433 protein-coding genes, 3 tRNA genes and 1 riboswitch (2 of these 437 cut by a window edge) are annotated in these 447,390 nt (G+C 62.9%); of the genes, 188 read left to right on the forward strand and 248 right to left on the reverse strand.

The window, feature by feature from the left end:
• On the reverse strand, positions 1 to 352 hold the 5' portion of the coding sequence (locus LJD17_RS05400) for an ABCB family ABC transporter ATP-binding protein/permease (protein ID WP_406600773.1). The gene continues 1,505 nt to the left of window position 1, outside the view; the window shows 352 of its 1,857 coding nt (coding positions 1-352); its start codon is at positions 350 to 352; the stop codon falls past the left edge of the window.
• A gap of 150 nt (positions 353 to 502) precedes the next feature.
• Positions 503 to 1,900 carry a LysM peptidoglycan-binding domain-containing protein gene (locus LJD17_RS05405; protein WP_227383130.1) on the reverse strand — a complete coding sequence of 466 codons (1,398 nt, stop codon included), beginning with the start codon at positions 1,898 to 1,900 and terminating at the stop codon, positions 503 to 505.
• Between the two features lie 129 nt (positions 1,901 to 2,029).
• Here LJD17_RS05405 and LJD17_RS05410 point away from each other — a divergent pair, with 129 nt between their 5' ends.
• Complete coding sequence (locus LJD17_RS05410; protein ID WP_227383131.1) at positions 2,030 to 2,629, forward strand: LOG family protein; 600 nt, start codon at positions 2,030 to 2,032, stop codon at positions 2,627 to 2,629.
• Positions 2,630 to 2,689: 60 nt separating this feature from the next.
• On the opposite strand, the gene LJD17_RS05415 is transcribed toward LJD17_RS05410, so the two are convergent.
• Entirely contained in the window at positions 2,690 to 3,814 is a 1,125-nt protein-coding gene (locus LJD17_RS05415; RefSeq protein WP_227383132.1) for a DUF2865 domain-containing protein, read from the reverse strand.
• A 172-nt stretch (positions 3,815 to 3,986) separates the two neighbouring features.
• Between LJD17_RS05415 and LJD17_RS05420 the strand changes: the two genes are divergently transcribed.
• Positions 3,987 to 4,367 (forward strand): VOC family protein, encoded by a 381-nt coding sequence (locus LJD17_RS05420; protein ID WP_227383133.1) that lies wholly within the window; start codon positions 3,987 to 3,989, stop codon positions 4,365 to 4,367.
• 75 nt (positions 4,368 to 4,442) lie between these two features.
• Positions 4,443 to 4,949 carry a CreA family protein gene (locus tag LJD17_RS05425; RefSeq protein ID WP_227383134.1) on the forward strand — a complete coding sequence of 169 codons (507 nt, stop codon included), beginning with the start codon at positions 4,443 to 4,445 and terminating at the stop codon, positions 4,947 to 4,949.
• A gap of 78 nt (positions 4,950 to 5,027) precedes the next feature.
• Here the strand turns inward: LJD17_RS05425 and LJD17_RS05430 are convergent, their stop codons facing one another.
• On the reverse strand, positions 5,028 to 5,357 hold the full coding sequence (locus LJD17_RS05430) for a hypothetical protein (protein ID WP_227383135.1): 330 nt from the start codon (positions 5,355 to 5,357) through the stop codon (positions 5,028 to 5,030).
• Positions 5,358 to 5,647: 290 nt separating this feature from the next.
• Here LJD17_RS05430 and cysS point away from each other — a divergent pair, with 290 nt between their 5' ends.
• The 3 genes from cysS to cimA are packed head-to-tail and all read left to right on the forward strand — an operon-like array spanning position 5,648 to position 9,215.
• On the forward strand, positions 5,648 to 7,114 hold the full coding sequence (gene cysS / locus LJD17_RS05435; RefSeq protein ID WP_227383136.1) for a cysteine--tRNA ligase: 1,467 nt from the start codon (positions 5,648 to 5,650) through the stop codon (positions 7,112 to 7,114).
• Complete coding sequence (locus LJD17_RS05440) at positions 7,114 to 7,623, forward strand: GNAT family N-acetyltransferase (RefSeq protein WP_227383137.1); 510 nt, start codon at positions 7,114 to 7,116, stop codon at positions 7,621 to 7,623. Before cysS ends, LJD17_RS05440 begins: the two co-directional genes overlap by 1 nt.
• Positions 7,620 to 9,215, forward strand: a complete 1,596-nt coding sequence (gene cimA / locus LJD17_RS05445) for a citramalate synthase (protein ID WP_227383138.1) — start codon at positions 7,620 to 7,622, stop codon at positions 9,213 to 9,215. The genes LJD17_RS05440 and cimA overlap by 4 nt, the downstream gene beginning before the upstream one ends.
• 201 nt (positions 9,216 to 9,416) lie before the next feature.
• On the opposite strand, the gene gltX is transcribed toward cimA, so the two are convergent.
• The 3 genes from gltX to LJD17_RS05460 all read right to left on the reverse strand — a co-directional run bounded on the left by gltX (position 9,417) and on the right by LJD17_RS05460 (position 14,355).
• The gene (gene gltX, locus LJD17_RS05450) at positions 9,417 to 10,757 is read right to left on the reverse strand and encodes a glutamate--tRNA ligase (protein WP_227383139.1); all 1,341 of its coding nucleotides are present in this window, start codon (positions 10,755 to 10,757) and stop codon (positions 9,417 to 9,419) included.
• A 134-nt stretch (positions 10,758 to 10,891) separates the two neighbouring features.
• Entirely contained in the window at positions 10,892 to 12,625 is a 1,734-nt protein-coding gene (locus LJD17_RS05455; protein WP_227383140.1) for an NAD+ synthase, read from the reverse strand.
• A 344-nt stretch (positions 12,626 to 12,969) separates the two neighbouring features.
• Positions 12,970 to 14,355 (reverse strand): class II 3-deoxy-7-phosphoheptulonate synthase, encoded by a 1,386-nt coding sequence (locus LJD17_RS05460; protein ID WP_227383141.1) that lies wholly within the window; start codon positions 14,353 to 14,355, stop codon positions 12,970 to 12,972.
• Positions 14,356 to 14,551: 196 nt separating this feature from the next.
• Here LJD17_RS05460 and LJD17_RS05465 point away from each other — a divergent pair, with 196 nt between their 5' ends.
• A complete protein-coding gene (locus LJD17_RS05465) occupies positions 14,552 to 15,088 on the forward strand; it encodes an RDD family protein (RefSeq protein ID WP_227383142.1) in 537 nt (178 codons plus the stop codon).
• A gap of 8 nt (positions 15,089 to 15,096) precedes the next feature.
• Here the strand turns inward: LJD17_RS05465 and gor are convergent, their stop codons facing one another.
• Entirely contained in the window at positions 15,097 to 16,482 is a 1,386-nt protein-coding gene (gene gor / locus LJD17_RS05470) for a glutathione-disulfide reductase (protein ID WP_227383143.1), read from the reverse strand.
• Positions 16,479 to 17,738: an O-antigen ligase family protein gene (locus LJD17_RS05475; protein WP_227383144.1), complete on the reverse strand. Its 1,260-nt coding sequence runs from the start codon at positions 17,736 to 17,738 to the stop codon at positions 16,479 to 16,481. The genes gor and LJD17_RS05475 overlap by 4 nt, the downstream gene beginning before the upstream one ends.
• A 185-nt stretch (positions 17,739 to 17,923) precedes the next feature.
• Here LJD17_RS05475 and LJD17_RS05480 point away from each other — a divergent pair, with 185 nt between their 5' ends.
• From LJD17_RS05480 to LJD17_RS05495, 4 genes are all read left to right on the forward strand, one after another.
• On the forward strand, positions 17,924 to 18,865 hold the full coding sequence (locus LJD17_RS05480) for a Bug family tripartite tricarboxylate transporter substrate binding protein (protein ID WP_227383656.1): 942 nt from the start codon (positions 17,924 to 17,926) through the stop codon (positions 18,863 to 18,865).
• A 67-nt stretch (positions 18,866 to 18,932) separates the two neighbouring features.
• Positions 18,933 to 19,412, forward strand: a complete 480-nt coding sequence (locus LJD17_RS05485; RefSeq protein WP_227383145.1) for a tripartite tricarboxylate transporter TctB family protein — start codon at positions 18,933 to 18,935, stop codon at positions 19,410 to 19,412.
• Between the two features lie 4 nt (positions 19,413 to 19,416).
• Positions 19,417 to 20,916 (forward strand): tripartite tricarboxylate transporter permease, encoded by a 1,500-nt coding sequence (locus tag LJD17_RS05490; RefSeq protein WP_227383146.1) that lies wholly within the window; start codon positions 19,417 to 19,419, stop codon positions 20,914 to 20,916.
• Positions 20,917 to 20,982: 66 nt separating this feature from the next.
• The gene (locus tag LJD17_RS05495) at positions 20,983 to 21,444 is read left to right on the forward strand and encodes a GFA family protein (protein ID WP_227383147.1); all 462 of its coding nucleotides are present in this window, start codon (positions 20,983 to 20,985) and stop codon (positions 21,442 to 21,444) included.
• A 55-nt stretch (positions 21,445 to 21,499) separates the two neighbouring features.
• Here the strand turns inward: LJD17_RS05495 and LJD17_RS05500 are convergent, their stop codons facing one another.
• From LJD17_RS05500 to LJD17_RS05510, 3 genes are all read right to left on the reverse strand, one after another.
• On the reverse strand, positions 21,500 to 22,003 hold the full coding sequence (locus tag LJD17_RS05500) for a DUF2059 domain-containing protein (protein WP_227383148.1): 504 nt from the start codon (positions 22,001 to 22,003) through the stop codon (positions 21,500 to 21,502).
• Between the two features lie 33 nt (positions 22,004 to 22,036).
• Positions 22,037 to 22,732: a ribose-5-phosphate isomerase RpiA gene (gene rpiA, locus LJD17_RS05505; RefSeq protein ID WP_227383149.1), complete on the reverse strand. Its 696-nt coding sequence runs from the start codon at positions 22,730 to 22,732 to the stop codon at positions 22,037 to 22,039.
• Between the two features lie 128 nt (positions 22,733 to 22,860).
• The gene (locus tag LJD17_RS05510) at positions 22,861 to 23,316 is read right to left on the reverse strand and encodes a hypothetical protein (RefSeq protein WP_227383150.1); all 456 of its coding nucleotides are present in this window, start codon (positions 23,314 to 23,316) and stop codon (positions 22,861 to 22,863) included.
• A 101-nt stretch (positions 23,317 to 23,417) separates the two neighbouring features.
• Here LJD17_RS05510 and LJD17_RS05515 point away from each other — a divergent pair, with 101 nt between their 5' ends.
• Positions 23,418 to 24,131: an HAD family hydrolase gene (locus LJD17_RS05515; RefSeq protein WP_227383151.1), complete on the forward strand. Its 714-nt coding sequence runs from the start codon at positions 23,418 to 23,420 to the stop codon at positions 24,129 to 24,131.
• 57 nt (positions 24,132 to 24,188) lie between these two features.
• Here the strand turns inward: LJD17_RS05515 and LJD17_RS05520 are convergent.
• A tRNA-Val gene (locus tag LJD17_RS05520) sits at positions 24,189 to 24,263 on the reverse strand.
• Positions 24,264 to 24,507: 244 nt separating this feature from the next.
• Here LJD17_RS05520 and LJD17_RS05525 point away from each other — a divergent pair.
• Positions 24,508 to 25,092, forward strand: coding sequence for a L,D-transpeptidase (locus tag LJD17_RS05525; RefSeq protein WP_227383152.1), 585 nt, complete (start codon positions 24,508 to 24,510; stop codon positions 25,090 to 25,092).
• Positions 25,093 to 25,454: 362 nt separating this feature from the next.
• Here LJD17_RS05525 and LJD17_RS05530 read toward each other — a convergent pair whose 3' ends face one another.
• Positions 25,455 to 25,817: a gamma-butyrobetaine hydroxylase-like domain-containing protein gene (locus tag LJD17_RS05530; RefSeq protein WP_227383153.1), complete on the reverse strand. Its 363-nt coding sequence runs from the start codon at positions 25,815 to 25,817 to the stop codon at positions 25,455 to 25,457.
• 110 nt (positions 25,818 to 25,927) lie between these two features.
• Between LJD17_RS05530 and moaA the strand changes: the two genes are divergently transcribed.
• The 4 genes from moaA to LJD17_RS05550 all read left to right on the forward strand — a co-directional run bounded on the left by moaA (position 25,928) and on the right by LJD17_RS05550 (position 29,436).
• Positions 25,928 to 26,962: a GTP 3',8-cyclase MoaA gene (moaA, locus tag LJD17_RS05535; RefSeq protein ID WP_227383154.1), complete on the forward strand. Its 1,035-nt coding sequence runs from the start codon at positions 25,928 to 25,930 to the stop codon at positions 26,960 to 26,962.
• A 100-nt stretch (positions 26,963 to 27,062) separates the two neighbouring features.
• A complete protein-coding gene (locus LJD17_RS05540) occupies positions 27,063 to 27,848 on the forward strand; it encodes a transporter substrate-binding domain-containing protein (RefSeq protein ID WP_227383155.1) in 786 nt (261 codons plus the stop codon).
• Positions 27,849 to 27,910: 62 nt separating this feature from the next.
• Entirely contained in the window at positions 27,911 to 28,777 is an 867-nt protein-coding gene (locus tag LJD17_RS05545) for an NAD(P)-dependent oxidoreductase (protein WP_227383156.1), read from the forward strand.
• A gap of 92 nt (positions 28,778 to 28,869) precedes the next feature.
• Positions 28,870 to 29,436 carry an AAA family ATPase gene (locus LJD17_RS05550; protein ID WP_227383157.1) on the forward strand — a complete coding sequence of 189 codons (567 nt, stop codon included), beginning with the start codon at positions 28,870 to 28,872 and terminating at the stop codon, positions 29,434 to 29,436.
• A 272-nt stretch (positions 29,437 to 29,708) separates the two neighbouring features.
• Here the strand turns inward: LJD17_RS05550 and LJD17_RS05555 are convergent, their stop codons facing one another.
• The 6 genes from LJD17_RS05555 to cobT form a co-directional block, all read right to left on the reverse strand.
• The gene (locus LJD17_RS05555; protein ID WP_227383158.1) at positions 29,709 to 31,436 is read right to left on the reverse strand and encodes a calcium-binding protein; all 1,728 of its coding nucleotides are present in this window, start codon (positions 31,434 to 31,436) and stop codon (positions 29,709 to 29,711) included.
• Positions 31,437 to 31,609: 173 nt separating this feature from the next.
• Entirely contained in the window at positions 31,610 to 31,816 is a 207-nt protein-coding gene (locus LJD17_RS05560) for a hypothetical protein (RefSeq protein ID WP_227383159.1), read from the reverse strand.
• An 11-nt stretch (positions 31,817 to 31,827) separates the two neighbouring features.
• A complete protein-coding gene (locus LJD17_RS05565; RefSeq protein ID WP_227383160.1) occupies positions 31,828 to 32,619 on the reverse strand; it encodes an enoyl-CoA hydratase-related protein in 792 nt (263 codons plus the stop codon).
• On the reverse strand, positions 32,616 to 33,266 hold the full coding sequence (locus tag LJD17_RS05570; RefSeq protein ID WP_227383161.1) for a uracil-DNA glycosylase family protein: 651 nt from the start codon (positions 33,264 to 33,266) through the stop codon (positions 32,616 to 32,618). Before LJD17_RS05570 ends, LJD17_RS05565 begins: the two co-directional genes overlap by 4 nt.
• Positions 33,267 to 33,337: 71 nt before the next feature.
• The gene (locus tag LJD17_RS05575) at positions 33,338 to 33,862 is read right to left on the reverse strand and encodes a thermonuclease family protein (RefSeq protein WP_227383162.1); all 525 of its coding nucleotides are present in this window, start codon (positions 33,860 to 33,862) and stop codon (positions 33,338 to 33,340) included.
• Complete coding sequence (gene cobT, locus LJD17_RS05580) at positions 33,863 to 34,888, reverse strand: nicotinate-nucleotide--dimethylbenzimidazole phosphoribosyltransferase (protein ID WP_227383163.1); 1,026 nt, start codon at positions 34,886 to 34,888, stop codon at positions 33,863 to 33,865.
• A gap of 78 nt (positions 34,889 to 34,966) precedes the next feature.
• On the opposite strand from cobT, the gene cobS reads away from it, so the two are divergent.
• The 3 genes from cobS to LJD17_RS05595 are packed head-to-tail and all read left to right on the forward strand — an operon-like array spanning position 34,967 to position 36,744.
• Positions 34,967 to 35,803 carry an adenosylcobinamide-GDP ribazoletransferase gene (gene cobS / locus LJD17_RS05585; RefSeq protein ID WP_227383164.1) on the forward strand — a complete coding sequence of 279 codons (837 nt, stop codon included), beginning with the start codon at positions 34,967 to 34,969 and terminating at the stop codon, positions 35,801 to 35,803.
• Between the two features lie 18 nt (positions 35,804 to 35,821).
• Complete coding sequence (locus LJD17_RS05590) at positions 35,822 to 36,031, forward strand: DUF1289 domain-containing protein (RefSeq protein ID WP_227383165.1); 210 nt, start codon at positions 35,822 to 35,824, stop codon at positions 36,029 to 36,031.
• Positions 36,028 to 36,744 carry a retropepsin-like aspartic protease family protein gene (locus LJD17_RS05595; protein ID WP_227383166.1) on the forward strand — a complete coding sequence of 239 codons (717 nt, stop codon included), beginning with the start codon at positions 36,028 to 36,030 and terminating at the stop codon, positions 36,742 to 36,744. Before LJD17_RS05590 ends, LJD17_RS05595 begins: the two co-directional genes overlap by 4 nt.
• Here the strand turns inward: LJD17_RS05595 and LJD17_RS05600 are convergent.
• From LJD17_RS05600 to dusA, 6 genes are all read right to left on the reverse strand, one after another.
• Positions 36,728 to 37,579: a sulfite exporter TauE/SafE family protein gene (locus LJD17_RS05600; RefSeq protein ID WP_227383657.1), complete on the reverse strand. Its 852-nt coding sequence runs from the start codon at positions 37,577 to 37,579 to the stop codon at positions 36,728 to 36,730. The genes LJD17_RS05595 and LJD17_RS05600 overlap by 17 nt on opposite strands.
• 116 nt (positions 37,580 to 37,695) lie before the next feature.
• Positions 37,696 to 38,472: an ADYC domain-containing protein gene (locus tag LJD17_RS05605; RefSeq protein WP_227383167.1), complete on the reverse strand. Its 777-nt coding sequence runs from the start codon at positions 38,470 to 38,472 to the stop codon at positions 37,696 to 37,698.
• 67 nt (positions 38,473 to 38,539) lie between these two features.
• Positions 38,540 to 38,833, reverse strand: coding sequence for a hypothetical protein (locus LJD17_RS05610; protein ID WP_227383168.1), 294 nt, complete (start codon positions 38,831 to 38,833; stop codon positions 38,540 to 38,542).
• A gap of 332 nt (positions 38,834 to 39,165) precedes the next feature.
• Positions 39,166 to 39,531 (reverse strand): hypothetical protein, encoded by a 366-nt coding sequence (locus tag LJD17_RS05615; protein ID WP_227383169.1) that lies wholly within the window; start codon positions 39,529 to 39,531, stop codon positions 39,166 to 39,168.
• A 130-nt stretch (positions 39,532 to 39,661) separates the two neighbouring features.
• Complete coding sequence (locus tag LJD17_RS05620) at positions 39,662 to 39,907, reverse strand: hypothetical protein (protein WP_227383170.1); 246 nt, start codon at positions 39,905 to 39,907, stop codon at positions 39,662 to 39,664.
• A gap of 207 nt (positions 39,908 to 40,114) precedes the next feature.
• Positions 40,115 to 41,119, reverse strand: a complete 1,005-nt coding sequence (gene dusA, locus LJD17_RS05625; protein WP_227383171.1) for a tRNA dihydrouridine(20/20a) synthase DusA — start codon at positions 41,117 to 41,119, stop codon at positions 40,115 to 40,117.
• A 212-nt stretch (positions 41,120 to 41,331) separates the two neighbouring features.
• On the opposite strand from dusA, the gene LJD17_RS05630 reads away from it, so the two are divergent.
• The gene (locus LJD17_RS05630; protein WP_227383172.1) at positions 41,332 to 41,634 is read left to right on the forward strand and encodes a hypothetical protein; all 303 of its coding nucleotides are present in this window, start codon (positions 41,332 to 41,334) and stop codon (positions 41,632 to 41,634) included.
• A 73-nt stretch (positions 41,635 to 41,707) separates the two neighbouring features.
• Here the strand turns inward: LJD17_RS05630 and ybaK are convergent, their stop codons facing one another.
• The 3 genes from ybaK to LJD17_RS05645 are packed head-to-tail and all read right to left on the reverse strand — an operon-like array spanning position 41,708 to position 43,375.
• Positions 41,708 to 42,178, reverse strand: coding sequence for a Cys-tRNA(Pro) deacylase (gene ybaK, locus LJD17_RS05635; protein WP_227383173.1), 471 nt, complete (start codon positions 42,176 to 42,178; stop codon positions 41,708 to 41,710).
• A 33-nt stretch (positions 42,179 to 42,211) separates the two neighbouring features.
• On the reverse strand, positions 42,212 to 42,832 hold the full coding sequence (locus LJD17_RS05640) for an urease accessory protein UreE (RefSeq protein WP_227383174.1): 621 nt from the start codon (positions 42,830 to 42,832) through the stop codon (positions 42,212 to 42,214).
• Positions 42,833 to 42,889: 57 nt separating this feature from the next.
• The gene (locus LJD17_RS05645; RefSeq protein WP_227383175.1) at positions 42,890 to 43,375 is read right to left on the reverse strand and encodes a nucleoside deaminase; all 486 of its coding nucleotides are present in this window, start codon (positions 43,373 to 43,375) and stop codon (positions 42,890 to 42,892) included.
• A gap of 345 nt (positions 43,376 to 43,720) precedes the next feature.
• On the opposite strand from LJD17_RS05645, the gene LJD17_RS05650 reads away from it, so the two are divergent.
• Positions 43,721 to 44,029 (forward strand): hypothetical protein, encoded by a 309-nt coding sequence (locus LJD17_RS05650; protein ID WP_227383176.1) that lies wholly within the window; start codon positions 43,721 to 43,723, stop codon positions 44,027 to 44,029.
• A gap of 6 nt (positions 44,030 to 44,035) precedes the next feature.
• Here the strand turns inward: LJD17_RS05650 and xdhC are convergent, their stop codons facing one another.
• The 4 genes from xdhC to LJD17_RS05670 form a co-directional block, all read right to left on the reverse strand.
• On the reverse strand, positions 44,036 to 44,968 hold the full coding sequence (xdhC, locus tag LJD17_RS05655) for a xanthine dehydrogenase accessory protein XdhC (protein ID WP_227383177.1): 933 nt from the start codon (positions 44,966 to 44,968) through the stop codon (positions 44,036 to 44,038).
• The gene (xdhB, locus tag LJD17_RS05660) at positions 44,965 to 47,343 is read right to left on the reverse strand and encodes a xanthine dehydrogenase molybdopterin binding subunit (protein WP_227383178.1); all 2,379 of its coding nucleotides are present in this window, start codon (positions 47,341 to 47,343) and stop codon (positions 44,965 to 44,967) included. The genes xdhC and xdhB overlap by 4 nt, the downstream gene beginning before the upstream one ends.
• Before the next feature lie 3 nt (positions 47,344 to 47,346).
• The gene (gene xdhA / locus LJD17_RS05665; RefSeq protein WP_227383179.1) at positions 47,347 to 48,828 is read right to left on the reverse strand and encodes a xanthine dehydrogenase small subunit; all 1,482 of its coding nucleotides are present in this window, start codon (positions 48,826 to 48,828) and stop codon (positions 47,347 to 47,349) included.
• A 131-nt stretch (positions 48,829 to 48,959) separates the two neighbouring features.
• The gene (locus tag LJD17_RS05670; protein WP_227383658.1) at positions 48,960 to 49,400 is read right to left on the reverse strand and encodes a VOC family protein; all 441 of its coding nucleotides are present in this window, start codon (positions 49,398 to 49,400) and stop codon (positions 48,960 to 48,962) included.
• Positions 49,401 to 49,671: 271 nt separating this feature from the next.
• Here LJD17_RS05670 and LJD17_RS05675 point away from each other — a divergent pair, with 271 nt between their 5' ends.
• The gene (locus LJD17_RS05675; RefSeq protein WP_227383180.1) at positions 49,672 to 51,069 is read left to right on the forward strand and encodes a calcium-binding protein; all 1,398 of its coding nucleotides are present in this window, start codon (positions 49,672 to 49,674) and stop codon (positions 51,067 to 51,069) included.
• 490 nt (positions 51,070 to 51,559) lie between these two features.
• The gene (locus LJD17_RS05680; protein WP_227383181.1) at positions 51,560 to 52,984 is read left to right on the forward strand and encodes a calcium-binding protein; all 1,425 of its coding nucleotides are present in this window, start codon (positions 51,560 to 51,562) and stop codon (positions 52,982 to 52,984) included.
• A 159-nt stretch (positions 52,985 to 53,143) separates the two neighbouring features.
• Here the strand turns inward: LJD17_RS05680 and LJD17_RS05685 are convergent, their stop codons facing one another.
• The 22 genes from LJD17_RS05685 to LJD17_RS05790 form a co-directional block, all read right to left on the reverse strand.
• Entirely contained in the window at positions 53,144 to 55,471 is a 2,328-nt protein-coding gene (locus LJD17_RS05685; RefSeq protein ID WP_227383182.1) for a sensor histidine kinase, read from the reverse strand.
• A 193-nt stretch (positions 55,472 to 55,664) separates the two neighbouring features.
• A complete protein-coding gene (gene pepN, locus LJD17_RS05690) occupies positions 55,665 to 58,316 on the reverse strand; it encodes an aminopeptidase N (protein WP_227383183.1) in 2,652 nt (883 codons plus the stop codon).
• Positions 58,317 to 58,730: 414 nt separating this feature from the next.
• Positions 58,731 to 60,386, reverse strand: a complete 1,656-nt coding sequence (locus tag LJD17_RS05695; protein WP_227383184.1) for a calcium-binding protein — start codon at positions 60,384 to 60,386, stop codon at positions 58,731 to 58,733.
• Between the two features lie 366 nt (positions 60,387 to 60,752).
• On the reverse strand, positions 60,753 to 63,740 hold the full coding sequence (locus LJD17_RS05700; RefSeq protein WP_227383185.1) for a bifunctional [glutamine synthetase] adenylyltransferase/[glutamine synthetase]-adenylyl-L-tyrosine phosphorylase: 2,988 nt from the start codon (positions 63,738 to 63,740) through the stop codon (positions 60,753 to 60,755).
• A gap of 87 nt (positions 63,741 to 63,827) precedes the next feature.
• Entirely contained in the window at positions 63,828 to 65,273 is a 1,446-nt protein-coding gene (locus LJD17_RS05705; RefSeq protein ID WP_227383186.1) for a HAMP domain-containing sensor histidine kinase, read from the reverse strand.
• Positions 65,270 to 65,968 (reverse strand): winged helix-turn-helix domain-containing protein, encoded by a 699-nt coding sequence (locus LJD17_RS05710; protein ID WP_227383187.1) that lies wholly within the window; start codon positions 65,966 to 65,968, stop codon positions 65,270 to 65,272. Before LJD17_RS05710 ends, LJD17_RS05705 begins: the two co-directional genes overlap by 4 nt.
• Before the next feature lie 163 nt (positions 65,969 to 66,131).
• Positions 66,132 to 67,343 (reverse strand): S1C family serine protease, encoded by a 1,212-nt coding sequence (locus tag LJD17_RS05715; protein WP_227383188.1) that lies wholly within the window; start codon positions 67,341 to 67,343, stop codon positions 66,132 to 66,134.
• Positions 67,344 to 67,457: 114 nt separating this feature from the next.
• Positions 67,458 to 67,907 carry a cytochrome c-type biogenesis protein gene (locus LJD17_RS05720; RefSeq protein ID WP_227383189.1) on the reverse strand — a complete coding sequence of 150 codons (450 nt, stop codon included), beginning with the start codon at positions 67,905 to 67,907 and terminating at the stop codon, positions 67,458 to 67,460.
• A gap of 5 nt (positions 67,908 to 67,912) precedes the next feature.
• Positions 67,913 to 69,898 (reverse strand): heme lyase CcmF/NrfE family subunit, encoded by a 1,986-nt coding sequence (locus LJD17_RS05725; RefSeq protein WP_227383190.1) that lies wholly within the window; start codon positions 69,896 to 69,898, stop codon positions 67,913 to 67,915.
• Positions 69,899 to 69,910: 12 nt separating this feature from the next.
• Positions 69,911 to 70,384, reverse strand: coding sequence for a cytochrome c maturation protein CcmE (gene ccmE, locus LJD17_RS05730; protein ID WP_227383191.1), 474 nt, complete (start codon positions 70,382 to 70,384; stop codon positions 69,911 to 69,913).
• Entirely contained in the window at positions 70,381 to 71,481 is a 1,101-nt protein-coding gene (gene ccmI / locus LJD17_RS05735) for a c-type cytochrome biogenesis protein CcmI (RefSeq protein WP_227383192.1), read from the reverse strand. The genes ccmE and ccmI overlap by 4 nt, the downstream gene beginning before the upstream one ends.
• A gap of 72 nt (positions 71,482 to 71,553) precedes the next feature.
• Positions 71,554 to 72,888: a sensor histidine kinase gene (locus LJD17_RS05740; protein WP_264478302.1), complete on the reverse strand. Its 1,335-nt coding sequence runs from the start codon at positions 72,886 to 72,888 to the stop codon at positions 71,554 to 71,556.
• Positions 72,889 to 72,947: 59 nt separating this feature from the next.
• A complete protein-coding gene (locus LJD17_RS05745) occupies positions 72,948 to 73,619 on the reverse strand; it encodes a response regulator transcription factor (RefSeq protein WP_224312746.1) in 672 nt (223 codons plus the stop codon).
• A 14-nt stretch (positions 73,620 to 73,633) separates the two neighbouring features.
• Positions 73,634 to 73,948 carry a PepSY domain-containing protein gene (locus LJD17_RS05750; RefSeq protein ID WP_227383194.1) on the reverse strand — a complete coding sequence of 105 codons (315 nt, stop codon included), beginning with the start codon at positions 73,946 to 73,948 and terminating at the stop codon, positions 73,634 to 73,636.
• Between the two features lie 140 nt (positions 73,949 to 74,088).
• On the reverse strand, positions 74,089 to 74,298 hold the full coding sequence (locus LJD17_RS05755; RefSeq protein ID WP_227383195.1) for a hypothetical protein: 210 nt from the start codon (positions 74,296 to 74,298) through the stop codon (positions 74,089 to 74,091).
• Positions 74,299 to 74,303: 5 nt separating this feature from the next.
• Positions 74,304 to 74,888, reverse strand: coding sequence for a glycoside hydrolase family 108 protein (locus LJD17_RS05760; RefSeq protein WP_227383196.1), 585 nt, complete (start codon positions 74,886 to 74,888; stop codon positions 74,304 to 74,306).
• Position 74,889: 1 nt separating this feature from the next.
• Positions 74,890 to 76,425: a DUF2793 domain-containing protein gene (locus LJD17_RS05765; protein ID WP_227383197.1), complete on the reverse strand. Its 1,536-nt coding sequence runs from the start codon at positions 76,423 to 76,425 to the stop codon at positions 74,890 to 74,892.
• A gap of 172 nt (positions 76,426 to 76,597) precedes the next feature.
• Positions 76,598 to 77,734, reverse strand: a complete 1,137-nt coding sequence (locus tag LJD17_RS05770; RefSeq protein WP_227383198.1) for a GGDEF domain-containing protein — start codon at positions 77,732 to 77,734, stop codon at positions 76,598 to 76,600.
• A 203-nt stretch (positions 77,735 to 77,937) separates the two neighbouring features.
• Positions 77,938 to 81,810 carry a baseplate multidomain protein megatron gene (locus tag LJD17_RS05775; RefSeq protein ID WP_227383199.1) on the reverse strand — a complete coding sequence of 1,291 codons (3,873 nt, stop codon included), beginning with the start codon at positions 81,808 to 81,810 and terminating at the stop codon, positions 77,938 to 77,940.
• A gap of 19 nt (positions 81,811 to 81,829) precedes the next feature.
• The gene (locus LJD17_RS05780) at positions 81,830 to 82,252 is read right to left on the reverse strand and encodes an NlpC/P60 family protein (RefSeq protein WP_227383200.1); all 423 of its coding nucleotides are present in this window, start codon (positions 82,250 to 82,252) and stop codon (positions 81,830 to 81,832) included.
• 3 nt (positions 82,253 to 82,255) lie between these two features.
• Positions 82,256 to 83,146 (reverse strand): DUF2163 domain-containing protein, encoded by an 891-nt coding sequence (locus LJD17_RS05785; RefSeq protein WP_227383201.1) that lies wholly within the window; start codon positions 83,144 to 83,146, stop codon positions 82,256 to 82,258.
• A 28-nt stretch (positions 83,147 to 83,174) separates the two neighbouring features.
• On the reverse strand, positions 83,175 to 83,813 hold the full coding sequence (locus LJD17_RS05790; RefSeq protein ID WP_227383202.1) for a DUF2460 domain-containing protein: 639 nt from the start codon (positions 83,811 to 83,813) through the stop codon (positions 83,175 to 83,177).
• A gap of 83 nt (positions 83,814 to 83,896) precedes the next feature.
• Here LJD17_RS05790 and LJD17_RS05795 point away from each other — a divergent pair, with 83 nt between their 5' ends.
• On the forward strand, positions 83,897 to 84,139 hold the full coding sequence (locus tag LJD17_RS05795) for a YdcH family protein (RefSeq protein ID WP_227383203.1): 243 nt from the start codon (positions 83,897 to 83,899) through the stop codon (positions 84,137 to 84,139).
• 9 nt (positions 84,140 to 84,148) lie between these two features.
• Here the strand turns inward: LJD17_RS05795 and LJD17_RS05800 are convergent, their stop codons facing one another.
• Positions 84,149 to 84,814 (reverse strand): phage tail tape measure protein, encoded by a 666-nt coding sequence (locus tag LJD17_RS05800; protein ID WP_227383204.1) that lies wholly within the window; start codon positions 84,812 to 84,814, stop codon positions 84,149 to 84,151.
• Positions 84,815 to 84,869: 55 nt separating this feature from the next.
• On the opposite strand from LJD17_RS05800, the gene LJD17_RS05805 reads away from it, so the two are divergent.
• Positions 84,870 to 85,091, forward strand: coding sequence for a hypothetical protein (locus LJD17_RS05805; RefSeq protein WP_227383205.1), 222 nt, complete (start codon positions 84,870 to 84,872; stop codon positions 85,089 to 85,091).
• A gap of 37 nt (positions 85,092 to 85,128) precedes the next feature.
• On the opposite strand, the gene LJD17_RS05810 is transcribed toward LJD17_RS05805, so the two are convergent.
• From LJD17_RS05810 to LJD17_RS05835, 6 genes are read right to left on the reverse strand one after another with little or no spacing between them, the layout of a single operon-like run.
• Positions 85,129 to 85,326, reverse strand: a complete 198-nt coding sequence (locus tag LJD17_RS05810; protein WP_227383206.1) for a phage tail assembly chaperone — start codon at positions 85,324 to 85,326, stop codon at positions 85,129 to 85,131.
• Positions 85,323 to 85,667: a gene transfer agent family protein gene (locus tag LJD17_RS05815; protein ID WP_227383207.1), complete on the reverse strand. Its 345-nt coding sequence runs from the start codon at positions 85,665 to 85,667 to the stop codon at positions 85,323 to 85,325. The genes LJD17_RS05810 and LJD17_RS05815 overlap by 4 nt, the downstream gene beginning before the upstream one ends.
• A 14-nt stretch (positions 85,668 to 85,681) precedes the next feature.
• Entirely contained in the window at positions 85,682 to 86,092 is a 411-nt protein-coding gene (locus LJD17_RS05820; protein ID WP_227383208.1) for a phage major tail protein, TP901-1 family, read from the reverse strand.
• Positions 86,093 to 86,138: 46 nt separating this feature from the next.
• Positions 86,139 to 86,549, reverse strand: a complete 411-nt coding sequence (locus LJD17_RS05825) for a DUF3168 domain-containing protein (protein WP_227383209.1) — start codon at positions 86,547 to 86,549, stop codon at positions 86,139 to 86,141.
• Complete coding sequence (locus LJD17_RS05830) at positions 86,546 to 86,884, reverse strand: phage head closure protein (protein WP_227383210.1); 339 nt, start codon at positions 86,882 to 86,884, stop codon at positions 86,546 to 86,548. Before LJD17_RS05830 ends, LJD17_RS05825 begins: the two co-directional genes overlap by 4 nt.
• 56 nt (positions 86,885 to 86,940) lie before the next feature.
• On the reverse strand, positions 86,941 to 87,531 hold the full coding sequence (locus LJD17_RS05835; RefSeq protein ID WP_227383211.1) for a head-tail connector protein: 591 nt from the start codon (positions 87,529 to 87,531) through the stop codon (positions 86,941 to 86,943).
• Here LJD17_RS05835 and LJD17_RS05840 point away from each other — a divergent pair.
• Both LJD17_RS05840 and LJD17_RS05845 read left to right on the forward strand, forming a co-directional pair.
• Positions 87,523 to 88,260, forward strand: coding sequence for a S1 family peptidase (locus LJD17_RS05840; protein ID WP_227383212.1), 738 nt, complete (start codon positions 87,523 to 87,525; stop codon positions 88,258 to 88,260). The two genes, LJD17_RS05835 and LJD17_RS05840, sit on opposite strands and share 9 nt — an antisense overlap.
• A gap of 87 nt (positions 88,261 to 88,347) precedes the next feature.
• Entirely contained in the window at positions 88,348 to 89,148 is an 801-nt protein-coding gene (locus tag LJD17_RS05845; protein WP_227383213.1) for a S1 family peptidase, read from the forward strand.
• Positions 89,149 to 89,161: 13 nt separating this feature from the next.
• Here LJD17_RS05845 and LJD17_RS05850 read toward each other — a convergent pair whose 3' ends face one another.
• The 8 genes from LJD17_RS05850 to LJD17_RS05885 form a co-directional block, all read right to left on the reverse strand.
• Complete coding sequence (locus LJD17_RS05850; protein WP_406600774.1) at positions 89,162 to 90,397, reverse strand: phage major capsid protein; 1,236 nt, start codon at positions 90,395 to 90,397, stop codon at positions 89,162 to 89,164.
• 82 nt (positions 90,398 to 90,479) lie between these two features.
• Complete coding sequence (locus tag LJD17_RS05855; RefSeq protein ID WP_227383215.1) at positions 90,480 to 90,677, reverse strand: hypothetical protein; 198 nt, start codon at positions 90,675 to 90,677, stop codon at positions 90,480 to 90,482.
• Between the two features lie 105 nt (positions 90,678 to 90,782).
• On the reverse strand, positions 90,783 to 91,289 hold the full coding sequence (locus LJD17_RS05860) for an HK97 family phage prohead protease (RefSeq protein WP_227383659.1): 507 nt from the start codon (positions 91,287 to 91,289) through the stop codon (positions 90,783 to 90,785).
• A 29-nt stretch (positions 91,290 to 91,318) separates the two neighbouring features.
• A complete protein-coding gene (locus tag LJD17_RS05865) occupies positions 91,319 to 91,483 on the reverse strand; it encodes a hypothetical protein (protein WP_227383216.1) in 165 nt (54 codons plus the stop codon).
• Positions 91,480 to 91,680 carry a hypothetical protein gene (locus tag LJD17_RS05870; RefSeq protein ID WP_227383217.1) on the reverse strand — a complete coding sequence of 67 codons (201 nt, stop codon included), beginning with the start codon at positions 91,678 to 91,680 and terminating at the stop codon, positions 91,480 to 91,482. The genes LJD17_RS05865 and LJD17_RS05870 overlap by 4 nt, the downstream gene beginning before the upstream one ends.
• A gap of 246 nt (positions 91,681 to 91,926) precedes the next feature.
• Positions 91,927 to 92,445, reverse strand: coding sequence for a DUF1697 domain-containing protein (locus tag LJD17_RS05875; RefSeq protein ID WP_227383218.1), 519 nt, complete (start codon positions 92,443 to 92,445; stop codon positions 91,927 to 91,929).
• Between the two features lie 160 nt (positions 92,446 to 92,605).
• Complete coding sequence (locus LJD17_RS05880) at positions 92,606 to 93,130, reverse strand: hypothetical protein (protein ID WP_227383219.1); 525 nt, start codon at positions 93,128 to 93,130, stop codon at positions 92,606 to 92,608.
• A 112-nt stretch (positions 93,131 to 93,242) separates the two neighbouring features.
• A complete protein-coding gene (locus LJD17_RS05885; RefSeq protein ID WP_227383220.1) occupies positions 93,243 to 94,391 on the reverse strand; it encodes a phage portal protein in 1,149 nt (382 codons plus the stop codon).
• Between the two features lie 144 nt (positions 94,392 to 94,535).
• On the opposite strand from LJD17_RS05885, the gene LJD17_RS05890 reads away from it, so the two are divergent.
• On the forward strand, positions 94,536 to 94,925 hold the full coding sequence (locus tag LJD17_RS05890) for a DoxX family protein (RefSeq protein WP_227383221.1): 390 nt from the start codon (positions 94,536 to 94,538) through the stop codon (positions 94,923 to 94,925).
• A 17-nt stretch (positions 94,926 to 94,942) separates the two neighbouring features.
• Here LJD17_RS05890 and LJD17_RS05895 read toward each other — a convergent pair whose 3' ends face one another.
• The 3 genes from LJD17_RS05895 to LJD17_RS05905 form a co-directional block, all read right to left on the reverse strand.
• Positions 94,943 to 96,259: a DNA-packaging protein gene (locus LJD17_RS05895; RefSeq protein ID WP_227383222.1), complete on the reverse strand. Its 1,317-nt coding sequence runs from the start codon at positions 96,257 to 96,259 to the stop codon at positions 94,943 to 94,945.
• Positions 96,204 to 96,749 (reverse strand): hypothetical protein, encoded by a 546-nt coding sequence (locus LJD17_RS05900; RefSeq protein WP_227383223.1) that lies wholly within the window; start codon positions 96,747 to 96,749, stop codon positions 96,204 to 96,206. The genes LJD17_RS05895 and LJD17_RS05900 overlap by 56 nt, the downstream gene beginning before the upstream one ends.
• A 577-nt stretch (positions 96,750 to 97,326) precedes the next feature.
• Complete coding sequence (locus LJD17_RS05905; RefSeq protein WP_227383224.1) at positions 97,327 to 98,355, reverse strand: endonuclease/exonuclease/phosphatase family protein; 1,029 nt, start codon at positions 98,353 to 98,355, stop codon at positions 97,327 to 97,329.
• A 158-nt stretch (positions 98,356 to 98,513) separates the two neighbouring features.
• On the opposite strand from LJD17_RS05905, the gene LJD17_RS05910 reads away from it, so the two are divergent.
• The 5 genes from LJD17_RS05910 (at position 98,514) to LJD17_RS05930 (ending at position 103,785) form a co-directional block, all read left to right on the forward strand.
• Positions 98,514 to 98,663: a hypothetical protein gene (locus LJD17_RS05910; protein ID WP_227383225.1), complete on the forward strand. Its 150-nt coding sequence runs from the start codon at positions 98,514 to 98,516 to the stop codon at positions 98,661 to 98,663.
• A 111-nt stretch (positions 98,664 to 98,774) separates the two neighbouring features.
• Entirely contained in the window at positions 98,775 to 100,244 is a 1,470-nt protein-coding gene (locus LJD17_RS05915; protein WP_227383226.1) for a sensor histidine kinase, read from the forward strand.
• A 169-nt stretch (positions 100,245 to 100,413) separates the two neighbouring features.
• The gene (locus tag LJD17_RS05920; protein ID WP_227383227.1) at positions 100,414 to 101,502 is read left to right on the forward strand and encodes a TRAP transporter substrate-binding protein; all 1,089 of its coding nucleotides are present in this window, start codon (positions 100,414 to 100,416) and stop codon (positions 101,500 to 101,502) included.
• Positions 101,503 to 101,656: 154 nt separating this feature from the next.
• Positions 101,657 to 102,259, forward strand: coding sequence for a DUF2939 domain-containing protein (locus LJD17_RS05925; protein ID WP_227383228.1), 603 nt, complete (start codon positions 101,657 to 101,659; stop codon positions 102,257 to 102,259).
• 431 nt (positions 102,260 to 102,690) lie between these two features.
• On the forward strand, positions 102,691 to 103,785 hold the full coding sequence (locus LJD17_RS05930; protein WP_227383229.1) for an AI-2E family transporter: 1,095 nt from the start codon (positions 102,691 to 102,693) through the stop codon (positions 103,783 to 103,785).
• Between the two features lie 380 nt (positions 103,786 to 104,165).
• Here LJD17_RS05930 and LJD17_RS05935 read toward each other — a convergent pair whose 3' ends face one another.
• Positions 104,166 to 104,675 carry a YcgN family cysteine cluster protein gene (locus LJD17_RS05935; RefSeq protein WP_227383230.1) on the reverse strand — a complete coding sequence of 170 codons (510 nt, stop codon included), beginning with the start codon at positions 104,673 to 104,675 and terminating at the stop codon, positions 104,166 to 104,168.
• 215 nt (positions 104,676 to 104,890) lie between these two features.
• Between LJD17_RS05935 and LJD17_RS05940 the strand changes: the two genes are divergently transcribed.
• The 4 genes from LJD17_RS05940 (at position 104,891) to LJD17_RS05955 (ending at position 108,959) form a co-directional block, all read left to right on the forward strand.
• On the forward strand, positions 104,891 to 107,110 hold the full coding sequence (locus tag LJD17_RS05940; protein WP_406600765.1) for a transglycosylase domain-containing protein: 2,220 nt from the start codon (positions 104,891 to 104,893) through the stop codon (positions 107,108 to 107,110).
• A gap of 168 nt (positions 107,111 to 107,278) precedes the next feature.
• The gene (locus tag LJD17_RS05945) at positions 107,279 to 107,872 is read left to right on the forward strand and encodes a DUF1214 domain-containing protein (protein ID WP_227383232.1); all 594 of its coding nucleotides are present in this window, start codon (positions 107,279 to 107,281) and stop codon (positions 107,870 to 107,872) included.
• Entirely contained in the window at positions 107,869 to 108,444 is a 576-nt protein-coding gene (locus LJD17_RS05950) for a DUF1254 domain-containing protein (protein WP_227383233.1), read from the forward strand. Before LJD17_RS05945 ends, LJD17_RS05950 begins: the two co-directional genes overlap by 4 nt.
• A complete protein-coding gene (locus tag LJD17_RS05955) occupies positions 108,444 to 108,959 on the forward strand; it encodes a GNAT family N-acetyltransferase (protein ID WP_227383234.1) in 516 nt (171 codons plus the stop codon). The genes LJD17_RS05950 and LJD17_RS05955 overlap by 1 nt, the downstream gene beginning before the upstream one ends.
• 41 nt (positions 108,960 to 109,000) lie before the next feature.
• Here the strand turns inward: LJD17_RS05955 and LJD17_RS05960 are convergent, their stop codons facing one another.
• Positions 109,001 to 109,201 (reverse strand): hypothetical protein, encoded by a 201-nt coding sequence (locus LJD17_RS05960; protein ID WP_227383235.1) that lies wholly within the window; start codon positions 109,199 to 109,201, stop codon positions 109,001 to 109,003.
• Positions 109,202 to 109,454: 253 nt separating this feature from the next.
• Here LJD17_RS05960 and LJD17_RS05965 point away from each other — a divergent pair, with 253 nt between their 5' ends.
• Positions 109,455 to 110,477 (forward strand): DUF2336 domain-containing protein, encoded by a 1,023-nt coding sequence (locus LJD17_RS05965; protein WP_227383236.1) that lies wholly within the window; start codon positions 109,455 to 109,457, stop codon positions 110,475 to 110,477.
• A gap of 186 nt (positions 110,478 to 110,663) precedes the next feature.
• Here the strand turns inward: LJD17_RS05965 and LJD17_RS05970 are convergent, their stop codons facing one another.
• The 3 genes from LJD17_RS05970 to LJD17_RS05980 all read right to left on the reverse strand — a co-directional run bounded on the left by LJD17_RS05970 (position 110,664) and on the right by LJD17_RS05980 (position 112,548).
• Positions 110,664 to 111,239 (reverse strand): YdeI/OmpD-associated family protein, encoded by a 576-nt coding sequence (locus LJD17_RS05970; RefSeq protein ID WP_227383237.1) that lies wholly within the window; start codon positions 111,237 to 111,239, stop codon positions 110,664 to 110,666.
• A gap of 78 nt (positions 111,240 to 111,317) precedes the next feature.
• Complete coding sequence (locus tag LJD17_RS05975) at positions 111,318 to 111,659, reverse strand: DUF1491 family protein (protein WP_227383238.1); 342 nt, start codon at positions 111,657 to 111,659, stop codon at positions 111,318 to 111,320.
• A 49-nt stretch (positions 111,660 to 111,708) separates the two neighbouring features.
• Positions 111,709 to 112,548: a peptidoglycan-binding domain-containing protein gene (locus LJD17_RS05980; protein ID WP_227383239.1), complete on the reverse strand. Its 840-nt coding sequence runs from the start codon at positions 112,546 to 112,548 to the stop codon at positions 111,709 to 111,711.
• Between the two features lie 346 nt (positions 112,549 to 112,894).
• Between LJD17_RS05980 and LJD17_RS05985 the strand changes: the two genes are divergently transcribed.
• Positions 112,895 to 113,245, forward strand: a complete 351-nt coding sequence (locus tag LJD17_RS05985; protein ID WP_227383240.1) for a hypothetical protein — start codon at positions 112,895 to 112,897, stop codon at positions 113,243 to 113,245.
• A 54-nt stretch (positions 113,246 to 113,299) separates the two neighbouring features.
• Entirely contained in the window at positions 113,300 to 113,743 is a 444-nt protein-coding gene (locus LJD17_RS05990; protein WP_227383241.1) for a SufE family protein, read from the forward strand.
• 52 nt (positions 113,744 to 113,795) lie between these two features.
• Here LJD17_RS05990 and LJD17_RS05995 read toward each other — a convergent pair whose 3' ends face one another.
• The 4 genes from LJD17_RS05995 to LJD17_RS06010 form a co-directional block, all read right to left on the reverse strand.
• Positions 113,796 to 114,755 (reverse strand): DUF6456 domain-containing protein, encoded by a 960-nt coding sequence (locus LJD17_RS05995; protein WP_227383242.1) that lies wholly within the window; start codon positions 114,753 to 114,755, stop codon positions 113,796 to 113,798.
• 233 nt (positions 114,756 to 114,988) lie between these two features.
• Entirely contained in the window at positions 114,989 to 115,165 is a 177-nt protein-coding gene (locus tag LJD17_RS06000) for a hypothetical protein (protein WP_227383243.1), read from the reverse strand.
• 140 nt (positions 115,166 to 115,305) lie between these two features.
• Positions 115,306 to 115,530 carry a hypothetical protein gene (locus LJD17_RS06005; protein WP_227383244.1) on the reverse strand — a complete coding sequence of 75 codons (225 nt, stop codon included), beginning with the start codon at positions 115,528 to 115,530 and terminating at the stop codon, positions 115,306 to 115,308.
• A gap of 348 nt (positions 115,531 to 115,878) precedes the next feature.
• Entirely contained in the window at positions 115,879 to 116,307 is a 429-nt protein-coding gene (locus LJD17_RS06010) for a MucR family transcriptional regulator (protein WP_227383245.1), read from the reverse strand.
• Between the two features lie 431 nt (positions 116,308 to 116,738).
• Here LJD17_RS06010 and LJD17_RS06015 point away from each other — a divergent pair, with 431 nt between their 5' ends.
• From LJD17_RS06015 to LJD17_RS06025, 3 genes are all read left to right on the forward strand, one after another.
• Positions 116,739 to 118,850 carry a S9 family peptidase gene (locus tag LJD17_RS06015; protein WP_227383246.1) on the forward strand — a complete coding sequence of 704 codons (2,112 nt, stop codon included), beginning with the start codon at positions 116,739 to 116,741 and terminating at the stop codon, positions 118,848 to 118,850.
• A 97-nt stretch (positions 118,851 to 118,947) separates the two neighbouring features.
• Positions 118,948 to 121,338, forward strand: a complete 2,391-nt coding sequence (locus tag LJD17_RS06020) for a PAS domain-containing protein (RefSeq protein WP_227383247.1) — start codon at positions 118,948 to 118,950, stop codon at positions 121,336 to 121,338.
• Positions 121,339 to 121,343: 5 nt separating this feature from the next.
• Positions 121,344 to 121,898: an isochorismatase family protein gene (locus LJD17_RS06025; protein WP_227383248.1), complete on the forward strand. Its 555-nt coding sequence runs from the start codon at positions 121,344 to 121,346 to the stop codon at positions 121,896 to 121,898.
• Here the strand turns inward: LJD17_RS06025 and LJD17_RS06030 are convergent.
• The gene (locus LJD17_RS06030; RefSeq protein ID WP_227383249.1) at positions 121,891 to 122,919 is read right to left on the reverse strand and encodes a hypothetical protein; all 1,029 of its coding nucleotides are present in this window, start codon (positions 122,917 to 122,919) and stop codon (positions 121,891 to 121,893) included. The genes LJD17_RS06025 and LJD17_RS06030 overlap by 8 nt on opposite strands.
• A 174-nt stretch (positions 122,920 to 123,093) precedes the next feature.
• Between LJD17_RS06030 and LJD17_RS06035 the strand changes: the two genes are divergently transcribed.
• Positions 123,094 to 123,693: a superoxide dismutase gene (locus LJD17_RS06035; RefSeq protein ID WP_227383250.1), complete on the forward strand. Its 600-nt coding sequence runs from the start codon at positions 123,094 to 123,096 to the stop codon at positions 123,691 to 123,693.
• Between the two features lie 41 nt (positions 123,694 to 123,734).
• Here the strand turns inward: LJD17_RS06035 and LJD17_RS06040 are convergent, their stop codons facing one another.
• Positions 123,735 to 124,352: a 3'-5' exonuclease gene (locus tag LJD17_RS06040; RefSeq protein ID WP_227383251.1), complete on the reverse strand. Its 618-nt coding sequence runs from the start codon at positions 124,350 to 124,352 to the stop codon at positions 123,735 to 123,737.
• 86 nt (positions 124,353 to 124,438) lie between these two features.
• Entirely contained in the window at positions 124,439 to 125,314 is an 876-nt protein-coding gene (locus tag LJD17_RS06045) for a ChbG/HpnK family deacetylase (protein ID WP_227383252.1), read from the reverse strand.
• A 66-nt stretch (positions 125,315 to 125,380) separates the two neighbouring features.
• On the opposite strand from LJD17_RS06045, the gene LJD17_RS06050 reads away from it, so the two are divergent.
• On the forward strand, positions 125,381 to 126,412 hold the full coding sequence (locus LJD17_RS06050) for a glycosyltransferase family 2 protein (RefSeq protein ID WP_406600766.1): 1,032 nt from the start codon (positions 125,381 to 125,383) through the stop codon (positions 126,410 to 126,412).
• A 3-nt stretch (positions 126,413 to 126,415) separates the two neighbouring features.
• Positions 126,416 to 127,942 (forward strand): murein biosynthesis integral membrane protein MurJ, encoded by a 1,527-nt coding sequence (gene murJ, locus LJD17_RS06055; RefSeq protein WP_227383254.1) that lies wholly within the window; start codon positions 126,416 to 126,418, stop codon positions 127,940 to 127,942.
• Between the two features lie 3 nt (positions 127,943 to 127,945).
• On the opposite strand, the gene LJD17_RS06060 is transcribed toward murJ, so the two are convergent.
• The 3 genes from LJD17_RS06060 to LJD17_RS06070 form a co-directional block, all read right to left on the reverse strand.
• Positions 127,946 to 128,662 carry a DUF1194 domain-containing protein gene (locus LJD17_RS06060; protein ID WP_227383255.1) on the reverse strand — a complete coding sequence of 239 codons (717 nt, stop codon included), beginning with the start codon at positions 128,660 to 128,662 and terminating at the stop codon, positions 127,946 to 127,948.
• Between the two features lie 325 nt (positions 128,663 to 128,987).
• The gene (locus tag LJD17_RS06065) at positions 128,988 to 130,334 is read right to left on the reverse strand and encodes an esterase-like activity of phytase family protein (RefSeq protein ID WP_227383256.1); all 1,347 of its coding nucleotides are present in this window, start codon (positions 130,332 to 130,334) and stop codon (positions 128,988 to 128,990) included.
• A gap of 107 nt (positions 130,335 to 130,441) precedes the next feature.
• On the reverse strand, positions 130,442 to 131,317 hold the full coding sequence (locus LJD17_RS06070) for a branched-chain amino acid aminotransferase (RefSeq protein WP_227383257.1): 876 nt from the start codon (positions 131,315 to 131,317) through the stop codon (positions 130,442 to 130,444).
• Positions 131,318 to 131,482: 165 nt separating this feature from the next.
• On the opposite strand from LJD17_RS06070, the gene LJD17_RS06075 reads away from it, so the two are divergent.
• Entirely contained in the window at positions 131,483 to 132,166 is a 684-nt protein-coding gene (locus LJD17_RS06075) for a haloacid dehalogenase type II (protein WP_227383258.1), read from the forward strand.
• On the opposite strand, the gene LJD17_RS06080 is transcribed toward LJD17_RS06075, so the two are convergent.
• The 3 genes from LJD17_RS06080 to LJD17_RS06090 form a co-directional block, all read right to left on the reverse strand.
• On the reverse strand, positions 132,163 to 132,858 hold the full coding sequence (locus LJD17_RS06080) for a glutathione S-transferase family protein (protein ID WP_227383259.1): 696 nt from the start codon (positions 132,856 to 132,858) through the stop codon (positions 132,163 to 132,165). The two genes, LJD17_RS06075 and LJD17_RS06080, sit on opposite strands and share 4 nt — an antisense overlap.
• 5 nt (positions 132,859 to 132,863) lie before the next feature.
• Positions 132,864 to 134,249, reverse strand: coding sequence for a M20/M25/M40 family metallo-hydrolase (locus tag LJD17_RS06085; protein ID WP_227383660.1), 1,386 nt, complete (start codon positions 134,247 to 134,249; stop codon positions 132,864 to 132,866).
• A 272-nt stretch (positions 134,250 to 134,521) separates the two neighbouring features.
• Positions 134,522 to 136,063, reverse strand: coding sequence for a helicase HerA-like domain-containing protein (locus LJD17_RS06090; RefSeq protein WP_227383260.1), 1,542 nt, complete (start codon positions 136,061 to 136,063; stop codon positions 134,522 to 134,524).
• 121 nt (positions 136,064 to 136,184) lie between these two features.
• On the opposite strand from LJD17_RS06090, the gene LJD17_RS06095 reads away from it, so the two are divergent.
• The gene (locus LJD17_RS06095) at positions 136,185 to 136,565 is read left to right on the forward strand and encodes a DUF2267 domain-containing protein (protein WP_227383261.1); all 381 of its coding nucleotides are present in this window, start codon (positions 136,185 to 136,187) and stop codon (positions 136,563 to 136,565) included.
• 44 nt (positions 136,566 to 136,609) lie between these two features.
• Here the strand turns inward: LJD17_RS06095 and LJD17_RS06100 are convergent, their stop codons facing one another.
• Both LJD17_RS06100 and gstA read right to left on the reverse strand, forming a co-directional pair.
• Complete coding sequence (locus LJD17_RS06100; RefSeq protein ID WP_227383262.1) at positions 136,610 to 137,269, reverse strand: glutathione S-transferase family protein; 660 nt, start codon at positions 137,267 to 137,269, stop codon at positions 136,610 to 136,612.
• A gap of 65 nt (positions 137,270 to 137,334) precedes the next feature.
• Positions 137,335 to 137,952 (reverse strand): glutathione transferase GstA, encoded by a 618-nt coding sequence (gene gstA, locus LJD17_RS06105; protein ID WP_227383263.1) that lies wholly within the window; start codon positions 137,950 to 137,952, stop codon positions 137,335 to 137,337.
• A 131-nt stretch (positions 137,953 to 138,083) separates the two neighbouring features.
• On the opposite strand from gstA, the gene LJD17_RS06110 reads away from it, so the two are divergent.
• The 4 genes from LJD17_RS06110 (at position 138,084) to LJD17_RS06125 (ending at position 141,905) form a co-directional block, all read left to right on the forward strand.
• Entirely contained in the window at positions 138,084 to 138,995 is a 912-nt protein-coding gene (locus LJD17_RS06110) for a LysR family transcriptional regulator (RefSeq protein WP_227383264.1), read from the forward strand.
• A gap of 83 nt (positions 138,996 to 139,078) precedes the next feature.
• Complete coding sequence (locus tag LJD17_RS06115) at positions 139,079 to 140,968, forward strand: methylmalonyl-CoA mutase family protein (RefSeq protein ID WP_227383265.1); 1,890 nt, start codon at positions 139,079 to 139,081, stop codon at positions 140,966 to 140,968.
• 42 nt (positions 140,969 to 141,010) lie between these two features.
• Positions 141,011 to 141,406, forward strand: coding sequence for a hypothetical protein (locus LJD17_RS06120; protein WP_227383266.1), 396 nt, complete (start codon positions 141,011 to 141,013; stop codon positions 141,404 to 141,406).
• A gap of 133 nt (positions 141,407 to 141,539) precedes the next feature.
• Positions 141,540 to 141,905: a hypothetical protein gene (locus tag LJD17_RS06125; protein WP_227383267.1), complete on the forward strand. Its 366-nt coding sequence runs from the start codon at positions 141,540 to 141,542 to the stop codon at positions 141,903 to 141,905.
• A 39-nt stretch (positions 141,906 to 141,944) separates the two neighbouring features.
• Here LJD17_RS06125 and ampC read toward each other — a convergent pair whose 3' ends face one another.
• Together ampC and LJD17_RS06135 are read right to left on the reverse strand one after the other, a co-directional pair.
• Complete coding sequence (ampC, locus tag LJD17_RS06130; RefSeq protein ID WP_264478304.1) at positions 141,945 to 143,123, reverse strand: class C beta-lactamase; 1,179 nt, start codon at positions 143,121 to 143,123, stop codon at positions 141,945 to 141,947.
• Between the two features lie 103 nt (positions 143,124 to 143,226).
• Positions 143,227 to 143,568: a hypothetical protein gene (locus LJD17_RS06135; protein WP_227383683.1), complete on the reverse strand. Its 342-nt coding sequence runs from the start codon at positions 143,566 to 143,568 to the stop codon at positions 143,227 to 143,229.
• Between LJD17_RS06135 and scpA the strand changes: the two genes are divergently transcribed.
• The gene (gene scpA / locus LJD17_RS06140; protein WP_227383269.1) at positions 143,477 to 145,645 is read left to right on the forward strand and encodes a methylmalonyl-CoA mutase; all 2,169 of its coding nucleotides are present in this window, start codon (positions 143,477 to 143,479) and stop codon (positions 145,643 to 145,645) included. The two genes, LJD17_RS06135 and scpA, sit on opposite strands and share 92 nt — an antisense overlap.
• A 21-nt stretch (positions 145,646 to 145,666) precedes the next feature.
• On the opposite strand, the gene LJD17_RS06145 is transcribed toward scpA, so the two are convergent.
• Together LJD17_RS06145 and LJD17_RS06150 are read right to left on the reverse strand one after the other, a co-directional pair.
• Positions 145,667 to 146,653, reverse strand: coding sequence for a Bug family tripartite tricarboxylate transporter substrate binding protein (locus tag LJD17_RS06145; protein ID WP_227383270.1), 987 nt, complete (start codon positions 146,651 to 146,653; stop codon positions 145,667 to 145,669).
• A gap of 127 nt (positions 146,654 to 146,780) precedes the next feature.
• A complete protein-coding gene (locus tag LJD17_RS06150; RefSeq protein WP_227383271.1) occupies positions 146,781 to 147,251 on the reverse strand; it encodes a VOC family protein in 471 nt (156 codons plus the stop codon).
• A gap of 68 nt (positions 147,252 to 147,319) precedes the next feature.
• Here LJD17_RS06150 and LJD17_RS06155 point away from each other — a divergent pair, with 68 nt between their 5' ends.
• Entirely contained in the window at positions 147,320 to 148,177 is an 858-nt protein-coding gene (locus tag LJD17_RS06155; protein WP_227383272.1) for a helix-turn-helix transcriptional regulator, read from the forward strand.
• Between the two features lie 31 nt (positions 148,178 to 148,208).
• On the opposite strand, the gene LJD17_RS06160 is transcribed toward LJD17_RS06155, so the two are convergent.
• Together LJD17_RS06160 and LJD17_RS06165 are read right to left on the reverse strand one after the other, a co-directional pair.
• The gene (locus LJD17_RS06160; protein WP_227383273.1) at positions 148,209 to 148,835 is read right to left on the reverse strand and encodes a LysE family translocator; all 627 of its coding nucleotides are present in this window, start codon (positions 148,833 to 148,835) and stop codon (positions 148,209 to 148,211) included.
• A 100-nt stretch (positions 148,836 to 148,935) separates the two neighbouring features.
• Positions 148,936 to 149,916 carry an alpha/beta hydrolase gene (locus LJD17_RS06165; RefSeq protein ID WP_227383274.1) on the reverse strand — a complete coding sequence of 327 codons (981 nt, stop codon included), beginning with the start codon at positions 149,914 to 149,916 and terminating at the stop codon, positions 148,936 to 148,938.
• A gap of 139 nt (positions 149,917 to 150,055) precedes the next feature.
• Between LJD17_RS06165 and LJD17_RS06170 the strand changes: the two genes are divergently transcribed.
• Positions 150,056 to 150,841 carry a DUF3750 domain-containing protein gene (locus LJD17_RS06170; protein ID WP_227383275.1) on the forward strand — a complete coding sequence of 262 codons (786 nt, stop codon included), beginning with the start codon at positions 150,056 to 150,058 and terminating at the stop codon, positions 150,839 to 150,841.
• A gap of 70 nt (positions 150,842 to 150,911) precedes the next feature.
• On the forward strand, positions 150,912 to 151,898 hold the full coding sequence (meaB, locus tag LJD17_RS06175) for a methylmalonyl Co-A mutase-associated GTPase MeaB (RefSeq protein ID WP_227383276.1): 987 nt from the start codon (positions 150,912 to 150,914) through the stop codon (positions 151,896 to 151,898).
• Between the two features lie 6 nt (positions 151,899 to 151,904).
• Here meaB and LJD17_RS06180 read toward each other — a convergent pair whose 3' ends face one another.
• Positions 151,905 to 152,912, reverse strand: a complete 1,008-nt coding sequence (locus LJD17_RS06180) for an asparaginase (RefSeq protein ID WP_227383277.1) — start codon at positions 152,910 to 152,912, stop codon at positions 151,905 to 151,907.
• Between the two features lie 173 nt (positions 152,913 to 153,085).
• Between LJD17_RS06180 and LJD17_RS06185 the strand changes: the two genes are divergently transcribed.
• Together LJD17_RS06185 and LJD17_RS06190 are read left to right on the forward strand one after the other, a co-directional pair.
• On the forward strand, positions 153,086 to 154,393 hold the full coding sequence (locus tag LJD17_RS06185) for a UDP-glucose dehydrogenase family protein (protein ID WP_227383278.1): 1,308 nt from the start codon (positions 153,086 to 153,088) through the stop codon (positions 154,391 to 154,393).
• 92 nt (positions 154,394 to 154,485) lie between these two features.
• Complete coding sequence (locus tag LJD17_RS06190; protein WP_227383279.1) at positions 154,486 to 154,722, forward strand: Lrp/AsnC ligand binding domain-containing protein; 237 nt, start codon at positions 154,486 to 154,488, stop codon at positions 154,720 to 154,722.
• Here the strand turns inward: LJD17_RS06190 and LJD17_RS06195 are convergent.
• Positions 154,709 to 155,950, reverse strand: a complete 1,242-nt coding sequence (locus LJD17_RS06195) for an MFS transporter (RefSeq protein ID WP_227383280.1) — start codon at positions 155,948 to 155,950, stop codon at positions 154,709 to 154,711. The genes LJD17_RS06190 and LJD17_RS06195 overlap by 14 nt on opposite strands.
• 69 nt (positions 155,951 to 156,019) lie before the next feature.
• Between LJD17_RS06195 and LJD17_RS06200 the strand changes: the two genes are divergently transcribed.
• The gene (locus LJD17_RS06200; protein ID WP_227383281.1) at positions 156,020 to 156,589 is read left to right on the forward strand and encodes an Lrp/AsnC family transcriptional regulator; all 570 of its coding nucleotides are present in this window, start codon (positions 156,020 to 156,022) and stop codon (positions 156,587 to 156,589) included.
• On the opposite strand, the gene LJD17_RS06205 is transcribed toward LJD17_RS06200, so the two are convergent.
• The 3 genes from LJD17_RS06205 to LJD17_RS06215 all read right to left on the reverse strand — a co-directional run bounded on the left by LJD17_RS06205 (position 156,579) and on the right by LJD17_RS06215 (position 161,014).
• Positions 156,579 to 157,655 carry a transglycosylase SLT domain-containing protein gene (locus LJD17_RS06205; RefSeq protein ID WP_227383282.1) on the reverse strand — a complete coding sequence of 359 codons (1,077 nt, stop codon included), beginning with the start codon at positions 157,653 to 157,655 and terminating at the stop codon, positions 156,579 to 156,581. The two genes, LJD17_RS06200 and LJD17_RS06205, sit on opposite strands and share 11 nt — an antisense overlap.
• A 156-nt stretch (positions 157,656 to 157,811) precedes the next feature.
• A complete protein-coding gene (locus tag LJD17_RS06210) occupies positions 157,812 to 158,258 on the reverse strand; it encodes a Crp/Fnr family transcriptional regulator (protein ID WP_227383283.1) in 447 nt (148 codons plus the stop codon).
• On the reverse strand, positions 158,255 to 161,014 hold the full coding sequence (locus LJD17_RS06215; protein ID WP_227383284.1) for an ABC transporter transmembrane domain-containing protein: 2,760 nt from the start codon (positions 161,012 to 161,014) through the stop codon (positions 158,255 to 158,257). The genes LJD17_RS06210 and LJD17_RS06215 overlap by 4 nt, the downstream gene beginning before the upstream one ends.
• A 137-nt stretch (positions 161,015 to 161,151) precedes the next feature.
• Between LJD17_RS06215 and LJD17_RS06220 the strand changes: the two genes are divergently transcribed.
• From LJD17_RS06220 to LJD17_RS06260, 9 genes are all read left to right on the forward strand, one after another.
• The gene (locus tag LJD17_RS06220) at positions 161,152 to 162,393 is read left to right on the forward strand and encodes a glycosyltransferase family protein (protein ID WP_227383285.1); all 1,242 of its coding nucleotides are present in this window, start codon (positions 161,152 to 161,154) and stop codon (positions 162,391 to 162,393) included.
• Positions 162,394 to 162,523: 130 nt separating this feature from the next.
• Complete coding sequence (locus LJD17_RS06225; protein WP_227383286.1) at positions 162,524 to 163,801, forward strand: glycosyltransferase family 4 protein; 1,278 nt, start codon at positions 162,524 to 162,526, stop codon at positions 163,799 to 163,801.
• Positions 163,798 to 164,928: a glycosyltransferase family 4 protein gene (locus LJD17_RS06230; protein ID WP_227383287.1), complete on the forward strand. Its 1,131-nt coding sequence runs from the start codon at positions 163,798 to 163,800 to the stop codon at positions 164,926 to 164,928. The genes LJD17_RS06225 and LJD17_RS06230 overlap by 4 nt, the downstream gene beginning before the upstream one ends.
• Positions 164,925 to 166,856: a glycosyltransferase gene (locus LJD17_RS06235; RefSeq protein ID WP_227383288.1), complete on the forward strand. Its 1,932-nt coding sequence runs from the start codon at positions 164,925 to 164,927 to the stop codon at positions 166,854 to 166,856. The genes LJD17_RS06230 and LJD17_RS06235 overlap by 4 nt, the downstream gene beginning before the upstream one ends.
• Positions 166,857 to 166,897: 41 nt before the next feature.
• Positions 166,898 to 168,763 (forward strand): ABC transporter ATP-binding protein, encoded by a 1,866-nt coding sequence (locus LJD17_RS06240; RefSeq protein ID WP_227383289.1) that lies wholly within the window; start codon positions 166,898 to 166,900, stop codon positions 168,761 to 168,763.
• Complete coding sequence (locus tag LJD17_RS06245) at positions 168,763 to 170,679, forward strand: ABC transporter substrate-binding protein (protein WP_227383661.1); 1,917 nt, start codon at positions 168,763 to 168,765, stop codon at positions 170,677 to 170,679. The genes LJD17_RS06240 and LJD17_RS06245 overlap by 1 nt, the downstream gene beginning before the upstream one ends.
• Positions 170,676 to 171,695 carry an ABC transporter permease gene (locus LJD17_RS06250; RefSeq protein WP_227383290.1) on the forward strand — a complete coding sequence of 340 codons (1,020 nt, stop codon included), beginning with the start codon at positions 170,676 to 170,678 and terminating at the stop codon, positions 171,693 to 171,695. The genes LJD17_RS06245 and LJD17_RS06250 overlap by 4 nt, the downstream gene beginning before the upstream one ends.
• Positions 171,692 to 172,855, forward strand: a complete 1,164-nt coding sequence (locus tag LJD17_RS06255) for an ABC transporter permease (protein WP_227383291.1) — start codon at positions 171,692 to 171,694, stop codon at positions 172,853 to 172,855. The genes LJD17_RS06250 and LJD17_RS06255 overlap by 4 nt, the downstream gene beginning before the upstream one ends.
• A gap of 553 nt (positions 172,856 to 173,408) precedes the next feature.
• Complete coding sequence (locus tag LJD17_RS06260; protein WP_227383292.1) at positions 173,409 to 174,020, forward strand: hypothetical protein; 612 nt, start codon at positions 173,409 to 173,411, stop codon at positions 174,018 to 174,020.
• Positions 174,021 to 174,080: 60 nt separating this feature from the next.
• Here the strand turns inward: LJD17_RS06260 and LJD17_RS06265 are convergent, their stop codons facing one another.
• The gene (locus tag LJD17_RS06265) at positions 174,081 to 174,431 is read right to left on the reverse strand and encodes an ArsR/SmtB family transcription factor (RefSeq protein ID WP_227383293.1); all 351 of its coding nucleotides are present in this window, start codon (positions 174,429 to 174,431) and stop codon (positions 174,081 to 174,083) included.
• A 121-nt stretch (positions 174,432 to 174,552) separates the two neighbouring features.
• Between LJD17_RS06265 and LJD17_RS06270 the strand changes: the two genes are divergently transcribed.
• Positions 174,553 to 175,767: an MFS transporter gene (locus LJD17_RS06270; protein WP_227383294.1), complete on the forward strand. Its 1,215-nt coding sequence runs from the start codon at positions 174,553 to 174,555 to the stop codon at positions 175,765 to 175,767.
• Positions 175,768 to 175,855: 88 nt separating this feature from the next.
• Entirely contained in the window at positions 175,856 to 176,215 is a 360-nt protein-coding gene (locus tag LJD17_RS06275) for a putative quinol monooxygenase (RefSeq protein ID WP_227383295.1), read from the forward strand.
• Between the two features lie 66 nt (positions 176,216 to 176,281).
• On the opposite strand, the gene LJD17_RS06280 is transcribed toward LJD17_RS06275, so the two are convergent.
• Positions 176,282 to 177,739 (reverse strand): DEAD/DEAH box helicase, encoded by a 1,458-nt coding sequence (locus tag LJD17_RS06280; RefSeq protein ID WP_227383296.1) that lies wholly within the window; start codon positions 177,737 to 177,739, stop codon positions 176,282 to 176,284.
• Positions 177,740 to 178,049: 310 nt separating this feature from the next.
• Between LJD17_RS06280 and LJD17_RS06285 the strand changes: the two genes are divergently transcribed.
• The 4 genes from LJD17_RS06285 (at position 178,050) to wecB (ending at position 183,490) form a co-directional block, all read left to right on the forward strand.
• Entirely contained in the window at positions 178,050 to 179,282 is a 1,233-nt protein-coding gene (locus LJD17_RS06285) for an MFS transporter (protein ID WP_227383297.1), read from the forward strand.
• Between the two features lie 77 nt (positions 179,283 to 179,359).
• Positions 179,360 to 180,880, forward strand: coding sequence for a glycerol-3-phosphate dehydrogenase (locus tag LJD17_RS06290; RefSeq protein ID WP_227383298.1), 1,521 nt, complete (start codon positions 179,360 to 179,362; stop codon positions 180,878 to 180,880).
• Positions 180,881 to 180,912: 32 nt separating this feature from the next.
• A complete protein-coding gene (gene glpK / locus LJD17_RS06295; protein ID WP_227383299.1) occupies positions 180,913 to 182,397 on the forward strand; it encodes a glycerol kinase GlpK in 1,485 nt (494 codons plus the stop codon).
• Positions 182,398 to 182,452: 55 nt separating this feature from the next.
• A complete protein-coding gene (wecB, locus tag LJD17_RS06300) occupies positions 182,453 to 183,490 on the forward strand; it encodes a non-hydrolyzing UDP-N-acetylglucosamine 2-epimerase (protein WP_227383300.1) in 1,038 nt (345 codons plus the stop codon).
• On the opposite strand, the gene LJD17_RS06305 is transcribed toward wecB, so the two are convergent.
• Positions 183,487 to 183,918, reverse strand: a complete 432-nt coding sequence (locus LJD17_RS06305; protein ID WP_227383301.1) for an HIT family protein — start codon at positions 183,916 to 183,918, stop codon at positions 183,487 to 183,489. The genes wecB and LJD17_RS06305 overlap by 4 nt on opposite strands.
• A 165-nt stretch (positions 183,919 to 184,083) precedes the next feature.
• On the opposite strand from LJD17_RS06305, the gene LJD17_RS06310 reads away from it, so the two are divergent.
• On the forward strand, positions 184,084 to 186,861 hold the full coding sequence (locus tag LJD17_RS06310; protein WP_227383302.1) for an FG-GAP repeat domain-containing protein: 2,778 nt from the start codon (positions 184,084 to 184,086) through the stop codon (positions 186,859 to 186,861).
• A 137-nt stretch (positions 186,862 to 186,998) separates the two neighbouring features.
• Here LJD17_RS06310 and asnB (LJD17_RS06315) read toward each other — a convergent pair whose 3' ends face one another.
• The 14 genes from asnB (LJD17_RS06315) to LJD17_RS06380 form a co-directional block, all read right to left on the reverse strand.
• Positions 186,999 to 188,894, reverse strand: coding sequence for an asparagine synthase (glutamine-hydrolyzing) (gene asnB / locus LJD17_RS06315; RefSeq protein WP_227383303.1), 1,896 nt, complete (start codon positions 188,892 to 188,894; stop codon positions 186,999 to 187,001).
• 5 nt (positions 188,895 to 188,899) lie between these two features.
• A complete protein-coding gene (locus LJD17_RS06320; protein ID WP_227383304.1) occupies positions 188,900 to 190,456 on the reverse strand; it encodes a glycosyltransferase in 1,557 nt (518 codons plus the stop codon).
• A gap of 52 nt (positions 190,457 to 190,508) precedes the next feature.
• Positions 190,509 to 191,951 (reverse strand): polysaccharide deacetylase family protein, encoded by a 1,443-nt coding sequence (locus LJD17_RS06325; RefSeq protein ID WP_227383305.1) that lies wholly within the window; start codon positions 191,949 to 191,951, stop codon positions 190,509 to 190,511.
• The gene (locus tag LJD17_RS06330) at positions 191,846 to 192,700 is read right to left on the reverse strand and encodes an AAC(3) family N-acetyltransferase (RefSeq protein WP_227383306.1); all 855 of its coding nucleotides are present in this window, start codon (positions 192,698 to 192,700) and stop codon (positions 191,846 to 191,848) included. The genes LJD17_RS06325 and LJD17_RS06330 overlap by 106 nt, the downstream gene beginning before the upstream one ends.
• Positions 192,701 to 192,779: 79 nt before the next feature.
• Positions 192,780 to 194,312 (reverse strand): hypothetical protein, encoded by a 1,533-nt coding sequence (locus LJD17_RS06335; protein WP_227383307.1) that lies wholly within the window; start codon positions 194,310 to 194,312, stop codon positions 192,780 to 192,782.
• A 229-nt stretch (positions 194,313 to 194,541) separates the two neighbouring features.
• Positions 194,542 to 196,083, reverse strand: a complete 1,542-nt coding sequence (locus LJD17_RS06340) for a GAS domain-containing protein (protein WP_227383308.1) — start codon at positions 196,081 to 196,083, stop codon at positions 194,542 to 194,544.
• A gap of 69 nt (positions 196,084 to 196,152) precedes the next feature.
• Positions 196,153 to 197,691: an ABC transporter ATP-binding protein gene (locus LJD17_RS06345; protein ID WP_227383309.1), complete on the reverse strand. Its 1,539-nt coding sequence runs from the start codon at positions 197,689 to 197,691 to the stop codon at positions 196,153 to 196,155.
• Positions 197,692 to 197,702: 11 nt separating this feature from the next.
• Positions 197,703 to 198,515, reverse strand: a complete 813-nt coding sequence (locus LJD17_RS06350; RefSeq protein WP_227383310.1) for an ABC transporter permease — start codon at positions 198,513 to 198,515, stop codon at positions 197,703 to 197,705.
• 22 nt (positions 198,516 to 198,537) lie between these two features.
• Entirely contained in the window at positions 198,538 to 199,611 is a 1,074-nt protein-coding gene (locus LJD17_RS06355; protein ID WP_227383311.1) for an NAD-dependent epimerase/dehydratase family protein, read from the reverse strand.
• 18 nt (positions 199,612 to 199,629) lie between these two features.
• On the reverse strand, positions 199,630 to 200,586 hold the full coding sequence (locus LJD17_RS06360) for an NAD-dependent epimerase/dehydratase family protein (RefSeq protein ID WP_227383312.1): 957 nt from the start codon (positions 200,584 to 200,586) through the stop codon (positions 199,630 to 199,632).
• A complete protein-coding gene (locus tag LJD17_RS06365; protein ID WP_227383313.1) occupies positions 200,583 to 201,530 on the reverse strand; it encodes an NAD-dependent epimerase/dehydratase family protein in 948 nt (315 codons plus the stop codon). Before LJD17_RS06365 ends, LJD17_RS06360 begins: the two co-directional genes overlap by 4 nt.
• Positions 201,531 to 201,545: 15 nt before the next feature.
• The gene (asnB, locus tag LJD17_RS06370; protein WP_227383314.1) at positions 201,546 to 203,483 is read right to left on the reverse strand and encodes an asparagine synthase (glutamine-hydrolyzing); all 1,938 of its coding nucleotides are present in this window, start codon (positions 203,481 to 203,483) and stop codon (positions 201,546 to 201,548) included.
• 99 nt (positions 203,484 to 203,582) lie between these two features.
• On the reverse strand, positions 203,583 to 205,484 hold the full coding sequence (asnB, locus tag LJD17_RS06375) for an asparagine synthase (glutamine-hydrolyzing) (RefSeq protein WP_227383315.1): 1,902 nt from the start codon (positions 205,482 to 205,484) through the stop codon (positions 203,583 to 203,585).
• Between the two features lie 3 nt (positions 205,485 to 205,487).
• Positions 205,488 to 206,798, reverse strand: a complete 1,311-nt coding sequence (locus LJD17_RS06380) for a glycosyltransferase (RefSeq protein ID WP_227383316.1) — start codon at positions 206,796 to 206,798, stop codon at positions 205,488 to 205,490.
• Positions 206,799 to 207,133: 335 nt separating this feature from the next.
• Between LJD17_RS06380 and LJD17_RS06385 the strand changes: the two genes are divergently transcribed.
• Complete coding sequence (locus LJD17_RS06385) at positions 207,134 to 207,328, forward strand: con-10 family general stress protein (RefSeq protein ID WP_227383317.1); 195 nt, start codon at positions 207,134 to 207,136, stop codon at positions 207,326 to 207,328.
• Positions 207,329 to 207,411: 83 nt separating this feature from the next.
• On the opposite strand, the gene LJD17_RS06390 is transcribed toward LJD17_RS06385, so the two are convergent.
• The 6 genes from LJD17_RS06390 to LJD17_RS06415 all read right to left on the reverse strand — a co-directional run bounded on the left by LJD17_RS06390 (position 207,412) and on the right by LJD17_RS06415 (position 212,937).
• Positions 207,412 to 207,957, reverse strand: a complete 546-nt coding sequence (locus LJD17_RS06390; RefSeq protein ID WP_227383318.1) for a hypothetical protein — start codon at positions 207,955 to 207,957, stop codon at positions 207,412 to 207,414.
• A 31-nt stretch (positions 207,958 to 207,988) separates the two neighbouring features.
• Positions 207,989 to 208,225: a hypothetical protein gene (locus tag LJD17_RS06395; RefSeq protein WP_227383319.1), complete on the reverse strand. Its 237-nt coding sequence runs from the start codon at positions 208,223 to 208,225 to the stop codon at positions 207,989 to 207,991.
• 270 nt (positions 208,226 to 208,495) lie between these two features.
• The gene (locus LJD17_RS06400; RefSeq protein WP_227383320.1) at positions 208,496 to 209,242 is read right to left on the reverse strand and encodes a PRC-barrel domain-containing protein; all 747 of its coding nucleotides are present in this window, start codon (positions 209,240 to 209,242) and stop codon (positions 208,496 to 208,498) included.
• 297 nt (positions 209,243 to 209,539) lie between these two features.
• Entirely contained in the window at positions 209,540 to 211,366 is a 1,827-nt protein-coding gene (locus LJD17_RS06405) for an ABC transporter ATP-binding protein/permease (protein ID WP_227383321.1), read from the reverse strand.
• A 37-nt stretch (positions 211,367 to 211,403) separates the two neighbouring features.
• Positions 211,404 to 211,841: a hypothetical protein gene (locus LJD17_RS06410; protein ID WP_227383322.1), complete on the reverse strand. Its 438-nt coding sequence runs from the start codon at positions 211,839 to 211,841 to the stop codon at positions 211,404 to 211,406.
• A gap of 292 nt (positions 211,842 to 212,133) precedes the next feature.
• On the reverse strand, positions 212,134 to 212,937 hold the full coding sequence (locus tag LJD17_RS06415) for a response regulator (protein WP_227383323.1): 804 nt from the start codon (positions 212,935 to 212,937) through the stop codon (positions 212,134 to 212,136).
• A 185-nt stretch (positions 212,938 to 213,122) separates the two neighbouring features.
• Here LJD17_RS06415 and LJD17_RS06420 point away from each other — a divergent pair, with 185 nt between their 5' ends.
• Both LJD17_RS06420 and LJD17_RS06425 read left to right on the forward strand, forming a co-directional pair.
• A complete protein-coding gene (locus LJD17_RS06420) occupies positions 213,123 to 213,341 on the forward strand; it encodes a NepR family anti-sigma factor (protein WP_227383324.1) in 219 nt (72 codons plus the stop codon).
• Positions 213,338 to 213,883 (forward strand): sigma-70 family RNA polymerase sigma factor, encoded by a 546-nt coding sequence (locus LJD17_RS06425; protein ID WP_227383325.1) that lies wholly within the window; start codon positions 213,338 to 213,340, stop codon positions 213,881 to 213,883. The genes LJD17_RS06420 and LJD17_RS06425 overlap by 4 nt, the downstream gene beginning before the upstream one ends.
• Before the next feature lie 74 nt (positions 213,884 to 213,957).
• Here the strand turns inward: LJD17_RS06425 and LJD17_RS06430 are convergent, their stop codons facing one another.
• Positions 213,958 to 214,131 carry a DUF1328 domain-containing protein gene (locus LJD17_RS06430; RefSeq protein ID WP_109596226.1) on the reverse strand — a complete coding sequence of 58 codons (174 nt, stop codon included), beginning with the start codon at positions 214,129 to 214,131 and terminating at the stop codon, positions 213,958 to 213,960.
• Between the two features lie 196 nt (positions 214,132 to 214,327).
• Between LJD17_RS06430 and LJD17_RS06435 the strand changes: the two genes are divergently transcribed.
• Positions 214,328 to 214,537 carry a hypothetical protein gene (locus tag LJD17_RS06435; protein WP_227383326.1) on the forward strand — a complete coding sequence of 70 codons (210 nt, stop codon included), beginning with the start codon at positions 214,328 to 214,330 and terminating at the stop codon, positions 214,535 to 214,537.
• 67 nt (positions 214,538 to 214,604) lie between these two features.
• Here the strand turns inward: LJD17_RS06435 and LJD17_RS06440 are convergent, their stop codons facing one another.
• Both LJD17_RS06440 and LJD17_RS06445 read right to left on the reverse strand, forming a co-directional pair.
• A complete protein-coding gene (locus LJD17_RS06440; RefSeq protein ID WP_264478277.1) occupies positions 214,605 to 215,552 on the reverse strand; it encodes an SDR family oxidoreductase in 948 nt (315 codons plus the stop codon).
• 33 nt (positions 215,553 to 215,585) lie between these two features.
• On the reverse strand, positions 215,586 to 216,920 hold the full coding sequence (locus LJD17_RS06445) for a solute carrier family 23 protein (protein WP_227383328.1): 1,335 nt from the start codon (positions 216,918 to 216,920) through the stop codon (positions 215,586 to 215,588).
• Between the two features lie 164 nt (positions 216,921 to 217,084).
• Here LJD17_RS06445 and LJD17_RS06450 point away from each other — a divergent pair, with 164 nt between their 5' ends.
• On the forward strand, positions 217,085 to 218,104 hold the full coding sequence (locus tag LJD17_RS06450) for an alpha/beta hydrolase (protein WP_227383329.1): 1,020 nt from the start codon (positions 217,085 to 217,087) through the stop codon (positions 218,102 to 218,104).
• 8 nt (positions 218,105 to 218,112) lie between these two features.
• Here the strand turns inward: LJD17_RS06450 and LJD17_RS06455 are convergent, their stop codons facing one another.
• The 12 genes from LJD17_RS06455 to LJD17_RS06510 all read right to left on the reverse strand — a co-directional run bounded on the left by LJD17_RS06455 (position 218,113) and on the right by LJD17_RS06510 (position 231,342).
• The gene (locus LJD17_RS06455) at positions 218,113 to 219,057 is read right to left on the reverse strand and encodes an NAD(P)/FAD-dependent oxidoreductase (protein WP_319799680.1); all 945 of its coding nucleotides are present in this window, start codon (positions 219,055 to 219,057) and stop codon (positions 218,113 to 218,115) included.
• A gap of 93 nt (positions 219,058 to 219,150) precedes the next feature.
• The gene (locus LJD17_RS06460) at positions 219,151 to 219,810 is read right to left on the reverse strand and encodes a LysE family translocator (RefSeq protein WP_227383331.1); all 660 of its coding nucleotides are present in this window, start codon (positions 219,808 to 219,810) and stop codon (positions 219,151 to 219,153) included.
• A gap of 29 nt (positions 219,811 to 219,839) precedes the next feature.
• Positions 219,840 to 221,030 carry a fumarylacetoacetate hydrolase family protein gene (locus LJD17_RS06465; RefSeq protein ID WP_227383332.1) on the reverse strand — a complete coding sequence of 397 codons (1,191 nt, stop codon included), beginning with the start codon at positions 221,028 to 221,030 and terminating at the stop codon, positions 219,840 to 219,842.
• A 116-nt stretch (positions 221,031 to 221,146) separates the two neighbouring features.
• Complete coding sequence (locus LJD17_RS06470) at positions 221,147 to 221,707, reverse strand: methylated-DNA--[protein]-cysteine S-methyltransferase (protein WP_227383333.1); 561 nt, start codon at positions 221,705 to 221,707, stop codon at positions 221,147 to 221,149.
• A 104-nt stretch (positions 221,708 to 221,811) separates the two neighbouring features.
• Positions 221,812 to 223,095 carry an MGH1-like glycoside hydrolase domain-containing protein gene (locus LJD17_RS06475; RefSeq protein ID WP_227383334.1) on the reverse strand — a complete coding sequence of 428 codons (1,284 nt, stop codon included), beginning with the start codon at positions 223,093 to 223,095 and terminating at the stop codon, positions 221,812 to 221,814.
• Positions 223,096 to 223,106: 11 nt separating this feature from the next.
• Positions 223,107 to 224,156: an ABC transporter ATP-binding protein gene (locus LJD17_RS06480; RefSeq protein ID WP_227383335.1), complete on the reverse strand. Its 1,050-nt coding sequence runs from the start codon at positions 224,154 to 224,156 to the stop codon at positions 223,107 to 223,109.
• Between the two features lie 11 nt (positions 224,157 to 224,167).
• The gene (locus LJD17_RS06485; RefSeq protein WP_227383336.1) at positions 224,168 to 225,028 is read right to left on the reverse strand and encodes a carbohydrate ABC transporter permease; all 861 of its coding nucleotides are present in this window, start codon (positions 225,026 to 225,028) and stop codon (positions 224,168 to 224,170) included.
• Positions 225,025 to 225,876: a carbohydrate ABC transporter permease gene (locus tag LJD17_RS06490; RefSeq protein WP_227383337.1), complete on the reverse strand. Its 852-nt coding sequence runs from the start codon at positions 225,874 to 225,876 to the stop codon at positions 225,025 to 225,027. Before LJD17_RS06490 ends, LJD17_RS06485 begins: the two co-directional genes overlap by 4 nt.
• Before the next feature lie 57 nt (positions 225,877 to 225,933).
• Positions 225,934 to 227,220, reverse strand: coding sequence for an ABC transporter substrate-binding protein (locus LJD17_RS06495; protein ID WP_406600767.1), 1,287 nt, complete (start codon positions 227,218 to 227,220; stop codon positions 225,934 to 225,936).
• 64 nt (positions 227,221 to 227,284) lie between these two features.
• A complete protein-coding gene (locus LJD17_RS06500; RefSeq protein WP_227383338.1) occupies positions 227,285 to 228,301 on the reverse strand; it encodes a substrate-binding domain-containing protein in 1,017 nt (338 codons plus the stop codon).
• Between the two features lie 195 nt (positions 228,302 to 228,496).
• Positions 228,497 to 230,377 carry an asparagine synthase (glutamine-hydrolyzing) gene (gene asnB, locus LJD17_RS06505; protein WP_227383339.1) on the reverse strand — a complete coding sequence of 627 codons (1,881 nt, stop codon included), beginning with the start codon at positions 230,375 to 230,377 and terminating at the stop codon, positions 228,497 to 228,499.
• Positions 230,378 to 230,379: 2 nt separating this feature from the next.
• Entirely contained in the window at positions 230,380 to 231,342 is a 963-nt protein-coding gene (locus LJD17_RS06510) for a glycosyltransferase family 2 protein (RefSeq protein WP_227383340.1), read from the reverse strand.
• A 579-nt stretch (positions 231,343 to 231,921) separates the two neighbouring features.
• Here LJD17_RS06510 and LJD17_RS06515 point away from each other — a divergent pair.
• Complete coding sequence (locus LJD17_RS06515) at positions 231,922 to 232,530, forward strand: acyltransferase (protein ID WP_227383341.1); 609 nt, start codon at positions 231,922 to 231,924, stop codon at positions 232,528 to 232,530.
• A 40-nt stretch (positions 232,531 to 232,570) separates the two neighbouring features.
• On the opposite strand, the gene LJD17_RS06520 is transcribed toward LJD17_RS06515, so the two are convergent.
• The 8 genes from LJD17_RS06520 to LJD17_RS06555 all read right to left on the reverse strand — a co-directional run bounded on the left by LJD17_RS06520 (position 232,571) and on the right by LJD17_RS06555 (position 243,114).
• Entirely contained in the window at positions 232,571 to 233,512 is a 942-nt protein-coding gene (locus LJD17_RS06520) for a lysylphosphatidylglycerol synthase transmembrane domain-containing protein (protein ID WP_227383342.1), read from the reverse strand.
• Positions 233,513 to 233,529: 17 nt separating this feature from the next.
• A complete protein-coding gene (asnB, locus tag LJD17_RS06525) occupies positions 233,530 to 235,413 on the reverse strand; it encodes an asparagine synthase (glutamine-hydrolyzing) (RefSeq protein WP_227383343.1) in 1,884 nt (627 codons plus the stop codon).
• A gap of 121 nt (positions 235,414 to 235,534) precedes the next feature.
• Positions 235,535 to 236,470, reverse strand: a complete 936-nt coding sequence (locus LJD17_RS06530) for a class I SAM-dependent methyltransferase (RefSeq protein WP_227383344.1) — start codon at positions 236,468 to 236,470, stop codon at positions 235,535 to 235,537.
• Positions 236,463 to 237,230, reverse strand: a complete 768-nt coding sequence (locus LJD17_RS06535; protein WP_227383345.1) for a class I SAM-dependent methyltransferase — start codon at positions 237,228 to 237,230, stop codon at positions 236,463 to 236,465. Before LJD17_RS06535 ends, LJD17_RS06530 begins: the two co-directional genes overlap by 8 nt.
• A 207-nt stretch (positions 237,231 to 237,437) precedes the next feature.
• Positions 237,438 to 239,426, reverse strand: coding sequence for a hypothetical protein (locus tag LJD17_RS06540; protein ID WP_227383346.1), 1,989 nt, complete (start codon positions 239,424 to 239,426; stop codon positions 237,438 to 237,440).
• 247 nt (positions 239,427 to 239,673) lie between these two features.
• Positions 239,674 to 240,495 (reverse strand): class I SAM-dependent methyltransferase, encoded by an 822-nt coding sequence (locus LJD17_RS06545; RefSeq protein ID WP_227383347.1) that lies wholly within the window; start codon positions 240,493 to 240,495, stop codon positions 239,674 to 239,676.
• A complete protein-coding gene (locus tag LJD17_RS06550; protein ID WP_227383348.1) occupies positions 240,485 to 241,660 on the reverse strand; it encodes a glycosyltransferase family 4 protein in 1,176 nt (391 codons plus the stop codon). The genes LJD17_RS06545 and LJD17_RS06550 overlap by 11 nt, the downstream gene beginning before the upstream one ends.
• Before the next feature lie 11 nt (positions 241,661 to 241,671).
• Complete coding sequence (locus tag LJD17_RS06555) at positions 241,672 to 243,114, reverse strand: hypothetical protein (RefSeq protein ID WP_227383349.1); 1,443 nt, start codon at positions 243,112 to 243,114, stop codon at positions 241,672 to 241,674.
• Positions 243,115 to 243,559: 445 nt separating this feature from the next.
• On the opposite strand from LJD17_RS06555, the gene LJD17_RS06560 reads away from it, so the two are divergent.
• The 4 genes from LJD17_RS06560 (at position 243,560) to LJD17_RS06575 (ending at position 247,843) form a co-directional block, all read left to right on the forward strand.
• On the forward strand, positions 243,560 to 243,742 hold the full coding sequence (locus tag LJD17_RS06560) for a DUF6538 domain-containing protein (RefSeq protein ID WP_227383350.1): 183 nt from the start codon (positions 243,560 to 243,562) through the stop codon (positions 243,740 to 243,742).
• A 163-nt stretch (positions 243,743 to 243,905) separates the two neighbouring features.
• On the forward strand, positions 243,906 to 244,922 hold the full coding sequence (locus tag LJD17_RS06565) for a tyrosine-type recombinase/integrase (RefSeq protein WP_227383351.1): 1,017 nt from the start codon (positions 243,906 to 243,908) through the stop codon (positions 244,920 to 244,922).
• A gap of 678 nt (positions 244,923 to 245,600) precedes the next feature.
• A complete protein-coding gene (locus tag LJD17_RS06570) occupies positions 245,601 to 246,794 on the forward strand; it encodes a DUF1254 domain-containing protein (protein WP_227383352.1) in 1,194 nt (397 codons plus the stop codon).
• 23 nt (positions 246,795 to 246,817) lie between these two features.
• Positions 246,818 to 247,843: a DUF1254 domain-containing protein gene (locus tag LJD17_RS06575; protein ID WP_406600775.1), complete on the forward strand. Its 1,026-nt coding sequence runs from the start codon at positions 246,818 to 246,820 to the stop codon at positions 247,841 to 247,843.
• 480 nt (positions 247,844 to 248,323) lie between these two features.
• Here LJD17_RS06575 and LJD17_RS06580 read toward each other — a convergent pair.
• A tRNA-Gln gene (locus tag LJD17_RS06580) sits at positions 248,324 to 248,398 on the reverse strand.
• Between the two features lie 153 nt (positions 248,399 to 248,551).
• On the opposite strand from LJD17_RS06580, the gene LJD17_RS06585 reads away from it, so the two are divergent.
• Positions 248,552 to 248,628, forward strand: a tRNA-Pro gene (locus LJD17_RS06585).
• Positions 248,629 to 249,000: 372 nt separating this feature from the next.
• On the opposite strand, the gene LJD17_RS06590 is transcribed toward LJD17_RS06585, so the two are convergent.
• The 3 genes from LJD17_RS06590 to LJD17_RS06600 form a co-directional block, all read right to left on the reverse strand.
• On the reverse strand, positions 249,001 to 249,420 hold the full coding sequence (locus tag LJD17_RS06590) for a carboxymuconolactone decarboxylase family protein (protein WP_227383353.1): 420 nt from the start codon (positions 249,418 to 249,420) through the stop codon (positions 249,001 to 249,003).
• A complete protein-coding gene (locus LJD17_RS06595) occupies positions 249,356 to 249,784 on the reverse strand; it encodes a MerR family transcriptional regulator (RefSeq protein ID WP_227383354.1) in 429 nt (142 codons plus the stop codon). The genes LJD17_RS06590 and LJD17_RS06595 overlap by 65 nt, the downstream gene beginning before the upstream one ends.
• Before the next feature lie 248 nt (positions 249,785 to 250,032).
• Positions 250,033 to 250,830: an AraC family transcriptional regulator gene (locus tag LJD17_RS06600; RefSeq protein ID WP_227383355.1), complete on the reverse strand. Its 798-nt coding sequence runs from the start codon at positions 250,828 to 250,830 to the stop codon at positions 250,033 to 250,035.
• 130 nt (positions 250,831 to 250,960) lie between these two features.
• Here LJD17_RS06600 and LJD17_RS06605 point away from each other — a divergent pair, with 130 nt between their 5' ends.
• Positions 250,961 to 252,280, forward strand: a complete 1,320-nt coding sequence (locus LJD17_RS06605; RefSeq protein WP_227383356.1) for a tetratricopeptide repeat protein — start codon at positions 250,961 to 250,963, stop codon at positions 252,278 to 252,280.
• An 8-nt stretch (positions 252,281 to 252,288) separates the two neighbouring features.
• Positions 252,289 to 253,518: an MFS transporter gene (locus LJD17_RS06610; protein WP_227383357.1), complete on the forward strand. Its 1,230-nt coding sequence runs from the start codon at positions 252,289 to 252,291 to the stop codon at positions 253,516 to 253,518.
• A 114-nt stretch (positions 253,519 to 253,632) separates the two neighbouring features.
• On the opposite strand, the gene LJD17_RS06615 is transcribed toward LJD17_RS06610, so the two are convergent.
• Positions 253,633 to 254,082 carry a helix-turn-helix domain-containing protein gene (locus tag LJD17_RS06615; protein WP_227383358.1) on the reverse strand — a complete coding sequence of 150 codons (450 nt, stop codon included), beginning with the start codon at positions 254,080 to 254,082 and terminating at the stop codon, positions 253,633 to 253,635.
• A gap of 67 nt (positions 254,083 to 254,149) precedes the next feature.
• On the opposite strand from LJD17_RS06615, the gene LJD17_RS06620 reads away from it, so the two are divergent.
• Positions 254,150 to 255,373 (forward strand): MFS transporter, encoded by a 1,224-nt coding sequence (locus LJD17_RS06620; RefSeq protein ID WP_227383359.1) that lies wholly within the window; start codon positions 254,150 to 254,152, stop codon positions 255,371 to 255,373.
• Between the two features lie 206 nt (positions 255,374 to 255,579).
• On the opposite strand, the gene hutG is transcribed toward LJD17_RS06620, so the two are convergent.
• Genes hutG through LJD17_RS06645 form a run of 5 tightly spaced genes read right to left on the reverse strand, consistent with a single transcriptional unit; the run spans position 255,580 to position 259,514 of the window.
• Entirely contained in the window at positions 255,580 to 256,548 is a 969-nt protein-coding gene (gene hutG, locus LJD17_RS06625; protein WP_227383360.1) for a formimidoylglutamase, read from the reverse strand.
• Positions 256,549 to 256,554: 6 nt separating this feature from the next.
• Positions 256,555 to 257,322 carry an amino acid ABC transporter ATP-binding protein gene (locus LJD17_RS06630; protein ID WP_227383361.1) on the reverse strand — a complete coding sequence of 256 codons (768 nt, stop codon included), beginning with the start codon at positions 257,320 to 257,322 and terminating at the stop codon, positions 256,555 to 256,557.
• On the reverse strand, positions 257,319 to 257,987 hold the full coding sequence (locus LJD17_RS06635) for an amino acid ABC transporter permease (RefSeq protein ID WP_227383362.1): 669 nt from the start codon (positions 257,985 to 257,987) through the stop codon (positions 257,319 to 257,321). Before LJD17_RS06635 ends, LJD17_RS06630 begins: the two co-directional genes overlap by 4 nt.
• Positions 257,988 to 258,017: 30 nt before the next feature.
• Positions 258,018 to 258,761 carry a glutamine ABC transporter substrate-binding protein gene (locus LJD17_RS06640; RefSeq protein ID WP_227383363.1) on the reverse strand — a complete coding sequence of 248 codons (744 nt, stop codon included), beginning with the start codon at positions 258,759 to 258,761 and terminating at the stop codon, positions 258,018 to 258,020.
• Between the two features lie 24 nt (positions 258,762 to 258,785).
• Complete coding sequence (locus LJD17_RS06645) at positions 258,786 to 259,514, reverse strand: IclR family transcriptional regulator (protein WP_227383364.1); 729 nt, start codon at positions 259,512 to 259,514, stop codon at positions 258,786 to 258,788.
• A 223-nt stretch (positions 259,515 to 259,737) separates the two neighbouring features.
• On the opposite strand from LJD17_RS06645, the gene LJD17_RS06650 reads away from it, so the two are divergent.
• The gene (locus LJD17_RS06650) at positions 259,738 to 260,613 is read left to right on the forward strand and encodes an NmrA family NAD(P)-binding protein (protein WP_227383365.1); all 876 of its coding nucleotides are present in this window, start codon (positions 259,738 to 259,740) and stop codon (positions 260,611 to 260,613) included.
• Positions 260,614 to 260,817: 204 nt separating this feature from the next.
• On the opposite strand, the gene LJD17_RS06655 is transcribed toward LJD17_RS06650, so the two are convergent.
• Positions 260,818 to 261,561, reverse strand: coding sequence for a hypothetical protein (locus LJD17_RS06655; protein WP_227383366.1), 744 nt, complete (start codon positions 261,559 to 261,561; stop codon positions 260,818 to 260,820).
• A 74-nt stretch (positions 261,562 to 261,635) separates the two neighbouring features.
• Here LJD17_RS06655 and LJD17_RS06660 point away from each other — a divergent pair, with 74 nt between their 5' ends.
• On the forward strand, positions 261,636 to 261,839 hold the full coding sequence (locus LJD17_RS06660) for a hypothetical protein (protein ID WP_227383367.1): 204 nt from the start codon (positions 261,636 to 261,638) through the stop codon (positions 261,837 to 261,839).
• A gap of 823 nt (positions 261,840 to 262,662) precedes the next feature.
• On the opposite strand, the gene LJD17_RS06665 is transcribed toward LJD17_RS06660, so the two are convergent.
• Together LJD17_RS06665 and LJD17_RS06670 are read right to left on the reverse strand one after the other, a co-directional pair.
• Positions 262,663 to 263,031, reverse strand: coding sequence for a response regulator (locus LJD17_RS06665; protein ID WP_227383368.1), 369 nt, complete (start codon positions 263,029 to 263,031; stop codon positions 262,663 to 262,665).
• Positions 263,032 to 263,307: 276 nt separating this feature from the next.
• Positions 263,308 to 263,718 (reverse strand): PRC-barrel domain-containing protein, encoded by a 411-nt coding sequence (locus LJD17_RS06670; protein WP_227383369.1) that lies wholly within the window; start codon positions 263,716 to 263,718, stop codon positions 263,308 to 263,310.
• A gap of 224 nt (positions 263,719 to 263,942) precedes the next feature.
• On the opposite strand from LJD17_RS06670, the gene LJD17_RS06675 reads away from it, so the two are divergent.
• Together LJD17_RS06675 and LJD17_RS06680 are read left to right on the forward strand one after the other, a co-directional pair.
• Positions 263,943 to 264,494: a sigma-70 family RNA polymerase sigma factor gene (locus tag LJD17_RS06675; RefSeq protein ID WP_227383370.1), complete on the forward strand. Its 552-nt coding sequence runs from the start codon at positions 263,943 to 263,945 to the stop codon at positions 264,492 to 264,494.
• A 101-nt stretch (positions 264,495 to 264,595) separates the two neighbouring features.
• Positions 264,596 to 265,387, forward strand: coding sequence for an SDR family NAD(P)-dependent oxidoreductase (locus tag LJD17_RS06680; protein WP_227383371.1), 792 nt, complete (start codon positions 264,596 to 264,598; stop codon positions 265,385 to 265,387).
• A gap of 7 nt (positions 265,388 to 265,394) precedes the next feature.
• On the opposite strand, the gene LJD17_RS06685 is transcribed toward LJD17_RS06680, so the two are convergent.
• Entirely contained in the window at positions 265,395 to 266,135 is a 741-nt protein-coding gene (locus tag LJD17_RS06685) for a Crp/Fnr family transcriptional regulator (RefSeq protein ID WP_227383372.1), read from the reverse strand.
• Positions 266,136 to 266,663: 528 nt separating this feature from the next.
• On the opposite strand from LJD17_RS06685, the gene LJD17_RS06690 reads away from it, so the two are divergent.
• Complete coding sequence (locus LJD17_RS06690) at positions 266,664 to 267,068, forward strand: DoxX family protein (RefSeq protein WP_227383373.1); 405 nt, start codon at positions 266,664 to 266,666, stop codon at positions 267,066 to 267,068.
• A gap of 49 nt (positions 267,069 to 267,117) precedes the next feature.
• Here LJD17_RS06690 and LJD17_RS06695 read toward each other — a convergent pair whose 3' ends face one another.
• Both LJD17_RS06695 and LJD17_RS06700 read right to left on the reverse strand, forming a co-directional pair.
• Positions 267,118 to 267,819 carry a hypothetical protein gene (locus LJD17_RS06695; RefSeq protein WP_227383374.1) on the reverse strand — a complete coding sequence of 234 codons (702 nt, stop codon included), beginning with the start codon at positions 267,817 to 267,819 and terminating at the stop codon, positions 267,118 to 267,120.
• Positions 267,820 to 267,878: 59 nt separating this feature from the next.
• Complete coding sequence (locus LJD17_RS06700) at positions 267,879 to 268,202, reverse strand: PepSY domain-containing protein (protein ID WP_227383375.1); 324 nt, start codon at positions 268,200 to 268,202, stop codon at positions 267,879 to 267,881.
• Positions 268,203 to 268,411: 209 nt separating this feature from the next.
• On the opposite strand from LJD17_RS06700, the gene LJD17_RS06705 reads away from it, so the two are divergent.
• The gene (locus LJD17_RS06705; protein ID WP_227383376.1) at positions 268,412 to 268,696 is read left to right on the forward strand and encodes a hypothetical protein; all 285 of its coding nucleotides are present in this window, start codon (positions 268,412 to 268,414) and stop codon (positions 268,694 to 268,696) included.
• Between the two features lie 68 nt (positions 268,697 to 268,764).
• On the opposite strand, the gene LJD17_RS06710 is transcribed toward LJD17_RS06705, so the two are convergent.
• The gene (locus tag LJD17_RS06710) at positions 268,765 to 269,373 is read right to left on the reverse strand and encodes a biotin transporter BioY (RefSeq protein ID WP_227383377.1); all 609 of its coding nucleotides are present in this window, start codon (positions 269,371 to 269,373) and stop codon (positions 268,765 to 268,767) included.
• Positions 269,374 to 269,501: 128 nt separating this feature from the next.
• On the opposite strand from LJD17_RS06710, the gene LJD17_RS06715 reads away from it, so the two are divergent.
• Positions 269,502 to 270,422 (forward strand): MBL fold metallo-hydrolase, encoded by a 921-nt coding sequence (locus LJD17_RS06715; RefSeq protein ID WP_227383378.1) that lies wholly within the window; start codon positions 269,502 to 269,504, stop codon positions 270,420 to 270,422.
• Here LJD17_RS06715 and LJD17_RS06720 read toward each other — a convergent pair.
• The 3 genes from LJD17_RS06720 to LJD17_RS06730 form a co-directional block, all read right to left on the reverse strand.
• Positions 270,419 to 271,198 (reverse strand): DUF1499 domain-containing protein, encoded by a 780-nt coding sequence (locus tag LJD17_RS06720; RefSeq protein ID WP_227383379.1) that lies wholly within the window; start codon positions 271,196 to 271,198, stop codon positions 270,419 to 270,421. The two genes, LJD17_RS06715 and LJD17_RS06720, sit on opposite strands and share 4 nt — an antisense overlap.
• Positions 271,198 to 272,262, reverse strand: a complete 1,065-nt coding sequence (locus tag LJD17_RS06725) for a M48 family metallopeptidase (RefSeq protein ID WP_227383380.1) — start codon at positions 272,260 to 272,262, stop codon at positions 271,198 to 271,200. Before LJD17_RS06725 ends, LJD17_RS06720 begins: the two co-directional genes overlap by 1 nt.
• A gap of 136 nt (positions 272,263 to 272,398) precedes the next feature.
• On the reverse strand, positions 272,399 to 273,655 hold the full coding sequence (locus LJD17_RS06730) for a DUF898 domain-containing protein (RefSeq protein ID WP_227383381.1): 1,257 nt from the start codon (positions 273,653 to 273,655) through the stop codon (positions 272,399 to 272,401).
• A gap of 173 nt (positions 273,656 to 273,828) precedes the next feature.
• Here LJD17_RS06730 and LJD17_RS06735 point away from each other — a divergent pair, with 173 nt between their 5' ends.
• Complete coding sequence (locus LJD17_RS06735) at positions 273,829 to 274,320, forward strand: MarR family winged helix-turn-helix transcriptional regulator (protein WP_227383382.1); 492 nt, start codon at positions 273,829 to 273,831, stop codon at positions 274,318 to 274,320.
• Positions 274,321 to 274,492: 172 nt separating this feature from the next.
• The gene (locus LJD17_RS06740) at positions 274,493 to 274,690 is read left to right on the forward strand and encodes a hypothetical protein (RefSeq protein WP_227383383.1); all 198 of its coding nucleotides are present in this window, start codon (positions 274,493 to 274,495) and stop codon (positions 274,688 to 274,690) included.
• 44 nt (positions 274,691 to 274,734) lie between these two features.
• Here the strand turns inward: LJD17_RS06740 and LJD17_RS06745 are convergent, their stop codons facing one another.
• Positions 274,735 to 275,322 (reverse strand): L,D-transpeptidase, encoded by a 588-nt coding sequence (locus LJD17_RS06745; RefSeq protein ID WP_227383384.1) that lies wholly within the window; start codon positions 275,320 to 275,322, stop codon positions 274,735 to 274,737.
• Positions 275,323 to 275,531: 209 nt separating this feature from the next.
• Between LJD17_RS06745 and LJD17_RS06750 the strand changes: the two genes are divergently transcribed.
• On the forward strand, positions 275,532 to 276,473 hold the full coding sequence (locus tag LJD17_RS06750) for a histone deacetylase family protein (protein WP_227383385.1): 942 nt from the start codon (positions 275,532 to 275,534) through the stop codon (positions 276,471 to 276,473).
• Here LJD17_RS06750 and LJD17_RS06755 read toward each other — a convergent pair.
• From LJD17_RS06755 to LJD17_RS06790, 8 genes are all read right to left on the reverse strand, one after another.
• A complete protein-coding gene (locus tag LJD17_RS06755) occupies positions 276,470 to 277,777 on the reverse strand; it encodes an oligosaccharide flippase family protein (RefSeq protein ID WP_227383386.1) in 1,308 nt (435 codons plus the stop codon). The genes LJD17_RS06750 and LJD17_RS06755 overlap by 4 nt on opposite strands.
• Positions 277,778 to 277,887: 110 nt before the next feature.
• Complete coding sequence (gene ribB, locus LJD17_RS06760) at positions 277,888 to 278,973, reverse strand: 3,4-dihydroxy-2-butanone-4-phosphate synthase (RefSeq protein ID WP_227383387.1); 1,086 nt, start codon at positions 278,971 to 278,973, stop codon at positions 277,888 to 277,890.
• A 50-nt stretch (positions 278,974 to 279,023) separates the two neighbouring features.
• Positions 279,024 to 280,136 carry a chorismate synthase gene (aroC, locus tag LJD17_RS06765; RefSeq protein ID WP_227383388.1) on the reverse strand — a complete coding sequence of 371 codons (1,113 nt, stop codon included), beginning with the start codon at positions 280,134 to 280,136 and terminating at the stop codon, positions 279,024 to 279,026.
• Between the two features lie 154 nt (positions 280,137 to 280,290).
• Positions 280,291 to 280,680, reverse strand: coding sequence for a hypothetical protein (locus LJD17_RS06770; protein WP_227383389.1), 390 nt, complete (start codon positions 280,678 to 280,680; stop codon positions 280,291 to 280,293).
• Between the two features lie 72 nt (positions 280,681 to 280,752).
• Positions 280,753 to 281,346 carry a histidine phosphatase family protein gene (locus LJD17_RS06775; protein ID WP_227383664.1) on the reverse strand — a complete coding sequence of 198 codons (594 nt, stop codon included), beginning with the start codon at positions 281,344 to 281,346 and terminating at the stop codon, positions 280,753 to 280,755.
• Positions 281,343 to 282,167 carry an enoyl-ACP reductase FabI gene (gene fabI / locus LJD17_RS06780; protein WP_227383390.1) on the reverse strand — a complete coding sequence of 275 codons (825 nt, stop codon included), beginning with the start codon at positions 282,165 to 282,167 and terminating at the stop codon, positions 281,343 to 281,345. The genes LJD17_RS06775 and fabI overlap by 4 nt, the downstream gene beginning before the upstream one ends.
• Positions 282,168 to 282,347: 180 nt before the next feature.
• Positions 282,348 to 283,295: a DnaJ C-terminal domain-containing protein gene (locus LJD17_RS06785; protein WP_227383391.1), complete on the reverse strand. Its 948-nt coding sequence runs from the start codon at positions 283,293 to 283,295 to the stop codon at positions 282,348 to 282,350.
• Between the two features lie 129 nt (positions 283,296 to 283,424).
• Positions 283,425 to 283,901 (reverse strand): RT0821/Lpp0805 family surface protein, encoded by a 477-nt coding sequence (locus tag LJD17_RS06790; RefSeq protein ID WP_227383392.1) that lies wholly within the window; start codon positions 283,899 to 283,901, stop codon positions 283,425 to 283,427.
• Positions 283,902 to 283,949: 48 nt separating this feature from the next.
• Here LJD17_RS06790 and pdxH point away from each other — a divergent pair, with 48 nt between their 5' ends.
• From pdxH to LJD17_RS06805, 3 genes are all read left to right on the forward strand, one after another.
• Positions 283,950 to 284,558 carry a pyridoxamine 5'-phosphate oxidase gene (pdxH, locus tag LJD17_RS06795; protein ID WP_227383393.1) on the forward strand — a complete coding sequence of 203 codons (609 nt, stop codon included), beginning with the start codon at positions 283,950 to 283,952 and terminating at the stop codon, positions 284,556 to 284,558.
• A gap of 79 nt (positions 284,559 to 284,637) precedes the next feature.
• A complete protein-coding gene (locus LJD17_RS06800) occupies positions 284,638 to 285,102 on the forward strand; it encodes a pyridoxamine 5'-phosphate oxidase family protein (RefSeq protein WP_227383394.1) in 465 nt (154 codons plus the stop codon).
• A gap of 146 nt (positions 285,103 to 285,248) precedes the next feature.
• A complete protein-coding gene (locus LJD17_RS06805; protein WP_406600776.1) occupies positions 285,249 to 285,971 on the forward strand; it encodes an SDR family NAD(P)-dependent oxidoreductase in 723 nt (240 codons plus the stop codon).
• Positions 285,972 to 286,010: 39 nt separating this feature from the next.
• On the opposite strand, the gene LJD17_RS06810 is transcribed toward LJD17_RS06805, so the two are convergent.
• Positions 286,011 to 287,078, reverse strand: coding sequence for a citrate synthase/methylcitrate synthase (locus tag LJD17_RS06810; protein WP_227383396.1), 1,068 nt, complete (start codon positions 287,076 to 287,078; stop codon positions 286,011 to 286,013).
• Positions 287,079 to 287,153: 75 nt separating this feature from the next.
• On the opposite strand from LJD17_RS06810, the gene LJD17_RS06815 reads away from it, so the two are divergent.
• The 6 genes from LJD17_RS06815 to LJD17_RS06840 all read left to right on the forward strand — a co-directional run bounded on the left by LJD17_RS06815 (position 287,154) and on the right by LJD17_RS06840 (position 291,508).
• Positions 287,154 to 288,272, forward strand: coding sequence for a citrate synthase family protein (locus LJD17_RS06815; protein WP_227383397.1), 1,119 nt, complete (start codon positions 287,154 to 287,156; stop codon positions 288,270 to 288,272).
• 11 nt (positions 288,273 to 288,283) lie between these two features.
• Positions 288,284 to 288,748 (forward strand): NUDIX hydrolase, encoded by a 465-nt coding sequence (locus LJD17_RS06820; RefSeq protein WP_227383398.1) that lies wholly within the window; start codon positions 288,284 to 288,286, stop codon positions 288,746 to 288,748.
• On the forward strand, positions 288,745 to 289,296 hold the full coding sequence (locus tag LJD17_RS06825) for a TIGR02301 family protein (protein WP_227383399.1): 552 nt from the start codon (positions 288,745 to 288,747) through the stop codon (positions 289,294 to 289,296). The genes LJD17_RS06820 and LJD17_RS06825 overlap by 4 nt, the downstream gene beginning before the upstream one ends.
• 131 nt (positions 289,297 to 289,427) lie before the next feature.
• Entirely contained in the window at positions 289,428 to 289,685 is a 258-nt protein-coding gene (locus LJD17_RS06830) for a hypothetical protein (protein WP_227383400.1), read from the forward strand.
• A 76-nt stretch (positions 289,686 to 289,761) separates the two neighbouring features.
• Positions 289,762 to 290,475, forward strand: a complete 714-nt coding sequence (locus LJD17_RS06835; protein ID WP_227383401.1) for a class I SAM-dependent methyltransferase — start codon at positions 289,762 to 289,764, stop codon at positions 290,473 to 290,475.
• 217 nt (positions 290,476 to 290,692) lie between these two features.
• Positions 290,693 to 291,508: a prephenate dehydrogenase/arogenate dehydrogenase family protein gene (locus tag LJD17_RS06840; protein WP_227383402.1), complete on the forward strand. Its 816-nt coding sequence runs from the start codon at positions 290,693 to 290,695 to the stop codon at positions 291,506 to 291,508.
• A 16-nt stretch (positions 291,509 to 291,524) separates the two neighbouring features.
• On the opposite strand, the gene LJD17_RS06845 is transcribed toward LJD17_RS06840, so the two are convergent.
• Both LJD17_RS06845 and LJD17_RS06850 read right to left on the reverse strand, forming a co-directional pair.
• On the reverse strand, positions 291,525 to 292,382 hold the full coding sequence (locus tag LJD17_RS06845) for a protein-L-isoaspartate O-methyltransferase family protein (RefSeq protein WP_227383665.1): 858 nt from the start codon (positions 292,380 to 292,382) through the stop codon (positions 291,525 to 291,527).
• A gap of 134 nt (positions 292,383 to 292,516) precedes the next feature.
• On the reverse strand, positions 292,517 to 293,851 hold the full coding sequence (locus LJD17_RS06850; RefSeq protein WP_227383403.1) for a dihydroorotase: 1,335 nt from the start codon (positions 293,849 to 293,851) through the stop codon (positions 292,517 to 292,519).
• Between the two features lie 87 nt (positions 293,852 to 293,938).
• Between LJD17_RS06850 and ygfZ the strand changes: the two genes are divergently transcribed.
• From ygfZ to dxs, 9 genes are all read left to right on the forward strand, one after another.
• Entirely contained in the window at positions 293,939 to 294,826 is an 888-nt protein-coding gene (gene ygfZ, locus LJD17_RS06855) for a CAF17-like 4Fe-4S cluster assembly/insertion protein YgfZ (RefSeq protein ID WP_227383404.1), read from the forward strand.
• A 105-nt stretch (positions 294,827 to 294,931) separates the two neighbouring features.
• The gene (locus LJD17_RS06860; protein WP_227383405.1) at positions 294,932 to 296,878 is read left to right on the forward strand and encodes a hybrid sensor histidine kinase/response regulator; all 1,947 of its coding nucleotides are present in this window, start codon (positions 294,932 to 294,934) and stop codon (positions 296,876 to 296,878) included.
• 110 nt (positions 296,879 to 296,988) lie between these two features.
• Complete coding sequence (locus tag LJD17_RS06865) at positions 296,989 to 297,630, forward strand: FMN-binding negative transcriptional regulator (protein WP_227383406.1); 642 nt, start codon at positions 296,989 to 296,991, stop codon at positions 297,628 to 297,630.
• 77 nt (positions 297,631 to 297,707) lie between these two features.
• Positions 297,708 to 298,316, forward strand: a complete 609-nt coding sequence (locus LJD17_RS06870; protein WP_227383407.1) for a DNA-3-methyladenine glycosylase I — start codon at positions 297,708 to 297,710, stop codon at positions 298,314 to 298,316.
• Complete coding sequence (locus LJD17_RS06875) at positions 298,316 to 298,915, forward strand: HD family hydrolase (RefSeq protein ID WP_227383408.1); 600 nt, start codon at positions 298,316 to 298,318, stop codon at positions 298,913 to 298,915. Before LJD17_RS06870 ends, LJD17_RS06875 begins: the two co-directional genes overlap by 1 nt.
• A gap of 54 nt (positions 298,916 to 298,969) precedes the next feature.
• Positions 298,970 to 299,488: a tyrosine phosphatase family protein gene (locus LJD17_RS06880; protein ID WP_227383409.1), complete on the forward strand. Its 519-nt coding sequence runs from the start codon at positions 298,970 to 298,972 to the stop codon at positions 299,486 to 299,488.
• A 55-nt stretch (positions 299,489 to 299,543) separates the two neighbouring features.
• Positions 299,544 to 302,228, forward strand: coding sequence for a DUF2339 domain-containing protein (locus LJD17_RS06885; protein WP_227383410.1), 2,685 nt, complete (start codon positions 299,544 to 299,546; stop codon positions 302,226 to 302,228).
• 36 nt (positions 302,229 to 302,264) lie between these two features.
• On the forward strand, positions 302,265 to 302,513 hold the full coding sequence (locus LJD17_RS06890; RefSeq protein ID WP_227383411.1) for an exodeoxyribonuclease VII small subunit: 249 nt from the start codon (positions 302,265 to 302,267) through the stop codon (positions 302,511 to 302,513).
• A 107-nt stretch (positions 302,514 to 302,620) separates the two neighbouring features.
• Entirely contained in the window at positions 302,621 to 304,528 is a 1,908-nt protein-coding gene (dxs, locus tag LJD17_RS06895) for a 1-deoxy-D-xylulose-5-phosphate synthase (protein WP_227383412.1), read from the forward strand.
• 10 nt (positions 304,529 to 304,538) lie between these two features.
• Here the strand turns inward: dxs and LJD17_RS06900 are convergent, their stop codons facing one another.
• On the reverse strand, positions 304,539 to 305,255 hold the full coding sequence (locus tag LJD17_RS06900; RefSeq protein ID WP_227383413.1) for a superoxide dismutase: 717 nt from the start codon (positions 305,253 to 305,255) through the stop codon (positions 304,539 to 304,541).
• A gap of 108 nt (positions 305,256 to 305,363) precedes the next feature.
• On the opposite strand from LJD17_RS06900, the gene LJD17_RS06905 reads away from it, so the two are divergent.
• On the forward strand, positions 305,364 to 306,092 hold the full coding sequence (locus tag LJD17_RS06905) for a TlyA family RNA methyltransferase (RefSeq protein WP_227383414.1): 729 nt from the start codon (positions 305,364 to 305,366) through the stop codon (positions 306,090 to 306,092).
• Positions 306,085 to 307,344, forward strand: coding sequence for a class I SAM-dependent RNA methyltransferase (locus LJD17_RS06910; protein WP_227383415.1), 1,260 nt, complete (start codon positions 306,085 to 306,087; stop codon positions 307,342 to 307,344). Before LJD17_RS06905 ends, LJD17_RS06910 begins: the two co-directional genes overlap by 8 nt.
• 33 nt (positions 307,345 to 307,377) lie before the next feature.
• Here LJD17_RS06910 and LJD17_RS06915 read toward each other — a convergent pair whose 3' ends face one another.
• The 5 genes from LJD17_RS06915 to LJD17_RS06935 form a co-directional block, all read right to left on the reverse strand.
• Entirely contained in the window at positions 307,378 to 309,330 is a 1,953-nt protein-coding gene (locus LJD17_RS06915) for a hypothetical protein (protein ID WP_227383416.1), read from the reverse strand.
• 279 nt (positions 309,331 to 309,609) lie between these two features.
• Positions 309,610 to 310,125 carry a hypothetical protein gene (locus LJD17_RS06920; protein WP_227383417.1) on the reverse strand — a complete coding sequence of 172 codons (516 nt, stop codon included), beginning with the start codon at positions 310,123 to 310,125 and terminating at the stop codon, positions 309,610 to 309,612.
• A gap of 82 nt (positions 310,126 to 310,207) precedes the next feature.
• Complete coding sequence (locus tag LJD17_RS06925) at positions 310,208 to 310,927, reverse strand: hypothetical protein (RefSeq protein ID WP_227383418.1); 720 nt, start codon at positions 310,925 to 310,927, stop codon at positions 310,208 to 310,210.
• A 92-nt stretch (positions 310,928 to 311,019) separates the two neighbouring features.
• On the reverse strand, positions 311,020 to 312,447 hold the full coding sequence (locus tag LJD17_RS06930) for a pyridoxal phosphate-dependent decarboxylase family protein (protein ID WP_227383419.1): 1,428 nt from the start codon (positions 312,445 to 312,447) through the stop codon (positions 311,020 to 311,022).
• A 76-nt stretch (positions 312,448 to 312,523) separates the two neighbouring features.
• On the reverse strand, positions 312,524 to 312,814 hold the full coding sequence (locus LJD17_RS06935; protein WP_227383420.1) for a hypothetical protein: 291 nt from the start codon (positions 312,812 to 312,814) through the stop codon (positions 312,524 to 312,526).
• Positions 312,815 to 313,116: 302 nt separating this feature from the next.
• Between LJD17_RS06935 and LJD17_RS06940 the strand changes: the two genes are divergently transcribed.
• Positions 313,117 to 313,749, forward strand: a complete 633-nt coding sequence (locus LJD17_RS06940) for an SGNH/GDSL hydrolase family protein (protein ID WP_227383421.1) — start codon at positions 313,117 to 313,119, stop codon at positions 313,747 to 313,749.
• A gap of 81 nt (positions 313,750 to 313,830) precedes the next feature.
• Here the strand turns inward: LJD17_RS06940 and LJD17_RS06945 are convergent, their stop codons facing one another.
• The 4 genes from LJD17_RS06945 to LJD17_RS06960 all read right to left on the reverse strand — a co-directional run bounded on the left by LJD17_RS06945 (position 313,831) and on the right by LJD17_RS06960 (position 318,277).
• Entirely contained in the window at positions 313,831 to 314,580 is a 750-nt protein-coding gene (locus LJD17_RS06945; RefSeq protein WP_227383422.1) for an SOS response-associated peptidase, read from the reverse strand.
• Positions 314,581 to 314,589: 9 nt separating this feature from the next.
• Entirely contained in the window at positions 314,590 to 315,579 is a 990-nt protein-coding gene (locus tag LJD17_RS06950) for a magnesium transporter CorA family protein (RefSeq protein ID WP_227383423.1), read from the reverse strand.
• An 82-nt stretch (positions 315,580 to 315,661) separates the two neighbouring features.
• Positions 315,662 to 316,492: an SDR family oxidoreductase gene (locus tag LJD17_RS06955; RefSeq protein WP_227383424.1), complete on the reverse strand. Its 831-nt coding sequence runs from the start codon at positions 316,490 to 316,492 to the stop codon at positions 315,662 to 315,664.
• A 3-nt stretch (positions 316,493 to 316,495) separates the two neighbouring features.
• Entirely contained in the window at positions 316,496 to 318,277 is a 1,782-nt protein-coding gene (locus LJD17_RS06960) for an acyl-CoA dehydrogenase (protein ID WP_227383666.1), read from the reverse strand.
• 133 nt (positions 318,278 to 318,410) lie between these two features.
• Here LJD17_RS06960 and LJD17_RS06965 point away from each other — a divergent pair, with 133 nt between their 5' ends.
• Positions 318,411 to 319,379 carry an L-threonylcarbamoyladenylate synthase gene (locus LJD17_RS06965; protein WP_227383425.1) on the forward strand — a complete coding sequence of 323 codons (969 nt, stop codon included), beginning with the start codon at positions 318,411 to 318,413 and terminating at the stop codon, positions 319,377 to 319,379.
• A 22-nt stretch (positions 319,380 to 319,401) separates the two neighbouring features.
• Here the strand turns inward: LJD17_RS06965 and wrbA are convergent, their stop codons facing one another.
• The gene (wrbA, locus tag LJD17_RS06970; protein ID WP_227383426.1) at positions 319,402 to 320,001 is read right to left on the reverse strand and encodes an NAD(P)H:quinone oxidoreductase type IV; all 600 of its coding nucleotides are present in this window, start codon (positions 319,999 to 320,001) and stop codon (positions 319,402 to 319,404) included.
• A gap of 168 nt (positions 320,002 to 320,169) precedes the next feature.
• On the opposite strand from wrbA, the gene LJD17_RS06975 reads away from it, so the two are divergent.
• A complete protein-coding gene (locus tag LJD17_RS06975; RefSeq protein ID WP_227383427.1) occupies positions 320,170 to 321,090 on the forward strand; it encodes a LysR family transcriptional regulator in 921 nt (306 codons plus the stop codon).
• A 10-nt stretch (positions 321,091 to 321,100) separates the two neighbouring features.
• On the opposite strand, the gene acuI is transcribed toward LJD17_RS06975, so the two are convergent.
• From acuI to LJD17_RS07000, 5 genes are all read right to left on the reverse strand, one after another.
• Positions 321,101 to 322,087, reverse strand: coding sequence for an acrylyl-CoA reductase (NADPH) (gene acuI, locus LJD17_RS06980; protein ID WP_227383428.1), 987 nt, complete (start codon positions 322,085 to 322,087; stop codon positions 321,101 to 321,103).
• A gap of 85 nt (positions 322,088 to 322,172) precedes the next feature.
• Positions 322,173 to 323,414, reverse strand: a complete 1,242-nt coding sequence (locus LJD17_RS06985) for an MFS transporter (protein WP_227383429.1) — start codon at positions 323,412 to 323,414, stop codon at positions 322,173 to 322,175.
• Positions 323,415 to 323,554: 140 nt separating this feature from the next.
• Positions 323,555 to 324,955, reverse strand: coding sequence for a M10 family metallopeptidase (locus tag LJD17_RS06990; protein WP_227383430.1), 1,401 nt, complete (start codon positions 324,953 to 324,955; stop codon positions 323,555 to 323,557).
• Between the two features lie 85 nt (positions 324,956 to 325,040).
• Entirely contained in the window at positions 325,041 to 326,255 is a 1,215-nt protein-coding gene (locus tag LJD17_RS06995; protein WP_227383431.1) for a cell wall hydrolase, read from the reverse strand.
• Positions 326,256 to 326,346: 91 nt separating this feature from the next.
• Positions 326,347 to 327,165, reverse strand: a complete 819-nt coding sequence (locus tag LJD17_RS07000) for a helix-turn-helix domain-containing protein (protein WP_227383432.1) — start codon at positions 327,163 to 327,165, stop codon at positions 326,347 to 326,349.
• 159 nt (positions 327,166 to 327,324) lie between these two features.
• Between LJD17_RS07000 and LJD17_RS07005 the strand changes: the two genes are divergently transcribed.
• Positions 327,325 to 327,729 (forward strand): hypothetical protein, encoded by a 405-nt coding sequence (locus tag LJD17_RS07005; RefSeq protein WP_227383433.1) that lies wholly within the window; start codon positions 327,325 to 327,327, stop codon positions 327,727 to 327,729.
• A gap of 159 nt (positions 327,730 to 327,888) precedes the next feature.
• Here LJD17_RS07005 and LJD17_RS07010 read toward each other — a convergent pair whose 3' ends face one another.
• The 4 genes from LJD17_RS07010 to ppdK all read right to left on the reverse strand — a co-directional run bounded on the left by LJD17_RS07010 (position 327,889) and on the right by ppdK (position 334,432).
• Positions 327,889 to 328,278: a cupin domain-containing protein gene (locus tag LJD17_RS07010; RefSeq protein WP_227383434.1), complete on the reverse strand. Its 390-nt coding sequence runs from the start codon at positions 328,276 to 328,278 to the stop codon at positions 327,889 to 327,891.
• Positions 328,279 to 328,453: 175 nt separating this feature from the next.
• Complete coding sequence (locus LJD17_RS07015; RefSeq protein ID WP_227383435.1) at positions 328,454 to 331,216, reverse strand: hybrid sensor histidine kinase/response regulator; 2,763 nt, start codon at positions 331,214 to 331,216, stop codon at positions 328,454 to 328,456.
• 166 nt (positions 331,217 to 331,382) lie between these two features.
• Positions 331,383 to 331,730, reverse strand: a complete 348-nt coding sequence (locus LJD17_RS07020; protein ID WP_227383436.1) for a GFA family protein — start codon at positions 331,728 to 331,730, stop codon at positions 331,383 to 331,385.
• 23 nt (positions 331,731 to 331,753) lie between these two features.
• Positions 331,754 to 334,432 carry a pyruvate, phosphate dikinase gene (ppdK, locus tag LJD17_RS07025; protein WP_227383667.1) on the reverse strand — a complete coding sequence of 893 codons (2,679 nt, stop codon included), beginning with the start codon at positions 334,430 to 334,432 and terminating at the stop codon, positions 331,754 to 331,756.
• Between the two features lie 192 nt (positions 334,433 to 334,624).
• On the opposite strand from ppdK, the gene LJD17_RS07030 reads away from it, so the two are divergent.
• A complete protein-coding gene (locus LJD17_RS07030) occupies positions 334,625 to 336,622 on the forward strand; it encodes a calcium-binding protein (protein ID WP_227383437.1) in 1,998 nt (665 codons plus the stop codon).
• 91 nt (positions 336,623 to 336,713) lie between these two features.
• On the opposite strand, the gene LJD17_RS07035 is transcribed toward LJD17_RS07030, so the two are convergent.
• The 4 genes from LJD17_RS07035 to LJD17_RS07050 all read right to left on the reverse strand — a co-directional run bounded on the left by LJD17_RS07035 (position 336,714) and on the right by LJD17_RS07050 (position 341,675).
• A complete protein-coding gene (locus LJD17_RS07035) occupies positions 336,714 to 337,364 on the reverse strand; it encodes a L,D-transpeptidase family protein (RefSeq protein WP_227383438.1) in 651 nt (216 codons plus the stop codon).
• A 103-nt stretch (positions 337,365 to 337,467) separates the two neighbouring features.
• The gene (glyS, locus tag LJD17_RS07040; RefSeq protein ID WP_227383439.1) at positions 337,468 to 339,678 is read right to left on the reverse strand and encodes a glycine--tRNA ligase subunit beta; all 2,211 of its coding nucleotides are present in this window, start codon (positions 339,676 to 339,678) and stop codon (positions 337,468 to 337,470) included.
• A gap of 14 nt (positions 339,679 to 339,692) precedes the next feature.
• On the reverse strand, positions 339,693 to 340,664 hold the full coding sequence (locus LJD17_RS07045; protein WP_227383440.1) for a glycine--tRNA ligase subunit alpha: 972 nt from the start codon (positions 340,662 to 340,664) through the stop codon (positions 339,693 to 339,695).
• Positions 340,665 to 340,793: 129 nt separating this feature from the next.
• Positions 340,794 to 341,675 (reverse strand): S49 family peptidase, encoded by an 882-nt coding sequence (locus tag LJD17_RS07050; protein ID WP_227383668.1) that lies wholly within the window; start codon positions 341,673 to 341,675, stop codon positions 340,794 to 340,796.
• 192 nt (positions 341,676 to 341,867) lie between these two features.
• Here LJD17_RS07050 and LJD17_RS07055 point away from each other — a divergent pair, with 192 nt between their 5' ends.
• Positions 341,868 to 342,173 carry a hypothetical protein gene (locus tag LJD17_RS07055; protein ID WP_227383441.1) on the forward strand — a complete coding sequence of 102 codons (306 nt, stop codon included), beginning with the start codon at positions 341,868 to 341,870 and terminating at the stop codon, positions 342,171 to 342,173.
• A 49-nt stretch (positions 342,174 to 342,222) separates the two neighbouring features.
• On the opposite strand, the gene LJD17_RS07060 is transcribed toward LJD17_RS07055, so the two are convergent.
• Positions 342,223 to 342,963, reverse strand: a complete 741-nt coding sequence (locus LJD17_RS07060) for a tRNA1(Val) (adenine(37)-N6)-methyltransferase (protein WP_227383442.1) — start codon at positions 342,961 to 342,963, stop codon at positions 342,223 to 342,225.
• A complete protein-coding gene (locus LJD17_RS07065; RefSeq protein ID WP_227383443.1) occupies positions 342,956 to 343,180 on the reverse strand; it encodes a putative signal transducing protein in 225 nt (74 codons plus the stop codon). The genes LJD17_RS07060 and LJD17_RS07065 overlap by 8 nt, the downstream gene beginning before the upstream one ends.
• Before the next feature lie 111 nt (positions 343,181 to 343,291).
• Between LJD17_RS07065 and LJD17_RS07070 the strand changes: the two genes are divergently transcribed.
• Together LJD17_RS07070 and LJD17_RS07075 are read left to right on the forward strand one after the other, a co-directional pair.
• Positions 343,292 to 344,311 carry a polyprenyl synthetase family protein gene (locus LJD17_RS07070; protein WP_227383444.1) on the forward strand — a complete coding sequence of 340 codons (1,020 nt, stop codon included), beginning with the start codon at positions 343,292 to 343,294 and terminating at the stop codon, positions 344,309 to 344,311.
• Positions 344,312 to 344,837: 526 nt separating this feature from the next.
• Positions 344,838 to 345,647: a MetQ/NlpA family ABC transporter substrate-binding protein gene (locus tag LJD17_RS07075; RefSeq protein ID WP_227383445.1), complete on the forward strand. Its 810-nt coding sequence runs from the start codon at positions 344,838 to 344,840 to the stop codon at positions 345,645 to 345,647.
• A 55-nt stretch (positions 345,648 to 345,702) separates the two neighbouring features.
• Here LJD17_RS07075 and LJD17_RS07080 read toward each other — a convergent pair whose 3' ends face one another.
• From LJD17_RS07080 to LJD17_RS07090, 3 genes are all read right to left on the reverse strand, one after another.
• A complete protein-coding gene (locus tag LJD17_RS07080; protein ID WP_227383446.1) occupies positions 345,703 to 346,575 on the reverse strand; it encodes a 4-(cytidine 5'-diphospho)-2-C-methyl-D-erythritol kinase in 873 nt (290 codons plus the stop codon).
• 127 nt (positions 346,576 to 346,702) lie between these two features.
• Positions 346,703 to 348,508 (reverse strand): tetratricopeptide repeat protein, encoded by a 1,806-nt coding sequence (locus LJD17_RS07085; RefSeq protein ID WP_406600768.1) that lies wholly within the window; start codon positions 348,506 to 348,508, stop codon positions 346,703 to 346,705.
• Positions 348,509 to 348,740: 232 nt separating this feature from the next.
• A complete protein-coding gene (locus tag LJD17_RS07090; protein WP_227383447.1) occupies positions 348,741 to 350,405 on the reverse strand; it encodes an electron transfer flavoprotein-ubiquinone oxidoreductase in 1,665 nt (554 codons plus the stop codon).
• A 194-nt stretch (positions 350,406 to 350,599) separates the two neighbouring features.
• Between LJD17_RS07090 and LJD17_RS07095 the strand changes: the two genes are divergently transcribed.
• From LJD17_RS07095 to moaB, 6 genes are all read left to right on the forward strand, one after another.
• Complete coding sequence (locus LJD17_RS07095) at positions 350,600 to 350,938, forward strand: hypothetical protein (RefSeq protein WP_227383448.1); 339 nt, start codon at positions 350,600 to 350,602, stop codon at positions 350,936 to 350,938.
• Complete coding sequence (locus LJD17_RS07100; protein WP_227383449.1) at positions 350,880 to 352,013, forward strand: transglycosylase domain-containing protein; 1,134 nt, start codon at positions 350,880 to 350,882, stop codon at positions 352,011 to 352,013. Before LJD17_RS07095 ends, LJD17_RS07100 begins: the two co-directional genes overlap by 59 nt.
• An 87-nt stretch (positions 352,014 to 352,100) precedes the next feature.
• A complete protein-coding gene (locus LJD17_RS07105) occupies positions 352,101 to 352,649 on the forward strand; it encodes a methylated-DNA--[protein]-cysteine S-methyltransferase (RefSeq protein ID WP_227383450.1) in 549 nt (182 codons plus the stop codon).
• 49 nt (positions 352,650 to 352,698) lie between these two features.
• The gene (locus LJD17_RS07110) at positions 352,699 to 353,541 is read left to right on the forward strand and encodes a uracil-DNA glycosylase (RefSeq protein ID WP_227383451.1); all 843 of its coding nucleotides are present in this window, start codon (positions 352,699 to 352,701) and stop codon (positions 353,539 to 353,541) included.
• Positions 353,542 to 353,630: 89 nt separating this feature from the next.
• Positions 353,631 to 354,491 (forward strand): KPN_02809 family neutral zinc metallopeptidase, encoded by an 861-nt coding sequence (gene ypfJ / locus LJD17_RS07115; protein WP_227383452.1) that lies wholly within the window; start codon positions 353,631 to 353,633, stop codon positions 354,489 to 354,491.
• 101 nt (positions 354,492 to 354,592) lie between these two features.
• Positions 354,593 to 355,147: a molybdenum cofactor biosynthesis protein B gene (gene moaB / locus LJD17_RS07120; protein ID WP_227383453.1), complete on the forward strand. Its 555-nt coding sequence runs from the start codon at positions 354,593 to 354,595 to the stop codon at positions 355,145 to 355,147.
• 6 nt (positions 355,148 to 355,153) lie between these two features.
• Here the strand turns inward: moaB and LJD17_RS07125 are convergent, their stop codons facing one another.
• Positions 355,154 to 355,648: a glycosyltransferase family 2 protein gene (locus tag LJD17_RS07125; protein WP_227383454.1), complete on the reverse strand. Its 495-nt coding sequence runs from the start codon at positions 355,646 to 355,648 to the stop codon at positions 355,154 to 355,156.
• Positions 355,649 to 355,774: 126 nt separating this feature from the next.
• On the opposite strand from LJD17_RS07125, the gene LJD17_RS07130 reads away from it, so the two are divergent.
• From LJD17_RS07130 to LJD17_RS07150, 5 genes are all read left to right on the forward strand, one after another.
• A complete protein-coding gene (locus LJD17_RS07130; protein ID WP_406600777.1) occupies positions 355,775 to 356,956 on the forward strand; it encodes a PA0069 family radical SAM protein in 1,182 nt (393 codons plus the stop codon).
• Between the two features lie 100 nt (positions 356,957 to 357,056).
• Positions 357,057 to 357,698, forward strand: a complete 642-nt coding sequence (locus tag LJD17_RS07135) for a ribonuclease HII (protein ID WP_227383455.1) — start codon at positions 357,057 to 357,059, stop codon at positions 357,696 to 357,698.
• A 158-nt stretch (positions 357,699 to 357,856) separates the two neighbouring features.
• A complete protein-coding gene (locus LJD17_RS07140) occupies positions 357,857 to 359,050 on the forward strand; it encodes a site-specific DNA-methyltransferase (RefSeq protein ID WP_319799682.1) in 1,194 nt (397 codons plus the stop codon).
• Between the two features lie 72 nt (positions 359,051 to 359,122).
• A complete protein-coding gene (locus LJD17_RS07145) occupies positions 359,123 to 359,872 on the forward strand; it encodes a metallophosphoesterase family protein (RefSeq protein WP_227383456.1) in 750 nt (249 codons plus the stop codon).
• Between the two features lie 166 nt (positions 359,873 to 360,038).
• Positions 360,039 to 360,944, forward strand: coding sequence for a LysR family transcriptional regulator (locus LJD17_RS07150; RefSeq protein ID WP_227383457.1), 906 nt, complete (start codon positions 360,039 to 360,041; stop codon positions 360,942 to 360,944).
• Positions 360,945 to 361,016: 72 nt separating this feature from the next.
• Here the strand turns inward: LJD17_RS07150 and LJD17_RS07155 are convergent, their stop codons facing one another.
• Both LJD17_RS07155 and mutY read right to left on the reverse strand, forming a co-directional pair.
• The gene (locus LJD17_RS07155) at positions 361,017 to 361,625 is read right to left on the reverse strand and encodes a short chain dehydrogenase (protein ID WP_227383458.1); all 609 of its coding nucleotides are present in this window, start codon (positions 361,623 to 361,625) and stop codon (positions 361,017 to 361,019) included.
• A gap of 94 nt (positions 361,626 to 361,719) precedes the next feature.
• Entirely contained in the window at positions 361,720 to 362,856 is a 1,137-nt protein-coding gene (gene mutY, locus LJD17_RS07160; RefSeq protein WP_227383459.1) for an A/G-specific adenine glycosylase, read from the reverse strand.
• A 60-nt stretch (positions 362,857 to 362,916) separates the two neighbouring features.
• On the opposite strand from mutY, the gene LJD17_RS07165 reads away from it, so the two are divergent.
• From LJD17_RS07165 to LJD17_RS07205, 9 genes are all read left to right on the forward strand, one after another.
• Positions 362,917 to 363,432: a DUF721 domain-containing protein gene (locus tag LJD17_RS07165; protein ID WP_227383460.1), complete on the forward strand. Its 516-nt coding sequence runs from the start codon at positions 362,917 to 362,919 to the stop codon at positions 363,430 to 363,432.
• Positions 363,433 to 363,504: 72 nt separating this feature from the next.
• Positions 363,505 to 364,143 (forward strand): DsbA family protein, encoded by a 639-nt coding sequence (locus LJD17_RS07170; RefSeq protein ID WP_227383461.1) that lies wholly within the window; start codon positions 363,505 to 363,507, stop codon positions 364,141 to 364,143.
• A 45-nt stretch (positions 364,144 to 364,188) separates the two neighbouring features.
• Entirely contained in the window at positions 364,189 to 367,647 is a 3,459-nt protein-coding gene (gene smc, locus LJD17_RS07175) for a chromosome segregation protein SMC (protein ID WP_227383462.1), read from the forward strand.
• 209 nt (positions 367,648 to 367,856) lie between these two features.
• Complete coding sequence (locus LJD17_RS07180; protein WP_227383463.1) at positions 367,857 to 368,231, forward strand: AtpZ/AtpI family protein; 375 nt, start codon at positions 367,857 to 367,859, stop codon at positions 368,229 to 368,231.
• Between the two features lie 57 nt (positions 368,232 to 368,288).
• Positions 368,289 to 369,017 (forward strand): F0F1 ATP synthase subunit A, encoded by a 729-nt coding sequence (locus LJD17_RS07185; protein WP_227383464.1) that lies wholly within the window; start codon positions 368,289 to 368,291, stop codon positions 369,015 to 369,017.
• A 58-nt stretch (positions 369,018 to 369,075) separates the two neighbouring features.
• Positions 369,076 to 369,300 carry a F0F1 ATP synthase subunit C gene (locus LJD17_RS07190; RefSeq protein ID WP_009764739.1) on the forward strand — a complete coding sequence of 75 codons (225 nt, stop codon included), beginning with the start codon at positions 369,076 to 369,078 and terminating at the stop codon, positions 369,298 to 369,300.
• 121 nt (positions 369,301 to 369,421) lie between these two features.
• Positions 369,422 to 369,970, forward strand: coding sequence for a F0F1 ATP synthase subunit B family protein (locus LJD17_RS07195; protein ID WP_227383465.1), 549 nt, complete (start codon positions 369,422 to 369,424; stop codon positions 369,968 to 369,970).
• Positions 369,971 to 369,984: 14 nt separating this feature from the next.
• A complete protein-coding gene (locus LJD17_RS07200; protein ID WP_227383466.1) occupies positions 369,985 to 370,470 on the forward strand; it encodes a F0F1 ATP synthase subunit B family protein in 486 nt (161 codons plus the stop codon).
• Positions 370,471 to 370,536: 66 nt separating this feature from the next.
• Positions 370,537 to 371,190 (forward strand): HAD family hydrolase, encoded by a 654-nt coding sequence (locus tag LJD17_RS07205; RefSeq protein WP_227383467.1) that lies wholly within the window; start codon positions 370,537 to 370,539, stop codon positions 371,188 to 371,190.
• A 438-nt stretch (positions 371,191 to 371,628) separates the two neighbouring features.
• On the opposite strand, the gene gcvPB is transcribed toward LJD17_RS07205, so the two are convergent.
• From gcvPB to gcvT, 5 genes are read right to left on the reverse strand one after another with little or no spacing between them, the layout of a single operon-like run.
• A complete protein-coding gene (gene gcvPB, locus LJD17_RS07210) occupies positions 371,629 to 373,275 on the reverse strand; it encodes an aminomethyl-transferring glycine dehydrogenase subunit GcvPB (RefSeq protein ID WP_227383468.1) in 1,647 nt (548 codons plus the stop codon).
• Positions 373,275 to 374,615: an aminomethyl-transferring glycine dehydrogenase subunit GcvPA gene (gcvPA, locus tag LJD17_RS07215; protein WP_227383469.1), complete on the reverse strand. Its 1,341-nt coding sequence runs from the start codon at positions 374,613 to 374,615 to the stop codon at positions 373,275 to 373,277. Before gcvPA ends, gcvPB begins: the two co-directional genes overlap by 1 nt.
• A gap of 17 nt (positions 374,616 to 374,632) precedes the next feature.
• Positions 374,633 to 375,109: an OsmC family protein gene (locus LJD17_RS07220; protein WP_227383470.1), complete on the reverse strand. Its 477-nt coding sequence runs from the start codon at positions 375,107 to 375,109 to the stop codon at positions 374,633 to 374,635.
• 13 nt (positions 375,110 to 375,122) lie between these two features.
• Complete coding sequence (gcvH, locus tag LJD17_RS07225) at positions 375,123 to 375,497, reverse strand: glycine cleavage system protein GcvH (protein WP_227383471.1); 375 nt, start codon at positions 375,495 to 375,497, stop codon at positions 375,123 to 375,125.
• Positions 375,498 to 375,516: 19 nt separating this feature from the next.
• Positions 375,517 to 376,665, reverse strand: coding sequence for a glycine cleavage system aminomethyltransferase GcvT (gcvT, locus tag LJD17_RS07230; protein WP_227383472.1), 1,149 nt, complete (start codon positions 376,663 to 376,665; stop codon positions 375,517 to 375,519).
• Between the two features lie 157 nt (positions 376,666 to 376,822).
• Positions 376,823 to 376,913, reverse strand: a riboswitch (glycine riboswitch).
• Between the two features lie 169 nt (positions 376,914 to 377,082).
• Between gcvT and LJD17_RS07235 the strand changes: the two genes are divergently transcribed.
• The 3 genes from LJD17_RS07235 (at position 377,083) to LJD17_RS07245 (ending at position 379,628) form a co-directional block, all read left to right on the forward strand.
• Entirely contained in the window at positions 377,083 to 378,390 is a 1,308-nt protein-coding gene (locus LJD17_RS07235; protein ID WP_227383473.1) for a hemolysin family protein, read from the forward strand.
• A gap of 191 nt (positions 378,391 to 378,581) precedes the next feature.
• The gene (locus tag LJD17_RS07240; RefSeq protein ID WP_227383474.1) at positions 378,582 to 379,121 is read left to right on the forward strand and encodes a glyoxalase superfamily protein; all 540 of its coding nucleotides are present in this window, start codon (positions 378,582 to 378,584) and stop codon (positions 379,119 to 379,121) included.
• A gap of 102 nt (positions 379,122 to 379,223) precedes the next feature.
• The gene (locus LJD17_RS07245) at positions 379,224 to 379,628 is read left to right on the forward strand and encodes a VOC family protein (RefSeq protein WP_227383475.1); all 405 of its coding nucleotides are present in this window, start codon (positions 379,224 to 379,226) and stop codon (positions 379,626 to 379,628) included.
• Between the two features lie 136 nt (positions 379,629 to 379,764).
• Here LJD17_RS07245 and LJD17_RS07250 read toward each other — a convergent pair whose 3' ends face one another.
• On the reverse strand, positions 379,765 to 380,355 hold the full coding sequence (locus tag LJD17_RS07250; RefSeq protein WP_227383476.1) for a type 2 periplasmic-binding domain-containing protein: 591 nt from the start codon (positions 380,353 to 380,355) through the stop codon (positions 379,765 to 379,767).
• A gap of 35 nt (positions 380,356 to 380,390) precedes the next feature.
• A complete protein-coding gene (locus tag LJD17_RS07255) occupies positions 380,391 to 380,927 on the reverse strand; it encodes an invasion associated locus B family protein (RefSeq protein ID WP_406600769.1) in 537 nt (178 codons plus the stop codon).
• Between the two features lie 300 nt (positions 380,928 to 381,227).
• Here LJD17_RS07255 and coxB point away from each other — a divergent pair, with 300 nt between their 5' ends.
• From coxB to LJD17_RS07315, 12 genes are all read left to right on the forward strand, one after another.
• Positions 381,228 to 382,085: a cytochrome c oxidase subunit II gene (coxB, locus tag LJD17_RS07260; protein ID WP_227383477.1), complete on the forward strand. Its 858-nt coding sequence runs from the start codon at positions 381,228 to 381,230 to the stop codon at positions 382,083 to 382,085.
• Between the two features lie 32 nt (positions 382,086 to 382,117).
• Entirely contained in the window at positions 382,118 to 383,737 is a 1,620-nt protein-coding gene (gene ctaD, locus LJD17_RS07265; protein ID WP_227383478.1) for a cytochrome c oxidase subunit I, read from the forward strand.
• A gap of 125 nt (positions 383,738 to 383,862) precedes the next feature.
• On the forward strand, positions 383,863 to 384,819 hold the full coding sequence (locus LJD17_RS07270; RefSeq protein WP_227383479.1) for a heme o synthase: 957 nt from the start codon (positions 383,863 to 383,865) through the stop codon (positions 384,817 to 384,819).
• Positions 384,820 to 384,823: 4 nt separating this feature from the next.
• Positions 384,824 to 384,979 carry a hypothetical protein gene (locus tag LJD17_RS07275; RefSeq protein ID WP_227383480.1) on the forward strand — a complete coding sequence of 52 codons (156 nt, stop codon included), beginning with the start codon at positions 384,824 to 384,826 and terminating at the stop codon, positions 384,977 to 384,979.
• A 14-nt stretch (positions 384,980 to 384,993) separates the two neighbouring features.
• A complete protein-coding gene (locus LJD17_RS07280; RefSeq protein ID WP_227383481.1) occupies positions 384,994 to 385,587 on the forward strand; it encodes a cytochrome c oxidase assembly protein in 594 nt (197 codons plus the stop codon).
• Positions 385,588 to 385,653: 66 nt separating this feature from the next.
• A complete protein-coding gene (locus LJD17_RS07285; protein WP_227383482.1) occupies positions 385,654 to 386,514 on the forward strand; it encodes a cytochrome c oxidase subunit 3 in 861 nt (286 codons plus the stop codon).
• Positions 386,515 to 386,634: 120 nt separating this feature from the next.
• Positions 386,635 to 387,006, forward strand: a complete 372-nt coding sequence (locus tag LJD17_RS07290) for a DUF983 domain-containing protein (RefSeq protein WP_227383483.1) — start codon at positions 386,635 to 386,637, stop codon at positions 387,004 to 387,006.
• Complete coding sequence (locus tag LJD17_RS07295) at positions 387,003 to 387,782, forward strand: SURF1 family protein (RefSeq protein WP_227383484.1); 780 nt, start codon at positions 387,003 to 387,005, stop codon at positions 387,780 to 387,782. Before LJD17_RS07290 ends, LJD17_RS07295 begins: the two co-directional genes overlap by 4 nt.
• Positions 387,783 to 387,980: 198 nt before the next feature.
• Positions 387,981 to 388,514 (forward strand): GNAT family N-acetyltransferase, encoded by a 534-nt coding sequence (locus LJD17_RS07300; RefSeq protein WP_227383485.1) that lies wholly within the window; start codon positions 387,981 to 387,983, stop codon positions 388,512 to 388,514.
• Positions 388,515 to 388,590: 76 nt separating this feature from the next.
• Complete coding sequence (thrC, locus tag LJD17_RS07305; protein ID WP_227383486.1) at positions 388,591 to 390,006, forward strand: threonine synthase; 1,416 nt, start codon at positions 388,591 to 388,593, stop codon at positions 390,004 to 390,006.
• Positions 390,003 to 391,286 carry a M16 family metallopeptidase gene (locus LJD17_RS07310; protein WP_227383487.1) on the forward strand — a complete coding sequence of 428 codons (1,284 nt, stop codon included), beginning with the start codon at positions 390,003 to 390,005 and terminating at the stop codon, positions 391,284 to 391,286. Before thrC ends, LJD17_RS07310 begins: the two co-directional genes overlap by 4 nt.
• Before the next feature lie 325 nt (positions 391,287 to 391,611).
• Positions 391,612 to 394,362 carry an EAL domain-containing protein gene (locus tag LJD17_RS07315; RefSeq protein WP_227383673.1) on the forward strand — a complete coding sequence of 917 codons (2,751 nt, stop codon included), beginning with the start codon at positions 391,612 to 391,614 and terminating at the stop codon, positions 394,360 to 394,362.
• 4 nt (positions 394,363 to 394,366) lie between these two features.
• Here the strand turns inward: LJD17_RS07315 and LJD17_RS07320 are convergent, their stop codons facing one another.
• Positions 394,367 to 394,978, reverse strand: a complete 612-nt coding sequence (locus LJD17_RS07320) for a YqgE/AlgH family protein (protein ID WP_227383488.1) — start codon at positions 394,976 to 394,978, stop codon at positions 394,367 to 394,369.
• Between the two features lie 98 nt (positions 394,979 to 395,076).
• Here LJD17_RS07320 and LJD17_RS07325 point away from each other — a divergent pair, with 98 nt between their 5' ends.
• On the forward strand, positions 395,077 to 395,907 hold the full coding sequence (locus tag LJD17_RS07325; RefSeq protein ID WP_227383489.1) for a protein-disulfide reductase DsbD domain-containing protein: 831 nt from the start codon (positions 395,077 to 395,079) through the stop codon (positions 395,905 to 395,907).
• 41 nt (positions 395,908 to 395,948) lie between these two features.
• Positions 395,949 to 396,431 (forward strand): peroxiredoxin, encoded by a 483-nt coding sequence (locus LJD17_RS07330; RefSeq protein WP_227383490.1) that lies wholly within the window; start codon positions 395,949 to 395,951, stop codon positions 396,429 to 396,431.
• 23 nt (positions 396,432 to 396,454) lie between these two features.
• Here the strand turns inward: LJD17_RS07330 and rnhA are convergent, their stop codons facing one another.
• From rnhA to ispH, 3 genes are read right to left on the reverse strand one after another with little or no spacing between them, the layout of a single operon-like run.
• Positions 396,455 to 396,934 carry a ribonuclease HI gene (rnhA, locus tag LJD17_RS07335; protein ID WP_227383491.1) on the reverse strand — a complete coding sequence of 160 codons (480 nt, stop codon included), beginning with the start codon at positions 396,932 to 396,934 and terminating at the stop codon, positions 396,455 to 396,457.
• Entirely contained in the window at positions 396,931 to 397,896 is a 966-nt protein-coding gene (locus LJD17_RS07340; protein ID WP_227383492.1) for a homoserine kinase, read from the reverse strand. The genes rnhA and LJD17_RS07340 overlap by 4 nt, the downstream gene beginning before the upstream one ends.
• A gap of 1 nt (position 397,897) precedes the next feature.
• On the reverse strand, positions 397,898 to 398,857 hold the full coding sequence (gene ispH / locus LJD17_RS07345; protein WP_227383493.1) for a 4-hydroxy-3-methylbut-2-enyl diphosphate reductase: 960 nt from the start codon (positions 398,855 to 398,857) through the stop codon (positions 397,898 to 397,900).
• A gap of 146 nt (positions 398,858 to 399,003) precedes the next feature.
• Here ispH and LJD17_RS07350 point away from each other — a divergent pair, with 146 nt between their 5' ends.
• The 3 genes from LJD17_RS07350 to LJD17_RS07360 are packed head-to-tail and all read left to right on the forward strand — an operon-like array spanning position 399,004 to position 402,971.
• Entirely contained in the window at positions 399,004 to 400,857 is a 1,854-nt protein-coding gene (locus LJD17_RS07350; protein WP_227383494.1) for a monovalent cation:proton antiporter-2 (CPA2) family protein, read from the forward strand.
• Positions 400,857 to 402,236 (forward strand): MATE family efflux transporter, encoded by a 1,380-nt coding sequence (locus LJD17_RS07355; protein WP_227383495.1) that lies wholly within the window; start codon positions 400,857 to 400,859, stop codon positions 402,234 to 402,236. Before LJD17_RS07350 ends, LJD17_RS07355 begins: the two co-directional genes overlap by 1 nt.
• A gap of 36 nt (positions 402,237 to 402,272) precedes the next feature.
• The gene (locus tag LJD17_RS07360; protein ID WP_227383496.1) at positions 402,273 to 402,971 is read left to right on the forward strand and encodes a DUF937 domain-containing protein; all 699 of its coding nucleotides are present in this window, start codon (positions 402,273 to 402,275) and stop codon (positions 402,969 to 402,971) included.
• A gap of 2 nt (positions 402,972 to 402,973) precedes the next feature.
• Here LJD17_RS07360 and LJD17_RS07365 read toward each other — a convergent pair whose 3' ends face one another.
• On the reverse strand, positions 402,974 to 403,300 hold the full coding sequence (locus LJD17_RS07365) for a DUF1127 domain-containing protein (protein WP_227383497.1): 327 nt from the start codon (positions 403,298 to 403,300) through the stop codon (positions 402,974 to 402,976).
• 242 nt (positions 403,301 to 403,542) lie between these two features.
• On the opposite strand from LJD17_RS07365, the gene LJD17_RS07370 reads away from it, so the two are divergent.
• Positions 403,543 to 404,433: a LysR substrate-binding domain-containing protein gene (locus tag LJD17_RS07370; RefSeq protein WP_227383498.1), complete on the forward strand. Its 891-nt coding sequence runs from the start codon at positions 403,543 to 403,545 to the stop codon at positions 404,431 to 404,433.
• Positions 404,434 to 404,450: 17 nt separating this feature from the next.
• On the opposite strand, the gene LJD17_RS07375 is transcribed toward LJD17_RS07370, so the two are convergent.
• On the reverse strand, positions 404,451 to 405,395 hold the full coding sequence (locus LJD17_RS07375) for a DMT family transporter (protein WP_227383499.1): 945 nt from the start codon (positions 405,393 to 405,395) through the stop codon (positions 404,451 to 404,453).
• Between the two features lie 244 nt (positions 405,396 to 405,639).
• Between LJD17_RS07375 and LJD17_RS07380 the strand changes: the two genes are divergently transcribed.
• The gene (locus LJD17_RS07380; protein ID WP_455030151.1) at positions 405,640 to 406,416 is read left to right on the forward strand and encodes a YoaK family protein; all 777 of its coding nucleotides are present in this window, start codon (positions 405,640 to 405,642) and stop codon (positions 406,414 to 406,416) included.
• 148 nt (positions 406,417 to 406,564) lie between these two features.
• Entirely contained in the window at positions 406,565 to 407,095 is a 531-nt protein-coding gene (locus tag LJD17_RS07385) for a hypothetical protein (RefSeq protein WP_227383500.1), read from the forward strand.
• 89 nt (positions 407,096 to 407,184) lie between these two features.
• Here LJD17_RS07385 and LJD17_RS07390 read toward each other — a convergent pair whose 3' ends face one another.
• Both LJD17_RS07390 and LJD17_RS07395 read right to left on the reverse strand, forming a co-directional pair.
• Entirely contained in the window at positions 407,185 to 408,900 is a 1,716-nt protein-coding gene (locus tag LJD17_RS07390) for an ABC transporter permease (RefSeq protein WP_227383501.1), read from the reverse strand.
• Positions 408,897 to 409,877, reverse strand: coding sequence for an ABC transporter substrate-binding protein (locus tag LJD17_RS07395; RefSeq protein ID WP_227383502.1), 981 nt, complete (start codon positions 409,875 to 409,877; stop codon positions 408,897 to 408,899). The genes LJD17_RS07390 and LJD17_RS07395 overlap by 4 nt, the downstream gene beginning before the upstream one ends.
• A gap of 148 nt (positions 409,878 to 410,025) precedes the next feature.
• Between LJD17_RS07395 and LJD17_RS07400 the strand changes: the two genes are divergently transcribed.
• Positions 410,026 to 410,229 carry a hypothetical protein gene (locus tag LJD17_RS07400; RefSeq protein WP_227383503.1) on the forward strand — a complete coding sequence of 68 codons (204 nt, stop codon included), beginning with the start codon at positions 410,026 to 410,028 and terminating at the stop codon, positions 410,227 to 410,229.
• A gap of 81 nt (positions 410,230 to 410,310) precedes the next feature.
• On the forward strand, positions 410,311 to 411,237 hold the full coding sequence (locus LJD17_RS07405; protein ID WP_227383504.1) for a carbon-nitrogen hydrolase family protein: 927 nt from the start codon (positions 410,311 to 410,313) through the stop codon (positions 411,235 to 411,237).
• A 53-nt stretch (positions 411,238 to 411,290) separates the two neighbouring features.
• On the opposite strand, the gene LJD17_RS07410 is transcribed toward LJD17_RS07405, so the two are convergent.
• The 3 genes from LJD17_RS07410 to LJD17_RS07420 all read right to left on the reverse strand — a co-directional run bounded on the left by LJD17_RS07410 (position 411,291) and on the right by LJD17_RS07420 (position 414,910).
• A complete protein-coding gene (locus tag LJD17_RS07410) occupies positions 411,291 to 412,976 on the reverse strand; it encodes a sensor histidine kinase (protein ID WP_227383505.1) in 1,686 nt (561 codons plus the stop codon).
• Positions 412,977 to 413,161: 185 nt separating this feature from the next.
• Positions 413,162 to 414,277, reverse strand: a complete 1,116-nt coding sequence (locus LJD17_RS07415; RefSeq protein WP_227383506.1) for a succinylglutamate desuccinylase/aspartoacylase family protein — start codon at positions 414,275 to 414,277, stop codon at positions 413,162 to 413,164.
• 195 nt (positions 414,278 to 414,472) lie between these two features.
• A complete protein-coding gene (locus LJD17_RS07420) occupies positions 414,473 to 414,910 on the reverse strand; it encodes an Lrp/AsnC family transcriptional regulator (protein ID WP_227383507.1) in 438 nt (145 codons plus the stop codon).
• Positions 414,911 to 415,032: 122 nt separating this feature from the next.
• Between LJD17_RS07420 and rocF the strand changes: the two genes are divergently transcribed.
• A complete protein-coding gene (rocF, locus tag LJD17_RS07425) occupies positions 415,033 to 415,962 on the forward strand; it encodes an arginase (RefSeq protein WP_227383508.1) in 930 nt (309 codons plus the stop codon).
• Between the two features lie 3 nt (positions 415,963 to 415,965).
• The gene (locus LJD17_RS07430; RefSeq protein WP_227383509.1) at positions 415,966 to 417,024 is read left to right on the forward strand and encodes an ornithine cyclodeaminase; all 1,059 of its coding nucleotides are present in this window, start codon (positions 415,966 to 415,968) and stop codon (positions 417,022 to 417,024) included.
• An 85-nt stretch (positions 417,025 to 417,109) separates the two neighbouring features.
• On the opposite strand, the gene LJD17_RS07435 is transcribed toward LJD17_RS07430, so the two are convergent.
• Positions 417,110 to 418,519 (reverse strand): M10 family metallopeptidase, encoded by a 1,410-nt coding sequence (locus LJD17_RS07435; protein ID WP_227383510.1) that lies wholly within the window; start codon positions 418,517 to 418,519, stop codon positions 417,110 to 417,112.
• A gap of 288 nt (positions 418,520 to 418,807) precedes the next feature.
• Between LJD17_RS07435 and LJD17_RS07440 the strand changes: the two genes are divergently transcribed.
• The 3 genes from LJD17_RS07440 to LJD17_RS07450 all read left to right on the forward strand — a co-directional run bounded on the left by LJD17_RS07440 (position 418,808) and on the right by LJD17_RS07450 (position 421,683).
• Entirely contained in the window at positions 418,808 to 420,295 is a 1,488-nt protein-coding gene (locus tag LJD17_RS07440) for a DNA-3-methyladenine glycosylase 2 family protein (protein ID WP_227383511.1), read from the forward strand.
• A 97-nt stretch (positions 420,296 to 420,392) separates the two neighbouring features.
• A complete protein-coding gene (locus tag LJD17_RS07445) occupies positions 420,393 to 421,208 on the forward strand; it encodes an isocitrate lyase/PEP mutase family protein (RefSeq protein ID WP_227383512.1) in 816 nt (271 codons plus the stop codon).
• 163 nt (positions 421,209 to 421,371) lie between these two features.
• On the forward strand, positions 421,372 to 421,683 hold the full coding sequence (locus LJD17_RS07450) for a hypothetical protein (protein WP_227383513.1): 312 nt from the start codon (positions 421,372 to 421,374) through the stop codon (positions 421,681 to 421,683).
• 12 nt (positions 421,684 to 421,695) lie between these two features.
• On the opposite strand, the gene LJD17_RS07455 is transcribed toward LJD17_RS07450, so the two are convergent.
• From LJD17_RS07455 to LJD17_RS07465, 3 genes are all read right to left on the reverse strand, one after another.
• Positions 421,696 to 422,193: a peptide deformylase gene (locus LJD17_RS07455; protein ID WP_227383514.1), complete on the reverse strand. Its 498-nt coding sequence runs from the start codon at positions 422,191 to 422,193 to the stop codon at positions 421,696 to 421,698.
• Positions 422,194 to 422,292: 99 nt separating this feature from the next.
• A complete protein-coding gene (locus LJD17_RS07460) occupies positions 422,293 to 423,594 on the reverse strand; it encodes a flavin monoamine oxidase family protein (RefSeq protein WP_227383515.1) in 1,302 nt (433 codons plus the stop codon).
• An 87-nt stretch (positions 423,595 to 423,681) separates the two neighbouring features.
• Complete coding sequence (locus LJD17_RS07465) at positions 423,682 to 423,921, reverse strand: DUF3297 family protein (RefSeq protein WP_227383516.1); 240 nt, start codon at positions 423,919 to 423,921, stop codon at positions 423,682 to 423,684.
• Positions 423,922 to 424,093: 172 nt separating this feature from the next.
• Between LJD17_RS07465 and LJD17_RS07470 the strand changes: the two genes are divergently transcribed.
• From LJD17_RS07470 to LJD17_RS07480, 3 genes are all read left to right on the forward strand, one after another.
• The gene (locus tag LJD17_RS07470; RefSeq protein ID WP_227383517.1) at positions 424,094 to 424,537 is read left to right on the forward strand and encodes a MarR family winged helix-turn-helix transcriptional regulator; all 444 of its coding nucleotides are present in this window, start codon (positions 424,094 to 424,096) and stop codon (positions 424,535 to 424,537) included.
• Positions 424,538 to 424,698: 161 nt separating this feature from the next.
• Positions 424,699 to 426,258 carry an MFS transporter gene (locus LJD17_RS07475; RefSeq protein WP_227383674.1) on the forward strand — a complete coding sequence of 520 codons (1,560 nt, stop codon included), beginning with the start codon at positions 424,699 to 424,701 and terminating at the stop codon, positions 426,256 to 426,258.
• A complete protein-coding gene (locus tag LJD17_RS07480; protein WP_227383518.1) occupies positions 426,255 to 427,319 on the forward strand; it encodes an HlyD family secretion protein in 1,065 nt (354 codons plus the stop codon). Before LJD17_RS07475 ends, LJD17_RS07480 begins: the two co-directional genes overlap by 4 nt.
• Before the next feature lie 11 nt (positions 427,320 to 427,330).
• Here LJD17_RS07480 and LJD17_RS07485 read toward each other — a convergent pair whose 3' ends face one another.
• A complete protein-coding gene (locus tag LJD17_RS07485; RefSeq protein WP_227383519.1) occupies positions 427,331 to 427,744 on the reverse strand; it encodes a VOC family protein in 414 nt (137 codons plus the stop codon).
• A gap of 129 nt (positions 427,745 to 427,873) precedes the next feature.
• Here LJD17_RS07485 and LJD17_RS07490 point away from each other — a divergent pair, with 129 nt between their 5' ends.
• Positions 427,874 to 428,581, forward strand: a complete 708-nt coding sequence (locus tag LJD17_RS07490; RefSeq protein ID WP_227383520.1) for an HAD family hydrolase — start codon at positions 427,874 to 427,876, stop codon at positions 428,579 to 428,581.
• Here LJD17_RS07490 and LJD17_RS07495 read toward each other — a convergent pair whose 3' ends face one another.
• Together LJD17_RS07495 and LJD17_RS07500 are read right to left on the reverse strand one after the other, a co-directional pair.
• Positions 428,582 to 429,322: a pseudouridine synthase gene (locus LJD17_RS07495; protein WP_227383521.1), complete on the reverse strand. Its 741-nt coding sequence runs from the start codon at positions 429,320 to 429,322 to the stop codon at positions 428,582 to 428,584.
• The gene (locus tag LJD17_RS07500; protein WP_227383522.1) at positions 429,319 to 430,236 is read right to left on the reverse strand and encodes a class I SAM-dependent methyltransferase; all 918 of its coding nucleotides are present in this window, start codon (positions 430,234 to 430,236) and stop codon (positions 429,319 to 429,321) included. Before LJD17_RS07500 ends, LJD17_RS07495 begins: the two co-directional genes overlap by 4 nt.
• Positions 430,237 to 430,625: 389 nt before the next feature.
• Here LJD17_RS07500 and LJD17_RS07505 point away from each other — a divergent pair, with 389 nt between their 5' ends.
• A complete protein-coding gene (locus LJD17_RS07505; protein ID WP_227383523.1) occupies positions 430,626 to 431,450 on the forward strand; it encodes an alpha/beta fold hydrolase in 825 nt (274 codons plus the stop codon).
• A gap of 198 nt (positions 431,451 to 431,648) precedes the next feature.
• Positions 431,649 to 431,981: a hypothetical protein gene (locus LJD17_RS07510; protein WP_227383524.1), complete on the forward strand. Its 333-nt coding sequence runs from the start codon at positions 431,649 to 431,651 to the stop codon at positions 431,979 to 431,981.
• Positions 431,982 to 432,129: 148 nt separating this feature from the next.
• Here LJD17_RS07510 and LJD17_RS07515 read toward each other — a convergent pair whose 3' ends face one another.
• The 6 genes from LJD17_RS07515 to LJD17_RS07540 all read right to left on the reverse strand — a co-directional run bounded on the left by LJD17_RS07515 (position 432,130) and on the right by LJD17_RS07540 (position 439,580).
• Positions 432,130 to 433,308, reverse strand: coding sequence for a BaiN/RdsA family NAD(P)/FAD-dependent oxidoreductase (locus LJD17_RS07515; protein ID WP_227383525.1), 1,179 nt, complete (start codon positions 433,306 to 433,308; stop codon positions 432,130 to 432,132).
• A gap of 100 nt (positions 433,309 to 433,408) precedes the next feature.
• A complete protein-coding gene (locus LJD17_RS07520; RefSeq protein WP_227383526.1) occupies positions 433,409 to 435,805 on the reverse strand; it encodes a glucose/quinate/shikimate family membrane-bound PQQ-dependent dehydrogenase in 2,397 nt (798 codons plus the stop codon).
• A 95-nt stretch (positions 435,806 to 435,900) separates the two neighbouring features.
• A complete protein-coding gene (locus LJD17_RS07525) occupies positions 435,901 to 436,851 on the reverse strand; it encodes an alpha/beta fold hydrolase (RefSeq protein WP_227383527.1) in 951 nt (316 codons plus the stop codon).
• 220 nt (positions 436,852 to 437,071) lie between these two features.
• Entirely contained in the window at positions 437,072 to 437,317 is a 246-nt protein-coding gene (locus tag LJD17_RS07530) for a hypothetical protein (protein ID WP_227383528.1), read from the reverse strand.
• Positions 437,318 to 437,382: 65 nt separating this feature from the next.
• Complete coding sequence (locus LJD17_RS07535; protein WP_227383529.1) at positions 437,383 to 439,188, reverse strand: DEAD/DEAH box helicase; 1,806 nt, start codon at positions 439,186 to 439,188, stop codon at positions 437,383 to 437,385.
• 65 nt (positions 439,189 to 439,253) lie between these two features.
• Complete coding sequence (locus LJD17_RS07540; protein WP_227383530.1) at positions 439,254 to 439,580, reverse strand: hypothetical protein; 327 nt, start codon at positions 439,578 to 439,580, stop codon at positions 439,254 to 439,256.
• A gap of 220 nt (positions 439,581 to 439,800) precedes the next feature.
• On the opposite strand from LJD17_RS07540, the gene LJD17_RS07545 reads away from it, so the two are divergent.
• The 4 genes from LJD17_RS07545 (at position 439,801) to LJD17_RS07560 (ending at position 443,967) form a co-directional block, all read left to right on the forward strand.
• Positions 439,801 to 441,714 (forward strand): glycoside hydrolase family 113, encoded by a 1,914-nt coding sequence (locus tag LJD17_RS07545; RefSeq protein WP_227383531.1) that lies wholly within the window; start codon positions 439,801 to 439,803, stop codon positions 441,712 to 441,714.
• Positions 441,715 to 441,944: 230 nt separating this feature from the next.
• On the forward strand, positions 441,945 to 442,259 hold the full coding sequence (locus LJD17_RS07550) for a hypothetical protein (RefSeq protein WP_227383532.1): 315 nt from the start codon (positions 441,945 to 441,947) through the stop codon (positions 442,257 to 442,259).
• 116 nt (positions 442,260 to 442,375) lie between these two features.
• Complete coding sequence (gene sugE, locus LJD17_RS07555; protein ID WP_227383533.1) at positions 442,376 to 442,690, forward strand: quaternary ammonium compound efflux SMR transporter SugE; 315 nt, start codon at positions 442,376 to 442,378, stop codon at positions 442,688 to 442,690.
• Positions 442,691 to 442,791: 101 nt separating this feature from the next.
• On the forward strand, positions 442,792 to 443,967 hold the full coding sequence (locus LJD17_RS07560) for a YihY/virulence factor BrkB family protein (protein WP_227383534.1): 1,176 nt from the start codon (positions 442,792 to 442,794) through the stop codon (positions 443,965 to 443,967).
• A gap of 41 nt (positions 443,968 to 444,008) precedes the next feature.
• Here the strand turns inward: LJD17_RS07560 and LJD17_RS07565 are convergent, their stop codons facing one another.
• From LJD17_RS07565 to LJD17_RS07575, 3 genes are all read right to left on the reverse strand, one after another.
• Positions 444,009 to 445,379, reverse strand: a complete 1,371-nt coding sequence (locus LJD17_RS07565; protein WP_227383535.1) for a glutamate--cysteine ligase — start codon at positions 445,377 to 445,379, stop codon at positions 444,009 to 444,011.
• Between the two features lie 197 nt (positions 445,380 to 445,576).
• Complete coding sequence (locus tag LJD17_RS07570; RefSeq protein ID WP_227383536.1) at positions 445,577 to 446,716, reverse strand: carboxylate-amine ligase; 1,140 nt, start codon at positions 446,714 to 446,716, stop codon at positions 445,577 to 445,579.
• Between the two features lie 170 nt (positions 446,717 to 446,886).
• Positions 446,887 to 447,390 carry the 3' portion of a 16S rRNA (uracil(1498)-N(3))-methyltransferase gene (locus LJD17_RS07575; protein WP_227383537.1) on the reverse strand. 255 nt of this gene lie beyond the right edge of the window, so the window shows 504 of its 759 coding nt (coding positions 256-759); its start codon lies off the right edge, out of view; its stop codon occupies positions 446,887 to 446,889.

The following is a 447,390-nucleotide window of genomic DNA, read 5'->3' on the forward strand; positions in this document are numbered from 1 at the left end:
AGGTCTGCATCGCGAGCTTGCGGACCGCATGCATGGCGACCTTCGCGAAAAGGCCGTCGCGCACCTGCGTGAGCACCGCCATGAGGATGCGGGTGAGGCCATAGATCACGGTGAGCAGAATGGGCGCGCGCCAGAGCCACGATCCGGCGGTGGCCGCGGCCTCGGCGGTCTGCTGGCCGTTGGACGACGTGACGGCCACGAGGGCATCGGTCGCCCATTTGAACGCGAAGGGCGTGACCATCGTGGCGCCCTTGGCGACCAGGAGGAGGCCGAACGCCAGGAACACGCGCATCTGGAGGTCGCGCCGGCCATGGGGCCAAAGGTAAGGCCAGAGCCGGTTGACCGTGACCATGAAGCCGGGCGTTGTTTTCGCGGCCTCGCTTGGGGAGGACGCTGTCGGGGAAGACATTTTTATGAGAATCCGCTGAAACCGTCGGCCCTGCATATAAGCCATCGGCGGAGTGAATTCACCCCGCCGGGCATCACCGTGAATTAAAAGCCGTCAGTTCGTGCCTTTGGCCTGGTCGGAGGGCAGGACAAAGAGCTGGCCGGGATAGATCAGGTCGGGGTCGCGGATCTGCTTCTGGTTGGCGCCGTAAATCACGGTGTAGCGCATGCCCCGCCCGTAGATCCGCTGGCTGATCCGCCACAGGCTGTCGCCGCGGGAAACGATGGCCGTATTGATGTTGGGCACCACGACCGTGTTGGCGGGAAACTGGCTGTCCGGAAGGGCGGAGGCCAATCGGTTGCCCATCCCGGGCTGCGGGACCACCACCGGGGCCGCGCCGGAATCGGAGACAGCCGGGGCACCGGACGAGGTCGCGGGTCCGGGCTTGGCGGCCAGCGGCACGGCGGGAGCCGCCGGGACGGCCTGCCCCTGAGCGATCTGCGGCGCCGCCTCGGGCGGAACGTTGAACCCGACCTCCGCCCGGGACTTCACCTGCCCGGAGACCGGATCGACATCGTCGAGGCGGACCCGGTAGTCGCCGGATCTTACGCCGCTGGCGATGGCAAAGGAGAGCTTGCCGTCCGCCCCCGCTCCTCCCGGCGCCACGAAGGTCTCGTTGAGGTAAAGGCGCACGGTGGCGCCCGGCGCGGCTTGTCCGGAAACGTAGAGCCGGCCGGGTTCCGTCTCGACGCTCATGATCTTGATGTCCGCGCGGGGCGCCGGCTGGGCCGGGGGTGCGGCGGGAGCGGCGGTTTCAGGTGTATTCGAGGCCGTGGCCGCCTGTTTCGCGGGCTCCTGTGCCGGGGCAGCCGGTGGCGTCTCCACGGGCTTGGGTGTGGGAGGTTCCGGATTGGACAGGAGAACGGTCGGCTTGTCGGGCGCCGCCAGGGCCACGAGCGGACGGGAATTTCCGTTGATCGCCACGGTCACGCTTTCGCGCGAGCGCTGGCGGGTGCCGTCGGGGGCGATGGATTGCAGGATGATCAGGTGGGAGCCGGGCGGCAGCGGCGGAGGGGTGATCGCGAACAGCCCGGACGCGTCCGCCACGCCCCGGGCATGGACCTGATCGTCGCTCAGGAGCTCGATCGTGGCGCCCGGCGCGGCGCGGCCCGCGATGACGCTGTCTCCGGTCGGCTCGACGCGGACGATATCGAAGGACGGCGCGATCGGTGCCGCCGCGCCCTTTGTCTCAGGGGCGGGCTTGGCCGGCTGTGCAGGGGTCGAGGCCGGCCGGGCCGGCTCGGACGACGGGGGTTGCGACGACGCTGCCGGCGCGGCAGCGGCCTGCTTCTGAGGCTCGACCGGCGGCTGCACGGCGGATGCCGCGGGAGACGTCTCGGCTTTTTGCGGCCCGGCACTCCAATACAACACTCCGAGGAGCGCCAGGACCACAGCAACGGCCGTTGCGCCGAGGATGGCAATCGTCCCCTTACCTTGCTTCTCGTCCGCCATGACGCCTTTTCTCGTTTCGGCACTTTCCTGCATTAAAGCTGTTTATCTTTCAAAAGGCTACGGCCATAAGGAATATCCATCGTGCCATACGACTCACCGGGGGCTAGCCCCCTTTTTCCTGACATTCCAATGCCTGTGATCAAATCCATTTGCGTGTATTGCGGCTCCGGTTTCGGAGATGACCCTGTTTTCGCTCAAAATGCGGCGGCTTTGGGCCGCGCAATGGCCGAGCGCGGCATCAACCTGGTTTATGGCGGCGGCAATGTGGGCCTCATGGGAACCGTTGCCCAATCGGTGCTCGATCACGGGGGCTATGTCACCGGCATCATCCCGGACTTTCTGAAAGCCCGCGAAAAGCTCCTCGAGGATGTCCAGGAAACGATCACCGTTCCGGACATGCACACCCGCAAGCAGCTGATGTTCGAAAAGGCCGATGCGTTCGTTGCCCTTCCGGGCGGGATCGGCACGCTCGAGGAGCTTGTGGAGCAGATGACCTGGGCCCAGCTCGGCCGTCACACCAAGCCGATCCTGATGCTCAACATCAAGGGCTTCTGGAAACCGCTTCTCAGCCTTCTGGCCCACATGCGCAACGAAGGCTTCATCCGCCCGGGCCTGGAGCTCAGCTATCTTGTCGCCGAGCAGGTCGGGGACGTGATTCCTATGCTCGAAGCCTCCGCCCGCCGGGTGGGGCTCAGGGCCGACGAGGGCATGATCGAGCAGCAGTTCTGACCTCTCGGCGGCCTTCGTCCGAAAGGCCGCCGGCTCGATCGGGCTTCTGAGGCAAAAACCTCAGTTCGCGTTCGGAACGGGGATGAGCTCGGGAGCGATCACGCGGACCGACTGCTTCTTGCCGTCGACGAGAACCGCGTCACGCTTCGCACCTTCAGCCTGGCCGATCACGCGACTGGTCTCGATCGCCTTCGGACCGATGCCGGACGATTCCTTGCTCGCCGTCGGGGCGGCCGCAGCGGTTTCGGCGGCGGCCTTGGCCTCTTCGTCGGTCTTCTTCTCAACCGCCTTGCGTGCCTGAACCACCTTCGGCCGTGACATCTCCTCGGCCTTCTCGGCCGTCACGATGATGTCGCCCTTGCGTTGCTCCAGCATGCCCTCGGCCCGCCGCAGGACCACCGCCCAGCGCTCGTCGTCCCGCTTGCAGGCCACGGCCGGATCGAACGCCTTGCGGAATTTGAAGGCATTCGGGAGCGAGGCATAGGGCCGGCTGCCCGATACCGAGACGGCATGATTCAGGCCGTCGTCGCCCCCCGGATAGGCGAAAGCGAGGGTTTCCGTCTCAGGACAGAGGGCTTGGCACATCTCGTTGGCCCCTTCCCGCCCGCCCGGCGAAACGCTCAAGGGGAAGAAGGAACCGTCGCCGGTCCGGACGCAGATGAGCTTGCGTCCGCCATAGGCCTGCTGCTCCTCCGTGATGATCGGCTGCCCTTGCGGCATGATCTCGGACGGCTGCGGCTGCTGGCCGCGGGGCGGACCGAACAGGGTCTCGAAGAAGCCACGCGGCTGGTCCACGGCGCAGCTCTGCTGAACGGCGGCCATGAGCTGGCGGCGGCGGAACTCGAAATCCCCCGAATCGTAGCCCTGCGCGGACAGCCGGGCGAAGTTCGCCTCCATCTGACGGATACGCTGGGCAATGGCGCCGCACTCCGCGGGCGGCGGACCCGCCAGGAAGCCGAGCGGCCCGCGATCGCAGCCGATGGACCGGTAATATCCGGTGAGCCGCCCGATCTCGACGCGCATATTCTCCGCCTCGCCCGAGGCAGCCCGCCCGCCGGTCCGTTCCAGCGCCGCCAATTGCGCCCGGAAGCGCTGGCACTCGGCCGATTGTGCCAATGCGGTGCCGCCGATGGCCAAAAAGGCCGCAACGGCGACGAAGGATCGAAGAAAAGATGTCTTTGCCATTATGAGCGTCGCGAAACCGAATGCGTTCAAGCCGTCCCCTGCCCTCGATTGCGGGTCAAATGACGTCGCGAAAGGGGCCTCAATGTGATCGGCGTCTTGCCAGCCGTGGGGAAAAGGACTTCATTCCCTCGAGGTCGGCAGAATCCTCTCACATCAAGATCTGGGCAACAGCATGTACTCTCATACGACGGTCGGGGCAAATGACCTTGCTCGGGCGAAGGACTTCTACGATGCGGTCCTGGCTCCCTTGAGCCTTACGGTGCGCTTTTCCGATGCCGACATGGTAGGTTATGGAACGGGCGGCCACCCGCTCTTCCTGATCGTCCGGCCCTTCGACGGCGGAACCCCGTCTCCCGGCAACGGCACCATGATCGCTTTCGCGGCCTCCAGACGTTCGCAGGTCGATTCCTGCCATGCCGCGGCCCTCGCGAACGGCGGGACGGACGAAGGAGCGCCCGGTCTGCGCCCGCACTACCACCAGCACTATTACGGCGCCTATTTCCGCGATCTGGACGGCAACAAGATCTGCGTTTGCAGCCATGACCCGGAATGAACCCTCGCGAAAAGCCCCGAGGCTTCCCACATAAAAGCTTGACCTTGTCGGATCGTCCTTGAGGAGAGAACCGTAATGCTCGCCCGCCTTGTCCTGGCCGCCGCCCTCGCCCTGGGAGCCGTTTCCGGCGCCGCCGCGCAGGATCCCGATGTGATCTTCAAGAAGTCGACGGTCTGGAGAGCGCTGACGCCCAACGACAAGCTCGCGGTCTACGGCCTCGACGATCCGGATATCGAGGGCATCGCCTGCCACTATACGACCCCCGAGAGAGGCGGCATCTCCGGCACCTTCGGGGTCGCGGAGGAGGTTTCGGACATTTCCCTGTCCTGCCGCCAGGTCGGCCCCGTGAAGTTCAAGAAGAAATTTTCGCAGGGCGACGTGGTATTCAGCGAGCGCCGTTCGCTGATCTTCAAGCGCATGCACATCGTCAGAGGCTGCGACGCCAAGCGCAACACCCTCGTCTACATGGTGTATTCCGACCGTCCGATCGAAGGCTCACCCAAGAACTCGACGTCGAGCGTCCCTCTCATGCCTTGGGGCACCGAAATGCCGCCGCGATGCGGCGAGTGGCTGAACGGCTGAGGAAAGCCCTTCCCGGTCGATCCGTCCCGAGCGGGGCTTCTGCGACCCTTCGGGAGCCAGAACCCTAGGCCGAACGGCTCAGTTCGCGCAGGTGATGGCGACGGGCAGCAGTTCCTTCGACTCCACCGCGACCTTCTGGATGGCCCCGGTCACTTCCTCGGGGCTGGTCTGGTGAAACGAGATGGCGCGAGCGTAGCCTTGGGCTTCGCACCAGGTGTTGGCGACCGCCTGGCCGCAGGTATGGCCCGAAACGAGACACTCGGCGACCCCGTAGCCGTCGGCGGCGGGGACGATGAAGGTCGCTTCGGTGGATGAGGCCTGGGTGTTGTTGGGGAGCAGCGTCAGCGACGTCGTCGCCGCCACGAACATAACAGTACCCAACCCGAGCATGGCATATGCACGGCGCATGTAGACCTCACTACTTGAAACTCGTGATCGATTGTCACGAAGGGACATGAATAATCCGCTAACGCGGCCCTCTCATGCGGGTTTCTTGCGGGATTGCAAATAATTTCTGCTTATCGACACGGAACCTTGACGAGATCGGGCGAAAAAGGCATTGGTTGTGACATGAAAACGGCAGCGATCCTCATTTCCGGGATTATTTGCAGCTAGCGCACTCGCTGGCTGGAGCCGTCTCGTTCTCATTCCAAGATCGAAACCATTCTCCGGCCCGCGGCCTGAAGGGGTATGGTTTCATGGCGTCGAAGGTTCGGCTCTACAACACGTTGACCCGGTCGAAGGACGAGTTCGTCCCGATCGACGAGAGGAACGTGCGCCTCTACGTCTGCGGACCGACCGTTTACGACTATGCCCATATCGGCAACGCGCGCCCGATCATCGTTTTCGATCTCCTCTTCCGTTTGCTGAGACATGTGTACGGCACGGGCGCGGTCACGTACGTGCGCAATATCACCGATGTGGACGACAAGATTAATGCGCGCGCGGTCCGCGATTACCCGGACCTGCCCCATAACGAGGCGATCCGGGTCGTCACGCGCAAGACCGAGGAACAATTCCATGCGGACATCCGTGCGCTCGGCGTTCTGATGCCCGATCAGGTGAACGAGCCCGGCCAGCCGCCGCGCTTCGTCGAACCGCGCGCGACCGAGCATATCGACGAAATGCGGATGATCATCGAGCGCCTCATCGCGCGCGGGGCCGCCTATGTGGCGGAGGAGCATGTGCTCTTCAGCGTCGCAGGCATGCAGAAGCTTCCGAACGTTCCGCAATACGGCGCCTTTTCCAAGCGCTCCCTCGACGAGCTCCTGTCCGGGGCCCGGGTCGACGTGGCGCCCTACAAGCGCGATCCCATGGACTTCGTCCTGTGGAAGCCCTCGGGGCCGGAGGATCCGGCCTGGCCCTCCCCCGCGGGCATCGCGACGCCGGGGCGCCCCGGCTGGCATATCGAGTGCTCCGCCATGGCCTGGCGTCACCTGGTCAAGGCGTTCGAGACCCGGCTGACCTGCGCCGATCCTGCGGAGCGGGAAACCTTCGACATTCATGGCGGCGGCATCGATCTCGTGTTTCCGCATCATGAGAACGAGATCGCGCAGAGTTGCTGCGCCTTCGATATGCCGCGCATGGCGAATGTGTGGATGCACAACGGCTTCCTGCAGGTGGAAAGCGAGAAGATGTCCAAGTCGCTGGGCAACTTCTTCACCATCGAGGAACTGCTCCGCGATTGGCCCGGCGAAGTGCTGCGTTTCAATATGCTGCGCACCCATTACCGCCAGCCGATCGATTGGACGGTGCGGGGACTGGAAGAAAGCGAAAGGACGCTCGACCGATGGTATGGCTTGGCGGCGGGCGCCGATGCGGCCTTCTCCGAAGCCGTTCTCGATGCGCTGACCGACGACCTCAATTCGCCCCGGATGATCGCGGAGCTCCATGCCCTCGACGGCCGAGGCGCTCACGAGGAGCTCTCGGCCAACCTTCGGGCCCTGGGCTTTCTGTCGGACAGCGTTGAAACGTGGAAAGCGCGCCGGCAGGCCTCGCTCTCTGTCGATCCTGCCGCCGTCGAAGCGCTCATCGCCGCCCGCAAGGAAGCCCGGGCTGCGAAGAACTGGCCCGAGTCCGACCGCATCCGCGACGAGCTTGCCGCCCTGAACGTGGTGGTGAAGGACAACAAGGACGGCACGACCACCTGGGAGGTTGCACGCTGATGGGACAATCCATGCCAAAACCCGGTCTGCGGCCCTTCCTGCCGTCCGACGTATCGACGCTCGCCGAAATTCTTCAGGCGAGCGTCGAAGAACTGACGGGCGAGGATTACAGCGAAAGCCAGCAGGAGGCGTGGGCCGCCGTGGCGGAGGAGGAGGAATTCGCCGAGCTCCTCGCCAAGAGCCTCACCCTCGTGGCCCTCGTGGAAGGTTCGCCCGTCGGCTTCATCACCCTCGAGAACAATGAGCAGATCGCCCTGTTCTATGTTCATCCGGCCGTTGCCGGACAGGGTGTCGGCACGATGCTCTACGGTGCGGTGGAAAAGCTCGCAGCGGCGCGCGGCGCCACGCGTCTCGTGGCGGATGCGAGCGACAATGCACGACCCTTCTTCGAGAAGCACGGTTTCCAGGCACAGCGCCGCAACACGGTGACCCTCGGGGACGAGTGGCTCGGCAACACCACCATGGAAAAACGCCTTACGCCACCCGAGGACAGGACTTTCGCATCATGAGCCGGGAACGCGTTTATCTCTACGACACCACCCTTCGCGACGGCGCGCAGACGACGGGGGTCGATTTCTCGCTGGAGGACAAGCGCGCGGTCGCAGGTCTCCTCGACCGGATCGGCGTCGATTACGTGGAAGGCGGCTATCCGGGAGCGAACCCCCTCGATACCGAGTTCTTCGCCGAGAAGCGCACGGCGAACGCGAAGTTCGCGGCGTTCGGCATGACGAAACGGCCGGGCCGTTCGGTTTCCAACGATCCCGGCGTCGCGGCGCTTCTCGAGGCGAAAGCCGATGTGATCTGCTTCGTCACCAAGTCCTGGGATTATCATGTCCACGTGGCGCTCGAGACATCCCTCGAGGAAAACCTTGCCGGTATCCGCGACAGCGTCGCGGCCGCCTGCGAGAACGGCCGCGAAGTGATCGTCGATTGCGAGCACTTCTTCGACGGCTACAAGGCCAATCCGGATTATGCCCTCGCCTGCGCGAGAACCGCCTATGAGTCCGGCGCCCGCTGGGTGGTGCTCTGCGACACCAACGGCGGCACGCTTCCCCACGAAGTGACCGCCATCGTCTCGGAGGTGGTGAAGACCGTGCCCGGCGCCCATCTCGGCATTCATGCGCATGACGATTGCGGCTGCGCGGTGGCGAACTCCCTTGCGGCGGTCGAGGCTGGCGCGCGCCATGTGCAGGGCACGCTCAACGGTCTCGGTGAACGCTGCGGCAACGCCAATCTCGTCACATTGATCGGGGCGCTGAAACTGAAGGACGGCTATGCCTCGCGGTTCGATCTCGGCATCTCCGGCGAGGCCCTCGGACAGCTGACGCATCTCTCCCGTCAGGTGGATGAAATCCTCAACCGGCAGCCCAACAGGCATGCGCCCTTCGTCGGCGCCAGCGCCTTTGCCACGAAGGCGGGGATCCACGCGTCCGCGGTGCTCAAGGACCCCCGCACCTACGAGCATGTGGAGCCGGAGAGCGTCGGCAATGCGCGCAGGGTGCTGGTATCCGACCAGGGCGGCCAGTCCAACATCCTGGCCGAACTGAAACGGCTCGGCTTCACGTTCGAAAAGGGCGATCCGCGGGTGTCGCGCATCCTCGACGAGGTGAAGCGCAAGGAGGCGGAGGGGTTCGCGTTCGAAGGCGCGGACGCATCCTTCTATGTGCTGGTCAAGCGAATGCTCGGGGAAGTCCCGGCGTTCTTCCAGGTTGAGCGCTTTTCCGTCAACGTGGAGCGGCGCTTCAACGCCGTCGGCGAAATGGTCACCGCCTCGGAGGCCATCGTGAAAGTGCGCGTCGGCGACGACGTCCTGATCTCGGCGGCGGAAGGCAACGGCCCCGTCAACGCCCTCGACGTGGCGTTGCGCAAGGACCTCGGCAAATATCAGGACCTGATTCAGGACCTGGAGCTCATCGACTACAAGGTGCGCATCTACCAGGGCGGGTCGGACGCGGTGACCCGCGTGCTGATCGAGTTCTCCGACGCCGAAGGCGACAGCTGGACCACCATCGGGGTCTCGCCCAACATCATCGACGCCTCGTTCCAGGCTCTCACCGATTCGATGGTCTACAAGCTCCTGAAGAGCGGCGCAGGCCTGTGATTTCTTAGGGTTCGGTGCTCCTGTCATTCCGGGGCGAGCGCGAGCGAGAGCCCGGAACCCATATCCGCTAACGGTCCCGGATACGGAGCCGCGGCATCCGTTGCGTTCTCTTCTGGCACCCTCAGCGATTATGGGTTCCGGGCTCCGCTGCGCGGCCCCGGAATGACGGCGGTGGGGTTCCAAAATGACGGAGCTGTCGCCTTAAGCAGCGTCGCCCGAAAGCCTCGCGCGGGCACGCTCCGGCCCGATCAACGGCAGCAGCGCGCCGAGTTCGGGTCCGTGATCGAGGCCGGTCAGGGCCATGCGCAGCGGCATGAACAGCGCCTTGCCCTTCACGCCGGTGGCCGTCTTCACGGCCTCGGTCCAGGTCTTCCAGGTGGTCGTGTCCCACGGGGCCGGCGGCAGCAGGTTGCGGGCATCCTCGATAAATGCGCGATCGCTGATGACCGGCACAATGGGGCCACGCACCACCGTCCACCATTCCGCCGCTTCCGCCACCTTCGTCAGGTTCCCCCGGACCGCGTTCCAGAACGCCTCGCCGCCATCCGCATCGAGGGCCGCGAGCCGCTCGCGCACCGCCGCATAAGGCATGTCGTGAATCAGGCGGGCATTGAGCTGTTCCAGCTCGTGCTCGTCGAATTTCGCCGGAGCGCGGGAGATGTGGGAAAAGTCGATGAGCCGCGCCAACTCGTCGAGGTCGGCGATCGGGCGCACGGCTTCGGCGGAGCCCACCAGTACGGCGAGCGACGCGACGGCCTGCGGCTCGAGGCCCGCTTCGCGCAGGCCTTTGATCGACAGGTGCCCGAGGCGCTTCGACAATCCCTCTCCGCTCGCCGTGATCAGGAGGCTGTGGTGGGCGAAGGTCGGCACCTTCGCGCCGAGCGCTTCGAAGATCTGGATCTGCACGGCCGTGTTGGTGACGTGATCCTCACCGCGGATGATGTGCGTCATCGTCATGGCGATATCGTCGACCACGGAGGGGAGCGTGTAGAGGTAGGTGCCGTCCTCGCGCACCAGGACCGGATCCGAAAGCGAGCCGCAATCGACGTGGCAGGCCCCGCGGACGAGGTCGTCCCAGGCAATCGTTTCATGGTCGAGGCGGAAGCGCCAATGGGGGCGGCGTCCTTCGGCTTCGAGCTGGGCCCGGTCCTCGTCCGTCAGCTTCAGGGCGGCGCGGTCATAGATCGGCGGAAGGCCGCGGGCGAGCTGCCGCTTGCGGCGGAACTCCAGCTCCTCCGGCGTCTCGTAGCATGCATAAAGACGGCCGACGGCCTTCAGGCGCTCGGCCGCGTCGTCGTACAGGTCGAACCGCTCCGACTGCCGGACCACGATGTCGGGCGGAATGCCCAGCCACGCGAGATCGGTCTCGATGGAGTCGGCATATTCCTTTTTCGACCGCGCCAGATCGGTATCGTCGAAGCGCAGGACGAAGGTGCCCCCTTCCCGCCGCGCGAAGAGCGCGTTCAGAAAGGCGACGCGGGTGTTGCCGATATGGATGTGCCCGGTCGGGGACGGGGCGAAGCGGACGATGGGCTTTGACATGGGACGAACCCTATGACGAAGGGTGGGTGGTAGCGCAAGAGGAGAGCGGCCCTCGCGCTCCGATTGCGGCTCTCATCCGCGAGGCGCGCCAGATCCCCTCCCAGATCCCCTCGCCGCGCCGGCCGTGGCGGCCGCTACATATCGACCGACGCTTGGCGCGGCTTTCCGATGGCGCGCTCCAGGGCCTCGTCGGGCTGGTGGGCAACCAGCCCCTGGTCGCGGAAGCGGTTCACGATGGGATAGCGGCGATCCCGCCCGAAGTTCTTGCGCGTGACCTTCACGCCCGGCGCCGATTGGCGGCGCTTGTATTCGGCGATGTAGAGCAGGCGCTCGACCTTCTTGACGGTCTCCAGATCGTGCCCTTTCGCGACGATCTCGGACACCCGCAGTTCGTCCTCCACGAGGCCGCGCAGGATATCGTCGAGAACATCGTAGGGCGGGAGCGAATCCTGGTCCTTCTGATTGTCCCGCAGCTCGGCGCTGGGAGCCTTGGACAGGATGTTTTCCGGGATCACGACACCGTCAGGCCCCAAGGACCCCTTCGGCTTCCAGCGGTTGCGCAGGGCCGAGAGACGATAGACCTCCATCTTGTAGAGGTCCTTGATGGGATTGAAGCCGCCGTTCATATCGCCGTAAAGGGTGGCATAGCCCACGGACATCTCCGACTTGTTGCCGGTGGTGACCACCATCGGCCCGAACTTGTTGGAGATGGACATGAGAATCGTCCCGCGGGCGCGGCTCTGGAGGTTCTCCTCCGTGATGTCGCGCTGCGTTCCGGCAAAGAGCGGCTGCAGCAGAGCCTCGAACCCCTCCACGGCCGGCGCGATCGGAACCGTGTCGTAGCGAACGCCGAGGGCCTTGGCGCAGGCCTCCGCGTCCTGGAAGGATTCGCTCGATGTATAGCGATAGGGCAGCATGATGCAGTGAACCCGCTCCGGCCCGAGGGCGTCCACCGCCATGGCGGCGCAGAGCGCCGAGTCGATGCCGCCGGACAGGCCGAGCACCACGCCCGGAAAGCGGTTCTTGTCCACATAGTCGCGAAGGCCGAGCACGCAGGCGGCGTAATCCGCCTCGTCGCCCTCCTCCACGGTCACGATGGGGGCCTGACGACAGGCCCATCCGTCCGCTCCCTTTTCCCAAACCGTGAGGGCAATCGTCTCCTCGTTGGCGGGAAGCTGGCCGACAAGCGAGCAATCCGCATTGAGAATGAAGGATGCGCCGTCGAAGACGAGCTCGTCCTGGCCGCCAATTTCGTTCAGGTAGACCATCGGTAGGCCGCTTTCGGTGACCCGGGAGGCGGCGATGTTGAAGCGCTCCTCCGTCTTGCCGCGCCAATAGGGCGAGCCGTTGGGAACCAGGAGCATCTCGGCGCCGGTCTCGGCCAGGCACTCGACCACATCGCCGGACCAGATGTCCTCGCAGATGGGCAATCCTAAGCGGATCCCTCGGAAATTGACGGGGCCGGGCAAGGGGCCCGGCTCGAAAATGCGCTTCTCGTCGAAGACGCCGTAATTGGGCAGGTCGACCTTGAAGCGCACCGTGATGCCGCCCTGGTCGAGAAGCGCATAGGCGTTGTGCAGCGCCTCTCCTTCCCGCCACGGGAGCCCGATCAGCATGGCGGGCCCGCCGTCGGCCGTCTCGCGGGCGAGACGTTCCAGCGCGGCCCGGCAGACATCCTGAAAGGCAGGCTTGAGCACCAGATCCTCGGCCGGGTAGCCGGCGAGAAAAAGTTCGGTGAACATGACGATATCCGCGCCGAGCCGGGCGGCTTCCGCGCGGGCGACGCGGGCTTTCTCCTCATTGCCGGCCACATCGCCGACGATGGGGTTGAGCTGCGCGAGAGCGATCTTGAGGGTGTTCTGAGCCATGACATGCGCATGTAGCGCGCCGGCCCTGCCGCAGCAATCCGCCTCGGCGAGGATCGTCCGGCAACAGACGCATGGCGGCGCACGGGAATCCATCGCTTCGTATCGAACCGTTCAGCCCTTGCGGAACCGCAAACAGCCTAGTTCGTTGTCTTCGCAGGAAAACGATGGAGACAGCGATGTTAAAAGGTGGCCTTCTCTGGCTTATCGGCATTCCGTTGCCGATCATTCTTATTCTCTTCTTCCTCGGTTACTTGCACTGAGAAAGAGTTTCGACCTCTAGAGACCCGAACGCAAACTAAAGGGGCGCTTTCGCGCCCCTCTTTTTCTTGTGAAAAACTTCTCGGTTACTCTGCCGCAACGGCATCCGGCCGCTCACGACCCTGGCGCTCGTGCTTGACCAGCTCCGAGGTCAGGAACGCGATCTCCAGCGCCTGTTCGGCATTGAGGCGCGGATCGCAGTAGGTGTGATAGCGATCCCGCAGGTCGGCGTCCGTCAGCGCGCGGGCGCCGCCCGTGCATTCCGTCACGTTCTTGCCCGTCATCTCCAGATGGATGCCGCCCGCATAAGTGCCTTCCGCCTGGTGGACGGCGAAGAAGTCCCGCACCTCGCCCATGATCCGCTCGAACGGCCGCGTCTTGTAGCCGGAGGCGGCCTTAATGGTGTTGCCGTGCATGGGGTCGCACGACCACACGACGGTGCGGCCTTCCTGCTTGACCGCCCGCACGAGGGCCGGGAGGTGGTCGAACACCTTGTCGGCGCCGAAACGGCAGATCAGCGTCAGACGGCCCGGCTCGTCCTCGGGATTGAGCTTCTCGATCAGCCGGAGCAGCCCGTCCGGCGTGAGCGAGGGCCCGCACTTCAGGCCGATCGGGTTCTTGATGCCGCGCATGTATTCCACGTGCGCGTGATCGATCTGGCGGGTGCGGTCGCCGATCCAGAGCATGTGACCCGAAGTGGCGTACCAGTCGCCGGTGGTCGAATCCACGCGGGTCAGGGACTGCTCGTAACCCAGGAGCAGGGCTTCGTGGCTGGTGTAGAAGTCCGTCGAGCGCATTTCCGGATGGGTTTCCGGATCGACGCCGATGGCGCGCATGAAGTCGATGCTCTCGGTGATGCGTTCGGCCAGCTCGCGATAGCGGGAGGATTGCGGCGAATCCTTCACGAATCCGAGCATCCAGCGATGGGCGTTCTCGAGATTGGCATAGCCGCCCGTCGCGAAGGCGCGGATCAGGTTGAGGGTCGCGGCGGACTGGCGATACGCCTCCACCTGCCGGCGCGGATCGGGAATCCGCGATTCGGGCGTGAATTCGATATCGTTGATGATGTCGCCGCGGTAGCTCGGCAGCTCGACGCCGCCGACGCTCTCCGTATCGGAAGAGCGCGGCTTGGCGAACTGGCCGGCCGACCTGCCGACCTTCACCACCGGCGAACTGCCGGCGAAGGTCAGCACCACCGCCATCTGGAGGAAAAGGCGGAAGAAATCGCGGATGTTGTCGGCGCTGTGCTCGGCGAAGCTCTCGGCGCAGTCGCCGCCCTGAAGAAGAAAGGCCTCGCCCTTGGCGACCTTACCCAAGGCGCGCTTCAGCTTGCGGGCCTCACCTGCAAAAACCAGCGGCGGAAACCCGGCGAGCTGCTGCTCGACGTTTCCAAGCGCCTCAAGGTCCGGATAGGCCGGGACCTGCTGGATTGGCTTGTTTCTCCAGCTATCGGGCGTCCACCGCTCGTTCATGACACACTCCCCGTGTCGTTCGATTATCCCCATCGTTCACCGCAATAAGCGGCACGAAAGGGCACCTATACACGACACAAATAAAAAGGCGAGTGCGGCACTCGCGGACCTGCGATGCGTCTCTCCAAGAAAAACCCGGGCAGGCCTTGTCAAAGAGCAATAATATGTAACAAAATTGGCACAAGAGGGGGCTCTCGTGTCAGATACGGATCTACAGGCAAGCTCTGCCACATATATTTATGCAGGCTTCTGGAGGCGCGTTCCGGCGTTTGCCCTGGATCTGTTCCTCATCACCATCGCCATGATGGCCTTGGACTACATCTATATCTTAACGGTGGGTTTGCCGTTGAATGTTGCCTTTACCTCGCAAGCCGCTGGCAGCACGGTCTCGGCCCATTACAAGCCAACCGGTTTCGGCATCGCTATCGGGATCATCATTGGAATCCTGTACTTCTCGGCCTTCGAAAGCTCGGAGCGAAAGGCTACGCTCGGCAAACGGGCAATGGGGCTGGTTGTCATTGACGAGCAGGGCAGCCGCATTTCGTTCATGCACGCGATCGGGCGCTCTTGCTGCAAGGTCATCTCTTGGGGGCTTTTTGGTCTCGGCTTTTTCATGGCTGGATGGACCAATCGCAAGCAGGCCCTCCATGACCTGCTGACCCACTGTCTGGTGATGAAGCGTCTGGAAACGCCAATTCGTCCGGATATGACCTTGGCTACTCAAGATCGGTAGGGCTGGCCCTACCCCACGGCCACCGGCGTCTTCACCACGAAGGGCGTGCGCATGGTCACGAGTTCTTCGGCGGCTGTCGGGTGAACTGCGACGGTGCGGTCGAAATCGGCCTTGGTGGCCCCCATGGTGACGGCGACGCCGGCGAGCTGGATCATCTCGCCCGCGTCATGGGCCATGACATGGACGCCGACGACCTTATCGGTCGCCTTTTCCACCACGAGCTTCATCAGGACACGCTCGGCACTGCCGGAAACGGTCGCTTTCATGGGACGGAACGAGGTCTTGTAGATGTCGACCTCGCCGTAGCGGTCCCTTGCGACCGCCTCGCTGCAGCCGATGACGCCGATCTCCGGGGTCGAGAACACCGCCGTGGCGATCAGCTCATGGTCCACCATGGTCGGCCTGTCGCCGAAAACCGTGTCGGCGAAGGCGTGGCCCTCGCGGATGGCGATCGGCGTGAGGTTGGCCCGGTTGGTGACGTCGCCGACCGCGTAGATCGAGGGAACGACGGATTGCGAGTAACCGTCGACGATGATCGCTCCCACCTCGTCGACGCTCACGCCAACCTGTTCGAGGCCGAGATTGGACGTGTTCGGACGCCGCCCGGTGGCGACGAGCACCTGATCGGCCACCAGAACCGTGCCGTCGCTCAAGGTGGCGGCAATGCCGTCGGGACGGCGGTCCATCCGCTCGATCGTCCGCTCCAGAACCACGTTGATCCCGCGCCGCGAATAGGCTTCGCCGAGCGCGTCGCGCACGTCTTCATCGAAGCCGCGCAGAAGCTTGTTGCCCCGGTGCAGCAGCGTCACCTCGCTGCCGAGGCCGGCGAACACTCCGGCAAACTCCACCGCGATATAGCCGCCTCCGACCACGATGATGCGCTTCGGCAATTCCTCGAGATGGAACACGTCGTTGGACGTGATCCCGAGCTCGCCTCCGGGAATGCTCGGCCCCATGACCGGATGAGCTCCCACGGCCACGAGAATATAGCGGGCGCGAATCTGTTCTCCGGTCTTGAGGAGGCGCACCGTATGCGGATCGACGATCACCGCGCGGCTGTCGACGATCGTCACGCCCGCCTTTTCCAGATTGGTCCGGTAGATCCCCTCAAGGCGGCCGACCTCCTTATGGAGGTTGCGCATCAGCGTCGTCCACTCGAAGCGGGCCTCCGGCACGGACCAGCCGAAGCCCTCGGCCTCCTCGAACTCTTCGGCGAAACGGCTGGCATAGACCATGAGCTTCTTGGGCACGCAGCCGCGAATGACGCAGGTGCCGCCGACGCGGTATTCTTCCGCCACCATGACCTTGGCGCCGTAGCCGGCCGCAATCCGCGCCGCCCGCACGCCGCCGGACCCGGCCCCGATGACGAAAAGGTCAACGTCGAAATCGCTCATGGTTTTGTCTCCAGATTTTCGCGGCGCGCGGCCAGCATCCATACGATTGCGGCTCCCAAGGAGGCCGCCCACCATCCCTGCCAGGCGCCGTGGCCCACCATGGCCACCGCGGTAGCCGCGGCCAGAAGGGCCAGCGATGCCGCCGCGACGAGGCGTGTCTGCCCGTCAATCGCCCGTAAAAGCAAAAGGATGACCGCAAGCGCCAGAAGGGCGCCGATTCCGCCGAGCTCGACCCATATCTGCATCATGCCGTTGTGCGGATGGCCGACGCCCAGGAGGGTCTCGTCCTCGCTCGGAATCCGGTCCGCCACCGCCGCGTCGCGCATTTTGGGGCTGACCCCGAATCCCGCTCCGAGGACGGGCTGTTGCCGGATCACCTCTCCGAAGCTGAGCCAGATATCTACCCTGTCGCGGGAGTGGTCATTCGCGAGCTCCTGATGGACGCTCGGAGGAATCACCCGGTCCGCGATCTGCCCCAGAAAGGGAGCGGCGACCGCCAGAACAATGAACGCCACGCCGGCGAGGCGTATGCCGAGCCGTGGCGCCGCAAGGGCAAACAGAAAGGCCGCAAGGCCGGCGCCGAAACCCAGGATCGAAGCCCCGCTTTCGGAATGGGCCATGGCAATGAATACCGCTGCCGCAAATCCGAGAGCGATGACCCAGCCGAAGCGGACACGGCTCATCAGCCATGCAACGACGGCAGGAGTCAGACACAGGAGGGTCAGCACCGGCCGATTGAAGATGAAGCTGTTCCAGCGCATCCCGAGCGCTCTGCGCAGGGCAAGCCCGGTCTTAAGCTCCACGATCATCATGACACAGGAGATAATCACTGCTCCCAGGAGAAGCCAGAAGGCCCCTCGCGTCATCCGGCCGGGAAGCGTCAGCCCGAGGACGAACGCCGCAAGGAGCGAGAGGCCGAACTCCGCGAAGGCTCCGAGGGACAGCCCCTTGAACGGGCTCCAGGCCATGGACAACAGGCACCAGGCGAGAAAGGCCAGGACGGCGAGCCCCAAGGGGGTGGATAGCGCCGCCCGCGCCCTGACCACGACCGCGCCGATATTTCCCTCGGCGAGGGCTGCCGCCAGGGCGAGAATCGCCGATAGGCCGACGAAGGCCGGGCTCGACCGGTGGGCGATCGCCATTCCGACCGGCAAAACCGCCAAGACCGCGATGGCCGCGCGCCAGAGCGCCTGTGCCAGGAGAGACGATGTCCTGGCCGGATTCCGAACGGTGGATGCCGAAGCGAGAGCTTTCATGGCCAGGCTCTTACGCCAAGGTTCAACGGCAATAAAGCAGCAAGCGCTTGCAGGGGGCACTTTCGGGCTTTACGGTTTGTCGCAGCGCGCAGGCTCCCGTGGGGACAGTCATGCGACATGCGCACAATCTCTCGAGTATCGGAGGAAACAGTATGAGCCAGTATCGCAAGGGCCTCTGGCGGGGCATGCTCGCCGCAGCGGCCGTGGCGGGCTTCGTCACGTCGGCTTCGGCCCAGATGGCTGAACTCAAGATCATGGCCCCGGCGGCGCCGGGCGGCGGTTGGGATCAGACCGCCCGCTCCATGCAGCAGGCCCTGACCCAGTCGGGCCTTGCTAAGAACGTGCAGGTCACCAACGTTCCGGGCGCCGGCGGCTCCATCGGTATCGCCCAGTTCGTGAACGGCGCCAAGGGCGACGGCAGCCAGCTCATGGTCATGGGCTACGTCATGGTGGGCGCGCTCCTCACCAACAAGTCTCCCGTCACGCTCGACCAGACGACGCCCATCGCCCGCCTGACCGGCGAGTACGAAGCCATCGTCGTCCCGGCCAATTCCCCGATCAAGGACGCGAAGGATCTGGCGGCAGCCGTGAAGGCCGACCCCGCGAAGGTCACGTGGGCCGGCGGCTCGGCCGGCGGCGTCGACCATATCGCCGTTGCTCTCTTCGCCAAGGCGGTCGGCGCCGATCCGACGAAGATCAACTACATCCCGTTCTCCGGCGGCGGCGAGTCCCTGGCGGCGATCCTCGGCGGCAAGGTTACGGCCGGCATTTCCGGCTACGGCGAGTTCGAAAGCCAGATCAAGGCGGGCAAGCTGCGCCTCATCGGCCTGACCACCCCGGCCGGCAAGGGCACGGCCGAAATGCCGTCCCTGAAGGATCAGGGCGTCGATCTCGAGATCGCCAACTGGCGCGCCGTCGTGGCGCCTCCCGGCATTACGGCCGAGCAGAAGAAGGTCCTGACCGAGACCATGGACAAGATGGCCAAGTCGAAGGAATGGACCGAAATCCTGAAGCAGAAGGGCTGGGACGACGCCTATCAGTCGGGCGACGCTTTCGCCAAGTTCCTGACGGAAGACCAGACTCGTACGAAAGAGGTCTTGACCTCGGTTGGGCTCGTGAAGTCATAAAAAGACAGTCCGGAACGACGTAATGGAAGCGCCGCCCCGTGCGGCGCTTCTTTTTAGGAAAACAACAATGACAACACGCACCCCGCGACGCATCGACAAGGCGGGCCTCCTCATCGCCCTGGTGCTTCTCGCCCTCGCAGGCCTGATCTGGCAGGACATGAGCAGTCTCCAGCTTTCCTCCGTTTACGGCCTGGGTCCGAAGGCGATGCCCATGGTCGTGTCCGTCGGCCTCGCGATCCTCGGCGTCGGAAATGCGATTTCGGCCCTGCAGGGCGGCCTTCCCGAGCGCGAAAGCCTCGATTGGAAGCCGATCGTGCTGATCATCGGCGGCCTCGCCATCCTGATCGCGTGCGTCAAGTTCAATGTCGGTTTCATTCCGGCCACCGCCGTCCTCTTCGCCTGCACGGCGGCCGCCTTCGGCCGGCGCGCCTTTATCACCGATCTGGTGATCGGATTCGCGGCAGGCCTCATCATCTACCTGCTGTTCGCCAAGCTTCTGACCCTGAGTCTCCCGATGGGCCCCCTCGAGCGTCTGATCGGAGCATAAGATCATGGATTCCCTCTTCGCCCTCGCCCACGGCCTCACGGTCGCCGTCCAGCCGATGAACCTGCTTTTCGCGCTCATCGGCGTGCTGCTCGGAACCGCCGTCGGCGTGCTGCCGGGGATCGGTCCGGCCCTGACGGTCGCGCTACTTTTGCCGATCACGTTCAAGCTCGATCCGGGCGGCTCGATCATCATGTTCGCCGGCATCTATTACGGTGGCATGTATGGCGGCTCGACCACCGCCATTCTCATCAACACTCCCGGCGAAAGCGCCTCCATGGCGACGGCCCTGGAGGGCAACAAGATGGCCAAGGCGGGACGGGGCGGTCCGGCCCTCGCCACCGCCGCCATCGGCTCCTTCGTGGCCGGCACCATCGCGACCCTCGGCCTGGCGTTTCTCGCGCCGACCCTGGTGGAACTCGCCGTGCAGTTCGGGCCCGAGGATTACTTCGCGCTCATGTGCGTGGCCTTCGTGACGGTTTCGGCGACGTTCGGCGACTCGCCCGTCCGCGGTCTGACGAGCCTGTTCATCGGTCTGGCGCTCGGGCTCGTCGGCATCGACAAGCTCACCGGTCAGGCGCGCCTGACCTTCGGGGTTCCCGAGCTTCTCGACGGCGTCGAAGTCACGACCCTCGCGGTCGGCCTCTTCGCGGTGGGCGAGGCCCTCTACGTCGCCTCGCGGCGCCACATCCAGGAGGAAGTGGTCGAGCCGGTGCGCGGATCGCTGTGGATGACCAAGGAGGACTGGAAGCGCTCCTGGTGGCCGTGGATTCGCGGCACGCTCTTCGGCTTCCCCATCGGCGCCCTTCCGGCGGGCGGCGCGGAGATCCCGACCTTCCTGTCCTATTCCACGGAGAAGCGTCTCACGAAGTATCCGGAGGAGTTCGGCAAGGGCGCCATCGAGGGTGTCGCCGGTCCGGAAGCGGCCAACAACGCCTCCGCCGCCGGAACCCTGGTGCCGCTTCTGGCGCTCGGCCTGCCCACATCGGCAACCGCCGCCATGATGCTCGCAGGCTTCCAGCAATACGGCCTCAATCCCGGCCCGCTGCTCTTTGCGGAGCGCCCGGAGCTGGTCTGGGGTTTGATCGCAAGCCTGTTCATCGCCAACGCGATGCTGCTCATCTTGAACCTGCCCCTCGTCGGCCTGTGGGTGAAGCTCCTGGCGATCCCGCAGCCCTGGCTCTATGCGGGCATCCTGGTGTTCGCGACCATGGGGACGATCGCCGCGAAGCCCTCCGTCGTGGAGCTGACGATGCTCGGCGCCTTCGGCCTTCTCGGCTTCCTCATGCGGCGGTTCGATTATCCCATCGCCCCCGTCGTGGTGGGTCTGATCCTCGGGCCGATCGCGGAAGCCCAGCTCCGCCGCGCGCTGTCCATCAGCCTCGGCGACCCGATGGTGCTGCTGCAGAGCCCGATCTCCGCCACGCTTCTCGGGATCGCGGTGATCGCCCTGGTCCTGCCCTTCGTGCTCAAGGGGCTCAACCGCTTCAAGATGCAGGAAGACTGACGTCCCTGCGACGGGGGCAGGCTTGCCCGCCCTCCCCGCCCATGATTGAAACGATCGGAGACGCCCATGGCTGAGGAGATGCCGGTCCAGGAAGGCGGATGCCGATGCGGCCGCTTGCGGTTTCGCGTCACGGCGGAGCCGCTCGTCACCATGGCGTGCCACTGTACCGGCTGCCAACGGATGACCGGGAGCGCGTTCTCCTTGAGCGCGCTATATCCGAGCGCGGCGTTCGAGATCGTCGAGGGCGATCCCGTGATCGGCGGCCTTCATGGCGCCGCACGGCATTTCTTCTGCTCCCACTGCTTGAGCTGGGTGTTCACCCGCCCGGAAGGCACGGAGGATTTCGTCAACGTGCGCGGGACGATGCTCGACGATGCGCGGAATTTCGTGCCGTTCATCGAAACCTACACGAGCGAAAGGCTCCCATGGGCAAGGACCCCGGCCGCCTTCAGCTTCGAGACGTTTCCACCAATGGACAAATATCCCGAGCTGCTCGCGGCCTTCGCGCAGCGGGCAGCGTCCGCATAGCCAATAAAAAAAGGCCCGGGAAACCGGGCCTTTTTTGATCCTGCCGCCGCTCCCGTTACTGGAGCTGGTGACCGCGCTTGCCCATTTCGGCACGGGCGCGGATCATGATGTACTCGGAGACGTTCTGGGTCCACGACGCCAGATCCTTGACGATATCGTCGAGGAGGCCCGGCTGAACCTCCACGTACTTCTTGCCCGCCGGGGTCCGGTAGAATTCGGCGATCTCCTTGAGCTCCGCTTCCGACAGGCGCGAGGCGAAAGCGCGGGCCGCGCTGTCGACCATCTTCTGCTTCTGCTGCTCGACTTCCGGGCGCAGCATGGCGACCACGTCGTCGAGGTCCTTTTTGACCTCAGGGCGCGTGACGTTCATCTGCTGAAGCTGAACGAAGAACGGCTCGGTCATGGCGTCGAAGGAACGGGTCATGCCGGAATTGATGGCAACCTCGCGGGCCAGCGCCAGCTGGCTGGGAGTCGGCTGCGGCGTCTGGGCGAAGGCGGGCCCTGCAAGCATCAGAACCGCGACGGTTGTCGCAGCGAGGCGGGAGACGGAACGGATCATGGGGTTTTGGCTCCAGTCATGACATGGTGGGGGTCAAATCTGACCGAGTTCGACGAGGCCCTGCCCGGTAGCGAGGATCGCTCCCGTCGCGAGACCGATGAAAAGACCATGCTCCACGACCCCAGGAAGATTGTTGAGTGTCGAGGCAAGGACGTTCGGCTTGTCGATGCGCTTGAGATGCGCATCGAAGATGAAATGCCCGCCATCCGTGATGTAGGGCGTACCGTCGGCGGTCCTTCGAAGATGCAGCTCGCCGCTCATCTCCAAGGTTTCGAGGAGCTTTTCAATGGCGACCTGGGTCGCGCGCAGGCCAAAGGGCACGACTTCGATCGGCAACGGAAAGCGCCCGAGCCGGCCGACGCGCTTCGACCCGTCGGCAATGACGATCATGCGCCGACTGGCGGAAGCGACGATCTTTTCCCGCAGGAGCGCACCGCCGCCGCCCTTGATCAACCGAAGATCGTCATCGATTTCGTCGGCGCCATCGACCGTCAGGTCGAGCTCCGGCGTCTCGTCGAGGGTGGTCAGCGGAATTCCCTCCCGCCTGGCCTGATCGAGAGTGGCCTCCGATGTGGGAATGCCGACAACCGAAAGTCCGGCGCGCACACGAGCCCCGAGAGCCGCCACGAAAAAGGCGGCCGTGGACCCGGTGCCGAGTCCGAGCCTCATCCCGTCGGTGACGAGAGCCGCAGCCTTCTCCGCCGCATCGCGCTTCAGATTGTCGCTCACTGATAATTCCTAACGATGATCGCCTTCGTCCCGAAGCCGGTCAGGCCCGCGTCTAGCACGGCAAGGCTCCGGGAAGAAAGATTGTTTCAGATGTCTTTTCAACGGGCAAATGTGGGACCGCGGCCGGATCAGGGCCGCTGCGGCGATGCGCCCGTGCCCGGGCGAACGCTCGGGGTTGCGGCCGGCGCTCCCTGCAACGCCCCTTGCGCCGACGGGTTCGTCTGCGGCGTGCACACCACCTTCTCGTCGAAGACATAGCAGATGCTCATGTCGCCGGTGCGGTAATTGACACGGAAAACACCGCCCTCGCGCTCGTGCCGGGAAGCCACAAGCCCATATTCGCCGGGACTTTGAGGCCCAGCGCCCTCGCCGGCGCCGAAGCAGAGGGTCACGCCGATGGTTCCCTCTTGGAGCCCGTACTGGCAGGAGCTGACCTCGCCGGTGATCCGGTCGATCCGGTAGATCCGGTTCAAATCGGTCTGAGGCGCCGGGACGAAATCATAGGGAGCGGCGAAAGCGGGGACGGCAAGGCTTCCCAGCACGAAAACCGAGGATAGATATGCCAAGGAACCAGCAAGCCGCATTCAATACTCCTTCTTTGTGAGCCGGTAAGAACGAATCAACCAGAAGACCATATCATTCCCTCCCGCTTGATTCCCTCGTCCTGTGCAGGTAGCCGACCTTCATGGCCATTCATAGCCCGCTCCTCGCGCCTCGCGCCGCCCCGCCCATCGTCGTGTTCGACCTCGACGGCACCCTGGCCGATACCGCGGGCGATCTCGTCGGAACCCTGAACGTCATCCTCGAAGGCGAAGGATTGCCGCCCCTGCCCGTCCGCAAGGCCCGGGATCTGGTGGGCGCCGGGGCCCGCGCCCTTCTCCAACGGGGATTCGAGGCTGGCCGGAAGGAGCTGACGCCGGCGCACCTGGACCATCTCTTCGGGCAGTTCATGGTCCATTACCGGGACAACATCTGCGTCAAAACGCAGCTCTATCCCGGCGTCGAGGCGGCGCTCGAGCGTCTGCAGCGGGCAGGCTTCGTCCTCGCCGTCTGCACCAACAAGTACGAGGACCACTCGGTCCGCCTTCTCGAGGCGCTGGGCATCGCCCATCGTTTCGCGGCCAATTGCGGACGCGACACCTTCCCGGTGTTCAAGCCGGATCCCCGTCATCTCATGCTGACGATCGAAAAGGCCGGAGGAAATCCGCATCGCGCCGTTATGATCGGCGATTCGCGGACCGACATCGTGACCGCCCAGGCGGCGGGCGTGCCGTCCATCGCCGTCCCGTTCGGCTATACGGATGTGCCGGTCAAGCGGCTCAACCCCGACCTGATCATCGGGCATTTCGACGAGCTGTTCGACGCGGTGGCCTCACTGGTGCGCCTCGCGGCGGCGTGAGAACCGGCCTCGGAACGAGCCGTCACATCATTGTGAAGATAGTCCATCAGGAAGGAATGGTGGGCGCGACAGGGATTGAACCTGTGACCCTTCGCGTGTGAAGCGAATGCTCTCCCGCTGAGCTACGCGCCCTGACCAGGGCCTTCTAAAGTCCTTGATCCCCTGGCGTCAAGCGCTTCCGACCATCAGCCGTCGACATTTCTCGAACGGGGATTGTGGCAGCCGGGCTTTAACGTCCCGGTTACGATGCGGCGAAAATAAGGCAGCCTGCTCTGGTGATTTGATAACGAACCTTTGTTATTCAACGGATCCGAAACGCGGCCATTGCGTTGAGCAATCACCAACCCGCATCAAACATGTTGAATTCGAGGCAAATATGGGACGCACCCGCGCTGCCCTGCTTGGGCTTGCCTGTGCCTTCGCCGCTCTTGCGACGCCGGCTGCGGCTTTCACAGCAATCGATCCGCTGACTCGTCAGCCCCTCTACACTCCTGAGGCATCGCTGAACGCACAGGCGTCCCCGGTCCCCCGCGAGGTGGTCACCTTCGACGGCCGCTATGCGCCCGGGACGATCATCGTATCCACCACGGAGCGGCGTCTCTACTTCGTGCTCGGCGACGGCAAGGCCCTGCGGTACGGCGTCGGCGTCGGCCGTCCCGGCTTCACCTGGGCCGGCAGCCATTCGGTGACCATGAAGCGCGAGTGGCCGGATTGGCGCCCGCCGCAGGAAATGCTGAAGCGCCGCCCGGACCTGCCGCGCCACATGGCGGGTGGTCCCGACAATCCGCTGGGCGCCCGCGCGCTCTATATCGGCAGCACCATCTACCGGATTCACGGCTCGAACGAACCCGAAACCATCGGCGAAGCCGTCTCATCGGGCTGCATCCGCATGACCAACGATGACGTGATCGACCTTTACAGCCGCGCGAAGGTCGGTGCGCGGGTCATCGTGCAGCGGTAAGACCGCCGCCCGGGAACAACGAAGCGCCACCCGTCATTCCGGGACGGCCCTGCGGGCCGGGCCCGGAACCCAGAACCGCTGAGGTTTGTGGAGGGAGTGCGCGGGTGCCGTAGCGTCCTTTCAGGCACTGCTAGCGTGTATGGGTTCCGGGCTCCGCTGCGCGGCCCCGGAATGACAGGAGCGCCACCCCGTCATTCCGGATTGCCGTCAGGCAAGTCCGGAACCCAGAACCGCTGACGATCCAGGACAAATCGCGCCGGCAACCGCAGCTCTTTATCCTGAACTGCTAGCGTTTATGGGTTCCGAGCTCTCGCGATGCTCGCCCCGGAATGACAGGGCGGCGCTCCCCGGGATTGCCGACGCTATCGATCCCGCGAAAGCCCCTTGGCGGAGAGTTCCGCCAGATAGGCGGCAAAGCGCTCCTCCTGCTCGGCTCCGAGGCGGTAGAGATAATCCCAACCGTAGATGCCGGTGTCGTGCATGTCGTCGAACACGAGCCTGACCGCATAATTGCCCACCGGTTCGATGCGGAGGATCTCGACGTTGCGCTTGCCCGGCACGGTCTTGCGTTCGGCCGGACTGTGGCCCTGGACCTCGGCCGACGGGCTCGCGATCCTGAGATACTCCGCCGGAAGGTCGAACACCACGCCGTCGTCATAGACGATCCGCAGGCTGCGTTTCGTCGGCGCCAGTCGCAATTCGGAGGGCCAACGTTCCGATGCCATGTTCCGCCTCATTTGCCTGCTTTGTGAGTTGACGCTAGCTGCGCGATAACTACCGTGAACGCAAGACCCATTCCGTAGAGGCACGAGAACCATGAAGGAACGGCACTGAAATGCCGGGAGACCTGTCGCCGTCCCTCCCGTCCACGCCCGCCCCCCTGGTCGACCCCTTCGGCCGGGGCATCACCTACCTGCGGGTCTCGGTGACCGACCGGTGCGACTTCCGCTGCGTTTACTGCATGTCGGAGGATATGGCGTTCCTGCCGAAACGGGACCTTCTGACCCTGGAGGAGCTGGACCGGATCTGTTCCGTCTTCGTCTCCCAGGGCGTGCGCAAACTCCGCATCACCGGCGGAGAGCCCCTGGTGCGCCGGGACATCATGGGTCTCTTCCGTTCCCTGTCTCGGCACCTGGACGCGGGCACCCTGGACGAGCTGACGCTCACCACCAACGGTTCCCAGCTCTCCCGGTACGCGACGGAGCTCGCCTCCTGCGGCGTGAAGCGGGTGAACGTCTCAATCGATACCCTCGACCCGGACAAGTTCCACCGGATCACCCGCTGGGGCGACCTTGCCAAGTTGATGGCCGGCCTCGACGCCGCGCAACGGGCCGGACTGAAGGTCAAGCTCAACGCGGTGGCGCTGAAGGGGGTGAACGAGGACGAGATCGAGACCCTTCTCACCTGGGCCCATGGCCGCGGCATGGATCTCACCCTGATCGAGGTCATGCCGCTCGGTGAAATCGACGGGCAGCGGATCGATCAGTTCCTGCCCCTGTCCCTGGTTCGGGCGCGGCTTTCCCAGCGTTTCACCCTCACCGAGATCGACGAGCGCACCGGCGGCCCCGCCCGCTATGTTCGGGTCGCGGAGACCGGCGGCACGCTCGGCTTCATCACACCGATGACCCATAATTTCTGTGAGAGCTGCAACCGGGTGCGTCTGACCTGCACCGGCCAGCTGTTCATGTGCCTTGGCCAGGAGGATGCGGCAGATCTGCGGGCGCCCGTGCGGGCTTCCGCGAGCGACGCCCTCTTGCGAAGCGCCATCGAGGAGGCGATCGGCCGCAAGCCCAAAGGGCACGACTTCGTGATCGACCGCCGCCATGCGCGCCCGGCCCTTGCCCGCCATATGAGCCTGACCGGCGGCTAACACTTAAGAATACTGTCCCGCGACAGTATTGGCCTGTATCGATTCTTGACTATTCAACCGGTTCCGGGAATATCGCGAAGACATTCAAGGCTGCAAAATTGTGAACGTGTTGAGTTTCGGGCGACGACTGGCGATGGGGGTCGGCCTCTGCTTCTGGCTCGGCTCGGGTCTGACGGCAGCCGCACAGGAAAAACCTCCGGTCCGCATCGCGATCGAGGGCGCCTACCCTCCTTTCAACTACATGGAAAACAACGAGTTGCAGGGGTTCGAAGTCGACCTCAGCAAAGCCCTCTGCGGCGTCATGAAAGCGGAATGCGTGCTGGTCCAGCATGAATGGGACGGCATCATGCGCGGCCTCGTCAGCCGCGACTACGATGCGATCATGTCGTCCCTGGAGATCACGGAGAGGCGGCAAAAGCGGATCGCGTTTTCCAAACCCTATTACCATATTCCGGCGATCTTCATCGCCCCGAAGGACAGCGCCCTCGAAGGCGTGACGCCCGAAGCGCTGGCGGGAAAGAAGATCGGTGCGGCCGATCGAAGCGATCACGCCGAATACCTCAAGAAGTTCTACAAGAATTCGGAAGTCATTCCCTACAGTTCGCCGGTTGAAGCCAATCTCGACCTGCTGGTCGGGCGCATCGATGCGGTTTTCGGCGGACAACGGTCCTTGTCGGAATTCCTGGCCAGCCGAGAGGGGGAATGCTGCCGCATCCTCGGACGGGCGCCAGGCAATCCTGCCTATAAGCACCAGTTCTACGGCGTCGGCCTTCGTAAGGAGGATACGGCGCTCAAGGCGGAATTCGACAAGGCCATCGATCAGGTGATCGCCGACGGCACCTATGACCGGATCCGCCTCAAGTATTTTCCGTTCGATATCAAATAGTGCCGTTTGACGCTTCTGCGCTCTCTCCATAGAACCGGAATCCGTCGTTCAGGGAGCAAGAGATGGCGAAGGTCAGTTTCATCGGTCTGGGCGTCATGGGTTATCCCATGGCAAGGCACCTGAAGGCCAAAGGCCACGAGGTCACGGTCTACAACCGGACCGGCGCGAAAGCCGAAAAGTGGGTTTCCGAAAACGGCGGCCGCGCCGCCGCGACACCGCGCGAGGCCGCCGAGGGCCAGGACATCGTCTTCGCCTGCGTCGGCAATGACGACGATCTGCGCCAGGTCACGCTCGGCCCCGACGGCGCCTTCTCGGCCCTTCAGGCCGGAGCGATCTTCGTCGATCATACGACGGCCTCCGCCGAAGTGGCGCGGGAGCTCCATGGCGCGGCGAAAGACCGGAATGCGGCGTTCATCGATGCGCCCGTCTCGGGCGGCCAGGCGGGAGCCGAGAACGGCGTGCTCACCGTCATGTGCGGCGGTGATGCGGGGGCTTACGCAAAGGTGGAGCCCGTGATCATGAGCTTCGCGCGCGGCTGCCGCCTGATGGGGCCCGCGGGAGCCGGACAGCTGACGAAGATGATCAACCAGATCTGCATCGCCGGTCTGGTCCAGGCGCTCTCCGAGGGCATTCATTTCGGCAAGCGGGCCGGTCTCGATATCGAGGCGGTGCTCGACGTGATCTCCAAGGGTGCGGCGGGATCCTGGCAGATGGAGAACCGCGGCAAGACCATGAATCAGAACAAGTTCGATTTCGGATTCGCGGTGGATTGGATGCGCAAGGATCTCTCCATCGTTCTCACGGAGGCCCGCAAGAACGGCGCAAGCCTGCCCGTGACGGCGCTGGTCGACCAGTTTTATGCCGAGGTGCAGGCCAAGGGCGGCAATCGCTGGGATACGTCCAGCCTGATCTCACGGCTCGAACGGTAAGCGCCCACCGCCCTTCCGGCTGCCCCTTGGAAACCGCGGGCCCGCGCACCCGGCGTGGGCTCCCGTTTCCCCTCACCATGAAAGGAGCAGCCATGGCTGAACACAGCCATCGTTTCATCGTCCTGACAGGCGGCCCAGGGTCCGGCAAGACGACACTCGTGGCGGCTCTGCGCATGGCCGGCTTCGGGCAATCGGCGGAAGCCGGCCGAAGCATCATTCAAGATCAGGTCCTGATCGGCGGCGCGGCCCTTCCGTGGAAGGATCCATGCGCCTATGCGGAACTGATGCTGTCCTGGGAGATGCGATCCTATCGTGAGGCGCAGGCCCTTCCGGGCCTCGTGTTCTTCGACCGCGGCATCCCCGACATCATCGGATACCTTCGGCTGATCGGACGTTCCGTGCCGGAGCACCTGTCCCGCGCGGCCGCGATCTTTCGCTACAACAGGCGCGTTTTCATTGCCCCGCCCTGGCCGGAGATCTTCAGCCAGGATGAGGAACGCAAGCAGTCCCTGGTTGAAGCCGAGGAGACCTACCGGTCGATGATCACGACCTATGCGGCATGCGGCTACGAGCTGGTCGAGATCCCGCGCCTGCCGGTCGAGGAGCGCGTGAGCTTCGTGGTCGAAAAGGTTGCTTCGCTGAGCCCAAGCGGCCCGTAACGCCATTCCTGTTCATGCTTGCTCAGCCATGCCAGATCCTGGATGCCGGAAGCACAGGCGATGTCGTTCATCGCGCTCCCACAGAGTGGCTGACACAGGATCGGTCTTCGTCTCATCTCGTCACCGGGAGATAGGGCCGACGAAATCCTCCGGAATTTGCGCGGGACGGTACGGGATTGGTCGCAGCTTCCAGTCAACGGTGAAGGGCTGTCGCAGTGGCACAGCCCTTCCCGATAGATTCTAACCTCCGGCGCTCCCGGATCGGCTCCGCATCACAAAACGTAGAAGTCTTTTTCGGTGATTTTGAGGTTTTTGGCGACGGTGGCGAACTGGATCGCCTCCTTGGCGCCATTGCCGTCGGCATCATACAACAGCGCCCCGGTGTTCTTGTTGTGGATCACTCGGTCATCCGCGTCATGCGCCTTGGTGCCGGTGAAAAAGGCGCCCTTGGCCAAAAAGCCCTTCTTGGCGATCTTGGAGAACACGCCCTTGGCCAGATGGATCGTGTCGTCCTTGACCGAGAAGTCGGTGATCTTGTCCAGGTTGACCTTTTTGTTGGCGGCATTCGTGCGGCCGAGCTTGGTGTCGAACACGAAGATGTCCTGGTTGGCGCCGCCGGTGAGCAGATCGTTGCCCAGGCCGCCATAGATCTTGTCGTTGCCGGCCTCGCCCTTCAGCGTATCAATCCCAGCCAGGCCCTTGATGATGTCGTTGCCGGCCTCGCCCATCAGGGCGTCCACGACCGCGGTACCGATAAGAGTGAGCGGGTTAGCCTCCACCATGTTGGCCACCGAAACGGTGAAGTTCTGCGTGGTGGTTGCGCCAAAGGCATCCTTGGCCGTAACGGCGAAGCTGAACTGACGCGCCCCGGCTTCGTAGTCGACCGCGCGGGCCAGGATCAGGGACGAGCCTTCCACCCGAAATGTCCCGGTCGGATCGGAAAGGGTGTAGGTGATCGCATCGCCTTCAGCATCATGGGCCGAGAAGGTGGCGACGGCGGTGTTGGTCAGGGCCGTTTCCGCCACGGTTCCGGTGGAGAGCGCCACGCTGTCGGGCTTGGTGTTGTAAAGAGTGATCGTGGTGTTGTCGCCGAGAAACTTGGCGAAGCGCACCTTCGTCAGCGTGTCGGTGCCTTCATCGCCGTCGGCGGCCTTCGTATCCACGATCGTCTGAACGCCGTTGGCGCTGCTGATGGTGTAGTCGGCGCTCGAGCCTGCATACAGAGCGATGTCGTTGCCGCCGCCGCCGTCGATCACGTCATCGCCAAGGCCCGCCTTGAAGGTCTCGAATCCGCTGCCTCCAAAGGCGCGGTCGTTGCCGTCCATCAGGGCGATGACGCCGCTCGCGGTTCCACCCCGGCCATCGTAGAAATCGAAGCCGCCGCTGAAAGTAATGTTGCCCGCGATCTCGCCGCTGTTGGCAAATCGCACGGCGACCGACCCGTCGGCGACCTGGAGCGCCCCTTGGGTTCCGCCCTGGATGTTGCCGTCGTTCATGATAGTCACGAAACCGGTCGTGGCACTGACGAACAGGCCAGCGTCGTGCCCTTGGATAAGGCCCTTGTTGCTCAGGATGACACCGCTGCCGTCGATCAGCACGCCGTGGTGGTCGAGGCCGGTCAGGGTGCCTTCGTTGAAGATGTGCGACGAGCCGTTCGCGCGGACGGCGCTTTCTCCGGTCACCGAACCGAAATTCTGAAGCGTACCGCCGTTTCCGGAAAAGAGAATGCCGTAGCGGTTCGCAATCACGGAGCTGGCTGCGGTCAGGGTGATGTCGCCGGCACCGTCGAATGAAATGCCATCGGAAAGGCCGCTGACCACGGAGGCACCGGCTCTCAGAAGCACATGCCCGGCACCGGCCCCATGCATGCCGGCGGCGCCGTTGCCTCCGGCGGAAACCGTCACGCCTGCCGCCACCGTCACCGGATCGAGGGGGGTGATATCGAAGCCGTTCTCGAAATCTGCTGTGGTGGACCGGTCCGCGGCAATCAGAGTCATCATAAACCTGCTACATGTAATGTTATCTCGTATTATAACGCATCAACATCTCATGCAACATCGTATTCGCCGGGCCGGAAGCCCTCTCGACAGAAAATGTGCGGGCGTCTCCGCGGCTTCGCCATGCCGCCCTCCCGTCGGAGGCGCGACGGACGCCGTTCCTGCCCCGCGTTTCCCTAGCGTCGCGTCATGGTGAGGTAGACGATGAAGCCGCCAAGACCGATCGCAAGGGCAGCGATGACGATCTCCCGGGTTGCGCCCGTGAAGGCGGCGTCCCGGTACATCTGGGAGAGAGCGGCGGACTTTTCCGGATCCTGGGAGATCAGCATGCTCAGGACGGCGCTGAACACCAGAAGGGCAAGAATGATATAGGTCACGCGCATGGCCGCCTCCCTCAACGTCCTTCGAATTTCGGCGCCCGCTTCTCCCGGAAGGCCATGATGCCTTCCATGAAGTCATGGCTGAAGCCGGCCTTGCGCTGCAACTCGGCCTCGAGAGCCAATTGCGCCTCGAGATCGTTCGACAGGCTCCGGGCCACCGCCTCTTTGGTCAGCCGATAAGCAAGGGCAGGTCCCTGGGCGAGCGCAGCCGCGAAGGCCGCCACATCCTGCCGGAACGTTGCGTCCTCGAAGACCTTGAAGACGAGGCCCATGGCCTGCGCCTCTTCGGCCGGGATCGGCTCGGCCGACAGCATCAGGGCCAGCGCCCGCTTGGGTCCGACGAGACGGGGCAGGATCCAGGTGCCGCCCGCATCGGGAACGAGCGCGATCTTGGCGAACGCTTCCTGCAGATAGGCGGAGCGCGCGGCCACAACCACATCGCAGGCGAGCGCAATGTTCATGGATGCACCCACGGCGGCTCCATTGAGGGCCGCGACGGTCGGCTTGGGGTAGTTCGCCAGGGTCAGGACCAGCGGGTTGTAGTCGCGCGCCAGAGGGGGCCCCAGATCGATGCGGCCCTGCTCGTCACGCGGCAGATCCTCCGTCAGGTCCTGCCCGGACGAGAACGCCCTTCCCTCGCCTGTCAGCACCACGACCTTGACAGAATCATCGTTCGCGAACCGATCCAGAACTTCACGCAACTCCGCATGCTTGGTGGCATTGAGGGCGTTCAGCTTGTCCGGGCGGGCCAGCGTGATGGTGCCGACGGGACCTTCCGTCGCCACCCGCAGGGTCGTGAGGCTCATGCGGCGTGCTCCTTGTCGTCGCGCGCGAGCATAGTGCGGACTTGCGCGCGAAGCACGGGCAAAAGCTCCGCTTCGAACCAGGGATTTTTGCGCAGCCACCCGTTGTTGCGCCAGGATGGATGCGGCAGAGGCAGGATGCGGGGATGCTGCGGGGCCGCGAGAATGTCGCGCCAGCGGGCGACCGTGGATGTGAGGCCGTCGCGAAAATCGTCTCCTAAATGCCAGGCCTGGGCATATTGGCCGATCAGGAGGATCAGTTCGAGCTGCGGAAGAGCCGCAAGGAGAGGCTGCCGCCAGGCCTGGGCGCATTCGCGCCGCGGCGGCAGGTCGCCGCCTTTGGAATCCTGCCCCGGGAAGCACGATCCCATGGGCACGATGGCAACGCGGGCCGGGTCGTAGAATGCCGCCTCGTCGAGATCGAGCCAGTCCCGCAATCGGCTACCCGACCGATCGGAGAACGGGACCCCGCTGGCATGGGCCCGCGTTCCCGGTGCCTGGCTTGCGATGCAAAGCCTCGCGGTGCGGCTGCCCTGAACGATGGGGCGCGGCTCGTGAGGAAGCGGGCCTCCGAAACGCGGCTCGTCCCGACAGATGCGGCACGACCGGAGACGCTGCGCCAGGACCTGAAAATCATCCGATGAACTCATGTCATCAAGATGGGAATCGAAGCCTCGAACGGCGAGGGCCCACGGCGGGACAGGAGGTCACAGTTCTCCGGTCAAAAGAGATTGTTGCGCCGCCATTCCTGCGGCCGCTGGAAATCCGTTCCCCAAACCCCGCGCGATTGCAGGCGGGCCTTCGCCTCCAGGAGCCGGTAATCGCCATAGGCGATCGCACAGCCCTCCTCCACCATGCGCGCGCCGATATCCTCGCCGTTCACGTAGCAACGGGCGAGCTGCCGCTGGTACCGGTCGCGGCCGGCCACGCGGCATTCCACATTCTGGTTGAGGATCATCCCGAGAAGCGTGTCCCGCGCCTTCTCACCGCACAGAACCGGGCGACCGTCCCTGATGCAGGACTGGTTCAGCTCCGGCGCATCGATGCCCTTCAGGCGGATCTTGTGGCTGCCGATGCGAATCGTATCGCCGTCGACCGCGAAAGCGCGCCCCGCGACGACCCGGTCGCTTTTTTCGAAGAACTGATGCGCGACCGCCGCCAACACCAGGGCAAGGCCGAGGGACGCCAAGCCGAACCAGGGAGACTTCGCTCCGAAGCGGGCTTGGCGAAAGGATCTTGATATCATTCAGGGCAACCGCTCCGACACACCGGCTTGGCTAAAAGTCGCCATGTCACGATGTACCGTAGCGGCAGTTTTGACAATCCCCATCGCAACGGCAGCCCCACTTCCCTCGCCAAGGCGCATGCCGAGAGCCAGAAGCGGGATTTTTCCGAGCCGCTCGAGGACAGCCTGATGCGCCCCTTCGGCGGAAAGATGCCCGGCGATGCAATGATCGATGGTGGCGGGATGGATCGCATGCAGGATCGCCGCGGCGGACGTCGCCACATAGCCGTCCAGAATCACCGGGATCCGCTGGAGGCGCGCGGCGAGAATAGCGCCCGCCATGGCGGCGATTTCGCGCCCGCCGAGGCGACGGAGAATTTCGAGAGGATCCTGCAAATGCCCGCGATGATGGGCCAGCGCCCCTTCCACCGCCGCGATCTTGCGGGCCAGCCCCTCTTCGTCGACGCCGCTGCCGCGGCCGACCCATTGAGCCGGCTCCCCACCGTAAAGGGCCGCATAGATGGCCGCCGCGACCGTCGTGTTGCCGATGCCGAGTTCGCCGATCGCCAGAAGGTCGGCGCCCCCGGCGATGGCCTCCATCCCGAATGCCATGGTGGCCACGCAGGCTTTCTCGTCCATGGCGGGCTCCACGACGATATCGCCCGTGGGCATGTCGATGGCGAGGTCGAAGACCTTGAAGCCGAGGCCGAGGCTCGCGCAGATCTGGTTGATCGCGGCGCCGCCCGCGGAGAAGTTCTCCAGCATCTGCCGGTTCACGCTGGACGGGAAGGCGGAGACCCCCCTTTCCGTCACGCCATGGCTCCCGGCGAAAACGCAAACCAGCGGCCGGTCGGCCGTCGGGGTGGCCTTGCCCTGCCAGGCGGCGAGCCATTCGACGATCCATTCGAGACGGCCGAGGCTTCCGGCAGGCTTGGTCAGCTGGCCGTCACGCTGGCGCACCGCCGCAATCGCCGCCTCGTCCGGCCCCGGCATCGTCGTAACCAGGCGACGAATATCATCGAAGGGCGAGGTTGCAGGTTCGGTCATGGAGAACTCCGGCCCTAACGGGCATTGCGCGACAGGAAGAGGCGTGACCTATAACGGTCCCTGCATTTGGGGTGAAGCATGTCCGATCAATTGAAACGAGCAGGCAGGTTTTCGCTGCCTGCATGGCAGGCGGTCATCATCGACGTGGCGCAGGCTCTGCGGTTCTATTCCCGCCTGCCGGTTCCTGTCCTGCCATGGGAAGGAGATCCTCACGGGCTTCCGGACTTCAGCCGAATCGTGCGTGTGCTTCCGCTCGCCGGCCTCGTGCTCGGGCTCTTTCCCGCATTGGTGCTCGTTGCGGCCCTGAGTCTCGGCCTGGGTCCGTGGCTCGCAGCGATTCTGTCGGTCGCCACCGCGACGATCACCACCGGTGCATTTCATGAGGATGGGCTCGCGGACACCGCCGATAGCTTCGGCGCCGCCACCCGGGAGCGGCGTCTCGCGATCATGAAGGACAGCCTGATCGGCTCGTTCGGCGCATCGGCCCTGATCCTCGGGTTCGCGCTGCGGATCACGGCCCTCGCCACGGTTCTGGACCGGATCGAGCTCGCCGCCGCCGTCTCGGCGGTCCTGATCACCGCCGCCTTGTCCCGCGTTGCCGGCCTCGTGCCGCTGATGTTCCTGCCGCCCGCGCGCACCGACGGCGCGGCTCAGGCGGTCGGACGCCCCGCGCGGGAGAGTTTCTGGTTCGCGGCGGCTCTGATGGGCAGCCTCGCCCTCGTCCTTGGCCTCGGCGCGGGGCTGCCGCCATCCGGTCTTGCATGGATGATGGTCCTCGCAGCCCTCTCGGGGATCGGCCTCATGCGCCTCGCGCAGCGCCATATTCAGGGCCAGACGGGCGACATCGCGGGCGCGGCGCAGCAGGTCGCCGAGATCGCTGCGCTGATCGGCCTCTTGATCGCGCTTCAGCCGTAACGACATGATGGAGAGATCATGAACCGCGCATCCAGTCCCTGCATCCGCGTCTGCACGCTCGATCCCGCGACGGGTCTCTGCGAGGGCTGCGGACGCACGCGCGAGGAAATTGCCCAGTGGTTTCGCCTAACCGAGGAGGAGCGTCTGCGCATCATGGCGGGGCTGCCCGAGCGGATGCACCGGGCCTTCGTGCTCGGCGAAAGCGAGCCCGCGAAGGGGCCGCAATGACCATGCCCGGCATCCGGCCCCTCGGCGGCGCTCTCCTGGCGGCAGCCCTCCTGGTCGCCACCATGGGCGAAACCGCGGTGGCAGGCCTCCAGCCGACGCAGGTCGCGCTGCTGCTCGCGTTTTTCGGCTGCAGCCTCTACATGGCGGCCGGCATTGTCGACGGCTTCGCGCAACATTGGACGCATGGGGTCCAGGCGACGGCGGTGAGCGGCGGCCTCCTTGTCGCCGCGCTGGTGGTCTATGCCGCCCGCGACGATCTGCAGATGGTCCTGGATCGCGCCATCGGCGACATCGCCGACGGGCGAGCGGTGGTGACGGACAAGGGGGAAATCGTCGCCGCCAAACGCAGCGACGGGAGCTTCCCGCTGAATGGTCGCGTCAACGGCCGCGAGGCACGCTTCGTTTTCGACACGGGTGCCAGCACGGTTGTCCTGCGCGCGGAACATGCGGCGGATTTCGGCTTCAGGGAAGAGGATCTGAACTTCTCGATCCCCGTCGCGACGGCCAACGGCGTCGCTCTCGCGGCACCTGTCACGATCGGGGCGCTGAGCATCGGATCGATTACCGAACGCAATGTCCCGGCCCTCGTGACACGCTCCGGCGCCCTCCACACGAATCTACTCGGCATGAGCTTTCTGGAGCGGCTTGCCTCCTATGAGGTACGTGGCAACCGGCTGATCCTGCGCCCAAAGGAGCCTAGCCCAGCAGGCTGACGAAGAAGCGGGCGCAGACCGTCAGCAGAAAGATCCCGAAGGCGATTTCCAGCTTGCGCTTCGACAGGCGATGCGCAAGCCGCGCCCCGATGGGCGCCATCCATGCGCTGGTCGGAATGAACAGCAGAAAACCCACCAGGGAGATATATCCGAGGGCGAACGGCGGTTGCAGGGCGATCACGTTCGGATAATCCGCCATGCGCGGCCAGCCCGCGTAGATATAGCCCAGCGCACCCGGGATCGAGATCAGGATCCCTAAGCCCGACGAGGTTGCCACCGCTTGATGGATCGGCCGGTTGTAGAACGTCATGAACAGGTTCGAAAGCTGCCCGCCGCCGATGCCCATGAGGGCGGACAGCACGCCGATGATCCAGCCGTAGACGATCATCACGGGCCGTCCGGGCATGTCGGTGCCGAACCGCCAGCTGTCCTTTCCGAAGAGCAGACGGATGGCGGACACGCCGGCGACGACGACGAACACGGTCTTGAACAGATCGGCCGGCGCATAACGGGCGATGACGCTGCCCATGATCACGCCGAGAACGACGGGCACCGCCCAGACGCGCAGGATCGACATGTCCACCGCGCCCTTCGCCTGATGGGCGCGGAAGGACCGGATGGAGGTCGGAATGATGATCGCGAGCGAGGTGCCGACGCAAAGGGGCATCCGCACCTCCTCCGGCACGCCGACGAAGCGGAACAGCTCGTAGAGGATCGGCACGGCGACCGCTCCGCCGCCCACGCCGAAAACGCCGGCGAGCAGGCCCGTGATCGCTCCGGCGCCAAGGAGGGCGACCACAAGCCAGGAGAGATCGAAGACGGAAATGCCGAACATGATGGGAAGATCTTTCAACCAGGACCGCCGATTTGTGGCGGAGATCCCCAGCCGGGGCAAGGGAGGCGAAAGTCGCAAGGCCGCAACACGTGGGCGCCCGCGTCACGCCGCGGCTTTCAGGGTGCGCCTGCCGAACGGTTGAACAGCAGCGCCCGCGCTTCATGCCGCATCGCGTCTTCCGTGCAGGCGTCAGGGCCGAGCCGTCCCCGCAGGCGAGGATAACGCTCGGCCAGAGTCGACAGCGTCATGTTTTCGGGAATGCGCGGATGCGCCACGCACAACGCACCGTCCGGACCCCAGGCGGCCTCGAACGTCAGCCGGTCATTGTGCGCGGATGTTTGAATGCCGAACCGGTCGAAGATGTCCACGAGCGTCCCGTCCCGGGTCGTCGGATGATCGTCGCCCCCGTAATCGGCGCGCAGCATGTGCGTGCAGGCGCGATGAAGATCGCGCATCGGAACGCCTTCCCGGTCGTCCCATGGCCGGTAGCCCATGAGGATGCACTTGCCCTCCGCGCCGCTGGTGCAGGTGAAGGCGAAACCGCCATGGCCATTCGCCATCGCCAACGCAAGCCTTCGGCCTTTCGGATCCGGCAGGCAGACATCCTGAGGCGGCTTATCCCCTTGATGAAGGGACAGGCCGAAAAGCGGGACCCGGCCGCCCACCGCGGTTTCGTCCATCACGACGCTGTCGATACGAGCCTCGGCCACACCCGCCGGTCCCGGCAGCTTCAGCCTGATCCCGATCAGATCCTCACGCTTGAGAACACGACCGTCATCGAGACTCAGCACGAGGTCTGCTCCTTCCATGTGCAAGCGCCCGTCGAGCGCAAGACCAGGATCCGGAATGCCGGATGCGGCGAGGAACAGGAGCATGAGAGCAAGTTTTCGCATCGGCGACCAACAAGGAAGAACGGAGCCTCCCGCCACCGGGAGGCTCCGACACACCGAACAGGAGATGTTACCGGAGACGAACCGGCGATCCGTCCGGCAGCGTCGCCGTCAAGGAATCGAGAGTTTGCGCTTCAATCGGGAGAGCGGCCTCGCCGCCCAGGGCCCGGCCGTTGACGCTCAAGCCGTTCACACTGAGCCCGTTGACGCTGAGCCCATTCACGCTGAGGCCGTTCACGCTCAGTCCATTGACGCTGAGACCGTTGACGCTCAAGCCATTGGTTGTCTCGCCGGCCGTTGCGCCGGAGGCTGCCGAGAAAGCGATTGCAATTGCAAGCATCGGGAAATGAAGACGGGCGAACATGAACTTCTCCAGGAATGGGATGTAGCGGCGCTGCTCGGACAACGGCAGAACTCACGCAGAGAAATGTTCATGAAATAACGTTTCTATCAAGTTATAACGTTAGAATGACTTAATGATCTATTTAAATATGCCCAAAATACACTCTTAGATTACATATCAATATAAATTATCAATTTTAGGTAGTTGAATTGGCCCTTCGACAGAACTCTTTAATCACTCGTTAACTCTACGGCCGCTCTGCGGTTAAAGCCCGGACAAGGCTTCGGAGTGCCGTGGAGACTAATGCTCTGAAAGTGAGGAAGGCGGTGTTGGGGCAGCCGGAGACCTCGACACTACACGCCAAGGTCATAGACGAAGAACAGCCCGAACCCGACGACGATCAACCCTGCACTCAGGACCTTTGCCACCCGCAACGGCAACGCGGCGCTTTCGATTTCGGCGTGCCTTGCGGCTCTTTCGGCCGGGGACATGCGCTCCACGGCGGCCATGTGCTGGGCGTAAAGGCCCGATGCCTGACTGTGGCCGACAGGGCCGCCCCGCTCCATTTCGACGGTCAGGGCGATCAGCCCGATGATGAGCCCGAGGACACCGACTCCCAGGAAACCGACGATCCGGTAAGCGACGGAGGACGCGCCTCCCAGAGCCAGCACCAGCAGGGAGAGGTTGATCAAATCGGATGCCGTGGCACGCAGGCGCATGCTGCCTCCAGGGACGGAGTGTAACCTGAAACCGGTATTTCAACCACTTTGCGCGCAGCGGCATGGTCGCCAACAAAAAACCCTCCCGCCGAAGCGGGAGGGTCGATGCGTCTTCGGATCGCGCCGCGTCCTACTTCAAGGAAACGGAAGTCCCGTCCTGAAGAACCGCCGAAGCAAGCCGGATCGTGCCCGACACGGTCCCATTGGTTGCCAGCCCGTTTTCGGAAGAGCCGTTCATGGTCAATCCGTTCATGGTCAGGCCATTCATGGTCAATCCATTCATGGTCAGGCCATTGGTGAGCGTGGCTGCCGCCGCCTGCGTGGCGGCCATGCCGAGGGCAATGGCCGCGATAACGCCATAGGTCTTCATTCGCATGTTCATACTCCATCATGCAGTCGGAGGGTTTTGAATTCCCTCCTGACGGGATGAGTCATATAGCGAACATTGTTACATTAAAGCTCTTTTGCCTCTTTCCATGCGTTTCAGAGCTTCGTCCTGTGCAAAAGCACACCCTCACTTGATCTCAAGTTGCAATAAACAACTCAAGGCCGCAGAGCTGGCGAGCACCCTGGCAGCTTTCCGTTAGGGAGAGGCTTCCTCAAGAACAGCATGCCGCGCCATCGCCCGCGATACCTGGGCGACGGCCTCGCGCAGGGTTTCGAGACCAGCGCCGGGCTTGACGGCTTCCGTGGCAAGATGGCGGCGGTAGGCGCGTGCGCCGGGGCGTCCGGTGAAGAGCCCGAGCATGTGGCGGGTAATGGAATGGAGACGCTCGCCCTCGGCGAGGCGTGCTGCCACGTACGGCTCATAGGCCGCGATGGCCTCGAACCCGTCCGCGACGGGCGCGGCTTCGCCGTAAAGCTCCGGATCGACCTGGAGCAGGATCTCGGGCTCCTGATAGGCGACGCGGCCCAGCATGACCCCATCCACGTGCCGAAGATGCTCGTGCACCTCGGCCATGGTCTTGATGCCGCCGTTGATGGCGACGGGCAGATCGGGCCTCGCCTGCTTCAGGCGGTAGACGCGAGGATAATCGAGGGGTGGAATGTCCCGGTTTTCCTTAGGCGACAGCCCCTGAAGCCAGGCCTTGCGCGCATGGACCGTCAGCTCGTCGCAACCCGCCGCGACGACCGCCTCGGTCAAGCGGTCCAGCGCCACCTCCGTGTCCTGATCGTCGACGCCGATCCGGCACTTGACCGTCACGGGCAAAGCGACGGCGGCTTTGAGGGCCGCGACGCAATCGCCGACGAGGCCGGGCTCCTGCATCAGGCAGGCGCCGAACCGGCCGTTCTGCACCCGATCGGACGGGCAGCCCACGTTGAGGTTGATCTCGTCATACCCGAAATCGGCGCAGATCCGGGCCGCCTTGGCGAGCTCCTGCGGATCGGATCCGCCAAGCTGCACCGCCACCGGATGCTCGGACGGATCGAAGCCGAGCAGGCGCTCCCGCGGCCCGAAGATCACCGCCCCGGTGGTCACCATCTCCGTATAAAGCCGCGCCCGGCGCGACAGGACGCGGTGGAACGCCCGGCAATGCCGGTCGGTCCAGTCCATCATGGGCGCAACGGTGAAGAACTTCTCTGTCATTCTCAACAAACGGTTGGCGGACGAAAGCGGGCCTTTTCCACCATGTGGGTCGGGACCTCAAGAAAAATGAGCCGGACAAGGCCTCACAAGATCAAGAGGATAATAAGCTACGGGGACTGGAAGAATAAATCATTCTACGGCAACGCTTGGAACGTGCTTGAAGAGAATTCGTTTCCCCTGTCCAATACCACAACATTGGAAGGAGCGTAAGCGTGAAGAACAAGCTGATTATTTCCTGCGCCACGGCACTGCTTCTTACACTGCCAGCCGCAAGCTATGCTCAAAGCTCAGGCAGCAATACGAACACGAACTCAAACAGCGCCTCTCAGTACGCTCCCGGACAACAGAACCGGAGCGGCATGACCGGACCGGGTGCTTCCGGCGCGGCTCCGGGTCAGCAGATGAAGTCCGATACCACCGGGTCGGTCACCAGCCCTGGAGCCTCTGAATACGCACCCGGCCAGCAGAAGAAACTTCCCACGGATACGTCCGGATCCTCGACCACGCGGAAGTGACAGCGAATTCTTCGATGAAAGGCCGGAGGGCGCATTTTCCGCCCCTCCGGCTTTACGCTGCCCGTCGAACGCCTCACAGCACCGCCGCGACCTTGGCCTCGAGGATCTTCGCGGCCTCGGCGGGCGCAAGCCTCACCTGCAAGCCCCTCTGTCCGCCGTTGACGAAGACGCTGTCGTGGCGAAAAGCGGTTTCCTCGATCACCGTCGGCACGCGCTTCTTCTGCCCGAACGGGCTGATGCCGCCCACATGATACCCGGTCAGCCGCTCCGCATCGGCGGGCTTCATCATCTGGGCCGATTTCCCGCCGAGTGCCGCCGCCAGCTTCTTGAGGTTCACCTCCTTGTCGGAGGGAACGACCACGCAGGCAGGCTTTCCGTCGGTCGTCACCATCAGAGTCTTGAGGACGCTGCCCGGATCGACTCCGAGCGCTTCCGCCGCCTGCAGGCCGATGCGCTCGGCGCCGGGATCGTAGTCGTAGGTGTGAACCGTAAATGAAATTCCCGCCTGCTGAAGCGCAAGCGTGGCGCGGGTCGTTTTTGACATGGCCGTCTCGGATCGGAAACGCCGGGCCTTCGATCAGTGATCGTGCTTGTGCCCGTCATGGTGGTGATGGCCGCAGCCGCATTCGTGACCATGCCCGTGATGGTGATCATGGTCATGGTCATGATCGTGCTTGTGCTCATGATGGACATGGTCGTGGTGGCCATGGTCATGATGGCCGTGATCGTGGCCGTGGTGGTGATGTCCGTGGCCATGATCGTGGTCGCAATGATGCGCGCTCTGCTCCGGCCGGAAGGCGCGCTTCACCGCCGTTGCGACGCAGCCCTGCCCGCGGGCGAGTTCCGCCAGGGCGGGCGTGTTCTCGATATAGAGAGCATCGCCGGTGGCCTCCACGAGCCCATGCTGGCTCCCAAGATGCCAGGCGAGGCGCATCAGACGCAGGGGATTTTCGGCCCGCACTTCCAGCAGGTCTTCGAGCGCGGCCTTCACCAGCACGAGGCGCCCGTCTTCGAGGCGCAGCGCATCGCCGTCGTTGATCGTGGTTTCCATGTCGAGGTCGAGATGGATCTCGGTGCCGCCCTCGGCGGTGAGATGCGCATGGCGGCGGCTGCGGCCTTCGTGATCGAGGGTGATCGTATCCACGACCCGGTCAGGCTTCACGGCAGGCTTGCGGACAATGGTGGCGACGCGGGGCATGGGATCTCTCAATCATCTCTGGTCGGAACGGGTACATAGGAGCGCCCGGAGCGCTTGCTAATAGGCGGTCTTGTTCGGATTTTCGACCCAGGCGTCGAAAACCGCCCTCGCCTCCAGGCTGGGGACGTGATCCATCGGAATGATGCGCTCCGAAACGGGCTTCGGAATTTCGTCGTAGATCAGGCTGTCGTCGAATCCGATCTCGGCGGCATCCTCCCGGGTATTGGCATAGACGATCCGGGAAATCCGCGCCCAATAGGCCGAGGCCAAACACATGGGGCACGGCTCGCAGCTCGTATAAAGGGTCGCGCCCTGGAGGGCGAAATCGCCCACGGCCTCGCAGGCCCGGCGGATCGCCACCACTTCGGCATGAGCCGTCGGATCGTTGGCCGAGGTCACCTGGTTCCAGCCTTCGCCGAGAACCTGACCGTCGCGCACGATCACGGCCCCGAACGGGCCGCCCGCCCCCTCGTTCATGTGATCGCGGGACAGGGCAACGGCGCGGGAGAGATAAAGCTGATCGTCGGATGTGATATCGGTCATGGGAAGGGTTTTAGCGGCTGAGAATGACGGAAGCGAGAGCTTTTGAATAATCCCCGGACCGGAGCGCGCACGTCCCGTAGCGTCTGCGGTCGAGCGCCATTGACCCCCGGTCGCCTTTCCGTGTTATCTCGTCACCGAAATCGGGCGCACCCGGTTTCGGGGCTTAAGAACCCCTTCCCAGAGCGGTCGGCATCGACCGCAACGATGCCTCCTTGCTCTATGGCCGGGAGGTGTTGGCGCATGTCCAAGGCGCAAGCCTAAAGGCCAGTGCGGCCGTCTCTGGGCGGTTTCTTAACTCCCGGCCACCAGCACCGCTGGTGGCCATGTCGTCAGGGGAGTTGAAGGATGGACCAGCCCTACAGCATCGTGGCCGACCTGTTGTCCAAGTTCCAGTCCGCGTCGGAGCCCATTCAGGCCTTGTGGCTCCTCGTCATGCCGCCGACGCTGCTGGGCATGACCTGGCTGGTGATGCGCGGGCTTCGCGACATTGTCCTGACGTTGCGTCATACAGAGCAACCGGCCCCTGGCGCCGTCATGGACGCGATGACGCGTGAGAGGCACCGCGCCGCCCTGCCGGCTCCCTCCCCCTTGAGCCTTCCCCGGGGACCCGCCCCTGCACAGGAAAGGCAGGAACCGGCACAGGGCCGGGCGTGACAAGCCCTACGATTGCGAGGCGGGAAATGTCTCGCGCCGCTGCAGCAGTTGCGCGACCACGGAAGCGGCGATCACCGCCGGCTCCTTCCCGGAAATGCCCGGCAGGCCGATGGGGCAGGCAAGCCCGCGCAGCCGCTCCTCCGCCAGTCCCAGCTCCCGGAAGCGCTTTTCGAAGCGGGCCCGTTTCGTGGCGCTGCCGATGAGGCCGACATAGGGAAAGCCGCGTTTCAGCGCAGCCGCCGTGATCGCCATGTCGAGGGGATGGTCGTGGGTCATGACGAGAATGAAGGCGTCGGGAGGAGCCTGCGCGATCTCCGCTTCCGGCTCCGTCATCTGGACGGGCTTCGTGTTGGATGGGATGTGCGGAGGAAAAACATCTGACCGCGTGTCGAGCCAGCGGACCTGGAACGGGAGCGGCGCAAGGGCGAGGACGAGGGCGCGGCCCACATGCCCGGCGCCGAAGAGGAGCACGGGATGGCGCGCCTCGCCATGAACCTCACGCCAACCCGTCCATGAATCGTCACCGACCGCGGAGGCGATCTCCCGCCGGACGAAGCCATCCTCGAAGCGGCATTCGACCGTGAACGGTCCTTGCTCCTCCGCCGAGACGAGGGGCAGCACGTCCGGAAGGTCGCGCCTGTCGAAGGTTTCGATCAGAATTCCGACACGGCCGCCGCAGCATTGGCCGAGATCGGGTCCGAGCGCCTGATCCACCATGCGCGCGCGCTGGCGCCCCTCGCGGAGCATGGTCTGCGCCAGATCGAGCATCTTCATCTCGAGCCGGCCGCCGCCGATCGTGCCATAAAACCCGCCGTCGGCGCGCACCACCATGCGCGCATCCGTGTCGCGCGGCGCGGAGCCCTTCACCTGATGAACGCTGACGAGAGCCGCCGCCCCGTAGGCATCGAGAAGATCGGCGAGGTGGCGCCAGGTCTTCACCCCATCTGCCTCCCGCGCAAGGCCTCGCAGGCGCGCAGGACAGCCTCCGGCGTCGCCGGCGCATCGAGCGGCACGGGCTGCGACGGATCGACGGAATGGACCGCATCGGCGAGCGCGGAGAATACGCTGTTCGCGAGCATGATCGGCGGCTCACCGACCGCCTTCGACCGGTAGATGGTCTCCTCCCGGTTGCTGTTGGGATAGAGCGCCACCCGGAAATCCGCCGGCACGTCGGATGCCACGGGGATCTTGTACGTGGACGGCGCATGCGTCAGCAGGCGGCCCTCGCTGTTGAACACCAGTTCCTCGGTGGTGAGCCATCCCATGCCCTGCACGAAACCGCCCTCGATCTGACCGATGTCGATGGCCGGATTCAACGAGCGTCCCACATCGTGCAGAATATCGGCGCGCACCAGCCGGTATTCACCCGTGAGCGTGTCGACGATCACCTCGGAACAGGCTGCCCCATAGGCGAAGTAGAAGAACGGACGGCCTGTCGCCGTCGCCCTGTCCCATGTGATCTTCGGGGTCTTGTAATGTCCCGCCTCCGAGAGCGACACGCGGGCCATCACGCATTTTTTCGCAAGTTCGGTGAAGGTCAGGCTTTCGTTGCCGACGAACACGCGGTCGTCCCGGAATTCGACATCGTCTTCCGACGCATCGTAGAGCGAGGCCGCAAGGGCCTGCATCCGGCGCTTGATGGCGCCGGCCGCGATGCGCGCCGCCATTCCGTTGAGATCGGATCCGGACGACGCGGCCGTCGGCGAGGTGTTCGGCACCTTGGCGGTGGACGTGGCGGTGATGCGCACCCGCTCGAGCGAAATGCCGAATTCCTCGGCCACCACCTGCGCGACCTTGATGTAGAGCCCCTGCCCCATTTCGGTCCCGCCATGATTCAGGTGGACCGAACCATCCTGGTAGACATGAACCAGCGCTCCCGCCTGATTGAGCTGCGTGAGCGTGAAGCTGATGCCGAATTTCACAGGCGTCAGCGCAAGTCCCCGTTTCATGATGGGCGAGCATGCGTTGAACGCCGCGATGTCCGCGCGCCGTGCGCGATAGGCGGATGTTTCCTCCAGGCGGCGCACGAGACCCACAAGGGTGTCGGTCTCCTCCACTTCCATTCCGTAAGGAGTCAGATTGCGGCCGGGCGCATAGAAGTTGGCATACCGGACATCGAGCGGATCCCGTCCGGTCGCCCAGGCGATCCGGTCCATCACATGCTCGATGGCCAGCATGCCCTGCGGCCCGCCAAATCCGCGAAACGCCGTGTTGGACACGGTATTGGTCTTGAGCCGCTTCGACGCGACGTGAACGTCCGGCATCCAATAGGCGTTGTCCGCATGGAACATCGCCCGGTCGACCACGCCGCCCGACAGGTCCGCCGAATAACCGCAGCGGGCCAGAAGATCGACCGCGTATCCGGCGATCCGGCCCTCATAGTCAAAACCCACCTGCCAATCGCAGCGGAAATCATGGCGCTTGCCCGTGAGAACGAAATCGTCGTCCCGGTCGAGCCGCAGCTTGCAGGCGCGGCCCGTGATCCTCGCCGCCAGCGCCGCCGTCACGGCCCATTGCGTCGCCTGGCTCTCCTTGCCGCCGAAACCGCCGCCCATGCGCCGCGTCTCGCACACCACGTAGGCATCCGGCACATCGAGCACCCGCGCCACCACATGCTGCACCTCGGTCGGATGCTGCGTCGAGGAATAGACATGAATGTCCCCGTCCTCCCCCGGAACCGCGAGCGCCACCTGCCCTTCGAGATAGAAATGCTCCTGACCGCCGATGCGGAACCGTCCTTCGAGGCGGCGCCGCGCCGCGGCGATGGCGGCGACAGGGTCGCCACGGCCGAACGCATAATCCGGCATCACCGTTTCGCCGCGCTCCAGCGCATCCTCGACGGTGATGCTCGGCACTTCCGGAGCGATCTCGACAACCGCATGACGCACCGCGCGCCGCGCCTCGTCCCGGGTCGTCGCCACGACGGCGAAAAGAGCCTGTCCCAGAAAGCTCACCTCGGTTTCCGCAAAGAGCGGATCGTCGCCGAAGGCCGGGGAGACATCGTTCTTGCCCGGGACATCCTTGGCGGTCAGCACGGTCACGACACCGGGCTGTCTCAGAACAGCGGCGAGATCCAGCGAAACGAGGCGTCCGCGTGCCTTGGGCGACTGCCCGATCGCGAGATGCAAGGTTCCCTCCGGCTCCCGGATATCGTCGATATACTGCGCGACGCCCTGAACGTGCTTGAGCCCTGAATCGTGCGGCACGGGTCGATGCACATGGCGGAGGATATCGGCCTCACCGGGCGCGTTGGTCGCGTCCGCTGCCGTTCCCTGCGCGATGTCGGCTCCGTCCGCCTTGAAAGCCTCGTTCATGGCCTACTCCGCCGCCTCGAGCGCTTCACGGTGACCGACGATCCGCGTCGCGCGGGTGTCGCCGGACGCGACCTCGCTCAGGGCCTTGAAGAGAAGATTGCGCGCCACGGTGACGCGATAGGCCGCGGAGGCGCGATGATCGTCGAGGGGCTGGAAATCCTGCGCGATCGCGGCCATCGCCGTCCCCCAACCCGCGGGATCGTCGAGCGACAAGCCCGTCACCGCGCGCTCCGTCTCGAGCGCGCGCTTGGGAATGCCCGCCATTCCGCCGAATGCGATGCGCGTTGCAGCAACCTGTCGGCCTTCGAGGGTGAACCGGAACGCCCCCATGACGGCGGAGATATCCTCGTCGAACCGTTTCGAGACCTTGAAGGCGCGGAAGGCTTGGTTCGGCTTGAGTTTCGGCACTGCGACACGGCGCACATACTCGCCGGGTGCCCGGTCCTGCTGGCGATAGGCGATGAAGAACCGCTCGAGCGGGACCGACCGGCTCGCCTCTTCCCGCCGCAGCTCGAGGGTGGCATCGAGGGCGATCAATGCCGGGGCAAGGTCTCCGATCGGGGAGCCGTTGGCGATGTTGCCGCCGACGGTTCCCGAGGCGCGGATCTGAACGGAGCCGAAGCGCCGCATCAACTCGCCGAGATCGGGATCGACCCTGGACAAGGGCGCATGCGCGGCCACATGCGTGGTCGTTGCGCCGATCGTCAGCGTCTCGTCGTTCTCCTCGATGGTGTCGAGACCTTCCACGCGTCCGAGCCAGATGATCTTGTCGAGCCTCGTCATCGCCTTGGTGATCCAGAGCCCGACATCGGTATTGCCCGCAACGAGGATCGCATCGGGATGCGCTGCGTAAAGAGCCGCGAGTGCGTCCTCGCTGGCAGGCGCCGCGAAGAAGCGGGATGCGTCTCCCATGAAGACATCGCGGCCGTCGTCGAGTCTGGTGATTTCCTCGGCCGTTTGCGCCGCGCGGGCGCTGAAGACGTCTTCCGCCGCACCGCCACACGCTTTCAGGGCCGCATCGACGATGGGGCGGTAACCGGTGCACCGGCACAGGTTTCCGGCCAGGGCATCATTGACGTTCTGGCGGCTCACCGGCCGCTCACCCTGATGATAGAGGGCAAAGAGGCTCATGACGATTCCGGGCGTGCAGAAGCCGCATTGCGAGCCGTGGCTCTCGGCCATGGCCGCCTGCACGGGATGCAGGTGACCGCCGGCAACCAGATCCTCGACCGTCACGAGTTCCGCGCCGTCCACCTGACCGAGCAGGAGGATACAGGCATTGACCGGCTCATAGTGCATCCGCCCTTCGCGGACCCGGCCCAGCGCGACCGTACAGGCGCCGCAATCGCCTTCGGCGCAGCCTTCCTTGGTTCCGTAATCGCGCTGCTGCAGTCTCAAGTAGTCCAGAAGCGTGGTTTGGGGATCAAAATCGGCAATCTCGACCGGCCGTCCATGCCGCCAAAAGCGGATCGCTTCTCGTCTCACATCCATCCTCCGCCGGAGAAACCCGGCTCCCCATCGTGGGCCGGGTCTTGAGGCGGAGCAAGTCCCTTTCGGGAAATATGTCGCCGCAGGGACGGCCCCTGGAAAGCTTCCCCTGCGGCGGATCTCGGCCCCTACCAGGTTCCGGTGTTCGGCATGGACGCCCAGGGCTCCTGAGGCGGCTTGGGCTCGCCGCGCTGGAGCAGCTCGATGGAAATGTTGTCCGGCGTCTTGATGAAGGCCATGTTTCCGTCGCGGGGGGGCCGATTGATGGTGACGCCCGCATCCATCAGCTTCCGGCAGGTCTCGTAGATATCGTCGACCCGGTAGGCCAGATGGCCGAAATTGCGCCCGCCCGAATATTCGTGCTCATCCCAGTTGTAGGTGAGCTCCAAAAGCGGCGCGCGCGACGTCTTCGACTTCTCCACATCGTCCGGAGCCGCAAGAAACACGAGCGTATAACGCCCCTTCTCGTTCTCCATCCGCCTCACCTCGACAAGGCCGAACTTGTTGCAGAAGAAGTCGAGGGATTGGTCGAGGTTCGAGACCCGAACCATCGTATGCAGATACTCCATCATCGTCTCCCTTTTGATCGGTGCAGTGATGACGCATCGTCAGCATAGGTCAAGGGGTGGGGAGCTGTCGGAATAGATGAAGAGCCTCCTTCTCTCCACAGCCCTGTACTAAAAACAAGTGGTCTCATTTAGGCAATTTTTCACAGCCCCTTCAAACAAATAGTTGTTATTGTTATATTGTTATTTAACAAAGATTTGGGGGCGCTGAGGATCTTCGGATCTAGTAGAAGAGGCGATCTCCATTGCATTAGCAGCATTAGGAGAATTCAAAGTGGCAACAAATCTTGCAATAGAAATGGAATGGCTTGAGCGGGTGGTCCTTGCCGGAACACCTCTGGCTCCTGCAACAACGGGAAGTGGCAATTCTCCAGGAGAGGTTAATCTATCGACGTACAACTCGATCACCCGAACCTTTGCTGAAAATTCCACCTCTTCAGAGCTGACCCGCGTTTATGTCGGGACCGATGGATATGTCGAAACGATTACGCCAGAAAACGGCGTGATCTTTTACATCGAGAGCGACGGTCAAATTTTCTACTACGACTCGCAGGGGGTCTATAGCCCAGCTACCGATGACATGATCAGCAACCCCAACTTCAGCGTTGACGAAGTAGACCCTAATTCGGATGAGATGCCGGACGGCGGCGACTCAGGCTCGCAGAAGGTTCACGAAGGAGTCGCCTATATCGACCTCGGCAACCAGCAGGGCCTGATCATCAAAACCACAGTCGGCACTTCCGGCGGCGATACGATTTCCGGCAAGTCATGGGTCTATGCCGAAGCCGGCAATGACGCAGTCACCGGAACCTCTGATGGCGACATGCTGGACGGCGGCATCGGCAACGACACGTTGCGGGGCAATGGCGGCAGCGACAAGCTGCAGGGCAATGCCGGCCAGGACTGGATCGCCGGCGAGAGCGGCGACGATCTGGTCGACGGCGGCGACGGCAACGACATCCTCGGCGGCCAGGACGGCTTCGACACCGTGTCGGGCGGGGCCGGTGACGATCAGGTCTGGGGCGGCGCGGGCTGGGATAAGCTCAGCGGCGATGCCGGCAACGACTGGCTCGCCGGCGAGGCGGGCAACGACACGGTCGAGGGCGGCGCGGGCGACGATGTGGTCGGCGGCCAGGACGGCTTTGACCGGATCAGCGGCGGGGCCGGCGACGACCAGGTCTGGGGCGGGGCCGACGACGACTGGCTGTGGGGCGATGCCGGCAACGACTGGATCGCCGGCGAGAGCGGCAACGATTATGTGTCGGGCAACGAGGGCGACGACGTGGTCGGCGGTCAGGACGGCAGCGACACGATCATCGGCGGGGCCGGCAACGACGAGCTGTGGGGTGGATCGGGCAACGACAAGTTCATCTTCGCCACGGCCCTGAACGGCAGCAGCAACGTGGATACGCTCAAAGACTTCTCGGCGGCGGAGGCCGACCGGATCTATCTCGAGCATGACATCTTCGCGGCGCTGCCGATGGGGTTTATCTCGAGCTACCTGTTCACGACGGGGGCGGCGGCGGCCACGGCGGACCAGCACCTGATTTATCATCAGAGCACCGGCGAGGTGTTCTACGATGCGGACGGCTCGGGATCGCAGGCGATGGTCAAGTTTGCGCAGGTTGCGGCGGGCACGTATCTGACGGCGTATCACTTCACCACCGTCTGAACCCAGACCGGTCGCTGACCGGCAGCCATTCGACATACGAAAAGCGCGGCTCACAAGGCCGCGCTTTTTTCGTTAAATCATTTTGGATTAATCTTGATCTAAAGCGACAGCGCGCATTCCAGACTAAACTTCTATTTTTAAGCTCATCCCTTTAACTGCCTGTGGCAGATAGACGATTGATTTAAGTTTCGGAGCTGGTGCCTCTTAGCTTCTCTCATCCCCTAAGTCTCATAAAGAGATAGCATTATCCACTATCCCCTCGCATATAGATTAAGAGCGTCCCCTAGAATGCTCCATGTTTGCATAGCTTCGAGGTGTGTCGCTCCACACTCCTCTCTTATGCGCAATCGCTACATTGTTTCATACTGATCATGAGATCAGGAAAGGGCAGTCCTTTACTGGAGAAAGGTAAGTGGGGCGCTAGAGGCTTCCTGTTCACGGAAGCCGAGGGGGCGATCCTTACTACCTGTGCAAAATTAGGAGAAGAACCATGACATTTACTCTCGCACAGGAAATGGAATGGCTTGAACGAACTGTTCTAGCCGGCACACCTTTGGCTAACACGACCAATACCAATACAAGCGACATAGGCAGTCGCAACTCTGGCGATACCGGCAACCGAGGCCAAGGTTATGATTGGGGGCACTTCTTCTATTACTCGACCACGCGGACCTATGACGAAAATGGAAACGTCATCAAGGAAACGACTATTCATGAGTCCTCGACCAATGATGGCACGGTTGAAACGATTACACCTGAGAACGGCGTAACCTTCTACGTCGAGAACGACGGCCAAATTTACTATTACGACTCGCAAGGTGTTTACAGTCCTGCGCGCGACGACATGATCTCGAATCCCTACTTCAGTGTCGACACTCCTAAGACTGGGGGGACATCGGGATCCGACAAGATCCATGAAGGTGCAGTCTTCATTAATCTTGGCAACCATCAGGGATTGATCATCAAAACCACGGTCGGCAGCTCCGGCGGCGACGCTATTTCCGGCAAGTCATGGGTCTATGCCGAAGGGGGCGATGATGCCGTCACCGGAACCACGAGCGCCGACTTTCTCGACGGCGGCATCGGTAACGACACGTTGCGGGGCAATGGCGGCAGCGACAAGCTGCAGGGCAATGCCGGCCAGGATTGGATCGCCGGCGAGAGCGGCGACGATCTGGTCGACGGCGGCGACGGCAACGACATCGTCGGCGGCCAGGACGGCCAGGACATGGTTTCGGGCGGGGCCGGCGACGATCAGGTCTGGGGCGGCGCGGGCTATGACGTGCTGACCGGCGATGCCGGCAACGACTGGATCGCCGGCGAGGCGGGCTACGACACGATTGATGGCGGCGCGGGCAACGACGTGGTCGGCGGCCAGGACGGCGCCGACCGGGTCAGCGGCGGGGCCGGCCAGGACCAGGTCTGGGGCGGGGCCGACGACGACTGGCTGTGGGGCGATGCCGGCAACGACTGGATCGCCGGCGAGAGCGGCAACGATTATGTGTCGGGCGATGCCGGCGACGACGTGGTCGGCGGCCAGGACGGCGCCGACACGATCGTCGGCGGGACCGGCAATGACGAGCTGTGGGGTGGGACGGGCGCTGACAAGTTCCTGTTCACTACGGCGTTGAACGGCAGCAGCAACGTGGACACGCTCAAGGACTTCTCGGCGGCGGAGGCCGATCGGATTTATCTCGAGCACGACATCTTCGCGGCGCTGCCGCTGGGGTTCCTCTCGAGCTACCTGTTCACGACGGGGGCGGCGGCGAGCACGGCGGACCAGCACCTGATTTATCATCAGAACACCGGGGAGGTGTTTTACGATGCGGACGGATCGGGCGCGCAGGCGATGGTCAAGTTTGCGCAGGTTGCGGCGGGCACGTATCTGACGGCGTATCACTTCACCACCGTCTGAACCCAGACCGGTCGCTGACCGGCCGCCACACCCCACAAGAAGCGTGGCTCACAAAGCCGCGCTTCTTCCGTTAGACAAAGTTCGTTTTCGCGCAGTGGCAAATAGTCAGAACTTGGCCTGCTCTGATCTCTAGCGTTCGGACCAACGGCTCACGTCGTCTCACGCGGCCGCATCGGCAAGGGCGATTTCCGCGCTTGTGCTCTCGGCGATGGGAAGGTGGACCAGGATGATGGTGCCGATGCCTTCCTGGCTGCGAATGCGCAAGGTTCCGCCGTGCAGCTCGGTCAAGGAACGAGCGATGGCGAGGCCCAGCCCGGAACCCTTGTAGCTCTTGGAGAATTCCGTTTCCACCTGCTCGAAGGGCTGCCCCAGCTTATGCAGTGCATGGGCCGGAATGCCGATGCCGTTATCCTCGACATAGATGTTGATGGCGTCGCCCGCTTGGCGCGTCCGGACGGTGATGCAACCGCCGTCGCTGGTGAACTTGGTCGCGTTCTGCAGCAGGTTCACGAGGATCTGGTGAAGCGCCCGCTCGTCCGCCTGAACGACGATATCTTCCGGATTGACGTCCACGGTGATCGACAGGTTCTTGGCCTTGATCTGCTCGTTGACGAGGCGAAGCGCGCGTTGGATCGAGGCATTGACCTCGATGGATTGCTTGGTGAGGCTCGTGCGGCCTGCCTCGATCCGGGACATGTCGAGAATGTCGTTGATCACCGACAGGAGATATTCGCCGCTCGAACGGATGTCGGTGCAGTACTCCTCGTACTTGTCGGATCCGAGCGAACCGAAGATGCCGCTCTGCATCACTTCCGCAAAGCCGATGATGGCGTTGAGCGGCGTGCGCAGTTCGTGGCTCATGTTGGCGAGAAATTCGGACTTGGCCCGGTTGGCGCTCTCGGCCTGCGCCTTCTGATCGAGATAGCGTTCGGCGAGGTCCGCAAGCTGTTGCGTCTGCGCCTGGAGCTTCTGGCGGGATTGCTTCAGGTCGAGAACCGTCGCGATCAGCTCCTTCTCGGATTCGACGAGGCGCTGCTCATGCCGCTTCAGGGCCGTAATGTCCGTGCCGACCGAAACGTAACCGCCATCCTTGGTGCGCCGCTCGTTGATCTGGAGCCAGCGTCCGTCCTGCAGGCGAGCCTCGTAACTGCGTGCGCCCACATCCTGCTTCTGGGCCCGCATGAACTGATGCTGGATTTCCGGCGGCCGTCCCTGCGCCATCACCTCTCCATAGGACTTGCCCTGGATTTCGGCATCTGGAGAAAGCTCATGCAGCTTGAGGAACTTCGAATTGCAGAGCACGAGGCGGTTGTTCGCATCCCAAAGAACGAAGGCCTCGGAGATCGCCTCGATGGCGTCATGCAGGCGCGCATCGGCCTTGGCGGTCTTTTCCTCCAATCCACGCTGCTCCGTGACGTCCACCGCGATGCCCACGAGGTGGCTCGCCGCATCATCCGGATCGCTCATGAGCTCCGCCCGCGCGCGGAGCCAGACCCATTCGCCGCCAGCGCTGCGAATGCGGAATTCGTAATCGACGAGGGAAGTCTTGGCGGAGGCGAGCTGCTCGGCGAGCGTATAAAGATCCTGATCCTCGGGATGGATCATGGCGTTGACTTCGCCGAACGACAGAAACTCATCCTGCCGTTCATAGCCCAGCAGCTCATACATGGAGTCCGACCAGTAGAGCCGGCCACGGCCGATATCCCAGTCCCAAAGGCCGCAGCGCCCGCGATTGAGAGCGGAATCGATCCGGTCCCGCACCTTTTCGCAGACCTCGTCGGCGGCCCGGGCGCGATTGGCCTGCATGACATAGGCGATCCCGATCCCGAGAAGAACCACGATGGTTGCGCCAAGGAGCGAGACGTGCCCGATCGTGCGTGTCCACCAGCCCGACAAGACATGCGGCAGCGGCTGGACGACGGCGATCTGACCATTCGAGCCGGAGAGCGAGCGTACTGTGGCAATGCCTTGGTCACCTGAAGCCAGACGGATCGTCATGACTCCGGCGCGATCGGCAAAGGTGGTCAGCGGCTGGGCGTCGCCCAGGATGTCGTTGAGAGTCCTGGGGGCGCCCTTTGTCGCCGGATGCACGGCGATCACGACGCCGGATGCATCGGCGAGGAGCAGCATGCGGCTGCGCGAGAGCACGCTCGCCGGCATGCCCTTGATGAGGTTCTGAAGCTGGTTCGCGGCTTCGCCCGCATTCGCCGGCGCTTTGTGCGAGCCGAGTTTTGCAGCGGAGAGCGAGGCGATCACGTCGATATCGCCGATGGCGTCGAGCACCGTTTCTTCGCGGCCGTTGCGCACCTGGATCCAGGCGCTCGCTGCAAGCGTGACAAGAAACAGCACGAGCAGGGCGGGAACTGCCAAGCGCAGGAGCGGCTCGTATTGCTCGAGCCGACGATACGTTGGGTGCGCGTCCGTACGCGTCACCCCAAGAATTGTACCCGCGCGTGCGGGTACGCATGCGGTCGCCGCCCCCGCCATGCGATTTCCCTCCGGAATCCTTCATTGTCCCTGTTCGGAAGGACGTGCCGCATCTTCCCGAATCACCAACAATAGAATCATCGCCGCGTGATTTGTCTAGCTAGCTAGAGGGTGTGTAGCGCAAAATTTTTAATGTTTCGTTAGGGAACAGGACTCCCCGCCCTGTTTCCGAAAGTTAAAATTTATCAAAGTCTTATCGAGATACCGGTTCTTCGAGAGAACGTTGCACGATGTCGGCTACGTCACGGGAAAGACTCGCATTTTCGGCAATCCGAAGAAGTGCGCCTTTCGCCCGTTCCCGGCGTTCTTTTTCCATGATCCGCCAGGACCCGAAAGCGGTCAGGAGGCGCGCGGCGAGCTGTGGATTCAGTGGATCGGCACGCAGCACCATGTCGGCCAGGAACTCATAACCCTGTCCGTCCCGCCTGTTGAACTGAGTCGGATTGAGCATCGCAAAGCTTCCGATCAGGGATCGAACACGGTTAGGGTTGCTGATCGAGAAGGCCGGATGGTCCAAGAGACGGCGGACACGCGCCAGCGTCTCCTCTTCCTGGATTGTGGCCTGAAGGGTGAACCATTTGTCGAGAACGAGCGGCTCGTCCGCATAGCGGCTCTCGAAAGCCGCAATCGCCGCTTCCCGCGCATACCCCGGCAATGTCATCAGAACGCCCAGGGCGGCGAGGCGATCGGTCATGTTGCCGGCGGTCTTGAACTGCGTGTCGGCCAACTGCTCACCGGTCTGCGCGTCGGCCGCAGCCAACAGGTCGAGGCAGACGTTACGCAGGGCTCTGCGTCCCGCGCTGGCGGCATCGGGGCTGTAGGGGCCCTCGTCCGCCAAAGACCCGTAGAGCTCTCGTAGGTGGCGGCTACAGGCCGCGCCGATGACATGGCGCAACTGCTGACGTGCTCCATGGATGGCGTCGGGATCGACTTCCGTTCCCATTTCCTGCGCGGCATCCGCCTCTCCCGGCAGGGTCAGCACCAGCGCCGCGAAGGCCGGATCCCTTTGGGCCTCGCGCTCCAGGAAGGCACACAAGGCGGCAGTCAGACCTTCGAATGCCCCGTTGGGAACTGGCATGCCTTTGGCGAGGCTTATCAGCAGGCGCATTGCCACGGTCTGAGCGGCCTGCCAGCGGTTGAAGGCGTCCGTATCGTGGCGGAGCAGAACGAGCAGATCTTCGTTCGAGAGATCGAGCGAGGTCTTCACCGGCGCCGAGAAATCACGAAAGACGGACGGAACCGGATGAGAGGTCACGTCGGAGAAGGTCAGGCTGTCCTCCGCTTTGTCGAGCAGAAACACACCCCGTGAGCTCGTGCGGTCACTTCTCGGCGTGAGGGTGCTTCCGTCCCGGGCGACGAGACCGATGGCAACCGGGATCGCCATGGGCTCCTTGGTCGCCTGCCCCGGAGTCGGCGCGGTAGCTTGCGTGAAATCAAGCCGGTATGTTTGAGCATGCGGGTCGTAGCTGCCGCGCACGGCCACGCGCGGCGTGCCGGCTTGCGCATACCAGCGTGCGAAATGGCCGAGGTCCCGTCCGGTCACGGTCGCGAACGCATCGAGAAAGTCCTCGACGGTGGCGGCGGTGCCGTCGCACCGTTCGAAATAGAGATCCATGCCGCGCCGGAAGGCCTCTTCTCCGATCACTGTCTTGAGCATGCGGACGATTTCGGCGCCCTTCTCGTAAACCGTCGCGGTGTAGAAATTATTGATCTCCCGGTACTGCTGTGGGCGAACCGGATGGGCAAGCGGGCTTGCATCCTCCGCGAACTGGCGGGCGCGCAGGGTCTTGACCTCGGCGATGCGATGGACAGGACGGGAGCGCTCATCCGATGAGAATTCCTGATCGCGGAAAACGGTCAGGCCTTCCTTAAGACAGAGCTGAAACCAGTCCCGGCATGTGACGCGGTTGCCGGTCCAGTTGTGGAAGTACTCGTGTGCGATGATCGCCTCGATATTGGCATAATCCGCATCCGTCGCGGTCTCGGGGCTTGCGAGCACGTACTTGTCGTTGAAGATGTTGAGACCCTTGTTCTCCATCGCGCCCATGTTGAAATCGGATACGGCCACGATGTTGAACACATCGAGATCGTATTCCCGGCCGAAGACGCGCTCGTCCCACCGCATGGAGCGTTCGAGCGCATCGAGGGCATAACTTGCGCGGTCCTCCTTACCGGGCTCCACATACACCTTGAGAGCGACATTGCGGCCACCCATGGTGGTGAACGATTGTCCAACGTGGCCGAGCCTGCCGCCGACAAGGGCGAACAGATAGGAGGGCTTTGGATGGGGATCATGCCACACCGCGAAGTGGCGGTTCGTCCCTTCCACGGCTCCGCTCTCGAGCGGATTGCCGTTGCCCAACAGAACCGGCGCCTCATCCCGGTCGGCCTCGATCCGGGTTGTATAAACCGAGAGCACGTCCGGACGATCGAGGAAGTAGGTAATCCGCCGAAAGCCATCCGCCTCGCACTGGGTGCAGTAGTTTCCGCCTGAGCGGTAAAGACCCATGAGTTTGGTGTTGGCGGTCGGGTCGAGCTCCGTCTCGATCACCAGGGTAAAGGGCTGACGCGGAGGCTGGCTGATGCTGAGGAGCTGAGGGCCGGCCGCATACTCGCTGCTGTCCAGAGCGCGTCCATCGAGACTGACGGCCCTCAGATTCAAATCGTCACCGTCCAGCACCAGCGGTGCGTCGCTGCGCCCCTCCGGATTAGGCCGGATGGTCAGTCTGGATGTGACGCGCGTCGCCCGTGGATCGAGCCGCACATCCAGCTCGACCCGGTCGATCAGAAAGTCGCTGGGCCGGTAGTCCTTCAGCTGGATGATATGGGCTTCGTCGGGGCGCATGCGGGCTCACCTTGTTGGAATGATGTTGCAGATGAGATGTCCTGCCGGAATCTGCAAGGCCGCCACAGAGGAAGGCAGGGGGAGATGGACGATGTTTGAAGAGATAGCCCCTCATCGCATTCACAGAAAGAGCCCAAAGTGATCAGAAGCTTTTTTCTCGCCTGCGACTGCGAATAGCCTCCAAAGCTGCGGCCGAGCATGGCGCGATAACGTTTGAACCTGAGGGACTTCAAGGCAGCCAGACAAGACGGCAACCGTATTTAATGAGCCGTCGAGATCGCGAAGAGCGCAAGAAGGAAGAGAAGAAAGGAAGCTGTTTTCTGATCCCCCGTGTCTAACGCAGGAAGCGCGGCCTTGTGAGCCGCGCTTCTTGTGGGGTGTGGCGGCAGGCGAGGCCTGCCGCCGGGTCGGCCATCAGACGGTGGTAAAATGATACGCCGTCAGATACGTCCCCGCCGCAACCTGCGCAAACTTGACCATCGCCTGCGATCCCGATCCGTCCGCATCATAAAACACCTCGCCGGTGCTCTGATGATAAATCAGGTGCTGGTCCGCCGTGCTCGCCGCCGCCCCCGTCGTGAACAGGTAGCTCGAGAGGAACCCCAGCGGCAGCGCCGCGAAGATGTCGTGCTCGAGATAAATCCGATCGGCCTCCGCCGCCGAGAAGTCCTTGAGCGTGTCCACGTTGCTGCTGCCGTTCAACGCCGTGGTGAACAGGAACTTGTCAGCGCCCGTCCCACCCCACAGCTCGTCATTGCCGGTCCCGCCGACGATCGTGTCGGCGCCGTCCTGGCCGCCGACCACGTCGTCGCCAGCATCGCCCGACACATAGTCGTTGCCGCTCTCGCCGGCGATCCAGTCGTTGCCGGCATCGCCCCACAGCCAGTCGTCGTCGGCCCCGCCCCAGACCTGATCCTGGCCGGCTCCGCCGCTGACCCGGTCGGCGCCGTCCTGGCCGCCGACCACGTCGTTGCCGTCGCCGCCCTCGACCGTGTCGTAGCCCGCCTCGCCGGCGATCCAGTCGTTGCCGGCATCGCCGGTCAGCACGTCATAGCCCGCGCCGCCCCAGACCTGATCGTCGCCGGCCCCGCCCGAAACCATGTCCTGGCCGTCCTGGCCGCCGACGATGTCGTTGCCGTCGCCGCCATCCACCAGATCGTCGCCGCTCTCGCCGGCGATCCAATCCTGGCCGGCTTGGCCTTGCAGCTTGTCGCTGCCGCCGTTCCCCCGCAACGTGTCGTCGCCGGCATCACCTGTAAGAAGATCGCTGCCAAGTCCGCCGTCGAGCCAATCGTTGCCGAGACCTCCGACGAGCAGGTCAGCCCCAGCGCCGCCCTTCAGCACATCCAGACCATCGCCGCCCCAGAGCTGGTCACTCCCATCACTGCCCGACACGGTATCGTTGCCGTCGGCGCCCATCAGCATGCCGGATCCCTGGATCAGATCATCCCCGGCACTTCCCATGGTCGCCTCGACCACGGTGTAGGTGGCATCTCCAGCCTTCAGGATGGCGTAGGTATGGTGGATCGTATTGCTTGATGTCCCGCCATCGGTTGAGCCTCCTGCTCCGCCGTCGGTCGGGCCATTCACTCCACCGTCGGCACCGCCGCCTGACGCGCCGCCATCATATGATCCACCGGACGCGCCTCCGCCATCATACGTGCCGCCATCTGGAATATCGCTTTCAGGCAGCGTGTAGCGGCTCCAGAAGTAGGAGGTCATCGGCTCGACGCTATGGCTCCCGTCGGCATCGATATGAAGCTCCCAAACCGTCTTGTGCTTGGGGTCAATCTGATTGATCAGGAAGATGCGGCCTTCGACGGGGATCACATCATGTTTGACGCCTGCGACATCCATCGTGGTCGGCAGGTCGGGTGGAGTACCGCCATCGGCTCCGGCGCCACCATCCGTTGTGCCCTCCCCCGCGCTCCCGCCATCGGTGCCGCCGTCACTGCCTCCGCCGCCCCCGCCGCCGTCGTCCTGCCCCTCGCCTTCTCCATAGCCGATGAGCTGCTGCCCGTACGTGTAGGCATACCGGAGATATTCCCACTCAAGTTGGGTCATAGCCATATTGTGTCCCCTCTCTCACTTACGATGACGACTTCCTGGGTTTCACGGAAACTCAGGAAATGAAATCCAACGTTATAATATCCATAAATCAACTGCTGACTGTACATCCGCTGTGGATAGCCGGAAGTTGCAGCGCATCCTTGCTCGAGAGAGTACCGCTTGAGGATTCAAGGTGAACCTGAGAAGATGGCCTATGGCTCAAAAGGCGCGGTCCCTTATAGGACCAAGCCCCGTCACTGATGTATCGTGGATCCGGAGGCCATTGCAGGCTCCGTCCAGCCTAAACCACGAGTTTAACGGATATCCCAGTAGACAAGCTTCCTGATGCCCCGCCTGAGGAGCGTCTTTGCGGCAGCGACAACAGACCTATGGACGAGGACCCGTGGATTTGCGCCCTGTGCGTGCACCCAGAACCTCTCCGTAGACCCGCTTGACCTGCTGCTGCGTCTCCACGAGGTGATGCTGGAGCACGTTGGGATTGGGGACGCCCGCAACGGTCGCGAGGCGCTTGAGGATTGCAGGCGAGACGGCGGCCGGATCGAAGCGTCCTTCGATGGTGAGGCGTTGCCACTGGAAGAGGGTGTGAAACAGGCGATGAGCCTCCACGAGCGTCTGCTCGGCGTCAGATGAGAGCAGACCTGCGAGGCGTGCCCTCGCAAAGGTTTCCTCCGCCGCCTGGCCGATCAGCGACGGGTGATCGGCCCCATGAGCCAGCACGAGGGCCTGGGCGATGAAATCGAGATCCGTCAAGCCGCCGCGAACCAGTTTGAGATCCCAAGGGTCGTCGTCACCCTTTTCCTGCGCGATGAGCTCACGCATGGACCGCACGTCGGCGAACACTTTGGCGACGTCCCGTGGCGCACCGACAATGTCCTGAACGGCCCGTTGCACTGTGCCTTCAAAGCCCTCGTCTCCGGCCAGCACGCGGGCGCGGGTCAGAGCCATGTGCTCCCAGAGATCGGCCTCCGTCTTCTGGTATGACAGGAAACCTCTGAACTGCGACGCAACAGGTCCCTTGCCGCCCTGCGGCCGCAGCCGCAGATCGACCTCGTAGAGCAGGCCGCGCCGCGTCGGAACGGTCAGTGCCGCGACGAGGCGCTGAGTGAGGCGCGTGTAGTAGACCACCGCATCCAAAGGGCGCGCGCCATCGCTCTCGCGATGCTCTTCGTCGAAATCGTAGACGACGACGAGATCGAGATCGGATCCCGCCGTGAGCTCACGCGAGCCGAGACGTCCAAGACCGAGGATTGCGACCTGGCCGCCCGGCACCGTTCCATGGTCAGCCTCGAAGAGCTGGCGAACCTGCTCGAAGGAAATGCGCAGAACGGCGCGGGCGATTGCGGAATAGGCCTCTCCGGCCTTCTGGGGAGACAGGATGTCGGACAGGAGCCGCGCACCGGTAACGAACCGCATCTGCCGCGCCGCATCGCGAGCGCGATCGAGGAAATCCTCGTAATCGCTTGGCTGTCCGATCATCTGCCGGACTTGGGTTTCGATGGCGTCGTCGTCGCTCAGCGCGACCACGAAAGCTGGATCGATGAGAGCATCGAGCACATGGGGAGACTGCGCCACCGTATCGGCAAGGCGCGGAGCGGTGCCGAGGAGATCCGCGAACAGCAGACGCAGCCGATCATGAGACTGGAGAATGGTCAGGAGTTCGACGGCGGCCGGCATGCGCCCGAAAGCGCGATCGAGTGCCGCGAGTGCACCGTCCGGATCGGCCGTTCCTCCAAGGGCGGAAAGCAGGGCCGGAACCAGTTCCGTCAGAACTTCACGGGCGCGCTGGCTCGTGATCGCCGAACGGCGTCCGAAGTGCCATCCGCGGATTGTTTCGGCGACCCGTGCGGGATCATGAAAGCCCAGCCGCTCGAGCGTCGCAAGCGTTTCCGGATCGTCGGACGTGCCGGTAAAGACGAGATTGCCGACATCGGATGCGAGTTCCGGTCCCTCCTCGAAGAGAAGCGCGTAATGGCCCTGCACGATGCGCGCCTGCTGCGTCAGCGCCTTCGCAAAGGCCTTGAGACCGGGATACCCGCAAAACCTCGCGAACCGGGTCAGCTCTTCTTCGTCGGAAGGAAGACGTTGGGTCTGCTCGTCGGCCACCATCTGGAGACGATGCTCGATGCCGCGCAGAAAGCGATACGCATGGGAAAGCTCGTCCCGTGCCTTATCGGTGATCCACCCTTCGTCGTGCAGCGTGCGAAGCATGTCGAGGGTGCGCCGTCCTCTGAGAGCCGGGCGGCGCCCACCGAAGACGAGCTGCTGGGTCTGCACGAAAAACTCGATTTCCCGAATGCCCCCGCGCCCGAGCTTGATGTCGTGTCCGGCAACGGCAATCTCGTCATGGCCTCGGACCGCATGGATCTGCCGCTTCATGGCATGAACGTCGGCGATGGACGCGAAGTCGAAGTACTTGCGCCAGATGAAAGGCCGAAGATCTTCGAGAAAGCGCTCTCCGAGGGCCAGATCGCCTGCGACGGGCCGAGCCTTGATGAGTGCCGCCCGCTCCCAATTCTGGCCGACCGTTTCGTAATAGGTATAGGCGGAGGCCAACGAGACCGCCGTGGGCGTGGAGCCCGGATCGGGGCGCAGGCGATAATCGACCCGGTGCACGTATCCGTCGGGCGTGCGTTCCTGGAGAAGACGGGCCAATTGCTGCGCGGCGCGCGTGTAAAAGGTGGCAGCCTCGCCGTTGTCGGGCAGCGCCTTCGTGTCCGGGTCGAAGAAGACCACGAGATCGATGTCGCTGGAATAATTGAGTTCCCCTGCCCCATGCTTGCCGAGCGCCAGCACCGTGAAGCCGGATCCCTCGCCCGGCGAGTTCGCATCAACCAGGGTGATGCGATTGAGACCCGCCATTTCCGTCAGCACGAGGTTGACGCCGCCCCTCACGGAAGCATCCGCGAATTCCGACAGAGCGCCGGTGACCTCCTCCACATTCCAGACGCCGCCGATATCCGCGAGCGCCACGAGAAGCGCGTGGGTGTTGCGGTTGCGACGGAACAGGCTCACCACGTCATCCCGTGCCAGCTCGTCGTTCTTGAAACGGCGGAAGAGATTGGCCTGATCGTCGACGATGGCCCGATGGGTCTCCTCCGGCGCCTGCCCTACCAAGGCCACCAGACGGACCGGATCATTGCGGACGAGCTGCCAGAGGAAAGGGGAATGATCCGACAGCGATAGCAGGAGATCGCGCAGGAGGCCTTCATTCAAGTGAGCCGTAAGGCTCGCGGCCTCAGGTTCGTCGGCAACGCGCGCGCTGAAATCCGCAAGTTGCGCCTTCGCCTTCCGGCGGTCGGAGACCGAAGGAGCGAACGTCAAACGATTGAGCAAAGAAAGTGTGGGGTCCGACACGGCCGCTCCGGGATATCCTCGATATCGGCCAGTCTCCACGCTCCGGGAAGCGTGGCAACAGAAATATGCGCCCCGAGCCGTTCCGAACTAGGCGGATACGGCCGAAGAGAGCTGGGCGGAGGTCGATTGCCGTAGAGGAAGAACCAGCACGGCCCGGAGACCGGGCCCGTTGTCTTCAAGGCGCAGGGAGCCCCCGTGGAGACGGGCCACGGCCGTCGCCAGACTGAGACCGAGCCCGAAACCGGGCCGTGTGCGCGCCGTTTCAAGACGCACGAACCGCTCCAGCACGTGACCCCGCTCAGCTTCGGGAATTCCCGGCCCCCGGTCCGCTACGACGATTTCGGCGTCAGGGCCGACCCGGCGTGCCCCGATAGAAATCGGCCGAGCCACGTCGTCGCCTGCGGGAGCGCCATATTTCAAGGCATTGTCGAGGAGATTGGCGACCGCCTGCCCCAGCAGTTCGCGGCTGCCGTGAATCGGGAGGTCGTCCTCCACCTGCACTTCGAGAGGCACGCCGGCCTCTTCCGCCAGCGCCTCGTAAAGCTCCGCCACGTCGCGAACGGCCTCCGCACCATCGAAATCCGACAATCCCTCACGGGCGTTGCCGGCTTCGAGCCGGGCGATCATCAGGAGTGCATTGAAGATGCGGATGAGATTGTCGCTCTCCTCGATGTTGGCTTCCAAGGCGGCCTTCAGTTCATCGGGAGTCTTGGCGAGCCGCATCGCTTCGTCCGCCTTGTTACGCATGCGTGTCAGCGGCGTCTTCAGGTCATGGGCGATATTGTCCGACACTTCGCGCATGCCTCGCATCAGCTCGTCGATCCGCTCGAGCATGTCGTTCAGGTTGTTGGCCAGCCGGTCGAGTTCGTCGCCGGTGCCCGCCACCTTCACGCGTCCGCTCAAGTCGCCCGCCATGATGATGCGGGTCGTTTCCGTCATGTCGTCGATGCGCTTCAGGACACGGCGCGTGATGAACCACGCACCCCCGCAGCCGAGAACCCCGATGAACAGGAGCGAATAACCAAAGGCGCGGCGGATCACGTCGCGCAGACGGGCGCTCTCCTCCATGTCGCGACCGACCAGCAGGCGGAAGCCTCCGGGAAGCAGATAAACGCGCACGAGGGCATGGCTCGGCGGCGCATCCGCATCTTCCGTGCGCGCATAGTCGGTTTCGAATTGCCCTGGATTGTTGATGATGCCGGGCGGGAGCGCCCCGACGTTGCCGGCGATCCTCTCGCCGGCGCTGGTGGTCACGAGATAAAGGGATGCACCGGGCGCGCGGGACCGCCGCTCCACGATGTTGACGAGACGACGCAGGCCGCCGAGGCGGTACTGCTCGGAAAGGCCGTTGATTTCGGCATCGATGGTCGAGGTGAACTGGTCGGAGAGAAGCCGCTGCGCGTTCCAGGCGACATAGCCGAGGGCCGCGAATGCGAACAGCGCGAAGACCAGGAGATAGGCGAAGGACAGCTTGAAGGCGGTCGTGCGGATCAGCGCGCCGAGAGCCGACATCGGCGATGCGGCCCTGGTCATTCCTCCCCCTCGGCCGCACCGACCCGCACCGTGTAACCGGCGCCCCGGATGGTGTGAATGAGCGGCTTGTCGAAGCCCTTGTCGATCTTCGCCCGCAGCCGCGACACGTGCACGTCGATGACGTTCGTCTGCGGATCGAAATGGTAATCCCACACATGCTCCAGAAGCATCGTGCGGGTCACCACCTGATTGGCGTTCTTCATAAGGTATTCGAGCAGTCGAAACTCACGGGGCTGCAGAACGATCTCCTGGCCCGACCGGGTCACCCGGTGAGACAGCCTGTCGAGTTCGAGATCCGCGATGCGGTAAACCGTCGCCTCCGCGTTCGGAGCGGTCGCGCGGCGGCGGGAGAGAACCTCGACGCGAGCCAGAAGCTCGGAGAAGGCGTAAGGTTTCGGCAGATAATCGTCTCCGCCGGCCCGCAGGCCCTTCACCCGGTCATCGACCTGCCCGAGGGCCGAAAGGATGAGAACCGGGGTCTCGACCTTCTGCTCCCTCAAGGAGCGAATGAGCGAAAGGCCATCGAGCTTGGGCAGCATGCGATCGACCACGAGCACATCGTAGTCGCCGGACTCGGCCATGGCGTAGCCGTCCAGCCCATCGGCCGCATGATCCGCGACGTGGCCCGCTTCCCGAAATGCCTTGACGAGGTAGGAGGCCGCCTCACGGTCGTCCTCGATAATGAGAATCCGCATGGCTCTGCTTATAGCAAAAGATGCCTGAGGCAAAAAATTGAGCCCGACGGCAGACCGGCCCTGGAGGGAAGACCGATCTGCCGCGGGCGAAGACGCCAGGCTCGACGCGAGGGACAAGCGACAGGGGGAAAGCCCGGCATCCATTGGTTGGCCACAAGGGCGATCAGGCGCCCTTCGGCTGGTTCGCGACCTCGACCGTGACCGTGCGCTCCTTGCCGTCGCGGTAGAGGGTGAGGCTGAGGCTCTTGCCCGGGGCGACCTGGGCCACCTTGCGGGACAGATCCTTCGCCTCCTTGATGGTTTCCCCATCGACGGCGACGATCGTATCGCCGGTCTTCACGCCAGCCTTCTCGGCGGGGCTGCCCTTCACCGTGTCGGCGACCAGCGCGCCCTTCGGCTCCTTCAGGCCGATGGCCTCGGCGATTTCCTTGGTCACCGGCTGCATCTGCACGCCGATGAAGCCGCGGGTCACCGTGCCCTTGTCCTTGAGGGAAGCGACAACCTGCTCGACCGTGCTCGCAGGGATCGCGAACGCGATGCCGACGCTGCCGCCGGACGGCGAGTAGATCGCCGTGTTCACGCCCACCACCTCACCGGCAAGGTTGAAGGTCGGTCCACCCGAGTTCCCCTTGTTCACCGGGGCGTCGATCTGGATGAAGTCGTCATAGGGGCCTGCGCCGATGTCGCGGTGCTGGGCCGAGACGATACCGGCCGTCACCGTGCCGCCGAGGCCGAACGGATTGCCGACCGCGAGCACCCAGTCACCGATCCGCGCCTTCTGCGGAGCGAGGCGAACGAACGGGAAGTCGCTGCCGCCATCGACCTTGATCAGGGCGAGGTCGGTCTTGGGATCGGTGCCGATCACCTTCGCGCTCAGCTCCTTGCCGTCATCCATGGTGACGGTGACAGAGGAGGCATTCTCGACGACGTGGTTGTTGGTCACGGCGTAGCCGTCGGCGGAGATGAAGAAGCCGGAGCCGAGAGCCTGGCCGAACTGGCGCGGCTGCTGACGCTGACCGCGCTGGCCGCGCTGATCGGGCATCTGGTCGCGGAACTGACGGAAGAACTTCTCGATGCCGGGAGGCAGGTCCTGCATTCCGCCGAACTGGTCTTCGTCGTCGCCCTGATCGCGGCTCGCCACGTTCTGCACCTTGACCTTGACGGAGATCACGGCAGGCTTGACGCGGTCGATGACGTCGGCGAAGGACGGCATGCCCTGGACCGGCTGCGACATGGAGCGCAGTTCGGCATGGGCGGGGTTGGGAGCCACGAGACCGCTTTCGACGGCACCGCCCGCGATGAGGGCGGCAACCGCAGCGGCGCCGAGCCATTTGGTCATGCGCTTATGGGCGGGTGTGGAAGCTTTTTCCGACATGGTCTGTCTCTCCTCGAAGAACCCCTTGGGTTCGTGATGAGAGCAAACATGGGCCTTCCCCCCTTACGGTTCACTCACCTGAGCATGAAATGTTCGTAAGGTTCGTGGGACCGTTCAGTCCTGCTTCAGCAAGGCTTCCAGCCTTTGCCGTTCGTCCTCGTCGAGGGCCGTCCTGGCCGCCGGGCGACGCTTCAGCGCGACCACGGCGCCGATTCCTCCCAAAACCAGCACCAGCAAGGGCGCCAGCCACAGCAGGAGCGTGTGGGCCCGGAAAGTCGGCTTGAGCAGAACGAACTCGCCGTAACGCTGGACGAGGAAATCCCGCACCTGCTGGTCCGAGTCTCCGGCGGCCAGGCGCTCCCGCACGAGGAGGCGCAGATCGCGGGCGAGCTGTGCATCGGAGTCGTCGATGGACTGGTTCTGGCAAACCATGCATCGCAAGCCAGCCGAGATGCCGCGGGCACGCTGCTCCAGGACGGGATCCTTCATGACCTCATTGGGCTGAACCGCGTAGACGGGGCCGCCGAAAGCCAGCATGGCCAGAACCGCAAGAAGAAGCCGCATCGCCTCTACTCCGCCGGAACGGAAGCGACGGGCGGCGAAGCCTTTGCGCGTGAGGGTGCCGCGATCCGCAGGCGGCGGTCCGTCAGAGACAGGGCGCCGCCAAGGGCCATCACGACCGCGCCGATCCAGATCAGCAGAACAAGCGGCTTATAATAGAGCCGAACGCCCATCGCCCCGTCCGGCTGCACCTCGCCGAGACTGACGTAAATCTGGGTCAATCCGGATGTGAGGATTCCGGCCTCTGTCGTCGGCATGCCGCGCGTGACGTAGAGGCGCTTCATGCTCTCGACGGTTCCGAGCTCCTGGCCGTTGCGGAACACTCTGAAGAGGGCCGCATCCTCCCGATAATTCGCTTCCTGCCGGGGGACGATGCGCTCGAGACGCAGCTCGTACGGCCCGGCGCCGATGCGCTCGCCGGGCTTGAGGGTCCCAAGGCTCTCCACGTCCCAGGCCGTGGCCGAAATGCCGAGCACCACGAGGCCGACGCCTGCATGGGCGATCACCGTGCCCCAGGTCGAACGCGGCAGGCCCGTGGCCTTGGCCCAGGCGACACTCAGCGGCTTCCCGCGGCTCCAGGAGCGTGTGACGATTTCGTTGAGCGATCCGAGAACCAGATAAACGCCGAGCCCGATGCCGAACGGCGCGAGCACGGGGCCGCCACGGGTCAAGGCCAGCGTGATCAGGACCGCGAGTATGGCCAGCCCGAAGATCGTATAGAGCCGCTGCGCGGTGCCGAGAAAATTCCCGCGTTTCCAGGCGAGCGTTTGGCCGAACGGCAGAAGCAGCAGAAGTGGCAAAACGAGCGGCAGGAAGGTCGCGTTGAAGAACGGCGCGCCAACGGAAATCTTTTCGCCCGTCAGCACTTCGAGCGCGAGCGGATAAAGCGTGCCGATGAAAACCGTCGCGCAGGCGCTTGCGAGGAAGAGGTTGTTGACCACCAATGCTCCCTCGCGGGAGATGGGTGCGAACAGTCCCCCCTGCTGAAGCAGCGGAGCCCGCCAGGCGAACAGCGCCAGCGATCCTCCGATGAAGATCATCAGGATCCCGAGGATGAAGGTGCCGCGCGCCGGATCCACGGCGAAGGAATGAACCGAGGTCAGGACGCCGGAGCGAACCAGGAATGTTCCGAGCAGAGACAGGGAGAAGGTCAGGATGGCGAGCAGGATGGTCCAGACCTTCAGGGCGTCGCGCTTCTCCATCACGACGGTGGAATGCAGCAGCGCGGTTCCGGCGAGCCACGGCATCAGCGAAGCGTTCTCGACCGGATCCCAGAACCACCAGCCGCCCCATCCGAGCTCGTAATAGGCCCAGTAGGAGCCCATGGCGATGCCAAGGGTCAGGAAGCACCATGCCGCCAGGGTCCAGGGGCGGACGATGCGGGCCCATACGGCATCGATACGCCCGTCGATCAGCGCCGCGCAGGCGAACGCGAAGGAAATCGAGAAGCCCACATAGCCGATGTAAAGAAGCGGCGGGTGGATCGCCAGGCCGGGATCCTGCAGGAGCGGATTGAGATCCTGCCCTTCGGCCGCCGCCGGGATCAGACGCCGGAAGGGATTCGACGTCATCAGGATGAACAGGAGAAACGCGACGGTGACGGCCGCCTGAACCGCCAGGGTATTGGCCTGCAGGCGCATGGGAATGCTGTTGCGCGCGAGTGCGACCACGGCGCCGAACAGGCACAGGATTAGAACCCAGAGCAGCATCGAGCCCTCATGGTTCCCCCACACGCCCGAGATCTTGTAGATGAGCGGCTTAGTCGAGTGGGAGTTCTCGACCACGTTCAGCACGGAGAAGTCGGAGGTCAGGTAGGCGAAGGTCAAAGCCAGAAACGCGAAGCCGACGCAACCCAGAACCGCGAGGGCGGAGGACGGGGCGACCGACATGAGCACCGGATCATTGGCCCGTGCCCCCCAGAGCGGCACCACGAACTGGATCAGGGACAAGCCCAGTGCCAGCGCAAGCGCGAAATGTCCGGCTTCAACCAACACGAAGACAACTCCCTAGTTCTGCTGTGCCTGCTGAGACGCTTTCGCCTCGCCCTGCCAGTGGCCCTGACGCTTGAGCGTATCCGCCACTTCCCGGGGCATGTAGTTCTCGTCATGCTTGGCGAGAACCGTATCGGCCCTGAACACGCCGGATGGCTCCAACCGCCCTTCGGCGACGATCCCCTGCCCTTCCCGGAACAAATCCGGCAGAAGGCCTTGATACTGCACGCGGATCGAGCTCTGCGCATCCATCACGTCGAACTCGATCTGCTGCTTGTCGCCGCGCTGGACGGAGCCTTCCTTGACCAGACCGCCGAGGCGGAAGCGGGTGCCGGGAGCAACGTTCTTCGCCTGCACGTCCGCGGGCGAATTGAAGAACACGATGGTGTCGTTCATGGCGTAGAGCACAAGGCCCAGCGCGATGGCGAGCACGCAGCCGGCGGCGGCGATCAAAGTCAGGCGACGGGTTTTGCGGGTCCTGCGGGTCATGGGCCAGTATCGGTCAGTTTCAATTCTTGTGCCATCGCGTCGATGGTCCGCAATCCGGCCGCGTCCTGCGCCAGCGCCTCACGGGCACGCTTTGTCGCGGCCACGGCCTTGTCGCGCTGTCCGAGAACCACGTAGGAGCGCATGAGACGGGCCCATTCCTCCGGGCTGCCGCCTTGCGCTTCCAGCCGGCTGGCCAGCCCCTGGACCATGCCGACAATGGCCTCGGCATTGGGCTGCTCTCGCATGGCGGGCGCCGACCCGCCTTGATTCCCGTCAATCCGGGCAATCTGGTCCTGAACGAAGCCGCGCCATGGTGCCTCGGGCGGTGCGGATGCGAGGATCGTCTGGTATTCGCTCTTCGCCTTTTCGACCTGCCCGTCCTGCTCGGCGGCGCGGGCCAGATAAAGCCTGGCCTTGACCGACGAGGCGTCCAGAGACAAGGCCTCCTGGAACACGGCCTGAGCATCGGCCGTCACGATGCCGTCGTGGACGATCACCAGGGCCTCGCCGTAACTGGCGAGCCGCCCCGCGTCGCGTCCAAGATAGCGCAGGGCCGATTCGTAAGCCTTGACGGCCTCCTCGATACGTCCCAGCCGCAGGTAAACGGGGGCCAGCACGTCCCAGCCGCGCCCGTCCTGCGGTTCTTTCGCAAGGTGGGCTTCGATCTGGACCACTGCGGTATCGAGGTCGAGCTTGCCGGCATCCTGACGAAGCTGAGCCCCGGGGGGTTCGCTCAAGAGATGGGGAGATCCATAGGCGCCGTAAACGGCCAGGGCGACGATGGGCAGAACCGACAGGGCCAGGGTCGAAACGGCACGGCGACGGCGGAGAGCCGGCTCCCCGACCGCAAGAGCCTCGTGATCCCGAAGGCCGCTGGCGCGCAGCAAGCGCCGCCCCGCCTCCGCTTTGGCGGCCTCCGCCTCTTCCGGCAGCATGGCACCACGGTCCCGATCCCGCTCGATCTCGGCAATCTGGTCCCGGTAGAACTGCGTGTTGGGATCCACCTGACGCGCAACGGCGGCCGAACGCGACAGCGGCCACAGGACCGCCATCACGGCTGCCGCCGTCATCACCATGAGAATGACCCAGATCATCATGAGAGCCTACTTAACGCGGGCTTTGCTCAAGCACGACGGTGGCACGGTGTCACGCGCAAATCCTGTCCACCGTCAATTTCTATCCCCAGGCAGCTCCAAAACCGCCCGTAATCCTCCCAGAGGCGAGGCATCGAGGCGGAGCGCACCCCTATAGAGAACCGCAAGATCGCTGACGATGGACAAGCCGAGCCCGGAACCCGGCTTCGTTTCGTCGAGGCGCCGGCCGCGCTTGAGCATCTCGGTCCGCGCCGCCTCCGGCAGGCCGGGACCGTCGTCGTCGATCAGCAGCCGAAAGCGCGACCGCTCCTCTCCTTCCGGAAGGATCTCGACGGAAACGGCGATTCGCGCCGACGCCCATTTCGCCGCATTGTCGATAAGGTTGCCGGCCATCTCCTCGAGATCCTGCCGCTCGCCTCGAAAGCGCAGCCCCGCGGGAATCGCGACGTCGATGTCGAGATCCTTGTCCCGGTAGATCTTCGTGAAGGTCCGGGTGAGCCCGTCGATCACGGGTTCCACATCGGTCATTGTGCCGAGCGTACCGGCAAGGGCGGCGGCCCTTGCCCGGTCAAGATAATAGTTGACCTGATCACGCATCACGGCGGCCTGCTCGCGAATCCTCGCCGCCACGTCGCCGGGTGCGCTTTCGGCCTCGTTGACGACGATGCTGAGGGGTGTCTTCAGGGCGTGGGCGAGATTGCCGACCTGGGTGCGGGCCCGTTCCAAGATTTCCCTGTTGGTGTCGAGGAGAAGGTTGAGATCGTTCGCCAAGGGCGCGATGTCCCTCGGATATTCGCCCATCACCCGCTCGGCATCGCCCCGGCGGATGGCGCCGAGGGCATTGCGCAGGTTCGCGAGAGGCCGGAGCCCGAAGCGGATCTGGAGAAGCGTGGTGAAACCGAGGGCAAGACCCAGCATCGTGAAGGTCACGGTCAAGGCGATGAGAAAGCGGCGGACGTCGTTGACGATTTCATCCGCCGGTCCGGCCACACGGATGATGAAGCGTCCATCCTCGCCGAGATCGATATCGCGCTCGATGATGCGCAGCTCCCGCTCGTCGGGAGCTTGCCCATATCCGCGCCGGATCTGTCCGAACGCCTCTTCGCCCGGCGGGGCGAGTGCCGGCAGCTGCCCGCCGAACAGGGATTTCGACGATCGGACTTCACGAGGCGGCGCATCGGGACGACCGACCTGCCAGTACCAGCCGGACAAGGGCAGCTCGAAGCGTGGATCGCCCACGGGGCCGAGGTCCCTGTCCGGATCGCCCGGCGCCACGAGATTGGACGCAAGCGTGTTGGCATAGACGAGCAGACGCTGATCGAACGCCCGCTCCGTGTTGTCGCGATAAAGCGTCGACAGAATGAGGCCGGAGATCAGAAGGATCGCAAAGCTCCAGAACACCGCCGACATCGCGAGGCGGACGGCGATGGAGCGGCTCGCCAGCCGCCCGAGGAGCGACGGCTGTTGGGTCACGTCTTGGTCTGGCCGGTATCGAGAAGATAGCCGAGGCCGCGCACCGTCTGGATGATATCGACGCCGAGCTTCTTGCGGAGGCGGCCGATGAACACTTCGATCGTGTTGGAATCGCGATCGAAGTCCTGATCGTAAAGGTGCTCCGTGAGTTCCCCGCGGGACACGATCCGGCCCGTATGATGCATGAGATAGGACAGAAGACGATATTCGTGCGACGTGAGCCGGATCGGATTGCCGTCCACGGCCACCCGGCCAGAGCGCGTATCGAGCTTCACCGGACCGCAGGTGATCTCGCTCGTGGCATGGCCGGTGGCCCGCCGCAGAAGCGCGCGGACCCGCGCCAGGAGTTCCTCGATATGGAACGGCTTGGTGACGTAATCGTCGGCGCCCGCATCGAAACCCTGAACCTTGTCGCTCCAGCGGTCCCGCGCCGTGAGGATGATCACCGGCATCTTACGGCCCTCGCGTCTCCAGGCGTTCAGGACCGAGACCCCGTCGACCTTCGGAAGGCCCAGATCGAGGATCGCGGCATCGTAGGGCTCCGTTTCCCCGAGGAACTGCCCTTCTTCTCCGTCATAGGCGGAATCGACCGCATAGCCGGCATGTTCCAGAGCCGTCACGATCTGCTGGTGGAGGGTCTGGTCGTCCTCGACAACGAGAAGGCGCACGCTTCAAACTTTCTCTAGTGAACCGATTTGACCCGGCCCGAGGGCCCGTCGATCGTCACTTGCACGATCCGGCCGTTCTTTTGCAAGGCCATGATGACGTAAACAAGATCGTCGTTGCTGCGGCAAAGGCTGGCGCGCAGCACGTCCGCGTTCGGCACCTGGCGCCTGGCGGTGATCACGGCGGAAGCGGGAGCCACGACGCCTTTCGACGCCACGGCTTCCTGCATTTCCCGGGGGAGAAGACAATTCTCGAGGGCGGCCGTCGCGCTTTGCGCGTGCGACACCCCCATCAATCCCCACAGAGCCATGATCGATAAAATCAAACGCATGCAAGGAACCCTGCCCCAGCCGCACTGAACGGAGCCTGAATGTAATAGTAAAGCGGGCCGTTCGCACCAGGCGAGCGGTCCGCCTCCGCGTCGTCGGGACGGCGCCTTCGACGAAGAACGCCACAAACCCGGGACGTCCATCAATTCAGGATCTGCTTCGTTGCCAGGATACGAAAGATCGTCGAGGCGATAAAGCTCCAGGCGGCGATCAGCTGCGTCACGGCTTCGAGGAACGGTTCCGCATCGAGGCTGGAGGAATCGAAGCCGAGGATGCTGAGCAAGAGGGCCGCGAGCCCGATCCCGTTGGACCAGATCGTGCGGCTGGCGAAAATCCCTTTGGTATCGATCATAATATTCATCCGTTGGACAATGAGCGTGATGGTGAGGAGGCAAGCCGAAGAGCGTCCTGCTCGACGGCGAGAACCCGCCGGCGCCAGCCACGCCCGAAGACGGGCCACGTGGCGAGGCCGGACAGGAATGCGAGACGCTTCCGGGTCAGGCCTCGGATGAGGTCCGATGGGCTTGCGTCCCGGGCGGCCTCGAGAGTTCGCGGACCGATGATGCCGTCGGGCACGACGCCGACGACCTCCTGAAGCATGAGGGCGGCACGGCCCGGACCGGAATTGACGGCCAGGTCGAAGACGGCGAGATCCAGCCCCGGCGAAAGGTCGTCGCCCCTCACCTTGTCCCAGTAGAACCGCCGGTAGATGGCGGCGGCCTCGTCCCGCGTGAGACGGCGGACATCGTCGATGGAAGCGGGCCGCCCTCGCGCCTGGGACAACGTCTGTCGCGTAATCCCGTAATGGGTAGCTCCGCCCGGATCGACGGGATGGAGAACGAAGCCTCCTTCATGCGCCAACACCTGAACAAGAGCCTGTTTGAACGAGTCCGGGGGATTGATGCCGTTCCCCCCGTTGGAGCTTTCCATGTCGGATCCCATGTCAGATCTCCGCTTGCAGGCCGATGGAAGCGGACGTGCCGAGGTACAGAGTGCCGAGATTTCCGGCAGTCCCGCTGAAAGCCGTTCCGGCCTGAAGCCGGAGAATGGCGGCCGATGGGTTGGGCGCTGCCGCCATCGCGGCCGTCACGCCGCCCGTCTGGCTGACCCACGCGCCGGAGGCCCCATCCTGAAAAGCGATCTGGTTGTTGACCGGCGACGTATTGGTCCAGGTAAAGCCGCTTATCGCCAGGGTTGGGGCGGCCCGCATCGGCACCGGCAGCGAAACCGGAATGTCGATGATGTTCGCCGTCCGGCGCTGTCCGGGAAACGGCAGGATGCCCGGCGCTCCGCCGACGGGCGACAGCCTCTGATAATAGCGGCGGCATCGCAGTTCCTCGGTCTCCGCAGGCTCCCGTCGCCAGGGCGTGGCATGCGTCCCGACTTCCAGCTTGAGGCGCTTGAACGTGACGCCGCCTGTGCCGGCGAGAGAGAACCGGACGTGTCCTGTCTCCGATGCGTTGAGCGTCACCGTCGCGGCCGAACGGCCGGTTCCCGCGGGAAGGATCGCCTCCTGTGTTCCGATGGCGACCGTGAGAGGCTGCGAGACATCCTCCGCCGACACAGTGAGCGTGCGGGCGCCGAAATGCGGCACCCCCAACACCGACTCCGCCAGTGCCACATCGACGGTCTGCTCGATGACGCCCGTCAGGGAAACCGTGCCGTCTGACGCCCGGGTCACGGTGGCGCCGCCGGTCCCGCCGCGCCATCGGTCGTAACCGTAGCTTCCGGCGCCGAGGGTCCCTCCCGCGAAGCCGCGCTGGTTGACCAGGAAATCGGCATTCATCAGGAGATTCACGCCGGCCGAAGCGATTCCGGACGGGAAGGAGACGATCCCGGTGCGATTATCCACCACCAATGCGTCCCGCCAGGATTGTCCGTCCTGGGACACCCGCAGGCTGAAATTGTCGCTGCCGACGAGCCCGGCCTCGGCCCGTCCGCCGTAACCGGTCTGATAAAGAAGCGACAGGATATTCTGGGGATGCGTCTTGTTCAGGATCAGCCGCAGATCCCCCGTCCCGTCCCGGTCTGTCGCCAGGGCGTCGAACAGAACGGCATTGAGCTTCGCGGCGAAGCGGTTGAGGGCGTCGGGCGTCGTGCCGATGCCGAGCCGGTCGAGGGTGCCGAGCGTGCGGACATAATGGCCGATCCCGTTCCAGGCCGCGCCGTCGAAGATCAGGAAGGCTTCCTCCGCCTCCACATAGACGCACCAGCCGGCCCGCGGGGTGAAGAAGCGCCACGCGCCGAGATCGAACAGCGCGATCTCGCCCGCATGATCGGCGAAAGCCCCATTGGCGCCCTGACCGACGAGATACCGCTCTCCCTCCTCGGGAGCGGCGGGAGGGCTCGTTCGATCCCGCTGCTTGACCGCAAGATGCACGAGCGCGTCGAGGGCCGCGATGGCTTCGTTATGGATCACATGCTTCTGGGCCTGCGCTGCAGCAAGCAGCGGCAGCGCCAGATGGGGCGTTGTCGACATGAAGGAGCCTGTCATTGAGTTGGATGAGAACGGGCGCGGCCCGTCACGGACTCGCGGGCCGAGGCCGCGAGAACGGCGCACGGCTGCAAGCGACCGACCGGCGCTTCAGCACGTGCCGAGCCGGGAAGTCACACAGCCGAAAATACAGGAAAAGCGGTGGATCGGCCGAGCGTCAGCTCTCGGCGCCGCTGAAGGTCGCAACGAGGTTCCGGCCGCCCGCCTTGGCCCGGTAAAGGGCGGCATCCGCCTGACGCAGCAGGTGCTGCACAGACGATTGCGTAGCCGTCACGCAGCCGACGCTCACCGTCACCTCGACCCGTTGCCCGAGGACGATCTTGCCGACGGAGGAAAAGGAATGCCGGATCGTTTCGGCAAGATCCTGCGCTTCCGCGGCCCCCAAGGGAACCATCGCGGCAAACTCTTCGCCGCCCAGCCGGCCGAAGATGCCGCGCGGAAGATGATCCGCCAGAACGCGGCCGAAGATGACGAGGACATGGTCGCCGACCTCATGGCCGAAGCGGTCGTTGACCCCCTTGAAGTTGTCGAGATCGAACAGCAGGCAGCTCACGGGGCCGGCGCGCTTCGCCAACAGGGCGTTGGAGGCCTCGAAGAAGGCGCGCCGGTTGGCGATTCCGGTGAGCGCGTCGATCAAGGCCGCATGCTTGTGGTCGTATTCGATCTGCTCCTTCGCCATCGACAGGAAGACGAACGCCAGGGTGGGCATGAACGTTGCAAGGAGCATGGCCATCTGGGCCGACCCTCGCTGCGTGTAGCCTTCGACCCAGAATGCATGGGCGAGGGAGAAGCCGGAAACCCCGCGGAAGATGTTGAAGACCACCAAACCTGTCAGAAGGAAGATCGCGATCAGCTGCGAAGCGAGCCGTTGGCGCGCGTGCCGCCACAGCTCCCAGGCCGACAGACCCGCGTAAACGGCCCCGATCCCGGACATGATGGCGAGGCGGGCCGCCGTATCGTTCAGGATCATCAGGAACGCCACGCACCACAACCCGACGCCCGCCATGATGGAAAGCCATGTGGGTTGGCGTCCGTTGAATACCCGGCAGCCCGTGTAAAGAACCCCGTAGGCCAGGGCCAAGGAACTGTTCGCGACCAACAGGATGAACGTCGTCGGCTTGCCCTCCTGGAAGACCACGAGGCCTATGGCCGTCAGAATCAGCAGAAAGGCGCTTCCCCACCAGGCGAGGGCCTGAACCTTACGGTTAAGGGTCCAGGAGAACAGGAGCAGCAGTCCGAGCACTGCCGTAATCTGCACAAAGACCGCACTAAGGGTAGGAAGATCGAGCTTCATGGATCGGCGATGCAATCCTGTTACAGGTTTATATCAACGCGCACGGCAGATTATTAAGTCTTCGACGCCCTCCAATCAGCAGACTTCAGATGAAGTTTGAGATCTGCTGCCTCCTCAAGATTAAACCTCATCCTAAACAGCTCTTAAAGCAAGCCAATAGTATAGCCGCCAAACGATAACTTTCGCTGACTCTGAGGGAACAATCAGGATATCTCGATAATTTCCTCGTGCGGGAATCCGCGCCCCACGACCGCGCTCACCTGCACGACGCGGAGCGCCAGCCGCGTTTGAGGAACGCTGAAATCCTCGATCTCCTGCGCCGTCGGATAGAATAACTTCGGCGCGGTGCAGAAAAAGGTCCGTACGACGGCGCTTCCCGAAAGCAGCTCGACCTCGTAGCGCTCGCTGTCCTCCCTGAGCGGAACCTCCGCCGGTTCCCACGCATCGCCGTCGCGGCGGGTGCGGCGGATCCACGACAGGGAGATCCCTTCGTCCTCGCGACGCGCCCTGACGTGCACGGGCGCGAGAGGCTTCAGCGCGTCGGGCCCGGGAGTCGATCTCAGCTCCATCACGGACGGATCCGCATGGTCCCGCCCCGCCGGACCGATGCGATAGACCGGGGTCTGCCCAAGATCGCCGAGATCGCTGGCGAGCGGAACCACCGCCTCGTCCAGCCGAACGACGACGGCGCCGGGAGGAATGAGACGGCGGGCCTCGTCTTCGCTGCCCGCAAGGCCGCGGAGCAGGCGCGACAGGCGGAAGCGGCGCTCCCCCGTCATCTCGGCCCGGGCCGCGGAAAAGATCTCCCACCGCCCGTTGGGTCCCTTGACGGCGAAGAGGTTGCCGCCCGCAAGCGCCTCCTCGTCCGTCACCGCGCTCACGCTGCCGACGGAAATTTCGATCTCCACCGACGAGCCGGGATCCCAGCGCCACAGGGGTCCGGGACCAAGCGCGGACAGGGTCGTGCCGACCATCGCCGGGAGATCCACGTATCGGGACGGCGTAAAGCTCGCGCCATTCGCGGAGCGCCAGATCGTCATGGCGCCCGGCCACGGCGACGCGGCAATGGCGACATACTGCAAGGGCGTGGGATCGGCCGTGCTCACCGGCAGATCGAGGACGACCACATAGGGCTTTCCGGGAACGGGCGGAGGACGGCGGGGCGGCTTCGGAAGAGAGGCTCCGGGCGTTTCGAAAACGGCAGGCTCCACGGCCCGGGTGGTGACCCGGCGCGTGGGCCCGTCGGCGATCCGCACGATGCGGTGGAGCTTCGCGCCGGATTCCGTGGGGAGCGACACGATATCTCCCGGCTCCCAATCCACGCGGCGCGGCGACACTTCGAATTCCGCGCTCTCGCGACCGGCCCAGAGATCCTGCAGCCAGGCATCGGCAAGGCGCTGCGCTTCGGCCCTTCGGGTCACGACCGCGCTGTCGGCCCGGGCTTCCCGTCGGCTGGCGCCCGACAGACGGCGCGATGCCACCGCGGCGCGGCGGTAATCGCCCTCCCCGTCCGTGTAGCCGACCTCCACCTGCTGCGGCAGATCCGTCTCCTGGGCGCGGGAGAGTTTCAGAGAGGGCTCCTTGCCGTCGAGCACCATGTCTCCCGCATCGAGCGTCACGATCCGCCGCCCCCCGCGACCATGCCAGGAGATGGCGCCGCCGCTGGCCACCGCGTCGACCCCGAAGAGCCGCATCAGCGGCTCCACCGCCCCACGGACGGACATCGGCCGGTCGATCACGTAACCGTCCACGAACCCGTCGACCGGGAGGGATTTGGGGCCGGCGATCCCGAAATCCTTGAGGATGGCGGGGATCAGCCGGTCGAGAGGCGCGCCCTCGATGCGTCCCGTGATCCAGTGCCCGGTCTCCCAGTTTCCGCCATCCGCCCAGACGGAGGTGAAATCGGGAAAGGCCGGGAAGGGCCGCGCATCCCAGGCCCACACGAACATATGAGCCGGCTCCACCATGCGTCCGCCATAGACGGGCGAGACCGGATTGAACGCGGGCGAGAAGCCGTCGAGAGCAGGATCGAAGCGCGAGAGGATCGCCTCCAGTCCTCGCGCCTGCGCAAGATCGTCCCGGGTGCCGCGCGAAAAGGGCGGGTAGGCGGATTCCGAGGATTTCGGATCGGGAAAGACGTTGGGGCCATTCGGGCCCTTGTCGACGGCGGGAATGCCGATTTCCGTGAGCCAGACCGGTTTCGATTTCGGCTGCCACGCGGTGGTGCGGATCTCGATTCCGTTGCGACGCTCCACATGCGGATTGGACCACCACGAGACGATGTCCTTCGCCCGATAGATCCAGGGCTTGTCGTAAGCTCCATCGGTGATCGGCGTGCGCTTCTGCCCGTCGCGGTCAGCGGTGCTGCGGTAATACCAGTCGAACGCCTCGCCCGCTCCCAGCCGTTGACGGAGATAGGTCACGTCGTAGACGCTGCGGGCGACGGAAAGGTCCGCATGATCGGGGCCGTCGCGCCAATCGGAGATGGGCGGATAATAATCGATGCCGACGGCGTCGACGGCATCGTCGGCGAACAGCGGATCGAGAGGAAAGCGCACCTCGTCGCCCCCGTCGAGAACATGCGCTCCGTATTCCGTCCAGTCCGCCGCATAGACGATCTTGGTCGAGGCGCGCAGGACCGATCTCACGTCGCCTGCGAGTTCCTTCAGCGCGTCCACGGCGGGATAGATCCCGGAAGCGGAGCGCACGCGGGTGAGCCCGACGAGCTCGCTGCCGATAATGAAGCCCTCGACGCCGCCCGCCTCTTCGGCAAGGTTGGCATAATGCAGGACGAGACGGCGCAAGCCCCAGGTGCGACCGAACCACTGCGCGACCTGGCCGGCCGCGGCGGCGGTCCCGTCCGGCGAGCCCGGTCGGCCGGGCGCCGGATGGCAGGTGATGCGCCCGCGCCAGGGATAAGGCGCCTGGCCGGTCCCGCCATAGGGATCCGGCAGGGCGTTGCCGATGGGCACGTCCATCATCATGAACGGATAGAGCACGACCTGAAGGTCCCGCTCCTTCAATTCCTCGATCAGCCTCACCACCGTCTCGTCGGACGGCGTGCCGCCGTAGGCAGGCGCGCCGTTCACCTGTGACACCGGCTTCGCCTCGTCGCGGGAAAGGCCCGCGACCGACCAGGTCGCTCCGTCGGTCTGCTTGCTGACCACGTCCACACGCGGCTCGATGCTGCAGGAACCGGCGCGCAGGTCGTTGCCGAACCAGCTGACCACGAGCGAGACCCGTTCGAGGTTGGGACAAAGGGATTGCAGGGCGTCGAGGGAAGCCCGGATATCGGTCCCGCGCTGGAGCTGGTGGCGGTTCTCCGGCTGTGTCGAACCCAGGTCGAGAACCCGCATCACCAGCCTGTCGTCGTAGCCGAACTCGGTCGCGCCGGGAATGAGGCAGACCGCGCGCACCATGCGGCTCAATCCCTCGACGGGCCGCACCACCTCGAAGGAGAATTGCGGCACGCGGTTGCCGAAATCGGCAAGCGGAAGCCGCTCGAACACCACATAGGCGAGACCGCGATAGGCGGGCGCGTTCGCAGCGCCCTCCTTCGCGACGATCAGCGGATCCGCCGCTTGCGTCTCCTGTCCCTTGTGCACGCGCATGACGATGGCGTTGAGATCGATCTCGCGGCCATCCGCCCAGACGCGGCGAATGAAGGCGATCGGCCCTTCGCAAAGCCCCACCGCGAGATTGGCGAAATACGAATAGGTCGTGGTTTTGGTCGACGCGCCCTTCCCGCCCAGGCTTTTGCCGCCCTGACTGCCGGAACGCTCGGATTTCGTGTTCGCCACCTCCTCGAGCCGGGTTGCCCAGATGAGCTGGCCGCCGATGCGGGCGCGTCCGTAGACACGCGGGATCGGCGCGCCTTCCGTCGAGGTGAGCCCATCGATCTCCTTCAGGCGCGGCCCTTCGACGACCTTGCCGCTGTCGGACGAACCGCCGAGAAGCGCATTGTCGATGACGGCGCCCGCGAGCCCGCCGAGCGCCCGCCCGGCGAGCGCGCCCAGCGGTCCGGCGACCATGCCGCCGACAACGGATCCGACGGTTTGAAGAACGAGCGTGGCCATGGCGACCTTTCAGATTCAATCACACGGGAAAGCGGAACACATACGCGAGATGCCGCCGCCACCAGGGGCGGAACGCGACCTCGGTGACGCAGGCTCCGTCATGGGCATGCACCATCGTGTCGGCGGCGGTGGCGATGGCGCAGTGTTTGGCGGGCAGGCCCTCGCGCCAGCGGAACAGGAGCACGTCTCCCGCCTCGACGATGGGTGAGTTCTTTTCGACAAGATGGCGCCGGGCCGCGGCGAGCAGCCTCTCGCCTCCGGCCTCGGCCCAATCGGACGCGTAGGGCGGCGGCAATTCGGGTTCGCCGCCCACCACGTCGCGCCACACGCCGCGCAGCAGGCCGAGGCAATCGCAGCCGACGCCCTTCAGCGATGCCTGATGCCGATAGGGCGTGCCGATCCAGGCACGCGCCGCGGCGACGATGAGATCGGGTGCGGACATGATTCAGCGAAAGAAGCTGCCGCCGTCCATGCCGGGTTCGCCCTGGCGCGGGACGCGAATGATGAAGTCGTTGCCGGGCATGTGCGGGAAGCCCCGGAAATTGAGGACGTTCTTGAACTTGTCGCGGCACGCCGCATGGGTCTTGTCGCAGCCTGCGGTAACGCGAAACGTATCGCCGGCCGCGATCCTCTGCGGCGCGCGCTGCCACAGGTCGAACTCGTCCGTTCCCGCGATGGCGCGATGCACCTTCACCTCGACGGAGATGCCCGCGTTGAGGCCGGTGAGCCATGTGAGACGCCCGCCCGTGCACCAGCCATCCGCGAACCCGATGCCAGAAGCCGCGATCGCGAGGGCGCCGTCCGTCCGGCTGACGGTACCGGTATCGGCATAAGCGGAGGACGACAGGTTCACGCCGCATTTCGCATCGCCGAGATCCGCCGCGCATGTGGCGCGGAACAAACGTCCCCGTTCCTCGTCGAGGCGGTGCATCAGCCCCCTGACCTCCGCCACGAAGGCCCCGTCCATGCGCCGGATCTCACCGATGGAGCCCACATCGAGCAGGATCCTCTCCTCGACGTTGCTCCAGTTGACGAGCCAGGTCTCGACACCGGCATCGTCATAAAAGCCCGAAGAGACATCGTCTTCCGTAATGCCGGCGGAAACCAGCGCGCCGGACACCTCGCCACCGCCGACCGCGAAGCCGAGTTCGGATGTGACCTCGGCGGCCTCGAGGCCGGATCGCGCCGCAAACACGGTGCCGCCGAAGGACAGATCATTGTCGTGATCGGTGAAGCCGAAATTTCGGCCGTCGCGACGGATCAGCTTCCAGCAATGGCACAGGGTCGTCGCTCCCTCGGCCAGATGAGCGCTCAGGCCTGGCGGAATGGTTCGCATCGTGAATGTCCTCGTAGATATCGCGCCCTTAAGGGACGATCTCGACCAAAGGGATCTGCGGAATGGCTCCGGCCTCGAAGGCCGACAGGTCAATGTCGAGTTCGTCGGTGTCGAAGCGGACCGGAACGTCGAACGCAAAGCCCGCGGTGATCGCCGCCCCGCTCGCGGGCGGATTGGTGAAGGTGACGAGGCCGGTTGTCGGATCGCAGGAGAAATGCGGCCCGGCCGCCTGCTCCACTCCGTTCACGGCCACACGAACCGTGGCTCCGTCGGGCTTCGCGATGGTGCGCCGGTACGGCGCGTGGGCGGAGCCGTAGGTCTTGGCGAGCTGGAATTGCCGCGTCGCGCCGTCGCCGGTGCCGATCGGCTGATCGAGAGGCGTCGGCGCCCGGGCGGGCGGTCCGGAGCGCCAATCCGTCCGGTCGCGAAAGCGAAAGCCGATCAGTCGCCCGCGACGCTCCTCGAAGAAGGCGATCACCGCGTGCAGGGCATCGATGCCGCGCACCCCCAGGCCCGCATCGTAGCGGCGACGGGAATGGGCCCAGCGGCTGTTGCGATGCTCCCGGCCCGAGGCGAGCGTGACGATGTCCGTGCGCCGCACCGGGCCGCCCCCGCTGCCGAGGCTGACATCGAGGGGAAAACGCACCTCATGAAAATCGGTCGCCATGGGCGATCCCTCCACAATGAAACGGAACACGAGAGGTGGCGTTGTCGTCAGGAAAGCTTCACCGGCCAGGGAGACCAAGCCCGATGACGAATACCCCCAACCTCGCCGAAGACTTCCCAGGCAAGGCCGACCGGATCCACCAGTTGAAGACGGGCAACAATCATTTTGCCCGGCTCTATGACGAGTATGAGGAGCTGAACCGCACCATCCAGCGCATCGAGACCCGCGTGGAGCCCACCACCGAGGACGTGGAAGAGGACCTGAAGCGCCGTCGCGTCCGCTTGAAGGACGAGATCGCCGCCATGCTGGACGATGCGAACGCCTGACAACGGGCCTTACATGCCGCGCTGGCCCCGCGCCACGGCGCGGGCCAGGGCCGCGGACACCTGGGCCTCGGAGCGGCGGAAACTCTCCGCATCCGGGGTCGAGACATTCACCGTCACTGTCATCGGCCGCCCGCCGCCCCCGGATCTCACCCCGAGACGACCGTCGGGCCCGCGCGCCAGGGGCATGACGGCTTCCGCGCCCTTCTCCCCCATGACGCCGAGGCCGCGTCCCAACGGGAAGTAGGACGGCGCGCCGACCACGCCTCCTTGTGCGAAGGGCAGGACCATGCCGCGCGAGAACACGCCGCCCTTCGCGAAGGCCGAGGGCGCACCGGACCCGAACAGGGAACCGATCCCCTTGAAGAGGCCGCCGAGGATGCCGTCGGAATCCCCTGACGATGCGCCGCCCATGAGGCCCGACGCCAGGGATTTGACGGTCTGGCTCAAGGCCGATTGCAGGGGCGCGAGCGCCAGACGTAACCCTGTTTCCACAAGAGACTGACGCATCCCCTTGAGGACGTCGTCGAATTTCTTGCCTTCTGCAACATTCTTCGCAAAGGCCTTGGACAGGGATTCACCGAACTTGTCGGAGAGGCCAATGAGCGTCTGGAGCTGGCGATCCTTGTCGCCGAGGAGTTCTTTCTGGGCACTGATCGAGTCGATGGGATCAGCCATCTCATGCACCTCTCTGGCGTGTGCGATAGGGTTGTTGCTGGCGATGACGGCCTGCGTGCAGCGTGAACCGCCGTCTCTCGTTTTCGAGACGAGCCGGTTGTCTCAAACGGAATGGCTCCGGATGCAGCACGAATGCGATTACGAGGCCGAGAAGGCGACCGCCTCCGCGCCGTCCGCCCTGAAATTTATTCGCTGGCAGCGTCTCTACATCAGCTGCATCGAGCTGCGGGGTGTCCCGTATCTCGGCACCACGGACGAGCTTCCCCAACGCAAGTGACGTGGGTGAGACCGGATGCGCCCAATCCCTTTTGCATTCAATCGGGAAAGCGATCCATCAGCCGGGCAAGGTCCGTCCCGAGCGCGGGCGCCGCGCCGCGCCCGCCCGTGAATGCCTCGAAAGCAGCGGCGACCTCGCGCGGCGTCGAGCGCCAGAATTCAGCCGGGCTCCACCGCAGGATGCCGAGGCAGAACCGCATCACCTCATCCCATGGGAAGGCGGGCGGCGCGCTCATGGCCCCTGCGGCCCGGGAGGGTTTGGCGAAGCATCGCCTCCGAACGTGCCGACAAGAAGCTCGGCGATGGCGGCGGCCACCGGCGCGATGCCGTCATGGAGCGGCAGGTCGGCGACGTCCCGGTCGCCGATCTCATGCCCGCCGCCGCGAAGCGACACGGCGAGGATCGTGAGCAGATCGCGGCTCGACAGGCGTCCGCTGCCGAAGCGCTCCATGAGCGCCCCGAGATCCTGGACGCCGAATGCATCCTCCAGTTCGGCAAGAGCTCCGAGCGTGAGGCAGAGGGTGTAACGGCGGTCGCCGATCGTCAGCACCGCCTCACCCCGTCGTTTGTTGGCCATCGCGTGTCCTTTCGCTACAGCGCCACGAAGGTCAGCGCGCCGGCTGACTCGAACGCCATTTCAAACGTGACCTCCCCCGCGTGATCGCCACGGTATTCGAGGCTCGTGATCTGGAACGGACCTTCGACCCTGCCGAAATCCGGAATGACGATCTGGTAGGTGAGGATGTCGCCGTCGAAGAAGGCCTGGCGCATGCGCGCATCCGAGGCCTCGTCCTTGAAGACGCCGGCGCCCGTGATTCCGGCACGGCGCACTCCGACGCCCGCCAGAAGTTCGCGCCAGCGCCCGGCGGATTCCGCATGGGTGACGTCGACCGTTTCAGCATTGAAGGCGATCTGCCGCGTGCGCAGACCGGCCACCGTGACGAAGCCCGTGGCGCCATCGCTGATCTTGACGAGCAGGTCCTTGCCCTTCTGAGCAGGCATGATGAAATTCCTTTATTGAAAAATTCGGTCGGACGGCGGATGCGCCTCATGCGACCTCGGTAACGGCGCGCAGGTGCAGCGTGACGCGCGCCTGCTGCGTGTGCTTGTCCCGGACGGCCGAGATCTCCGTCACGCGCAGGTTGACGAGCCGATGTCCCGCAAGGCTCAAGGCCGCGCCATCCAGAATGGCGACGAAGCGCTCGGCGGCGGTCAGGGCGGAACGGGCGCTGCCCGGCTCCGCCCAGACGACGAGACCGGCCGCCTGCTCGTGACCCTTGTCGGAATCCGTCGACCAATCCTTCGCCACGACATCCGCAAACAGCGCGTAGACAGGAGTGGCCGCACGGGGAGGCTCGTCATAAAGGCGCAGCGCCCCGCCCATCGACGCGACGAGTTCGGCATCCGCCGCAGCCGCTTCGAGGATGGCATGGCGCAGGGCCAGGATGGGACTCGTCATGCCTTCAACTCTTCGACGAGGCAGACGAGGTCGCGACGCGACCCGTCGGGATCGGCCGCGGCCCGAATGGCGAAGCGGCGCAACCCAGCGGTCAGCCGCATCGCTCCGGTGACGCCGTCGCGGTAACGGAGGGTGATGCGATGGGTGAGCGCTTGTTCGGGTCTGTCGGCGCGGACGCGATCGGTGCCGGACAGCATCTCGATGGCACCCCACATCTGTGGGCCCGGCGCGTAGGAACGAATGACGCCCCCGAAGCCGTCCGGCCGCTCCAAGGGCATTTCGAGAACGAACCGGCGCGAGCGCGCGCCGATGGGAACTGATGATTTGGTTTTCATGACAACGGCAGACGAGGTGCGTGATTTTGGGCGTGATTGTCGGACAGCCGCCATGGCTAGAGCCGTGCGCGCTGAAAGGGTGCGACAAGGGCGAGCGCCTCCGGCGGCAATTCCTGCGGGCCCGCCACGTCGCCGCGGTGCTCGTACCAACGGGCCACGAGGATCTTGACGGCGAGGCGCAAGGTGGCGGGCACCGCATCCGGCGCGGCGCCGAAGCCGACCAGAAGGTCGATGGCGATGCCGTTATGGGCTTTGCCCGGCGGCGGCATCCGGTCAAAGACGATGCGCGGCGGATCGCTGACCGCATCGGCCTCGTAGGAATCCGGCGGCAGCTCCACCGGATCGCCGGACGGGTCGTAGACTTGAACCTTCTCGACGCCCAAAAGGGGCGCGAGCGGAAGGAGCACGGTTCCGTCGCGAGGCCAGCGGTGGAGCATCAACTTCCAGCGCTGCGACACGAGGATGCGCCGCGCCGCGGCCTCCACCATCAGACGGGCGGCCTTGATCAAGCCGCCGATGAGGTCGTCCTGCGCATCGTCGTCGACGCGCAGGTACTCCTTCATCTCCGGCAGAAGGACCGGCTCGACGGCGGGGCCTTCGACGAGTATCGGAAACATCGGATAGGATACTTTCTTCTCATGAAACATGTCATCGGATCACTTCTCGTCCTGGCCCTGCCGGCCACGTCCGCACAGGCCATCGTGGGCGGCAGCGAGGACCAGGGCCCTCTCTCCCGCTCCAGCGTGATGGTGCTGAGCTCCAACGGCGGCGTTTGCAGCGCCGTCGTCGTGGCGCCGGATGTGGTGCTGACGGCCGCCCACTGCGTCACGGGAGCCGCGGAACACCGGGTCCATTTTCGCGACGAGACCGGGGAGCCCGTGCTGATCGTGCCTTCGGCGAAGGCCGTGAACCCGGGCTACGACGCCAAGGCCATCGAGACGCGGCGGCGCTCGATCGATCTCGCCCTCGTCCGGGTGCGGGACAAGCTCCCCGGCCGGTTCGAGACCGCCCCCCTCGGGGTCGGCCAGCCCCGCGCCGGCAGGGACGTCGTCGTCGGCGGCTACGGGCTTGCCCGCATCGACGAGCCGAAAACCACGGGCACGTTCCGCACCGCCGATCTCAAGGTCGTGGAGCCTTATGGGCCGAGCAGCATTCTCCTCTGGTCGCGGGGCACGGGCGCCATGGGCGCCTGCCAGGGCGACTCGGGCGGCCCCATGGCGGCGGACGGGACGGTCGTCGCCATCACGAGCTGGTCGTCGGCCGCGAAGGGCAAAGGCTGCGGCGACATCACCCAGGGCATCCTGCTCGGCCCTCAACGGCGCTGGATCGATCAGGTTCTGGCGGGCTGGAATCGCACGGCCCGATGGAACGATTAGGCGTTCACCGGGTCATCCTCTCAGGCTTGCGAACCCTTTCGTAACCGCCGTTGCGTAAACTCCCGCCAGATCCTCCAAAGCAACACCATGCGTCTTCAGCACATCATTGGCACGCTTGCCGCTTTCTTCTCCCTCGCCCTTCCCGCCCAGGCGGTCGTGCAGGGAACCCCGTTACGGGATCCCAACGGGCTGCGCCGTTCCGTCGTGGCGGTCGAGAGCAGCGGCGGGGAACTGTGCTCGGGCGCGCTCGTCGCGTCGGATCTCGTTCTGACCGCCGCCCATTGCCTGAGCGACGAGGCGGCCTACCGGATCGTCGCCGTCGGCCGGAACTTCCGGATGCAGAGCGTGAACGTGGTGGCCGTGGCGGTGCATCCCACCTTCGTGGCGGGCACCACGCCCCGGACGCAGCCGGGCGTCGACCTTGCGATGCTCAAACTCGAGCGCCCGCTCGGGCCGGACTTCGCCGCCTTCGACCTGCGCCAGACGGAAACGATCGGCGAAGGCGAAGCCATCGTCATCGCCGGGTTCGGCGTGCTCTCGGAGCGGGCCAACAACTCAGCCCGGACCTTGCGCCAGACGCAGCTGCTCGCCGTGGGCAGCGTGCAGGTGGCCAACCGCGTCATCATCGCCACCGACCGCACCCGTCTCGCCGAAACCGCCGGGGCCGGCGCATGCCGGGGCGATTCCGGCGGACCGGTTCTGACGGAGGCGCGGGGATCCTTTCACCTCTCCGGCATCATCAGCTGGTCGAGCGGAGCCCTGCGGACCAACGGCCCCAGCGCCTGCGGCGGACTGACGGCCGTCACATCCCTTTCCGATCACCTGACCTGGGTCCGGCAGGCGATGGGAAGCCTCAACGCCGTGCAGGGCACCTGGACACGGCGCTAACGGCCCGCAGGCCTCAGGCCGCGAATTTCAGGAGCTTGATCGCGGCGTAATCCTGCACGCCGCCGCCCACCCGCTTCGTGGTGTAGAACAGCACGTAGGGCTTGGCCGAATAGGGATCGCGCAGAACGCGGACGCCCGCCCGGTCGACCACGAGATACCCGCGCTTGAAGTCGCCGAACGCCACCGCGCAGGCGTTCGCGGCGATATCCGGCATGTCCTCCGCCTCGACCACCGGGAAGCCCATCAGGGTCGCGGCCTGTCCAAGGCTCGCGGGCGGGGCCCAGAGATACTGGCCGTTGTCGTCCTTGAAGCGGCGGATCGCGCTTTGCGTCTTCCGGTTCATGACGAAGGACGCATTCTGGCGGTAGCCGGCCTTCAGGGCGTAGATCAGATTCACCAGAACATCGGACGGGTTCGCGGCGGGAAAATCGGGCCCGCCGGTGTGAACGGTGCCGAGGCGGCCCCATTCCCAGATCTCGTCCTCGACGGTCTCCGACGCGAGGAAGCCCTTCGGCTTGTTCACGCCGTCACCATGGACGAAGGCCGCGCCTTCCTGCTCGGCGAAGGCGGCCTCGACCTCCTCGGCGATCCAGCTGTCGATATCGACGACCGCGTCGTCGAGGAGCGTCTGCGTCGCCGCCGGCATGGCGTAAAGCTCCATGGCCGGAAAGCTCATCTCGGAGAGGGTCGGCGCGGCGGTCTGCGGCCTGGGGGCGGTTTCGCCGACCCAGCCGGATGCCGGACCCGTCGCCGAAAAGGCGCGCTTGTACTGCCCGCCCGAAATCACCTTGACGGACGAGATCGCCCGGATCGGCGACACGCTCGCCAGGCGGCGCAGGACCTCGCGCTCGACCGTATCGGGCACGAGATAGCCGCCATCGGGGCCGCTGCTGACCGACAGGGCCTTCTCCTCCAGCCGCTTGAGACCCGAGGCCTCGCCGGTGCGCATGTAGGAGTGGAACGCCTGCTTATGCTCCGACAGAACCGGGTCCGGCCGATGGTCCGCATGGCCGCCGAGCGGCGCGCGGGCACGGTCGAGGGAGAGCCGGTCGATCCGCCGTTTCGTGTCGTCGAGGGCTTGGTCGATGCGCAGGAGCTTCTCGTCGGTGACCACGTCGCTCGTCAGCCGCGTCTCGATCTGGCCGAGGCGGGTGTCGTTCGTTTCCTTGAAGGCCTCGAAAGCCCGGGCGAAATCCTCGAAAGCGGAGGACACGTCATCGGACATGGATTTGGTTTGGGTCAACGTCATCATCAAAAAAATCACTGAAATGAAGGACAAAGAAAAAGCCCGCCTCGAGGGGCGGGCTTGATGGAAAGCGAGGGCCGTCGACTCAACGGGTCGCGCGGCGGACCTGCCGGGTTACCGTCGGAGCCGTGGCGGCGCCGACCGCCCCGCCCGCGACCGCCCCCACAGGACCGGCGACAGCCCCGACACCGGCGCCGACCGCCGCGCCGCCGACCCGTTGTTCCGTGGTATTGCAACCGGCGACCGCGAGAGCGACAAAGGCCGCAAAAGCAAGCATCTTCATGACAAACCTCCCGATGGAGCGGATGCAGGACCTTCCCGGTGAAGGGCGACCCGCAGCCTCCGCTCTTCCGCGGGCTCATGTGTAACGCCGTGCTCCGGTTGCGGTTCAGGAAAATAATCGAGATGCGGTGCTGCGGATGCGGTCCGCGAGATCCTCCCTTGCTTGCTTGACCCGATCCACCCGCGCTCCCGGCAGCATCGGGAAGGTGACGACCGAGATCTCCCACAGATCCAGCTTCTCCAGGCGGCGAAGGCCGGTCGGCCGTTCGGCGCGGGCGCGCTCGACGCGAAAGCCGATGGACAGACCGTCCACGGCCCCTTCGCTGAGCAGGGCATGAATTTCCCTCGCCCGCTCGACCGCGAGATTGAGCTTGCCGCACACCTTGAGACCGCGCCGATCCTCGGCGATGGACAGCCAGCGCCCGATCGGCTCGGATGGATCGTGCTGCCAGAGCAGGCGGATGTCGTTCACGCCGCGCTTCTTGAGGCTGTCGGCGAAAGCGCCCGGCATGACCACGTCCTTGCCGAGATCCGCGATGCCGAAGAGGCTGGCGTATCCCTCGAAGACACCTTCCCGATCAATGCTGTGCAGAGGCTCGGACAACAGTTTCATTTCCTGTGTGATGGGCATGCCGCAGCGCATCAGCGCGCTCCCTGGCGGAGAGACTTGGGCGCGAGCTTCAAAGACTTGGCATCGAGCCGTTCGAGCTGACGCACGAAATCGCGGAACACGAGCGCCGCGGCGCGCCCTTGGGGCTGGCGCGCAACCTTCTTCTGGTGCGCGGAACGCGCGGTGGAGCGGATCATGAAAGATCTCCCGAGTGACGGCGGTTGAAGAGGGACAGCTCGCGCACGAACTCGTCGAACCGTCGGTTGGCCGCGAACAGATCGCGGAGAGTCATGGCAAGCAGGGTGGAGGCCCCGCTCGCCCAGACGAACAGGGCGAGATGGGCGAGGTCGCCGCGGCCGATGATCGCCTCGGTGACCTTGTCGATTGTGTTCATGTTTTGTTCCTGACACAAAAATGGCCGCGGTCAGAAACGGGCTTTTGTGCGCAATGTGAAGCACGATCCTCCGCAGGCCCGGAGACACGAGGGCCATGCGCAAGGATGATCTCGGGCCGAAGCAACGGGCGGCCGTAAAGGGCGAACGCTCCCTTCATGCTCGCGCAGGAAGGTGGTTGTCTGCCTGTTCGCGGCCGCGCGTCATCGGTGCCGCGCAGCGCGTGGACGATGTTCGAACAGCCGCCGTCAGGGTTCAAGCGCGCTCGCCAGTTCGCTCAGCTCGCCGATCGTGCTCATGTTGCGTGCCGTTACCTCCCGGGCGGCCGGAATCTTCAAGGTGGATTTCGCCATTCCGTCTCCGTAATGGACATAGATCTCGCGCTCTCCAAGACGGGCATCCTCGCCGTTCCATCCGGTCATTTCCTCGATCGCCGATGAGGTTGGCGGGTCGTTCAGGAAGATTGCCACCGTCCGGTTGGGCGCGGCATCCGGGAACGGATTGCCAGCGAGTACGGCGCGCATTCCGGCGGCCGTGCGCACCGCCACGCCGATCCGCTTTCCCCCATAGGCTTCCAAAGCGCTTTCGAGGATCGACCGAACCTGCGCTTCCGTCTGATTGCTCGTAAACACCACATTGCCGCTAGCGATATAGGTCCGCACGCTCGCGAAACCGGCCGTCTCGCACATGGTTTTGAGGTCGCTCATGGGCAGCTTTCCGGTCCCGCCCACATTGACCGCGCGCAGGAGAGCGACAAAAGCGGGCATGTGATTTCCTCTCGATGTTAGCGCACGATCCCGGGAGCCATTCCCGGGATCGCCAGTCAAGACCCGTCGCCGGATACCATATGGCACCCGGCATTCCTGATCATATCTTCATCGCAACGATGCTATCGTTGTTGAAGGCGCTCGACGATGCACTGCCGCCTCAGTTCGGAAAGCGCATGGCTTGGAGCGACGTCTGCTGCGGAACGATCCAAAGATATTCGTTCTTCGCCACGGAATCCCCGGTGGCGTTTGCGGACGATGCCCAGACGACGAAGTTCAGGTACCAATCACCCTGCTGCGTGCTGGTGAATTCATGCATCGCCGTCTGATCGTGGTTGAGATACGGGTCCATTACGCCATAGTTCGTCTGCGAGCCGTCATGCAGATCCCAGCCGCTTTGAGGGCTGATCGGCACGGAATTGGCCCAGTCGAACCAATGCCCTTGGGGGGTGCGGGTCAGGAGCAACTGCGACGCTGAGAAGCTGTTGAAGTGAAAGCCGTAATACGGGACCGAAGAATTCGCCAGGCAGCTGACGGTCGTCGCGCCATTGACGATGATCTTTTCGCCTGCCGTCACGCCTGACAGCTGAATGCTGGAGACGGTCGTGGCTCCAAGGGTGCCGTCGGGCTTGTTGAAGTAAATGCCGCCTGCACCGGTCCCGTCGACTTTGTAGAGGGTGGTCATGATCGTCCTTTCTGGGGAAGTCGCATCGTGCAAGGGCGCACCTTGCAAAGGCGATGCGGATTGAAAGACAGATGAATCGACCGACGCGGCTGATGAGCACCGCGTCGGTCGATCAACGGCTGCGCCCATACCCCACCGCCTCCCGCTTCTCGTCCTCGCGCAGGAAGTCGGCCGCGGAGATGCGGCGCCAGAGGCTTTCGCGCTCACTGGCCAGGGCTTCGATGGCGTCGAGATCGGGTTCGAGATGGAGCGTTTCGCCGAAAGCCGGCGCAAGCCATTGGGCGATGGCCTGCGCGGTGCGTTTCGCCAGCGGGATCACCGTCTGGCGATAGAAGGCGCGGTTGGCTTCCGCGTAATTGGCGTGCGTGTTGTCGCCCGGCAGGCCGAGCAGCAGGGGCGGCACGCCGAAAGCGAGCGCGATCTCGCGCGCCGCCGCGGCCTTCGCTTCGACGAAATCCATATCCTTCGGCGACAACGACAGGGGCTTCCAGTCGAGGCCGCCTTCCAGCAGCAGGGGACGGCCCGCATTGCCCGCCCCCTGGTAGTTCGCTTCCAGCTCCTCCTTGAGGCGGCCGAACTGCGCGTCGTTCAGCATCGCATTGCCGACGACGAGCGCGCCGGAGGGCCGCGCGGCGTTGTCGAGGAGCGCCTTGTTCCAGGCTCCCGCCGCATTGTGTATGTCGAGCGCCGTGGCGGCGGCCTCCATCGGCGACAGGCCATAATGATCGTCGGCCGGGTGGAACAGGGTGAGGTGAAGAACCGGCGACACCGGATCCGAGCCCTGCGCGAAGCGGATCGTGCGCGCGCCCACCGCGTAATCGTAGGCGACCGGCCATCCGTCGGCGCCGGCAACCACGCGCATGCGGTCCGGCCGGAGGGCGTAAAGCTCCTGCGGCGCGGCATCGCCCACGGCCTCCACATAGGCGTTTCCCGAAACGAGAAGATGACCAAACACACCCTCGAGAAAGCGCTGCCCCCCTTCGCGCCCGTTGGGGCGGGCGAGCAGCGTGAGCAGAGGATGGTCCGTCACCTCCCTCCCCTCGGCCTTCAGAACGAGCGGCAGGGAGGCGGCCGCCTCGGACACCAGCCGGACCGAGCGGTGGACGATGGCGTTCTTCTGAAATCCCTCGCGGGCCAGGGCGGCGTAGTCCCGCGGGGTCCACAGCGCCTGTCCGGACACATAAAACGCCATCGAGGACGGGGCGCGCGAGGCTTTGGCATCGGGCGGGCCCCGAAACCAGCGGGTCAACATCGTCAACATGAAAAGCTCCGGCCCGTTTGCAATCGGGCAAAGAATAATTTGCTAAGCGTCGATTGACGCTGCACATTCAAAGAGTCACCTGGGCATCAGGCCCGGATCGGGCCGTCGAAGTCGTCAAGAAGTTTCAGAGAAAGTCCAAGTGTCATGCGCGATATGCTTCTGTTGATCGGCCGCATTCTTCTTGCGGCGATATTCGTGATTTCAGGCATCACCAAGTTCTATGCGCTGGGTGCCACGGCCGGATACATTGCGTCGAAGGGCTTGCCGGCGGCATGGCTCCTGGCGCCGGTGGCGGCGGTGGTCGAAGTCGCGCTCGGCCTTGCGGTCGTCGTCGGCTTCAAGACCCGCTGGGCCGCACTGGCCCTGGCGCTCTTCGCGCTCGTGACGATCCCGTTCTTCCACGATTTCTGGAACATGGCGGACGAGGCACGGGCGAACAACCAGATCCAGGCCATGAAGAACATCGCCCTGGCGGGCGCTTTTCTCATCCTCGTGGCTTCCGGCGCGGGACGCCTGTCGGCGGACCGGGTGTAGCGCTTGAAACGACGCCGCTAGAGAACGCGAATGCGCGGCTGCGCGGCCTCGCGCAGCATCAGCTCCGTCAGCGCCCATACGAGCGCGTCCATGCGGTCCGGGGAACGGCCTGAGCCGAGGCCGCCCGGACCGAAATCGCACAGCTCGTCCTCGAGATCGGGAAAAGCGCCCGCGTGGCGCACCCGGTCCTGCGCATAAAGCACCGACACGGGCTCCGCCCGCAGGTATTTCCCGCGTGTGGCGCGCACGCTTTTCACCGGCACGCCAGCGTCGATCTCGCGGATGACCTGCAAGGCCATCTCGCCGCCCTGATTGGTTTCGACGACCAGCGCGTCCGCCTGCAGGCGGCGATAAAGAGCGACGGCCCGCGCGCCCCATTGGGGCGGCGTCAGGCCGGATGCGCTGTCATCCGCCAGCACATAGGCCACGCCGCTCTCCGCGACGCCCGCCGCAACGATGCCGCACGCATCGGCGCGCCGGGACGACGATGCGGGCGGATCCACCGCCACCACGATCCGCGCCAGCGGCGGCGCATGCGCCACGCGGCACATCTCGAGGGTGTCCCGGTTCCAAAGAGCATCGGGCCTGTCCTCGATGATCTCGCCGTCGAGTTCCTGACGCCCGAGCCGCGTGCCCGCATAACGCCCGACCACCTGGTCGAGGAAAACGGGCGCCAGATGGGCCGCGTTGTCGACCGTCCGCGCCCGGGACACCGCCACGAGCGGATCCGCCAGGAGGCGCTTGAGCAACGGGATCGGCCGTGGCGTCGTGGTCACCACCTGACGGGGCCGCGCGCCCAGCCGCAACCCGAATTGCAGCATGTCCCACGTATCGTCCGCGTGGCGCCACTTCGCCAGCTCGTCGGCCCATGCGGCCTCGAATTGCGGACCGCGCAGCGAATCCGGATCCTCGGCCGAGAATACCTGCGCGACCGCGCCGTTGGGCCATTCGAGACGGCGCAGCGAGGGTGACCAGGCCGGGCGCTCGGAGCGCGCATGAACGGCCAGAATCCCCGCCGGTCCCTCGACCATCACGTTGCGCGCGTCCGCGAATGTTTCGCCGATCAGGGCGATGCGTCCGAGGGGCGCCGCCGAAAAATCCGGCTCGCCCAGCGCAATCCCCCGGATCCACTCGGCGCCGGTGCGGGTCTTTCCCGCGCCGCGCCCGCCGAGCATCAGCCAGGTCGTCCATGGATCGCGGGTGCGGCACACATCCGGCGGCCGCTGCGTCTCGTGACATCGGAGAGGCCAATGGCGAAGGGCGCGGGCAAAGTCGCCCTCAGACCAGGAGTCCGTCGCTTCCGCGAGCCTCCTCCTCCGCCACAATGCGCTCAAGGTGGCCAGCAAGCTCGTCTCGCAGTTCCTCGATGGTGCGGCTCGGGGCCGTTTCTGAATGTCCGGTGTCATCGCGCGTGTTGCTTTCCTGTTCCAGAAGCGCCTGCGCGGTCGTCAGCGTCCTGGCATAGGCGGCCAGCGTTCGGGCCGCCTTGTCGTGATCGAGCGGTTTCTTCGAACGCTGCTCCACAACCAGCGCATCGATGCGGGACCGCGTGACGCTCATGAGCGCCAAGGCCGCGTCCTTCAAGGTCCCTTGCACTTCTTCCCCGGCCGATGAGGCAGGCGATTCTGCTGGCTCCTCCTGCGCGGCCAACGCCAGCGCCTCCGCGCGTGGCGGCCACGACCACTCCGTCCGCAAGCGGCGGAAGGTCGGTGGGCTGATGTTCAGAAAAGCCGCAATGGATGCGACCGTCATCTTCTGGTGACGGCAATAAAAATCATAAGCCCGCTGCCGCATGGCGGCGGAAATCTCAACTCTGGCAGACATGAATGAACCAATAAAAAAACCGCTCAGGCACGAGGCCGGAGCGGTGATGAACCGACGTGAGCGACGGGGGGCTTCAAGTCACTCACACTTTGTCAGTGTTCTTGTTTTGTACTCTAAGAGCGGTTCGCTGTCAAGCCTGATTCAGGAGGATACCCCCTTCTTTGCCGGCGGCGCTGCCTTCCTCGGGCGCAAAACGCTTGCTTTCCCGGCCGTTCGGGACCTGCCCCTTCCCGGTCTCGCGCATCCGGTTCGCATGACTTCCATGCAGATCCACGAAATCGCATCGAAGCGAGCGACTCGCCCCTTGAGGATTCGCAACCAAACAGCGTTTCGTCCATGAAGAACCAAAGCCTGGCGGAGAAAGCGTTCGCCGTTTGTGCCGTTATCGGATTATGGCTCGGATAAAATTTCGTGATGTTTCGATCAAAGCGAGAACACAACGCAAATAAAAGATGAACGATTATTTGATCATGACCACAATTGTCGACGATACATCCTTATATAGCCTGTTGAATACAATAAGTCAAACAAAATTACATACCAGTTGCTTCGGGACGACAGAATGGTGCTCCCGCGCTCAGGGAAAGGAGAAATCAGCCGCGACCAGTTCATGGTCGGAGATCGGGCGCTCGTCCCGGTCGAGGGCCGGCAGAACCGCGGGGTTCGATGCCCGCAGCCCACGGAAGGCAAGCCAGTCGAGCTTCCTGAACGGCGGCTGCGGCTTGTTCTGTGGCCCGGTGCGCTGGGTCGGTTCCGCGAGGTTGGCACCCGCCCAGGTAAAGCCCGCTTCCTTCAGGCTCCCGAACAGGGGCTCGTGGCGCTCCGGCGAAGCGAGCAGTCCCTCGCGCTCCCCTTTGCCGTCGGGCATGGTCTTCGTGTTGAGATCGCCGCCGATCACCCAGGCATCATCGGGGCCGAGGCGCTCGATGGCCTGAAGCAGCCTGCGGATCTGCCTGTGCCGATCGTCCGCATCGCTCTTGCTTTCGAGATGGACTGCGGCGACCCAGAGGGGATGGGGAGCATCCGCGATGCGCGCCGCGACGGCGATCCGCCCGCCGACGCGGCGCTCCGTGCCCTCATGGCCGGAGAACCAGAAGCCGCCATCATCGAGCGGGATCACATGCGCAGCCTCGAGCGCGAGCTTGCTGACGATCGCATTGCCATGGAACCCGCGTGCATTGCGCGCGCCCGCATGCTCCTGCATTTCGTGAGCGTTGCCGAGGTCGAGTTCGACGAATTCGACACCATAGACATAGCCGTCGCCGGCGGCTCCGATCATCTCGCGCAAAGGCCGACCGTTGCCTGACCGCGCCATGCCGTCGTCAACCTCGCTGAGGAGAGCCACATGAGCACCCGAGGCGTCGAGCAAGGCACGCGCGGCATCGGGATGGGCAAGGCGCTCGGTATTGAACGCCGCAACGCGCAAATGTCCGGGCCACGGGAGCGCGGTCTCGGTCGGTCGTTGTTCCACCCGATGCAAGGCCTCGATCTGGCGCATGAACTCGTCATGCCGCTCCGGGAAAGCGGTTTCCCGGCGCGCCCGCGCCAGAAGATCGGGCTCCGGCACCGGCAGGTCGCTCACGATGGCATCGATCGGCTCGCGCATGGTTTGACATTCTCCGTGGTGCGATCACTTCGCCCAGATAGGGCACGCGCTGTCCACAGGGGCGTTAAGCACGACAAGAAAGTTTTTCGACGTTAGGAACTTCTTTTGGTATGTGGGGTTTATAGGCGGGACCAATAGGATTGTCGGGGAGAAAGCCCATGCTTACTTGGGCTGGCTTTGTTGCGCTTGTGCTCAGCGCAATCACATATCTGTCGGGCGATATTGGCGTCATCCTTCGCGGTGCTGCGGAACTCGCGGCTGTGGTCGCCCTTTTTGCCGTGGTCTGCGCCTTCGAGGCCTTCAACTAGTTCTAAAAAATTCGATGACGGGGCACGGGCGAAGAATCCGCCAGCTCCCCCTAGCCAATTTCCAAAACCGTCTTAATTGCCAAGTTAATGCAATGTTATAAAATGCAAAACATGAGCGCAGATCCCTCTCGCCTTGTCTCCCCCGCTGAGCCGTTCACGTTGCTCGGTTCGATTCCGGACGTGGTGAACTGCCTGGGAGTGCCGGGCTCTCTCCATCCGCAGGTCGCTGACCAGGAGCGCGCGAGGGAGTTCGCCGTGCTCGACGAAATCGGCAGCCCGTTCTGCGCCCTGGACCGTCACGGGCGCTTCACCTTCATGAACCGCGCCGCGGAGACCTATTACGGACTCCCGCGCGACATCCTGCTCGGACGGGTCGTCTGGGATCTGTTTCCGGGCTCAATGAAATCGCTGCGCCCCGCTTGCGACGACGTCCTTGCGACGCGGCGGCCGGCCGTCGTCGAGGCCGATCCCTCGCGTGGATCGGCGCCCATCACCCTCAGGATCTTTCCGTACCAGGACGGCGTCGGGGTGAGCTTCGGCGAATGGAACGCTCAGCGCCGCGCCGAAGAAGTCCTGCAGGAAAGCCAGGCGCAGCTGACGGCCCTTGCCGACAATCTTCCGCTCGGCATGGTTTATCAAATGAACGACGGCGTCGGTTTCGAGGACCGGCGCTTCCTCTATGTCTCGGCGAGCTGCGAGCGGCTCAACGGCATTCCGGCGAAGCAGGTCATCGCAAATCCGCGTTTCCTGTTCGATCTCATCCTGCCGGAACACCGGGAGCATGTGGCGATGACGCTGTTCGAAGCCCATCGCGACCGCACGTCCTTCGATGCCGAGTTCGAAATCCGCCACGCGAAAACCGGCGAAATCCGCTGGCAACGGATCGTGGATGCCCCCCGCCAACTCCCCGACGGCGCCTATGTGTGGGACGGCATCCAGATCGACATCACCGACCACAAGAAGGCCGAGGAGCACCTCCGGCTGCTCGTCAACGAGCTCAATCACCGGGTCAAGAACACGCTGGCGACCGTCCAGTCGTTGGCGGTGCAGAGCTTCGCCCGATTCAGCTCCCATTCCGACGACGCGTTCTCCCGCGCCCGCCATGCCTTCGAGGCCCGGCTCTTCGCCCTGGCGCGGGGGCACGACGTTCTCACCCGGGAGAATTGGGAGGGAGCGCGCCTCTCGGATATCGTGCGCCAGTCCTTTGCGCCCTACCAGAACCGGTCCGGCGGATCGGACGCCATCACGACCACGGGCCCCGACCTTCGCGTGTCGCCCGCCATCGCCCTCAGCCTCTCCATGGCCCTGCACGAATTGTGCACCAATGCCCTGAAGTACGGGGCCCTCAAAGCACCGGAGGGCCATGTGAGCATCGCCTGGTCGGTCAGCGGAGACGAGAACGTGCCGCGCCTTCGCATGCGCTGGGAAGAACGGGGCGGACCCGCTGTTGCGCGGCCGTCCCAGAAAGGTTTCGGCTCCCGGCTAATCGAGGACGGGCTTTCGCGGGAGCTGAACGGCAGCGTCCATCTCGCCTTCGAACCCACCGGCGTCGTCTGCGCCATCGACGTCCCGCTTTCCTGAGGACTTCTTGCCTGAGGTAGCGGAAATGTGCCGGCTCAGGGGCCTGCCGGCCGGGCGGGCATCTCAACCATTCGTCGATAGGCGCTGGAATCGGCTTGCAGGCGGATCCACTTTTGTTGTCAATACCAGCCCAAGTGACACAGTCACGATTCCAGGGAGAAACGAACCCATGAAACGTCGCCAGTTCTTGCAGGCCGCAACGATCGGTGCCGCATCGACGGCTGTCGCCGCACCGGCGATCGCCCAGTCGATGCCCGAAATCAAGTGGCGCCTGCAATCCGGATTTCCGAAGTCCCTCGACACGATCTACGGCGCGGCCGAGGTGATCGCCAAATTCGTCTCGGAAGCATCCGACGGCAAATTCCAGATTCAGCCCTTCGCCGCCGGTGAAATCGTCGGCACGCCGCAGGTGGCGGACGCGGTGGGCAACGGCACCATCGAGATGGGCCACACCTGCTCCTACTACTACTTCGGCAAGGACCCGACCTTCGCCCTCGGCACCGCCGCGCCGTTCGGCCTGAACGCCCGCCAGATGAACGCCTGGCTTTATCACGGCACCGGCAACGACCTGCTGAACGAGTTCTACGCCAAGCACAATCTGTATGGCATGCCGGCCGGCAACACCGGCGTGCAGATGGGTGGCTGGTTCCGCAAGGAAATCAAGACACCGCAGGATCTGCAGGGCCTGAAGATGCGCATCGCCGGCATCGCCGGCATGATGCTGGCAAAGCTCGGCGTCGTGCCGCAGCAGATCCCCGGCGGCGACATCTATCCGGCCCTCGAGCGCGGCACCATCGACGCGGCCGAGTGGGTCGGGCCCTACGACGACGAGAAGCTCGGCTTCTCGAAGGTCGCGCCCTACTACTATTACCCGGGCTTCTGGGAAGGCGGACCGGCGATCCACCTGTTCATCAACCAGGGCAAGTGGAAGGAACTGCCGAAGGCCTATCAGACGATGCTGACGGCCGCCGCCGGCTACGCCAACAACGACATGCTGGCCAAGTACGACGCCCGCAACCCGGCGGCCCTGCGCCGCCTGCTAGGCGCCGGAACGCAGCTGCGTCCGTTCTCGCAGGAGATTCTCGAAGCCGCCTACAAGGCCGCCAACGAAGTCTATGACGAAGTCTCGGCGAAGAACCCGGACTTCAAGAAAGTCTACGAGAGCATTCGCAGCTTCCGGAACGAAGAATACCTCTGGTTCCAAGTGGCCGAGTACTCCTACGACACGTTCATGATCCGGGCTCGCGCCCGCGGTTAACGCACATCACACTTTCGTGAACTTCAGGGCGGTCATTTGGCCGCCCTTTTTTCATGCCCTGTCCTGTTTATCTCTCGGGACCAGTTTGTCCTGTGAGACATGACGGCAAACCGTCACTCCCGACGGAATGCGAGAAGGAAGAGGTCATCGGCCCATGGTATGGACGTTTCGCGTCACCTTCCTGCTCTTCCTGGCGTGGCTGATCTTCCTCGTCTCGCCCTTTGTCGCCCTCTACGATCTGGCAAAGGCCGTGCAGGCCCGGGACAGCGCGCGCATCGAGGAGAGGATCAACATCCATGCCCTGCGGGTCTCATTCTCCCGCCAGCTTCTCGGGGAATATCTGAAGACTTCGGACGGACAGGAGATCGCGGGCATCGACAAGAACGCCGCCGCCAATGCGGGCGCAGCCGTGTTCGATCCCTTTATCGAGAAGCTCGTGACTCCCCAGGCCATCATGGAGCTTCTCGAGAAGGGCACCACGACCCAGGGAACCGGCACAACTTCGCCCAACCTTCAGGCGTTCGATCTCGCGAATGTGAATGGCACGACCCTTCGCCGGGCCTGGGATCTCTTCATCGCATCGGAATCCCAAGGCTTCCGCAGCATCGTCATGCCTGTCCCGACGGACAAGCCCAAGGATGAGCAATTCCGCCTCACATGGCGCATCAGCGGAACCACGTGGCGTCTGACGGGCATCGATTTGCCGAAAGCCCTTCGCGAGGAATTGATCAGGCGGATGCCGCCGCCATCGGGCTAAGGAACGTTTTCGACCCAGGCGTTTTTCAACCAGAGAGGTTTCCAGGGAGGGTCCGAGGATCGGACCTTCAGCCCTGTCCTGTCGGTCGATCAATAAACAGCATCGGCAAAGCCGACACAGACCATGGCACTCAAAGTGTTCGAGCAAGCATCTTCAGCTCTGCAGAAGCAGCCATCCCACAGTCGCAAGTGGAAATACGGTACCCAACAAGAAACAGATGACACCGGACGACATTTGCAGTCCCTCCTATACTTGGAGAAACTCATTCGTTAACTTTCCGTTCCTGTTGCGTGCCATCGGTCGCAGCTGAATGGCCGCCGCCCCCGGATCTTCCGGCGCGATCCGAACGGTCAAGATCGACGTTCAGAGGAACCGACCATCCCGCATCTGATTGTCTGAGCAGGGTGGACTTGGCGCGAGGGACAAGCACGATGGATGATCGGAATCTCCCGGTGCGGGAGCGGATGAGCGATGTGGAGTTCGTCCGGAAAACCCTGATTCTGATCGGGATCGTCATCGTCGTCCTGATCCTGTGGGTCCTGTCGGATGTCCTGCTTCTGGCCTTCGGGGCCATCCTCGTGGCGATCATCCTCCATACGGTGGCCGACGTGCTGGCCCGGTACCTGCGCGTGCCGACGCGGTGGAGCCTTGCACTTGCGGCCCTTGTGATCTTCGCGTTCTTCGTCGGCCTCGCCTTCCTGTTCGGCTCCAACATCCGCAACCAGTTCAGCGCCGTCGCGGAGCAGTTGCCGCTCGCCCTCGATGCGTTCGGACAAAAGCTCGGCATCGGGCAGATCTCGGACAACCTGTCGGACCTGATCAGCCAGATCCCGAGCAGCGGCTTCGCGCAACGCATCGCCGGCATCGGCGGCATCGTGCTCGGCGGATTGACGGATTTCGTGCTGGTGGTGATCTCGGGCCTTTATATCGCCGCCTCGCCGCGGCTGTACTACAAGGGCTTCGTCAAGCTGTTTCCGGTCGGCCAGCATGAGCGGATCGAAGACGCCCTGGTCGCCTGCGGCCAGGCCCTGAAGCTCTGGCTGCTGGGCCAGTTCATCGCCATGATCGGCGTCGGGATCCTGTCGACGCTGGCTTTCTGGATCATCGGCCTTCCATCGCCCTATGCCCTCGGGCTGATCGCGGGCGTTTTGGATTTCATCCCCTTCCTGGGGCCGATTCTCGGCGCTCTCCCGGCGGTCCTGATCTCCTTCACCCTGGGCAGCGAGGCGGTGGTCTGGACCGTGATCGCCATGCTGGTAATTCAGCAGATCGAGGGCAACCTCATCCAGCCGATCGCGCAGCGGAAGATGGTGGACATCCCCCCGGCTCTCGCCCTGTTCGGCATCGTGATCGGCGGTGTCGTCTTCGGCACGGTCGGGCTGATGCTGGGCTTCCCGCTGGTGGTCGTCATCTACGTGCTGGTCAAGAAACTCTATGTCCGCGAAGTTCTCGGAGAGGCAACGCCCGTTCCCGGCGAAACAAAGAGCAAAGAGAAAACCCCCGCGCCCGCCGCAGAAAGCCTCTGATCGAGCCCTGCAGGAACCTGGCCTCGAACAAAAGGAGCCGCCTCCGTGCGGGAGAGCGGCTCCTTGGGTGGCGACATGGCCATGCGCCAAGATGATTCCGGAAAGTATCCGGCAGTAGAACATAAGTTGTCAGGCTGTATCGGATCATCGTGCGGCGGGCATCAGGCCGCATCGCGCACGGATTATCCGTGAGAATTCTGCTTCGGCGGAGTCATTGTCATAGCCTCCCATCAGGCGAAGTCTTTATAAGGTCTGCCCTGATCTCGTGGAAGTCAATCCCGGAAATCATCGACTTGAAAGTTCCCGGGCCTCGACTTGCCTCACGGGCATGGGAAGCTTGGCAAGACTTTGCCGCATGAGTGGATTCAGGCCGGAACCGATCAGGGAAACGGCCTGTCCCCGTCCGTATCATCCCCGACGGGCCAGTCCACGAGGCGCTCCAGAAGCTCCCGCACCGTGAAGTCCTCCTCGGGGCCCGCCACCCGGTCGCGCACCGACATGCCGGCGGCATGGACGGTTTCCCGGTCGCCGGAAACAAGGTGGTGCCACCAATAGAGATCATGCCCTTCCGCCAGCAGCCTGTAGGCGCAGGTGGTCGGCAGCCAGGCGAGCTCCCGAACGGCTTCGGGAGTCAGGCGGACGCAATCGGGCACCTTGGCCTGCCGGTTGGGGTAATCCCGGCAACGGCAGGTCTGGTCGTTCAGGAGAGTGCAGCCCACATCGGTGTAGAGAACCTCGCCCGTATCCTCGTCCTCCAGCTTGACGAGGCAGCAGCGTCCGCAGCCGTCGCACAGGCTTTCCCATTCCTCGGACGTCATGGCGTCCAGGGGCTTTGCCTTCCAGAACGGAATATCTTCAGGCTTTAAGGTTGCGGGGGCTGTGATATCCATAAGGAAGGTCTCAATCCTTTCTTTACGGCACTTTAAAGGAGATGGGGATCTGCGGGTTTTGGGCCTTCCCTCGTGAAGCGACAGAACCATATGAACCGTCAAGCCTTTTCGCGAGTTGTTAATAAAAGCACCGGCGGTCTCCCCGCCGTCCGGAGCCTTGAGGACTTACCCGAACCCATTTCCCTCGACCACCCCGCCCCTTAAGGACTTCCCCCGTGCGCCCGCAGCCCCGTACGCCCTTCAGAACAAGGATCAAGCGTGCAGCCTTGGCATTCGATGCCTGGCTGAACTCGTCGCTGTTCCAGGGAGGCCGAAAGTTCGCCAATGGCTGGGAAACCTATTCCGATTGGGCGAAGTGCCTGCGGTTTCGTGGCGCACCCCGGGCGATCCTCGATCTGACGAGCGAGGCCGTCACCCTCAGCGTGGTCGGTGGCATCGTGATGCTGGCCCTGGCCTTGCCGGCGTTCCGGGAGACCGAGGAGGACTGGCTCAAGACCCAGGATCTCGCGGTGACCTTCCTCGATCGCTATGGCCAGGAAGTCGGGCGGCGCGGCATCCGGCTCGACGATTCCTACAAGCTTGAGGATTTCCCCGATTACCTCGTGAAGGCGGCGCTCGCCACGGAAGACCGCCGCTTCTACGAGCATTGGGGCATCGACCCCATCGGCACCTTCCGGGCCCTCGTGGTGAACGCGCAGGGCGGCGGCGTCGTGCAGGGCGGCTCCTCGATCACCCAGCAGCTCGCCAAGAACCTCTTCCTCACCAACGAACGGTCGCTCGAGCGCAAGATCAAGGAAGCCTTCCTGGCCATCTGGCTCGAATTCCACCTGACCAAGGACCAGATCCTCAAGCTCTATCTCGACCGCGCCTACATGGGTGGCGGCGCCCACGGCGTCGTGGCCGCGACCGACTATTATTTCGGCAAGTCGGCCAAGGATGTGACCCTGGCGGAAGCCGCCATGCTCGCGGGCCTGTTCAAGGCGCCGACGAAATACGCGCCGCACATCAACCTGCCGGCGGCCCGCTCCCGCGCCAATGACGTGCTGCACAACATGGTCGAGGCGGGCTTCCTTACGGAAGGCCAGATCCAGACCGCGCTCCGCAATCCCGCGACCCCGGTCAACCGCAGCCGCGAGACGACGCCCGACTTCTATCTCGACTGGGCGTTCGAGCAGGTGAAGCAGCTGGCCGCGGAGAAGAAGTTCGGCAGCGACCGCGTCCTGACGATCAAGACGCCCCTCGACACCGCCCTGCAGGCCCATGCCGAGGAAACGCTGGAGAACGCCCTGCGCCAGCATGGGCGCGAATACCATGCCGGTCAGGGCGCCATCGTCATCATGGACGTGGACGGAGCCGTGCGCGCCATGGTCGGCGGGCGGGATTACGGCCAGAGCCAGTTCAACCGGGCGACCGACGCCCTGCGCCAGCCCGGCTCGTCGTTCAAGCCCTTCGTCTACGCGACCGCCCTCATGGCGGACCCCAAGCTCACCCCGTCCTCGACGGTCGTGGACAAGCCGATCTGTCTCGGCAACTGGTGCCCGCAGAATTACGGACGCTCCTTCTCCGGCAGCATGCCCCTGGTCTCGGCCCTCGCCCGTTCGATCAACTCCATCCCCGTCTGGATGTCCCTGCAGATCGGCAAGGGCAACGCGAAGGCGGGCCGCGCCAAGATCATCGAGACCGCCACCAAGATGGGCCTGACCCATCCGCTGACGGATTCGAGCTCCCTGCCCATCGGCGCCGCCGAGGTGACGGTGATCGACATGGCGTCCTCCTATGCGGTTTTCGCCAATGGCGGGCGCAAGGCTCCCCCTTACGCGGCCTGGGAGGTGCGCAACTCGCAGGGCGACATCATCTATCGCCGCTCCGTCGACGCGCCGCAGCCGCAGGTTCTGGAACCGCGGGTCGTGAACGCCATGAACTTCATGATGAACAAGGTCGTGGAGGAAGGCACCGGCAAGCGCGCGATCCTCGAGGGCATCCGGGCCGCCGGCAAGACCGGCACGACGAACGCCTATCGCGATGCCTGGTTCGTGGGCTTCACCGGAAATCTGGTCGGGAGCGTCTGGTTCGGCAATGACGACCACAGCACCATGAACAACATGACGGGCGGCACCCTGCCCGCCTCCACGTGGCAGCAGGTCATGAGCTTCGCGCACCAGAACCTGGAGATCCGGCCGATCCCGGGCCTCGAGGGCGAGAGCAACGCCAAGGTCGCGGCGGCGAACCGCAATGCGAGCGACGAGGCGTCGGCGATGCAGCAGGCTTATCTCGCCGGAACCTTGTCCAGGAAATCCTATGAGGTGATCGGCCAGATCGGGCATCTCTTCCAATCCGCCGCCCGGCCCGCAGCGGCCGCGGCTCCGGATCCGTCCCGAACCTCGGATAGCGGCGAGAAGCCCACGGCGAACGCGCGGCGTTTCGCCATGCCGTAAAGCCGCGAGTTCCCCTACGATACGCTGGCGTCCGGTGCGGACCGGATCTATGGGAATGGGCAGCGGCCCGCAAAAATCGACTCCCCTTCCGGAAGCGCCGCTCTAGATCGAGGATGTGTTCTTCATCATGCATGCTCCGATGTTCCCTTCCTCCTCATACGGCCGCCCGTGACAGCCAGACCCGTTTCGCCCGCACTCCTCATCGTCTACGCCCTGCTTCTCGCCCTGGGCCTCGGCATCGGCTCGGCCTACGCGGTGCTCAAGGGCAATCCGCCCTTCGGCAGCCGCCATCTGGGCCCCTGGCAGACCTGGCCGAAGCTCGGATCGGCGGACGCGGACCCCTATATGCGCGCCATCGTCGCCCGGCGGGGCGACATCCCGCTGGCGACGGGCGAAGGCCTCGCCCTCACGGCGCTTGAGGACAAGGATGGCCGCAAACTCGATTCCGCCTGCACCTACCGGATCGGCCCGTCGACTCCGGCAGCGCGTTGGTGGACCCTGACCGTCTACGACGAGGCAGGCCAGCTTACGCCCTCCGAGCTGGGCCGCAGCGGCTTCACGTCCTCGGAGATCGTGCGCCGGGGCGACAGCACCTTCGCGGTCGTCCTGTCGCGGACCCTGAGCCCGGGCAATTGGCTTCCGCTGCCCGCCTCGGGACCGTTCACGGTGATCCTGCGCCTCTACGATATTCCGGGCGCGGCGGGCCTCAACCTGAACGCGGAGGATCTGCCGACGATCGAGCGCGTGGAGTGCGGCGCATGAGCAATCTGAACCGCTTCCTGCTCGCCACCGGATGCGGCCTGGTTCTGGCCGCTGGGGTTCATATCGCGGTTGTCCTGGCAGCGCCCTATTTTGCCCAGAACGACGCCTTCGGCCGTCTCCAGGAAACGCTGACGGAAGATCAGGCCCAAGTGATCAGCGCGCCCGGCGCCAGCAAGACATGGGTTCCGCTCGCCGACCCGGCGACGGCGGTTGCGGCCTGCGCGTTCGACCTGTCGGATGGTCCGGTCCGGGTGACCGCGAAGACCGCCCAGGATTTCCTCTCCTTCTCGTTTCACACCAAGACCCGCGGCGTCTTCTTCGCCGTCACGGACCGGGCGGCGGTCCGCGGCGAGCTCGAGCTCGTGGTCATGACCCCGCGCCAGCTGGACGAAGCCCGCGCGGCTGAAGACGAGAACGATCCCTCGCGGGACGTCCGCATCGTCGCGCCGCAGGAACAGGGATATATCGTCGTTCGCGTCGCCGCTCCGCATGCGAGCCAGCGAGGCCGGGCGGAGGAGACCGCCAAAGCCGTCACCTGCACGGTCGACGAAGACGAGGACGAAGCGAGCTGATGGCGCGGCCTGCCGACTGGCGTGCGATGGCGACGGAAGACCTTCCGGCCGTCAAAACCCTCGCCGATCACATTCACGTCGATCATCCGGAAGACATGGCGGTGTTCGAGGAGCGCCTTGCGCTCTATCCGGACGGATGCCGTGTGCTGGAAGAGCACGGCCGGCTGATCGGCTATGCGCTGACGCATCCCTGGCGTTTCGGCGCCCCGCCGGCGCTGAATTCACGGCTGCAGACGATCCCTGTGGACGCGACGACCTATTACCTGCACGATGTGGCGCTGCTGCCGGACGCACGGGGCAAGGGACACGCGGCAGGGATCGTGAACCAGATAGCGGAGCATGCGCGAACCAGCGGCTTCGACAATCTGTCGCTCGTTGCCGTCAACGGTTCTCGGGTGTTCTGGGAAAGGCTCGGATTTCGGGAGGCGATGACGCAGGCCTTGCGTCGGAAACTTTCATCGTACGGCAGCGACTCTCTTCTGATGCGCCGGGAGCTTTCCCCCTCAGGCACATGAGGCGTCACGCAGGCCGATGCCTGACGCGTCTCGATCGCAGGTCAGGAGCGGCGGCGGGTGCTGTCGGATGCGAAGGGACGGGAAGGACCCGGGGTTGGCGAGGGCCGTTCGTAGCGCACACCCGTGAAGAGCAGGATCTCTCCCCGCGGCTCGGTGGCCGACAAACTCGGACGTGGTGGACGGGACGAGGGATTGGGAAAACTAACGACCGTCCCCGGCGATCTGCTCCAGATATCACTCATGTGGAATCCTCCATTTCGCTCCGCTGCCTGCTTTGTCTGCTCCCCCCACAAAATAACTCTATGGTTAACAGACCGTTTCCGGCGAGCAAACTTTACGCGAAAGCTTTACCTGACGCTGAATCAACATGTGGCGCGGCGCATCGGTTCCTTACGAAAAAGAGACATGACCTCCCGTTGCGACCGACATTTTACAATGCGCTAACGGCCCGTCCGTAAGGATACTCCTTGTTGGTGTTTCAGAAGAGTTGCGTTCATGACTGCCCTTCCACAGGAGCCTTGGCCCGGACTGTCGGGTCTCGGATTGGCGGATGTCGGAGCGACGGATTCGCGCGCGGCTCTTCTCGTTCTGAATGCGGAACTCTTCGCCGCCGCGCCGACGCGCGATCGCGAAATTGTCGAGACATTCGAGTCTCTTGCGCTCGGATTCATCCCGCGCATGGATCATGCGACTCTCGTCAGACTCGCGCGGATTCTTGCCCCTTGCGAAGACACGCCGCCCGCCGTTCTGGAACGCCTTCTGCGGCATTCCTCCGAGACGCGGAGCATCGTGCTCGACCACATGGTGGAATTCTCGCCCGCTCTCGTGAAGCGGCTTCTCGGAACCGCCGACGGGCGTCTGCGCCTTGCATCCCATCCGGCCCTGAACGCGACGACCGTCGATCACCTTCTTGTGATGCACGAACATGCGGTTGAGGATGCACTCGCGGCAAACCGTTGTATTCTGCCGACAGGTCCCGCGATGCGCGAACTGATCCGACGGGCGCGCCATCGGCCGTCCCTTGCGGCTGTTCTTCTTGCACGCGTCGCATTGTGTCCCGGTGACGAGGCGGCGCTCTATCTCGCGGCGGATCCGGAGCGGCGAAAGGCCATCCGCGAGCGCCTCGCCACAGATGAGCCGATCCTCCCGCCGATGCTCGAACTGACGGACTATGAAACAGCGGCCCTGATGGCCGCGGCGCGCGCCGGCGACATTCCTCATTTCGAGACCCTGCTGCGTTACGCGTTCCGGCTGGCGCCGGAGACCGAGTGGCGGTTTCTCGCAGCCGGCCGGTACGATCTTCTCGCTCTTGCCCTTAAAGGGATCGGCTTGCCGGAGCGGGATGCGATCGCGATCCTCTTCCATCTCCACCCTGCCCTGTCGGCGTCCCTCGCAACGATCAAGAGTCTCGTGCGGACGATGCGGAGCGTGCCGCGCGCCGTCGCCATCGAACTGGTAAGGACGATTCTCGGCGCACCGGACCGTTCGCGAACACCATCGCGTCCACTCCCTGTCTGAACACACTCCGTCCCGACGGATGAGACCGGCGCAGTCCGAACGATCTCGAGTGTGGGGAGGAGCCCGTATTCTGCGGACCTTGCGTGCCAGGGTCCCAATCCAGTCAGCGTCTTGAGATCGCTATTGTGGCTGTCGGACGCGGCGCTGGCCGCTGTCGTGGCGTTCTGGCTTGAGCTATCGCACTGGTCAGTAAAACCGCTCGCCGCGCTCCAGCTGGGCCAGCATCATTGCCATCCGCTTGGCCCGTGTCTCGGGCTTCTTCGCCGTGTGAAGGCGATAATAGATCGGATAGAGGTTCTTGCGATCGAGGGTCAGGAAGAACGCTTTCGCCTCCGGCCTTGTTTCGAGGGCGTCGAGGAAGTCCTGCGGGATCGTCATCGTCGCCGAACCGGCATAGGCCTTGTCCCACCGACCGTCGGCCTTCGCGGCCTCCACCTGCGCCAATCCGGCCGGAGCCATCCGACCTTCCGCGATCAGCGTCGTCGCATGAGCGCAGTTCTTGGCGGACCAGTTGGACTTCGGCTTCCTGGGCGTCAGGCGCTGTAGGAACGACTCCGCATCGAGCGGCTGTTTCTGCCCGTCGATCCACCCGAAGCGGATCGCCTCGATCACGCAATCGGTCCAGGTCACAGAGGGCCTGCCCGCGCTCGACTTGAAGATCCTGACCCAGAGTTCCGTTGCAGACTGATGATGGGTCGCAAGCCAGTCGCCGAGCTCCGCCGCCTTCTGAAACGCCAGGGGTGTATGCCGTGTGCCAACCATTCCAAACGCTAGGCTGCCGCCAAACATGTTGCAAGGCTTACGCGACGCCGGTTCCATCCGCATGAGTGAGTCCGGATCCTAGTCCTCGGTCGCGAGATCGAGGAAGTGCCGACCTGCGCGGTCATCGACCTCCACCAGCCAGAGGTCCGGGTCGAAACGGATCTCCCGCGCCATCCGCTCCTCGATATCGAGCGGCATCACGTCCTGCAGGACCGGCGAGAACCGGCGCTCGCCGCTTTCATCGAGAAACATCTGCGGCGCGGGACCATAGAGGCTCGCGGTGCCGTCGAGGCGGTCCACCTTCACGAACACGGCTCCCGCCTCCGCCGCTCCGCGCTTGCGCAGGGCAGCCTCCACACCTTCGACGCCACAGCGGCGAAGATAGGCGGAGACCCAGAAATCCGAGCGCAGGCGATTCATGCCGCGCCCCCCTGCCTTGGCGTCGGGATCGCCGCCGGGCCCGGCCCGCTCACGGAATCGGCAGTCCGGACAGGGATGCGAGCTCCCGCAAGGTCCGCGCGCCGAACTCCCCCGTCACGGGAAGGTGCCGGTCGCGTTCGAAGCGCTCGATGGCCTGGCGTGTCCCGGACCCCATGATGCCGTCCGGCTTGACCCCATAACCGAGCTTCGCGAGGGCCCGCTGCCCGAGCAGAACCGGATCGGCGTCCGAACGGCCGACGCTGGCCGGAGGCACCGGCACGGGCCCGCCCATGCGGATCATTTCGGCAATGGTGTCCTGCGCCTGCTGCTGTTGCTGCGCCCGGGGAGCCGGAGCCGTCTGAGGAGGCGGCGCGGCGACGACGCGCTGCGGCTGGGTCACCTCTCCCTTGTTGATGAGATCGGCAATCGCGCTGCGCGGCGGTGGCCGGACCGGCGCGGGGGGCGCCGCGGTCGCCGGGTGGCTCGTCGCCGGCGGCTCGGCGGCCGGTGTTTCGAGGAGCGCCGTGGGAGCCGGCGTGGATGCGGGTGCGGGGCGCGACGGCGGCAATATCGCGGGTGGAACGCTCTCCGGCGGCTGGGCGCCGGAATGGCTGAAAAGCGGCGCCGGATGGCGGACGGTCTGCAAGGCCAACGCGTTCCAAGCGATGGCGGCGGCGCAGCCGCTCAGGAGCACGGCGGTCAGCGCCTCGCGCGGGCGCTGGAGCACGAAGAGCAGCGCCTTCGCCCCGAAGCCCGGCTCGCGCTTCGCCTTCGCCGGAGGCGCCCGGCGGGCCGACGCGGGACGGCGCGCCGGCGCAGGTCGTCGCGCCGGAGGAGCGGACGTTACGAAATCATCGTCGTCGTGGCGAGCGGCTAGGGCTTCACGCAAGTTCGATCTTCCCGTCTTGAGAATGACGGCGGCCGATTCCGGTCGCGCATCATCGTGGACAGCACCCTGCCAGAGGGCGCTTAAGCGAACCTAAAGGGACCGGGGGAAACTGCCGCGCTCGGCGCGCGGCACCATCTCCGGTCGCCTGCCCGGTTCCCTCCCCGTGGATGCAAAGCCCGGGCTTTTCCTTATTTTCTCCGGAAAATCCGGGAATTCCAAGACGGGCGCCAGCTATCAACCTTTTGTTTATCCTGATTCAAGGTTGCGCCATCCCGGCCTACGGCTCGGCCCACACACCGGCTATGATGAAGCATCGTCACATCAACCCGGCAGCGAGGAGCGGGTCATGTTTTCTCTTCTGCGCGCCGTTCTGATCATCGGAGCGATCTTCTACTATTCGCCGGTCCGCCAGGGCGATGACGGCTCCTCGGCGCTGGACGGCCTCCTGGCGTGGGGCCAACAGAAGCCTGAGACGATCGCGGCCCAGCCCGGCCCCGGTTCCGCCGAGGCCCCCGCACGCCTCGAAACCATGTGGCACGCCCTGCCCGAAGGCGCCAAGCAGGCGGTGATCGATAAGATTCTGGAAACCTCCGGCCTCGGCGCACCGGCGCAGCCGGCCGCTCCCGCCGGCGATACGCTCAAAGCCAGCGACCGGCAGGCTCCCTGGCGGGGAGACGCGAAGAAATCGAGTTCGTGACGCCGCGCATCGTCGCCAAACCGGATCCGAGCCCTTATATGACCGGCACAGACCATGAGCCGGAACACCATGCTGCCGCGGATTGACGAGATCGTTTCCAACTTCGAACTCCTGGACGACTGGGACGAGCGCTATCGCTATCTCATCGAACTGGGACGGATGATGGAGCCCCTTCCCGAGGAGGCCCATGTGGAGGCCAACAAGGTCCGGGGCTGTGCCAGCCAGGTGTGGCTCGTGATGAACCGGGACGCGTCGCGGGACGAGCCGAGGCTCCATCTCGTCGGCGACAGCGACGCCCATATCGTGCGCGGCCTCGTCGCCCTGCTGATCGCCCTCTACAACGGAAAGACCGCCTCGGAGGCCCTGGAGACAGACGCCCTCGGCCTGTTCAAGGAGCTCGGCCTCGCGGAACACCTGACGCCGCAGCGCTCCAACGGCGTCAGGTCCATGGTCGAGCGCATCCGTCACGATGCCCGGGAGGCCCTCGCGGCCTCCTGATCGGCTGTCCCGTCAGCGGGAGAGCACCGTTTCAGCTCTCGCGCCCGATGCTCTAGGGGCGTCCTCCGTCGATCACCACGGCCTTCCAGGTGCGGATGCCCCGCGATGCGGCGGGCCCCTGCGCGGTAGCCTCGATGCCGTAATGCTCCGCCAGGCGGGCGAGCGCCATTCTCACGACGATCTTGGCGGAACGCGGAGGCCATTGCCGCTCCCGTTCGATCAGCTCCAGGCCCTTGAGAAAGCCGCACAGATCCATCAGCAGGTCGCTGAAATCGCCTCCGACCGCATCGAAAGCATGGCGAAGCCGTTGCCGGGCGGCCACCATGCGATCCGTCGCATCCGTGGGTCCGCTCGTTCCGGCCTGACTCGGCATTCCGTCCCAGCGTGCCGTAACGCCCGGCAGAAAGCCCGCCAGCATGATGTCGGCGCGCAGCCGCTCCCCGGCCTGGTAACAGGCATCGTCGATCAATGGCTGCCCGTCCCGGCCCTTGCGCCGCCGCAGCCAGTCCAGCGGGCTCTCTTCCGTGTCGACGCGGACGCGGCGGCGTCCGTCCTTTTCCGGGATGACGGCCTCTTCGATATGCCGGTGCTGATGGAAGAAACGGACCTCCGGCTCCGGAGCGCCGACGCGCCGCAAATGGGCGCGGCCCGCCTCGGTCAGCGAAAGGCTGTCGGACCCCGTTGAGCCGGCCTCCCAGCGGGCGAGATCCTGGCGCGCGAGAGTGTCCGCAGCCGCCTTCGAAAACCGCCCCGCCCCCACCGTGACCGCAGCCCGACGCTTGCGGAGAATCACCTCGGCCGCATCGGTCGGATCGACGAAGGCCTGCGCTTCGGGCAGCCCGAGCGCCTCAAGCAGACGCTTCGCCTCCCGGCTCAAGGCCGGGCGCGGCAGCGCCAGATTGCTTTCCGGCTTTCCGGACTTCGCCTTCGCGGCTTTGGCGTGGCCATGCCCGATTGATTTGGCGTGCTCGGGTCTTTGCTTTCCAATACCTTCAATATCCTTTTTGTTCATGTTTTGTTCCTTGCAATAAATTAAGAAGGGACGAGTCCCTTCGTGATGAATAGTGAGCGCATATTCCTACCTGTCAAGTTGCCGCAGGACTGTGGATAATTCTGGGGATGACAGGGGTTTATCCACACGGCTCCGTTTCGGCGCATTTTGGTGCAGAGAGATGGGCGTCGGACGAATTGCATACGCATCGCATCACCATCGGCGCACGACATTATGCGAATACGGTGAGGGCGCTATTCAGTCTTTTGCTGCGGAACGAGTTCCAGGTCGTCCACGGCGAAGGATGCCTCCTGTGAACTGCCGCCTTCGAACCAACGGCACAGCACCCAATCGTCATGAACGGACACGATGGTGAACTGACGTTCCGGGTAGCATTTGGGCCGAACGATTTGCCCAATCTGAAACGGCATGAGCGCAAACCTCTCAAGAGGCGAGATCAAGAGTGACGACGGTGCGTGTCTTTTCGAAGGCGCGGAGACGATGGGGAGGCTTTCTGACGATCCGTCATCGCGGACAGCACATGCGCGAAACGCCAAGCCGCACAAACCGTCTAGATGATAGCGGAGCCGTCGGAACTCATGCGGATGTCGCCGATGCGACGGGCGAGTTTATCCGCATCGTGTCCGTTGACGCGGATCTGCACCACCGTCCATTCGCTTTCGGATTTCCAGAGACGGAAGGAGAGAATGATGCCGTCGCCATCCCTGCGCGCATTCGCATGGGTCGCGTTCGGCAGATCGTATGGTCCACGGCCGTTGAACGTAAGATTGCCCACTCGTCCCTCCGTTTGAGAACTGGCTTTCGCCCTGATCGGAGGCCAGACGGTTCCAAACGTTGGCCGAGGTGCCGGCGCGTCATGCGAAGCACTCATGTCATGTTCAATAACAGGAAAGCTGCGGCGGCGTTATGAAAACTTTTCTGGAATCCCGCCCTGGCAGCACCTTGAAGATCGTCGGATCCGCATCGAGGATCTGTTTTTCGCTCATCGCAAACCACCGCAACACCAAGAGCCCGCCATTTTATCTGGAGGCGCCAGCGCGGCGGTGAGGACGCCAGCTGAACCGCAGCCAAAGAAAAAGGCCGCCCGTTCAGGCGGCCTTTTCGCATTGTTGAGTGAAGCGTCTCAGCCGCGCGCCGACCGACGCTTACGCCGCTGCTGGCCAAGACCCATTTCTTTTGCAAGTTCGGAACGGGCCCGTGCGTAGTTCGGCGCAACCATCGGATAATCCACAGGCAATGCCCACTTCTCGCGGTACTGCTCGGGAGTCATGTTGTATTGCGTGCGCAGATGGCGCTTCAATGACTTGAACTTCTTACCGTCTTCCAGGCACACGATGTAATCCGGCGTCACCGACTTCTTCAGCGGAACAGCAGGCTTCGGCGCCTCGGTTGGAGCCTCGGCGATTCCGCCGCCGACCCGGATGAGAGCGGTATGGATCTCGTTGATCAGCGCAGGAAGCTCACCCGACGGAACGGAGTTGTTGCTCACGTAAGCCGACACGATATCCGCTGCCAACTCAATGTAGTTTGATGCAGCGCTAGTTTCACTCATTGTACTTTTCTTCCTTTCCGATCCCGGCTCCCACTCGAACTTAGCACAAATTTGGTTTCGAATAGTTTCACAGGAGACGTTGCTTGCTTCGCCTCTGAACCGCATCGTAATCGCACAGAAATCGAGCTTTCTCGACCACCTATGCCAGTTTTTAGGCGATTACAAGATCTTCGCCGGGAAAACTTCCAAAAAACTTTGTATCATCTTACTAAGCGCAATAAAACCGCGCGGTTAAAAGTCTTAACCATCACCATAGGTAAGCAGGATGAGAAAATTCGCAGGTTCTCGACCGTAAGAAGTAGCTAGAAATCGTTTGTTGGAAATGCTTGGCTTTTGCCTGACTCTGCCTGGCGGACCTGGAATGGCAAATCTGAGTTATATGTGGGATGTCTTTGCCGTTCCGGCACAACTTCTAATTCGGGTATCTGTTAATGAAACGTGAAAGTCTCTCGCTGTCTCCGCTGCCGCCCGCGCCTTCGATTCCGGCGAAAGACTATTATTACAATATACATAATACTCGTATTCGCGACGACTATGCTTGGTTGAAGGCCGAAAACTGGAAAGAGGTTCTCAAAGACCCTGCCGCACTCTCCCGTGAGATTCGCCAATGCTTGGAACGGGAGAACGCTTACGCGGCGGAGGTATTTCGCGGAACGGAGACGTTGCAGGACAAACTCGTCGCTGAGATGCGTGGGCGCATCAAGGAGGATGATTCCTCCGTTCCGGCCCCTGACGGCCCTTATTCCTATTTCACCCGCTACCGCGAAGGCGGCCAGCATCCTCTGATCGGCCGGATGCGGCGCGACGGCAGCGCCGAGACGATCATGCTCGACGGCGACAAGGAGGCCGAAGGCCATGCGTTCTTCGATCTCGGCGGCGCGGACCACTCGCCCGACCATCGCCTCATGGCCTGGTCCGCCGATATCAAAGGGTCCGAATACTTCACGATCCGCGTGAGAGACCTCGACAGCGGGAAAGACCTCGACGACGTGGTCACCCGTACGTCCGGAGATGTGGTCTGGCTCGGCGACTCCTCCGGGTTCTATTACGTGGAACTCGACGACAATCATCGCCCCGTCCGCGTCAGGCGGCACAGGCTCGGCGGGAGGCCGGAAGAGGACGCCGTGGTCTATGAGGAGAAGGACCCCGGTTTCTTCGTGAAGGTCGGGGCGACCCAGTCGAACGCCTTCGTGCTTATCGAGGCCAGCGACCACGAAACCTCGGAGGTATGGCTCCTCGACCGCGCCGACCCTTCCGCCGCCCCGCGCCTGGTGGAAGCGCGAACCCCCCGGCTTCAATATGATGTGGAGCACCACGGGAACGACCTGATCATCCTCACCAACGCCGACGGGGCGGAAGACTTCAAGATCGTCACGGCTCCCGTCGCCGCGCCCCAGCGGGCCCACTGGCGCGATCTGGTTCCCTACCGGCCCGGCACCATGGTTCTCTTCGTCATGGCCCTCTCGCGCCATCTCGTGCGCCTGGAGCGGGAAGACGCCAAGCCGCGCATCGTGCTGCGGGAGATGGCGAGCGGCCGGGAGGAAACCATCGCGTTTCCGGAGGAAACCTACTCCCTCGGCGTCGACCCCGGATACGAGTTCGACACGGACGTGATCCGTTTCCGCTATTCCTCGCTCAGGACGCCGAACGAGGTGATCGATTACGACCTCCGCACCGGAAGCCGGACCCTGCGCAAGCGGCAGGAAGTTCCGAGCGGCCACAATCCCGACGATTATGTCACCCGCCGCCTTTTCGCGACCGCTCCCGACGGTGAGAAGGTCCCGGTGTCCATCGTGCATCGGCGCGAGGTGGCTCTCGACGGCTCCGCTCCCCTCCTGCTCTACGGATACGGCTCCTACGGCTTGTCCATGTCCGCGAGCTTCCGGACGAACATCCTGTCCCTCGTCGACCGGGGCTTCGTCTATGCCATCGCCCATATTCGCGGCGGCACGGAAAAGGGATGGCACTGGTATCTCGACGGCAAGCGCGAACGGAAGACCAACACCTTCACCGATTTCATCGCCGCTGGCGAAGCGCTGGTGTCGGCCGGATACACATCCAGGGGACGGATCGTCGCCCATGGCGGAAGCGCGGGCGGGATGCTCATGGGGGCGGTCGCCAACATGGCGCCGGATCTCTTTGCGGGCATCATCGCCGAGGTTCCGTTCGTCGATGTCCTCAACACGATGCTCGATGCGGAGCTGCCCCTGACGCCGCCGGAATGGCCGGAATGGGGAAACCCGGGAGCCGATGAGGCGGCGTTCAGGACCATCCTGTCCTATTCGCCCTACGATAACGTGAAACCTCAGGCCTACCCGGCGATCCTGGCCCTTGCCGGGCTGACGGACCCGCGGGTCACCTATTGGGAACCGGCGAAATGGGTGGCCCGCCTGCGCGCCACCATGACCGGCGGGGGGCCGGTCGTCCTCAAGCTCAACATGGATGCCGGTCACGGAGGCGCCGCCGGGCGCTTCGACAGGCTGGAAGAAGTCGCCCTCGCCTATATCTTCGCTCTCATGTGCGTCGAGGGGTTTCCATCATAAATGGAACTGTCTTACATTTTCAGTGGTATAATGTGGGCGGACAGGGACCCAATGGACCCTTGGCGAATTCATGGAAGGTAATCGGAAGTAGATGTCCATGACGGGGCACGGCAATCAATCAACCCTTCAGGGCGGAGTCGCTCTCGAGGAGGATGATGAAAGGCGCATTGCGGAACTGGAACGACGCCTGCGGGAGGCCGAGAGCAATCTCCGCCGCAGCAACGGCAAGCTGCGCCTCGCCCTCGACATGGGTCGATTCGGCTCGTGGGAAAGGGATCTCGCGTCCGACGAGATCGTCGCCAATGCGGTCTGCAAGGAGCATCTCGGGCTCGGACCGGACGAGGGCCTGACGTTCGAGCGGCTCCGCCGGCTCCAGCACCCGGCCGACGTGGACAGGATCGAGAAGGCGATCGCCTATGCGCTGGCCACCCGGACCGATTATCACGTGGAACACCGCGTCCTCAGGCCCGACGGCCGCATCGGTCGGATCCTCGTCAAGGGAAGGGCCTTCTATGAAGGGGACAAGCCCGTCCGCATGGTCGGCATCACGCAGGATCTCTCCGAGCGCGAGCGGATCCGGGAAGAAGCCCAGCAGGCTCAGCGACGGCAGGAATTCCTCCTGAAGCTCAACGACCAGCTCAGGAGTTTCCAGGACCCCTCCGACATCATGGAAGCGACGGCCCAGAATCTCGGGCGGCTGCTGAAGGTCGACAGCGTCGGCTACGGCGAATACGACAAGACCCGCGACTTGGTCATGGTCGAGCGTGAATGGTCGCGCGGCATGATCAGCAATGAAGGCCGCAGCCACCGGTTCCACGACCTCCCGTCCTGGGTGGTCGACGATCTGGAGCGCGGCCGCACGCTCGTGATCGCCGACGTCAAGGGCGATCCGCGCCTGAGCGATCCGCCGATCCAGGCTTTCTATGCCACCATGAACGTCCGGACGATGGTCACCGTCCCACTCCTGAACCAGGGCCAGCTGAAGGCGCTGCTCTACATCAGCTCGTCGACGCCTTACGGGTGGTCGGACGAGGATGTCGCGCTCATCGAGGACGTGGCCAAGCGCACCTGGATCGCCATCGAAAAAGCGAGGGCCGAAATCGGCCTGCGCGAAACCCAGGCCCGCTTCGAGATCATCGCCGAGTCCCTCCCGGCTCTCGTGTGGATCCTGCGGTCGGATCTCAACCTGACCTATACCAATCAGCGCTGGGTCGCCTATTCGGGCCTTCCGGCGGAACAGGCATTGGGTCACAGCTGGATGAATGCCATCCACCCCGACGATCTCGCGAAGATCCTGGAGGACGTCAAAGGGCTCATCCGGACGCATTCCACCTACGAGACCGAGGCACGATACAAATCGACGGACGGGATTTACCGCTGGCACCTGATCCGCGCCGCGCCGCTCCATAACGCCAAGGGAGACTTCACGGGCTGGGTCGGCACGAGCATCGACATCCACGACATCAAGGAAACCGAGAAGGCGCTTCGCATCAGCGAGGAGCGCTTGTCCCTCGCGCAGCGCGCCGCGGGCATCGGGGTCTTCGATTGGGATGTGCCGTCCGGCAAGGTCACATGGACACGGGAACAGGAGCGGCTGTTCGGCGTCGAGGAGGGCAGCTTCAAGGGCGACTTCGCCGCCTGGGAGGAGAAGGTCGTCCCGGAAGATCTCGGCCTCACCAACAAGCTCATCCAGGAAGCGCTCGGGCGCCGCGATCCCGAGGTCAACCTCATCTACCGCATGCGCCGCCCCGACGGGACCATCCGCACCATCGATACGATCGCGCTGTTCTTCTATGATCCTGACGGGAAACCCCTGCGCATGGTCGGCGTGAACATCGACGTCACCCGCTATAAACAGGCCGAGCAGCGCCAGCACCTTCTGATCCGCGAGCTTCATCACCGGGTGAAGAACACCCTTGCGACCGTCCAGGCGATCGTCGGATCCACCGCGCGAACCGCCTCGAACATCGAGGAGTTCTATCAGGGCTTCGTCGGGCGCATCGTGTCGCTGGCACGCACGCACAACATCCTGACCGAGGATTACTGGCAGAAGGCTCCCCTCGAGGAGCTGATCCAGACGGAGCTCGGCCCCTACGACGACGAGACCCGCAAGCGCATCACGATCCAAGGCCCTTCGGTCGAGCTTCCCTCGGAGGCGGCCGTTCCGATCGGCATGGCGGTTCACGAACTGACCACCAATGCCGCCAAGCATGGCGCCCTTTCGACCTTCGGCGGCAAGGTGGAGGTGACCTGGAGCGTCGAGGAAAAGGAGAAGGGCAAGCGTGTCCTCCTGTTCAACTGGGTGGAACAGGGCGGTCCACGCGTCACCGAGCCGACGCGCCAAGGCTTCGGGACACGGCTGCTGCAACGGGTCCTGACGACCCAGCTCAACGCCGACGTAAACATGGACTACAGCGAAAGCGGGCTGCGGTTTCACATGGTCATGCCCATTCCCGAACAGACGGCCCTCTTCAATCCGGCCGGGTGACGCGAATGCTTCTGAACGCCGCCCGTTCGCACCTGATCGTCATCGACATGCAGCAGCGCCTGCTGCCTGCCATCGAGGGCGGGGACGCGGTCGCGTCACGGGTGAGCGTGTTGCTGAAGGGGGCCGAACGGCTCGGGGTGCCGATCACCGTCACGGAGCAATATCCGAAGGGGCTCGGCCCCACCGTCCAGCCGCTTCTCGATTCCATTCCGGCCGGAACCGCCGTGATGCCGAAGGTCAGTTTCTCGGCCGCCGGAGACGCAGCGATCGCGGAACACGTCATGTCCCTACGCGCCCAGGGGCGGGACCAGCTCGTTCTCTGCGGAGTGGAGGCTCATGTCTGCGTGCTGCAGACGGCGCTCGGCTTTCGTGCGACGGGCCTGGAGGTCGCTGTTGTCGCGGACGCCGTATCGAGCCGCGCGCCGGCGAGCGTCGCGGCCGCTTGCGCCCGTCTTCTTCACGCGGGCTGCCACTGGGTCACGACGGAAATGGTAATCTTCGAATGGCTGGAACAAGCGGGCACGGACGATTTCCGCGCCCTCTCCGCTCTCATCAAGTGATCCGGACGCCGCCCTGGCCCGTGGAGATGAATTCCTTCAGCTCGTCCAGAGACATGAAACGGAACATGCCCTGGGGCGTCTCGGCCTCGATGGAGCCGTCGGAATACATCACGTAGCGATTGTCGCCGGACGTGTAAGAGCCGATCACGGTCTTGGAACCCGCCGGTTGCTCGGGAGCGGCCCTGTCGACGGGTGCTTCGGCAGGTGCTTCGGCAGGTGCCTCGGCCTCCTCCGATACCTCCTGGGGCGCCTCCGGCTCGAAGATGTCGTCCTCTTTCCTCGCCTCGCCCGCAGGTGCTGTTTCGGGCTCGGGCTCGCGAACCTCCGGCTCGCGCACCGGGAAGGCAAATCCGTGATCGGGCTCGGGCTGCACCTCCGTGCGGCGCGTCTCGCGGAAGCGGTCGGCGATCAGAAAATCCGGAATGCGCACTTCCGGATCGGCCGGGGCATCCTCCCGCGAACCGGGCGCCGGCTCCGAAACCTGCTGGGACGGCACCGTGATTTCCGGCTCCCGGTAGGGTTGAGGCTCGAAGGAAGACGGCCTGCCGAAATCCTCGCGGGGCGGGATGACGGGCTCCGGAGCCGGCGTTTCGGGCTCTCCGGGGGAGGATGCTTCCTCCGCCGGTTGCGGGGCCTCGGGAAAGAGCGGCAAGGTCGGCTGCTCGTCGCTCACCGGCTCGGCGGACGCCGCCTTGTCCCCACGTCCGAACATGCCGCCGGCCAGAGCCGCGACGGACATTCCCGCCGCAGCGCCGGCAGCGGCGGAAGGGGCGGCGTGATGATGGTGATCCTCGTCCTCGACGAGGTTGGCCTGGAGGCGCATCAGCTCGTTCTGGATCCGGGAAAGGCGCGCCACGATGGCGGCTACGCCCACGAGAAGCGCACCGCTGGCGGCGCTGATGCTGCCCGCGATGACCATGGTCCAGCCACGCTCGACGAGAACGATGTCCCAGCCCAAAATCGCGGCGAACAAGCCGCCGACAATCATCGCAAAAGCCAGGGCGAAAAGAGCGATGACCATCCTGTCTCCGTTACGCAAACCACATACTCTCAAAAGGCAAAGCTGGGTTTTTATAGGGCAACGGGCATGTCAAGGAAAGCTTGGGCGGAAAAAAGTCGGAAGCTTGGCCGTTGCCCTTGAGGCCCTGCCGCTTTAACTAACGGGCAGGTTGCTCATACCTCGAAGGAGACGCTCATGTCGTTCACCCTGCCCGAACTGCCTTACGCCTACGACGCCCTGCAGCCTTACATGTCGCGGGAGACGCTCGAATACCATCACGACAAGCACCATGCGGCTTACGTGAACACCGGCAACAATCTTCTGAAAGGGACGGAGTTCGAAGGCAAGAGCGTCGAGGAGGTCGTGACGGGTTCCTACGGCAAGAACCAGGCCCTCTTCAACAATGCCGGACAACATTACAACCACATCCACTTCTGGCGCTGGATGAAGCCGAACGGCGGCGGCGCCCTCCCCGGCAAGCTGGAGAAGAAGATCGTCGAGGATCTCGGCTCGGTCGACAAGATGAAGGAAGACTTCATCCAGGCCGGCGTCGGCCAGTTCGGCTCCGGTTGGGCCTGGCTCGCCGTCAAGGACGGCAAGATCCAGATCATGAAGACCCCGAACGGCGAGAACCCCCTCGTCCACGGCGCCCAGCCGATCCTGGGCTGCGACGTGTGGGAACACTCCTACTACATCGATTACCGCAACCGCCGTCCCGACTATCTCAAGGCCTTCCTGGAAAACCTCGTGAACTGGGAGCATGTGGAAGAGATGTTCGAGACCGCGACGCGGTAAGCGGACGCCATGCAAGGTTTCAAAGGGGCCCTCGGGCCCCTTTACTTTTGGCCCTCAAGGATATCCGGCTGGAGCTTGCCCGCCCTCAGCAGATGTTGCAGCGCGTATGTCACCGAAAGGGCGTCGTCGAGCGCGTCGTGCCCCTGCAGCGGCGGGTGCTCGACGCCATAATAATCCGCCAGATTGTTGCTGGGCGTCTTCGCGATATCCTCGACCGGCATCCCGGCCGCGATCACGAGTTTGACCGCGTTGTCGAACCGACAGGCGGGAATGGAGGGCTGAATGCCCGCCACGTAGCAGCTGATGGCGACCATGTTCAGCTCGTCCTTGCCCCACGACCAGAACAGCGCCCCGTCCGAGAAGCGATCAACGCCCGCAAGGGCCTCCTGCAACGGGATCCCCTTGGTCTGAATGTCGTTTTCGGTGATGCCGGTCAGCTTGGTGAAGAACGGGTCGATCGCATACCGGTCGCCGAAGCGGTCCACCGGCCGGACATAGGCCTTGTGCGTCTCAAGGAGCGGGAAATCACCCTCCAGCCCGAGCTTCACGGCCCCGATCTGCGCGATCACCGGATCGGGATCGTGAGCGGCGCACCAGAACCGGCTCTGCGATCCCTGAACGCACAGAAACTCGCAGTCGAATATGACGGCCGTCCTCATGGCTCCCCCTCTCGGCGCTTCATCCACACGCGCGGCCTCGGTAAAAGGCCGTGATCGTCTTCGTCCTTTCCGATGGCTAAACCGCCTCATCCGGCCGAATGGCCCGAACTTTCCCGGAACGCGGGCGAGAGAGCAAGAGCAATGCCTCGCTCCTCCAACAGCTCCGCGAAGGCGTCCGACTGGAGATAAGCGAGCTCCTCGGGTCGGCTCTCGACAGCCGGGTCCAGGCTGCGCAATTCATCGTCCACATGGCCGGGATGGCACATGACGACCGGCCGTGGCCCGAGATTCGTCAGGCACGTGCTGAAAACGCGCCGGGCCGGAACGGTTTGATCGAGGGGCGCGAAGCCCGAGAACCCCTCGTTGGTGTCGAAGCCCGCCGCCCGGGCCTGGCTCCTGAAGCCCCGGGCGAGCGCCTTGACGATCAAGGCCTTGCCGCGGCTGATCGGCCGGCGCAGGATCGCCGTCATCCCGTCGGAGGGGTCCCGGATCCAGATCCGCCCGGCATAGCCCTTTTCCTTCAGGACCGCGAACAGAGCCTGGCGGATCACTGGCAGAACGTGAACATGCTGATGCCCGTCCACGAAGTCGGGCGGGGCCTCGTGCACGGCCTCGAAGGCCACCACCTGCCGCCGGATCTCGTCCGCGACCTCCTCTTCCGAAAGACGACCGCGCAAGGCGTCGGACAGAATCGCTCCGAGAGCCGGAAACGTGCCGCCCGGCGCGAGATGCGGCATCGATTGGATCGGCGTCCCCGTGGTGAGATTGAGGTGGAGCCCGATCCCGAGGCGGCCCGCGTAAGGCTTGAGGTCCGGAGCCGCGCGGCGCCAGCCCGGCATGTTCGTCATGGCGCTGGTGGCCGAAAGCCGACCCTGCTCCGCAAGATCGAGGATCCCGCGGCTGACGCCGTCGGTCAGGCCGAAATCGTCGGCGCAAAGCACCACTTGGCGCTGCAGACTCATTATCACCTCAAAATCGGCTATGCCGCACCCTATCCCTCTTGAGCAAAAGAGGAAACTCAGGTCTCAATGCGGACCCTGGTCGAACAAACACCCTGGTCGAAGGAAAGTTTTGTGGCGTCGCCGAAACTCAGCGTGATCATCCCGGTCCATAACGAGAGCGCCAACATCGCGCCCCTTTGCGCGCGCCTCGTGCCCGTGCTGAACCGCATCACCTCGCTCTGGGAAGTGATCTTCGTCGATGACGGAAGTCGCGATGACACGCTCGACCGGATCAAGGCCGCCAGCCACGACGAGCCCCGGATCGGGGCGGTTTCGTTCAGCCGCAACTTCGGCAAGGAAATCGCCATCGCGGCGGGGGTCGACCACGCCAGGGGCGACGCGGTCGTCATCATGGACGCGGACCTTCAGCATCCGCCGGAGATGATCGAGACTTTCGTGGAGCGCTGGCGGGAAGGCAACGTGATGGTCTATGGCCAGCGCACCGACCGGTCGGACGAAACCCGGGTCAAGCGCGGCTTCGCCCATCTGTTCTACCACCTCTTCGCCCGCTTCGGCGAAATTCCGCTCCCCGAAGGCGCCGGCGATTTCCGCCTCATCGACCGCAAGGGTGTGGAGGTTCTGAGAAGCCTCGGGGAAAAGGCCCGTTTCTCCAAGGGCCTTTATGCCTGGATCGGCTTCAAGAGCACCGGAGTGCCATTCGTCGTGGAAGAGCGCCTGCACGGAAGCACAAAGTGGAGCTTCCGCAAGCTCTTCCGCTTCGCCTTCGACGGGATTGCGGCGTTTTCCACCGTGCCCCTGCGGATCTGGACCTATCTCGGGTTCCTGATCTCGTTCATGTCGATTGCGACGGCGATCTACTTCCTGATCCGCACGCTGCTGTTCGGCACCGACCTGCCGGGCTTCCCGAGCCTGATCGTGTCGGTCATGTTCTTCTCGGGCATTCAGCTCATGTCCCTCGGTATCGTCGGCGAATATGTCGGGCGGATCTTCGCGGAGGTGAAGCGGCGCCCGCTCTATGTGGTGCAGGAGCGGATCGGCGGCGCGGCCGAGGTCAGCTCGAGCCTTGTCCAGGACGATCCGCGGTTGCGCCGGACCTGATCGATGTTCAAGAAAATTCTTTCCGTCGGAGGCTGGACCCTCGTCTCCCGTCTCACAGGCTTCATCCGTGACGTGGTCATCGCCGCCGTGATGGGCGCCGGGCCGATCGCGGACGCCTTCGTGGTCGCCTTCAAGATCCCGAACAATTTCCGCCAGATCTTCAGCGAAGGCGCGTTCAACAACGCCTTTCTTCCGACCTATGCCCAGGTGCTCGAAAAGGAGGGCGAGGACAAGGCGCGCTCCTTTGCCAGCCGCATGACCACCCTGATGCTCATCGTCCAGATCGCCCTGCTCGGTCTCGCGTTCCTGGCGATGCCGACGGTGGTCAGCCTGCTGGCTCCCGGCTTCTCGGACGAGCCCGAAAAATTCAGCCTCGCGGTGACCCTGACGCGGATCACGTTCCCGTATCTCCTGTTCATCACCCTCGTGACGATCCTGTCGGCGATCCTCAACGCCCATGACCGCTTCGCGGCGGCCGCGGGAGCGCCGGTGCTTCTCAATGTCTCCCTGATCGCGGCGCTGGCGCTCGCGTTCCTGTTCCCGAACGCGGGCCATGCGGCGGCCTGGGGCGTGACGGTTTCAGGGATTCTGCAGCTTGCCCTCGTCTGGTGGGACGCGCAGCGCAAGCGGATCGCCCCACGCCTCGAAGCGCCGCGCTCCGATCCGGCCATGCGCAGGTTCTTCAAGACCCTGGGTCCCGCCGTGATCGGATCCGCCGGGGTGCAGATCGCCATCTTCGCCGACACGATCATCGCCTCCTTCCTGCCCACGGGCGCGGTCTCGTCCCTGTATTACGCGGACCGGCTCTATCAGCTGCCGCTCGGGGTGATCGGCATCGCGGCCGGCACCGTCCTCTTGCCCGAAATGAGCCGCCGGATCGCCGGGGGCGACGTGGCGGGCGCCCATGCGGCGCAGAACCGGGCCATCGGCCTGACCCTCGCGCTCGCGGCGCCCTTCCTGGTCGCCTTCGTGGCCATGCCGGACCTGATCATGCGGGCGCTTTTCCAGCACGGCGTGTTCGACGCCAGCGCGACGGCCCGTGCGGGCGCGGCGCTCGCGGCGTACTCCATCGGTCTTCCGGCCGCGGTCCTGATCCGCTCGGCCCTGGCGAGCTTCTATGCTCGCTCAGATACGGTGACGCCCCTCTACGCCTCGCTGACGGCGGTCGCCGCCAACGTGCTTCTGAAGATCGTCCTGATGGGACCTTTCGGGGTTGTCGGGCTGGCGCTCGGCACGGCGCTCGGCGTGTGGATCAACCTGATCCTTCTGTTCATTCTCGCCTATCGGCGCGGCTGGAACGCCCCGAGCAAAGGCTTGATGCGCACCAGCCTGGCGGTTCTGATCGCGAGCCTCGTGCTTGCGGCCTTCGCGTGGCTCGCGCCCGAGCCGCTCTCGCGGTGGACGTCGAGCCTTCCCGCGTGGCAGAGCGAAACGCAACTGGCCGTTCTGGGCGCATGCGGAGCCGTGATCTACGGGGTGGTGCTGCTCGGCGGGATGCGGATCCTGGGTGTGCGATTGGCCCGGCGCTGATCGTCAGCGCTCCGCGAGGCGTGCGCGCGGCTCCCGGCCTGCAACCTCCGTCAGGAGTTTGCGCCGGGCCGCCACCGCGAAGGGACGTGTCGCGTCGGCGATCTCCACGAACGATCCCGGACCGCCGATCACGTGCTGCGCATAGTAATCCTCCAGCGCCATGCCGCCCGGGCCACCCGGTCGGCCTCCGGCGCGGCGGATCGACAAAGCGTTGATGGTAAAACCCTTCCCTAGGGCTTCCGCCCGTGCGGCATCGAGGGGCCTGCCGTTCATGTTGGGGCCGTCGCCGGACACGTCGATGACCTTGCGCGTCCCCTCGTGGGCATTCGTTTCGACCAGACGGACCGAGAAGTCGATAGCGTTGGAAATCGAGTTGTAGCCGGTGGCTCCGCGCGGCGCTGCGACGAGCTTGTCGGCAAAGATCTTGGCGCTCGCCGCATCGCGGATCACATGCCAATCGACGATCAGGACCTGCGAACTCGGCCCGCCCCATTCCATGAAGGCCACCGCGATGGCTCCGATGGGGCCGTCCTTGATGCCGTCGAGGACATCCTTGCTCGTCAGCGCGTCGGCCCAGCCCTGGCGCTGAAGCCGCAATTCATCGCTGTCGATGGAGCCCGATCCGTCCGCCGCGAAGACCAGTTCGAGATCGACAGGCTCGGCGTAGGCCGGCGCCGTCAGGAGAGCAAAAGCGAAAAGGCCGTTCAGGATGAGGCGCATCGATGGCTCCAGCACTGGTCGCAATGCTGGAGCCATTTAGGGCGCGCCGTTGGAGAAGCGGCCCTCCCGGGTGATCACAAGTTTGTTGAGCGGCCCAGCCCCGTCAGTCCGGGGCGAGCGCAAGCGAGAGCCCGGAACCCATAGCCGCTCACGCTTCGAGATAGGGCACTACGGCAGCCGTCGCGTCTTTTCCGGGATCCTCAGCGGCTCTGGGTTACGGGCTCGCCTGCGGCGCCCCGGAATGACGGGCGGTGCTTTGGCATTCCGGGCCCGGCGCAATAGCGCAGGCCCGAAATGACGAGGGCGGGTTCGCCTCGCTCCGGGCTTACCGCGCCTTCAGGAAATCCGCGACGTCGAGGAGGATGAACTCGTTGTCGTCCTGCTTGTTGGCGATGCGGCTCGACGAGAAAGGCAGGTTGTTGTCGTTCCCGACGATGATGTGACGCTCGTCCACCACGTCCACGTTCTCGATGGTGAAGAACGGGAAGGTCAGGACATTGTCGTTGAGGGGCTTTCTGGCCTTCTTGTTCGGGTCGGCGATCTGCATCAGATCCACATAACCGATCTTGCGGACCGGCTGGCCCACATTGGCGTCCGACAGTTCGATCTTGACGATCCGCTTGAACTTCGCCGGATCCTGGAAACAGTCAGGGCGCTTCTCGCCCTGCGGACAGGCCTTGTCGGCGGTGCCTTCGCCGTTGTCGCGCTCGATGATGAGGCCGGTCGTGGCATCGATCATGTTGAAATCGCCGATGGCGAGGCCGTTCTGGTCGAGAACGTATTTCCAGTGGCGGCCGGTCCATTTCTCCTGCGCCACATCGAATTCGACGATGCGCAGGTACTCGCGCCCGTCCAGGCTCTCCCACTGCTTCTTCTCGGCATCCCACACCGCGCCTTCGAGGAGGGCGTACAGGAACTTGCCGTCCTTCGACGCCGCCATTCCCTCGAAACCCTTGGAGCGGCGGATGTTGAATGCGACGGGACCGTTCGGAGCGGCGGGCGTCGTCACCCCGTAATGATCCGGCGAGCGGGCGACCTTGCCGTCGACGAGTGTCTCGAAGACGGCCTCGACCTTGCCGGTCAGATCGGCCCTGATCAGGTAGGGGCCGAACTCGTCGCCGATCCAGATCTTGCCACCGATGAGCTGGAAGCTCTCCGTGTCGAAGTCGGAACCGGTGAGATAGCGCTTATCGGTCGCCTCGTTGGCGATGCGGAACGGCACTTTCTTGTCGGGATCATGCAGGAAGACGGTTTCAGCGCGCTCGACCGTCCCCTTGGTCCAATCGATACGGTAGCGATTGAGATAGAGCATCGAATCCGGAGACGTGGCCTTGGAGCCGAACCCGTTGTCGGTGAGCACCCAGAAAGTGCCGTCTCCCATGGACTTGATGCCGGAATGCCCCTGGAGCGGCTGTCCCCGGAAGGGCAGCTTCACGCCGGTCGGCCGATCGCCCGAGGTCCCCTCGACGGTGCCGACGGCCTCGATGCGCTTGCCTGTCGTGAACTTGCCCGACACCTTGAGGTCCGCGGGCGCGTCGGCGGGCGCCTCGACGAAGCTCTCCGCCGGAAGAACCGCGTGGCCGTCGAGGACGGCGGGAAAGGGCTGCTGTGCGAAAGCACCGGCCGAGAGCAGGATGGTGAACGGCAGAGCCGTGAGAAGACGGACAGACATCGATGAACCTCATGTGCTTTTTCAAGCGAGGCTGATGTCTTGGAGAAGCTCGATGTCTGTCCGTTAACAGATTGGCGACAGTTGCATAACGCCCGAGGCGGACATTCTCACGCCGCCTTGCTGACGCCCTTGTCGTGGGCGAACGCCCAGTAGAGTTCGCGGGCCTTGCGGAAGAAGGTGCCCGGCTGGAGATCCCGGCTGTCGATGCGCAGGACGGGCATCACCTTGGAGTAATTGCCCGAGATGAAGATCTCGTCCGCATTGGCGAAATCCTCGTACCGCAGGGTGCTTTCCACCACGCTCACGCCGTCGTCGCGCAGGAGCTTGATCACCCGCTGGCGGGTGATGCCGTTCAGGAATGTGCCGTTCGGCGCCGGGGTATAGACCACACCGTCCTTGGCCATGAACACGTTCGACGTACCCGTTTCCGCGATGTTGCCGAGGGCATCGCACACGAGCGCGTTGTCGAAGCCCTTTTCCTTGGCCTCGCGGATCACGCGGGCATTGTTGGGATAAAGGCATCCGGCCTTGGAATCCGTCGGCATGGACTCGAGGGTCGGCCGGCGGAAGCTCGACTTCATGACCGAGAGCCCGCCCGGCACCGGCATGGGGGCCTCGAACAGCGAGAGGCAGAACTGGGTCGATTCCGGATCCGGCGCGATGGTGGCCATCCCTTCCGCCTCACCCCAGTACATGGGCTTCACGTAAAGCGCCGTGCCGGGAGCGAACTTCTTCACGCCCTCGGCCACCAGCTCCTGAATCACCTTCGGGTCCATGGTGGGCTTGAGGCCGATGGTCAGGGCCGAGCGGTTCACGCGCTCGCAATGCCGGTCGAGATCGGGGGCGACGCCCTCGAACACCCGCGCGCCGTCGAACACCGAGGAACCGAGCCAGGAAACATGGGACCGGGGTCCGATCAGGGGCGGGTTGCCCTCATGCCATGCGCCGTTGAACCAGTTCCATGTCTGCGAATACCAAGCCACCGTGATGATCCTTCAGGTCAATGCTGCTGCCGTATCGAATCCCCTCCCCGCCCGAGCGTCAATCGCCGGAGAGCCTTTCGGACCATAAAGACTTGTGATGGATGCCATGAGCAGACCTGATCCATCCCCTGTTGTCAGAGATCGTGTGCGGTGCGAAGCTTCGCCATGGCCCCTGCTCCAACCGTGCTCGCAACCGCCAAGGCTGTCGTCTTCGATGCCTACGGCACCCTGTTCGACGTCCATTCGGTCGTAGCGCGGCACGCCGCGGCCATCGGGACCTCGGCCCAACCCTTCTCCGATCTGTGGCGCCAGAAGCAGCTCGAATATTCCTGGGTGCTGTCGCTCGCCGGCCGTTACGAGCCTTTCTGGATCCTGACGGAGCGGGCGCTGGACTACGCCTTCACCCGCTTCCCGGAGGTGGATCGCGGTCTGAGACCGGCCCTCCTCCAGGCCTATCGCAAACTCGATGCGTACGGCGACGCGTCCTCCACGCTCGGGGCGCTGCGCCGCGGCGGTTTGCGGACCGGCATCCTGTCCAACGGCGATCCCGGGATGCTCGACGCCGCCGTCACGTCGGCAGACCTCGGCAAGGATCTCGACGCCGTGCTTTCCGTCGATGCGGCAGCGGTGTTCAAGACCCATCCGCGCGCTTACGAGCTTGCGCTGTCGGCCTTCTCTGCCGGGACCGACGACATCGTCTTCGTCTCGTCCAACCGCTGGGACATCGCGGGTGCGACGGCGTTCGGGTTCCGCACGGTCTGGATCAATCGCGCGGGCTTGCCGGAAGAATACGCGGAGCTTGCGCCCCGCGCGGTCGTTTCATCGCTTCGGGAACTGCTGGCGGATTAAGCGGCGGCCGGCTTGGCCCGGAGATCCTGGAGCCATGTCCCGGCAGCGCCTGCTTCTTCCTCATGCCCCGGCTCCCGCCAGGTTTCCGCAAGTCCCGCCTCGTACCAGTCGCGCATGGACGGAAGGGCGAGCAGACGCGCCACATAGGCCATCGACGCGTCGTCGAGCTTCAGGTCATAGGTCTGGATACGGAAGGCTACGGGTGCGAAGAACGCATCCACGGCCGTGAACCTGCCGCCCGCGAGGAACGGCCCGCCGAACCGCGTCAGTCCTTCGTTCCACAACTCGCCGAGACGGGCGATATCGGCCTTCAGGGCGTCGGACATGCCGTTGAGCCGAATCCTGAGACCGCAGCTCATGGGACAGGCATTGCGCAGGGTCGAGAAGCCCGAATGCATCTCGGCCGTCGCGCAGCGGGCCCAGGCTCGCGCCGTCGCGTCCGCGGGCCACACGCCCTCATGGCGCTCCGCCAGATACTCGGTGATCCCGAGCGAATCCCACACCACGGTCTCGCCGTCCTTCAGGCAAGGGACGCGCCCGGTGGGCGAGAAGCGCCGGAATGTCTCGTAGCTCGGTCCGTCGGGAAACGGCATGATCCGCTCCTCGAAGGGGATGCCGCGCTCGCGCATCAGCACCCAGGGACGCAGCGACCAGGACGAGTAGTTCTTGTTCGCGATGAAAAGTTCGTACATCGATCTCACTTCTGCGCGAGAGCAGCCAGGATCCGCGCCCAGGAACGGGTGCCTTTGTGGAAGCTCTTCAGGTCGTATTTCTCGTTTGGCGAATGGATGCGGTCGTCATCCAGTCCGAACCCGACGAAGAGCGTGTCGAGACCGAGCGTGCGCTTGAAATCGCCGCCGACGGGAATCGACCCACCCATGCCGATGATGATCGGATCGGCCTGCCATTCGTCGTGCAGAGCGCCCTTCGCGGCCGTCAGGGCAGGAAAATCGTGAGGCAGCGCCAGGGCGCGGGAGCCCTTGTGATGGATGAACTCAACGGAGCAATCGGCGGGAATGCGCTCACGCACGAAGGCTTCGAAACTGGCGGAGATCTTCGCCGGATCCTGATCGCCCACGAGGCGGAAGGAGATCTTGCAGCGGGCCTCCGCGGCGATGACCGTCTTGGTGCCCTCGCCCGTGTAGCCGCCGATGATGCCGTTCACGTCGCAGGTCGGGCGCGACTGGATCTGCTCGATGAGCATGCGGCCCTTCTCGCCCGCGGAATGCTTGAGGCCGACCTGCCCGAGAAATTCCTCTTCCGTCAGGTTGAGCTTCTTCCATTGCTCCAGCACCTGCGTGGGCGTCTCGGGCACGCCGTCGTAGAAATCCTTGAGGGTGATGCGGCCATTGTCGTCATGGATCGCCGCGATGATCTTGGACAACACATGGATCGGGTTGCGCGCGGCGCCGCCGAACGAACCGGAATGCAGATCGCGATCGGCGCAGCGCACGATCACTTCCTCATACACCATGCCGCGCAGGGAGGACGTCACCGCGGGCGTGTTCTGGTCCCACATGCCGGTGTCGCAGACGAGGGCGACGTCCGCCTTGAGCTCGTCCTTGTTGGCTTCGATGAATTCCGGAAGGAACTTGGACCCGTCCTCCTCCGCGCCCTCGACCAGGAAGGTGATGTCGATGGGCAGGGAACCGGTCACCGCCTTCCAGGCGCGGCAAGCCTCGACGAAGGTCAGAACCTGGCCCTTGTCGTCGGAGGAGCCGCGGGCGCTGATGGCCTTGCGGCCGTCGGGCAGCGTGACGATGCGCGGCTCGAAGGGCGGCCCGTCCCACAGATCGAGCGGATCGACGGGCTGGACGTCGTAATGGCCGTAGAACAGCACGTGCGGCTTCGCCCCGCCCTTGGCATGGCCGACGACGGCCGGATGCCCACCCGTTTCGCGCAAGGACGCTTCGACGCCCATCCCTTTCAGCTCGTCGACAAGCCATTGTCCGGCGGTGCGGCAATGATCCTTGTAGGCCGGGTCGGTGGAAATGGAGGGAATCTTGAGCCACTGGAACAGGCGCTCCAGGGACGTATCGAGGTCGGTGTCGATCTTGGCGAGAACTTGGTCGAGCTGAGACATGGTTTTCCGCTGCATGGTCGAATCGGGCGCGCCACGGTGCGCCTATCGGCGTGACGCGGCAAGGGGGAATGGCAAGAGGGAATGGTCGGAGCGTCCGCGCCGCCACTGTCATTCCGGGGCGCCGCCACCGTCATTCCGGGACGGCCCTGCGGGCCGGGCCCGGAACCCATAAACACGACGCGTTACGAAGTGAGTGCGCGGCGGCCGTCGCGTCTTTTCCGGGAGCGTAAGCGGATATCGGTTCCGGGCTCTCGCCCCGGAGTGACGGGGTTTTACCGTCGCAGCAGCCCGCCCAGCGCTCCGCGCACGATGGCGCGTCCGATGGAGCTGCCCTGGCGGCCGCCGAGGGACTTGCCGATCTCCGACGCGATGGTGCCGACCGTCTGATTGACGACGGTGCGGGTCACCTCGCGGGTGACGCGCTGTCCGACCGTCAGCGATCCCTTGCGCTGCGGTCCGCCGGCGCCGAAGAGACCGCCGAGCATATCGAGGAGCCCGCCTCCGCCTTGAGCAGCCTGAGCTTCAGTTGCTGCCTTTTCGGCACGCTGTGCCAGCAACTCGTAGGCCGATTCGGAATCGATCGACTGCTCGTACTTGCCGCGCAGCACGCTTGCGGTGACGATCTGCTGGCGCTGCGTCACGTCGATGGGGCCGACCTGCGCCATGGGCGGCGCCATCAGGGTCCGCTCCACCATCGACGGTGCGCCCTTTCCTTCAAGGGTCGAGACGAGCGCCTCGCCGACGCCGAGTTCGGTGATGGCCTTCTCCGTGTCGAAGGCCGGGTTCTGCCTGAATGTCTGAGCCGCGACCCGTACGGCCTTCTGCTCGCGGGGCGTATAGGCCCGCAGCGCGTGCTGGACCCGGTTGCCCAGCTGCGCCAGGACCGTCTCCGGAACGTCCGCCGGATTCTGGGTCACGAAATAAACCCCGACTCCCTTGGAGCGAATGAGCCGGACCACCCGCTCCACGGTCTCGATCAGGGGCTTCGGCGCATCGCTGAACAGGAGGTGGGCCTCGTCGAAGAAGAACACGAGCTTCGGCTGATCGAGATCGCCCACCTCGGGCAGTTCCTCGAAAAGCTCGGACATCAGCCACAGGAGGAAGGTGGCGTAGAGGCGCGGATTGGCCATGAGCTTGTCCGCCGCCAGAATGTTGACGATGCCGCGCCCATCCCGATCCGTGCGCATCAGGTCCTTGATGTCGAGGGCCGGCTCGCCGAGGAACTCGTCGCCCTGCTGATTCTCCAGCACGAGAAGCTGGCGCTGGATGGTGCCGACGGTCGCTTTCGAGACGTTGCCGTAGGTGGTCGTCAGTTCCTGCGCCTTATCGGCGATGAGCTGAAGCAACGCCCGCAGATCCTTCAGGTCGAGAAGCAGCAGGCCCTGCTCGTCGGCGATCCTGAACGCGATGTTGAGGACGCCTTCCTGCGTATCGTTGAGGTCGAGCAGGCGCGACAGGAGCAGCGGCCCCATCTCCGAGACGGTCGCGCGGACCCGGTGCCCCTGCTCGCCGAAGAGATCCCAGAAGACCACAGGAAAACGGTCGGCCTTGTAGTCGATTCCGATCTCCGTCGCGCGCTTGACGAAGGCCTCCTTGGCGTTGCCCTGCGCGGCGATGCCCGAAAGGTCGCCCTTGATGTCGGACGCGAAAACCGGAACGCCGGCTTGCGAGAAGCCTTCCGCCAGAACCTGCAACGACACGGTCTTTCCGGTGCCCGTCGCCCCGGTGATCAAACCGTGGCGGTTGGCGAGCGCCAGATCCATGTATTCCGGCTTGGTGCTCTTGCCGATGAAGATCTTGCCGTCCTGAAGCATTGCGGTCCTCCCAATGGCGCTAGTCTAGGGAATCCGTCCTCCGGTTTCCACTGCCGCACGCCTTGATTTCGGAACCGTCCAGCGCGAATTATCCGCACCAACATTCCCCAAGGAGAATCTCATGGAAGAGCTCATCGCCCGCATCACCCAGAAAACGGGCCTCGAAGCCTCCGTCGCCAAGAAGGCCATCGGGCTGATCCTGGCCTATCTTCAGAAGGAGGGGCCGGCGAACGAGGTCAACCAGCTTCTTGCCGCCCTTCCGGGCGCCGAAGAGGCCATTGCCCAGGCGGGCAGCGGTGGCGGCGGTGGGATCATGGGCATGATGGGCTCCCTCGGCGGCGGCGTCATGGCCCTCGGCACCCAGCTCATGGGCGCCGGCGTTTCCATGGGCCAGATGCAGCCCCTCGGCCGCGAACTCTTCGCCTATGGCCGCGAGAAAGCCGGCGAGGACGTGATGGGTCCCATCGTCGGCGCGATCCCCGGATTGTCGCAGTTCGTCTGATGGTCCGTGCCTTCGGGGCCTGCCCACGGCAGGCCCCGAAGGCCTCAGGCGGCAAGCGTCGCCATGTACGAATGCCGGGTTTTGAGGAAAGCCCGAAGGCGCTCCGGATAATCCGCGCCGACCGCGAGCCGGACGCTTTCCCGGTCCCGCAGGGTCTGTCGCCAGGCGCTCACTTTCGGCAGCCCCTTAAAGACGTCAAGCGCCACGAAGCTTTCGAACACATCGAAGTAGCGGAAGACCGGCGCGAAGGCGGCATCGACGATGCTGAACGCAGCTCCGTTGAACAGCGGACCATCGCCGATCGCCTGCTCCAGCCGCGCGAACTTTTGCGCAATGTCGTTTTCCTTGGCGGCGAATGCCGCCGCATTCGGGGCGCTGTAGAGACCGCCGATCTCGTTCAGAACCGCCGACGCGAATTCGACCCATGCCCGGTGCTTCGCCCGTTGCAGCGGATCCTCCGGATGCAGGCGTGGCCCGATGGTTTCGTCGAGATAGTCGCAGATCACGGCGGACTCGAAGAGAATCTCGCCTTCGGTCTTCAACAGCGGCACCTTGCCGAGAGGCGACAAGGCTTTGAACCAATCCGGCCTGTTGCCGAGATCGACATCGGTGCGCAGGAAGGGTGCGCCCTTCTCGCGCAGCACGATGGCGGCGCGCTGGACGTAGGGGCAAAGGGGATGGCTGACGAGTTCGAGGGACGTCATCGGAAACACCTTGGCTATCGGGAGTCAGGCCCGGACTGCCCAAAGGGCCGTCCAGGCCTTTCGCCTCAGGCGGCCTGCTTCAGGAGGCCTTCGGCGGTGAGCGCCGCGCGAACCGCGGGACGGGCGGCGACGCGGTTGAGATAATCCGACAGGTGCGGGAACGGCTTGAGATCCACCTGGAGGAAATTCGCCCAGTTCACGATGGTGAACGCATAAGCATCCGCCACGGTGAAGTGATCGCCCGCGAGGTACGGGCTGCGGCCCAGACGCTCGTCCAATTGGGCAAAGCGTGCGGCCAGCTTCCCGCGCACCGTCTTCCTGGTGCCTTCCTCGGTCTCGGGATGCCAGAGCCAGCTGAAGGTCTTGTGAAGTTCGGTCGCGATGAAGTTCAGCCATTCCTGCACGCGGAACCGCTCCATGGTGCCGGCCGCCGGCAACAACGCGGTGTTTCCCGCCTGCTCCGCGACCCACTGGACGAGAACCGAAGCCTCGGTCAACACATCGCCGGTATCGAGTTCAACGGCAGGAACGTAGTTCTTCGGATTGACGGCGGCGAAATCCGCGCCCGTTTCGAGCTTGTGCTTGGGAAGATCGACCTTCACGAGGTCGATGGGCGTGCCGGCTTCGCGGGCGACGATATGGACGGCGAGCGAGCAGGCTCCGGGGGAATAGTAGAGTTTCATCGAGTCATTCCTTTTAGATCAGGCCGTCGAGGCGGCGCTGAGACAGATCTATCTCTTGCTTCAGCGCACATCCATCAGCTTCTTTGGCAACGCTACTTGCAGGACTGCAAGCGCCGGATTAGGATGAGGCGATGGACGATTGGAATGACCTGCGCCTCGTATTGGCGATTGCCCGCAACGAAAGCCTGACCGGCGCCGCCAGGGATCTGGGGGTCAATCATTCGACCGCCTTCAGGCGCCTCGGGGTGCTGGAGGAAGCGATCGGCGTGCGGTTGTTCGAGCGGCTGCCGGGGGGTGTCTATACGCCGACCCAGGCGGGCGAGCGCATGGCCGCGACGGCGGAGCGCATCGAAACCGAAACCGTTGCTCTCGACCGGGAGATCGTCGGACGCGACCGGAGCCTGACGGGCCGCCTGCGCGTGACCTCCTCGGAAACCCTGGCCTTTCGCATCCTCACGAAACAGATCGCCCGCTTCAGGAGAATCCATCCAGGAATCGTGGTCGAGCTCGTGATCGACAGCCGTCTTCTCAGCCTCTCCCGCCGGGAGGCCGACGTCGCGCTCCGGGTCGCCCGCCCCCGCGAAGGAGACCTGCACGGCCGCAAGCTTTCGGACATTGCCTGGACCCTCTACGGGTCGCGGGACCTTGTCGGGAACGCCGAGCCGGCCGCGGATCTCTCCCGCCTGACCCAATATCCGGTGATCGGTTGGGAAGAGAGCATGACCGGCATCAGCGCCGCCGACTGGATGGCCGAACACGTTCCCTCGCAGGCCTTCGTCTACCGCACCAACAGCATCGTCAACCAGCTCGTCGCCGCGAAGACCGGAATGGGCATCGCGGCCCTGCCCTGTTATCTCGGCGATCCCGAACCCGACCTGATCCGGCTCATCGGCGAGCCCATTCCCGAGCTGACCCGGGAATTGTGGATCGTCACCCATGCGGATCTGCGGCGAACGGCCCGGGTCCGCGCCTTTTTCGAGGTGGTCGGGGAAGGCTTGGCGGCTGAACGCTCGCTCCTCACCGGGCTCTCGCCATCGGCCTGACGAAATGCTCACATGCCCGGATCTTTGGTTCGCGCCGCGAACCCGCTAAAAGGCCCGAACACCTTACTGACGGATGCCATGCCATGGACGATCTCACCCTCGCCGCGGAATTTCCGACCCCCTCCCGGGAACAGTGGCTCCGACTGGTCGAGGGGGTGCTGAAAGGCGCCGACTTCGACAAGAAGCTCGTGTCGCGGACCTATGAAGGGCTCACGATCCAGCCGCTCTATCCCAAGGCGGACGGGGCAGTCCCCATCGTCCGGGCGGAGACGGCCCCGTGGCGCATCTCGCAGAGGGTCGAGCACCCGAATCCCGACGACGCCAACGCACTCGCCCTCGCGGATCTCGAAGGCGGGGCGGATTCGCTGACCCTCGTCACAGCCAAAGCGCCGTCGGCGCGGGGTTTCGGCCTCCGGTCCGGATCCGTCGAGGAGCTCGACCGGGTGCTGACCGGCGTGATGCTCGACCTCATTCATGTCCGCCTCGATGCGGGCGGGCACGGACGGATCGTGGCGAGCCATTTCACGACCTTGGCGGAGCGGCGCGGCCACGCCCTGTCGGAAATCTCAGCCGATCTCGGCCTCGATCCCATCGGCGCCATGGCGGCCTCGGGAATCCTGTCAGCTCCCTGGCCGGTCGTTGCGGGACGGCTCGGGGAAACCCTCGCCGACCTGACCGAGCGTGGCTTCTCGGGGCGAACGGCCCTCGCCGACGGACGCCCGTACCACGAAGCGGGCGCCGGGGAGGCACAGGAACTGGCGGCGGTCCTTGCGACCGGAGTGGCGTATCTGCGCGCGCTGGAAACCTATGGCCATTCCCTCGAAGCGGCCCGCAACGCCCTGTCGTTTCTCCTGGTGGCGGACGCGGATGAATTTTTGACGATCGCCAAGTTCCGGGCGCTCCGCCGCCTGTGGGCGCGCGTCGAGCAGGCCTCGGACCTGACGCCCAAGCCGATCCGGATTCACGCGGAAACCGCATGGCGGATGACCACGCGGCGCGACCCTTGGGTGAACATGCTGCGGGGAACGATCGCGGCCTTTTCGGCGGGCGTCGGCGGCGCGGATTCGATCACCGTCCTGCCGTTTACGGCGGCGCTCGGCCTGCCGGACGCCTTCGCCCGGCGTGTGGCCCGCAACACGCAGCTGATCCTGCTTCATGAATCCAATCTCTGGCGCGTGGCCGATCCGGCTGCGGGCGCGGGCGGATTCGAGGCCCTCACCGATGCCCTGTGCGAGAAGGCATGGGCCGAGTTCCAGGACATCGAGCGGGACGGCGGCATCGTCGAGAGCCTGATGCGCGGCACCGTTCAAGGACGGATCGCCGACACCCAGTCCAAGCGGCAGAAGGCCGTGGCAACTCGCCGGGAGCCGATCACCGGAACGAGCGAATTCCCGAACATGAGCGAAGCGGATGTCACCGTCCTGCTGCCGTTTCCCGAGACGGATGCGGCGGGTGCGCAACCCAACGGCAACCATACTCCGGCCTCGGCGCACGAACCTGTGCGCATCGCGCCGCTCCCATCGATCCGCGCGGCGGAGGCCTTCGAGCGTCTGCGGGACAGATCAGATGCGCTGCTCGCACGCTCGGGAGCGCGCCCCGAGGTGTTCCTCGCCAATTTAGGCCCGCTCGCCGCTTTTACGGCCCGCGCGACCTTTGCGAAGAATTTCTTCGAGGCCGGCGGGATCAAATCCATTTCAACCGATGGATACTCAAGCTTAGATGAATTGAAACGAGCTGCACTGGAAAGCAAAGCAAAGCTTATATGCATCTGTTCATCGGATGAAATCTATAAAGAACATGCAATTGATGCCGCAAGAACCTTGCAAGAGGCAACATCCGGACCCATCTTTCTGGCTGGCCGCCCATCAGAGCTGGAACAGGGCCTGAGAGACGCGGGCGTTATCGATTTCATTTTTGTAGGATGCGATGTCCTCAGGCTTCTCGACAAAGCCCTGGAGCGTGCGGGAGCGTAACGGTCCGGCGGCATCGCACTCATGACCCCGGAGGGATTGTGCATGATTGCCGCCAGACACATGATCGTCGCACTCGGGCTCACAGCCCTGCCGGCCGGGGCCGTCATGGCCGCTTCCGGTTCCACTGCCCATAACGGCACCTGGAGCGTGCAGATGGTCACCGATTCCGGCCTCTGCGAGCACAGCTACAATTACTTGATCGCCATCGAGGACGGGAATGTCCGCTACCTGCTGGCGCCCGGCGACTCGCCGACGACCGTCAAGGGACAGGTGCAACAGAACGGCTCCGTCGATCTCGACATCTATCGCAGCATCGCCAAGGTGGATGCGAACGGTCAGCTCCGGGGCGCGAGCGGGTCGGGCACGTGGAAGCTGAACATGCTCGGCTGCACCGGCCGCTGGACGGCGCAGAAGCGCTCGAATGTCGTCCAGGGCTGACGCAAAGAAACGACCTGGACAAAGCCGCCCTTCGAGGCGGCTTTTTTCTTGCCTTGCTGTCGGATCCACCTTCGGAACCAGCCGCCCGGCGTCCCGTTGTCATCCCTCTTTTTGGTTGGCTCGGGAGTGTCTCATGCACAATGCCCTCGTGCTTGGAGCCGTCGTGGCAGGGCTGGCTTTGCCTGTCGCGGCACAGGCCCAAACGCGCAACTTCGATGGCGCGTGGAGCGTCGAGGTCGTGACGGAGCAAGGCTCCTGCGACCGCGCTTACCGCTACAACATCGTGGTGGAGAACGGCCGCGCCCGCTACGGCGGCCAGGAGAACTTCACCGTCAACGGACAGGTTCGCAGCAACGGGCAGGTCTCCGCCAACATCACGCGGGGTCAGGATCGCGCGGATGTGAGGGGGCGACTCAGCGGCTCGCGGGGCACCGGCACCTGGACCACCGCGGGCGGGCGCACCTGTTCGGGAACCTGGAACGCGGAGAAGCGCGGCTAGGCCGCGCTCGCCCCGTCGTCTCACGATCGCCGGGACCGGCTATTCCATGAGCCGTGAGAGCACCTGGTAAGCCGCGCGCACCCGGGCCTCGTTGGGGTAATATTTGTTGGCGAGCATCACGATGCCGACCTTCCTCTCGGGAACGAAGGCCACATAGGCCCCGAAGCCGCCGGTCGATCCGGTCTTGTTCAGGATCGCATCCGCGCGCGGCGCCATGGGGGGATCGATGGCCGTCGCCGGGTTCGCACTCTGCGACATCTTGGCTGAATTGCCCTGGATCATCTTCTCCAGCTTCGCCGGATAAGGGTATTGCTCCCAGACCAGATCCTGAATCACCTCGCCGGAACGGAAGTATCCGGTGTGCGTCGCCTCCACGGCGCGCGCGATCTTCGGCGGCACCGAGCCGATGCCCATGTTCACCTCGAGGAAGCGGATCATGTCCACGGCGTTCGATTTGACGCCGTAGGCTTCCGTCGCGAGGGGAGCCGGCGTCACACGCACCGGATTGTTCTTGGGGCTGTATCCCCAGGCGTATGATTTCATCTCCTCTGCGGGCACATTGATATAGGTCCGCTTCAGTCCGAGATCGGAGAACAGGCGTCCGGCGAGTGTCGTGAAATCTGCATTCATGGCCTTCGCGGTGGCCATCCCGAGAAGGCCGATGCTTGGATTGGCATAGCTGCGATAAGTACCCGGAACGAATTGCGGATTCCAGGCCCGGTAATAGGCGATGAGCTGCTTGTCGTCCTGAACGTTGTTAGGCAGCTGGAGCGGGAATCCGCCGGCCGTATGCGTCCCCAGATGCAGCAGACGCACGTCGTCGAGGGCGGTGCCCTTCAGTTCGGGCATGTGCTTGCTGACCGTGTCGTTCAGCGACAGCTTCCCTTCGACCTCGGCATAGGTCGCCAGGGTCGCGGTGAACGCCTTGCTGATGGATCCCAGCTCGAAAAGGGTGTCGGATGTGACGGCCGCCTGAGGATCCTTCGAGGCCAAGCCGTATTCGACGAAATAACGCTTGCCGTCGATCGTCACGGCGACGGCCATTCCAGGAATGCCGTAGCGCTCGACGACCGGCTTGATCGCGTCGTCGACGAGCTTGCGTATCTTGGCGTCCTGATCGGCTCCGGCGCCGAACGCGCCGGAGAGGCCACCGAGAGTCGAGGCGAAAAGAGCGGCTGCCAGTTTGGGAGCAAGTTTGGGGGAAAGTCGCGGGGGCAAAGGCACGTCCTCTTCGTTCGGAATATTCGCCGTTTAGGCTTCCCGCGCTCCGCCGACAAGCGACGTTAAATCGGACGAGCCATAAGATAAATTTGGGTATCGCTCAGAAGCCGACGCAGATCGGACAACCGATCCCGTACTCGGGCCGACGCGAAGGCACGGCAGTTTCACGATACAAAATTTCATCAAAGAGGGAGATTTCAACCCGGAGGGCAAAGAAGCGTTCATTTGCGGCGCCCAAGCCGGACGCCTTGAGGGAGGTGATCCATTTTAAGGGGTGGCCCGACATGGACCGCGGTACTAAAATCAAATCCTGTTCTTTGCCCTGGGACCCTTCACCGTTGCACGAGATCATGACCCGCATTCCGGACTTTTCGAGCGTCTCCTGGGCATCCGCGCCCCTGCCGTCATCGCTGAGGCCGAGATCGGAGGAGCCCTGGCTCACTCCCGAGGGGATTTCGGTGAAGGGCGTCTACGGGCAGGCCGATCGGGCCGGAATCGACTTTCTCGATACCTATCCGGGCATCGCGCCTTACCTGCGGGGCCCCTACCCGACCATGTACGTGAACCAGCCCTGGACCGTGCGCCAATATGCGGGCTTCTCGACGGCCGAGGATTCCAACGCCTTCTACCGGCGCAATCTCGCGGCGGGCCAGAAGGGGCTGTCCGTCGCCTTCGATCTTGCCACCCATCGCGGCTATGACTCGGACCATCCGCGCGTCGCCGGAGACGTGGGGATGGCGGGCGTCGCCATCGACTCGATCTACGACATGCGGACCCTGTTCGCCGGCATCCCGCTCGACCAGATGAGCGTGTCGATGACGATGAACGGCGCCGTTCTCCCCGTTCTGGCGCTCTACATCGTCGCGGCGGAGGAACAGGGAGTGCCCGCGTCAAAGCTGTCGGGCACGATCCAGAACGATATCCTGAAGGAATTCATGGTGCGCAACACCTACATCTACCCGCCCAAGGGGTCGATGCGCATCATCTCGGACATCTTCGCCTACACGTCGGCGAACATGCCGAAATTCAACTCCATCTCCATCTCCGGCTACCACATGCAGGAAGCCGGAGCGACGCAGGATCTGGAACTCGCCTATACCCTGGCGGACGGCGTCGAGTACATTCGCGCGGGCCTGGCCGCGGGCCTGACCATCGACCAGTTCGCGCCGCGCCTCTCGTTCTTCTGGGCCGTGGGCATGAACTTCTTCATGGAAGTCGCCAAGATGCGCGCCGGGCGCCTGCTTTGGGCAAAGCTCGTGAAGCAGTTCAATCCGCAGAATGAAAAATCCCTCCCCTTGCGCACCCACTCGCAGACCTCCGGCTGGTCGTTGACCGCGCAGGACGTGTTCAACAACGTGGCGCGCACCTGCATCGAGGCGATGGCAGCAACGCAGGGACACACCCAGTCGCTGCACACCAACGCCCTAGACGAGGCGCTGGCCCTGCCCACCGACTTCTCCGCGCGCATCGCCCGCAACACCCAGCTGTTCCTGCAGCAGGAAAGCGGGACGACCCGGATCATCGATCCCTGGGGCGGCTCCTTCTATGTGGAACGCCTGACGAAGGAGCTGGCGGAAAAGGCCTGGGGGCACATTCAGGAGGTGGAAAGCCTCGGCGGAATGGCGAAGGCCATCGAAGCCGGCATTCCGAAGCTCAAGATCGAGGAAGCCGCCGCCCGGACCCAGGCCCGGATCGATTCCGGCCACCAGGTGATCGTCGGCGTCAACGCGGTCCGCCCGACGGACGAAGCTGTCATCGAGATTCTCAAGGTCGACAACGCCGCCGTGCGGGCCCGCCAGATCGAAAAACTTCGGCGCCTGAAGGCGGAGCGCAGCGCGGCCGATGTGGAAGCCGCGCTCTCGGCCCTGTCGAAAGGCGCCGCATCGGGCGAAGGCAACCTGCTCGATCTCGCCGTGAAGGCGGCGCGGGCCAAGGCGACCGTCGGCGAGATTTCCGACGCGTTGGAAAAGGTCTGGGGTCGTCACCGGGCCGAGATCAAGGCGATCTCCGGCGTCTACAAGCGGGAGGTCGGAATGGAATCGCCGGTGCTGGAAAAGGTGCGCCAGCTCGTGGAGGACTTCGAGGACAACGACGGACGGCGTCCCCGCATCCTCGTCGCGAAAATGGGTCAGGACGGGCACGACCGCGGCCAGAAGGTGATCGCCTCCGCGTTCGCGGATCTCGGTTTCGACGTCGACATCGGGCCGCTCTTCGCCACGCCGTCCGAGGCGGCGCGTCAGGCCGTGGAGAACGACGTCCATATCATCGGTGTCTCGTCCCTCGCGGCCGGGCACCTGACCCTTGTGCCGGAATTGAAAGCCGAACTCGCGAAATACGGCCGCGACGACATCATGATCGTTGTCGGCGGCGTGATCCCGCCCCAAGACTTCGATGCGCTCCACGCGGCCGGCGCCTCCGCGATCTTCCCGCCCGGAACGGTGATCGCCGATGCCGCCGTGAACCTCATCGGCGAACTGAACCGCCGCCTCGGCTATGGGCCGAAGCAGGCGGCGGAGTAGGCCAACAATCCACGGATCTTCCTATTCGAGCTTGATTCCGGCGGTCTTGATGACCTTCTCCCACTTCGCGCCCTCGCTTTGCATGTAAGCGGCCATTTCGGCGGGGGTGCTCTGGAGAACGTCGATGCCGGCGGCCACGAGCTTGTCGCGGATCGCCGCCTGCCCCACGGCCCGACGATACGTTTCGTTGAGCTTGTCGATGATGTCGGCCGGTGTCTTGGCGGGGGCCACGATCCCCTGCCAGGCCCAGGCTTCGAAGCCCGGAAAATCGGCCGCAACGGGAGGCACGCCCGGAAGCCCGGGGAACGGGCCGGGTGATGCAACGGCAATCGCCTTGATCGGCCCGGAGAGCTGCGAGCGCGCGGTCGCGTAGTCGATGAACATCATGCTGATGTTGCCGGCGACGAGGTCCTGAACGGCGGGAGCCGCGCCCCGGTAGGGAACGTGGGTCAGCTTGATGCCCGCTCCTTGCGCAAGCAGCTCGGTTGCCAGATGGAAGGGACTTCCGAGCCCCGGGGTGCCGTAGTTGATCGCGCCCGGAGTTTGCTTCGCGGCGGCAATGAGCTCCTGAACGGAATTCACCTTCAATTTGTCGGTGTTCACCAAGAGCACGAGGGCAAAGCGCCCGCTGAGGGAAATCGGACTGAAGTCCTTGTAGGGATCGAAGGACAGCTTGCTGTAGAGGGACCGATTGGTGGCGAAGGTGGCGGAATCGCCAAGAAGCAGGGTGTAGCCGTCAGGCTCCGCGTGGGCGACGGCGTCCGCTCCCAGATTGGTGCCCGCACCGGCCTTGTTCTCGATGACGAATTGCTGCCCCAGCTGCTTGCCGATCTCCGCGAAGACGAGACGCGCGAAGAAATCCGTTCCGCCACCCGCCGCGTAGGGAACGACCACGCGGACCGGCCGGGTGGGATAGGCCGTCTGCGCCCGTGCGGCCCACGGCGTGAGGGACGAGGCGGCGCAGACCGCCGTCAGGCCGGCCAGGATGTCGCGGCGGGTTCTTCTCATGGTTTCCTCCAAATTCTCTCTTGTTGGAGAGGAACCTAGTCTCGAACCCCTTCGCGGCAAGCGTCCCGGCCGGACCGGCCAGCGGAGAGCACCGTCCCGTCACGTCCGTGACGAGGCCCCGGCGATCTCAGATCTGAGCGAAGATCTCCAGCAGATTCCCGTCGGGATCGCGGAAGAAGAGCGTGCGATGGCCCCAGGGCTGATCCGTCGGCGGAGACACCGGCGTGACGCCCGCGCCGCGCAATGCATCCGCGCAGGCGTCCACGTTCCGCCGTTCGACCTCGAAGGCCAGCTGCAGCGCCGCCGCTCCGCGCGGAACGGCGGGATCGGCTTTGGTGACGTGAGGATGCGCAAGGGCCAGCACGGTCCCGCCGATCCGGTATTCGATCCAGTCGGCCGACAGTTCCCGCGAGACCTTGAAGCGCATCACGTTCTGATAAAAGTCGCGCATGGCTTTCATGTCGCGCGCATAAATGACCGTGTAGTCGATCTGCCGGATCGCGCTGAGCGGATGGTTGTCTGCCGCCGACGGCACATTGCTTCCCGCAAGGGTCGCGGCGGCAGTAGCGCTTGCCAGAAGATCACGTCTCGACATCATGGTTGTCTCCGGTTCAAGAAAGAACCCAGATGTGCCGCATGGACCATGGGCGGAACAGGAGCCTTGTCATGCTAGTATCGGCAGTACCAGTTTCCGCGACCGAGGCCGATCAATCCTATGATCGCCGCCGCGAGCTGGCGGCGTTTCTCAAGCGCAAGCGAGCGCTGCTGTCGCCGGAGGATATGGGCTTTCCTCGCTCGCCCCGCCGGCGGGTCAAGGGACTGCTTCGGGAGGAAGTCGCCCAGCGGGCCGGCGTCAGCCTCACCTGGTACACGTGGCTCGAGCAGGCACGGGAGATCCAGGCCTCCGTGGACCTTGTGGAACGCCTTGCGAAAGCGCTGCTTCTGAATGATGCCGAGCGTCGGCACCTGCGCCTCCTCAGCGATCCCCAGTGGCGCGAGATGGCCGTGACGGAAAGCGCGCCCGCCTCCCTCGCAACTTGGATCCGCGGCCTCGATCCGCAGCCCGCCTACGCGCTCAACGGCCTGTGGAACATCATCGCCTGGAACGAGGCGGCCTGCGCGCTGCTGGGAGACTTCTCCGCCGTGCCCGCGGAGGAAAGAAACCTGATGCGCCTCCTGTTCCTCGATGCGGGATGGCGAAGCCTGTTCGTCGACTGGGATGACATTGCCGCCGCGTCCGTGGCCCAATTCCGGATCGCGGCCGCGCAGGCTCCCCGCCGAGCCGTCCAGCAACTGATCGACACCCTCAGCAGCAATTCCTCGACCTTCGCCCGCCTGTGGGCGGAAGGCGCCGTTGGCGGGCCGGAGATCCGTGTGAAACGGCTCCGGCATCCGCGCCATGGGGCGATCGCGCTGGGCTTTGCCTCGGTGCGCCCGGAGGGATCGGGAGAGGATATCAGCGTCACGATTTACGCGCAGCCGGTTGCGGGTGATGCCACCGAAACCGGCGTGAACCGATCCTAGATGCGCGCTCCCCTTCCTGGGATCAGCGTCCTCAGGATTGCGCGGCGCGAAGGGTCACGGTTGCAATTCCCGCGCCGATCAACAGGCCTCCGCCGATCTTGTTGACGATGCCCATGGCGCGTGGATTGCGCACGGCCTTTCGCGCCCGCGATGCAATCAGCGCGTAGGTGAAGGCATTGGCGAAGGCCAGCACCAAGAACGTCGAGGCGAAGATACCGATCTGCGGGAACAGCGCCGTCCTCGGGTCGATGAACTGCGGCAGGAACGCGACGAAGAACGTGATGCCTTTGGGGTTGAGCGCGGTGACGAGCCAGGCATGGCTCAGCATTTTCATGGACGAGGCCGCATCCGTCCGGGGCTTCGCGTCGAGCGCTCCGCCCGCGCGCCAGAGCTTGACGCCGAGCCAGACGAGATAGGCGGCCCCGGCCCATTTAAGCGCGGTGAACACGGTCGCCGAGGCGGCAAGAAGGGCTCCCAGCCCGAGGAGAGAAACGGTCATCGCCGTAAAGTCTCCCAGCGCCACGCCGACCGCCATGGGCAGCGCCGTACGCCAGCCCTGACCCAGCGCATAGGAGACGACGAGCAGGATCGTCGGTCCTGGAATCACCAGGAGGATGGCAGATGCAGCCGCAAAGGCGAGCCAGTTTTCGAGATTCATAGCGGGATCCCACGACAGGAGAGCAGCAAGCCACAGCTCGGGCGACCTGTCGAGGGGGATATCGCTCGCTTACCGGCGGCCCCGAGAGGCAGCGCTCCGGCTACATCCTTTGGCGCTCGATGGCGCGCTTGATCACCTGCTCCACTTCCTTGTTCGAGAGGAACAGGTCGTGGTTGATGATCCCGCTGCCGAATTCCGAGGCGTCGGCGACGCGCACGCCGAGCGCCTCCAGCCGTTCGCGGTCGGCCGCGCCGGCACGGACGATGCCGCCCGCCAGGCGTCCGGACACGGCGAGAGCCCGGTCGTTGGTGGAGCTGATGACCGTGATCTTCTTCGCATCGGGACCCAGGCGTTCGAGGCCGCGGGCGAAGAGGTCGATGTCGATGTCGGGGGCCGCCATGACGATTGCCCCGATGCGCTCCATGGCGCTGGCGCCGCCGTCGGTGCGCAGCATGCGCAGCGCCTCCAGGGTCAGCAATGTCCCCATGCTGTGGGCCACGATATGGATGCGCCCGCCGCTCGGCGTCTTGGCGATCGCCGCCAGCAGATCTTCCAGGGAATCGCGTGACCACATGGCGGCCTCGCGGTCGGCCACGTAGCTGAAGGTCGATCCCGCGGACGGCCAGGTGAAGAGGCCCGTCACGCCCGAAAACCGGATTCCCTCGGAGAGCTGAATCGTGGATGTGGCGGCCGTATCGAAGCTTTCGCGATAACCATGGATGTAGAGGAGAAGATCGCGTCCGAGGGCCGCCTGGGCAAAGGCGTCCGCCGCGTTGTTGCGCGTCACGTTGTCGACGGATGCGATGCTCCATCCGCCCCGGCCGATCAGCGAGCGGCTCGGGGGCGTCAACCGCGCCTCCGCGAAGATGAGGTCCGGGGAGCGTTCGCTGCTGAACCACGGCTTCTGGATCGGATCGCCCACCGGAAGCCGTGTGGTCGCGACGAGCAGGCGCGGATCCGCCGCGAGTCCAGGGCGCGGCGCGGTTGGCGCGCCTGTCACGACCGTTTCGCCGCCGAGGCAGCCCGAAAGGATCAACGCGACGAAGCCGAGAGCGGATAAGCGGGCGATTCGTGGGAACATGAAACCGTAGCGAACAAGGAATCCGGGCCGCTGTTTTGCCGCGGATGATGGCGAGGGCAAGGCAGCCGCCGGGCCTGCCCCCGAAACTTCGCCGCCATGGTAAACCATTGGTGAACGTCCGGCCTTCGAGAACGCCTTGATGGCACCGGGCCCGGCGCTTATCTTCGCAACAATGATACTGCTCGCCCGCGTCCTCCTTCTCATCCTCGGCCTGTTCTTCTTTCCCCTCGGCGCCCATGCCCTGTGGTGGGTGATGCGCGACGACGTGGCGCCGACCTGGCGCGACGCCGATTGGTCGAGCGCGAAGCTGCTGCCCCAGCCCGCCGCGGCGCCTCAGGCCATCGTGGCGATCTATGCGGCCCGCGTCGGACGCTGGCGCGGAATTTTTGCGCACCACAGCTGGGTCGTCGTGAAGGAGGAAGGGGCCTCCCGCTATACCCGCTTCGACAAGGTCGGATGGGGCAGCCCCGTGCGCACCAACGGCTGGGTCGCCGATGGACGCTGGTTCGGCAATCCGCCGCAGCCGATCGTTTATCTCGAGGGCGAGGCGGCCGCTCGGCTGATCCCGCAGATCCGGCAGGCGGTCGCCAGCTATCCCTATAGCCGCGCGGGCGACTACAACGCCTGGCCGGGGCCGAACTCCAACACCTTCGTGGCCCATGTGATGCGCTCGGTTCCCGAATTGAGCGCCGCGATGCCTCCGACGGCCCTCGGCAAGGATTGGCAGCCGTTCCGCGACATTGTCGGGCTCACGCCGAGCCGCACGGGCTTCCAGATTTCCCTCGGCGGATATGCGGGGCTCTCGGTGGGCTGGGTCGAGGGAATCGAGGTGGACCTGCTCGGCCTCGTCGCCGGGCTCGACCTGCGGCGTCCGGCCATCAAGCTCCCCGGTTGGGGGCGGATCGGCATGGATCCGATCGTCTAGCGCATCGCGGTCCACAACGCGCCGGCAAATCCCTGTCCCCCTTTTCCCGAAAATGCTCTAAGCCTCTCCCATGACCGGGGGCACACCACGCAAGAGCCATGTCACCGCCGAGGCCGTCGCGCGCGGCGATCGCGCCGCGCTCGCGCGCGCCATTACGCTGATGGAATCGCGCCGCGCCGATCACCGGGCCGCGGCGCGGGACCTGCTGCAGGCCCTGATGCCGCGCACCGGCGGCGCCGTCCGGGTCGGCATTACGGGCGTCCCGGGCGTCGGCAAATCCACCACCATCGACACCCTCGGCCATCGCCTCACGGAACAGGGCCACAAGGTGGCGGTGCTGGCGGTCGATCCGAGTTCCACCCGCACGGGCGGCGCCATCCTGGGGGACAAGACGCGCATGGCGCGGCTCGCGGCGGATCCGAATGCCTTCATCCGGCCCTCCCCTTCCTCCGGCACCCTCGGAGGCGTCGCGGCCAAGACGCGCGAGACGATGCTGCTGTGCGAGGCGGCGGGCTTCGACGTGATCCTCGTGGAGACCGTGGGCGTCGGCCAATCGGAGACGGCGGTGGCGGACCTGACCGATTTCTTCCTCGTGCTCATGCTGCCCGGCGCCGGCGACGAACTGCAGGGGATCAAGAAGGGCATTCTCGAACTCGCCGACATGATCGCGGTCAACAAGGCCGATGACGCGGATGCCCGGGCCAAGGCGGCGGCCGCCGAGTATCGCGCGGCGCTTCACATCCTCACCCCGGCCTCCGCAGCATGGACCCCGCCGGTCCTGACGGTGTCCGGCCTCACCGGACAGGGCCTCGACGACCTGTGGACAAAGGTGATCGAGCACCGCAAGCGCCTGGAAGCAACCGGCGAACTGTCCGCCAAGCGCCGGGCTCAGGACGCGAAATGGATGTGGGCCCTCGTCCACGAGCGCCTTTACGACCGCCTGCATCATGACCCGGCCCTGAGGCGCCGGGTGCCGGAAATCGAGAAGCACATCGCCTCGGGCCAGCTTTCGCCGACGGCCGGAGCCGACGAGATCGTCGGGTTGCTGGGCCTGTGACGGTTCTCAGGCCGCGAGATCCCGCGTGACGCGGATGCGGCCGACCTCGAGCCCGTTCCAGTTCTTCAGAACCGGCTGAGCCAGATCCTCGACGACGCCGCGCTCGTTGTCGTCGAGCTTCAGGAACCGCAGAACGAGGGCTGCCATCATGGCCTCGGCGGCACGCGCGCCGCCATCGTCCGCCTTCAGGGCGATGCCGTAGCCGAGTTCGGGAAAGGCCGCGCAGTAAACGCCTTCCGCACCGGCCTTCACAAAGGCCCGTTCTCCCAGGGCCTCCATCAGCTTCGTGTCGAAGCGGCCCGTTCCCGCGACCATGAAAGGATGGCGAGCCACGGCCTTGCGGATCCGGTCCGAGGCCGACTTGCAGCCGGGGGAGATGCCCACGCCGGCACCGAATTTGGCAAACCCGAAGGCGAGCGCCGGCAGCGGAATCGCATAGGTCGGGATGGAGCAGCCGTCGATGCCGCTCACATCCTCCGTATGGGATGCTCCCGTAAGGTCCTCAAGGGCGCTGCGCACGGTCTGCTGGACGTGATGCTGCGCCTTGACATAGCCCTTCGGGTCGTCGCCGAGGCCGCAGGCCAGGCAGATGAACCCGGCATGCTTGCCTGAACAATTGTTATGGAGCTGGGTCGGCTGTTCCCCCGACGCGGCGAGAGCCCGCGCGGCCTCGTCCCGCATGGGCCAATGGACGCCACATTCCAGGCATGTCTCGTTCTGCCCGGCCTTGGCGAGCATGGAGGCGGCAACCCGCGCATGGTCGGGCTCCCCGGAATGGGATGCGCAGGCGAGCGCGATCTCCTCGTCCGTCAGCCCGTACTTGTCCGCGATACCGCTTTCCACGAGGGGAAGGGCCTGGAGAGCCTTGACGGCGGAACGCGGAAACACGCGCCGCTCCACGTCGCCCAGGGTCAGGACGGTCCCGCCCTCCGCGTCGACGACCGCCACGCTGCCCCTGTGTCGCGATTCGACAATATGACCGCGTGAAACCTCGACGAGAAAAGGATTGTCCATGAATGGCCCCGTTTTGAACGGCGGTGTTTTGTCCGTGAGCGGCGCGGATGTCAAAGGAATCCTTGTTTCGAAACACTTTTGCGCACCGCTCAACGCGCTTGCAGCCAAGCCCCTCGACCCGTACAAGCCTCTCGCCCCTTGAACGAGGCGGCGGACATGGATGGGACATCCTTATGCACGTAGCGATGATAGGCTCTGGGTATGTTGGGCTTGTGTCAGGGGCCTGCTTCGCCGATTTCGGGCATGCGGTCTGCTGTGTCGACAAGGATCCGGCCAAGATCGACGCCCTCAATCGCGGCGAAATCCCCATCTTCGAGCCGGGCCTCGCCGAACTCGTCGCCAAGAACGTCCGCGAAGGCCGCCTGACCTTCACCACCGCCCTGCCCGAGGCCGTCGCCCGGGCCGAGGCTGTCTTCATCGCCGTCGGCACGCCTTCCCGCCGCGGCGACGGTCATGCGGACCTGTCCTATGTCCATCAGGCCGCCCGCGAGATCGCCATGGCGATTTCCGGCTATACCGTGGTGGTGACGAAATCCACCGTTCCCGTCGGGACCGGCGACGAGGTCGAGCGCATCATCCGCGAAACCCGGCCCGAGGCTGCCTTCGCGGTGGTGTCCAACCCGGAATTCCTGCGTGAAGGCGCCGCCATCGCCGACTTCAAGCGCCCCGACCGGATCGTGATCGGCACCGAGGACGAGCAGGCCGTCAAGGTGATGACCGAGCTTTATCGCCCGCTCTATCTCAACCAGGCGCCGCTGATCGTCACCTCCCGGCGCACCGCCGAGTTGACCAAATATGCGGCCAACGCGTTCCTGGCCACCAAGATCACCTTCATCAACGAGATTGCCAACCTGTGCGAACAGGTCGGCGCCAACGTGCAGGACGTGGCGCGGGGGATCGGGCTGGACAACCGCATCGGCGCCAAGTTCCTGCATGCGGGACCGGGCTATGGCGGCTCGTGCTTCCCGAAGGACACGCTGGCTCTGATCAAGACGGCGCAGGATTACGAGGCCCCCGTGCGGATCGTGGAAACGGTGGCGGCGGTCAACGACCAGCGCAAGCGGGCGATGGGCCGCAAGGTGATCGCCGCCTGCGGCGGGAGTGTGCGGGGAGAGACCGTGGCGGTGCTGGGACTGACGTTCAAGCCCAATACCGACGACATGCGCGAAGCGCCCTCGATCGACGTGATCCGGACCCTGCAGGATGCCGGGGCACGGGTGCGCGCCTACGATCCGGAGGGGATGGCGGCGGCCCGGGCGGTTCTGGGGGACGTGCATTATGCGCACGACCCTTACGACTGCGCGGCGGGAGCCTCTGCGCTGGTGATCGTGACGGAGTGGGACATGTTCCGGGCGCTGGACCTCGGACGGCTGAAGCAGGTGATGAAGAGCCCGGTGGTGGTGGACCTGCGCAACATCTACCGTCCCGACGACATGACCCAGAACGGCTTCACCTACTCGTCCATCGGGCGGCCGTCCTAGGATCGAGCGCTGTTCGAGGTTCACGCGGGCGCCGTCCCGTGCCATATGACGAAAACGGCGCAAACCTTTCTCATTCCCCTTCGGAGCACCCGATGCAAACCTTCTTCGTCGAGATCAAATGCAAACTCGGGAAGACCTACGAGGTGGCGAGCCAGCTCGCCGACCGGGAAATCGCATCGGAGATTTATTCGACGGCCGGAAACTACGACATCCTGGCCAAATTCCACGTGGACGACGATGTGGACATCGGACACTTCATCGCCAAGAACGTCCAATCCATTTCCGACATTGCCGATACGCACACGATCATCACGTTCAAGGCGTTCTAAGAGACCGTTCTGCCGGTGAGCAGGTGTCTTTTCCGCCTGCACCCTTCAGTTCTGTCCCTGCCGCTACGCTGATCCGACCCATTGCACCTGAGCGCAGGGCATGCATGAGAGCAATCAGGGCGGCCGCTCCGGAACATAGGGCTGCCGCGCCGGTCACCATCGAAAATCCATAACGATCGTAGAACAGGCCGAAGAGTGCGGCACCCACCAATGCGCCGGCATAGGAAATCGCACTGTTGAGCGCCAGAACGGCTACGCGGGCATCCGGCGCGCTGCGGGATAGTTGCAGCACCAGGATGTTGAGGCCGAAATGGTTCGCAAATCCCCACAGAGCCGCAAGAACCATGACGCTGCGAAAATCCGCAACACCCGGAATGAGGGCCACATAAGTCGCAGCGACGATCGTCAGGACCAATGGAAAAAGACGAGCCGCTCCGAACCGGTCGACGAAGCGATCTCCAAACGTGGCAAAGCCGAAGCCCGCTCCGTACGCCAAGACGATGAAGCCTGCTTCCGTAGCGGAGAGGCCGAGAAGTCTGCGCGCATGGTCGCCGATATAGGCATACACCCCATAGAAGGCCGTCATGAAAAGAAGACAGACGGCAAGGAGTGGGACGACGCCGGGGCGGCGTAGCGCATCGCTCAGAGACCCGGTGGAAGCATCGCTTTTCCGGCCTGACGCAATCCGGGCCAACGGAATGGCCGCCAGGACCAGCAATACGGCCAGAACCAAATAGCTGGCGCGCCATGAAAGCGCACTGGCGATCGCAGCCGAGAGTGGCACACCCGCGACCAGGGACAAGGACCAGCCGGTCAGAACCCGTCCCAAGGTTTCGGCACCGCGCCCTGGGGGCGCAATGGCGGTGGCAAGAGCATACGACGCCGGCAGAACGATTCCGCCGGCGGCTCCGGCCAACCCCTGGCTCAGCGCGAGCCAGATCCAGTGAGTTGCGGCCGCACTGCCCACCATGGCCGCGGCCAGAACCAGAAGTCCGAGCGCCAAGGCCCGCTCGGCCCCGATCCTGTCGACATAGCGTCCGAGCGCAAGGGCCGAAACAGCCGTGGCTCCGCCATAGGCCGCATTCGCCCGCGCGACGGCAACAGGCGTCGCTTGAAGGTCATTCGCAACATCGCCGAGGATCGGGCTCAAGGCTAGGGAATTGGAGCCGACAACGGCAACGCCGAGCATGAGGAACCAAGCCAAGGCGGGGGTTGGAGATGAGCGCATCACTTTATCCAATTAGACTAAATCTCACTTTTCCCTAATATGCTTCGGCACGAAAGCGAGTTTTGTGGCATGGATCGAAATACGAATGGCATTCGCCGCCGTAGCACGGCATCGGTTGGAGTCGACGCCGTTGACCGAAAGCTGTTAGGTTTCCTGGCAGAGGACGCGACTCTGTCCTATGCGGAGCTCGGCCGGCGCATGAACCTGTCCCCGCCCGCAGTCCATGAACGGGTGAAGCGTCTGAAGGAAACCGGCGTGATCCGTCGCACCGTTGCGGTGCTCGACCCCGACCTCGTCGGCAAGCCTCTTTTGGCCATCGTGCACGTCGATACGCAAGGGTGGGGCAAAACGCCGGCCATGATGCGCCTCGCGGAGCTGCCGGAGGTTGAGGAAATCCATGCGGTGACGGGGGATACCTGCTTGATCCTGAAGGTCCGCACGGCCGGTCCGGCTGCGCTGGAGGATCTTCTCGCCCATATCTATGCGGTGCCGGGTGTTCGAGGGACGCGCAGCTATATCGCCCTGCGAACCCACCTTGAGCGCGGCACGGCCGCCGCTATCGGTCTCGATGGCCGCGATCCCGTAACCGTGCCGATGCCGGCTCAGGAGAGCGCCGCCTCCGCTGGTCTCACTGAGTGAGCGCGTTGGCCTCGAAGGTCCGCTCGACCGTCCGCTGCTGCTGCGGAGGAGAGATTTCGGCGAGAAGCGGGCCGATATCCTCATAGCGGTCCATGCGCCGAACGATCTTGGAATCGATGCGGTTGTAGAGTTCCGCAACGCTGACGGCGCGGCGCTTGCGCCCTCGCCCATCCATGAACAATCCCGCATTCGCCTTCGCGGCGGCGGGGAAGAGCTTGGCGGCCTTCGTGTTGGGATCCTTGTCGAGGGTCTCGAGGAAGCGGACGGCGCTGCTCGCACCGAGGAAATGCGCGAGATAGAGCTCGGCCTCCGCTAGCTCACGCTCTCCCTGCGCCTGGAGCGCCTGCTCCACATCCTTGATCAGTTCCCCGGCCATGAGGCCCGAGAAATAAGGATCGCAGCGTAGGCTGAGGATCCACCCCTTGTCCTTCTCGTCGACGACCGGCTCGCCGTCGACGATGCGGATGGCCTTCGCGGCGGCGGCGAAGCCGTAATCGGCCGCATGGGCGTAGACCGTCTCGAGCCAGGTGCGGTCGATGAACTGGAACAGGCCCTCGGCCGAGGAGGTCGGAGCCTTGGCTTCGGGAGAAAGGCTCGATTCCACGTCGGCCAGCGTCATCATGTAGACCGGGTCGACCCCGGTGACCCGTGCGGCCTTGAGGATCGAATGCACGAGCCAGCGCGGCGCGCTCCGGCCGCTGAACGGGATCATCTCGTCCGGATTGCCGCGCTCGACGGCGGCTTCGGCCTCGCTCGGCGCCGATCGCATGCTCGGAAACGCTTCTTCGAGAATCGAGCGGAACAGGCCTGGAACCGTGCCCAATTGCGGCGAGAAAGCGGCGGCCTGGACCAGGGGCGATTCCATGGAGGGGAACGGCCTCGCCATGACAGCGCTCGGCAGCGTCGCAACGGCCGCAGGACCCGCGGAGAGGATCTGAATCCCGGCGAACAGACCGGCGGCCAGGAGGGCATGGAACGAGCGACGGCCCTGTCGCTTATATGCTTGAGACGCATTCCGGACGGAATGCGGAGCAGCGCCTTGCGGCGTTCTCACATCGGTCGGCATATTTTTTTCCCGCACGGCCCTACCGGACGGTAGGACCTTCCCTTGTGTCATTCTGGGACAAGGGTTGGCCGGGAGATGTGTCGATAATCGGTCAGCTTAGCCGTAAGAGTGTGAATTTCCTGGGATTTATTTGTTAACGAAGGGTTTTAACCCCCCTCAGGACGTGGATTGCGCCACAAGCTGCGCGTTCGTCTGCTCAAGCCGCTTCGCCAGTTCCCGCATCACCGCCAGGGCCATTTGGGGGAACTGCGCCAGGAGCTCGAGGAAAACCCGTTTGTCGATCCGCAGGGCAGTGGTTGGAACGGCCGCCATGATCGTGGCGGAGCGCGGGGTATCGGACAGGATCCCCATTTCACCCACCAGGGCGTTCTCGCCCATTTCCGCCACCCGGATTTCACCGTGGGGCGTATCGAGAAGAACCTGGGCTCGTCCGTCAAGGATCACGTAGGCGGCGTCGGCCGCATCGCCTTGGGAAAAGAACCGTTGCCCACCAGCGAATTGAACGCGCTCGCTGGTAAAGGCGAGAAGCTTCAATCGGGCTGGGTCGATGTCCCGGAACATCGGCACCTGGCGCAGTGATTGAACCTCGGCCTCAAGGGTCATGCAACCTCTCCTGCTATGGGTTGGGCGGTGTCGGGAACCGGTTTTTCGGCATCCCGCGCCGAACCGCTCCGTTCTTCCGTTAAGATCTGGGCATTCTTGAAACGCATCAGAACATCGAAGGGCCCGGCCTGTCGATCATTGGGGAGCACCATGAACAGCGATCGCCCTTCGGACAGTTCAAACAGCACCTCGGTCATCTTCTGAGCCCGGATCTCGTCGAACGGCGAAAGTGCGCCGTCGAGGATGAGAATGTCCGGGCTTTTGACGAGGCAGCGGGCGAGATTGACGCAAGCACGCTCCTGCGGCGTGAGAAGCCTGCCCGCGGTGCCGACCTGGTGATCGAGGCCGATCCGCTCGATATCCTCCAACAGGCCCATGTCGCGCACGACGGCCGACACGGCCTCGGCGACCCGCGCCTGTGCGTTGGCGACCCGGTAGCTGATGCGCCCGAACAGCAGGTTGTCCCGCAGCGGCGCAGCGGCGCAAATTCTCTCCGGATCGTAGAATTCGACCGCGTCCGCATCCGCGCTCTGAAGCATCTCGCGAACGAGGCGCCGCGCGTGAACGAGAAGCAGCTTCAGGGAATTGTCGAGGAGGCCAAGACGGTGACGCGGCTCGATATAGGCCAGCGGCAAGGACAGGAGCTTCGCCCGCTCCTCCTTCGAAAGTGAGGTGTCGGAACGGGCGTGCTTGCGAAGGATCGCCTCGAAGTCGGTCAGCTCCTCGGCACCGATGAACGAGAACTGCTCGAAAAGCGAGTGCCCCGGCGGAAGGCCTTCGAAGATCTCGGTCATCGTCTCGGCGATCTGGAGGCCCATATGGACCAGATCGTCGCTCAGCCCGGCCCGCTCGATCGCATCCCGGAAATCCGGGTTGTAGGCTAGGTTCCGTCCTTTGAACTCGTCGGATTTCGGCACGCCGAAGAGCAGGTTCTCGGCGACCGTGGTCTGCTCGTTGTAGCCCTCCGGGTCGAACGGGTCGACGAGGCCGGCCATTCCCTCGGCCTGAAACGTCTCGCGCAGCCGGTGGCGCGCCTCGACGATGCGCTCGGCCAGTTCGGGCTCCTCGTCCGGATCGAGCCATCCGGCGAGACCGAAGAGATAGATCTCCCCGCCCATGCCGAGCTTGTTGAGGAGATTTACCAGGATCCGGTCGAGATCGTCCGCGTCACGGGCCCCGATCCGTCCGTAGTCGATCCACTGATCCGCGATGTTCTCGACGGGGTTCCCGGTCCTTTTCGCCTCGGTGATGCGGCGCATCTCCTCCCGGGAATCGGCGGGCGCAACGCCATCGGACGGCTTGCGGCGCAGCCCGTAGATGAGATTGTCGCGGATCGTGCCCGGAAAGAGGATCGGGTCGATTCCCGCGTAAGCCAGCCGCTGTCCGATCACGGCGGGCGGAATCTGCTGGAGGTCGCGCTCGCCGATCCGGATCTGTCCGCTGTATCCGTGCATCCGCCTCGCCAGGATGCGCGCCATGATGCTGGCTGCGGCGCCCCCGCTGGAGATGACGGCGACCTTCGCCGGAAGTGTGATGGCGAAGGAGGCATTGTCGAGGATCATGCCCCCATGGGCGTCGCTGACCCGCAATTCCTCCGCATGCAGCGGACCGATCAGGGGCTCGTCCTGAACCCTCTCCTCGCGGGCCGACACGAAGGGCAGCAAACGCTCTTCCGCGAAGTGCTCGGTCACCTGATCGTATTTGACCTGCACGTCGAGGCGCTGCTGATCCCAGTCGATCAGCTCCTTCAAGGGCGGCGGCAATTCCCGATAGGCCCCGATCACCGCAACGAGCTGGCCGATGTCCAGCGTCCCGCGGATCGCGAAATAGCCGCCGACCGCATAGAAGAAGAACGGGGTCAGCTGCGAGAGAAAGTTGTTGAGAAATTTGACGATGAATTTCCGATTGTAGATTTTGACCCGCAGGTCGAAGAGCCGGAACAGGCGATGGCCGATCTCCGCCTTCTCCCAGCCATAGGCGTTGTGGACGTGGACCGCCTCGATCCCGTCGAGAACCTCGCCGATGCGCCCGGCGAGTTCGCGGGATGCGAGCTGGCGCTGCTTGCCCAGCCGCAGCAATTCCCGGCGCAGGTAGGGAATGATCGTGAACTGGACCCCCACCACCGCGATGGCCATCAGACCGAGCCAGAGATTCTGGACGATGATGAAGAACAGCGCCGTCAGCGCCTGGGTGCCGAGGAAGATCGGCGTGATGAAGGCATCCCCGATGAAGCCGCCGACAGGCTCCACCTCATCCTTGATGATCGTCGCGGTCTCCGACGACTTGACCGTCCGTAAGGCCTCCGGCGTGAACCGGAGCACCATGGAGAATAGATCGAAGCGCATGCGCCGCAGCATCCGTTCGCCGAGGATGCCCTTCGCGACATTGATCCAGTACTTGAACGCGCCGTTGATGATGACGAAGAACAGAAACAGGCACGACAACCCGAGCAGAAGGCCGATCCGGCCCAGTTCGAAGCCATCAAAGATGTGGAAAGATTGGCCACCCAGCCAGTTCGGCAGGTGAAGATCGAGCTTGAGGAAGGGGGCCGTGGCCTGCCCTTCCCGGAAGGCCTCGCCCTGAATGGCCTGGTTGACGATCTGGCGGGGCAGGTCGAGAGAGGCGAAATAAAACGGCTGGGAAGCGAGCACGACGGCGCACACGATCAGCTGATCGCGTTTCGAATGTGTCCAGATATATCGGAACAGGCTCTTTTCCATCGCGCCGACGATACCATCTCCGGTCCGGCAGACCATCCCTCTTTCCCTTTGCGAGGGGCTGCCTTAGCTTGTTATCCAGGGGCTCTTGCAACGCAAGAGGGCGGTGTCTTAACGTTCGCCGGGCAATCACCGGGTTGAGTGCCCAAACAGCAACCCTTCTGACGGACTTGAAGATGGACCACCCATTGCAGCCTCCATCGGGGCGCCCCAGCGGCACCCGGGTCCTGATCTATAGTCACGACACGTTCGGGCTGGGCCATCTCCGCCGATCTCGGGCCATTGCCAACGCCATCGCCCAGGAACGGGCCGATTGCTCCATCGTGATCATCTCCGGCTCGCCGGTGATCGGCAATTTCGAGTTCGGAAGCGGCGTCGACTACATCCGCATTCCCGGCGTCACCAAGCTTCCCGACGGCGACTACCGCAGCCTCAACCTCAACGTGGACCTGGATGAGGCCGTCGGCCTGCGCCAGGATCTGATCCTGCAGGCCGCCCGGTCCTTCCGGCCCGACGTTTTCATCGTGGACAAGGAGCCCGCCGGCTTCCGCGGCGAAGTGGTCCCGGCGCTCGAATATCTCGGAAACCAGGGCTGCCGCCGCGTCCTCGGCATCCGCGACGTCATGGACGAGCCGGCCCTCCTGGTGCCCGAATGGGAGCGCAAGGGCGCGAAGGACGTCCTGTCCCGCTCCTATGACGAGATTTGGGTCTATGGCCTGGAAGACGTTTATCGCCCCCTGGCGGCTCTCGGCCTGCCCCCCTCGGTGGAGCGGCGGATCACCTATACGGGATATCTGCGCCGGGAAGTGCCGCCGACCCCGTCCCTGACCCGCTATCCCAAGATCACCAAGCAGCCGTTCATCCTCGTCACCACGGGCGGTGGCGGCGACGGTGACGACCTGATCGACTGGGTCATTTCGGCCTATGAGCAGGACGAGACGATCGACATGCCGTCCCTGATCGTGTTCGGCCCGTTCGTGAACCGGGACATGCGCCGCTCCTTCATGGAGCGTATCGCCCGCCATCCCAAGCTCGATGCGATCTCGTTCGACACCAAGATCGAGCACCTGATGCAGAAGGCCGCCGCCATCGTGGCCATGGGCGGGTACAACACGTTCTGCGAGATCCTGTCCTTCGACAAGCGCGCCCTGATCGTTCCCCGGACCCGGCCGCGCCTGGAGCAGCACATCCGGGCGGTCGCGGCGGAACGGCTCGGCCTCGTGAGCATGCTGAGCGATTATGGAGCGCCGCGCACCCCCGCCCGCATGGCGAGGGCCCTCAAGGGCCTTGCGGGCCAGCCGCGTCCGTCCGAGGTCGTCATTCCGGGACTTCTCGATGGGCTGGACCGGGTTCAGGAGCGGTTGAAAGCCCTGATCGCCTCGCAGGAGCCCCCGGCGACCCGGCAAGCGGCCGAGTAATCCCCCGCGCGTTCACCGCGAGCCGATCTGCCTCGGCCATCCTGCCTGTTTCTTGAGGACTTGACCGTCTGCTGCGGGGCCTTAAGGCTCCGGCGGGCTTTTCCTCAGCCGCCATCGAGTTATTGTTCGCATGCCGCTTTCCGCGCCCCAACAACGCCTGGCCGTGACCGTGAAGGGCTATCCGCGCCTGTCCGAAACCTTCATCGCGCAGGAGATCCTGGCGCTGGAGCAGCGCGGGCTGTCCCTCGAGATCTGGTCGCTCCGTCATCCGACGGAAAAGGCCGTGCACCCCATGAACCGCGCCATCAAAGCTCCCGTCCGGTACCTGCCGGAATATCTCTACGAGGAGCCTTTGAGAGTGCTCAAGGGTCTCTTCTGGGGTCTGAGGCAGCCGGGTTTTCGGGCCCTCATGCGGGCATTCCGGGCCGATCTGAAGCGCGACCTCACGGCCAACCGGGTGCGGCGTCTCGGACAGGCCCTCGTCATGGGACGCGAGCTGCCCCCCGGCATTCGCCATCTTCATGTTCATTATCTCCATACCCCGGCTTCCGTCGTGCGCTATGCGGCGCTCCTGACCGGACGCACCTGGACGTTCTCGGCCCATGCCAAGGACATCTGGACGACACCGGATTGGGAAAAGCGCGAGAAGCTCGCCGAGGCCTTGTGGGGCGTGACCTGCACCGCCGAAGGGGGCCGCCACCTTCAGGCGCTGGCGCCTCGTCCCGACCATGTGTCCCTGGTCTATCACGGGCTGGACCTCGCCCGCTTTCCCGCGCCTCCCGACAGCCATTCGTCCCGGGATGGATCCGACCCGGCCGATCCCGTGCGGATCGTGTCCGTCGGGCGGGCCGTCGCCAAGAAGGGCTTCGGCGATCTCCTCAAGGCCCTGGCGGCCCTGCCGCCCGACCTGCACTGGCGCTTCGTCCATGTGGGCGGGGGCGAACTGCTCGATACCCTCAAGGCTCAGGCGAAGAACGACGGCATCGCCGACAAGGTCGCGTTCTTGGGCCCCAAGGCGCAGCCCGACATCATCGCCCTGCTCCGCGAGGCGGATATCTTCGTTCTTCCGTCCAAGAAAGCGCGCTCGGGCGATCAGGACGGACTGCCCAACGTGCTGATGGAAGCGGCGAGCCAGAAGCTCGCCGTCATCGCCACGGATTTCGCCGGCATTCCCGAGTTCATCCGCAACGACCGGGAGGGTCAGCTCGTCCCTTCGGGAGACTGGGAGGCTCTTTCCAACGCCCTCAATCTCCTGGCTCGCGAGCCGGAACGCCGCGCATCCTATGGAGCGGCGTCCTTTGAGCGCCTGCGGCGCGATTTCTCCATGGATGGGGGCATCGAGATCCTGGAGGAGCGTTTTCGCGCCGTCCTCGGCGACCAACCTGCAACGGGTCCGGTGACGGTGTGAGCCCTCCCCGCGCCATCGCGTTCTACGCACCCCTGAAAAGCCCGAACCACCCTTCGCCGTCGGGCGACAGGACGATGGCCCGCCTGCTCATGCGGGCACTTGAGACCGCTGGGTTTTCCGTGTCCCTGGCCAGCGAGTTGCGGACGCTCGACAAAACGGGCGACCCGACATGCCAGGAACAGCTGCGCATGGCGTCCGCCGTGACCGCGGAGGATCTCGTGCACCGCTACCGTGCCGAGCCTCGCGAGCAGCGCCCGGCGCTCTGGTTCACCTACCACGTCTACTACAAGGCACCGGACTGGATCGGCCCTCGGGTGGCGGATGCTCTGGCTATTCCTTACGTGATCGCGGAAGGGTCCCGGGCCGCAAAGCGCGCCGACGGCCCCTGGGCCCTTGGGCATGCGGGTGCCGAGGCCGCGCTCGACAGGGCGAACGCGGTCATCGCCATGACGGACCGGGACAGGATCGCCCTGGCCGCCGCGAAGCCTGACGGACAGCGGCTGATCGACCTTGCACCCTTCATCGATGCGGGGGAATGGGATCACCCTCGCCTCTCGCCCCGCGAAAACGGCGCGCCCCGCCTCCTGACCGTCGCGATGATGCGCCCGGGAGACAAGCTTGCGTCCTATCGCATTCTGGCCGCCTCGCTCGGCGAGATCCGGCATCATCCCTGGACCCTGGATATCGTCGGCGACGGAGACGCGCGACGGGACGTGGAAGAGCTGTTCTGCGCCTTCACGGGGCGTGTTCGCTTTCATGGGCACATGACCATGCACGAAGGTTTGGGCGACCTTTATCGGCACGCCGATCTCTTCGTCTGGCCTGCCGTGAACGAAGCCTACGGAATGGTTTTGCTGGAAGCGCAACTCTTCGGCTGTCCGGTTGTCGCCGGTGCTCATGGGGGCGTGGCCAATGTGGTGCGGCACATGGAGACCGGCATTCTCACGCCGCCCGATGACGTAAGAGCCTTTGCGGAAGCCGTCGGCTCCCTCCTTCAGGCGCCCGAGCAACGGCGGCGTCTCGGAGCGGCGGCGTACCGGTTCGTTCAGGACGAGAGAAGTTTTCCGCAGGCGTCTGCAATTCTGCGCGAGACCTTGAACGACCTGATCGAAAGATCACGGCCATGAGTTCCCGGGTCCTGATCGTCGTCACGCATCTGCTGGGGTCGGGACATCTGACCCGGGCCGCGTCCCTCGCGCGCGCCTTTGCATCGGCCGGCCATCCGACGACCCTCGTTTCCGGCGGAAGTCCGGTGCCGCTGCCGTTCTGTCCGGGCGTGCAGCTCGTGCAGTTGCCGCCTGTCCGAACGATCGGCACGGACTTCAAAACACTGCTGGATGCCGACGGGCGGCCGATCACCGACAAGGACAGGCAAGAGCGCCGCAGGCTCCTTCTCGAAACCTTGGATGCCGTGCAGCCGCAGGTGCTGATCACGGAGCTTTTTCCCTTCGGGCGGCGCGTGCTCGCGGAGGAATTCGAAGCTCTTCTGGCGGCCGCCACCGCCTTGCCGCATCGACCGCTGATCGTCTCGTCGATCCGCGATGTTCTGGTCGCGCCCGCGCGGCCGGAACGGATCGCCGAGGCCCATCGGCGGATCGCACGCTTCTACGATGCCGTGCTGGTTCACGGAGACCCGAGCATCGTGCCCCTCGATGCGTCCTGGCCCGTCGACGGGATGCTGCGCCCGATGCTGCACGACACGGGCTATGTGGACGAGGGTTCCGATGTATCCGCCGCGGCCGCGCGAAACGGCATCGTGGTATCCGGCGGATCGAGCGCATCGAGTCTTCCGGTGTATCGCGCCGCTCTCGATGCCGCCCGCCGGGTCCCCGACCGGCCGTGGCACATTCTGGTCGGGCGCGGAATCACGCAGCCGGATTTCGAGGCGCTCTGCCGGGACGCGCCGGCCCATGTGACCGTTGAACGGGCGCGGCCCGATTTCAGGGCCTTGCTCGCGCGGTCGGAACTGTCGGTCAGTCAGGCCGGATACAACACCTGCGTCGATCTGCTTCGCGCAGGCGTCCGATCGATCCTTATCCCCTTCGAGGCCGGCCACGAGACCGAACAGCGCTTGCGCGCCGACCGTTTCGCGGCCTTGGGGCTGGCAAGCGTGATCGGTGAGGACCGGTTATCCGGCGAGGCACTGGCGGCCGCGGTGGAAACGCAACTCCGAGCCGGCCTTCCTTTGCCGCCGCCTATTTCGCTCGATGGCGCAAGACACAGCGTCGCGATCATCGAGGCTCTCACGGTCGCGGTGCCGCCGGTTCACGAAAGCATCGATTGGGCGCCTCTCGGCGAGGCGCTCCGGCGCGCTAGGGATCGTGGCCGCGCCGTTCGCTTCTGGTGGCGGGACGACGATGCCGTTGCGGCAACGCCCCAGCTCGAGCGGCTCCTGTCCCTGTCGGATCGCTTCCAGGCCGGCCTTGCGCTGGCCTGCGTGCCAATGGGCTTGGAACCATCGCTCGCGCAGCGGCTTTCCGCCTCGGAACGGGCCGCCGCCCTGGTTCATGGCCTCGGCCACGTCAACCACGCTCCCGGGGGCGAGAAAAAGGCCGAATTCGGGCCCCATCGTCCGCTGGAGACGCTGGTCAGGGAAGCGGGGGATGCGCTGGTGCGGTCGAGAGCGGTGCTGGGCGACCGGCTCCTGCCCGTTTTCGTGCCGCCCTGGAACAGGATCGCGCCCGCATTGATCGATCGTCTGCCGCAGGCCGGATACAGCGCCCTGTCCACCTTCAGGGACCGGGACAGCGCCCGTCCGGTGAAAGGCCTGACCGTTATCAACACGCATGTCGATCCCATCGATTGGCACGGCACGCGCAGCCTCATCGATCCATCCACAATCATCCGCAACCTCGCGGATGCGGTGGAACGGCGCGTTTCCGGCCATGCGGATGTAGAAGAACCCGTCGGGCTTCTGACTCACCATCTCGTCCACGACGAGAGGGTCTGGACATTTTGCGAGAACCTGTTGGTCTATCTGTCACGAAATAATGAGAGTTTCGTTGCGATTAATGAGCTATTCTGTAACAAAAACAGGATCGTCGCTGGCCCATAATGCGTTATCGTGGCGTGACGGGTAGCCACCCGGAGGAGTTCATGGAAAAGCCACTCCTGTCGATCCGCGATCTGGCGGTCGATTTCGAGACAGAGACCGGGCGCTTCAGGGCCGTCGATGGCCTGTCCTTCGACATTCCCAAGGGCAAGACCGTCGCCCTCGTCGGCGAGTCCGGATCGGGCAAGTCGGTCACGGCCCAGGCGATCCTCCAGATTCTTTCGAAGAAGGCCCATATCGCGGCCGGAACCATCACGTTCAACGATCCCGAGCGGGCGGATTCCATCGAGATCGCAGCCCTGACCCCGGACAGCACCGACATGCGCGCGCTCCGGGGCGGCCGGATTTCGATGATCTTTCAGGAGCCGATGACGTCCCTGTCGCCGCTCCACACCATCGGCGACCAGATTTCCGAAGCCCTGGTGATCCACCAGCAGGTTTCGCAGGAAGAAGCCCTCGAGCGGACGAAGGAGGTGCTGGCCCGGGTCGGATTCCCAGATCCGCGCCGCGCTTTGAGAACCTATCCGTTCGAATTGTCGGGCGGCCTGAGGCAGCGGGCCATGATCGCCATGGCGCTGATCACCCGTCCGGCTCTTCTGATCGCCGACGAGCCGACCACGGCCCTCGACGTGACCACGCAGGCCCAGATCCTCGACCTGATCAAGGAGCTTCAGGCCGAAACCGGCATGTCGGTCCTGCTCATCACCCATGATCTCGGAGTCGTCGCCAACGTCGCCGACGAAGTCGTGGTGATGTATCGCGGCCGCGTGATGGAGTCAGGCCCGCGCGAAGTGATCTTCCGCCACGCGCAGCATCCTTATCTGCAGGCGCTCATGCGCGCGGTTCCGCGCTTCGCCATGGCGGAAAACGAGCGGCTGACGCCGATCCGCGAGGTGAAGAGCGCCACCCTCGAAACGGCCCATAAACCGGAACGTACCGAGCCGAAGGGCCCGATCCTCAAGGCCGAGAACCTGACCAAGTGCTTCACGCTCCGCTCCGGCTGGTTCTCGGGACGGATCCGCAAGATTCACGCGGTCAACGGCGTGTCCCTGGCCCTGCCCGTCGGCAAGACGCTCGGACTCGTCGGGGAATCCGGCTGCGGCAAGACCACGGTCTCCAAAATGATCATGCGCGCCATGGAGCCGGATACGGGACAGGTGCTCTTCGACGACGGCACCGGCCCGCGGAACGTGCACGAGCTCGAAGGCGACGCCCTGAAGGATTATCGCCGCAGCGTGCAGTTCATCTTTCAGGATCCGTTCTCGTCCCTCAATCCGCGGATGACCGTGTACGAGATCCTCACCGAACCGCTGATCATTCACGGCATCGGCGACAGCGACATGCGCTATCACCGCGCCAAGGAGCTTCTCGACATGGTCGGCCTCGACCGCCGGGCCCTGCGCCGCTACCCTCATTCCTTCTCGGGCGGACAACGGCAACGGCTCGGCATCGCGCGGGCACTGGCGCTGGAACCGCGTGTGCTGATCTGCGACGAGCCCGTATCGGCCCTCGACGTCTCGGTTCAGGCTCAAGTGCTGAACCTGCTCAAGGATCTCCAGGCGGCGCTGGATCTGTCCTATCTGTTCGTGTCGCACAACCTTGCGGTCGTCGATTACATCGCGGACACCATCGCGGTGATGTGCCGTGGCTATATCGTCGAACAGGCGCCTAAGACGTCCCTGTTCAGGAATCCGGTCCATCCGTATACGCAGGCGCTGCTGGCGGCGGTTCCCGACCCCGACATCGATCGTCCCCTTGACTTCGCCAAGCTGCGCGCGGACCGCTTCTCCCATCCGGATCAGTGGCCCGAGCCCTTCCGGCTCCAGGAAGGAGAAGCGGGGGTCATGAAGGAAATCGAGCCGGGGCATCAGATCCGCCTCGGACAGCTTTCGGTCAAGGAGGCTGCATGATGACGATGAAAGCCCGCCTGAGAACCGGTCTCCTAGCGCTGCTCCTCGCCGTTCCGGCCCTGCCGGCCCTGGCCACGGACTTCGTGGAACAGCCCTTCTTCAAGGACAAGATCGCCAACAAGGAATTGCCGCCCGTCGGTGACCGCGTGCCGAAAGCGCCATTGGTGTCCGCGGAGGCCAACGGCGAATACGGCGGGGACGTGGTCACCCTCGTGGCGCGGGCCCGCGACATCCGCTACATCAGCACCTTCGGCTACACGCGCCTCGTCGGTTACGACCGCAATCTCGACCTCCAGCCCGATCTTCTCGAGAAGGCCGACAGCGAGGACGACCGCATCTTCACCTTCACGATCCGGGAGGGGCATCGCTGGTCGGACGGGCATCCCTTCACGGCGGAGGACTTCCGGTATTTCTGGGAAGACGTCGCCCAGAACAAGGACCTGTCGCCCGCCGGGGTGCCGGAATTCATGATGGTGGATGGCAAGCCCGCGACGTTCGAAGTGATCAACGAGCGAACCGTACGCTACACCTTCGACAAGCCGAACCCACGCTTCCTGCCTTATCTCGCGGGTCCGGTCGATCCGGGCATCTATCGCCCCGCCCATTATCTCAGGCAGTTTCACGCGAAATATGCCGACAAGGCGAAGCTCGACGAAGCCGCGAAGGCGCAAAAGCTGAAATCCTGGGCGGCCCTTCACAATCGTCTCGACGACATGAAGGAGCACACGAACCCGGACGAACCGGTGCTCCAGGCCTGGCGCGTCACCAACAGGGCGCCGGCGAACCGCTTCGTGTTCGAACGCAATCCCTACTATCACCGCGTCGACACCCACGGTCACCAATTGCCGTATCTCGACCGGATCATCATGGACGTCTCCTCCGGGGGGCTGTTCGCCGCGAAAGCGAATGCGGGCGAGGTGGATCTCCTGTTCCGCGGCATTTCCATGAGCGACATCCCGATCCTGAAGCAGGGCGAAAAGGCTCACGACTACACCACCTTGCTGTGGCCCTATGCGCGCGGTTCCGAGCTTGCGCTCTATCCGAATCTCAACGCGAAGGATCCGGTGTGGCGCGCGCTCAACCGGGATCCGCGCTACCGGCGTGCCCTGTCCCACGCCATCGATCGCAAGACCCTGAACAACGTGTTCCTGTTCGGTCTCGGAATCGAAGGCAACAACACGGTCATGGAGCAGAGCCCCTTGTCGTTCCCTTCGCTGCGGACCCTCAACGCCACCTATGACCCGGCCGAGGCTTCGCGTCTGCTCGACGAGATCGGCCTGAAGAAGCGCAATTCCGCCGGTATCCGTCTGCTGCCCGACGGGCGCGAGATGGAAATCATCGTCGAAACGGACGGGGAAGCCAGTCATATCGTCGACGCCCTGACGCTGATCGGAGAATTCTGGCGCGAAGTCGGCGTCAGGCTCTTCGTGAAGCCGCAGGACCGGACCGTGCTGCGCAACCGCGCCTATGCGGGCCTGACCAACGTGGTCGCCGGCCAGGGCTTCGACAACGCCGTCCCTACGGCGATCATGCCGCCAAGCGAGTACGCCCCGATGCGCCAGGACAACTATTCCTGGCCACAATGGGGGCAGCACGTGGAAACCAAGGGCAAGAACGGAGAGGCGGTGGACATCCCGGAAGCGCGACGGCTGCTCGATCTTTATTCGATCTGGATGAACACGGCGAACCGCGGCGTCCAGCGCGATGTGTGGACCGAAATGCTGCGCAACCATTCCGAGAACCAATGGTCCATCGGAACGGTTGCGGGCGCCCTGCAGCCGATCGTCGTGCGCAACGGCCTGAAAGGGCTGCCTCAGAAGGCCCTTTACAGCTGGGAGCCGACGGCTTTGATCGGCATCTACCGGGTGGATGAGATGTATTGGAACAAGGCCGCGCTGAAAGAGGCCCGCAGATGATCCGTTTTCTGTTGCGTCGCTTCGTCACGATGCTTGTGACGCTCCTGATCATCTCGGCTCTCGTGTTCCTGATCATCAAGCTGCCGCCGGGCGATTTCCTGTCCAACCAGATCGCCGAGCTCAGGGCCCAGGGTGAGGCGGACGCGGTCGCGAAGGCCGAGTTCCTGATCAAGCAATATGGCCTCGATAAGCCTGCCTGGGAGCAATACCTGGTTTGGCTGGGCGTGATGCCGGGGCAGAACGGCTTTTCCGGCCTGCTTCAGGGGGATTGGGGCTGGTCCTTCGAATATGATCGCCCGGTCTTCGAGGTCGTGGGCGACGCCCTGTGGCTGACGCTTCTGGTCAACATCGCGGTCGTCATCTTCATCCATCTGGTGTCCATCCCGATCGCGATCTACTCGGCGACCCGCCAGTACTCGGTCGGCGATTACATCGCGACCTTCATCGGCTATCTCGGTCTCGCGACACCCAGCTTCCTGCTGGCCCTCATCCTGCTCTACTATTCGAACCGTTGGTTCGGCATCTCGATCGGCGGCCTGTTCGACGCCCGCTTCGCGGGACAGCCGTGGAGCTGGGCCAAGTTCCAGTCGCTCCTCGCGCACCTGATCGTGCCGACCCTGGTGATCGGCCTGGCGGGCACGGCCGCCATGATCCGGCGCATGCGGGCCAATCTCCTGGATGAACTTGGAAAGCAGTATTACGTGACCGCGAAAGCCAAGGGCCTCCCGCCCGGAAGGGCTCTTCTCAAGTATCCGTTCCGCATGTCTCTGAATCCCTTCATCGCCGATATCGGCAACCTTCTGCCGCATCTGGTTTCGGGGTCGGTGCTGGTCTCCCTCGTCCTCAGCCTTCCGACCGTCGGGCCCATCCTGCTCAGCGCCCTCAAGAGCCAGGATCAGTTCCTGGCCGGGTTCATCCTGATGTTCGTCGCGATTCTGACGGTCTTCGGCATGCTGGTTTCGGACCTGCTGCTCGCCTGGCTCGATCCCCGCATTCGGATGGGAGGCGGCCGATGAACGAGGCGCTTCCCTTCAAGCGGCATTACGTCAACAAGGAGCCGTTCGACCCCGGCGCCACCGAGCCCGCAGGGCTTGAGAGCGAGGATTTCTATCGCGCATCGTCGTGGCGGCTCATGTGGTGGAAGTTCCGCCGCCACAAGGTCGCCGTCGCGGCGGCCTTCATCCTCCTGGCGTTCTATCTCCTCATCCCCTTCGTGGAAGTGATCGCTCCCTATAATCAAACGAAGCGGAACGGCGATTTCATTTACGCGCCGCCTCAGCCCGTGCACCTGATGCACGAAGGCCGCTTCGTCGGCCCCTTCGTTTATCCCTACAAATTCACCTTCGACCTGGAGAGCTTCCGCCGCGTCTACACCGTGGACACGTCCAGGCCGGAGCCGATCCGCTTCCTGTGCCGGGGAGATTATTACGAGTTCTGGGGCCTCGTGAGTTCGAACGTCCATCTGTTCTGCCCGCCTGAAAACGGCACGCTCTTCCTGCTCGGGACGGACCGGCTCGGCCGGGATGTCTTCTCCCGCATCATCTACGGCGCCAGGATTTCGCTCACCATCGGCATCGTCGGCATCGCGGTTTCCTTTACCCTCGGCCTCCTGTTCGGCGGCCTTGCGGGCTATCTCGGCGGATGGGTCGATCATGTGATCCAGCGGCTGATCGAAATCCTGCGCTCGCTTCCGGAGCTGCCCCTGTGGCTTGCCCTGTCGGCGGCCCTTCCGGCCAACTGGAGCCCGATCCTGGTGTTTTTCGGCATCACGATCATCCTCGGGCTGCTGGATTGGCCGGGCCTCGCTCGGGCGGTGCGATCGAAACTGCTTTCGCTGCGCGAGGAAGATTTCGTCAAAGCCGCGGAACTGATGGGCGCCTCGAAGCAGCGCATCATCGCACGTCACCTCATCCCGAACTTCATGAGTCACCTGATCGCTTCGGCGACTCTGGCGATCCCATCGATGATTCTGGGTGAAACCGCCCTCTCCTTCCTCGGCCTGGGCTTGCGGCCTCCGGTGACGAGCTGGGGCGTGCTCCTCAACGAAGCGCAGAACCTTGCAGCCGTGCAGCTCCATCCCTGGCTTCTGTTCCCCATCCTTCCTGTAGTGATCGTCGTCCTTGCGTTCAACTTCATGGGCGATGGATTGCGCGACGCGGCAGATCCCTACCATTGATGCAGGCGGCCTGTTGAACGGGCATGCCTGATCCAAGGATGGCTTTTAGCCCTTCCGGGCCCTTTCGGGGGCTTCCACGTCCTGTTCTGGCGGCTGTTCGGCTGGCCTGAAGATCTCGAGGGTTCGGGCCGGATCAATGCCGCCATCACGCAGACCCTCAACGGCGTGCTCATTGATATGTTCTTCGCTTATGGGCGCTCTTGTCCGGCTTGCCGCATTCGCACCACGCCCCCCTGCTTCTCCTGCGAGGCGGATTCCGGGTTCTGGGGGCAGTTCTTCAGCCCCTGCTCTTTCCCATAAGGAATTGGCCTTCTTGGGCGCCTTTTCTGGTTTTCATGATAACCGCGGCCACGCACCTACTTGCCGGTTACATGACCTATGATCGCAGTATCGCACAGCGCTGCTTATCCGTTGCTGCAAAAGCCTATGAATTCGGAGAAGCAATCGAGCATTCGGCAAGGTGATTATTTTCCAGAACGCCGTTTTGTTGACGGTTTATTAAGCCTAACGCGCCAAAACTCCGGCAACATAAAATTCGGGGGAATTGCGGCTCATGCGTGTCCTGTTCGAGAAGGTGCTCTGGCAAGTGGCACAGGCCAACCGTCAAGAAAAGAAGGGCGGTCGTCGAAACAACAAGCGCATGGAGGACATCCTGCGCAAGCGCGACGCAATGGCCGGACGCGTCGCCTTGGGCTTGGTGGGCGTCATCGCTCTATCGTCGATGTCGTTTGCGGGCTATGCGATCCAGGTCGGCGTCAGCCGTTCGGATTTCCCCATGGCCGTTCCGTCCCTCGGCGCCGCATCCAATGGGGACGGCCGCATCGCCTTCCGATCGAAGGATCAGGATCCGACAGTGACCGGGTCGATCCCCAATGGCGCCGTGAGTGACAAATTCCGCCAGGATTCCGCAGCGGTCGATCTGACCGACAGAAATTCCGGCCGCGGTTATGTCGTGAAGAAGATCTTGCGGCGCAGCGCGTTGGTGGAAGGTCCCAACGGCACCCAGGAAGTGACGCCGGGCAGCTTCCTGCCGGGAGCCGGGCGGGTGGTATCCATCTTCAGGTCCGAGAACGGCTGGGTCGTCGTGACCTCCGAGACTATCATCCGCGAAGGCGCGGTGCTGGGCCTGGGGACGGCATCGAACGCCGAACGCGGCTCGAGCTGAGACGCTTTTTTCCTCGCCACGGTCCGTCAGTCCGCGCCGCCCCGATTTCGGGCGGCGTTTTCATGTCCCCGTCGCGTGTGCCGCCACGCCGGCCTTCGTGACGGTTGAACGGGCGGATGCGATCAGCTGGTCGAGTAATCCCGGATAAAGGCGCTCGATATCGGCCCGGCGCAGGGACATGTAACGGGACGTGCCTTCGCTGCGGACGGTGACGAGCCCGGCTTCCCGCATTTTGGCGAAGTGATAGCTCAGGTTGGACTTCGCCCCCATGTCGCCGAAGCTGCCGCACCGGATTTCCTCCGGGGTGTCGGCCAACCGGACGAGAATGGCCAAGCGCGTCGGGTCGCTCAAGGCCGACAGGATCGCAGACAGCTCAATTGCTTCCGCAGGGGGGTGAAAAGGGTCGCGCATGGCCTTTTATGTAGCCAGACATTCGCCCATGCGCAATGTTCAACAAACGTTGAAATAGCCTCTTGCCAGTTTCACCGAACAGGTTCATTTGTTCAATGACTTTTGAACAAAAGGAACAGGCATGTTCTCTCAATTGATCTGGCTGGCGCTTGGCGCCTTCACTGTCGGTACGGAAGGGTTCGTCATCGCAGGCCTTCTCCCGGATATTTCCGCCGAAGCCGGCATCACCATCGCCCAAGCGGGGACCCTTGTGACGGCCTTTTCCCTGGCCTATGCGGTTGGCACGCCGGTCCTGGCGACCCTGCTCGGGAGCGTCGACCGTCGGTATGTTCTTGCGGGAACGATGGGGCTTTTTGCTGCCGCCAACGCTGGCGCCGCCCTCACCTCCTCGTTCTCGGCGCTGCTGATCGCCCGGGTGGCGATGGCCGTCGCTGCGGGACTTTATGCGGCGACCGCGCAGGCGACTGCGATCGCCCTGTCGTCTCCTGACCACCGGGCTCGCGCGATCTCCGTTGTCGTCGGCGGCACAACGGTTGCCGTTGCCCTTGGGGCGCCGATCGGCGCCCTCCTGGCGACCGTGACCGGCTGGCGCGGCACCTTTGCGGCCATAGCGCTTCTCAGCGCCTGCACGGCCCTTGCGATTCTGGTCAAGCTTCCCGGCAACCTGCGTGGCTCGCGAATTCCCCTCCGCCAGCGCGCCGCCGTCGCCGTGCGTCCCGGCATGCTGCCCCTTCTGGCGACGACCTTCCTGTGCCTGACGGGAGGCTTCACGGTCTTTACCTATATCGCTCCGCTTGCGGTCGATGGAGCCGGGCTGCCCGGCACGCTGATCCCCGGATTGCTGCTGGCATTCGGCGTTGGCTCGGCCCTCGGAAACATCGCGGGCGGTCAAGCATCCGACCGCTTCGGCCCTCGCCCGACCCTTATCTTCTCGACCCTGGCCGTCAGCCTCATTCTCGTTGCCATGTCAGTCGTGGTGAAGACCGTATCCGCGCCTCTCGCCGGCCCGATCCTGGTGGGGCTCACGATCCCGTGGGGAATCTTCGCCTGGATGGTGCCGCCGACACAGGCGAGCCGCATCGTCGCCCTCGATCCGGAAAGCGCACCGGTTTCCCTCTCGCTCAACGCATCCATCCTCTATCTCGGGATCGCGTTCGGGTCCTTCGTGGGCGGTGAGGTCATGGACCTCGGCCGGATGAACGACCTCGGCTTCGTGGCCGCCGTATTTCCGCTTCTGGCTCTCGCGATCGTGCTGACGACGCGAGAGCGCACCCGGCAACGGAGCTCGCCCGTTCCGGCAAAAACCTGCGAGCCACTGCAGGCCGCGACCCATTAAAAGCCACGCACTTTACCTGCGAGGTTATGTCCTTTGCGTCGATCCGGCCCCATCCTCGGGTCATGAATCGACGCAAAGGATAACGCCTGTGAAGCATGATCGTCATCGACCCCGCACCGCAACGGCCGGGCCACGCACCTTCGTGATCAGTTTTCATATCAGGGATGGTTTCCAGGAAGAATTCCTCGCCCTGCTGACACCTGTGCTCGATGCCATGAGGCATGAGGCGACCTTCATCAATGCGATGCTTCACCAAGATCCGGACAATCCCGCCAGATTCATGCTCTATGAAACCTGGGCCGATCTGGACGAGGTGATGAACGTGCAGATCGGGCGGGATTATCGGAAAGCCTTCTGGGACCGTCTTCCAGAACTCCTGAGCGAGCCGCGTCACATACAAACCTGGCAGCCGATCCGCTCGGATTTTACGTTCTTCGCGGCTTGGTAGCTCAACGCGCGGCCAACAAAAAGGCGCCCTGGGGCGCCTTTTCTTCGAATATTCCAGCATCGCCGCTCAGCGACGGGGGCCTTTCTCAAGCCACGCCACCTGTGCGCCGTCGCGACGGCGATCGTTCCGGGACTGGTCCGGACGTGCTTGCTGCGGCTGCCTCTGGCTTTGAGCCTGTGCACCCTGCGCCGGGCGCTGATTGCCCCCTGCCGGGCCAGCTCCCGCGGGCTTCTGTCCGCCCCGCCGACGGCGCTTGGGTCCGCGCTCGGCATTGGGAGCAACGTCACGCGATTGGCCATGCCCCTGATGCCCACGGGCATGAGGCGCCGGACGGGAACGCTGCTGCGGCTTGCGGACTTCCCCTTGCGGCTCGCCGCCGATGGGTCCCGCCGAGAAGCCCTCGGGAAGTTTCTCGACCGGAACCTGCATCCGGGTCAGCTTCTCGATATCCTTCAGGTACGCGCGCTCCTCGTCGTTGCAGAACGAGATCGCAAGACCGTCGGCCCCTGCTCGCGCCGTCCGGCCGATGCGATGCACATAGGATTCCGGCACGTTCGGCAGGTCGTAGTTGATCACGTGGCTGACGCCCTCGACGTCGATGCCGCGCGCCGCGATGTCGGTCGCCACCAGAACGCGGCAAGTTCCGTTACGGAACGCCGCGAGGGCACGCTCGCGCTGCGGCTGGGACTTGTTGCCGTGAATGGCCGCGGACGCGATGCCGGCCTTTTCAAGCGAGCGCACGACCTTGTCCGCACCATGCTTGGTCCGGGTGAAGACCAGGACGCGGTCGATGGCCTTGTCCTGCAGGACGATTTCGAGCAGCGCCTGTTTGCGGCCGGTCGCCACGAACATGACCTTCTGCTCCACGCGCTCCGCCGTGGTGGCCACGGGCGTCACGGCAACCTTCGCCGGATCGCGCAGGAACGCATCCGCGAGGGTCGAAATGGTCTTCGGCATGGTTGCCGAGAAGAACAGGCTCTGCCGGTTCTTCGGCAAGAGGGTGACGATACGCTTCAGGGCATGGATGAAGCCGAGATCGAGCATCTGATCGGCCTCGTCCAGAACGAGGATCTCCACATCCCGCAGGCTCACGGCCTTGCGGTCCACGAGATCGAGCAGACGACCGGGCGTGGCCACGAGGATGTCGACGCCCGGCGCAAGCTCACGCTCCTGCTTGCCGATCGTGACGCCGCCGAACACCACCGACGTCGTGAGCTTGAGATGGCGCCCATAGGTCCGGAAGCTGTCGGCGATCTGGCCGGCGAGCTCGCGGGTGGGGCTGAGCACCAGGACCCGGCAGCTCTTGCGAATGCGGGCGCGGGGCTCGCCATCCAGGCGATGGAGGATCGGCAGGGCGAAGGCGGCCGTCTTGCCGGTTCCCGTCTGGGCGATGCCGCAGACGTCGCGGCCTTCGAGGGCATAGGGAATGGTCTGCGCCTGGATCGGGGTCGGCTTCTCATAGCCTTCAGCCGTCAGCGCCTTCAGGATCGGCTGAGCCAATCCAAAATCAGAAAAAAGGGTCAAGGGTTTCGATCTTTCGAACAGTTGCGGGGAGCCGCAAGGCAAGACCGGCCATTGGAAAGGCGCTTTGCTTGGGCTCGGGGCGACAACCCGCGTGATGGGGCTATCGTACGGTCAAGCGATTGAAGAAGGGGGCCGGGGTCTCCACAAAGGTGGATATCCGTCACGCAGCCCCACTCAAGCGGCTCCGGGAGGAGCGCTGACGCCGTCCCTGTGCATATGAGGGTTCGGGGCCTGTTCGTCAACCGCAATGGCTGACATAAAGCCTTAGCCGTCTCACGAACGGCAGTCCCGAAGGTAGGATCGGTCTGGGATGGCCGGTCCCTCATCCATGTCCTCGCCCGATCGCATGCCCTGGGGCTTCGTCTCCGCCCTGTCTCTGACCCAGCTCGTTTCCTACGGGACGATCTTTTATGCGTTTGCGCTCTTCATCGAGCCCATGGGACAGGAGCTCGGCTGGTCCAAATCCGCGCTGACGGCGGCCTATTCCCTGGCCTTGGGATCCTCCGCCCTGTTTGCCGTCCCGGTCGGCCGCCTGATCGATCGCGGATACGGCCGGGTGGTGATGACCGGCGGCTCCGTTCTGGCCGCGGCCCTCTTCCTGGTGTGGTCGTGGGTCGAGAGCTATCCGGCGTTCGTCCTGATCTGGCTGGGACTCGGCGCCGCCATGAGCGCCGTGCTCTACGAGCCGGGCTTTGCCATTCTGGCCCGCCGTCTCGGGCTGCTCGCCCGGCGCGGCATCACGGCCATGACGCTGGTCGGCGGCTTTGCCAGCACGGTCTTCATCCCTCTGACTCATCTGCTGATCGACGCCTTCGGCTGGCGGAACGCCCTTCTCGTGCTGGCGGGCTTCAATCTCCTCATCTGCGCAGGATTCCACGCCCTTGTGATTCCGCCATCGGAAGGCCGCGCAAAGCTTCCTCGATCTCGGCCGGATCCCGGCGAGGCGACGGGCAATCCCCGGCACCTTCTTCGCAGAGCCTCTTTCTGGTGCTTCGTGGCGACCTCGGTGGCCCAGGGTATGATCTCCACGGGAGTGCCTCTGCATCTGCTCCCGCTGCTCATCGAGAGAGGATTCACCCTCGATTCGGCGGTGGCCGCTTTCTCGGTCATCGGCCCGGCGCAGGTCGCGGCCCGGCTTTGCACGGCGTTCGGAGAGCGGGCCGTCAGCGTCCGCGCCCTCGGGGTGATCACGATGGTGCTGAACGTCCTCGCCTTCGTCCTTCTGCCCTTCATCCCTGCCGGTTCCTGGCTGATCGCGGTCTTTGCCGGGCTCTACGGCGCCTCGAACGGAATGATGACGATCGTCCGCGCCCTCCTGCCTCCTGAGCTGTTCGGCCGCGAGAATTACGGGGCCATCCAGGGTATGATCGCCACCCCGGTCAGGATCGCCATGGCGGCGGCTCCCTTCGCCTTCGGCGCCCTGTGGGCCTGGTGGGGCAGTTACGGGGCCGTGCTCGCCGCCTGCCTCATCATGGCCTTCTGCGCCCTCGGCACTTTTGTGCTAAACCTCGCCCTGGCCCCAAGAGCCGCAGACGAATTTTAGATTTTTCTTGCCTTGCCCGGCTAAAGGAAACATTTGCAGGAAGCCGGACGATCCGGCTTGAAGGAAAGACGCGTTTCGTGACGACAGTGACAGATCTTCTGATTGTAGGCGGCGGCATCAACGGCGCGGGCATTGCCCGCGACGCGCGGGGCCGCGGCCTCTCCGTAGTTCTTTGTGAGCAAGGCGACCTCGCCGGCTACACCTCGTCCGCCAGCACCAAGCTGATCCATGGCGGCCTGCGTTACCTGGAATACTATGAATTTCGTCTCGTGCGGGAAGCTCTTTTCGAGCGGGAGCGCCTTCTGGAGGCCGCCCCTCACATCATCTGGCCGCTCCGCTTCATCCTGCCTCATGAGAAAGGCATCCGGCCGGCCTGGTTCGTCCGCCTGGGCCTCTTCCTTTACGACCATCTCGCGCCCCGCAAGCGCCTGCCCGGAACGGAGACCATCCACCTGACCCGGCATCCGGCGGGCAAGGCCCTCAAGCCCGGCTTCGATACGGCCTTCGTTTATTCCGATTGCTGGGTCGAGGACAGCCGCATGGTGGCCCTGAACGCCCTCGATGCGGCGGAACGTGGCGCCGATATCCGGGTTCGGACCAAGCTCGTATCCGCGCGCCGCGACGGGGGCAGCTGGGTCGCGACCTTGCAGAACGTGGAAACGGGCGAGACAACGGAGATCCAGGCCAAGGTCATCGTCAATGCGGGCGGTCCGTTCGTCGCGGACGTGCTCAACGCGAAGCTCGGCCTCAATACGCAAAAGAGCGTACGCCTCGTGAAGGGCAGCCACATTGTGGTTCCGAAGTTGTTCGAGACGGAACAGGCCTTCATTCTGCAGAACACCGATAAGCGGATCGTGTTCGCCATCCCCTATCAGGGCAAGTTTACCCTCGTGGGCACCACGGACATTCCGGTCGAAGCCGTACCGGACAAGAAGGTCACGATCAGCGACGACGAGATCCAGTATCTCTGCAACGTCGTCAATCATCACTTCCAGCGCGCCGTTACACCGGCCGACGTGGTGTGGACCTATTCGGGGGTCCGCCCCCTGTTCGATGACGGCTCGATCAACGCATCCGCCGTGACCCGCGATTATGTGTTCGATCTCGACCGTCCTGATGGACAAGCGCCGGTCCTGTCGATCTTCGGAGGCAAGATCACGACGTTCCGCAAGCTGGCCGAGCACGCGCTCGACGAGTTGAAGCCGTTCTTCCCGGCCATGAAGCCGGCTTGGACGGAAACGGCGAAGCTGCCCGGCGGCGACATGCCGGACGCGGATTTCGATCGCTTCCTCGCCGGCGTCAAGGCGCGCTGGCCGTTCCTGCCCGATCCCCTCGCTCACCGGCTGTCCCGCGCCTACGGAACCCGTGTGGAAGAACTGCTCGGAGCGGCAAAGTCCATGGCCGACCTGGGAGAAGATTTCGGCGCGGGCCTGACGGCGGCGGAAGTGGATTATCTGGTTCGCCGCGAATGGGCCCGCACGGCCGAGGATATTCTCTGGCGGCGCTCCAAGCTCGGTCTTCACGTGCCGGCGGGCGCGCCGGCGAGGATCGACGCGTATCTCGATCAACGCAAGGCGACCACCGTCGCCGCCCAGTAAGATCCAACGGCATCAGTTTCGGGGGAAGCATCATGGCTCACTACGTGGGTGCCATCGACCAGGGCACGACCAGCACGCGCTTTATCGTGTTCGACCGCGGCGGCAGCATCGTCTCGGTCGCACAGAAGGAGCACGCTCAGATTTATCCCGAGCCGGGCCATGTGGAGCATGACCCGCTCGAGATCTGGGGCAACACGCTGGCGGTGATCGAGGAGGCCCTGGCGAAGAAGGGTCTCAAGCCGACGGATCTTGCGGCCATCGGCATCACCAACCAGCGCGAGACGACGCTGATCTGGGACAAGGCCACCGGCAAGCCGTTGTACAATGCGCTCGTCTGGCAGGACACCCGTGTCGATCCCCTGGTGGCGGAATTCGCCAAGGAGGGCGGCCCGGACCGTTTGCGCGACAAGACAGGCCTTCCGCTCACCAGCTACTTCTCCGGCCTGAAGCTGCGCTGGCTGCTCGACAATGTTCCGGGCGCCCGGCAGAAGGCGGAAGCGGGCGAAGTCCTGTTCGGCACCATCGACACATGGCTGGTCTGGAACCTGACCGGCGGACGCTGCCACATCACGGACGTCACCAATGCCAGCCGCACCCAGCTCATGGATCTGCGCAAGCTCGCCTGGGACGACGAGATCCTGAACCTCTTCACGATCCCCGCCGCCTGCCTTCCCACCATCGTCTCGTCGAGCGAAATCTACGGCGAGGCGATCGGATTGCTGAAAGGCGTACCGATTGCCGGAATTCTCGGCGACCAGCAGGCTGCGCTCGTGGGGCAGGCCTGCTTCCAGCCGGGCGAGGCGAAGAATACCTACGGAACCGGATGCTTCATGCTGATGAACACCGGCGAGACTCCCTACCCTTCCACCTGCGGCCTGCTGACGACCGTCGCCTATCGTTTCGGACAGAAGAAGACGGTCTACGCGCTCGAGGGCTCGATCGCCATCGCCGGTGCTCTGGTGCAATGGCTGCGCGACAATCTCGGTCTCATCGCCGCCAGCACGGATATCGAACCGCTGGCCCGCAGTGTCGAGAACAATGGCGGCGTCACGATCATCCCGGCCTTCTCCGGCCTTTATGCGCCGCACTGGAATGCCGGCGCGCGGGGCCTGATCGGCGGGCTTACGCGCTTTGCCAACAAGGGCCATATCGCACGCGCCGCGCTGGAAGCCACCGCGTTCCAGACCCGCGAGGTGCTGGACGCGATGACCAAGGATACAGGCATCGGCGTCAAGGAGCTGCGCACGGACGGCGGCATGGTGGTCAACGAGCTGCTGATGCAGTTCCAGGCCGATATTCTCGACGTGCCGGTGGTGCGCCCGAAGGTCATCGAAACGACGGCGCTGGGCTCGGCCTACGCCGCCGGACTGGCCACGGGGTTCTGGGCTGGAACGGACGAACTCGTCAGCAACTGGGCCGTAGACAAGCGTTGGAAACCAAGCTTCGACACCGCGACGCGTGAACGTCTCTACGCCCATTGGTGCAAAGTCGTCGAGCGCTCGCTCGACTGGAATTAGCGATCCCTGCAGGGATTGAATCTGAGCTGCATCGACCCAAAGGAAGGCGAGCTTGATGTCACGAACTGTCTTGACGGTTGTCGGAGCGCGGCCTCAGTTCATCAAGGCCTCTCCCGTCAGCCATGCGCTCCTCGCGCACGGCGGCTTTCGGGAAATCCTGGTTCACACGGGGCAGCACTTCGATGCGGCCATGTCCGATATTTTCTTTGAGGAATTGGACATTCCGCCGCCGAAGCACAATCTGGAGGTCAACAGCCTCGGACACGGCGCGATGACCGGCCGAATGCTGGAAAAGCTCGAAGAGGTGATGATCGCGGAAAAGCCCGACTGGGTGCTGATCTACGGCGACACGAACTCGACCGTGGCGGGCGCTCTTGCGGCGGCAAAGCTCCACATTCCCGTTGCGCACGTGGAAGCAGGCCTCCGCTCCTTCAACCGGCGCATGCCCGAAGAGATCAACCGTGTCGTGGCGGACCACCTGAGTACGCTCCTGTTCTGCCCGACGCAGACCGCCGTGGATAACCTCAAGGACGAGGGTATCACCAAGGGTGTGCACCATGTGGGCGACGTCATGTACGACGTGACGCTCGCGGCGGTCGAGCGCGCGAAAGGACGTTCGCGTATCCTTGAGAACCACGATTTGAGTCCGAAGACCTACGCGGTCGCCACCATCCATCGGGCTGAGAACACGGACGATCCCGCACGCTTCGCGAAGGTGATGCAGTGGCTATCCGATCGCGCGAAGGAAATGCCGATCGTCATGCCGGTCCATCCGCGGACCCGCAAGCTGATGGAGAAGAGCGGGCTGACCCCGAAAGGTGTTCGCCTCATCGACCCGCTCGGCTATCTCGACATGGCATGGCTGACGCACAATTCCGCCGGCGTCTTCACCGATTCCGGCGGATTGCAGAAGGAGGCCTACTTTCACCGCGTTCCTTGCGTGACACTGCGCGACGAGACGGAGTGGGTGGAGACGATCGAGGCCGGCTGGAATAGGCTTTGGCGAAAGGATGCCTACGCCCCGCGCCGTGACATATTAGAATACGGGAACGGTAAGAGCAGCGGACGAATTGCTGAGTTACTAGCGGCCTAGACGGGCAGTGCTGATCGAATTCTTTCCGCGTATTCGGCCAAAACGTGCGGCTTTTCCATTTCGCCAGTGTGGGGCTTCAATGGAATGCCCTCGAAGCGCGGAATCACATGGAAGTGAAGGTGGAACACCACTTGCCCACCCGCGCCTTCATTGAACTGCTGCACCGTCACTCCGTCGGCATTAAGCGCAGTCTTAGCAGCTCTCGCAACTACCTGAACGACCTTGATAAGTTCTGCAAGATCCGCGGCCTCAGCGTCCAAAAGATTGCGCGCTTTGGTTTTGGGAATGACCAAAACATGCCCGTTTCCTCGCGGCATGATATCCATGAAGGCTAGTGCTTGGTCTGTCTCAAGGACCTTATGACAAGGAAGTGAGCCACTTAATATCTTCGCGAAGATGTTTCCTTCGTCATACTCTGCCATTGCCATCCCCCGGGCTTGTCCCGTGAACCAACCCGAACCTTCTTAGTCGAGAACGTCCCTGGTCGCCAATAGCCGACCAGTGCCTCCAGAATCATCACTTCGAATTATATAATGGTATTGCATTTCACTTGTCCGGGCCTTATTACGTAACGATATTCCGTTATGTAACTCATGGTTCTGAAAATGGCTTTTTTCTCAACATCAGTAATTCAAAGCATTAAATCCAATCCAGAACGCTTCCACAGCCTTTATGAAGCAACAAGAAATTCATTTAAAGCGTATCTAGGAAGTAAATTCGGCGCTCTCCCGGAAGATTATATAAAGCTTATATTTAGCGCTCAGTTCGCTTATGAAAGCGCGCCCTATGGACCATCATCTTCGCGGACACTTGAGGGCCTTCTGCAGGAAAAGGAACTAATGTGTTCCAACTACTGCGACCTCTCATGGCTTTTATATGAGGAGCTTTCACCGTCGTCAGCGTCGAGCGTTGTCCATTTAGGGTGGAATTCGAGCCCTGTAGGCGGTCATGCAGAACTGCTGATCTCTAAACCCGGCTCTCAAACGCTTATGGTCGATCCGACCGTCATGGGGTTGGTTCTCAACAACGGAATCAACCATCTAACGAGCGGCATAGGCATCTCGAAGGAAGACCAGCTCTTTTTGGGTTGGCGAACCAACGCTTTGACTCCGAGCGGATCAGAGGTCGAAGAATTCGCAAGTAGCGTTCAGGATGCTTATACACATGGCAACTTTCGCGCAGGCCATCTCTTCTACTGGTATGAGTACTCAGATCGCGATCAGATATATGGCGGGACCAGCGCCCGGCTTCCAACTCCTCAGGCGGAAGTTGCGACGTATGGTGTGACGAACAACAAGTCTCTCATTCCGTTTCATGACACTTTCAAATTTCATGCTGGGGGCTACAGCGATGCGTTTACCGGCTCTGCTTCAAGCGATCAGATCATTGGATCAAGTGGCGATGATATCATTTTCGGTGGCACGTCTCGCGCTGAGGAAACGCTTATTCCTGGCTTAATCGAGAGGGCGCGGAGCGGTGCATTCGTTTCCGTTGATGACCTCGCCGCCGCTAAAGCTGATCCCAATGTAATTTTATCAGTCTATGTCAAATACAAGACCCAATTCAAAGCGTTCCTCGGGAGCGCATTCAGCCAACTTCCGGAGTCTTATATTCGGCTCGCCTTTGCCTCTACCCTCGTTCACGATATGAAGAGGTCCGGCACGACCAAGGCCTATACATTCGGTGAAGCCCTAGCATCAGATGACCTTGATGCACCAAGCATGACTGGGCTCGCCTGGAATTTCTTTAAACTCATGATTCCAGGTCAGAATTATGCCGTCGGCTACAAGGGTCCCGACGTTTCAATGGTGGGATGGTATGGGGAAGCAACCGGTCTCGACGTTCAGCTGATGATCAGCGATGTCGGCAAAAAATCCCTGATCGTTGACCCGACCCTGGGTCACGTTGCGATCATCAGTGATTTCAACACATTCGCTGCAGGAGAATCTGTCGCCGGATCATCACTGAAGTCGACCTATTGGCGGGGCGACTTGGACACAGAGCGCTCTAAAGTGCTCTCTGCCCTTGCTGAGGGAAATTTCCGTACCGGGAATATGCTTTTTTGGTTCGAGACGCCTGACGATATCAAGAAATACGTTCAAGGAGTTCATCACTGGGCGACACCGCAAGGAGAAGCATATCTCTTCGGGAAACAGCCTTCTTCCGCTATCGGTAAAGTTCAAGCTGTCGATAAGATCTACGGCGGCGCAGGAGCTGACCTGTTGGCCGGCGACGGCTTCACGAACAAACCCATCAACTGGAGCACGCCAAAGGGGGGAGCTTGGTCCCTCAAAGCAGGTGACTTCGATGGCGACGGCCGCGAAGACCTAATCCGCACACAAACCGGCAGTCCCGCCGAGGTCTTCCATTCCACGGGTTCAAAATTTGTCGGCCAGGGAAACTGGACATTGAGTGGACCCAGGGACACGGCCTGGTACGTCGGTGACTTCAATGGCGACGGAAAGGACGACGTGTTGCGCTATCTGCCCTCTAGAGGGGGCCACTACGGCGCGGAGGTCGCGCTCTCCGACGGCACAAAATTTGGAGCGCCAACAATGTGGAGCGCCGACGGGCTCGCCCACCACAATCAATGGTACGTGGGCGACTTCAACGGCGACGGAAAGGACGATCTCCTCCGAGGCAATCGGGACAGCGGTCCCGAGGTCCTGCTGTCTAACGGCAGCGGCTTCGGGACTCCGACCGTCTGGACGGGATCGAAAAGTGCAACATCCTGGAAGGTTGGCGATTTCAACGGAGACGGAAAGACCGACATCGCCCGCTACAGCCAGAGCACACATAAAACGGAAGCTCTCCTCTCGAACGGATCGAGCTTCGACTTCGCCGGGGTATGGAGCACCCACGCTCCCGGGAAGACGGGTTGGCTCGTGGCTGATGTCAATGGCGACGGACGGGACGATCTGGTGGGGAGTTCCGACGATATCCAGGGAGTGTCGACTGTTCTGCTCTCGAGTGGAAACCACTTCTCACCGACGAAGTCCTTCGCTCCTTTCGATCTCTCGAGTCTGATCACTCCAGGCGACTACAATGGTGACGGCCGAGACGATTTTGTCGTGACAGACAAGCAGACGAAAGTTTCCGGGACCTACCTCGGCGTAGGAACGCGCAACAAGGACAAAGACTACTTCATCATGGAGGCTGGTCAGGCCAACGGCGACACTATTCTGGACTTCACCGGGTCCGGCGCGAATGGCGACGTTCTCGTGCTCCAGGGCTATGGCGAGAAGAGTAACATTTCGATCTCCAACAGCGGCGACACATGGACAGTTGCTAATGCTTCGATGAAGATTTCGGATACGTTCCGTGTCCTTGGCGTCCACGGGTTCGGATCGGATGATATTCTGTTTGCCTAAAGGCTCGAATTCGAGAGACGCGCCTCTCCCAGGGGCTCTGTTCCATGACCCCGCATGCACCGGCAAGCCCGACCTCCGAGAGCCATTCCAAGCTCCCGGACGGTCTTTCGGTCCATCGGGCGATCAGCTGCGTGACGTCAGGCGGCCAATCCGAACGTCTTGCCCCAAATCCCAAGATTGACGATGCGCCAGATCGTGAAGTCAACGGGACGTGTGCCGTCCAGCATTTCACGCGCCAGACGGCGTGTTTCAGTAGCGTCAAAGAGCGGACCGAAACGGGACAATGTCTCCTCGACACCCGCGAGCATGGCTTCGCGCAGAGGTCCGCGGTACCAGGTCTGTTCGGGAGCTGCGAAGCCGATCTTGTCGCGTCGCTTGGCAATCTGCGGTGGCAGAACGTCTCCAAGTGCCCTGCGCATGACGCGTTTGGTTTCCCCGCCCTTGATCTTGTGTTGATCACCGATACCTATGCAGAACTCGACGAGGCGATGATCGAGGAACGGCACCCTCGCCTCGATCGAATGGGCCATCGAATTCCGGTCCTCCCAATGTAGAAGCATCGGAAGATTAGACGTCATACTGGCCAGACAGAGCGAGCCGATCGAGTTTACCTGAGGTAGACCTTCGCGTGCAACGAGCGCATCGAAGGGGCTGATCCGGCGTAGTTCGGATCCCCAGACGTCAGAACCGAGCCAGTCAATGGTCGGCGGAGCACTGGCGGGCTTCGCGCGCGCCCGGAGCAGACGCGCTGCGTTGCGTGGCCAGTCGAGCAGCTTGATCTGGTCTGCGAATCCAACGCCGTTGTAGATCCGTCTCTCGATCATTCCCCGGAGCAGTTCCCCATAACGCCCTTCGCGCGCCAGTCCCCGGAAATGGTAGAAGAAGCTTCCGTGATAACCTCCGAGAATCTCGTCGGCTCCCTGGCCGTCTAGCATCACCTTGATGCCTTGCGAATGCGCTTCTTGGAAAACGCACCATTGCGCGAAGATGCTGCTTGAACCGTAGGGCTCGTCCTGATGCCAGGTGATCTTCGCGGCTGCGTCGAGCACATCTGCATAGTTGGGGAAGGTCTTGTGTGAGATCGCGTTCGTGGCCCGTACGACTGTATCAATGAAAGGCCGCTCATCCACCGCTCGATCATCAAAGCAAGCGCTTACAGTGTTGAGGCGGACATCCGTTCCGGCAAGCTCACGATCGATCTGCGCAACGATCGCCGAGCTGTCGAGGCCTCCCGACAGACAGGAGCCAATTTTCACATCGGAGCGCAGGTGTATCTGAACCGCGGACTCGAACAGCTCACGGAACCGCTGAGCCGCCTCGCCTTCAGACATCCTGAGCGATCCGGATTCGGGCAGCCGGTACCAGCGCCGGATCGGCAACGATTGACCAGGGCGCCAGGTTTGCAGATCCAGCGTGAGGCACTCGCCGGGCCGGACATGGTCAACCCCTAGGAACATCGTATCCGACGCATGATCGGTCAGACCGGAGTAGAGGTAGTCGTACGTCCGTGCCAAGTTCAGGCGACGCTCCAGGCCTGGAAGCTCGAGCACCTGCTTGATCTCAGAACCGAAGCCCGCGATGTCGCGGCCATTGTGGAAATAGAGAGGCTTGATACCGAACCGGTCACGCGCAGCGAACAGGATTTTGTCGCGGGCATCCCAGATCGCGAAAGCGAACATTCCCAGGAAGCGGTTCAGACACTCTTCGCCCCACTGAATGTATGCCTGAAGCAGCACTTCACTGTCGGAATGGCTATGAAAGCGAACGCCATTGGATTCGAGTTCCGCCTTGATCTCGACGTAGTTGTAGATCTCGCCATTGAAGATCAGATGATAACGGCCCGTAGCATCGGCCATCGGCTGCAGTCCGGCATCCGAAACATCGATGATCGAAAGGCGCCGATGCCCCAGCGCGACGGGTCCTGCCGGACTTTCAAACACTTGCCAGCCGCGTCCATCCGGGCCGCGGTGGGCAACCACGTCGATGAATTTGGGATCAGGCGCACCGCCGATTGAAAACCAGATTCCGCACATTAGTACTATCCGACCAATTTCAGAGTTTCGTTACAGGCGCGCACCAGCTTCATGCGCTCGGCCTGCCAGCACAGTTCTTCAGAGGCGGCGATTGAATTCCGCTTGTAGGAGTCAATCGTGTCTCGATCGAGGGCGTTTACGACTGCCGCGATGTCCTGCGGACCAGTCGTCGGCATGAGAACGCCCAAATTGTAGCGGTCGACGAGTTCAGCCATGTCCGGACAGCTCGTTACACAGAGTGCGAGGCCAGAATTGACGTACTCGAAGAACTTGTTGGGAAGAGCGAACTTGTTGTGTGGGGAATTGTCAGGGAGCGCGAAGAAGCCAACGTCGAACTCCTTGGCGGCCCTGACAAGCTCGATCATGGGCACGGGCGGAGCAATCGTGACCCTATCGTTGACCCCCATCTTGCGGATCAACTTGCGGAGCGAAGCCACGTAGGCAGGGTTGCCCGGACCGCGGATCGTGAGATGGAACTCGGGTCTCCAGAACGGTATGCTTTCTATCGCAGCCTCCAGTCCCCGTTCTGGCGAAAGGATGCCGTGATAGAGAACCCGAACGACGTCGCCAGTGGGCCGGAACGTCGGATCTTGCCGCAAGGGCATGTTCCTGAGAACCTCGCAGGGAGGGTTCAGAGCATAGAGTTCGTTGAGGGCCTTTGCGATTCCGGGCGATACGGAGAACCGTCTCTTCGAACCACGGATAAATTTCTCTTCCACTGCCTTGGCGATCGGCTTCGTGAAGGCAACCCAATGGGGGTTATTCGGGTATTCCTCGGTGGCGAACTCGTGGCTGTCGTAGAAATAGGTTCCGCCCTTCTCCTCGACAATACGAGCGATGATCGGCAGGGTCGACCAGTCGTTCGCTACCCAAAGGTCCGCATCGACCTGACGTGCCTTCTCATACATCTCCTGCATGCTCGGCCACGACCAGTAGATCTTCAAGGCATGCTCTCGGTCAACATGGGCTCTGAGCAGCCTTATGTAAGGGATGAATTCGCGCCAGGTTCGCACATTCGGGAGGATTCTGCTCACACCCGCCGCACGCAGGGACGACATCTGCAAGATGTCGGCCGCCGTCGTCGCCCTGCGCATCGCAGCCCGCGCAAAACGTCCAGTCGTTGTTCCAGGTGCGACCGATCCCTTGACGGCCCCTTTGAAGGCACCTGCGGTAGAGCGTGCCTTGCGCACAGGAGGGCCGACAACGCGGCCAACAACCCACCGTGACCGCCAGTACGCGAATTTTGCGACCCGCCTCGCGAGATGCTGTCGCGAGGGGGAGAGCGGTCGTGGAATCTCAACCGCCTCCTCGCTGATGACTTCGGGGAGCTGGGTTCCGGCCAGATCGATTTCGTCTGCGCCTGATGCCGCTTCCTCGACACGGTCGATGACCGCCCATGCTGGAGGATGCGACTTTGCTCCCGGCAGCCCAACTGCGACGACGCTCCATCCCTCCTCATGCAGCGCATCGCCGTGCCGACGTACGCGCGCGTCATCCGCGATCGGCGAGAACGAAACGAAGCAAACGGTGGGCTTCTTATCCGCGACTGGAGATGCTGACATTATTCTCTCATTCTGCGTGGCAGACATGGCCCCGCAGGGCACCTCGGAAAGATCAGTGTTCGGTACTGGGGGATTGTGCATTCAGCTTCGCCGTCCGGTCCCGCCACCAATTCTCGATCTGCTTGAGCGAAGCACCCCACGCTCCCTTCTCTATGCAGTAGGCCGTGCACTCCCGATAGAGGCTGTATGTTGCCGGGTTCGCAAGATTTTCCGGATGGAAGAGAAGCGATGCGCAACCACCCGTCTCGATGATGCGATCAATTAGATCGAATGCAATCTGCTTGGCCCGGGGCAAATCGAGTTCGAGAGCCATCGTCGAGAAGACCGATCCGTCCATGAGGACCATTGGAAGCTCGACGAGATCCAGCTGCTCGTCGGTCCCCACGTCATAAAAGAAATAGGGCTTCGACGTTCCTGCCCGGAAGCCGATATTCCGGTTGTAGCCGAGAGTGGAATCGGCAGTTATTCCGGCCTGAAACTGAATACGGGGCGTGACACGCGCATCCCAATGCAGCCAATGCTGGCGCGTGGTTGTGATACTCAAGCCGGTCTCGTCCTCGATCAGGTGCTTTTCGTGCAGGAAATTTTCCAGGCTCAGCGCCGTGTGATAGCCACCATGCAGGCCGACATCGAAGCCTTCAGCGGCGAGCTCCAGCATGATGTCCCGCGCGGTCATGACACGCCCCAGATAGGTATACTGGTCATCGGCCGTGTAGAGGCAGTCGTAGGGGCTGTCCACCTTGGGTGGCCAGATCGGGAAGAAGTAGGACCCCTTGATTCCGAAATCTTTCTCAATCTGGATCGATCGATCCATAGATTCCACCGCCGAGGAGGGACGCTCTGAGGGACGCAGGCTCTCTAAGCGTGAGCTCTCCGACTCGAAGGCCGCCAGGAAGGACCGATCGGCGCCTGTGAGCACCGACTTTGCCAGCAATTCTCGCCGTTTCAGCCGATGGAGCTGCAAGGCGGAGTACTGAGTGCTGATCGCGTCCACATCATGCGACAGGCACAAGGCGAACTTATGCCCGTTGGGCCAGAGCGGTTCGGTCTGCACCTTGGGCGGCAATGTAGCGCGGATGCTGTTCACCCATTCGTCCACCTCCGGGATCCACAGGGTGCGCCGGCGCGTATTGTCCGCCAGACCATGTTCGAAGTTGCCCCACTGGTCTCTGGAATCGATCTCCCACTCCTCGCAACGCAAAAAGAGGCGTGCGAGATTGTCCGGCATCTCGGGGACGTGCAAGGCATCGTCCTTGCGCACACCCAGCCATTGACGGACCGTCTCTCGAACATGGCTGCGGGCAGCCTCTGTAATTGGACGTTGCTCTTGAAAGGACATTTGGAAGTCTACCGCCAGAAGCGGCCCCCGAATCTTCGCATTAGATGATTTCAGCCAATTCGGAGAGCACGGAAACGGTTCTTCACCTTGCGTACCCCCTCCTTCGCCCAATAAGCGGGCCAGTCCTTCTTGTTGTAGTTCCAAATTCCGCGGCATCCGAAGCACTCCGGTCGGTCACACAGGGCCGCGGTCACATCCTTCTCAAGCTTCGCGCGCTCCAGGGCGTATGCCGCTTTGGCGTCGATACCAATTGAATAGGCTTGGCCGATCATTGCGGTTCGCAGGAGCCCTTCTCTGACATAGTCGGCGTAGAACTTGGAAAATCCCATGCTGCAGCCCGGCTCGTCCAGTCGAGCAAACCACTCGACTTTGCCGTCCTGCTCGAAATAGGTCCCGAACAGACCCTGTCGGATTGTCTGGGTGGAAAGGCCGAGGTGCTCCTGAGCGAGGTGGACCGTGCTGAAGCCAGGGCTCGATTCAACGCATCCCACCAGGATCATCTTGCCGTTGCGCTCCAAAAGTTTGTTCATAGGATGGAAGCAAGGCTTGGTGTGGTCATGATCCGCAAGCATGTCCTGCGCATGGCGACCGATCGCTACAAAGCCGTTGGTCGGGTGCTGGCTGCGGACGGCCCCGGGCCAACTGGCCATCGCAGCTGCGAGCCCTCCGGTCGCGCTTGGGGTCGCCGGAGTCCAGACATGGTCGGGATTCCGGGCCCAGGACGGATAGGCCGGCGTAAAGGCCAGGCCGAGGGCCGTGCCCTCCGGGCCGAGCAGTTCCAGCAGCCCCTCAATCAGCAGTGTCGCAGCCCTGCCCTCCGTTGGCCCCATGGCTTTGACAGCCGCGCGAACAAGCACGCTGTCACCCTGTGCGAGTCCGAGCGTCTCCAGGCCTTCAATCAGCATTTTCCGGTCTAATAGTTGGGTCATAGCCATGCACACATTTGCTCAAAAAGTCATAAAATTAACCCTTCGAAGAAGCAAGCTACGGCGATCGTTTAAGCCGTCGCAACAACTCCCCTTTGAGAATCTCCTGCAACCGCGAAACCAGAGCTATCGGACGCGTATACAAAACCTCGTATTTCGCACTCAAAGAAACATAGTTATCTTTCAACTCGTTGAGATCTTTTTCCAAATCCTCGATATGCTTGGAGGTGACTTCCTTAAAGGCGCGATATTCGGAAGAAGTCTCTTGGTATCCACGATTAAGACGCTCCCACCGGTCCCCGAGAACTTCGACCGCTTCTGAGAATCGGGATACGTCGATGGGCGCATCGGCCACGGCGGCCAGAGCTTGGGTCATCCCCTGGATTAAGGCCTGCTTTTCACTCAAGCGGGACCAAATCTGCTGCTCCATCATGTGTTCAACGCTTACGTTGGCTCTCCCGGACGGAACTGCCTGCCCTGCGCCCCGCCCGATCGCCCCCAGAGCACGATCGACTAAGTCGGCCGCATGGCGGTAATGAAGAGAGGCGTCGCTGGTCACCAAAGCATAGCAGTTGTCGGCGATGCGCTGGGCCTCACTCAGGTCCTTCATGCGCGCCATGACCTCATCCAAGTTCGAGAAATCAGGCTCGATCGCGATGTAATGCTGGCTGGGCATAAGAGGACCATATTCGCCGCGAACCAGAACTTGGCACGTGCGGGTCAGAGCGGCCTCAAGGCATCGCGGCGAAATCGCTGCCATCCAATGGCGTGTAGCCTCCTCTGGGACACAATGGGCATAGACCTCGTCGAACGAGGCTTGAGGATGTACAGCCACGAACCGGCCGACGCAATCGCCGATCTCTCCTGTCGCATCGAGGACACTCGAGCCGCTCGGGCTTCCGAGCACGAATTTGGACGACCCGAGAAATTCGAGCCACTGGCCGCCGAAGATGGTTGCTGACGGATCGGTGGATATGTCCGTTCGGAAGCCGGCCTCTCGGAATCTGGCACCGGTCCTATCCGCGACGAGGGTCTTGAGCTGCCCCAGACGCCCGAAATTCGCTGGCAATGGGCGGGCCCGGTAGACGACATCGGTATTGCGTTCGGCAAGGTTCGAGCCGAACCGCGCCCCGATTTCCAGATCGATGTCGTCAATAAAGCCCGTCAGGAATGGCTGTATGAGCGCGTTGGTACGCGTCCTTGGATAGAGCACGGCCTCAAAGTTCGCCAGCGGTGTGCACACGATATCAACGCCCCAGGAAGCGAGCCATTCGTCGAGGATCGCCTGATGGTCGTAGTCGTCCTGCGGGAAAGCGATCTTGGGCGCGCGATGCTTGGCGACCCAACCGTAGGCGTCTTGCATCTTGGCTAGAGCCGAACGCGGCCTTGCCCACCGCCATGCCAGCAGCGTCGGATCCAGAAAGATCACATCGTACTTGCCATCGATCAGGCTCGCGTCGATCGGCTCACCGATCGAATGCAATATTGTTTCAGTGCCCGGCCGATACTTGGGATAGAAAAACGACTGGTTGATCGTCTGTCGCCGAAGCTTGGCCGCGGGCGGAAGATCGTGAATGACGAGCAGTTTCATTAGGAGCACCCGCTGATCCGGTCACCGGCTCCGGCGTCTTCGACCCAGGAGCGAGCATGACTTGGCTGGCTTCGAACAAGGCAAACGAGCGACTCTATCCCCAAGCCGCGGCCGCACAACTCGCGTCGGCTTAGGCCATCCGGCATCGGGCCGCAACATCGAGGTCAGCAGTCCCACTGAATGTCATGGATGCCTCGGCCCGTCAGCTTCTCTTCTGGGTAGAGGCAAGCTAGTTCGTTCTATTTATCCGCTTCAACAGCACACTTTTTGCAAGTTCCAGTAGACGAGCGATCAAGACCCGCGGGCGTGTGTAAAGCGCCTCATACTCCGCGGAAAGCGCGTGGTATTTCTGCTCAAGGCTCTGGTGGGCCTGTCTCAAGTTTGTGCCCTCGCGAATGATGGAATCGACTTGCGACGACAGAGTCTGGTAACGAACGCTCGCCTCATCGAAAGCGCGATAGAGACGCCGCCAGCGGTCTTCGACCACATAAGTCAGCTCTGAAAAGCGCGCCACTGTGATAGGACCGCCCGTGACAGCGCCCAATTGTTCGGCCATGCCAGCAATGGCCTCATGCTTGTCACTGAGCCTTGCGGCGAGCTGACGCTCCATGAGCAGCTCGCAATCGATGTCGGAATTCCTTTGGATCGCCGGCTTGCCCTGAGCGATGCGTATCCGGTTGATGACGTCATCCACCCGATCGGCTGTGTGCCGATAATGCAGGTCCTTGCTCGTCGTCATCAGGTCGTAGCATCGGTCGGCGATGCGCTGCGCCTCCGCGATATCGCGCATTTGTTCCATGACCGCGTCGAGGTTCGAGAAATCTGGCTCGATCGGGATGTAGTGTTTTTCGGCCTCCATGGGGCCGTACTCGCCGCGTACGAGCACTTGGCAAGTGCGCGTCAATCCCGCCTCCATGACACGCGGGGAGATCGCGGCCATCCAGTGGAGGGCTGCGCTGTCTGGCACGCAAGCACGGTAGACCTCGTCGAAATCGGCCTGGGGGTGGTCTGCAATGTATCGATCGATCCGCTGACCGATCTCACCGACGGGGTCCAGGACGCTGGACCCGCTCGGGCTTCCGAGGACGAAGCGTGAACTGCCGAGAAAATCGAGCCACCGATCGCCGAAGATCGTTTTCTCCGGATCTGTCGAGATGTCGATTTTGAAACCGGCATCCAGGAGCTTCGGAGCGAAGACCTCGGCCACCAGGGACTTTAGTCGGCCGAGACAGCCGAACTTGGCGGGTAGCAAGCGCGCCCGATAGACGACATCCATGCTGCGCTGTGCAAGTGGGATATTGAATTTCTCGCTTTGCCGGATGTCCGCATCATCGACGAAACCCGTCTGAAAGGGCTCGATCAGGGCCTTGCTCGCCATCTTCGGGAAAAGAACGTTCCCATGCGATGCGAGCGGTGTGAACACAGCGTCCACATTCCATTCCGAGAGCCAATCGTCGAGCACCTGATGATGATCGTAATCATCTTGCGGAAACGCCAGCTTCGGCGCTGAGGAAGTGGCCACCCAGCTGTATTTCTCGATGAAATCCTCGAACGTGATGTGGGTCCGCGTCCATCGCCAGCACAGGAAGGAAACATCGAGGAAGATCGCGTCGTATTCCCCATTGACGATGCTGTCATTCAAGGGATCGCCGACACCATGCAGCGTCACTTCGGTATCGGGACGATACTTGGGATAGAAGAGTGTCTGGTTGCCCAGAGCTCGTCGCAGGATCGCCGGACTTGGTAAATCGTGAAGGATCAGTACTCGCATGGAGCATCCCGTATTGACATACTTCACATGCCATCAAAAAAGCATATGTTATATATTTTCAAGATGGTTTTAGGGAATTCCGGTCTGAATGTCCGCTTCCATGGCCTCGACTCCCCTTTGTGCCTGGACCCGCCAAGTGCACGGATGATGGAAGAGCGCTTGCTCAGACCGGATTGTATCGACTACACGGAAACGGAAGCTAAGGCTGAGATTGTCGTACCGCGTGGCATACTGGAGCCTATCGAGTTCGTGGTCATCAAAGATTCCGACCGTCACGATGTACTCGCCATTGCTTAACTGCAGCTGATCGAGAATGAGGTCGACATCATATTGCGCCGGCTCGTCTCCGACCTCGATGACGTGGACCGGGCTGTGAAAGCGACAGACGGTGCGAAGATCATCCGTATAGATCATCACGGAGTACCGACACCGGTAGCGCCCCGCCTCGGTGCAATTGATCTGCATCCGCAGGGTCATCGCGTCGCCCGTGATCAGCTGCGACGCCGGCCCGAACTGGCTCGAAAGGCTGACCTGACCTACTTTTGGCCCGGGCGCGCCCGGCCACCGGGAAACGCCGCCTTCCGACACGAATTCGGGTGCTTCCTCTTCTTTCAGGAGGGCCAAGCGTTCCGGCGTTTCCTCCTCACGCTGGCTGATCGAAGAGCCAGCCGATGGAGAGGCATCTGGTTTGTTTCCCGGTATTGTGTCCGTAGCCTCGGCCCTGTTGATGAGCACCTTGCTGATGATCTGGCTGCGCAGCCACTCGTTGTTCTCCGCCAGAACGCTCCCAGACGTCCGCGTCAGACGGGTATTGTCAAGCTCGCGGATGAATTCGTCGTAGAGCTTGACGACCTCGAGGGTCTTTCCCTGGCTGACGACGCGCCCCTGCTCCAACCAGACAGCGGTTTCGCAGAACTGCATCAACTGCGCGGTTGAATGCGACACGAGGATCAGCGTGCAGCCCGACCCGGTGAGCTTCTTCATCCGCTCGGCCGACTTGATGCCGAAATAGGTATCTCCTGCACCGAGAACCTCGTCGATAATGAGGATGTCCGGCTTCACGGCCGTGGCACACGCGAAATAGAGCCGCGATTTCATGCCGAGCGAATAGGTTTTCAGCGGTTGACCGAGGAAGGGACCGAGCTCGCAGAACTCGATCACGTCTTCAACCGCAGCCTCGAAGTCCTCCCGCGGAAGGCCATTGAACGAGAGAGAGGACCGAATATTCTCCAGCCCGGAGAACTCCGGATGGAAACCGGCACCGATCTCGATGAGGGCAATCACCTTGCCGTTAACGCGCAACTGACCGGACGTGGGAACAAAATTCCCGGTCAACAACTTCAAGAGCGTCGTCTTTCCCGCGCCGTTGCGACCCATAAGACCAAGGCGCGCCCCTTTCGGGACCACCAGATCGACATTGGCAAGCGCATGGAACTCCTTGGGCTGGGCCGATTTCGGCACAGCCCAACGCAACCCCATCGCATCCAGAAACTGGTGCACGGGTTTATCGTAAAGGCGGTATATTTTCGTCAGCGCATTCGCCTCAATTGCGTTCTCGGGAAGAGAAATCCCAATATCGGCCTTGCTGTAACTATCGCTGATATTCATGATACTCTCACTTATGTCGCATAGTCACTAAGGATATTCTTTACGCGCACCATGAATAAGTGCCCGAGACAAAAACATCCTAGGCAGACAATCGACATGATTACTATCGAGCTTGCCTTCGGGACCTGCGAAAAGACGAGGGCGCTTTGCACTGGCGCCATGAAATAAGCGAGCGGATTAAAATAGATTACGGCCTTGAGCAAGTCTGGGACGTCCTTGATGAAATAAGCAATCGGACTGACAATCAGCAGAACCATGTTCACGAATTTCAGGATTTCCGGAATGTCCCTCATGATCAACGAAAAGGCCGCAAGCAGCATTCCGATGCCCAGTAGAAAAAAGACCATCATGATCAGGACGTAAGGTACTAGAAAGATGGCAGAGCTGGCCTGACCGATGGCTACCGACAGGACGATCGCGATCATCATGCTCACGAAGCCGGGAACCTGACTAGCGGCGATCGAACGGACAACGATCAGCTCGGCCGGAAAGACCGAGTTTGAAATGAGTGCCTTGTTCTGCAGCAGAGATGTCGCACCTGAAGACAACCCCTCCGCGAACATCTGTAAGGTGAAGACACCGCAAAATATATAGAGAATATATTGTCGGAGGTTTACGCCATCGAAATTCAACTTGTAAATATAAATATAAACCAAAGCATAGAGACCCAGGAAGATCAATGGATTAATAAAAAACCATGCTCGACCCAGTACAGAACCGGCATACTTCTGCCGAATATCCGTCGCGACCGTATTGAGCAGCAGATGTCTGTTTGAGAATATGCTCCTGAAAGGATCCAATACTTGATGCGATAAATTGTACATGCTCTATCCTTTGAACACCCGATCAGCGCGCGGTCGACTCATATCGACGCAACTCGGGCAAGAAATGAACGTGCTGCATCATGCAGCGCAGGATACATGGACGAAACTCGCGCGCCCATTCGACCGTGCGGCGCAGCCCTTCGAGATGGGGAACCTGTGCCTCGAAGCCGAGCTTTTCCCGAGCCTTAGAGGGGTCTCCGAAGCGCTGGCCGGAACGATCCCAGTCGCGGGCTGGCGTCATTGCGATTGCGGTATCATTGGCGCTCAACTCGTTGACACGTTCTGCCAGCTCGAGGATCGTCGTCTCGACTCCTGAGCCGAGGTTGTAGATTTCGCCCGGCTCGCCGCGCAGAGCGCATGCCATCAGGCCGCGTGCCATGTCCTCCACGAAAATGAAGTCCCGGCTGGCGATGCCGCCGTTTTCGACCGGCAGAGCCTCTCCGTGGAGAGCCTTCCAGATGAAGGTCGGCGTCACGTTCCGCCACACCGTGGCGGGCGTTCCGCGCCAGCGCCCCGCACCCAGAATCTCGCCCGGGCCGTAGACGTTCTGGAAACGCGCTTTCACGAACGGCATGCCATGGCGCATGAAGTAGTAGTTGCCATACATCTCGCCGACGAGCTTCGAGATCGAGTACGGGCTGTCATGAAATAGGGAGACGGGCGCGTCTTCCTTGGTGGCCTGGGCCCCATCGAAGGTTTTCGCCGCAACGGCACAGCCCGCCGCCGCATACACCACTTTCTTGAGACTCTTGATATCCTTCAGGCGCTCAAACAGCTTTAGGCTGGTAATATTGTTGTTCTCGTGGTCCGCCAGCGGATCGTGAATGGACGACTGGTTTCCGTGGTAGCAGGCCAGGTGGTAGGCATAATCGAGATCATCGTCGATCTCGCGCAGGACGCGGTCGTTGGCGATCGAACTCGACACCAGCCTCACGGCCGGATGGTCGGGCACGTTGATCGGGTCGGCGGAGAGGAAATTGTCGATGATTGTCAGCTTACGCGGCTGCTGCTTCAGGATGAAGCGGACAAGATTGGAGCCGACGAAGCCTGCGCCGCCAACGACGAGCACGTTCCTGCCTTCAAAGGTCTCAGCCATGGTTTTTTTCCGTCAGGTTCAGCGCGCTGCGGCCGGCGCCTTGAGGTGGCTATAGATTGCAGTGACCCCATAGCGGTCGTACCAGGTCAGCATCCGGCGAATGGTCTGTTCGAAGCTGTATCGGGGTTGCCAGGTGAATGCGTTTATCGTTTCCTGCGGATCGAGAACAACCGCCGGAACATCGTCTACCCCCGGATCGACCTCGGGCACCGGCTCCGCCAAGACAACCCCCAGGTGATCGACGACGATATCGAAGATCTCCTTGATCGTATGGCCGGTGCCGGTCGACACGTTGAAGGGGCCGGTCGGGGCGCCGTCCTCCATCACGAGATCCATGATGGAGAAGAAATCGTCCATATCGACGAAATCCCGGACCGTTCGCGAACAGAAACAGGGCTTGCCTGCCTTCAGACGGGTGTAAAAGGTCGGGATCGGCCCGATGGCAAGCCGAGGACCTGTAACGTTCGCGAGCCGTAGAGAAACGTACTGCAGCCCCGATATCGCCAGATAATCCTCACCAGCCTGTTTCGAGATCCCATAGCTCGTGAACGGTCGCGCCGGTGCCGAAACGGGAATCGGCAGTGTCTCCGGCCGGCCATAGCCGAGAGCCGTATGGAAGTTGACGAAGCGCTTCACGCCCGCCGTACGAGCCGCGTCTACAACGTGAATCGTCCCTTCGACGTTCGTCCGCGTGTCTTCGATCCAGTCGTCAGGGTCCTTGTAGGCCGCGGCGGAGTGAATCACATGCGTCGGCCTGAAGTTGTCGAAGGTGCCATTGACGAGCGCACGATCGTAAATTGAGCCCTCGACAAGCGTCATTTGCGGATGCGCATCTGGCAGGGAACCCCGCTGACCGGTTGCAAAATTATCCAAGACGCAGACCGTATGGCCGGCCTCCAAATAGCGCTCGGTCAGATTTGAGCCGAGGCAGCCGGCACCGCCGGTGATCAGGATCCGCATGGTCGCCTCGCTCACGTCCGGATCTCGGCTCGTGCTTCCTTGAGATGGGTGTAGCCGCCGACCACTCCCTCGTTCTGCCAGCGCTCGACAGAGAGACGCGCGATGTCGTCGAGGGAGGTGAACTCCACTTGTCCGAAGTCCGCGAAGGTCCGGTCCGGATCGAGCAGGATGGAGGGAGCGTCGTCCGGGCCGAGCGGCTTCACCTCAGGCTCTGGGTAGTCGTTGAGCTTCATCGCCCGGACGACGGAATCATAGAGCTCCTTGATCGCCACGTCTTTGCCGGACGAGAAGTGATAGGTACCGTGACCTTTGCCCTGGGCAGCCTGCACGACCACCTTGGCCAGATCGCCAGCATAGCAGAAGTCGCGCCGGGCCGGTGTGATGAAGCATTTCTGGCCCTTGGCGAGACGCCCGTAGAAAATCGGAAGCGGGCCGGACACGTTCCTCGGGCCGATCACGTTGGCGAGCCGGAACGTCACCCAGTCGACGCCAGAGAACTGCACGTAGTGCTCGCCAGCGGTCTTAGAGATGGCGTAGCTCGAATTCACCGGGTTGATCGGGTGGTCGAGGCGGATCGGCTGCTGGATCGGTTTGGTGCCGTAGCAGAGAGCCGTCTGGAAGTAGATCAGGCGGTCCACCTTATGGGTCTTGCAAGCCTTGGCGATGTTGGCGGTACCGACGGCGTTCACAAGGGCGTCGGTCTGCCAGTCTTCGGGATCCTTGTACGACGCAGCAGTATGGACGACCACCTGGGGCTTGAACTCGCCGAACAGGCGATCGATCAACGCTCCGTCGACGATCGTGTTCTCGACCACGGTCAGGTTCGGATGAGCAGTGAGATTGTCCCGCCTGCCCGTCGCGAAATTGTCGATGGCCATGACTTCATCGCCGCGGGCCAGGAACATGTCCACGACCGTCGAGCCTACCTGGCCGGAACCTCCGGTTACAAAAACTCTCATCACGTGTCCCTGAAATTACTGAGCCGCAACCATCTGCGGAGGAGTTTCGTCGACCATGCGCATATACTCAGCCGCACGATCATGGAAGATCTGATGCCACAACTCAAGGCTGAGCAGCCCCCACGTCTTGCGCGAGAAGCGTTCCCCCTTGTCGAAGTTGCTCAGAATGACATCCGTATTGAAGTACGGACGAGACCGGTTTCTCTGGGTTCCGAAGACGTCCATGACAAAGCCATGGAGTTCTCCCGAGAACCACTCCTTGAGCGGAACCGGGAAGCCCATCTTGTCGCGGCGCTGCATCAGTTCGGCCGGCAGGTCCGTCCCAAAGGTCGACCTGATGAAATGCTTCATCTGCCCACCTTTGAACTTGATGTCTGCAGGGATCGTCGCGGCAAATTCGATAATCGCGGGATCCAGAAGAGGGACACGCGACTCCAGCCCATGGGCCATGGACATCCGATCCTCGACTTGCAGCAGAGCAGGGAGCAGGCATTTGAAGTCGAAATGCGTCATGGAATCGAAATATGCTTCCTTTCGGACATTTCGCTCCGAATTGAAGATTGCCTGAAATCGCCCGAACACTTCGCCCCTATCAATCAGAGACCAGTCGACCTCGGCCTCCATATCGGTAGAACGATCGATGAGTCGAAAATATCTCTGGTCCAGGGGCCCGAAAAGTCCCTTGGAAAACAACTGACGGATAAGGGGCTTGTACTCCCGCAATGATGCCAAGTGGGGAATGATGGACTCGGGCGTGACGACGAAATTTCCGTTCTTGTGCGTTCCGTCGATGGCCGAGCTGATGGCCTGCTCGAAATATGCAATGAGATAACGCGCGTATCCGCCGAAGATCTCATCGCCACCCTGCCCTCCAAGCACCACTTTCACGTGCTCTGCTGCGAGCTTGGACACCATGTATTGCGGAAACGAACCGGGTCCTCCAACCGGGTGGTCCAGGTGATAGATAACCTTCTCGATGGAGTCGCGAAAATCATCTGACGTAATGACCAGTTGCCGCAGGTCGAGACCTGCCTGACCGGCAGCGACCTCCGCAAAGCTGCTCTCATCGTAACCAGGGTAATCCGTGAATTTCCCATGAAAACCGATTTTGCCGAATGCTTGTTCGCGAGAGGCCAGGATCGCAATCAGACTGGAGTCGATCCCTCCCGACACATACGCCCCGACCGGTACGTCCGAGCGGAGATGCACGCTCACGGATTCTTGGAGAATTTCCTGCATCCGGTTCGAAAACCACTGGGGCGTGTGATCGAAGTCGATATCGTAATGCACGTCCCAGTAGCGCCGGACGCGGATCTCGCCTTTCTCCACGATCAGCGCATGACCGGGCAGCAGGACATGAACATGCTTGAAGAGCGTCTTGTCTCCGATCGTGTACTGGAAGGTGATGTACTCTGCCAACGCGCCGGCGTCCGTTTCGATTTCCGGCAGGACTGGCAGGAGCGCCTTGATCTCCGACGCAAAGTAGAGGACGCCATCGACGACCGCATAATAGAACGGCTTAATCCCAAACCGGTCACGCGCCGCAAAGAGCCTGTCCCCATCCCAAATGGCGAATGAAAACATGCCCCGGAGGTGGTCGAGGCAGTCCGTGCCCCAGCGGTCATAGGCCGCAAGGATCGTTTCCGTGTCAGATTTCGACCGGAATTGCCAGGTCGATCTCAGGTCTTCGGCGAGTTCAAGATAGTTGTAGATCTCACCATTGAAGGTCACAACCGATCCATTCCGACCTTCCATGGGCTGCCGCCCGGAGGATGATAGGTCGATAATCGAGAGGCGACGATGGGCCAACCCACAGATGCCGTCCGGAGCTTGCCAGAACCCCTGCCCGTCGGGTCCTCGATGTGCGATGAGCTTGCCCATCGCGCCCAGGGTCGACGACAGGTTCCGAATAGGTAAGCGCTCTAGGGAGACAGCCCCGGCAATTCCACACACGACACGTGGCCTCGTTGATGAAGATCTATCGAAAGGAGCATTATGGTTCTCGTTAACGCATCCTTAACAGCTTAGGAACACTAGCACCAACTTCATATGCTATATAGTAACCCCAAACTTCTCTCCCCATAGCCCGAGGTTCACGATTCTCCAAAGCGTGAAATCGACGCTGCGTCGCCCATCCAGCATATCCGCGACGAGTGTCCGGGTTCCTTTAGGGTCAAGAAGATCTGGATAGCGACGGAGGGTTGCCTCGACGCCCTCCTGGATAAGTCCCCTGAGCGGTCCGCGGAACCATTTTTCCTCGGGCGTCTGGAAGCCGAGCTTGTCGCGCCGTTCCCGCACGCTCTCGGGCAGCACGTTCCTCATCGCCCGGCGAAGGACGCGCTTCGTATCGGCCCTGACGATCTTGTGGGCGTTGCCCAACGCCAAGTTGAACTCGACCAGGCGATGGTCGAGAAACGGCACCCGGGCCTCGATCGAATGGGCCATGGAGTTGCGGTCCTCCCAATGCAGAAGCATCTGGAGATTGGACGCAAAGGTCAGGACCACGCATAGAGACGCAATATCCGTCACTGGCGGCAGACCGTTGACTTGGGCCGCGGTCTCGAGGGCAGAGGGTTGGGATTCCAGGGGCCGAAAGGCGTCGGAGCCGAGCCAGTCGTGATGGACGTGGATCTGACGCTGCCTGAGCAGGAAGCTACGAAGCGCAGGCGGCAGAACAGGGCCGATGAAGCGCTTCGCCTGCTCGACGAAGGACACCCCATGGATCCGATCGCGCTCGATCATCGTCCGCACCAAGGTCACATAATCCCGACGCCGGATGAGATCCGACATGTAGTAGACGTAAGATGAATGGTATCCGGCCAGCTGCTCGTCTGCCCCCTGGCCGTCGAGCATGACCTTGATGCCTGCCCTCTTTGCTTCCTCGAAGACGCACCATTGGGCAAAAATCGATGTGGAGCCGAAAGGCTCGTCCTGATGCCAGGTGATGTCGCCGGCACGCTGGAAGACATCTTCGGCACGCGGAAAGATGTAGTGGGGATTGGCGCCGGTCTTGTCGACGACAGCCTCCATGAAAGGCTTTTCGTCGACGCTCTTCTCCGCATAGCAGGCAGAGACCGTGTTGACCCGCGCTCCAGCGCCCTCCTCGGACAGCATCTCCGACATCAGGCCCACGATGGAAGAAGAATCGAGCCCGCCAGATAGGCAGGAGCCGACAGGGACATCGGACCGCAGGTGCATCCGGACAGAGTCGCGCAGAAGGCTCTCGAAGCGATCAGCCGCCTCCGCCTCGGACACGTCCAATGTCGAGTGGGCCGGAATTCGGTACCAGCGGCGCGGTTCGCACTGCCCGGCCCAGGGACGCGCAGCATCGACGGTGACGCAGCAACCGGCCTGAAGCTGCACGACACCCTCGAACATGGTCTCGGGGGTGTGGTTGCTGATGCCGGAGGCCAGAAAGTCCCGGATCCGGGCCAGGTTCATGCGGGTCGTGAGGCCCGGCAATCCCAGAAGCTGCTTGATTTCGGACCCGAAGGCCACTCCTTGGCCCGTCGCGGCCATGTAGAGGGGCTTGATGCCAAAGCGGTCACGCGCCGCAAAAAGGCGCTTCTCGCGTTCATCCCAGATGAGGAATGCGAACATCCCGAGGAACCGGTCCAGACACGCTTCGCCCCATTCCCGATAGGATGCGAGCAGAACCTCGCTGTCGCTGTGGGAGCGAAAAATGTGACCTTTGGCCCGCAACTCGTCGCGCAGCTCGATGTAATTATAGATCTCGCCATTGAATACGAGCCAGTAACGGCCGGTATCGTCCGCCATGGGCTGGAGCCCGGCGTCGCTGACGTCGATAATTGCAAGTCGGCGGTGGCCGAGCGCTACCGGGCCGGCGGACGATGCGAATTCCTTCCAGCCGGCTCCGTCCGGACCGCGATGAGCAATCAGGTCAATACGCTGCCGCTCAGGATGAAACCCGACCGATCCGAATAATCCGCACATCCCTCAGGACTTTCCCTTAGCATCAAGGAGCTGTGAGCATAGCGAAACAAGTTTTTCGCTTTCTTTTTCCCAGTTTAGGCGTCGCGCTGCCGCCAGTGAGCGCTGCTTATACCTGTCTATGGTCGCGGGATCGAGAGAATTGATGGCCGCACTGATGACGGAAGGTTCCATCCCCTTGAACAGAAGCCCTAGATCATATTCCTTGACCAACCGGGACATCTCAGGAAGATCCGAGACGCACAAAGCCAAGCCTGCCATCGTGTACTCGAAGAACTTGTTCGGCAGGGCGAAGCGATTGTGCCTGGAATGATCCGGGAGAGCAAAAAGGCCCACGTCAAAAGGATTTGCCTCACGTACGAGGTCGACCATCGGGACGGCTGGAGCGAGGTCCACCCGGTCTCGAACCCCGGCTCGGGCTATCAGCGCTTCGAGCGTCGCCCGGTATCCGTCGTGTGCAGGGCCGCGGATCGTGAGGCTGAACTCCTTCCGCCAGGAGGGAACGCTGAGGATACACTCCTCAAGGCCGCGTCCCGGAGCGACGATCCCATGATAGAGGACCCTGATGCGCTCCCGGGTCGGACGGAAGGGCATCTCCTGGTATGACGGGGTGTTTCGGATTACCTGCGGCCTAGTCTTGAGGTCATAGATCTCCTGGAGCCGATCGGCGATTCCGTCCGAAACGCAGGTGACGAGAGCCGCTTGCCTGACGCCACGGCTCTCCAATGCCACCGTGACAGGGCGGTTGAGAAGCTGCCATCGCAGGCGTTGCGCATACTCATCAGCTGCCAGTTCATGGGTGTCATAAACCAGGATCCCACCCTGCTCCCGTGCAAGCCTTCCGGCAATCGGCAGGGCCGTCCAATCGTTGGCCAGCCAGATGTCCGGCTTCATCCCTGAGCCCAAAGTGTAGAGTCTCGCAAGATCCTTTCGAAGACGCCCGAAGTGCTTCTCTGCGTAGGCTGGCCAGATCCGGGGAAGCTGGGAGCCCACCACATACAGAACCTGCCTCATGCGCCGCTGCCCCTGGCGCATGATCCAGGATCCGGGCGGCTGTCCAGCGCCCTGCCAGGCCGTCCCTACGGTCCCGGCCGGCACATCCGGCTCCGCATTCGTCAGAATGGGCCAGGCGGGCGCCACGGAACGGGCGTCGGCCAGGCCTATGCCCGTGATGTCCCAGCCCGCATTCGCAAAGGCATCGCCTTGTCGCCTGACACGCGGATCGTCAGCGATGGCAGAGATCGCAATGATCCCTATGGACCGGCCGCGCTTGACGGGTGTCCGAGTCGATACCGCTGATGGCTCGTGATCGATCATGGAGGCTGACAGTCATCTCGATAGCAGGAATTGGTCCTTGGAGCGAGCGGCACGCAATATGAGATTGGCGTCGGCCTGTCCAGCGCAGGCTGTCAGGTCTGTTCTGAGACCCTCCCGGGACGACAATTTCGCCGATGACCGAAAGAGAATCCGCGTATTTCTCTTGCTACCAGGACAACATTACTAGGAATGGCCAAGCTGACTCGTCAAAAGGGCATAGTTTCTCCGATGGTGGCTGAAGCTCATTTTGGACCGTAAAACAGTTAAGGCCCCCCGGAACTATCGATTTTTACCGTTGTTGTTCAAAGCAGAGTTAACCGCTTAGGAGGCTTGTGATGGCAACAGGAAGTTCGACTTCGAAGCGCGGCTTCGCGTCGATGGATGGTGACCGGCAGCGTGAGATTGCGAGCAAGGGCGGTAAAAGCGTCCCGGCTGAAAAGCGTTCATTTTCCCAGGATCGTGAATTGGCCTCCGAGGCTGGCCGCAAAGGCGGACAGGCCTCTGGAACCAACCGCTCCAATCAAGAGTAACGTATGCCTTTTCCATCAAAAGGGGCCGCTTAGCGGCCCCTTTTATTATGCGCACAGGAGGAGGTTGGCGGCTTCCCCCTTGGCTACTGGAATTTGAAGGACGATGGCTCTTCGAGGCAATCGGCAGAGCTGCCGGTTATCAGCCCTTCGCTGACGATGGCCCGGAATTCGGAAAGACTTGGACACTCCAACGGCAATCCGCCAAGGTCAATTCGCCGCAGGAGGTCCGTCGCAAGTGATAATGTGAAGTCGAGCGAGGCGATCCTTAAGGCCGCCGCCGCCTCGAAAGCCAATTCGGAATCAGGATTTTCCGACGCACCGATCAACGTAAGCACGCAATATTCATCTAGAGTTCCCTTACGGGATCTTGGGGCCTGATGGGATAAGGGCTGACCTCGCTGACGGCTCAGGGCGAAGGCGAGCAGCATGGCGTCGGAAACGATGGCTCTTGCGGCATCCTTTTCCACATATCGAGCCAGATCCTGCTCTGGGGCCTCCAGGACATGGATATCGTAGCCCTCCGATAAGATATCGAGGGAACGAAACGCATCGATGAGCGGGACGATCGAAGGTCGGAACAGGACAGCAACAGAGCCGTCCTGAAGCGTTGGGCTTCCAACTGCAAACATGAAATCCAGGAACTCTGCGCAAGAATGCCGACTAGAGGTGCCGTCCCGCGTCCCCAGCCAAGCTGGAAAGCGACGAGGGCACGACGAGATGGCGCCTCAGCATGAGAGGGCAAAGCACCCCGTCCTGCTGACGGACCGGGACGATACCGCTCAGGACAGACGCAACCAGCGGCTTATCCCGTGGCGGAGCGCTCGAGGCCAAGCGGCAAAACTCGTCAGGAACCATTTCCTGAGACAGAATCGCGTCCAATTCGTTAGTGGCGGTCATAGACGTTCTCCCCGTCTCCTCACCAACGTGGCGGCTTAGCCTCAGTTCCTGCGGCAATCCGCCCATCCCCGGGCTCGGAAAATTTTTCCGATTTTTGTGGAACCAACCCCTTCAGAGCACGTTTGATGTTCAACCGGCTCAAATGCCCCCTGAGCTGGCACCTTTTAAGGCGCGGTCTCAAGACCGCGCCTTTTCTTTGTTTTGCGGCCAATATCCCAAAAGAAAACGGCGCCCGAAGGCGCCGTTCCCTTGCTGTGACGTGCGATAAGGTTACTGCTTGGGAGCAGCCGAGCCAGTCGCGCCGCTGTGAGCATTCTTGTCGAACTTCGGCGCAGCCTGAAGCTCGGCCTTCGTCATACGCAGAATGACGCGCTCGGGCTCGTTGCTGTTGCTGCTTGCCGAGGTTCCAGAGGTCGTATTGGTCGAACCCGTGGCGTTCACCGCATTGTTGTTCGTCGTCGAGGACGTGCCAGCGGTGGTGTTCGAGGCGGTCGAGCCGGTGGTCGAAACCTTGTTGCCGCTGTTATCGGCGTTGTTCATGGCGTTCACCTGCTCGCGGGTGGCGAACTCCAGGGAGTTGAAGGGAACCGCCACGTCCTTCTCGCCGATCCCCAGGAAGCCGCCGACACCGACCACGGCCGCAACAGCCTGACCGTTACGGTCAACGATGACGTCATTGATGTCGCCGATCGACTCGTTGTTGGCGCTGATCACGCGGGTGCCGATGAGATCGGAGGCCATCATCTGATTGGCCTGCATCTGGGTCATGAACTGACCCTGCATGCCGCTGGATTGAGCCATCGTCGAGGAGCCCGAAGTGCTCATGGAGGAGGAGTTCATCGACGATGAACCGGAATTTCCAGGCTGCATGGCAGGAGAGCCCGTAGTCGTCGAGCCGGAGCCCGTGGCCGCCGGGCGATCCGTTGCGCCCGATGCGCCGGGGGCGGAGGTCTGAGCGAAAGCAGGCGCGGCGAAGAGGGTGGCGACAAGACAGGCAGCCATGTGCTTCTTAAGCATTGCAAGATCTCCTAATGTCAATGATTCGCATTTTTACGCCTGAGCGCGTGCCGATTTAACGCAATCTTAGCGTTGTCGTTCCGAAAGCTGAGATTGAATGAGACAATTTGTACAAATTTATACTACAAAGACCCCGGCACCGCGGAAAATTAAACTCTCTCTATAAATTAAGCACAAAATATTACTTTGCCGCCCACTCTATTTGAGCGACGAAAATGTTCCAATTATTTTTAACGTGGAACCTGCCAGCGCGGTTCCTGATCGCCATGGGCACAGGTCTGAGGTCTTCGCGATCCCTCAGGATGATTTTGGATTGGGCTTCTTGAACAGGACGGATACGGCCCTTCTCATGGCAAAGGTCCGAGGAGAGAGAGGCTCGTCGGCGACCAGACGGGCTCCATCCTGGCGTCGGGCGAGAATGAGACGGCGGTTATGAAAAGCCTCCAGCTCCGGGCGATGTCCGACACTGATGATCGCAGCCTTCGGCAACCGTTCGATGATTCTCTCCATCAGAACGTCCTGGGTTTCCGGGTCGAGAGCCGAGGTTGCCTCGTCCATCACGATAATGTCCGGCTGCTGGATAAACAGCTGAGCGAAAGCCAGACGCTGCTGTTCGCCTCCGGACAAGGTCCGGTCCCATGGTTCCCCCTCGTTGTTGATCCGCTCGGTCAGGTGCCCCAGCCCCGCGCTCTTCAAGGCTTCCGCTACGGCGTCGTCCGAAAGGCTTTCCGTTGGGTTCGGATAAGCGACCGCATGCTTGAGGGTACCGATGGGCACATAGGGGCGCTGCGGCATGAAGAAGAGCTTTGCTCCGCGGCGGATGACGATGTCGCCCTCCCCCCAAGGCCACAAGCCGGCAATCGCCCGGATCAAGGTGCTCTTGCCGGCACCGGATTCACCGACCACCAGGACCCGCTCGCCCGGGCGAATTTCGACCCGGGTCTCTCCCACGACCGCCGTGCCGTCATCCAGGGTGACGGATACGTCGCGCAGCTCGAGGGAAACCTCATCTCCCTCCTCTCTGCGCACGATATGGCCGAGACCCGGCCCTTCGGCCTTTTCCAGTTTGTCGAGGGATACGATAAGGCCGGCCACGCGATTGGCGGACGCTGTCCAGTCCGCAAGCTTGGGATAGTTCTCGACCAACCAGTTAAAGGACTGCTGCACGGTTACGAAGGCGGTTGCCGCCTGCATCACGTCGCCGAGCGACATGGTTCCGGCCAGATATTTCGGCGCGCACAGGATCAGCGGAATGACCGGAGCCAGAACGAAATTACCATAGGAGACGACCGTGGTGCGCAGATACTGGCCGCATAGGGCCCGCCACTGGGCGATGACCTGCCCGAGCGCCCGCGACAGGCCGCTGCGCTCCTCCGGTTCCCCGCCGAGAAGAGCAATGCTCTCCCCGTTCTCGCGCAGCCGTGTGACCGCATAGCGAAACTCGGCTTCCGCCTGGTTCTTGTCTTCGGCCACCTGGACGAACTGGCGCCCGATAACGATCATGGCCGTTGTCGTGATCAGGGAATAGATGACGGCCACGAAAACCAGATACCCTGGAATCGTCACGGCTCGCCCACCGAGATCGAAGGAGATCCCGCCGCCGACCGCCCATAGAACGCCGATGAAGGTAATCGCCGTCAGCACGGCGGTCGTTACGCCAAAGGCGAAATCGACCGGGGATTCCGTGGCGATACGGGTATCGTCGGCAATACGGAATTCCGGATTCTGGTGCTGCCCCTTCACGAGGTTGAGCTGGTAATAGCGGCCGTTCTTCAGCCAGCGGTCGATCTGGTAATCCGTCAGCCAGGCCCGCCATGCGCGCTGCGTGGTCAGTCGCCCCCATACCGATGCGACATTAAACGCGACTGCCGCAAGGGCAAGTGGGACGAAAAGCAAGGCGAGATGCCCGACCAGGGATACATCTCGCTTCTCGAGCGCGTTGAAAATGTCCCGATTCCAGACATTGAGCCGGTATTGGACGAAAAGCTGCCCAAGGATGATCGTAAGGAGAGACAACGTGAGGAACCAGGCCTCGCCACGCCTCACACCTTTCCAAAAACCTGATGCTGCCTGCCAGAACCTCGAAAACAGCCGACGTCTGTCGACAAGCTGGGCCTCGTTCACGCCACTCTCCGGTTACCCCTCAAGCCCTTCAATCCGATCAAGCAGGAATGCGCTCGGATTCCGCAGCCTGAGCAAGACACAGGCTTGGGTTCTGCTCCGCGGAGGCCCGCGCCAGGGGGCTGACGGCCGTCATGCATCCGAATGTCTGAGGGCGACGCTTTTTCTGAGGCTCGTCCTTCGTCTCGCGACGCTCGATAGCCGGCTGCGGAGCTGTGTCCTTGCGCTGCGTCTCAAAAGATACGACCGGACGCCGCGCGCCCTCAAGATAGTTGGCATTCATCACGGAATCCTGGCCAAACAGGATCCGGCCGTCGAAATTTCCAGTCAGGCCGGCAGTATGAGCCTCGTCGCCGACCTGAACAGGGAATGCTGCAGGGCGTTCACGGGGACCATCTGACGCCGGGACAGCAATGAAACTGAGGGCGAAAAATGCGCTTCCCACGGCCCCGATCGTGATCGCAGTCCTGTTCCGCATGGTCCCCTCCGCTCCATTAGCTTGGCTACATCCGGCAGAACAACGCGGCCGTTTCAGTGATGTTCCTGAGCATTTACTTTTCGTAAATAAAAGAACATGAGCGGAACCATCCCTACCACGTCGCGTTTTTTAAGTACCGGCCTCCTGGTCCTCCCCGCATTCCCCTTGTGCATTGGCCGGCACCTTTAAGACGGGCTATGAGCCCGTCTTTTTTTATTTCCACAACGATGATCGAAAAAAGAAATGCCCGGCTGATCACCGGGCATTTACTTAATCTAAGCTTTGCATACGGTCAGGCCGTTGCACGCACCTCGCGGCGGCGCGCACTTTGCTGGAAGAACAAAGCCTGGCTGATCACGGCCGACACGTTCGCCGGCTGGAACGGCTTGGCGATCAGGAAGGCCGGCTCAGGGCGTTCGCCGGTCAGGAATCGCTCGGGGTAGGCAGTGATGAAGATCACCGGGACCTCGAAAGCCTTCAGGAGATCGTTCACCGCATCAAGGCCGGAGCTGCCGTCGGCAAGCTGAATGTCGGCGAGAATCAGGCCCGGACGCTTGGTGGAGGCCAGCTTCACGGCTTCCGTCCTGGTCCGCGCCACGCCGGTGACGTTGTGGCCGAGCCCCTCGACCAAAGCCTCGAGATCCATGGCGATCAGCGGCTCGTCCTCGATAATGAGGATGTCGGTGGCCATGTCGGCGGCTAGTTCGCGGCCGGCCTCATCGACCAGATCACGCACCGCCTTGGTATCGGCATCGAGAATCTGTCCGACCTCTTCCTCACCGAAACCTTCTAGGCAAGAAAGCAGGAAGGCTTGGCGCGGCAAAGGTGTGATCTGCCCCAGTCTGACTTCAGCCGGGAGATCCCGCTGAACTTGCTCGCTACGTCCATTCACCGAAAGGGAATTCCAGATGCGGGTAAAGACCCGGAAGAGCTCCACCTTCACGTTCCCGGAAGGGCCGATGGTATCGGGTTCACTAACGAGAGTTTCGAGGGTAGCAGCCACGTAGGCATCACCCGCCATCTGGCTACCGGTGAGTGCGCGGGCATAACGACGAAGATATGGCAAGTGCTGGACGACAAGCTGCGCTGTCGACATTCGCTTCCCCTTATTTGGTTTTTACGCGGTTCTCTTTACGGATCTTTCCAACTCGGCAGGAGGAAGAAAGTTCCATTTTCGGGAACTCCCGGCAAGAGAATGCGTTATTGCTCGAAAATGAATATACAGATACTGCCAAGGTTAACCATCTTGTATTAGCCTGTGGGTATCACAAGGGGACCTCAATGACGGGTGAGAAGGGGAACAAGCTGGCGCGGGTCATTCCGGAAGACTCCCTAGGCGACAAGCTTGCATCCGAACCACAGCTCGACAAGACCAGCCAGAAGCGTATCGGCGATCAATTGCGTGCCATGTATGACGAGCTGGTGCAGCAGCCTGTGCCGGACCGTTTCAAGGATCTGCTCGAGAAGCTTGAAAAGAGCAGTGCGGAGAAGTCAAAATGACACCGGAGCCGGCCCTCCGGGACGCTCTGCTTGCCGCTGTTCCTAGTCTGCGCGCCTTTGCCATCTCCCTTTCCGGCCAAGTCGACCGCGCCGACGATCTGGTCCAGGACACTCTGCTCCGCGCCCTTTCGAACCTGCACCGTTTCGAACGCGGAACGAATCTGAACGCCTGGCTCTTCACGATTCTGCGCAACCTCTTTCATTCCGAATACCGCAAGCGCCGTCGTGAGGTGGAGGACCCCGAAGGGTCCTATGCGAGCCGCCTCAAGGTTCAGCCCGAACAGGGCGCACGGCTCGATTTCGAGGATTTTCGGGAAGCTCTGGCGAAACTCCCTTCCGATCAGCGGGAGGCGCTTCTCCTCGTCGGCGCCCAGGGCTTCTCCTATGAAGAGGCCGCCAATATCTGCGGCTGCGCCGTGGGGACCATCAAGAGCCGGGTCAATCGCGCCCGCTTTCGCCTCGCCTCCATGCTCAACGTGGACGATGTCGACGATCTCGGCCCGGACAGCATGACCCGGGCGGCCCTCCAGGGCATCAGCTAGGGAAAACCGGCTCATTCACCCTCCATAAGAAAACGCCGCCCTCGGGGCGGCGTTTTCGTCGGTGGAAGCCTGCGTCAAAGCGGGTTTCGCCCGCGCAGCAAACCGATGACGGCGGAGATCGCGAAGAGAACGATCGCCACGAAGAAGATGAGCTTTGCAATCTCGACTGCCGTTCCGGCGATGCCGCCAAAACCGAAGAGGGCTGCAACCAGGGCGATAATCAGGAATGTGACTGCCCAACCAAGCATGATGTTACCTCGCTTACTGATGGATCGGCCGCAGCCGATGATGCGTATTCAACGCGAAGCGCGACTGTAGGGTTCCGTCATTCTGACTCATTTGGCTGCTTCAATATCGGGGATTGAAGTAATGAAAGGAGACCAGAGCAGTATGGAACCCACAAGAAATAGGTACGTTTCCCAAAACACTTGGGAGACCTCTTCGATGAACCGCTCCATTGCCCTTCGTACATTTTTCATGTTTGCTCTGCTGACGTCATTTGCGGCAGTCATCGGCTGGGCGTCGCAGGTCGAGATCGCCGAGATCCTCTTCCTGATCGGAGCCTCGCTTTCAGCGTTGATGTTGTTCTTCGTGTGGGCCAATCCTGCGCCGGCTCCCATTCCGGTTCGTGTCCGCAACCGCCGCAGAATGTGAGACGTGACGCTACGTTGGTTTCGTCCGTGAGAGTTTTGAGGGCGGCCTTATGGCCGCCCTTCTCATGTCAGGACTCGGTCGGCTCGCCGCCGTTGGGATGCAGAACCGATCCGGTGATGTAGGAGGCATCCTCACAGGCCAGGAAAAGATAACAGGGCGCGACTTCGTTGGGCTGCCCGGGCCGCTTGAGCGGTGTATCGGCTCCGAACTTCGCCACCTTCTCCTCCGTAAATGTCGATGGGATCAGCGGCGTCCATATCGGTCCTGGCGCAACGCCGTTCACGCGGATCCCCTGCTCGGCCAGCTTCTTGGCGAGGGATCGGGTAAAAGCCAGGATCGCTCCCTTGGTCGCGCTGTAGTCGAGAAGCTCCGGACTTCCCCGGTACGCCGTCACCGATGTGGTGTTGATGATCGCGGCACCCTTTTGAAGATGCGGCATGGCGGCCTGCGTCATGTAGAAATAGCCGAAGATGTTCGTGCGAAACGTGCGATCGAGCTGCTCCGGGCTGATATCCTGGAGCATCTTCTGCGGATGCTGCTCGGCGGCATTGTTGATGAGGATGTCGAGCTTTCCGAACTGCTTCACGGTCTGCTCGACGGCGGCCTGGCAGAAGCCCGGCTCGCAGACGTCGCCGGCGATCGTCAGACATTGCCGGCCCTCCCGCTCCACAAGCGTCTTCGTCTCCTGCGCGTCTTCACCTTCATTGAGATAGACGATCGCCACATCGGCCCCTTCCCTTGCGAAGAGGACCGCAACCGCGCGCCCGATGCCGCTGTCCCCACCGGTGATCAGCGCGACCTTGTCTTTCAGGCGGCCGCTGCCCGGGTAGCGTGGCTCATAATCAGGCCTCGGGTTCATCTCGGTTTCGCGGCCCGGCTGCTTGTCCTGTGTCTGCGGCGGTAAGGTTTGTTGAGAACTCATGGCATGATCCTGCTGGTTAGAATGAGGCGGATCGCAGGTCCGCTCGATCGAGGAGATGCCGGGCCCAAAGAAAAGCCCGCGTCGGCTTCCCAACGCGGGCCTCCCAGGCGTGTTCCTGGTTTTATGTCATTCCGCCGGATGGGGCTGCTCGGCGGCCGCGGGCTGCCCCGCATGCAGAATGTGATAAAGGATGATGGCTCCGAAGGTGGCCGTTCCGATGCCGTCGAGGGTGAAGCCGCCGAGGGTGAGCTTGAAGTTTCCCGCCCCCAGGATCAACGCCACCGCGACGGTGATGAGGTTCCGCGGATTGGAGAAGTCCACCCGGTTCTCGACCCAGATGCGGCCGGCCGTGGCGGCGATGAGACCGAACACCACGATGGAAAGGCCGCCGAGCACCGGCCCAGGAATGGTGCCGATGAACGCACCGAACTTGGGCGACAATCCGAGGATCAGCGCGATGACGGCCGCGACCACGAAGATCAAGGTCGAGTAGATCCGCGTGACCGACATGACGCCCATGTTCTCGGCATAGGTGGTCATGCCCGTGCCGCCGAAGGCGCCCGAGATCATGGTGGACAGCCCGTCACCCATGAAAGCCCGGCCCAGATAGGGATCGAGATTGCGCCCGGTCATGGCGCCGATCGCTTTGATATGGCCGAGATTCTCCGCAACCAGGATGAGCGCGACCGGCGCGATCAGGCTGATGGCCCGCGCATCGAAGACCGGGCTGTGGAAGGTCGGCAGGCCGAACCACGCAGCCTGACCGACCTTGCTGTAATCGATCGCCTGGCCGAGGCCCAGGATGTTGGCGCACACGTAATAGGCCAGATACCCGAGGGCGCCGCCGATCAACACAGGCAGGCGGCGCCACATGCCCGGCGCATAGACGGCGACAAGGCCAACGGCTACGACGGTCGCCAGCGCGATCCAGCGGGCGAAGTCGGATCCGGCCTGATTGTCCGGCGACGTGCCGGAAGCGCTGGAAATCGCGATCGGAGCCAAGACCAATCCGATCGCCGCGACGATGGCCCCCGTCACGACCGGCGGCATGAGCCGCTCGACCCAGCGGTGTCCGGCCATCTGAACCACGAGGCCGATTAGAAAATAGAGGGCGCCCGCCGCGATGATGCCGCCGAGCGCGAGGCCGATATTCGGGTTGGGGCTGCCGACCGCCGCACCGGTCGCCACGAGCACCGGACCGATGAAGGCAAAGCTCGAGCCGAGATAGCTTGGAACACGCCCGCCGACGACCAGGAAGAACAGCAACGTCGCGATGCCCGAGAACAGGATCGACACATTGGGATCAAAGCCCATCAGGATGGGAGCCAGCACCGTCGCGCCGAACATCGCGACCACATGCTGCAGACCGACGACGATCGTCTGCCCCATCGGCAACCGCTCGTCGGGCATGATGACGCCTTCAGTCTTGAGCGTCCATTTGGGCAGGTAACCTTCAGCCATTTGTCTATTCCCCCGAGCAGTGTTTCTCGGGATTCACCGTAGTCCCGCGAGTGGTGAAATGGCTAGCGTCGGAAAGGACTTATTCACGGCCGCAATGGCAACGGGTCTGGACAAAGCGTCTGTCCGCCGTCACCGTTCGGCCCTTTCCCGGACGAGAGTGAACCATGCGGAAAGACCACAGCCAACCCGAAGGAACAGTCCACAGCCTCTGGATCGAAAGTCCAAGCCTGAAGGGAAACCTGCTGGGCGATCCGGCACGGCGGCGGGTCGACGTCTATGTTCCCGCCGGTCAGGACGGGCGCGGACTCCCGCTGCTCGTGGATCTTGTCGGGTATACCGCCGGCGGCCCGGCTCACACGAACTGGAAGAACTACGGCGAGAATGTCCCTGAACGCCTCGACTGGCTGATCGGCACGGGCGCCATGCCCCCCGTCGTCGTGGCGTTCCCGGATTGCTTTACGCGCCTCGGAGGCAATCAGTACATCGACAGCGCCGCGACGGGGCCCTGGGAGACCTTCCTGATCCGGGAGATGCTGCCCTTCGTGGAAGGGCGGTTCGGCTGCGGCGGCGACGGGCGGCGCGGTGTCTTCGGCAAGAGTTCGGGCGGCTATGGCGCCCTCGTTCATGCCCTGCGCCATGGCGGGTCCGTCTGGTCGGCGGCGGCCAGCCATTCCGGTGACGTGGGCTTCGAATATCTGTATCACCTGGGCGAATTCGCCAACGCGTTACGCCATCTGGCGGAACACGACATGTCCATCGAGACCTTCATCCGGAAGTTCGAAGCGGGTCCGAAGGCGAAGGATGCGGATTGGCATACGATGATGATCCTGGCGCAGGCGGCAACCTTCGACCCGGACCCTGCGGCCTTCTACGGCGTGCGTCTGCCGGTCGACCTCGAAACCTGCCAGATCATCGAGACCCGTTGGGCAAACTGGCTGCGCTGGGATCCCTTGAGGATGGCCGATCAGGAGCCCTGCCGCGAGGCCTTGCGCAAGCTGAAATGCCTTTATGTGGATTGCGGCGACATCGACCAGTACAACATGGTCTACGGCTCGCGGCTCCTCCATCGCAAGCTTGAGGCGGCAGGCATTCCTCACGTGTATGAGGAGTTTCACGACAACCACTCGTCCGTCGATTACCGGATGGATACGAGCCTGCCCTTGCTGGCAAAGGCCCTCACGTAACGGCAGTCTCACGCGCCGCCGGGTTCATCCTCCGTTGGAAGTTCGCAATGGTTATGGATGTCGATGGCGGCCGTGGCCGCATGTCCCATGGCGATAACGATCTGATCCAGCCCACGGACGACATCGCCGGCTGCATAGAGGCCCGGGATGCTCGTCTGACAGTGAATGTCGACGATCAGGCTCCCGGATGAATCGTGTTCGGCTCCAAGGGAGAGGGCCAGGTCGGAGCGGTATTTGAGGCCGAGAGCCGAATAAAGGACATCGAAATGGAGCTCCTTGCCGCCGGCATGGAGCGCCGCGATGCGATCTCCCTCCAGGTCAAGCCGTTCGACCGGGTCCTCGACCACTTTGACCCCGAGGGAATCGAGCTCTTCCTGCCGCTTCAGCGGCTTTTCCAGCCCCTGTCCCAACGTCAGGAGCGTCACGTCCCGCGAATACGTCCGAGCGATGAAGATCGCCTCTCCGAGGCCGTGGTCGCCATAGCCGATCACGGCAATCCGCCGGTCGCGGGATTCGTATCCGTCGCAAATGGGGCAGTAGCGAACAAGGCCCCGCTGAATGGCATTGGGCAGATCAGGAAGATCCGGCTCGATATCGACCCCCCCTGTCGCCAGCAGGACCCGTTTCGCCGCGATCTGCCGGCTCCCGCCGTCGCCTTCGATGACGGCGATAAACCGGTCCGGCTGCTTCTTCAGGCCCGAGACCGTTCCCGACATTGGCTGGACATCATACTGAGCCAGGTTGTCCCGCTGCCGGTCGAGGAGGTCGGTGCCGGAAATCCCTGCAGAGAAGACCGGGATGTTATGGCTCTTCGGGATCCACGCTGCCCGGGGGGCCCCGCCGTCCACGATGACGAAGCGCCGCCTCAGACGGGCGAGGTAGAGCCCAGCCGTCAGCCCCGCCGGTCCTCCGCCGACGATAAGACAATCGAGAACATCTCCGTTCAATGGCACCCCCACCCTGTTGTGCTCTGCGACGCGTGAGTCACAACACTCCAAGGCGGAAAAAGATCGAGGCCGATGCGCAGAAGGCTCGATGACGGCCGGTCAGCGGCGGAACGACGGTGCATCGCCGGACAGGGCGAGGCGCAATCCAAGTCCGATCATGATGACACCGGCTGCCCCCTCCTGCCATGCGATGAGGCCCGGACGCCGTGACAGCCAATTGCCGATGGTACCGGCTCCGAGGGCAACGCCCACCAGGATGAAGAACCCTGAAAGCTTCTGCACGCCTCCCAGAAACAGCAATTGTGCCGTCACGGGCCAGCTTCCGTCCGGATCGACGAATTGCGGCAGGAAAGCCAGCATGAACACCATCGCCTTCGGGTTGGTCAGATTGTTGATCATGCCTTGGCGCAAGGCCACCGCATCCGGAACAGGCTGCGGCGACGTCCGCACGATCTTCCCGTGATGACGGAAGGAGCCGACCAGAAGCTTTCCCCCGAGCCAGACCAGATAGGCAGCCCCCGCCCATCGCAAGAGCTCGAACGCCACCGGCGAGGCCTGGATCAGGGACGTCACGCCGAGCGCCAGCAACGGAAGCTGAACCAGGCCCGCCAGCAATGTCATTCCGATTGCCGTAAGGACAGCTGTGCGACGGCCCTGCCCCACGCCTCGGCTGAGCAGGAGGATCATGTCCGGACCCGGTGCGAGCTGGAGCGCGAGAACGGCCATGTAGAAAGTCAGGAATGTCGGCAAATTGGGCATGGTTCAACTCTCAGGATCCCGAAGCAGGCCTAGACCGTCTGGTTGAGAAGCCCCCGTTGAGCGAGATTCGTCATGAGCGCCGTCAGCCCGAAGGTCCAGGGCTCGCAGGCGGAGCTGGGCCGGATCCGGTTCGTCAGCGCCCCCAGCTTCGGCGCCGCGATGGTCACGATGTCGTCCGGCTTGTGCGTAAAGCCCATTCCGGCCTCGCCACGATCCTGCGTGGGCGCGAACATGGTACCGAGGAACAGCACGAACCCGTCCGGATACTGATGATTGGCCCCCACCGTCTGCGCCACCAGATCCTCCGGATCCCGGCTGATTTTGCTGATGGACGAGGAACCCTCGAGCCGGAAGCCGTCCCGCCCCTCCACCGTCAGGGTCACCGTGGTCTGACGCACGTCGTCGAGGGAGAAGCCCTCGTCGAAGAAGCGGATGAACGGGCCGATGGCGCAGGACGCATTGTTGTCCTTGGCTTTCGACAGGAGAAGAGCAGAGCGCCCTTCGAAATCGCGCAGGTTCACGTCGTTGCCGAGACTTGCCCCGACGATCCGGCCTTCCGCCGTGACCACCAGCACGACCTCCGGCTCCGGGTTGTTCCAGGTGGATTTGGGGTGAATCCCCGCATCCATCAGGGTCCCGACGGCCGACAAGGTCGGAGCCTTGGTGAACACTTCGGCATCCGGACCGATCCCGACTTCCAGGTATTGGCTCCAGGCATTCTGGGCCACGAGCACGGTCTTGAGATCCATGGCCTCCTTCGAGCCGGGCTTCAGGCGGCTGAGATCGTCCCCGACGAGGCGAGTGACCTCGGCCCGGATCGCGGCCGCCGACGAAGCATCGCCCCGGGCGCGCTCCTCGATGACCCGCTCCAGCATGGAAACCGCGAATGTGACGCCGGCCGCCTTGATGACCTGGAGGTCGACAGGGGCGAGAAGCCACGGCTTGGTCGGATCGCGGGTGTCGGGAGACGTATTGGCCAGGATATCGGCGACCGGCGCGATACGCTCGCCCGGCAGGGTCCGCACGGCCTTGGCGGGATCGGGAAGCGCCGCGAGGGCGCTCATGGTGGCGCAGGCGGCGGAAACATCCAGAACGTCGCCGTTTCGAACCACGGCAACGGACGGACCAAGCCCTGGGCGCCAGACACGGCCCGCCAAGGCGCCAGCCTCGTGATCCACCGGAAGTGCCGTCAGAAGATCCCCATATGCCGCTTCGCTCATACCCGATTCCCGCTTTTGAGAGGCGCGCATATTGCCCAGGATTGCCGCCGTTTGTCTTCCCCCGCGGATCCTCTTTCCTCATGCACCTCCCAACGCGCAGAAAGCCGGAAGAGCGACTAGAGGAGGCTCGGCTGATCCGCGCAAAGAACGCCCTCATGAGCGAGCAGCCAGCGCTTTCGGTGAAGGCCGCCGCCATATCCGGTGAGGGAGCCGTCGGCGCCGACGACCCGGTGGCACGGAACGACCACGCTGATCGGATTTGCTCCGTTGGCAAGGCCGACGGCCCGCACCGCTTTCGGCATCCCGAGCCGTGCTGCCAGAGTGCCGTAACTCAGCGTTTGACCGAACGGGATATCCATGAGCGCATTCCAGACAGCCTTCTGGAAGGGCGTGCCCGCCGTCATCCAGTGCAAATCCTTCAGCGCGCTTCCGTCGCCCCCGAAATACGCCTCAAGCGCCCGGCCGATGGGGGCCGGAACGGGTCCGGTTTCGACGGGAAGAGTGCGATACTGAATCCTGAGGCTCCGGCTCATTCGCTCTTCGAACTCCTCGAAGAAAAGGGCGCGCAGAACCTCCCGTTCGTCGACCGCGACGACGGCTGCGCCGATCGGTGTCGCAACCCGGCCGATGATCAAGAGCCGAGGGGCGGCCGCCTCTGTCATGCTGAGCGGAATCATCTGACGGTCCTGTTTCCTTCGTTCGTCAGGCGGCACCATGGACGGAGCCCGCCGCTGCGTCTCGCGGTTTTCGGACATTGACGGCTGTCTCGAAACCGACCGCGTCAGTCGCGACGGCTCAACACCATGTAGGCGGCAGCGGTCCACGAAAATGTTCCACCCCCAAGCCCCTCGCCCGTCGTGGGATCGAAATACTCGCAGAAACCAGCTTTCTCGATAGCCTTGACGGTTCCGTTTTCGATGTCCCGCGCCAGATCCTCGCATCGGTTCAAGCGCAGCCCGTCCGCGATGAGCCAGTTCACGACAGCCCAAACGGGCCCGCGCCAGTATCGTTTCGGCTCGAAAGCGGGAGAGAACGGGGCGGTTGATGGAACGCCGACCGCCATGCCGTCGAGCCATCGGCGCAGCTCCGCCCGAACGGCATCCCGTTGGTTGTCGCTCAGCGCGATCGCCACCAAAGGAATGAAACAGGCCTGTGTCGGAGCCGTGATATCCTGCCCGGAGATCAGGTCCATGGAGACGAAGCGCGACAGGTCCGCCCGCCACTGGCGTGCAAGTCCGTCGGTGAGAAGCTGGTGCATCTGCTCCAGTTCGCGCTGGTCCTCGGCCTTGCCGATGCTCCGAGCCAGAACCAGCAGATCAGCGGTCGCGCGCGCCAAAATCCCGGTCATCTGGACATCGGCAATCTTGAAGGGAGCCGCCTCCCACTGGCGCATCGGATCCCACCCGCAGCCACGATACACATCTACGAGATGAATGAACCGCTGGTAGTCTTCATCACGGGGGCGCATGGAGGCATCCACATGACCCGTGTCCTTGCGGCGGATGACGGTCTCGGTCGAGGTCGGGACACGGGCCAGCGCTTCGTCCCAGGCGGGAGAATTGTCGCTCCCGCTTTCCCATGGATGAAGGATCGACACGAGGCCGCGCGATTCCGGATCGCGGGCGCTCATCCACCAGCGGTGGGACAGCAATGCGCTCCTGAAGAGTTTAAGCGTGCGATCTGCAGCATCCGTTCTGCCTGTCGCAACGGCAGCTTCATGAACATGCCGTAACGCCATGCCGAAGACCGGCGGCTGCGTAATGCCCGAAGTCGGGATCCTGTGGCGTGTTCCCCAGACTTCCGGGCCAGGAAAATAGGTGTCGCTTGGCGCATGAAACACGATGTGCGGGATCATGCCGTCGTCCCATTGTCCCTCGGCCAAGCGTTCCAGCTCCCGGTAAGCCCGGTCGATATCGTAGGTCGCAAAGCCCATGGCGACGAAGGCGGAGTCCCAGTTCCATTGGAAGGGGTAGAGTCGCGCGGTCGGGACCGTGTATCCGCCACGGTCGTTCTGCGCCAAGATGGTCCTGGCGGCGTCCATCATTCCATTCTGTTGCATGTCCATGACCATTCCAATCAACCGCGGCTGACCGCACGACCTGTGCGGCCGTCGATCCATGTGAGACGGGATGGGTCCACGTGCAGCCCTACCCGTTCGCCGGCCGTCACCTTCGCGGTGGGCGGCGTAACGATCCGCGCGAGTTGACCGTCGATAGCGCCGGTCAGAAGCAGGTGGGAGCCCATCGGCTCAACCACGCGCACATCGAACGGAATGCCGGATCGATCCGCCGCGAGGCTCGCGTCCTCTCCGCGAAGTCCGATTTCCATCTCCGACCCGGCGACCGGGCACGGCAGCGCCATTTCGCCAATTCTCGCCGAGCCATTTTCGCAGCGGACCTTGATGAAATTCATCGGTGGACTGCCGATGAAGCCGCCGACAAAGCGGGTCGCGGGCGTCGCATAGATTTCCAAGGGCGATCCGATCTGCTCGATCTTGCCGCCGTACATGACGGCGATCCGGTCGGCGAGCCCCATGGCTTCGGTCTGGTCATGCGTCACATAGATCGTGGTGGTACCGGCCTCCCGCAGCACAGCCTTGAGCTCGGTGCGCATTTCCAATCGCAGCAAAGCATCGAGGTTGGAAAGCGGCTCGTCCATGAGCAGCACGGCAGGCTCCACCGCGAGAGCCCGCGCGACCGCCACGCGCTGGCGCTGTCCGCCGGAGAGTTTGGCAGGATAGCGTTCAAGAAAGCCGTCGATATGCAACAGCGCCGCGGCGCGTTCGACCTTACGCTTCACGTCGTCCGCGGGTGCCTTCTGCATCCGCAGCCCGAAGGCGACGTTCTCGAAGACGGTCATATGGGGAAAGACCGCATAATTCTGGAAGACCATCGCCAAGCCGCGCTTGCGAGGCGTGAGCCCGCTGACGTCGCGCCCACCGATGACGACCCGGCCCGCACTCTGGGTCTCGAGGCCGGCAATGATGCGCAACAACGTGGTCTTGCCGCAGCCGGAGGGTCCGAGCAGCGCCACGAACTCACCGTCGTTCGCGACGAGCGAAACGTCCTGGAGCGCCTGAAAGGACCCGAACTCCTTCACGACATGATCGATGACGATATCGGCCATGAGCTGATCCGTTACTTGCTGGCAATTCCCCACACCGCGAAGAGATATCTCCTGACGGCGAAGATGAAGAGCACGGAGGGAATGATGAGAATGAAACCACCGGCGAACCGGTAATGAAGCGGGCTTTCTGCGAGGATCTTGAGCAGATAGGCCGTCAAGGTCCTCTCACGCACGGTCAGAATCGAAGCGGCGAACACCTCGTTCCACGAGATCACGAAGGCAAAGATCGCGGTGGCCGCGAGGCCCGGAAGTGCGAGCGGCAGGACGATCCTCACGAAGGCTTGGAGTCGTGTGCAGCCGAACACCCACGCCGCCTCCTCGTATTCCCTTGGGATTCCCATGAACAGGCTCTGGGTGACGAGAGCCGCGAAAGGCAAGGCCAGCACGGTGTGAATCAAGGAAACGCCGAAGGGCGTGTCGTAGAGACCGATGCGGATAAAGGACACGGTCAAAGGAAGTGCCAGGATCGCCAGCGGAAACGCGCGCGTCAGAAGAACGAGCAGGCGATATGCGTTCTGTCCTCGGAACGAATAGCGCGCAAGCGCGTATCCGGCGGGCGCGCCCAGGAGAATGGAAAAAACGACCGTGAGGCCCGCGGCGATGAAGGAGTTCATCAGGGCGTTGAAGACCCCCTCGATATTGAGAAATTGCATCATCGGCGCGAATGAAAGGTCGCTCGGCCAAATGGACTTCGGCCAGCGGAACACCCCGGTTCTCCCGCCAAAAGCACCGAGAGCCACGAAGTAGATCGGGACAAGAACCCAGGCCAGGAGTGCCGCCATGCCCGTCCAGAGTAGGAATCTCCGTGCGGACGGGAGCGTATATGTCCGGGAAGTATCCGGCAGTGGCGCCTTCGATGAGGTTGCCGTCATGGGAGCTGCTCCGGACGCGTTCTCAGCGCTCGCAGATAGACGGCCGTGGCCGCCAGCGAGATCGCCATGATGAGAACCGCATAGGCGGCAGCCACGCCATAGTTCTGGTTCTCGTTCTGCCAGGTGTAGGCCTCTCCCGCCAGGACGGGAAAGTTGCGGCCGCCAAGAGCGTAGACGACAGCGAAGACTTCAAAGGCCAGCACGGTGCGAAGGATCAACGCCGACTGGAGGCTGGGCTTCAAAAGCGGCAGGGTGATCCGGCGAAACCGTGTCCATGGACTGGCGCCGAAGATCTCAGCAGCTTCGGAAAATTCCTTGGGAATGAGCTGGAGACCTGCGATCAGAATGACCAGAACGATCGCCGTGGCACGCCAGATCTCCGCCAGCACGATCCCGAAGAAGAGCGCCCAGGGTGTCTCCTGAGAGAGCCAACCTACGGGACCTGGAATGAGACCGAGGGCATACAGCGCGGAATTGAGGTAACCGGTGTTTTGCAGGAGCGAGAGCCATGCAAGACCTGCGGCCAGGTCCGAGACTCCGAGAGGGATGGTCAGGACCCAGAGCACCAGATCGCGTCCTTTCTCGAGCTTCGACACCATGGTCGCCATCGCCAAGGCGAGAACGACCTGAAGCGGGACGACGACCACGGTGAGCAGGAACGTGTTTCGGATCGCGAGGCCGAAATTGAGATCGCCTGCCATGCGCTGGTAATTGACCAGCGAGAGGCCCTCCCCGGCGGAAAATGAAAGCCAGATGGTTTGAACCAGCGGCACGATGAAGAGCGCGCCGAGAAAGAGGACGGACGGCGCGATGAGCGCATAGGGAATCCACGATGTGCGCGCAGTCATGAACCGCTCCCGATCAGGGTGAAGCCCGGCAGCATCAGCCACCGGGCCGCTCCGCCGTTATTGAACCGGGCAAGCGCCCTGGCTCGGCTTGTCAGGTGCCCAGCATGGCGCGTTGGTGTCCTTCATCAGGGCCTCAAGTGTCTTCGCCTGACTTTCCAGCACGCCCTTGACCGGTTCGTTGCGCAGCACGATGCGCTGGAAAGCATCCGTGTAGACCTTGTTGAACTCGCCGCCCTTCGCGCCGAGTCCCACGGGGAGAAGCGATACGAGCGCATCCTTCGCACCCTGCGTCGCCGCTACGGCTCCCGCCAGGAGCTTCACGCCGGGCGGCAGGTTGGGCGGGAGATCCGCTTTGACAACGGGGAAGAACCCGACCTCCGCCGCCGTGAGGAGCTGCGTCTCCGGTTTGGTCATGTGCTCGATCACCGCCACGGCCCCGGTACGGTTCGGAGCATCCTTCGGGATGGCGAGACCCGCGATCACCGGCATGTAGCCGCGGCCTTTCGGCCCTGCCGGCGCCGGGAAGGCGACGAACTGATCCGGCTGCGTGGTCAATGCCTCCTTCACGCGCGCGATATGGTCCCAGGCGATCCACACTTCACCGGCCATCAGCGGCTCCTGCATGAAGTTGTAGTTGGTGGAGTTGGGGTTCGAGACGGCCCAAAGCTCCTTCATGGTATTCCAACCGGCTTCCGCATCCGCCGACTTGAAGGTGGTGACCACACCGCCGGTGAAGGACGGGTAGAAATATCCCTGGAAGAAGCGGGACATCAAACCGGTCGGGCCGGCCGGAAATCCAAGCCGGCGCTGCCCAGTCTTGTCGGCGACGTTCTTCGCCCATTGCAGGAGCTGCTCATAGGTCAGGGTGTTCACGTCGGCCCCGGCGGGCAGATATTGCAGCGCCTGCTTGCTCGCGACCATTACGTAGGTCGCCTGCATCCAGGGAATGTACTGCTGCTGTCCCGTGCCGAGTTTTCCAAGGTCCATCAGATTGGCAGGAATACCGCGGTCGGCAACCTTCGCCACGAGATCGTCGATGGGCTGGAGATCGGCGGGAACATGGGGCTGCAGCTCGCCATGCAGGGCGCCGACAACATCGACGGTGCGCTTGCCGGCCTGTGTTTCGGCCTTCATCCGGACAGCGAAGGCCGGCGGCTCGTCGACGATGTACGTCACCTTGCCCGGAATGCCTTTCAACAGAACGTCACGCACCTTGCTCGCCTCCTCGATGGGGCGGAGCTGCGTCGAGTAGAAGACTGTTTCCTGCGCCTGCGCGGCAGCGAAGCTTCCCAAAAAGGCGGCCGCCGCCATGGCGATGGCGCGACGTGACACTGGATGCGTCATTGGTTTCCCTCCATCGGTCCCATTTGATGCGCCATCCGGCCCGGGGCCGAAGGGTCGGATGGCTTTAGGTCCAATTCGCGGCGGGTCCGTGCGTGGCTCGCAGAACTTGGCGAACGGGCAGGATGGTTTGGAGCTCACGGGGATCGCGTCCGCCGAGGCGGGCGATCAACATGTCCGCGAGCCGTCGTCCCACATCGGGTGCGGCGATTTCCATCGTGGAGAGCGGCGGATCCGTGAACGCCGCGGAAGGCAGGTTGTCGTGACCGATCACCGCAATGTCGCGCCCGGCCCTCAACCCCTTCTCCTTGAGAGCACTGAGGGCTCCGGTTGCGATGCTGTCGGTCGCACACAGGAGCGCCGTCGGGCGCTCGGGCCTCTCAAGAAGCTGCCGGGCGGCCTCATATCCGCCCTCCTCCGTGGGCAGCGCGATGCACTCGAGCTGATCGGGAAGATCGTGAGCCTGAAGACCGGCCTTCCAGCCTTTCCGGCGAAGATGCGCAAAAGTCAGGTCCTGCGGCGCCGCGATATGAGCAATGCGGCGATGTCCAAGGGAAACCAGCAGGCGCGTCGCTTCCGCGAAACCCGCAGCGCCGTCGCCATCGATAAAGGCGTGATCGGAGGAATCCGCGATCCGTCCGTGGGTCACGAAGGGAATGCCCCTGTTCTTGAGGAAGGCGACCCGTTCGTCGTCCAATCGGGTACGCACCACGATCACCGCATCCGCGCGTCCACCGTCCACCAGACGGCGATAGGTCTCCATTTCGGCAGCGGCGTTGGCGGTCGGCAGAAGCATCAGGTCGAGCCCGTTCTCCGCAAGACGCTGGCTGCAGACTGCCAACATGTTCAGGAAAAGCGGAGGCCCGAACTGCCCCGGCTCCAACGGGAGGGTCACGGCGACGACCTCCGCCCTCCGGCGCCTCAGGCTGCGGGCAGCCGAGTTCGGACGATAATTGATGGCCCGCGCCGCCGCTCGGACCCGCTCGCGCGTGGGGGGAGCCACGTCCGAATAACCGTCAAGCGCCCGCGAGACCGTCGTAATCGACAGGCCAAGCGACTTCGCCAGCAGCCTCAGATTGGACACTTCCGGTCGGCCTCCCTGGACGATAGAATAGCATCCGAAACGTTTTGGGAAGTCAAGTTCGACGCTTCAACCCTGGAGTCGTCATGTGACGTTCCGGGCAAAATTCATTACTGGCGGGGACTCGCCGGCGAGGTTCTCAAGGCTGTCATACCGGGCGGGGATGAGGCGCGCCGACCCTATGCAGACGCTTCACGGTCACAGCGGATGCGCCTGCGGGGACGTTTGTCGGGTCCCGATTGTTCGATCGAGAACGTAGCGGCACCAAAGACCGCCGCGGTGATCTTTCCGGTGCTTCCGGTGTTCGCAGTCCCACTTCCGGAAGACCTTGTCGTTCAGGCCCGCAACTGGTCTCCAGTCAGGGTCCGGCATCTCCCGCAGCCACTGGGCGACAGGAATTCCAAAGCCCTTTTTGCGGCGCTCAAGGATCTCCGATGGCAGAACCTCCTTGAGGGCCTCCTTCAGGATCCACTTGGTCGTCCCGTTACGGAACTTAGTATGGGCGGGCAACCGGGCCACATAATCTGCAAGGCCGGAATGGAGAAATGGCGCGCGGATTTCCAGGCTGTTCATCATTCCGGCCCGGTCCGATTTCACCAATATGTCGTCCGGAAGGTAGAGGTTCGTGTAGAACTCGAGTGTCCGGTCAACGAGGTTGTCGGCACGCGAGCGATCCCAAATATCGATGGCATCTTCGTAGAGTTCATCAACAGAGATGCGGCTCCCGAAGATGCGGGAAATATCGTCCGGCTCAAGTGCGGCAAGCCATACGGGATTCCAGACCGATCGGGCCTGGGACATGCCGCGCAGCGCTCGGTTCAGCTTGAACTGAAAACTCATGTTTCTGTCTGAAACAGGGAGTTTCGCCGCCATTGCCCGTATCGCGGCATGAACAGGACGCGGCACCCATTTCTGATAGAGATCGGCGACCTTCAGGGCCTTGAATGGATCGTAGCCCGCAAAGAGCTCATCGCCTCCATCTCCGCTTAACGCCACCTTGACATGACGTGCCGCATGAGCGGAGACCAGATAAGTCGGTATCAGCGAAGGATCGCCGAGCGGCTCGGCGAGAGTGTCGAGGATCTTCGGCGCAGAGGCGAGCATGAAATCGACGTCGCAAAATTCGACGTGATGGCTCGAGCCGATGAACTTGGCCATCTGCTCCGCGTAGCTCGACTCGTCATAACTCGTTTCGTGAAACCCGATCGTAAAGGTCGATAACACGCCCTGGGAGCGCTGGCGATCGGCCAAGACCGCGATAGCACTGCTGTCGATCCCTCCCGACAGAAAGACTCCCAAGGGAACATCGCTTTCGAGACGAGATGAAACGGCTTCCGTGAGAAGCGAACGAACCTGATCGATCCAGTCACGTTCACTTCCTTCAGGGCGCCGGTCCGGCTCGATAGCGAAGCGCCAATATTGGCGCTTCTGCACGACTCCGTCGCTCAGCCGGTATGTCAGCACCGAACCTGGGGGAAGCTTATAGACATCGCGATAGGGCGTCGCAGAACCTGGCAGGAACGAGTATGCAAAAAACTTCTGAAGTGATCTCTCATCCAGCCCGAGATCTGCAACGCTTGGATGCCTCCTGAGGGCAGCCAGTTCCGATGCAAACACAATCCCCGTACGCGAGACATGGTAAAACAGAGGCTTCTCGCCGAAGCGGTCACGTGCCAGAAAAAGCCTCTGTTGCTTCACATCATAGATGGCGAAGGCGAACATTCCGTCGAGCCGTTCCACGACGGCCTCGCCCCATGCATCATAGCCGCGCAGGATGACTTCCGTATCAGAGTGATCGGTCACAAACCGATGACCCAATTGTTCCAACTCGCGCCGCAGGTGGCGATGGTTGTAGATTTCGCCATTGAAAACGATCGTTGTGCCGGTATCCGGGCTCGACATCGGCTGCAGACCACCGGAAACGTCGATGATCGCCAGTCGTCGATGACCAAGAAAGACGCGATGAGCGGAGTCGACGAATGACCCGCTTCCATCCGGTCCCCGGTGCATGATGGAACGGGTCATTCCATCGAGATCGCGCTCAGTTCCGTTCCCGACGAAGCCGGCTATTCCGCACATGGCTACTTGGAAGGTTCGATATTCAGCGTCGAGCCGATGATGTAGTGCGTCCGTCCCTGCGATTCGAAATAGGTCCGCACCAGAACTTCGCTGATCAGCCCGAGAAGAATGCACATCATGCCGCTCATGAATCCGGTCACGAAGAGCAGAGGCAGCGGCGTCTGGATGAATGCCGTCCCCTCCACAATCTTCAGGAAGACGGCATAAAGCCCCGCCACGAACGCGACGGTAAAGAACAGGACGGCGATGAAGCCGAAGACATAGATGGGCTTGGCCTGGTACTTGGTCAGGAAGCGCACGAGAATAAGATCAAGCACCACCTTGAAGATGCGGTTGAGGCCGTACTTCGATACGCCGAACTGGCGAGCCCGGTGATTGACGGGGAGCTCCGTGATCCGCCCCCCCTGCCAGCTCGCGAAAATCGGCACGAACCGGTGCAGTTCTCCATACAAGCGCACGCCGGTCAGCACCTCGCGGCGATACGCCTTGAGCGTGCAGCCGTAATCGTTGAGCTTAACGCCGGAGACCCAGGATATGATGCGGTTGGCCAGCCAGCTCGGCACCTTGCGGACGATCAGCTTGTCCTTACGGTCCTTCCGCCAGCCCGAAACCACGTCATAACCTTCATCAAGCTTGGCCAGAAGGCGCGGAATATCGGCGGGGTCGTTCTGAAGATCACCATCCATCGGGATGATGATGTCGCCGGTGGCATGGTCGAACCCGGCCATCATCGCTGCGGTCTGGCCGGCGTTCCTACGGAGGTTAATGACTTTGATCCGGTCGTTCTGCGCCGCAATCCCTGCGATGATCTCACCGGTGCGATCACGGCTACCGTCATTCACGAGAATAACCTCGAACTGCCCCTCTATAGCCTCTGCAACCGGCAGAATGCTCTCGACGAGAAGCTGAACGTTCTCTTCCTCGTTATAGAGTGGAACGATAATCGACAGAGAAGGATTGGCCACAGGAGCGAGTGTTGAATCCGGATTCCGGAGCACTGCGGCCCTATTGTCAGCATATCCTTCTGAATAAGATTCAGCATTCATAATAAAGCCTCGGCACGTCCCGGCTAATATCCGCATAAAAGTGGGGGCGCAAGGACTTGATAAAAGAGACTCCCGCCTGAGAGAGTAGCTACGGCTGGGCGGCGGATAAGATTTATCTTATCCATAAGTTCTATTGTCCTATAGCGGAAGGCCTGTTTGGCATTAGATCTTGGCCATCTTCGCCGAAAGAAGCCTATTCGGGCCGGTCCCTGCGTCTAGTTCATAGGAATCGCTCAGAGCACGCAGAGCCGTCAGTCCTCCGCTCGGAAAGGCCGCTGCCAGACCGTACGAAACTCTCTGAGCAAGGGATGGCCAGGGTCCAGCCTTGGCCGAATGCGGAACGACACTTAGCTGGCCCAACTTGGCCGTTACTAGAGCATGACAGGCTTATGAGGATTGATCAGAAGTGTACAGGTCTGTACCACGGCTAAGTCCTCATCCGTCTGGCACCGTCAGTTCGTATGGAGGGTATCACCGGGTCGATCCAAGGAACGTGTCGTGAGAACCGTTGGTAAATTGCTGCTGGAGGCACTTAGGGCACGTCCACTTCCCCATTGGCTGGCTGCTGTGTATCTCAGCCTACGCTGGCAGGCCTTCGTATCGCTCGACACACGCATCTATTATCCGTTCCGGGTTAGGATCGGCCGAGGGAGCCGTCTCATCGGGCGTGTGACCCTGATTGCAAATGGAGCAATCGAGATTGGGCGCGGCGTGGAACTCTATGAAGGCTGTTTCATCCAATGCCAGGGTGGAACCGTTCACATCGGTGACCGAAGTGCCCTTGGCCCTTACGTGATCGTCTATGGCGGAGGCGATGTCCTCATCGGGCGAACATGCAGCATTGCGACGCACACAACCATTGTGTCCACGACTCATGAATTTGGCGACCCGACTCAACCTATCCGCAATCAGGGTTCAACTGGCAAAAAGGTCGTCATCAGCGATGACGTCTGGCTTGGCGCCCATGCGGTTGTTCTAGCAGGTTCACATGTAGGGGAAGGCAGCATTGTAGCGGCAGGGGCTGTGGTCCGAGAGAACGTTTCAGCATTTGCGGTGGTAGGCGGAGTTCCCGCTCGCCTCTTGCGGGAGCGCCCAAAGGAGACTTAGGCGCGTCTCGGGCTAAACGTGACTATATTGGAAAGACCGATCAGGCGCCCACCACCGGCTCAGTCCGACGTCGCCAAAGAAAACTGATCCAGAGAAGCCCGGGGAGGCTTACGCCGATCGTGATGAATCGGACCGCGATTGCCGCAACGGCAGCACTCTCCAGAGTCCAACCAACCATCGAGAGGCATGTCGTCAGCAGACTCTCCTGGATGCCCAGCCCATTGAAAGAGATGGGAATCAACTGCGCAATCATGACGAGGCTGACAATAGCCAGGATGGGCACAAATGTATCCTTGCCGGACAGGTCCGGCAGGAGCAATTGAATAGTAATCGCTCCAAGCCCAAGGATACTTATACTAATGACAAGTGTTCCTGCCATCAGTCCGGTTTGATTACGACAGGATTCGACCATTTCCCTTATCAAGCTCCACCGCTTGGCAAGGCGTGGACGCAGACGCAATCCGATTATACTAACGACCACTATTGCCAAGCCGAGAAGTGCGAAGATTACCAAGGATGTAGGACGAATAGCCTGTGTGACTCCAACAAGCTTTGGAACGAGGAGCACCGTCGGCAGACACAGAAGGGTCGCCAGCAAGCTAATGACGCGGTTAAGGACAAGTCCCGTGATCGATTTCACGACGGAACGGCCGAAACGTGAGAGAGCCATAACGATCAGGACATCGCCACCTATCGTTGAAGGTAGAACATTGCTGGACGCTAATCCTAACCAGCACAAGCGTGCAGCCTCACCGAACGGCAGGTCTACTCCTACAGCTTTCAACACAAGTTGCATGCGCCATGCAGCCAGAAACTGGGCAGATAAGAAGACCGAGGCGCCCCCGACGAGCGATGCGAAGCCGAGATCGTTAAGCGCAACTAGAGCGCCAGGCCAATCGATTACAACAGCCAGAAAGCCAAAACAGGCGATTGAGACTGCAATCTGTGCGGCAATAAGAAGCGTCCGAACGTTTCCAGACATCGTGATTTTTCAAGTCCTCAGGACATGTCAAGAATGCCAGCATCGGGCTTCGCAAGGAAACGATCTAGAACGTGACGCGCCCAAAGAAAACTTCGATGATCGGATTTCGAGGCAAGATGGTCCTGACTCCATCTCCGAACGACGCTCTTCCTGAGGAGTCGGTCCACGTTCAGCTCGACCGGAACAGGCAACGTTCCATTCGCCATCCATTGGCCGATTGGCACACCGAAACCCTTCTTCGGACGATTGACGACATCGTCCGGCAACATCGGAGCTACAGCCTTCTTAAGTATGTACTTGGTTTTGTCTCCCCGAAGCTTGTATCGCCCGGGTATCTTTCTGACAAAGTCGACGAGATCGTTGTCAAGGAACGGTGAGCGTGCCTCAACAGAATGCATCATGCTAGAACGGTCGACCTTCGTCAGGATGTCATCTTGAAGATAGAGTTTTGTGTAGAACTGCATCGTTCTATCGAGGAGATTGCTCTGACGACAGTTTTCCCACTGCAGGAATACATCTTCATACACCTCATCCATATGGACCCTCACCTCCATGACCTCTCGCAGTTCCTGAGGCGAGAGAGGCCCGATCCAACTCGGGAGCCACAGAGGTGATTTGGCGGACAGTCCGCGAAGTGTCCTTTTTACCCGGAAATCAAAACTCATGTTTCGGTGCGAGAGAGGCAGAAGACCGGCGACGAACTGAATTGGATCATGCAATCGGGAGGGAATGAGCCGGTCGTAGAGTTTCGCCCAGCGCAGTGCTCGAAAAGTATCATAGCCTGCAAAAAGCTCATCACTTCCGTCCCCACCTAGAGCGACCTTTACGTGTTTGGCCACATGTCGGAAAAGAAGGAAGCAAGGAAGAAGTGATGGATCCGCCATTGGCTCGTCCAGCCGCTTCAGTACTTCCGTCATGATTTCAATGGCACTGTCGCCTCTCAATCGGTCAGTATGGTGTTCAGAACCAATGGTCTGCGCAACCAACTGTGCATAGGAGGATTCATCGAAGGTCTTCTCTGCGAAACCGATCGAGAAAGTCTTGATTGAGGTGGAGTTGTGCTTTGCGGCAAGGGCCGCAATCGCCGAAGAATCGATACCACCACTCAGAAGAATTCCGATTGGCACATCGGAGACCATCCGCTGTTTGACAGATCTTGACAGAAGGAGGCGCAGTTCTTCCGCATACTCGTCCTCCGCTCGAAGAGAATCCCGCTCCTGGGGCTCCAAGACGAAGTCCCAATACTGTCTGAGGGTGACCTGTCTTGAGGAAAGATCGTAACGAAGACTGTGACCCGCCGGCAGCTTCAAAATTTCCCGATATATAGAACCTGGAGCAGGGATGAAACCGAGAGCAAAATACTTCTGGACTGCAAGCGGTGAAATTGTCGGCGAAACGCTTGGATGCAGGGTCAGCGCGTGAAGTTCCGAGGCGAAGACGAACGCCGATGGCGTATTGGCATAATAGAGAGGCTTTTCGCCGAACCGATCGCGACACATCCATACAACCGCAGCTTCACGATCATAGATGGCGAACGCCCACATGCCGCTCAAACGGCCGGCAAGGTCCTCTCCCCATTCACGGTATCCGTGAAGTAGGACTTCGGTATCCGAATGATCGCTGATGAAGACATGCCCTCGTCTTGCGAGATCCTGGCGAAGTTCAGCATGATTATAGATCTCACCGTTGAAGATTACCCCTAGTGTGCCGTCTTGGGTCCACATTGGCTGGGCGCCGCCGCCAAGGTCGATAATGGAGAGACGACGATGGCCGAGATAAACGCCGACCTCCTCATCAACCCAATGATCGCCGGCGTCGGGGCCACGATGGGCAAGCGCGGTCGTCATTGTGCGAAGTATGCGCTCTCCTCCTGCCCCGATGAATCCGGCTATTCCGCACATCGTTTCTCAACCTTTCACCGCAAGCTCATGCTCTTCAAAATCCCAGCCCTGTGGGTTGGAGAGAATTTTCCGCCGAGCGGTCTGTAGTCGCACCGCGTGCAAGCGCTCCATGGAGCCACCGCTACTTTTTTCTCACAGCGAGAACGAGTGGGGTCTCCCAGTGGCACATGCGGGATAATGCAATGGCCGGCTCGACCAATCGCAATTTATGAACCAGCTCGGCGATTTTCCTCGCATTAGCCAGAGCAGCCCAGCCACTGAAACCTAGCCCGCGGAGTCGCTCTTCAAAAACCGAGAATCCCCAGTCGAGCACTTCCACCTTACTTGCAAACGGCTGAAGAAGCTTCTCGATCCGCCCTTTGCTTAATAGATTCAGTGTGTCGATGTAGTGCGGATCACGACCGAGCATCCGTACATAGATTTTTGCCAACCATGCTGGGAGGTGCGGGACCCACAGAATGCCGTAGTGCCCCTCCCACCAGGAGCCATAGTTCGGCACCACGAACAGAAGGATCCCACCCGGCTTCAGAACACGCAGCGCCTCGCTGATCACATCCTGGGGAGATTGGACATGCTCAAGCACATTGGATGAGTAAACCATGTCAAATTGCTCATCCGGGAACGGAATATTTTCGCCGAAGGCGTCGCGCAGGGCATCTGCGGGGAGGTCGAAATGCGAGAGGAGACGCTTTCCGACATCCAATGTCGCAGTAAATTCATTGACGCTCGGCTCGATGCCATAAATATCGAGCCCATAAGCCATGCGGGCCCTCGTCACGAGAGCGCCGCAACCCGAACCAACCTCGAGGATGCGTTTTCCTTCGAGGGGCATGTAACGGCGCATCTCATTGATCTGTTCATCAATCCGGTCGTCGGACAACATGTCCCGGACAACATGGGGCAAAGGAACGCGCGTCACCTTGTCGAAGCCAGTCGTGACGAATCCATCAATCAGGATCTGCTTCAGGTTTTCGAACTCCGGGTGGTCGCTCAGCTTGCGACCTGCGGTCAGCCCCGGTAGTGGGCCGGATCGATTGGGCTCCGACAACTCAGCCATTCCGCACCGCTCTAACGACGAAGATCGTTGCACTCTTGATTCGGCCGACTCGGTCCTGGATGCACTGCGCCTCAAAGCCATTCCGTCGGAAGAGCTCGATGATTTCCTCAATTGAATAGAACGTTTTGTATGGAGGATAATACCAGTCCTCCACCTGGGCCTGAATCGAGATATTGTCTGCCCGAAGATTCGTTTGTGATCCAACGATCTTCCCATGCATATTCGTGAGAGCCGTAAAAAAGTCGCAGACCAGCTTCTTTCGGCGCGGGCCGTTCATGAACGTCCGACAGAAATGTCGCGTCAGTTCATGGATCGGAGAAAGCCACGTTTTGAGATAAAGTCCCAGGTAGACGGTGCCGCCGGGCTTAGTCACACGCATAAGGTTATGCATGACCTTCATCGGGTCGGGCGCCATCATAGCAACGCCCCAGCACCAAACGAGATCGAAGCTTGCATCCGGCAGCGACAGGTTCTGGAGATCCTCGCGCTGGAAGGTGATGTTGTGCCTACTGAACCGGACCGCCTGTTGTCGTGCCGTCTCGACGCACTCCGAAGACACGTCGACACCCACGACCTCGTCTGCACGCTCAGACAAGACGACGCTGCAAAGGCCATGCCCGCAGCCCGCGTCCAGCGCCCGCGACACATGAGCCTCTGAAACCGTCTCCATAATGTATTCGCGCGTCTTGTCCAAAATCGGCACCGACTTGGGCCAAAACTGGTCATAGAACTCGGCAGTCTTTATATCGATTGGGGACATTGTCCCTCGTCCTCATTTTAAAACTGCGCCGTCCAGCATTCGCTAGAGTTCTTTGTTAAATTTTCGCCAACAGCGCACAAGATCCATTGTGTCCGGGAGATTTAACGTCCGTGACCCAAGGCGTCAAACGGTGTTTCGTATGCAATCTTAAAGATTACGATCAGCCCTTAGGTTAACTTCTTCACCTTTCGGCCTTCAAGCTTGGTCTTATGGTTCAGCTTTAAAGCCAGCCTCTCGCAACCGATCGCCACGCCACACCCACCCGAGTGTATATCCTCTCGCAGTCAAAGCATATTCTGGTGAGATCTTTGGTATAATCATGCCTTGCATAAGCGGAAGTCGACCTATTACGTAATAGTCACGATCAGTCATAGTCGAAGGATCGCCAACTGGAAATGTTGGAACAACATTGATTATTTTTGGCCCCGGCAACCAACGCCCATAATATCTTACCGGGCGCAATTTTATATCAGCGCACGACACATTGTTCAATTGATTGCTATTGCGAATACAATCTTCCTCGATCTGCTTTCCGGCCAACATAACCTCTTCTCCCCAACCGACCCAGGAGGGGTTAAGCCCGCCCGGCTCTGTATGTTCACCGCTCGGATATTCCACCCAGAATGGGCGGAATGCGGCGAAGCTCGGACGGAACGGAAGAAGCTCAAGGATAATGGCGACAATGATCATCGGCCCAGCAATCGCAAAGGCCAGACGCGAGCGTTCAAGAGCAGCTACGCTGATCAGAGCCGCGATCAAGCCAACGCCAGCCAAGCCAATGTTGATATAGCGGTTCGAAACGGGGACGTTGAGGGCTGTGGCAGCGACTATCTGGACAATGAGATATACTGCAAAGATCGCCACTAGAGGGTGGAAGCGTCGTAGTATATCTCTGCCGAACAACAAGGACATGACTAAAGTCAATGACAAGACTGTCGGTATCGAGACGAGCGCGATGGTCGCACTATACAGAAAATGGCGTATGTAGTGCTGGGCGACCGTATGCTCGTCAAAATGGATCACGACACCATTGACGGGGAAATAGTGGCGCAATGTCGATGCTTCATTGGGATGGTACGGTGACCACCATGCGCGGACTTGGAGTAAGCCGATCGCTCCGCACATCATAAGAATACACATGGACGCCACAGCCAAAGGCACCCAGTTCTGGCGTGCAAGTGATCGTTCAAAGGCTGGCCATAGGATCCTGGCAATCCCCGCCATTCCGAGAATCAGGGTGAAACAGCCCCCTGCGACCAAAGCCCGATGTTCCAAGAAGGCTGTTCCTCCTCCCAAGAACATAAGAGGCGCCCACGTCCAACTCACCAAGGCGTCAGACCAACTCCACCAAAAGCCTTCAGGGAGCGGACTCGATGGTCCGATCCACGCGAAGAAAACCATCGAGAATATTGTCACGGCCGCAGCAGTTGCCAGACCACGGAGGGCCATCAGCACGCCGCTCATGAAGCGCTGGCGGGCATGATCCTTCGAGCTCAAGTCCGTAAAAACAGACGCTGCGATGATGATGAGGAGCAGTATCGGAGAGGCGCTAAGTTTCTCCTGTGCAGCAAGAGCGGCGAACACGATTCCAAGTATGGGAAAGCGGCCGCGTGTAACTGCTCGCGCTGCAAGCACTGCACCATAGATCGCGAGGGAGAACGACAGGAGATCGTAGTTCAGTGTCTTGAAGGCCAGATTATTGATTGGAAGCAGTATCAATATGGTAGCGACGAACAGAGATTGACTGGGGGTACGACGGTCACGACCGATCAGAAAGCTCGCCTGGAGTGAGATCAGGACCATAGTGTTCAATCCGACAAGAAGCCAAACGGCCTTCAGCAGCATGTGGATTGCAACAGGAGAAAGACCTGCGACCTCTCCGACACGAGCGATCGGAACCAGAACAAGAAGACCAGTATGGAACGCCCCATAGGCCCACTGGGAAATGCCCCTGTCGACAGGGCTTAGAATTTGATCGGCGAAGACCTGATCGTCTACAGTGAGATACTGGGTCGCTTCTTTAGCTGTCAGAATTGTCGCAACGACAAAGACAGCCCCGAGCAGCACAGATCCTAAGCTGATGTCCCAAGCCGCCCCCTTATGGAAGAAAGGTCGCAGCCAGATCAGGCAGGTCAACAGCACGACTGCGACTTCCATCGGATTGATGGCGAAGACTTGGCCAGTTAGAAGCTGCATTTGAATGTATCCTGGCGCGATGCGCCGCAAATGTTACGGTGGTCAAGGACATGGCCAGACGCTACAGATTCTGGTGTCCCTAGGATCCACCTCATTCTGTCAGTCGTTGCACGGCGCATTTCACAGCGGCCCAAGCACCAACTCCAGCATGCGCACATCCGTGTCAGTTCGCCTTGGGTGCGACACCGCAACCATACTATCACCATGTTGGCAAAGATCTGAACAGTTCCCAACTTATCTTGAGAACTTATTCCTGATCCCGGCCATGATCCTGACTGCGCCTGAATACGAACTCGTTGCAGCCGGTTGGGACTTCAGCCGCGTATTCGGCTGTGCACTGAAAGCCGAGTGCGCCGACCATGCGTTTGATCTCGTCGCGGGATCCGTACTCATAGGGATACCCTCCAACCCAATCCACGACATTGTAGTAGAAATCCATGCCGCGGGTTTGGCGACCGGGGGATCGACCAGTAACGGCCAGTTTGGCCGCCCAGATGACAGGATAAAGCGCCCCAACGAGCAGTTTCTGGAGCCATGCTGGCGACTTGCAATAAAGCCACTTGATGAGCAGCCAAGGCAACGACGTCCAATGTCGGTTATAGATCGCGAGCACAAAATACCCGCCTGGGGCAACGAGGGATGCCGCGTTCGCAATCGCACGCTTCATATCGCCAGTGTGATGCAGCACACCCCAAGAATGGACAACGTCGTATCCGCCATTTCCTGCAACCACCGGATGCTCGCGTAACTGCCGGACAGTCTCACTTTCAAGGACAGAACCGATAACGAGTGAAACCTGCGTCTTGAGATCCCCATCGAAGAATTGGGACGTTGCGTTGAGCGCCTCCTCACATCTCGGGTTGATGTCGCATCCGACCGCCCGCGCGCCCGCCTCGGTCGCGAGAAGCAGACTCAAGCCCTGGCCGAAACCGATATCGACGAACGACCGACCTTTGAGCGGGATTTCGCCCAGCAGCTTACGGAAGTCATCCCGAGCCTGTTCAACCTTCCGGGCGTTCAAAGCGCTATTGCTGAAGTTCAGCCAGTTCTTGCCAAAGTCAAACTGCATCGACAGTCCTATTCGAGGAAGGCCGGGCATGGTCCGGCGGATTTTTTGCCATCTGGAGATAGGCCTCTGCGACAGCGCGCCATGTGAACTGATGCTCTACCCGACTTCTCGCCCTGCGACCAAACTCGGTTCTCAGGGCAGCGTTATCGGACAGCTCCGCGAGAGCAGCTGCCAGCGCATCGGCATCCTCGGGTGGGACGAGAAGTCCGGTCTCGCCGTGAACCACGAGTTCTTCCGATCCGCTGATGCGGGTGGCCACCGCCGGCAGACCGCTGGCCATTGCCTCCAGAAGGACGTTGGGCATGCCTTCGTCGCGCGATGGGAGGACGAAGATGTCGCCGGACCGATAGAGGTCGGGTAGCTCGGCTTTCTCAGCCCACCCACGGAAGATAACATTTCTTTCAAGGGACAGCTCTGCCGCAAGGGAAGTTAGCAAATTCCTGTCGGGCCCGTCTCCGACGATGAGAAGTTCGAGATCCGGGCGCGCGAGTCTGCCCATGGCACGGAGAAGGACATCAACCCCCTTCTGGTGTTGCAAGCGTCCTACGAAGACGAGGCGGATCCGCGACCGAGGTTGGGATTTGCCAGATGGATGAAACTTTATTGCATCGACACCATTCGGCACGACCGCAATGGGAAGATCGGGTGTCGATAGGTTAGCCAAGTCGCGCAATCCGCCACTGTTCGCCACGACGACTCTTGCGGCCCGCCATAGCGCCACGATCACCGGTCGCAGGAGGCGATGATAGCGGTCCAGATCATAAGGCTGATAGCCCGGGACATCTCCACCTCGCAGGGAGATGATGTAAGGCACTCCGAATATGAATTTTCCGACCCAGGCAACCGGCCCGGACGGTATGCCGAAGAATGCAATGATGGTGGATGGCCGGTGCAACCTGATAAAACGGGGAAGCGCCGCAATGGCGGACACCATAAACACGAGCATTTCCAAGGGAGTGCAGCGATCGACTCTTCGGCGCACCGTCCATACGCGACGCACTCGATAACCATCGATGACTTCGTTTCTTGGAAGATCCTTGTAAAGCGAAGTCAGCACCGTGACCTCGTGTCCCAGGGCAGCCATCTCACGAGCAACATTGGCCGTCGCATTACCTGCACCTCCACCGAGAGGTGGAAGCTCATAATTCACGATAATGATACGCATTTGCCGCCTCCTCAATTTACCGGCGGCATCTGGGAGCCGAGCTTTTTGCGTATCATATCCAGCGGATCCCCGTAGCCCGTCAGGCCAGTGCTCTGCAACTGAGCCTTGATCATTCCGGGACGAGTGATATCGCCAATTAGGAGAATCGCCCATACGGCGCCGGCGAGAGCGAGGTAGACCCGGCCAGAGGAGACTTTGGACCTCACACCCTCAAGCAACACACTGACCAAAAGCGCCACGCCGAGAATGCTGATGATGGCCTTGTAATGAAGGGCCGGCGTGCTGTTGTACGGACGAAACTTGATCAGCAGGTAGGTACAGCATCCCGTTGCAACGATCAGCATGCAGCAGACCATGGCTGCGTAAAACCCGGACCGCTTTTCGAACGCGTTTCGGACCGCATAATAGAATGCGAAGACGAATCCGGCCACCCAAATACCCGCTAAGAAGCGCCAGAAGAAAAGGTGGTTCATCACCGCGAGATGCTGAAACTCGGGATGGTAGCCGTTCTGCCCGGCAAGAATCTGATCTGGCCCAAGGTAGGTCAGGGAATTGGATGAGGCGAGGAAGGACGGCAGGAAATTCGACAATGCCATATAGAGGAACGTGAAGAAATTCGTGATGAAATCTTCCGCCATCAGAACATAGCTCTTGTAGGTAAAGATCAGCTCTTCCTCAGCCCCGGGTAACATGTATTGCCGCGCCACGGTCATGCGAATGGCGAGATAAAGGCCAAGCAGAATCGATACGGTGGCCGCCACCGTGCGGGATGCGGAGGCAACAGCTATGTCGGCCCCGTGCCGGGCCCAGAACGAGAGAAACGCACAGCTGAGCAGAAGGCCGATTGCGTAGTTGATCCATATCTCGGTGGAAAGGGCGAGCAATATCAGGCTGGCCCCGAACAGCGATAAGGTTGTGGGTGAAGGTCCCCTCCGGACACACGCTCCTATGGCATACAGATTCAGCAGCGTGTAGGTCACCACCAGATAGTGCAGATGTGTCAAGCCCAGCGTAGAGCCATAGCTAAGCTGTGTGCCGAACATGAGCAACAAAGCCAAGGTGACGGCAAAGACGCGCGACCGTCCTGACAGTCGGGATAGCGTAAATGCTGTGAAGCCGGCCAGCGAACTCAGGACAAGATATATCTGGAAAGCCGACAAGAACTGGGACAAAGCGTAAAATGGGAGAAGGCTCGTTGGCACCCAATGGAATCGTCCGGGCTCAAGCTCCCCCGGCCAGAGGGCTCGCAACGGGTTCTCCCGCAAGGTGAGCGAGAGGCTTTCCATAATCTTTGGATTCACAAAATAGGGAAGCGATGCTTCAAAAGCCAGCTTGAAAGCAATACTCAGACCTATCAGCAGTATAATGATCGCAAAGTCCTGCCATTGACTACGGCGGACTTCAGCATTGCCTTCACGCAGGCGCGTGACGCTTCTCGGAAGGGACTGATCCACTGCTTGTCCTGCTGAAAGCTGGAAGTTCTCAAATGTTATAGAGCCAGCCGGCTTCATATAGCACTTGCCCTACTCACTCAAGTATAGAGAAAGAGCTTAGAAAACAAACAGTTGACCTGAGGAATGCTCATCTACCCCATGAGCATATCCCTAACGCGGTGCTGGGGCGCCGCGATCGTCAGGGTTTTACGAACCAGACATGGCGCCTAAGGTTTTAATTGCGATGCTGACAGGATGGCCGACTCGATGCATATGACAGGGCGCAGTGGAAGACCCATGCCAGACCTTGTCCTATGCAAAATTGCACGAAATGAGAGCGTTGGCTAGGGCGCCAGGAACATCAGCAGGCCACCCGTTAAGCCCTTGAAAAGCTTACACAGCAAGGGTTTGATGGGATTATTTGGGCTACCAGGGCGGGCTACCGGATTGAACAGAAGGCAGCCTGATGGCCCTTGATATCCGTTACCTCAAAAAGCACGGCAACCAGTGGATTGTCATCCTCAAGGTCCCCAAGAACCTCCGTGCCGTCTTTGGCAAGGCCCACCTGAAACACCCTCTGCACACGGATAGCCTCGCTGTTGCGAATAAGGAGAAGCTCAGGATCGTTGCCTCCTTAAGCGCAGTTTGAGCAGGCCGAGAAGGATCAGCGCCGCCGCGACAAGCTCGCACCAGACCCGCTCGCCCAGCACGCCCTTGAATGGCGTCAGGACCTCCTCCAGGCCAAAGACGATCCGAGCTTCTTCCAGTACCAGGACGAGAACGGAGACGTATTTGAGGACGGCTACGACCTCATGACCTCCCTCCTCGCGGATGGAGCCGAAGAGATTGAACGTCGGGAGGGCCATGCCAGGGCCAAGGAGTTCCACGCGATTGCCACGGGGAAGGCGACGCCAATCCTGTCCCTCGTGGACAAGTGGCTTGCTGAGAAGCTCATGAAGCCCCGGCAGCAGACGGACTACCGCCGAGCCGTGGTCAAGCTGGAGGGCCGGCTCGGGTCGCAGAAGCTCCCTACCACGGTTGAGGGCTGCACCCGCAGGATTGCAGGGCGATACGTCACTGAGGTCTTTGTTGAGGCTGGCGTGAACCCAAGGACGGCGAACAAGGACATCTCCTGCATGTCCTTCTACTGGGTCTGGTTGGAACGTAATGGCATCGTTGGCGAGAACATCTGGACGAAGCAGTCTCTCGCCAAGCGGGAGCCCAAGAAGAACGAGGCCAAGCGGCCCTACACCGACGGGGAAATGAAGACCCTGTTCTCGGGCAAGACCACGCAGCTTCTCAAGGACATGATAGCCATTGCGGCCCTGTCGGGGATGCGCGTCGAGGAAATCGCAACGCTGACCGCCGGGGACATCTTCAACGACTGCTTCGACATCGCCGAGGCGAAGACCAAAGCCGGGGTCAGGATGGTGCCGATCCACCCTGCCCTGTCTGGCATCGTCTCCCGTAGGACCCTCGGCAAGGACCAGAAGGCACTCCTCTTCCCGGAACTCCCGATCCCGAAGGAAGGCTCTCCCATCGAGAGGTCACAGAAGGTCGTCAAGTCCTTCACGACGTACCACCGCAAGGTGGGCGTTGATGATGTTCCAGAAGGCGCGAGGCAGTCCCGTGTCGACTTCCACAGCTTCCGTCGCTGGTTCATCACGAAGGCCGAGCAGGCCCACCAGCCGGTTCACTTCATCGAGGCGCTCGTCGGGCACAAGCGATCGGGGATGACCCTCGGGCGCTACTCGGCGGGCCCCCTGGTGCAGCAGGTCAGAGATGTCGTGGAGGCCGTTCAACTGCCGGAAGGCTGCGTCATCGATTGACCGGCGTGGCCTGTTCACCGGCGTTGTTCACGCGGATGCTCCGGTGAAAAAATTTGTCAGGAGGTATCATCCAGGGCGCGGTCGAACTTCCCCCGGTACCCCCTGGGTTGCCCAACGCGGCCCGCTCGGATGTCTCCAGGCGGTCAGCAATGTCTTCCCCACCGTTGGCAGCTCCTGTCCTCTCGCACGGCTGGCCGGGATCAAGGAGCGAAATACGAGCAGCACTGCCATGCCGCCTGACGCCCGTTGACAACCACCACGACGGTTCAATACGTTTGTCTCAACTACCCTTCGCCGTGACTGATGTTTCAGTAGTACTCCGCCTCGATCTCAGGGTTTCACCTGATCGCCAAGCCGAGTAAAGTCGCTAAAATGGGGACGGCACTAGAACGTTAAGCCGCTCATGGACACCTTCCCGAACTGGATGCCACGGTAAGGAAGAGGCACTGGAGGGATCTCATGCACGGATTGCCCAAGTGGGGTGTCGCTGTTGTTGCCTTCCTCATGGGCGTCTCATCACCGATCGCTGCGAGTGCCCAGACGCTGTCAGTCGCGTAGGCTCGCGCCATCGCCAAGGAAGCCACCGTCTACGGCTTCCCGCTCGTCGACAGCTACCGCATCCAGTACTCGTACTTCATCGACCGCAACGACCCGGAATTCAAGGGTACCTGGAACGAGTTGCACAACACTGCCCGCGTCTACACCCCTGAGGACAAGGCGATCCAGACGCCCAACTCGGACACGCCGTATTCCCAACTCGGCGCAGACTTGCGCGGGGAGCCGATGGTGCTCACGGTGCCAGCGGTCGAGAAGGAGCGCTACTACTCGCTTCAGTTCATCGACATGTACACGTTCAACTTCGCCTATGTCGGAAGCCGCGCCACCGGCAACGAGGCCGGCCACTTCCTGCTCGCGGGTCCGCGGTGGCAGGGGCCGACGCCCCCCGGCATCAAGGCGGTGATCCGGTCCGAGACGGACTTCGCTTTCATCCTGTACCGGACACAGCTCTTCAACCCCGGCGACATCGAGAACGTGAAGAGGATCCAGGCGGACTACAAGGTCCAACCCCTGTCACAGTTCCTCGGCCAGCCGGCCCCCGCGGCACCCCCGGCTGTCGACTTCATGCGGCCCTTGTCTCCTGAACAGGAACGGACATCGCCGGAGTTCTTCCATCTCCTGAGCTTCATCCTGCAATTCTGCCCGACACATCCATCCGAAACAGCCCTGAGGGAGCGCTTCGCCAAGATCGGCATTGGGGCTGGCAAGTCCTTCGACGCGGCCGCGCTTACTCCAGAGATGCAGAAGGCCATGACAGAGGGCATGGCCGATGCCTGGCGCACCTTCCAGGAGTTCAAGGAGGCGGAACTCGATAGCGGAAAGCGGACCAGCGCGGATGGTTTCGGGACACGCGAATTCATGAACGGCCGATACCTCGACCGAATGTCCGGGGCCGTGCTGGGCATCTATGGCAACTCGAAGGAGGAGGCGATCTATCCCGCCTATTTCACCGACGCCTCCGGTCAGGGGCTCGACGGAACCGGGCGTCGCTATACTCTGCGCTTCGGCCCAGGCGAGTTGCCGCCGGTCAACGCATTCTGGTCGCTCACCCTTTACGAACTGCCATCGAGCCTGCTCTACGCCAATCCGCTGAATCGCTATCTGATCAATTCGTCGATGCTCCCCGATCTGAAGCGCGACGCCGATGGCGGGATTACCCTCTACGTTCAGCACGGGTCTCCCGGGCAGGATAGGGCGGCCAATTGGCTGCCTGCGCCGGAAGGGCCCTTCTTTGCGATCATGCGCCTGTACTGGCCCAAGCCCGAAGCGATCAACGGGACCTGGAAGGCTCCGCCGCTCAAGCAGGCGAACTGAGACCGGGGAGGAGATACACCATGATGTCCAAGCATACTCTGTTATCCCTGATGGCCCTGCTGGCGGTCACGAGCGGCGCCAATGGCCAATCCTCGGAAACGGTTCCCGTTACGCCTGACAACTTCGTCCGCGCAGAAAGCGATCTCTACTTCAGCGGCATGGTGGCGGAGGGTGGCTTCGGCAAGTACGGCCACCGCCGTGAACCGGCCGCCATCGACAACCAGACGGTCATCCGCCTCAATCGCGATACCCTCTACTCGGCGGCAGTCTTCGATCTCGACGCAGGTCCGGTGACGATCACGTTGCCCGAGGCCGGAAAGCGGTTCATGTCGATGCAGGTGATCGACCAGGACCAGTATACGCCGCAGGTTGTCTACGGTGCCGGCAGCCATACCCTCTCGAAGGAGAAGATCGGCACCCGCTATGTCGCAACTGCGATCCGAACCCTTGTCGACCCAGCCGATCCCAAGGATGTGGCAGCCGTTCATGCCTTGCAGGACGCGATCAAAGTCGACCAGCCGGGGGGACCAGGGAGGTTCGAGGTGCCGAACTGGGATCAGGGCAGCCAGAAAACCGTACGCGAGGCGCTGCTCGTCCTAGCATCGACCTTGCCCGACACGAAAGGCATGTTCGGACCGAAGGACGCCGTCGATCCGGTGCGGCGGCTGATCGGGGCAGCCTCGGCCTGGGGCGGGAACCCGGAGAAGGACGCGCTTTATCTGAACGTCACGCCACCGCGGAACGACGGCAGGACCGTGTACAGCTTGGACGTCAAGGACGTTCCGGTCGATGGCTTCTGGTCGATCAGCGTCTACAACGCCAAGGGGTACTTCGAGCCGAACCCGCAGAATGCGTACACGCTCAACAACATCACCGCGAAGAACGACGGCAGCGGGATGGTGTCCGTCCAGTTTGGCGGCTGCGATGGCAAGACGGCCAATTGCCTGCCGATCACGGCTGGGTGGAACTACTTGGTGCGCCTGTATCATCCCCGGCCGGAAATCCTGAACGGCACGTGGACATTCCCGCAAGCCCAGCCAGCATCGTAGTCGACATCGACTTCGGTGAGGACCGCTTCTGGTATTAAGCTGCCGTTTGCCACATTCCGCTTTGGGACTGAGACCGGCGTCGCATTATGGTTCCCCGTTGAGCCGTCGAGGCTCGACCTTAGTGGCCGCCGTGTGGGATCGGAACTCTAAAAGCGGACGGTACAACACCGTCACCCGATCCAACCTGCATGGCCCTTAGAGCTAGTTGGGGTCTTGACGTAATCATCATGCTGATGAGCGGACCTCCCAGCGCGGGCAAGTCCATGATCGGCAAGTCCATGATCGCCCAGCGCCCGCCCCCAACCACCGATCCTGAGACGCGCTATTGTTTAGTTAGCATCCGCTGATGGGGGCCAGAACAGTGCAAATCACGATGATGCACACCTGGGATACCAGTTTGGGCTACCGCTGGTCTACCAGACCGAGAACCGTCTCCCGCAACTTATTGACTTTACTGATTTTTTAAGGAGCCAAAAAGGATGGCTGGGGCGCCAGGATTCGAACCTGGGAATGGCGGTACCAAAAACCGCTGCCTTACCGCTTGGCGACGCCCCAATGCGCTGCAAAGTGCGGGTGTACATAATCGCCGGGAGCAGACCTGGCAACCGGCTTTTTCGACCTCGGCAATATTAAGGCCAAGCCCGTTTTCCCTCTTGCGGGCGCCGGATCCCGCCGCTATAAGACCGGCCTTCCCGATGATTTCGGTGTCGGAGTGTAGCGCAGTCTGGTAGCGCACCACGTTCGGGACGTGGGGGTCGCAGGTTCAAATCCTGCCACTCCGACCAATCTTTCCAAGGGTTTTAGAAAACCCCCTTTTTCCCGGTAGATAGTTCGGTAGACAGGTTCAGCTTCATGGCTGCACCTTGAGGCCCCGTCCTCCGCCCCCTCTGTGTTGCTCTGGGAGGGCGGTAATGCCTTCCAGGACGGTCGAGCATGTCCCGTCTTAAGCGATCCGCTCGACCGTGCCGCCCCGAATTTGATACATAGACCGCGCCATCAAGATGGACGGCTATCCCAGTCGGAGCGCTGAATCCTTCCCAGAGCTTTTCAGGTGCGGTCGGATTTGCGTATGCGGCTGTCGGAGCCATAATCGGGGAACCGGGAACCGCCGTGAGCGCGAGAGCGCCGGCGGCAGGTCAAGGAGGGCGGAAGGTTCGTCATGCCGTTTCCCCCTTCTGGACGGGAAACCGGGCGGCGAAGACTTCCTTGGCCGCAAACAGCCCGTTGAGCGCCGCGGGAAAGCCGGCATAAACCGCCATCTGTATCATGGTTTCGGTGATTTCCTCCTTGGTCAGCCCGACATTCAGCCCCGCCGCGATATGGACTTTCAGTTGCGGGGTCGCGGTTCCCATCGCCGTCAGCGCCGCGATGGTCGCGATCTCGCGGGCGCGCAGATCGAGGCCGGGGCGGCTGTAAATGTCGCCAAACGAGAACTCGAACACGTAGTTTGCGAAGTCGGGGGCAATGTCAGCCAGAGCGGCAATGACATTGTGGCCGGCTTCGCCATCGATTTCAGCGAGCGCGCGCTTGCCGCGTTCCAGCCGGCTTTCGCCGGCGTTCGGGGATTGGTGCGTCATAGTCCTTCATCCTCTGTTCCTTGCCGGCATATCCGGCAATCTTGGTGTCGAGGACGAGAAGGCAGGCTTGCAGTTTGGCCACATGCGCACGGACACGCTCACGGTGCTGTTCGAGCAACGCGCCGCGCTCCGCTTCCGTGTCGACGCCGCGCTCCCGCAAGGCCGCGTAACGCAGCATTTCCCGAATAGGCATCCCGGTCGTTTTGAGACGATCGAGGAATTCTATCCAGATCAGGATCGATGCGTCGTAGTCACGCTGGCCCGATTGGTCTCTGTCGGCATGGGGCAACAGCCCGATCCGCTCGTAGTAACGGATCGTGTGGGCAGACAGTCCCGAGCGCTTCGCCAACTCGCCAATCTTCATCAACGCCTTCTTTCGTCACGACGCACAGGAAGCTACGGGTTAGAGTACGCTCTAAGTCAAGAGGCCTCCGTCACTTTGTCGTAACGCGGTAATGCTAAGCTTCGCGACGGCATCGGCATCGTTGATTTCTAAGCGAAAACTTGTCGCGAATGTCAGGTAGAGACATTGCCCCTGACGTGTCACCCGCCATTCGCAGATATGATAAATCCGCTCTGTTTCCCCTGAACGTCAGATTTTAATCTGTGCGGTCATTTCGACCGATCTACCTTGCGTCCGCGCATGTAGGCCTGGGGGCTGCATCCGATCTCTGTTCGGAATGCGTATACAAAGGCCGATGTCGAGCCGTAGCCGAGCTCCATGGCCGTGCGAGTCACGTCGAGGCCGCCTCCCATGAGTTCGATCGCCTTGAATAGCCGCAGGCGGCGGCGCCAGGAGCGCAGGCTCATGCCCACTTCCGCCTCGAAGCGGCGTCCCAGAGTCCGTTCCGACAATCCGAGTTCTCGGCTCCACGCCTCCGGTCCGCGAGGGTCGGCCGGGTCGGCATAGAGCGTCTCGCACAACGTCGTCAGGACGGATCCGCCTCGCGGCCACGGGAGTGCGCCCGGGAGGGGCCGTGCCCGCCGGAGCTGGTCTAGGATCAATTCCGTGACACGGCTGGCATAGCCGTCGCGATCCTGCTCTGCCTCGATTGCGGTCACCTCGACGATAAGCGCCTTGAGCAGCGGCGTTACGCTGAACACGGTTGGGCTCGCGGACAGGCTTCGACCGGCCTCGTCAGCAATCCAGAGACTGCGAAATTCCGCTCCGAGCAGGGATCCAACCCGGTGCAGCAGGCCGGACGGCAGCCAGACGGCTTGCTCGGGCGAGATCACGAAGGAGTGCCCCTCCACCGTGACCGTGAGAACGCCGGAGATCGCGTAGACCATCTGGTTCCAGTGGTGGGCATGTTCCGGAAAGAAGTGGCGCGCCGGGATCGACTGCGCCCGCACCGTGATCGGCTGGGGCGGCAGCGTCCCTGGTGGCGCTTCAATCGTCCCCCATGTCATGGCCGATCTCCAGTTTGGCGGATATTCTACATGACTTGGCGGGCTGTCAAAATACGGACAGACGAAGATCGCATATAGATTAGCCGAAACCTGCGCCGATGCGCCCCTGATCCAGAACGAGGAGCCTGCCATGATCCGCCTCGACAGCCGTGGCCTGCCACTCTCGACCACGTCCGACCGCGCGGCCAGTCGCTACCGGGAGGGCATCGATCTGCTCCTTTCCGCTTGGCCCGGCGCCTCAGAGGTGCTGGACGAGGCCATCGCGGCCGACCCGGACTTCGCCCTCGCCCATGCCGCCCGAGCTCGCCTGTATGCCATCCGAACCGAGATGGCCAAGGCCAAGGCGTGGATCGCGACGGCTGAAGAGGTCGTTGCCCGGCGCGGGAGTGAGCGCGAGCGCAGTCATGTGGAGATCCTGTCGCTTGTCATCAACGGCCAGTCGGCCAAAGCGCTGGAACGAGCGCTCGCGCATGCCGATACCTGGCCGCGCGATGTCCTGATCCTCTCGCTGCCGCTCGGCGCCTTTGGGCTCTTCGCCTTTTCCGGGATGGCGGGCCACGACCAGGCGCGGGTGGATCTGTGCGAGCGCCACGCCCGGCACTTCGATGCCGACGATTGGTGGTTTCTCACCTACCGAGGCTGGTCTCATGCGGAGAATGGCAACGTCGCGCACGGGCGCGCGCTCACACAACGCGGCTACGACCTGCGCAGACTTAACGCCAACGCGGCGCACGCACTCTCCCATGCCATGTACGAGGGTGGTGCGCACGAAGAGGCGGAACAGCTGATCGCGGATTGGCTGCCGGGTTACGACCGCAGCGGGACCCTCCATGGCCACATCGCCTGGCACTCGGCGCTCGGCGCACTGGAGCGGGGCGATCCGGAGCAGGCGCTTGCCATCTACGCGGATTACATCCAGCCGTCGGTGACGGCCGGAATGCCCGTCAACGTGGTCAGCGACACCGCTTCCTTCCTGTGGCGGCTGACGGCTTATGGCCATACGGTACCAGCGGGCCTGTGGGAGGCGGCAGCCGCCTATTCGAGAGATCACTTCCAGAATGCCGGTTTTGCGTTCGCCGACGTCCACATGGCCCTCATCGCCGCGGCGACCGGTGACAAGGCTGCGGTCGAACAGCGCGTGAAGGCCCAGATGGACATGATCGCGGCGGGTGGCTTGGCAGCGGGGCCGGTGGTGCCTGCGATCTGTCGCGCCGCCCTGGCGTTCGCGGAGGAAGACTACGCAGCCTGCGTCCGCATCCTGGAGCCGGTCGCGGCCGAGGTCGTGCGCATCGGCGGCAGCGGCGCCCAGCGTGAGATGATGGAGGACATGCTCCTCCTCGCCCTGATGCGAAGTGGCCAGGCCGTGAAGGCCCGCGCGCTCCTCGACCGTCGTCTGCACCGCCGCCCGTCCCCGCGTGACACACGCTGGCACGGCCTGCTCGCAGCCTGAGGATCATCATGTCACAGATGAATGCCGATCCCGCGAGCGGGGTTGTGCCCGCGGTCCGCTCCGGGGATGCCGATGTCTGGAAGCTCGCGGTTGCGCAAGCGCTCGGTGGGGCCAACTCCGCTGTCGTCTACGCCACCGGTGCCATCGTCGGCAACATGCTTGCTCCCAGCAAGGCGCTTGCGACGCTGCCAATCTCGATATTCGTGGTCGGCATGGCCGTCTGTACGCTGCCGGCCGGGGCGATTGCCCGGCGTCATGGCCGCCGCGCTGCATTCCTGACGGGAACGGGATCCGGCGTGCTTGTCGGGTTGTTGGCTTCCCTTGCGGTCGTGCGGGGCTCGTTCTGGCTGTTCTGTGCGGCGATGTTCCTTGGAGGAGCGTATGCAGCTGTGGTGCTCTCGTTCCGGTTCGCCGCCGCCGACTGTGTCCCGGCAGCGCGTCGTCCGCGCGCTTTGTCCACGGTCATGGCGGGCGGGGTATTCGCGGGCGTGATCGGTCCCCAGCTTGTCACCTACACCATGGACCTGTGGCAGCCCCACCTGTTTGCTGCGACTTATCTGGCGCAGGCTATGGTCGCCTTCCTGTCTGCCCTGATCCTGCTCGGCGTTCATGTTCCGATGCCGACGGCGGCGGAGGTGGCGGGCGGCCGTCCGCTCGGGGCCATCGCGCGCCAGCCCCGCTTCATCACCGCCGTGATCTGCGGCGTCGTTTCCTACACGCTGATGAACTTCATCATGACGGCCGCTCCCTTGGCGATGCGCCTGTGCGGTCTGTCGCAGGAATCGTCCAACCTCGGCCTGCAATGGCACATCGTCGCGATGTACGCCCCAGGCTTCTTCACAGGGTGGCTGATCACACGCTTTGGCGCACCGCGCGTCGTGGCCGCCGGCTTGGCCCTGACCGCCGCCTCCGCCGCCATCGGGCTGACGGGAATCGATGTCGCGCATTTCTGGCTGACCCTGATTCTGCTCGGCGTCGGCTGGAATTTCGGCTTCGTCGGCGCCTCGGCCCTCGTGCTGGAGTGCTATCGTCCCGAAGAGCGGACTCGGGTGCAGTCGCTCAACGACTTCCTGGTGTTCGGGACGATGGCCGTGGGCTCGTTCTCGTCTGGCAGCCTGCTCACCACCTACGGCTGGAACACGGTCCTGTGGATCTCGTTCCTCCCGCTCCTGATCGCCGGCGCTGCGCTCTCCTGGAAGGCAAAGACGCATGCACCGCCCGCTAAACAGGGGCCGTGAGGAGCGCGGATCCGGATCAAGGACGCACGGCTGCCGCACCCGGACATTCTCCGGATGCCCGCCTCTTCCATTCATCAGTGCAGTAATCTTCGATACGCACCGGCGCGGGCCCTTCTACTCGCCGATCCGCTGGCCTCCTCGACGTCCGACACCGGATCTCGGACGGGTGACGCGTCTGCGTGTTGCGCCCTTCAGGAGCTTGCGGAAAGTTGGGCATTCGAGATGCGACGGAGCTGGACATTCGGCCACGTGCCGAAGGGCATCCCGCAGCACCCGCAGGTCGAGCATCTGCCGCTGCAAATCATCTGCCTTGGCGTGCAACTGATCCCGGGGAATGTCGGGCCGACCGTCCTTGCCGAGCATACCCGCGATCTCGGTGAGGGAGAAGCCGGCCGTCTTCCCGAGTTCGATCAGGGACAGCTTCAGGAGAACGTCGGCATCGAATTGCCGCCGCAGGCCATGCCGGCTGATCGAGCGGATCAAGCCGATTTCCTCATAGTAGCGCAGTGTCGAGGGCGGCACTCCCGACAGTTCAGCGACCTCTCCGATATCCATCATTCTCATGCTTGACCTCAAGTCGACTTGAAGTCGTACCGTGTCTCGAATCGTCACTTCGGGCAAGAGGCACGTCATGACCGTCACTACGATCCGAAGACAGCCGCAGGTCTGGCAAGACCCGCGAGCGATCGCGCTGCTGATGGCAGCGTCCCTCACGACCATGGCCAATGCCACGATCAGTCCGGCACTCCCCGGGCTCGAGCGCCAGTTCGGCGAAGACCCCAATGCCGGGATGCTGGTGCGCCTGCTGGTGCCCGCACCCTCACTCAGCGTCGCGCTCTTCGCGCCATTCGCCGGCCTCGTCGCCGATCGGTACGGTCGGCGTCGGATGCTCCTCGCCGGGGCCATTCTCTTCGTGATCGCCGGATGCGCGGGGTTGTTCCTTCCCGACCTCCCAACCATCTTCGCCAGCCGCCTGGTATTGGGACTAGCCGTCGCCCTCATCATGACGGCGCAGACCGCGCTCATCGGCGACTACTTCACCGGAGGCGACCGGAGCGCGTTGTCAGGACTTCAAATATCAGCCCGGAATTTCGGGGGACTTGTGTTCATCTCGCTCGCCGGATGGTTCGCGGCGATCTCGCCGCGTCTGCCCTTCGCAATCTATGGAATTGCCGCGCTCTTCCTGCCGTTGATGTGGAAGGTCATTGTCGATCCGCAACGGACCTCCCCTGCTCCCCAGTCCAGGCCGGCGGACAGTTCCTCCGATCCTTCGTCATGGGGCTTCATCTTCGCGCTGCTCGTGCTTCTTCAAGCCGCCACCAACACGATCTTTTTCGTCATGCCGACGCAGTTGTCGTTCTTCTTCAAAGCGGCAGGCTACAACAGCCCGGTGATGACGGGCTCGGCACTCGGCATTCTGATGCTCTCTGGGGGCGGCCTCGCGCTGCTGTACGGCCGGATCCAGCGGGCCATCGGCTATGTGGGGATCTTCGCTCTGGGCTATGGTGCGATGGCGCTTGGATTCGTCTTGCTGGCCCTTGCCGCAACACCGCCGGCATGGTTCGCAGGGGCCGCGGCCATCGGTGCAGGCTATGCCTTGGTCTCGCCGAGCTTCGTGACCCTTGCACTAGGGCTTGCTCCGCCCCGGCGAAGGGGAGTGGCGGGCGGCGTCCTTACGGCCTCCGTGTTCATCGGCCAGTTCTGTTCGCCCCTCCTGAGCACACCGTTGATCGCGGCGTACGGTTACGAGAGACTGTTCCAGGTCACCTCATCGCTTGCCGCCGCGATGGCCATTGCGGCGGCCTTGAAGGCCTGCGCGAGCGGAGCAAGAGCCTTCTCCCGGCCGGACCCCTAGGGAATGACGCCTCTTGGCACAAAGCGGACTTACAGCTTCGTGCTCACAAGCAAAAGAGCCGCACGGCGTCACAGGCGTGACGGGGCTCCAAGGGCAGAGATGTGTCGGAAAGTGTCACAAACCAGATGACCCACGATCAACCACGCTGCGTCCAGAGCCGTGAAGGCGCTGAACACCGCTCCCAGATAGGTCATCGCGCTCTGCGTCTAACGAACGACGCTTCGCCGTCCGTGCCCCAGAAGGAGCCGATGGGCAAGGCGAGCCGCGACGCGCGCCGTCTGGTCGTCCCGATCCAGAACCGGGTTCAATTCGGCGATGTCGGCGAGCGCGAGCTTGCCGGAGGATATGACGTCGCCGACCAGGTCCTCGATGATCTCAAGCGCCACGCCGCTCGCGGCCGGCGCCGACACCCCGGGCGCGACTGACGCGGGCAGCACGTCGAGATCGATCGACAGGTAGACCTTGTCCGCCGCAGTCAGTTTCTGCGTCAGGTCCGCGCGCAAGGCTGTGCTTTCGCTTTGCCGCATCTCCTCGTCGAGACGATACTCGACTCCGAGCTGATCGGCCCGCTCGAACAGCGCCGTAGTGTTGGAAAGCTCGCTGATACCGAGACAAAGATAATTGAACGCGGCGCCATGCGCTGAGCAGAACTCGGAGATCTGCCGGAATGGTGTGCCAGAGTTCGGAACCGGCGCGAGGCGCAGGTCGAAATGCGCATCGAGATTGATCACGAGGATCTTTGTCGTGGCAAGCCGACCGCCCAGATGTTTCGCCAAGCCCAGGAAGCTGCCATAGGCGACCTCGTGCCCGCCGCCGAGAATAACCGGGCGCATATCCCGGTCGAGCAGGGCCGCGACAGCCCCGGCGAGTCGCTCCTGTGCGGCCGAAAGGTCTCCATCCGTGCAGGCAACGTCGCCGGCGTCATGGATCTCGACAGGGTGATGCACCGGCAACCGTTCCAGGACACGGCGAATGGCGGCCGGCCCCTGGGCGGCGCCGACGCGGCCGAAATTGCGGCGCACGCCTTCATCACTGGCAAAACCGATGAGAGCGGGCCCGCCCTGGGTCTCAGAGGGGAGCGGACGCATCAAATCCTTGACGCGGAAGACAGGCCCGACTTCGCCCTGGTCGCTCGGCAGACCCGCCGGCGACACGTCAGATTCCTTGAAATTCATGAGATCTCAGTCCCGCGAGATGACGGCCTGCAGGAACGAACGCGTGCGAGGGTTCTGCGGGGCGCTGAACACCTGCTCGGGCGATCCGGCCTCGATGATCTGCCCGGCATCCATGACCATCACCACGTCGGCGACCTCGCGGGCGAAACCCATCTCGTGTGTCACGACGATCATCGTCATGCCTTCCCGCGCGAGGGTCTTCATCACCTGCAAGACCTCGCCCACGAGTTCGGGATCCAGAGCCGAGGTCGGCTCGTCGAACAGCATGACGCGCGGCTGCATGGCGAGTGCGCGGGCGATCGCCACCCGTTGCTTCTGTCCACCCGAGAGCGTCGCCGGATAGGCAGCCGCCTTTTGGGCCAGACCGACCTTGGCGAGAAGCTCATGAGCCAGAACATCAGCCTGGCTCTTCGACATCTTGCGCAGCTGGCGGGGTCCGACCGTGACATTTTCCAGGACGGTCAGGTGCGGGAACAGATTGAAGGACTGGAACACCATGCCGACCTGCATGCGCAGGGCGTTGAGTTCCCGGTCGGAGATAAGCTGGCCGTTCTTGACCAGATCCGCTCCGCAGATCGTAATCGATCCTTCCTGGGGCACTTCCAGCGCATTGCAGCAGCGTAGGAGCGTGCTCTTTCCCGAGCCCGATGGACCGATGATGACGACGACCTGCGATGGTTGGACGGACAGCGTTACGTCGTTCAGCACGCGGTGCGTGCCGAAGCTCTTTCCGATATCGCGGACCTCCACGATCGGCTTTGCGATAGCGCTCATTGCACGACTCCCCCGGCGCGAAGGCGCGTTTCCATGTGGCGCAGCAGAAGGCCGGTCAGGCTGGTGAGGATCAGGTAGACGAAAGCGATGGCCAGATAGACCTCGAGGGAGCGGTACGAGACAGAAATGATCTTCTGCCCCTCATGCATGAGGTCGGCAATGGTCAAAAGCGAGACGAGCGCGGAGTTCTTGATGAGTGCGATGAACTCGTTGCCGAGCGGCGGGATCATGCGAACCACCGCCTGCGGCAGGATGATGATGCGCATCGCTTGCCGGTAGGACATGCCGAGTGAGCGCGCGGCCTCCATCTGGCCGCGGTCGACCGATTGAATGGCGCCCCGGACGATTTCCGACACATAGGCGCCCGAGTAGATCCCGAGTCCCAACACGCCGCAAACGAACGCGGGCAGCAGGATGTTGAATTGCGGCAGACCGAAGAACAGCAGGAACAGCTGAACCAGAAGAGGCGTGCCCCGGATGAAGGTAACGTAACCCGTCGCAAGGCCATAAATCAGCCTCTTGCTCGGATCGAGCCGGGCGATACCGACGAGGAGGCCGAGCACGCAGCCGAGCAGGAGCGAAGCAGCCGTTATCTCAATGGTGACGACGGCGCCATGCACCAGCTGAGGCCAGCCCTGCCAAACGGGAGTGAAATCTAAAGTCATCCGGGACACGCTTGATAATGATGAGGGGGATTAGTTGCCGGCCTCGAACCATTTCTGGACGAGCTTGTCGTAGGTGCCGTCGGCCTTGACCTGAGCGAGGGCGCCGTTCAGCGCTTTCGTCAGCTCAGGCATGTCCTTGCGCACCGCCATGCCGTATTCCTCGACTGTGAGCTGCTTGTCGATCACCTTCACGCCCGGACGGCTCTGGGCGAAGAGCTTTGCGGCCGGCTTCCCGGTCACCGCAGCGTCGACGCGGCCGATCTCCACCAGACTGAACATCTCCTGGTTCTTCTCGACTTCGACACGCTCCACCTTCGGGAACTTCTCCTGCAAATAGGCGACCGACTTGGTGCCGACCTGAACGGATACCTTCTTGCCTTCGAGATCGTCAGGTCCCTTGATCGTGGTGTTGTCCTTCTTCACGAGCATCACGAGACCGCCCGGATAGTAGGCGTCGGTGAAGTCGACGACTTTCTTGCGCTCGTCGGTGATGTAGATGGCGGAAACGGCCATGTCGAAGCGATTGGCAAGCATGCCGGGAATGAGGCCCTTGAAGTCGATCGAGGTCCACTCGACCTTCTTGCCCATCTTCTGGGCCACGGCCTCGACGAGCTCGATGTCGAAGCCCGTCAGCTTGCCGTCCTTCTGGAATTCGAACGGCATGAAAGTGGCGTCGGTCGCAACGCGCAGCGTGTCAGGTGTTTGTGCCTGCGCGACGCTTACACAGGCCAGTGCTCCGACGAGGCCGAGAGCGAGTTTACGAAGTAACGTCATGTGGTACCCCTCTGTTGTTGACGTTCAGACTTGGTGGAGACGCAGCGAGATGGCCTTCGCCGCCTCGATGGTTTGCTGCACGAGCTCGTCGCGCCGATCGCCGACACGCGTGCTCGGAATCATGAGGCTGATGCTGCCTTCGAGGCGTTCGCCCGGGGAAAAGATCGGCGCGCTTGCGCCCCAGACGCCGGGATCAACCTCGCCTTCGCTCTCCGCATAACCGCTCGCGCGAATTGCCTTCAGCTCCGCGAGGAGAGCCGATCGCGCATCAGGGCTCTCGCCGAGAAGCCGGTCGCAGACTTCGTCCTGCACCGATTGAGGCAGGAAGGCCAGCAAAGCCTTCGCCGAAGCGCCGTGGCTCAGGGGTTGCGAGCGCCCCTTGCTGTACGAGCAGCGTAGGGACAGCGGGCTTTCGATCATTTCGACGCAATAGACTTCGGTTCCGAGCGCCTTCATCAGGCCGACGCTCTCCTGCGTGCGCAGGGACAGGCGCTGCATTTCGGGCAGCGCCAATGCCAGAACATGCGAGGTCCGATCGAAATTCTGCGCGATCCGCATGCAAACCGGGCCCGGGCCGTAACCGATATCGCGCCCGAGATCGACGATAAAGCCGGCTTCTTTCAACGAGGTGAGATGCCGATAGGCGCTCGACAGCGGAATGCCGGCGAGTTCGCTGACCCGCTTTGCCGACAACGGCTCTTTGGCGGTCGCGACCGTCTCCAGGACATCCAAAACCCGTTCGGCACCCGACATTCAAGCCCTCAAATTCTCATATAGTGAGAGTCTTATTTCCATCATATGAGAAAAACAAGCCTATTAGTTCGTCGTATGACGGGGACACCCGATGACGGGGCGATCCGGGCTTGGATGGAAAATCCCTTCCGTTCGAGTAGCCCGCAGCATGGTGCTCCTCTCCTGCCAGAAACTGTCAGCAGGCAGGGCCTATAGAGATCCGTCAGGCAAAGGAGGATCGAACGTGTACGTCATCATGGGAGGCACCGGGCATATCGGCTCGGCGACGGCAACCGAACTGCTGAAACGCGGCGAGGCCGTGGCGATTGTGACTCGCCATGCGGCAGGCGCCGCCGACTGGCGCGCAAGAGGCGCGGAGGTCATTGAAGCCGATATTGAGGACGTGCCTTCCTTGCGCTTCGCACTTCAGCGTGGAAAGCGCGCTTTGCTGCTCAATCCACCGGCCGACACGACCAAGGACACGGATACCGTTGAAAGACATACGGTCGCGAATATTCTCGCGGCGCTCGACGGTTCGGAATTGGAGAAGGTCGTTGCCGTGTCCACCGGCGGCGCGCAACCCGGCATCCGGATCGGCGACCTCAACGTCCTTTGGGAACTCGAAGAGGGGCTACGCCGGCAGAAAATCCCGTCAGCGATCAATCGGGGCGCCTACTACATGAACAACTGGGACGGTTTCCTCGATGTCGTTCGACGCGACGGCGTTCTGCCGACCATGTTCCCGGCGGATCTCGAAATCCCGATGGTCGCGCCTCGTGACTTGGGCCGAGCAGCCGCCGAGAGGCTTCTCTCATCGGTGGAGGACGCCGGCATTCGTCACATCGAAGGCCCTGAACGGTATTCGCCGGCTGACGTGGCAGAGGCATTTTCGCATGCACTGGGCCGGCCCGTGGAACTATCCATCGTTCCGAGAGAAAAATGGAAAGACACATTCCTTCAGCTGGGCTTCTCGGATGCAGCCGCGACGTCTTACACACGAATGACGGAAGTGAGCGTCGATAGCGGCTTCGACCTCGGGGATGCCCCGTGGCAAGGCTCGACGTCTCTCACGACTTACATTCACGAGCTCGTGGCCAGGTCCGCGCCTCGTCAACCCTGATCCCCAATCCTGTGCAGCACTGCCGTACTCTGCTACCTCCTGCCCTCTCTTGGTGAAACAGGAGCGGATTAGAGAAGTTGGGCAACACTCAATGCGCTGCCGCTCAGAGGAGCATTCAGCGGTGGACGGCTGCGTCGTTGCGCGAGCGGGATGACCGGCGTTCGACACAAGGCGCGCTCCTGTCTGGCCTCATGATCCCCTCGTTCACGAACTCCATACGCGCAAGGATCCAATGCTCCGGAAACCCGACCGGTGGGCGCAAACGAGCTCGGAATCGCGCTCGTAGCCGACGAGGGGCAGGCCCGGAAATTTTTGAGCAGCCTTTGCGATAAGGCCCTGTCGCACCGCTTGGGAATCATTGCTGCGGGCAAAGACGTTGGAGAGCCCGACGACTTCCGCTCCCCGATTGAGGATCCCTCCCCCAACAACTGTGTCATCGGATAAGACCGAGACGAAAACGATTCCGGGATCGGAAAGGAGGCTGGGCTTGAAGATGCGCCGCTCGTCATGTTCAGGAACAGCCATGCCGCCTCCGCTCCATGCCTGTTCCCAGGCCATGAGCTCCGGCTCTGTTCCGATCTCTTGCCATCGACAGCCTCGCCGACCCGTTTCCTCCTCTGCGGCAAGCGGATCGCAGCTGATCCATTCCGCGTCGAAGACAGGGCTGAGGCCGCACACGCTCAGATCGATGCAGTTGAAACTGTCCTTGACGGCGGCCGGTCGTCCCTGGGACCGCAATTGCGTAAGCAGCTCCATCAGGGCGCTGACCTGACGGGAAGCGGCCTGAGGACCTGCCAGCGTCACCGCATGAGGATAGTAAGGTGGCGTTCTTCCGTGATTGAGCCAAAGTGCGTCGCGGAATTCGCCTGGGTAACCATGGGCACGACAAACGGCATCGCACCACAGAGCATTGTTGCGAGCAGCACGCTCAACGATATTATGCGTCATATCGTTAGAATAACGTCCTATGATATTTGACTCAATGGGCGTTATCCCAACACCGAACGATGTGTGAGCGTGAGATGAAAAAGGCTTCAGAATACCGGCAGCACGCCGCGGAATGTCGAAAGCTGGCGGAGACCATGCCGACAGGCGACCAGCGTGAACAACTGCTCGCCATGGCCGAGACCTGGGACAAACTGGCGAGAGAAAGGGAGGCCCTCAATCGGGTGCAGGCCATGCCCGATTTGGCCAGGAAAAAGATCGAGGGCTCGAACGAACCCTGAGGGCAGACGTACATCCGGGACTGGCGCAAGATATGACGCATGTCTCATATGTTCCAGACTATCGGCCGCAAGGGGCTTTCGGGAAAATCGCGATTTTCGTCAGGCGCAAGACCAGACGGATTCACCAGCCGACTACCCCCTTTGGCGTACTCTCTTCGGCACATTGCGAATCGCTGAATCGCCCCATTACAAGTAGTTCGTCGACTTTAGTTCCGTCGAGCAATCATAAATAGAATAATCAGATCAACAACAAACCAAGTCGACAAATTTCATAGAGATGAATACGGGGGCTATAAAGTGGAAGTTAACACCGAACGCGTAGCGATGGCATTCTATTACGCGGAATTCGAGTCGAATGCTTGGGACCAGGCACCAGAGGCCGTAAAGTCCGAACTGAGACGATGCGCCCAAGAGGCGATTGACTTGCTCGAAAGCAACCGGGATTCCGGTTTTGATTTCGATATGGATCTGTTCGATACGGATCGGGAGGCAGCGTAGACCTCAGGTCTCGCGGACGAATTTTCGACAGGCTGTCGGCATCGGAAACGCAGGTTAGGGCCGTCCGCGCGGATAGGCGCTGACCTGCATTTCGAAATCCGAAAGCCGGGGTCCTTTCGCGGCTTTGCGACCCGCATGACTCATGGAACTGCCAGTAAAGATAATGATCGCACGGGCGCATCGATGTGCTTGCGTGCGAAGTGACCCGACATCAAGCACGACCGTCCCATGACGTGGATGGCCAACCGCCATTCCTTGCCGTCACCGAATGCAACCGCCGCCACGCTGACAGGTAGATGCCGGGCCGTTTCGATGCGGCACGAAACTACGCGTGGTGGTATTTCATCTGCGACCTGAGAAGCTCGGCAATCGCCGTTTCCTGGGTGGGCTTTTGCACCCACGGCACGCCCTTGAGAACATCGGGGATCTTGGTGGGAGGCGGCATCGCGGAATAGATCATGAAGGGAATGTCGCGAGCTTTCAGCTTGCGGGCGATAGGCAGACAAGGACCATCCCGCAGCATGAAGTCGAGCAAGGCGATGTTCGGCTGATTACGATTAAGCCAGGCAAGCGCCAGTTGATTATCGGGAAACGAGGTCACGACCCCGAACCCGGCTTCATCGAGAGAAATCTCAAGAGCGAAACCGATGAGAGATTGATCCTCTGCTATCAGGCAAAGGGGACGCGACAACATGAGCAACCCGCAAGCCCATCAGTAGATTCAGGTGCCCTGTCAAACCGACAACAAAGGGTTGGTTCCAACAGGACACTCTGAAGCGAAGAGGACAAACCCGCTTCAGATACTGAAACTATCACTCCAGGTGCTTGGTCACATTAACAATTATTGAGCTTGGCGGTCCAACCGATGCGTATTTTCGACGCGTCGCAGAATATAAGACGGCCGCTTTCGCAGCAATTCCTGAGAGCGGCCCGGCTTTGAACCGGGCCGCCTTTCAGAAGAAGGATATGATTATTCCTTCCAGCGTCCTTCGTACTTGAACTCAGGAACCGTGCTGAGCTGCTCCTTCGTGGCATTGATCGTGCCGACCCACTTTTTGTCGCTGTCGTTGTAAGACACTTTGACCATGCCCGGATCGACGACGATGTTGCGGTCACCCACGCCCAGGAAGCCGCCAACGGACAACACGTAGCCGACGACCTTGCCCTGACTGATCACAACATCCTCAATCTCGCCGACCTTTTCGTTGGCGGTGTTGCGGATGTCGAGATCGTCAAGCTGACCGCTCATGATCGCGTCCTGAGGGATCTGAACCTTCGCCGTCGGCGCCGTGGAGCCCGTGGCGCTGGGCTGGCTGGTCTGAGCAAAGGCAGCGCCCATCAAGGCAGTAGTCGCGGCGATCGTGAGGAAAAGCTTACGCATGATGTTCTCCTTGTTAAGGTTGCCCTCCAAGAACGGTTTCCTACCGCCAAGGTTCCAGACGAATGCTCTCATGCCGCATACATCCGTTGTCGCGACGCACGAAAGGCACGCGACTTCATAGGAGTTGCCCTCAACCAGCAACCGCCAAGCTTATCCCATGTTATTGCGGCAGCAGGTGGTGCCGTATTTGCTCACAGACAATCGCATCAAATGGGGGGCGACACGTGCCGGTTGAGACCTCGATTGAGAAGCAGATGCTGTCCGCCATCCCTCACCTCAGGGCTTTTGCGGTGTCACTCACCGGCGATCTCGACAGAGCCGACGATCTTGTTCAGGGAGCGGTTCTGACGGGGATCGAGAAGATCGATCAGTTTCAGCCTGGGACCAACCTTCAAGCCTGGCTTTTCACCATTCTCCGGAACCAGTTTCGAACGGATTATCGTAAGCGCAAACGCGAAGTCGAGGATCCGAATGGCGCTTGGGCCGAGAAGTCGTTTACAGGACCGGCGCAGGAATCTCGCCTTGACTTCGAGGACATGCTTGAAGCCTTGAGCCGGCTGTCCGTGGAACAACGCGAGGCGGTTTGGCTCGTGGCTGCGGAAGGAATGTCCTACGAAGAAGCAGCCCGCGTATGCCAAACGAATATCGGCACGATCAAAAGCCGCATCAATCGGGCCCGTGCCAATCTTGCGAAGAACCTGGGCATCGATGACGACGAGGATCTCGGTCCCACCAGGATGATCCGTGCGACCGCCATGATGGAAACATTCTTCTAGCGGGATCGGGGCGCCTGGCTTTTCCGGAACAATGGCTCGGTCGCTCGGTTGGACGGACAGCAAACCACACCTGATGCCTATCACCGACCGGAGATTGCCCTATGGCCCAGGACCGCCCACTCGCCATCGTCACAGGCGCTTCCACCGGAATCGGCTACGAGCTTGCGAAATGCTGTGCCGAGAATGGCTTTGATCTAGTGATTGCGGCCGACGAGTCTCGGATAAGGAACGCGGCGGACGACTTGCGAAAGCTCGGGGCTCATGTGGAAGCCGTGGAAGCCGATCTGTCGACGATCGAGGGTGTCGACAAGCTTTATGACGCCACGACAGCATTGAACCGTCCTGTCGATGCACTCCTCGCCAATGCCGGACGCGGATTGGGCAAGGGCTTCTTCGATCAGGACTTCAACGAGGTCCGGCACGTCATCGATACCAACGTCACCGGGACCCTTTACCTTATCCAGAAGGTCGGGCGCGACATGCGGGCCCGGAACACCGGACGAATTCTCATCACGGGTTCGATCGCCGGCTTCATGCCCGGAAGTTTCCAGGCTGCCTATAACGGTAGCAAGGCATTTCTCGATTCCTTCTCGTTCGCGCTTCGCAATGAGCTGAAGGACACGAACATCACGGTGACCTGCCTCATGCCCGGCGCCACCGAGACCGAGTTCTTCGAAAGGGCGGACATGATGGACACCCGGGTAGGTCAGTCCAGCAAGGACGACCCGGCGGACGTGGCCAAGACCGGTTTCAAAGCCATGATGAAGGGTGAAGGAGACGTGGTCACCGGCCTGAAGAACAAGATTCAGACAGCCATCGCGTCCGTCACGCCTGCCGGCATCCTGGCAGAGCAGCACCGCAAGATGGCCGAGCCGGGGTCCGGCCAGAAATGAGAAGGCCTCAACTTTCCTTCAGGTGAAGGTAGCTCGGGTTGAATTCGGCAACCTGCCACAGGGCTTTCAGATCCGGGATGCGGAGCGCGCCGCCCCGCAGGACGATCAGTCCGTGGCCTCTCAGGTCTTGAAGAACGCGGTTCACATGGACCGTCGATAATCCCAGCGCATCGCCCAATTCGTTCTGGGTTACGGGAAGCTCGTAACCGTCCTCTTTTCCGAGTCCGATCATTTTCAGGCGGACCTGGAGTTCGCATAGGAGGTGCGCCACGCGCTGATAGGCGGTCCGACGCCCGATACCGACCATCCATTCCCGGAGCATGGCCCCATCGATAAGGGTTTCCCGCCACAGAATATCCGCCAAGCGCGGATGGCGGCGAAGCATTTTGCGCAGACTCTCGTGAGGGATCATGGCGACGCTGGCTGTCACGAGCGTGCCGATGCTGTTGTCCATCACATGGAGATGAAGGCTCTGCAGATCCGGAATATCGCCCGGGATGTAAAACCCCATGATTTGCCGTCTTCCGTCAGGCAAGAGCTTGTAGCGGCAGACGAAGCCATTGACGATCAGGCAGCAATCGGAAGGGCGGTCCTTTTCGCGCACCACATCCGTATCGGCCTCGAAGACCTTGACGGTGAGGGGCAAGGCCAGAATGGCTTGCTTCTCCTCGTCGGACAGATCGGCAATTCCCTCAAGCCTTCGGATCAAGGGATGCTGGTCGGCCTGTCCATAGAAGGCGAAATTCATCCCGTGTCTCCAAACCTGCGGCGATATTGCGTCGCAAGTCGCAGAAGCAAGCCCCGATTCTAAGATTCAGCGGCTCTTAGGAGGCGCTCTTAGCCCTACCGGAAGAATGGGCGGGATCTTTTGCTCTTTCCTTAAACTCGAAACGGATTGTCACTCCCGCGGATCGGCATCACACGCCGATGATCCGGTTGCCGCAGGATTTCTTCCTTAAGGCAGGATACGCCAGTGCCATGAACCTTTGAACTTACGACCTCGCCTTTGAATTAGCGACCTTGCGGCCTCGGGGGCATCTCGATCGTCACGAGCTCACCGGTCTTGGGATCGAGGATCGTCATGGCTTACTCCTGTACACTGGTGATCGGACAACGCCCGAACCCTCCTGAAGATCATTCCCTCCTATTTCCATGGTAAGCAATTCGTTACTGGACCGGTCCCTCCAGGCACTGGCGGCGCGGTGATGCGGACCTTAAAGGGACCGATGGCAACGCAAGTTGACTTGTCCCGTCCATTCACCTGAGAGACGAATTCATGAATACTGCTGACTTGAAGACCGTTTGGGCCCCTCGCCTGCTGAGCATCCTGCGGATTGTCGCGGCCCTTATCTTCATGGCTCACGGAACCCAAAAGCTCCTCGGCTTTCCCGCCTCGCCCAATCCCGGACCGGCGGCCATGAGCCTTCCGTGGATCGCAGGAATTCTCGAACTGATCGGCGGAGCCCTGCTCACCCTTGGGCTGTTTACGCGCCCGGTGGCTTTCATCCTGTCCGGCCAGATGGCCGTCGCATACTGGATGGCCCATGCGCCGCGCAGCTTCTTCCCGACCTTGAACGGCGGCGACGCGGCGATCCTCTACTGCTTCGTCTTCCTGTACCTCGTGGCGGCGGGCGGCGGCCTGTGGAGCCTCGACCACCTGCGCCAGCAGAAAACCGCCTGACCGGCCGATCGTGGGAGGGGGCCGAGCGACCTCCTCCCATCCCGGCCCGTCAGGGTTGGCGAAAGCCGCGCTCTTTCAGGCGCCGCTCACGCTCATCTTCCAGCTCCACGTCGGTGCGGGTTCCAGCCGGCTCGTCGAGCGGGTTGGGCATCATGTCGGTGGTCAGGCCGGTCGTGGTTGACGCTGCGGCGCCGATCGGAGGAGCGCTTCCGTCCCAGCCTTCGGCCCGCCAGGCGTTCTGGCGTTCCTCGATATCGACGCGGCCCTCGTCGTCCAGAATATCGATGATCCGGCCCATCTCCACATCGTCGATTCGCACCGTCACCAGAGCGCCGCCCCGACGGATGCCCTCGGCATAGACGTGCGCCTCTTCCTCATTGACGCCGGCATCCACCAGGACCCCGGCAAGGCCGCCCATTGCCGCGCCTGCTCCCGCACCCACAAGGGTCGAAACCAGCCACCCGGCGGCTACAACCGGCCCGAGACCTGGAATTGCCAGCATTCCCAAGCCTGCAAGGAGTCCAGCACCGCCGCCCGCGAGCGTGCCGATCGTCGCTCCAGTGCCGGTCGCATCGCTCTTGTCCTCGTCCGTGTCGTAGGAACGGGAGGCGTGCTGTGAATAGGTGTCGTTCGTGTTGTTCGCGACAAGGCTGATATCCCCGTGAGGAACGCCCGCAGCCTCGAGGCGGGACACGGCGCGCGCGGCTCCGTCGTAATTATCGTAGAAGGCGGTGATCGTGTTCTGGGCCATCATAACTCTCCTTGAATACGGCATTCAGTCGGCTGCCCGTGGGACGCACCCAGACGGCGCTACTTCGATGCGACGTTGCCGCGAAAATCGAGCATGACCTCGACGCCCTGGCCGTTGCGCTGCGCCTTGGCATGCCAAATGCCCTGATCGTCCTTCCGAAGCTCGGATACATCGGTGAAGCCCTGCGCCTCGATCCGTGAACGGGCCTGCCCCTCGGTAAAGCTGTTTGCGCCGGGAGCCAGGGCCCCCGTGCTCTCAGGGCTGCCCTTCGGCTTGATGTTGATGGCTGGATTGGTCGTCACCGAACCGGAGCCAGAGTTGGTTTGCGCAACAGCCGCAGTGCTCAGCAGGCTGGCTGCCGCAACGGCAAGGAGAAGGCGCATGGAACGGACCTTTCTGTTGAGTTTCCATGAGCCTAATGTGCGACCGGTTCGAGGGTTCCGTTCCTTACGGTCACGGTCCGGGGATCGTGACCGGTCGGGTCGGCCGCTCCGGCATGTGCGTTTGTGTGCCGCCTTTTCTTCAAGCTCCGCGGCAGGTACATAGGAGAACACCAAAAGCGCTGCATCAAGGCGTCATAGGGGCAATTTCGATGCGTCACATCCATCTCGACAATGGCCTGCGCCTGAGGTTTCCAGGGCGTGGGGAGGATTTCGACCAGGGGGTCGAGATCGGCATGCTCGCGGTCCTGATGGATTCGCAGCAGCGCGAATTCACCCGGCGCATCGCCTCCGCGAACGTCGATCAGGTCCGGGCGATCGCGAAGCAGATGGGCTATCATGTCGTCGAGGACCAGGCGGATGGCGAGTTCGTCGACCTGATCTTCCGGCACAGCACGGCTCGTCCCCAACTCAAGCTCGTCCATTCGGCCGGCTAGACGAACCCCTCACGAAAAAAGCCGCCCGAAGGCGGCTTTTCGTCGTCCGATCTCCCGGATCCGGGAACTCAGCCCCGGCGGGTGACGGTCCAGGCGGCCTGCATCAACGCGGCGGCCAGCAAGGTCTTCACGACGGTCGCGGCCACGAAGGGAGCGGCACCGACGGTCCAGGCCTTCGCAAAGGGCATGATGGCGGAGAGCCAGCCAAGGCCGACCGCGAAAATCACCGCATGGCCGATGGTCATCATGACGAGGACACGCGCCAGGGAGCGGTCCCATCCCCGCTCGGCCATGGCGCCCATCACCAGAGCGGCAGCCAGGAAGCCGAACAGGAAGCCGCCGGTGGGGCTCAGGAAGTAGCCAAGGCCCGCCGGCATGGGGGGCGTGTTGGCGAAAACCGGCATGCCCATGGCCCCTTCCGCAAGATAAAGAGCCACCGTCGCGCCGCCGAGACGCCAGCCGTAGGAGGCTCCGATCAGCAGCACCACCATGGTCTGGAGCGTCATGGGAACGTAAGGCAGCGGCACTTGGACTTTTGCCGAGAGCGTGAGGAGCGCCGTGCCGACAACCATCAGCACGAGCGCGCGAAGGGCCGCGAAGCGGGCATCGTCGCGGGACGGCCAGAGCAGGCTGACGAGGGTGGACGGCGAGGCCAGGGATGTAGCGCCAGTCGACATCAAGAGATCTCCAGATCCTATTCCGCCGTTCGCAGGCGGTTCCAAACGCCTTATAGGTGGGTCGAGCGAACGTCTCAAGCCGCCCAGCCGCTTGCCCCCAACCGGGCGGAGAGAACCAAGACAAAACCATGGCCGATGACCTGACCTTCGACACCACGCCCCCCGCCGCTTCCGACCAGTGTGTGCGCCTGAGCCCGCTGGTCCGGCGAATCGTCGCCGACAATCCCGGTCCGATCACCTTCACGGGCACCTGCAGCTATGTGGTGGGCGAAGGGCGGGTCGCCATCATCGATCCGGGTCCGGACTTGCCTGGACACGTGGAGGCTCTGCTCGATGCGGTTCGCGGCGAGACGGTCACCCACGTGCTTGTCACCCACACGCACCGGGACCATTCGCCTGCCGCGCGGGCCATCGTAGCGGCGACCGGAGCACGTCTTGTCGGATGCGGCCCTCATCGCAGTGCGCGGCCGCTCGGGGCCGAAGAAGTAAACTTTCTGGAGGCGAGTTCCGACAAGGATTACGCACCGGACGAGGAGATGCGGGACGGTGATCAGGTCTCAGGCAGCGGCTGGAGCCTGACGGCGGTCGAAACGCCGGGCCACATGGCCAACCACCTCGCCTTCTTTCTTCCGGAGGAAAACGTGCTGTTCTCCGGGGACCACGTCATGGCGTGGTCGACAACCGTCATCGCCCCGCCGGACGGCTCCATGAGCGATTTCATGGCCTCCCTGGAGAAGCTTCGAGGCCGCGGCGAGCATCTTTACTGGCCCGGTCATGGCGGCCCGGTCCGCGACCCTCAGCGATTCGTGCGCGCCCTCGCCCACCATCGCCGGCAGCGCGAAGTCTCGATCCTCAACCGGCTGGCTGCCGGTGACCGGACCATACCGGCTATCGTGGCCGCGATTTACCAGGGATTGAAACCTGCCCTCGTGGGTGCCGCGGGTCTCTCGGTGTTCGCCCATTTGGAAGATCTGGTCGCCAGAGGCGAGGTCGAAACCGAAGGACTTCCGTCCCTCGACGGAGAGTATCGTCTCGGCGGAGGAACTTAATCGAGAGCAAGGGCCAGATTGGAAGCCTCGTCCAGGAAAGCCCGAATACGGGCGGCGTTGGCCCCCAGATCATGCTGTCCCATCCGCGAGGCGGAACGGATGTCGATCCGGGTCCCGTCGGCCCGTGGCCTGATGCGCACCGTCACGTCATCGGGAAGCTTGAGGAGAAAGCTGTAGGCAACCGCCTCCAGGCGCCCGGCGCCCATCCTGCCTCCGGGGGGCACGGTCTCGATGATCTTCCAGCCCAAACGCTCGGCGGCCTTCTTGACGACCTCGAACGCCTCTTCCGGACCGACATCGAGCGTCAGCGGCGCGATGCGGGTATAAGCCTGGCGTTGCGCCTCCCGCACCGCGGGGGACATATCGGGGGGAACGCGGCCTGCCCTGGCGTCCAGGGCAGCGCGCGAGCGGGAGAAGGTCGGCGGATCTTCCGTGTCGGTGGTGACGTCGGTGATCGGCGGCAACGTTGCGGCCTTCACGGCCATCAAGGCCGGATAGGCGAGCACCAGCGCGGCGATCACAAGCCCTCGGATCGCAGAGCCGAGCCCCCTAAGTCCCTCCTGCCAGATACGCAAGAAGGCCATGAACGAGAAGGCGACCGCCAGAAGAGCCACGACGATGCCGGCCCCCAAGGCGACGAACCCCGGCTCGTAGTCGATACGCCCGAACCGGATAAGTCCGGCCGCCATGGCCGAAACGGCCAGGGCGAACCACGCCGCCGTGGGAGACCACTTGGCGGGGCGGGAATAGGGTTCCTCGATAATGAGATGGCGCATCAGGACGTCTTACAAATCTCTTTGAGCGCGCGCCACTCCTGATTGGTCAGAAGCGGCGCACCCTGCTCCCTTGGAACAAGTCGCTCAAGAACCTTGAGCCGCTCATCGGTGACCGGGTGGGTGGAGAGAAATGCCGGGAGCTTGCTTTCGTTCCCCTCGATCCGCTTGAGGAGATGCGCCATCGCGGCGGACGAGCGCCCGAGATCGGTCATCGTCTGCCCCGCGAACGCATCAGCGGCCCGCTCCGCATCGCGCGAATAGGCATTATCCACGAGCATGCGGCTCATGAACACAAGGGCCCCGCTGCCGGTCACGTCGCCGAAGAGCAATCCGAACAGATAGGAACTCCCGCCTGTCTGGATCAGCTTGCGGAGGCTGTCCCGATGGTGAGCATGTCCCATCTCGTGCGCCAGCACGCCGGCGATCTCGTCGGGCGCCTCGGCCTTTTCCAGCAGGGCGCGAAAAAGGTAGATCTTGCCGCCGGGAAGCGTGATCGCATTCGGCACTCTCGAATCCAGAACCTGAATGTCGATTTCCTCGGCGGCAGGATTGCTGCTCCGCAGCCGCGCGGTCAGCGATGCGAGAGCCGCCGAGCCCTGCGGGTCCGAGCAGATCTTGTCGCCGACGATCAACCGGATCTGATTGTCGACCGCCTGGCCGAGGCGCTTCTCCCAGGATGCGGGCACCAAAGGCGTCATCCGCTCCGCGACGACCGGCACGAGAAACAGGACGCACAGGACGATCGAGGCGGCGGCCGCCGCCGACCAGAGGACGATACGGCCGATCTTTTCCTTCGGATTGCTCGCATGGAGCCTTGGACATGCGGCTTGAACGGCGGATTGCAGCGCCCCGTCGAAGATGTCGAGGCGCGCCAGACCGGGCTCGTCCTGGAGAACGAGGCGCAAGACTCCCTCCGGCGCGTCGGCGCGCCGGACCTTGCCGACCGGCCATGAGGCGATCCATTGGCCGGCTTCCTCGACATCGAGACTCGACGACGTGATTCTGATCGAAACGGCTCTACGACGCGCGCTTAGTCCATCGTAGAAAATAGCCGCATCCGCCATCCGTCACCCTCTCCGCAAACCCATGCGTTCCGTATGCGATTGTCGTTTCGCCCGAGCGCCCATCACGCAGAAGGCGGATGGAAAGCCCTTATCTCACGCAAGAGCCTTGCGCCAAACGTGATGCCCGGTGACCTGCTTACAAGCCGACATTGAAGTCGAGAGCATCCGCGAGACCTTCGCCCAGAACGCCCGACGGTTGCCCGGCGGCGACGGCCGCGTCGAGCGCCGGAAGATTGGCGACTGACACGGAGTTGACCATGACGGCCCAAAGGCCGCGCCCGATGAAATACCGCTGAATGACGCCGAGGCCGAGGAGCAGGACGAGATACAAAAGCGCCGCAACAACAACGACCGTGGCGATGCCCGGCATGCTCTCCCGCACCAACTCACTGTCGTGTGTAAAGACGGTGTTGAACTCCACGAGCAGAGGCAGAATCTGTTGCTTGAAAATGAATCCCACGAGAGCGATGCCCAGACCGAAGCAGATCATAAATGCCAGGGAGGAGAAGATCAGCTTGAGGAATACGCCGACGAACGCGCGCTTGCGCAGCTGACTCGACACGGTGACCTCGCCGAAACGGATTCCCTCCAGTTGCCAGCGGGCAAAGATCGCCATGGCGATCGGCCAAAGGGCCAGAAAAGCGAGAAGGATGATGAACGGGGGTGTGAGATTTGCCCATAGTCCCGCGGGATCTCCTTGCTTGTGCAGAAAGGCAGCAAACCCCACGGGAAGTCCGACGACCAATACGATTCCGAGCGCCCAAACCCACACGCCGCGCTTGAACAACGTCCAGCCGGATCCGGTGAAGTCCCCCTGCAGCGTGCCGAAAAAGGTGTGGCGCATCCGATAGCGTTCGAGGGACGCGGATGCCCATGGCAGCGCGAGGCCGAGTGTCAGGATCGTCGCGAGGTCCCACAGGATGGCCCGGCCGGCATAGGCCCAGCCTTTCCCGGTCATCCAGAAGCGCATACCCCGGAAAATCGTCCGCGTCGCACGATAGCGGCGCGCCCGGTAGGATCCGAAATGGGCCAGCACATACATGACGATGACCAGCGGAATGCTGGCGAGAGCATGTTTCTCCTCGAGCATCAGGCCGAGGATGAAATACGCCAGATAGAGAGGGGTCAGAACCGCCAGGGCGATAAAGAACCCGATCAGCAATTCCTTGGCCGTGCCCGCATACTCGAACGCCTCCCCGGCCACCTGGGTGTTCGACCAGAGATGGCGGCGCATCTTCGTGATGAGCCAGAAGCGATAGAACCCGAAGGTCGGGATCTGGAACAGACTGCCGGCGATCAGGATCTTCAGGAATTCACGCCCTCTGCCGGAGAAAGACATGGGTACGGCCTCGGGTACCGCCGGTCCGATGGTTGAAGCCAGAGAAGTCGTCATGAAGTCCGATCCTTGGGTGAAGACGAAGCAACTTTATAGCGGTTTATTGCTATGGAAAACCGCATAAGCTAAGCCGCAGGCGAGCCATTCACAGCCTTCCGGGATCCCGGTGGGATGACGCGCCGGATGGTTTTGATCTAAACTGTTCCAGATGCGGGAGGATTTCTGTGCCGTTGACCTCACCTTCTCCAAGCCAGGCAGCCGATCAGATCCCGGATCCATTCCGTGTGTGGTTTCGCTTTATCCGACTTCATCGCCGCGCCACCAACACGATTGCCGCCGAGTTGAAGGCATTGGGCCTGTCCATCCCGCAATTCGACCTCCTGTCCACGCTCACGGAGCAGGAGGGGCTCAGCCAGCAGGAGCTGGCGGAGCGGCTTTACGTGACGAAGGGCAACGTATCGGGCCTTCTCGACCGGATGGTCGAGGCGGATCTCGTGGAGCGGCGCGCCATTCCGGGCGACCGCCGTTCCAATGCCCTTTATCTGACGGCCAAAGGCCGGGAACTCGCCGAACGGGGCATCGGGGTCCAGCGATCCTATGTCCAGGGAACGCTCGGGACCCTGCCGCCGGCGGATCTTGCCGATCTTGAGCGGATCGTCCTCGCTTGGCGCGAAAAGGCCCGGGCTGCGGAGACCGAAGCTCTTGATCGTCTCCGGCGTTAAGGCGGGATGTTTCGGCGGTTGCCTTCGCGGGCGGCGTTAATCGGCAATTAAGCTCATTTCGGTCATTTGCAGCCAAGCCAGCAAATGATCACGAGACTGCCCTGAAGCTGCCCAGAGCCTCCTGATCATGCGCGCAGGCTATGAAACAGCCTGTTTCCTTGGGAGGATTTTTGTGACGAAGCAAATCGCCGAACGCGACAGCCAACCGCGCCATCACGCCATCCATGCCGCTCGCCATCCGCATCCGGCTTTCAAGCCCGTGGCCCTTCCGGCCCTTGCCGCCGCCGTGCAGGCCGCCAACCTGAAGACGAAGCAGCCTCGGCAGCATGCCCTTCCGGCGATCCTGCGCAAGGAGGCAATGACCGATTAATCCCGGAAACGGGAGAGGTTGAGCGCCGCCTGGGCGCTCAACCATCAGCGAACGATGACCTTCGCGTTCACGTCGGCCCGGTTATAGAGATCGACCACGTCGATATTGCGCATGCGGATGCACCCGGACGAGACCGCTTGGCCGATCTTCTCAGGCTCGTTGGTGCCATGGATGCGGTAAAGCGTGTCCTTGTTGCCGTCGAACAGATAGAGGGCCCGAGCGCCCAGAGGATTCTCCGGTCCGCCCTTCGTGAAACGCACGTGCGGCCAGCGGGCCTTCATTTCCGCCGGAGGATTCCAGTCCGGCCACTCGGCCTTGCGGGCAATGCGCGCGGTTCCGGTCCAGCCATAGGCCTCGTCCCCGACGGCGACGCCATAACGGATCACCTTCTTGCCCGGCAGCACGTAATAAAGATACCGCTCCTTCGTATCGACCACGATGGTGCCGGGCGCTTCACCGGTCGGATCGTCCATCTGGTAGCGTGCGTAGCGCGGCTCTTCCTGGGCTTTCGGCACCAGCGCCATCCATTCGGCGTCACGGGAGGAAACCTCCGGATCGGGAACGCCTTTGAAGGTGCACCCGGCAAGGGCCGTGGTGGCAATGACAAGGAGAGTCAGGGGGGAAAGGCGCATGGTCGGAGCTCTCGTCCGGCTTGAGAAGCCGTTTTGATAACGCGGCAGTAAATTAAAAGTCCCATACCCCATTGGGGCGATTCGCCAACCATGCCACGGCTTTTATCGAAAGGGTGTTGCAGCACAACAACATAGACACATGCTGTTGCGGCTGCGACACTGATGACCTCGCCATCGCCGTCCTGCCTTCAGAGTTTTCGTGTTCCCGCATGACCACCCTCTACGTCACACATCCAGCCGCCCTCGACCATCAGACCCCTCTCGGCCATCCCGAGCGTCCCGAGCGCATCCGGGCCATCGAGGGCGTTCTTGAAAAGGAGAGGTTCGCGTCCCTGATCCGGGAGCAGGCGCCGATGGCCGAGATGGAAAGCCTCGTACTGGCTCACCCGGAGCATCACGTGGTCGGAATCCGCGACATGGCACCCCGGGAGGGACTGGTGCGGATCGACGAGGACACCGTGATGTCCCCCGGCACCTACGAGGCGGCCCTGCGCGGCGCGGGCGGGGCCGTGCTGGCGGTGGACGAGGTCATGGAGGGGCGGGTTGCCAACGCCTTCGTGGCCATGCGTCCTCCCGGGCACCATGCGGAGCGGACCCGCGCCATGGGCTTCTGCTTCTTCAACAATGCGGCGATCGCAGCCCGCCACGCCCAGCGCCGCCACGGTGCGGAGCGCGTGGCGATCTTCGATTGGGACGTCCACCACGGAAACGGAACACAAGACATTTTCTGGCGCGACGGCAGCGTCATGTACTGCTCCACGCACGAGATGCCGCTCTATCCCGGCACGGGGGCCGCCTCCGAGCAGGGCGAACAGGGGACCATCGTCAACGCGCCGCTTGCAACGGGAAGCGACGGCGGCGTCTTCCGGGAAGCGGTGGAGACCGTCATCCTGCCTCGGATCGAGGCCTTCAGGCCGGATCTGCTCATCATCTCGGCCGGGTTCGACGCCCATTGGCGCGATCCCCTCGCCAGCCTCAATCTCACGGAAACGGACTTTGCCTGGGCAACCCGCAAAATGATGGATCTGGCTGACCGGACCTGCGGCGGCAAGCTCGTGTCCGTCCTCGAGGGGGGCTATGACCTGGAGGGCCTGTCCAAGTCGACGGCCGCCCATATGGATGCCCTGATGGGCCGGGACGTGCGATCCTAGAGCACCGCACCGGCCAGCTGCCGGGTCAAGACCGAGAGCTTGCGCAGGAGTTCGCCCAAAGCGACGGTTCGAACGCCTGCGGCCACCACCAGGACGGCGAGCGCAGGGAAAGGCTCGCCCGCGAGCGCGAGAACCGCCGCCACGGCGCTCCCCGCAAGCGCCAGAACCTGGATCGCCACGAGACGCCGCTGCTGCGGGAAGAGAACGCAGGCATCGTTCAAAGGCCCGCCGAGCGCCAGGAAAAGCTGAAATGCGGCAATGGCGGGAAGGACGGATTCCAGTCCGGCGAATTTCGTGCCCGCCAGATAAGGATCGGCGACGAGCAGGGCCGCCGCCATGGCGAGGAACCCGAGACCGACCGGCAGGACGAAGACCAGCATCAGGCGGCGCCCGAAAAGAGCCCCAGCCCGCTCGTCCGTCGGGCGCAGCCAATGAAGGAAGATCGGCGACGCCGTCGCGGCGACGATCTGCGACGGCACGTCGAAAATCCGGTAGGCCAGGGCTGCGTGCCCGGCCAGGGCCGCCTGTCCCGTCAGGGGCATGATCAGAAGCGGCGACATCACGAAGGCGAGCGAGAGAAACGAACTCGGCAGGTTGTAGAGGGGAAGGGTTTTTCGCTGCACCGCGAGTTCGCGGAAGTCCGACAAGGACCAGCCCCGTTTCACTTCGCCCGCATGGTGTCGCCCTCGCCACGCCAGATACGCAACGCCGCTGGCGTGCCCGGCAATGTCGGCCACGGCGAAGGCCACGGCGTCGTCGGGAGACGCCAGGGCAGCGACCAGCAGAACGAGGGGCTGGCAGATCGACTGGATCAGAGACGCGCGCCCGAGAGCCTTGAAGTCTCCGTCCCGGTTCATCCGCCCGAAGGCGAGGCGCAGGAGGCCGCGCATGAGAATGGAGAGCGGCAGAAGCGAAGCGAGCGTCTCCGGCACGAGCCCGGCCGTGCCGCATGCAATCGCCAGCATCGAGAACAGGAGCCAGAGGGGCGCCCCGAGAGCCAGGCACAGGCGCAGGGCGAGACCGGCCTCCTCCTGCGTCCGGGCGGAGATGATGGCGGCATCGAAGCGCAGGAAGAGCGCCATGGCCGCGAGGGACGCGACAGTCTGAAAGACTCCGAAGGTCGCGAAGGCGTGCACATCCACCAGCCAGAGCGCGACCACGAGGCTGATGACCGACATGCTCCGCGCGCCCACCAGGCGCAGGGCCAGGCGAACGGCCTCATACCCGACGCGGCCGCGAGCGATGTGTCGGAAAGTCTGCCAGAGCGTTCGTCCGAAGCGAACGTTGGTTGCCGTCAGCGACATCCACATGTCCTCGACCGGCGCGGAGAGGAATGCCACGCACCGGCACGATGATTCGCGTTGCAAGGAAGCCGCTGACCGGCGGGAACGCCGGAGAGGCCTACGAGGGCGCCTTAGTGATCGAGGGATTCTTCTGCGAGAAGCTCGATTCCAAAGCCACTGAGACCCACGTAAGACCTGCTTGATGTGGCAAGATTGCGGATGGAGGCAACGCCGAGGTCCTTGAGGATCTGCGCACCGAGACCGATTTCGCGCCACTGGCTCGACCGCATCGCCTCGGAGGCGGTCTCCTCGCTGTCGGAGAGATTGGTGGTCGGAACGCCGGCCGTGCCGTCCCGCAGGTACACCAGAACGCCCCGTCCCTCTTCGGCGAACCGCCGCAGCGCGGCCGCGATCGTCCTGCCGCCCTCGAAGACGTCGGTGAGCGCATTGGCGCGATGCAGGCGCACGGGAATGTTGGTGCCGTCGCCGATCCGGCCATGCACCAGCGCCATGTGCTGCACGCTGTCGAAGGGCGTCGAATAGGCATAGCCGGTGAACTTGCCCCACTCCGTGTCGACCGGGAAGGTCGCGATGCGCTCGACGAGCTTCTCACGCGCTTGGCGATAGGCGATGAGATCGGCGACCGAAATGCGCTTCAACCCATGCTTTTCCGCAAAAGCCGCGATCTGCTCACCCTTCATGACGGTGCCGTCATCGTTGGCGAGTTCGCAAATGACACCGACGGGCGGCAGACCGGCGAGCTTGCAGAGATCCACCGCCGCTTCCGTGTGACCGGAGCGCATCAGAACGCCGCCGTCCTTCGCCACGAGCGGGAACACGTGGCCGGGACGCACGAAATCCCCTGCCCCCATGTTGTTGTTGGCGAGCGCCCGCACCGTATTGGTGCGCTGCTCGGCGGAGATGCCGGTGGTCAATCCATGCTTCACGTCCACGGTAACCGTGAAGGCCGTTCCGAGAGGTGCATCGTTGCTGGCGACCATCGGGTCGAGACGCAGGCGCCGCGCCTCGGCGGCGGTCACCGGCGCGCAGACGATGCCGCAGGTGTTGCGGATGATGAAGGCCATCTTCTCCGGAGTGCAGAGAGATGCGGCGACGATCAGGTCGCCCTCGTTCTCGCGGTCGTCGTCGTCCGTGACGATCACGATCTCACCACGGGCGAAAGCCTCGATGGCCTCGGTCACGCTATGGCTCGTCATGGCAAATCCTTTAAGCCCGGCTCACCGGGAAGTTCCGTTGGGACATTGTCTTACTTGACCGGCCAGCCGAAGCCATCCCCCACCTGCGCGCGGTGACGCAAGAACTGGTCTGCCAAAACGCAAGCCACCATCGCTTCGCCCACTGGAACGGCACGGATGCCGACGCACGGATCGTGACGTCCCTTCGTGAGGACCTCCGCCTCCGCGCCGGAGCGGGTCACGCTGGCGCGCGGGGTCAAGATCGACGAGGTCGGCTTCACGGCGAAACGGCACACGAGGGGTTGGCCGGTCGAGATGCCGCCGAGGACTCCGCCCGCATGGTTCGACAGAAACGTCGGTGCTCCCGTATTGCCGGGACGCATTTCATCGGCGTTTTCCTCGCCCCGGAGAGCAGCGGCCGCGAAGCCGTCGCCGATCTCGACGCCCTTGACCGCGTTGATGGACATGAGCGCCGCGGCCAATTCGGAATCGAGCTTGCCGTAGATCGGCGCGCCGAGTCCCGCCGGCACGCCTTCCGCCACGATTTCGATCACCGCGCCGATCGACGAGCCTTCCTTGCGCAGGCCGTCGAGGTAACCCTCGTAGAAGGCCGCCGCCTCCGCATCGGGGGAGAAGAACGGGTTGCGGGCAACCTCGTCCCAATCCCAGCGGTCCCGGTTGATCGGGTGCGGCCCCATCTGCACCAGGGCGCCGCGGATGGTCACCCCCGGCAGGATCTTGCGGGCGACGGCTCCCGCGGCCACACGGGCCGCCGTCTCGCGGGCCGAGGAGCGCCCGCCACCGCGGTAATCGCGGATGCCGTACTTCACGTCATAGGTGAAGTCCGCATGGCCCGGCCTGTAGGTTTCCTTGATCTCGGAATAATCCTTCGAGCGCTGATCCACGTTCTCGATCATGAGGGCGATCGGAGTGCCGGTCGTCACCTGCTGACCCGTCCGCTCGTCAACGAAGACCCCGGAGAGGATTTTAACCTGATCGGGCTCCTGACGCTGGGTTGTGAAGCGTGATTGCCCGGGCCTGCGCCGGTCGAGTTCCGCCTGGATCTCGGAAACGTCGAGAGGGATTCTCGGCGGGCAGCCGTCGATGACGCAGCCGAGGGCGGGCCCATGGCTTTCGCCGAAGGTGGTGACGCGGAAAAGATGACCGAAGGTGTTATGGGACATGGCACTATCTGACGTTCAGCGCCTCTTAAGACCAAAGCGCCGAGGTGTCACGCGCCGCGTATGCGACGGCCCGGCCGACGGTGACCGCGCCCGCCCACGCACGGACGCGCCGCGCAACGGGGCAGCGCCAGGTCCGGCGGAAGACTGAGGGCCGCTATTCCACCCTGATGCGGTAGGTGTAAGTGAGGATTGTCGGCGGATTGAGGTCGTTCGAGCGCCACGGCACGTCCAGAACGACTTCGTCGAGCCCCTTGAAGCCCTTCTTGGGGGTGTAGACATAGGCAAGCCCTCGGACGCGCTTTCCGGGGCATCGCGAGTCCTTGCCCATCTCCTGCTCGTGGGGAATGAGCTGGATGCTGCCGTTGGCCGGCGCCTGACGCACCTTCACGTCGGGAACCTCGGCGGAATAACAGGTATCGACCTCGTAGCTCAGGAAGCCGCCGATCGCGGACCGCGTATTGGCCTTCACCGTCTTGTCCAAAGTCTCGGCCGAAACGGACGTGGCCACCAATGCCGTGAGGGCCAGAACCGACGCGATCCTCATCACCGGATCTCCTTTTGCTACAGAATAGCAAAAAGAGCATATTTTCCTTGGCGGCACAATGGCCAAGCTTCGTCACGCCCAGCGGTGGTTGCGCCCCTCGATCACGAGGATCTTGCCCTGCCAGATGTCGATGCTGGCGGCATGGCGGGTCGAGACGCCGCAAGCCACGGCCAGGAAGGCCCGGGCGACACCGCCGTGGGCGACGAGCGCCGTGTCCCGGGTCAGGCCATCGAGAATCGGCCGGACCCGGTCGGCGAGCATCGCGTAACTTTCTCCGCCCCCGGGCGGGGCGTAGTTCCACTTGTCCCGCTCCCGCAAGGCGGCCAGCTGCGGCTCCAGCTTGCGGACTTCCTTCCAGGTCAGGCCCTCCCAGGCCCCGAAGGTCAACTCGATGAGCCGCTCGTCGAGCCGGTAATAATCCGGGTAGAGCCCCATGGCCTCACGCATGCGCTCCATGGTCTCCCGCGTGCGCAGCATGGGACTGGCGACATAATCCAGGTCCTCCACGTGCGGCACGAGGGCCTGGAGGCGGCGCCCCGCCTCCTCCGCCTGAACGCGGCCGACATCGTTGAGCGGGATGTCCCGCTGCCCTTGGAGCCGTCCTTCGACGTTCCAGTCGGTCTCGCCGTGGCGAATGAAGTAGATCGTCGGACGGCTCACGATCAGTCTTTATCGAGGGAAAGATCCGGGGCCTCGGGGTTCTTCATGCCGACCACGTGATAGCCGGCATCCACGTGCAGGATCTCGCCGGTCATCCCGCGCGACATGTCCGACACGAGGTAGGCGGCGGTTTCGCCGACTTCCTCGATGGTCACGGTGCGCCGCAGGGGCGAATTGTACTCGTTCCATTTGAGGATGTAGCGGAAATCCCCGATGCCGGACGCGGCGAGCGTCTTGATCGGCCCTGCGGAAATCGCGTTGACGCGGATATTCTGCGGGCCCAGATCCGCCGCGAGATAGCGGACCGACGCTTCGAGGGCCGCCTTGGCGACGCCCATCACGTTGTAGTGCGGCATCCACTTTTCGGCGCCGTAATAGGTGAGCGTCAGGAGCGATCCGCCCTGCGTCATCAGCTTCTCGGCCCGCTGGGCGATGGCCGTGAAGGAATAGCAGGAGATCAGGAGCGACTTGGAGAAGTTGCCCTCGCTCGTTTCCACGTAGCGGCCCGTCAGCTCGTCCTTGTCGGAAAAGGCGATGCAATGAACCACGAAATCGATGGAGCCCCAGAGCTTCTCGATCTCGCCGAAGACCGCGTCGATCGTCGCGCCGTCCGTCACGTCGCAATGGCCGACGACCGCGGCGTCCAGCTCCTTGGCCAGGGGCTCGACCCGCTTCTTCAGGGCTTCGCCCTGGTAGGTGAATGCCAGTTCGGCCCCGTGCTTACGGGCCGCCTGCGCGATGCCCCAGGCGATCGACCGATTGTTCGCAACCCCCATGATCAAGCCGCGCTTTCCGGCCAGGATGCCGGGCGCCGTTGTCTCTGCCATGAATCACCTTAAAATCGTCGCTGGACACGTCGAAACGATGGCTTCTTAACCGACACAGTGGCCAGGGGGAAGAGACCTCAGGGCCTTCCCCCGGTAATTGCGCGGCTCACGAACCGGGAGGCCCTGCCTGCAAGCCTGCCTCAAGGCTGCCTTTCGGCGAGGCCGGTCCCTCGCTGAAACCTAGCTCGCCTTCGCGGACCGGCGCTTGCGGGCATAGTCCATCAGGTCCTCGTCCACCACCTCCGGCAGCTTGATCTCGACGGTCGCCAGCAGGTCCCCGACTCCGCTCTTGTCGGGCAGCCCCTTGCCGCGCAGGCGGAAGGTACGCCCGGAATTCGTCAGGGGCGGGATCGTCATCTCGACGGCTCCCTTGAGGGTCGGGATCCGGATCGTTCCCCCGAGGACGGCCTCCTCGATCTCGACCGGGATCCGGATGCGCAGGTTCGACCCCTCGGCCGTGAAACGGTCGTGAGGCGCGAATTTGATGGTCAGGAGCGCATCGCCCGGATCGATCCCGGGGGCTCCCTGCCCCAAACCGCGAAGCCGGATCACCTGACCGTCCGCAACCCCCTTGGGGATCACCACATCCACGTCGCGTCCGGTCGGGAGCTTGAGGCGCTTCTTGGCCTCGCTCGCCACTTCCTCAAGGGTGACCGTGAGGGTCGCGCCGACATCGTCGCCTTTCTGCTGCGGCTTGGCACGGGTCCGCCGGCCCCCTTCGGATGCGGACCGAAAAGCTTCTCCGAAGATCTGCGAAAAAACGTCGTCGCCCGCGTCGGCGGCGCCCCCGCGAGCCCCTCGCCGCCCTCCGAACGGACCGCCCGCGCTGAAGTTGAATCCGAAATCCTCGGGCCTTGCCCCTCCGCCTCCGCGCCCTCCGAAGCCCTCGAAACCCTGAAAGCGCGGCTTTCCTTCCGCGTCGATCTCGCCGCGGTCGAACTGGGCGCGCTTTTGCGTATCGCCGAGAATTTCATAGGCCGAATTGATTTCTGCGAACTTGTCCTTGGCCTTCGGATCATCCGCGTTGCGGTCGGGGTGATAGGTCTTGGCCAGCTTGCGGAAGGCCTTTTTGATATCCGCCTCGCTCGCGGTGCGAGGCACACCGAGAATGTCGTATGGGTTACGCATCGTGAAATCCATCAGCCGTCGAATTGGGGGCGGTCGGGCGCAGGAATCGCCGCCCACCGGCTCTCCCGACCATATGGGGAAGTGTTGCGCGTTTGCAACGGCCGCGACGGACCGAGGCAGCTTCAAGGCTCAGCTTTTGGCGACCTTGGCCGGCTTGAGATCCTTGATCTCCCATTCGCCGCCGGAAGGCCGGCAGGCGCTCCCCTCCAGAGAATGGGGTGCGGACCCCGTCACTTGCGCGGAGAACGCGCGGCAGATCTCGTCGTTCTTGACGAAGGGAGGACTGGTCGGGGCGAAGACGCCCTTATGGGAGGTGTCGGGATTGTCCCATGAGACCTGGGTGCCTGCCCCCTGCGGATCGAGAGCGACGCCGAGCGCCGCCTTGGCCCGGCGCCAGTCTTCCTCGTTGAGATCCGGCGACAGCGGAGAAATGGCGGTCTTCGGGGCAACCGAGCCCGTCGCCTGCGGCTCCTCCTCATGGTAGCCGGCGAGGCCATAGGTGAAGCTGCAGCCACCGGTGCTCAGGGCCATCAGGGCGACAGCCGCGATTTTCATCGCTTCGCGCAGGAGGACGTCTGATCTATAACGGCGCGCATCGGCCTTCATGCGGCGGCGGTCTCCCGGAACGAAATTCGTCACACACAGGATAAAGCCTTGAATCAGTTAACAAGCGGTGACTTTACCGAAGTGGAAGAGCCCTGGAGCCTCTTTACGGCCTGGCTCGAGGAAGCCACGAGCGCGGAGCCCAACGATCCCAACGCGATGGCGCTGGCGACCGTTGACGCAGACGGCCTTCCCAATGTCCGCATGGTGCTGCTGAAAGGCTTCGATCAGAACGGCTTCGTGTTCTACACCAACACGGAATCGAACAAGGGCCGTGAGCTGCTCGGCCAGAAGAAGGCCGCGATCGTGCTGCATTGGAAGAGCCTGCGGCGCCAGGTCCGGGCCCGCGGCCCGGTCACGATCGTGAGCGATGCCGAAGCCGACGCCTATTTCCAGAGCCGCCCCCGCGACAGCCGCATCGGCGCCTGGGCGAGCCAGCAATCCCGCCCGCTCGAAAGCCGCTTCGCCCTCGAAAAGGCCGTGGCGGTCAACACGGCGAAATACGCCATCGGCGAAGTGCCGCGCCCACCCTATTGGACAGGCTTCCGGATCGCCCCCGTCTCCATCGAATTCTGGCAGGACAAGCCCTTCCGTCTCCACGACCGGGTGGTCTTCACCCGCGAGGGCGACGGCTGGCGCAAGACGCGGCTTTATCCCTGATCGGGCTCTCTCGGCGGCCTGTCTCTTGCACCTCGATGATAGGTCAATTACGCTGACCTATCGTCAAGGTTCGTTCCCCATGAAGATCAACGATGCCTTTCGGGCCGACCAGAAGAACGCCGTCCTCTGCTGGCTTGCCACGGTGAGCCCTGAAGGCGTGCCGAATGTCTCCCCGAAGGAGATCTTCGCGCTGTTCGACGACGAGTCCCTGGTGGTGGCCGACATCATGTCGCCGACGACCGTCCGGAACATCCGCGCCAATCCGAAAGTCTGCCTCAGCTTCGTGGATGTGTTCCGGCAGAAGGGCTTTAAGGTGGAAGGAGAAGCCTTGGTCGTCCCACGGGAGGAGGCTGCGTTCGCTGTGCTCGGAAAAGACCTCCTTGCGATGGCCGGACAGGACTTTCCGATCAAGAACGTCATTCACATCCGCATGACCCGGATCTCCCGGATCCTGGCTCCGAGTTACAGCCTCTTCCCGGATCGCACCGAGGCCGAGCGGATGCAGAGCGCTTACACGACCTATGGCGTTCAGCCGGCCGGATGACGCTCCGCAAGCGCCAGGGCCGGCGCTCGTGGTTCCCTATCCGGCATGCCGTCACCCCATAGACCTGAGGCGGATCCCGCGATAGGGTCCGCGCCCCATTGGACAGGATGCCCATGCCCGCTTCACCCCAAAATTCCCGCCGCATCATGCTGCTGACCGGTGCCAGTCGCGGCATCGGGCATGCCACCGTGAAACGGTTTTCGGCGGCCGGATGGCGGGTGATCACCTGTTCGCGCCACGCCTTTCCGGAAAACTGCCCCTGGGAAATGGGTCCCGAGGATCATCTTCAGGTCGATCTTGCGGATGCGGAGGATACACGCCGGGCCATCGCCGAAGTGAAGGGCCGTCTGGCGGTGGAAGGGGGTGTGCTGCACGCGCTCGTCAACAACGCGGGCATTTCGCCCAAGGGCCCGGGCGGTTCGCGCCTCGGCGCATTGGAAACCCGCTATGAGGATTGGGTCAGGGTCTTCCAGGTCAACTTCTTCGCCTCGATCATGTTGGCCCGGGGTCTCGTGGACGAGCTGACCCAGGCCAAGGGCTCGGTGGTCAACGTGACCTCCATCGCCGGCTCCCGGGTCCATCCCTTCGCGGGTGCCGCCTATGCCACCTCGAAGGCGGCCCTCGCGTCGCTGACCCGCGAGATGGCGGCGGATTTCGGTCCCCTCGGCGTGCGCGTCAACGCCATCTCGCCGGGAGAGATCGACACGTCGATCCTGTCTCCCGGCACGGAGAAGCTGGTGGAGCAGATTCCGCAGCGGCGGCTCGGAACACCGGACGAGGTGGCCAAGGCCATCTACTTCCTGTGCACCGATGCCTCCTCCTACGTGAACGGCGCGGAGCTGCACATCAACGGCGGACAGCACGTCTAGGGTCTCGTCGGGCGCGGCCCTTTCGCTCCGCCCAACGGGCTAGGCGGCTTCGGCCGGCCAGGGTCCGACGTAGCGCGACTGCGGCCGCATGATGCGGCCCGTCCTCGCCTGCTCCATGGCGTGAGCCACCCACCCGGCGGTCCGGCCCGCGCCGAACAGAGGCGTGAAGCCCTCCCGGGGAATTCCCAGGGCTTCGAGCAGCAACGCCGTGTAGAATTCCACATTGGTGTCGAGGCGGCGTCCCGGCTTGCGGCGCGCCAGGACCTTCAAGGCCGTCGCTTCCACCGCCTCCGCAAACGCGATGCGGTTATCGCCGCCCTTGAGGCGGGATACGGCCCCCTTGAGCACATCGGCCCGCGGGTCGCGGACCTTGTAGATCCTGTGGCCGAAGCCCATGAGCCGTTCGTTCCGGCCGATGGCGGCGTCGAGCCATTCCTCGGCCCGGTCGATGCTGCCGATGGCATCCAACATATCGAGCACCGGGCCCGGCGCTCCGCCGTGAAGCGGCCCTTTGAGGGCGCAGAGCCCTGCGACGACCGCCGACAGAAGCCCGGCTTCCGTCGAGGCCACGACCCTCGCCGTGAAGGTCGAGGCGTTGAGCCCATGGTCCAGGATCGTCACCAGATAGGTATCGAGCGCCTTCGCCTCGCCCGCATCCGGCACGTCTCCACGCAGCATGCGCAGCAGATCGGCCGCATGCCCGGCAGCGGGATCGGGAGCGACGGGCGAAAGGCCCTGCGCGGCGCGGACCGCCATCGCGGCGGCAACCGCCGCGCCTCCCACCGCGAGGGTGGCAGGCTCCTTGTCCGCATCGGGCAAAGCCGCGAGCAGAAGCCGCATTCCTTCGACAGGCGTCAGGCCACGCAGGTTCGAAGCCAGGGGCGAGAGGAGCGCGAAGGCCCGCTGTCTCCCCTGCCCCAGGGCCGCACCGGGATCTTCGGAAAGGGGAACCACGCCGTTCCAGAGCATCGCGACGGCGTCCTCGAAGGAAACGCGTCCTGCGAGTGCCTCCAGATCGTGCCCACGGATGATGAGGCGGCCCGCCTCGCCATCCACGTGGCTCAGCACGGTTTCAGCCGCGACAACGTCATCAAGACCGATTGCCATGAGAAATCTCCTTTTTCTCCTCAAGCTTCGCGCCGGCCTTGCGCAGGGGTCAATCTTGAATCAACATATCAACATATGGAACACGCATCCCTCGATCTCACCTCGGCGGATCAGGCCGCTTCACGTCTCGGCATCAGCCGGGCGAGCCTCTATGCCTACGTGAGCCGTGGCCTGATCCGGTCCTTCTCCTCGCCGCACGATCCACGCCAAAGACTTTACGCCGCCGATGACGTGGAAGCCCTCGTCGAGCGCAAGGCCCGCTTCCGGCGCCCGGCGGCAGCGGCCGCGACCGCCCTCGACTGGGGCCTGCCGGTTCTTGAGACGAGCATTACCCAGATCAAGGACGGCACCCTGTTTTATCGGGAGCACGACGCGATCGCGCTGGCGCAGCATGCGACACTGGAAGAGACGGTTTGCCTTCTGGTCGGCGGCCTCGACGAAGCGGTCTTCCGATTCCCGTCCCGGCTTCCCGAAGGCCTCGCGGGTCCCGCCTTCGGGCCGCACGAATATGTTGCTCAGGCCATCCGCCTGTTATCCGCTCCCTCGCCCAAGGAATCCCGGTCGAGCGAGGTGGCGACCATCCTGCGCCTGATGGCGGCGGCCGGGAGCGGAGCGGACCCCGGCGCGGAGCCTTTGCATGGGCATCTGGCAAGGGCCTGGAAAGCCCCGCAGGCCACCGATGCGATCCGCCGGGCTCTCGTCCTGTGCGCCGATCATGAACTCAGCGCCTCCGCCTTCGCGGTCCGGGTGACCGCTTCCACCGGAACGTCCCTGCGCAACGCCGTGATCGCCGGCCTCGCGGCGCTCAGCGGTCCGTATCATGGGGGCATGACGGAGCGGATCCGGACCTTTCTCGACGCCCCGAGCGGAGCATCGCCGCTCGGCTTCCGGCACCGGTTTTATCCCGACGGCGACCCACGCGCCCTGACCCTTCTGAAAAACGTCCCGCTGCTGGCCTCCGACGCGACCACGCTCCGGGCCGTGGAGAGCACGTCGGGTCACAAGCCCAGCATCGATACGGCTCTCGTGATGATGGAGCGGGCCTTTGGCCTGCCGGTCGGCGCGGCCTTCGTGCTCTTTGCCGTCGGCCGGACGGCGGGCTGGCTCGCCCATGCGATCGAGCAGCGCAGCCAGGCGACCCTCATCCGCCCTCGGGCCCGCTACACCTTGAGCCAGAACTCTTCATCCCCGTGACACCGAGACCCATGACCACCGATCGTCTTTACCCCAGCCGTCCGTTTCTGGCCGCCTCCGTCGCCGTCTTCCGGGACGGACGCGTGCTTCTCGCCGCCCGGGGCAAGCCGCCCGGGGAGGACCTGTTTTCCCTTCCGGGCGGACAGGTGGAGACCGGCGAAACCCTGGCGGAGGCCGCCTTGCGGGAACTTCACGAGGAGGTTGGGGTTGAGGCCAAGCTGATCGGCCTGATCGCCCCTGTCGAATTCATTGAAAGGGACGCGGAAGGCCGTATAAAGCACCATGTCGTCATCGCCGCCCATGCAGCGCGCTGGGTCTCCGGCGAGCCTCGGACAGGCCCGGAAGCAAAGGAAATCCGTTGGGTCACGGAACGGGATATCGTCGGTTTGCCCATGACGCAGGGCCTCGCGGCCATCTTGGAGCAGGCATTCGCCCTGGAACAAAGGGATCTGGAACAACGGGACTCGGCTCGATGAAGCGTTGTCTCGCCGTCGCCGTCGCGCTGCTGGCCCTGGTTCAACCCGCGGCCGCGCAGAACTTCTTCGAGCGGCTCTTCGGCGTTCCGCCCCAGCCCCAACCGCCGATTCCGCAGCCGCAATACCGTCCCCAGCCGCAGAGGCGCGCGCCGACCCAGCCGCAACAGCCTCAGCAGCAACAACGGTCGGCCCCCGCGAAGGAAAAGGAGCAGAAGGCCGAACCGGCCGCGCCCGTCGAGCCTCCGCCGGCTCCCTATGAAAAGGATCTGCTGCGCCTCGCCGAGATCATGGGCTCCCTCGCCCTCCTCCGGCCGCTCTGCGCGGCCCCCGACGCCGGGGAATGGCAAACCCGCATGCAGACCCTGCTCGATGCGGAGGGCACCACCCCCGGGCGTCGCGAGCGCCTCGCCGGGGCTTACAACAAGGGCTACCAGAGCTACGCGCTGACCTATCGGGTGTGCACCGCTTCGGCTCAGGAGGCGTCGAACCGTTACTTAAGGGAAGGCGAGACTCTCTCCCGCAACATCACCAGCCGCTACGGCGGCTGATTTATCCACATTTTTCCGAAAATTTCCTCTCGCATTAACCGCTTTGCAAGGAGATGCTGGCGGTGGGCCGGCGCACTGAATACATTCGGAATCAACCGAACACGCGCCGCCCCTTCAATGGGGCCTGGATCATGAACGATAACGACGTCCTCCTCCCCGACCTGCCCGAACTCAGCGCCATTAAACAGGCTGCCCTGAGCTATGTGACCGAGGCTTTTGCCGAGGCCGAGCTTGACGGCCTGGATGGCGATTGCATGGCGCAGGCCGCCCTGTTCGCCGCCTTCACGGAACTCGTCGCCACCTACGGCGAGGATGCGGTGGCGGAGTACGCGGCAACGTTGCCGGACAAGATCCGCAGCGGCAACTTCTCCATGGCCCTGAAGCACTAGGATCAGGGCCGCATCCCGTCGGAGACGGTCGCCGGACCACCTCTTCCGGCGGCGTCCGTATCTTTGCTGAGTGCCCATGTCCGAAACGGCTGCCGACAGCGCCAAGAAATTCGATCCCGCACGCGCCGGTGAATACGACCGCCAGAGCCGCATCGCCCTTGCGGGCTACGATGCCTGCCATGACCTGACGGCCTGCATGCTCTCCGCCGCGCTCGGGCCCGGAACATCGGCCCGCCTTCTCATCGCGGGAGCCGGAACCGCGCAGGAGGTTCTGTCGATCGCGCCGCAGGAGCCAGGATGGCATTTCACGGCGGTCGATCCCGCGCCGCCAATGATCGACATCGCCCGAAACCGCCTGGAAGCCGCTGGCTTTCTCGACCGGACGACCCTCCATCTCGGCTATGTGGAGGATCTTCCGCAAGACGCGTCGTTCGACGCGGCGACCCTGATCGGCGTGCTCCACCATCTGCCGGGCGACGAGGCGAAGAGGACGATCCTCGCCGCCATCGCATCGCGGCTCAAACCCGGCGGCGTCTTCGTCCTCGCGGGCAATCACTATGCCTATCAGAGCCAGCCGCTCATGCTGGCGGCCTGGAGGCAACGCTGGATCATGCAAGGGGCCTCCTCGGAGGAGGCCGATGCCAAACTCGCCAAGATTCTCAATGGCGCCGACCCACCCCATTCCGAGGCGGCGATCGCCGGACTTCTGCACGATGCGGGCTTCGAGGAGCCGACGCGATTTTTCTCGAGCCTGTTCTGGGGCGCCTGGCTGACAAGGAAGGCCCGCTAGGATTCATTGCGCACGGACAGGGTGACGCGCCTTGACCTGCGCGACGAAATCGTGTTGATCCGTCTCATGATCACGACCCGCCCCCTGAACGCTTCGTATTATCCGCCGTCTTCATAGAAGCGGCACGGGTCGATCGATTTTGTCGAAATGGTGCCGCCGCATGGCGGCGTTTTCATTTCAGCACTGCCCTGCGGTGGTCGAACTCTCCGAGGACCGCATGAGCACTTCCATCAATTACCCCTCCCTCCACTCGCCGACGTCGCGTCCGAACGCTTCCCTGCGGCGGCGCAGCCTCGCCATCATCGGTGCGGGTGCGTTCGGGGAGTTCTGCATTCCGCATCTTCGAGAGTTTTTCCATGTGCGGATCTGCGATGAACGGCGCGATCTCGAAGCTCTCTGCGATCGCTGGAACGTCGAAGCCGTGGACATCGTCACGGCCGCGCGGCAGGACATCGTGCTCCTGGCGGTGCCGCTCCGGAGCCTCCGCCCGCTGGCCCGGCTCCTGGCGCCGCACTTGCGCCCCGGCACGCTCGTCATCGATGTCTGCTCCGTGAAGGTGGAGCCTCTGGCGATCCTCGGAGATGAATTGCCCGACACCGTACATCTGATCGGCACGCATCCGCTTTTCGGCCCGCAGAGCGGGAGGAACGGAATCGCAGGGCTTCGCATCGCCCTTTGCGCTGGGGCGGATGTGAAGGGCCGGCTCGTGGCTCGCTTTCTGCGCCGCCGCCTCGGGCTCGATGTGATCGCCACGACACCGGACGATCACGACCGGCAGATGGCCTATGTCCAGGGGCTCACGCATCTGCTGGGGCGCGTCACCGCCGCCATGGATCTCCCGGGCGGGAAGCTGACGACGGTGTCGTTCGAACATCTGAGAAGCATGACGGACATGGTGCGCCACGACACCGACGAGCTGTTCCGCACGATCGTCCTCGACAATCCCTACGGGCGCGGAGTCATGGGGGCCTTCGTGGATGCTGCGAAGGACGTGCTGAAACCGGTCCGCCTGTCGTCGGACCGGACCCTCTGATGCGGCCCGCCGTCGATCAGCCCACCGCTTCGTCGAAGGACAATGCCCATCCCGCGCCGACGAACCAACACCGCTGGGGAGCCGCGGGCGGGCCCCGCACGAGGCTGCGCACGAATTCCACGCCCCCGCGCTCGAAGGAATCTTTCAGCCGTTCCGCCTCGTCGTTCGCTCCCGCCAACCGGCCTTCCGCGCAAATGAAATAGGCGGGGCCGATCCAGCGCGCATGGATCCGCTCCCCCTCCCGTTCGAAGCAGAAGCCGGCTCCGTGCAGGGCATGACGCCCACCCCGAGCGGTGGCTTTCGGGCGCGGGACGCCAAGCGGCAGAACCAGGCGACCTCCGGACCGCAGCTTCCCGATCCAAGCATCGGCCGGACGGACCACGGAAAAGTTGACGTAGATCCGGTCCGCCTCTTCCTGCGGCCAGTCGGCACCGTCTCCTTGAATCACGGTGACGTACGGAAATTCGCTAAGGTTCTTCTTGGCCTGTTCCACGAGATCGGGATCGTATTCCACGGCGAGCACATGACCGCTCTCCCCCACGAGATGAGCGAGCAAGGCCGTATAATAACCGGTTCCGGCGCCGATATGGACGACCCTGTCGCCCTCACGCGGGGACAAGGTATGCAACCATTGCGCATGAAGCGAAGGGCTGCCGTTGTTGACGCCCCGCTCCGGCGAAAGCGCCAACAGGACATCCTGATAAACGACCACCGGATCCGTCGAAGGCAAGGTGACATAGCCGAGCGGCGGACGCGAGATCTGCCATGGCGGCGGGCCGATGAAGCGCTCGCGCGGCACGGTTGCGAAGGCCTTCTTCAGCCTGGGAGCATCGCCGATGCCGGCGAGCGCCAGGATCTGCTTGGCATAGGCCATCCGAATGGTCGCGAGGGTTTCGGGATCGGTGATCTGTTCCGGATTATTCTCCACCGCACACCTCCACGGGAAACGTGCGATCTTCTTCCCAGCGCGGAAGCGAGTCAAAGACGAGGCACGGAGCCCGGCGGTCCTCAGCCGCTCAGGGTCTCTTCGAACCGGACGGCCTCTCCCTGAGCCGGTGTTTCGAGGGAGCCATCCCACATCACCACGTTTCCACGCACGACCGTTCCCATGGGCCACCCGGTGACGGTCACGCCGTCATAGGGCGTCCAGCCGCATTTCGAGGCGATCCAGTCGTTGGTGATCGTCTCCCGCCGCTTGAGATCGACGACGGTGAAGTCCGCATCGTAGCCGACAGCGATCCGGCCTTTGCGCGCGATGCCGAACAGGCGCTTGGGTCCGGCGCTCGTCATGTCGACGAAGCGCTCCAGGGTCATCCGGCTCGCATTGACGTGGTCGAGCATGATCGGAACCAGGGTCTGCACCCCCGTCATGCCGGAGGGCGTGTTCGGATAGACCTTGTCCTTTTCGGCGCGCGTATGGGGCGCGTGATCGGAGCCGAGAATGTCGGCGATGCCCTCGTCCAGCCCCTGCCACAAGGCGGCGCGATGGATCTCATCACGTACGGGCGGATTCATCTGCACGTAGGTGCCCAGGCGCTCGTAGGCATCCGGGGCCACGAGGGTCAGATGATGCGGCGTCACCTCGACGGAGACGAGATTCTTGTGCTCTTTCAGGAGCGCCATTTCTTCGGCTGTGGTGACGTGGAGAACGTGAATGCGCGCGCCGGTCTCCTGAGCGATCCGCACGAGCCGTTTGGTGCAGGTCAACGCTACCTCGGCGGACCGCCAGACCGGATGGGAACGCGGATCGCCCTCGACGCGCAGGTCCTTGCGGGCACGCAACATGGCCTCGTCCTCCGAATGGAAGGCGGCGCGACGGCGGGTGCGGCGCAGGATCGCGGCGATGCCCTCGTCGTCCTCGACGAGAAGCGACCCCGTGGACGATCCCATGAAGACCTTGATGCCGGCGGCGCCGGGAAGGCGCTCGAGATCGGCGACATCCTTTGCGTTCTCGTGCGTTCCGCCGACCCAGAACGCGAAGTCGCAATGCATGCGGTGATGGCCGCGCCCGATCTTGTCGGCCAGCGCCTCCGGGGTCGTGGTCTGCGGATCGGTGTTGGGCATCTCGAAGACGGCCGTGACGCCGCCCATGACGGCGGAACGGGACCCGGATTCGAGATCTTCCTTATGATCGAGCCCGGGTTCCCGGAAATGCACCTGGGTATCGATGACGCCGGGCAGGATATGGAGGCCCTTGCAATCCACCTCCCGCGCCGCGGATGAGCGCGACAGATCTCCGATGGCCGCGATGGTGCCGCCCCTGACACCCACATCCCGCTCGGCGCGTCCATCGTGATTGACGACGACGCCGCCCTTGAGAATCAAATCGAAGGTCTGGGGCATATGCGTTCTCATCCCTTGAGGCTGGTGCTCACCGGGCATATGTCACGCAGGAGCCAAGAGCAACAGAACAAGGCCGCGGAGCAACATATGCCGTCAGCTCATCTCGCCGACAGGGGAGTGGTACGGGTCTCGGGCGAGGACGCCAAGACCTTTCTCGACAACCTCGTCACGTGCGATCTCGATCGCGTGTCCCCGCAACGGGCGCGATGGGGGGCGCTCCTGACCCCACAGGGCAAGATTCTGTTCGATTTCATCGTCTTCGAGGCTCCGGCCGAGATCGGGGGCGGTTATTATCTCGATGTCGCCAAGGTTTTCGCCCCGGATCTCGCCAAGCGCCTGACCTTCTACAAGCTCCGGGCCAAGGTCACCATCGAGGACCGCTCCGACGCGCTGGCGGTGGCGGCCGGATGGGAGGCACCGCCTCCCGGGCAGGAAGCCGGGCTCATATCCGAAGACCCGCGCCTCCCGGAGATCGGATGGCGGGCGATCGTGGCCGCCGAGGACGCGCAGGAATTCGCGACCGTGCCGGTCGAGGAATACCAAGCCCGCCGCATCGCGCTCGGGATTCCGGAGGGTGGACGGGATTTCCTGTTCGGCGATGCCTTTCCGCATGAGGCCCTGATGGATCAGCTTCACGGGGTGGATTTCGACAAGGGCTGCTACATCGGCCAGGAGGTCGTCTCCCGCATGCAGCACCGGGGAACGGCGCGGACGCGCATCGTTCCGGCCATCTACGAGGGCGGTTTTGCCGCAGAGGCCGGAGTCGAGGTTGTGGCGGGTGAAAAGAATCTTGGAAAGACAGGCACCGGGGCCCGGGGCCGCGGATTGCTCATGATCCGGCTCGACCGGGCGGCCGACGCCTTGGCTGCCGGGGAACCCATTCGCGCTGGAGGCATTCCCGTCACACTGGAAAAACCTGCATGGGTCGATTTTCCCTTTCCCGGCGAGGCTGAAGCCTCGGTCCGGAAAGCATGAACGCGATCATTTTGGGAACGGATGGTTCACCTAGGCGTTCCCTTGAGTTAAGCCTTGGCGCTTGCGGCGTGAAGGTGGGCACGTAGCGTGGTTGGGGACGAGTTGATGAATTCTGTGACCATTCATCGGTCAGCAGCACGGGATGAAGGGCTGCTGCAGCTCCTTCTGTCGTCCATTACCGACTATGCGATCTACATGCTGGACCCGACGGGGACCATCGTCAGCTGGAACGCCGGCGCGCAACGGTTCAAGGGATACAACGAGGACGAAATCATCGGAGAGCACTTCTCCCGCTTCTACACCGATGAGGATCGCGCCATCGATTTTCCCGCCTATGCGCTCAAGACGGCGGCCGAGCACGGCAAGTTCGAGGGAGAAGGCTGGCGCGTCCGCAAGGATGGCACGCGCTTCTGGGCCCATGTGGTCATCGATGCCATTCGCGATGCCCAGGGAAACCTCCTAGGCTTTGCCAAAATTACCCGCGATGTCTCGGACCGGAAGAAGACGGAAGACGCCTTGAAGCTCAGCGAGCAGCGGTTCCGGATGCTCGTCCAGGGCGTGACGGATTACGCCATCTACATGCTCGATCCCGAGGGATACATCACGAACTGGAATGCCGGCGCGCAGCGGTTCAAGGGGTATAACGAAGGCGAGATCATCGGAGAGCACTTCTCCCGCTTCTACACCGACGAGGACCGCGCGGGCGGCCGCCCGGCGCGCGCGCTGAAGACGGCCATCGAGCAGGGAAAGTTCGAGGATGAGGGCTGGCGTGTGCGTAAGGACGGCACGCGCTTTTTCGCAAGCGTTGTCATCGATCCTATCCGTGACGCGGCGGGGCACCTCATCGGCTTTGCCAAGATCACCCGCGACATCACCGAACGCAAAATGGCCCAGGAGGCCTTGGCGCAGGCGCGGGAGGCCCTCTTCCAGTCCCAGAAAATGGAAGCGGTCGGTCAGCTGACCGGCGGCATCGCGCACGATTTCAACAATCTTCTCACCATCATCGTCAACAATCTCGATCTTCTCACGCGCAACGCCAGCGATCCGCGGGACAAGCGCCTCATCGAGAGCGCGCAGCGCGCGGCCAACAGGGGCGCGAAGCTGACGCAGCAATTGCTGGCCTTTTCGCGCCGCCAGCCGCTCCAGCCGGAACTCAACAATCCCAACAGCCTCATCAAGGGTTTCGAGCCCGTTCTTCATCGGGCCTGCGGCGAGATCATCGACTTTCAGGTCGCTCTGGATCCGCAGCTCAAGTCGTCGAGCATCGACGGACCGCAGTTCGAAACGGCCCTCCTCAACCTCGTCATCAATGCCCGTGACGCCATGCCCGAGGGTGGTATTCTCCTGATCAGGTCGAGCAACGTGGTCGTCCGAGAGGGCGACCCCTATGCGACTCAGCTCAAGCCCGGCGAATACGTTCGCGTGACGGTGTCGGACACCGGAACCGGGATGTCTCCCGAAGCCGTGAGTCGCGCCTTCGAGCCGTTCTTCACGACGAAAGAAGTCGGCAAGGGCACCGGTCTCGGATTAAGTCAGGTTTATGGGTTTGTCATGCAGTCAGGCGGTCATATCGAAATCGACAGCACACCGGGGCAAGGCACGTCGGTCATCATGCTGCTGCCCGCCCAGGAGGGCGACGAGCAGTCGACCACGCCGGAATCGGATCACCAGGACATCAGGCAGACGGCCGGGACGGTCCTGATCGTCGAAGACGAGCCGGAAGTCCTCGAAATCGCCAAGGAGATCTTCGACACCCTCGGCTATGAGGTGCTGACGGCCACCGACGCCACCATGGCCCTCGGGATCCTGCACGAGGGCACCCCTATCGATGTCCTGTTCTCGGATGTGGTCATGCCCCGCGGCATGAACGGGCTGGAACTGGCCAAGGAGACCTTGCGCCTGCGTCCTTCGATCAAGATCCTCCTGGCCTCGGGATACCCCGTCTCGACCCTCCCGACCCAAGGGTTCCCCGAAGGAACGGCGTTCATCAGCAAGCCCTATCGATGGACCGAACTGGCCGACAAGCTCCGCTTTCTCCGCTCCCGGAACTGAATCGGGAGAAACGGCCGATCGATTTGGGTGATGTCCCGCCCCTGTAAAATTTGATTGGAAGGCGCTCGGCCGGGCCGTCTAAGAAGGCTGTCGAGCACCGAGGGGACCCCATGTACCAGCCGCCGCATTTCCGTGAGGATCGCCTCGACATCCTGCATGATTTCATCCGGGCTCAGACGCTCGGCATGCTGGTGACCGGGGGACGTTCCGGACTCATGGCCAATCCCATCCCGTTCGTCCTCGACACCTCCGCCTCGCCTCAGGGAACCTTGAAGGCCCATCTGTCCCGCGCCAATCCTCAATGGCGCGACATCGAAGCCGGAATGGAAGCGCTCGTGATCTTCCAGGGCGTGGATGCCTATATTACGCCCTCATGGTACGAGACGAAGCGCGAGACGGCGAAGGTCGTGCCGACCTGGAACTACGCGGTCGTCCAGGCTGCGGGTCCGGTGACGCTCATGGACGATGCGGCCTGGGTGAAAGAGCAGATCGTCGCCCTGACGAGCCGGCAGGAAGCGGGCTTCGCCGAACCCTGGCATGTCGGCGATGCCCCGGACGACTTCCTCGCCGCGCAGCTCAAGGGAATCGTCGGCGTCCAGATCGAGATCACGCGCATCGAAGGCAAATGGAAGGCGAGCCAGAACCGCCCCGAGGCGGACCGGAACGGCGTCAGCGCCGGTTTGCGGGCCGAAGGCGCTCCGAAAGCCCTCGAAATGGCAGATCTCGTCGACCGGCTCGGAAGGAAGAGCTGACACCTCTTTCCTCGGAGGTCGCCTTTTCGGCACACACGGATCTTCCCGTTTCGTTCCAACGAAGCTAAACCATCCGGATGACCGACGGATTGATCCTACACCCCGATCACAAGGCCCGTTGCTGGTGGCCCGGCACGGACCCTTTCTACGTGGCCTATCACGACACGGAATGGGGCGTTCCCGAATACGATGACCGGGCGCTTTTTGAAAAACTGATTCTCGACGGCTTTCAGGCAGGCCTGTCCTGGATCACCATCCTGCGCAAGCGTGAGAATTTTCGCAGGGCTTTCGCGGGGTTCGAGCCGGCGGTGATCGCGAGGTTCGATCAGGCGCAGGTCGAGGCGCTCATGCTGGATCCCGGCATCGTCCGCAACCGCGCGAAGATCGAGAGCACGATCGCGAGCGCCCGGGCGTGGCTCGCCATCCAGGAACGAGGCGGATTCTCGCGGTTCCTCTGGGATTTCGTGGATGGACGGCCGGTCCAGAACAATCTCAAGAGCCGCGCCGACGTGCGGCCGGAAACCGATGTCTCCCGGCGGATCTCCAAGGCGCTGAAGGCGGAAGGCTTCAACTTCGTGGGCCCCACGATCGTTTACGCCTTCATGCAGGCGGTCGGGATGGTGAACGACCATCTCACCGGCTGCTTCCGCCACGCGGAATGCGCCGCGCTGGCCGAGAAGCCATAATGGCGAAGGAACCCCGCGTCTGGCAGCGCATGCTGTCCGGCCGCCGTCTCGATCTGCTCAACCCCTCCCCCCTCGATGTCGAACTGGACGACATCGCCCACGGCCTCGCCCGGGTTGCGCGGTGGAATGGGCAGACGGAAGGCCCGCATATCTTCTCGGTAGCACAGCACAGCCTGCTGGTGGGGGCCATCGCCGATCATCTCGATCCAGGCTTGCCGCCGTCGTCACGGCTCGCGGTTCTGCTGCATGACGCACCGGAATACGTCATCGGTGACATCATCTCGCCCTTCAAATCCGTGATCGGCGACGCCTATAAGGTGGTTGAGCACCGGCTTCTCGGCGCCATTCACGTCCATTTCGGCCTCCCTTCGGAGCCCGGGGCGGTGCTCAAGCGCTTCATCAAACGGGCCGACCGGCAGGCCGCCTTCCTCGAGGCGACCCATCTGGCGGGCTTCTCGCGCGAAGAGGCGGTCCGAATCTTCGGGCGTCCCGAACCGCTGCCGCGAACGGTCCACCGCCTTCTCGATCCCTGGCCCGTCGCGGAGGCCGAGGAGCGGTATCGCGAACGGATTCTGGCCTGCACGGCCACGCCCCCCTGATCACGCCTCCCGGCGGCCCTAGCCTTCAACAGCCTGCGATACGGAAACGCCCCCATGCCAACCCTTCACGTTTGCCCTCTCTCCCGCCTTCACGACACGGTCGCGGAAACCCGCGCGAGCCATATCGTGACGTTGATCAACGTGGGCTCCTCCGTGGAGCGCCCATCCACCATTGCTCCGGACCGGCACCTCTTTATCGGCGTCAGCGATATCGTTGAACCGATGGACGGACATATCCTTCCCGTCGCGGATCACATCGAGCAGCTTCTCACCTTCGTGCGGACCTGGGGCCGCGAAAATCCGCTCGTCTTCCATTGCTGGGCCGGGATCAGCCGCTCCACGGCGGCGGCCTTCATTTCCGCCTGCGCCCTCGTGCCCGAACGGGACGAGGTCGAGATCGCCCAGGCGCTGCGCCTGGCCTCGCCCACGGCCACCCCCAACGCGAGGTTCGTCGCCCTGGCCGACGACATCCTCGGGCGCCAGGGCCGCATGGTCGAGGCCGTGCGGGGGATCGGCCGTGGGGCGGAGGCTATGGAGGGCACCCCCTTTATGTTACAGCTTAGCAGGGGCTAGCCGATTCCGCGCCGCGGCGCGGCGCTGTCCTGGGAACAACCCGAGGGGGCTCACCTTGGACATCGAAATTCTGCTGCTTGTTCTGCTGGCGCTCGCCTTTCCCATCAGCGCCATCACGGGGCTTGTCCTTGCCGTTAAGGCACGCCGTGCCGTGGCGGTGCTCACGGCCCGTCTCGAGCGCCTCGAAGGATCCCTGCGGGCCGGAGCCGCTCCGGTTCTCCCGATGACGGAAGCACCGCCCGTTCCCGAAGAGCCCCCAGAGGAACGCATCGCCGAAGAGACCGAACCAACTCCGGCGGTCGAGCCCACGCGGGCGCCGGTTCCGGCGATCACCCAGGCGCCCCCTCCGGCGAATGACGGGCGCGGCTTCGAGGAAAAGCTCGGCACGCGCTGGGCGGTGTGGGTCGGAGGCCTTGCGCTCGCGCTCGGCGGGATTTTCCTTGTCCGTTACTCCATCGAGCAGAACCTGCTCAATCCGACCACCCGCATCATCTTCGGAGCGCTTTTCGCTCTTGGCCTGATGGGCGTCGGCGAATGGCTGCGGCGCCGGGATCAGGCCATTGCCCTGCCGGGTATCCCGGCCGCCAACGTGCCGAGCATCCTGACCGCGGCCGGCATCTGCACGGCCTTCGCGTCGGCCTATGCGGCCTATGCCCTTTACGACCTCCTCGGCCCCGCCACCACCTTCGTGCTCCTCGGGATCATCGCGGTTTTCGCCATGGTCGCCGCAACCCTGCACGGACCCGCCCTGGCGGCCCTTGGCCTCGTCGGGGCGATGGGCAGTCCCCTGCTCGTCTCATCCGACGAGCCTCAGCCCTGGGCCCTGGTGGTCTACCTCGCCTTCGTGGTCCTGCCAGCCTATGGGGTGGCGCGGCTTCGCCTGTGGCGCTGGCTGGCGCTGGCCGGAGCAGCAGGCGCCCTGCTCTGGACCCTGCCGATCTTCTGGATCGGCGCTGGGGCGGCCTTGCCCGCCATGATCCATCTCTCGATCCAAACCGCATTCGCGGCCTTCTTCCTGGCGATCGATCCCTATGGTGATCCGAGCGAGGAAGACGGCAGGCTCGACCTCCCGGCGAGTTTGGCGCTTCTGCTCTTCGCCTTGGCCGGGATCGTCGTCGCAAGTTCGGTCGCGGCCGGTGATGCCCGGCCGGTTTTCGCCGCGACCATGGCGCTGATTCTGCTGGCCGCGGGGTTGCGGGTCCCCCAGGTGGCATCGGCGGCCGCCTGGTCCGGCCTCATGGCGATCGGCACCCTGATCGTCTGGCCGGTTCGGACGCTCCTCGCCCAGGACCCGGAAAATCTCTTCTATCAGGCGGGCGACGCCTTCGCGGTTCGCCCCGATGCCCTCGGAGCCTACCTGACCTTCGCGGTCGTGGTGGCTTCCGCCATCGCCGGTGCCGCCCTGTTCCGCCTGTCCCGATCCCGGGAGCTGCCTTTGCCGATCGTCGCCTGGTATGCCGGAACGGCAGCCGTGACACCCTTGCTGGCGCTGGTGGCTGCCTATTGGCGCGGGGCCGAACTGGAAAGAAGCGTGTCCTTTGCCCTGGTGGCAGGCCTTCTCGCCCTCCTGTTCGTCTGGGCAACCACGTGGCTGCGGCGCAGTCAGGACCGGGAAACCGTTTCCTTACGGCTCGGGATCGGCGGTACCGCGTCCGCAGCCCTCTCCGCCCTTGCCCTGGGGCTCACCTTCGCGCTGGACAAGGGCATGCTGACGGTCGCTTTCGCCCTCACGGCACTCGCGACCGCCTGGGTGGCCGAGCGGGTCGCGATTCCGGCCCTGCGTTACGCGGTCGGCGCAATCGGCCTCATCGTCCTGGGACGCCTGGTCTGGAGCCCGACCATCGTCGAGGGCAATCCGGGGCCGATCCTCGTGAACTGGCTCCTTTGGGGGTATGGGGTTCCGGCCGCAGCCTTCTTTCTTGCGAGCCGCCGTCTGGAGCGGAACGGCCGCGATTTCACGGTCCGGCTGACCGAAAGCCTCGCCATCGTCTTTTCCACCTTCCTGATCTTCTTCGAGATCCGTCACGCCTTGAACGGCGGCGACCCCTTGGCGCCCCGCGTCAGCCTGCTCGAAGCAGGCCTTGTGGCGACCGAGAGCCTTGTTTTCGCGCTCCTTCTGACTCGCCTCGACCTGCGGCGGTCGGATCCGGTCTATCGGGTGGGCTCGCTGATCTTCAAGGTCATTTCGGTCGTGCTCTGCGCAGGCGGGCTGCTCATCATCGAGAACCCGCTCTTTACCGGCGACACCATTCCCGGCGGGGTTTTCTTCAACGCCCTGATCCCGGCTTACCTGATCCCCGCCATCCTGGCCCTTGCGCTCGCGCTCCAGGAGCGGAGCGCCCGCCCGCCCGCCTATTCCTGGACGTCCGCCATTCTCGGACTTCTCCTCCAGATGTCCTATGTCGGGCTTCAGATCAGGCGGATCGTCCAGGGACCGAGCCTCGGCATCTGGAAGGGGTTTACCCAGGGCGAGCAATGGGCCTACTCGGTCGCCCTGCTGGTCACGGGCATCGTTCTTCTGGGGATCGGCCTGATCCGCGATATTCGCTTTGCCCGCCTCGCCTCGGCAGTTTATCTTGTTCTCGCCGTCCTAAAGGTGTTCATCGTCGACCTGGCGAATCTGGAGGGCGTCATGCGAGCCCTGTCGTTTATCGGCCTGGGCCTTGTTCTCATCGGCATCGGTCTCGTTTATCAACGACTGCTCGTGCAACGGCCGGGCGACCTGACGGCCACACGATAAAAACGGACGGAGTATGGTATTTTGGCGGACGGCGGCATGAGCGACACCACTTCCATCAAAGCGCTTCCCTTCGAGAAGGCTCTGGCCGAGCTGGAGGAGATCGTGCGGCGTCTCGAGCGCGGGGACGTCCCGCTCGAGGATTCCATCGCCATCTACGAGCGCGGAGAGGCCTTGAAGAAGCACTGCGAGCAGCTTCTCAAGAAGGCAGAAGCCCGGATCGAGAAGATTACCATCGGCCCGGATGGCCAAGCCGCCGGGAAAACACCCCTCGACGTGGACGAATAGCCTCAGGCCTCTGGGGGAAATCGCTCAGGCGGGCGTTTGACCCATGCGGATTGCCACACTATGTGCCAAGAAGCGCCTTTTCCTGAAACGCCTTGGTGAGAGCGACCTTGTCCACTCCCCTTCTCGATAACGTCAAGACGCCGGAAGACCTTCGGCAGCTTCCGGAGAATCAGCTTCGGCAGGTGGCGGACGAGCTTCGCAGCGAGACGATCAGCGCCGTTTCCGTGACCGGCGGGCATCTGGGAGCGGGCCTCGGGGTGGTCGAGCTGACGGTTGCGCTCCATTATGTGTTCGATACGCCGCGGGACCGGCTGATCTGGGATGTCGGACATCAGGCCTACCCGCACAAGATTCTCACCGGGCGACGTGACCGGATCCGGACCCTGCGCCAGGCTGGAGGCCTGTCAGGCTTCACGAAACGGGCGGAGAGCGAATACGACCCTTTCGGGGCCGCTCATTCCTCCACGTCGATCTCGGCCGGCCTCGGCATGGCGGTGGCTCGCGACCTGGAAGGGCGCCGCAACAACGTGATCGCGGTCATCGGTGACGGCGCGATGTCGGCGGGCATGGCCTATGAGGCCATGAACAACGCGGGCGCCATGCATTCCCGCCTGATCGTGATCCTGAACGACAACGACATGTCGATCGCGCCGCCCACCGGCGCCATGTCGTCCTATCTGGCGCGCCTGGTGTCGGGCGGGACGTACCGGGGCATCCGGGAAACGGCCAAGCAGCTGGCTCGGAAACTTCCGAAATTCTTCTACGACAAGGCCGCCAAGGCGGAGGAGTTCGCCCGCGGATTCTGGACCGGCGGGACGATGTTCGAGGAGCTCGGGTTCTACTATGTCGGCCCCATCGACGGGCATAACCTCGACCACCTTCTGCCGATCCTCAAAAACGTCCGGGATTCCGAAACCGGGCCGATCCTGGTTCACGTGGTGACCCAGAAGGGCAAGGGCTACGCCCCGGCCGAGGCCGCCGCCGATAAATATCACGGGGTCGTCACCTTCGACGTCGTGACCGGAACGCAGGCCAAGGCGAAGGCCAATGCCCCTTCCTACACAAAAGTGTTCGGTGAAAGCCTGATCAAGGAAGCCGCGAAGGACGACAAGATCGTCGCCATCACGGCCGCCATGCCGACCGGGACGGGAATCGATCTTTTCGGCAAGGAATTCCCGACCCGCACCTTCGATGTGGGCATCGCCGAGCAGCATGCGGTCACCTTCGCGGCCGGCATGGCGACCGAAGGGTACAAGCCGTTCTGCGCGATCTATTCCACCTTCCTGCAACGGGCCTATGACCAGGTGGTGCATGACGTAGCGCTGCAGAACCTCCCCGTCCGCTTCGCGCTCGACCGGGCCGGGCTGGTCGGGGCGGATGGTCCGACCCATGCGGGCTCCTTCGATCTGGCCTTTCTCGGCTGCCTGCCGAACATGGTGATCATGGCGGCGGCGGACGAGGCCGAGCTCGTCCACATGGTCGCGACCGCGGCTGCCTATGAGGATGGGCCCATCGCCTTCCGGTATCCGCGGGGCGAAGGTGTCGGCATCGAGCTGCCGGAAGAAGGCATACCGCTTCCGATCGGCAAGGGACGCATCGTCAGGCAAGGGACGCGGGTCGCCATCCTGTCGCTGGGAACACGGCTTGCCGAGGCTCTCCAGGCTGCGGAGGAGCTCGAGTCGCGCGGATTGTCCACAACCGTCGCCGACGCGCGCTTTGCCAAGCCCTTGGATGAGGAGCTGATCCTGCGCCTTGCCCGCGAGCACGAGGTGCTGATCACCGTCGAGGAAGGTTCGGTCGGAGGCTTCGGGTCCTTCATTCTCCAGCTGCTGTCCGAGAAAGGGGCATTGGATCGGGGCGTTCTGAAGTTCCGAAGCCTGGTGCTCCCCGATACCTATATCGACCATGACAAGCCCGACCGCATGTACGCCCAGGCCGGGCTCAATGCGGCAGGAATCGTGACCAAGGTCTTCGAGGCTCTCGGCCAGGAGGAAGCCCGCAAGGTGCGGGCTTGAGGATTTCCGGTCAGATCGTCAACGTTCCCGCTCTGGCAGCCGCATAGCGTTCGCCGATGCGGTTCCAGTCGAGCACGTTCCACCACGCTTTCAGATAATCGGCGCGCCGGTTCTGATATTTGAGGTAATAGGCGTGTTCCCAAACGTCATTGCCCATCAGGACCCGTTGGCCGTCCATCAGAGGCGTGTCCTGATTGGGCTTCGTCACGAGGGCCAGCTTGCCGTCTCGGCCCACCGTGATAAAGACCCAGCCGGATCCGAACTGCTTTTCTCCAGCGGTGTTGAAGTCCGACTGAAGCTTCTGGATGCCGCCAAGATCCCGATCGATGGCGCTTTTCAGATCGCCCGTGGGCTCTCCGCCCGAGCCTCCCATGATCTGCCAGAACATGGTGTGGTTCGCATGGCCACCGCCGTTGTTGCGAACCGCAGTGCGGATCCCCTCCGGCAGCTCGCCCAGACGCGCCAGCATCTCGTGGAGCGGCATCTTGGCCGCCTCCGTATTTTGGCTCAGGGCCGCGTTGAGGTTGTTGACATAGGCGGCATGGTGCTTGTCGTGGTGAAGCATCATGGTCTCGGCATCGATGTGCGGTTCGTTCTTGGAGGAAGGATAGGGCAAGGGTTCAAGCTTGAAGGGGCCGCCGGAAGCGGCCTGCGCCCAGGCCCGGGGGATCATGGCACTTCCTGCGAGCAGGGTTGCACCGGCCAGAAGATGTCGGCGACTGATCATGAGGGTCTCCCTTCCTCCATGGAGCGGTATGGGAAGCGTACGTTTACGGCCATGCTTCGGTTCCGCAGTAGGATAGAATTGTGAACGTCCAGGGTTTTAAAGAGGCCGATGATCAGGAAACGCGCTGATATGGTGCTTGTCGAGCGGGGGTTCTTCCCGAGCCGCGCACGGGCTCAGGAGGCCATCGCGGCTGGGCTGGTGACGGTCGATGGCGTCCCGCTGAAAAAGCCCGCCGACCTGATTGCGGCCGGGGCCGTGATCACGGCCGAACAGCCGCACCCTTACGTCTCGCGGGGCGGCGTCAAGCTCGCGGCGGCCCTTGATGTCTTTTCAATCGACCCGAAGGGCCGCGTCTGCATCGATATCGGCGCATCGACGGGTGGCTTCACGGATGTTCTGCTGAAACGGGGCGCCTTGCACGTTTATGCGGTCGATGTCGGTCACGGTCAGCTGCATCCGAGCATTGCCGATGATGAACGCGTCACCAATCTCGAAGGCACGGACGCCCGTGCCTTGACGACGGCCATCGTTCCGGAGAGACCCGACTTGCTCGTCTCGGACGTGAGCTTCATTTCCCTGAAGCTCGTCCTCCCGCCTGCTATTGCGCTTCTCCAGCCGCGAGCGTCCCTCGCCGTGCTGGTGAAGCCGCAATTCGAGGCGGGCCGCGAGAACGTCAAGAAAGGGATCGTGCGGGACGAGGCCGTTCATCGCAGGGTCTGCGACGATATCCGAGCCTTCGTGGAAAGCCTCGGATTTACGGTCATCGGCATCGCGCCCTCCCCCATCGAAGGCGGCGACGGCAACAGGGAGTTTCTCTTGGGAGCGTATCGTGAGTGACCATCTGATCGTTGAGCGCCTGGGAGCCAAGGCGGACGGCATCGCCGAGACCCGTGACGGTCCGGTGTTCATTCCTTATGTGCTGCCCGGAGAAGAGGTCGCCGTCGAGCAGGAGGGCTCGCGCGCGCGCCTTTTGAGCGTCATTCGGGAATCGGCCGAGCGTGAAACGCCCTTCTGCCCCTATTTCGGCGAATGCGGGGGCTGCGTGACCCAGCATATGCGGCACGGTTTCTATCAAACGTGGAAGCGGGACGTCCTCGCGCAGACCTTGCGCCATGCGCGGATCGATACAGCCCTCGACGGCATGATCGATGCGCATGGGGAGGGCCGTCGTCGCGTGACGCTTCATGTTCGTTATCCGGACAAGGGGGTGCATGTGGGCTACATGGCGGCCCGCTCCCATCACCTGGTGGAGATCGATCATTGCCCCATCGCCGTACCGGCCTTGAAGCATGAGGCTCCTCGCGTGGCACGGGTGATCGGCGAATACCTCAAAGGAACGCGCAAGCCTCTCGATATCCAGATCACCGCGACGCAAAGCGGTCTCGATGTGGATATCCGCGGTCATGGTCCCATGAAGGACAAGGACCGTCTGCGGCTGGTCGATCTTGCGGCGTCCCTCGATCTTGCGAGGCTCTCGCTGCACGGCGATGTGATCGTCGAGCGACGCCCGCCCATCATCCGCATGGGACGCGCGTCGGTCGTCCCGCCGCCGGGCTCCTTTCTGCAGGCGACCGAGCGAGGCGAAGAGGTGATGGCCGGTTTCGTCGTCGAGGCGTGCCAGCAGGCGAAGCGGGTCGCCGACCTCTTCTCGGGCTGCGGCCCGTTCGCTCTCCGGCTGGCGGAGCGCTCCGAAGTTCACGCCGTCGAGACCGACAAAGGATCGGTCGCGTCGCTCGACAAGGCCGCCCGCATGACCCAGGGCCTGAGACGCGTGACGGTGGAGGCGCGCGATCTGTTCCGCCGCCCGCTCCTCACGCCGGAGCTGAATGCCTTCGATGCAGTCGTCCTGGACCCGCCGCGTGCCGGCGCGGAGGCCCAGACCCAGCAGATCGCCGCATCGAAGGTTCCGCTCGTGGTCAGCGTCTCATGCGATGCCGCGACTTTCGCCCGCGATGCGGCGATCCTCATGAACGCGGGCTTTACGCTGGAGAGCGTTGCCCCGGTCGATCAGTTCAAGCATTCCCCTCATCTCGAAGTGATCGGAGTTCTGCGCCGGAAGACGAAAGGCAAGCTGCCCCGTCGCGCATGAGGACGCCCATCCCGGAGTATGTCCTTGGACATGTCATTCGACCTTGAGCGACGGCGAAACGCGTGATGACCTTTCCTCCTCATAGAGTGCTTCGCAGGGGCCGGACTTCACGGGAAAGGTCGCATATTCCAGCCCTTTAAGGGTCCGTTCCTGGAATGAGGACGGAATGCCGTCGCATGCGACAGTCATGAGGCGATGGCCAAATGACCATAAGGGCAGCATGGCGGTCACGGTATTCGTCCCGGTTCCGACATGGGCGTGGAAGCTGAGGGTGTTTTCCTTCCAGACGATGTTGTCGAACCGGGAGGCATTTCGCGCATCGAGCCACTGCAGCAATTGCTCGGCAGAAATCATGGCAATGCCTCGTGATTTGGCGATTGCCGTGATGGTTTTGAAAAAATCGTCCGAGTAGTCGTAATGGGTTCCGAATGCTCCGAAGAATCCCTCGGACCCCGTAGCCTTGTCGATCAGGAAATGAATGCTCTCCACATGATCGACGCCGTTCTCGTTCACGAGATGGGTTGTCGCCTGATAGATGTCGAGCACGGTTCCGTCGGCATCCGCGAACTTCATCGGAAAGCCGGATCCGGTCATGTATCCCGGTCTCCCGCTGATCCAGGAACCGGGCCAGTAATAATAATCGAGGCTAAGCCTGACGCCGTGCGATCTTGAGATCTTTGCGGTGTCGGCCCAGCCGCTCCAGACGACGCAGTGAATCCGATGCGACTTTTGCGTCAATCCCATCTGGCGGCCAAAATCGCCGACTTGCGCAGCAACGAAAGCGGCCACATCCCTGTTGCTCCGGTCGGTGCAACCGGTGTCGACATGGATGCCGAGTTCGAAACCTTTTGCGGCGTATTGCCTGATCCACCCTGGAGTGATGGGCGAGCCGACAGTGAAATACGAAGTGGCGCGATAGCACTCCCACTCCTCCACCCTGCAACCGGGAGCGCTTTCCGCATCGAGTTGCCCAAAGGCCCTGGCCGTACCGGCCTTGGTCGCATGATCGTCGCCGGCCATGACGATGACAGCCTTTCGTTCACCGGGCAGATACCAGATCCTGGGCAGCGGCCGACGCTGGTGGTTCAGAACCAGCAGGAGATTGGCGAAGAGACGCTGCTGCTCGTCCGCCTGTGGTACGGCGATCTTCGCCATATCGGTAAAATCCGGATAAAACAGGTCGTTGGGCCGTCGCGGCGGTATTCCGTCGCGCTCCTGATTCACCCAGTCAGGATTGCCCTGCCGTGTGCGGACAACCGATTGGGCAAGATCGTAGGCCAAGGCGACGGCGTGGCCTGAACCGATTTGCCGCAAGCTGATTGCAGGATGTTCGGTCCGTTCAGCCGACGAGACAAGGAGCGACGCGACCGCGATCCCATCTTCAATCCGGTACCGGCTCGCGGGCACGCGCAGCTGGAGGGCTTCCCGTGTGATGCCAGCGCCGCTGCGGGTGTCCGGATTCGCCAGCAGATGGGCTCCCTCCATTGGTGGCCCTGCATCGCGAAGGCCCAACAAGCGGAGAACATCGCCGACCGGACGGACGACGATGAGGTTTCCACCCTCCTGCACCCATCCTTCAAGCAATCGGATCGTTTCGGGAGCGACAGTCGATCCTGTGAGGATAACGATATCTGCCGTGCCAAGACGCCGTTCAGTCAGGGCTTCGGCATCGACAACGTCAAAAAGATTAAGGCCTTCCGCCAGAAGAATCTCACCATAATAGGACGCGTAGGGATTCTGCCTGTCCTTCACGACAAGAATCGGAGCCCCCGTTGTTGCGAGCCGTTCGCCGGACGGCATGGCATGCCTGTTCTGCGATGCATCATGGGAGATGTCCGAAATCGCTGGCCGATTGCGGGGGCCGAGGGCATCGCCCCTGCTCGCATCCGGCGATGCCGTCTTCGCAAGTGAAACGGCATGCGCGGCGGGAAGCCGATCCTCCAGAAGTGCGACGGATGGGCTGCCCTCGCGAGAGACGGCCGACAAAAACCATACCAATGCGCAACCAGCGCCTAGGAGCAGGAACCGCCGATACGGCACGCAGCCCTCCAATGTGCGATGAGCCTGAACTGTATCGCACGCCGGTCGTGACGGAATCCCTGCCTATCCCAAAGGTGCGTCACTCACTCTTCCGCGCTCGCACGGCCATTCAGGATAGGAAAGTCTGCCGTACAGGCATCTCATGGGGATATCCGCCGGATGGGCCGATCCGGGTCGGCATCCAGGTCGGCTCCTGCACCATGATCCCGTACCGTCGGGAAAGTCTCACCACAAAGGCGGACGGCCGTTGGAGGAGCCTCCGCGCGCGACCCTCAAAGGCGCATTCTCTTCCGTGGACAGGACACCATCACGGTTGGCATCGAACTTGTCCCAGATGGCGCCCGCCACTTGCCCCATTTCACGAACGGGAATGCGCGGGACCGAGCGACTTCCGAGTTTGCCCGGAGTAAAATAGGGTTTCAAATACGGAACGTGCAGATAATAACGGATCTGCACAGCCCGTGGATCCTCGGGCGCCAGACCTTTGGCATCAGCGTCCGTAAGGATCCCATCCTTGCCCGCAGCCGTTTTTGCAAACTCCACGGTGGTGGCAACGTATTGCTTGCGGTTTCTTGCCGAAAGGAGAGCGTTTCTCGCAGGCGCCGGCAATGTCTCCGCAACCTGTTCACGGGAGGCCTCTGCCATCGATGTGGGAAGATCCGTCCTGTCCCTGGCGAAAGACGGGAGCGGCGCCAGCGCGAGAACGGATGAAACAAGCACGACAAGCCGGCAGCCCATCATCGAAAACTCCTCCCTATCAACCTGAGACCGTCATGAACGGCCTCACACCAGGGGCATGCGTGACATAACGTGCGCGGCATCATCAGGATGCCACGCGGGACACATCGAACCAGATCGCCTTGGCGGCACCCTTCAGGGTTCCGCTTCCCGAAAAAAGAGCCGAGCCGGCGATCTCCTTTCTGCCGTCGACCGCGACTTTCCAGGCGATCACCATGTGCGGTTCTCCGGCGCTGACCGGTCCATAGAGCCTCGCGGTCATGCGGCCCAGAAGGAGCGCTCGGGGCTGCCGCCCCATCAGCGCGAACGCGCCAGGGCAATCCAGGGCGGCCCAGATGAATTCAGGACGAACCTCTCCCTTTTCATCGGCGAGATCGCCATTTGGCGTCCACGGCGCGGCAACCCTGTGATCGTCGCCCGAAAGAGGACCGGCGAAAATCCGCAATCCGTCACTGCTCTGCCGATCGGTCCCGCACACGAAGCATCCGGGGAAATTGTGCCGGGTCAATCCGAGGTAGCGGGGCATCGCCGCGAGGGCAGCCTCGTAAGGCGGCGGCGATGGCAGATCGATCTCCAGATCGTGTTCCGGCTTCGCCTGCGCGATGATCGTCTCGGAATCGTGCACGTCGAGCGTGGTATCCGGTCGAATCGTCACCGGAAGCGGCCGCATCAGCGGAATCGGACGCCGCAGGGTCACTTCCGCTGCGGGAGCATCGATCAAGGAAGCGATCCGCCCGCAGACATATCCGCCGTTTCCCGTTCCGGGCGGGCCGCAGAACCGCTCGTCAATGACAAGAGCATTCACGCTATGTCTCGCATCTGTTGTCACAAACATATGGGGATGAGCGTGTCAGATGCCGAGGAGCATCCGGGACTCACGACCTATATTCTAGATCTTTACCCGGCCTGCACAATCCTCCAGGCCCGACGCACCGCTTCCACGGCCCGATCCGCGTCGCCTTGCTCGGTCGCGGCGGAAATCACGGAGATCCGCATCGCCCAGCGGCCTTTCCACAGTGCCCCGCCCATGAAACAGCTTCCCTCCGCCTGGAGGTGCCCGATGGTCTCCAACGTCAATTTATCGCCCATGTCGGTCGAATCGTCCGGGCCGAACCGTAGGATGATCTGGTTGATCACCACGTCGTTCATGACCCGGATGCCGGCCTCCCGGGAAAGGGCCTCGGCCATCTGCCGGGCCATGCGGCAATGGCGCTCGACCATGGCGGCAATGCCCGTTCGGCCGAGGTGCTTGATCATCGCCCACGTGGCAAAGCCCCGCGCCCGCCTGGAAAGCTCCGGAACGAAGTGCGACGGATCTCGCTCGCCCTCGGAGACGGGAGGCAAGTAGCTTGCGGCGATGGTCATGGCGCGGCGGTGGATGTCGGCATCCCTCACGATCGCATAGCCGCAATCGTAGGGAGTCTGGAGCCATTTGTGCCCATCGGTCGCCCAGGAATCGGCTGCCTCCACTCCTGCCGTGAGAGTTCGCTTTTCCAGGCAGGCCCGGGCCCAGAGGCCGAATGCGCCGTCCACATGCACCCACGCCCGTTGCTCATGGGCCATCGGGATCAGTTCGGAGAAGCCGTCGAAAGCGCCGGTATTCAGCTGCCCGGCCTGGAGAATAGCGATCGTCGGCCCCGTACCCCTCCCCGTGCCGCTGCCGAGAGCCTTCTCGAAAGCGGAAGGGAGGATGCGTCCGGCGTCGTCGGTCGCAACCCGAACGACCTGCTCCTGGCCGAATCCCAACAGTTGGAGGTCGGAAAATACGGTCGCGTGAGCGTCCTCGCCGATCAGAACCTGGATGGGTGCGGCCCCAAACAGGCCCCGCGCCTCCACATCCCATCCGCCCCGGCGCAGCAGCTCTTTCCTGGCGGCCGCAAGACAGACGAAATTCGCGACCGTCGCTCCGGTAACGAAGCCCACCGAAGCCTCTCGCGGAAGATCGAGCAAATCCAGCAGCCAGCGGGCCGCAACGGTCTCGGCGGCAGCTGCAGCAGGCGCGGCGGTGTGATTGGCGGCATTCTGTCCCCAGGCCGATGTCAGCCAATCCGCGGCGACGCCGACGGGATGGGAGGATCCGATGACCCATCCGAAGAACCGAGGGCCGGTGGTTGCGTGAAGTCCCGGCTGAGCGAGATCGACAAGATCCTGAACAACGGTTGCGGCCGCTGTCCCCTCCTCCGGTGTTTCGGCTTCGAAGCGGGCAAGGATCGTCCCGTAGGAAGCCTCCGGCCGCTGCAATCGTCCCGATATGGCGCCGCGAAAGTTGATGGCATGCTCCGCGGCCTGCCGTAGAACATCAGCCGTATGATCGGGCTGCGGCATCACGCACTCCAGTTGCATGGCCCCGGAGACACGACAGGCCTGGCGGTTCTAGGGCTCCGGCCTTACAGGAACATATTCACTCAGGTTCCGCATATTTCGAGAGCGCATCCAGCAATTCCAGACATTTGCGGGCAACCTCCTCCGGAACGCGCTTGTCTCCCTCGTAATGACGCATCACAACCGCGTTGGCTTGCTCGAACAGATCGCCCAAATTTCCGGAAATGCCTGTGCGGACGGTTGGAAAATTCGGCGCGGATTTCCCCGCACGACGGCGTGCTCGCGAGGCGGCGGTGCCCTTGAAGAGCGTCAGGACTTGAGAATCCTTCGCGTCCTTCTTGAAGTCTTCGAATGCGATGAGGTCACCCATGCCTTCCACCTTTACGCAACGCACATACCGTTCGCTATCATGCCGTCCTTCAGCTTCGACGACGCCGGTTCTTAAGGGTTAATCCAGCGCTAAAGCGACGGTTCCGCTGCCCCTGACAATCCGGTTTCGAACGGGACCGGATCCGCAAGTCAGCCGGCTCATGGCAAATCGAGAACCCGCAGGGCGCCCTGCGGGAACATTAGGCTCTTCAAAAACTTTCAGATTTTCCGACGAAATTCTTAAGACCCCTTTGCTTCCGGCAGATTTTGAAGAAGCTTGGCTGGCGGAGTTATGGTTCGGCCATGAAGCACGTCGTTCTCCTTGGCGACTCGATTTTCGACAATGCCTCCTACGTTCCGGGACAGCCGGACGTGATCAGGCAAACCCGCACCATGCTTCCCGCGGACTGGAAGGCGACCCTATGCGCCGTTGACGGTGCCGTAACACGGGGCGTCTCGTCTCAGCTGAAGAGAATACCGCCGGATGCCAGCCATCTTGTCATCAGTGTCGGCGGCAATGACGCGCTGCATGCCTCACGAATTCTGCATGATTCCGTTCGGTTGGTGTCCGAAGCGCTTCTGAAGCTCTCGGACATCCGTGAAGCCTTTGAAACGGACTACCGGGCGATGCTCGACGCGGTCATGGCTCTCAATCTGCCGACGACCCTCTGCACGATCTACGAAGGCTATGCCCTTTCCGATCTGCAGCAGCGCATCCAAGCGACAGGGCTGACGGTGTTCAACGACGTGATCCTGCGCGAAGCCTTTTTCCGCCGCCTGTCGGTGATCGATCTGCGTTTCATCTGCAACGACCCCGACGACTACGCCAATCCGATCGAACCGTCTGCGAAAGGCGGTGAAAAGATCGCCGCCGTCATCGCAGGAGCGGTCGCCGGTCCGCCCGATCCGTCAACGCCGCAAGTTCATGTGCGCTGAGGCGCCTCAGGGCCTGGGACGACCACCACAGGGACACCCTGCCGGGCGGGCGCAGTCAGGAGCGGTCCTGGCGACTGATCCCTAGAACAGACTTCCCTGCTCATCCTCGTCGCTGGAGCGCGGTTTGGCGGCCTTGCGCTTCGTCTGGACGGGCGCTGCCTCCGGCGCCGGAAGGGGTTCCTGGAGGCCCGGATCGTCGTTCTCGACCTTGTTGACCCTCCGGCTGACCGGGACCATGTCGAGCCAGTCCTCCGGGCACGGCCGCACCAGGGGCATGACCCGGCCGGTATCCTCATCACGGGTATCGAGCCAGGCGTCGATGCCTTGTTCGGACAGGATCACCGGCATGCGATCGTGCACGGCCGCCAGGACGCCGTTGGCGTCCGTCGTCACGATGGCCGCCGTATCGATCTCGCCGCCGGCCGGGTCCGTGTATGTCTCCCAAAGGCCCGCGAGAGGCATAGGCCGGCGATTGCGTTGCCGAATGAGAAACGGAGCCTTCTCCCGGCCATGACGCTGCCACTCGTAAAAGCCGTCAGCGAGAAAAATGCAGCGGCGCCGTTTCAATGCCGCCTTGAAGGTGGGCTTGGTTTCGAGGGTCTCGCCCCGGGCATTGATGACGAGCGGAAAGTCCTTCGGGTCCTTCGCCCAGGATGGGAGGAAGCCCCAGCGGACAAGCCGGAAATGCCGTTCGCCGCGTTCCTCGAGGACAATCGGCACGGGTTGCGTCGGAGCCACGTTGTAGCGCGGAGGGAAGTTCGGCTGCTCCGGATAGCCGAAGATCTTACGATAGGCCTCGGGAGGCAGGGTGATCGCATAACGGCCGCACATGGCAATGTCTCAGAGCCACCGTTTCCAGCGGAAAAACACGTAAGGCAGAATAGCCGCCACGATGATCATCACAATGGCGAAGGGATACCCCAGTTTCCAATGCAATTCCGGCATGAGTTGGAAATTCATGCCGTAAATGGAGGCGACGAGAGTCGGCGGCAGGAAGATCACGGAGACGACGGAGAAGAGCTTGATGATGTCGTTCTGCTCGATGGTGACGAGACCCAGGGTCGCATCGAGGAGAAACTGCAGTTTGTTCGACAGAAAGGTCGCATGCTCTTCAATGGACTGGACGTCGCGGATGGCGGTTCGCCATTCCGCCTCGAAACCTCGCGATTTCTGCGGACGGGGCATGCTTGCCGACAGAAACAGGAGAAGCCGCTCCACCGAAACCATGCTCTCCCGGACGTTGGAGATCACATCCCCTTTGCGTCCGATGGATCTCAAGGCGGCCCGGAAGCTTGCAGCCCGGCGCGATCCAAGCCGCTCGTTGTCGAAGATCGACTGCGACAGGCGGTCGATCCGGGTGCCGATCTGCGCCAGGATCTCCGCGGCCCGATCGATGATCGTTTCGATCAGCCCGTCCAGGACAGCCTCCGGCTGAGGACGGCATCCGCCCGGCTTCATGGCCCGCGATGCAAACATCGAAAAGGAACGCGGTTCGCCGTAGCGGACCGTCACGAGCGCACGGTCGGTCAGGATGAACGATACGTCGATGAGCTTCGGCGTTTCACTCTCGGAGCTGCAGAGTACCCGCGCCGTCATGTAGCGCGCATTGTTTTCCCGGTAGAGGATTTCGGAAGGCTCGATATCCGCCATTTCCTCCCGGGTCGGGATCTCGATGGCGAGATGCTGCTCGACAAGCCGGTCCTCTTCCCTGGTGGGCTCGATCAGGTCGATCCACAAGGCATCGCCGGGAATAGGCTCGCCGGCGCGCAGGATATGGCGCTCCAGGGCTTCGCTTTTCAATCCTTCGGCCGGGCTGTGAACGATGATCATACGCCTCTCCGCCTGTCATGAGGCACCATTAGCGGTTTTTTATGACAGGCGCGAGGGCGCAAAAACCTCACCGATGCCGCGCTCAGGCATCGTCCGGAACGAAGAAATCGGGCATCAGGGGCCTTGTCGGGTCGACCCGGTATTTCTCGAAATCGGTGAGGCCTTCCGACCTCAGGAACGTGTCGTCGATCAGGAAATGACCGGAAAAGCTCTTTGCCGGTTTTCGAAAGATCGCATGGGCTGCGTCTGCCAGGATCTCGGGCGTGCGGCTGGCCTGGACGATCTCATCCCCGCCGAGCAGGTTTCTGACCGCGCTGGTGGCGATGGTCGTCCGCGGCCAAAGGGCATTGACGGCGATGCCCTTGTCCCTCAACTCGCCGGAAAGCCCCAGCACGCACAGGCTCATGCCGTACTTTGCAAGCGAATACGCCAGATGCGGCGCGAACCACTTCTCCTTCATGTCCAAGGGCGGCGACAGCATGAGAATGTGGGGATTCTCCGCCTTCTCGAGATGAGGGATCGCGTATTTCGACACCATGAAGGTGCCGCGCGTGTTGACCTGATGCATCAGATCGAAACGCTTCATGTCGATCTGCGGCGTCCGGCTCAGATTGATGGCGCTGGCATTGTTGACCACGATATCGAGCCCACCGAAGGTCTCGACGGATGTCGCGATGGCGTTTTTCAGGCCCTCCTCGTCCCGCACGTCGACGAGCAGGGGCAGAGCCTTGCCGCCCGCCTTCTCGATCTCCTCCGCAGCGGAGTAGATCGTCCCCGGCAGCTTCGGATGCGGCTCCGCGGTCTTGGCCGCGATGACCACGTTGGCGCCGTCCTGCGCGGCCCGCAGGCCGATGGCGAGTCCGATGCCACGGGAGGCACCGGTGATGAAAAGGGTCTTGTTTTTGAGGTTCATGGATCAGCTCGCAAGGGCCACGGGTGCATCCTGGAGAAAGCCCGCGCCGCCCAGCACCGTGTCTTCCAGGCCCTTGGCGCCGACAGCGATGTTTTCCGCGAAGAAACGACAAAGAGCGATACGGCCGACATGGGCGGGATTGTCGTCCCCCTCGCCGATCAGGCGGTTGGCGGCAAGCGCCGCGTCCGCCAATGCCGCGCCGCCTTGGGCAAGGGCGAAAAGGCGCAGATAAGGCGTCGCGCCCGCAAGGGCTTCCGTCGGCGCATTCGCAAGAACCAGCTTCAGGAGATGGCCGGTTGCCCGGTCCAGGCTCTCCACCGCATCGCGCAGGCGCGGCGCGGTATGGCCGAAGAGAGGCGTCCCTTCCTTCATCAGGCGCGTCACCGTCGCGCGCATGGCGGCGATTTGCGCCCGCACCGTCTCGCCGCCCGAGAGAGGCAGCTTACGCATGACGAGATCGATGGCCTGAATGCCGTTGGTGCCTTCATAGATCGGCGCGATGCGCGCATCGCGCAGGTGCTGCGCGGCGCCCGTTTCCTCGATATAGCCCATGCCCCCATGGACCTGGACGCCGATGGAGGCGACTTCGGCGCCGATATCGGTCGAAAAGGCCTTGGCGACGGGCGTGAGAAGCGACGCACGCTCCTGCGCCCGGCGGCGTTTCGCAGCGTCCTGCTCGCGATGCGCCCGGTCGATGGCGGCGGCCGTCATATAGCAGATCGCCCGCGAAGCCGCCGTCAGGGCCTTCATGGTCATGAGATTGCGCTGAACATCGGGGTGGTCCGCAATCGGGCTCATCCCGTCACCGGAACTGCCGGGTGCGCGCCCCTGGCGGCGTTCTCTCGCATAGTCCAGCGCCTGCTGGTACGCCCGCTCCGCGATGGCGACGCCTTGCAGCCCGACGGCCAGACGGGCATTGTTCATCATGGTGAACATGCAATTGAGGCCACGATTCTCCTCGCCCACCAGCCATCCGATCGCGCCGTCCCGATCGCCGAACACCATCGTGCAGGTGGGCGAGCCATGGATCCCGAGCTTGTGTTCGACCCCCGCGCACCGCAGATCGTTTCGACCGCCGTCGGGAAGGATCTTGGGCACGAGAAACAACGAGATTCCGCGCGTGCCGGCGGGAGCATCAGGAAGGCGCGCCAGAACGAGATGGATGATGTTGTCCGTCAGATCATGCTCGCCGTACGTGATGAAGATCTTCTGTCCCCGAATCCGGTAAGTCCCGTCCCCGGCGGGTTCGGCGCGAGAACGCAGAGCCGCAAGGTCCGAGCCGGCCTGCGGCTCCGTGAGGTTCATGGTGGCGGTCCATGCGCCCGAGACGAGCTTTTCCAGATAACGGCTCCGCAGATCGTCCGTGCCATGGGCGATCAAAGCCTCGATCGCTCCCATGGTGAGAATCGGCCCGATGCCGAAAGCCATGGAGGCAGAGTTCCACATTTCCACGCAGGCCGAATTGAGGAGCGTCGGCAAGCCCTGGCCGCCAAAGTCGGCCGGTCCCGGAAGGGCGTTCCAGCCCGCCTCCGTCCAGGCGCGATAAGCCTCCTTCCAGCCCGGGGCCGTGGTGACCGCCCCGTCCTTCAGGGTCGCGCCGTGCTTGTCGCCACCCCGGTTGAGGGGGGCGATCACATCGGCGGCGAACCGGCCCGCCTCCTCCAGGATCGTTTCGGCGAGATCCACCGACAGATCCCCGTAGAGGCCTTCTTCGACCGCACGGTCGAAGCCCGCCACATGGCGCATGGTGAAGGCGATGTCGGAGACCGGGGCGCGGTATGCCATCATGTTCCCTTTCGGCAAAAGGCTTTTGATATTGACGCAAGTTGCTGCGCAGCTAAACCCGCCCAGCGGAACGGGAGAATAGTTTAGACGTGAACGATCAAGGGTCAATGGTGACTGAGCATGGTGACTGAGCATGGCGACTGAGCATCTTGGGCCGGAGCAGGTCGGCATTGCCCGTGCGGCGGAAATCATCCGGAACGGGGGGCTCGTCGCCTTTCCGACCGAAACCGTTTACGGCCTTGGGGCGGACGCAACCCGAGCGGAAGCCGTCGCCAAAATCTACGCGGCGAAGGATAGGCCGAGCTTCAACCCCCTGATCGCCCATGTGGAGAACCTTCCGGCCGCCATGAAGGAAGGGGTCTTCAACGAGACCGCCAAGCGCTTGGCGGAGGCTTTCTGGCCAGGACCGCTGACCCTCGTGGTTCCTGTGGCCCCGACCTGCACGGTATCGGACCTTGCCCGAGCGGGCCTCGACAGCGTGGGCCTGCGCGTTCCGGCCCATCCCTTGGCCCATGCCCTGCTGGCCGCCGCCGCGCGGCCCATCGCGGCGCCCTCCGCCAACAGATCAGGCAGAGTAAGCCCGACGGCCGCCTCTCACGTTCTCGGGGATCTCGACGGCCGGATCGATGCGGTGCTCGACGGCGGTCCCACGCAGGTCGGCGTCGAATCGACGATCGTTTCCTGCATTCATGACGTTCCGCGCCTCTTGCGGCCGGGCGGCGTGCCCCGTGAGGCCATCGAGGCGCTGATCGGACGGACGCTCGAAACCGCGAGCGACACAGGCGGCAATCCACTCGCCCCCGGCATGCTGGCATCCCACTACGCGCCGCGCGCCCAGGTTCGTCTCGGCGCCACGGTGCTTCAACCGGGCGAGGCCGCACTCCTGTTCGGCCCCGAGCAACCTCAGGGCCTCGGCCATGCGGCGGCGGTCATCAACCTGAGCGAAAACGGCGACCTCGTGGAGGCCGCCGCTCGTCTTTTCTCATCATTGCGGGCGCTCGATGCTTCAGGTGCGAGCACCATCGCCGTAAGTCCTATTCCCACGACCGGTCTGGGAGAGGCCATTAACGACCGGCTGGAGCGAGCGGCGGCCGAACGCTGATTCCGCCGACGCTCCTTGCGTCTTATCCGGCGATTTTCGTGGCGATCTGCGCCACGTGGCGTCCCTGGTAGCGAGCCGCTTCGAGCTCGATCGGGCTGGGTTGGCGCGAACCGTCGCCCGCCGCGATGGTCGACGCTCCATAAGGCGATCCGCCCTTTACTTCGTCCACGCCCATCTGGCCGGCGAATGCGTAAGGCAATCCGACGATCACCATCCCGAGATGCAGAAGCACGGGGTGGAAGGTCAGGATCGTCGATTCCTGACCGCCATGTTGAGTGGCGCTCGAGGCAAAGACAGAGCCGACCTTGCCGACGAGCGCACCGCTCGCCCAGAGAGCGCCCGTCTGATCGAGGAAGTTCTTCATCTGCGCGGTCATGTTGCCATAACGGGTCGGCGTCCCGAATATGATGGCATCATACTGAGACAGCTCTTCCACGGTCGCGATCGGAGCCGGCTGATCGAGCTTGTAATGCGCGCTCCGCGCGACCTCGTCGGGAACGAGTTCGGGAACGCGCTTGACGACGACCTCAGCGCCAGTTTCGCGAACACCTTCGGCAACGGCATAAGCCATCTGCTCGATGTGTCCCCAAGTCGAATAATAAAGAACCAGAACCTTTGCCATCAGAACCTCCGCTACGGCATCATGGGCGTGGAGGAGCGATCCGATCCGTGCTCACACGGTCCGGGTCGAAATCGTCCACTGCAATTGCTATGCTCGCGCAGGATAAACTTCCCCCCTTGCAAGACTAGTGTTAGTCTTGCAGGATCTATCTTGCGTGGATGCAAATTCGTGGCGAAGCAGAACCTGGTCTGGGACGATTTCAGGCTCGTGAAGATCATCGCCGAGGCGAATGGGCTGGCCGGGGCTGCGGAGCGCCTCGGGGTCAATCATTCCACGGTTTTCAGGCGCCTTGGCCAGATGGAAGAGAGCTTGGGCGTCAAGCTCTTCGAGCGTCACCGTACCGGATATGTGCTGACCCCCGCAGGCGAGGAAATGACCGCACTCGCCGAGCACATGGAAGAAAACGTCTCCACCTTCACGCGCAAGCTCGCCGGACAGGCGGTTGCGCCGACGGGCGAGTTGCGGATCACCACGAACGACACGCTGCTCGTTCACATGCTGACCCCCTTGTTCACGCGCTTCCTCGAAGCATGCCCGGAGATGCGGCTCGATGTGGTCTTGGCGAACCAAGCCTTGAACCTGTCGAAGCGGGATGCGGATGTGGCTATTCGCGCGACCGACAATCCGCCGGAGACACTCGTCGGACGGCGCGTCGCAACCATCGCTTGGGCGATCTACGGACGCACGACGGATTTCCCGCAACGCGTCAACGTGATGGATACGCCCGCCCTCTTTCAGCGCTCCTGGGTTGCTCTCGGCGACAATCTGGCGACCCTGAAGGCCGCGCGCTTCGTGAGAGACCGCGTCCCGCACGAACAGATCGTCTACAAGGTCAATACGGTTCTGGGTCTTGCGGAAGCCATCGAGGCAGGGTTGGGGATCGGCCCCCTGCCCTGCTTCATCGCCGATGCGAAGCCGAGCCTTGTGAGATTGTCTGAAGTGAACCCGGATTTTTCCGCCGGGCTATGGCTTCTGACCCATCCGGATCTGCGCCAATCCGCGCGCGTGCGCGCCTTCATGGACTTCATGGCCACAGAGATCGGCCGCCAGAAGAAATGGATCGAAGGAAGCGGCGTCAGAGCGCTTTGAAAGCTGTCGATCATCCAATCGCCACGACGGTTCGTCCCCGCACCTTTCCCTCGACGATGGCTCGCCCCGCATCCATGACCTGGTCGAGGGTGATGACGTTCGTCATGGTTTCGAGCAAGGCGAGATTGAGGTCACGCGCAAGGCGGCTCCAGGCCTCAAAGCGGGATGCCCGCGGGGTCATCACGGAATCGATACCAAGAAGCGACACGCCGCGCAGGATGAACGGAGCGACGGATGTCGGCAGGTCCATGCCGCCCGCCAGTCCGCAGGCGGTGATTGCGCCTCCATATGTCGTCATCGACAGGACATTCGCGAGCGTATGAGATCCCACGGTGTCGACGCCGGTGCACCAGCGCTCCTTGCCGAGCGGACGCGCAGGCCCCGTCAATTCGCTGCGATCCATGATTTCCGCGGCCCCCAGATGCTTCAGGTACTCCGCCTCATGCATTCGTCCCGTGGAGGCGATCACATGCCATCCGGCCCGCGCCAGGAGAGTCACGGCCACCGAACCGACGCCGCCCGCGGCCCCGGTTACGATGGCGGGGCCCTTATGGCAGCGCAAACCGTGCCGCTCCATGGCGATGAGCGACAGCATGGCCGTGTATCCCGCCGTGCCGATGGCCATGGCCTGCAGAAGGCTCAGCCCCTTCGGCAGATGAAGCAGCCATTCGCCACGGACCCTGACCTTCTCGGCATAAGCGCCAAGGTGAGTCTCCCCGAGCCCCCAGCCATTGAGGATGACCGAGTCTCCGGCTTTGAAATCCGGATGGGAGGAATGCTCGACCGTTCCTGACAGATCCACGCCGGGGATCATCGGAAACCGACGGACGACGGGAGCCTTGCCGGTCAGCGCCAAGCCGTCTTTGTAGTTGAGAGTGGAATAGGCCACCCGAACGGTGACATCCCCCTCCATCAGGTCCGATTCGTCAAAATCCCGCTGCTGAACCTTTTGTCCCGCCTCGGTCTTCTCGATCACGATCGCCTTGAAGGTACCCATCCTGCTCCTCCGCTCCATCCATCATTTGTGGCGTTGCGGCGGACAAGGACAAGCGGCCTGTCGCTTTTTCCCTCGAGGTCCCGCGTTATTCCGCAGGCTGGAGGCGCGGCGTTCTCTCGACCGGCTTCTCCTGGATCGGCAGATTGATCAGAGCCGAAGCGACGCCAAGGGCGATCGAGAGCCACCAGACGAAGGTGTAGTTGCCATAGACCTCATACAGGAGGCCTCCGAGCCAGACGCCGAGGAATCCGCCGACCTGATGGGAAAAGAACGCGAACCCATAGAGCATCGCCATGTATCGGGTCCCGAACATCAGCATCACGAGCGACGACGTCGGCGGCACGGTCGAGAGCCACAACAGGCCGATGGCGATGCCGAACGCGATGGATGTGACAGGCGTTGCCGGCAACAGGATGAAAACCGCAATCGCCACGGCGCGCCCGAGATAGATCCAGGCGAGCAGCCAACGCTTCGACATGCGGGTCGACAGCCAGCCCGATGTGAGAGACCCGAAGGCATTGGCCAACCCGATCACCGCGAGCGTCCAGCCCCCGACCGCAGCGGAAAGGCCGGCGTCGCGAAGATAGGCGGGAAGGTGAACCGTGATGAAGGCGAGCTGGAATCCGCAGGTGAAGAAACCGAGAACCAGAAGAACGTAGGAGCGGTGCCGGAAGGCTTCCGCGAGCGCCTGACGGATCGATTGGCCGGGCGCGGCGGCGGGCCCGACCTGCGCCGAAGCCTCGACCGGCCGCGTCGCGAGCGCGATCGCCAATGGGAGCACGAGAAGGACGCTGGCGGCAAAAACCAGGAGTGCCTGATGCCATCCGAAAGAATCGATGAGCAGGTTGCCGATGGGCGGGAACAGAAACTGGCCGAACGAACCGGCTGCCGTTCCGGCGCCGAAGGCCATGGGGCGCCACGATTCAGGAAGCAGCTTTCCGAAAGCCCCGAGAACCAGATTGAACGAGCAGCCCGACAGGCCGAAGCCGATCAGAACGCCGGCCCCGAGATGGAGCATGCTCGGCGTCGACGCGTAGGCCATGACCACAAGGCCGAGCGCGTAGAGGATGGCGCCGAAACACAAGACCCGGAAGGCGCCGAAGCGATCCGCAACCGCGCCCGCGAAAGGTTGGCCAAGCCCCCAAAGGAGGTTCTGCACCGCGATTGCGAGACCGAAAATGTCGCGGCCCCAGCCGTACTCCACCGTCATGGGGATTTGGAACAGTCCCGACGAGGCCCGTGGCCCGAACGTGATCAGGGCGATCAAGCAGCCCGATACGACAATGAGTTCCGGAGAGAACCGGGAACGGGATGCGGGCTCGGACATGGAGTGATCCTCAACGGCAAGGGAGCAGATATTATCCCTACCGGCCTTCGGAGCCTATTGAAAGTTCATTGCACAATCCATGAAAGAGCCTGATGGATCAGGCCTTTCTGGCAGCGGGAAAAACCCGCAGGATGGCGGCCTTAAGTTACGAGAAAATCGTGAGAATTCATCACGAGATGAGTGTGGAGGACCGCAAATTGAAGGGGTGAACGAGCCCCGGATCCGTCCGGATCATAGGAGAGCGCCCCCATCCCGGGATCATAGAGAATATGATCGTTCCCATCCGCGGCGCTCAGGCCGTTGCGGAAGATTCCATCCTCAAGGAGGCCCGGCGCAAGCGCTTTGAAGATCCGGTGGTCGAGGCGAATCGCATCCTCGCCCGGACGGAAATCCGCGATCCGGTCCACATTTCGTTTTCCGTCGAGGACGGTATCGAACACGAAGGTGTCGTGCCCTGGACCTCCGACCAGAATGTCCTTGCCGACCCGGCCTTGAAGCACATCGTCGCCGGCAAGACCATGCAGAGCGTCATCGCCTGCGTGCCCGCGCAGAAGGTTCGGACCCGCGTTACCCCAGATCTTGTCGTTTCCAGCCCCGCCGGCCGCATTCTCGATGGTGACGCCATGGGCAATGGTGAAGCCGCCGGAGATGCCTTTTTGCGACGAAACATAACCGCCCGCATGAGCATCCTTGCTTCGGAGCGTCGCGGAACGCAGGTCGATAACGACGCTCTCACGGGAATGGACGCCGCTGATGGTGTCGATCCCTCCTGCATCCCAGATGCTGGACCATCCGGTCCCGGGAGCGTTGCGTGTCGGAAGATGATAGACGTTCCCCCCAAGTGCCGTTTCGAGGTTAGGGCCATAAAGAGCCTGGATCGCCGCAATGTCGAAGGCGCCGAGCCCTCCTTGCGCCCCATAGCTCGGATCAAGACCTCTCCGGTTCCACCCGGCATTGTAGGACATGACGGTCCAGACACCCTGGTTCAGACCGTACCAGCCCGTATCGGCGGAGGTGGACACGCTCGGAAATCTCGTAGCATCGGCTTCCCAACCGCCGTCATGAGGATGCGCAAGCCCAAGCCCGTGGCCGATCTCGTGGATGATCGTGTTGCGTCCGTCGCCGCCCGGTTTGAGATTCTTCCAAGTCTCGGTTGGATTAAAGTATCCCCATGCGGGCGTCTGGAGAGGAGGCTCGTGCACGCCGGCGACCCCATCCCAGAGATCGGACTTCCACCAGACGATATCGGCCTCCGCCACGGAGCCTGCGGGCGCGAAGGTCAGACCGCTGACCTTCGCGTAAAGCGACAGGACAGATTTAAAGGCGCTGATCTCGTCGGCGGTCCAGGATTCAATGTCCTTAGCGTCCCAGATATAGGCGCTGAACCCGTGCCGCTTGCTCGCAGCCTCAAAGTTCGCCCGGTTGCCGAACAGGTACTTGATCGGCCCTTGCCCAGGATCCCAGGCTTTTCCGCCCCATATGAGCGAGTCCACATAAGGGCTGCCATAGCCCCGTCCCGGAATGTCTCTGATGGCGCCCATAGCGGCTTCCGCAGCTGATCGACAACAGAGACGTTATAATATGAATTAGGCTTGTGTGTCGTGTCGAAGAACACGTTTCGTAAGGTCAGGTCTGGCCTGACTTGAGTTTGTAGAAGATATGGCGCCCGATGACGTCCATCTTCTTCAGGCGTCGTGCCCAGTAAGGCTTCACGTAGTTGGCGTGATAATGGGTCGCGCCTCCCACATCCGCCAGGTAGGTCTTGCCTTCCAGCACGGCGCTGGCGATCTGCTTGGCGCGATCCCAGGATTCGGTCTCCGTTACGCGCAGGGCCTTGCCCTCGCAAGCGAAGGTGAACTGGCATGCGAGGTGACGATGGCGGTTCTGATACACGACGCCGCAGATCGAAGCCGGATAGAGACCGCTCTTCACCCGGTTCAGAACCACCTGCGCGACAGCCGCCTGCCCTTCCTCCGATTCGCTGCGGGCCTCGAAATAGACGGCCTCCGCCAGGCAGCGCTGTTCCTTGCTCATATTGTCGGGATCGATGAGGTCCGCATAGCGCGGACGCTCTTCATCGGATCGGGCCATGGATGTCGTGCCGAGGCCGTTCTTCTCGATGCGCGAAACGGGAGCCGCCGCAATCTCGATCGGCGTGGCGTCCGCAGGCGCGGGCGTGGTCGAGGACAGCACGATCGCCCGCTTGACCAGCGGGGTCGTCTGGCTGGCGGCTGCGCCCGTCGAGCCTGCCGCGGCGGCCGCCGGTGACTGAATCGACGTCGCCTGCCGGGTTGTCGTCAACTCGGGGGCTTGCCAGGGTTCGAAACCGCGCTGTTCCAGCTCCGGCCCTTCGAGCTTTCCTTCCATGAGGATCGTCGGCGGCAGAAGGTTCTCGTTCTGATCGAACAGGAGACGGCCGGCCGACGAGCCGAGGCTCATGCGGATTTCCTGAGCCCGCTCCGAGAGGGTCGCCCGGTGCGGCACGGCGCGGCCGGCCTTGGCGCTTCGATCAACCGCCGGAAAGCTTCCGGCGCCCGTCTTCATCTCGCCGCGCAAGGGCTCGCCTCGCGCTCCAGCATCGTCGCCAAGGTCGTAGCGCGGGGTCGTACGAAGAATGTCCCGGCCGAGCTGGAGTTTGCTCGCGAGGGCTGCCGCGACGGGCGGAACAAGTCCCCCGTCGCCGAGCCGCGCCGCGGGGCTGCGGGACGTGAAGCTGAAACCGGAATGCACGTCGTTGCTGGCGGAAGCCGTGAAGGACACCAGCACGCCGGCAGCCAGCGCCCAGGGCGCTACGGTGGCGCAAATCCATCTGACCCGAGAGCGACGATTCCGAAAACGCACGCGACCAACCCTACAGAACCGACTACGAAGAGCCTCCACCAGGGCGGCTCCGACTTCCAATCGGTTATCGATGATTAAGGTTGATACCCGGTTAAGAGCCGGGTCCGGATGGCTTTGCCACGAGCTTGCGCAAGATGGCGGCGGTCTGTGCATCGGCGGGGAAGAACGCCTCGATGGCCAACTCCGAGAGCGTCACGTCGATGGGGGTGCCGAACACCGTGGTGGTGCTGAAGAGCGTCAACACGCCCTCGTCCGACCGGAGCTGAAGGGGCACCAGGACACCCGCATAATCCTGTCGTGGATGAGGCGGACGCGCGGTGCCGGCGGGAGCCGGATAGGAGCGGAGCTCGTCCATCAGCCGTGCCAGGGTCCCGTCTGCCGTGACCTCCACCTGATGATGCAGGCGGGTGAGGATATGATCGCGCCATTCCGGGAAGTTGACGATACGCGAAGCCATGCCCTGTGGATGCAGGCTGAGGCGGAGCACGTTGACGGGCGGCTTCATCAGGTCCGGATCGACCGCGCCGATCAGGGGAGGCAGAGCCTCGTTCGCAGCGACGAGCGACCAATGACGGTCCACCGCAAGAGCCGGATACGGCTCATGCCCCTTCAAGACCAGATCAATGGCCTGCCGCGCGGCCTCGAGGGCAGGATCCTCAAGGGAGCGGTGTGAATAGACCGGTGCATAGCCGGCCGTGACGAGCAGGATGTTGCGTTCACGCAAGGGAATGTCGAGCTGGTCCGCGAGATGCAGCACCATTTCACGGCTCGGCTGGGAGCGGCCGGTTTCCAGAAAGCTCAGATGACGGGTGGAGATATTCGCCTCGAGAGCGAGGTCCATTTGGCTCATGCGGCGGCGCTGACGCCACTCGCGCAGATGATCGCCGACAGTGGAAGTATGTGTGTTCATGGAGGAACGATAGCCGAAGCGGCGATCCGCATCCATGACCTGCGAGGTAATCGACCGACCAACAGGCACCGATCATTGTGAGGCATGGTCGACACGGCGAAACGGCACGAGGCCCTTCTCGCCAGGGACCGTCAAACGACGATCATGAAGGAGATTGCCATGTCCGTCATCGTTTCCTCCCCCCTCCTCCGTCAGGCTCTGATCGCGGATGCCTCGACCAGCGCAGCCTGTGGCCTCCTGATGCTTCTGGCCGCGGGACCGCTCGCATCGCTTCTGGGGCTACCGGTCCCGTTGCTGCGGCTCGCCGGTCTCGCGCTTCTGCCCTATGCGGGCCTTGTCGGATACTTAGGTCTGCGCGAGCATCTGCCGCGGGGCATGGTGTGGGCGGTCGTCATAGGCAACGCCGTCTGGGCCATCGACAGCCTGCTTCTGCTCATGAGCGGCTGGGTCGAGCCCACCCGGGCAGGATACGCCTTCGTGATTGCGCAAGGACTTGTCGTCCTCATGTATGCGGAGCTGCAATATGTCGGCCTCCGGCGCTCGAGAGAAGCCTTTGCGGTTTAGGGTCTGAACGAAACCGAGGCGTCGCTACACGCCTCGGCGACTGCACGCACCGCCGTCAGCGCCTTCTATCGCTGACGGCGCAAAGCCGTTCCACGGCATGAATGCCCGCAATGGATGAAAGGCAGATCCTCGGCAGCGCCGACGGCATCCACAGACGGACTATGCGGGCGGTAATTCGAGGCCCTTCGGCAGTGAAATCCAGATGACCGTCTGCGCCTCCGGGGAATGGCGCGACAGATGGCCTTTACCGTGCGTGTCCTCCACCAACACGAAGCTACCCGCCTGAACGTGACGCACCTCTCTGTCGCTCGTCTCATATTCAACCGAACCATCCAGCCTGACTGTCAGCACCGGTTCTGGAACCGTATGCCAGGCAACCTCGCGCATCCCCGCCGGGATGCGGGTAATGCGGACGCGGGACGCCGGATAGCTGGCCGAAACCTCGAACGGGACGGCGTCGGGGTGCACCGATCTCTTCGTCGTCGGCAGTTCAACTTCGTCGAAATGCGACTCGCCGTCCGGGGTGGCATAGATGCGCAGGCACTTCATTGCGGTTGATTCCTTCTGGCTCGGCATGCCGAAACGACGCACGCCTACCATGGATGGGGCGGGATAACACCACGAGGCCCTGCGAGCATCGGTGTGCGCCGCAAGCGGAACTTCGCCTTCGAACGGGTGGGGCAGGCCCAAGGTGACGGTTGGGGCCTTCTTCGGGGTTGATCCGCTATGCCTGATGGATCATCGCCTCGATTTTTTCGACCAGGGAATCGAAGGCGATCGGCTTCGAAATCACCTCCATGCCCGGGCCCAGGAAGCCGCTTTTCAGAAGATTGTTCTCGACATAACCCGTCATGAACAGGACCTTGAGACGAGGGCGGCTCTGCAGCGCCGCGTCGGCGAGCTGGCGCCCGTTCAATCCGGGAAGCCCCACATCGGTCAGCAGAAGGTCGATCGTCTCGCCCGCGTGCAGGATGCGCAAGCCCTCGGCCCCATCTCCCGCGCTGAGAACGCGGTAGCCCATGTCCTGGAGCATTTCGACCACCAGGGTTCTGACCACCGGCTCGTCTTCGACGACCAGAAGAGTCGCCCCGGCCGTGGCACGCCCCGACATGGCGTTGCTCGTATCGACTTTGGGCGTCTCGGAGCCGAGATAGCGGGGCAAGTAAATCGTCACCCGGGTCCCTTCTCCGACCTCGGAGTGAATCCGGACATGGCCGCCGGATTGCTTCACGAAACCGTAAACCATCGACAGGCCGAGGCCCGTGCCCTGGCCCAGGGGCTTTGTCGTAAAGAACGGCTCGAATGCCTTTTCGATGACGTCCCGAGGCATTCCGGATCCATTGTCGGACACCACGAGACCGACATAGTCACCGATGGAAACACCATGTTCTTGCGCGGCACCGTCGTCCGCAACGGCAAGGTTCATCGTTTCTATGACGATCCGGCCACCGTCAGGCATGGCATCGCGGGCATTGATGACGAGGTTGAGAAGGGCGTTCTCAAGCTGGTTCGCATCGCAATGGGTGAGCCACAGGTTCTTGAAGAACGCCTCTTCCACCCGGATGGCTTCGTTCGTCGAGCGCCGCAGGAGTTCCGCCATCGATGCGATCAGCATGTTGGCGTCCACCGGCTTGGGATCGAGCGGCTGGCGTCTGGAGAAGGCCAGCAACCGATGCGTCAAGGCAGCGGCGCGCTTCGCCGATCCGAGAGCGGATTCCAGATAGCGCTGCACTTGATCGTTCCTGCCCTGGGCCATCCGTGTCTGGATCAGATCGATCGAGCCGATGACGCCTGTCAGCAGGTTGTTGAAGTCGTGGGCGATACCGCCGGTCAGTTGTCCGACGGCCTCCATCTTCTGAGATTGCCGAAGAGCCTCTTCGGCCTGAAGCAACGCCCTGGCGGCTTCGCGCTCCGTGGTTACATCACGGCCGATCGCATGAATAAAGCCTTCGTCGGACACGATGGTCCAGGAGATCCAGCGAAACGATCCATCGCGATGCCGGACGCGATTTTCATAGCGTAAGGGATTTGCCCCTTCCCGCTCGACCGCAAGGCCCTTACCCGCCTCCTCAGGATGAAGAAGGTCTGAAAATGGCTTGGTGACGAGATCGCATTCGTCCCATTCCAGAAGGGTCTTCCACGCCGGATTCGTCGCAATGATCGAATGATCGGCATCGAGCACGATCATGAGGTCCGTCGAAAGCCGCCACATGCGGTCGCGCTCGCGGGTGCGTTCGGCAACGCGCTCCTCGAGTTGCGCGTTCAGGGCCTCGAGTTCCTGCGCGGCAACGCTCTGATCGTGAATGTCGGTGTTCGTCCCTATCCAGCGCATGACACGGCCTTGCGCATCATGAACGGGAACACCCTTCGACAAGAACCAGCGGTAAGACTGATCGCTGGCACGCTTGAGCCGGAACCGGCTCTCGAAAATCGTCCCGTTATCGAGAGCATGTCTCCATGCCCGGGACGTCTCCTCCAGATCGTCCGGGTGGATGACAGTGCTCCACGCGCCGTTTTCGAGATCGGTGACGCACACTCCGGCGTAGTCATAGAAGCGGCCGTTGAACCATTCGGCCCTCCCGTCGTGTCCTGCCTCCCAGACCTGGTGAGGCACGGCCTCAACGAGCGCCCGGAAGCGCTCTTCGCTGGCCCGAAGAGCTTCCTCGGCGATCTTCCGTTCGGTGACGTCTCGATAGAAACTGACGACGCCCTCTGGCGTGGGGCAAATACGCAGCTCGAGCCAGCGATCCTTGCCGAAGCCGAGATAGCGACGCAGGAGCGTGACCGGCATCTGCTCCGTCAAGCAGCGGCGATAGGCCTCTTCCAGGGAGGACCCGGCGGAGGTCGGCCATGCTTCCCAATGCGTCTTGCCGAGGATTTCATGCTCCGCGCGCCCGTCGTACTGCAGGGCCGCGGGATTGAGCTTCACGACACGGAATTCCTCGTCAAAGGCGACGAAGCCATCGCCCAGAAGATCGAGGATATGGTCGGCCCGATCGCTGTTCGCCTTGAACGAAAGGGCCGAGCGAACGCGATCGGTGACATCGCTGCCCTGAAGAATGATACCGTCGACCAGCCCCTCGGCATTCACGACGGGTTGGGCGTTGAAGTCGACGAAACGTTCCTCGACCGGCCCTCCCGACTCAGGCTGATAATCGATCATCACGTCCTGAAGGGCGACATGTCGCCCTGTCGCGCAAGCTCTCTCCAGACATTCGGCGAAGCGCGGAGTTGCTGCGAACATGAGGCTTGTCACCGGAGCCCCGACAACATCCTGATGATGAACGAGTTGGCCGAAAGCCCTGTTGGCCCAGACGATCTTGTGGTGAGGCCCCTTGACCAGACAGAGGAAGCCCGGTGCGGCTTCAAGAGCGCTCAGGATCGCGGTCACATCAAGGCCGACCTGTCCGGAATCGCTCACCCGGCCAGAAGACCCGAAGGGGCGGTGAAGCACGATATCCTTTTGAGTGCCGAGGCCCTGCGGCATCTTGATCTTTCGAGGAAAGCCAGCCGATGAGCCGGCAGCTTCCTTTCTGTAGCGTCACGGTCCGTCCATACTTTACCCATGGACAGGCAAAAGCTTACATAAATGGTATTCTATAACAATGCAACTATAGGCTGGGATGGGTCGTGCGAATCCGCACGCGACGGCGTCAAAAGCTCCGGCCGTCGACCGGGATCGGCGTCAGCGCCTTGAGGTCGAGACCTTCCAGACACCGCACGTTGATGGCAGCCGTTTTCTCGCCGGATGGTTTTTGCCCTTCGGCGAATGGAGCGCAGCCGCAGGAAGGGCAAAAGCGATGTTGAATGGCGTGCTTGTTGAATGTGTAGGTGGAGAGCGCATCCTCACCTTGCGTTATCTTTAAAGCCGCATGAGGCACGAAGGTCAGAAGGTAACCTTTTCGGCTGCAATGGGAGCAATTGCATTCCATGACCTGTTCGAGGTCGGTTTCGACCTCGAACGTCACTTGACCGCAATGGCAGGATCCCTTGTGCGTCATCGATGACTCCGCCCCGCAGCCCCTCAGGCTTGGCTCGCCGCCTTATTGCCCAATGCGGCTTGGGCCGCGGCAAGCCGCGCGATCGGCACACGGTAAGGAGAGCACGACACATAATCAAGGCCGATGCCCTGGCAGAAATGGATCGACGCGGGATCGCCGCCGTGCTCGCCGCAGATACCGAGCTTGATGCCGTTACGGGCCTTGCGTCCCCGTTCGACCGCGATCTTGATCAGCTCTCCGACGCCTTCCTGGTCGATGGTGACGAACGGGTCCGCCGGCAGGATTCCCTTTTGCGTATATGAGCCGAGGAAGGACGCGGCATCGTCGCGGGAGATCCCAAGGGCCGTCTGGGTCAGGTCGTTGGTGCCGAAGGAAAAGAATTCGGCCGTACCGGCAATTTCTTCGGCCCGGAGCGCGGCACGCGGCAGTTCGATCATGGTCCCGACCTGATAATCGACCTTGGCGCCGGTCTCCTTGGCGACCGCCTCCGCGACCGTGACGATCCGCTCCTTCACCAGATCGAGCTCCGCCTTTGTCATGACGAGCGGCACCATGATTTCCGGCACCACCAATTTTCCGGTGGCACGCCCGGCTTCGACGGCAGCCTCCAGAATGGCGCGTGCCTGCATCTCGGCGATTTCCGGATAGGCGACCGCCAGACGGCAGCCCCGGAAGCCGAGCATGGGGTTGAATTCGTGCAGCTCGACGGCCCGCCGTTTCAACTTGTCGACGGAGGTGTTCATGGCTCGCGCGACCTCGTCCATCTCCGCTTCCGTATGCGGCAGGAACTCATGGAGGGGCGGATCGAGCAGGCGGATCGTGACCGGCAAGCCGCTCATGATCGTGAACAACTGGATGAAATCCTCGCGTTGCATTGGCAGGAGTTTCGCCAGCGCCGCGCGACGACCCGCCTCGTCGTCGGACAGAATCATCTCCCGCACGGCGACGATGCGATCGCCCTCGAAGAACATGTGCTCGGTGCGGCACAAACCGATGCCCTCGGCGCCGAAGGTGCGCGCAGTCTTCGCATCGAGCGGTGTTTCCGCGTTGGCGCGCACTTTCATGCCGCGCACCGTGTCGGCCCAGCCCATGAGGGTCGCGAATTCACCGGAAAGCTCAGGCTCGAGCATCTTCACCTGGCCGAGGAGAACCTGACCGTTGGCTCCATCGATGGTGATGACGTCGCCCTTGCGCAGGGTTTGTCCGGCAACGGTCATGGTCTGCGCATTGTAGTCCACGCGGATCGAGCCGGCGCCGGAAACGCACGGCTTGCCCATGCCGCGGGCAACAACCGCGGCATGGGAGGTCATGCCGCCACGGGTGGTGAGAATTCCCTCCGCCGCATGCATGCCGTGAATGTCTTCCGGCGACGTTTCGATCCGCACCAGGATGACTTTGCGGCTGGCCTTCTTGGCAGCCTCCGCATCCTCCGAATTGAACACGATCTCGCCGGAGGCGGCGCCAGGCGATGCGGGCAGGCCGGTCGCCAGGATCTTGCGCTCGGCCTTGGGATCGATGGTGGGATGGAGCAATTGGTCGAGGGCGGCCGGTTCGACCCGCGTGATCGCTTCCTCCTGCGTGATCAGCCCTTCGGATGCGAGCTCCACGGCAATGCGCAAGGCCGCTTTTGCCGTGCGCTTGCCGTTGCGGGTCTGGAGCATCCAGAGCTTGCCCTTCTCCACCGTGAATTCCATGTCCTGCATGTCGCGGTAGTGCTTTTCGAGAATGCCGTAGATGCGCACCAGCTCGTTGTAGGCGACCGGCATCGCCTGCTCCATGGATGGGCGGTCGGATCCTGAGGCGACACGCGCCTTTTCCGTGATGTCCTGCGGCGTACGAATGCCGGCGACGACGTCTTCTCCCTGCGCGTTGATGAGAAACTCGCCATAAAGCTCCTTCTCGCCCGTGGAGGGGTTGCGAGTGAATGCGACGCCGGTCGCCGAGGTTTCGCCCATATTGCCGAAGACCATGGCCTGGACGTTCACAGCCGTTCCCCAGCTGGCGGGAATGCTGTGCAGCTCGCGATACTTGATGGCGCGGTTGTTCATCCAGGAGCCGAAGACCGCTCCGATCGCGCCCCACAGCTGCTCCTCCGGCTCCTGCGGGAAGGCTTTGCCGAGCTCCCTCTCGACAATGGCCTTATAGCGCGGGATCAGCGCTTTCCAGTCGTCGGCCGTCAGATCCGTGTCGAGAGTGTAGCCGCGCCGGTCCTTGTATTCGTCGAGAGCTTCTTCGAAGTGATGATGCTCGATCCCCAGCACCACGTTGGAGTACATCGTGATGAAACGGCGGTAGGAATCATAGGCGAAGCGCTCGTCGCCCGCTCCCTTCGCCAGGGCCTGGACGGTCAGATCGTTGAGGCCGAGATTGAGAACCGTATCCATCATGCCGGGCATGGAGGCGCGGGCCCCCGATCTCACGGAGACCAGCAACGGGTTCTCGGCGTCGCCGAAGGTGCGGTCGGTGAGACGGCCGATATAGGCCAGAGCCTTCTCGACCTCGCCCTTCAGCTCCGGCGGGTAGGAACGGGAGTGGTCGTAATAATACGTGCAGACCTCGGTGGTGATGGTGAACCCTGGAGGCACCGGCAAGCCCAAATTGGACATTTCTGCGAGATTGGCGCCCTTGCCCCCGAGCAGGTTCTTCATTCCCGCCTCGCCCTCAGCCTTGCCGTCACCGAAGGTATAAACCCACTTCGTCATCATCCGACCCTTTGGCTCACATGACCTGCCGTCATGCAGGTGCTGGCTTGAAGCATGCCGATCCACAACGCAACCTGAACGGCCAAGGTTCCGGTGGCCCGCCGGCGACGAATGTCGCCTTTCCCTCCCGAACGGAGAGTTTATCACGGCACCGGATGTTGTATCACAATTGCTGTTTCATCAGGTTCAGCAATGCCTTCCCCTCTTATCATCAGTTCCGACCAAGCCTCGACCATCGCCCTCACGACAGATCAGAGCTCCGTCACTGTCAATCCGGGAATATCCGTCTCGGGACCGGATTCGGGTTTTGGAATCGACGCGACCGCCGGTGCCGGCGGCACGATCTTCCTTTATGGCTCCCTGTCGGCCGGAGGCGGCATCTACGATCCGTCGACAACGCGGAACTCCTACAACATCGTTCTTTATTCCCAGGCCTCCATCTCGGCCTCGTCCGGGTATGGGATCGCCCTCCAAAAGCAGGCCTCCGTGATCAATCACGGCCGCATCGAAGCAACGCAGACCGGGATCAGCCTGGGCGACGGCAACAGCATCGTGGTGAACAACGGCTCGATCGCCGCGGAGATCGGCCTCCAAGCCTATGGCCATGGGACGATCATCGAGAATGCGGGTTCGATCATCGGCTCCAAGAATGCAATGGTCGTCACCGGCGACAACTGCACGATTACGAACAATGGCCTCGTGGAAGGATCCCAGTTCGGCATCGTTCTGGCGGAAGTGACCGGCACCGCTACCGTGATCACCAATACCGGAACGCTCACGGGCGGTTATCTGGCCTTTCAAGGAAGCCGCGCCGGCAACGAACTCATCAATCGCGGCTTGATCACCGGCAGCGTCGATTTTCGAGGCGGCGACGACGTCTTCGACAACCGGCAGGGGAAGATCACCGGAACGGTTCTCCTCGGAACGGGAGATGACAAAGCACTGGGAGGTTCCGGCAGCGAGGTCTTCTCGGACTGGTTGGGGAACGACACCATCGATGCAGGGGGCGGCATCGATACGCTCAGCTACGAACTGTCCACCGACCCCAATCTCTCCGCCCATGTCGATCTGCGGATCGAAACCGAGCAGACGAGCGTCTGGGGCACCGATACGTTCCTGAATTTCGAAAACGTCGTCGGCAGTGCGGGCGCCGACACGATCACGGGCAGCGACGGCGACAATGTTCTCAAGGGCCTGACGGGCTTGGACAGTCTGAGCGGAGCGAAAGGCAACGATACGCTCGAGGGGGGCGCTGACAACGACGTTCTCGATGGCGGCGACGGCGTGGATACTGCCGTCTATGCCGGCACTGCCATCGTGACGGTCGACCTGCGGCTGGAGGTGGTCCAGAACACCGGTCTCGGCAACGATATCCTGACCGGAATTGAGAACCTCGTCGGCGGCTCGGCAGCCGACCGCCTGACCGGCAACAGCGTCGACAATCGTCTGCAAGGCGGCGACAGCGCGGATCTGCTCTTCGGCAACGAAGGCGCGGACCACCTGGACGGCGAAGCCGGCAACGATGTTCTGGACGGCGGCTCGGGAAGCGATACGGCAGTCTTTTCTTCGAGCCGGAGCAGCTATTCCGTTGTTGCGAATGCGGATGGAACCATCACAATCACCGACAACCGGGCCGAGGGCGACGGCAAGGATGTGCTGACAAGCATCGAATATCTCCAATTCAGCGACGTCACCGTTGCGGCTCCGCTCTATGCTCCCCCTCCCCAACCGGTCACCGCCTCGGCCCCCGTACCCCTCAATCTGTATGGAACATCGAGAGCCGACAGGCTCACGGGCGGAGACGGCAACGACAAGCTTTGGGGCAAGCTCGGCAAGGACGTGCTGTTCGGTGGAAAAGGCAAGGACGTGTTCGTGTTCAACACCAAGCTGAACAAGAAGACCAACCTCGACAAGATCGCCGACTTCAACGTCAAGGACGACACGATCTGGCTCGACAACGCCATCTTCAAGAAGCTAGGCAAGGGCAGCGAGCTGAAGCCGGGCAAGCTCAACAAGGCGTTCTTCAGCATTGGCGATCACGCCAAGGACAAGAACGACTATCTGATCTACGACAACAAGCAGGGCGTGCTGTTTTACGATGCCGACGGCTCGGGCAAAGGCAAGGCGATGGAGATCGCCACGCTGTCCAAGAAGCTCAAGATGACCGTCGACGACTTCAAGATCATTTGAAGAACGTGACGCGTCGTCCCTAAATCAACCACGAAAAAATCCGCCAGAGCCCGGGCTCTGGCGGATCGTATGATCTGTCGAATGTGGTGTCTTAGACCCGGTAACGGCCGTTGCGCTTCACATAGACCGTCGAGCCGACGGGCACGCGCTCGTAGAGGTCCGCAATGTCCTCATTGAGCATGCGCACGCAGCCGGACGAGACCTGCTCGCCAATGCTCCACGGCTCGTTGGTTCCATGGATACGGAACAGGATATCGCGGCCGTCCTGGTACAGGTACAGAGCGCGCGCGCCGAGCGGATTGTCGAGACCGGCCTCGCGGTAGCGCGGCAGATCCGGCTTGATGCTGACCATGGTCTTGGTCGGCGACCATGCGGGCCAGACGCCCTTGCGGCCGACCGATGCCACGCCGCGCCAGGAGAAGCCCTGCTTGCCGACGCCGACGCCATAGCGGACCGCCTTGTTGTCGGGCTGGACGAGATAGAGCATGCGCTCATCGATATCGACCACGATGCTGCCAGGCTTCTCGGGGCCTTTGTACTCCACCGTCTGGCGAGCGTACTTGGCGTCCATCTTGCTACGGTCGACGAGTGGAATGTCGTAGGGTTTATCCGGCGCGACACCGACGTACCAACCCGCATAAGGATCATCCGCGGCGGCGGATTGCTGCGGGGCCTGTACGCTTTGGCAGGCCGCGAGAGATGCGCTCATCAAAGCGCCGATCAGGAGGCGACGAAACATCATCAGTTTTTTCTTGAGCCGGGAGAAACGGAGTTGCGGACCTGCCTATCGCGAAGCACTCAGCAATGCTGTGCCCTGACTGCAACAGCAACGGGAGAATGCGGCCTTACCCTTCGATACGCGAGAAATCCGCAACCGTGCGCGTTGCATCGCGAAGAGCGTTGAGAAGTCGCAGGCGGTTCTCCCGCAGCTCGGAATCCTCGGCATTGACCGTCACCTTGTCGAAGAAGGTGTCCACGGCAGGCCGAAGAGCCGCAAGAGCCCGCATGGCGCCCTCGAAATCCTCCCTCTTCACATAATCGCGAGCCTGCGACGATGCGTCCTCCAGGACCTGAAGCAAAACCTGCTCTTCCGGTTGCCCGCGCTCCTGAATGAGGGACCGATTCGGTGCCGCATCGTAAGCGCGTCCATCCTTTTTTTCCTCGATGCGGAGAATGTTCGCGGCCCGCCGGAATCCGGCCAGCAGATTCTTGCCGTCTTCCGTATCGAGGAAGCGTCCAAGTGCTTCGACACGGCGCACGATCATCAGAAGATCGTCCTGCCCTTCGAGAGCGAACACCGCATCGATGAGATCGTGCCGCGCACCCTGATCGCGGAGATAGACTTTGAGGCGGTCCGCGAAGAACGAGAGAAGGTCCGGCACGACGGATGCCGCGACATCCCCGGCTGCCCGCAGCGATTTATGTGACCCTGAGACGGCAGGATATTGCCCGGGCGGCGTTTGTGAGCCGGAGCGATGAACGACAAACTCGCCGGGATTCTGCGGATCCTGCAGATTGCTGATGGCAAGGGAGAAATTCTCGCCCAATGTCATCCGCAGGTTGTTCTCGAGCACCAAGCGGATGACCCCAAGGGCCGCGCGGCGCAGGGCATAAGGATCCTTCGATCCGGTCGGTTTCTCGTCGATCACCCAGAAGGCCACGAGGGTGTCGATCTTGTCGGCGAGCGCGACAGCCACGGAAACCGGATCGGTCGGCACCCGATCCGAGGGACCGAGCGGCTTGTAATGGTCTTCGATCGCGGCGGAAACGCTGGCAGGCTCTTTCTGAATTGACGCATAATAGCGCCCCATCAGGCCCTGCAGCTCAGGGAACTCGCCCACCATTTCGGTGACGAGATCGGCTTTGGCAAGGCGCGCGGCGCGCTCCGCTTGCGCAGGTTCGGCGCCGGCGATCGGCGCCAGTTCCCTGGCGAGAGCGGCGATACGCTCCACGCGCTGGTACTGCGTGCCGATCTGCTCGTGAAACACGATGGTCTTCAGCTTCTCGAGGCGCTCCTCGAGGCGCACCTTCTGGTCCGTTTCCCAGAAGAATTTGGCGTCCGAGAGACGGGCGCGCACCACGCGCTCATTGCCGCCGACGATGGTCTTGCCGCCATCCTTCGCGACGAGATTGGACGTCAGCAGGAACTTGTTCGCAAGACCTCCGGTCTTCGGATCGCGGAGAACGAAGCACTTCTGGTTGGCCCGGATGGTCGCGCGGATCACCTCGGGAGGAATGGCGAGAAAAGCTTCCTCGAACGACCCCATGAGAACCACGGGCCATTCCACGAGGCCCGCGACTTCCTCCAGGAGGCCTTCGTCCTCGACGAGCTCAAGCCCCTGCGCGAAGGCGAGATCGCGGGCATCGTGCAGAATGATGTCCTTGCGGCGGTCCGCATCGAGCACGACCTTCGCCCGTTCCAGGGCCGGAGCATAATCGTCGAACCGGCGAACCTTGATCGCACCCGGGGCCATGAAACGATGACCATAGGTCACGTCGCCGGCCGCAAGGCCGTCGATCTGGACGGGAACCACCACCGGCTCCTCGGTTTCGGGGCCGAAGGTGCAGACGATCGATTGCAGCGGCCGCACCCAGCGCAAGGAACCCGGCTCCCGGGACGCCGCACCCCAGCGCATGGATTTCGGCCACGGGAAGGTCTTGACGATCTGCGGAATGATCTCCGCCAGCACCTCCTCGGTCGGGCGGCCGGGACGCTCGATCAGGGCAACGTAGAACTCGCCCTTCTTGGGGTCCTTTTCGATCTTCGCCTGATCGAGGGAGGTGAGCCCCGCGCTTTTCAGAAAGCCCTGGACGGCCGCGTCCGGGGCACCCACGCGCGGACCTTTCCGCTCCTCGCGGACATCCTGCCCCTTCACCGGCAAGCCCACCACGTTGAGGGTGAGGCGCCGCGGCGTCGCGAAGGCCTTGGCGCCCTCATAAAGGAAGCCGCGTTCCACGAGCGCGTCGGTCACGAGCTTCTTGAGATCCTCAGCAGCGCGCCGCTGCATCCGGGCGGGAATTTCTTCGGAGAAGAGTTCGAGGAAAAGATCGGGCATCGGACGTTCAGATCTCAGGGCTGGAGGGCAGCGGCATTGGACGGATCGAGGGCTACCCCTCCGCCCTCTGTCTTCAGCCACGCCGCGCCGCAGGCCTTGGCAAGCTCACGGACGCGCAGGATGTAGCTTTGGCGCTCGGTGACCGAAATCACGCCCCGGGCATCGAGCAGATTGAAGATGTGGCTCGCCTTGATCGCCTGGTCATAGGCCGGCTGCGCCATCAGATGCCGGCGATCGTTGGCACCGGCCTTTGGTTCTCCCTCGGCCAGATATTTGCGGCAGGCGGCCTCGGCGTCGCGGAAATGGCGAAAGAGCATTTCCGTGTCGGCATATTCGAAGTTATGCCGGGAATATTCCTGCTCGGCCTGCTTGAAGATTTCGCCGTAGGTGACCTTCCGGTCCCCCTCCAGGCCGTTGAAATTGAGATCATAGATCGACTCGACGCCTTGCAGGTACATGGCGAGGCGCTCGAGACCATAGGTCAGCTCGCCCGCGACCGGCGCGACCTCAAAACCTGCGACCTGCTGGAAATAGGTGAACTGGGACACCTCCATGCCGTCGCACCAGCATTCCCAGCCGAGCCCCCAGGCGCCGAGGGTCGGACTTTCCCAGTCGTCCTCGACAAAACGGATGTCATGGACCGACGTGTCGATTCCGATAGCCTCCAGGGACTTCACGTAAAGGTCCTGAATGTTCGGCGGGTTCGGCTTCAGGATCACCTGGAACTGATAATAGTGCTGGAGCCGGTTGGGGTTCTCGCCGTAGCGCCCATCCTTGGGCCGACGGGACGGCTGCACATAGGCGGCCCGCCAGGACCTGGGGCCGAGAGCCCGCAGCGTCGTGGCCGGATGAAACGTACCGGCACCCATTTCCATGTCATAGGGCTGCAGGATGACGCAGCCCTGTCTGGCCCAATAGCTTTGGAGCGTCAGGATCAGCCCTTGGAAGGACCGCGCAGGATTCATGTGCGCTTCATCGCTGGTCATGTCGGCATCCGGTCTTGTGAAATGCGAGCGGAACCCTTGGGATGCAGGGCGGCGCAAGTCAAGGGTGCGGGCGTGCGGCGATCCGTTGGACGTCCGGATCCGGTTTCCCGGCGGACGCCTGCGACCCTCTCATAATCCCAGGCGAGACCAGGATGCCCGCTCTTCCAGAGCTCCGAGCAGGGCGTCAGGATCGATCAGGCTGCTTTCCCCAAGGCCGCGGCGGCCGAAGAGGCGGCCGAGCAGCGGCGGGCGCGCCGGTTCGATCACGCGCAGCTGCACCTTGTCGCCGAAGCGCTGGCGCATCACGGTCCGGATGTCGCCGATGCCGTCCGCGAGACCGAGGCGGACGGCCTGCTCTCCCACCCAGAACGCACCCGAAAAGAGATCGCCGTTGGTCTCGTCGAGTTTCGCGCCGCGCCGCGAGCGGACGAGGGACACGAAGACCTGATGGATCTCGCGCTGGAGGTCCTTGAGACGCTCCACTTCCTGGGGATCCTCCGGCTGGAAGGGATCGAGCATCGCCTTCTTGTCGCCCGCCGTGTAGACGCGCCGCTCGATGCCGAACCGCTCGATCAGGCGGTCGAACCCGAATCCGGCGGAGACCACGCCGATGGATCCGAGGATGGAGGAAGGGTCGGCGAAGATCTCGTCGGCCGCGCAGGCCAGCATGTAGCCCCCCGAGGCCGCCGCATCCTCGACGAAGGCGAAAACCGGAAGCTTCTTCTCGTCCGCATAAGCGCGGATCCGCTTGAAGATCAGGTGCGACTGGGCGGGCGATCCTCCCGGAGAATTCACCACGATGGCGACGGCCTTCGCGCCCTTGATCGAGAACGCGCGATCCAGAACCGTCGCGACGTTCGAAATGGCGAGGCCCGGCCGCAAAGGCATCACGGCGCCGATGGCCCCCGAGAGCCGCACCACGGGGACGACCGGATGCCGGACGCGAAACCGCGCGGGGACGAGGAACTGGAAACGTTCGAACAGGCGGGAAGCGAGAGAACCTTGGGTCATGATACGCATGTAGTGCGGCAGGAAATGTTGCGCCACCCGGACGATTCCCGGTGCCCGGCGACCAAGATGAATATTCCTTTAGGGAACTGGTCGGGCTTCGTTCAGTTAGGCTCCCTTAAGTATTAGGCCTTAGAACGGTTCCGTTCGCTACTCTGTAACGGGTTCATGAAGCGCCCGAGCAAGGAGATTCAGATGCGTCAGTTTCTTTACGGCCTCTTCGGCGTGGCAGCTCTTGGGTTCGGCGCCCTGACCGCCGAGCCGGCTTCGGCCCTGCCATTCGGCCCCGGGCCGTCCGACCACGGCAGCTCGGTTGTCGATACGGTGCAGTATTATGGCCCACCTCGGGGTCCATACGGCCGCTGGCACCGTCCGCCGCCCCCGCCCCGGTACGGCTATTACGGTCGTCCCTACCGTCCGGTCGCGCGCTGCTGGACTCGCCCGGAGCGGTTCTGGAACGGATATCGCTGGGTCGTTCGTCCGGTCCGGATCTGCCGCTGAACGAAGATACGATCTGACCAAACGAACTGGGCGCCGGAAGGCGCCCTTTTCATGTCAGCAACGCCTCGCCCCGATGAAGGGCTGCGGCAAACGGCGTGAAACGCCCATCCGAATCATGCAGGACCACAGGAGGCAGGATCGTCATCGGCGCCCGGGAGCCCTTTTTGGCCGAAAGAATCAGCCGGATCGCCGGCTGATTCTCGGCAGGATGGACGAATCGGACGGAAATCCCGCCGAACCGTCCCTTCATCGCATCGAGGCAGTCCGCGAGCCTGTCCGCCCGGTGGATAAGAACCAGCCGCCCTTTCGGCTTCAGAAGGTTGAGACAGGCCTTGATCCAGGCTTCAAGGCCGCCCGCCGGAAGCGCGTGGGCCGCAGCGCGTGCCCGATCCGGGGACAGGCGCGCCTTCCCCTCCTCCAAGAACGGAGGATTGGTCAGAACCAGATCGGCGGATTCGGCCTGCAGGCCGGCGGCGAGGCGGGCCGCGGCATCAAGGACATCCACCTCCACGACCGTCGCGTCGATCCCATTGGCGTCGCAGTTCTGGCGGCACAGGCTCGCAAGCCCGGGATCACGCTCGACGAAAACGAAACGGGCCTGCCTTTCCCGCGCGGCCACCATGAGGCCCACCGCTCCGGTCGAGGCTCCGACATCCACCACGGTCTGCCCGGGCTGGACAGCAGCAGCGGCGGCGAGCAGGACGGCGTCGGAACCGGCCCGATGGCCCTTTTGCGGCTGTCGCAGGGACACCTGCCCACCGAGGAGCGAATCGGCTGTCGCGTCATCCATGGCGCAGCTCGGCATCGAGACCGGCCTCACGGATGAGGCGGCGCGCCTGCGCCTCATGGTCGTCCGGCACGAGGATTCGCCTGGGAAAAGCGCCGATCATCCCCTCGAGGGCACTCATATGACTATCGGCGACCAGAACAGGGATATTGGCGTTTTCCAACAAGGATTGTAGGAAGCCGACCAGAACGAGATCGCTAGTCCTGACGATTTCGACCATCGGCGCCTGGCTCCTCCTGCGACAAGCATTGCATTGCAGCATGAGATCCACCATGCCACGGTGTCTTGATATTCCTACCGGCTGATCGGGCCGGCAACCCGGGTTTGGAGCGTGGGCGTCGTCGTACCCTTCGAAGACAAGCATCCCGACAGGAATGCGAACATCGAGAAGCTCGTCTCTCTTGTGTCCTCGGACATGGAGCGGGTCAATGCGATGATCCTGTCGCGGACCGGCTCGGAAGTCACCATGATCCCTGAGGTGGCGACCCATCTGATCTCGTCCGGGGGCAAGCGCCTTCGTCCCATGCTGACTCTCGCGACGGCCGGTTTGACCGGCTACGAGGGAGACGGCCACGTGAAGCTCGCCGCCAGCGTCGAGTTCATGCACACCGCCACCCTCCTCCACGACGACGTGGTCGACGAAAGCGACATGCGCCGCGGCAAGATCGCCGCCCGCATCAAGTGGGGCAACGAGGCGAGCGTTCTGGTCGGCGACTTCCTGCTCGGCCAGGCCTTCCGCATGATGGTGGAAGTCGGGTCGCTGCGCGCCCTCGACATCCTGTCCGCCGCCGCCACCGTGATCGCGGAGGGCGAGGTCATGCAGCTCGCCGCCGCCAAGAACACGGAAACGACGGAGGACGAGTACCTGGCGGTGATTCGCGGCAAGACGGCGGAGCTCTTCGCCGCAGCCTGCGAAGTCGGGCCGGTCATCGCCAATCGGCCGAAAGCCGAGCAGGCGGCCTGCCGCTCCTACGGGATGAACCTCGGGATCGCCTTCCAGCTCGTGGACGATGCCCTCGATTACGGCGGCAAGGCCGCGACCCTCGGCAAGAATGTCGGCGATGATTTCCGCGAGGGCAAGATCACGCTTCCGGTGGTGCTGTCCTTCCGGCGCGGCACCGACGAGGAGCGGGCCTTCTGGCGGAAAGCTCTCGAAAAGGGCCAAACCGACGACGCCGAGCTCGAGCAGGCAATCGCGATCATGCGCCGCCATCGGGCACTGGAGGACACGGTGGAGCGCGCGCGTCATTACGGGGCGATGGCCCGCGATGCGCTGGCGCTTTTCCCCAACGGACCGATGAAGCAGGCCCTCCTCGACGCTGTCGATTTCTGCATTGCGCGGGCGTACTGAGGCGTGAAAACAGGCCGGGGCCGTTCTCCAGTCAGAACGGTTCCACCGTCTCCGTCACGCCTTGCAGGTCTTTTTCCTTCGTTTTGGCCGCCTCTTTCAAGACAATGCAGCCCTGAGAGGTCAGTTGGAAGGTCATTGCCGTACTGACAAGCTTTCGGAGAACAATTTACCCTCAAAGATCGTTCTTTTAAAAGAACATTTCCGTTGACACGGACAGCTGCCCTGGGGCATGTTCGATCCGCTGATGGATGGGTGCATTCCGGCCATCGGCCGCGGTGATTTGAGACGAGCAGCTTGCGCCGCGTCATCAAACGCTAAAGCGCCACGAGCGTTGTCCCGCCTCGTGGTTCACAGGATCGATGTGCCATGACGCGTCTTCATTCCATGCCAGCTTGCCCGCCGGAGTTTTCATCCGTCACGGCTTGGCGCTGTCGACGCTTCACGGCCTGATCTTTCGTCATCCCCTGAACCACATGCCCGGCTCTCTGGCAGCCGAGGCTATCCCTTGTCTTGAAAGGTTGAAGTCATGTCCGAATTCACCCGTCGCACTCTCTTGTCCAGCGCCTTGGCCCTGGGCGTCGCCCTCGGCGTCGCAGCTCCCGTCCTCGCGGCCGAGCAGACGATCAAGGTCGGCGTCATGTCCGGCGCCGAGGAAGAGGTGGCACAGGTCGTCAAGAAGGTCGCGGCGACCAAGGGGCTTAACGTCCAGCTGGTGCCCTTCTCGGATTACGCCCTCGTCAACGAGGCCCTGGCCCGCGGCGACCTCGATGCCAACGCCTTCCAGCACAAGCCCTACCTCGAAGCGCAGATCGCCGCCCGCGGCTACAAGATCGTGCCGGTGGGCTTCACGTTCGTGCAGCCGATCGGGCTCTATTCCAAGAAGGTGAAGGCCGTTGCCGATCTGCCGAAGGGCGCCAAGATCGGCATCCCGAACGATCCGAGCAATGGCGGCCGGGCGCTCAATCTGCTGGCCGCCCAGGGGCTGATCAAGCTGAAGGACGGCAAGGGTCTGTCGCCGACTCTGCTCGACATCGCGGACAATCCGAAGAACCTCGCGATCAGCGAACTGGACGCCGCCCAGCTGCCCCGCGCCCTTCCGGATCTCGACGCGGCTGTGATCAATACCGACCACGCGCTGAATGGCGGCCTCGACATCCGCAAGGATACGATTGCCGTCGAGACCCGGGAAGGCAATCCTTACGCGAACTTCGTCGCGGCCCGCCAGGGCGATGAAAACCGCCCGGAGATCAAGACCTTCGTGGCTTCCTACCAGTCTCAGGATGTCGCAGCTTTCCTCGATACCCGGTTCAAGGGCGCGATCATCCCGGCTTGGTAAGCCGCCATTCCGTCATCTTAAGAACGGCCGGCAAGCTCCGGCCGTTTTCTCATGTTCACCGCAGGGCTGTTGCCTCTACCCACCAGACTGGCTGCTGACGCCTGATGAGAGCCCTCGCCTCTTCCGCTCGTGAGCGATCATCGAACAAACCGAATGTGGTCGCGCCGGAGCCTGACATTCGGGCGAGATGGCAGCCGGGCATGGCGGCGAGCAGGGCCAGCGCATCCCCGATCGAGGGTTGAAGCCGCCTGGCAGGCTCCTCGAGATCATTGCGGGCGGCTTTCAGGCCCCGCAGCAGCGCAGTCCCGGATGCGAGATCGAGCGCCGGGTGCGGGTCCTGCCCAACGGACTGTCCCGGAGCCAACCCGAGCTCCTTGAAGATCGCCGGAGTCTCGACCGGGACCCGTGGGTTGACGAGCACCGCAAAGATCGGCGGGAGCCGGAGCCGAGGTCCCAGGACCTCCCCTGCGCCGCGCATCATGCGCGCCTGCGGCTCGAGACAGACCGGCACATCCGCCCCGGTCAGGCGCGCTGCCTCCCGGACAGAGGGGTGGGACAGAGGCAGGCGATTGAGGCGGGCCAGCAGCCGCAGGGCCGCCGCCGCGTCCGATGATCCCCCTCCGATTCCGGCGGCGACCGGGAGACGCTTCGTGAGCCGGAACATCCCGAGGCGCAGGCCTTCGACCCGCTCCGCCAGAAGGCGCGAGGCCTTCAAAACCAAGTTGTCCGGCCCCGCACCGGCGAGAGCGGCTGTCGGACCGGTTGTTTCGAGGCCGAGCGTCTCGCTCGGCTCGAGACGCAGGTCGTCCCCGGTCCCGGCGAAGGCCACGAGACTTTCCAAGTCATGGTAGCCGTCATCGCGCCGCCCCAGGACATGAAGGGTCAGGTTGATCTTGGCGGGCGCACGGGTCGCGAGGGATTGCGGCATGGGCGTTCCATGCCCGAGGGACTTCCGAATGAAAAGACCACAAACGAAAATGGCCGGGTTTGAACCCGGCCATCGTGACTTGGACACGACTTGGACGTGACTTAGACGTGACTTGGAGCGGGCGCGACTAGCCCCCGCCTTCCTTCGGTGGCGTCGCGGACGGAACGGTCTCCTCCGCCGGCGCGGCGGCGGGGGTCACCGTCGGCTCGGCCGCGGCGGTCTCGTCCAGGCCATTGTCGATCTTCTTGAGGATCTTCACGAGATCCTCCTGCTCGGGATTGGAATCCTTGGCATGGTTCCACTGGAACTTGGCTTCCAGCTTGCGGCCCGTCTTCCAGTACGCGTCGCCCAGGTGATCGTTGATCACCGGGTCGCCCGCCTTGAGATCCACGGCCTTCTCCAGCTCCCGCACGGCATCGTCATACCGACCCATGCGGTAATAGGCCCAGCCGAGGCTGTCGATGATCATACCGTCCCGGGGCGCGAGCTCGACCGCGCGGGTCAGCATCTTGAAGGCTTCGTCGATGTTCTCGTTCCGGTCGACCCAGGAATAGGCGAGGTAGTTGAACACCTGGGCCTTACCTTGCGGCAGGGTATCCGGCACAAGCTCCATCGCCTTTTTCAGGTCGGCCTCGGCCTTGTCCCATTGCTTGGCCCGCTCGTACGAGGTGCCGCGATAAAAGAACAAGATCCAGTGGCCGCGCTCCGGCGTCCCGACGAGCTTGATGGCCTTGTCGTAGGTCTCCGCCGCTTCGGCGAACTGCTTGCGCGAACGCTGCACGTTTCCGAGCGCCATGACGACCTCGACGTCCTCCGGATGCTTCTCCATGAGGGACTTGAGGTAGCTTTCCGCCTCGGCGCTGCGGCCGAGAAGCTCGTAGTTCTGCCCGATGGCGATATCGGCGCCCGTGCGGACGGGAGCGTCCTTCGGGACACGGGTGAAGATCTCGTTGGCCTGATCGTATTGTTTCAGGCGCTCGTACACATCGCCGAGGGTGACGAGGGCGAGCGCATGCTTCGGATCGAGGTCGAGGCCGAGGCGCAGATAGATGATGGCCGTCAGCTCGTCGCCCTGGCTGTTCCCGACGACACCGAGCCCATAAAGAAGCTCTGCGGCTCCCTCCTGGGCCGTCGTAACGGTCGGGCCGAGGGGCTTGTTCTCCTTGAGAGCCGCCATCGCGGCCCGGACAGCGGGATGGCGCGGCACCGCGTCGTCGAAGGACTTGTAGAGCGCCAGGGCCTCGTCACGGCGGCCGCGCTTGGCCAGGAAGCGGGCATAGGCATCCACCACCTGAAGGGTGTTGCGCTCACCCTCATAGGCGGCCTTGAAGCGCTTCTCGGCCTCGGCGGGATTGCCCGTGACATCGGCGATCAGAGCGGCGTGGTATTCCCGAAACTGATTGAAGGCCCGCTCGCTCTTGAGCTTGTCGACGGTCGCCAGGGCTTGCTTGGCATCCTTGGCGCCCGCATAGGCCCAGGCCGTCAGAAGGGTGCCGGTCAGGTCCGGACCCCGACCCTTGACGTTCAGCTTGGCCCGGGCGTCCGCGTATTTCTTGGCTTTGAGCGATCGCACCGCCAGCGCAAACCGGGCGAGATTGTTCGACCCGTCGCGCGATGCCAGACGCTCCGCCGTCTCGTAAGCTTCCGGCATGGAGCCATTGGCCAGGAATGCCACGAACGCCCGTTCGACGAGCTCCTGATTCCGGGGATCTTCCTGAATGGCCTCGCGGAAGAAGGTGGTGGCGGCCGCCGTGTCATGGGTCGAGCCGGCCACATAGGCGGCCAGGAAGTTGCCCTCGAGGCTCAGGGCCGGCTGCAACGTCTCGTTCGGATCCGTATTTGCCGCGAAGGCCGGCGCCACCAGGAGGCTGGCAGCTGCAAACACAAGCACAGGCAGGCCTTTGCGGGCCGGGAACAAATTAAAGGTCGGCACTCAGTGCTGCTCCAATCATCGCGCATCCGGGGAGAACGTCCCCTGAGGAATGTGCGCCAAATCAGGCCGGAGAATGGCGTCTCCCATCGCCTGCGGCAAGGGGGACATTGCCGCTGGTCGAGGCCTCGTGAAGATTTGAAACGAGGCGAAAGGTCTTCTTCGACCTCAGGAAGGCTTCCGGCGACGCGGGACCGGGAGGTCCCGCCTTCCGTCGAACCGGCCGGAGTGCCTCTTACATGTTCACGTAGTTCGGTCCGCCGCCGCCCTCCGGGGTGACCCAGTTGATGTTCTGGTTGGGGTCCTTGATGTCGCAGGTCTTGCAGTGGACGCAGTTCTGGGCGTTGATCTGGTAGCGAGCCCCACCCTCCCCTTCGATCCACTCGTAAACCCCGGCCGGACAGTAACGCTGCGAGGGACCACCGTAGACGTCGTGCTCGGACGCCTTCTGCAGGCCCATGTCCTTGACCTGGAGGTGAACCGGCTGATCCTCCTCATGGTTGGTGTTCGACAGGAAGACCGAGGACAGCCGGTCGAAGGTGAGGACACCGTCCGGCCTGTCGTATTTGATCAGCTTCACCTGGGAGAGCGGCAGGAGGCTCTCGTGATCCGGCTTGCCGTGTTTCATGGTGCCGAAGGGCGAGCGGCCGAAGATTTCGGTCATCCACATGTCCAAGCCGCCGAGCGCCACGCCCGCCATCGTGCCATAGCGCGACCAGAGGGGCTTCACGTTGCGCACGCGCTTGAGGTCGTAGCCGATGGGCGACGCACGCCAAGCTTCCTCATAGGACGAGACCTCGTCATGGGCGCGGCCCGCCTGAAGAGCGTCGAACACGTGATCGGCGCAGAGCATGCCCGACAGCACGGCGTTGTGGCTGCCCTTGATGCGCGGCACGTTCACGAAGCCCGCGGAATCGCCGACGAGGCAGCCGCCCGGGAAGCTCAGGCGCGGCACGGATTGCCACCCCCCTTCCATGATCGCCCGCGCCCCGTATCCGATGCGCTTTGCGCCTTCGAACACGTCACGGACCATCGGGTGAGTCTTGAAGCGCTGGAATTCTTCAAACGGAGAAAGGGTCGGGTTCTTGTAGTTGAGGTGCACCACGAAGCCGACGGACACGAGATGGTCGTCGAAATGGTAGAGCCAGGAGCCGCCGCCGGCATTGTTCGGCAGCGGCCAGCCCATGGAATGGCGCACGAGGCCCGGCTGGAACTTGTCCGGCTTGACCTGCCAGAGTTCCTTGATGCCGAGCCCGTATTTCTGATGGTCCCGGCCCTGGTTGAGACCGTAGCGGTCGACCATCTGCTTGGTGAGGGAGCCCCGCGCTCCCTCGGCAAAGATCGTATACTTCGCCCGCAGCTCCATGCCGCGGGTGAAGTTGGCGTTGGGTTCGCCGTTCCGGCCGATTCCCATGTCGCCGGTGGCGACGCCCACCACCCGGCCGTCCTCGACCAGAACTTCCGCCGCCGGGAAGCCCGGATAGATCTCGACGCCCAGCTCCTCCGCCTTGCGGCCGAGATAGCGGGCGACATTGCCGAGCGACCCGACGAAATTGCCGTGATTGTTCATCAGCTTCGGCATGAAGACGTTCGGCAGCCTGATGCCGCCCGCATGGCCGAGATACATGAACTCGTCGGCCGTCACCTCGGTCTTGAGGGGCCGGTCCGGGTCATCTCGCCACTCGGGAAGCAGTGCGTCGAGGCCGCTGGGATCGATCACCGCGCCGGACAGGATATGGGCTCCGACTTCGGATCCCTTCTCGACAACCACGACGGAAACTTCGGCGCCCTTCTCGGCGGCATCCTGCTTGAGCCGGATGGCGGCGGCGAGACCCGCAGGACCGGCGCCGACGATCACGACGTCGAATTCCATCGATTCACGGGCGGGCAGATCGGCCATGGACTTCCTCCTGATACGCAGTTCTCGCGCCGAGATAGTTTACATATGAACAATGTGTGGGTTTTCTCAAGCCCACATCATGCCGGCAGCGCTTCCTACCTTTGTTGCGCCGATGCTGGAAGGCATTGTTGAGGTTTGCAACATTTTGCTGAAAAACACTTGCTCCCAAATTTGGGAACACGTATGGATGACGCATGCTGGTGATCGGATTGTCGAGACTGGAATCGTACTGGACCCAACATCCTCAAGCGGAGGTCACGCTGAGGGCTCTTCACGCGCTTCTTGCGGCTGCCGAGTGGGTGCAGGCGGACGACTTGCTGCGGCAATGGTCGGGGATCGCGCGCCATGAAGGAGAGAGCTTCCGCATCGCGCTGGATCCGGAAGGCTGCGAAGTCTGGCTCCAGGTCAATTTCCCTCTCGGAATTGCTCAGATCCAGGCTGTTCATACCAAGTCCCTCCAAGGAGCCCCCGCCGATGAGCGTGAGCGTGAAACCCATTCGAACCCAGGCGGATTACGAGCAAGCCCTGCGTGAGGTCGCAACGCTCATGTCGGCGGCGCAAGGATCGCAGGACGAGGAGCGGCTTGAAGTTCTGGCTGCCCTGGTGGCCGCCTATGAGGCAAGACAGGGCCGCCCGGCACCGGCCGATCCGATCGACGTGCTTCAGCTGGCTCTTCGGGCACAGGGCAAGGGCCAGAAGGACATGGCCGAGGTACTGGGCTCTCGCTCCCGCGCCTCCGAAGTTCTGAGCCGCAAGCGCCGCCTTTCGGCGGACATGATCGAGAAGCTTTCCACGGCCTTCTCGATTCCCGCCCACCTCCTGGCGGCTCCCTATGAGGCGGCGGCTGGACGGTTGCGGCGCATTCTCGTCGGCGGCGCGACCACGGCCGCCCTTCTTGTCGCAATGGGCGGAGCCGGACTCGGTATTCTCTTCTGGTCCTATGGACAGGACCTTCCGGAAGCGGCCTCGCTGGCCGGTTATCAGCCGCCGTCCGTTGCTCGGACGGATGCCTCCGGCCATCTTGTGGAACGGCGTAGTTTCGTGCCCCTCTCGGATATTCCGTCCCATGTGGTGAAGGCGTTTCTGGCGGCCGAGGACCAGGATTTTTACGATCACAGCGGCGTCAGCGCTCGGGCGGTTCTGCGGGCCGCGGCCCAGAACCTCATGGCCCTCGGGGACAATCCGGCGGGAGGCAGCACGATCAGCCAACAGGTGGCCAAGAACGTCCTGTTGCCGGGACAGCCGCGATCGGTCGAGCGCAAGATCAAGGAGATCATCCTGGCCCGCAGGATCGAACGGAACCTGACCAAGGATCAGATCCTCGAGATCTACCTGAACCAGATCTATTTCGGCGGCAGCGCCTATGGCATCGCGGCGGCGGCCGAGGCCTATTTCAGCAAGCCCGTCGCAAGCCTGACGCTCGCGGAAGCCGCTTATCTGGCGGCTCTGCCGAAGGCCCCGAACAACTACCGGCTCGATCTGGCGGCAAATCGCGAACGGGCCAAGGACCGTCGCGACTGGGTTCTCGCCCGCATGGCGGATGACGGGTTGATCACCACGTCGGCGGCGTATCTGGCGGCCGGCGAGCCTCTGGTGCAGGCGAACTGAACCGGCGATAGCCGCGTCGGCGGCTTTGGGATAAACTCGGCAAAGGCGGACGCCCGGTCCGCCTTTCGCGCTTGACAGGTGGTTTCCATGCCGGCCGACGCTTTCACGCTCTTCGAAACCGCGATCGGCACCTGCGGCATCGCCTGGGGCGAAACGGGCATTGCCGGCCTGCACCTGCCGGAAGCCGACGTGTCGCGCAGCCGCAGCCGCCTCGCACGGCGTTTTCCGGATGCGGTGGAGGCCGAGCCGCCCGAAGCGGTCCGGTCCGTGATCGCCGACATCGTTGCCCTGCTCGAAGGAGAGCCGCGCGACCTCTCCACCGCCCTGCTCGACATGGACGGCGTGCCGGATCTGCACCGCCGCGTCTATGAGATCGCCCGCACGATTCCGCCCGGCAGGATCCTGACCTATGGGGAGATCGCGGCGCGGATCGGCATGGCCGACGCCCGCCCCATCGGCCAGGCTCTCGGACGCAACCCTTTCGCCATTATCGTTCCCTGTCACCGAGTCGTCGGAGCGGACGGCAAGCTCGGGGGCTTTTCCGCGATCGGCGGGACCGCCACGAAGCGCCGCCTCCTCGACATCGAAGGCGCCAGGCGGACCGACGAGCCGACTCTTTTCGATTGGGCATCGTGATGCGGCCCGTCGAGTTGTCCACAGCCTTCCGGATGCTTACATAAGTCTCATGTCGGACATGCCCCCCGATCGCGAGGCCCTGCAGGCGCTTCTCGACTTTCACGTCGAGGCGGGGGTGGATCTTGCGCTCGACGAGACCCCCCATAACCGTTTCGCCGAGCAGCCTCCGCCCACGGCGCCCGAGCGCTCGCTGCCTGCTGAACCGAGAACGGAAGCGCCGCGCCAGCCCTCCGCGCCGGCGACGCCCGCGCGACCGCTTCCCAAGGCCGCAGCCGGAACGCCGGAGGATGCGGCCCATCTCGCCCGCGAGCTTGCCCACAGCGCCCAATCCCTGGAAGAGCTGGAGGGGCTGCTCGCCGCTTTCGAGGGGTGCTCCCTCAAGTTCAGCGCCAAGAACCTCGCCTTCGCGGACGGCAATCCGCAGGGGCGCGTGATGCTGGTGGGCGAAGCTCCGGGGGCCGACGAGGACCGCATCGGCAAGCCCTTCATGGGTCGGTCGGGGCAATTGCTCGATCGCATGCTCGCGGCGGTCGGGCTCGACCGCACGCAGGTCTATGTAGCCAACATCGTGCCCTGGCGGCCTCCGGGCAACCGTACGCCGACCCCGCAGGAAGTCGCCATCTGCAAGCCGTTCATTGCCCGGCAGATCGAACTCGCGGGTCCCGAATTCCTGCTTTGCCTCGGCGGCCCGGCCGCGCAGAACCTCCTCGACATCAAGGACGGGATCCTGCGCACCCGTGGGCGCTGGTTCACCTACAAGGCCGGGGATGGCCGCGAGATAAAGGCCCTGGCGACGCTGCATCCGGCCTATCTGTTGCGTCAGCCGCTCCAGAAGCGGCTCGGCTGGCGAGACTTTCAGGCGCTGCGACGGGCCCTCGACGGAAAGGATTAGGGCGGGTCTTTCCGAGAAAGCGGGAACCTGTCACTACGCTCCAGCTTTAACGCTCGAACGAGGCGCTCAACGCCTCCTGAAGGTGGACCATGCGCTGGGATGATTTTCGAACCTCATCGAATGTGGAAGATCGCCGTGGTATTCCGGGTGGTGCCGGCGGCCTCGGGATCGGCACGATCGTCGTGCTCGGCCTTCTCGGCTGGGCCCTCGGGATCGATCCGCGCATCCTGATCAGCGGCGCCGAGATGATGTCGGGCGGCGGTGGCGGCTATCAGCAGCAGCAGGGCAAGCAGGGCACCCCGCAGGATGAGATGGGCCGGTTCGCCTCGGCCATTCTCGGCAATACGGAGGACGTCTGGTCCACCGTTCTGCCGCAGCAGGCCAACCGCCAGTACAAGCCGCCGAAGATGGTGCTGTTCTCAGGCTCCACCCGCTCGGGCTGCGGGGCCGCGCAATCGGCCATGGGGCCGTTCTACTGCCCGGTCGATCAGACGGTCTATATCGACCTGTCGTTCTTCCAGGAAATGCAGCGCCGGTTCAAGGCCGGAGGCGACTTCGCCTATGCCTACGTGATCGCCCACGAGGTCGGCCACCACGTCGAGAACCAGCTCGATATTCTGCCGCGCGTTCAGGCCCGCCAGCAGGAAGTCAGCGCCACCGAGCGCAACCAGTTGTCGGTCCGCGTGGAGCTGATGGCCGATTGCCTCGCAGGCGTTTGGGCGCGCCACTCCAATGAGCGCTGGAACTCCCTCGAGCAGGGCGACATCGAGGAAGCCATCGCCGCTGCGCAGGCCATCGGCGATGATCGCCTGCAGCAGCAGGGCCAGGGTCGCGTCGTGCCGGATTCCTTCACCCATGGCTCCTCCGAGCAGCGCGTGCGGTGGCTGACCACGGGCCTGAAGACCGGGCAGGTCCAGGCCTGCGATACGTTCCGGGCAAGTAAGCTTTAGAAGCTGGCCGGCCTGCTCCGCCCTGAAATGACGGCTTGCATGCTTGCCCTGGATCGTGTCTCGCAAGAGCGCTAGATCAGGGCAAACGCGAGAAGTTCCACATGCCCGGAATCGACCAGACCCTTCCCTTCGTCCCCCTCACCATTGCGGTCCTGACCGTCTCCGACACGCGCTCTCCGGCGGACGACAAGTCGGGCAACACCCTGGTTGAACGGCTGACGCAAGCCGGGCACCGGCTCGGCGACCGCGCGATCGTGCCGGATGATGCGGACGCCATCCGCGCGAAAGTGCAGGGCTGGAGCAGTGATGCCGCCATCGACGTGATCATCACCACCGGCGGCACCGGATTCACGGGCCGGGACGTGACGCCGGAAGCCATCGAGCCGCTTTTCGACAAGCGCATGGACGGGTTTTCGGCGATCTTCCATCGCATCAGCTTCGACAAGATCGGCACCTCGACGATCCAGTCCCGCGCGACGGCGGGACTGATCGGAACGACCTTCGTGTTCGTTCTGCCGGGCTCCCCGGGCGCGTGCAAGGACGCATGGGACGGCATTCTCTCAACCCAGCTGGATTACCGTTACCGGCCGTGCAATTTCGTCGAGATCATGCCCCGCCTCGACGAGCACCTGAAGCGAGGCAAGCTTCAGGCCTGAGGCGGCTCAGCCGAAGACGGGATCGCGCGCAATGGCCGCCGGAAGGCGCACCGGCGCCCCCACCCGCGCGCCATCGAGAAGGATCCGGCGGTGAACCAGATCGCCGGCGCGTGGCCCCCGACGTCGCAGGAGGGTTTTCATGGCGTCGATCAGGGCGTGAATTCCATGCCCGTGCCGGCGCAGGCGGCCGAGACCGGCCCGGTGACCGCCAAGCCCCACAAAGCGCTCCAGCACCCTGATCCACCCTTCCTGGGGGATATCGCCGTCATCGAGGAGGAGCAGCCATTCGTGCCGGGCAACCTTCGCGCCGTCAGCCCAGGAGCTTGAGACGGTCAGGGTTGCGCCGGACGCATCGGCGACACGGTCAACCGCGTCATCCTGTTTGTCCGTCAAGATGACGGCATCGGCCACGAGGCCCGCGGCAACCGCCGGAACCAGCGCGCTCAAGGTGACGGCCAGGGCTTCGGGCCCGCGCCGGGCGCGTATGAGAACAGTGATCATGGGGACAGCATAACGTTTTCCTCATCCCTCGTCGCCTGCCGTGCGCCCCGAAGAAGACTTGATTTCGTTCCATTTTTGTTCTCTGTTCACGAGACGTTCTTGCCGTCGGATTCGCTCGAGGCCACCATGTCCATCCGCTTCAGGGAAGCACCCCGCGATCCTGTTCTGTCACGTCCCGCCGCCCGTTCGCCGATCGAGGCCGCCGAAGCCGCCCGTCGCCGGATGGACGATCCCGATTACCGGGTGGATTCCGACAGGCGCCGTGGCCGGGGTGCGTCCGCCAATCCCACAGGACGCTACGAGCCGACGGCGCGGGAAGGCTTCAACGACGGCTGGGACCTGGAAGAGGAGCTGCCGCCCCTTCCGACCGAGGTGATCGTCGAGAAGCCCCGGACGATCATCACGAAGAACGATTCGCCCGACATCGGCTACGACCGCTCCATCAACCCCTATCGGGGATGCGAGCATGGCTGCTCCTATTGCTTCGCGCGGCCGACCCATGCGTTCCAGGGGTTGTCCTCCGGCCTTGATTTCGAGACGAAGATCTTCGCCAAGCCGAATGCTGCCGACCTCCTGGAGAAGGAACTGCGGGCGCCGTCCTACGAGCCGAAGGTGATCGCTCTCGGATCGAACACCGATCCCTACCAGCCCGTGGAGCGGCGCTTTCGCATCACCCGCGGCATCCTGGAGGTTCTGGACCGGGCGAATCACCCCGTCGGCATCGTGACGAAATCAGCCCTCGTCACCCGCGACATCGATATCCTGAGCCGCATGGCCGACAGGCAGCTGGCCAGGGTGGCGATCTCCATCACGACTCTCGACCCCAAGCTCGCCCGCCGCATGGAGCCCCGCGCAGCCTCGCCGGCCAAGCGGCTCGAAACCGTCCGCAAGCTCACGGATGCGGGAATTCCCGTCACGGTCCTCGTGGCTCCCATCATTCCGGCCATCAACGATCATGAGATCGAGGACATCCTGAAGGCGGCCCGCATGGCCGGCGCGGAGGAAGCCGGCTACGTGCTTCTGCGCCTGCCGCACGACCTGAAGGACCTGATGCGGGACTGGCTCGTCGAGCATTATCCGGACAAGCTCAATCACGTCTTTTCGCTGCTGCAGGAAGCCCGGGGCGGAAAGGATTACGATGCCCATTGGGGCGTGCGGCAAACCGGGGTCGGTCCCTATGCGTGGATGATCGGCCGGCGCTTTGAAACGACGGCCGAAAGACTGGGCCTGAACAAGCGTTCCTGGAAGCTGCGCACGGACCTGTTCACGCCGCCCGCGAAGGAAACCGGGCAACTGTCCCTGTTCTGATGTCTTCCGGGGAAGACTTCTTTCAGGTGAAGGGGCGCGAGCATCGACTGCGTCACCGGCTACCTGGAAAAGACATGCGGATCCCGCTTTGATGGCGCCTATGACGACAGCGATTCGCCCCCGTCGAAAACATGACATCGGCCTTGCGCGGGAGCTTTCCGCCCGCGCGGAGGGCTTTCGCTGCATCGCCGGCCTCGATGAGGTCGGGCGCGGTCCTCTGGCGGGGCCCGTGGTGGCTGCTGCCGTGGTGCTGGATCTGGAGAACGTGCCGGAGGGCCTGGCCGATTCGAAAGCCCTGACGGCCCAGAAGCGCGAGAACCTGTTCCCGGACATTCTCAGGACGGCGCGTGTCGGGATCGCATCCGTGTCCCATGCGGAGATCGACAGCATCAATATTCGCCAAGCGTCGCTTCTCGCCATGTGCCGGGCCCTGTCGGCCCTCCCCTGCAAGCCCGACATGGCCCTCGTCGATGGCAACGATCCCCCGGATCTTCCCTGTTCGGTCGAGGTCATCGTCAAAGGTGATTCGCAGATCGCCTCCATCGCCGCGGCGTCGATCGTCGCCAAGGTCGTGCGGGACCGGATGATGGCGCAGCTGGGAAACCATTATCCTGCTTACGGTTTCGCGACGAATGCCGGCTACAGCACGAAGACTCATCTCTCCGTGCTGGCGAACGAGGGTCCCTGCCCGTTCCATCGCCTCAGTTTCGCGCCTCTGCGGCAAGGGTTACTGGATCTGTAACCGACCTTAATGCCCGTTAACGAAAAAACCCAACATTTTCAATGAGTAGGCAGAATTTGCCGACCTAAAATAGGACGATTTTTTTCGCGCTTGGAAACTTCGTCTTTACCCTAACGGCGCATGATCCGGACTGTCAGTTGCGTAAACGGTGATCACCCATGGGTACCTCGCGTACCGGGGCCGCCGGCGCCGCCACCCGGATTAATGTCTCGCGTACCGGGCGGGCTGCGCCGGCGCCTCGGATGGGGCGTAAAGCCTCCCTATCCGTCCTGCCGTCTCTTCCCCTCAACGAAATTCTTCTCGGTGATTGCATCGCCAATCTGGAGAAGCTTCCCTCGGAGAGCGTGGACGTCGTCTTCGCGGACCCGCCCTACAATCTTCAGCTCGAGCAGGCGCTCACGCGCCCGGATCACAGCATCGTCGACGCCGTCGACGATGATTGGGACAAGTTTTCGAGCTTTTCCGAATATGACGCCTTCACCCGCGCCTGGCTCGCCGGCGTGCGGCGCGTCATGAAGAAGAACGCGACCCTGTGGGTCATCGGCTCCTACCACAACATCTTCCGGGTGGGCGCTGCTCTGCAGGACCTGGACTTCTGGCTTCTCAACGACATCGTTTGGCGTAAGGCCAACCCGATGCCGAACTTCAAGGGCCGGCGCTTCACCAACGCGCACGAGACCATGATCTGGGCCTCGAAGAGCGCCGAGGCGAAGAGCTATACCTTCCATTACGATGCGCTGAAGGCCGGCAACGAAGACGTCCAGATGCGGTCGGACTGGTTCATTCCGCTCTGCACAGGGGAGGAACGGCTGAAAGGCGAGGACGGCCGCAAGGTTCATCCGACCCAGAAGCCCGAAGCGCTTCTCGCCCGGGTCCTCCTGTCTTCTTCCAATCCCGGCGATGTGGTGCTCGATCCCTTCTTCGGGACCGGCACGACCGGCGCGGTCGCGAAAAAACTCGGACGTCACTTCATCGGCCTCGAGCGCGACCCCGTTTATGCCAAGGCGGCGCGGGCACGCATCGACGCCGTCGAAGCCTTGTCGGATGTCGCCATCGCGGCTCCCCCTGAGAAACGCGCCGAGGTTCGCGTGCCGTTCCTTGCACTGATCGAAGGCGGCCATGTGAAGGCCGGCGAAACCCTGGTCGATGAACGGCGGCGCTACAAGGCCGTCGTGCGGGCGGACGGAACGCTGGCGCTCGGTGCGATCATTGGATCGATCCACAAGATCGGCGCGCTCGTGCAAGGCCTGCCCGCCTGCAACGGCTGGACATTCTGGAACATCGAGCGCAAGGGCAAGCTCGTCTCGATCGACGATTTTCGCTCGAAAATACGGGCCGAACTCGCAGCCTGATCTAAGTTCTCCCTTACCGACCCAAGCCCTCGGCGCTCATGCCGAGGGCTTCCTGCTTGACGGAGACGTGGGATGAAGATCGCGGTGCTGTCGGACATTCACGGCAACGTCCTTGCGCTTGACGCGGTGCTGGAGGATCTCGATCGGCGCAAGCCGGACCGCATCGTCAATCTCGGCGACTGCGTATCGGGACCGCTCTGGCCGCAGGAAACCATGGAGCGGCTCGACCGGCTCGAAGCCGTGACGATCCGCGGCAATCACGAGCGCCAGCTCGCGACCCTCCCGCCAGATGCCATGGGAGCGTCCGACCGTTTCGCCTATAATGTCCTTCACGCAGAGCAAATCAAACGGCTGGGAGATCTGCCGAAAACGGCCTGGATCGCTCCAGGCATCCTTGCGGTTCATGGAACGCCCCATGACGACAACACATTTCTGATCGATGCCGTCGCGGGCGGCTGCCTCGTGCGCGGTCCGACAGCGTCCATCGCAAAGAACCTTGAAAGCGTCTCGGCGCAGATCGTCCTGTGCGGACATAGCCACCGTCCCGATCTGGTGCGTCTGCCGAACGGCACCCTCGTGCTGAATCCGGGAAGCGTCGGTTGCCCGGCCATCGACGTATCGATCGATCCCCTGGTCGTCACCGAATCGGGAACGCCGCACGCCCGCTATGCGATGGTCCATGTCCAGCCGAATGGCGCCATCGCGGTGGACCTCATCGCCGTCTCCTACGCGCACGACGAAGCGGCGGCCCGCGCAGACGCCAATGGCCGTCCGGACTGGTCCTATGGGCTCCGAACGGGATTGATGAAGGCGCAATCCTGAAACCGGCCGCACCTCGCACTGGGAATGCCCCTTCATGGATGAAGACGGGCCGCGCAAACCTGTCGGGCTGTGCCCCGCAAGGGGACACGCAAAGATGCCGGGCTTGAACATCCAACCGGATATGTGCCCCTATGCGCGACCGTCACAACGGCTTTAATCTCGTTTCATGGCTCCTTCTTCTATCGACACACCCGGGGATCCCCAGACCGAACCGTCCTGGGACGACCTCAAGATCTTCCTGGCTGTGGTGGCTCATGGATCGATGAACGGAGCCGCGCGGGCCCTCGGTCAAAGCCAGCCGACCATCGCCCGGCGAACCCGCACGCTCGAGGAATGCCTTGGCGTGGAGCTGTTCCAACGAGGCCCGAACAGCCTCATTCTGACGGAAGCCGGCCGGGCCGTGCTCGAAGCCGCGGCGCCCATGGCCGAAGCCGCCGGCTCCGTTCCGAAACTCGCCGCGGCCTACCGGCCCGATCCTTCGGCCCCGGTCAGGCTCACGGCAACCATGTCGGTGACCCTTTTTCTGTCCCATCACGCGGCGAACCTCGCTCATGCGACCGCCCCTGTCGAAATCGCCTACCTGCCGATGCGCCGGAGGGCGGATCTTGCAGCCGGTGAAGCGGATATCGCCCTACGGATGCGGCGCATGCCGGAAGGGGATGACCTGATCGTGCGCAAGATCGGCCGGATCGCCTTCGCGGTTTATGCGAGTTCGCCCGATGTCGCGGCTGTGATCGTGCCGCCGGAGGATCCGCACCTCTCCACCCAGGCGGCGCTGATTGCCCGGTTCGCCAAGGGACGCCCCATCGCGGCGCGGATCGGCGATGTGCCGATCCGCTATCAGGCGACAAAGGCGGGCCTCGGCGCGGCGGTCCTCCCGTGCTGGATGGGCGACGCCGATCCTGGACTCGTCCGGGTCCTCGATCCCCCCGAGGACATGATCGAGGATATCTATCTCGTCACCCATCCCCGGAGCCGCAACCGGACGAGCATCGCCAAAGTGTCGGCCGCGCTGGCCGATCTCTTCAAGCACGAGCGAAAGGCTTTGCTCGGCGCCCTTCAGGAGCGGTGAAGCACATGGCCCGATGCGCTTGACGAGACGCCTGGAAGGAATGAGGCGACTGCGCACGAAGAGCCGCTTCCGTCAGTGCCCCTTAAATCGGCGCGCATCGATCACCTCGCCGCTGCCGCCGCTTTCGAGACTGTAAACATAGGCTTTCGCGACCTCCGCCGCGGGCATGCCGCCCATCGGATCTCGCCCCATCGCCGCCAGGGTTTCGCTGATCCATGGCGGGCTCACCACATTCACCCTGATGTTGCGCGGCTTCTCGAGGGCGGCAGCACGCCCGAAGCCCTCGATCGCCGCATTCACGAGGCTGACGGCCGCGCTTCCAGGCATGGGTTCGCCGGCCAATACACCGCTGGTCAGCGTGAACGATCCGCCCTCGTTGATGAAGCGCTCTCCGATGCGCACGAGATTCACCTGTCCCATGAGTTTGTTCGTCAGGCTGAGCTGAAAATCCTCATTGGTCAGATCCGTCAGCGGCTTGAACGCGGCACGGCCGGTCGTGCTGATCACCGCGTCGAAAGAACCGAGGGTGTTGAAAAGCTGCTCGATCGACGTTTGCGATGCTATGTCGACCCGGTGCTCGCCTTTGCTGTGCGAGACACGCACGACCTCGTGACTTCCCGAGAGGACATCCACGACGGCTTTTCCGATCGTTCCCGTCGCCCCGATGATGATCACCCGCATCTCGGTCTCCTCCCGCAGCGTTTCAGCTGAGAGGGATATAGGGCACGCAAACCGCGAGAGATGTTTTGGGGAAAGTCATCTCTCCTGCCGAAGATCAGGAAGACGACGAGCCCTTTCGAGGGGCAGCGCGCTTCTTGACGGGAGCTTCTTTTGCCGGAGCAGGCAGCTCGCCCAAGGCATGGGCGATCACCTTTTTCATGACGCCCGGCAGCGCCTCCTCATGAAGGTCGCGCCGCAAGGTCCAACGCATGTCCTCCGGCGCGGGCGTGCCTTTCGGGACCTTGGCGAACAGAATCGTCAGTTCCAGCGGGAAATGAGTGAAGACGTGCCGCACAACGCCGGGCAGGCGCTGCCAGCGTGCATCGAGGGGAGCGTCGAGGACGGCCCGGGACGGCTCGTAATCAGGCTCCCAGATGCTTGTGGGCGCCTCGGCCATGCCCCCGAGAAGGCCCTGCGGCGGGCGCGTTCGCAACAGGATGCTGTCGTCGGCCCGCAGCACCACGAAGGCAGCCCCACGCCGCAACTGGCCGGCTTCCTTCTTGATCTTTCGCGGGAAGGTTTCCTGCAGGCCCTCGGCCCTCGCCCGACAGGGCGTCATCCAAGGACAAAGCGCGCAGGCGGGACGCCTCGGCGTGCAGATGGTTGCACCGAGATCCATCAGCGCCTGCGCGAAGTCTCCCGGACGATCGGCCGGTACAAGATCCTGCGTAAGCGTGCGGATCAACGGCTTTGCCTTCGGGAGAGGGTCTTCCACCATGAAGAGACGGGACACGACCCGCTCCACATTACCGTCGACCGCCGCTGCCGGCTGGTTGAAGGCAATGGCAGCAACCGCTGCTGCCGTATAGGCACCGACACCCGGCAGCTTCAGAAGCTCGGCCTCCGTTCCCGGGAAGAGGCCGCCATGCTTCTCCACGACGGCCTTCGCACAGGCGTGGAGATTTCGGGCACGGGAGTAATAACCGAGACCGGCCCAGGCCTGCATGACCGCATCCACAGGAGCTTCCGCAAGGGCAGAAACAGTCGGGAATTTCTCCAGAAACCGTTGATAGAAGGGCCGAACCGCAACGACGGTCGTTTGCTGCAGCATGATCTCCGACAGCCAAACCCGGTAAGGATCCACCGCCTCGCCGGGCTTGGCGCGCCATGGCAGATCGCGCCGGTGACGATCGTACCAGGTGAGCAGGTCGGCGGGATCGGGCTTGGTGACACGCGAGGCGGGCGTTAACATGTCTCGTGGAATAACGGTCCTGATGGAATATTCCAACGCGGCTTTTAGATCGAAATCAACATGCGCCAACCGAGGCCCAGGCCCCGCCCCCTTGCCGACTTTCTCGACGCCTGCCTGGGTCCGAGCCTGGCGGCACAAGGCTTTGCCACGTCGGACGTGATCATCGCCTGGCCGGACATCGTGGGCGAGAAGCTGGCGGCCTTCACCCAGCCTCTCAAGATCGAATGGAAGCGCAAAGCCCCCCACGCGGACCCGGATGCCCGCCCGGACCCCGCAACCCTGGTGGTGCGGGTCGAGAGCGCCTTCGCCCTCGAAATGCAGCATCTCGCCCCCATCGTGATGGATCGGGTCAACACCTATTACGGCTGGCGCTGCATCGGAAAGCTCGTGCTCAAACAGGGCCCCGTGCGGCGAATCACCAAAGAACGGGCCGTTCCCCGACCGTTGAGCCAGGCGGACCGGGAGCGCCTGGCGGCGGCCATTCAACCCATCGAGGAGGAGCCGCTGCGAGCCGCCTTGGATCGTTTGGGCGAGGCCATCGTTGGTTCGAGCGGCGGAACACGCACGAAAGCGTGACGGAAGAGGCGCTTGTCAGGCGAACCAACTCCCTCTACCGCAGAATGAAATCTCTCACGGAGCTCCTTGCAGATGATCACCCGGCGTCAAACGCTTCAGCTTCTCGGCACAGCCGCCGCGGCGGCTTTCGTGGCCACGAGCCTGCCCGCCTTCGCGCAAAACGTCTCGGTCCAGGATCTGGCGGTCCAGGGACCCCTCGGGGACGTGGTCCTCGGCTCTGCGGACGCCAAGGTCACGATCGTCGAATACGCCTCGCTGACCTGCTCCCATTGCGGGCATTTTCACCAGGAAACTTGGCCGGAACTGAAGAAGCGCTACATCGACACCGGCAAAGTGCGCTTCACCTTGCGGGAATTCCCCCTCGATCCCCTGGCGACGGCCGGCTTCATGCTCGCCCGCTGCGACGGGAACGACAAATATTACCCGATCACCGATCTCCTGTTCGAGCAGCAGAAAAACTGGGCTTTCGTGGACAAGCCCCTCGACGCCCTGCGCCAGATCATGAAGCAGGCCGGTTTTTCACAGGAGAAATTCGACACTTGCTTGCGGGACCAGAAACTTTATGACGCGGTGAATGCGGTGAAGAACCGGGCTATTGAGCAGTTCAAGGTGGACTCGACCCCGACTTTCTTCATCAATGGCGAGCGTCACCCGGGAAGCCTGTCGATCGATGAGCTCGAGAAGATCATCAAGCCCTTGTTGGGGGCCTAAACTCTCTCACCCTGCCCCCGTGGGGCGGGACGGAAAGGCGCGTCCATGAAGCTGACGCGCCTTCGCATCGCCGGCTTCAAGACTTTCGTCGAGCCGATGGATTTCCTGATCGAGCCGGGCTTGACCGGCGTCGTCGGGCCAAACGGCTGCGGCAAATCGAACCTTGTCGAGGCCCTGCGCTGGGTCATGGGAGAAAACTCCCACAAGAACATGCGCGCCACGGGAATGGACGACGTCATCTTCTCCGGCTCCGGAGGCCGGCCGGCCCGCAATACGGCCGAGGTGATGCTCACCATCGACAACGCGGAGCGCACGGCTCCGGCCGCCTTCAACGACGCCGATCTGCTGGAGATTTCCCGCAAGATCGAGCGTGAGGAGGGCTCCACCTACCGAATCAACGGCAAGGAGGTGCGCGCCCGCGACGTGCAGATCCTCTTCGCGGACGCGGCCACGGGCGCGCGCTCGCCGGCGCTGGTGCGCCAGGGCCAGATCAGCGAAATCATCTCCGCCAAGCCACAGGCCCGGCGCCGCATCCTGGAAGACGCCGCCGGTATTGCCGGCCTCCATGCCCGCCGTCACGAGGCCGAGCTTCGCCTGAAGGCGGCGGAGGACAACCTGCTCCGCGTCGAGGACGTGATCCGGGAGCTTGAGACCCAGGTCGACAGCCTCAAGCGCCAGGGCCGCCAGGCGTCGCGCTACAAGAACCTGTCCGCCGAAATCCGCCGGCTCGAAGCTCTTCTTTACGCGATCGGATTTGCCGAGGCCCGAGAACAGGCCGCCGCCGCGGAGCAACAGGCGGCGGACAACCTCAAAGCCGTCGCCGACCGGACGGAGGAGCAGACAAGGACTGCGACCGCCCAGGCGATTGCGGCGCATGCGATCCCGCCGCTGCGGGAGGCCGAGGCCAAGGCCGCGGCGGCTCTCCAGCGGCTGACCCATGCGCGGAACGAGCTCGAGTCGGAGGAGCGGCGCTCGAAGGATCGGGTCACCGAGCTTGAGCGGCATATCGGCGACCTGAACCGCGATCTCGCGCGAGAGGCGGTCCAGCGGACCGATGCCGAGGCGACGATCGAGCGCCTGCGCGGGGAAGAAGCGGAACTGACCCTTACGACGGACGGGGCGGACGATGCCCGCGCCGAGAGCGAGGAACGCCTTCGACAGGCGGAAGCCGAACTTGCGGAAGCCGAAGCCTCCTTGGGAGCTCTTCAGGCCCAGACGTCGGACCTGAATGCCCGCCGGGCCGCTCTGGAGCGGACGATTCGCGAGGAGATGGAGCGGTCGGCGCGTTTCGCGGCGGAAAAGGAGCGGATCGAGCGCGACATCGCGGCTCTCGCGGCTCCGGCCGACGACGGCCCTGACATCGACACCCTGCGCGAGGAGACCGACCTCGCCGAGGAAATCGCGCAGAACGCCGAAGAATCGGTCATCGCTGCCCGTGAAACCCTCGCGGCCGCCCGGGAAGCCGAGCATCGGCTGCGCCAACCCTTGAACGAAGCGGAACGCAAGGCGCAGCGCCTCGAAACCGAGGCCCGCACGCTGGCGAAGCTGGTCACCTCGGCCACGGGCGATCTCTGGCCCCCCGCCCTCGACCAGATCACCGTTCAAAAGGGCTATGAAACCGCTCTCGGCGCCGCACTGGGCGACGATCTGGATGCATCCACCAACCCCACCGCTCCTGCCCACTGGGCGGAGACGGGGCTCGAGGACAACGACCCTTCCCTTCCCGAAGGCGTTCCTTCCCTCGCGGATCTGGCGCAAGCGCCGGCCGCCCTGCAGCGGCGTCTGCGCCAGATCGGCGTCGTCTCGAAGGCGGACGGGCTCCGGCTCCGGGGCTCGCTCAGGCCGGGCCAGCGTCTCGTTTCTCAGGAAGGCGATCTTTGGCGCTGGGACGGCTTCACCACCGCCGCGGAGGCGCCATCCCCGGCGGCCCGCCGCCTGGCGGAGAAGAATCGCCTTGGAGACTTGGAGCGGGAAGCCGCCGCCGCCCGCGAGGACGCCGAGCGCCTGCGCCACGAGGCGGAGGAGGCCTTGAATGCGGTCCGGGCCGCCGCATCGCACGAGATGCAGGCAATCGAGGCGGCCCGGCAGGCCCGACAGGCCCTCGATGCGTCCCGCAGCCGCCTGGCCCACGCCGAAAGGCGCGAGGCTGAGCTGGGTCAGCGGCGGTCGGCCCTGCAAGAAGGCCTTTCCCGCATTTCGGAGAGCGAGAACGAAGCCCGCGAGCGCGCCGGCGAGGCCGAGACTGCCCTCGAAGACCTTGCTCCGGCGCCGGACCTGGAAAACCGTCTGCTCGAGGAGCGGACCCTTGTGGCGGAGCGCCGGGCGGCGGCATCGGAAGCCCGGGCGGCCTTGCAATCCTTCGTCCACGAAGCGGAGCTGCGTCGGCGCCGTCAGGAAGCGATCGTCTCCGACATTCGCCTGTGGACCGAGCGGGCCGCCAGAGCCGCCAAGGCACTCGAAGACCTTGGCGAACGGCTGGAGCGGGCCCAGGACGAGCATCAACGGCTGCTGGAAGCGCCCGATACCTATCTCCTGCGCCGCCGTGCCCTGATGGCGGAAGTCGAGGAGGCCGAGGCCAAGCGCAAGGAGGCCGCCGACCGGCTCGCCGACGCGGAAACCCAGCTTGCGGAAACCGACCGGGCCGCCCGGGCCGCTCTGGAAGCCCTCGCGGCGGCCCGCGAAGCCCGCGCAGGCTCGCAGGCCCGCCATGAAGCAGCGATCCAGCGCCTCGCGGAAATTACCCGCGCCATCTCGGAGAATCTCGACACCACGCCCGCCGGGCTCATCGAGCTCGCCGGCCTGAGGGACGGGGTGGAGCTTCCGACCCAGAACGAGATCGAATCGAAGCTTCATTCCCTCAAAGGCGATCGGGAACGTCTGGGCGCCGTGAACCTGCGTGCCGAGGAGGAGCTGGCGGAGCTCGAAACGAAGCACGGCAGCATCGCGTCGGAACGGGACGACCTTGTCGAGGCGATCAAGCGCCTGCGCGGCGCGATCGGCAGCCTCAATCGGGAAGGACGGGAAAGACTTCTTGCCGCCTTCGACGTGGTGAACGCACACTTTCAGCGTCTCTTCACCACCCTTTTCGGTGGCGGCACCGCCGAGCTGACCCTTGTCGACTCGGATGATCCGCTGGAAGCCGGCCTGGAGATTCTGGCCCGGCCTCCCGGCAAAAAACCGCAGAGCATGACCCTGCTGTCCGGCGGTGAACAGGCCCTGACGGCGACGGCGCTGATCTTTGCCGTGTTCCTGACGAATCCCTCCCCGATCTGTGTTCTCGACGAGGTGGACGCGCCCTTGGACGACGCCAACGTGGAGCGCTATTGCGACCTTCTGGAAGAGATGGCGCGCAGCACCGAGACGCGGTTCGTGGTGATTACGCACAACCCGATCACCATGGCGCGGATGGACCGTCTGTTCGGCGTCACCATGGCTGAAAGGGGCGTCTCGCAGCTGGTTTCCGTCGACCTTCAAAGCGCCGAGCGCATCCTTGAGACGGCGTAAGGGTTTCAAGCTCAGCCATCATTCAGCCTCAGAATCGTGGGCGTTTTCACGCAAGGCTGTTGCTAACATAGAAAATAATTCGTTTTTACAAGGACTTAACTCTTTCCTGACGGTCCTTGACAGGGGGGACCCTCCCCCATATGTTTCGCGCGGCTTTCGGGGCCGGGATTCCAAGACCTTTCCCGCACCGCTTATCTCAGGAGAACGCCATGGCGGACCCTACGAAGCGGAATGGTGAAGACGGTCAGGAGCCGACCAGTTCCGACGATGCTAACCTGACAGCGAGACTGAAATCTCTCGATGCGCGGATCGATCAAGCGTCCGCACAGCGAACCAAGATGACAGAATCGCAGTCTCGATCGAAGTCCGATTCCAGCGCGCTCGGCCAAGCCTTCCGGCTTTCGGCGGAGTTCGTGTCAGGGGTCGTGGCGGGCGGGATTGTCGGGTGGATCGTCGATCATCTGTTCGGGATCTCTCCCTGGGGGCTCATCGTGTGCATCATTCTCGGCTTCTGTGCCGGGATGCTCAATCTTTTGCGAGCGGCGGGCCTCATGAAGGGTGCCCGGTATGATGAGAAGCGGTGAACGATCCCCATCCCAGCCGAATAATGGCGACAGGTAAGAGCGATTTAAGAGCGGATCATGGCAAGCCCAATCGAGCAATTCCAGATCAAGCCCATCATTCCTGTCATCAACTTTACCAATTCGTCGCTGTTCATGGTCGGCGCCGTGGCGGTCATCGTCGGTGGCCTGATGCTGGCGACCCGCAAGCGCGCGCTGGTTCCCGGCCGCGCCCAGTCGGTCGCCGAGGTGCTGCACGATTTCGTGGCAGGCACCTTAAGGGACGCGGCAGGCGATGAGGGGATGAAGTTCTTCCCTCTCGTGTTCTCCCTGTTCATGTTCGTGCTCACCGCGAACCTGCTCGGTATGATCCCGGGCTTCTTCACGGTCACGAGCCACGTCATCGTCACCTTCTCGCTGGCGATCCTCGTCATCGGAACGGTGATCGTTTACGGCTTCGTGAAGCACGGCACCCACTTCCTCGGGCTTTTCGTGCCGTCAGGCGTGCCCGCCTGGCTTCTGCCCTTCATCGTCGTGATCGAGCTCATCTCGTTCCTCTCGCGGCCGATCTCCCTGTCCCTCCGTTTGTTCGCCAACATGCTCGCGGGGCATATTGCACTCAAGGTTTTCGCCGGCTTCGTGGTGGCTCTTCTGGGCGCCGGCGGAGCTTTGACGATCCTCGCTCCGCTTCCGCTCCTCATGGCGGTCGCTCTCATGGCGCTCGAGTTCCTCGTCGCCGCTCTGCAGGCCTACGTCTTCACGGTGTTGACCTGCATCTACCTCAACGACGCGCTGCACCCGGGCCACTAGGTCTGCGCTGCGTTAATCCCTTCCCTCCCGGTCAAACACCAATCCTAAGGAGATCACGATGGATCCGGTTGCTTTCAAGTTCCTCGGCGCGGGCCTCGCCTGCATCGGCATGGGCCTCGCCGCTATGGGCGTCGGCAACATCTTCGGTAACTTCCTCTCGGGCGCCCTGCGCAATCCGTCGGCTGCCGACGGACAGTTCGCTCGCGCCTTCATCGGCGCGGCGCTCGCAGAAGGTCTCGGCATCTTCTGCCTCGTCGTCGCCCTCGTCCTTCTCTTCACCTGATATCAATACGGTGATCGGGAGGGCGGAGCGCTCAGGCGCTTCGCTTCGAGAATGGTGACGGCGGTTCATCCGCCGTCATTCATCGTTTCTAGGACGACCCAATCCTATCAGGATCAGTTCCATGGCTCAGGCCCAGACGACCCACGCTGAAACGGAAGCCCATGGCGGCGCCCATGAAGACATCGGCTTTCCCCCCTTCAAGACGGAAACCTTCGGCGGCCAGGTGCTCTGGCTGGCGATCACCTTCGTGGCTCTCTACGCCCTTCTGTCCAAACTGGTTCTGCCGCGCCTGTCCGGCATTATCGAGCACCGCCGCGTGACCATCGCCGGCAACCTCGACGAGGCAGCCGCCATGAAATCCCGCGCCGAGGCGGCCGGAGCCGCCTACGAGAAGGCGCTTTCGGAAGCCAAGACCCGCGCTCAGGCGCTCGCTCAGGAAGCACGCTCGCAGGTTTCCTCGGAGACCGAGGCCAAGCGCAAGGCGCTCGAGGCCGACCTCGGCAAGCGTCTTTCCGAGTCCGAAGCCGTTATCGCTCAGAAGAAGGCCGAAGCGATGGCCAATGTCCGCGGCATCGCCGCCGAGACCGCCAGCGCCATCGTCGAACGCCTGACCGGCAAGGCCCCTGCCCCGCAGGTGGTGGAAGCCGCTCTCGACCAACCCAACGCCTGATTCAGGAGTTTCCCATGCTGTCCAGCGCTGAATTCTGGGTTGCCGTCGCTTTCGTGATTTTCTGGGGCATCCTGTTCTACTACGGCGTGCCCGGCAAGGTCATGAGCTCGCTCGATACGCGCGGCAAGCGAATCGCCGATGAACTCACCGAGGCCAAGCGGTTGCGGCAGGACGCCGAAAAGCTCCTCCGGGAATTCGAGGCCAAGCGCGAGGCTGCTGAACGCGAAGCAGCCGATATCGTCTCCACGGCCAAGGAAGAAGCCGAGCGCCTGGCTCGCGAGGCTCAGGAGAAGATGGCCGACTTCGTGACGCGCCGGACCGCCTCCGCGGAAGCGAAGATCGCCCAGGCCGAAGCTCAGGCATCAGCCGAAGTCCGCGCCGCCGCTGTCGACGCCGCCGTCAAGGCTTCCGAACGGGTGCTGCGTAACGAATTGTCCGGCCCCGTGGGCGCTTCCCTTGTGGAAAAAAGCCTCAACGACGTGCGTGCCAAGCTGCAGTAAGGGCATCGCGCACATGCGTCATCGAAGGGCCGCCCGTGAGCGGCCCTTTTCGTTTTAGGAGATGTCATGCTGGTGATCTTCGATTGCGACGGCGTCCTGGTGGATTCCGAAGCCCTTGCCTGCCGGATCGATGCCGAATTCCTGACCGCACTCGGTTTTCCCTACACGGTGCAGGATATCATCACGCAATTCGTCGGCGTATCCCTGAAGGACATGACCGCGCGAATCGAGGCTGCGCACAATCGCGCCCTTCCTGCCGATTTTGGCGAGCGGATCAACAAGACCCTCTTCGCCCGCTTCGAAGAGGAGCTACAGCCGATTCCCAGCGTGCGGGATGCGATTCTCGCCCTCCCCTACGCGCGCTGTGTCGCTTCCTCCTCCACCCATGACCGAATCGCCCTGTCGCTTCGCGTCACGGGTCTTGCGGACTTGTTTGCGAATGTCTTCAGTGCAACGGAAGTGCGTCACGGCAAACCGGCGCCGGATCTTTTCCTGCACGCCGCTTCCCGCATGGGTGCCTCCGCGGCCGAGTGCCTGGTGATCGAAGACTCGCCATCGGGTGTACGCGCGGCCTGCGCGGCAGGGATGAAGGTGATCGGGTTCGTCGGCGGAGGACATTGTGCGCCGGGCCACGCGGACAAGCTGCGCGATGCGGGCGCTCCGGTTATCATCGAACGCATGACCGAGCTGCCCGAGATGGTGCGCCGGTACGCGGCCTGACAACTCGTCATCGAAACAGCTCCGCCGTCATTCCGGGGCGCCGAAGGCGAGCCCGGAACCCAGAACCGATGACGGTGCCGGGAAAGACGCAGCGGCTGCCATAGTGCCTTATCTCGAACCGTTAGCGGATATGGGTTCCGGGCTCTCGCTTTGCTCGCCCCGGAATGACAGAGCGCCACCGTCATTCCGGATGGCAGCAGGCAAGTCCGGAACCCATAAACGCTGAAGGGGCCGGAAAGAACGCAACGGCTGCCGTAGCTCTTTATCCTGCCTCGCTAGCGTTTCCGGGTTCCGGGTTCCGCTGCGCTGCCCCGGACTGACGGGTGGAGCGATATCTCTTCCGTTCACCGATCGCCGCCGCAAGGGAAAGGCCGCCCTCATAGGAAGAAGGCCGGGATTTCTCCCGGCCTCCTTGAGTTTCCTGCGACCTGACTTTGCCTACTCGGCCGCCTCGGCGACGGGGGCCGGAGGCGTCCATTTGAGAACCGGAGTGCGAGCGGCTCGCGTTTCATCGAGACGGCGGCGCGGCGCGTGATACGGAGCGCCGACGAAGCGATCCTTGTCACCCTTCTTCGCAGCCATCGCAAGATCGCGCAGGGTCGCGATGAAGAGATCGAGCGAGGCCTTGGATTCCGATTCCGTAGGCTCGATGAGCATCGCGCCATGAACGACCAGCGGGAAATACATGGTCATCGGATGGTAGCCCTCGTCGATCATCGCCTTGGCGAAATCGAGGGTCGTGACGCCCGTATCCTTCAGCCAGGTGTCATCGAAAAGCACCTCGTGCATGCAGGGCTTGTCGCCGAAGGGCTGAGAGAACAGGTCGGCGAGCGAAGCACGGATGTAGTTGGCGTTCAGCACCGCATCCTCGGACGCCTGCTTCATCCCATCCGAGCCATGGGACAGCATGTAGGAAAGCGCCCGTACATACATGCCCATCTGGCCATGGAAGGCGGTCATGCGTCCGAACGGCTTTTCCGCCGCATCCTCTTCATGCTCCACGAGGGTCGGCTCGCCGCCGTCCGTCACGGTGACGAAAGGCACCGGCGCATAAGGCGCCAGCCGCGCGGAGAGCACCACCGGCCCCGAGCCCGGACCGCCGCCGCCGTGCGGCGTCGAGAAGGTCTTGTGCAGGTTGATGTGCATGGCGTCGACGCCGAGATCGCCGGGCTTCGCCTTGCCGACGATGGCGTTGAAGTTCGCGCCGTCGCAGTAGAAATAGGCGCCGGCGTCGTGGATCGCCTTTGCGATTTCCGCCACCTGATTCTCGAAAAGACCGCAGGTGTTCGGGTTGGTGAGCATGATGGCCGCAACATCAGGTCCGAGCAGCTTCTTCACGTCTTCCACATGCACCCAGCCGTCCTCGCGGGCCGGTACCGGCTTCACGGTAAAGCCGATCAGGGCCGCTGTGGCCGGATTGGTGCCGTGCGCCGAGTCTGGAACCAGAACGACGGTCCGGGTCTTGCCTTCGCCGCGGGCCTCGATGGCGGCCTTGATGGCCATCATGCCGCAGAGCTCTCCATGAGCGCCGGCCTTCGGCGACAGCGCGACCGTGGTCATGTTGGTGAGGGTCACGAGATAGCGAGCAAGCTCGCTCATCAGCTCGAGAGCACCTTTGACGGTGGACACCGGCTGAAGCGGATGCACGTCCGAGAAGCCCGGCAGGCGCGCCATGCGCTCGTTGAGACGCGCATTGTGCTTCATGGTGCAGGAGCCGAGCGGAAAGAGGCCCGTATCGATGCCGTAGTTCATCTGGCTCAGGCGCACGTAGTGGCGCATGGCCTCCGGTTCCGAAAGACCCGGCAGACCGATGGCATCCTTGCGCTCCAATCCACCCAAACGGGGCTTGAAAGCGTCCGGCTCATCCAGATCGACCCCGGTCGTTTCCGTGTGGCCGATCTCGAAGATCAGGGGCTCGATCTGAGCCAACGCCTTGTTTCCCGTGAAGGTCGGGTGAGAACCCGCAGCGCCACCGGCCTTGCTGGCATCACCCTGGAGGCGCGCAGCCTCATCACCCATGCCGGCGGCAGGATCGGACACGCCGTGAGCCTGCGGAGCGGAGGGACGTCCCTGGCGGTTCAACATCACAGAACCTCCTTCAAGGCGGCCACGAAGGCCGCGCGGTCATCATCGGTATTCACTTCGGTGGAAGCGACCAGCAACAGATTGTCGAGGCCCGCTCCCGGCAGGAGACGCGACACGGGAACGCCGCCCAGCACCCCCTTCTCGGCCAGCTGCTCCACGACGTCAGCCGCGGGCTTTGCCAGCTTCACGGTAAATTCGTTGAAGAAGGTCTTGTTGAGAACCTCGACGTCCTTCACGCCTGCCAGCCGATCGGCGAGCTTCACGGCATTCGCATGGTTGATGCGGGCAAGCCGCGTCAGGCCGGCCTCGCCGAGGAGCGTCATGTGAATCGTGAAGGCGAGCGTGCATAGGCCCGAATTGGTGCAGATATTCGATGTCGCCTTGTCGCGGCGAATATGCTGCTCGCGGGTTGAGAGCGTCAGCACGAAGCCACGGTTGCCGTCCGCATCGACGGTTTCGCCGCATAGGCGGCCCGGCATCTGACGGATGTACTTCGACTTTGCGGCGAAGAGACCGACATAAGGCCCGCCGAAATTCAGCGCGTTGCCGATGGACTGACCTTCGCCGACGACGATGTCGGCGCCCTGGCTGCCCGGCGACTGGACGAGGCCGAGCGAAACCGCTTCCGTAAACACGGCGATCAGCAGAGCACCGTGCTGACGCGTCTTTTCGGCGATAGGCTTCAGGTCACGCACGTTGCCGAAAACGTCCGGCGTTTGCACGACGACGCAGGAAACGCTGTCGTCGATCTGCGCCAGCAGATCTTCCGTCGCCGAAACGTCGGGAGCCAGCGTCACGACGTCATCGCTCGCCATGTCGGACAGCGTCTTGACCACGTCCACATAATGCGGGTGAAGCCCGCCGGACAGAACGGCCTTGCGGCGCTTGGTAACGCGATGCGCCATCAGGACCGCTTCACCCGTCCCGGTCGAGCCGTCGTACATGGACGCATTGGCGACTTCCATGCCCGTGAGGGCGGCGACCTGGGTCTGGAACTCGAAGAGGTATTGCAGCGTGCCCTGAGCGATCTCCGGCTGATAGGGCGTGTAGCTCGTCAGGAACTCGGAGCGCTGGATCAGGTGATCCACCGTCGCCGGCACATGGTGCTTGTAGGCGCCGGCGCCGACGAAGAACGGAACGGACGAGGCGGAGACGTTCCTGGACGCCATCCGGGACAGGATCCGCTCCACCTCCATCTCTCCCTTCCGGCGAGGAAGGTCGATGAGGTTCTTGAGGAGCTTGTCCTTCGGAATGTCGGCGAAGAGATCGTCAACGGACTTGACCCCGATCCGTGCGAGCATTTCGCCGCGATCGGTATCGGAGAGAGGCAAATAACGCATCGGCTGAAAACCTTTGGTTAGTGCGAGGGAATGCCCGCCACCACGATGTCGGTGAGCACGGAATTGGCGATGAAGCATTCCTTGTGGGCAAGGTGATGCATGTCGGCGATCTGCTCCGGAGTCGGGACCTTCTCGCCGGAAAACTCGATCACCGGATCGAGCGTGACCTTTGAAACGAAGAGCTTGCCCTTCTCGTTGGGCGCCATCACCCCGAGGGCCTTGTCCTCATACCGATCCACAACGAACCGCTTCTTGGCCGCGATGGACAGGAAGGTGAGCATGTGGCAGCTGGAGACCGCGGCGATGAACGCCTCCTCGGGGTCGACCGCGTCCTCGCGGGACAGGGGCAGCGGCACCACCGAGGGTGATGCCGAGGCCATGAGCGCGATGCCGCCATCGAAAGACCAGCGATGGGCGCGGCTGTAACGGTTGTCGGAAAAGGCCTCGCCCTCTCCGCGCTCCCAGCGTACCGTGGCCGTGTATTCGTGCGACATCGGCTTTCCTCTCTTACGAGATCGACTTCACGAATTCCTGGTACTGCTCTTCAGTCATGAGGCCGTCGAGCTCGCCCGGATTCGTCACGCGGATCTTCAGGAACCAGCCGCGTCCGGCCGGGTCCTCATTGACGGTGCCGGGGGTCTCCTCGAGAGCGGAATTGACTTCGACGACCTCGCCGGAAACCGGCGAATAGACTTCGCTCGCCGCCTTCACGCTTTCGACGACGGCCGCCTCATCGCCCTTGGCGAGCGTTTTGCCGACGCTCGGCAGCTCCACGAACACGACGTCGCCGAGCTGCTGCTGGGCGTAGTCGGAAATGCCGACGGTACCGGCATCGCCTTCAAGGCGAATGTATTCGTGATCCTTGGTGTAACGCGTGGTCATTGAGTGATCCCCCTGGATTTCAGCGCTTGTAACGATGTGGTGCGAACGGCATGGCGGCGACCTTGGCCGGCAGCGGCTTGCCGCGCACCATGAGGTGAAGGTCCGTTCCAACGGCGGAAACGTCCCTCGAAACGTAGCCCATGGCGACCGGGCCGTTGACGGTCGGACCGAAGCCGCCCGACGTGACGATGCCGACCTCCCGGCCATCGGGCGTCGTGATGACGGTTCCCTCGCGGGCCGGGGCGCGGCCTTCAGGCTTCAGGCCGACGCGGACACGGGCCGGGCCGTCCTTGATCTCCTGCTGGATCCGCGAAGCGCCCGGAAAGCCGCCTTCCTCGCGGCGGCGCTTCTGGATGGACCAGATCAGGCCGGCCTCGATCGGAGAGGTGGTGGTGTCGATATCGTGGCCGTAAAGGCACAGGCCCGCCTCGAGACGCAGCGAATCACGCGCGCCCAAGCCGATCGGCTTCACCTCGGGATCGGCCAGGAGCGCCTTCCAGAGTGTCGGTGCGTCCTTGCCGTTGCACGAGATCTCGAAGCCGTCCTCGCCCGTATAGCCGGACCGGGAAACGTGGCACCAGATCCCGTCGATCTGCACGTCGGCGGACATCATGAACGGGAGATCGGAGACCTGCGGAGCCTTCCTGGCGAGAACCGCCGTCGCGGACGGACCCTGGAGAGCCATGAGACCGAGGTCGTCCTTCCGGCGCAGGGAAACCCCGGCCGGAAGCCGGGCTTCGATATGGGCGTAATCGGCCTCCTTCATGGAGGCGTTGACCACCAGATAGAGCCAGCCCTCGTGGCCGGGGGCGCCCACCCGGGTCACCATGAGGTCGTCGAGGATGCCGCCCTCATCGGAAAGAAGCTGCGAATAGCGCTGCTGGTTGGGCTTGAGATTCACGACATCGGCGGGAATCAGGGCCTCGATGGCCCGGGCCGCCGTTTCGTGGCTTTTGTCCTCGGCGACCAGAAAAGCCTGCCCCATGTGAGAAACGTCGAACAAACCGGCGTGCTCGCGGGTCCAGTTATGCTCGGTCAGGATCCCGGAGGGATACTGCACCGGCATGTCATAGCCCGCGAAGGGCACCATGCGGGCGCCGAGGGCGACATGCTCGGCATGGAGCGGAGTTTGCAGGAGCGGCTCGTCGGCGCGGACTGGCTCGGCCATGGAATTCCCTCAAAAGGCGCGCGTTTCATCAGGCCCTCAAGGCCTGTTCTAGCGCCCCCTCTGTCCCGAGACCTGAGAGATTTCCCTTATCGCCTTCGCGCAAGGTTACGCCCGTCGGTGGGCGATGTCTTGCGACATCGCCACTTTCCAGAGTGCCAGCTCCCGCGCGGTCCTTTGGCCTGAGCGTTTCCGGGGCGGTTGCGCCTTCGGCGCCGGACGCGAAGTCCGGTCTCTCCCGCGGGGATCAGCGGCTTCTCCACCTCTGAAGAGGATTTACGATCCTGTCAATAAACCAGGCTGCCGCAACAGGAAGCTTCCCGCCTCAATTGACGGCACCCTCGCGACACCCCATGCTAAGAGCCATCGCTCACAGAAGGGGAGACGCGCGGCCAAACCGGTCGGCGGCTTCGAACGTCGTTGCTCGAACTGGTTATCGCATTCGTCCTCATCGCCCTCAACGGGGTTTTCGCGCTTTCCGAACTCGCCATCGTTTCCGCCCGCCGGGCCCGTTTGAAGACATTCGCCGACCAGGGGCGCGCCGGAGCCTCCATGGCCCTGGCTCTCATGGAAGATTCGGGGCGCTTCCTGTCCACGGTCCAGATCGGCATCACCCTCGTGGGCATCCTGGCCGGCGCCTTCTCGGGCGCGGCCTTGGGCGGGCGCCTGACGGAGATCCTGGCCGCCAACGGGGTTCCGCAAGGTGCGGCCGAGCCTCTCGGCTATGGCATCGTGATCAGCCTGATCACCTATTTCTCGATCGTCGTCGGCGAGCTGGTCCCCAAGCAGCTCGCCCTCCGGAATCCGGAAAGCATTGCCTGTTTCGTCGCCCCCTTGATGATGCTGGTCTCAAAGGTTGCGGCTCCGGCGGTCTGGCTTCTCAATGCCTCGACCCGCCTGATCTTCAGTCTCTTCGGCTCGAACACGGAAGGTGACAACACCGTCACCGAGGAAGAGATCAAGATGCTGGTGGGCGAGGCGGAAAGCGCAGGCGTGATCGAGGAAGAAGAGCGCCGCATGATCGGCGGCGTGCTTCGCCTCGGCGACCGGCTGGCCCGGGCTCTCATGACTCCCCGCACGGACGTGGATTGGATCGACCTGGACGACGAGCCCGGGGCCATCCGCGAGACCCTGATGACGACCCCCCATTCGCGCCTGCCCGTGAGCGAAGGCAGCGCCGACAACATGATCGGCGTCGTCGAATCGCGGGAGCTGCTCGCAGCGATCCTGGCTGGCGAAGAGCTGGACGTCCGCAAGCACGTCAAAACAGCCCCCGTGATCCCGGATACGCTCGACGCTCTCGATGCCCTGACGGTGCTCCGGGATTCGGCCATACCGATGGCCCTGGTCCATGACGAGTATGGCCATTTCGAAGGGGTCGTGACCCCGGCCGATGCGCTGGAAGCCATCGTGGGCGCATTCCGGTCAGATGGTGAGGAACCCGAGCCCGACGCGGTCCGCCGCGAGGACGGCTCCTGGCTCCTGTCCGGATCCATGCCGGTCGACGAAATGGCCGAAGTGCTGGCAATCGCCCTTCCGGAGAACCGGACTTATCACACGGTCGGCGGCCTTGTGATCAGCGAGATTCAACACCTGCCGAACACCGGCGAGCACGTGGACGCCTACGGCTGGCGGTTCGAGGTCGTCGACCTCGACGGCCGCCGGATCGACAAGGTCATCGCCCATCCGCTGGCTCAACGCGCCGGCGCGGTCGCGCCGCTCTCCTGACGGATCCAGCCATATTGCCTCCCGGCCATCCGATCTGTAGCTTGGCATCAGGTGGATACGGCCTGCCGCTCGCGCCCTCCCGGGTGTGGTGAATGTATCGGAAAGCGTCTCACTCAATCCTCATTGAATGGCGAACGCATCAGCAATGCGAGCTCTGATTGTCCTCGTTCGCCATCGCGAAGGATGAGTCGATGCGCACTTTTCATGATGCAAAGGTCATGGCGACAGCTCTCAGGACGGCCCTGAAAGACCGCCAGTGCCCCATTACCCACAGTGAAGCCCTCGAGATCGTCGCCAAGCAGTTCGGCCTTGAGAACTGGAACGTGCTCGCCGCCAGGATCGATGCCTCCCCTTCGAAGCCGGAGATCCGCTTCGAGCAAACGGCTCCGATTCTTCGGATCTTCGATGAGGAGAAAGCCAAGGCGTTCTACGTGGGTTTCCTCGGCTTCACTCTCGACTGGGAGCATCGTTTCGGGCCCGACTTCCCTCTCTATGCACAGGTTTCACGTTCGGGCCTGACCCTGCATCTGAGCGGCCACCACGGGGACGCAACTCCCGGCTCCACGGTTTACGTCACGATGCGCGGGGTGCGGCATTACCAAAGGGAACTGGCAGACAAGCACTATCCCAACATGCGGCCGGGCCTGGAGGAGGCCGCCTGGGGAACGGTCATGACGGTAACGGATCCGTTCAGCAACAACATCAGGTTCTGCGAGCCACCGCGACGCTGACCTATGGCCGATGAGAGCCCGTGTGCGGCTTGACCGAAGCTGCGGATCTGGAATTCCAATGCCAGGAATAAAGAACCGGGCCCGGCGGGAAGTGGGAACACCATGAAGCAGAGCATCGCCCATATCGCCCTCGTGGTGAGGGATTACGACGAAGCCATCGCGTTCTATGTCGATAAGCTGCACTTCGAGCTGGTCGAGGACACCTATCAGCCGGAGCAGGATAAGCGCTGGGTCGTGGTGAAACCGCCGGGCGATGGGCAGACATCCTTGCTCCTGGCCCGGGCCTCCTCCCCTGAACAGGAGAAATTCATCGGCAACCAGGCCGGAGGCCGCATTTTCCTGTTTTTGCGGACCGACGATTTCCAGCGAGACTACCGGGCCATGGTCGGGGCCGGCATTTCGTTTGTCCGACCGCCGAAAGAAGCCCCATACGGAATCGTCGCCGTCTTCGAGGATCTCTATGGAAATCGGTGGGACCTCGTGCAGTTCACGGACGGCCGTCCCTAGTCGACGGCAAAGCCCCGGCGAGACGGTCACGCCTTGCCGGGGCTTTGTCATGTCTTGAAATCTGTCGTCGTCCGATCCCGCCTGAGAATCGCCGCCTTTGGAGCGCCGCGATGCCGTGCGGCGGCCGCGTCGTCCGTCAGCCCCGCTTGCGGCGGGGAGCGGCGTGGCCACCACCGAGACCGACTTCGATCTCGAAAGTGTTCGCCTCGGCCGCGGGGACGACGATACCCTCCTCGATGATGGCGAAGTTCGCCTGAGTGTCGCCGGCCGGAATCGTCACGCTCGTCCGCTTGCTCCGGTTGGCGATGATCGTATCGCCCCGCTTGACGACGATCTGAACCGGAACGTCATAGCGGCCGGGGGCGCCGCCCGACCCGAGAAGGGCGCGGCCCTCGACGCCGACCTTGACCACCGTCGAGCCGTCCGGCTGGCCGGAGCATTCACGGGCAAGGTTGTTGATGGCGATCTGGCTGCGCAGTCCGCCGGTATCGCCGACACGTCCGCCGGCGAAGGCCTGGATCGCGGAACCGCCTTCCATGATGTCGATGGAAGGACAATAGACGTCCTCCGTGACCTTCTTTTGAGCGGGTGGCACGGTCGGCCCTGCGAAAAGGACCATGTTGCCCAAGGACGAGCCGCCCTCGCCCGGCGCTCCCCCGCAGCCGGCCAGGGCCGACAGGCCAAGAGCCGCAAGAGCAAGGCGCGCCTTCGCGTTCGATCCGCTCATGATGATACCCCCACCCTTCCTCTTCCTGGCTACTCTTACGGTAGCGCGTCGAACCCAGCCCCGAACCCGTTCAGGGAAACCGGAATGCCGATGCCTTCCTCAGGCGTTTGAAACACGATGAAGGTGGCAGTTTGACCGGTCTTCATCTGGTTCACGAGATTCTCTTCCATGACCACCTCGGCAACACATCCGGTCGACAGGCAGCGCACGAAGCCGGCCCGGCCGATATCGGTCTGGTCGATCTTGAGGCCGAGCCCGGAGGGTAACAAGATACCGAGCGGCGCGACGACGCGAAGTAGCCGGCTCTTCGCATCGGCGGTTTTCAACACAATAATCACGAGAGTGACGTTCGGGCGGTCTTCGGCGGCCACGTTCTGCACCAGCGCACATTGCTCGCTCGTGGCACCCGCGGGCGTTTCGCACCGCATCTGCCAGTCGCCGAACGTGTTCTTCACCATGCCCTGGGCCTGGGCTCCATCGGCATAAACCGCTCCGAGCAGAGCCAGAACAGCAGCCGCCGCGCGGCCAAACCAACGAGACACGCTCACGGGCACCTCCGTCCTCGATTTCATCCTGCAAGGCGGCGGCCAAGCCGCGCCATTCCGTTAAGGCCCGTTGGGACCATGCCGAGGGCCGGGATGTCAAGCGAGAGGGCCCCGGAAGGCGTGATATTGAGTCACGGAATCGCGCATTTGGCGGTTATGACGCACAAATTGCGACGCTTGAGCCGTTGCGCTCCTGCGCATCCTGTGATCATAGACGCTGATCAAAGGTGATGGCGCAGGCCGGGCACCGCATTTTGCACGCCCGCGCCCTCCCCGATGCACTTCGTGGCCCCCGGCCATCACATCTTTAGGAGCTTTGGAACACCGATGCGGATCGAGACCTTGAGACTTCGATCGGTGACTGCCCTTTCCACGGCGGCGGTCGCACTTGTGTTGGGCATAAGTGAGGCAGCCGCGGGCACCGGCGCACCTTCCCCATGGGAAACGAGCATGCAGGGCATGGTGACGGAAGTCGGACGGGACCTGTCCAATTTCCATACCTACCTGGTGTGGCTCATTGCGGCGATCTGCCTTTTCGTGCTGGCGCTGATCATCGTCGTCATCATGCGGTTCAACGAGCGGGCGAACCCGGTCCCGTCGCGGACGACCCACAATACGCTGCTTGAGGTGGCCTGGACCATCGTTCCGGTGTTGATCCTCGTGGCGATCGCCATCCCGTCGTTCCGCCTCCTGCGCCAGCAGCTCGTGGTTCCGCAGGCGGATGTGGTGGTGAAGGCCACCGGCTATGCCTGGTACTGGGGCTACGAATACCCGGCCGATCAGGGCGGCGGCTTCAAGTTCGATTCGAACATGGTTGATTCGAAGGACCTCAAGCCCGGCCAGCCCCGCCTCCTCACCGTCGATAACGAGATGGTGGTCCCGGTGAACAAGGTCGTACGGGTTCAGGTCACCGCCGCCGACGTGCTTCACTCCTTCGCCATGCCGTCCTTCGGCGTGAAGGTCGACGCCGTCCCGGGCCGCCTCAACGAAACCTGGTTCCGGGCCGAGGCAGAGGGCGTGTATCACGGCCAGTGCTCGGAGCTCTGCGGCAACGGACATCCCTACATGCCGATCACGATCCGTGTCGTGAGCGAGCAGCAATATGCCGCCTGGCTCACCGAGGCGAAGCAGAAGTATGCTTCCGTCGACGGACCGGCCCCGGTCAAGCTTGCGACTGCACAGTAATTCGAAAAACGAAGGACCACAGAGGTCTCATCATGGCACATGCAGCTGATGCCGCTCACGCGGATCACCACGATCATCTTCCGAGCTTCTGGCGCCGGTGGTTCTATTCGACGAACCATAAGGACATCGGAACGCTCTATTTCATCTTCGGCTTCACGGCCGGCATCGTGGGCGGAATTCTCTCCATCCTGATGCGCCTGGAGCTGCAGCAGCCCGAACTGCAGTTCTTCTCCAATCCGCAGACCTTCAACGTCCTCGTGACGGGTCACGGCCTCATCATGGTGTTCTTCATGGTGATGCCGACCCTTATCGGCGGCTTCGGCAACTGGTTCGTGCCGCTGATGATCGGCGCGCCCGACATGGCCTTTCCGCGGATGAACAACATCTCGTACTGGCTCACCGTTTCGGCCTTCGGCCTCCTGCTCTGCTCCCTCTTCGTCGAAGGCGCGCCGGGATCCTTGGGCTTCGGCGGCGGCTGGACGGTGTACCCGCCGCTCTCGACCGTGGGTCACCCCGGTCCGGCCCTGGACTTCGGCATTCTGGCCCTGCACCTCGCCGGTGCGGCCTCGATCCTGGGCGCGATCAACTTCATCACCACTATCCTGAACATGCGCGCTCCCGGCATGACGCTGCACAAGATGCCGCTGTTCGCTTGGGCGATGCTCGTCACGGCCTTCCTGCTGCTCCTGTCGCTCCCGGTTCTCGCCGGCGCCATCACGATGCTGCTGACCGACCGTAACTTCGGCACGACCTTCTTCGATCCGGCCGGCGGCGGTGACCCGATCCTCTACCAGCACCTGTTCTGGTTCTTCGGCCACCCCGAAGTGTACATCATGATCCTGCCGGCCTTCGGCATCGTCAGCCACATCATCTCCACCTTCTCCAAGAAGCCGATCTTCGGCTATCTCGGCATGGCCTACGCCATGGTGGCGATCGGCGTGGTCGGCTTCGTCGTGTGGGCGCACCACATGTTCACGGTGGGCCTCTCGCTTCAGACCCAGGCCTATTTCGTGTTCGCCACCATGGTGATCGCGGTTCCGACGGGCGTGAAGATCTTCTCCTGGATCGCCACCATGTGGGGCGGCTCCATCCGCTTCACGGCCGCCATGCACTGGGCCGTCGGCTTCGTGTTCCTGTTCACCGTGGGCGGCGTCACCGGCGTCGTCCTGGCGAATGCGCCCGTCGACCGCTACATGCACGACACCTATTACGTGGTGGCCCACTTCCACTACGTGCTGTCGCTCGGCGCCGTGTTCGTGATCTTCGCCGGCATGTACTACTGGTTCCCGAAGATCACCGGCTACGTGATGCCGGAATGGATCGGCAAGCTGCACTTCTGGGTCGCGTTCATCGGCTCCAACGTGCTGTTCTTCCCGATGCACTTCCTCGGTCTCTCCGGCATGCCGCGCCGCTATGCGGATTATCCGGACGCCTTCGCGGGCTGGAACCTCGTGTCGTCGATCGGCGCCTACATCTTCTTCGCCGGTCTCTTCATCTTCATCTTCGGTGTGATCACCGCCTTCGTCCGCAAGGAAAAGGCTGCTGGCAATCCGTGGGGCGAAGGTGCGACGACCCTGGAATGGACGCTGCCCTCGCCGCCCCCGTTCCACCAGTTCGAGACCCTGCCGCGCATCGCCGACACGGGTCACTAAAAACCGAAGCCGGGCGGTCCTGGGACCGCCCGCTCCTCCCCCGAGGGCTTGGACCCAAGCTCTCCGGCGAGGAGTTGATATCGAAGAGCCGCAGGATCGATCCGGGCTCGTGAGAGATCATCGTAATGAGCATGGTATCCAACAGTCTGACCGACACCTCCGGCGAGCGCCTCGTCACCGCGGGCATTTCCCAGGGTGACGTGTCCGATTTTTTTGCCCTCCTGAAGCCCCGCGTCATGTTCCTGGTCGTTTTTACGGCCCTTGTCGGCATGGTCGTGGTGCATCCGAACACGCATCCGGTGGTGGCGTTCGCGGCGCTTCTCATGATCGCCATCGGCGGCGGCGCGTCCGGCTGCCTCAACATGTGGTGGGACGCGGATATCGACGCCGTCATGACCCGCACCCGCAAGCGCCCCATCCCGGCAGGCAAGATCCAGCCGGGCGAGGCCCTGGCCTTCGGCATGACCCTGGCTGCGGGTTCCGTGATCGTGCTGGGCCTCGTGACCAACTGGCTCGCGGCGGCGCTTCTGGCCTTCACGATCTTCTTCTACGCCGTCGTCTATTCCATGTGGCTGAAGCGCTCCACGCCGCAGAACATCGTGATCGGCGGCGCCGCCGGCGCTCTTCCGCCCGTGGTGGCTCAGGCCGCGGTGACCGGCCATGTGGGCTGGGAAAGCATCATTCTCTTCGCGATCATCTTCATCTGGACCCCGCCGCATTTCTGGGCCCTCGCCCTGGTGAAGTCCGGTGATTACGAGCGCGCCGGCATTCCGATGATGCCGAACGTGGCGGGTCCCGATTCCACCCGGCGTCAGATCCTCGCCTACACCCTTCTTCTGGCACCCCTCGGCCTCGCCCCCGTCGCCTTCGGGTTCGGCGGTCTCGCCTACGCGATCGTCGGCACGGTGGGAGGCCTCGTGATGCTGGCCCTGGCCTATCAGGTCTTCCGCCTGCGGAAGGGCGAGCCGGCCATGCGGGTCGCGCAGCAATTGTTCGGCTTCTCGATTCTCTATCTCTTCCTGCTTTTTGCGACGCTGCTGGCGGAGCATGGGCTCGGGTTCTTCCGGCCGGTGTTCGGGTAACCTCATGGCACAACGTCCCCAAACCTTGAGCCCCGAAGAGCAGAAGCGCCGTCGCAAGCGCTCCATCGCGCTGGGTCTGACCCTCGGCGCCCTGGTCCTGTTCTTCTACATCGTCACCATCGCAAAGCTGGGCGTCGCCGTCCTGCAGCGCGCCCTGTAACGGTCGAGGGAACGATGAGCGAAGCCCCCCATATCCAGCGCAACATCCGCCGCACCGTCGTGGGTTGCGCGGCAGCTGCGGTCGGTATGATCGGCCTCGCCTACGCATCCGTGCCGCTCTACGACCTGTTCTGCAAGGCGACAGGGTTCGACGGAACTCCCAGCATCCGCACCGCCAACGATTCTCAGGTTCTCGACCGGGAGATCGCCATCCGGTTCGATTCCAACGTGGCGCCGGGCCTGAATTGGCGCTTTGCGCCGGAAAAGCCGGAAATCAAGGTGAAGCTCGGAGAAACCACCACGGTTCTCTACAAAGTCACTAATGCGGGCGACAAGCCGACCACCGGGATCGCCACGTATAACGTCCAGCCCGACCTTGCCGGCAGCTATTTCTCGAAGCTCGAATGCTTCTGCTTCACGGAGCAGACCCTGCAGCCGGGCGAAACCATCGAATCCGCCGTGGTCTTCTATGTGGATCCCCGCATCCTGCAGGATTCCGACGTGAAGGACCTCAGCTCGATCACCCTCTCCTATACCTACTTCCCCTCCAAAGGGGGCAAGCCGGTAGCGGAGGTCGCAACTTCACCCAAGAACCCCATCGTTCAATAAGAGACGTGACAAGCTGGACGGAAACGTCTTAAAGCGAGACACCTTCGAGGCACGGAGACGATACGAATGGCCGAGGCCCACGCCAAACATCACGATTACCACCTTGTCGACCCGAGCCCGTGGCCGCTCGTCGGCGCGTTCAGCGCCTTCGTGATGGCGTCCGGCTTTGTCACCTGGTGGAAGGACATCCCGGTCGCCGGCATGCATATCGGCGCCTACATCTTCGGAGCCGGCATCATCGGTGTTCTCTACACCATGATCAGCTGGTGGTCCGACGTCATCCGCGAGGCGAACGACGGGCATTCCCACACCCGCGTCGTCCAGCTCCATCACCGCTACGGCATGATGATGTTCATCGCCTCCGAGGTGATGTTCTTCGTCGCCTGGTTTTGGGCCTATTTCGACGTGGCGCTTTTTCCGAACGAGGCCATTCAGTACGCCCGTACGGAAGCGCTCGGCGGCGTCTGGCCTCCCAAGGGCATCGAGACCTTCGATCCCTGGCACCTGCCGCTCCTGAACACGCTGATCCTGCTGACCTCCGGCACCACCGTCACCTGGGCGCACCACGCGCTGCTGGAGAACGACCGCAAGGGCCTGAAGGCCGGCCTGTGGCTGACGGTCATCCTGGGCATGATCTTCACCTCGCTCCAGGCCTACGAGTACAGCCATGCCGCCTTCGGCTTCAAAGGCAACATCTACGGCGCGACGTTCTTCATGGCCACGGGCTTCCACGGCGCCCATGTGATCATCGGCACGATCTTCCTCGCCGTCTGCCTGCTGCGCACCTATCGGGGCGACTTCACGCCCAAGCAGCACCTCGGCTTTGAGTTCGCCGCCTGGTACTGGCACTTCGTCGACGTGGTGTGGCTGTTCCTCTTCGCCGCCATCTATGTGTGGGGCTTCGGCGGCCACGCCGCCGGCCACTGACCGGCAGGATACTTTGGATTCGGCGGGGGCGGCGACAAGCCGCCCTTCGCTTTTGTGGCCCGGCGCCTATGTGTGGGGGGCTCGCCCCTTCCTGAACGGAATGCAATCGGGAGAAGAACCGTGGCGCAGGACATCGTCCGTCCCAATCCTACCCTGGCCGGCCTTGCGGGGCGCTGCCCGCGCTGCGGCAAGGGGCATTTGTTCAACGGCTATCTGACCCTGCGCCCGTCCTGTGAAGTGTGCGGTCTCGACTATGCCTTCGCCGACACGGCGGACGGGCCCGCCTTTTTCGTCATGTCCATCGTCGGCATCGTCGTCGTTGCCCTGGCCCTGTGGGTGGAGTTTACTTTCGAGCCGCCGATCTGGCTTCATCTCGTGATGTGGTTCAGCCTCTCGATCGTACTCAGCATGGTTCTGGTTCGCCCGCTCAAGGGCGTCATGGTGGCATTGCAGTATCACAACAAGGCCGAGGAAGGACGCCTCCAGAAGTGACTCAGACGGCCGCTCCGCATCCTGTTCGCACTCTGATCGTTCCCGGCCTTGCGACCCTTGTGGCCCTCGCGATCCTGATCGGCCTCGGGACCTGGCAACTTCAGCGCAGAGCCTGGAAGGAAGGGCTCATCGCCCAGATCCAGTCACGCGCCTATGGAGAGGCCGGCGCCATCGTGCCGGAGGCTGAATGGGGTCGCTGGCAGTCCAAGGACGACGAGTTCCGCAAGGTTAAGGTCACGGGCACCCTCCTGAACGAAGCGGAGACTCCTGTTTACGGCCTTGCGCCTGCCGCACCCGGCGGGTCCTCCGCGCAGGGCTACTACCTCATGACGCCGCTGCGCCTCCCGGATGGGGCGATCGTCATGATCAATCGCGGCTTCGTCCCGATGGAGCTGAAGGATCCCGCCACGCGCCCGCAAAGTCAGCCCAAGGGGGAGACCACGGTCACCGGCCTGGTACGGGCGCCTGAAGAGCGCAACATGTTCACCCCCGCCGACAGCCCGGAGAAGAAGGCCTGGTTCGCCCGGGACCCGCAGTCCATTGCGAAGGCGCACGCCCTCGACCGGGTCGCTCCCTTCTATGTCGAGGCGGATGCGACGCCCAATCCCGGCGGTTGGCCGAAAGGCGGCCAGATCCGGCTCGAACTGCCCAATAATCATCTGCAATATGCGGTGACCTGGTTCGGAATCGCCCTCACGCTCGTGGGGGTCTTCGCGGCCTTCGCATGGCGGCGCTTCCATCCCCTACCGGCCGAATCAGCGGCTTCGGCGCGCTGACGGCTTGGCATTGTGAGAGACCTGCCTTAGCCTTGCGGCATGTTCACACTCGTGATGACCATGGCCAGCCTTACGACGCGCCTTGCAGGGCGCGCGGGAGCGGTTGTGCGTTCGTAAGAGCGTGATCGTCCTGAGCCCTGCGGAGACGAGCAGGGCTTGATGGTTCAGTTCGCCTCCGCCTTTTCCAAGGAGAGCGTTATGAAACCTGAACCCAGTCCCTCTTCCCATCCGGCCATCGATCCAAACCAGATCGTCATTCGTGCGGCCCGCAGCGACGATGCGGAAGGAATCAACGCGATGGCGAATCTTCCCGGCTTTCGCTGGGGAACCCTGCGCATGCCGCATCAGCCCCCGGAGGCCACCCGCAAATGGCTCGAGAGCCGCGCCCCCGGAGATCTCAACCTCGTGGCCGTGCTGGAAGGCCGTATCGTCGCAAGCGGCGGCATCACGAGCTTCCCCGGACGCCGGGCGCATGCCGGAATGCTGGGGCTCGGGGTTCACGACGATTTCCAAGGCCGCGGCATCGGCACCCGGATGCTGCGGGAAATCCTGGCGATGGCGGACGATTGGCTCGGCCTGAAACGGGTCGAGCTGACCGTTTACACGGACAATGGGCCGGCCATTGCTCTCTATGAGCGGTCCGGGTTCGAACGGGAAGGCCTCCACCGCAACTACGCCTTCCGCGCAGGCCGCTTCGTGGACGCCTACGCCATGGCGCGGCTGAAGGTCTGAGGGGCCGTAGCCGGTTATGGCTTGTCCTGACCGGCTGCGGCACCTAATGTCCGGCCACCTTTCAGGAGATTGACCCGTGCTTCACGTCTCGACCCGGGGCGAGGCCCCTGCGCTCGGCTTTTCAGATGCCCTGCTGACCGGCTTGGCCCGCGACGGCGGCCTCTATGTTCCGGAAAGCTGGCCGAGCCTGACACAGGATACGATCCTTGGCTTTGCGGGAAGACCCTACGCAGCGGTCGCAAAAGCCGTGCTCGGTCCTTTGGTGGATGGCGACATCCCCGAGGCGGCTCTCGGTGCCATGATCGACGAAGCCTATGCCACCTTCAGGCATGCGGCCGTGTGCCCGCTGAACCAGATCGGCGACAATCTGTTCGTGCTCGAGCTGTTCCATGGTCCGACGCTCGCCTTCAAGGACGTGGCGATGCAGCTCCTCGGCCGCCTCATGAACCATGTGCTCAGGGAGCGGGGCGCCCGCGCCACCATCGTGGGGGCGACATCGGGTGACACCGGAAGCGCCGCGGTCGACGCGTTCAAGGGGCTCGATCAGGTCGATATCTTCATTCTCTACCCGCATGGCCGCGTCTCCGAGGTGCAGCGCCGGCAAATGACCACGGTGGACGCCCCGAACGTTCATGCCCTGGCGGTCGAAGGCACCTTCGACGATTGTCAGGCCATGGTGAAGGGGATGTTCAACCATGAGCGGTTCCGGAACGAGCTCCAGCTCTCCGGCGTCAATTCCATCAACTGGGCGCGCGTGGCCGCTCAAGCCGTCTACTACTTCACCGCCGCCGTCGCCTTGGGGAGCCCCTACCGCCCCGTCTCCTTCGCGGTGCCGACAGGCAATTTCGGCGACATTCTCGCCGGATGGGTCGCCAAGCGGATGGGCCTCCCGATCGAGCGTCTGGGCATCGGCACGAACGCCAACGACATTCTGGCCCGGACCCTTCAAACCGGAGCCTACGAAATCCGGGGCGTCCAGCCGACCGCCTCACCGTCCATGGATATTCAGATCTCGTCCAATTTCGAGCGCCTGTTGTTCGAGGCCTATGGGCGCGATGGCGCGGCTGTCCGGCACCTGATGGCCAGTCTTTCCCAGTCACGCTCCTTTACCGTTGGGCACGAGGCTCTCGCGTCCATTCGCGAGGAGTTCTCGGCAACCGCCGTGAGCGAGCCGGATGTCGCGGCCGAAATGGCCGAGACCTACCGTGCGACGGGATATGTCCTCGACCCGCATACGGCGGTCGGCACCCGCGCCGGACGCGCCATGCTGAAAGAGCGCCCGGATATCCCGACCGTCGCCCTTTCGACCGCCCACCCTGCGAAGTTCCCAGACGCCGTCAAGCGCGCCACCGGAATCCACCCGCAGCTTCCGCCGCATATGGCCGACCTGATGACGCGCCCGGAACGGTTCACGGTGCTCCCCAACGACCAGCAGGCGATCGAAACCTTTATCCGCACGCACGCCCGTGCGGTCAGGGGCATGGCGGCATGAACCATCATTTCGTCCGCGAGAAACGGATCGACATCACCCGCCTGGACAACGGCCTGATCGTCGCGACCGAGCAGATGCCCGAAATCGCCACCGCAACGCTTGGGGTCTGGATCGGCACGGGCTCGCGCCATGAAATGCCATCCGAGCATGGGCTGTCGCACCTGATCGAACACATGGCGTTCAAGGGAACGGAGCGGCGCTCCGCCCGGCAGATCGCGGAAGACATCGAAAATGTCGGTGGCGACATCAACGCGGCGACGAGCGTCGAGTACACGAGCTATACGGCCCGGGTCCTTGGCGAAAACGCTGATGTCGCGCTGGATGTGCTCGGGGACATCCTGACCGCCTCATCCTTCGATGCGGCGGAGCTCGCCCGTGAGAAGGGCGTCATTCTCCAGGAATATGCCGCCGTTGAGGATACCCCCGACGATCTCGTCTACGACGCGTTCATGGAAACGGCTTTTCCGGGGCAGCCGATCGGCCGCCCGATCCTGGGTACGCCGTCGACCGTCGACAGCTTCGACGAAGGCATGATCCGCGCGTTCCTCGGACGGGAATATGTGCCGGGGAAAATGGTGGTCGCGGCGGCGGGCGACGTCGAGCACGACAAGATCGTCGGTCTGGCCCGGGAGAGCTTCGGAGCCATGCCGGCGGTCGGGCTCGGCGTTCCGGAGCCGGGCGTCTACGGGGGCGGAGAACGCCGCATTCAGCGCAAGCTCGAACAGGCCAACATCGTGCTGGGCCTGCCCGGTCTTTCGTTCAAGGATCCCGGCTACTACGCCACGCACCTCTTCGCCCATATCCTGGGCGGCGGCCTCACGTCCCGCCTCTGGCACGAAGTTCGCGAGACGCGTGGGCTCGCCTACTCCATCGAGGCCTTCCACTGGCCATTCTCCGATTGCGGCCTTTTCGGCGTCGGCGCCGGAACGGCCGGCAAGGACGTCGCAGAACTGATGGATGTGACGCTCGCCTGCATGCACCAGGCGACGAAGGACATCGGCGAGACCGAGATGACCCGCGCCAAAGCACAGATGAAGGTTGCTCTGCTGACCGCGCTCGAAACCCCCGGCGGGCGCCTCGAACGCATTGCACGGCAGCTCCTTTCCTGGGGCCGGATCATCCCGAGCGACGAGATCGTGCGGAAAGTCGATGCCTTGACGGTCGACCAGGTTCGCGAGGCCGGTCATGCCATCCTCCAGGGGACGCCGACCCTGACGGCCATCGGGCCTCTCAAGGGTTTGCCCAAGGTGAAAGATGTCGCGGAGGCTTTGCGGCGTTAGTTCACGGGAACTTTGTTGCGGGAGCGGATGGTTCTCCTCAATCCCGCCGCAAAGTCGCCCCATGGCCAAGTCCTAACTCCTCCAGGCGGTGAGTCTTGCGGACAAGTCGGGTCATTTGCCGACTCCGCCTTGCTCTCGTGCCCCCCGACCGATACCAATCCCGTTCAACCCTGTACCCGGACGGAAGACCGAAGCGTTGCGGATCGTTTCTTTCGCCATAACCGTCATTCTGACGGCTTTCATCTGCCTTGCATGGCCAACATCCAGCCAGGCCGTCGAATCCGTCCGTGTGGACCCCAAGGTCCCGGCCGTCGATCTCACGCCCATGATCGAGCGGTACCGCTCCGATGGCGACGAGATCCGCATCTCGACCGCGCCCGGACGGGATGGAATCGTTCGCCGCATCGCCGTGAAGGCCCGCGAATCCGGGACGCGGCCGGACTGGATCGTCTTCGCGCTCACGAACGACAGCGACGAGCAGGTGGACCGGCTTCTCGTCGCTCCGCATTTCCGTCTGACCTCCTCCGGGGTGATCTGGCCCGATCTGGGCTCTTCGCGTATCGCGGCCATTACCGCGAGCCAGGGTATCCGTCCCGAGCGGGACGACAGCGCGGACGCGGATATCTTCCTCGTCACCCTCGACCCGGGCACGACCGTGACATTCGTGGCGGAGCTGCGCTCCAACAACCTGCCGCAACTCCACCTCTGGGATGCGGACGCCTATAAGGAGCGGGTCAACGGCCTGACGCTGTACAAGGGGATCATCCTCGGGATCGCCGGGCTTCTGGCCCTGTTCCTGACCATCATCTTCGTGGTCAAGGGCGCCCTGATCTTCCCGGCCGCCGCGGCCCTCGCCTGGGCGGTCCTGGCCTATGCCTGTATCGATTTCGGCTTCTTTCAACGGGTTTTTCCCATCACGGAGAAGGCCGAGCAGATCTATCGGGCAGGAGCGGAAGCCGTGCTGGCCGCAACGCTTCTGGTGTTCCTGTTCGCCTATCTGAACCTGAACCGCTGGCATGTGCGCTACAGCCACGTGACCGCGTTCTGGCTGGTTTTTCTCGGGGCTCTCATCGGCTTGGCGGTCGTCGATCCTCCGGTCGCATCGGGCGTCGCCCGAATTTCGATCGCGGCGGTTGCCGGCATCGGCTTCGTTCTCGTGCTGCATCTGGCGACCCATGGTTATGACCGCGCCGTGATGCTCGTCCCGACCTGGCTCCTTCTCATCGCCTGGGTGACGGCCGCGACCTTTACGGTCATGGGACATCTGATCTCCGATCTGGTCCCTCCGGCCCTGATCGGGGGCCTCGTGCTGATCGTGATGCTGATCGGCTTCACGGTGATGCAGCATGCCTTTGCGGGCGGCGCCTTTGCGCAAGGCTTCGTGAACGATACGGAGCGGCGCGCCCTCGCGCTCTCCGGCGCCGGCGATATCGTGTTCGACTGGGACGTGGTCTCAGACAATATTTTCGTCAGCCCTGAAGTCGAGCATCAGCTCGGGCTGAAGCGCGGAGGCCTGGAAGGGCCGGCCTCCGCATGGCTCAACCTTGTCCATCCCTTCGACAAGGACCGTTACCGCGCGGCGCTCGACGCCGTCATCGAGCAGCGCCGTGGGCGCCTGACCCAGGATTTCCGCCTCCGGGCGGCCTCCGGCGGCCACCATTGGTTTCGCCTCAAGGCACGTCCCGTGATCGGCACCGACGGAGAAGTGATCCGTGTTGTCGGCACCCTGACGGATGTGACGGATGCAAAAACCGCGGAGGAGCGGCTGCTTCACGACGCCGTTCACGACAATCTCACGAGCCTGCCCAACCGCCAGCTCTTCTATGATCGCCTTGAGGCTGCCCTGACCTTCGCCAGTCAGGACGAATCCTTGCGTCCGACGGTCATCGTTCTCGATATCGACAAATTCAAATCCACCAATGATTCCGTCGGCTATGCGGCGGGGGACTCCATTCTCCTCACCCTCTCCCGCCGGCTCGGCCGCCTGCTCCGGCCGCAGGATACCCTGGCGCGGATCTCCGGCGACGAATTCGCGATCATTCTGCTCTCGGAGCGCGAGCCGGACCGGATCATCGCCTTTGCCGACATGGTGCGGCGGGCTTTGACGACCGCAGTGACCTATGCGGAGCGCGAGATCTTCCTGACCGCTTCCATCGGCCTGGCTCTCCACGATCCGCAGATTGCGGCGCGGCGCGAGGAGGTGCTGCGCAATGCGGAAATCGCCATGGCGCACGCCAAGCGCCAAGGGGGCGATCGCATCGAGGTCTTCCGCCCGACGATGCGGTCCGACAGCAGCGACCGCTTCACCATGGAATCGGATCTCCGCCGGGCGTTGGACCGCAATGAAATCAAGGTCCTGTTCAAGCCCATCGTGCGTCTCGAGGACCGGACGATTGCCGGCTTTGAATCGATGCTGCGCTGGGATCATCCACGGCTCGGTCGCGTCGGGCCGGAGGATTTCATGTCCCTGGCCGAAGAGACGGGCCTCATCGTCTCCTTGAGTTTCTATCTTCTCGAACAGACGGCCCGTGAGCTGTCCGCGTGGCAAGAGGCGCTCGAAGTCGATCCGCCGATCTTCGCCAGCGTCAACATGTCGAGCCACCATCTGCTGCGGCATGACCTGCTTCAGGACGTGAAGGCAGTCATTGCACGCACGGGCGTTCTTCCGGGATCCCTCAAGATCGAGATGACCGAGAGCCTGGTCATGGAAAATCCGGAATACTCGGCCCAGATGCTCACGCGGCTGCGCGATCTCGGAGCCGGTCTATCCCTCGACGATTTCGGGACGGGCTATTCCGCCCTCTCCTACCTGCTGCGCTTCCCGTTCGATACGATCAAGGTGGACGAGTCGTTCGTCCGCCAAATGGCCTCCGGCAAGCCCGTTATTTTGCGCTCGATCATCAAGATGGCCCACGAGCTCGGCATGGCGATCGTGGCGGAGGGAGCAGAAACGGAATCGGAAGCCATCGAGCTTTATCAGCTCGGATGCGAATATGCGCAGGGCCCGGTCTTCGGAGAACCCATGTCGATCCTGCAGGCCCGCCAGCTCGTCGGTGCGGCGACCGCGGCGGCCTGACAAGTCAGGCGTGCCCCGCCTGCATGGAAAGCATGGCCGGATCGACACCGATCCGCCTCAGGGCCATCTCGTAGCGAAGCTCCGCGGAGGCATTGAAGATCAACTCGGCATCCGCCGGGCAATTGAGCCAGCCGTTGGCCTGGATCTCCGTCTCGAGCTGACCGGCCTCCCAGCCCGCATAGCCGAGGGCCAGAATCGCATCCTTGGGCCCCTCGCCCCGCGCGATGGCGCGCAGGATATCCACGGTCGCCGTCAGGCAGATGCTGTCGTCGATGAGGAGCGTCGATTGAGCGATGTGAAAATCGGAGGAATGCAAAACGAAACCACGGCTCGTTTCCACCGGCCCGCCCATCAGCACCTGCATGCGGCCGACCTTCTGCGGCAGGAGGATCCTTTCAAGCTCCGGAATGATCTCGAGTTGCACCAGCAGATCGGGCAGATTGACGTTGGCGGCCGGCCGATTGAGCACGATCCCCATGGCACCTTCGCCCGAATGGGCGCAGATATAGATAACGGATCGGGCGAAACGCTCATCCATTATCCCAGGCATGGCCACCAGAAGTTGACCATCCAGAAAACCGGGCTTCATTTCAGTCGGGCTCGACAATAGGCTCATCTCTCACATCTGCGTTGGGGCGGCTGTTCACAGGATCGTGGATAGCGCAGCCCAGAAGAAACCGCATAAGGGAAGTGCCTCAGGGAGGCGTCAGTTCCATGGCACTTCGATTAAGTTCAATTCTCGCCGTCATTTCATTCATTTTAGCCCTTTTCCCGGTTGTTGGGCAGGCCCAGGCGCCTTCCCCTTCATGGGTACAGGGGCTCCATTCGCGGGTAAGCCTGCTTTCTGCCGGTCCCCGCGGCGATGATTGGCTCAGTGGAATCGCGATCAGCCTCGATCCCGGTTTCAAGACCTATTGGCGCACGCCCGGCGATTCCGGCCTCCCTCCGCGCTTCGACTGGTCGGGTTCATCGAATGTGGCGGCCGTCGAGGTCAAGTGGCCCGCTCCCACGCGGCACGAGGATGCCGCAGGTGTCGCCTATATCTATCACGATGCCGTCGTCCTTCCGGTGATCGTCAAGCCTGCCGACGCAACCAAACCGGTGGTTCTTGCCCTGTCGATCGACTATGGCGTCTGCAAGGACATCTGCATTCCGGCCCATGCTGATCTCAAGCTTCCCTTGAAGCAGGATCCCGTGCAGCAGGAGATCCTGGATAAGGCGCTCGCCCGCGAACCTCGCCCTCAGCCCATCGGCGCCACGACGCCCCTCTCCATCCTTTCCGTGGAGCCTCAATCCGAGGGTAAGCTTGGCCTGCGAGTCAGAGCCCGGGCGCCCGAAGGTCTGCGGCCGGATCTTTTCGCGGAAGGTCCAGAGAACTGGTACTTCTCGACCTCTCCGGCCGGACCGGATGGCAGCTTCGTCGTCTCGATCGAGGAGAAGCCGAAGGATATGACCGGGCCGGTCCCCCTTCGCCTCACCCTCACCGCCGGCGACCAAGCCGTGGAAACGGAGGTGAAACTCGACGGGAACGGACGCCCGCAGTAATGAAGGTGTGAAGAACTCACCTCATCTTGGAGAACTGCCCTATGACCATTCAGGTTGGAGATCGCCTGCCGCAGGTTACCTTTCGCGTCATGACCGCAGAGGGTCCCGTGGCGAAGACGACCGACGATGTTTTCAAAGGACGCAAGGTCGCTTTGGTGGCCGTCCCCGGCGCCTTCACGCCGACCTGCCATCGCAACCATCTGCCCGGCTACGTGCAGAAGATGGATGAGATCAAGGCGAAAGGCGTGGACGCCGTTCTTGTCACCTCCACCAATGACGTGTTCGTGCTCGATGCCTGGGGCAAGTCGGCGGGAGCGGAGAAGATCGAATTTCTGTCCGACGGCAATGGCGATTTCGCCAAGGCTCTCGGCCTGTCCATGGACGGATCCGGCTTCGGCCTTGGCCTGCGCTCGCAGCGTTATGCGATGATCGTCGAAGATGGCGTCGTGAAGGTTCTCAATGTCGAGGACACCCCCTCGAAAGCGCAGGTTTCCGGCGCCGAGAACCTGCTGAAGAGCCTCTGAGCTCCATGAAAGAAGGTCTTCGCTCAGCCTGCGAGCGAAGACCGCGTGCCGGAGCCGTTCTTCTTGAAGGGCTGCATGGCGGCAACCGCCAGCTGATCGACCCGAATGTTCGTCGGGTCGTCGGCATGCCCCTTGACCCAGTGCCAGGCGACCTGGTGGCGCCCGGCCGCCTCATCCAGGGCGCGCCATAGATCCTCGTTCTTGACCGGCTTGTTGTCGGCAGTCCGCCAGCCCCGGCGCTTCCAATTGTGCATCCAGGCCGTGATGCCCTGACGGACATATTGCGAGTCGGTAAAGAGATCGACCACGCAGGCGCGCTTGAGCGCATTCAACCCTTCGATGGCCGCCCGCAGCTCCATGCGGTTGTTCGTCGTCTGCGGCTCTCCGCCGGAGACTTCCTTCTCGACCCCGCGAAAGATCAGAATTGCTCCCCAGCCGCCCGGCCCGGGATTTCCGGAACAGGCGCCATCCGTATAGATCGTGACGCGCTCAGCCTCGGTCATGCGGCCAGTCCCAGTTCGCGGGCATGCTTCACGTGGCGGTGAAAGTTGAGCTTCCGGTCGTACTCAAGCGGATCCTTCGGTTTGACGAGAGCGCCCGGCGGAACGTTCAGCCAATCGACCAAACGGGTCAGCATGAAGCGCATGGCCGAGCCACGGCAAAGCACGGGAAGCGCTTCAATTTCCCTCGGTTCCAGGCGGCGGACGGATTGATACCCGGCGAGCAGCGCCTGTCCCTTGGTCAGGTTGAAAGAGCCGTCGGCCTCGAAGCACCATGCGTTGAGGCAGATCGCGACGTCATAGGCGAAAGCGTCCGTGCAGGCGAAGTAGAAGTCGATCAGGCCCGACACCTCGCCGCCGATGAAGAAGACGTTATCGGTGAAGAGATCCGCATGGATGATGCCCGAAGGTAATCCGTCGGGCCATTCCGCCCTGAGCGCTTCCAGCTCCTGCCGGGTCCGCCTCGACAAGCCCCCCGAGACCGTATCGGCCTGGGCTTCGGCCTGACCGAAGAGTGGAGACCAAGCCTCCAGCGAAAGGGCATTCGGCCGCGATCTCTCGAAATCCTGCCCGGCGAGGTGGAGCTTCGCCAGGGCCGCGCCAAGGGCGCCGCAATGCTGCGCCGTCGGCCTGCGGATCGCAATGCCGTCGAGGAAAGTGCAGATCGCCGCCGGCCGGCCGGCGAGCCGCCCCAGAGCAGCGCCGCTCCTGTTGTTCACCGGCAGGGGGCAGTTGAGCCCCTTCTTCGCCAGGTGTTGCATGAGATCGATGAAGAACGGCAGATCCGTCTCCTTCACCCGCTTCTCGTACAGGGTCAGGATGTAGGAACCGACGGTGGTGTGGAGAAAATAGTTCGTGTTCTCAACACCCTCGGCAATGCCCTTGTAGGACAGCACCGTGCCGATTTCGTAGGTGGCGAGGAAAGCCGCGAGCTCCTCGTCCTGGACTTCCGTATAGACCGCCATGCTATTCCGCCGCCTGCTCGCGTAGTTCACGGGGCAGCGGAAAGAACACGCTCTCGTCCGCCGTCGACACGCTCTCGACGGAAACCGCATACCGCTCCGCAAAGGCGTCGATGATCTCCTCGACCAGGATCTCCGGGGCGGAGGCCCCCGCGGTGATCCCCAGCCGCCGGATGCTGCCGAACAGGTTCCAGTCGATGTCCTCGGCCCGCAGGATCAGCCGCACGACCGGGCATCCCTCCCGCTCCGCCACCTCGCGCAAGCGCTGGGAGTTCGAGGAATTGGGCGAGCCCACGACGATCATGGCATCGACCAGGGGAGCAACCTTTTTCACGGCGCCCTGGCGGTTCGTGGTGGCGTAGCAGATATCTTCCTTGTGCGGCCCGACGATCGCGGGAAAGCGCGCCTTCAGGGTCTCGACCATTTCCTGGGTATCGTCGACGGACAGGGTCGTCTGCGTCACGAAAGCGAGGCTTTGCGCGTCCGAGACACTCAGCCGGGCAATATCGTCCACGGTTTCAACCAGGGTGACGGCGCCATGAGGCAATTGGCCCATGGTGCCGATGACCTCCGGGTGACCCCGGTGCCCGATGAGAATGATATGGCGGCCGCGCTTATGATGAACCTGGGCCTCCCGATGGACCTTCGTGACGAGCGGACAGGTCGCGTCGATGGCAAAGAGGTTTCGGGCGGCGGCGGCCTCGGGCACCGATTGGGGAACCCCGTGTGCCGAGAAGATCACGGGAGCATCCCCGTCAGGAATTTCCTCAAGCTCCCGAACGAAAACGGCCCCCTTCCGTCTCAGGCTCTCGACCACGTATTTGTTGTGAACAATTTCGTGGCGGACATAGACCGGCGCCCCATGGAGCGTCAGGGCCTTTTCCACGGCGTCGATGGCGCGAACGACACCAGCGCAAAAGCCGCGCGGCGCGCAGAGAAGAATGTCGAGGGGCGGGTTCGTCATGATGCGGGCGATGTGGCGAGACTGGACCCTCGCTGTCAAGCGGGAGTGACGCTTATTCGCGCCTTCGGTTGACGGAAGAAAGGCTCGCACTTCAGGAAAAGACCCCCTAGAAAGGGGGGCGACTCCCTTACCTCTTGCGATGAACGATGGCGGATACGGCTTCCCACGTCAGCTTCCTTCCTCCGATCCTGACCTTTTGCGGGGCAGCCGTCGTGGCCGTGCCGCTTTTCCGCCTGCTGGGGCTCAGTGCCGTCCTGGGCTATCTGGCGGCCGGCATCATCATCGGGCCTTCGGGCCTGAGCCTCGTCGGCGAACCCGAAACGATCGCGACCGTGGCGGAGCTGGGGGTGGTGCTCCTGCTCTTCATCATCGGGCTCGAGCTCAAACTCACCCATCTCTGGTCGATGAAGCGCGACATCTTCGGCCTCGGCTCCGCCCAGCTGGTCATTACGGCCCTTTGCCTTGGAGGGGCGGCGACGAGCGTCGGCTTCTCCGCGAACAGCGCCTTCGTGACCGGGGTCGCGCTGGCGCTCTCGGCGACGGCTATCGCCCTGCAAATGCTGGGCGAGCGCAACGACCTTCAAACTCCTTACGGACAACGCTCTTTCGCCATCCTGCTCTTCCAGGATTTATCCGTCGTCCCGCTTCTGGCCCTGCTGCCCCTTCTCGCGACGGGCTTGAACGCCATCGAACACGATTCCCTGTCCGATCGGCTGATCACCGCCGGAACCACGATCGGGGCGATTGCGGCGGTCGTGGTGATCGGCCGCTATGGCCTGAACCCGTTCTTCCGTGTTTTGGCCCGCAGCGGTGCGCGAGAAGTGATGACGGCATCGGCTCTGCTGGTGGTGCTCGGCTCGGCCCTCCTGATGCAGGAGGTCGGCCTCTCCATGGCCATGGGCGCCTTCCTGGCCGGCCTGCTGCTCGCCGAGTCCAATTTCCGCCATCAGCTTGAGGCCGATATCGAACCGTTCCGCGGCATCCTTCTCGGCCTGTTCTTCATGAGCGTCGGCATGTCCATCGACTTGGCGCTCGTGCATCGGCAATGGGTGGTCCTGCTGATCGCGGCTCCGGCGGTGATCATCGGCAAGACGCTGATCATCACACTTCTCTCAAAGGGGTTCGGCGCAACCTGGCGCGATGGGCTTCGCTCCGCCGTCCTGCTCAGCCCGGCCGGTGAATTCGCTTTCGTTCTGGTTCCCTTTGCGCAAGGCCTCGGCTTGTTCTCGGCGCCTGAGGCACAACTCGTGACGGCCCTGGCGGCCATCACCATGCTGCTGGGGCCGATCCTGGCGACCGTCATGGAGAAATTTATCCGGTCGCGGGAGACCGACAGCGCGGGCCCCGAGCTGGCAGCCCTTCCGGGACAGGAAAGCGAGATGTCGAGCCGGGTTCTGGTGATCGGTTTCGGCCGCTTCGGGCAGATCGTCAATCAGGTTCTCCTGGCCCAGGGCATCGAGGCGACGGTCATCGACAAGGACGTCGAACGCATTCGGGATGCCGCGCGCTTCGGCCTCAAGGTTTATTACGGCGACGGCACGCGGCTCGACGTGCTGAGGGCTGCCGGAGCGGAGCGCGCGGAAATCATCTGCGTCTGCACCGACCACCCCGACGTGACCCTGAAAATCGTCGAGATCATTCATCAGGACTTCCAGAACGCCCGGAGCTTCGTGCGGGCCTATGACCGCATCCACGCCGTAAATCTCATGGGGCTGGAGGTGGATTATCAAATCCGCGAATGCTTCGAATCCGCCATCACCTTCGGCCGTGTCACGCTCGAGGAACTCGGCATCGACCCGGAGACGGCGGAAACCAGCGCGGGTGAGATCCGCAAGCGCGACATCGCCCGCCTCGTTCTGCAGAAAGCAGGCGGCGACATGAGTGGCGCCGAACTCGTGGTGGGGGCGAAGATCACCCCCGAGCCCCTCCTGAAACCGGCCGGAAAGGCCCGGGGTCTCAGCGCCGAAACCCGGGATATCCTGAACGAAGGTATTTTCTGATGGACACGCCCCGGGTCGAGGCGACGCCGTCCGCGGATGTGGCGCCTCCGCGCTTCGTTGCCGGCTCGACCATGCGGCATGTGCTCGTCATGACGGGCACCGGCGCCGCCGGCCTGATCGCGATTTTCGTCGTCGACCTCGTATCGCTTCTCTACATTTCCTGGCTGAAGGACCCGAGCCTGACGGCCGGGGTCGGATTGGCGACGGTCGTGATGTTCTTCACCATCTCGATCAATGTGGGTCTCATGATCCCCATCGGGGCCCTCGTGTCCCGCGCCCTCGGGGCACGGGAACCGGAGCGCGCCCGCCGCCTGGCGACCTCGGGGGCCGCCCTGATGGTCGTGGTGGCGACCATCGTGAGCATTGCCGTCCTGGCCCTGCTGCCCTGGATCCTGGGGCTGATGGGCGCCTCGGAGCGCACCTATCAGGTGGCCCATGACTTTCTCTGGATTTCCTTGCCGACCAATGGAGTGGTCGCTCTTGCGATGGCTCTGTCAAACGTGCTGCGCGCCGCAGGGGATGCCAAGCGCAGCATGTATGCGACCTTGTCGATCGCCGCGGTCACGATCGTGCTGGATCCGCTGTTCATCTTCGGTCTCGGGCTGAAGGCGAATGGGGCGGCCCTGACCATCGATCTCGCCCGCCTCGCCTACGCGTATGTCAGCTTCCGGTTCGTCACCCGCCATCACAACCTGCTGTCGTGGCCGCGCCTCGATCATGTCCTGACGGATGCGCGCCCCTTCTTCGCCATCGCGATTCCGGCCATTCTCACCAACATCGCCGCGCCGGTCGCCAATGCGTTCTTCACCAGCATCATGGCGCGCTTCGGAGATCAAGCCATCGCGGCCTCGGCGATCATCGACCGGGTGACTCCGGTCGCCTTTGGCGGCCTCTTCGCCCTCGCGGGCGCCATCGGTCCGGTCATGGGGCAGAACTGGGGGGCCAGGAGGTTCGACCGCGTTCGCCAGATCCTGAAGGACGCGCTGACCTTCAACGTCGTCTATGTCGGAAGCGTGTGGCTCGTGCTCTATCTGGTCCGCGTGCCGCTGACGCTCCTGTTCAACGCACCTCCGATGACTGCGGACATCGTCCAGTTCTTCTGCCAGTACAGCGGCGTGATCTGGTTCTTTGTCGGCTTGGTCTTCGTCTCGAATGCCTCGTTCAACAATCTGGGATTTCCGCTCCTGTCCACATTCTTCAACTGGGGGCGTGCTACCCTGGGAATGATCCCTTTCGCCTATATCGGGGCGGAAATGGGCGGGCCGCGCGGAGCTTTGCTGGGAATCGGCGCCGGTTCGATCGCCTTTGGGATCGGAGCAGTCGTGACGGCGTTCTGGACCATACGCCGCCTGGAACGGCGCGCGGCGGTGCCTTTATAACCGGCGTCATGAGACGCCTTGGGAGAGGAGCCTGCAATGTTCAACTGGTTCGATGTGATGCAGCAGGCCCAGTCCAATGCAGGGCTTGATGTCCTGACCCGGCAGTTCAAGCTGTCCGACGATCAGGCGCAAAAGGCGATGCTGGCCTTCCTGCCGGCCTTCGTCATGGGCCTGCAACATATGACGCTCACAGCCCCATCCAATCCGTTCCTGCAGAACTTTCCCGGAAATCCATGGCAGATCCCCGGCCAGGTCCTTTCGGCGCAGGCACAGCAGAACGGAAAGCGGTTGATCGACAGCCTCTTCGGCTCGGACGATGCGAGCCGGCGCATCGCTCACCGCGCCGCCGACTTCACGGGCCTCAACGTCGATCTCATGCAGCAGATGCTGCCGGTCATGGCGGGCATCTTCGCCGGGACCCTGCACCAGATGGCGACAGGTCAGGGACGGCTGGCGGACATCCTCGCAGACCAGCCGAAGGAGCCGGAAAAGAAGCAGGCTCCGACCGATCCTTGGACGGCCGCTTGGGTGGGTTGGATGCAGGCGTTCCAATCCGGGCCTGAAGAAAGCCGCTCCGTCCGAGAGCCTTCCAAACCGTCAAGGGAAAGCGCCGAATCCGGCGAAGCGCCGTTGTCCTGGCAAAGCATGATGCAGAAGGGACATGAGATGCAGATGCAGTATCTCACGTCCCTTCAGTCGATTCTGGACGAAGCCTGGAAGCCCCGCAAGCTGTGAGGTCAGGCGGCGGAAACGCTGGGCTTCACCAGTGGGACGACCGGTCGAACAGAACGGGCCGGTGCGGCGACCCGTTCGGTTCGCGCATGCCGCTCGGCACATCGAACCAAAACCCATGAAGGATTGTGGAGGAGCGGCTCGGCGAGCGCCCCTTCCACATCGCTGCGGACAAGGCCGATATCCTTGAGCATGCGGTCGTCGAACTCCGCCAAGTGAACGATTTCACGGCGGTGTTGCAGAGCCTTGACGATGTTGGCGACAGCGCGGACGATCGATCCCAGGAACGTCGCTCCGGGGAGGCTCGTGACGTGGGGGGCGGACCGGGTCATGGCAGTATCCTAGCTTTCTCAAACATCGATCAGGCGGCTTGAAGCGCGGCTCGCTTCAAATCCATTTCCAAACACGTTCCAACAATTTTTGCTGGGACGACCAAGGCGAAAACCAGGGTCAACCATTTGTTGTTAAATGGCTTTTCCTGATTTCCAAGAATTGATACCACACCCTATACATCACTTGAAACGATTGTTTGAGATGTGTAACATCAGCAATAGTGATGAACAGGGAAACGCCGATGCACCTGCTGGATATCGATCAGCTCAAGACTTTCGTGGCGATTGCCGACACGGGTTCCTTCACGCGTGCCGCAGATGTGGTGCATAAGACCCAAAGTGCCGTGTCGATGCAGATGAAGCGTCTGGAAGATCGGGTCGGGCGTCCGATCTTCGAGCGCGACGGGCGTCTCTCCAAACTGACCGATGAGGGTGAGCGGCTTCTGGATTATGCCCGCCGCATCGTGCGTCTGAATGCCGAATGCATGGCCTCGTTCAACGACAACGAACTGGTCGGCCGTGTGCGCCTCGGCCTCCCGGACGACTACGCCGACCGTTACCTGCCCGAGATTCTGGCGCGCTTCTCCCGTTCCAACCCGAAGGCGGAGGTGACGGTGATGTGCGAGCCCACGCACAATCTCATCGAACGGGTGCAGCATGGGGATCTGGATCTTGCGATCATCACCCATGTGGACCGCCGCGGGCCATCGGAGATCGTGCGCATCGAGCAGCTGCTCTGGGTGACCTCGGGGCGGCATACGGTGCACGAGGAAAGCCCGATTCCGCTGGCTCTCGGGCGCCCCAACTGCAACTGGAGGCATTCGGCAACCGAAGCTCTGGAAAGTGCCGACCGCCCCTTCCGCATCGCCTATGTGAGCTGGCATTCGACGGCGGTGGGAGCCGCGGTTCTCGCGGGCCTTGCGGTGTCGGTGCTTCCCGAAAGCGCGGTGCGTCCCGGCATGCGGATCCTTGGTCCCTCGGACGGCTTCCCAGCCCTGCCCTCCTGCAAGATCGGGCTGATCCGCTCCCGTGGCGGCGAGAACCCGCTGGCCGATGCCCTCGGCTTCCACATCAAGCAGTCCCTGGACAATCTGGGCTCGACCCGTCCGCTCCTGGCGCCGGCGGCCGAATAACCGCCCGCTTGGTTCCGCTATGCCTTTGCGGCCGGACGGCGCAGGACCAGCACGTTCCCCGCAAGGGCGAAGACGACGCCCAATGCGGCGAGCGGCGTCCAGACATAGCCTTCGATCAGGGTTGAAACGGCAAGCGCGATGATCGGGAAAAGGACCGTCGTATAACCGGCCCGCGCCGCACCGAGCCGCCGCAGGAGCGTCAGATAGGCCGCGAAGGCGAGAACCGAAGCGCCGACCGCGAGATAGATCAGCGCGCCGATATAGGTGATCGTCGGCTCGATGATGAAGGCATTGCCACGCACGAGGTTCAGACCAACGAGAACGATCACCCCATAGGTCATGGCCCAGGCGTTCGCGGAGATCAGTGGAGCACCGCGACGTTGCACGACCGTTGAGATCATGTTGCCTGAACAGAAGAACAAGGTGCCGAGGACGCACAATCCAAGTCCCCGCAAGGCCGCGGCGTTGAAGCCTGCGCCCGTGATCTCCGGCCAGAACAGCAGCACGATGCCGAGTGCTCCGATAAATCCGCCGATGGCGACGCGCAGCTCCACCTTCTGACGAAAGATCACGAAGCTCAGCACCAGGTTGAAGATGGAGGCCAGCGAGAACACAACCGAGAGAAGTCCGGACGGAACGGACAAACCGCCATAGTAGAAGCAGATGAAATTAAACGAAAAGAGGCACAGCCCCACGGCCATGAAGCGCAGGTGATCGGAAAGAACGAAACGGACCCGCATGCCGGCCGCCCACACCCATCCCCAGGTGCACAAGGCCGCCAGGGCAAAGCGCCAGAGGACGGACATCTCAGGCGCCACCACGCCGAGTTGAGCGTGAATGCCGATCCAGCTGACGCCCCACAAGATGACGGTCGCCACGTACAATCCGAGGGTGCTCCCCTCAAGCCGCGCGGGCTGCACTTCCGGCATCGTCTCCAATCGCGGCGTCGTAGCGTGCGACATGATCATATTTCCTTTGTACGCCCCCCGGTTACGCTCATCGTCTCATCAGGGCAAATGATGAAATATGATCATTTCTCCTTCAAACGCTGATGAAAGCTGTTGGAATTTGTTCCGTGGCCCCAACCAGGCATGCCCGTGCGACACGGAGAGTGTTTCAGGATTCTCCTCGGGCGAGGGTGCCGTTTAATGATTCATAGCTCTCCAAACCCTTGAGTGATAACAATCTCCTATGAGCCGACAGCACATGTTTCAGCGCAAAGGGAGCCTCTCTGCCCGCTACATGGACTACACGCAGCGTGTTATCGGCGCAGAGAGATCCGGCATCGCGGATACCCAGCTCGGAATGGTGCTGACCTTCGTCGCGGGGGCCGTCAATGCGGGCGGGTTTCTGGTTGTCGGTCAGTACACATCGCATATGTCGGGGATCTTTTCGGCCCTCGCGGACAATCTCGTCCTCGGGACGCTGAGCCTTGTCCTCGCAGGGCTCAGTGCGCTCGTGTTCTTCGTCCTGGGCGCGGCCTGTTCGGCGATACTGATCAACTGGGGGCGCCGCAGGGAGCGGAGGGACTTTTTCGCTCTGCCCTTGATGCTTGAAGCGATTCTCCTTTTCGGCTTCGGCCTTCTTGGCGCCTTCATGCAGGGCACCGCCCTGTTTACCGTGCTTGCCGTTCTCCTCCTCTGCTTCATCATGGGGCTACAGAACGCGACCGTGACCAAAATCTCCGGGGCTCGCATCCGCACGACACACGTCACAGGGATGATTACCGACGTGGGGATCGAGTTCGGAAAGCTCGTCTACTGGAACAGGGCCTCCATGAAGCCCGGGGCGGAGCCGGTGCGAGCGGACCGGCCGAAACTTCGTCTGCTGCTTGTTCTTCTCGGCTCCTTCTTCGCCGGCGGCGTGTTCGGCGCCTTCGGCTTTCAACATTGGGGGTTCGCAACCTGCATTCCGCTCGGGCTGCTTCTTTTGATCCTGGCAAGCCCCTTGCTGCTCAACAGCTTTGCGAGCCGTCGGCCATAAAGACAGGCACCTGCCTCGGAGGTGCGCCCTCGGACCGTGGTCGATAGCGGACGAACGCAAGACACTCTTCCTAGGAAAACTATGAATCGCAGTTCGCCTTTTGCAAAAGCCTGAACAATAATCCTGCGTCATCCAGAGGGAGAAAGCGATGAGATCTGGTCTGTACTTTGTCGAAGCCCTTCGAAGGCCCGGGCTGGCAGCAGCTGTGGTCGGCCTTGGACTTTTCCTTGCACCGACCATTCCATCCGCACAGGAAGCTCGCCCCCCGTCATCCCGCCCGGCCCGGACGACCGCCAACGACACGACCCCCATTCGTATCGTCCTCGTCGAATGGCGGATCAAGAAAGGCCGCGAGCAGGAGTTCCTGGACTACTGGTCCAACCAAGCCACCATCGCCGATCGCTCGGGCCTGATCAGCGAGTTCCTCAGCCGTGTCGAGGATCGCACGCAATATCCCTGGATGGTATGGGATCTGGATCCGGGTTGGACCACCTTCGTCAATGTCGGCTTCTGGCGCAGTGGCGCCGATTTCAACGATCAGATCGGCCGCTTCATCAACAATGCCAAGCCGCCCCTGGACTTCGAGGCTCAAAAGCGCAGACGGGTCTTCGTCGCTCCCGAACGCTGGCGCATCGGCGCAGCGCCCCTCATGACGTCCGACCATTCCGGCGTCAAATAAATCCGCTCACGATGGCTATGGTGTCGGCACTGATGTTCCTTCAGTGTCGATGATGAGTGCATGTCTGCGGCCTCGAGGCACAGGCCGCATCAGACACGCCACGGCAAAATACCCTCCGGCAGGAACGACCGTGCCGTATCGAGCACGATCATCGTCATTGCCACAACGGTGATCGTCACAAGGCCGATCGCTGCGGCCTGGCTCGCGAGCCCGGCTTCCTCGAAGCTGTAGAGGATGACGCCGACTGTCTCGGTGCCGGCCGACCAGAGAAGCGCAGATACGGTCAGCTCGCCGAAGGCAAAGAGAAAAGCCAGAAGCGCACCTGCGGCTGCCGCCGGGAACAAAGATGGCGCGACGATATCCCTTAACCGTCGCCACGACCCGGCGCCATCAAGCGCCGCCGCTTCCTCCTGTGCCGGATCCACCTGCCCCATCGCCGCCAGAACAGGCTTCAAGACGACGGGCAGGAAACGTGCGGCGTATCCGAAAAGAATGATCCAGGGCGTTGCGTAAAGCGACTGGCCAATCAGCGGCAGCGGTCGAAGAAACAGAAGAATGCACGCGACCGCGAGCACGATACCGGGCAAGGCATAAGGCATTTCGATCACGCCGCTGACGATACCGACGATGCGCGGCGTTCGCCGGGCAAGCGCATAGGCAAGCGGGATCGACAGGCACGCCAGGAACAGGGCACTCCCCCCAGCGAAGGTCAGCGAATTCGTGAAGGCCCGCACGGTCACCTGTTGGCGCAGAAGGACTTCGGCAAAGTGTTCCAGCGTAATGGTGGACGCGGTCAAAGGCATGCCATGGGAAGGCACAAGAGCCGCCGCCAGAAGTCCAAGGCCAGGGAGGACCAGCACGAGCAGGGTAACCAGCCAAAGGACGCTTTCCACGAAAGGTCTCGAGCGGCCGAGCCTCCAGAACGGCTCGAGCCTCGTTTCATCTTCGATCAGAACGGCGGGCGCGCGCAGCGCCATGCGGCTTGCGATCACCCCCAGACCGGCCATGGCTCCGACAAGAACGCCAAGGGCCGCGATATCGCCGATGATCGTCGGGCCGAAACTCGACAGGCGGCGATAGATGAGCGTCGGCAGCGTCACGTAATTGACCGGCAGGCCGAGTACGGCAGGAATGCCGAAATTCCCGATGCCGGCTACGAAGGCCAGGAGTGCAGCACCCACCAGGTGAGGCCGGAGAAGGGGCAGGAGAATCGTCGTGACGATCCGCCAGGGTGATGCGCCATCGATGCGTGCCGCGTCCACCAGGCCCCGCGGAATGCGTTTGAAACCGGCAATGAGGACCACAAGAACGAGGGGCGCATGATGCAAGCCCATGACCAGCACAACCCCGTTCCGACCGAGAAGGGGATTGACGCTTCCAGGCTCCGGCGCAAGTCCAAGTGTATTGAGGATGGGCGAGGCAGAGCCGGTGAGGCTCAAGAATGCGACCGCCGCGACCTGAGGCGAGATGAGCATCGATAGGACGAACAGAAAGGTGAGGAGTTGCCGTCCTCGGACGTCCGTGGCGGCCAAGACCAGCGCAAGAATCCCGCCGACGCCAAGGGCCAGAACACTGGATGCCGTCGCACTCTCAAAACTCGCGAACATCGCGCGTTGTGCCGCCCGGCTCATGATTTGCTCGGTGAAACCGCTCAGACCGAAAACGCCGCCCGGCAAAAAGGCAGCCAGGAGAAGCCGCCCGACGGGCAGGACCGCAAAGCCGACGACGGCGGCGAACAGAACGGCAATGAGCGCTCCCCCTCCCCGGTTGAGAAGGGAGCGCTCATCGGCAGGTGCGGCCCTCACTGGCCGAAGATATCGGCAAAGGTCATTTTGTTCTTGCGTTCATCGGCAAGCGCCTTCGCCGCATCGAACGCCATGACCTTGATCTGGTCCCGTGGCGGATACCCCGCCGGGAGCGGAACGTCTCCGCGGGCCGGAATATAGCCCTGCTTGAGCGCGATTTCCTGCCCTTCCTTCGAGAGCAGGAAATCGATGAACGCCTTCGCGGCTTCCGGATTGCGAGTTCCCTTGAGGATTGCCACCGGCTCCGACACGGCCGAGACGCCTTCCTTCGGGAATACGAACTCCACCGGCGCGCCTTTGGCCTTTTCCCGTATGGGCATGAAGTCGACGATGACTCCATAAAGCTTGTCGCCACCGGACACGCTCTTGAGCACATCGCCATTACCGCCGCCGGCCATGGCTCCGTTATCCTTCAGCGCCTCGTAATATTTCCACCCGCCTTCCAGGTTGCCCGTGAGGGTCGCGGCATGGATCAATGCCGCTCCGGAATTCAAGGGGCTGGGCATGATGACCTGTCCCTTGGCATCAGGCTTCGTCAGGTCCGCCCAGGAAGAAGGCTTGAAAGAGGCCTTGGTATTGTAGACGATCCCGGTCGTAATCAGTTTGGTGGCGAACCACTGCCTTTGCGGATCGTGAATGCCGGCCGGATAGGATGACAGCGCCGAGCTTTCATAAGCCATGAGCCGCCCATCTTTCTTGAGGCCCTCCATGGTGACGCTGTCCGCGATCAGCAGCACGTCGGCCTGGGGCTGGCCCGCTTCGAACTCGGCCGCCAGCTTCGCCAGGATGCGTGGGGTCCCGTCCCGGACGAAGGATAGGTCGACATTGGGGAATTTCGCCCTGAAGGCATCCACGGTCTGCTGCGCGTCGGTGTTCGGCTGGCTCGTATACAGAACGAGCTTGCCGGCAATATCCTGAGCAAGCGCAGCCGCCGGAAAAAGGGCAGCCGCAAGAATAGCGAGAGCCAAGCGCTTCATGGCAAAGAACCTCAAGGTGAATGGGAGAGAGGCTGACCTAAAGACGTTTGGTGACAGCTATACGACGCATGTTCCCTTCGCGCCAGACGGGTGTTCGCAGGCGCTGGCGCTCCTGGCCCCTAGTCCCTGGCCCCTAGTCCCGGCATGAATGAAACTGCTGCGGGCGCGAGAGCAGGCACAAGGCTTCCGTTACGGCAAACTGGCGTTCTTCTCGCCGCCCGGTGAGCCTTCTCTGTGCCGAATGGGCGATCGCACGAACCTGCTGCTCGGTTGCACCATCCCGCGCCATGAGTTGACGGATCATCGGCTCGGCAAGCAGTTCGTTCAGGTCAAGCTCGCGGCAAAACATTAGCGACTCCGCATCATGCCCCCATGAAGCCTGTTTAGATAAGTCCTATGACATTCTTATGGCGGGCTCTACGGACCCGTACGGGTGACTGATAGGGACCTGATTCAGGCGTGGACATATCCCACGCATGCCTTGAAAGACCGCTCGTCCGGGGCCGATCATGCCCTGATGATCACCGCACCTCCTACAATCGCCGTGGCGCAAAGCCTCGTCACGCCTGATCCGCGTGCCAACGGCCAACACATTCGCGATCTCATGACGGAGGCCGCCCGTCGGAGGGCGCGGCTGGTCCATTTTACCGAAGGTGCCATGTCCGGCTACAGCAAAGCACAGATTCGCGATTGGAACAGGGTCGACTGGCAACAGATCAGAGCCCAGCTTGATGAAACGGCGGCCCTGGCCAAGAAGCTCGGCATCTGGGCCGTTATCGGGTGCGCGCATTCTCTCACGGCTCCGAACCGACCGCACAACAGCGTTTATGTGATCTCCGATGAAGGGCGACTCGCCGGTCGCTACGACAAGCGCTTTCTATCGCACAGCGAAGTCACCGATTGGTACACGCCCGGTTGCGACCCGCTCGTTTTCAAAGTCGACGGGTTCACGTTCGGATGCGCCCTGTGCATCGAGGTTCAGTTCCCGGAGATTTTTGCGGAGTATGAGACGCTCGGAGTGGAGTGTCTTCTCTTTTCGACATATAGCGACAATCCGATGTTCGGATTGCAAGCCCAAGCTCATGCGGCGACGAATTGCTATTGGATCAGCCTCGCAACTCCCGCTCAATGCAGCCCTGGTCTCCCGAGCATGACGATAGGGCCAGACGGAAAGATCATCGAAAAAGCGCTGGCTGCCGGAGAACCGGCGATTATCACCACGATACTTGATCGGACAGCTCCGGCGTATGAGGTCGCCTTGACCAAAGCGCGGCTTTGGCGTGCCCAGGCACGACGCGGCGAAATTTATAAGAGCCGTGATTTATCGGACGAACGGAGCAAGGAACGTCGTTCGTTCTGATGGGTGGGCGGCCTCGAGCGACGGAACAAGGAGCTGAAAAGCAAAAACGGATCTCATCCGCTCGTCAAAGCTTCGACCGTGCAAACCACTCCCGTCGAGACGAAGTCGAGCCGAACCTCTCCTCCGAGATCCTGCGCCAAAGCACGTTCGAGAAGCCGGGATCCGAAACCCCGGCGCGTGGGCTTCCGGACGAGAGGCCCCCCATTTTCTTCCCATCGGATGGAAATACGGTTTCCCGGTGAACCCGAACCTTCGACCGCCGACCACGTGATGCGCACTTGTCCTGTGGCGTTCGAGAGGGCTCCATACTTTACCGCGTTGGTGGCGAGCTCCTGAAAGGTCATGGCCAGAGCCAAAGCCGTTTGAGGAGACACGCGGACCTCCGGTCCTTCCACGTGCCATCGCTGCTCATCCGGATTCTGGAACGGTTCGATTGCCTGCGAAACGATGTCCTTAAGCTCGGCTCCTTCCCATTGCTCACGGGTCAGCACGTCGTGCGCCCTTGCAAGAGCAATGAGACGACCCTCGAGAGACTCACGGGCCTGCCCGGGGGTCGCGGCCGTCCGCAGACTCTGCGCCACGATGAACTGCACAGTCGCAAGCGTATTCTTCACCCGGTGGTTCAATTCGTTGAGCAGCAGGCGTTGACGCTCTTCGGCCCGCTCACGCTGCAATTGCCGAAATGCAATCTCATCCATCATAAGGTCGATATCCGCACCGACCGTTTCCAGCTCGCCCGCTTCGGGGGACATGCCGGTTCTCGCGGAAAGATCCCCCTCGCGCCAAGCCTTGATGGTATCCACGAGCCGCGCCACGGGATCTCTCACGAAGCTGCGGCCGAACAGCCATGCGGACAGAAAGGCGATGATCGCGCCGACCAGGACCAGCGCCGCGCCTCGGCGCGTTGCCTGATCAACCGCCCGAAAGGCTTCATCCTTCGAAATGCCGGCACTGATATAGAGACTGTTCGGCATGACCGTTGCCGGAATATAGCCGATGACCCGCGTCGTTCCGTCCTGACTGAGAACCTCTTGCGTGCCGGGCGTCTTGCCGTTGACCAGAGACAGAAAGGGATCGGGAATGCGCGTGCCGATGAAGCGCTCGGGGAAAGGCTCGCGGGCGATGATATAGCCGCCGCGATCGGCAATCGTCAGCGCACTGCCTTGAGCAAAGTCCCTCTGACGCAACCTGTCTCCCAGCCATTCCAGATTGAGCCCGGCGGCCAGCACACCGATGATGGCTCCGCTCTCATTGCGGATGGGCGCCGCCATCGGCAGGGTGGGCTTTCCAGAGATCCGGCTGACCGTGTATCCACCGATGATGAACTGGCCGGTTTCAATCGCGTTCTGGAAATAGGCACGATCGCTCAGGTTCTCGCCATGACCTTTGGCATCGGCACGGCAGCGAACTTTGCCATCGGAGTCGAGAACGGTGATCGGCGTGAGATGCGGCGAGAGCGTTTGAACATCCTGGAGATACGTGACGCATAAATCCGGATTGAACGACCTGACGCTCGGCGCGAACGCGACTGCAAGCAGCTGCCCCTTGCTGCCCTCGATGATGCTCTGCATCTCCAGGGCCGCCGATTGCCCCAGCCGGAGGGCCAAGGCATGAATCTCCGCTTCCCGGCTCCGCCGCAAGGCGACTTCATTGTAAATCAGGATCGCGAGCGCCGGAACGAGGGCTACGGCCGTCAGAATGAACAGCCGAAGTCGTAGGGACAGCTTAGGCTGCGGCATCGCCACCGTATTCTCCGTGATATCGGGGCATCCGCGCCTCGTGCGCCCTCCGGGGCATCATAATGCACCTTCGGCGGTTGTCGACAGGCTTGGCCTTCGCTGACATGCGGCCGTAAAAGGATTTTGCCTGTCTTATCAAGAATAAGGCAGGCAGGCGAATGGCCGAGCTCATGCGGCGATCACGATCACGGACTGAGCAGCTTTCCGGTGCGAATGACTTTGGAACCGGCGATCTTGCCGAGCCTTTTTCCCGCATGGGCGAAGCGGGTCGCACAGCGCGCGAACAGAATGCCGTCCGTGGAGGCGCGTACAATCGTCTCATGCCCGGAAGAGGGATCGAGAAGATGCGCAACCACATCGCCGGCCGCGACATGGTCACCGGCGACTTTCTTGAACAGGATGATTCCTGCGCACGGCGCCGTCACGGCTTCGGTTCCGGCAAGAGGTGTCGGCTCGACGGGCAAGGACGGCAGCTCCGGTGCTGTGCCGCTGATGACCCCACGCAGGGTCAGATAATTCAGGATCGCTTCGGCATCAGCGGCAGCAAGCTCATCCGAGACATCCGCCTGGCCCCGCAGCTCCAGGGTCGTGGCAAATCCCGTCATCGGAATGGCGGCATCGGGGAAGCGCTCCTGAAGAAGCAGCCAAGGGCGGCTCACCGCCTCGTCAAAGGGATTGTCGCCGGATTCGGTGGCCAGCAGAACCGCCTTCGCACCGAGATAGGCGCCAAGGGGAGCGAATTCCTCCGCCTGAGGCGTGAGCGTGTAGAGGTGGACGACGGCATCGGAATCGCAATGAATGTCGAGCACGATATCCGCGTCGATCGCCTCGCTCAGAAGGATCTGCTTGAGGTGCTCGGTGGGTGAGACCGGAGTGCGGGACGCAAGCGCCTTTTTCAATGACTGACGGATCAGCACCATGTTGGCCTGCGGATCGGGTCCGAGTTGCGGCCCCACTTCTTCCGCGACTTCATCGGTCATGTCGGGGAAATAGCGGTTGAAGTTCCCCCCATCCGAAAAATCGAACCGGCCGTGGAAGACATTGTTGAGGCGCTGCGCAAGACCGATCGGGTTGGCGACCGGCACCAGGACGATCTCACCCTTGATGCGCCCTGCCTCCTCAAGCGAAGAGAGACGTTGCCGCAGATGGTGCGCAGTCAGAGGACCGGGCGTTTCATCGGCATGAAGACCGGCCTGGATATAAACCTTAGGGCCGGCTCCCGGCGTTCCGAATCGTAGAAACGAGAGCGTGATGGAAAGACCCGGGGTCGTGCCGGGAAGGGAGAGAGAATCAAGACGCATGCACGCAACTCCGAAGCTGACCGACCGCAAGTGCCAGAGGAATCGGCTCCCTGCAAGCCTGGAGCCATCGTCGGCCCGGCTGGCCCATCCTCAAAGGCTTCACGGCAGATGCTCGGCTCAATCCGAGCTTCGCCGCAATAGCGAAACGACGGCCTACCGGCTGGAATCCTGCGCCATATGGTCATGGGTTGTGGGTTAGAGCCGCGCCCGCGTGCTCCTGGGAGTGGCCAGCAGAAGATTTGTCTCGGACGCGATCACGCCTGGAATCAGTCGAACGCGCCTCAACACCGCGTCGAAATCCGTCAGGCTCGCGGCTCCGAGTTCAACCACGAGATCCCACTTTCCATTCGTCGTATGGATGTCACTGACCTCGGGAAATCCGCCCAGGACATCGACGACCCGGTCGGCGGCTCGGCCCTCCAGCTCGATGAGCATGATCCCTCGAACAGGCAGGGATACCGCATCGGCCCGCAAGATCACCGTGTAGCCGATGATGTCTCCCGATTGCTCGAGCCGCTCCATGCGGGCCCTGACGGTGGCACGCGACACCCCAAGCTCGAGAGCCAAGTCGGAGACGCTCCGTCGCCCGTTGTGGCGCAGGAGCGTAATCAGACGCTGATCGAGTTCATCCATGAATCACCGATTTGGAAGGCCCATATGAGCAATTTGCAAAGCTATGCCACGAATATTGTCAATGTTTATTGTTCGTTTCGCCAGCCCTTACCGTTAGCTTGACCGAAGAATGGGAGAAGCAGATGACGCGTAGGCCATGTGTTCTTTTGGGTGCTCCGGTCCAGGAAGGTGCAGGACGACTCGGGTGTGACATGGGCCCGAGCGCATTCCGCACAGCCGGCCTTGCTGGAGCCCTGCGGGACCTTGGCTATACGGTCGAGGACCGGGGAAACCTGACGCCGGGACCGTGCCGGGACGTCTCCCATGGCAACAGCGCCATCAAGTTCCTGCCGGAAGTGGTTGCCTGGACGGAAACCATCGCGAAAGCCGCCTATGAGGCGAGCGGCGACGGAATGCCGATCTTTCTTGGCGGCGACCACAGCCTTTCCGCGGGATCGATGACGGGCCTGAGCCGAAGGGCCGCAGAGGAAGAACGCGAGTTTTTTGTCCTTTGGCTCGACTCCCATCCCGATTTTCACACGCTGGAAACGACCCAGAGCGGCAACCTTCACGGGGTGCCGATGGCCTATGCGACCGGCCGTGAGGGCTTCGATGGCTACTTTCCGGCCAATTCAGTTCCGGTGCGTCCCGAGAATGTCTGTATGATGGGCATTCGCAGCGTCGACAGCGCGGAGCGTGCCGCCCTCGCGACGGCGGGTGTCACGATCCATGACATGCGGTCCATCGACGAGAACGGGGTCGTTCCTCTTCTCGATGCGTTTTTGAAGCGCGTGGAAACCGCCAAGGGCCGTCTGCACGTGAGTTTCGATGTGGACTTCATCGATCCGAACGTCGCACCGGGCGTCGGCACGACGGTCCCGGGAGGAGCGACCTTCCGTGAAGCGCATCTTATCATGGAGATCCTCCATGACAGCGGCCTCGTCAGCAGCCTCGACCTCGTCGAGCTCAATCCCTTTCTGGACGAGCGTGGCCGTACCGCCCTGCTCATGGTCGACCTTGTCGCAAGCCTCATGGGACGCCGCGTCCTCGATCGTCCAACACGGAGCTTCTGAACCATGATCGAGAAACTCAACATCGTTCCGTTCGTCAGCGTCGATCATATGATGAAGCTCGTGCTGACCATCGGCGTGGAGCGATTCCTGGTGGAGCTGGCGGACGAGATCGAGGCTGATTTCCGCCGCTGGGAGATGTTCGACAAAACGCCGCGCGTCGCCTCGCACAGCAGAGAGGGCGTCATCGAGCTCATGCCGACCAGCGACGGTGAAGTCTATGGCTTCAAATATGTGAACGGTCATCCCAAGAACACCCGTGAAGGCCGCCAAACCGTCACGGCCTTCGGAGTGCTGGCGGATGTGGGCACGGGCTATCCCGTGCTTCTTACCGAAATGACGATCCTGACGGCGCTGCGCACGGCTGCCACATCGGCACTGGCGGCCAAGTTTCTCGCCCCGAAGAATGCTCGCACGATGGCGATCATCGGCAACGGAGCCCAGGCGGAATTTCAGGCCCTCGCCTTCAAGGCGATGCTCGGGATCGACCGGCTTCGTCTCTACGACATCGACCGGGCGGCAAGCGCAAAATGTGTCCGCAACCTTGCGGGCATGGGTCTCGATCTTGCCGTCTGCACCTCGATCGAGGAAGCGATGGAAGGCGCGGAAATCGTCACGACCGTGACGGCCGACAAGCAGAACGCCACCATATTGACCGATAACATGGTTGGATCCGGCATTCACATCAACGCCGTCGGAGGGGACTGCCCCGGCAAGACCGAACTCCATCCGGACATCCTGCGGCGCTCGGACATTTTCGTCGAGTATCCGCCCCAGACCCGGATCGAAGGGGAGATCCAGCAGCTTTTGCCCGATCATCCGGTGACGGAACTCTGGCAGGTGATCGCCGAAAAGGCGACGGGCCGCCGAGATGCCCGCCAGATCACCCTGTTCGATTCCGTAGGCTTCGCCATCGAAGATTTCTCGGCCCTGCGTTACGTGAAACGACAGATCGCCCGCACAGGCCTTTACGAGGAGCTGGATCTCCTGGCCGACCCGGACGAGCCGCGCGATCTCTTCGGCATGTTACTGCGGGCTCAGGCAGCAACCCCGACGGCCGCATGACCGAGGCCGCCGTTGGGCCCGAAAGATGCGGGTCCAACGGATGCTTGCGATCGAACGCCGCTCTCCGGCAGCGAAGTCTCAAGGCCTATAAGATCAGGAAATCCGCAGCCGTCATCTTGAGACCTTTCGAGACCTGAACAAACTGCACCGGAGCCACGCGTCCGGTGCCGTCCGCGTCATAGAAAATGAGACCCGTCGATGCATCATAGACGATACGGTCCGACGCATCGTGCGCTTTCGCGCCGATCCAGAACTTGGACGGGTCGAGGAAGCCTGGCGTGCCGACCGATGCAAAGATCGCATCGTCCAGCAGAACCGTGTCGTCCATGACGCTGAAATCGGTGATGTTGTCGAGGTTTGTCGTTCGATTGGGAATTTGACCGAACAGAAAGGCGTCCTTTCCCGGTCCGCCCGTCAGGATGTCGTTGCCGAGTCCTCCATTCAGCGTGTCGTCGTTTTCAAGGCCATTGAGTCGGTCGTTGCCGGAACCGCCTTTCAAAACGTTGGCGGCAGCATTTCCGGTGATCGTATCGTTCCCTGCTCCGCCGTTGGCATTCTCGATCAACGAGCGAGAGTCGTTATTGTAGAGGAGCGCGTTGGCGATGTTTCCCTGGGCCTTGTGACCGCTTCCGAGCTGCGCCAGCTGCGCTTGCGATAGAGTCGACCATGCGCCGGGCCTCAGATCGAGGGCGAGATTCGTCGCATAGTTCGACAGATCGTAAGTGTCGATTCCGCCACCATCCCAGATCGTCTCGAACACCCGGTTGGCACCCGGTGTGCCCTGCCCCTCCCCGTCGATGAAGGTTTGGCCGGAGAACGGATCGAACTGGTAAGTCGTGTTTCCGGCATGCGAATTGAAATTCGCGCCGTACATGCGCTGCAGAGCCGCGATATCGTTCATCATCAGGGATTGGGCGAAACCCCAGGTCTCGTTCTCAACGTACTGACCTGCAGCGCCGACATAAGACCGATAGGTCATGACGGAATATTCCATCGAGTCATGCGCGTAAGGGAGGGCTCCATACTCCTCCGTTTCATTCCCGTGCTTGAGGCCGAGGGCGTGCCCAAGCTCATGAAGCAGAGTGTAATAACCGTAGTTTCCCAATCGGGGAGCATCGTACCAGCCGTTCGCCGTACCGAGCCAAGTGTCTCCAGCCTCGGAGAACTCCGACGGCGTGTAGGTCCAGGCTGACGATGGCATGTCCGACATGGCGACGCGCAAGGTCGCATGTGTCGTTGCGCTCTCCTGGATGGGGCTGAAGGTGAGGTTTGTCACTTCCACGATGGATCCCAACACTGCGGCCGTCGCGGCCATTTGCTGAGTGCTTAGGGCCCTGAACCCATCCTGCGGCTCGCCCAGACCGTAAGCCGGGCCAAAGAAGGATGCGTTGGTGGGAAAGCTGTAAGTGAGGTTTTGTGTATTCCACATCCGCCCGGAAAAGAGGGCGTCGATATCCTGATAGCCGGTACGCCCGACTGAAACCGTTCCCGTCATTATTGCTCCTCAGCAAATCTTGGACGAAAAGGCTACGAAAGATTGCAGGGCGAGCGATAACTCTTAAGGGGTAGCAACTGCGCTAAATCACTGCACCCACTTGAGAATTTCGACCCAAGTCGAGTCTGGGCGGAGAGTCGGCGGACCATAGGCACAGGAGACAGGCAACAAGTCCTGCACTGTTCCCTTTTTCCTGCCGGCGGTTATTTTCAGACTAGGCGGAAGGTCCTTGCCGTTGATGTCCGAAAACCGCGAGCATCCCCTCCTCCGTGATGGCAAGATGGACTCATGACATATCTCGATCCTCAAGCTTCCTACAGGGCGCTTCAATCACGGGACCGCCGGTTCGACGGTCGCCTGTTCGTAGGCGTGACATCGACAGGAATTTACTGCCGTCCGATCTGCCCGGCCACGACCGCCAAATTCGAGAACTGCCGCTTCTATAGCTCCGCCGCAGCCGCGCAGGAGGAAGGTTTCCGCCCCTGCCTGCGCTGCCGTCCTGAGACCGCACCGGATCTCGGCTCCTGGCGCGGCACGTCCAACACGGTATCCCGAGGCTTGGCTCTGATCGCGGAAGGAGCCCTCGATGGAGAGGACGCGAGTGTCGAGGCCCTGGCGGACCGCCTCGGGGTTGGCGAGCGCCAATTGCGGCGCCTTTTCCAGGAACATCTCGGAGTCTCTCCCATCGCCGTGGCGCAAACCCGCCGGATCCTCTTCGCCAAGCAGCTGATTCACGACACGCGCCTGCCTATGTCAGAAGTCGCAATGGCGGCGGGTTTCGGCAGCGTCCGCCGTTTCAACGAGACCTTTCAGAAACTCTACCGCCGCCCGCCGAGCGCCATTCGCAAACGCAGTGCTAGCGCTCTGCCGGAAGGCTCGTCCGCAACTACGGGGGTAGCCGTTCGGCTGCGGTATCGCGCCCCTTATGATTGGGACGCCATGATGTCCTTCCTGAAAGCTCGGGCCATTGACGGCATGGAGCAGGTGGAAGGGAACGTGTACCGGCGGACGGTTCTGCAGGATGGACAAGCCGGGACGGTTGTCATTTCGCACCTTCCCGAGAATGAAAGCCTCGAAGCACTTATCCATTTTCCCGAAGTTCGGGCTCTCCCTTCGATCGTGGCACGCGTTCGGCGCGTCTTCGATCTGGGCGCTGACATCATGACGGTTTCCAACCATCTGGCTCAGGATCCGCAGCTTGCCCGCTTGATCGAGACACGGCCGGGTCTTCGCGTGCCGGGGGGATGGGACGGGTTCGAGGTCGCCATGCGGGCGATTCTGGGCCAGCAGGTTTCGGTGGAAGCGGGACGCCAGCTCGGGAGCAAGCTTGTCCGGATCTGCGGCACAACCGTGTCGGATTTCCGCCCCGGTGAACCGTCTCTCGCGCTCGCCTTCCCGACCGCCGCACAGGTCCTCGACGCGGATCTGAGTTCCCTCGGCATGCCGCTCGCCCGCAAGGCCGCCCTAAAGGCTGTGGCCGAGGCTGCCCTTGCAGACCCCCTTCTGTTCCAGCCGCGAGCAACCGTGGAGGAAACGGTGGCGAGGCTCAGCGCCATTCGCGGGATCGGCGAGTGGACGGCTCACTATATCGCCCTGCGCGCCGCACGTGAGCCCGACGCCTTTCCGGCGAGCGACATAGGGTTGCTCCGTGGAGCGGCTGGGAACAGCGGCGCCCGGCCCTCTCCGGTCGAGTTGCAGAAACGCGCCGAAGCCTGGCGTCCCTGGCGAGCCTACGCCGCCCAGCTTCTCTGGGCCGCCGACAGTCACAGCGTCTGACCGTTCTTCACTCGAAACTTGGCACAGGCGCATCTTCCGTCTTTTCTTGCGCGAAGCTTTGAAAGATCCTCCCGTCCCATCTGACTTGGAGTTCCCCATGACCATTCGACCCGATGCAGCCGCCTTGTTCCAGAAACTTCATAAGGGACCGGGGCTTCTGATCCTTGCCAATGCGTGGGACGCGGGTACGGCGCGTCTCATGGAAAGCCTTGGGAGCAAGGCCATTGCCACCACAAGTGCCGGTGTCGCCTGGGCCAACGGTTTCGCCGACGGCGACACGCTCCCCATCGACAGGCTCATCGCGACCGTCTCGGCCATTGCGAAAGTCGTGAGCGTTCCGGTCAGCACCGATATCGAAGGCGGCTATTCCGACGATCCGGCGAGAGTCGGCGAAGTCGTGTCCCGCATTGTCGAAGCAGGCGCGGTCGGTATCAATATCGAGGATGGAGCATCATCTCCCGACCTGCTCTGCGCCAAAATCGAGAAGGCGCGGCAAAGCGCCGAGAAACTTGGTGTCGATCTGTTCATCAATGCGAGGACCGACGTCTACTTGCGCGCTCTTGCGCCGCAGGACAAGCGCGTTGACGAGGTTCTGGCACGTGCCGCGCGCTATGAGGCGGCAGGCGCGAGCGGCATATTCGTCCCTGGCGCAACAGCGGCGGAGGACATCGAGAATCTTGCGGCAGGCACCAAACTGCCCCTCAATGTAATGGCGCGGCCTGGACTTCCGGACGCTGCCCGGCTCACAGCGCTCGGCGCAAGGCGGCTCAGCGCCGGATCCGCTTTATCGGAGGCTTTGCTGGGCCAATTGGCTTCTCTTGCCGGCAATTTTCTTGAGACGGGAAATTCCGATGCGATCTGCGTGGCATCGAAATCGTATCGCGAGCTCAATCAGCTGATGGGAAACCGTTGAGGAGGATGGCGTCCTCGGGCGTATCCTTCAAAGTTTTAGGGTCGGCGTGAAGGAGATCCGAGGAACTGAGGGCCTCCAGCTGCATTCACTGTTGGTTCAGTACGGTCTGAGTAGCGTCTCTTGATGCGACTCCGACATTCGGAGCCAACCTGTGGAGGGTTCTATGTTGAACCGCGTTGCCTTGGCGTCCCTTGCGCTTGCAGGCGCTTTGCTTGCGGGAGGCCCTGCGGGCGCCCAACCTTATGGATACCCGGACGACGATGGCTACTACGCTCCCGGCCCTCGCTACGCACCGCCACGCTACCGCGACATGGACGATTATCCTCCGCCGCGGCGGGCAAGGGGCCGTGGCCCCTGGGACTGCAATCCGAGCCGATGCATCAACGAGGCAACGGGAGAGTTATGGGAATCCACCTGCAACTATCGCGGCTGCTCCCCTCTGCGGCCGGCGCAGCGGCGGGGTTATGGCTGGTAGGATCCGGTCGCGTCAGCCATGACGCGGCGCAAGCTTGCCGAAGCGCTTGATCAGCCTGTCGCGCCGTAGGCGCGAGAGGCGATCCAGCCAGAATATTCCGTCAAGCTGGTCAATCTCATGCTGGAGGCAGACGGCCAGAAAGCCCTCTGCCTCTTCTTCGTGTGAAGCACCCGCGAGATCCTGAAAAGCAACTTTGACGCGCGCGGAACGCTCGACTTCATCCGTGACGCCCGGCATCGATACGCTGCCCTCGACATGCCTGACGGTATGTTCCGACCGCCATGTCATGTGAGGGTTGACATAGATTCGGACGCGTTTGTCCAGTTCGATGACAGTGACGCGAGTCAGGCGGCCGATATGCGGGCCTGTGATCCCGACGCCGGGCGCGGCGTGCATCGTATCGGTCAGATCCTCGGCCAATTGCCTGAGGTTATCGTCAAAGGCCGTCACCGGTTCCGTCGGGAGGCGTAGACGAGGATCAGGAAAATAGACGAGCGGCCGCACAGCCAAGGGCATTCTCCAAGCCTTCAGAAGATCTTCCTCATTGACGATATTCGGTCACGGAGCAAGGGGAGAGGATATCCAGACTTGATGCGGTTTGCCTGAATATCAGAGGCGTTGCAAACGCAGATGAACCTCGCGCGCGGCCCGCTCGCCTTCGAGGGAAGCGCCTCCGACAGTCATGGCGCCACCACCGGCACTCGCTTCTCCGGCAAACCAAACTTGCTCACCGAGAGGCGCTCGCAGGTTCTGCCGGGCCGCCAGATGGCCCGGGGTGACGATGGAATATGAGCCGAGAGCATAAGGATCGCTCCACCACGCAGCCAACCGCCCGCCGCGAACGGTCTCGCGAATACGGTTGCCGACCATGGTCGCCAAACGTTCGATTGCATATTCCGTCGCAGCACGTTCGCCATCTCGGCAGATGTCCCGGGCATGGTCGCCGCCGAGATAGGCCAGCACGATTTCCTGGCCGTCCGGCCAAAATTCGAAACTGGTTGTCTCGTTGCGTGAATCGATATCCGCCAGGTCCGAAGCCTCCACCGCGCCAAAACGTGACCTGTCAACGCGAAGAGCAATCTTGGTCAAGGCACCCATGTGGAGTCCGCCGAGAGCGCGAAGCGTGTCTGCCGGAAGGCTTGGCGAAAAGCGCAAGCTCTCGGCCTGCAGCACGCCGACCGAAACGGTCACGATCGCCGTTCGGGCCGTGACGACTCCAGACGGCGTTTCCGCCTCGACACGCCCCTCTCCCCACCGCAGGTGCTTGACGGGCATATTGAGGCGAACCGGAACATCGGCGCCATAGCGCGCAACCAGCATTCCGTATCCGCCGGCGGGAATGAGATCATCCCCGCTCCACAGCTGGTCGTAATCCTGAACCGAGACGCGCCCGGGCTCCTCCCCAAGAGCGAGCAAGGTGATGCCGCCGGCGGCATCGGCAAGGTCCTGTGCCTTGCCTTGAACGGCATCGGCAAACGAGCCGTCGATGGAGCCCGTGGCTTCGAGCAACGTCTCGAGATCCCGATAGGCGGCACGGCGGCGGCGGCGTTCGGTTTCGGGCAAGGGCGTGCCGTTGCGGAATATACGAAAGCCACCATCCCCCTCCTCATGGAGCGGAACGGCGAGTTCCTGTGCGATCTCTCGCCAGGGATTTCGCTCGGCCCAATGAATGTAATGGGCGCCGGCATCGAAAGATGCCCCGAGGCTCTGGTCCGTATGCGCCCGGCCGCCGATACGGGAGCGAGCTTCGAGAACCTCCACGGTTCTTCCCGCTTGGCGCAGAACCTTGGCAGCCGTGAGCCCTGCGGCGCCAGCCCCGATGATGACAACGTCCAGATCGGCCGCGACGGCCCTTCGAATGAAGGGGAGTGCGACAGTGCCTGCGAGAATGCCTCGTCGGGTGATCTGCATGAAGTCGCGCTTTCGACCCGGAAAGAAACGTAAGGGTACCTGTAGGGCCTTTTCCAGACTACGCAGGATTGGCGCGAATTTAGGGCGTCATACGTCCCGGAAGTACGGCTCCACCGGCCCTTTCAATTTGATCGTCAAAGGATTGCCGGCCCGGTCCTTCGTATTGCCGACCGAGAGCCGAACCCAGCCTTCGCTGACGCAATATTCTTCCACATTGGTCTTTTCAGCGCCCTTGAAGCGGATGCCAACGCCGCGCTCGAGAATGGCGGCGTCGTAATACGGGCTTTTCGGGTCGGTGGAGAGGCGGTCCGGCGGGGTATCTGTCATGGATGAGACCTTCATTGTCTTGGCAGGAGTGCCCATAGCGGCTCCCGGGGCATTTTCCAACTCTCTGCCGACATGGCTCCATCAACCCTTTTTCAGGATTCCGGAGTTGCAAGACATGGAGCGGGCATCTATATAGGCACCATATCATTAGCAACCTATCGATATCGCTCCTATGAAATCGTCTCGCGCCGGCACCCGCATGGTGTTGATCGACGAACTGACGAAGGTCAGCCGTAAGCTGCGAACGACTTTCGATGCTCGGGTGAAGGCCAACGGTCTCACCATGGCACGAGCCCGGACGCTGCTCCGCCTGCTCCGGAAAGACGGCATGACCCAAACGGAACTGGCGGACGAGCTGGAAATCGAAGGGCCGACCCTCGTCCGCCTTCTCGACAATCTGGAAACGCAGGGTCTTATCGAGCGTCGTCCCGTTGCAGGAGATCGGCGCGCCAAACAAATCGCGCTGACAAGCACCGGACGGGTGCAGGCGAACCTCGTCAGCCGTCTGGCGGACGACCTGAGGGAGCAGGTGCTGATCGATGTGACGGAAGAGGATCTGCAAGCGGCGATTCAGGTCTTCCATGCCATGTCGCGCAATATCGAGAATGCCTCATGACCGCCGCGCGTCCCATCGAGGCCGGGCGGACGTTTGAGACAGCGCCTGCAGGAACCGAAAACGCCCAGGGATCGGAGGTTCGTGTCGGGACCGCACCATCTCAGCCTGCTCCGGCCCCGCCTCCATTTGTTCCCAAACCGCCCCTTCTCGCAGCCGCGTATATGTTGGCGGCCACCCTGCTTGCGCTGACACAGGGGCTTGGGATGAACCTCGTGTCCGCGAACCTTCCGCAAATTCAGGGATCGCTCGGAGCGACGACGAACGAGGCGACTTGGCTGATGGCGGCATACATGGCGCCGAATGTCAGCCTGTCCCTGCTGCTCATCAAAATCCGCATGCAGTTCGGATTGCGGCGCTTTGCCGAACTTTCGATCCTTGGCTTTGTGCTGGTGTCCACGATGCATCTTTTCGTCGACGACCTGCAATCCGCCATCGTGGTCCGGTTCTTTAGCGGAATTGCCGCCTCGCCCATGTCGTCCCTGGGCTTTCTCTACATGCTCGAGCCGTTTCCTCCGGCCCGGAAGATGAATATCGGCCTTTCCCTTGCACTGACGAATACCGCTATCGCCATGCCGGTCGCACGCCTCATATCCCCGGCCCTTCTCGATATCGGCCAGTGGCATGGGCTTTACCTGATCGAAATCGCGCTGGCGCTCCTGAGCGTTGCGGCCGTCTATCTGCTTCCGCTGACGCCCCAGCCGCGGGCGAAGGTGATCGGCCTCCTCGACGTCGTCAGCTATTGTCTTCTGGCTATCGGGTTTGGAGCATTGGCGATCGTGCTCACCCTCGGGCGTCTTTATTGGTGGCTCGAGGCGCCATGGCTTGGTGCCCTGCTCGCGACGGCCATCGTGTCCCTGACGGGGATGGGGGTAATCGAGCTCAATCGTAAGGCGCCTTTGATCGACATTCGGTGGCTGACGAGCCGCGAGATCGTTCATTTCACCGGCGCTCTGCTGCTGTTCAGGATCGCCTTGTCGGAGCAATCGAGCGGCGCCTACAGCTTTTTTCAGATGCTGGGTCTTCAAAACGAACAGATCGCGACCCTGACATGGATCACTCTTGGGGCAAGCGTGGCCGGAGGGCTGACATGCGCGATCATGATGAAACCCGGACGTGAGCCGCTGATGCATGCCGCCGCCCTGTGCCTGATCGGCATCGGGGCGTATGGGGACAGCCACGCGACGAACCTGACGCGCCCTGAGGAGATGTACGCGAGCCAGGCGATGATCGCGTTCGCAAGCGCACTTTTTCTTCCGCCGGCGCTAGCTTCGGGAATGATGTCGGCCTTGAAGAAGGGGCCGAACTACATCCTGAGCTTCATCGTGGTGTTCCTGCTGACCCAGAGCCTCGGCGGGCTTTTCGGCTCGGCCTTCTTCGGGTCGTTCGTCACCTGGCGCGAGAAATTTCATTCCCATGCTCTGGTGCAGCACGTCACCTTGATCGACCCCCTGGTTGCGCAGCGCACGAGCCAGCTCGGGAGCGCCTATGCACGCGTTTTGACGGATCCGGCCCTGCGCAATGCGGAAGGGATCGCGCTTCTCGGGCAGCAAGCCACCCGCGAAGCCAATGTTCTCGCCTACAACGATGCATTCCTCCTGATTGCAGCTTTGTCGGCCATCGCCCTGGCAGCGCTCCTCGTACACATGGGCGTTGCCGCCCTTGCCCGGCGCAGCGCTGCCGCTTCACCTCTGACAAGCCAACAAACGCTCCTCCGCTCATGACCCGTGTCTTCCGTTCGACTGCTACGATCATCGCCCTCTTGCTCGGCTTCTCAGGCGTCATGCTGATCCTGTATGCGTGGCGTCTGCCCCCATTCACCAGCACGGTCGAGACGACCGACAATGCCTTTGTGCGTGGTCAAGTGACGCTGATCAGCCCTCAGCTTGCCGGTTACGTCTCTGAAGTCTCCGTCCAGGATTTTCAGAAAGTCAAAGCGGGCCAAGTCCTCGTGCGGCTCGACAACCGCATTTACGAGCAGAAGCTGAAACAAGCCCAAGCCAATCTGGCGGTGCAGAAAGCAGCTCTTGCCAATTCCCAACAGAAACGCCGATCCGACGAAGCACGCATTGCAGCGGGCGAGGCACAAGTGACGGGCGCAAAGGCCGCTCTTTCCACCGCGGAGGCCAATTGGAACCGGGTAGAACCTCTGCTTCACCGTGGCGTCAGCACCCAGAGTCAGGCGGATCAAGCCCGTTCGGCGCTTGAGCAGGCACGCGCATCTCTCAGCCAAGCCATGTCGGCCCTGGAAGTCTCGCGTCAGGATCTCGCCGCGACGCTTATCAATCGCCAATCCCTCGAGGCCGCCGTGCAAAGCGCGGAAGCTGCCGTTCATCTGGCGGAGATCGATTTGCAGAATACGACGATCACCGCCCCTCAGGACGGACGTTTGAGTGAGGTGGGCGCACGACCGGGGCAGTATGTCTCAGCGGGCAGCCAGCTGATGGCCATCGTGCCGGAGACGGTCTGGGTCATTGCCAATTTCAAGGAAACACAATTGTCCGATATGAGGATCGGACAGCCGGTGACCTTCACCGTCGACGCATTGGAGCATGTCAGCCTCCATGGGCACCTGGAACGCTTTTCTCCAGCCGCCGGCTCGGAATTCAGCGTTCTTAAACCGGACAATGCGACCGGCAACTTCACTAAGGTTGCTCAGCGCGTCCCCGTCCGCGTATCCATTGATCCCGGTCAGGAGCTCGCCGAGCAGCTCGCTCCCGGAATGTCCGTGGTGGTGAGTGTCGATACGGCCGCGCCGGCTCAAACGCGGGCAGCTGGAGGCTGACGTCGAATCTGTCAGTAAATCGACCAAAGGCCGGGGGTCGCGAACTCGAGAAGATGACCATCGGGGTCCCTGAAATAAACGCTTCGGCCCCCACGGCTCCAGCTTGTGCGCCCTTCGATTGGAACACCGCGACTCTCGAGGCGCTGTTCCCAAGCACCCAATTCGTCCTCGGACACGGCGAATGCGATATGCTGCTGCCCACCGGCGTCGTGAGGCGGGATGGTGCCGCCCGGAAGCGTGATGGTCTCGGTGGAAGCTCCACGCTGAAACAGCAAAAGGACACTTCTCCCGGCGACATCGAGAGCGCAAAGCCGGCGATCCGCGAAAAGCGGCTTCAGCTCCAGAATCCCTTCATAGAAGGCCTGCGCCCGGGAAACGTCCTCGACATACAGGGCAGTTTCCAAAACTCCGTTCAGCTCTGGCATTCATCACTCCTCATACCGGCCGCTCCACCCTGGATGTGGACGCCTTGGCTCAACTTTGAAGCACAGGATTTTCAAGAACGGCGCAGGAGCCTATTTTCTAACGCCGGGAATCAGAGAGTCATTGCTGCCATGTCGCCATCTTTATCCACCATCGGCTTCGACGCGGACGATACACTTTGGCAGAATGAATATTATTTCCGCCTGACGGAAGAGCATTTCACCACGCTGCTCGCGGATCACGGAGAGCCTCATATCCTCTCGAGCCGGCTTCTCGAAGCGGAACGGCGCAACCTCCAGCTTTATGGCTATGGGATCAAGGGTTTCACCCTGTCCATGATCGAAACCGCCATAGAGGTGACGGAAGGCCGGGTGCCGACAGCTGTGATCCAGCGGATTCTCGCAGCGGGCCGGGAAATGCTGAGCCATCCGGTCGAGACGCTTCCTCATGCCCGGGAGACCTTGGAGAAATTGTCGGGGCGTTACCGTATCGTGCTGATCACGAAGGGCGACCTGTTCGATCAGGAGCGGAAGCTCGCCCAATCGGGATTGGGCGACTTGTTCGATGCCGTCGAGATCGTCAGCGAAAAGTCCCCCCAAACCTACGATCGGCTGTTCACCCGTCACGGCGAAGGACCCGCGCGCAGCATGATGGTGGGCAATTCCCTGAAGTCCGATGTCGTTCCCGCCATCGAGGCGGGAAGCTGGGGCGTCTATGTGCCCCATGAGCTGACCTGGGCGATGGAACACGCGGACGAACCGGTTACGGCGTCACGCTTCAAGCGCTTGGCTCACCTCGGCGAACTGGCGGATCTTGTCGAGGCCATCGATCGATCCTGATCATCGCTCCGGCAATATCAGAGCAATTTCGGCCTTGGTCAGAATGCGAAAAGCGCCGGGCTCCAGGTTGTCAGGGAGGGAAAGAGCGCCCATCCGATCGCGATGGAGAGCCACCACATGATTGCCTACGGCGGCGAACATGCGCCTTACCTGATGATACCGCCCCTCGGTGAGAGTCACATAGGCGCTGGTGGGAGAAAGGACCTCCATGGAAACCGGCAGCAGCGGTTTGTCCTCGTTGTCGAGCATCAGGGTCCCGGAGGCGAATACGTCTCCCTCGTCGCCGCGTAAGGGCCGGTCGAGCGTCACATGATAGCGCTTGGTCACATGATTGCGCGGAGAAATAATCCGGTGAAGCAGGCTGCCGTCGTCGGTCATCAGCAATAGGCCGGACGTCTCCTTGTCCAGGCGGCCGATGGTGGAGATGGCAGGATCCCGGCGTCGCCATCGGGGTGGCAGCAAACCATAGACCAGGGGTCCGGCCTCCTTGTGAGAACAAGTGACGCCCAGCGGCTTGTTGAGCATCAGGATGAGACCGGGCGGCGGATCAAGCGGCTCTCCGTCGATACGCATGCGCTCCGACAAATCGCCCGTGACCGCGATCCGGTCATCGGCGTCCTCAATCGCATCGCCATCCAGCGTCACCGCTCCGGAATGAACCAGGTGCTGGACCTCCCGGCGCGATCCGTAGCCCATATTGGCAAGCAGCCGATCGACGCGAACGGTTTGTGTTTTGCTCATTTGAGAGCCTCATAGATCTTGTAGCCACGTGCCTCCGCCTTCAAAGCGATGTTGCGAAAGAGCGGCTTCATCACAGCCTCATAGGCGAGATGTCGATTAGCTACGAGCCAGCAGCCGCCCCCCGGGCGCAGGCACTCGGCCGCACGGCGAATGAAGCTCTGACCCAAGGCCCGATCCTCCGCGCCGGCGTCGTGGAATGGCGGGTTCATGACGACGAAATCAAGCCCTGTTTCCCCAACACCCGTGGAGCGGACATCGACCCAGCGCACCTGGGCCCGAGCATCGGAGACGTTCCGGCGTGCGGCATCCACGGCGCGCCGGTCGATATCCAAGAGCGTGAGCTGCTGGACCTTCAGGGAGGCAAGGACCGCGCGGGCAAGCGTGCCGAGGCCACAGCCCAGGTCCGCGCCGCGGCCGGAAAACGCGGGCAGGTGCTCCAGAAGCAGTTCGCTGCCGGGATCGACCCGGTCCCAGCTGAAGATGCCGGGCTGCGACCAGAGATCGAGGGTTTCCATAAAGCGCATATCCCCAGCCGCGACCGCATCGCCGAAGCCGATGATCGTGTCAGGGCGTTTAGCGGTGCAGATGCGATAGTGTCGCCTCGCGTCCTCGCTGACCGAGCAACCGAAAGCTTCCAGCTCCTTGCGCAGCCGCGATCCGCCTTTGTCCTTTGGCGCGAGAGCGACCAGTTCCGCTCCCGGGGACAGCGCCTTGAGACCCAAGGCCAAGGTGTAGCGTCGCTCCAACGTACCCGGCGGAGCCGCGATCACGAGGCTCGCCAGTTCCCCTTCCTTGCACTGTTCCAGCGATTGAGCGCCAGGCATGAGCGGCGAGAACTGGAGAGCGTCCTCGCGCACAGGCGCGAGTTCAGGTGGCGGAGCGCCGTATATACCGTTGGGTTTTGTCTCGTCCAAGCTGTTCGATCCCTGCTGGTCTGCCGGTGCTCCTATAACGGTGCGGACGCCGAAGAGCGACCCCTCTGGTGGGAGCCCTGTCAGGCGAGGGGCTTCACAGGCGCGAGTGCTCCCTGGAGCTTTTCTCGGAAGAGCGAGGCATGTCACACAGCCGCCCATCATTTTTGCATAGATTGCGAATCATTTCCTCAGAAGCCTTCGGGTAAGCCCACAAACTTATCCTAGGTTCGGGGAAAAGCCGCCCGAGAGATTTCTTCACCGCCTGCAGTCTCGAGGGCAGCAAGGATGAAGGCCCTGAGCGATCATAGGGCCTTTAGAGGTCGTCGCGCGGCATGCGGCGGCGATATCACCACCAGCCGGTCACAGCCGGCCAACAAGGGGACCTTCACATGCCTACGATCACGACCCAGGATGGCGCCCAGATTTTCTACAAGGACTGGGGAAAGGGGCAGCCCATCGTGTTTCATCACGGCTGGCCATTGAGCGCGGACGACTGGGACGCCCAGATGATATTCTTCCTCCGTCAAGGCTATCGCGTCATCGCCCACGACCGGCGTGGCCATGGCCGCTCCAGCCAAACCGACAGCGGCCATGAAATGGACACCTACGCGGCGGACGTGGCGGCGCTGGCACAGGCTCTCGATTTGAGAGATGCCATTCATGTCGGCCACTCCACCGGCGGCGGAGAAGTGGCCCGCTATGTTGCCCGTCACGGCAAAGGGCGCGTTGCAAAAGCCGTGCTGATCGGCGCTGTTCCTCCGATCATGGTCAAGTCGGACAAGAATCCCGGCGGGCTTCCGCTTGAGGTGTTCGACGATTTCCGCAAGCAGCTTGCCGCGAACCGCGCCAAATTCTACTGGGATGTGCCGATCCCCTTCTATGGCTTCAATCGTGAAGGCGCGCAGATCTCGGAGCCAATCCGCCAAAACTGGTGGCGACAGGGCATGATGGGTGCCGCCAATGCCCATTACGAATGCATCAAGGCCTTCTCGGAAACCGACTTCAATGAGGATCTGAAAGCCATCGACGTGCCGGTTCTGGTCATGCATGGCGACGATGACCAGATCGTCCCGATTGCCGATTCCGCGCTCTTGTCGGCAAAGATCCTGAAGAACGGCACGCTCAAGGTTTACCCGGGACTCCCGCACGGGATGTGCACGACCCATGCGGACATCATCAATCCCGACCTTCTCGCCTTCATTCAGGCTTCGTAAGTGAAAGACCGGGACGGAAAGGCCTCTGAAGCCTTTCCGTCCCGGCAGTCGAATGTCCGGGGATCGGCCGCCAGCTTGACCGCCGACGCCCTCCGACTTTGCCATTGACCGCTGCAACTCTCGGCCCCGCTTCGCGTTGGCTCCTCATCGAGCGGGGCCCCTGCTCCGATAACCGTGCCCCAATGGAGGAGTGATGACATGCGTGGTCTTCTAGTCACGACAATTGCTGCGGCAGCCTTCGTCATAGGCGCCGGCGCGATGGCGCAGACCCCTGTGCCCAATGCCAGCGGTTCGCAGACGACCAGTCCGCAAACCTATGGTGCGACAGCCAACCAGCCCCAGATGGGTCAACAGAAGATGTCGCAACCGAAGATGAAGAAGCGGCAGGCGACCCGCAAGCACCGTGCCGTCACGAGCACCGGCAGCGTGAATCGCGGCTGGACACCCAGGCCTCCGGTTCCGAACGCAAGCGGATCGCAGACCACGAATCCGGACACATATCGGGCCAACGCTTACCAAAACCGCCGATAAAGTATGATCGCCCCGTGACCTGTCGTGCCCGGCCGCAAAGCTCGCGCCTGGACACGACAAGCTCGGCCATGAGCTCCATTGGAGCCGGCGTCCCGGGTTACCGCGGCCGTTCGACGACCGAGCCGGATGGCTCCTGCTCCGCTCTCGATCAGGCCACCTGTCCGGCGCACCAGCCGGACGACCACGCCCACTGAAAGTTATAGCCTCCGAGCCAGCCCGTCACATCTACGACCTCGCCGATGAAGAAGAGGCCCGGCACGGCCTTTGCCTCCATGGTTCGCGAATCGAGAGCGTTCGTATCGACGCCTCCAAGAGTCACCTCGGCCGTGCGATATCCCTCGGAGCCTGCAGGTTTGAAGCGCCAGTGATTGACCGCATCGCTGACACGACGCAGGACCTTATCGGAGAGGTCGGCAAGGTTGCCGCCGACTTTCTCGGTTTCCGCGATTAGCTGTGCCAGACGCTTCGGAAGAAAATTGCCAAGGACGGTCTGCACGGCTTGGCGCCCGTTCGATGCACGCGCAGCTCGCAACTCACCGAACAGATCGGTCGACGGAAGCATCGCAATGCTGATCTCGTCCCCTTCCCGCCAATAGGATGAGATCTGCAAGATGGCCGGGCCGCTCAAGCCGCGATGGGTAAACAGCATGGCTTCCGGGAACTGTGTTTTGCCGCAGCTCGCAACCGCATCGACGGACACGCCGGCGAGCGGCTTCAACCGCTCGAGAAGGTTCGGCTCCAGCGTCAGAGGGACGAGGGCGGGCCTCGTGTCGGTCACCTGAATGCCGAATTGCTGCGCAAGCTCATAGCCGAAACCCGTGGCCCCCATCTTGGGGATGGATTTTCCTCCCGATGCGACGACGAGGGAACGGCACGACACGTTGCCTTGAGTGAGACGCAACCGGAAGCCCTGCTCTTCCCTTTCAACCGCCTCGACCACGGTATTGACACGAAGCATGGCTCCGTGAGCCTTCATCTCGTTCACCAGTAGATCGACGATCTGCCGTGAAGAGCCATCGCAGAAAAGCTGGCCGAGGGTTTTCTCGTGATAGGCGATGCCGTAGCGCTCAACCAGGGCGATGAAGTCATGCTGCGTGTAGCGCCGGAGAGCGGAAATGCAGAAACTCGGGTTCTGGGAGATGTAGTTCCGCGGTGAAGCGTTCAGGTTCGTGAAGTTGCACCTGCCGCCACCGGAAATGCGGATCTTCTCACCGGGCGCGTCGGCATGGTCGACAACGAGGACAAAACGTCCGCGCTTTGCCGCCTCAATAGCGCACATCATCCCCGCCGCACCGGCGCCGATCACCACGACATCGACTTGCTTCACGTTTCGCCGCTACCTTCCAGACGGCGTGCCGGTTCCCTATGGCGGCGCCTTCCGGCGCTGTCGTAATGAGTGCACCCCTTTTCGGCAAGCCGGATCGGCCTCAAGGCAGCGCATAGGCGATGATCGAATCGCCCGCCTTCGTTCCGAGAGAACCGTGGCCGCCTGCCACCACCACGACGAACTGCCGCCCGCTTTTGGGAGACAAATACGTCATCGGGGTCGCCTGTCCGCCGGCCGGGAGGCGATCCTGCCAAAGCTGCCGCCCTGTCGCGACATCGTAGGCCCTCACATAATAGTCCAGCGTCGAGGTGAGGAACGCCACTCCGCCTGCGGTCATGATCGGGCCTCCGAGGCTCGGCACCCCCATCTTGAAAGGCAACGGCAACGGCGAGGAATCCCGTACGGTTCCGTTCTTGCGCATCCAGGCGATCTGGCCATTTCTCAAGTTGAGGCCCGCCACATATCCCCACGGGGGAGCCTGGCACGGAAGGCCGATGGGCGACAGCAACGCATGAAGGTCCACGGCGAAAGGGGCGCCGTAATTCGGATTGACGCTGCCGGTTTCCTGCGAACCCTGAATATCCGAGCCGCCCGATGGCTCCTGCGGACTTTGCCGCGGCGCCTGCTCGCGCGGTACGAGCCGCGACACGAAGGCCATATAGCTCGGGTTGGCGAAGGCGATCTGACGAACGGGATCCACCGCGATGCCGCCCCAATCGATCACGCCGAAATTCCCGGGATAGACCAGCGAGCCTTTCGTGGAAGGCGGCGTAAAGATGCCCTCATACCGCAGCTGCCGGAACTGGATGCGGCACGCGAGCTGGTCGAACATCGTCGCGCCCCACATGTCGCGTTCGCGCAGAGGGTCGGACGGCGTGAATGACACGGAGGAGAAAGGTTGCGTGGGCGAAGTCCGGTCGCCTTCGGCGGCTCCCTGAGGCACCGGCTTTTCGTCGACGGGAAAAATCGGCTGTCCGTTGCGCCGGTCGAGGATGTAGATCCCGCCCTGTTTCGTCGGCGCGACGAGAGCCGGAACAGTCTCGCCGTTGCGCTTCAGATCGACGAGGCTCGGCTGCGAGCCGATATCCATGTCCCAAAGGTCATGGTGAACCGTCTGAAAGACCCAGCGAACCTTTCCGGTCGCGATGTCGAGCGCCAGGATGGAGCTCGAAAAGCGCTCCATGTTCTCGGTCCGCCGCCCGCCCCATTGATCGGGCGTGGCATTGCCCATGGGCAGGTAGACCATCCCGAGTGCTTCATCGGCGCTGGAAACGCTCCAGCTGTTGGGGGAATTGTGCGTATAGGTTTGGCCGGGTCCGATGGGCTCCGTCTGTTCCGGCTTACCGGGATCCATGTTCCACACGAGCCGTCCCGTATAGATGTCATAACCGCGAATGACCCCTGAAGGCTCGGTAGTGGATACGTTGTCGCTGACGTTGCCGGCAACGATCACGAGGTTCTTCGTGACCACGGGCGGCGATGTCGAATAGTAGAATCCCGGCTGCAGGTCGGGCATGCCGGTCCATAGATCGACATGCCCGTTGTCGCCGAAGCTTGGGCACGGCTGTCCATTCTCCGCATTCAGCGCAATGAGACGGGCATCAGCGGTGGGGAGAAGAATACGGCGCGGACACTCTCCGTTGGGAGGCGGATTGTCAGGGGATGCCGCGTGATAGGCAACGCCGCGACAGGTGAGATGCTGAAGCCCCTCCGATTGGCGAATTTTCGGATCGTACCGCCAGCGCTCCTGTCCCGTTTCCGCATCGAGAGCGATCGCAAAATCGTGTGGCGTACAAAGATAAAGCGTATCGCCGACCTTCAGGGGCGTGACCTCGTAGGTGGTCTCCTGAGGATCCTTGGGGCCCCGAATATCTCCCGTGCGGTAAGTCCAAGCCACCTTGAGGTTCTGCACATTGCCGGGTGTGATCGTGGCAAGGGGTGAATAGCGGTCGCCATAGGAAGAACGGCCCCAAGCGTGCCAATCCCCGTCGGGAACGCCAGCGTAGTCACGCTGCGTGGCCGCGGCCTGATCCATCGGCAGCGTTCCCTCGGTGGTATGATAATCCGAGAACAAGGCCACCAGCCCCACGACCGCCGCGATGGCCAAGGCGCCGACCAGCGGCAGGGCTACAGAACGCCATGGGCGCGCCTGGGCGGCGTCAGCCAAGGGACGCACGACCCAGGGCAGGAGCAGCACCAAGCCAATGATGAACACCACGTCGCCGCGGGGAGCAAGCTGCCACCAGTCGAAGCCGATCTCCGCGACGGCCCACGCCAAAGTGCCGAGCACGAAGAGCGCATAGAGCCATAGCGCTTCACGACGCCTCAGGATGAGCAGAAAACCCGTGGCAAGGAACGCCACTCCCGCCGCCACGTAGTACCAGGAGCCGCCAAGGCTCACGAGCCAACCGCCAGCACCCAGAACGGCCAGGCCGAGCAGAACGAGACCGCCGCCGACGATCCGGGGAAACAAGGCCGTTCGTTCCACTGCGGGCATGGCGGATCTCCGGGGCTGCGGAAACGGCAGACAACGCTTAAGGCAAGAGAAGAGTTTCCTTTCCCGATCGCGGCATCGACGCGGATTCCGTCGACTCAGACAGCACGGACTTCGTGCAAGCGCCTCGACACCGCTGCATTCGGGCGCGTTCTCGCACGAGCCGCAACGCCATCCACCGCCTGAATGACCGCGTCCGGATTCATGTGATGAATCATATGGCCAAGGCCAGGCAGCGCCATGAAGACGCTGTTCGGCAGATCATTCTGGAGCCGCTCGGATTGCCGGTGCGTGTCGATGATCTCGTCGTCTCCTCCGGCCAGAATGACGGTCGGAACGGTGATCTCCGGATAGTAGCGCTGCAATTCCATTGCGGCAGGAATCATGAGCGCGGTGTCTTCAGATGCGGCGCGCAGGTGGAGAGGACGCAGGATGAGAGCTTTTGGAAACAACTCATCGAAGCGTTGGGGGATAGGCGCAGGAGCAAAGATCTTTCGCAGGAGTTTCGGCAGGATCAGCTGGGTCACGATAGGCGAAACCGTATGCCGCATGAGATCACCGATCCCAGGAATGGCCGGTGGCGAAAAAAGAACCACGTCGGCGCGGGCGGTCGGATAATAGTACCCGGACAGCAGGACGAGGCCTCTTACCAGCGCAGGCGTTTCAAGCGCCATGGCAAGTGCGATCAACGTCCCCCAGGAATGCCCGAGAACCGTTGCGTTCTTGACGTTAAGAAGCCTCAAGGCCTCGGCAAAGAAACGTGCATAGGCCCGCGGTGTCCACAGGCGGCGCGGCCGTGAGCTGTAACCGAAGCCGGGACGGTCGAACACGATGACGCGATGATCCTTGGCAAGGCGATTGACGATTCCGCTCACCATAAAATCCTGGATGAGAGAGCCGTTGCCGTGAAGGAGCACAAGAGGATCGCCCTTCCCCCGCTCGATATAATGAAGGCGAACGCCATCGACATTCATGAAGCGGCCGACAGGAGGATGCTCGCGCTCGGCATCGGCGGTCATTTTGCGGACGTAGAGAGATGCGCCGGCCAACGCCGCCGTTCCTCCGGCTAGAGCCGGGACAAGCCATGAAGGGCCTGGCTTTCCGCGCCGAGCTGAGCCTTGGCGCGAGCCTGTTACGGCCCGGCGGTTTTTCTTCTTCCCGATTCGATTGCGCATAGGAGATCTCCCTGGTCACAGGGAACGAACGCACCATGAGCGGAGAGGTTGCTGCGGCGCAACAGCCAAGGAACGACGCACTGCCTCAGAACAGTCAAGGTCCCTGAACGCTCGCCCAAATCTGCTCAAGCATGTCCGGATCGAGCACGCGACCCGAAGCCGTGAGCACATAGGGGTCCTTGCCGGGAGGTGGCTCTGCCGTCATGGCCCAATGCAACGCTTCACGCAGGGAATCGAACTTCTCTGCGTGATTCCAGTCGATCTGCCCGCTTTCGAGGTGAACACCGGCACGTTCGAATGCAACCGAGGCTCGCGCCTCAAGCTCCTCCTTCGTCACCATGACAGGGTTCCTCCGTCGAGACGCCTGGATGCTCAACGAAGACACAGGAGGGCTCGTTCCGTCCCTCAGCCGCGCTTGTCTTTTTTATGAGGCGGCCGCCGAGGCTTGTCCCCCCGCGGCGGAGGCTTGTCGCGGCCACCGGCATAAGCCTTTGGACCATGTCCCTTGAAGCCGGCTTTCTTCGGAGGGCCCTTGCGTCCCTCGCCATCACCTCCGCGCCCCCCTCCCGGTGCGTCGGACGGCTCGATGCGAATGTCCTCATCGTTCGCCTTGCGCACGGCGGCGGCGAACTTCGACGCAATCGATTGGGCGATCTCGAACTTGGTTTCCTGATCAAAGATGCGGATCGTGCCGATTTCCTTCTTGGTCACATGGCCGAGACGGCAGATGATCGGCAGCAGCCAGCGAGGATCGGCATTGTTGCGGCGCCCGACGCTCATGCGGAACCACACCATGTCGGCTCCGCCGCCATAGGCTTCGCGGCCCTCTCGGGTTCGATTCGTGTCTCGCTCCTTGTCCCGGGCGCGCTTGTCGGGCCGCTCGCGCGGTCCACGCTCGGGACCTGAATCGAAAATCTCCTCCGGTTCCGGCAACCGGGCGCGAAGAACGCGCGCAAAGGCGGTCGCGATGTCTTTCGGAGAGCGTTCGGTAAGAAGCGCCTCCGCCATCGCGACATCCTCTTCGGAGACCTCCTCAGTGAAAGAAGGATCCTGAAGGACACGCTCCCGATCACGCTTGCGGATCTCATCGGCGGAGGGAGGACCAGCCCAGGTCACATCGATACCCGCATCGTCGAGCAAGCGCTCGGCTTTACGGCGGCGGGTATAGGGCACCAGAATGACACAGACGCCTTTACGGCCGGCGCGCCCCGTGCGGCCGCTTCGATGAAGAAGCGTTTCAGGGTCGTTCGGCAAGTCGGCATGGATCACGAGGCCGAGGTCCGGCAGGTCGATCCCGCGCGCCGCGACGTCGGTCGCGACGCAAACCCGGGCCCGTCCGTCCCGCAGAGCCTGAAGCGCATGGCTGCGCTCGCTCTGGGTCAGCTCGCCCGACAGGGAAACCGCCGAAAAGCCGCGCTCCACCAAGCTCGCATGAAGGTGCCTGACCGTCTCGCGGGTATGGCAGAACACCATCGCGCCCCGCATTTCGAAGAACCGCAGCACGTTGACGACCGCAAGCTCGGTCTCGTTGGGAGCAACACGCAGGGCCCGGTACTCGATATCCCCGTGCTGCTGGTTTTCCACCAGCGTATCGATCCGCAGGGCATCGCGCTGGTAGCGCCTTGCAAGCGTGGCGATGTTGCGCGGAATAGTGGCCGAGAACAGAAGCGTTCGGCGCTCTTCCGGCGTTGCGTCGAGAATGAACTCGAGGTCCTCGCGGAAACCGAGGTCCAACATCTCGTCCGCTTCGTCCAGGACGACCGCCTGCATGTGTGACGTATCGAGACGCCCGCGCTCCAAGTGGTCGCGCAGGCGGCCCGGCGTACCGACGACGATATGGCACCCGTCCGCCAGCGCACGCTGCTCGCGCCGCACGTCCATTCCGCCGACGCAGGACGCGACCCGCGCGCCGGCAGGCCCATAGAGCCAAATCAACTCGCGATGGACTTGAAGGGCCAGCTCGCGAGTCGGGGCAATGATCAGAGCCAGCGGCTCCGCGGGCGGACCGAACCGTTCCGCCTCTCCCAGCAACGTACTCGCCAGCGCCAAGCCATAAGCAACGGTCTTGCCAGACCCGGTCTGAGCTGAGACCAGAAGGTCCCGTCCATCCGCCTCCGACTGGAGGACGGCAGCCTGAACGGGGGTCGGTTCGCTATAGCCGCGATCGGCCAGGGCACGTTCGAGGCTGGGATTGGTTTTCGGAAATGGCATGGACACGCGGCTCAGAGCCGCTCCTTTTGCAGAAAGAGATGGGCTAACGAGAAACGAAACGGGGATCAGGCGTCGTCCTGATCGTCCATGTCGTCCACGGCAACAAGGAACATCACGTCGATGCCGGTCTCGTCATCGCCCTCATCTTCATCTTCGTCCTCGTTGCTCCATTCCTCGTCATCCTCGGCCATGGCGTCTTCGAAGGCCTCGATTTCTTCCTCGGATGCGGCACGAACGTTGAAAGACGCTGCCCCGTCCCAGAGAGGCTGTCCGTCGCTCGTGAAGGACCGGAGGTCCTCCTGGAATTCCTCGCTCGTGAAGAGTTCCTTGGCCTGACCCTCATCGGCATTCGTAATGGCGACCGCCTTGCCGGCGATTTCAAGAGTAAACATGCGATATCCTTCTCAAGGTGGGAAGCAGCTCCAAGGCATCAACGCAGATGCCCGCCATTCCGGTCAATGATTGCCAACTTTTGCAGCGAGCTAGGGCTTTCCTTACAGGCTGAGGCTCTCTCTGAACAGGTCACCTTACGGTAATTCCGGACAAACCACCGCAGGACAAGTATTTTGATATGCTATACCATAATAGGGATGGAGCGATTTGAGGAGCCGGATGATGGCGAGCGAGCAGATCTTCACGTGGGAAGGGATCAGCCTGCCCTCCTACTGGGGTGGGAACTGGGGCACCACGACGGCGGATGTCGCCTTCGACCGGATCAAGGACACCGGCGCCAACTCGGTCGCGATCATCCCGTCGTTCTTCATGCCGGACAAGACCAGCAACACCATGGGCCTGGCGGACGTCCCGAACTTCAAGAGCGAGACCTTCGCCCAGACGAAGGCGGCCATGGCCGATGTCACATCGCGCGGCATGCAGGTGATGCTCAAGCCGCACGTCGAGTCGATGGATTACACATGGCGCGCGGAAATCGCGCCGACCGACCCGAACCTCTGGTTCCAGAACTACAAAGGGATGATTCTCCAGTACGCCCAGCTGGCCGAGGAAACCGGCGCGCCGATGCTGTGCATCGGCACCGAACTCAAGAGCATGAGCGGTGCCGCCTACCGCGACAAATGGGTCGATCTGATCAACGCCGTTCGCAGCGTCTACCATGGCCTCGTCACCTATGCGTCGACCTATGACGAGGTGAAAACCGTCAGCTTCTGGGACAAGGTGGACTATATCGGCATAGACGGCTACGTGCCGCTGACGTTGGTCAACAACCCGACGGTCGACGATCTCGTCCGTGGCTGGACCGAGCCTTCGAGCAATTCCTACGTGCACGATCTTTACGGCGGCAAGTCCGTGGTGGATTTCTATCGTGGCGTTTCGGAGCAGTACGGCAAGAAGATCATCTTCACGGAAATCGGCTATCGCAGCCTTGATGGAACCGCCAAGGATCCCGGCCGCTGGGCCGATGGCGGAACCGTCGATGAACAAGAGCAGAGGGACGCTTACGATGCTCTTTTCAAAGTGATGGAAAACCATGGGGGACAATGGCTCGATGGCGCCTTCCTGTGGAGCTACCACCCGTTTGAGGATCCGGTGGCGCACGGCGTCCAGAAGACCGACTTCACCCCGCAGAACAAACCCGCCAATGCGGTTCTGACCGCAGGATATTCGAGCCCCGCGCATGTGACGGGCCTGACGCGGAACGGAACGGCACTGGCCGAGAAACTCGATGGCGGCTATCACAACGACGTTCTGAACGGAGCCGGAGGGAGCGACTCCCTTTGGGGTGGCGCCGGAGACGACCGCCTGACCGGCGGGAGCGGCGACGACACGCTGGAAGGCGGCAGCGGGATCAACGTCGCGGTGTTCTCCGGAACCAAAGCCCAATACATCATGGTCAAAAACGCGGATGGCAGCTTCACCGTCACCGACACCCGCTCGGGGCAGGACGGCAGCGATCATCTCAAAAGCATCCAGATCGCCCAGTTCAGCGACCAGACGCTGGACCTTGGCACATTCGGCACCACCCCGCCGCCGTCGGGCGGCACCCCGACCCCTCCTCCTTCCAACGGCGATGCCTCACCCGCGGTGCTGCGCGGAACCGCCCGCAACGACGTGCTGACGGGCCAGGACCGTGCCGAGCTGATCTTCGGCTTGGCGGGCAACGACACGCTGCGCAGCCGTGGCGGCGACGACAAGCTGTGGGGTGGCCTGGGCAACGACAAGCTTTCTGGCGGCGCGGGCAAGGACGTGTTCGTGTTCAACACCAAGCTGAACAAGAAGACCAACCTCGACAAGATCGCCGACTTCAACGTCAAGGACGACACGATCTGGCTCGACAACGCCATCTTCAAGAAGCTCGGCAAGGGCACTGAACTGAAGCCGGGCAAGCTCAACAAGGCGTTCTTCACCATCGGCGACCACGCCAAGGACAAGAACGACTATCTGATCTACGACAACAAGAAGGGCGTGCTCTTCTATGACGCCGACGGCTCGGGCAAGGGCAAGGCGATGGAAATCGCCACGCTGTCCAAGAAGCTCAAGATGACCGTCGACGACTTCAAAATCATCTGAGAAGGCCTGACCGTGGAAACCGAAAAGCATGCTTTGCCATGGCCAAGCTTTCACGAGGAGGCCCTCGTGCCTCATCACCAAGCTCTCCATCACCAACGATGACGCTACGAAATGAAGATCCTGTCGCGCCGAATCCGCGAGAGTCCTTTGATTAATCCGGCAATCATGCGACACTTTTCGAAGCAGCTTTTTTAATGTTCAGACGATTTGCCATAACGAGAGTTTTTTCAATGCCGGGATGCCGCCGTGCCTTTGTGGGAAGAATTGCCGGTCTGGGCATCGCGGCGGTGCTTTTAAGCCCTGCAGTGGGTCAGGAAAGCTCAGGCACCCCGTCCAATCCCCTGTTTCTGACCGTCAAGCCATCCGGGTACGAGGCCGATACGGAGGCGCAAGCCCGGCAGGAGCGTCTGCTGAAGCGGATGGAGCAGGCCGATTACTCCGTTCGGTCCATATGCGTGAATTGCGGCGATGCCTGGAAACACCAAACCTACGCCCCCTTCAATCCCCTTCAATCCCTTCAGGCGCCCCATCCGACAGATGACTGATCAGCCAAACTTGGCTTGAACACCGCCAAAGGATGCGTATATCGGGGCAGTGGGGACGACCCCGCCTCATCCAGCACCCCGGTAGGGACGGCCCTGCCATCGACGGAGGTCCTGTCATGGCATGGATCCTACTTGTGCTCGCCGGTCTGTTCGAGGTCGGTTGGGCGATCGGGCTGAAATATACGGAAGGCTTCACGCGGGTCGGCCCATCGGTCTTCACCATCGTGAGCATGATCATCAGCGTCCTGCTTCTCGGTCTGGCGCTCAAAACTCTTCCGGTTGGAACCGGCTACGCGGTCTGGACCGGAATCGGAACCGTGGGCACCGCTCTCCTTGGCATCTATCTCCTCGGCGAACCCGCCACGGCGGCCCGCCTTGCCTGTATCGGCCTGATCGTCGCCGGGATTCTCGGCCTCAAATTCGCGGTATAGCTGAAGCAGCGAACCCGGTCAGCCGTTCCCGCCGAGCGTGTCCGTGGAACTGTGCATCCTGTTGGGAGGTTGGAGACACACCATTCCAACAGGACCGCGACATGTCACTTCAAGGTACGAGTAAGCCATCACCGACATCGCTGACGTCAACCGCATGGCTCGTTCTCCTCGGCTGGACTGTCGTACGGCTTGTCACCCTAGGGGGCCGATCGCAGGAAGCGGCCTCCCCGGCCGGGCGGGCGGCTCCTGCGCGGCAAGGGACGCAGCAGGGGACGCGGCAAGGAACCGGGTTCGGTGCCCGGACGGAGGGAAGCCGCGCTGAGGCGGCCGACAGCGGACGGGGCCGTCAGGCGGACAAGCCGACGGAAATCCCCGCGCAGGGCTGGAAAGACATTCTCTGGCGCGTCTACGAGCGTATCCAGCATGACCGGGTCATGCTGGTCGCCGCCGGTGTTACGTTTTACGCGCTCTTGGCCATCTTTCCCGCCATCACCGCGCTTGTTTCCATCTACGGACTATTTGCCGATCCGGCGACGATCCAGGAACATTTGACCACTCTCTCGGGCTTTATGCCCAGTGGAGCGCTCGAGATTATCGGCGAACAGGTCACGCGCATCGCCAGCAAGGGCGCCGGAACGCTGAGCATCAGCTTCATCATCAGCTTGGTGATTGCCCTGTGGAGCGCCAATGCGGGCATGAAATCGATCTTCGATGCCCTCAACATCGTCTATGAGGAGCCGGAAAAGCGCTCCTTCATCATGTTGAACGTCGTCTCCCTGTCCTTCACTCTTGGGGCGATCGTCTTCCTGCTTGTGGCCCTCGGGATGGTGGTCGTGCTGCCGATCGTTCTCGACTATCTGGGCCTGGGGCCATGGGCGGAAACTCTGGTCTCCGTCCTGCGCTGGCCGGCGCTGCTCATCGGGATCGTGTTTGGCCTTGCGTTGATCTATCGCTACGGACCCAGCCGCGACAATCCGAAGTGGCGCTGGGTCACACCGGGCAGCATCGCGGCATCGGTGCTGTGGTTGGTCGGCTCCATGCTCTTCTCGTGGTACGTCGCGAGCTTCGGCAGCTACAACGAAACCTATGGATCGCTCGGCGCCGTGATCGGCTTCATGACGTGGATCTGGATTTCCACCATGATCATTCTGGTCGGCGCAGAAGCGAATGCGGAGATGGAGCATCAGACCGCAAAGGATACGACCGAAGGTCCCCATCAGCCCCTCGGCACTCGCGGAGCGAAGATGGCGGACACGGTCGGTCAGTCGAAGGCGTGATCCCTTCGACTGGACCGATATCCTGAGCCTCGAGTGAGGTTCTAGAAGACGCACTCCCGGAAAGCCGGACGCACGGATCCGCCCCAGGCGCCGTGATAGAGATCGAGGAGATGCTCCGCCGGCGTGCGCCCCGATTCGATGATCTGCTCCACATAAGCGAGGTGGTGCGTTTCATCCTGGCCCGCTTCGTCCTTGAAGGCGCGGCGTTGAAGTCCGGCCTGCGAGAGAGCAAGGGCGTCGCGGGCGATATCATGCACGGTCCGTCCGCCGATGCGCGCCTTCAAGGCCTGCTTCGGCACATCGGCGCGCAGTTGATTGCGCTCCGCCGCACTCCAGCCCTTCACCAGTTCCCAAGCCCCATCCAGGGACGCGTCGTCATATAGCAGCCCCGTCCAGAACGCCGACAAGGCCGTGATCTGCTCGAGCGGTCCGACATCGGCGCCGCGCATTTCCAGATAGCGCTTGAGGCGCACCTCCGGGAAAAGGGTCGAGACGTGGTTGGCCCAGTCGGAACGCGTCGCGCGCTCTCCGGGCAGTTGCGCGAGCTTGCCGGCGAACAGGTCCCGGAAGGAGGCGCCGGCCACGTTATGATAAGTGGAATCCCGCTTCACGAAGTACATCGGCACATCGAGAGCCCAGTCCACGTAGCGCTCGTAGCCGAAACCATCCTCGAAGGCGAAGTCCATCATGCCGGTGCGGTCGCCATCCGTATCGAGCCAGATGGCGGAGCGACGGGACAGGAAGCCGTTCGGTTTTCCATCCGTGAACGGAGAATTCGCAAAGATCGCGGCCGCGACCGGCTGAAGCGCAAGCGATACGCGCAGCTTCTTCACCATGTCGCTTTCCGACGCGTAGTCCATATTCACCTGCACGGTCGCCGTGCGGTACATCATGTCGAGCCCGAGATTGCCGACCTTCGGCATGTATTCGGTCATGATGCCATACCGTGCCTTCGGCATGACGGGTGTTTCGGCGCGGGTCCACTGCGGGCTCATGCCAAGGGTCAGAAAGCCCATTCCGAGCCGCCGCCCTACGGCTTTGACCTGCTCGAGGTGGCGTGCCGTCTCCGATGCCGTTTCATGGAGCGTCTTCAGGGGTGCGCCCGACAGCTCGAACTGACCACCGGGCTCCAGGGAGATGGCGCCGCCCTCTTCCTCATCGAAAAGGCCGATCGGCAGACCGTTTTCCAGGATGGCTTCCCAGCCCGTGATTTCCTGGAGCCCCTCGAGGAGCGCGCGAATGCCCTTCGTCCCTTCGTAAGGGACCGGGGACGCGTCTTGCGTATAGAACGGGACCTTTTCATGCTCGGTGCCGAGCCGCCATTGGTCCCGCGGCTTCTCACCGGATGCTATCCAGTCGACAAGCTCGGCGCGTGCGCCGAGAGGGGTCGTATCGGATACGTCCCGCGCCATGAATCACCTCATCAAAAAAGCGCGTTCAAGGCGCGCCGACTCAGGTCGCGTCTAGATAGGCGGGTTACGGACAAGCTGCAATGAGCGATCGGCCGAGAATGCACGAGCGCTCCACCGTTGTCGACGCCTCGGCCCCGATCGGGCCGAGGCTCCTTTCAGGTCAGGCCTGCTCCGGAAACGCCCTCACGCCGTCCGAGTCAGTGCCGGACCATGTTTTCGCCCACCGTCTCGGCGGCGAGCCAGTCCACCACGCCGAAGAGTGCATCGCGGTTCGAAAGGCCCCGGCCGACCGCCTCCGTAAACAGCATCAGCTGCCGGTCGGCACTGGTTCCCCGTGCGATGATCCATCGGCACAGGTCGAGTTCCCGCCGGCACCCGAGGGCCTCGGCGTCCTCCGCCACGAGCGCGAGGGTTTCGTCAAGCATCTGCCGCACCGGCTTGGCGCTGCGGGAGGCCTCGTCGACGAAGCTCCCGTGAATGCCGTAGCGCTGGGCGCGCCAGCTGTTTTCGTCGTTGATGGCCCGGGACGCGCCCGTCTGCCCGGCATTGAGCTTCTTGTCGAAACTCAGGTGCCTGACGAGGCAGCGGTACAGGGCGGCAATCGCCAGGGTATCGTCAAGGCGCGTGCAGCTGTCAGCCACCCGCAGCTCCAGAGTCGGATGCTTCAAGGACGGCCTGATCAGCCACCACACATAGCTCGAATTCTCGATCGCACGAGCGGCCACCAAAGTGTCGATATAACGCTGGTAGTCCTTCTCGTCCTCGAAAAGATCCGGCAGACCCGTGCGTGGCAGCTCCCGATACGCCGCGAGCCGGTAGCCGAGCAGGCCCGTCCTCTGCGACTGCCAGAACGGCGAGGAGGTGGACAGCGCCAGAAGCAGGGGCAGGAAAGGCTGAATCCGGTTCATGATGTCGATGCGGGTCGCAAGGTCTTCGATTTCCACATGGACATGCATTCCGCAGACGACCGTGCGGCTGCCGATCATCTGCAGATCGTGCATCACCTTGCCGTAGCGCGGCTGCGCGCTCGGCCGAACTCTCGACCAGACCGCCAGGGGATGAGTGCCCGCGGCCATCACCGTAAGACCATGCTCCCGGGCAATTTCTCCCAGCGAGGAGCGCAGCCTCGTGAGCTGCGTCCGCATCTCGGCGAAGTCGAGGCTGGGATTTGTCGCGATCTCCACCTGAGGCTCGAGCATCTCGTGCTGAACGCCGTCCTCAAGCTTTTCGTGACAGGACGCAAAGAATTCCTTTATTCTTGCGCGGGCGACATCCCGTTTAACGGCGTCATTGACGAAGTATTCTTCCTCAATACCGAACCTGAATTCCCCACCCATACTTGAATCCTCTTACTATTATTCTTGAGCCCACGCGTGCTAAGCATCGCCCTGCTACGACGATACCCAACCTCCCCTTTTTTGGGGCGAGATTGGGGCGGGTCGAGCCGAAACTGCTAAGCTGTTGTATCTAGAGAAAGATCCGTTTCGCTCGTCGTCGGGGGAAGACCTTATGTCCAGTCTCCCAACACGGACTGGACGAGGGCCAGGGCAGCGACGGCGGCGGTGTCAGCGCGCAAGATTCGCGGCCCCAACGATACGCGGATACATCTTTCGTGGGCGGCGACAAGCGCTCTCTCCTGCTCAACGAACCCCCCTTCGGGGCCCACGATAACGACAAACTTGGCCGCGTTGTTCCCACGTGCTTCCCGCGCTTTCGAGAGCGCCTCGACCGGGTTCGCCACAGGGGCATCCTCGTCACAGAAGACGACAACACGGTCCTTTTCCAAGCCATTGACAAACTTATCGAAATTCATCTCGTCCCGAACATCGGGCAGGCCCAGAATGCCGCACTGCTCGGCTGCCTCGATGGCGTTACTCCGCATGCGATCGAGGTTGACCCTGGTTGCCTGCGTGCGACGGGTCAGAAGCGGCTGGAGAGCGCCGGCCCCCATCTCCACCGCCTTCTGAACCATATAGTCGAGGCGGGCATGCTTGAGGGGCGCGAAGGCATA

This window comes from Microvirga rosea, assembly GCF_020595095.1.
In the GTDB taxonomy this organism is placed as follows: Bacteria; Pseudomonadota; Alphaproteobacteria; order Rhizobiales; family Beijerinckiaceae; genus Microvirga; species Microvirga rosea.

Excerpts from the sequence above, each read along its gene's own strand:
- LJD17_RS06165 (WP_227383274.1), bottom strand. The coding sequence starts at position 149,916 with ATGTTCCCACGAATCGCCCGCTTATCCGCTCTCGGCTTCGTCGCGTTG.
- LJD17_RS05795 (WP_227383203.1), top strand. The coding sequence starts at position 83,897 with ATGACGAATACCCCCAACCTCGCCGAAGACTTCCCAGGCAAGGCCGAC.
- LJD17_RS06400 (WP_227383320.1), bottom strand. The coding sequence starts at position 209,242 with ATGCTTAAGAAGCACATGGCTGCCTGTCTTGTCGCCACCCTCTTCGCC.
- cimA (WP_227383138.1), top strand. The coding sequence starts at position 7,620 with ATGAGCCGGGAACGCGTTTATCTCTACGACACCACCCTTCGCGACGGC.
- LJD17_RS07535 (WP_227383529.1), bottom strand. The coding sequence starts at position 439,188 with ATGCCATTTCCGAAAACCAATCCCAGCCTCGAACGTGCCCTGGCCGAT.
- LJD17_RS06180 (WP_227383277.1), bottom strand. The coding sequence starts at position 152,912 with ATGGACAATCCTTTTCTCGTCGAGGTTTCACGCGGTCATATTGTCGAA.
- LJD17_RS05800 (WP_227383204.1), bottom strand. The coding sequence starts at position 84,814 with ATGGCTGATCCCATCGACTCGATCAGTGCCCAGAAAGAACTCCTCGGC.
- LJD17_RS06380 (WP_227383316.1), bottom strand. The coding sequence starts at position 206,798 with ATGATCGATCACGAGCCATCAGCGGTATCGACTCGGACACCCGTCAAG.
- LJD17_RS06320 (WP_227383304.1), bottom strand. The coding sequence starts at position 190,456 with ATGTCAGCATCTCCAGTCGCGGATAAGAAGCCCACCGTTTGCTTCGTT.
- LJD17_RS07435 (WP_227383510.1), bottom strand. The coding sequence starts at position 418,519 with ATGACGGGAACGGTTTCAGTCGGGCGTACCGGCTATCAGGATATCGAC.
- wecB (WP_227383300.1), top strand. The coding sequence starts at position 182,453 with ATGTCACGAACTGTCTTGACGGTTGTCGGAGCGCGGCCTCAGTTCATC.
- LJD17_RS06965 (WP_227383425.1), top strand. The coding sequence starts at position 318,411 with ATGGCGACTGAGCATCTTGGGCCGGAGCAGGTCGGCATTGCCCGTGCG.
- LJD17_RS07010 (WP_227383434.1), bottom strand. The coding sequence starts at position 328,278 with ATGAAGTGCCTGCGCATCTATGCCACCCCGGACGGCGAGTCGCATTTC.
- LJD17_RS06610 (WP_227383357.1), top strand. The coding sequence starts at position 252,289 with ATGTCACAGATGAATGCCGATCCCGCGAGCGGGGTTGTGCCCGCGGTC.
- LJD17_RS05990 (WP_227383241.1), top strand. The coding sequence starts at position 113,300 with ATGAGCCGGAACACCATGCTGCCGCGGATTGACGAGATCGTTTCCAAC.
- glpK (WP_227383299.1), top strand. The coding sequence starts at position 180,913 with ATGGCTCACTACGTGGGTGCCATCGACCAGGGCACGACCAGCACGCGC.
- LJD17_RS05715 (WP_227383188.1), bottom strand. The coding sequence starts at position 67,343 with ATGTCGGAAAAAGCTTCCACACCCGCCCATAAGCGCATGACCAAATGG.
- LJD17_RS06115 (WP_227383265.1), top strand. The coding sequence starts at position 139,079 with ATGGACGATCTCACCCTCGCCGCGGAATTTCCGACCCCCTCCCGGGAA.
- LJD17_RS05985 (WP_227383240.1), top strand. The coding sequence starts at position 112,895 with ATGTTTTCTCTTCTGCGCGCCGTTCTGATCATCGGAGCGATCTTCTAC.
- LJD17_RS07050 (WP_227383668.1), bottom strand. The coding sequence starts at position 341,675 with ATGACCCAAGGTTCTCTCGCTTCCCGCCTGTTCGAACGTTTCCAGTTC.
- glyS (WP_227383439.1), bottom strand. The coding sequence starts at position 339,678 with ATGCCCGATCTTTTCCTCGAACTCTTCTCCGAAGAAATTCCCGCCCGG.
- LJD17_RS07135 (WP_227383455.1), top strand. The coding sequence starts at position 357,057 with ATGACGACAGCGATTCGCCCCCGTCGAAAACATGACATCGGCCTTGCG.
- LJD17_RS06655 (WP_227383366.1), bottom strand. The coding sequence starts at position 261,561 with ATGACGCATAATATCGTTGAGCGTGCTGCTCGCAACAATGCTCTGTGG.
- LJD17_RS05930 (WP_227383229.1), top strand. The coding sequence starts at position 102,691 with ATGGATGATCGGAATCTCCCGGTGCGGGAGCGGATGAGCGATGTGGAG.
- LJD17_RS06835 (WP_227383401.1), top strand. The coding sequence starts at position 289,762 with ATGTCCGAAACGGCTGCCGACAGCGCCAAGAAATTCGATCCCGCACGC.
- LJD17_RS05490 (WP_227383146.1), top strand. The coding sequence starts at position 19,417 with ATGGATTCCCTCTTCGCCCTCGCCCACGGCCTCACGGTCGCCGTCCAG.
- LJD17_RS06730 (WP_227383381.1), bottom strand. The coding sequence starts at position 273,655 with ATGACGACTTCTCTGGCTTCAACCATCGGACCGGCGGTACCCGAGGCC.
- hutG (WP_227383360.1), bottom strand. The coding sequence starts at position 256,548 with ATGAATTTCAAGGAATCTGACGTGTCGCCGGCGGGTCTGCCGAGCGAC.
- LJD17_RS05900 (WP_227383223.1), bottom strand. The coding sequence starts at position 96,749 with ATGTCTGCCAGAGTTGAGATTTCCGCCGCCATGCGGCAGCGGGCTTAT.
- ygfZ (WP_227383404.1), top strand. The coding sequence starts at position 293,939 with ATGCCGTCAGCTCATCTCGCCGACAGGGGAGTGGTACGGGTCTCGGGC.
- LJD17_RS07495 (WP_227383521.1), bottom strand. The coding sequence starts at position 429,322 with ATGAGCAAAACACAAACCGTTCGCGTCGATCGGCTGCTTGCCAATATG.
- LJD17_RS07465 (WP_227383516.1), bottom strand. The coding sequence starts at position 423,921 with ATGACAGATACCCCGCCGGACCGCCTCTCCACCGACCCGAAAAGCCCG.
- LJD17_RS06800 (WP_227383394.1), top strand. The coding sequence starts at position 284,638 with ATGAAGATCAACGATGCCTTTCGGGCCGACCAGAAGAACGCCGTCCTC.
- LJD17_RS06695 (WP_227383374.1), bottom strand. The coding sequence starts at position 267,819 with ATGGCCCAGAACACGATCACCGCCTTCTACGATAATTACGACGGAGCC.
- LJD17_RS05865 (WP_227383216.1), bottom strand. The coding sequence starts at position 91,483 with ATGATCCGCTCCACCGCGCGTTCCGCGCACCAGAAGAAGGTTGCGCGC.
- ccmI (WP_227383192.1), bottom strand. The coding sequence starts at position 71,481 with ATGATGATCTGGGTCATTCTCATGGTGATGACGGCGGCAGCCGTGATG.
- LJD17_RS05495 (WP_227383147.1), top strand. The coding sequence starts at position 20,983 with ATGGCTGAGGAGATGCCGGTCCAGGAAGGCGGATGCCGATGCGGCCGC.
- LJD17_RS06665 (WP_227383368.1), bottom strand. The coding sequence starts at position 263,031 with ATGTTGTCGCGTCCCCTTTGCCTGATAGCAGAGGATCAATCTCTCATC.
- LJD17_RS06270 (WP_227383294.1), top strand. The coding sequence starts at position 174,553 with ATGTTCTCTCAATTGATCTGGCTGGCGCTTGGCGCCTTCACTGTCGGT.
- LJD17_RS06850 (WP_227383403.1), bottom strand. The coding sequence starts at position 293,851 with ATGCCCCAGACCTTCGATTTGATTCTCAAGGGCGGCGTCGTCGTCAAT.
- LJD17_RS07015 (WP_227383435.1), bottom strand. The coding sequence starts at position 331,216 with ATGCCGCAGGGCCTCGGCACTCAAAAGGATATCGTGCTTCACCGCCCC.
- LJD17_RS07400 (WP_227383503.1), top strand. The coding sequence starts at position 410,026 with ATGAAACTGCTGCGGGCGCGAGAGCAGGCACAAGGCTTCCGTTACGGC.
- sugE (WP_227383533.1), top strand. The coding sequence starts at position 442,376 with ATGGCATGGATCCTACTTGTGCTCGCCGGTCTGTTCGAGGTCGGTTGG.
- fabI (WP_227383390.1), bottom strand. The coding sequence starts at position 282,167 with ATGGCAGAGACAACGGCGCCCGGCATCCTGGCCGGAAAGCGCGGCTTG.
- LJD17_RS06025 (WP_227383248.1), top strand. The coding sequence starts at position 121,344 with ATGCTTCTGAACGCCGCCCGTTCGCACCTGATCGTCATCGACATGCAG.
- LJD17_RS06350 (WP_227383310.1), bottom strand. The coding sequence starts at position 198,515 with ATGTACAATTTATCGCATCAAGTATTGGATCCTTTCAGGAGCATATTC.
- LJD17_RS07545 (WP_227383531.1), top strand. The coding sequence starts at position 439,801 with ATGATGGCGAGCGAGCAGATCTTCACGTGGGAAGGGATCAGCCTGCCC.
- LJD17_RS06450 (WP_227383329.1), top strand. The coding sequence starts at position 217,085 with ATGCGGAAAGACCACAGCCAACCCGAAGGAACAGTCCACAGCCTCTGG.
- LJD17_RS05410 (WP_227383131.1), top strand. The coding sequence starts at position 2,030 with ATGCCTGTGATCAAATCCATTTGCGTGTATTGCGGCTCCGGTTTCGGA.
- LJD17_RS05570 (WP_227383161.1), bottom strand. The coding sequence starts at position 33,266 with ATGAGTTCATCGGATGATTTTCAGGTCCTGGCGCAGCGTCTCCGGTCG.
- LJD17_RS07065 (WP_227383443.1), bottom strand. The coding sequence starts at position 343,180 with ATGGTCGAAATCGTCAGGACTAGCGATCTCGTTCTGGTCGGCTTCCTA.
- LJD17_RS05750 (WP_227383194.1), bottom strand. The coding sequence starts at position 73,948 with ATGCGTTTGATTTTATCGATCATGGCTCTGTGGGGATTGATGGGGGTG.
- LJD17_RS05515 (WP_227383151.1), top strand. The coding sequence starts at position 23,418 with ATGGCCATTCATAGCCCGCTCCTCGCGCCTCGCGCCGCCCCGCCCATC.
- LJD17_RS05575 (WP_227383162.1), bottom strand. The coding sequence starts at position 33,862 with ATGATATCAAGATCCTTTCGCCAAGCCCGCTTCGGAGCGAAGTCTCCC.
- gor (WP_227383143.1), bottom strand. The coding sequence starts at position 16,482 with ATGAGCGATTTCGACGTTGACCTTTTCGTCATCGGGGCCGGGTCCGGC.
- LJD17_RS05850 (WP_406600774.1), bottom strand. The coding sequence starts at position 90,397 with ATGACGTTGACCCAAACCAAATCCATGTCCGATGACGTGTCCTCCGCT.
- LJD17_RS05970 (WP_227383237.1), bottom strand. The coding sequence starts at position 111,239 with ATGGTTGGCACACGGCATACACCCCTGGCGTTTCAGAAGGCGGCGGAG.
- scpA (WP_227383269.1), top strand. The coding sequence starts at position 143,477 with ATGACCCGCATTCCGGACTTTTCGAGCGTCTCCTGGGCATCCGCGCCC.
- LJD17_RS07380 (WP_455030151.1), top strand. The coding sequence starts at position 405,640 with ATGTTTCAGCGCAAAGGGAGCCTCTCTGCCCGCTACATGGACTACACG.
- LJD17_RS06265 (WP_227383293.1), bottom strand. The coding sequence starts at position 174,431 with ATGCGCGACCCTTTTCACCCCCCTGCGGAAGCAATTGAGCTGTCTGCG.
- LJD17_RS07030 (WP_227383437.1), top strand. The coding sequence starts at position 334,625 with ATGCCTTCCCCTCTTATCATCAGTTCCGACCAAGCCTCGACCATCGCC.
- LJD17_RS06015 (WP_227383246.1), top strand. The coding sequence starts at position 116,739 with ATGAAACGTGAAAGTCTCTCGCTGTCTCCGCTGCCGCCCGCGCCTTCG.
- LJD17_RS05960 (WP_227383235.1), bottom strand. The coding sequence starts at position 109,201 with ATGAGTGATATCTGGAGCAGATCGCCGGGGACGGTCGTTAGTTTTCCC.
- LJD17_RS06805 (WP_406600776.1), top strand. The coding sequence starts at position 285,249 with ATGCTGCTGACCGGTGCCAGTCGCGGCATCGGGCATGCCACCGTGAAA.
- LJD17_RS05670 (WP_227383658.1), bottom strand. The coding sequence starts at position 49,400 with ATGGAGTATCTGCATACGATGGTTCGGGTCTCGAACCTCGACCAATCC.
- moaA (WP_227383154.1), top strand. The coding sequence starts at position 25,928 with ATGCCGGGAGACCTGTCGCCGTCCCTCCCGTCCACGCCCGCCCCCCTG.
- LJD17_RS06750 (WP_227383385.1), top strand. The coding sequence starts at position 275,532 with ATGACCACCCTCTACGTCACACATCCAGCCGCCCTCGACCATCAGACC.
- LJD17_RS06460 (WP_227383331.1), bottom strand. The coding sequence starts at position 219,810 with ATGCCCAATTTGCCGACATTCCTGACTTTCTACATGGCCGTTCTCGCG.
- LJD17_RS05740 (WP_264478302.1), bottom strand. The coding sequence starts at position 72,888 with ATGTCGGCGGTGTTCTGGAGCTTTGCGATCCTTCTGATCTCCGGCCTC.
- LJD17_RS06545 (WP_227383347.1), bottom strand. The coding sequence starts at position 240,495 with ATGCAGTTTGACTTTGGCAAGAACTGGCTGAACTTCAGCAATAGCGCT.
- LJD17_RS05475 (WP_227383144.1), bottom strand. The coding sequence starts at position 17,738 with ATGAAAGCTCTCGCTTCGGCATCCACCGTTCGGAATCCGGCCAGGACA.
- LJD17_RS06040 (WP_227383251.1), bottom strand. The coding sequence starts at position 124,352 with ATGAGGACGGCCGTCATATTCGACTGCGAGTTTCTGTGCGTTCAGGGA.
- LJD17_RS07440 (WP_227383511.1), top strand. The coding sequence starts at position 418,808 with ATGACATATCTCGATCCTCAAGCTTCCTACAGGGCGCTTCAATCACGG.
- LJD17_RS05705 (WP_227383186.1), bottom strand. The coding sequence starts at position 65,273 with ATGACCAGGGCCGCATCGCCGATGTCGGCTCTCGGCGCGCTGATCCGC.
- LJD17_RS07410 (WP_227383505.1), bottom strand. The coding sequence starts at position 412,976 with ATGCCGCAGCCTAAGCTGTCCCTACGACTTCGGCTGTTCATTCTGACG.
- LJD17_RS06030 (WP_227383249.1), bottom strand. The coding sequence starts at position 122,919 with ATGGTCATCGCTCTTTTCGCCCTGGCTTTTGCGATGATTGTCGGCGGC.
- LJD17_RS06535 (WP_227383345.1), bottom strand. The coding sequence starts at position 237,230 with ATGTCCCCAATCGATATAAAGACTGCCGAGTTCTATGACCAGTTTTGG.
- LJD17_RS06435 (WP_227383326.1), top strand. The coding sequence starts at position 214,328 with ATGAACCGCTCCATTGCCCTTCGTACATTTTTCATGTTTGCTCTGCTG.
- LJD17_RS06050 (WP_406600766.1), top strand. The coding sequence starts at position 125,381 with ATGCGGACCCTGGTCGAACAAACACCCTGGTCGAAGGAAAGTTTTGTG.
- LJD17_RS05965 (WP_227383236.1), top strand. The coding sequence starts at position 109,455 with ATGACTGCCCTTCCACAGGAGCCTTGGCCCGGACTGTCGGGTCTCGGA.
- ispH (WP_227383493.1), bottom strand. The coding sequence starts at position 398,857 with ATGACGAACCCGCCCCTCGACATTCTTCTCTGCGCGCCGCGCGGCTTT.
- LJD17_RS05525 (WP_227383152.1), top strand. The coding sequence starts at position 24,508 with ATGGGACGCACCCGCGCTGCCCTGCTTGGGCTTGCCTGTGCCTTCGCC.
- cobS (WP_227383164.1), top strand. The coding sequence starts at position 34,967 with ATGTCCGATCAATTGAAACGAGCAGGCAGGTTTTCGCTGCCTGCATGG.
- LJD17_RS05605 (WP_227383167.1), bottom strand. The coding sequence starts at position 38,472 with ATGCGAAAACTTGCTCTCATGCTCCTGTTCCTCGCCGCATCCGGCATT.
- LJD17_RS07365 (WP_227383497.1), bottom strand. The coding sequence starts at position 403,300 with ATGACCCGGTCCGCCCCCCACGTCACGAGCCTCCCCGGAGCGACGTTC.
- LJD17_RS07570 (WP_227383536.1), bottom strand. The coding sequence starts at position 446,716 with ATGGGTGGGGAATTCAGGTTCGGTATTGAGGAAGAATACTTCGTCAAT.
- LJD17_RS05685 (WP_227383182.1), bottom strand. The coding sequence starts at position 55,471 with ATGGCGGGGGCGGCGACCGCATGCGTACCCGCACGCGCGGGTACAATT.
- LJD17_RS07035 (WP_227383438.1), bottom strand. The coding sequence starts at position 337,364 with ATGATGTTTCGTCGCCTCCTGATCGGCGCTTTGATGAGCGCATCTCTC.
- LJD17_RS06255 (WP_227383291.1), top strand. The coding sequence starts at position 171,692 with ATGAACGAGGCGCTTCCCTTCAAGCGGCATTACGTCAACAAGGAGCCG.
- LJD17_RS06955 (WP_227383424.1), bottom strand. The coding sequence starts at position 316,492 with ATGAACCTCAAAAACAAGACCCTTTTCATCACCGGTGCCTCCCGTGGC.
- LJD17_RS06620 (WP_227383359.1), top strand. The coding sequence starts at position 254,150 with ATGACCGTCACTACGATCCGAAGACAGCCGCAGGTCTGGCAAGACCCG.
- LJD17_RS05885 (WP_227383220.1), bottom strand. The coding sequence starts at position 94,391 with ATGTTGACGATGTTGACCCGCTGGTTTCGGGGCCCGCCCGATGCCAAA.
- LJD17_RS05645 (WP_227383175.1), bottom strand. The coding sequence starts at position 43,375 with ATGACCGATATCACATCCGACGATCAGCTTTATCTCTCCCGCGCCGTT.
- LJD17_RS05910 (WP_227383225.1), top strand. The coding sequence starts at position 98,514 with ATGCTTACTTGGGCTGGCTTTGTTGCGCTTGTGCTCAGCGCAATCACA.
- LJD17_RS07350 (WP_227383494.1), top strand. The coding sequence starts at position 399,004 with ATGGCGGATACGGCTTCCCACGTCAGCTTCCTTCCTCCGATCCTGACC.
- LJD17_RS07385 (WP_227383500.1), top strand. The coding sequence starts at position 406,565 with ATGAGATCTGGTCTGTACTTTGTCGAAGCCCTTCGAAGGCCCGGGCTG.
- LJD17_RS07360 (WP_227383496.1), top strand. The coding sequence starts at position 402,273 with ATGTTCAACTGGTTCGATGTGATGCAGCAGGCCCAGTCCAATGCAGGG.
- LJD17_RS06475 (WP_227383334.1), bottom strand. The coding sequence starts at position 223,095 with ATGGACATGCAACAGAATGGAATGATGGACGCCGCCAGGACCATCTTG.
- LJD17_RS06345 (WP_227383309.1), bottom strand. The coding sequence starts at position 197,691 with ATGAATATCAGCGATAGTTACAGCAAGGCCGATATTGGGATTTCTCTT.
- LJD17_RS06060 (WP_227383255.1), bottom strand. The coding sequence starts at position 128,662 with ATGCGCCTCATCCTGAACGGCCTTTTCGCTTTTGCTCTCCTGACGGCG.
- LJD17_RS06920 (WP_227383417.1), bottom strand. The coding sequence starts at position 310,125 with ATGATGGGCTGCCGGCTTGTCGTGCTTGTTTCATCCGTTCTCGCGCTG.
- LJD17_RS06340 (WP_227383308.1), bottom strand. The coding sequence starts at position 196,083 with ATGCGAGTACTGATCCTTCACGATTTACCAAGTCCGGCGATCCTGCGA.
- LJD17_RS07325 (WP_227383489.1), top strand. The coding sequence starts at position 395,077 with ATGGCACTTCGATTAAGTTCAATTCTCGCCGTCATTTCATTCATTTTA.
- LJD17_RS06785 (WP_227383391.1), bottom strand. The coding sequence starts at position 283,295 with ATGCGTAACCCATACGACATTCTCGGTGTGCCTCGCACCGCGAGCGAG.
- LJD17_RS05550 (WP_227383157.1), top strand. The coding sequence starts at position 28,870 with ATGGCTGAACACAGCCATCGTTTCATCGTCCTGACAGGCGGCCCAGGG.
- LJD17_RS07155 (WP_227383458.1), bottom strand. The coding sequence starts at position 361,625 with ATGCGGGTGATCATCATCGGGGCGACGGGAACGATCGGAAAAGCCGTC.
- LJD17_RS06950 (WP_227383423.1), bottom strand. The coding sequence starts at position 315,579 with ATGATCATCGTTCACAGCCCGGCCGAAGGATTGAAAAGCGAAGCCCTG.
- LJD17_RS05880 (WP_227383219.1), bottom strand. The coding sequence starts at position 93,130 with ATGACCACCCTCTACAAAGTCGACGGGACCGGTGCAGGCGGCATTTAC.
- LJD17_RS06325 (WP_227383305.1), bottom strand. The coding sequence starts at position 191,951 with ATGCCGCGGAATTTGGAACTACAACAAGAAGGACTGGCCCGCTTATTG.
- LJD17_RS06690 (WP_227383373.1), top strand. The coding sequence starts at position 266,664 with ATGAATACTGCTGACTTGAAGACCGTTTGGGCCCCTCGCCTGCTGAGC.
- LJD17_RS06700 (WP_227383375.1), bottom strand. The coding sequence starts at position 268,202 with ATGCGCCTTCTCCTTGCCGTTGCGGCAGCCAGCCTGCTGAGCACTGCG.
- LJD17_RS06670 (WP_227383369.1), bottom strand. The coding sequence starts at position 263,718 with ATGCGTAAGCTTTTCCTCACGATCGCCGCGACTACTGCCTTGATGGGC.
- LJD17_RS06830 (WP_227383400.1), top strand. The coding sequence starts at position 289,428 with ATGAACGATAACGACGTCCTCCTCCCCGACCTGCCCGAACTCAGCGCC.
- LJD17_RS06880 (WP_227383409.1), top strand. The coding sequence starts at position 298,970 with ATGCCAACCCTTCACGTTTGCCCTCTCTCCCGCCTTCACGACACGGTC.
- gcvT (WP_227383472.1), bottom strand. The coding sequence starts at position 376,665 with ATGGCCGAGCCAGTCCGCGCCGACGAGCCGCTCCTGCAAACTCCGCTC.
- LJD17_RS05420 (WP_227383133.1), top strand. The coding sequence starts at position 3,987 with ATGTACTCTCATACGACGGTCGGGGCAAATGACCTTGCTCGGGCGAAG.
- LJD17_RS06430 (WP_109596226.1), bottom strand. The coding sequence starts at position 214,131 with ATGCTTGGTTGGGCAGTCACATTCCTGATTATCGCCCTGGTTGCAGCC.
- gcvPA (WP_227383469.1), bottom strand. The coding sequence starts at position 374,615 with ATGCGTTATTTGCCTCTCTCCGATACCGATCGCGGCGAAATGCTCGCA.
- LJD17_RS07100 (WP_227383449.1), top strand. The coding sequence starts at position 350,880 with ATGAGCGTGAGCGTGAAACCCATTCGAACCCAGGCGGATTACGAGCAA.
- LJD17_RS06075 (WP_227383258.1), top strand. The coding sequence starts at position 131,483 with ATGGCCCCTGCTCCAACCGTGCTCGCAACCGCCAAGGCTGTCGTCTTC.
- LJD17_RS06155 (WP_227383272.1), top strand. The coding sequence starts at position 147,320 with ATGCTAGTATCGGCAGTACCAGTTTCCGCGACCGAGGCCGATCAATCC.
- LJD17_RS07480 (WP_227383518.1), top strand. The coding sequence starts at position 426,255 with ATGACCCGTGTCTTCCGTTCGACTGCTACGATCATCGCCCTCTTGCTC.
- LJD17_RS06985 (WP_227383429.1), bottom strand. The coding sequence starts at position 323,414 with ATGTCCGAGCCCGCATCCCGTTCCCGGTTCTCTCCGGAACTCATTGTC.
- LJD17_RS06790 (WP_227383392.1), bottom strand. The coding sequence starts at position 283,901 with ATGAAGGCCGATGCGCGCCGTTATAGATCAGACGTCCTCCTGCGCGAA.
- LJD17_RS06575 (WP_406600775.1), top strand. The coding sequence starts at position 246,818 with ATGTCCAAGCATACTCTGTTATCCCTGATGGCCCTGCTGGCGGTCACG.
- smc (WP_227383462.1), top strand. The coding sequence starts at position 364,189 with ATGAAGCTGACGCGCCTTCGCATCGCCGGCTTCAAGACTTTCGTCGAG.
- LJD17_RS07020 (WP_227383436.1), bottom strand. The coding sequence starts at position 331,730 with ATGACGCACAAGGGATCCTGCCATTGCGGTCAAGTGACGTTCGAGGTC.
- LJD17_RS06600 (WP_227383355.1), bottom strand. The coding sequence starts at position 250,830 with ATGACATGGGGGACGATTGAAGCGCCACCAGGGACGCTGCCGCCCCAG.
- LJD17_RS05565 (WP_227383160.1), bottom strand. The coding sequence starts at position 32,619 with ATGAGCCTCACGACCCTGCGGGTGGCGACGGAAGGTCCCGTCGGCACC.
- LJD17_RS06215 (WP_227383284.1), bottom strand. The coding sequence starts at position 161,014 with ATGGTCTGCCGGACCGGAGATGGTATCGTCGGCGCGATGGAAAAGAGC.
- LJD17_RS06900 (WP_227383413.1), bottom strand. The coding sequence starts at position 305,255 with ATGATCAGTCGCCGACATCTTCTGGCCGGTGCAACCCTGCTCGCAGGA.
- LJD17_RS06660 (WP_227383367.1), top strand. The coding sequence starts at position 261,636 with ATGAAAAAGGCTTCAGAATACCGGCAGCACGCCGCGGAATGTCGAAAG.
- LJD17_RS05765 (WP_227383197.1), bottom strand. The coding sequence starts at position 76,425 with ATGTCGACAACGCCCCATCTGGCGCTGCCGCTGCTTGCTGCAGCGCAG.
- wrbA (WP_227383426.1), bottom strand. The coding sequence starts at position 320,001 with ATGGCAAAGGTTCTGGTTCTTTATTATTCGACTTGGGGACACATCGAG.
- LJD17_RS07560 (WP_227383534.1), top strand. The coding sequence starts at position 442,792 with ATGTCACTTCAAGGTACGAGTAAGCCATCACCGACATCGCTGACGTCA.
- LJD17_RS05455 (WP_227383140.1), bottom strand. The coding sequence starts at position 12,625 with ATGGCTCAGAACACCCTCAAGATCGCTCTCGCGCAGCTCAACCCCATC.
- LJD17_RS06220 (WP_227383285.1), top strand. The coding sequence starts at position 161,152 with ATGGACCACCCATTGCAGCCTCCATCGGGGCGCCCCAGCGGCACCCGG.
- LJD17_RS06465 (WP_227383332.1), bottom strand. The coding sequence starts at position 221,030 with ATGAGCGAAGCGGCATATGGGGATCTTCTGACGGCACTTCCGGTGGAT.
- LJD17_RS07145 (WP_227383456.1), top strand. The coding sequence starts at position 359,123 with ATGAAGATCGCGGTGCTGTCGGACATTCACGGCAACGTCCTTGCGCTT.
- asnB (WP_227383315.1), bottom strand. The coding sequence starts at position 205,484 with ATGTGCGGATTATTCGGATCGGTCGGGTTTCATCCTGAGCGGCAGCGT.
- ccmE (WP_227383191.1), bottom strand. The coding sequence starts at position 70,384 with ATGACCCGCAGGACCCGCAAAACCCGTCGCCTGACTTTGATCGCCGCC.
- LJD17_RS05790 (WP_227383202.1), bottom strand. The coding sequence starts at position 83,813 with ATGGCGACCGATTTTCATGAGGTGCGTTTTCCCCTCGATGTCAGCCTC.
- LJD17_RS06285 (WP_227383297.1), top strand. The coding sequence starts at position 178,050 with ATGGCCGGTCCCTCATCCATGTCCTCGCCCGATCGCATGCCCTGGGGC.
- LJD17_RS06095 (WP_227383261.1), top strand. The coding sequence starts at position 136,185 with ATGGAAGAGCTCATCGCCCGCATCACCCAGAAAACGGGCCTCGAAGCC.
- LJD17_RS07095 (WP_227383448.1), top strand. The coding sequence starts at position 350,600 with ATGCTGGTGATCGGATTGTCGAGACTGGAATCGTACTGGACCCAACAT.
- LJD17_RS06170 (WP_227383275.1), top strand. The coding sequence starts at position 150,056 with ATGGCACCGGGCCCGGCGCTTATCTTCGCAACAATGATACTGCTCGCC.
- LJD17_RS06495 (WP_406600767.1), bottom strand. The coding sequence starts at position 227,220 with ATGACGCATCCAGTGTCACGTCGCGCCATCGCCATGGCGGCGGCCGCC.
- LJD17_RS06715 (WP_227383378.1), top strand. The coding sequence starts at position 269,502 with ATGGCCGATGACCTGACCTTCGACACCACGCCCCCCGCCGCTTCCGAC.
- LJD17_RS06445 (WP_227383328.1), bottom strand. The coding sequence starts at position 216,920 with ATGGCTGAAGGTTACCTGCCCAAATGGACGCTCAAGACTGAAGGCGTC.
- ppdK (WP_227383667.1), bottom strand. The coding sequence starts at position 334,432 with ATGACGAAGTGGGTTTATACCTTCGGTGACGGCAAGGCTGAGGGCGAG.
- LJD17_RS05425 (WP_227383134.1), top strand. The coding sequence starts at position 4,443 with ATGCTCGCCCGCCTTGTCCTGGCCGCCGCCCTCGCCCTGGGAGCCGTT.
- LJD17_RS07060 (WP_227383442.1), bottom strand. The coding sequence starts at position 342,963 with ATGGATGACGCGACAGCCGATTCGCTCCTCGGTGGGCAGGTGTCCCTG.
- LJD17_RS06240 (WP_227383289.1), top strand. The coding sequence starts at position 166,898 with ATGGAAAAGCCACTCCTGTCGATCCGCGATCTGGCGGTCGATTTCGAG.
- LJD17_RS05415 (WP_227383132.1), bottom strand. The coding sequence starts at position 3,814 with ATGGCAAAGACATCTTTTCTTCGATCCTTCGTCGCCGTTGCGGCCTTT.
- LJD17_RS06150 (WP_227383271.1), bottom strand. The coding sequence starts at position 147,251 with ATGATGTCGAGACGTGATCTTCTGGCAAGCGCTACTGCCGCCGCGACC.
- LJD17_RS06520 (WP_227383342.1), bottom strand. The coding sequence starts at position 233,512 with ATGTCTGGAAACGTTCGGACGCTTCTTATTGCCGCACAGATTGCAGTC.
- LJD17_RS07105 (WP_227383450.1), top strand. The coding sequence starts at position 352,101 with ATGCCGGCCGACGCTTTCACGCTCTTCGAAACCGCGATCGGCACCTGC.
- meaB (WP_227383276.1), top strand. The coding sequence starts at position 150,912 with ATGACCGGGGGCACACCACGCAAGAGCCATGTCACCGCCGAGGCCGTC.
- LJD17_RS06305 (WP_227383301.1), bottom strand. The coding sequence starts at position 183,918 with ATGGCAATGGCAGAGTATGACGAAGGAAACATCTTCGCGAAGATATTA.
- coxB (WP_227383477.1), top strand. The coding sequence starts at position 381,228 with ATGCGGATCGAGACCTTGAGACTTCGATCGGTGACTGCCCTTTCCACG.
- LJD17_RS06470 (WP_227383333.1), bottom strand. The coding sequence starts at position 221,707 with ATGATTCCGCTCAGCATGACAGAGGCGGCCGCCCCTCGGCTCTTGATC.
- LJD17_RS07080 (WP_227383446.1), bottom strand. The coding sequence starts at position 346,575 with ATGCCGCAATCCCTCGCGACCCGTGCGCCCGCCAAGATCAACCTGACC.
- LJD17_RS05775 (WP_227383199.1), bottom strand. The coding sequence starts at position 81,810 with ATGGCCACGCTCGTTCTTCAAACCGTCGGATCCGTTGTCGGCGGCATG.
- asnB (WP_227383339.1), bottom strand. The coding sequence starts at position 230,377 with ATGTGCGGAATAGCCGGCTTCGTCGGGAACGGAACTGAGCGCGATCTC.
- ypfJ (WP_227383452.1), top strand. The coding sequence starts at position 353,631 with ATGCGCTGGGATGATTTTCGAACCTCATCGAATGTGGAAGATCGCCGT.
- LJD17_RS06875 (WP_227383408.1), top strand. The coding sequence starts at position 298,316 with ATGGCGAAGGAACCCCGCGTCTGGCAGCGCATGCTGTCCGGCCGCCGT.
- LJD17_RS07450 (WP_227383513.1), top strand. The coding sequence starts at position 421,372 with ATGTTGAACCGCGTTGCCTTGGCGTCCCTTGCGCTTGCAGGCGCTTTG.
- LJD17_RS06755 (WP_227383386.1), bottom strand. The coding sequence starts at position 277,777 with ATGTCGCTGACGGCAACCAACGTTCGCTTCGGACGAACGCTCTGGCAG.
- LJD17_RS06705 (WP_227383376.1), top strand. The coding sequence starts at position 268,412 with ATGCGTCACATCCATCTCGACAATGGCCTGCGCCTGAGGTTTCCAGGG.
- LJD17_RS06480 (WP_227383335.1), bottom strand. The coding sequence starts at position 224,156 with ATGGCCGATATCGTCATCGATCATGTCGTGAAGGAGTTCGGGTCCTTT.
- LJD17_RS07310 (WP_227383487.1), top strand. The coding sequence starts at position 390,003 with ATGAACCATCATTTCGTCCGCGAGAAACGGATCGACATCACCCGCCTG.
- gcvH (WP_227383471.1), bottom strand. The coding sequence starts at position 375,497 with ATGACCACGCGTTACACCAAGGATCACGAATACATTCGCCTTGAAGGC.
- LJD17_RS05560 (WP_227383159.1), bottom strand. The coding sequence starts at position 31,816 with ATGCGCGTGACCTATATCATTCTTGCCCTTCTGGTGTTCAGCGCCGTC.
- moaB (WP_227383453.1), top strand. The coding sequence starts at position 354,593 with ATGCCCGGAATCGACCAGACCCTTCCCTTCGTCCCCCTCACCATTGCG.
- LJD17_RS06565 (WP_227383351.1), top strand. The coding sequence starts at position 243,906 with ATGACCTCCCTCCTCGCGGATGGAGCCGAAGAGATTGAACGTCGGGAG.
- LJD17_RS05485 (WP_227383145.1), top strand. The coding sequence starts at position 18,933 with ATGACAACACGCACCCCGCGACGCATCGACAAGGCGGGCCTCCTCATC.
- LJD17_RS06160 (WP_227383273.1), bottom strand. The coding sequence starts at position 148,835 with ATGAATCTCGAAAACTGGCTCGCCTTTGCGGCTGCATCTGCCATCCTC.
- LJD17_RS06615 (WP_227383358.1), bottom strand. The coding sequence starts at position 254,082 with ATGAGAATGATGGATATCGGAGAGGTCGCTGAACTGTCGGGAGTGCCG.
- LJD17_RS05820 (WP_227383208.1), bottom strand. The coding sequence starts at position 86,092 with ATGCCTGCTCAGAAGGGCAAGGACCTGCTCGTCAAGATCAGCGATGGC.
- LJD17_RS05905 (WP_227383224.1), bottom strand. The coding sequence starts at position 98,355 with ATGCGCGAGCCGATCGATGCCATCGTGAGCGACCTGCCGGTGCCGGAG.
- LJD17_RS06000 (WP_227383243.1), bottom strand. The coding sequence starts at position 115,165 with ATGCCGTTTCAGATTGGGCAAATCGTTCGGCCCAAATGCTACCCGGAA.
- LJD17_RS05755 (WP_227383195.1), bottom strand. The coding sequence starts at position 74,298 with ATGATCGATACCAAAGGGATTTTCGCCAGCCGCACGATCTGGTCCAAC.
- LJD17_RS07505 (WP_227383523.1), top strand. The coding sequence starts at position 430,626 with ATGCCTACGATCACGACCCAGGATGGCGCCCAGATTTTCTACAAGGAC.
- LJD17_RS05650 (WP_227383176.1), top strand. The coding sequence starts at position 43,721 with ATGGACCAGCCCTACAGCATCGTGGCCGACCTGTTGTCCAAGTTCCAG.
- gcvPB (WP_227383468.1), bottom strand. The coding sequence starts at position 373,275 with ATGTTGAACCGCCAGGGACGTCCCTCCGCTCCGCAGGCTCACGGCGTG.
- rnhA (WP_227383491.1), bottom strand. The coding sequence starts at position 396,934 with ATGACCGAGGCTGAGCGCGTCACGATCTATACGGATGGCGCCTGTTCC.
- LJD17_RS07340 (WP_227383492.1), bottom strand. The coding sequence starts at position 397,896 with ATGGCGGTCTATACGGAAGTCCAGGACGAGGAGCTCGCGGCTTTCCTC.
- LJD17_RS06110 (WP_227383264.1), top strand. The coding sequence starts at position 138,084 with ATGGACGATTGGAATGACCTGCGCCTCGTATTGGCGATTGCCCGCAAC.
- LJD17_RS07470 (WP_227383517.1), top strand. The coding sequence starts at position 424,094 with ATGAAATCGTCTCGCGCCGGCACCCGCATGGTGTTGATCGACGAACTG.
- pepN (WP_227383183.1), bottom strand. The coding sequence starts at position 58,316 with ATGCGCCCCGACGAAGCCCATATCATCCAGCTGAAGGACTACCGGCCC.
- LJD17_RS07090 (WP_227383447.1), bottom strand. The coding sequence starts at position 350,405 with ATGGCCGATCTGCCCGCCCGTGAATCGATGGAATTCGACGTCGTGATC.
- LJD17_RS07200 (WP_227383466.1), top strand. The coding sequence starts at position 369,985 with ATGCTGTCCAGCGCTGAATTCTGGGTTGCCGTCGCTTTCGTGATTTTC.
- LJD17_RS07320 (WP_227383488.1), bottom strand. The coding sequence starts at position 394,978 with ATGAGCCTATTGTCGAGCCCGACTGAAATGAAGCCCGGTTTTCTGGAT.
- LJD17_RS07445 (WP_227383512.1), top strand. The coding sequence starts at position 420,393 with ATGACCATTCGACCCGATGCAGCCGCCTTGTTCCAGAAACTTCATAAG.
- LJD17_RS07140 (WP_319799682.1), top strand. The coding sequence starts at position 357,857 with ATGGGTACCTCGCGTACCGGGGCCGCCGGCGCCGCCACCCGGATTAAT.
- LJD17_RS06860 (WP_227383405.1), top strand. The coding sequence starts at position 294,932 with ATGAATTCTGTGACCATTCATCGGTCAGCAGCACGGGATGAAGGGCTG.
- LJD17_RS06080 (WP_227383259.1), bottom strand. The coding sequence starts at position 132,858 with ATGTACGAACTTTTCATCGCGAACAAGAACTACTCGTCCTGGTCGCTG.
- ctaD (WP_227383478.1), top strand. The coding sequence starts at position 382,118 with ATGGCACATGCAGCTGATGCCGCTCACGCGGATCACCACGATCATCTT.
- LJD17_RS06640 (WP_227383363.1), bottom strand. The coding sequence starts at position 258,761 with ATGACGTTACTTCGTAAACTCGCTCTCGGCCTCGTCGGAGCACTGGCC.
- LJD17_RS05615 (WP_227383169.1), bottom strand. The coding sequence starts at position 39,531 with ATGCGCCTGCGTGCCACGGCATCCGATTTGATCAACCTCTCCCTGCTG.
- LJD17_RS05830 (WP_227383210.1), bottom strand. The coding sequence starts at position 86,884 with ATGAAAACCAAATCATCAGTTCCCATCGGCGCGCGCTCGCGCCGGTTC.
- LJD17_RS06410 (WP_227383322.1), bottom strand. The coding sequence starts at position 211,841 with ATGCGGAACAGGACTGCGATCACGATCGGGGCCGTGGGAAGCGCATTT.
- LJD17_RS05460 (WP_227383141.1), bottom strand. The coding sequence starts at position 14,355 with ATGAACGAGCGGTGGACGCCCGATAGCTGGAGAAACAAGCCAATCCAG.
- LJD17_RS05825 (WP_227383209.1), bottom strand. The coding sequence starts at position 86,549 with ATGACGAGTCCCATCCTGGCCCTGCGCCATGCCATCCTCGAAGCGGCT.
- aroC (WP_227383388.1), bottom strand. The coding sequence starts at position 280,136 with ATGTCCCATAACACCTTCGGTCATCTTTTCCGCGTCACCACCTTCGGC.
- LJD17_RS07150 (WP_227383457.1), top strand. The coding sequence starts at position 360,039 with ATGGCTCCTTCTTCTATCGACACACCCGGGGATCCCCAGACCGAACCG.
- xdhB (WP_227383178.1), bottom strand. The coding sequence starts at position 47,343 with ATGAACGAGGCTTTCAAGGCGGACGGAGCCGACATCGCGCAGGGAACG.
- LJD17_RS07460 (WP_227383515.1), bottom strand. The coding sequence starts at position 423,594 with ATGCAGATCACCCGACGAGGCATTCTCGCAGGCACTGTCGCACTCCCC.
- ribB (WP_227383387.1), bottom strand. The coding sequence starts at position 278,973 with ATGACGAGCCATAGCGTGACCGAGGCCATCGAGGCTTTCGCCCGTGGT.
- LJD17_RS05555 (WP_227383158.1), bottom strand. The coding sequence starts at position 31,436 with ATGATGACTCTGATTGCCGCGGACCGGTCCACCACAGCAGATTTCGAG.
- LJD17_RS06185 (WP_227383278.1), top strand. The coding sequence starts at position 153,086 with ATGCACGTAGCGATGATAGGCTCTGGGTATGTTGGGCTTGTGTCAGGG.
- LJD17_RS06330 (WP_227383306.1), bottom strand. The coding sequence starts at position 192,700 with ATGCTGATTGAAGGCCTGGAGACGCTCGGACTCGCACAGGGTGACAGC.
- LJD17_RS07045 (WP_227383440.1), bottom strand. The coding sequence starts at position 340,664 with ATGACCAGCGATGAAGCGCACATGAATCCTGCGCGGTCCTTCCAAGGG.
- LJD17_RS06065 (WP_227383256.1), bottom strand. The coding sequence starts at position 130,334 with ATGTCTGTCCGTCTTCTCACGGCTCTGCCGTTCACCATCCTGCTCTCG.
- LJD17_RS07190 (WP_009764739.1), top strand. The coding sequence starts at position 369,076 with ATGGATCCGGTTGCTTTCAAGTTCCTCGGCGCGGGCCTCGCCTGCATC.
- LJD17_RS05620 (WP_227383170.1), bottom strand. The coding sequence starts at position 39,907 with ATGCGAATGAAGACCTATGGCGTTATCGCGGCCATTGCCCTCGGCATG.
- LJD17_RS07170 (WP_227383461.1), top strand. The coding sequence starts at position 363,505 with ATGATCACCCGGCGTCAAACGCTTCAGCTTCTCGGCACAGCCGCCGCG.
- LJD17_RS07125 (WP_227383454.1), bottom strand. The coding sequence starts at position 355,648 with ATGATCACTGTTCTCATACGCGCCCGGCGCGGGCCCGAAGCCCTGGCC.
- LJD17_RS07185 (WP_227383464.1), top strand. The coding sequence starts at position 368,289 with ATGGCAAGCCCAATCGAGCAATTCCAGATCAAGCCCATCATTCCTGTC.
- LJD17_RS05500 (WP_227383148.1), bottom strand. The coding sequence starts at position 22,003 with ATGATCCGTTCCGTCTCCCGCCTCGCTGCGACAACCGTCGCGGTTCTG.
- LJD17_RS07375 (WP_227383499.1), bottom strand. The coding sequence starts at position 405,395 with ATGTCGCACGCTACGACGCCGCGATTGGAGACGATGCCGGAAGTGCAG.
- LJD17_RS06035 (WP_227383250.1), top strand. The coding sequence starts at position 123,094 with ATGTCGTTCACCCTGCCCGAACTGCCTTACGCCTACGACGCCCTGCAG.
- gstA (WP_227383263.1), bottom strand. The coding sequence starts at position 137,952 with ATGAAACTCTACTATTCCCCCGGAGCCTGCTCGCTCGCCGTCCATATC.
- LJD17_RS05915 (WP_227383226.1), top strand. The coding sequence starts at position 98,775 with ATGAGCGCAGATCCCTCTCGCCTTGTCTCCCCCGCTGAGCCGTTCACG.
- LJD17_RS05935 (WP_227383230.1), bottom strand. The coding sequence starts at position 104,675 with ATGGATATCACAGCCCCCGCAACCTTAAAGCCTGAAGATATTCCGTTC.
- LJD17_RS07110 (WP_227383451.1), top strand. The coding sequence starts at position 352,699 with ATGTCGGACATGCCCCCCGATCGCGAGGCCCTGCAGGCGCTTCTCGAC.
- LJD17_RS06890 (WP_227383411.1), top strand. The coding sequence starts at position 302,265 with ATGAGCGACACCACTTCCATCAAAGCGCTTCCCTTCGAGAAGGCTCTG.
- LJD17_RS06190 (WP_227383279.1), top strand. The coding sequence starts at position 154,486 with ATGCAAACCTTCTTCGTCGAGATCAAATGCAAACTCGGGAAGACCTAC.
- LJD17_RS07220 (WP_227383470.1), bottom strand. The coding sequence starts at position 375,109 with ATGTCGCACGAATACACGGCCACGGTACGCTGGGAGCGCGGAGAGGGC.
- LJD17_RS06725 (WP_227383380.1), bottom strand. The coding sequence starts at position 272,262 with ATGGCGGATGCGGCTATTTTCTACGATGGACTAAGCGCGCGTCGTAGA.
- LJD17_RS07205 (WP_227383467.1), top strand. The coding sequence starts at position 370,537 with ATGCTGGTGATCTTCGATTGCGACGGCGTCCTGGTGGATTCCGAAGCC.
- LJD17_RS05590 (WP_227383165.1), top strand. The coding sequence starts at position 35,822 with ATGAACCGCGCATCCAGTCCCTGCATCCGCGTCTGCACGCTCGATCCC.
- LJD17_RS06385 (WP_227383317.1), top strand. The coding sequence starts at position 207,134 with ATGGCAACAGGAAGTTCGACTTCGAAGCGCGGCTTCGCGTCGATGGAT.
- LJD17_RS06770 (WP_227383389.1), bottom strand. The coding sequence starts at position 280,680 with ATGAGGATCGCGTCGGTTCTGGCCCTCACGGCATTGGTGGCCACGTCC.
- LJD17_RS06550 (WP_227383348.1), bottom strand. The coding sequence starts at position 241,660 with ATGCGTATCATTATCGTGAATTATGAGCTTCCACCTCTCGGTGGAGGT.
- LJD17_RS05875 (WP_227383218.1), bottom strand. The coding sequence starts at position 92,445 with ATGCCCGCTTTTGTCGCTCTCCTGCGCGCGGTCAATGTGGGCGGGACC.
- LJD17_RS06415 (WP_227383323.1), bottom strand. The coding sequence starts at position 212,937 with ATGTCGACAGCGCAGCTTGTCGTCCAGCACTTGCCATATCTTCGTCGT.
- asnB (WP_227383343.1), bottom strand. The coding sequence starts at position 235,413 with ATGTGCGGAATAGCCGGATTCATCGGGGCAGGAGGAGAGCGCATACTT.
- LJD17_RS06840 (WP_227383402.1), top strand. The coding sequence starts at position 290,693 with ATGAGCACTTCCATCAATTACCCCTCCCTCCACTCGCCGACGTCGCGT.
- LJD17_RS06210 (WP_227383283.1), bottom strand. The coding sequence starts at position 158,258 with ATGACCCTTGAGGCCGAGGTTCAATCACTGCGCCAGGTGCCGATGTTC.
- LJD17_RS06680 (WP_227383371.1), top strand. The coding sequence starts at position 264,596 with ATGGCCCAGGACCGCCCACTCGCCATCGTCACAGGCGCTTCCACCGGA.
- LJD17_RS06085 (WP_227383660.1), bottom strand. The coding sequence starts at position 134,249 with ATGTCTCAGCTCGACCAAGTTCTCGCCAAGATCGACACCGACCTCGAT.
- LJD17_RS06335 (WP_227383307.1), bottom strand. The coding sequence starts at position 194,312 with ATGAAACTGCTCGTCATTCACGATCTTCCGCCCGCGGCCAAGCTTCGG.
- LJD17_RS05890 (WP_227383221.1), top strand. The coding sequence starts at position 94,536 with ATGCGCGATATGCTTCTGTTGATCGGCCGCATTCTTCTTGCGGCGATA.
- LJD17_RS06815 (WP_227383397.1), top strand. The coding sequence starts at position 287,154 with ATGGAACACGCATCCCTCGATCTCACCTCGGCGGATCAGGCCGCTTCA.
- LJD17_RS07240 (WP_227383474.1), top strand. The coding sequence starts at position 378,582 with ATGCGCACTTTTCATGATGCAAAGGTCATGGCGACAGCTCTCAGGACG.
- LJD17_RS07510 (WP_227383524.1), top strand. The coding sequence starts at position 431,649 with ATGCGTGGTCTTCTAGTCACGACAATTGCTGCGGCAGCCTTCGTCATA.
- LJD17_RS06845 (WP_227383665.1), bottom strand. The coding sequence starts at position 292,382 with ATGGCCTATGCCAAGCAGATCCTGGCGCTCGCCGGCATCGGCGATGCT.
- LJD17_RS06145 (WP_227383270.1), bottom strand. The coding sequence starts at position 146,653 with ATGAGAAGAACCCGCCGCGACATCCTGGCCGGCCTGACGGCGGTCTGC.
- LJD17_RS07005 (WP_227383433.1), top strand. The coding sequence starts at position 327,325 with ATGTCCGTCATCGTTTCCTCCCCCCTCCTCCGTCAGGCTCTGATCGCG.
- LJD17_RS07430 (WP_227383509.1), top strand. The coding sequence starts at position 415,966 with ATGATCGAGAAACTCAACATCGTTCCGTTCGTCAGCGTCGATCATATG.
- LJD17_RS06820 (WP_227383398.1), top strand. The coding sequence starts at position 288,284 with ATGACCACCGATCGTCTTTACCCCAGCCGTCCGTTTCTGGCCGCCTCC.
- LJD17_RS07195 (WP_227383465.1), top strand. The coding sequence starts at position 369,422 with ATGGCTCAGGCCCAGACGACCCACGCTGAAACGGAAGCCCATGGCGGC.
- LJD17_RS06560 (WP_227383350.1), top strand. The coding sequence starts at position 243,560 with ATGGCCCTTGATATCCGTTACCTCAAAAAGCACGGCAACCAGTGGATT.
- LJD17_RS07280 (WP_227383481.1), top strand. The coding sequence starts at position 384,994 with ATGAGCGAAGCCCCCCATATCCAGCGCAACATCCGCCGCACCGTCGTG.
- LJD17_RS06395 (WP_227383319.1), bottom strand. The coding sequence starts at position 208,225 with ATGACCGCCACTAACGAATTGGACGCGATTCTGTCTCAGGAAATGGTT.
- LJD17_RS05440 (WP_227383137.1), top strand. The coding sequence starts at position 7,114 with ATGGGACAATCCATGCCAAAACCCGGTCTGCGGCCCTTCCTGCCGTCC.
- acuI (WP_227383428.1), bottom strand. The coding sequence starts at position 322,087 with ATGGGTACCTTCAAGGCGATCGTGATCGAGAAGACCGAGGCGGGACAA.
- asnB (WP_227383303.1), bottom strand. The coding sequence starts at position 188,894 with ATGTGCGGAATCTGGTTTTCAATCGGCGGTGCGCCTGATCCCAAATTC.
- LJD17_RS05785 (WP_227383201.1), bottom strand. The coding sequence starts at position 83,146 with ATGCGAACCATTCCGCCAGGCCTGAGCGCTCATCTGGCCGAGGGAGCG.
- LJD17_RS06685 (WP_227383372.1), bottom strand. The coding sequence starts at position 266,135 with ATGAATTTCGCCTTCTATGGACAGGCCGACCAGCATCCCTTGATCCGA.
- LJD17_RS06645 (WP_227383364.1), bottom strand. The coding sequence starts at position 259,514 with ATGTCGGGTGCCGAACGGGTTTTGGATGTCCTGGAGACGGTCGCGACC.
- LJD17_RS05925 (WP_227383228.1), top strand. The coding sequence starts at position 101,657 with ATGGTATGGACGTTTCGCGTCACCTTCCTGCTCTTCCTGGCGTGGCTG.
- LJD17_RS06485 (WP_227383336.1), bottom strand. The coding sequence starts at position 225,028 with ATGACGGCAACCTCATCGAAGGCGCCACTGCCGGATACTTCCCGGACA.
- LJD17_RS06935 (WP_227383420.1), bottom strand. The coding sequence starts at position 312,814 with ATGGGTGACCTCATCGCATTCGAAGACTTCAAGAAGGACGCGAAGGAT.
- LJD17_RS07475 (WP_227383674.1), top strand. The coding sequence starts at position 424,699 with ATGTTGGCGGCCACCCTGCTTGCGCTGACACAGGGGCTTGGGATGAAC.
- LJD17_RS07255 (WP_406600769.1), bottom strand. The coding sequence starts at position 380,927 with ATGAAATCGAGGACGGAGGTGCCCGTGAGCGTGTCTCGTTGGTTTGGC.
- LJD17_RS07250 (WP_227383476.1), bottom strand. The coding sequence starts at position 380,355 with ATGAGCGGATCGAACGCGAAGGCGCGCCTTGCTCTTGCGGCTCTTGGC.
- LJD17_RS06200 (WP_227383281.1), top strand. The coding sequence starts at position 156,020 with ATGGATCGAAATACGAATGGCATTCGCCGCCGTAGCACGGCATCGGTT.
- cysS (WP_227383136.1), top strand. The coding sequence starts at position 5,648 with ATGGCGTCGAAGGTTCGGCTCTACAACACGTTGACCCGGTCGAAGGAC.
- LJD17_RS06195 (WP_227383280.1), bottom strand. The coding sequence starts at position 155,950 with ATGCGCTCATCTCCAACCCCCGCCTTGGCTTGGTTCCTCATGCTCGGC.
- LJD17_RS05720 (WP_227383189.1), bottom strand. The coding sequence starts at position 67,907 with ATGCGGCTTCTTCTTGCGGTTCTGGCCATGCTGGCTTTCGGCGGCCCC.
- LJD17_RS07075 (WP_227383445.1), top strand. The coding sequence starts at position 344,838 with ATGTCCGAATTCACCCGTCGCACTCTCTTGTCCAGCGCCTTGGCCCTG.
- LJD17_RS05815 (WP_227383207.1), bottom strand. The coding sequence starts at position 85,667 with ATGGCCAACAAACGACGGGGTGAGGCGGTGCTGACGATCGGCGACCGC.
- LJD17_RS07000 (WP_227383432.1), bottom strand. The coding sequence starts at position 327,165 with ATGAACACACATACTTCCACTGTCGGCGATCATCTGCGCGAGTGGCGT.
- LJD17_RS05545 (WP_227383156.1), top strand. The coding sequence starts at position 27,911 with ATGGCGAAGGTCAGTTTCATCGGTCTGGGCGTCATGGGTTATCCCATG.
- LJD17_RS05600 (WP_227383657.1), bottom strand. The coding sequence starts at position 37,579 with ATGTTCGGCATTTCCGTCTTCGATCTCTCCTGGCTTGTGGTCGCCCTC.
- LJD17_RS07180 (WP_227383463.1), top strand. The coding sequence starts at position 367,857 with ATGGCGGACCCTACGAAGCGGAATGGTGAAGACGGTCAGGAGCCGACC.
- LJD17_RS06945 (WP_227383422.1), bottom strand. The coding sequence starts at position 314,580 with ATGTGCGGCCGTTATGCGATCACCCTGCCTCCCGAGGCCTATCGTAAG.
- LJD17_RS05955 (WP_227383234.1), top strand. The coding sequence starts at position 108,444 with ATGGCGCGGCCTGCCGACTGGCGTGCGATGGCGACGGAAGACCTTCCG.
- dusA (WP_227383171.1), bottom strand. The coding sequence starts at position 41,119 with ATGACAGAGAAGTTCTTCACCGTTGCGCCCATGATGGACTGGACCGAC.
- LJD17_RS06745 (WP_227383384.1), bottom strand. The coding sequence starts at position 275,322 with ATGCGCCTTTCCCCCCTGACTCTCCTTGTCATTGCCACCACGGCCCTT.
- LJD17_RS06865 (WP_227383406.1), top strand. The coding sequence starts at position 296,989 with ATGTACCAGCCGCCGCATTTCCGTGAGGATCGCCTCGACATCCTGCAT.
- LJD17_RS07485 (WP_227383519.1), bottom strand. The coding sequence starts at position 427,744 with ATGCCAGAGCTGAACGGAGTTTTGGAAACTGCCCTGTATGTCGAGGAC.
- LJD17_RS07300 (WP_227383485.1), top strand. The coding sequence starts at position 387,981 with ATGAAACCTGAACCCAGTCCCTCTTCCCATCCGGCCATCGATCCAAAC.
- LJD17_RS06260 (WP_227383292.1), top strand. The coding sequence starts at position 173,409 with ATGCGTGTCCTGTTCGAGAAGGTGCTCTGGCAAGTGGCACAGGCCAAC.
- LJD17_RS06245 (WP_227383661.1), top strand. The coding sequence starts at position 168,763 with ATGACGATGAAAGCCCGCCTGAGAACCGGTCTCCTAGCGCTGCTCCTC.
- LJD17_RS06420 (WP_227383324.1), top strand. The coding sequence starts at position 213,123 with ATGACGGGTGAGAAGGGGAACAAGCTGGCGCGGGTCATTCCGGAAGAC.
- LJD17_RS06125 (WP_227383267.1), top strand. The coding sequence starts at position 141,540 with ATGCACAATGCCCTCGTGCTTGGAGCCGTCGTGGCAGGGCTGGCTTTG.
- murJ (WP_227383254.1), top strand. The coding sequence starts at position 126,416 with ATGTTCAAGAAAATTCTTTCCGTCGGAGGCTGGACCCTCGTCTCCCGT.
- LJD17_RS06045 (WP_227383252.1), bottom strand. The coding sequence starts at position 125,314 with ATGAGTCTGCAGCGCCAAGTGGTGCTTTGCGCCGACGATTTCGGCCTG.
- LJD17_RS07370 (WP_227383498.1), top strand. The coding sequence starts at position 403,543 with ATGCACCTGCTGGATATCGATCAGCTCAAGACTTTCGTGGCGATTGCC.
- LJD17_RS05860 (WP_227383659.1), bottom strand. The coding sequence starts at position 91,289 with ATGAAACTGTTGTCCGAGCCTCTGCACAGCATTGATCGGGAAGGTGTC.
- LJD17_RS07395 (WP_227383502.1), bottom strand. The coding sequence starts at position 409,877 with ATGAAGCGCTTGGCTCTCGCTATTCTTGCGGCTGCCCTTTTTCCGGCG.
- LJD17_RS07330 (WP_227383490.1), top strand. The coding sequence starts at position 395,949 with ATGACCATTCAGGTTGGAGATCGCCTGCCGCAGGTTACCTTTCGCGTC.
- LJD17_RS05680 (WP_227383181.1), top strand. The coding sequence starts at position 51,560 with ATGACATTTACTCTCGCACAGGAAATGGAATGGCTTGAACGAACTGTT.
- LJD17_RS07520 (WP_227383526.1), bottom strand. The coding sequence starts at position 435,805 with ATGCCCGCAGTGGAACGAACGGCCTTGTTTCCCCGGATCGTCGGCGGC.
- rocF (WP_227383508.1), top strand. The coding sequence starts at position 415,033 with ATGACGCGTAGGCCATGTGTTCTTTTGGGTGCTCCGGTCCAGGAAGGT.
- LJD17_RS07415 (WP_227383506.1), bottom strand. The coding sequence starts at position 414,277 with ATGCGTCTTGATTCTCTCTCCCTTCCCGGCACGACCCCGGGTCTTTCC.
- mutY (WP_227383459.1), bottom strand. The coding sequence starts at position 362,856 with ATGTTAACGCCCGCCTCGCGTGTCACCAAGCCCGATCCCGCCGACCTG.
- LJD17_RS06540 (WP_227383346.1), bottom strand. The coding sequence starts at position 239,426 with ATGCAGCTTCTAACTGGCCAAGTCTTCGCCATCAATCCGATGGAAGTC.
- LJD17_RS06225 (WP_227383286.1), top strand. The coding sequence starts at position 162,524 with ATGCCGCTTTCCGCGCCCCAACAACGCCTGGCCGTGACCGTGAAGGGC.
- LJD17_RS06120 (WP_227383266.1), top strand. The coding sequence starts at position 141,011 with ATGATTGCCGCCAGACACATGATCGTCGCACTCGGGCTCACAGCCCTG.
- LJD17_RS05405 (WP_227383130.1), bottom strand. The coding sequence starts at position 1,900 with ATGGCGGACGAGAAGCAAGGTAAGGGGACGATTGCCATCCTCGGCGCA.
- LJD17_RS06235 (WP_227383288.1), top strand. The coding sequence starts at position 164,925 with ATGAGTTCCCGGGTCCTGATCGTCGTCACGCATCTGCTGGGGTCGGGA.
- LJD17_RS05510 (WP_227383150.1), bottom strand. The coding sequence starts at position 23,316 with ATGCGGCTTGCTGGTTCCTTGGCATATCTATCCTCGGTTTTCGTGCTG.
- LJD17_RS07530 (WP_227383528.1), bottom strand. The coding sequence starts at position 437,317 with ATGGTGACGAAGGAGGAGCTTGAGGCGCGAGCCTCGGTTGCATTCGAA.
- LJD17_RS06010 (WP_227383245.1), bottom strand. The coding sequence starts at position 116,307 with ATGAGTGAAACTAGCGCTGCATCAAACTACATTGAGTTGGCAGCGGAT.
- LJD17_RS07245 (WP_227383475.1), top strand. The coding sequence starts at position 379,224 with ATGAAGCAGAGCATCGCCCATATCGCCCTCGTGGTGAGGGATTACGAC.
- LJD17_RS07285 (WP_227383482.1), top strand. The coding sequence starts at position 385,654 with ATGGCCGAGGCCCACGCCAAACATCACGATTACCACCTTGTCGACCCG.
- LJD17_RS05770 (WP_227383198.1), bottom strand. The coding sequence starts at position 77,734 with ATGAAGCTCGATCTTCCTACCCTTAGTGCGGTCTTTGTGCAGATTACG.
- LJD17_RS06905 (WP_227383414.1), top strand. The coding sequence starts at position 305,364 with ATGATCAGGAAACGCGCTGATATGGTGCTTGTCGAGCGGGGGTTCTTC.
- LJD17_RS05640 (WP_227383174.1), bottom strand. The coding sequence starts at position 42,832 with ATGCCCCGCGTCGCCACCATTGTCCGCAAGCCTGCCGTGAAGCCTGAC.
- LJD17_RS06720 (WP_227383379.1), bottom strand. The coding sequence starts at position 271,198 with ATGCGCCATCTCATTATCGAGGAACCCTATTCCCGCCCCGCCAAGTGG.
- LJD17_RS06930 (WP_227383419.1), bottom strand. The coding sequence starts at position 312,447 with ATGCCGCAGCCCGATCATACGGCTGATGTTCTACGGCAGGCCGCGGAG.
- LJD17_RS05995 (WP_227383242.1), bottom strand. The coding sequence starts at position 114,755 with ATGAACAAAAAGGATATTGAAGGTATTGGAAAGCAAAGACCCGAGCAC.
- LJD17_RS07550 (WP_227383532.1), top strand. The coding sequence starts at position 441,945 with ATGCCGGGATGCCGCCGTGCCTTTGTGGGAAGAATTGCCGGTCTGGGC.
- LJD17_RS06635 (WP_227383362.1), bottom strand. The coding sequence starts at position 257,987 with ATGACTTTAGATTTCACTCCCGTTTGGCAGGGCTGGCCTCAGCTGGTG.
- LJD17_RS06710 (WP_227383377.1), bottom strand. The coding sequence starts at position 269,373 with ATGTCGACTGGCGCTACATCCCTGGCCTCGCCGTCCACCCTCGTCAGC.
- LJD17_RS07315 (WP_227383673.1), top strand. The coding sequence starts at position 391,612 with ATGATCGAGCGGTACCGCTCCGATGGCGACGAGATCCGCATCTCGACC.
- LJD17_RS05950 (WP_227383233.1), top strand. The coding sequence starts at position 107,869 with ATGAGCAATCTGAACCGCTTCCTGCTCGCCACCGGATGCGGCCTGGTT.
- ybaK (WP_227383173.1), bottom strand. The coding sequence starts at position 42,178 with ATGTCAAAAACGACCCGCGCCACGCTTGCGCTTCAGCAGGCGGGAATT.
- cobT (WP_227383163.1), bottom strand. The coding sequence starts at position 34,888 with ATGACCGAACCTGCAACCTCGCCCTTCGATGATATTCGTCGCCTGGTT.
- LJD17_RS06355 (WP_227383311.1), bottom strand. The coding sequence starts at position 199,611 with ATGGCTGAGACCTTTGAAGGCAGGAACGTGCTCGTCGTTGGCGGCGCA.
- LJD17_RS05810 (WP_227383206.1), bottom strand. The coding sequence starts at position 85,326 with ATGAGCGCGCCGCCCGCCTTCCCATGGGATGAGGTGATGCGGTTCTGC.
- LJD17_RS05835 (WP_227383211.1), bottom strand. The coding sequence starts at position 87,531 with ATGTTTCATGAGAAGAAAGTATCCTATCCGATGTTTCCGATACTCGTC.
- LJD17_RS05845 (WP_227383213.1), top strand. The coding sequence starts at position 88,348 with ATGCGTCTTCAGCACATCATTGGCACGCTTGCCGCTTTCTTCTCCCTC.
- LJD17_RS07130 (WP_406600777.1), top strand. The coding sequence starts at position 355,775 with ATGTCCATCCGCTTCAGGGAAGCACCCCGCGATCCTGTTCTGTCACGT.
- LJD17_RS06595 (WP_227383354.1), bottom strand. The coding sequence starts at position 249,784 with ATGAAGATTGGCGAGTTGGCGAAGCGCTCGGGACTGTCTGCCCACACG.
- LJD17_RS05780 (WP_227383200.1), bottom strand. The coding sequence starts at position 82,252 with ATGTCCGCACCCGATCTCATCGTCGCCGCGGCGCGTGCCTGGATCGGC.
- LJD17_RS06530 (WP_227383344.1), bottom strand. The coding sequence starts at position 236,470 with ATGGCTGAGTTGTCGGAGCCCAATCGATCCGGCCCACTACCGGGGCTG.
- LJD17_RS06020 (WP_227383247.1), top strand. The coding sequence starts at position 118,948 with ATGACGGGGCACGGCAATCAATCAACCCTTCAGGGCGGAGTCGCTCTC.
- LJD17_RS07270 (WP_227383479.1), top strand. The coding sequence starts at position 383,863 with ATGAGCATGGTATCCAACAGTCTGACCGACACCTCCGGCGAGCGCCTC.
- LJD17_RS05595 (WP_227383166.1), top strand. The coding sequence starts at position 36,028 with ATGACCATGCCCGGCATCCGGCCCCTCGGCGGCGCTCTCCTGGCGGCA.
- LJD17_RS05840 (WP_227383212.1), top strand. The coding sequence starts at position 87,523 with ATGAAACATGTCATCGGATCACTTCTCGTCCTGGCCCTGCCGGCCACG.
- LJD17_RS06630 (WP_227383361.1), bottom strand. The coding sequence starts at position 257,322 with ATGAGCGCTATCGCAAAGCCGATCGTGGAGGTCCGCGATATCGGAAAG.
- LJD17_RS05855 (WP_227383215.1), bottom strand. The coding sequence starts at position 90,677 with ATGAAGATGCTTGCTTTTGCGGCCTTTGTCGCTCTCGCGGTCGCCGGT.
- LJD17_RS06250 (WP_227383290.1), top strand. The coding sequence starts at position 170,676 with ATGATCCGTTTTCTGTTGCGTCGCTTCGTCACGATGCTTGTGACGCTC.
- LJD17_RS06090 (WP_227383260.1), bottom strand. The coding sequence starts at position 136,063 with ATGCTTCAGGACGGCAAGATCTTCATCGGCAAGAGCACCAAGCCGGAA.
- LJD17_RS06940 (WP_227383421.1), top strand. The coding sequence starts at position 313,117 with ATGAAGCACGTCGTTCTCCTTGGCGACTCGATTTTCGACAATGCCTCC.
- LJD17_RS06310 (WP_227383302.1), top strand. The coding sequence starts at position 184,084 with ATGGTTCTGAAAATGGCTTTTTTCTCAACATCAGTAATTCAAAGCATT.
- LJD17_RS06365 (WP_227383313.1), bottom strand. The coding sequence starts at position 201,530 with ATGAGAGTTTTTGTAACCGGAGGTTCCGGCCAGGTAGGCTCGACGGTC.
- LJD17_RS07055 (WP_227383441.1), top strand. The coding sequence starts at position 341,868 with ATGCGTCAGTTTCTTTACGGCCTCTTCGGCGTGGCAGCTCTTGGGTTC.
- LJD17_RS06605 (WP_227383356.1), top strand. The coding sequence starts at position 250,961 with ATGATCCGCCTCGACAGCCGTGGCCTGCCACTCTCGACCACGTCCGAC.
- LJD17_RS07540 (WP_227383530.1), bottom strand. The coding sequence starts at position 439,580 with ATGTTTACTCTTGAAATCGCCGGCAAGGCGGTCGCCATTACGAATGCC.
- LJD17_RS05870 (WP_227383217.1), bottom strand. The coding sequence starts at position 91,680 with ATGAACACAATCGACAAGGTCACCGAGGCGATCATCGGCCGCGGCGAC.
- LJD17_RS06990 (WP_227383430.1), bottom strand. The coding sequence starts at position 324,955 with ATGGGCGCCATCAGAGACATTCCGGGACGGGGCTATGGCAGCCCTTAT.
- LJD17_RS05920 (WP_227383227.1), top strand. The coding sequence starts at position 100,414 with ATGAAACGTCGCCAGTTCTTGCAGGCCGCAACGATCGGTGCCGCATCG.
- LJD17_RS06810 (WP_227383396.1), bottom strand. The coding sequence starts at position 287,078 with ATGGCAATCGGTCTTGATGACGTTGTCGCGGCTGAAACCGTGCTGAGC.
- LJD17_RS05760 (WP_227383196.1), bottom strand. The coding sequence starts at position 74,888 with ATGGGATCCGACATGGAAAGCTCCAACGGGGGGAACGGCATCAATCCC.
- LJD17_RS06100 (WP_227383262.1), bottom strand. The coding sequence starts at position 137,269 with ATGACGTCCCTCGAACTCGTCAGCCATCCCCTTTGCCCCTACGTCCAG.
- LJD17_RS06960 (WP_227383666.1), bottom strand. The coding sequence starts at position 318,277 with ATGGCATACCGCGCCCCGGTCTCCGACATCGCCTTCACCATGCGCCAT.
- LJD17_RS07490 (WP_227383520.1), top strand. The coding sequence starts at position 427,874 with ATGTCGCCATCTTTATCCACCATCGGCTTCGACGCGGACGATACACTT.
- LJD17_RS06490 (WP_227383337.1), bottom strand. The coding sequence starts at position 225,876 with ATGACTGCGCGCACATCGTGGATTCCCTATGCGCTCATCGCGCCGTCC.
- LJD17_RS05695 (WP_227383184.1), bottom strand. The coding sequence starts at position 60,386 with ATGGCTATGACCCAACTTGAGTGGGAATATCTCCGGTATGCCTACACG.
- LJD17_RS05480 (WP_227383656.1), top strand. The coding sequence starts at position 17,924 with ATGCTCGCCGCAGCGGCCGTGGCGGGCTTCGTCACGTCGGCTTCGGCC.
- LJD17_RS05530 (WP_227383153.1), bottom strand. The coding sequence starts at position 25,817 with ATGGCATCGGAACGTTGGCCCTCCGAATTGCGACTGGCGCCGACGAAA.
- LJD17_RS07565 (WP_227383535.1), bottom strand. The coding sequence starts at position 445,379 with ATGGCGCGGGACGTATCCGATACGACCCCTCTCGGCGCACGCGCCGAG.
- LJD17_RS06205 (WP_227383282.1), bottom strand. The coding sequence starts at position 157,655 with ATGCCGACCGATGTGAGAACGCCGCAAGGCGCTGCTCCGCATTCCGTC.
- LJD17_RS05610 (WP_227383168.1), bottom strand. The coding sequence starts at position 38,833 with ATGTTCGCCCGTCTTCATTTCCCGATGCTTGCAATTGCAATCGCTTTC.
- LJD17_RS06590 (WP_227383353.1), bottom strand. The coding sequence starts at position 249,420 with ATGACGCACCAATCCCCGAACGCCGGCGAAAGCCGGCTGGAACGCGGC.
- LJD17_RS05975 (WP_227383238.1), bottom strand. The coding sequence starts at position 111,659 with ATGAATCGCCTGCGCTCGGATTTCTGGGTCTCCGCCTATCTTCGCCGC.
- LJD17_RS06425 (WP_227383325.1), top strand. The coding sequence starts at position 213,338 with ATGACACCGGAGCCGGCCCTCCGGGACGCTCTGCTTGCCGCTGTTCCT.
- LJD17_RS07355 (WP_227383495.1), top strand. The coding sequence starts at position 400,857 with ATGGACACGCCCCGGGTCGAGGCGACGCCGTCCGCGGATGTGGCGCCT.
- LJD17_RS06870 (WP_227383407.1), top strand. The coding sequence starts at position 297,708 with ATGACCGACGGATTGATCCTACACCCCGATCACAAGGCCCGTTGCTGG.
- LJD17_RS05430 (WP_227383135.1), bottom strand. The coding sequence starts at position 5,357 with ATGCGCCGTGCATATGCCATGCTCGGGTTGGGTACTGTTATGTTCGTG.
- LJD17_RS06390 (WP_227383318.1), bottom strand. The coding sequence starts at position 207,957 with ATGTTTGCAGTTGGAAGCCCAACGCTTCAGGACGGCTCTGTTGCTGTC.
- LJD17_RS07275 (WP_227383480.1), top strand. The coding sequence starts at position 384,824 with ATGGCACAACGTCCCCAAACCTTGAGCCCCGAAGAGCAGAAGCGCCGT.
- gltX (WP_227383139.1), bottom strand. The coding sequence starts at position 10,757 with ATGTCAAAGCCCATCGTCCGCTTCGCCCCGTCCCCGACCGGGCACATC.
- LJD17_RS07165 (WP_227383460.1), top strand. The coding sequence starts at position 362,917 with ATGCGCCAACCGAGGCCCAGGCCCCGCCCCCTTGCCGACTTTCTCGAC.
- LJD17_RS07420 (WP_227383507.1), bottom strand. The coding sequence starts at position 414,910 with ATGGATGAACTCGATCAGCGTCTGATTACGCTCCTGCGCCACAACGGG.
- LJD17_RS05710 (WP_227383187.1), bottom strand. The coding sequence starts at position 65,968 with ATGCGGATTCTCATTATCGAGGACGACCGTGAGGCGGCCTCCTACCTC.
- LJD17_RS06825 (WP_227383399.1), top strand. The coding sequence starts at position 288,745 with ATGAAGCGTTGTCTCGCCGTCGCCGTCGCGCTGCTGGCCCTGGTTCAA.